The sequence below is a fragment of the Nostoc sp. DSM 114160 genome, assembly GCF_053470305.1.
In genome coordinates this window covers 1,411,928-1,873,300 of the sequence record NZ_JBPFGO010000001.1, presented here as the reverse complement: position 1 = coordinate 1,873,300, position 461,373 = coordinate 1,411,928, and the positions used below count along the sequence as shown (strand labels likewise).

316 protein-coding genes, 3 tRNA genes, 39 pseudogenes, 1 CRISPR repeat array and 1 other annotated feature (1 of these 360 running past the window's edge) are annotated in these 461,373 nt (G+C 41.6%); of the genes and pseudogenes, 200 read left to right on the top strand and 158 right to left on the bottom strand.

What is annotated here, in order from left to right; translation table 11 throughout:
- The 8 genes and pseudogenes from NSTCB13_RS08550 to NSTCB13_RS08515 form a co-directional block, all read left to right on the top strand.
- Positions 1-1,632: pseudogene (locus NSTCB13_RS08550) on the top strand (two-partner secretion domain-containing protein); it begins 844 nt to the left of the window's first position.
- A gap of 68 nt (positions 1,633-1,700) precedes the next feature.
- Positions 1,701-4,196: a two-partner secretion domain-containing protein gene (locus NSTCB13_RS08545; protein ID WP_448271993.1), complete on the top strand. Its 2,496-nt coding sequence runs from the start codon at positions 1,701-1,703 to the stop codon at positions 4,194-4,196.
- Positions 4,197-4,260: 64 nt separating this feature from the next.
- Complete coding sequence (locus NSTCB13_RS08540) at positions 4,261-6,720, top strand: two-partner secretion domain-containing protein (protein WP_448271992.1); 2,460 nt, start codon at positions 4,261-4,263, stop codon at positions 6,718-6,720.
- 106 nt (positions 6,721-6,826) lie between these two features.
- Complete coding sequence (locus NSTCB13_RS08535; RefSeq protein ID WP_448271991.1) at positions 6,827-9,481, top strand: two-partner secretion domain-containing protein; 2,655 nt, start codon at positions 6,827-6,829, stop codon at positions 9,479-9,481.
- An 87-nt stretch (positions 9,482-9,568) separates the two neighbouring features.
- Positions 9,569-12,127 carry a CHAT domain-containing protein gene (locus NSTCB13_RS08530; RefSeq protein ID WP_448271990.1) on the top strand — a complete coding sequence of 853 codons (2,559 nt, stop codon included), beginning with the start codon at positions 9,569-9,571 and terminating at the stop codon, positions 12,125-12,127.
- 193 nt (positions 12,128-12,320) lie between these two features.
- On the top strand, positions 12,321-13,307 hold the full coding sequence (locus NSTCB13_RS08525; protein WP_448271988.1) for a DUF928 domain-containing protein: 987 nt from the start codon (positions 12,321-12,323) through the stop codon (positions 13,305-13,307).
- A gap of 188 nt (positions 13,308-13,495) precedes the next feature.
- Positions 13,496-16,327 (top strand): CHASE2 domain-containing protein, encoded by a 2,832-nt coding sequence (locus NSTCB13_RS08520; protein WP_448271986.1) that lies wholly within the window; start codon positions 13,496-13,498, stop codon positions 16,325-16,327.
- A complete protein-coding gene (locus tag NSTCB13_RS08515) occupies positions 16,324-17,625 on the top strand; it encodes a hybrid sensor histidine kinase/response regulator (protein ID WP_448271985.1) in 1,302 nt (433 codons plus the stop codon). Before NSTCB13_RS08520 ends, NSTCB13_RS08515 begins: the two co-directional genes overlap by 4 nt.
- Here the strand turns inward: NSTCB13_RS08515 and NSTCB13_RS08510 are convergent.
- Entirely contained in the window at positions 17,609-18,613 is a 1,005-nt protein-coding gene (locus tag NSTCB13_RS08510) for an HNH endonuclease (protein WP_448271983.1), read from the bottom strand. The two genes, NSTCB13_RS08515 and NSTCB13_RS08510, sit on opposite strands and share 17 nt — an antisense overlap.
- A 440-nt stretch (positions 18,614-19,053) precedes the next feature.
- Positions 19,054-20,731: pseudogene (locus tag NSTCB13_RS08505) on the bottom strand (mechanosensitive ion channel).
- 272 nt (positions 20,732-21,003) lie between these two features.
- On the opposite strand from NSTCB13_RS08505, the gene NSTCB13_RS08500 reads away from it, so the two are divergent.
- Complete coding sequence (locus NSTCB13_RS08500; RefSeq protein ID WP_448271981.1) at positions 21,004-21,453, top strand: SRPBCC family protein; 450 nt, start codon at positions 21,004-21,006, stop codon at positions 21,451-21,453.
- Between the two features lie 151 nt (positions 21,454-21,604).
- Here the strand turns inward: NSTCB13_RS08500 and NSTCB13_RS08495 are convergent, their stop codons facing one another.
- Positions 21,605-22,429: a SirB1 family protein gene (locus tag NSTCB13_RS08495; protein WP_448271979.1), complete on the bottom strand. Its 825-nt coding sequence runs from the start codon at positions 22,427-22,429 to the stop codon at positions 21,605-21,607.
- 674 nt (positions 22,430-23,103) lie between these two features.
- On the opposite strand from NSTCB13_RS08495, the gene atpD reads away from it, so the two are divergent.
- From atpD to NSTCB13_RS08475, 4 genes are all read left to right on the top strand, one after another.
- Positions 23,104-24,552 carry a F0F1 ATP synthase subunit beta gene (gene atpD / locus NSTCB13_RS08490; RefSeq protein WP_322710336.1) on the top strand — a complete coding sequence of 483 codons (1,449 nt, stop codon included), beginning with the start codon at positions 23,104-23,106 and terminating at the stop codon, positions 24,550-24,552.
- Between the two features lie 180 nt (positions 24,553-24,732).
- Entirely contained in the window at positions 24,733-25,146 is a 414-nt protein-coding gene (gene atpC, locus NSTCB13_RS08485) for an ATP synthase F1 subunit epsilon (protein WP_322696958.1), read from the top strand.
- Positions 25,147-25,405: 259 nt separating this feature from the next.
- Complete coding sequence (locus NSTCB13_RS08480; RefSeq protein ID WP_448271977.1) at positions 25,406-27,547, top strand: SPFH domain-containing protein; 2,142 nt, start codon at positions 25,406-25,408, stop codon at positions 27,545-27,547.
- 183 nt (positions 27,548-27,730) lie between these two features.
- Positions 27,731-29,509: a protein kinase domain-containing protein gene (locus tag NSTCB13_RS08475; protein WP_448273158.1), complete on the top strand. Its 1,779-nt coding sequence runs from the start codon at positions 27,731-27,733 to the stop codon at positions 29,507-29,509.
- Between the two features lie 10 nt (positions 29,510-29,519).
- Here the strand turns inward: NSTCB13_RS08475 and NSTCB13_RS08470 are convergent, their stop codons facing one another.
- Complete coding sequence (locus NSTCB13_RS08470; RefSeq protein WP_013190996.1) at positions 29,520-29,819, bottom strand: 30S ribosomal protein PSRP-3; 300 nt, start codon at positions 29,817-29,819, stop codon at positions 29,520-29,522.
- Between the two features lie 131 nt (positions 29,820-29,950).
- Here NSTCB13_RS08470 and NSTCB13_RS08465 point away from each other — a divergent pair.
- The 4 genes and pseudogenes from NSTCB13_RS08465 (at position 29,951) to NSTCB13_RS08450 (ending at position 33,281) form a co-directional block, all read left to right on the top strand.
- Positions 29,951-30,422 (top strand): annotated as a pseudogene (locus tag NSTCB13_RS08465) (DUF29 domain-containing protein).
- Positions 30,423-30,484: 62 nt separating this feature from the next.
- Positions 30,485-30,955, top strand: coding sequence for a DUF29 domain-containing protein (locus tag NSTCB13_RS08460; protein WP_448271975.1), 471 nt, complete (start codon positions 30,485-30,487; stop codon positions 30,953-30,955).
- A gap of 41 nt (positions 30,956-30,996) precedes the next feature.
- Positions 30,997-31,800: a TIGR01548 family HAD-type hydrolase gene (locus tag NSTCB13_RS08455; protein WP_448271973.1), complete on the top strand. Its 804-nt coding sequence runs from the start codon at positions 30,997-30,999 to the stop codon at positions 31,798-31,800.
- Between the two features lie 86 nt (positions 31,801-31,886).
- Entirely contained in the window at positions 31,887-33,281 is a 1,395-nt protein-coding gene (locus NSTCB13_RS08450; protein WP_448271971.1) for a cytochrome P450, read from the top strand.
- Between the two features lie 171 nt (positions 33,282-33,452).
- Here the strand turns inward: NSTCB13_RS08450 and NSTCB13_RS08445 are convergent.
- From NSTCB13_RS08445 to ruvB, 5 genes and pseudogenes are all read right to left on the bottom strand, one after another.
- A pseudogene (locus tag NSTCB13_RS08445) lies at positions 33,453-34,205 on the bottom strand (glycosyltransferase); the annotation flags it as partial.
- 9 nt (positions 34,206-34,214) lie between these two features.
- A pseudogene (locus tag NSTCB13_RS08440) lies at positions 34,215-35,250 on the bottom strand (IS630 family transposase); the annotation flags it as partial.
- A 72-nt stretch (positions 35,251-35,322) separates the two neighbouring features.
- Positions 35,323-35,865 carry a hypothetical protein gene (locus NSTCB13_RS08435; RefSeq protein WP_448271969.1) on the bottom strand — a complete coding sequence of 181 codons (543 nt, stop codon included), beginning with the start codon at positions 35,863-35,865 and terminating at the stop codon, positions 35,323-35,325.
- Between the two features lie 11 nt (positions 35,866-35,876).
- Complete coding sequence (locus NSTCB13_RS08430) at positions 35,877-36,680, bottom strand: tetratricopeptide repeat protein (protein WP_448269270.1); 804 nt, start codon at positions 36,678-36,680, stop codon at positions 35,877-35,879.
- Positions 36,681-36,884: 204 nt separating this feature from the next.
- Positions 36,885-37,985 carry a Holliday junction branch migration DNA helicase RuvB gene (gene ruvB / locus NSTCB13_RS08425; RefSeq protein WP_445629145.1) on the bottom strand — a complete coding sequence of 367 codons (1,101 nt, stop codon included), beginning with the start codon at positions 37,983-37,985 and terminating at the stop codon, positions 36,885-36,887.
- 233 nt (positions 37,986-38,218) lie between these two features.
- Here ruvB and hisF point away from each other — a divergent pair, with 233 nt between their 5' ends.
- Together hisF and NSTCB13_RS08415 are read left to right on the top strand one after the other, a co-directional pair.
- Positions 38,219-38,992 (top strand): imidazole glycerol phosphate synthase subunit HisF, encoded by a 774-nt coding sequence (gene hisF, locus NSTCB13_RS08420; RefSeq protein ID WP_445629144.1) that lies wholly within the window; start codon positions 38,219-38,221, stop codon positions 38,990-38,992.
- 99 nt (positions 38,993-39,091) lie between these two features.
- Positions 39,092-39,283, top strand: a complete 192-nt coding sequence (locus NSTCB13_RS08415; RefSeq protein WP_094348875.1) for a hypothetical protein — start codon at positions 39,092-39,094, stop codon at positions 39,281-39,283.
- A 189-nt stretch (positions 39,284-39,472) separates the two neighbouring features.
- Here NSTCB13_RS08415 and NSTCB13_RS08410 read toward each other — a convergent pair whose 3' ends face one another.
- Positions 39,473-40,954 carry a GTP-binding protein gene (locus NSTCB13_RS08410; RefSeq protein ID WP_448271967.1) on the bottom strand — a complete coding sequence of 494 codons (1,482 nt, stop codon included), beginning with the start codon at positions 40,952-40,954 and terminating at the stop codon, positions 39,473-39,475.
- 306 nt (positions 40,955-41,260) lie between these two features.
- On the opposite strand from NSTCB13_RS08410, the gene tpiA reads away from it, so the two are divergent.
- The 3 genes from tpiA (at position 41,261) to NSTCB13_RS08395 (ending at position 43,607) form a co-directional block, all read left to right on the top strand.
- Positions 41,261-41,992 carry a triose-phosphate isomerase gene (gene tpiA / locus NSTCB13_RS08405; RefSeq protein WP_445632248.1) on the top strand — a complete coding sequence of 244 codons (732 nt, stop codon included), beginning with the start codon at positions 41,261-41,263 and terminating at the stop codon, positions 41,990-41,992.
- 252 nt (positions 41,993-42,244) lie between these two features.
- Positions 42,245-42,850 (top strand): CDP-alcohol phosphatidyltransferase family protein, encoded by a 606-nt coding sequence (locus NSTCB13_RS08400; RefSeq protein WP_448271965.1) that lies wholly within the window; start codon positions 42,245-42,247, stop codon positions 42,848-42,850.
- A 43-nt stretch (positions 42,851-42,893) separates the two neighbouring features.
- Positions 42,894-43,607: a 2OG-Fe(II) oxygenase gene (locus tag NSTCB13_RS08395; RefSeq protein WP_448271963.1), complete on the top strand. Its 714-nt coding sequence runs from the start codon at positions 42,894-42,896 to the stop codon at positions 43,605-43,607.
- Positions 43,608-43,626: 19 nt separating this feature from the next.
- On the opposite strand, the gene NSTCB13_RS08390 is transcribed toward NSTCB13_RS08395, so the two are convergent.
- Positions 43,627-43,971 (bottom strand): hypothetical protein, encoded by a 345-nt coding sequence (locus NSTCB13_RS08390; RefSeq protein ID WP_448271961.1) that lies wholly within the window; start codon positions 43,969-43,971, stop codon positions 43,627-43,629.
- Between the two features lie 108 nt (positions 43,972-44,079).
- Here NSTCB13_RS08390 and NSTCB13_RS08385 point away from each other — a divergent pair, with 108 nt between their 5' ends.
- The 7 genes from NSTCB13_RS08385 (at position 44,080) to NSTCB13_RS08355 (ending at position 53,934) form a co-directional block, all read left to right on the top strand.
- Positions 44,080-44,835: a phosphocholine cytidylyltransferase family protein gene (locus tag NSTCB13_RS08385; RefSeq protein ID WP_448271959.1), complete on the top strand. Its 756-nt coding sequence runs from the start codon at positions 44,080-44,082 to the stop codon at positions 44,833-44,835.
- A 250-nt stretch (positions 44,836-45,085) separates the two neighbouring features.
- Positions 45,086-45,766, top strand: coding sequence for an isocitrate lyase/phosphoenolpyruvate mutase family protein (locus NSTCB13_RS08380; protein WP_448271957.1), 681 nt, complete (start codon positions 45,086-45,088; stop codon positions 45,764-45,766).
- Positions 45,750-46,742: an NTP transferase domain-containing protein gene (locus tag NSTCB13_RS08375; RefSeq protein ID WP_448271955.1), complete on the top strand. Its 993-nt coding sequence runs from the start codon at positions 45,750-45,752 to the stop codon at positions 46,740-46,742. Before NSTCB13_RS08380 ends, NSTCB13_RS08375 begins: the two co-directional genes overlap by 17 nt.
- A gap of 241 nt (positions 46,743-46,983) precedes the next feature.
- Positions 46,984-48,159 (top strand): phosphonopyruvate decarboxylase, encoded by a 1,176-nt coding sequence (aepY, locus tag NSTCB13_RS08370; protein ID WP_448271953.1) that lies wholly within the window; start codon positions 46,984-46,986, stop codon positions 48,157-48,159.
- Positions 48,160-48,299: 140 nt separating this feature from the next.
- Positions 48,300-49,388 carry a 2-aminoethylphosphonate aminotransferase gene (locus tag NSTCB13_RS08365; RefSeq protein ID WP_448271951.1) on the top strand — a complete coding sequence of 363 codons (1,089 nt, stop codon included), beginning with the start codon at positions 48,300-48,302 and terminating at the stop codon, positions 49,386-49,388.
- Positions 49,389-49,786: 398 nt separating this feature from the next.
- Positions 49,787-50,263 carry a hypothetical protein gene (locus NSTCB13_RS08360; protein ID WP_335008547.1) on the top strand — a complete coding sequence of 159 codons (477 nt, stop codon included), beginning with the start codon at positions 49,787-49,789 and terminating at the stop codon, positions 50,261-50,263.
- Positions 50,264-50,709: 446 nt separating this feature from the next.
- On the top strand, positions 50,710-53,934 hold the full coding sequence (locus NSTCB13_RS08355) for a HEAT repeat domain-containing protein (RefSeq protein ID WP_448271949.1): 3,225 nt from the start codon (positions 50,710-50,712) through the stop codon (positions 53,932-53,934).
- A gap of 370 nt (positions 53,935-54,304) precedes the next feature.
- Here the strand turns inward: NSTCB13_RS08355 and NSTCB13_RS08350 are convergent, their stop codons facing one another.
- Positions 54,305-54,760, bottom strand: a complete 456-nt coding sequence (locus tag NSTCB13_RS08350) for a cupin domain-containing protein (protein WP_194042486.1) — start codon at positions 54,758-54,760, stop codon at positions 54,305-54,307.
- A gap of 130 nt (positions 54,761-54,890) precedes the next feature.
- Positions 54,891-55,670, bottom strand: a complete 780-nt coding sequence (locus tag NSTCB13_RS08345; protein WP_448271947.1) for a cysteine hydrolase family protein — start codon at positions 55,668-55,670, stop codon at positions 54,891-54,893.
- A gap of 448 nt (positions 55,671-56,118) precedes the next feature.
- On the opposite strand from NSTCB13_RS08345, the gene NSTCB13_RS08340 reads away from it, so the two are divergent.
- Complete coding sequence (locus NSTCB13_RS08340) at positions 56,119-56,835, top strand: hypothetical protein (RefSeq protein WP_445629133.1); 717 nt, start codon at positions 56,119-56,121, stop codon at positions 56,833-56,835.
- A gap of 181 nt (positions 56,836-57,016) precedes the next feature.
- Here NSTCB13_RS08340 and NSTCB13_RS08335 read toward each other — a convergent pair whose 3' ends face one another.
- On the bottom strand, positions 57,017-62,476 hold the full coding sequence (locus NSTCB13_RS08335) for a trifunctional serine/threonine-protein kinase/ATP-binding protein/sensor histidine kinase (RefSeq protein WP_448271945.1): 5,460 nt from the start codon (positions 62,474-62,476) through the stop codon (positions 57,017-57,019).
- A gap of 254 nt (positions 62,477-62,730) precedes the next feature.
- On the opposite strand from NSTCB13_RS08335, the gene NSTCB13_RS08330 reads away from it, so the two are divergent.
- Positions 62,731-63,939: a NupC/NupG family nucleoside CNT transporter gene (locus NSTCB13_RS08330; protein ID WP_445632247.1), complete on the top strand. Its 1,209-nt coding sequence runs from the start codon at positions 62,731-62,733 to the stop codon at positions 63,937-63,939.
- 272 nt (positions 63,940-64,211) lie between these two features.
- Here NSTCB13_RS08330 and NSTCB13_RS08325 read toward each other — a convergent pair.
- Positions 64,212-65,949, bottom strand: a pseudogene (locus tag NSTCB13_RS08325) (ABC transporter ATP-binding protein).
- Between the two features lie 148 nt (positions 65,950-66,097).
- Positions 66,098-67,312, bottom strand: a complete 1,215-nt coding sequence (locus NSTCB13_RS08320) for a lipid-A-disaccharide synthase-related protein (protein WP_448271943.1) — start codon at positions 67,310-67,312, stop codon at positions 66,098-66,100.
- 463 nt (positions 67,313-67,775) lie between these two features.
- Between NSTCB13_RS08320 and NSTCB13_RS08315 the strand changes: the two genes are divergently transcribed.
- Positions 67,776-67,958: a nucleoside transporter C-terminal domain-containing protein gene (locus tag NSTCB13_RS08315; RefSeq protein WP_448273156.1), complete on the top strand. Its 183-nt coding sequence runs from the start codon at positions 67,776-67,778 to the stop codon at positions 67,956-67,958.
- Positions 67,959-68,034: 76 nt separating this feature from the next.
- Here NSTCB13_RS08315 and NSTCB13_RS08310 read toward each other — a convergent pair whose 3' ends face one another.
- Positions 68,035-68,580, bottom strand: a complete 546-nt coding sequence (locus tag NSTCB13_RS08310) for an RNA 2'-phosphotransferase (RefSeq protein ID WP_448273154.1) — start codon at positions 68,578-68,580, stop codon at positions 68,035-68,037.
- 360 nt (positions 68,581-68,940) lie between these two features.
- Positions 68,941-70,248: an amino acid permease gene (locus NSTCB13_RS08305; RefSeq protein ID WP_445629128.1), complete on the bottom strand. Its 1,308-nt coding sequence runs from the start codon at positions 70,246-70,248 to the stop codon at positions 68,941-68,943.
- Positions 70,249-70,777: 529 nt separating this feature from the next.
- On the opposite strand from NSTCB13_RS08305, the gene NSTCB13_RS08300 reads away from it, so the two are divergent.
- From NSTCB13_RS08300 to NSTCB13_RS08290, 3 genes are read left to right on the top strand one after another with little or no spacing between them, the layout of a single operon-like run.
- Positions 70,778-71,011 carry a hypothetical protein gene (locus NSTCB13_RS08300; RefSeq protein WP_448271941.1) on the top strand — a complete coding sequence of 78 codons (234 nt, stop codon included), beginning with the start codon at positions 70,778-70,780 and terminating at the stop codon, positions 71,009-71,011.
- 48 nt (positions 71,012-71,059) lie between these two features.
- The gene (locus tag NSTCB13_RS08295; protein WP_445629126.1) at positions 71,060-71,482 is read left to right on the top strand and encodes a putative toxin-antitoxin system toxin component, PIN family; all 423 of its coding nucleotides are present in this window, start codon (positions 71,060-71,062) and stop codon (positions 71,480-71,482) included.
- Positions 71,483-71,488: 6 nt separating this feature from the next.
- Positions 71,489-71,707 (top strand): toxin-antitoxin system HicB family antitoxin, encoded by a 219-nt coding sequence (locus NSTCB13_RS08290; RefSeq protein ID WP_100897403.1) that lies wholly within the window; start codon positions 71,489-71,491, stop codon positions 71,705-71,707.
- Between the two features lie 156 nt (positions 71,708-71,863).
- Here the strand turns inward: NSTCB13_RS08290 and NSTCB13_RS08285 are convergent, their stop codons facing one another.
- The gene (locus NSTCB13_RS08285) at positions 71,864-72,841 is read right to left on the bottom strand and encodes a threo-3-hydroxy-L-aspartate ammonia-lyase (RefSeq protein WP_448271939.1); all 978 of its coding nucleotides are present in this window, start codon (positions 72,839-72,841) and stop codon (positions 71,864-71,866) included.
- Positions 72,842-73,230: 389 nt separating this feature from the next.
- Between NSTCB13_RS08285 and NSTCB13_RS08280 the strand changes: the two genes are divergently transcribed.
- Together NSTCB13_RS08280 and NSTCB13_RS08275 are read left to right on the top strand one after the other, a co-directional pair.
- Positions 73,231-74,043 (top strand): SDR family NAD(P)-dependent oxidoreductase, encoded by an 813-nt coding sequence (locus tag NSTCB13_RS08280; RefSeq protein WP_448271938.1) that lies wholly within the window; start codon positions 73,231-73,233, stop codon positions 74,041-74,043.
- A gap of 186 nt (positions 74,044-74,229) precedes the next feature.
- Positions 74,230-75,045 (top strand): annotated as a pseudogene (locus NSTCB13_RS08275) (IS5 family transposase).
- Positions 75,046-75,280: 235 nt separating this feature from the next.
- Here the strand turns inward: NSTCB13_RS08275 and NSTCB13_RS08270 are convergent.
- The gene (locus NSTCB13_RS08270) at positions 75,281-76,606 is read right to left on the bottom strand and encodes an alkaline phosphatase PhoX (protein ID WP_448271937.1); all 1,326 of its coding nucleotides are present in this window, start codon (positions 76,604-76,606) and stop codon (positions 75,281-75,283) included.
- A 420-nt stretch (positions 76,607-77,026) separates the two neighbouring features.
- Positions 77,027-78,097, bottom strand: coding sequence for a 3-deoxy-7-phosphoheptulonate synthase (gene aroF / locus NSTCB13_RS08265; RefSeq protein WP_448271936.1), 1,071 nt, complete (start codon positions 78,095-78,097; stop codon positions 77,027-77,029).
- Positions 78,098-78,170: 73 nt separating this feature from the next.
- On the opposite strand from aroF, the gene NSTCB13_RS08260 reads away from it, so the two are divergent.
- A complete protein-coding gene (locus tag NSTCB13_RS08260; protein ID WP_448271935.1) occupies positions 78,171-78,362 on the top strand; it encodes a hypothetical protein in 192 nt (63 codons plus the stop codon).
- A 52-nt stretch (positions 78,363-78,414) separates the two neighbouring features.
- Here NSTCB13_RS08260 and trpD read toward each other — a convergent pair whose 3' ends face one another.
- From trpD to scyA, 18 genes and pseudogenes are all read right to left on the bottom strand, one after another.
- Positions 78,415-79,512, bottom strand: a complete 1,098-nt coding sequence (gene trpD, locus NSTCB13_RS08255) for an anthranilate phosphoribosyltransferase (protein ID WP_448273152.1) — start codon at positions 79,510-79,512, stop codon at positions 78,415-78,417.
- Between the two features lie 36 nt (positions 79,513-79,548).
- Positions 79,549-80,778, bottom strand: coding sequence for a tryptophan synthase subunit beta (gene trpB / locus NSTCB13_RS08250; protein WP_445629119.1), 1,230 nt, complete (start codon positions 80,776-80,778; stop codon positions 79,549-79,551).
- A gap of 156 nt (positions 80,779-80,934) precedes the next feature.
- Positions 80,935-82,164 (bottom strand): tyrosinase family protein, encoded by a 1,230-nt coding sequence (locus tag NSTCB13_RS08245; RefSeq protein WP_448271933.1) that lies wholly within the window; start codon positions 82,162-82,164, stop codon positions 80,935-80,937.
- 280 nt (positions 82,165-82,444) lie between these two features.
- The gene (trpA, locus tag NSTCB13_RS08240; protein ID WP_448271932.1) at positions 82,445-83,278 is read right to left on the bottom strand and encodes a tryptophan synthase subunit alpha; all 834 of its coding nucleotides are present in this window, start codon (positions 83,276-83,278) and stop codon (positions 82,445-82,447) included.
- 328 nt (positions 83,279-83,606) lie between these two features.
- Entirely contained in the window at positions 83,607-84,437 is an 831-nt protein-coding gene (gene trpC / locus NSTCB13_RS08235) for an indole-3-glycerol phosphate synthase TrpC (protein WP_448271931.1), read from the bottom strand.
- Between the two features lie 137 nt (positions 84,438-84,574).
- Entirely contained in the window at positions 84,575-86,767 is a 2,193-nt protein-coding gene (locus tag NSTCB13_RS08230; protein ID WP_448271930.1) for an anthranilate synthase, read from the bottom strand.
- Positions 86,768-87,110: 343 nt separating this feature from the next.
- Complete coding sequence (locus NSTCB13_RS08225) at positions 87,111-88,307, bottom strand: 3-dehydroquinate synthase (protein WP_448271929.1); 1,197 nt, start codon at positions 88,305-88,307, stop codon at positions 87,111-87,113.
- Positions 88,304-88,948: a DsbA family oxidoreductase gene (locus NSTCB13_RS08220; RefSeq protein WP_448269247.1), complete on the bottom strand. Its 645-nt coding sequence runs from the start codon at positions 88,946-88,948 to the stop codon at positions 88,304-88,306. Before NSTCB13_RS08220 ends, NSTCB13_RS08225 begins: the two co-directional genes overlap by 4 nt.
- A 12-nt stretch (positions 88,949-88,960) precedes the next feature.
- On the bottom strand, positions 88,961-90,040 hold the full coding sequence (gene tyrA / locus NSTCB13_RS08215; RefSeq protein ID WP_448271928.1) for a bifunctional chorismate mutase/prephenate dehydrogenase: 1,080 nt from the start codon (positions 90,038-90,040) through the stop codon (positions 88,961-88,963).
- Complete coding sequence (locus tag NSTCB13_RS08210) at positions 90,033-91,385, bottom strand: glycosyltransferase family 4 protein (protein ID WP_448271927.1); 1,353 nt, start codon at positions 91,383-91,385, stop codon at positions 90,033-90,035. The genes tyrA and NSTCB13_RS08210 overlap by 8 nt, the downstream gene beginning before the upstream one ends.
- Before the next feature lie 220 nt (positions 91,386-91,605).
- Positions 91,606-91,794 (bottom strand): PEP-CTERM sorting domain-containing protein, encoded by a 189-nt coding sequence (locus tag NSTCB13_RS08205; protein ID WP_448271926.1) that lies wholly within the window; start codon positions 91,792-91,794, stop codon positions 91,606-91,608.
- On the bottom strand, positions 91,721-92,803 hold the full coding sequence (gene scyF, locus NSTCB13_RS08200) for a scytonemin biosynthesis PEP-CTERM protein ScyF (RefSeq protein ID WP_448271925.1): 1,083 nt from the start codon (positions 92,801-92,803) through the stop codon (positions 91,721-91,723). The genes NSTCB13_RS08205 and scyF overlap by 74 nt, the downstream gene beginning before the upstream one ends.
- Before the next feature lie 171 nt (positions 92,804-92,974).
- Positions 92,975-94,354, bottom strand: a complete 1,380-nt coding sequence (locus NSTCB13_RS08195) for a ScyD/ScyE family protein (RefSeq protein ID WP_448271924.1) — start codon at positions 94,352-94,354, stop codon at positions 92,975-92,977.
- Between the two features lie 127 nt (positions 94,355-94,481).
- Positions 94,482-95,324 (bottom strand): ScyD/ScyE family protein, encoded by an 843-nt coding sequence (locus NSTCB13_RS08190; protein WP_448271923.1) that lies wholly within the window; start codon positions 95,322-95,324, stop codon positions 94,482-94,484.
- Complete coding sequence (locus NSTCB13_RS08185) at positions 95,305-95,766, bottom strand: ScyD/ScyE family protein (RefSeq protein WP_448271921.1); 462 nt, start codon at positions 95,764-95,766, stop codon at positions 95,305-95,307. The genes NSTCB13_RS08190 and NSTCB13_RS08185 overlap by 20 nt, the downstream gene beginning before the upstream one ends.
- A 31-nt stretch (positions 95,767-95,797) precedes the next feature.
- The gene (scyC, locus tag NSTCB13_RS08180) at positions 95,798-96,769 is read right to left on the bottom strand and encodes a scytonemin biosynthesis cyclase/decarboxylase ScyC (protein WP_448271920.1); all 972 of its coding nucleotides are present in this window, start codon (positions 96,767-96,769) and stop codon (positions 95,798-95,800) included.
- A 25-nt stretch (positions 96,770-96,794) separates the two neighbouring features.
- On the bottom strand, positions 96,795-97,856 hold the full coding sequence (scyB, locus tag NSTCB13_RS08175; protein ID WP_448271919.1) for a tryptophan dehydrogenase ScyB: 1,062 nt from the start codon (positions 97,854-97,856) through the stop codon (positions 96,795-96,797).
- A gap of 309 nt (positions 97,857-98,165) precedes the next feature.
- Positions 98,166-100,044: pseudogene (gene scyA / locus NSTCB13_RS08170) on the bottom strand (scytonemin biosynthesis protein ScyA).
- A 1,682-nt stretch (positions 100,045-101,726) separates the two neighbouring features.
- Between scyA and NSTCB13_RS08165 the strand changes: the two are divergent.
- The gene (locus NSTCB13_RS08165; RefSeq protein WP_445629104.1) at positions 101,727-103,706 is read left to right on the top strand and encodes a scytonemin biosynthesis sensor histidine kinase; all 1,980 of its coding nucleotides are present in this window, start codon (positions 101,727-101,729) and stop codon (positions 103,704-103,706) included.
- 124 nt (positions 103,707-103,830) lie between these two features.
- On the top strand, positions 103,831-104,700 hold the full coding sequence (locus NSTCB13_RS08160; RefSeq protein WP_448271918.1) for a response regulator transcription factor: 870 nt from the start codon (positions 103,831-103,833) through the stop codon (positions 104,698-104,700).
- A gap of 9 nt (positions 104,701-104,709) precedes the next feature.
- On the opposite strand, the gene NSTCB13_RS08155 is transcribed toward NSTCB13_RS08160, so the two are convergent.
- On the bottom strand, positions 104,710-105,912 hold the full coding sequence (locus NSTCB13_RS08155) for an AAA family ATPase (RefSeq protein ID WP_448271917.1): 1,203 nt from the start codon (positions 105,910-105,912) through the stop codon (positions 104,710-104,712).
- Positions 105,913-106,527: 615 nt separating this feature from the next.
- On the opposite strand from NSTCB13_RS08155, the gene NSTCB13_RS08150 reads away from it, so the two are divergent.
- From NSTCB13_RS08150 to NSTCB13_RS08120, 7 genes are all read left to right on the top strand, one after another.
- The gene (locus NSTCB13_RS08150) at positions 106,528-107,091 is read left to right on the top strand and encodes a Uma2 family endonuclease (protein ID WP_448269238.1); all 564 of its coding nucleotides are present in this window, start codon (positions 106,528-106,530) and stop codon (positions 107,089-107,091) included.
- 307 nt (positions 107,092-107,398) lie between these two features.
- Positions 107,399-108,166 carry a GDSL-type esterase/lipase family protein gene (locus NSTCB13_RS08145; RefSeq protein ID WP_448269237.1) on the top strand — a complete coding sequence of 256 codons (768 nt, stop codon included), beginning with the start codon at positions 107,399-107,401 and terminating at the stop codon, positions 108,164-108,166.
- A gap of 218 nt (positions 108,167-108,384) precedes the next feature.
- Complete coding sequence (locus NSTCB13_RS08140) at positions 108,385-108,819, top strand: hypothetical protein (protein ID WP_448269236.1); 435 nt, start codon at positions 108,385-108,387, stop codon at positions 108,817-108,819.
- A gap of 697 nt (positions 108,820-109,516) precedes the next feature.
- On the top strand, positions 109,517-110,803 hold the full coding sequence (locus NSTCB13_RS08135) for a cation:proton antiporter (RefSeq protein WP_445629094.1): 1,287 nt from the start codon (positions 109,517-109,519) through the stop codon (positions 110,801-110,803).
- Between the two features lie 268 nt (positions 110,804-111,071).
- Positions 111,072-113,258 carry a cation:proton antiporter gene (locus NSTCB13_RS08130; protein ID WP_448271916.1) on the top strand — a complete coding sequence of 729 codons (2,187 nt, stop codon included), beginning with the start codon at positions 111,072-111,074 and terminating at the stop codon, positions 113,256-113,258.
- Positions 113,259-113,262: 4 nt separating this feature from the next.
- Positions 113,263-113,745 carry a hypothetical protein gene (locus tag NSTCB13_RS08125; protein WP_448271915.1) on the top strand — a complete coding sequence of 161 codons (483 nt, stop codon included), beginning with the start codon at positions 113,263-113,265 and terminating at the stop codon, positions 113,743-113,745.
- A 107-nt stretch (positions 113,746-113,852) separates the two neighbouring features.
- Positions 113,853-114,722, top strand: a complete 870-nt coding sequence (locus tag NSTCB13_RS08120; RefSeq protein WP_448271914.1) for an AMIN domain-containing protein — start codon at positions 113,853-113,855, stop codon at positions 114,720-114,722.
- 313 nt (positions 114,723-115,035) lie between these two features.
- On the opposite strand, the gene NSTCB13_RS08115 is transcribed toward NSTCB13_RS08120, so the two are convergent.
- Together NSTCB13_RS08115 and NSTCB13_RS08110 are read right to left on the bottom strand one after the other, a co-directional pair.
- Positions 115,036-115,626: a pentapeptide repeat-containing protein gene (locus NSTCB13_RS08115; RefSeq protein WP_448269230.1), complete on the bottom strand. Its 591-nt coding sequence runs from the start codon at positions 115,624-115,626 to the stop codon at positions 115,036-115,038.
- A gap of 464 nt (positions 115,627-116,090) precedes the next feature.
- Complete coding sequence (locus NSTCB13_RS08110) at positions 116,091-118,001, bottom strand: transketolase C-terminal domain-containing protein (protein ID WP_448271913.1); 1,911 nt, start codon at positions 117,999-118,001, stop codon at positions 116,091-116,093.
- 304 nt (positions 118,002-118,305) lie between these two features.
- Between NSTCB13_RS08110 and NSTCB13_RS08105 the strand changes: the two genes are divergently transcribed.
- On the top strand, positions 118,306-119,070 hold the full coding sequence (locus tag NSTCB13_RS08105) for a DeoR/GlpR family DNA-binding transcription regulator (protein ID WP_322686269.1): 765 nt from the start codon (positions 118,306-118,308) through the stop codon (positions 119,068-119,070).
- Positions 119,071-119,293: 223 nt separating this feature from the next.
- Here the strand turns inward: NSTCB13_RS08105 and NSTCB13_RS08100 are convergent, their stop codons facing one another.
- Positions 119,294-119,833: a DUF3172 domain-containing protein gene (locus tag NSTCB13_RS08100; protein WP_322695423.1), complete on the bottom strand. Its 540-nt coding sequence runs from the start codon at positions 119,831-119,833 to the stop codon at positions 119,294-119,296.
- Positions 119,834-120,317: 484 nt separating this feature from the next.
- Here NSTCB13_RS08100 and NSTCB13_RS08095 point away from each other — a divergent pair, with 484 nt between their 5' ends.
- Both NSTCB13_RS08095 and NSTCB13_RS08090 read left to right on the top strand, forming a co-directional pair.
- Positions 120,318-121,142 carry an ABC transporter permease gene (locus NSTCB13_RS08095; RefSeq protein ID WP_445629087.1) on the top strand — a complete coding sequence of 275 codons (825 nt, stop codon included), beginning with the start codon at positions 120,318-120,320 and terminating at the stop codon, positions 121,140-121,142.
- Positions 121,143-121,590: 448 nt separating this feature from the next.
- Positions 121,591-122,247 (top strand): hypothetical protein, encoded by a 657-nt coding sequence (locus NSTCB13_RS08090; protein WP_445629086.1) that lies wholly within the window; start codon positions 121,591-121,593, stop codon positions 122,245-122,247.
- 124 nt (positions 122,248-122,371) lie between these two features.
- Here the strand turns inward: NSTCB13_RS08090 and NSTCB13_RS08085 are convergent.
- Positions 122,372-123,431: pseudogene (locus NSTCB13_RS08085) on the bottom strand (glycosyltransferase family 4 protein).
- Positions 123,432-123,831: 400 nt separating this feature from the next.
- A complete protein-coding gene (locus NSTCB13_RS08080; RefSeq protein ID WP_448271912.1) occupies positions 123,832-124,890 on the bottom strand; it encodes a glycosyltransferase family 2 protein in 1,059 nt (352 codons plus the stop codon).
- Positions 124,891-125,042: 152 nt separating this feature from the next.
- Here NSTCB13_RS08080 and rplS point away from each other — a divergent pair, with 152 nt between their 5' ends.
- The 8 genes and pseudogenes from rplS to rplL all read left to right on the top strand — a co-directional run bounded on the left by rplS (position 125,043) and on the right by rplL (position 129,323).
- The gene (gene rplS, locus NSTCB13_RS08075) at positions 125,043-125,405 is read left to right on the top strand and encodes a 50S ribosomal protein L19 (RefSeq protein ID WP_322671078.1); all 363 of its coding nucleotides are present in this window, start codon (positions 125,043-125,045) and stop codon (positions 125,403-125,405) included.
- 152 nt (positions 125,406-125,557) lie between these two features.
- Positions 125,558-125,630 (top strand) — tRNA-Trp (locus tag NSTCB13_RS08070).
- A gap of 188 nt (positions 125,631-125,818) precedes the next feature.
- Positions 125,819-126,040 (top strand): preprotein translocase subunit SecE, encoded by a 222-nt coding sequence (gene secE / locus NSTCB13_RS08065; RefSeq protein ID WP_292734334.1) that lies wholly within the window; start codon positions 125,819-125,821, stop codon positions 126,038-126,040.
- Positions 126,040-126,682, top strand: a pseudogene (gene nusG / locus NSTCB13_RS08060) (transcription termination/antitermination protein NusG). Before secE ends, nusG begins: the two are co-directional and overlap by 1 nt.
- A gap of 6 nt (positions 126,683-126,688) precedes the next feature.
- Complete coding sequence (rplK, locus tag NSTCB13_RS08055; protein WP_094348918.1) at positions 126,689-127,114, top strand: 50S ribosomal protein L11; 426 nt, start codon at positions 126,689-126,691, stop codon at positions 127,112-127,114.
- Positions 127,115-127,230: 116 nt separating this feature from the next.
- A pseudogene (gene rplA, locus NSTCB13_RS08050) lies at positions 127,231-127,945 on the top strand (50S ribosomal protein L1).
- A 77-nt stretch (positions 127,946-128,022) separates the two neighbouring features.
- Positions 128,023-128,189, top strand: a sequence feature (ribosomal protein L10 leader region).
- A 63-nt stretch (positions 128,190-128,252) separates the two neighbouring features.
- Positions 128,253-128,837, top strand: coding sequence for a 50S ribosomal protein L10 (gene rplJ / locus NSTCB13_RS08045; RefSeq protein ID WP_448269222.1), 585 nt, complete (start codon positions 128,253-128,255; stop codon positions 128,835-128,837).
- A 93-nt stretch (positions 128,838-128,930) separates the two neighbouring features.
- Positions 128,931-129,323 carry a 50S ribosomal protein L7/L12 gene (rplL, locus tag NSTCB13_RS08040; RefSeq protein WP_445629080.1) on the top strand — a complete coding sequence of 131 codons (393 nt, stop codon included), beginning with the start codon at positions 128,931-128,933 and terminating at the stop codon, positions 129,321-129,323.
- A gap of 262 nt (positions 129,324-129,585) precedes the next feature.
- On the opposite strand, the gene NSTCB13_RS08035 is transcribed toward rplL, so the two are convergent.
- A complete protein-coding gene (locus NSTCB13_RS08035) occupies positions 129,586-130,236 on the bottom strand; it encodes a Uma2 family endonuclease (RefSeq protein ID WP_445629079.1) in 651 nt (216 codons plus the stop codon).
- A 188-nt stretch (positions 130,237-130,424) separates the two neighbouring features.
- On the opposite strand from NSTCB13_RS08035, the gene NSTCB13_RS08030 reads away from it, so the two are divergent.
- Entirely contained in the window at positions 130,425-130,895 is a 471-nt protein-coding gene (locus NSTCB13_RS08030; RefSeq protein WP_448271911.1) for a hypothetical protein, read from the top strand.
- Positions 130,896-131,118: 223 nt separating this feature from the next.
- Here the strand turns inward: NSTCB13_RS08030 and NSTCB13_RS08025 are convergent, their stop codons facing one another.
- Together NSTCB13_RS08025 and NSTCB13_RS08020 are read right to left on the bottom strand one after the other, a co-directional pair.
- The gene (locus tag NSTCB13_RS08025; RefSeq protein ID WP_448271910.1) at positions 131,119-132,015 is read right to left on the bottom strand and encodes an SPFH domain-containing protein; all 897 of its coding nucleotides are present in this window, start codon (positions 132,013-132,015) and stop codon (positions 131,119-131,121) included.
- A 342-nt stretch (positions 132,016-132,357) separates the two neighbouring features.
- Positions 132,358-134,406 (bottom strand): elongation factor G, encoded by a 2,049-nt coding sequence (locus tag NSTCB13_RS08020; RefSeq protein WP_448271909.1) that lies wholly within the window; start codon positions 134,404-134,406, stop codon positions 132,358-132,360.
- Positions 134,407-134,815: 409 nt separating this feature from the next.
- On the opposite strand from NSTCB13_RS08020, the gene NSTCB13_RS08015 reads away from it, so the two are divergent.
- The 3 genes from NSTCB13_RS08015 (at position 134,816) to NSTCB13_RS08005 (ending at position 137,089) form a co-directional block, all read left to right on the top strand.
- A complete protein-coding gene (locus NSTCB13_RS08015; RefSeq protein WP_448271908.1) occupies positions 134,816-135,724 on the top strand; it encodes a tetratricopeptide repeat protein in 909 nt (302 codons plus the stop codon).
- 179 nt (positions 135,725-135,903) lie between these two features.
- On the top strand, positions 135,904-136,458 hold the full coding sequence (locus NSTCB13_RS08010; protein WP_322686257.1) for a phosphate-starvation-inducible PsiE family protein: 555 nt from the start codon (positions 135,904-135,906) through the stop codon (positions 136,456-136,458).
- Positions 136,459-136,843: 385 nt separating this feature from the next.
- Positions 136,844-137,089, top strand: a complete 246-nt coding sequence (locus NSTCB13_RS08005) for a hypothetical protein (protein WP_322686256.1) — start codon at positions 136,844-136,846, stop codon at positions 137,087-137,089.
- Between the two features lie 228 nt (positions 137,090-137,317).
- On the opposite strand, the pseudogene NSTCB13_RS08000 reads toward NSTCB13_RS08005, so the two are convergent.
- The 9 genes and pseudogenes from NSTCB13_RS08000 to NSTCB13_RS07960 all read right to left on the bottom strand — a co-directional run.
- A pseudogene (locus NSTCB13_RS08000) lies at positions 137,318-137,989 on the bottom strand (Rpn family recombination-promoting nuclease/putative transposase); the annotation flags it as partial.
- A gap of 413 nt (positions 137,990-138,402) precedes the next feature.
- Positions 138,403-139,591: pseudogene (locus NSTCB13_RS07995) on the bottom strand (IS110 family transposase).
- Positions 139,592-139,917: 326 nt separating this feature from the next.
- Complete coding sequence (locus NSTCB13_RS07990) at positions 139,918-140,118, bottom strand: hypothetical protein (RefSeq protein ID WP_448271907.1); 201 nt, start codon at positions 140,116-140,118, stop codon at positions 139,918-139,920.
- Positions 140,111-140,779 (bottom strand): hypothetical protein, encoded by a 669-nt coding sequence (locus NSTCB13_RS07985; RefSeq protein WP_448271906.1) that lies wholly within the window; start codon positions 140,777-140,779, stop codon positions 140,111-140,113. Before NSTCB13_RS07985 ends, NSTCB13_RS07990 begins: the two co-directional genes overlap by 8 nt.
- Before the next feature lie 87 nt (positions 140,780-140,866).
- Positions 140,867-142,078, bottom strand: coding sequence for a hypothetical protein (locus NSTCB13_RS07980; RefSeq protein WP_448271905.1), 1,212 nt, complete (start codon positions 142,076-142,078; stop codon positions 140,867-140,869).
- A 108-nt stretch (positions 142,079-142,186) separates the two neighbouring features.
- Complete coding sequence (locus NSTCB13_RS07975) at positions 142,187-142,360, bottom strand: hypothetical protein (RefSeq protein WP_448271904.1); 174 nt, start codon at positions 142,358-142,360, stop codon at positions 142,187-142,189.
- On the bottom strand, positions 142,344-142,565 hold the full coding sequence (locus NSTCB13_RS07970) for a hypothetical protein (RefSeq protein WP_448271902.1): 222 nt from the start codon (positions 142,563-142,565) through the stop codon (positions 142,344-142,346). The genes NSTCB13_RS07975 and NSTCB13_RS07970 overlap by 17 nt, the downstream gene beginning before the upstream one ends.
- Complete coding sequence (locus NSTCB13_RS07965) at positions 142,562-142,768, bottom strand: hypothetical protein (protein ID WP_448271901.1); 207 nt, start codon at positions 142,766-142,768, stop codon at positions 142,562-142,564. Before NSTCB13_RS07965 ends, NSTCB13_RS07970 begins: the two co-directional genes overlap by 4 nt.
- A 49-nt stretch (positions 142,769-142,817) precedes the next feature.
- Positions 142,818-143,183: a hypothetical protein gene (locus NSTCB13_RS07960; RefSeq protein WP_448271900.1), complete on the bottom strand. Its 366-nt coding sequence runs from the start codon at positions 143,181-143,183 to the stop codon at positions 142,818-142,820.
- Positions 143,184-143,690: 507 nt separating this feature from the next.
- Between NSTCB13_RS07960 and NSTCB13_RS07955 the strand changes: the two genes are divergently transcribed.
- Together NSTCB13_RS07955 and NSTCB13_RS07950 are read left to right on the top strand one after the other, a co-directional pair.
- The gene (locus NSTCB13_RS07955) at positions 143,691-143,966 is read left to right on the top strand and encodes a helix-turn-helix transcriptional regulator (protein WP_448271899.1); all 276 of its coding nucleotides are present in this window, start codon (positions 143,691-143,693) and stop codon (positions 143,964-143,966) included.
- A gap of 72 nt (positions 143,967-144,038) precedes the next feature.
- Positions 144,039-145,013, top strand: a complete 975-nt coding sequence (locus tag NSTCB13_RS07950) for an Arm DNA-binding domain-containing protein (RefSeq protein ID WP_448271898.1) — start codon at positions 144,039-144,041, stop codon at positions 145,011-145,013.
- A gap of 75 nt (positions 145,014-145,088) precedes the next feature.
- On the opposite strand, the gene NSTCB13_RS07945 is transcribed toward NSTCB13_RS07950, so the two are convergent.
- From NSTCB13_RS07945 to NSTCB13_RS07935, 3 genes are all read right to left on the bottom strand, one after another.
- Positions 145,089-145,421: a hypothetical protein gene (locus NSTCB13_RS07945; protein WP_448271896.1), complete on the bottom strand. Its 333-nt coding sequence runs from the start codon at positions 145,419-145,421 to the stop codon at positions 145,089-145,091.
- Between the two features lie 62 nt (positions 145,422-145,483).
- Positions 145,484-145,636, bottom strand: coding sequence for a hypothetical protein (locus NSTCB13_RS07940; RefSeq protein WP_448271894.1), 153 nt, complete (start codon positions 145,634-145,636; stop codon positions 145,484-145,486).
- Between the two features lie 145 nt (positions 145,637-145,781).
- Positions 145,782-146,363, bottom strand: a complete 582-nt coding sequence (locus NSTCB13_RS07935; RefSeq protein ID WP_448271892.1) for a tyrosine-type recombinase/integrase — start codon at positions 146,361-146,363, stop codon at positions 145,782-145,784.
- A gap of 217 nt (positions 146,364-146,580) precedes the next feature.
- Between NSTCB13_RS07935 and NSTCB13_RS07930 the strand changes: the two genes are divergently transcribed.
- From NSTCB13_RS07930 to NSTCB13_RS07900, 7 genes are all read left to right on the top strand, one after another.
- The gene (locus NSTCB13_RS07930) at positions 146,581-146,910 is read left to right on the top strand and encodes a hypothetical protein (RefSeq protein ID WP_448271891.1); all 330 of its coding nucleotides are present in this window, start codon (positions 146,581-146,583) and stop codon (positions 146,908-146,910) included.
- 5 nt (positions 146,911-146,915) lie between these two features.
- Positions 146,916-147,329, top strand: coding sequence for a hypothetical protein (locus NSTCB13_RS07925; RefSeq protein ID WP_448271890.1), 414 nt, complete (start codon positions 146,916-146,918; stop codon positions 147,327-147,329).
- 29 nt (positions 147,330-147,358) lie between these two features.
- Positions 147,359-149,848, top strand: coding sequence for a hypothetical protein (locus NSTCB13_RS07920; protein ID WP_448271889.1), 2,490 nt, complete (start codon positions 147,359-147,361; stop codon positions 149,846-149,848).
- Entirely contained in the window at positions 149,848-150,702 is an 855-nt protein-coding gene (locus NSTCB13_RS07915; protein ID WP_448271888.1) for a hypothetical protein, read from the top strand. The genes NSTCB13_RS07920 and NSTCB13_RS07915 overlap by 1 nt, the downstream gene beginning before the upstream one ends.
- 126 nt (positions 150,703-150,828) lie before the next feature.
- Positions 150,829-151,398 carry a hypothetical protein gene (locus tag NSTCB13_RS07910; RefSeq protein WP_448271887.1) on the top strand — a complete coding sequence of 190 codons (570 nt, stop codon included), beginning with the start codon at positions 150,829-150,831 and terminating at the stop codon, positions 151,396-151,398.
- The gene (locus tag NSTCB13_RS07905; RefSeq protein WP_448271886.1) at positions 151,398-151,775 is read left to right on the top strand and encodes a hypothetical protein; all 378 of its coding nucleotides are present in this window, start codon (positions 151,398-151,400) and stop codon (positions 151,773-151,775) included. The genes NSTCB13_RS07910 and NSTCB13_RS07905 overlap by 1 nt, the downstream gene beginning before the upstream one ends.
- 60 nt (positions 151,776-151,835) lie before the next feature.
- Entirely contained in the window at positions 151,836-152,201 is a 366-nt protein-coding gene (locus NSTCB13_RS07900) for a hypothetical protein (RefSeq protein ID WP_448271885.1), read from the top strand.
- Between the two features lie 11 nt (positions 152,202-152,212).
- Here the strand turns inward: NSTCB13_RS07900 and NSTCB13_RS07895 are convergent.
- From NSTCB13_RS07895 to trpS, 3 genes and pseudogenes are all read right to left on the bottom strand, one after another.
- Positions 152,213-152,407, bottom strand: a pseudogene (locus tag NSTCB13_RS07895) (DUF2887 domain-containing protein); the annotation flags it as partial.
- A gap of 126 nt (positions 152,408-152,533) precedes the next feature.
- Complete coding sequence (locus NSTCB13_RS07890; RefSeq protein WP_448271884.1) at positions 152,534-153,454, bottom strand: methylenetetrahydrofolate reductase; 921 nt, start codon at positions 153,452-153,454, stop codon at positions 152,534-152,536.
- A gap of 58 nt (positions 153,455-153,512) precedes the next feature.
- A pseudogene (trpS, locus tag NSTCB13_RS07885) lies at positions 153,513-154,524 on the bottom strand (tryptophan--tRNA ligase).
- Between the two features lie 406 nt (positions 154,525-154,930).
- Between trpS and NSTCB13_RS07880 the strand changes: the two are divergent.
- Together NSTCB13_RS07880 and NSTCB13_RS07875 are read left to right on the top strand one after the other, a co-directional pair.
- Entirely contained in the window at positions 154,931-155,128 is a 198-nt protein-coding gene (locus NSTCB13_RS07880) for a hypothetical protein (RefSeq protein ID WP_448271883.1), read from the top strand.
- 473 nt (positions 155,129-155,601) lie between these two features.
- On the top strand, positions 155,602-157,173 hold the full coding sequence (locus tag NSTCB13_RS07875) for a B12-binding domain-containing radical SAM protein (protein ID WP_448271882.1): 1,572 nt from the start codon (positions 155,602-155,604) through the stop codon (positions 157,171-157,173).
- A gap of 245 nt (positions 157,174-157,418) precedes the next feature.
- Here the strand turns inward: NSTCB13_RS07875 and NSTCB13_RS07870 are convergent, their stop codons facing one another.
- Positions 157,419-158,285, bottom strand: a complete 867-nt coding sequence (locus NSTCB13_RS07870) for a calcium-binding protein (RefSeq protein WP_445629045.1) — start codon at positions 158,283-158,285, stop codon at positions 157,419-157,421.
- Between the two features lie 32 nt (positions 158,286-158,317).
- Positions 158,318-159,583, bottom strand: coding sequence for a glycosyltransferase family 4 protein (locus NSTCB13_RS07865; protein WP_448271881.1), 1,266 nt, complete (start codon positions 159,581-159,583; stop codon positions 158,318-158,320).
- A gap of 151 nt (positions 159,584-159,734) precedes the next feature.
- On the opposite strand from NSTCB13_RS07865, the gene NSTCB13_RS07860 reads away from it, so the two are divergent.
- Positions 159,735-160,460 carry a DUF429 domain-containing protein gene (locus NSTCB13_RS07860; RefSeq protein ID WP_445629043.1) on the top strand — a complete coding sequence of 242 codons (726 nt, stop codon included), beginning with the start codon at positions 159,735-159,737 and terminating at the stop codon, positions 160,458-160,460.
- A gap of 652 nt (positions 160,461-161,112) precedes the next feature.
- Here the strand turns inward: NSTCB13_RS07860 and NSTCB13_RS07855 are convergent.
- The 3 genes from NSTCB13_RS07855 to NSTCB13_RS07845 form a co-directional block, all read right to left on the bottom strand.
- Positions 161,113-163,788, bottom strand: coding sequence for a beta strand repeat-containing protein (locus NSTCB13_RS07855; RefSeq protein WP_448271880.1), 2,676 nt, complete (start codon positions 163,786-163,788; stop codon positions 161,113-161,115).
- Between the two features lie 861 nt (positions 163,789-164,649).
- Positions 164,650-167,214, bottom strand: coding sequence for an alpha-glucan family phosphorylase (gene glgP, locus NSTCB13_RS07850; protein ID WP_448271879.1), 2,565 nt, complete (start codon positions 167,212-167,214; stop codon positions 164,650-164,652).
- Positions 167,215-167,836: 622 nt separating this feature from the next.
- A complete protein-coding gene (locus NSTCB13_RS07845) occupies positions 167,837-168,160 on the bottom strand; it encodes a hypothetical protein (protein ID WP_322671054.1) in 324 nt (107 codons plus the stop codon).
- Positions 168,161-168,744: 584 nt separating this feature from the next.
- Between NSTCB13_RS07845 and NSTCB13_RS07840 the strand changes: the two genes are divergently transcribed.
- The 4 genes from NSTCB13_RS07840 to NSTCB13_RS07825 all read left to right on the top strand — a co-directional run bounded on the left by NSTCB13_RS07840 (position 168,745) and on the right by NSTCB13_RS07825 (position 173,926).
- Complete coding sequence (locus NSTCB13_RS07840; RefSeq protein ID WP_179063512.1) at positions 168,745-168,909, top strand: hypothetical protein; 165 nt, start codon at positions 168,745-168,747, stop codon at positions 168,907-168,909.
- A 662-nt stretch (positions 168,910-169,571) separates the two neighbouring features.
- Positions 169,572-170,273 (top strand): acyltransferase, encoded by a 702-nt coding sequence (locus NSTCB13_RS07835; protein ID WP_448271878.1) that lies wholly within the window; start codon positions 169,572-169,574, stop codon positions 170,271-170,273.
- Between the two features lie 481 nt (positions 170,274-170,754).
- Positions 170,755-170,871: a photosystem II reaction center protein I gene (locus tag NSTCB13_RS07830; RefSeq protein ID WP_041566417.1), complete on the top strand. Its 117-nt coding sequence runs from the start codon at positions 170,755-170,757 to the stop codon at positions 170,869-170,871.
- Positions 170,872-171,067: 196 nt separating this feature from the next.
- On the top strand, positions 171,068-173,926 hold the full coding sequence (locus NSTCB13_RS07825) for a DUF3769 domain-containing protein (protein ID WP_448271877.1): 2,859 nt from the start codon (positions 171,068-171,070) through the stop codon (positions 173,924-173,926).
- Positions 173,927-174,100: 174 nt separating this feature from the next.
- Here NSTCB13_RS07825 and NSTCB13_RS07820 read toward each other — a convergent pair whose 3' ends face one another.
- From NSTCB13_RS07820 to murJ, 3 genes are all read right to left on the bottom strand, one after another.
- Complete coding sequence (locus NSTCB13_RS07820) at positions 174,101-174,391, bottom strand: hypothetical protein (protein WP_448271876.1); 291 nt, start codon at positions 174,389-174,391, stop codon at positions 174,101-174,103.
- A gap of 209 nt (positions 174,392-174,600) precedes the next feature.
- Positions 174,601-175,122, bottom strand: a complete 522-nt coding sequence (locus NSTCB13_RS07815; RefSeq protein ID WP_448271875.1) for an outer membrane beta-barrel protein — start codon at positions 175,120-175,122, stop codon at positions 174,601-174,603.
- Between the two features lie 405 nt (positions 175,123-175,527).
- A complete protein-coding gene (gene murJ, locus NSTCB13_RS07810) occupies positions 175,528-177,132 on the bottom strand; it encodes a murein biosynthesis integral membrane protein MurJ (RefSeq protein ID WP_448271874.1) in 1,605 nt (534 codons plus the stop codon).
- Between the two features lie 1,010 nt (positions 177,133-178,142).
- Between murJ and NSTCB13_RS07805 the strand changes: the two genes are divergently transcribed.
- Positions 178,143-179,411, top strand: coding sequence for a GAF domain-containing protein (locus NSTCB13_RS07805; RefSeq protein ID WP_448271872.1), 1,269 nt, complete (start codon positions 178,143-178,145; stop codon positions 179,409-179,411).
- The gene (locus tag NSTCB13_RS07800; RefSeq protein ID WP_448271871.1) at positions 179,392-181,161 is read left to right on the top strand and encodes a GAF domain-containing sensor histidine kinase; all 1,770 of its coding nucleotides are present in this window, start codon (positions 179,392-179,394) and stop codon (positions 181,159-181,161) included. The genes NSTCB13_RS07805 and NSTCB13_RS07800 overlap by 20 nt, the downstream gene beginning before the upstream one ends.
- A 213-nt stretch (positions 181,162-181,374) precedes the next feature.
- On the opposite strand, the gene NSTCB13_RS07795 is transcribed toward NSTCB13_RS07800, so the two are convergent.
- The 3 genes from NSTCB13_RS07795 to NSTCB13_RS07785 all read right to left on the bottom strand — a co-directional run bounded on the left by NSTCB13_RS07795 (position 181,375) and on the right by NSTCB13_RS07785 (position 184,501).
- A complete protein-coding gene (locus NSTCB13_RS07795; RefSeq protein ID WP_448271870.1) occupies positions 181,375-182,298 on the bottom strand; it encodes a hypothetical protein in 924 nt (307 codons plus the stop codon).
- A 45-nt stretch (positions 182,299-182,343) separates the two neighbouring features.
- On the bottom strand, positions 182,344-182,850 hold the full coding sequence (locus tag NSTCB13_RS07790; RefSeq protein WP_414514780.1) for a pentapeptide repeat-containing protein: 507 nt from the start codon (positions 182,848-182,850) through the stop codon (positions 182,344-182,346).
- A gap of 133 nt (positions 182,851-182,983) precedes the next feature.
- Complete coding sequence (locus tag NSTCB13_RS07785) at positions 182,984-184,501, bottom strand: LCP family protein (RefSeq protein WP_448271869.1); 1,518 nt, start codon at positions 184,499-184,501, stop codon at positions 182,984-182,986.
- A 115-nt stretch (positions 184,502-184,616) separates the two neighbouring features.
- On the opposite strand from NSTCB13_RS07785, the gene NSTCB13_RS07780 reads away from it, so the two are divergent.
- From NSTCB13_RS07780 to NSTCB13_RS07770, 3 genes are all read left to right on the top strand, one after another.
- Complete coding sequence (locus tag NSTCB13_RS07780) at positions 184,617-185,681, top strand: mannose-1-phosphate guanylyltransferase (protein WP_448271868.1); 1,065 nt, start codon at positions 184,617-184,619, stop codon at positions 185,679-185,681.
- 78 nt (positions 185,682-185,759) lie between these two features.
- Complete coding sequence (yidD, locus tag NSTCB13_RS07775) at positions 185,760-186,056, top strand: membrane protein insertion efficiency factor YidD (protein WP_448271867.1); 297 nt, start codon at positions 185,760-185,762, stop codon at positions 186,054-186,056.
- A 30-nt stretch (positions 186,057-186,086) separates the two neighbouring features.
- Entirely contained in the window at positions 186,087-187,733 is a 1,647-nt protein-coding gene (locus NSTCB13_RS07770) for an ABC1 kinase family protein (RefSeq protein WP_445629029.1), read from the top strand.
- Positions 187,734-187,793: 60 nt separating this feature from the next.
- Here NSTCB13_RS07770 and NSTCB13_RS07765 read toward each other — a convergent pair whose 3' ends face one another.
- Positions 187,794-187,988: a hypothetical protein gene (locus NSTCB13_RS07765; protein WP_445629028.1), complete on the bottom strand. Its 195-nt coding sequence runs from the start codon at positions 187,986-187,988 to the stop codon at positions 187,794-187,796.
- Between the two features lie 12 nt (positions 187,989-188,000).
- Between NSTCB13_RS07765 and NSTCB13_RS07760 the strand changes: the two genes are divergently transcribed.
- Together NSTCB13_RS07760 and NSTCB13_RS07755 are read left to right on the top strand one after the other, a co-directional pair.
- Positions 188,001-188,162 (top strand): hypothetical protein, encoded by a 162-nt coding sequence (locus tag NSTCB13_RS07760; RefSeq protein ID WP_448269203.1) that lies wholly within the window; start codon positions 188,001-188,003, stop codon positions 188,160-188,162.
- 32 nt (positions 188,163-188,194) lie between these two features.
- Positions 188,195-188,383 (top strand): hypothetical protein, encoded by a 189-nt coding sequence (locus tag NSTCB13_RS07755; protein ID WP_448269202.1) that lies wholly within the window; start codon positions 188,195-188,197, stop codon positions 188,381-188,383.
- Positions 188,384-188,640: 257 nt separating this feature from the next.
- Here the strand turns inward: NSTCB13_RS07755 and NSTCB13_RS07750 are convergent, their stop codons facing one another.
- Both NSTCB13_RS07750 and NSTCB13_RS07745 read right to left on the bottom strand, forming a co-directional pair.
- Positions 188,641-189,570 (bottom strand): iron-siderophore ABC transporter substrate-binding protein, encoded by a 930-nt coding sequence (locus NSTCB13_RS07750; RefSeq protein WP_448271865.1) that lies wholly within the window; start codon positions 189,568-189,570, stop codon positions 188,641-188,643.
- A 110-nt stretch (positions 189,571-189,680) separates the two neighbouring features.
- A complete protein-coding gene (locus NSTCB13_RS07745) occupies positions 189,681-192,389 on the bottom strand; it encodes a TonB-dependent siderophore receptor (protein WP_448271864.1) in 2,709 nt (902 codons plus the stop codon).
- Between the two features lie 726 nt (positions 192,390-193,115).
- Between NSTCB13_RS07745 and NSTCB13_RS07740 the strand changes: the two genes are divergently transcribed.
- From NSTCB13_RS07740 to NSTCB13_RS07600, 29 genes and pseudogenes are all read left to right on the top strand, one after another.
- On the top strand, positions 193,116-198,452 hold the full coding sequence (locus NSTCB13_RS07740; RefSeq protein ID WP_448271863.1) for an amino acid adenylation domain-containing protein: 5,337 nt from the start codon (positions 193,116-193,118) through the stop codon (positions 198,450-198,452).
- A complete protein-coding gene (locus NSTCB13_RS07735; protein ID WP_448271862.1) occupies positions 198,445-203,247 on the top strand; it encodes an SDR family NAD(P)-dependent oxidoreductase in 4,803 nt (1,600 codons plus the stop codon). Before NSTCB13_RS07740 ends, NSTCB13_RS07735 begins: the two co-directional genes overlap by 8 nt.
- Positions 203,248-203,269: 22 nt before the next feature.
- Positions 203,270-207,400, top strand: a pseudogene (locus NSTCB13_RS07730) (type I polyketide synthase); the annotation flags it as partial.
- On the top strand, positions 207,380-209,977 hold the full coding sequence (locus tag NSTCB13_RS07725; protein WP_448273150.1) for a zinc-binding dehydrogenase: 2,598 nt from the start codon (positions 207,380-207,382) through the stop codon (positions 209,975-209,977). The pseudogene NSTCB13_RS07730 and the gene NSTCB13_RS07725, both read left to right, overlap by 21 nt.
- On the top strand, positions 209,970-215,816 hold the full coding sequence (locus tag NSTCB13_RS07720; RefSeq protein WP_448271861.1) for a beta-ketoacyl synthase N-terminal-like domain-containing protein: 5,847 nt from the start codon (positions 209,970-209,972) through the stop codon (positions 215,814-215,816). Before NSTCB13_RS07725 ends, NSTCB13_RS07720 begins: the two co-directional genes overlap by 8 nt.
- Before the next feature lie 197 nt (positions 215,817-216,013).
- Complete coding sequence (locus NSTCB13_RS07715; RefSeq protein ID WP_448271860.1) at positions 216,014-217,420, top strand: acyltransferase domain-containing protein; 1,407 nt, start codon at positions 216,014-216,016, stop codon at positions 217,418-217,420.
- 52 nt (positions 217,421-217,472) lie between these two features.
- Positions 217,473-218,327 (top strand): 3-hydroxyacyl-CoA dehydrogenase family protein, encoded by an 855-nt coding sequence (locus tag NSTCB13_RS07710; RefSeq protein ID WP_448271859.1) that lies wholly within the window; start codon positions 217,473-217,475, stop codon positions 218,325-218,327.
- 19 nt (positions 218,328-218,346) lie between these two features.
- Positions 218,347-218,595, top strand: a complete 249-nt coding sequence (locus tag NSTCB13_RS07705) for an acyl carrier protein (protein ID WP_448271857.1) — start codon at positions 218,347-218,349, stop codon at positions 218,593-218,595.
- Between the two features lie 39 nt (positions 218,596-218,634).
- The gene (locus NSTCB13_RS07700) at positions 218,635-219,774 is read left to right on the top strand and encodes an acyl-CoA dehydrogenase family protein (RefSeq protein WP_448271856.1); all 1,140 of its coding nucleotides are present in this window, start codon (positions 218,635-218,637) and stop codon (positions 219,772-219,774) included.
- A 170-nt stretch (positions 219,775-219,944) separates the two neighbouring features.
- Entirely contained in the window at positions 219,945-221,015 is a 1,071-nt protein-coding gene (locus NSTCB13_RS07695) for an HAD-IIIC family phosphatase (protein WP_448271855.1), read from the top strand.
- A gap of 38 nt (positions 221,016-221,053) precedes the next feature.
- Positions 221,054-225,802, top strand: a complete 4,749-nt coding sequence (locus NSTCB13_RS07690; protein WP_448271854.1) for an amino acid adenylation domain-containing protein — start codon at positions 221,054-221,056, stop codon at positions 225,800-225,802.
- Positions 225,799-227,202: a condensation domain-containing protein gene (locus NSTCB13_RS07685; RefSeq protein ID WP_445629014.1), complete on the top strand. Its 1,404-nt coding sequence runs from the start codon at positions 225,799-225,801 to the stop codon at positions 227,200-227,202. The genes NSTCB13_RS07690 and NSTCB13_RS07685 overlap by 4 nt, the downstream gene beginning before the upstream one ends.
- A 215-nt stretch (positions 227,203-227,417) precedes the next feature.
- Complete coding sequence (ectB, locus tag NSTCB13_RS07680; protein WP_445629013.1) at positions 227,418-228,674, top strand: diaminobutyrate--2-oxoglutarate transaminase; 1,257 nt, start codon at positions 227,418-227,420, stop codon at positions 228,672-228,674.
- Between the two features lie 54 nt (positions 228,675-228,728).
- Positions 228,729-231,500 (top strand): non-ribosomal peptide synthetase, encoded by a 2,772-nt coding sequence (locus NSTCB13_RS07675; protein ID WP_448271853.1) that lies wholly within the window; start codon positions 228,729-228,731, stop codon positions 231,498-231,500.
- A 35-nt stretch (positions 231,501-231,535) separates the two neighbouring features.
- Positions 231,536-236,288: pseudogene (locus NSTCB13_RS07670) on the top strand (SDR family oxidoreductase).
- Positions 236,285-240,940 (top strand): amino acid adenylation domain-containing protein, encoded by a 4,656-nt coding sequence (locus NSTCB13_RS07665; RefSeq protein ID WP_448271852.1) that lies wholly within the window; start codon positions 236,285-236,287, stop codon positions 240,938-240,940. Before NSTCB13_RS07670 ends, NSTCB13_RS07665 begins: the two are co-directional and overlap by 4 nt.
- Positions 240,909-245,504, top strand: a complete 4,596-nt coding sequence (locus tag NSTCB13_RS07660; RefSeq protein WP_448271851.1) for an amino acid adenylation domain-containing protein — start codon at positions 240,909-240,911, stop codon at positions 245,502-245,504. The genes NSTCB13_RS07665 and NSTCB13_RS07660 overlap by 32 nt, the downstream gene beginning before the upstream one ends.
- A gap of 157 nt (positions 245,505-245,661) precedes the next feature.
- Positions 245,662-247,308, top strand: a complete 1,647-nt coding sequence (gene panP, locus NSTCB13_RS07655) for a pyridoxal-dependent aspartate 1-decarboxylase PanP (RefSeq protein WP_448271850.1) — start codon at positions 245,662-245,664, stop codon at positions 247,306-247,308.
- Positions 247,309-247,354: 46 nt separating this feature from the next.
- Positions 247,355-252,037 carry an SDR family NAD(P)-dependent oxidoreductase gene (locus tag NSTCB13_RS07650; RefSeq protein WP_448271849.1) on the top strand — a complete coding sequence of 1,561 codons (4,683 nt, stop codon included), beginning with the start codon at positions 247,355-247,357 and terminating at the stop codon, positions 252,035-252,037.
- A gap of 40 nt (positions 252,038-252,077) precedes the next feature.
- Positions 252,078-256,695: pseudogene (locus NSTCB13_RS07645) on the top strand (beta-ketoacyl synthase N-terminal-like domain-containing protein).
- Between the two features lie 54 nt (positions 256,696-256,749).
- Complete coding sequence (locus NSTCB13_RS07640; protein ID WP_445629005.1) at positions 256,750-257,511, top strand: class I SAM-dependent DNA methyltransferase; 762 nt, start codon at positions 256,750-256,752, stop codon at positions 257,509-257,511.
- A gap of 187 nt (positions 257,512-257,698) precedes the next feature.
- On the top strand, positions 257,699-261,781 hold the full coding sequence (locus NSTCB13_RS07635; RefSeq protein WP_448271848.1) for a non-ribosomal peptide synthetase: 4,083 nt from the start codon (positions 257,699-257,701) through the stop codon (positions 261,779-261,781).
- Positions 261,782-261,804: 23 nt separating this feature from the next.
- A pseudogene (locus NSTCB13_RS07630) lies at positions 261,805-263,185 on the top strand (cytochrome P450).
- Between the two features lie 38 nt (positions 263,186-263,223).
- Positions 263,224-263,937: a cytochrome P450 gene (locus NSTCB13_RS07625; RefSeq protein WP_448271847.1), complete on the top strand. Its 714-nt coding sequence runs from the start codon at positions 263,224-263,226 to the stop codon at positions 263,935-263,937.
- Between the two features lies 1 nt (position 263,938).
- Positions 263,939-264,559, top strand: coding sequence for a cytochrome P450 (locus NSTCB13_RS07620; RefSeq protein ID WP_448271846.1), 621 nt, complete (start codon positions 263,939-263,941; stop codon positions 264,557-264,559).
- A gap of 18 nt (positions 264,560-264,577) precedes the next feature.
- Positions 264,578-265,954 (top strand): MATE family efflux transporter, encoded by a 1,377-nt coding sequence (locus NSTCB13_RS07615; RefSeq protein WP_448271844.1) that lies wholly within the window; start codon positions 264,578-264,580, stop codon positions 265,952-265,954.
- A gap of 82 nt (positions 265,955-266,036) precedes the next feature.
- Positions 266,037-267,062, top strand: a complete 1,026-nt coding sequence (locus tag NSTCB13_RS07610; protein WP_445629000.1) for a methyltransferase — start codon at positions 266,037-266,039, stop codon at positions 267,060-267,062.
- Positions 267,063-267,116: 54 nt separating this feature from the next.
- Positions 267,117-267,221 (top strand): annotated as a pseudogene (locus NSTCB13_RS07605) (IS5/IS1182 family transposase); the annotation flags it as partial.
- 72 nt (positions 267,222-267,293) lie between these two features.
- Positions 267,294-267,398, top strand: a pseudogene (locus NSTCB13_RS07600) (IS5/IS1182 family transposase); the annotation flags it as partial.
- Between the two features lie 79 nt (positions 267,399-267,477).
- Here NSTCB13_RS07600 and NSTCB13_RS07595 read toward each other — a convergent pair.
- Positions 267,478-267,822: pseudogene (locus NSTCB13_RS07595) on the bottom strand (hypothetical protein); the annotation flags it as partial.
- A 5-nt stretch (positions 267,823-267,827) separates the two neighbouring features.
- On the opposite strand from NSTCB13_RS07595, the pseudogene NSTCB13_RS07590 reads away from it, so the two are divergent.
- Positions 267,828-268,025: pseudogene (locus tag NSTCB13_RS07590) on the top strand (IS66 family transposase); the annotation flags it as partial.
- A 389-nt stretch (positions 268,026-268,414) separates the two neighbouring features.
- Positions 268,415-268,792: a DUF1636 family protein gene (locus NSTCB13_RS07585; protein ID WP_322711383.1), complete on the top strand. Its 378-nt coding sequence runs from the start codon at positions 268,415-268,417 to the stop codon at positions 268,790-268,792.
- A 162-nt stretch (positions 268,793-268,954) separates the two neighbouring features.
- Here the strand turns inward: NSTCB13_RS07585 and NSTCB13_RS07580 are convergent, their stop codons facing one another.
- The 5 genes and pseudogenes from NSTCB13_RS07580 to NSTCB13_RS07560 all read right to left on the bottom strand — a co-directional run bounded on the left by NSTCB13_RS07580 (position 268,955) and on the right by NSTCB13_RS07560 (position 280,402).
- Positions 268,955-270,766 (bottom strand): ABC transporter ATP-binding protein, encoded by a 1,812-nt coding sequence (locus NSTCB13_RS07580; RefSeq protein WP_445628999.1) that lies wholly within the window; start codon positions 270,764-270,766, stop codon positions 268,955-268,957.
- Between the two features lie 60 nt (positions 270,767-270,826).
- Entirely contained in the window at positions 270,827-271,645 is an 819-nt protein-coding gene (locus NSTCB13_RS07575) for an ABC transporter ATP-binding protein (RefSeq protein ID WP_448271843.1), read from the bottom strand.
- Positions 271,646-271,663: 18 nt separating this feature from the next.
- Positions 271,664-272,704 carry a FecCD family ABC transporter permease gene (locus NSTCB13_RS07570; protein ID WP_448271842.1) on the bottom strand — a complete coding sequence of 347 codons (1,041 nt, stop codon included), beginning with the start codon at positions 272,702-272,704 and terminating at the stop codon, positions 271,664-271,666.
- A pseudogene (locus NSTCB13_RS07565) lies at positions 272,701-273,733 on the bottom strand (FecCD family ABC transporter permease). The gene NSTCB13_RS07570 and the pseudogene NSTCB13_RS07565 overlap by 4 nt, the downstream one beginning before the upstream one ends.
- 750 nt (positions 273,734-274,483) lie before the next feature.
- Positions 274,484-280,402, bottom strand: a complete 5,919-nt coding sequence (locus tag NSTCB13_RS07560; protein ID WP_448271841.1) for a PAS domain S-box protein — start codon at positions 280,400-280,402, stop codon at positions 274,484-274,486.
- Positions 280,403-281,413: 1,011 nt separating this feature from the next.
- Here NSTCB13_RS07560 and NSTCB13_RS07555 point away from each other — a divergent pair.
- Positions 281,414-281,917 carry an Hsp20/alpha crystallin family protein gene (locus tag NSTCB13_RS07555; protein ID WP_448271840.1) on the top strand — a complete coding sequence of 168 codons (504 nt, stop codon included), beginning with the start codon at positions 281,414-281,416 and terminating at the stop codon, positions 281,915-281,917.
- Between the two features lie 291 nt (positions 281,918-282,208).
- On the opposite strand, the gene NSTCB13_RS07550 is transcribed toward NSTCB13_RS07555, so the two are convergent.
- A complete protein-coding gene (locus tag NSTCB13_RS07550; protein ID WP_448271839.1) occupies positions 282,209-282,568 on the bottom strand; it encodes a Rieske (2Fe-2S) protein in 360 nt (119 codons plus the stop codon).
- 257 nt (positions 282,569-282,825) lie between these two features.
- Here NSTCB13_RS07550 and NSTCB13_RS07545 point away from each other — a divergent pair, with 257 nt between their 5' ends.
- The 4 genes from NSTCB13_RS07545 to NSTCB13_RS07530 all read left to right on the top strand — a co-directional run bounded on the left by NSTCB13_RS07545 (position 282,826) and on the right by NSTCB13_RS07530 (position 288,810).
- Positions 282,826-284,664, top strand: coding sequence for a vWA domain-containing protein (locus NSTCB13_RS07545; RefSeq protein WP_445628993.1), 1,839 nt, complete (start codon positions 282,826-282,828; stop codon positions 284,662-284,664).
- 271 nt (positions 284,665-284,935) lie between these two features.
- Positions 284,936-285,979: a type I glyceraldehyde-3-phosphate dehydrogenase gene (gene gap / locus NSTCB13_RS07540; RefSeq protein WP_445628992.1), complete on the top strand. Its 1,044-nt coding sequence runs from the start codon at positions 284,936-284,938 to the stop codon at positions 285,977-285,979.
- A gap of 247 nt (positions 285,980-286,226) precedes the next feature.
- Complete coding sequence (pyk, locus tag NSTCB13_RS07535; RefSeq protein ID WP_448271838.1) at positions 286,227-287,657, top strand: pyruvate kinase; 1,431 nt, start codon at positions 286,227-286,229, stop codon at positions 287,655-287,657.
- A gap of 148 nt (positions 287,658-287,805) precedes the next feature.
- Entirely contained in the window at positions 287,806-288,810 is a 1,005-nt protein-coding gene (locus NSTCB13_RS07530; protein ID WP_322696243.1) for a transaldolase, read from the top strand.
- 358 nt (positions 288,811-289,168) lie between these two features.
- On the opposite strand, the gene psbN is transcribed toward NSTCB13_RS07530, so the two are convergent.
- On the bottom strand, positions 289,169-289,300 hold the full coding sequence (psbN, locus tag NSTCB13_RS07525; RefSeq protein ID WP_322674202.1) for a photosystem II reaction center protein PsbN: 132 nt from the start codon (positions 289,298-289,300) through the stop codon (positions 289,169-289,171).
- Positions 289,301-289,385: 85 nt separating this feature from the next.
- Here psbN and psbH point away from each other — a divergent pair, with 85 nt between their 5' ends.
- From psbH to pth, 3 genes are all read left to right on the top strand, one after another.
- Positions 289,386-289,589, top strand: coding sequence for a photosystem II reaction center phosphoprotein PsbH (gene psbH / locus NSTCB13_RS07520; RefSeq protein WP_322674201.1), 204 nt, complete (start codon positions 289,386-289,388; stop codon positions 289,587-289,589).
- Between the two features lie 142 nt (positions 289,590-289,731).
- A complete protein-coding gene (locus NSTCB13_RS07515) occupies positions 289,732-290,004 on the top strand; it encodes a TatA/E family twin arginine-targeting protein translocase (RefSeq protein ID WP_094348881.1) in 273 nt (90 codons plus the stop codon).
- A 129-nt stretch (positions 290,005-290,133) separates the two neighbouring features.
- The gene (pth, locus tag NSTCB13_RS07510; protein WP_448269171.1) at positions 290,134-290,775 is read left to right on the top strand and encodes an aminoacyl-tRNA hydrolase; all 642 of its coding nucleotides are present in this window, start codon (positions 290,134-290,136) and stop codon (positions 290,773-290,775) included.
- Positions 290,776-291,045: 270 nt separating this feature from the next.
- On the opposite strand, the gene rpsU is transcribed toward pth, so the two are convergent.
- Positions 291,046-291,225, bottom strand: a complete 180-nt coding sequence (gene rpsU, locus NSTCB13_RS07505) for a 30S ribosomal protein S21 (RefSeq protein ID WP_069073049.1) — start codon at positions 291,223-291,225, stop codon at positions 291,046-291,048.
- 441 nt (positions 291,226-291,666) lie between these two features.
- Positions 291,667-292,011, bottom strand: a complete 345-nt coding sequence (locus NSTCB13_RS07500) for a hypothetical protein (RefSeq protein WP_448271837.1) — start codon at positions 292,009-292,011, stop codon at positions 291,667-291,669.
- A 405-nt stretch (positions 292,012-292,416) separates the two neighbouring features.
- Here NSTCB13_RS07500 and NSTCB13_RS07495 point away from each other — a divergent pair, with 405 nt between their 5' ends.
- A complete protein-coding gene (locus NSTCB13_RS07495) occupies positions 292,417-293,253 on the top strand; it encodes an SPFH domain-containing protein (protein WP_445628988.1) in 837 nt (278 codons plus the stop codon).
- 3 nt (positions 293,254-293,256) lie between these two features.
- Here the strand turns inward: NSTCB13_RS07495 and folP are convergent, their stop codons facing one another.
- The 6 genes from folP to NSTCB13_RS07465 form a co-directional block, all read right to left on the bottom strand.
- Positions 293,257-294,117, bottom strand: coding sequence for a dihydropteroate synthase (folP, locus tag NSTCB13_RS07490; RefSeq protein ID WP_448271836.1), 861 nt, complete (start codon positions 294,115-294,117; stop codon positions 293,257-293,259).
- Between the two features lie 227 nt (positions 294,118-294,344).
- Positions 294,345-295,565: a bacteriohopanetetrol glucosamine biosynthesis glycosyltransferase HpnI gene (gene hpnI, locus NSTCB13_RS07485; protein ID WP_448271835.1), complete on the bottom strand. Its 1,221-nt coding sequence runs from the start codon at positions 295,563-295,565 to the stop codon at positions 294,345-294,347.
- Positions 295,566-295,805: 240 nt separating this feature from the next.
- Positions 295,806-296,720: a hopanoid biosynthesis-associated protein HpnK gene (gene hpnK / locus NSTCB13_RS07480; protein WP_448271834.1), complete on the bottom strand. Its 915-nt coding sequence runs from the start codon at positions 296,718-296,720 to the stop codon at positions 295,806-295,808.
- Between the two features lie 13 nt (positions 296,721-296,733).
- Positions 296,734-297,594, bottom strand: a complete 861-nt coding sequence (locus NSTCB13_RS07475; RefSeq protein WP_448271833.1) for a ferritin-like domain-containing protein — start codon at positions 297,592-297,594, stop codon at positions 296,734-296,736.
- Between the two features lie 126 nt (positions 297,595-297,720).
- The gene (gene hpnJ / locus NSTCB13_RS07470) at positions 297,721-299,175 is read right to left on the bottom strand and encodes a hopanoid biosynthesis associated radical SAM protein HpnJ (protein WP_448271832.1); all 1,455 of its coding nucleotides are present in this window, start codon (positions 299,173-299,175) and stop codon (positions 297,721-297,723) included.
- A 407-nt stretch (positions 299,176-299,582) separates the two neighbouring features.
- Positions 299,583-300,398, bottom strand: a complete 816-nt coding sequence (locus tag NSTCB13_RS07465; protein WP_448273148.1) for an MBL fold metallo-hydrolase — start codon at positions 300,396-300,398, stop codon at positions 299,583-299,585.
- Here NSTCB13_RS07465 and NSTCB13_RS07460 point away from each other — a divergent pair.
- Positions 300,342-300,503, top strand: coding sequence for a hypothetical protein (locus tag NSTCB13_RS07460; protein WP_448273240.1), 162 nt, complete (start codon positions 300,342-300,344; stop codon positions 300,501-300,503). The two genes, NSTCB13_RS07465 and NSTCB13_RS07460, sit on opposite strands and share 57 nt — an antisense overlap.
- Positions 300,504-300,845: 342 nt before the next feature.
- Here the strand turns inward: NSTCB13_RS07460 and NSTCB13_RS07455 are convergent, their stop codons facing one another.
- The 4 genes and pseudogenes from NSTCB13_RS07455 to NSTCB13_RS07440 all read right to left on the bottom strand — a co-directional run bounded on the left by NSTCB13_RS07455 (position 300,846) and on the right by NSTCB13_RS07440 (position 303,538).
- Positions 300,846-301,007: a hypothetical protein gene (locus tag NSTCB13_RS07455; protein ID WP_448273239.1), complete on the bottom strand. Its 162-nt coding sequence runs from the start codon at positions 301,005-301,007 to the stop codon at positions 300,846-300,848.
- Positions 301,008-301,115: 108 nt separating this feature from the next.
- Positions 301,116-301,208: pseudogene (locus NSTCB13_RS07450) on the bottom strand (SDR family NAD(P)-dependent oxidoreductase); the annotation flags it as partial.
- A 103-nt stretch (positions 301,209-301,311) separates the two neighbouring features.
- A pseudogene (locus NSTCB13_RS07445) lies at positions 301,312-301,650 on the bottom strand (SDR family NAD(P)-dependent oxidoreductase); the annotation flags it as partial.
- Positions 301,651-301,882: 232 nt separating this feature from the next.
- On the bottom strand, positions 301,883-303,538 hold the full coding sequence (locus NSTCB13_RS07440) for a B12-binding domain-containing radical SAM protein (protein ID WP_448271830.1): 1,656 nt from the start codon (positions 303,536-303,538) through the stop codon (positions 301,883-301,885).
- A gap of 339 nt (positions 303,539-303,877) precedes the next feature.
- On the opposite strand from NSTCB13_RS07440, the gene NSTCB13_RS07435 reads away from it, so the two are divergent.
- The 3 genes from NSTCB13_RS07435 (at position 303,878) to NSTCB13_RS07425 (ending at position 308,323) form a co-directional block, all read left to right on the top strand.
- On the top strand, positions 303,878-305,497 hold the full coding sequence (locus tag NSTCB13_RS07435) for a cyclic peptide export ABC transporter (RefSeq protein WP_448271829.1): 1,620 nt from the start codon (positions 303,878-303,880) through the stop codon (positions 305,495-305,497).
- Between the two features lie 59 nt (positions 305,498-305,556).
- Positions 305,557-305,787 (top strand): DUF6737 family protein, encoded by a 231-nt coding sequence (locus NSTCB13_RS07430; RefSeq protein ID WP_448271828.1) that lies wholly within the window; start codon positions 305,557-305,559, stop codon positions 305,785-305,787.
- Positions 305,788-307,111: 1,324 nt separating this feature from the next.
- Positions 307,112-308,323 (top strand): sensor domain-containing diguanylate cyclase, encoded by a 1,212-nt coding sequence (locus NSTCB13_RS07425; protein WP_448271827.1) that lies wholly within the window; start codon positions 307,112-307,114, stop codon positions 308,321-308,323.
- Positions 308,324-308,445: 122 nt separating this feature from the next.
- Here the strand turns inward: NSTCB13_RS07425 and NSTCB13_RS07420 are convergent, their stop codons facing one another.
- Together NSTCB13_RS07420 and NSTCB13_RS07415 are read right to left on the bottom strand one after the other, a co-directional pair.
- Positions 308,446-309,033, bottom strand: coding sequence for a thioredoxin family protein (locus NSTCB13_RS07420; RefSeq protein ID WP_445628977.1), 588 nt, complete (start codon positions 309,031-309,033; stop codon positions 308,446-308,448).
- Between the two features lie 324 nt (positions 309,034-309,357).
- Positions 309,358-311,269 (bottom strand): annotated as a pseudogene (locus NSTCB13_RS07415) (ATP-binding protein).
- Positions 311,270-311,597: 328 nt separating this feature from the next.
- On the opposite strand from NSTCB13_RS07415, the gene NSTCB13_RS07410 reads away from it, so the two are divergent.
- Both NSTCB13_RS07410 and NSTCB13_RS07405 read left to right on the top strand, forming a co-directional pair.
- Positions 311,598-311,801, top strand: a complete 204-nt coding sequence (locus tag NSTCB13_RS07410; RefSeq protein WP_445628975.1) for a hypothetical protein — start codon at positions 311,598-311,600, stop codon at positions 311,799-311,801.
- A gap of 402 nt (positions 311,802-312,203) precedes the next feature.
- Positions 312,204-313,058, top strand: a complete 855-nt coding sequence (locus tag NSTCB13_RS07405) for a cyanophycinase (protein ID WP_445628974.1) — start codon at positions 312,204-312,206, stop codon at positions 313,056-313,058.
- Positions 313,059-313,292: 234 nt separating this feature from the next.
- Here the strand turns inward: NSTCB13_RS07405 and NSTCB13_RS07400 are convergent.
- The 8 genes and pseudogenes from NSTCB13_RS07400 to NSTCB13_RS07365 all read right to left on the bottom strand — a co-directional run bounded on the left by NSTCB13_RS07400 (position 313,293) and on the right by NSTCB13_RS07365 (position 321,074).
- Positions 313,293-314,211 (bottom strand): annotated as a pseudogene (locus NSTCB13_RS07400) (peptidoglycan DD-metalloendopeptidase family protein).
- 344 nt (positions 314,212-314,555) lie between these two features.
- Positions 314,556-315,563: a phycobilisome rod-core linker polypeptide gene (locus NSTCB13_RS07395; RefSeq protein WP_445628972.1), complete on the bottom strand. Its 1,008-nt coding sequence runs from the start codon at positions 315,561-315,563 to the stop codon at positions 314,556-314,558.
- A 472-nt stretch (positions 315,564-316,035) separates the two neighbouring features.
- Positions 316,036-316,374, bottom strand: coding sequence for a CpeR family transcriptional regulator (locus NSTCB13_RS07390; RefSeq protein ID WP_445628971.1), 339 nt, complete (start codon positions 316,372-316,374; stop codon positions 316,036-316,038).
- Position 316,375: 1 nt separating this feature from the next.
- A pseudogene (locus NSTCB13_RS07385) lies at positions 316,376-316,937 on the bottom strand (CpcT/CpeT family chromophore lyase).
- A 208-nt stretch (positions 316,938-317,145) separates the two neighbouring features.
- Positions 317,146-317,679, bottom strand: coding sequence for a phycobiliprotein lyase (locus tag NSTCB13_RS07380; RefSeq protein ID WP_445628969.1), 534 nt, complete (start codon positions 317,677-317,679; stop codon positions 317,146-317,148).
- Between the two features lie 267 nt (positions 317,680-317,946).
- Entirely contained in the window at positions 317,947-318,705 is a 759-nt protein-coding gene (locus tag NSTCB13_RS07375) for a phycobilisome rod-core linker polypeptide (RefSeq protein WP_445628968.1), read from the bottom strand.
- A gap of 470 nt (positions 318,706-319,175) precedes the next feature.
- Positions 319,176-319,937, bottom strand: coding sequence for a phycobilisome rod-core linker polypeptide (locus tag NSTCB13_RS07370; protein ID WP_448273147.1), 762 nt, complete (start codon positions 319,935-319,937; stop codon positions 319,176-319,178).
- 555 nt (positions 319,938-320,492) lie between these two features.
- Positions 320,493-321,074, bottom strand: a complete 582-nt coding sequence (locus tag NSTCB13_RS07365) for a phycobilisome protein (RefSeq protein ID WP_448271825.1) — start codon at positions 321,072-321,074, stop codon at positions 320,493-320,495.
- Between the two features lie 236 nt (positions 321,075-321,310).
- Between NSTCB13_RS07365 and NSTCB13_RS07360 the strand changes: the two genes are divergently transcribed.
- A complete protein-coding gene (locus tag NSTCB13_RS07360; protein WP_448271824.1) occupies positions 321,311-321,973 on the top strand; it encodes a HEAT repeat domain-containing protein in 663 nt (220 codons plus the stop codon).
- 151 nt (positions 321,974-322,124) lie between these two features.
- The gene (locus tag NSTCB13_RS07355; RefSeq protein WP_445628964.1) at positions 322,125-322,325 is read left to right on the top strand and encodes a hypothetical protein; all 201 of its coding nucleotides are present in this window, start codon (positions 322,125-322,127) and stop codon (positions 322,323-322,325) included.
- Positions 322,326-322,609: 284 nt separating this feature from the next.
- Here NSTCB13_RS07355 and NSTCB13_RS07350 read toward each other — a convergent pair whose 3' ends face one another.
- Positions 322,610-323,434 (bottom strand): pentapeptide repeat-containing protein, encoded by an 825-nt coding sequence (locus NSTCB13_RS07350; RefSeq protein ID WP_445628963.1) that lies wholly within the window; start codon positions 323,432-323,434, stop codon positions 322,610-322,612.
- 115 nt (positions 323,435-323,549) lie between these two features.
- On the opposite strand from NSTCB13_RS07350, the gene NSTCB13_RS07345 reads away from it, so the two are divergent.
- From NSTCB13_RS07345 to NSTCB13_RS07315, 7 genes are all read left to right on the top strand, one after another.
- Positions 323,550-324,125 (top strand): phycobiliprotein lyase, encoded by a 576-nt coding sequence (locus tag NSTCB13_RS07345; RefSeq protein WP_445628962.1) that lies wholly within the window; start codon positions 323,550-323,552, stop codon positions 324,123-324,125.
- Positions 324,115-324,258 (top strand): hypothetical protein, encoded by a 144-nt coding sequence (locus NSTCB13_RS07340; protein ID WP_448271823.1) that lies wholly within the window; start codon positions 324,115-324,117, stop codon positions 324,256-324,258. The genes NSTCB13_RS07345 and NSTCB13_RS07340 overlap by 11 nt, the downstream gene beginning before the upstream one ends.
- Positions 324,259-324,387: 129 nt before the next feature.
- Positions 324,388-325,122 (top strand): 15,16-dihydrobiliverdin:ferredoxin oxidoreductase, encoded by a 735-nt coding sequence (locus tag NSTCB13_RS07335; RefSeq protein ID WP_445628961.1) that lies wholly within the window; start codon positions 324,388-324,390, stop codon positions 325,120-325,122.
- Positions 325,123-325,213: 91 nt separating this feature from the next.
- A complete protein-coding gene (locus NSTCB13_RS07330; protein WP_448271822.1) occupies positions 325,214-325,876 on the top strand; it encodes a phycoerythrobilin:ferredoxin oxidoreductase in 663 nt (220 codons plus the stop codon).
- Positions 325,869-325,961 (top strand): hypothetical protein, encoded by a 93-nt coding sequence (locus NSTCB13_RS07325; RefSeq protein ID WP_448271821.1) that lies wholly within the window; start codon positions 325,869-325,871, stop codon positions 325,959-325,961. Before NSTCB13_RS07330 ends, NSTCB13_RS07325 begins: the two co-directional genes overlap by 8 nt.
- A gap of 283 nt (positions 325,962-326,244) precedes the next feature.
- A complete protein-coding gene (locus tag NSTCB13_RS07320) occupies positions 326,245-327,381 on the top strand; it encodes an FHA domain-containing protein (protein WP_448271820.1) in 1,137 nt (378 codons plus the stop codon).
- A gap of 423 nt (positions 327,382-327,804) precedes the next feature.
- A complete protein-coding gene (locus NSTCB13_RS07315) occupies positions 327,805-329,070 on the top strand; it encodes a M20 family metallopeptidase (RefSeq protein ID WP_448271818.1) in 1,266 nt (421 codons plus the stop codon).
- A gap of 173 nt (positions 329,071-329,243) precedes the next feature.
- On the opposite strand, the pseudogene NSTCB13_RS07310 reads toward NSTCB13_RS07315, so the two are convergent.
- Together NSTCB13_RS07310 and NSTCB13_RS07305 are read right to left on the bottom strand one after the other, a co-directional pair.
- A pseudogene (locus tag NSTCB13_RS07310) lies at positions 329,244-330,795 on the bottom strand (sensor histidine kinase).
- A 198-nt stretch (positions 330,796-330,993) separates the two neighbouring features.
- Positions 330,994-332,706 (bottom strand): ATP-binding protein, encoded by a 1,713-nt coding sequence (locus NSTCB13_RS07305; RefSeq protein ID WP_448271817.1) that lies wholly within the window; start codon positions 332,704-332,706, stop codon positions 330,994-330,996.
- 222 nt (positions 332,707-332,928) lie between these two features.
- On the opposite strand from NSTCB13_RS07305, the gene NSTCB13_RS07300 reads away from it, so the two are divergent.
- The 4 genes from NSTCB13_RS07300 to NSTCB13_RS07285 all read left to right on the top strand — a co-directional run bounded on the left by NSTCB13_RS07300 (position 332,929) and on the right by NSTCB13_RS07285 (position 337,539).
- A complete protein-coding gene (locus NSTCB13_RS07300; RefSeq protein ID WP_445628955.1) occupies positions 332,929-333,747 on the top strand; it encodes an SDR family oxidoreductase in 819 nt (272 codons plus the stop codon).
- Between the two features lie 588 nt (positions 333,748-334,335).
- Positions 334,336-336,264: a molecular chaperone DnaK gene (dnaK, locus tag NSTCB13_RS07295; protein WP_445628954.1), complete on the top strand. Its 1,929-nt coding sequence runs from the start codon at positions 334,336-334,338 to the stop codon at positions 336,262-336,264.
- A gap of 252 nt (positions 336,265-336,516) precedes the next feature.
- On the top strand, positions 336,517-337,176 hold the full coding sequence (locus tag NSTCB13_RS07290) for an acetoacetate decarboxylase family protein (RefSeq protein WP_448271816.1): 660 nt from the start codon (positions 336,517-336,519) through the stop codon (positions 337,174-337,176).
- Between the two features lie 204 nt (positions 337,177-337,380).
- Positions 337,381-337,539, top strand: a complete 159-nt coding sequence (locus NSTCB13_RS07285; RefSeq protein ID WP_448271815.1) for a hypothetical protein — start codon at positions 337,381-337,383, stop codon at positions 337,537-337,539.
- Here NSTCB13_RS07285 and NSTCB13_RS07280 read toward each other — a convergent pair.
- The gene (locus NSTCB13_RS07280; RefSeq protein ID WP_445628952.1) at positions 337,536-339,416 is read right to left on the bottom strand and encodes an ABC transporter ATP-binding protein; all 1,881 of its coding nucleotides are present in this window, start codon (positions 339,414-339,416) and stop codon (positions 337,536-337,538) included. The two genes, NSTCB13_RS07285 and NSTCB13_RS07280, sit on opposite strands and share 4 nt — an antisense overlap.
- A gap of 576 nt (positions 339,417-339,992) precedes the next feature.
- Between NSTCB13_RS07280 and NSTCB13_RS07275 the strand changes: the two genes are divergently transcribed.
- On the top strand, positions 339,993-341,015 hold the full coding sequence (locus NSTCB13_RS07275) for a tetratricopeptide repeat protein (RefSeq protein ID WP_448271814.1): 1,023 nt from the start codon (positions 339,993-339,995) through the stop codon (positions 341,013-341,015).
- 128 nt (positions 341,016-341,143) lie between these two features.
- Positions 341,144-342,157 carry a zinc-dependent alcohol dehydrogenase family protein gene (locus tag NSTCB13_RS07270; RefSeq protein WP_448271812.1) on the top strand — a complete coding sequence of 338 codons (1,014 nt, stop codon included), beginning with the start codon at positions 341,144-341,146 and terminating at the stop codon, positions 342,155-342,157.
- 180 nt (positions 342,158-342,337) lie between these two features.
- Here the strand turns inward: NSTCB13_RS07270 and NSTCB13_RS07265 are convergent, their stop codons facing one another.
- From NSTCB13_RS07265 to NSTCB13_RS07255, 3 genes are all read right to left on the bottom strand, one after another.
- Positions 342,338-343,009 carry a glutathione S-transferase family protein gene (locus tag NSTCB13_RS07265; RefSeq protein ID WP_448271811.1) on the bottom strand — a complete coding sequence of 224 codons (672 nt, stop codon included), beginning with the start codon at positions 343,007-343,009 and terminating at the stop codon, positions 342,338-342,340.
- Positions 343,010-343,284: 275 nt separating this feature from the next.
- Positions 343,285-344,412 (bottom strand): aryl-sulfate sulfotransferase, encoded by a 1,128-nt coding sequence (locus NSTCB13_RS07260; protein ID WP_448271810.1) that lies wholly within the window; start codon positions 344,410-344,412, stop codon positions 343,285-343,287.
- Positions 344,413-344,618: 206 nt separating this feature from the next.
- Positions 344,619-345,656 carry an NADP(H)-dependent aldo-keto reductase gene (locus tag NSTCB13_RS07255; RefSeq protein ID WP_448271809.1) on the bottom strand — a complete coding sequence of 346 codons (1,038 nt, stop codon included), beginning with the start codon at positions 345,654-345,656 and terminating at the stop codon, positions 344,619-344,621.
- Positions 345,657-346,578: 922 nt separating this feature from the next.
- Between NSTCB13_RS07255 and NSTCB13_RS07250 the strand changes: the two genes are divergently transcribed.
- The 6 genes from NSTCB13_RS07250 to NSTCB13_RS07225 all read left to right on the top strand — a co-directional run bounded on the left by NSTCB13_RS07250 (position 346,579) and on the right by NSTCB13_RS07225 (position 350,600).
- On the top strand, positions 346,579-347,316 hold the full coding sequence (locus NSTCB13_RS07250; RefSeq protein ID WP_445628946.1) for a Crp/Fnr family transcriptional regulator: 738 nt from the start codon (positions 346,579-346,581) through the stop codon (positions 347,314-347,316).
- Between the two features lie 314 nt (positions 347,317-347,630).
- The gene (locus NSTCB13_RS07245) at positions 347,631-348,377 is read left to right on the top strand and encodes a Crp/Fnr family transcriptional regulator (RefSeq protein ID WP_448271808.1); all 747 of its coding nucleotides are present in this window, start codon (positions 347,631-347,633) and stop codon (positions 348,375-348,377) included.
- Between the two features lie 84 nt (positions 348,378-348,461).
- Positions 348,462-349,190: a Crp/Fnr family transcriptional regulator gene (locus NSTCB13_RS07240; RefSeq protein WP_448271807.1), complete on the top strand. Its 729-nt coding sequence runs from the start codon at positions 348,462-348,464 to the stop codon at positions 349,188-349,190.
- A gap of 153 nt (positions 349,191-349,343) precedes the next feature.
- The gene (locus NSTCB13_RS07235) at positions 349,344-349,763 is read left to right on the top strand and encodes a response regulator (RefSeq protein WP_448271806.1); all 420 of its coding nucleotides are present in this window, start codon (positions 349,344-349,346) and stop codon (positions 349,761-349,763) included.
- Between the two features lie 245 nt (positions 349,764-350,008).
- Entirely contained in the window at positions 350,009-350,476 is a 468-nt protein-coding gene (locus NSTCB13_RS07230; protein WP_448271805.1) for a hypothetical protein, read from the top strand.
- Positions 350,457-350,600, top strand: coding sequence for a peptidoglycan-binding domain-containing protein (locus NSTCB13_RS07225; protein ID WP_448271804.1), 144 nt, complete (start codon positions 350,457-350,459; stop codon positions 350,598-350,600). Before NSTCB13_RS07230 ends, NSTCB13_RS07225 begins: the two co-directional genes overlap by 20 nt.
- 122 nt (positions 350,601-350,722) lie before the next feature.
- On the opposite strand, the gene wecB is transcribed toward NSTCB13_RS07225, so the two are convergent.
- Together wecB and NSTCB13_RS07215 are read right to left on the bottom strand one after the other, a co-directional pair.
- Complete coding sequence (gene wecB / locus NSTCB13_RS07220) at positions 350,723-351,835, bottom strand: non-hydrolyzing UDP-N-acetylglucosamine 2-epimerase (RefSeq protein WP_448271803.1); 1,113 nt, start codon at positions 351,833-351,835, stop codon at positions 350,723-350,725.
- 260 nt (positions 351,836-352,095) lie between these two features.
- Positions 352,096-352,467, bottom strand: coding sequence for a hypothetical protein (locus tag NSTCB13_RS07215; RefSeq protein WP_094349008.1), 372 nt, complete (start codon positions 352,465-352,467; stop codon positions 352,096-352,098).
- Positions 352,468-353,196: 729 nt separating this feature from the next.
- On the opposite strand from NSTCB13_RS07215, the gene NSTCB13_RS07210 reads away from it, so the two are divergent.
- Together NSTCB13_RS07210 and NSTCB13_RS07205 are read left to right on the top strand one after the other, a co-directional pair.
- Positions 353,197-354,483, top strand: a complete 1,287-nt coding sequence (locus NSTCB13_RS07210; RefSeq protein WP_448271802.1) for a type IV pilus twitching motility protein PilT — start codon at positions 353,197-353,199, stop codon at positions 354,481-354,483.
- Positions 354,484-354,783: 300 nt separating this feature from the next.
- Positions 354,784-355,551 (top strand): circadian clock KaiB family protein, encoded by a 768-nt coding sequence (locus NSTCB13_RS07205; protein ID WP_448271801.1) that lies wholly within the window; start codon positions 354,784-354,786, stop codon positions 355,549-355,551.
- Between the two features lie 254 nt (positions 355,552-355,805).
- A CRISPR array of direct repeats spans positions 355,806-357,148; the repeat unit is 37 nt; unit sequence ATCGCAATCAACTAAAATCCCTATTAGGGATTGAAAC.
- A 107-nt stretch (positions 357,149-357,255) separates the two neighbouring features.
- On the opposite strand, the gene NSTCB13_RS07200 is transcribed toward NSTCB13_RS07205, so the two are convergent.
- Positions 357,256-357,329, bottom strand: a tRNA-Pro gene (locus NSTCB13_RS07200).
- Positions 357,330-357,469: 140 nt separating this feature from the next.
- On the opposite strand from NSTCB13_RS07200, the gene lipA reads away from it, so the two are divergent.
- From lipA to NSTCB13_RS07180, 4 genes and pseudogenes are all read left to right on the top strand, one after another.
- Complete coding sequence (gene lipA, locus NSTCB13_RS07195; protein ID WP_448271800.1) at positions 357,470-358,354, top strand: lipoyl synthase; 885 nt, start codon at positions 357,470-357,472, stop codon at positions 358,352-358,354.
- A 24-nt stretch (positions 358,355-358,378) separates the two neighbouring features.
- A complete protein-coding gene (locus NSTCB13_RS07190) occupies positions 358,379-359,314 on the top strand; it encodes an NAD(P)H-dependent glycerol-3-phosphate dehydrogenase (protein WP_448269134.1) in 936 nt (311 codons plus the stop codon).
- Between the two features lie 708 nt (positions 359,315-360,022).
- Positions 360,023-361,273: an RNA polymerase sigma factor SigC gene (sigC, locus tag NSTCB13_RS07185; RefSeq protein WP_448269133.1), complete on the top strand. Its 1,251-nt coding sequence runs from the start codon at positions 360,023-360,025 to the stop codon at positions 361,271-361,273.
- A 485-nt stretch (positions 361,274-361,758) separates the two neighbouring features.
- A pseudogene (locus NSTCB13_RS07180) lies at positions 361,759-362,215 on the top strand (Fur family transcriptional regulator).
- Between the two features lie 131 nt (positions 362,216-362,346).
- On the opposite strand, the gene NSTCB13_RS07175 reads toward NSTCB13_RS07180, so the two are convergent.
- Positions 362,347-363,477: a peptidoglycan-binding domain-containing protein gene (locus NSTCB13_RS07175; RefSeq protein ID WP_445628935.1), complete on the bottom strand. Its 1,131-nt coding sequence runs from the start codon at positions 363,475-363,477 to the stop codon at positions 362,347-362,349.
- 9 nt (positions 363,478-363,486) lie between these two features.
- Positions 363,487-367,773, bottom strand: a complete 4,287-nt coding sequence (gene cobN / locus NSTCB13_RS07170; protein WP_448271799.1) for a cobaltochelatase subunit CobN — start codon at positions 367,771-367,773, stop codon at positions 363,487-363,489.
- A gap of 94 nt (positions 367,774-367,867) precedes the next feature.
- Between cobN and NSTCB13_RS07165 the strand changes: the two genes are divergently transcribed.
- Positions 367,868-368,209, top strand: coding sequence for a hypothetical protein (locus NSTCB13_RS07165; protein WP_448271798.1), 342 nt, complete (start codon positions 367,868-367,870; stop codon positions 368,207-368,209).
- A 109-nt stretch (positions 368,210-368,318) separates the two neighbouring features.
- Complete coding sequence (locus NSTCB13_RS07160; protein WP_448271797.1) at positions 368,319-370,073, top strand: GAF domain-containing sensor histidine kinase; 1,755 nt, start codon at positions 368,319-368,321, stop codon at positions 370,071-370,073.
- A gap of 169 nt (positions 370,074-370,242) precedes the next feature.
- Here the strand turns inward: NSTCB13_RS07160 and NSTCB13_RS07155 are convergent, their stop codons facing one another.
- The 4 genes from NSTCB13_RS07155 to NSTCB13_RS07140 form a co-directional block, all read right to left on the bottom strand.
- Complete coding sequence (locus NSTCB13_RS07155; protein WP_448271796.1) at positions 370,243-370,449, bottom strand: hypothetical protein; 207 nt, start codon at positions 370,447-370,449, stop codon at positions 370,243-370,245.
- 39 nt (positions 370,450-370,488) lie between these two features.
- Positions 370,489-370,866 (bottom strand): hypothetical protein, encoded by a 378-nt coding sequence (locus NSTCB13_RS07150; RefSeq protein WP_448271795.1) that lies wholly within the window; start codon positions 370,864-370,866, stop codon positions 370,489-370,491.
- A 388-nt stretch (positions 370,867-371,254) separates the two neighbouring features.
- A complete protein-coding gene (locus NSTCB13_RS07145; RefSeq protein ID WP_448271793.1) occupies positions 371,255-372,085 on the bottom strand; it encodes an ATP-grasp domain-containing protein in 831 nt (276 codons plus the stop codon).
- Between the two features lie 129 nt (positions 372,086-372,214).
- Positions 372,215-373,135 (bottom strand): hypothetical protein, encoded by a 921-nt coding sequence (locus NSTCB13_RS07140; protein WP_448271792.1) that lies wholly within the window; start codon positions 373,133-373,135, stop codon positions 372,215-372,217.
- 136 nt (positions 373,136-373,271) lie between these two features.
- Between NSTCB13_RS07140 and NSTCB13_RS07135 the strand changes: the two genes are divergently transcribed.
- Both NSTCB13_RS07135 and NSTCB13_RS07130 read left to right on the top strand, forming a co-directional pair.
- Complete coding sequence (locus tag NSTCB13_RS07135) at positions 373,272-374,189, top strand: metallophosphoesterase family protein (protein WP_448271791.1); 918 nt, start codon at positions 373,272-373,274, stop codon at positions 374,187-374,189.
- A 4-nt stretch (positions 374,190-374,193) separates the two neighbouring features.
- On the top strand, positions 374,194-374,727 hold the full coding sequence (locus tag NSTCB13_RS07130; protein ID WP_448271790.1) for a GAF domain-containing protein: 534 nt from the start codon (positions 374,194-374,196) through the stop codon (positions 374,725-374,727).
- A gap of 106 nt (positions 374,728-374,833) precedes the next feature.
- Here NSTCB13_RS07130 and NSTCB13_RS07125 read toward each other — a convergent pair whose 3' ends face one another.
- A complete protein-coding gene (locus tag NSTCB13_RS07125) occupies positions 374,834-375,088 on the bottom strand; it encodes an ACP phosphodiesterase (RefSeq protein WP_448273146.1) in 255 nt (84 codons plus the stop codon).
- 179 nt (positions 375,089-375,267) lie between these two features.
- Entirely contained in the window at positions 375,268-376,296 is a 1,029-nt protein-coding gene (locus NSTCB13_RS07120; protein ID WP_448271789.1) for a DMT family transporter, read from the bottom strand.
- A gap of 251 nt (positions 376,297-376,547) precedes the next feature.
- Here NSTCB13_RS07120 and NSTCB13_RS07115 point away from each other — a divergent pair, with 251 nt between their 5' ends.
- The 5 genes from NSTCB13_RS07115 to NSTCB13_RS07095 all read left to right on the top strand — a co-directional run bounded on the left by NSTCB13_RS07115 (position 376,548) and on the right by NSTCB13_RS07095 (position 380,667).
- Complete coding sequence (locus NSTCB13_RS07115; protein ID WP_448271788.1) at positions 376,548-376,928, top strand: hypothetical protein; 381 nt, start codon at positions 376,548-376,550, stop codon at positions 376,926-376,928.
- 466 nt (positions 376,929-377,394) lie between these two features.
- Positions 377,395-378,129, top strand: a complete 735-nt coding sequence (locus tag NSTCB13_RS07110) for a DUF4079 domain-containing protein (protein WP_448271787.1) — start codon at positions 377,395-377,397, stop codon at positions 378,127-378,129.
- Between the two features lie 39 nt (positions 378,130-378,168).
- Positions 378,169-379,587 (top strand): sensor histidine kinase, encoded by a 1,419-nt coding sequence (locus NSTCB13_RS07105; protein WP_448271786.1) that lies wholly within the window; start codon positions 378,169-378,171, stop codon positions 379,585-379,587.
- 64 nt (positions 379,588-379,651) lie between these two features.
- On the top strand, positions 379,652-380,326 hold the full coding sequence (locus NSTCB13_RS07100) for a response regulator transcription factor (RefSeq protein ID WP_196527737.1): 675 nt from the start codon (positions 379,652-379,654) through the stop codon (positions 380,324-380,326).
- Between the two features lie 47 nt (positions 380,327-380,373).
- The gene (locus tag NSTCB13_RS07095) at positions 380,374-380,667 is read left to right on the top strand and encodes an antibiotic biosynthesis monooxygenase family protein (protein ID WP_448269125.1); all 294 of its coding nucleotides are present in this window, start codon (positions 380,374-380,376) and stop codon (positions 380,665-380,667) included.
- Between the two features lie 397 nt (positions 380,668-381,064).
- Here the strand turns inward: NSTCB13_RS07095 and pcrA are convergent, their stop codons facing one another.
- Positions 381,065-383,392, bottom strand: coding sequence for a DNA helicase PcrA (gene pcrA, locus NSTCB13_RS07090; protein ID WP_448271785.1), 2,328 nt, complete (start codon positions 383,390-383,392; stop codon positions 381,065-381,067).
- Positions 383,393-383,407: 15 nt separating this feature from the next.
- Here pcrA and NSTCB13_RS07085 point away from each other — a divergent pair, with 15 nt between their 5' ends.
- From NSTCB13_RS07085 to NSTCB13_RS07070, 4 genes and pseudogenes are all read left to right on the top strand, one after another.
- Positions 383,408-383,656 carry a hypothetical protein gene (locus tag NSTCB13_RS07085; RefSeq protein ID WP_445628919.1) on the top strand — a complete coding sequence of 83 codons (249 nt, stop codon included), beginning with the start codon at positions 383,408-383,410 and terminating at the stop codon, positions 383,654-383,656.
- Positions 383,657-384,004: 348 nt separating this feature from the next.
- Positions 384,005-384,973, top strand: a complete 969-nt coding sequence (locus NSTCB13_RS07080; protein WP_445628918.1) for a sodium-dependent bicarbonate transport family permease — start codon at positions 384,005-384,007, stop codon at positions 384,971-384,973.
- A gap of 4 nt (positions 384,974-384,977) precedes the next feature.
- Positions 384,978-385,289, top strand: a complete 312-nt coding sequence (locus tag NSTCB13_RS07075; RefSeq protein WP_322695628.1) for a P-II family nitrogen regulator — start codon at positions 384,978-384,980, stop codon at positions 385,287-385,289.
- Positions 385,290-385,448: 159 nt separating this feature from the next.
- A pseudogene (locus tag NSTCB13_RS07070) lies at positions 385,449-386,151 on the top strand (carbonic anhydrase).
- 211 nt (positions 386,152-386,362) lie between these two features.
- Here the strand turns inward: NSTCB13_RS07070 and NSTCB13_RS07065 are convergent.
- Positions 386,363-388,087: an ATP-binding protein gene (locus tag NSTCB13_RS07065; protein WP_448271784.1), complete on the bottom strand. Its 1,725-nt coding sequence runs from the start codon at positions 388,085-388,087 to the stop codon at positions 386,363-386,365.
- Positions 388,088-389,213: 1,126 nt separating this feature from the next.
- Here NSTCB13_RS07065 and NSTCB13_RS07060 point away from each other — a divergent pair.
- A complete protein-coding gene (locus tag NSTCB13_RS07060; protein ID WP_445628915.1) occupies positions 389,214-389,651 on the top strand; it encodes a CAAD domain-containing protein in 438 nt (145 codons plus the stop codon).
- Positions 389,652-389,874: 223 nt separating this feature from the next.
- On the opposite strand, the gene NSTCB13_RS07055 is transcribed toward NSTCB13_RS07060, so the two are convergent.
- Both NSTCB13_RS07055 and NSTCB13_RS07050 read right to left on the bottom strand, forming a co-directional pair.
- Complete coding sequence (locus NSTCB13_RS07055) at positions 389,875-391,047, bottom strand: S-layer homology domain-containing protein (protein ID WP_448271783.1); 1,173 nt, start codon at positions 391,045-391,047, stop codon at positions 389,875-389,877.
- Between the two features lie 148 nt (positions 391,048-391,195).
- Entirely contained in the window at positions 391,196-392,008 is an 813-nt protein-coding gene (locus tag NSTCB13_RS07050) for a Uma2 family endonuclease (protein WP_448271782.1), read from the bottom strand.
- Between the two features lie 18 nt (positions 392,009-392,026).
- On the opposite strand from NSTCB13_RS07050, the gene NSTCB13_RS07045 reads away from it, so the two are divergent.
- Positions 392,027-392,227: a hypothetical protein gene (locus NSTCB13_RS07045; RefSeq protein WP_448271781.1), complete on the top strand. Its 201-nt coding sequence runs from the start codon at positions 392,027-392,029 to the stop codon at positions 392,225-392,227.
- Positions 392,228-392,308: 81 nt separating this feature from the next.
- Complete coding sequence (locus NSTCB13_RS07040; RefSeq protein ID WP_448271780.1) at positions 392,309-393,667, top strand: sensor histidine kinase; 1,359 nt, start codon at positions 392,309-392,311, stop codon at positions 393,665-393,667.
- Positions 393,668-393,794: 127 nt separating this feature from the next.
- Here NSTCB13_RS07040 and NSTCB13_RS07035 read toward each other — a convergent pair whose 3' ends face one another.
- Positions 393,795-394,298 carry a hypothetical protein gene (locus NSTCB13_RS07035; protein ID WP_448271779.1) on the bottom strand — a complete coding sequence of 168 codons (504 nt, stop codon included), beginning with the start codon at positions 394,296-394,298 and terminating at the stop codon, positions 393,795-393,797.
- 1,180 nt (positions 394,299-395,478) lie between these two features.
- Positions 395,479-396,978, bottom strand: a complete 1,500-nt coding sequence (locus tag NSTCB13_RS07030) for a glycosyl hydrolase family 57 (protein ID WP_448271778.1) — start codon at positions 396,976-396,978, stop codon at positions 395,479-395,481.
- A 428-nt stretch (positions 396,979-397,406) separates the two neighbouring features.
- Between NSTCB13_RS07030 and NSTCB13_RS07025 the strand changes: the two genes are divergently transcribed.
- The gene (locus NSTCB13_RS07025; protein ID WP_448271777.1) at positions 397,407-398,645 is read left to right on the top strand and encodes a ScyD/ScyE family protein; all 1,239 of its coding nucleotides are present in this window, start codon (positions 397,407-397,409) and stop codon (positions 398,643-398,645) included.
- Between the two features lie 31 nt (positions 398,646-398,676).
- Here NSTCB13_RS07025 and NSTCB13_RS07020 read toward each other — a convergent pair whose 3' ends face one another.
- A complete protein-coding gene (locus NSTCB13_RS07020) occupies positions 398,677-399,498 on the bottom strand; it encodes an SDR family NAD(P)-dependent oxidoreductase (RefSeq protein WP_448271776.1) in 822 nt (273 codons plus the stop codon).
- Positions 399,499-400,414: 916 nt separating this feature from the next.
- On the opposite strand from NSTCB13_RS07020, the gene NSTCB13_RS07015 reads away from it, so the two are divergent.
- Entirely contained in the window at positions 400,415-400,786 is a 372-nt protein-coding gene (locus NSTCB13_RS07015; RefSeq protein ID WP_448271775.1) for a hypothetical protein, read from the top strand.
- A gap of 128 nt (positions 400,787-400,914) precedes the next feature.
- Here NSTCB13_RS07015 and NSTCB13_RS07010 read toward each other — a convergent pair whose 3' ends face one another.
- Entirely contained in the window at positions 400,915-403,059 is a 2,145-nt protein-coding gene (locus tag NSTCB13_RS07010; RefSeq protein ID WP_448271774.1) for a peptidase domain-containing ABC transporter, read from the bottom strand.
- Between the two features lie 577 nt (positions 403,060-403,636).
- Complete coding sequence (locus tag NSTCB13_RS07005; protein WP_448271773.1) at positions 403,637-403,825, bottom strand: hypothetical protein; 189 nt, start codon at positions 403,823-403,825, stop codon at positions 403,637-403,639.
- A 1,172-nt stretch (positions 403,826-404,997) separates the two neighbouring features.
- On the opposite strand from NSTCB13_RS07005, the gene NSTCB13_RS07000 reads away from it, so the two are divergent.
- Positions 404,998-406,329: an HlyD family efflux transporter periplasmic adaptor subunit gene (locus tag NSTCB13_RS07000; RefSeq protein ID WP_448271772.1), complete on the top strand. Its 1,332-nt coding sequence runs from the start codon at positions 404,998-405,000 to the stop codon at positions 406,327-406,329.
- A gap of 109 nt (positions 406,330-406,438) precedes the next feature.
- On the opposite strand, the gene NSTCB13_RS06995 is transcribed toward NSTCB13_RS07000, so the two are convergent.
- Positions 406,439-408,187, bottom strand: a complete 1,749-nt coding sequence (locus tag NSTCB13_RS06995; RefSeq protein ID WP_448271771.1) for an alpha/beta hydrolase — start codon at positions 408,185-408,187, stop codon at positions 406,439-406,441.
- Between the two features lie 243 nt (positions 408,188-408,430).
- On the opposite strand from NSTCB13_RS06995, the gene NSTCB13_RS06990 reads away from it, so the two are divergent.
- Positions 408,431-408,625 (top strand): hypothetical protein, encoded by a 195-nt coding sequence (locus NSTCB13_RS06990; protein ID WP_445628901.1) that lies wholly within the window; start codon positions 408,431-408,433, stop codon positions 408,623-408,625.
- A gap of 20 nt (positions 408,626-408,645) precedes the next feature.
- Here NSTCB13_RS06990 and NSTCB13_RS06985 read toward each other — a convergent pair whose 3' ends face one another.
- From NSTCB13_RS06985 to NSTCB13_RS06970, 4 genes are all read right to left on the bottom strand, one after another.
- Positions 408,646-409,560 carry an ion channel gene (locus NSTCB13_RS06985; RefSeq protein WP_448271770.1) on the bottom strand — a complete coding sequence of 305 codons (915 nt, stop codon included), beginning with the start codon at positions 409,558-409,560 and terminating at the stop codon, positions 408,646-408,648.
- Positions 409,561-409,741: 181 nt separating this feature from the next.
- A complete protein-coding gene (locus tag NSTCB13_RS06980; RefSeq protein WP_448271769.1) occupies positions 409,742-410,617 on the bottom strand; it encodes a YsnF/AvaK domain-containing protein in 876 nt (291 codons plus the stop codon).
- Positions 410,618-410,989: 372 nt separating this feature from the next.
- The gene (locus NSTCB13_RS06975; protein ID WP_445628898.1) at positions 410,990-411,898 is read right to left on the bottom strand and encodes a DUF2382 domain-containing protein; all 909 of its coding nucleotides are present in this window, start codon (positions 411,896-411,898) and stop codon (positions 410,990-410,992) included.
- 472 nt (positions 411,899-412,370) lie between these two features.
- Positions 412,371-413,183, bottom strand: coding sequence for a DUF2382 domain-containing protein (locus NSTCB13_RS06970; protein ID WP_445628897.1), 813 nt, complete (start codon positions 413,181-413,183; stop codon positions 412,371-412,373).
- 236 nt (positions 413,184-413,419) lie between these two features.
- Here NSTCB13_RS06970 and NSTCB13_RS06965 point away from each other — a divergent pair, with 236 nt between their 5' ends.
- Positions 413,420-414,160, top strand: a complete 741-nt coding sequence (locus NSTCB13_RS06965; protein WP_448271768.1) for a DUF1995 family protein — start codon at positions 413,420-413,422, stop codon at positions 414,158-414,160.
- 292 nt (positions 414,161-414,452) lie between these two features.
- On the opposite strand, the gene NSTCB13_RS06960 is transcribed toward NSTCB13_RS06965, so the two are convergent.
- Both NSTCB13_RS06960 and NSTCB13_RS06955 read right to left on the bottom strand, forming a co-directional pair.
- Positions 414,453-415,385, bottom strand: a complete 933-nt coding sequence (locus NSTCB13_RS06960; RefSeq protein WP_448271767.1) for a hypothetical protein — start codon at positions 415,383-415,385, stop codon at positions 414,453-414,455.
- 277 nt (positions 415,386-415,662) lie between these two features.
- Positions 415,663-418,683, bottom strand: a complete 3,021-nt coding sequence (locus tag NSTCB13_RS06955) for a zinc-dependent metalloprotease (protein WP_448271766.1) — start codon at positions 418,681-418,683, stop codon at positions 415,663-415,665.
- Positions 418,684-419,228: 545 nt separating this feature from the next.
- On the opposite strand from NSTCB13_RS06955, the pseudogene NSTCB13_RS06950 reads away from it, so the two are divergent.
- Positions 419,229-420,999, top strand: a pseudogene (locus NSTCB13_RS06950) (pentapeptide repeat-containing protein).
- A gap of 199 nt (positions 421,000-421,198) precedes the next feature.
- Positions 421,199-422,449 carry a pentapeptide repeat-containing protein gene (locus NSTCB13_RS06945; RefSeq protein WP_448271764.1) on the top strand — a complete coding sequence of 417 codons (1,251 nt, stop codon included), beginning with the start codon at positions 421,199-421,201 and terminating at the stop codon, positions 422,447-422,449.
- Between the two features lie 207 nt (positions 422,450-422,656).
- On the opposite strand, the gene NSTCB13_RS06940 is transcribed toward NSTCB13_RS06945, so the two are convergent.
- The 14 genes and pseudogenes from NSTCB13_RS06940 to NSTCB13_RS06875 form a co-directional block, all read right to left on the bottom strand.
- Positions 422,657-423,577: an NAD(+) kinase gene (locus NSTCB13_RS06940; protein WP_322713728.1), complete on the bottom strand. Its 921-nt coding sequence runs from the start codon at positions 423,575-423,577 to the stop codon at positions 422,657-422,659.
- Between the two features lie 6 nt (positions 423,578-423,583).
- A complete protein-coding gene (gene nuoK, locus NSTCB13_RS06935) occupies positions 423,584-423,889 on the bottom strand; it encodes an NADH-quinone oxidoreductase subunit NuoK (RefSeq protein ID WP_006199065.1) in 306 nt (101 codons plus the stop codon).
- Between the two features lie 60 nt (positions 423,890-423,949).
- A complete protein-coding gene (locus NSTCB13_RS06930; protein ID WP_448271763.1) occupies positions 423,950-424,564 on the bottom strand; it encodes an NADH-quinone oxidoreductase subunit J in 615 nt (204 codons plus the stop codon).
- 147 nt (positions 424,565-424,711) lie between these two features.
- Positions 424,712-425,297: pseudogene (gene ndhI, locus NSTCB13_RS06925) on the bottom strand (NAD(P)H-quinone oxidoreductase subunit I).
- 89 nt (positions 425,298-425,386) lie between these two features.
- A complete protein-coding gene (gene nuoH / locus NSTCB13_RS06920; protein WP_445628889.1) occupies positions 425,387-426,505 on the bottom strand; it encodes an NADH-quinone oxidoreductase subunit NuoH in 1,119 nt (372 codons plus the stop codon).
- A 570-nt stretch (positions 426,506-427,075) separates the two neighbouring features.
- Complete coding sequence (locus NSTCB13_RS06915) at positions 427,076-428,212, bottom strand: citrate synthase (protein WP_445628888.1); 1,137 nt, start codon at positions 428,210-428,212, stop codon at positions 427,076-427,078.
- A gap of 105 nt (positions 428,213-428,317) precedes the next feature.
- Positions 428,318-428,812: a phosphohistidine phosphatase SixA gene (sixA, locus tag NSTCB13_RS06910; RefSeq protein ID WP_445628887.1), complete on the bottom strand. Its 495-nt coding sequence runs from the start codon at positions 428,810-428,812 to the stop codon at positions 428,318-428,320.
- Positions 428,813-428,935: 123 nt separating this feature from the next.
- Positions 428,936-429,124, bottom strand: a pseudogene (locus tag NSTCB13_RS06905) (hypothetical protein); the annotation flags it as partial.
- A complete protein-coding gene (locus NSTCB13_RS06900) occupies positions 429,121-429,321 on the bottom strand; it encodes a hypothetical protein (protein WP_445628886.1) in 201 nt (66 codons plus the stop codon). The pseudogene NSTCB13_RS06905 and the gene NSTCB13_RS06900, both read right to left, overlap by 4 nt.
- Before the next feature lie 80 nt (positions 429,322-429,401).
- On the bottom strand, positions 429,402-430,646 hold the full coding sequence (locus tag NSTCB13_RS06895; RefSeq protein WP_445628885.1) for an HNH endonuclease: 1,245 nt from the start codon (positions 430,644-430,646) through the stop codon (positions 429,402-429,404).
- Positions 430,647-430,771: 125 nt separating this feature from the next.
- Positions 430,772-431,101 carry a DUF29 domain-containing protein gene (locus NSTCB13_RS06890; protein ID WP_448271762.1) on the bottom strand — a complete coding sequence of 110 codons (330 nt, stop codon included), beginning with the start codon at positions 431,099-431,101 and terminating at the stop codon, positions 430,772-430,774.
- 13 nt (positions 431,102-431,114) lie between these two features.
- Positions 431,115-431,243 carry a DUF29 family protein gene (locus tag NSTCB13_RS06885; protein ID WP_448271761.1) on the bottom strand — a complete coding sequence of 43 codons (129 nt, stop codon included), beginning with the start codon at positions 431,241-431,243 and terminating at the stop codon, positions 431,115-431,117.
- Between the two features lie 175 nt (positions 431,244-431,418).
- Positions 431,419-432,702 (bottom strand): DHH family phosphoesterase, encoded by a 1,284-nt coding sequence (locus tag NSTCB13_RS06880; protein ID WP_445628883.1) that lies wholly within the window; start codon positions 432,700-432,702, stop codon positions 431,419-431,421.
- 664 nt (positions 432,703-433,366) lie between these two features.
- Complete coding sequence (locus NSTCB13_RS06875) at positions 433,367-433,864, bottom strand: HNH endonuclease (protein ID WP_094349059.1); 498 nt, start codon at positions 433,862-433,864, stop codon at positions 433,367-433,369.
- Positions 433,865-434,301: 437 nt separating this feature from the next.
- Here NSTCB13_RS06875 and alr point away from each other — a divergent pair.
- The 7 genes and pseudogenes from alr to NSTCB13_RS06840 all read left to right on the top strand — a co-directional run bounded on the left by alr (position 434,302) and on the right by NSTCB13_RS06840 (position 444,979).
- Positions 434,302-435,490 (top strand): annotated as a pseudogene (gene alr, locus NSTCB13_RS06870) (alanine racemase).
- Between the two features lie 184 nt (positions 435,491-435,674).
- Positions 435,675-435,756, top strand: a tRNA-Leu gene (locus NSTCB13_RS06865).
- An 884-nt stretch (positions 435,757-436,640) separates the two neighbouring features.
- Positions 436,641-437,708: a response regulator gene (locus NSTCB13_RS06860; RefSeq protein ID WP_445628881.1), complete on the top strand. Its 1,068-nt coding sequence runs from the start codon at positions 436,641-436,643 to the stop codon at positions 437,706-437,708.
- 62 nt (positions 437,709-437,770) lie between these two features.
- Positions 437,771-438,148, top strand: coding sequence for a response regulator (locus tag NSTCB13_RS06855; protein WP_322713717.1), 378 nt, complete (start codon positions 437,771-437,773; stop codon positions 438,146-438,148).
- Positions 438,149-438,152: 4 nt separating this feature from the next.
- The gene (locus NSTCB13_RS06850; protein WP_445628880.1) at positions 438,153-438,650 is read left to right on the top strand and encodes a chemotaxis protein CheW; all 498 of its coding nucleotides are present in this window, start codon (positions 438,153-438,155) and stop codon (positions 438,648-438,650) included.
- A 214-nt stretch (positions 438,651-438,864) separates the two neighbouring features.
- Positions 438,865-441,676: pseudogene (locus tag NSTCB13_RS06845) on the top strand (methyl-accepting chemotaxis protein).
- A 272-nt stretch (positions 441,677-441,948) separates the two neighbouring features.
- Positions 441,949-444,979, top strand: a pseudogene (locus NSTCB13_RS06840) (hybrid sensor histidine kinase/response regulator).
- Positions 444,980-445,752: 773 nt separating this feature from the next.
- On the opposite strand, the gene NSTCB13_RS06835 reads toward NSTCB13_RS06840, so the two are convergent.
- Positions 445,753-446,037 (bottom strand): DUF427 domain-containing protein, encoded by a 285-nt coding sequence (locus NSTCB13_RS06835; RefSeq protein ID WP_322713705.1) that lies wholly within the window; start codon positions 446,035-446,037, stop codon positions 445,753-445,755.
- A 626-nt stretch (positions 446,038-446,663) separates the two neighbouring features.
- On the opposite strand from NSTCB13_RS06835, the gene NSTCB13_RS06830 reads away from it, so the two are divergent.
- The 9 genes from NSTCB13_RS06830 (at position 446,664) to NSTCB13_RS06790 (ending at position 453,686) form a co-directional block, all read left to right on the top strand.
- Positions 446,664-446,831: a hypothetical protein gene (locus NSTCB13_RS06830; protein WP_448271760.1), complete on the top strand. Its 168-nt coding sequence runs from the start codon at positions 446,664-446,666 to the stop codon at positions 446,829-446,831.
- Between the two features lie 258 nt (positions 446,832-447,089).
- Positions 447,090-447,488, top strand: coding sequence for a hypothetical protein (locus NSTCB13_RS06825; protein ID WP_448271759.1), 399 nt, complete (start codon positions 447,090-447,092; stop codon positions 447,486-447,488).
- Between the two features lie 377 nt (positions 447,489-447,865).
- Positions 447,866-449,098 (top strand): damage-control phosphatase ARMT1 family protein, encoded by a 1,233-nt coding sequence (locus NSTCB13_RS06820; RefSeq protein WP_448271758.1) that lies wholly within the window; start codon positions 447,866-447,868, stop codon positions 449,096-449,098.
- 127 nt (positions 449,099-449,225) lie between these two features.
- Complete coding sequence (locus tag NSTCB13_RS06815) at positions 449,226-449,441, top strand: hypothetical protein (RefSeq protein WP_445628871.1); 216 nt, start codon at positions 449,226-449,228, stop codon at positions 449,439-449,441.
- A 7-nt stretch (positions 449,442-449,448) separates the two neighbouring features.
- Positions 449,449-449,874, top strand: coding sequence for a type II toxin-antitoxin system VapC family toxin (locus NSTCB13_RS06810; protein WP_322672214.1), 426 nt, complete (start codon positions 449,449-449,451; stop codon positions 449,872-449,874).
- Between the two features lie 187 nt (positions 449,875-450,061).
- Positions 450,062-451,630 (top strand): metallophosphoesterase family protein, encoded by a 1,569-nt coding sequence (locus tag NSTCB13_RS06805; protein WP_445628870.1) that lies wholly within the window; start codon positions 450,062-450,064, stop codon positions 451,628-451,630.
- A 285-nt stretch (positions 451,631-451,915) separates the two neighbouring features.
- The gene (locus NSTCB13_RS06800; protein ID WP_448271756.1) at positions 451,916-452,674 is read left to right on the top strand and encodes a YebC/PmpR family DNA-binding transcriptional regulator; all 759 of its coding nucleotides are present in this window, start codon (positions 451,916-451,918) and stop codon (positions 452,672-452,674) included.
- Between the two features lie 200 nt (positions 452,675-452,874).
- Positions 452,875-453,066, top strand: coding sequence for a hypothetical protein (locus tag NSTCB13_RS06795; protein WP_445628868.1), 192 nt, complete (start codon positions 452,875-452,877; stop codon positions 453,064-453,066).
- A gap of 218 nt (positions 453,067-453,284) precedes the next feature.
- The gene (locus NSTCB13_RS06790; RefSeq protein WP_448271755.1) at positions 453,285-453,686 is read left to right on the top strand and encodes a nuclear transport factor 2 family protein; all 402 of its coding nucleotides are present in this window, start codon (positions 453,285-453,287) and stop codon (positions 453,684-453,686) included.
- A gap of 84 nt (positions 453,687-453,770) precedes the next feature.
- On the opposite strand, the gene NSTCB13_RS06785 is transcribed toward NSTCB13_RS06790, so the two are convergent.
- Positions 453,771-454,082 carry an RNA recognition motif domain-containing protein gene (locus tag NSTCB13_RS06785; RefSeq protein ID WP_322672219.1) on the bottom strand — a complete coding sequence of 104 codons (312 nt, stop codon included), beginning with the start codon at positions 454,080-454,082 and terminating at the stop codon, positions 453,771-453,773.
- Positions 454,083-454,708: 626 nt separating this feature from the next.
- Between NSTCB13_RS06785 and NSTCB13_RS06780 the strand changes: the two are divergent.
- The 3 genes and pseudogenes from NSTCB13_RS06780 to NSTCB13_RS06770 all read left to right on the top strand — a co-directional run bounded on the left by NSTCB13_RS06780 (position 454,709) and on the right by NSTCB13_RS06770 (position 460,345).
- A pseudogene (locus NSTCB13_RS06780) lies at positions 454,709-456,155 on the top strand (efflux RND transporter periplasmic adaptor subunit).
- A gap of 75 nt (positions 456,156-456,230) precedes the next feature.
- Positions 456,231-459,557 (top strand): efflux RND transporter permease subunit, encoded by a 3,327-nt coding sequence (locus NSTCB13_RS06775; protein WP_448271754.1) that lies wholly within the window; start codon positions 456,231-456,233, stop codon positions 459,555-459,557.
- A 311-nt stretch (positions 459,558-459,868) separates the two neighbouring features.
- Positions 459,869-460,345: an N-acetyltransferase family protein gene (locus NSTCB13_RS06770; protein ID WP_448271753.1), complete on the top strand. Its 477-nt coding sequence runs from the start codon at positions 459,869-459,871 to the stop codon at positions 460,343-460,345.
- Positions 460,346-460,387: 42 nt separating this feature from the next.
- On the opposite strand, the gene ndhN is transcribed toward NSTCB13_RS06770, so the two are convergent.
- A complete protein-coding gene (gene ndhN / locus NSTCB13_RS06765; RefSeq protein ID WP_445628862.1) occupies positions 460,388-460,864 on the bottom strand; it encodes an NAD(P)H-quinone oxidoreductase subunit N in 477 nt (158 codons plus the stop codon).
- Positions 460,865-461,373 lie beyond the last annotated feature (509 nt).

Below are 461,373 nucleotides of genomic sequence, written 5' to 3'. Positions count from 1 at the left end.
TAGTGCAAAATCGCAGCAATCAAACTGCTGGTGATATTGCAATCAATGCCACAGAGTCCCTCCAGATTATCGGCAAGTCTCCTGATTTTAAAAGTTCCAGCAGTTTAATTAATGAAACTATATCCCCAGGTGCAGCAGGGAATATTATCATTACCACCCCACAGTTGAATATTGACGGGGGTGGGTATATCTTAAACCGTACCTTTAGCACAGCACCGGGTGGCAATATTGCAATAAATACTAATGAAATGCGGGTGAATGGTTTTGCATTTGGCGATCCTTCTCCTTTTCGAGCAGTCAGCCAGATATTAGCTGCTTCCTATGGGGCTGGAAAAGGTGGAAATGTTAACATCTCCACTCAAAACCTGTCTATTTTAGCTGGCGGCAATATAGCAGCAAGACCCTACGCTTCAGGAAATGGCGGCGATCTGATCGTCAAGGCAGATACAATTCAGGTGACAAATGAGGGAGCGCCAAAGGGTTTTTATTTTAGTCTGTTGTCTACTGCCACATTCGGGTTTGGTAATGCAGGGGATTTGAAAATCGATACCCGCAAGCTGTCGGTTCAAGCTGGCGGCAGAGTGTCAGCTTCTAGCATCGTTTTAGGAAATGCGGGTTCACTGACTATCAATGCGGCTGAATCGATTGATGTGAATGGTGTCAAAGATGCAGCAAATTCCAGCTATATTGGTACTGCTGTTCGTCCTGTTTTTGGAGTTTCCAGCGCTACTTCAGGTAACAGCACGATTAACACCCCACTTCTTAATATCAGTAATGGTGCAACAGTTTTTGTCCAAAACCTTGGCTCCGGTAAAGCTGGTACTTTAAACATTCAGGCGAACACTTTACGACTCGACAATGGAGCCAGTATTTCAGCATCCACAAAAGCAGGCGGTGGTGGTAACACTAATTTACAACTGCGGGATCTACTACTGATGCGTCATGGCAGCTTTATCAGTGCAGAAGCAGGTAGCAGTGGTAATGGTGGCAATATTGCGATTAATGCTCCCAACATTGTGGGTTTAGAAAATAGTGACATTATTGCCAATGCTGTGAAAGGAAAGGGTGGCAATATTCAAATCGCAACCCAAGGGATTATCGGACTCAAGTTCCGTCCCCAACTCACTCCCGAAAATGACATTACCGCTAGTTCTCAATTTGGGGTTAGCGGTACCGTTCAAATCAATAATTTTGGTGTCGATCCAAACTCTGGGTTAGTTCAATTACCAACCAATGTAACCGATCCATCGCAACAAATAGCCAGTGGTTGTTCTGCAAACCAAGGCAGTCGATTTGTGGCAACGGGACGGGGTGGTGTGCCGCAAAATCCCAATCAAGATGTGACAAGCGATGTCTACGACGGGCTACGCCTAAGCACTTGGGTCTGATGTCCGCGATATCTCTGAATATCGCAAAACTGGGGAAGTCACAGCACAAATACCTGAATCTTCAAAGGTTCTTGTCCAAGCTACTTCCTGGCATCGGAACACCCAGGGCAAAATTGAGTTAATTGCGGCTCAACCAACCCATGTACAACCATATTTAACCTGTGGGGCACAAACTGAAGTTCCAGCCATTGCAATGCCTGCGGCAAATTTCGTTTTTAGAAAGCCACACCAAGATGACAACTAAAACTGTTGATGTTGTTCAAACACAATGCCGTTTAGGGAACTCTATATATTATTAATAGAAAGTGAGCGATGAAAGCACTCTCTGTTTGCTGGGGTTTGATCGATATAATGCTGACAGGTGGGATGCTCCTTTGGTGTACCTCTGTGAGTGCCCAGCTAACTCCTGATGGCACCCTTAATACTACTGTTTCCCAAAGCGGTAATAACTTCACCATTACTAATGGTAGTGCCGCCAACAGTAACTTATTTCACAGTTTTCAGCAGTTTTCGGTTCCCACTGGCGGTTCGGCTACTTTTGATTTAGTAAACACGCCCAACATTTCTACCATCTTCAGCCGTGTTACTGGCGGTAGTATTTCTAACATTGATGGCTTGATTCAGACGATTAACGGCAACAACCCCGTTAGTCTGTTCTTGATCAACCCTAGTGGGATCATCTTTGGAGCTAATGCCCAACTAAACATTGGGGGTTCGTTTATTGGTACCACTGCCAGCAGTATTAAATTTGCCGATGGTGCTGAGTTTAGCGCAATTAATTCTGAATCTGCCCCATTGTTGAGTATCAATGTTCCCATTGGCTTGCAACTGGGTAACAATCCCGCACCCATAAACATTCAAGGTACAGGACATACTTTGAGGAATATCAGTGGACTGACTCTGCTTCCCCCGACTCAGATTCCCAGTTCTACAAAACTGCGGGTACAGCCGGGAAACACCCTAGCCTTTGTGGGTGGCGACATACATCTAAATGGGGCAAACCTAATCGCTGAAAGAGGACGAGTTGAATTGGGTAGTGTAAGCGGTACAGCATTGGTAAACCTGATACCAACCACACAGGGCTATACACTGGGATATGGGAATGTACAAAGCTTTGGCGATATTCAACTGGCACAGCGATCGCTATTAGATATCAGCGGCGTGAATGCAGGTTCCGTTCAAATTCAGGGTAGGCAAATTCAATTCACCGATGGCTCTCTGGTACTGGCGCAAAATTTTGGCAATCTCCCCGGTGGTGACATTCGCCTTCAGGCTACAGAGTCCATTAATCTAATTGCCAAAACAGCCGATGGCACAATTCAGAGCGGAGTGCGTAGTGATGCTTTGGGTATGGGAGCTAGCGGGAATATCAGCGTTATTACTCCCAACTTCACTATCAAGTCGGGAGCGGGGTTGAATAGCACAACTCTTGGAGCAGCTCCCAGTGGCAATATTTACATTGATGCAACCGCCATTGAACTGTCTGGCTTTTCACCCAATAATCCTGCTAACGTCACCACGCTAAACACTACTACACTAAGCACTGGGAATGCTGGTGATGTTTTCGTCAATGGTAATAGTCTACTAGTATCAAGCGGTGCCTCACTATCTTCGGCTACCTTTGGCAGTGGTTCTAGCGGTAAAGTGACGATTCGCAATAACAATACCACGGTGATGGGAGAAAGTCCTTCTGGACTTTACAGCAACATTAGCTCAACTACATTTGCAACCGGAAGTGCCAAAACATTGACCCTGAATACTGCGAAATTGCAAATTTTGGATGGGGGGGCAGTTGCCACTACCTCATTTTTTGCAGGTAATGGGGGAGATTTGAGGATCAATGCTACTGAAGCGATCGTCATCAGTGGTGAAGGTCGGGCAACTAATAGCAGCATTAACGCCTCCACCATCCGACCCGATCCGTCATTGCGGAAACGATTTGGTCTACCAGATATATTAACAGCGAATGCCGGTACTTTGAGCATTACCACACCGAACTTAACGCTGACGAATGGCGGGACAGTCAGTGTCACCAGTCAAGGCAGTGGAAATAGTGGCAATATTAATATCAGTGCAGATGCCATCAAATTAAAGAATCAAGGGTTTATTCAAGCACAAACAGAATCCGGTAATGGTGGCAATATTAAATTGTCCGCTAAAAACCTGTTGCTTCTACAAGACAATAGCCAGATAACCTCAACAGCTGGCGGTTCAGGTAATGGAGGTAATATAAATATCAATGCACCTATCATCATCGGCTTGAAAAACAGCGACATTATTGCCAATGCAGTACGAGGCAGAGGTGGTAATATCCAAATCACCACTCAAGGCATCTTTGGGCTGAAGTTCCGCAACCAACTCACTTCTGATAGTGACATTACTGCCAGTTCCCAATTTGGGGTAAGTGGCACGGTTCAAGTTAATACTATCGGTATCGATCCAAATTCGGGTTTAGTCGAACTGCCTGCAAATGTCACCGATTCATCCCAGCAAATTGCTACAGGCTGCGCAGGCAGTGAAGGCAGCCGCTTTGTGGCAACGGGACGGGGTGGTGTGCCACAAAATCCCAATCAGGTGACGAGTGATGTCTACGACGGGCTAGGCCTACGAACCTGGAATGATGTTCGCGATCTCTCTGCATACCGCAAAAGAAGCGAAGTGATAGCCCAAATACCCACAAAAGATGCAGTTCTTGTCCAGGCTACAGGTTGGGGACGTAATGCTGATGGCAAAATCGAGATATTTGCAGATAAATCTGCTACTCAGGTGCAACCAGCATTAACCTGTGCTGCGATTCCGAGAAGTTAATGATGTTATCAATCATATCATTTAGGGAACTCTAATTTTAAATCAGTAAAAGAAGTCTTTAATAATGAAAGCCGTACCCTTTGTATTTATATTGACAAGTGGGTTATTAACTCCAGGGATGATGCTAAGGGCGATCGCTCAGGTGACATCCGATGGTACTACCAATACCGTTGTCAACCAAAGTGGTAATAATTTTAATATTCTTAACGGTATACAAAAAGGTAAGAATTTATTTCACAGTTTCAGTAATTTCTCTATACCCACAGGTAACACAGCAATCTTCAACAACGCCGCAGATGTGCAAAATATCTTCAGTCGCGTCACTGGTGGGAGTGTTTCCAACATTGATGGTTTGATTAAAGCCAATGGTAGCGCTAATTTATTTTTGCTTAATCCCAGTGGGATAATTTTCGGTGCAAATGCCCAACTTAATATTGGCGGCTCCTTTATTGGGACAACTGCCCAGAGCATTAAATTTAGTGATGGTGCTGAATTTAACGCTATTAATCCCCAAGCTAACCCCTTATTAAGTATCAATGTTCCTATTGGACTGCAAATGGGTAATAATCCCGCATCAATCACTGTTCAAGGTACAGGACACCGCTTGACTAATATCGGTGGGCTGCCTCTTGTGACTCAAAATCCGAGTGCGACAGAATTGCGGGTACAGCCGGGAAAAACCCTAGCTTTGGTAGGTGGCAATCTGAATCTGAATGGGGCAACTCTGACCGCCAAGCAAGGGCAAGTAGAATTAGGCAGTGTGAGTGGTTCAGGATTGGTTAGTTTGCTCCCAACTGCACAGGGATATACTTTGGGATATGAAGATGGGCAAAAGTTTGGTGATATTCAGCTTACAGGGCGATCGCTATTAGATATAAGCGGGGTGAATGCAGGTTCCGTTCAAATTCGGGGGCGACACATTCAATTCACCGATGGCTCTCTGGTGCTGGCGCGAAATTTAGGCAATCTCCCCGGCGGCGACATTCGCCTTCAGGCTACAGAGGCGATTGATTTGATTGGCACAACAGCTGATAGCACAATTCGCAGTGGGGTGCGTACTGAAGTTGTGGGTATCGCAGCTAGTGGGAACATCAGTGTAATTACTCCCCAGTTTACCCTCCAGCAGGGAGGGGGGTTGAATAGCATTTCAGTTGGAGTGGCTTCCAGTGGCAATATCCACGTTGATGCAACAGCGATTAAACTGTCTGGCTTGTCACCAATCAATCCAAAGGTTAGTAGCCTTTCTACTTCTGGCTATGGTTCTGGGAACGCTGGCGATATCTCCGTCAATGCCAATAGTTTACTGGTGTCAAATGGTGGATCGCTGATTTCAGCTACATTTGGCAGTGGCTCCAGTGGTAAAGTGACGATTCGCACCAATCACACCACTGTCATGGGAGAAGGCCCCGATGGAGTATATAGCAACATTAGCTCAATCACTTTTGCGACCGGAAACGCCAAAACTTTGACCCTAGATACCGCCAAATTGCAAATTCTGGATGGGGGAGCAATTGGGACAACTACATTTTTTGCCGGTAATGGGGGAGATATAAGCATTAACGCCACGGAATCGATCGAGATTAGCGGTCGCAGTCGAAGCAATAACAGCAGTATCAACTCATCTAGCATTCTACTACCTCTACTACTCCGGCAGAGATTCCATCTACCGGATAAACTCACGGCAAATGCAGGTAATGTGAGCATTAACACGCCGAGCCTAACGCTGACAGATGGCGGGACAGTCGGTGTCACTAGTCAAGGTAGCGGCAATGGTGGCAGTCTCAAGATCGCAGCCAATACCATCCGATTAGACCGTCAAGGAAGTATTCAGGCACAAACAGAATCAGGTAATGGAGGTAATATCGCTTTACAAGTTGGGAACTTATTGCTACTGCATCACAATAGCGCGATCGCAGCAACAGCAGGCGGTAATGGTGATGGAGGTAATATAAACATTAATGCACCCATCATCATCGGCTTAAAAAACAGCGACATTATTGCCAATGCAGTACAAGGCAGAGGTGGTAACATCCAAATCACCACTCAAGGCATCTTTGGGCTGAAGTTCCGCAACCAACTCACTCCTGATAGTGACATTACTGCCAGTTCCCAATTTGGGGTAAGTGGCACGGTTCAAGTTAATACTATTGGTATCGATCCAAATTCGGGTTTAGTCGAACTACCAGTAAATGTGACCGATCCATCCCAGCAAATTGCTACAGGCTGTGCGGACAGTGAAGGCAGTCGCTTTGTGGCAACGGGACGAGGTGGTGTACCACAAAATCCTAATCAGGTGACGAGTGATGTCTACGACGGGCTACGCCTACGAACCTGGGATGATATACGAGATTTATCTGCTTACCGCAAAAGTAGCAATGTCACCGCTCAAATACCCCCATCTCCACATATTCTAGTTCAAGCTATAACTTGGCATCGCCGCGCTGACGGCAAAATTGAATTAATTGCCGCTCCTTCTGTTGGCAATATACAGCCGTCGCTCACTTGTATGGCTGTGCCAAATTAAATTGGTGAAACGCGATCGCCGCTCAATTCCAAAAGTGACTAAATTTTATATATGATGACACCATTTTGGGAACCCTAGTTAATTAGGTACAATTGGAAATTCCGTGATGAAATTAATTTCTACTAGGTTCGGTGTCAGTAATCGAATTTGTAAGATACTGCTACCATTGGGGGTAATCTTCCTGGGGTGTAACAGTGCGATCGCTCAAGTGACATCCGATGGCACAACTAACACCATTGTCAATCCAAGTGGTAATAATTTTAATATTCTTAACGGAATTGAAAAAGGTAATAATTTATTTCATAGCTTCAGTAATTTCTCTGTACCTACAGGTGGTTCAGCCAGATTTGATTTAATTAACACACCAAATATTACAACTATATTCAGTCGGGTTACAGGTGGAAATGTTTCCAATATTGATGGGTTAATTAGCACGCTTAATAGTAGTAACCCGGTAAGTTTGTTTTTGATTAATCCTGCGGGGATTGTGTTTGGGGCAAATGCCCGCTTGAATATTGGTGGCTCCTTTGTGGGGACGACGGCGAATAGTATTAACTTTGCCGATGGGACAGAATTTAGTGCTGTAAATGCTTCGGGTACTCCTTTGCTGACTATAAGTGTACCTGTGGGTTTGCAACTTGGGGCAAATGCTGGAGCGATACAAGTTCAAGGGGCAGACTTGCGAGTTAAAACCGGACAAACACTAGCATTAGTTGGTAGTCAAATCGACATGACAGGGGCAAAACTGACGGCACCAAATGGGCATATCGAACTATGGGCTGTGCAGAATGCTGGGATTCAAATAGAAAATCAAGCTCAATGGCAACTGACGAGTCCTGTGGCTATGACAAATTGGGGCACAATTACGTTACAACAAGCTTCATTGGTTGATGCAAGTGGAATTAACGGGGGTGCAATTAACATCCGTGGACGTGGGTTGACGGTGCAGGATGGGTCGAATATTAGTTCTACTACCTTTGCTGGGCAAGGTAAGGGAATTACTGTCAACACCACAGACTTTGTCGATCTGCTGGGTGTTTCTCTCCCAGGACAAATTAATCCTGGCATTGGAACTTCTTTAGGTATCTTTTTTGGGCCTCCAGCAACTGGACGAGCTGGAGATGTAACAGTAGAGACAGGACGCTTAAAGTTAGCAAATGGAGCTTGGCTTCAGTCCTCTTCTAATGGCAACAATTCTCGATCGGGAGATGTAACTGTTCGGGCTTCAGATGTAGAGGTGGTAGGTTCTAATCCATTTATTCAAATCCCCACCTCGATTACCACCACTCTCTTTGGTGGCAAGAACAATGAGAGTGGAAATATTTCCATCGAAACAAATCGAATGCGGCTGCAAGATGGTGGAATCGTCAGTACATCTTTGATACCCTTTAACGGTATCTCTCCTCCCACGGGCAAGGCTGGAAATATCTCAATCCGAGCAACTGAGAGCCTTGATATCTCAGGATACACACCCTCTCTACTACTGTCTGGAGTGGGTACGAGAATTGGTCAAACAGAAGGAGACGCGGGAAATATCTCAATCGATGTTGGACGTTTGCATCTCTTTAATGGCGGGTCTATCCGCAGTACTTTATCAGGAAAAGGGAAAGCGGGAAATATCACCATTCACGCGCAAGAGGTAGCAGTTAGCGATCCAGTAATTGATGTTATCAACAAATTACCTGGTGGCATTACTGTTTCCGTGAGTGATAATTCAGTAGGTTCAGGTGGAAATATCGCCTTAACTGCTGACAACCTACGGCTTTTTAATGGAGGACAGATCACCTCTTCCAGCCAGGGTCAGGCAAATGCGGGGAATATTAACTTACAGGTTAAAAACATTGATATCCAGGGTATGTCTCAACCTTTAACTAACGGTCAAATTGTACCCAGTGCGATCGCAGCATCTTCGACAACTAATTTTAACGCCGGAACGATAAAAATTATATCTGATACAGTCAAAATACGTAATAGCGCGGAAGTGACCGTGAGCAATATAGGAGGCGGAGATGCAGGTAATTTGAATATTACAGCCAATAATATTTTCCTCGACAATAAAGCCAGTCTGCGATCGGAAGTCAAAGGAGGTAGTCAAGGTAACATTCACCTCCAAGCAAATGATGTTTTGCTGTTACGTCGTGGCAGTAATATTACAACTAATGCCACTGGTACTTCTACCGGAGGTAACATTGATATTACTGCTGGAGCTATTATTGCCCTTCCTGACGAAGATAGCGATATCGTTGCCAATGCAGTACTCGGAAGCGGTGGAAATATTCAAATCACCACTCAAGGCATCTTTGGGCTGAAATTCCGTCCCCAACTCACCCCAGAAAGCGACATCACCGCCAGTTCCCAATTTGGAGTGAGTGGCACTGTTCAAGTTAATACTATCGGTATCGATCCAAATTCCGGCTTAGTCGAACTACCAGCAAATGTAACCAATCCATCGCAGCAAATTGCTACAGGTTGTTCTGCCAATGAAAGCAGTAAATTTGTTGCAACGGGTCGGGGTGGTGTGCCGCAAAATCCCAATCAGCAAGTAGCTAGCCTACGCACTTGGGACGATTTGCGAGATTTGTCTGCTTACCGAAAAACAGATACAGATCGGGTAACTACGCAGATGCCTGTATCCCCAAAAGTCCTCGTTGAAGCCACTTCTTGGCAGCGCAATGCTAACGGCAAAATCGAATTAATTGCAACCCAATCTACCGCAAATATACAGCCCCACTTAACTTGTGATGCAGTTCCCAAGAGTTAATTTGCTCAGGAATCTTATAACCAAGTTGATTAAATTTCAAAGTGATATAGTATACAGACAAATAAACTGTTGTAGTGATAATTACTTATGGGTTTCCAAATTAAACAACTTCGTTGGCTATATATCAGTCTGAGTATTTTGAGCTTGTGTTTGGCAATAACCATTACACCTACTAGAGCGTCTTTGCCAGTACCAACAACTTCTACTCTGAATGTGTCAGCATCGACTTCTCAACCGACCAATTGGCTAGAACAAGGACGAAACCTTTACCATTCAGGACGCTTTGCAGAAGCAGTAACGATTTGGCAAACGGCAGCACAACAGTATCATACCCAAGGCGATCGCCTGAACGAAGCTCTAAGTTTAAGTTACCTGTCACTGACACAACAGGAGCTTAATCAATGGCAAGCAGCCCAACAGTCTATTGAGCAAAGTTTGAAACTATTGCAAACCTCCACTCCCTCTGCTGATGCAATTCTCTGGGCACAAGCACTCAATACGCAAGCAAATTTGCAATTGCATACTGGCAAAGCCGAAACCGCCCTCGAAAGTTGGCAAAAAGCTCAAAAATTTTATGAGCAAGCAGGCGACACAATGGGAAGTCTGGGTAGTCAAATCAACCAGGCACAAGCTTTACAAACTTTAGGATTTTACCGCCGTTCTAAACAACAGTTAGAGGTACTGACTCAAAAGCTGGGAGCAATGCCAGATTCAGAAATCAAAGTCAGTGGACTGCGATCGCTTGGTTTAGCCTTGCAAATAATTGGCGACTCTGGAAAAAGTCAACAGATTTTAGAGCAAAGTTTAGCGATCGCTCGCCAAATTTCAGCCCAACCCCAGTTAAGTTCTATTCTGATAAGCCTCGGCCAAACTGCCGTTGACTTGGAAGATCCAGAATCAGCATTAAATTACTTTGAACAGGCCCAACTCTTAACAACTAACCCAAGCGATCGATTACAAGCGCGTTTAGCTCAGTTCAAACTTTTCCTCAATTACGACAAACTGGAGTTTGCTAACCCACTCGCACCTCAACTACTCCAAGAACTTCGGGAACTGAACCCCAGTCACACCTCACTCTACGCAGCGATCAATTTTGTTGCCACTCTCAACCACCAGTCAAATTCTGACCAAATCCTACCGCTGAAGGATTTGGCGCAACTGATGGCAGTCACAGTGAAATCTGCACAGCAAATCCAGGATACTCAAGCCGAAGCTCATGCACTAAATCAGTGGGGAAAACTCTATCAGCGTACACAGCAGTTATCTGAAGCACAGGAGTTAACTCAGAAATCCCTCAACATTGCTCGCCAACTCCAAGCTAACGATATCATTGCTCAATCTGCTTGGCAGGTGGGACAGTTGTATAAACAACAAGGCGATCGTTCAAAAGCGATTAGTGCCTATACAGAAGCAGTCAACGCTTTAAAGGCACTGCGGGGAGATTTGGTGGCTATCAACCCTGATGTCCAGTTCTCTTTTCGCACCAGTGTGGAGCCTGTCTACCGAGAACTGGTTGATTTACTTCTAGAGAATGAACCGAGTCAAGCAGAACTAATCCAAGCTCGTGAATTGATCGAGGCACTGCAAATTGCGGAACTCGATAACTTTTTTCGAGAAGCCTGTTTAGATAAAACTCAACAGATCGATCGGGTCGATCCCACTGCAACCGTCATTTATCCAATCATCTTGCCAGATCGTTTAACAGTAATTCTCTCCAAAGCAGGGCAACCACTCCGTTCCTATGTCACTCATAAATCGCAAGCTGAAATTGAGCAGACTCTAGACAATTTTTTGGTTGCGCTTAACCCTGTCTCGGATTCTAAAGACCGAGATCGATTATCTCAACAAATTTATGGTTGGTTGATTCGTCCAGAGTCAGCAGAGCAAGCATTTATTGATACCAAGACATTGGTGTTTGTTTTGGATGGTCGATTGCGGAACATTCCCATAGCAGCTCTTTTTGATGGTAAGCAATATCTGATTGAGAAGTATGCTGTGGCACTCTCACCAGGATTGCAACTAATGGCGACGCGATCGCAAAACCACATCAGTGCGATCGTCGGTGGCATTAGCCAATCTCGCGCTGGCTTTAGTGCTTTGCCCGCCGTAGAATCAGAAGTGAAACAAATCTCCAAGTCCGTGTCGTCCTCTGTGTTGCTGAACCAGAAATTCACAAGTCTTGCCCTTGCTAAACAGGTGAAATCCAGTAGTGCAGGTATTGTCCACTTAGCAACCCACGGACAGTTTAGTTCCCGCCTCGAAGACACCTTCTTGCTTACTTGGGATGGACAAGTCAATGTTAAAGAATTATCTGAACTCCTGAAAAATCGCGGTAGCGATCCATCAAAAGCCATCGAGTTGCTGGTACTAAGTGCCTGCGATACTGCCGCAGGCGACGATCGCGCCGTCCTGGGACTAGCGGGCTTGGCTGTCAAATCCGGCGCTCGCTCAACTATCGCCACCCTATGGCCCGTCAAAGATCGGGCAGCCGCGATGCTCATGACTCGCTTTTATGACCAACTCCGACAACCCAAAATCACTAAAGCTGAAGCACTAAGACAAGCACAAATTAGCCTAATTCACCAAACTGATTTCCACGAACCGTTCTTTTGGTCTGGCTTTGTTTTGATCGGCAACTGGATTTAGCTAAGTAATACAACGGAGTCAATTGCAAATAATTTAGGCTATTTTTTACAGCACTTCATCTGAAGCTCGCCTATACTGCTAGTAGAAGTTCCCTGATTTTACTCTTACTTAGACTTATTATCTGAGCTTCTGAACATAGTCGAAAGAAACGTATTTTGTTTGTATCACATTTCAATGACATAAGGAAAAAATCATGAAACGTCGGTATATAGCTAGTACATTGAGCGTCATCGCTCTGATCGCTAGCAGTACATGGACTACTGCCCACGCTGTTACATTTACCCCACCCCCCAACAGTAGCTCTCCCAGACAATCAACTGGAGGAGCTTCTCGCGGTAGTATATTTACCCCTGCTGTCGGCAAAGGTGCGCCCAGACAAGCAACTGGAGGAGCTTCTCGCGGCAACCTCTTTACACCTGCTGCCGGGAAAGGTGCGCCCAGACAGGCAACTGGGGGAGCTTCTCGTGGCAACCTCTTTACACCTGCCTCTGGCAAAGGTACGCCCAGACAGGCAACTGGAGGAGCTTCTCGCGGCAACCTCTTTACACCTGCCCCTGGTAAAGGCGCTCCCCAACAAGCAAGTGCGGGTGCTTCTCGCGTTGGTACTTACTACTTGAATCCATCGATTACAAGTACAACGCAACCAGCAGCGCTAATCGCCCTCTTGCCCCAAAATTTCTATGGCACAACGGTATCTGAACGTCCCACAATCTTGGTGTATCTCCCAGCTTCCAATGCCGAAGAAGCAGTGTTCAGCCTCAAAGATGAAGCTGGCAATATGCAACATCAGATGAACATTTCAGTTGCAGGAAAAACTGGGGTAATCGCGATCAAATTACCAGCTAATGCACCCGCTTTAGCCGTTGGTAAAAACTATCAATGGTTTCTAGCCCTGAAAGTAGATGGTCAACTCAGTCCGAGTACGCCCTACGTCGATGGTTGGATTCAGCGTATCCAGCCCAGCGCTGAGTTGGCAACAGCAATCCAAGAGCAAGATGCTTTGAAGCGGGCTACTATTTTGGGTAAAAACGGTGTTTGGTATGACTGTGTGGCAACACTTGCATCGGTATACACCACTCAACCTAACAATGCAACTCTCCGCAAACAATGGGAAGAACTTCTATCCTCAGTGAGTTTGAAGGAGATTGTAACAGCGAACTTATTAGCATCTACTAACTAATACCAATTTGGGCATTGGGTATGGGATAGTGACACATCCTTGGGTAAAGACGCGATGAATCGCGTCTCTACAAAGGGTTTATTTGTCCGATTCTTTTTTCAAATTGGTATTACTTCCACCCAGTCCCCATTACCTCTTATCCCCAGAGGGAACCCTACCTTCCCCAATCCCCATTGCATGACACAAATATGTGGCGCAGATTCCAGGCTTTTATCCAACGTACTCGCAGCGTTTTGATTATTACTCCTAGCGTTGCCTTGACGGTTATAGTTGGGCAATCTTTGGGACTTTTCAATTTACCGGAATGGGAAATTCGTGACGAATGGGTTCGTCAGCGATCTTCACAGGCGATGCCTATGGCGGGCTACGCCTACGCAGATGAGATTGTGATTGTTACAATCGATGAGCGCGATATCCAATCGGTGCGTAAATGGCCAGTTCCCGACTGGGCGCTGGCACGATTACTAGAAAAAATCCGGGCGCAGCAGCCGAGAGCCATTGGCTTGGATCTCTATCGAGATTTACCGGAAGGAAGCGGACACGAGCAACTTGTTCGAGTCTTTCGCAACACTCCTAATTTAATTGGAGTTGAGAAAATTACTGGCGAACGCGTCAATCCCCCGCCAGAATTGAAAAAACACGATCGGGTAGGATTAGCAGATTTAGTGTTAGATGGCGATCGCTTTGTACGTCGTGCCCTCTTGACAGCTGAAGATGCCAAAGAGAAAAACACTATTAAAGCCGGACTAGCAACCCTTGTAGCCCTAAAGTACCTCGAAGCTGAAAAAATTAGTTTAGAAAGCATTGACCCCCAACAGCAAAAGTTTCAGTTGGGCAAAGAAATTTACTTACCACTGCAAAATCAAGAAGCAGGTTATACCGATGCCGATTTAGGAGGCTATCAAATTCTGCTGAATTGGCATGGAACAGAAGCCGCATTTCGGACAGTTGCGATGCGCGATGTGTTAGCAGGGAAAATTCCGGTAGATTTGATGCGCGATCGCATGGTATTTATTGGATCGATTGCCTCCAGTACCAATGATTTCTTCAGTACACCCTTCTCTTCTTGGATCTCTGCTCAAAAACCAACTCCAGGTGTGGTTGTTCATGCCAATATTGCTCATCAACTAGTACGAGGAGCAAAAACAGGAAATGCCAGTCTGCACGGTGTTTCTGGCATTTCTTTATCACTCTGGATTGTTTTTTCATCTGTCATTGGTTCTACAGGCAGTTGGTTGTTATCCAGTAGCAAACTGCGGATTCCCGGCGGCAAAATTCTTTGGGCAACTGTAGGCATCAGTGCAGCCTGTATAGGGGGTGGCTATGGGATGTTTTTGTCTGGTGTTTTAATTCCGGTAACACCCACTTTAGCCGCGTTTATCGGTAGCGTGATTGCAACAACTAATGCCTATAAACAGCGAAAGTTAGAAGAAACAAATCGCCAACTAGAAATTGCCAACAGTCAACTATTGGATTATTCCAAAACTCTAGAGACAAAAGTCGAAGAACGAACTCATGAATTGGTTGAAGCAAAGCAAGCTGCCGATGCTGCCAATCAGGCCAAGAGTGAGTTTCTCGCCAACATGAGCCACGAACTACGTACACCTCTCAATGGCATCCTTGGTTTTGCCCAGGTACTAGAAGGATCGCCAAACATGACAGCTAAAAACCTAGAAGGAGTCAGCATTATCTACCAATGCGGTTCGCATCTTTTGATGCTGATCGATGACATTCTCGATCTCTCGAAGATAGAAGCGAGGAAATTGGATTTGGTTGTCACTAGCGTGCATCTGCCTAGTTTCTTACATGGTGTAACAGAGATTTGTGGTATCCGGGCTGAACAGAAAGGGATTGGATTTAATGTCTTAATTAGCGATCGCCTACCACTGGCCGTTGAAGTTGATGAAAAGCGGCTGCGGCAAGTGTTAATTAACTTACTGGGCAACGCGATCAAATTTACAGACAACGGTAGTGTAACGTTCAAAGTGGAAGTCATTAGTGATTCGTCATTGGTCATTGGTCACGAGTCTAAACAAATGACAAAGGACAAAGGACAAATGACACATCAGAAAATTCGTTTTCAGATAGAAGATACGGGTATTGGGATGTCACCAGATCAACTGGAGAAAATCTTTTTGCCCTTTGAGCAAGTGGGTGAAGCAGGGCAACGATCTGAAGGTACTGGCTTGGGATTGGCCATTAGCCAAAGAATTGCGGCATTGATGGAAAGCCAAATTCAGGTGCAGAGTCACCTGGGTGAAGGAAGTCTGTTTTGGCTGGATTTGACAGTATCAGTACCACTCGCTCATGACTGGCTTGGAGGAGCGATGTCTAAGACGGATTACATTCCAACTCCCCAGAAAATTACCGGGATTCAGGGTAGTGCGCCTCAAATTCTGATTGTCGATGACGATCGCAACCACTGTTCTATGTTGACCAATCTGCTGCAAGAAATTGGCTGTCGAACCCTAGAAGCCACTGATGGCAAACATGGGCTACAAGTAGCAATTGAACACAATCCAGATGTGATTCTACTCGATTTAGCCATGCCCAATATGGATGGTTTTGAGCTAATGGTTCACCTGCAAGCCAATCCACAAACCCGTTCTATTCCGATCATCGTTTCTAGTGCCAGCGTTTTTGAGTCAAATCGTCAGCGGAGTTTAGAGGCAGGGGCAACAGCATTCCTACCCAAACCTCTCCAGATTGACGAACTACTCAATAGATTGCGATCGCTCTTGGGAGTGGAATGGATATATGCCGAATCTTCGCCTCCCAAAGGTGAGCAGATTACTGGTAGCGAATGGGTTCTACCATCCCAAGATGTTTTACAACAACTCTATCATCTGGCAATGATGGGAGATATCTCGGCAATTGAGGGAATGTTAAGAGAACTAATTGAAGAAAACAGTCAACTAGCTCCCTTCGCAGCAGAGTTAAGCAAACTCACTGCCAATTTCCAAACCGGAAAAATCCGTAAGTTACTCAAATCATTTGTCACAACGGAGTTACATCCATGATCGCTGTTCCGATCTCGAAACCCATACATATTTTATTAGTGGATGACAATCCAAACAATCTTAAGGTGCTATCGGAAGCGATTCAGAAGTGTGGCTGGAAAGCCCTGATGGCAACAGATGGAGAGTCAGCGATCGAACAAACAGAATACGCTCATCCCGATCTGATTCTTTTGGATGTGATGATGGCAGGTATTGATGGATTTGAAACTTGTCGCAGACTGAAAACCAATCCGATCACCCAGAAGATTCCGGTGATTTTCATGACTGCTTTATCAGATTCTACAGATAAGGTGGCAGGACTGGAAATAGGTGCAGTTGACTATATTACTAAACCTTTTCAACATGAAGAAGTCATTGCCCGTTTAAAATTACACCTCAAAATTTCCCATCTCACCCGCACGCTAGAAGAACGCGTGCAAGAACGCACCAGAGAATTAACTCAATCTCTACAGCAGTTACAGCAAACCCAACTACAAATGATCCAGAGTGAGAAAATGTCTACTTTGGGGCAGTTGGTTGCAGGTATTGGTCATGAAATTAATAATCCGGTTGGTTTTGTTGGCGGAAATTTATCTTATATTGAGGAACATGTAAATAATCTCCTTCGCCTGGTCAGCCTGCAACAGCAGAAGCTAACGCAGTCAGACTCGGAAATTCAAGAGCTTCTTGAAGAAATTGACTTGGAGTATCTGACAGAGGATCTGCCGAAACTACTGGCATCAATGCACCAAGGAATTACCCGTCTGAAAGATATCAGTCTCTCTTTGAGAACTTTTACTCGTGCAGATATTTCATCTCAGGTGGAGTTTCAGATCCACGAAGGAATTGATAGCACCTTAATGCTGTTGAAACATCGACTCAAAGGTAATGGCGATCGCACTAAAATCCAGGTTGTCACACAATACGGTGAGTTACCTCCAATCAGTTGCTATCCCGGACAACTTAATCAGGTGTTCATGAATATCATCGCTAATGCCATTGATGCATTTGATGAACTCCATCAAAACAATTGCGATCGAGATATTGCTGCTTGCCCGAACATCATCACCATTACCACATCGGTCGATACCCAACAAAAAACCGTCACAATTTGCATCCAAGACAACGGCCCCGGTATGCTTACTGAGGTGCAATCTCAAATTTTTGAGCAATCTTTCACAACCAAGGCTGTGGGTAAGGGAACCGGGCTAGGATTAGCGATTAGCTACCAAATTATTGTTGACAAACACAACGGACAACTCAACTGCTTGTCAATACCTGGTGAGGGAACAAAATTTATGATTACTCTACCGATGTAGTTTCTATGCCAAAACCTCCAGCTTCGATATGACGAACTAGCGATTGAATAATGGGTGTAGCAATACTAATACCAAATAAAGCATTGAAGCCTGCAACAACAACTGGTGCTGACAAAATAACTGTAAATTCTGGAAATAAAGCTAACACAGCCACCAAGACCAAAAAAACAATTGGTGTTGCAATACCTGCTGCCTTTGCTGCTTCAAAAATTAGATTTTTATACTCTTCAACAGTGATGTCACCTCGATAAAGATCCAAAGAGTAAGAAATCGCCGTGACTACAACCTGAGTGAGAATAGCTGTTTCCGTTGCAGTAATCCCAAGTTTTGCGATCGTCCCAGAATTGCTGATAATAGAATCTACTGCATTATAAACTTGAATATAAAACTGTTCGCCAACGGTCATTACTTTAGCACCTCGGCGAAAATTATCAACACCTACTTCCCAAAGGATATTATCAGCAGCATTCGATCCACCTTGAGAACGTGGCTTGATGTGGCTACCATGCTTATCTCTAAGAAATTGACGAATTGTATATTCTTTACCTCCTAGCTTTGATGTGCCAGGAATTTTTTCAAAAAGCTTCATCACATTTGCATCAGAGCGAGGTAAGTCTCCCACCCGAACGCCAGCACGATATCTCAGCCTATTTGCAATCTTGGGCATCTCTTGGGCTAATTCGGCAGCTGTTTTTGGTAAATTTTGCAAAGCATCAGCCATAACCATGCTAGATGCGGCAACTCCAACAGCAGTTTGTTGAAATGTTTTACTAACATTTTGAACAGTTTGAAAACCTGATTGTGTTGCGATGGTTGACAAACTTTGTAAATCATTGACTGCATGGACACTTGAAGTAGTTATCTCGCTAGTAGCGTTCTTGATTCCATCAACTACCTCATTCATCCCGTTTACCACATTGTTAGCTGCTTCTTGAGCTTTATCTCTAACCGTATCTGTCAACTTTTGTGCTTTGTTGATAAAATCCATGTTTTCTGCTGTGGAGTATTTGCTCCAGTTTCTCTTTCTTAAACTAAGAAGCACCTCAGCATTCATGACGAATTTACTTACAAAAATTTTAAATATATAGTAATCACTTTATATTGTTTGTGTATGTTATACCAATTCAATTAATGATTGCAACACATCCTTGGGTGAAGAAGACGCGATGAATCGCGTCTCTACAAATGGTCTATTTGTTGCATTCTTTTTTTTAACTTGAAAGCGATCGCCGATTATTATAATTGAGCTTCAGAACTCAGAACTTGAGCTTTAGAACTCGAAACGTCAAATTCTCTACTCAAACTCCGAGTTTCTGAGCTTCTAACTTTCAACCTCTTAAGCAAAATTGCCGATAGATTTTCTGCACTATTGATGCTTACGGCTGCACTTTTCCAGATTTACAGATGAAATTGCGCTTTCATCAACTTTTAGTTTCTACCTTTGAAAGAGTTTAGCCATTCTTGAACTTGCTCTCTTGCAATATCGCGCCCCCCAAGACCAAAGGCTAGGGCAATAGCAACTGCGATCGCACCTAGTAAAAGTCCAAAGGCTAAATTCACAATATCACTGGCAACTCCAATCTGTTGCAGTGCCATTGCCGAGACTAAGGCAATAATTGCAATCCGCGCCACTTGTCCCAAAATCTGGGCTTGGCGTTCCCCAGAACTGGTAATGATGTTAAAAGCCAAATTTGCCAGGAATAAGCCAATGGCAAAGATTACCAATCCTGCTAAAATCCGCCCGAATATAATCACAATCCCAGACACTAATGCTGTCAGGGCTGGAATATTCAAGATATTCACCGCCGCCACCGTCGCAAACAGCATAATCCCCACTAAGGCAACAATGCCTACAATTTCTGATGGAGTGCGGGTTGGAATCGGTGGGGTTGCTGATTCTGTGGAGATGACGATTCGTCTGCTGGCTGTAGTCAGACCCAAAATAGTGAAAATGTTATTAAACCCTAAATTGGTAAGGATACTTGTAACCAAGTCCGCGATAAACCGCCCAATGAAATAAGCAACAATCAAAATTGCTGCGGCTGTAAAGATGGCAGGTAAGGCGTTGAGAATCTGTTGCAGCATAGCGATCGCTGGTATTGATATCGCATCAATTCGCAAGGCATTCAGCGCTGCGATCGCTACAGGAATCAGAATCAAAACATAGACAATTGTGCCGATAATACTCGATAGAGGTTGTACCCCCGCACTTGTAGATAATCCCAACCGACTACCTAAATGGTCAAGACCAGTTGTCGCCAGCAAATTCGTCACAATCCGCCGTACTATATTAGCGATGAACCAGCCAACTACAGCAATCAAGATCGCCGCTAAAATGTTCGGCAGAATTAGCAGAACTTGTGTAATTAGAGCTTGTACTGGTTGTAGAGCCTGCCTGAGTCCGAGAGTATCTAAAACTGGGGCAAGAAACAGTAAAAATATAAACCAATACAGAGCATTGCCAATTGTCTCACTCAGAGATAGCTGATTGAGGCTGGGTGCGCTGTCTTCTGGTTCTGGATTCAAACGCTCATCCAGATTAAATGCCTGTAATGAACGCACAGTGATAATCTTCACAATCGTCGCTAAAAACCAAGCAGTTATCAAAAGGATTCCTGCACCAACCAACTTTGGCAAAAAGCCAATAAGTTGATCGAGAAAACTATTCAGGGGGTCGAGAGGCTACCTCTAAATCTAATGCCTGTAAAACAGCTACCGCCGTCAACAAGATAATGCTCCAAAAGACTAAGCCGGAGATTAATTTCTCCACTTGGGGAACATCTTGACGACCCGTTACGCCAGCAGCAATGCGATTATCTATGTTTGTGCGCTTGAGAATTCCTTGTGTCAGTGCCGCTACACCGAAGGCAATTAGCAAACCTACCAATAAAATTGCTACCGCCCCTAAAAGACGAGGCGTAAATAGAATCAACTGTTGAACAATACCTTGCACATCAGCGATTCCTTGATTCACTGCTGGTTGTATTGGTTGCAGGCTGGGCGATGATTGTGCCAAAAATTGCTGTACCCTTGTGGATAAACCAACTCCATAGGCGTAGCCCGTCGTAGACATCACCTGGGTTATTTCTTGCCAAGTTGTGTTCATGGTTTTCGGGAATTATGCTTAAGTATTCGCCGCAAACACTGAGTCAGTGTTTTGCCTATCAATTTACCAGTAAAAACATACATATTTACTCATATTTGATTTAATATGCGGGCATTGGCAGTGCTGAGTGCTGAGTTAGGAGTTAGGAGTTAGGAGTTTTGTTTATCTCCTTGTCCCCTTGTCCCCTTGTCTCCTCACTCCCTCACTCCCCTGCTCCCACTTTGCTGAATTTTGCGTTACTCTAATTGCAGCAACAGCACTAAAGATGTGGAATGTCCCAAGTTTTGGAACAATCGATTCAAATTAATGCTACAGCTACAGTGGTGGAGCGCTGTATTAGCGATTTAGCTCTCATGCACCGTTGGCTCAACCCCGTTCTCCGTTGCGAACCTGTGGGCGAAGCTTGGAGTACGGATGTCGGCAGTAAAAGTCGTTTTATTATTCAAATTCCTCTACTAAAACCCACCCTGAATAGCGTAGTTGTAGAACGACAACCGGGTTTGATAGTCTGGGAATTTCAGGGGTTTTTTCAAGGGCGCGATCGCTGGGAATGTCAGCCAACACAAAAGGGAACGCGCCTACTCAACCGCTTTGAGTACGATATCCCTAACCCTTTAATTAGTTGGGGTTTTAACACTTTTGCTGCGTCTTGGACAAAAGAAGATATGCAAGCCCAACTGCGCCGCCTCAAACGAGTTGCAGAAGAACAAAATAATTCGTAATTCGTAACTCGTAATTCGTAATTCGTAATTGGGCATTGGGGAAAGAATTGTTATAACTCCAAACTCTTCACTCCAAACTCCTCACTCCAAACTCCAAACTCCAAACTCCTAACTCCTCACTCCTCACTCCTAACTCCCCACTCCCCATTCCCTACTTCTCTTTACTCAATTCAGTAAGTAGCCGCCGAATCACAGATGCATCCTCGGCATCGGGAACTTTTGCTAAATAATTTTGTAAGTCGTCTATAGCTTGGGGGTAGTAACCGAGTTGATAGTAGATCAAACCGCGATCGCGCAATTCTAAAGTTAAACCAGGAAACAACAACAAAATTCGTTCGACTGCTGCCAGTGTTTTTTCTAACTCTTGCTGTTTGAGGTAAATAAATTTTAAATTTGTCAACATCCGAGCCAAAAATTGCCGATTACTAACTACAGCTAAAAATTCTGGTTGTAGCGTCACAGGTTGCTGATAAAGTTGAGATAGGCGTTCCTCGCAATCTTGGGGAAATATTATTTCACCGCCATTGAAGGCATCCACAAAAATCTCTATATCAGGAATATCTGGGCGGATCAGAAAATGTCCTGGCATTCCTATACCCACCATCGGAAAATCAATCCGTCGAGCAACTTCCAGGTAAACCAGCGCTAAGGTAATGGGAATCCCCAATCGGCGATCGATTACATCATTGAAAAAGCTGTTGCGCGGGTCGTAATAGTCAATTTTATTACCAGAAAATTTTAAATCATCGTAGAGATACTGATTAATACTTTGAACTATTCGCAGAGGATATCGTGAGTCAGGCAGACGTTCTTGTAGCTCCCACGCCATTGTATCAAGGGCGTTGAGGTATTCTTCTGCATCTAGCTTGGGATATTCTTCTTGTGCAATGTACAAAGCTGCCTTTGCTAGATCAATTTGCTCGTCAGACTGTTGAATCTCTTGGTAAAAATATTGTCGTGCTGACAAGAAATTCATAAGCTGTTGCTCGGTGTAAGTGTGAGGATGAAGCCGCAGCTATGCCCAACTCAGGCATCGCGGCTTGGCTAAAAACTGTTTTTTATATCTATCTTTATCTTATGGATATTCAGAAGTTTTGGAAATGTAGTTTATGGATAGCTTTATATATAACAGGAGGCAGAAGGCGGCTATGCTGGAGGCAGAAGGTCAAACTATTACTATTCCTAGCATTCACGTTTTCAAAATGTCCTAACCTATGTGACTACGGCTATATCTATTGCTAACTAACTTTTAGTAAATGCTGGGTTGGTGATGTCTTTGATAGACTGTAACCATGCAAAGAACATGATGTAATACAAATATGAATTATTTCAAGGCAAAAGCTAGATATTTGATACCTAGCTTTTTGGCTGCAAGTGTAAATATTTAGGTAATTTAGAATAATAGTATATTTTGCTACAGCAAGTTACAGCTAGGGCGATCGCATCTGAAAAATGAAATTAGGGATAAACTAGAGCCTATCCCGTCAATCTAGTCAACATGGGGACTACAGCCATAGCCACCAAACACCTTTTTAAGGAATTACTAAGAGAGTTATGTCCCCGTCCGGTGCTAGAGTGAAAGGTGACATTTCTTATTCTTATGTCTTCTCCGACCTTATCTGAAATCTAGCTTCACTCATTAGGCGCAGCATGGTAACAACCGCAGAAAAAACAAACATTGGTTACATTACCCAAATCATTGGCCCAGTTGTAGACGTTAAATTTCCCGGCGGGAAATTGCCACAAATCTATAACGCTTTGAAAATCGTTGGCACCAACGAAGGTGGACAGGAAATCAATCTTACCGTTGAAGTACAGCAACTGCTGGGCGACAACCAAGTGCGGACTGTTGCGATGAGTTCCACCGAAGGCTTAGTGCGCGGTTTTGAAGTCACCGATACAGGCGCTCCCATTAACGTGCCAGTTGGTAAAGCCACTTTGGGTCGGATTTTCAACGTCCTTGGCGAACCTGTGGATAACAGGGGCCCTGTAAATGCTGAGGCAAGTTTACCCATCCACCGCTCTGCTCCCAAATTCACCGACCTGGAAACAAAGCCTTCCGTGTTCGAGACTGGGATTAAAGTTGTTGACCTTCTGACTCCCTATCGACGCGGCGGTAAGATTGGTCTATTCGGCGGTGCTGGTGTTGGTAAAACCGTGATCATGATGGAGTTGATCAACAACATCGCTACTCAGCATGGTGGAGTATCCGTTTTTGCTGGCGTGGGCGAACGCACCCGTGAAGGCAATGACCTCTACAATGAAATGATTGAATCTGGGGTTATCAACAAAGACAACCTCAACGAATCAAAAATTGCTCTAGTTTACGGTCAAATGAACGAACCACCCGGAGCTAGAATGCGGGTTGGTCTTTCAGGATTGACAGTAGCAGAATACTTCCGCGATGTGAACAAGCAGGATGTGCTGTTGTTTATTGACAACATTTTCCGGTTTGTACAAGCAGGTTCAGAAGTATCGGCGTTACTCGGTCGGATGCCTTCAGCGGTAGGATATCAGCCCACATTGGGAACCGACGTAGGTGAACTGCAAGAGCGGATTACCTCGACTACCGAGGGTTCGATTACCTCCATTCAAGCAGTGTACGTCCCAGCGGATGACCTCACCGACCCCGCACCTGCTACCACCTTCGCTCACTTGGACGGAACTACAGTACTGTCTCGCGGTTTGGCAGCTAAGGGAATTTATCCCGCAGTTGACCCCCTTGGTTCAACTTCCACCATGCTTCAACCAAATATTGTCGGTGACGAACACTACAATACGGCGCGGGCGGTGCAATCAACTCTGCAACGTTATAAAGAACTCCAAGACATTATCGCCATTCTCGGTCTAGATGAATTGTCTGAAGAAGACCGTCTCATCGTAGCGCGGGCCCGGAAAGTAGAGCGTTTCTTGTCTCAGCCGTTCTTTGTGGCAGAAGTATTCACCGGTTCTCCTGGTAAGTACGTGAAGTTAGAAGACACCATCAAAGGGTTCCAAAAGATTCTGTCTGGTGAGTTGGACGATCTGCCAGAACAGGCTTTCTACTTAGTTGGCGATATTAACGAAGCGATCGCCAAAGCTGCAAAAATCAAAGGTTAGTCATTAGTCATTGGTCATTGCTCACTGGTCACTGGTCATTGGTCATTAGTCATTAGTTATTAGTTCAAGGCTAATGACTAATGGCAATTACAAATGACAAATACTTCGACTTCGCTCAGTACAAGTGACAAAGGACAAAGGACAAAAGACAAAGGACAAAGGACAAAGGACAAAGGACAAATGACATTAACCGTTCGTGTAATTTCCCCAGATAAAACAGTCTGGGATGCCCCAGCTGAAGAAGTAGTTTTACCTAGCACTACTGGTCAATTAGGTATCCTAACTGGACACGCCCCACTTTTAACCGCCCTGGATACTGGTGTAATGCGAGTTCGCGGCGCGAAAAATCAGAATTGGGAAGCGATCGCCCTTTTGGGTGGCTTTGCCGAAGTCGAAGAGAATGAAGTGACAATTCTGGTTAACGGCGCTGAACGTGGCGACAAAATTAACCTTGATGAAGCTCGTACTGCTTACAACCAAGCAGAAACACGTCTAAGTCAAGTTTCCGCAGATGATCGCCAAGCCCAAATTCAGGCAACTCAAGCCTTCAAACGCGCCCGCGCTCGGTTTCAAGCTGCTGGCGGTTCGATCTAATTTTACTTTCTATTTCAACTTTGTAGGTTGGACATTTGCCCAACCTACAAAATATTTCTTAAAAAGAACTCAGGAGTCAGAAATCAGTATTCATGCTGTATAAATGCTAAATCTCCGTAGATGGATGGAGTATTCTAAATCCTGAATTCTGACTCCTTGTTTATTAAATTTTAAAAAAATTACGTCAAGTTTAAGAAATCGAGCCAAGCCTTAGTGAAGTGTTAACTTAGCTAATTAGTTGCCCAGATGGGCACAGATTATGAAAAGCCTTTCATCTTTACTTGGTACTCGTAAACAAAATAAGGTAGCTCGTTTTGCAGCATCGATGGTAGCAACCTTAGCGATGGCTGCGCCAACATCTCTGGCGATCGCTGCGCCAACATCTCTGGCGATCGCTGGAAGTATTCACTCTGCCAATGCCACGCCTGTAAAAACAACTACTGCATCAGTCCAGCTAAATCAGACCAAACCAAATATTGCTCAGTTACAAATTAGCAGGACTCAATATCAAGCTGCTGGAATTAATCCTGTTGTAGTGGTTCCCATTCTACTTGTTGGCGGTTTAGTTATATTTGTACCCTTATTCTTTGGCGGACTTGTAGTAATTGGCGAACGTGAAGTCGGTATTGTAGTTAGAAAATTTACCCTTTCCGGGCGCGGACTCCCCGCCGGCAGTTTGATTGCCCTCAACGGCGAAGCTGGCTTGCAGGCCGATACTTTAGCTCCTGGTTGGCATTGGGGCTATTGGCCTTGGCAGTATTCTGTAAAAAAAGAGCATGTAGTTGTCGTTCCTCAAGGCGAAATCGCTTTGATTGTGGCAGCAGATGGTCAACCCAACCCACCAGAGCGGATTTTGGGGAAAATTGTCAGTTGCGACAACTTCCAAGATGCTCGAAAATTCCTCACCGAAGGCGGTGAAAAAGGGCGGCAGATGGGTTTTCTCACCGCAGGTACGTACCGGATTAATACCGCCCTGTTTAAAGTCATCATGGCAGCAAATGCCAGCACTCATGGCATGGCTCCAGAACATTTGCGGGTGTACAATCTGGCGTCGGACAAAGTTGGTATTGTCACTACCTTAGATGGTTTACCAATCTCCGCGGGTGAACTTGCAGGCACCATAATTGAGGGACACGACAACTTCCAAAATGGTCAGAAATTTATTAATGGCGGTGGACGGCGAGGTTTACAAGAACAGATATTGCTTTCTGGTTCTTGGAACTTGAACCCTTGGTTTGTCCAGGTTGAGCAAGTGCCGATGACGGAAATTCCCATTGGGTATGTAGGTGTAGTAATTTCTTTCGTGGGTAAAGCACATCAAGATGTCAGTGGTGCAGCTTTCACCCACGGGAACTTGGTGAATCAGGGACATAAGGGTGTGTGGGTCGAACCGCTATATCCTGGTAAGCACCCGATTAATTCCCGGATTATGAAGATTGAACTCGTGCCAACGACCAACATTGTTTTAAACTGGTCAGGTCGGACTGAACGCCACAGTTATGATGCTAAACTGGCATCTTTAACAGTGCGATCGCGAGATGGGTTTGCCTTTGATTTGGAAGTAGCACAAATTATTCATGTGGGTGCTTTAGATGCTCCCAAGGTAATTTCTCGCGTTGGTGCCATGCAAAATCTGGTAGACCATGTATTAGAACCAACCATCGGTAATTATTTCCGCAACTCAGCCCAAGATTATACTGTATTAGACTTTCTCACAGCTCGGAGCGAACGACAATCTGAGGCTGCTGAGTATATTAAAACAGCATTGCGGGCTTATGACGTACAAGCGATCGACACCCTGATTGGTGATATTCAGCCACCAGCGTCGTTAATGCAGACACAGACAGACCGGAAAATTGCCGAAGAAGAACGTAAGACTTATGAAGTCCAGCAGATGGCGCAAACCCAACGCCAGCAGCTTGTTCGGGAAACGGCACTGGCTAATATTCAGCAAGAAATGGTTAAATCAGAGCAAAGCGTACATATAGCTGACCTGAAAGCCCAAGCCCAAATCAAACAGGCGACTGGTGAAGCCGAGGGGACAAAACTCCGGGCAATTGCTGAGGCCGAAGGTATCCGGGCCACAGGTAACGCCAAAGCTGAAACCTACCGCGCTGGTGTGGAAGCATTGGGGCCACAAGGTTATACAGCCATGCAACTAATGCAAATTATCGGCGATCGCAATGTCCGCTTGATACCAGATGTCTTAGTTGGCAGTAACGGTAGCAATAATGGTTTAGTGGATGGGCTACTATCCATGATTTTATGGAATCAAACTGCTAAAGGTGAATTGACACCAACACCTTTGCATCCACAACCAGTAGTTAACAATGGACAACCAACTACAGAAAACGGTTATCCACCTATAGTTGTGAATTTTCCGGGGGATAAGTTAACTTAACGTTAAAAGGGCGGTTAGAAACCGCATTTATACAGACAAAACCCATCCTCGTGGGTTTCAAACCCTCAATTCTTCCTTAGTCCGCAGAGGCGGACTAAGTTTCTGTCGCCGCGAATTCTATTTGGTCTGGCTGGCTGTAACTCTAGCGGAGTAATTTTGCTTTTACAAGAGCGCTATCGTTTAATGAAACGGATTGGTAAAGGAGGATTCTCTAAAACCTTCCTCGCTGTAGATGAGGGTGAGTTTCCTCCAATTCCTTGCGTCGTTCAAGAATTATCGCAAGCATACGAGACTTCTATTACTTTTGAGCAAAAGGCGCAACAACTAGAAAAATTAGGGAAGCATCCGCAAATTCCTGCATTATTAAATTATTTTCAGCAAGATGGGCATTTCTATTTAGTGCAGGAGTTTATTGCAGGCACTAATTTAGCTGAGGTGGTTGAAGAAGAAGGCGCTTTTAATGAAACTCAGATTTGGCAACTGTTAGAAGATTTGTTGCCAGTTTTTCAGTTTATTAGCGATCGCCACATTATCCACCGCAATATTAAACCCCAAAATATCATCCGTAGATCCCCAATTACCAACAAGGCAGATTTCGTCATAGTCGATTTTTCCACTGCGAAAATCGTCACAGAAATCGATGGTTTAACATCTGAAACCAGTATCGGTAGTCCAGAATACGCTGCACCAGAGCAGACAAAGGGAAAAGCCATTTTTGCTAGTGATTTATATAGCTTGGGTGTAACTTGTATTTACTTACTTACCCAGATTTCTCCCTTTGATTTATTTGATATTGCAAATAATTGCTGGGTTTGGCAACAATATCTTACTACTAAGGTAAGCGATGTCTGGCGACAAGACTCAAAAAGTCTACCCTTGGCGCAAATTCTCGACAAACTACTGCAAAATGCGGTGAACCGTCGCTTTCAATCAGCTGATGCAGTTATGCAAGCAATGGGTATGGAATGCAAAATCGTTCGACTGAGCGAAGTCGAAGTCCAAAATCCTCCTTGGCGATGCTTGCATACCCTAACTGAGCATTCTGGGACATTAAGTAGTCTGAATGCCCTTGCCATTAGTCCTGACGGTCAAACTTTAGCCAGTGCTAGTGATGACAAAAACATCAAATTGTGGGATTTAAATACTAAAAAAGTCCTAGCTAGCTTATCAGGACATTCCCAAGCTGTAAAATCAGTTGCCTTCAGTCCAGATGGTCAAATTCTGGCAACTGCTAGCGATGATAAAACTATCAAATTGTGGCAGGTTGAGACATTAAAAGAAATCTGCACCCTCTGGGGACACGCACACGCTGTAAAATCAGTTGCTTTCAGTCCAGATGGGCAGATTCTCGCTAGTGGTAGCTGGGATAAGACAATCAAACTCTGGGATGTCAATACTGGCAGAGAAATTTGCACTATAGCAGGACATCAATTAAAGGTAAATTCAGTGGCATTTAGTCCCCAAGGACAGCTTTTAGCCAGCGCTAGTTATGACAGAACAATTCGCTTGTGGCAGATACCAACAAGAGGCAGGGGAGCAGGGGGCAGGCTTGCCCCCTTGCCTGATTTCCCTAGCTTATTAGGCACCCTTTCGGGTCATGCATGGGCGGTTTTGACAGTCGCTTTTAGTCCTGATGGTCAAATTTTGGCGACCGGTAGTGATGATAACACTATTAAATTGTGGGAGGTAAACACTGGTCAGCTAATTTGCACGCTTGTAGGCCATTCTTGGTCTGTGGTGGCTGTGGCTTTTACTGCCGATGGCGAAACACTCCTAAGTGCAAGTTGCGACAAAACAGTTAAACTTTGGAGGGTAAGCACAGCAGAAGAGATTGTTACTCTCTCTGGTCATGTAGACTCAGTATCTGCTGTTGCTGTAAGCAAAGTTACACAATTAATTGCAAGCGGCAGCCGGGACAAGACTATCAAACTGTGGCAGCTTGTAGAACAGGACAATAGCTAATTTTGTAATATCAAGCGCTACCTGTAAAGGCAACTTCTGGAAATTTCAATTGAGCTTCTGCCATTGGACGGTTTCTGCCTTCCTCTTGCCAGTAGTTAATCACTTCTGTTGCTTTGTTAAGCAACTCAACACGATCCACGTCAGTAATCCAATGTTTGGACTCTAATTCTTTTTTTAACTCTTCCCAGGCATCATTTCTGGGCCAAAAAAAGTACTTAGTCAAGGGACTGGTGCCTTTGCCTACAACTTGGTCGACGGCGAGAGCAACGTTCTCGTCTAACCACAGAATTTTCAAAATAAACTTGGTCAATCACACCTCCGGGAATTTCCGGGCATTTAGGATAGCGATCGCTTATTTTAACGCAATACCCTATCAAATGACCAAACACTGATTGAGAATGGGCTAGTATAAGGTTTAGTCGGCGCTAAATAAAGATGCTTATGACTGCTCAACTGCCCCAATCTCAAATAACATCTGGTTCAGATTTGTATGAGCAAGACTTTTACCTGTGGATTCAAACCACGGCAGAACTGCTCAAGCAAGGGTCGGCTCACAGAACTGGATTTAGAGAATTTGATTGATGAAATTGAAACAATGGGCAGGAGTGAAAAGAAAGCACTCAGAAGCAACTTGGAAGTAGTGCTAATGCATCTATTGAAGTATAAATATCAAGCCCAGAAGCGCTCTGGTAGTTGGCGAGCAACAATTCGGGAGCATCGCAAACGCCTCAGACAAGCTCTAGAAGAAAGTCCTAGCCTCAAACCATATTTTTATGAGGTTTTTGGGCTGTGTTATGACGATGCTAGACTCTTGGCTGCCGATGAAACTGAATTGCATTTGGCTATCTTCCCCGAAGAATCTCCCTTTACACCAGAGCAAGCCCTCAATCCCGATTTTTTACCTGAGTCATAATTTCAACCCGATCTAAAATATTTTACTGTTAATTTTGACCTTTGAATTCGGAGCGAAGCGACGTGACTGCTCACCTGCCTCAATCTCAAATAACATCTGGTTCAGATTTGTACGGGCAAGACTTTTACCTGTGGATTCAAACCACAGCAGAACTGCTCAAACAAGGTCGGCTCACAGAACTAGATTTAGAGAATTTAATTGAAGAAATTGAAACGATGGGCAGAAGTGAAAAGCGGGCATTGGAGAGCAATCTGGAAGTGTTGCTGATGCATCTGCTGAAATACCAGCTTCAAACTGAAAGGCGCTCAAAAAGTTGGCAGTACACAATTTTAGAACAGCGCAGGCGAGTCCAAAAGGCACTCAAGGAAAGTCCGAGTTTGAAGCCTTACTTTGAGCAAGTTTTTGACGAAAGCTATCAAACTGCTAGACGGCTGGCTGTCATTGAAACTGGATTAGACATTGCTATTTTCCCAGAAAAATCTTTCTTTACGCCAGAGCAAGCCCTTGACCCCGATTTTTTACCTGAGTCATGAGCGGATTATGATGATGTAAAACTCTTTTGCTTCCTTACCCCATGACTCAACCAACTTCTGCAAAAGCGATCGTTGTTTTCGATATTGATGGCGTTGTACGCGATGTTAGCGGTTCCTATCGCCGGGCGATCGCAGATACCGTAGAATATTTTACAACCCAAGCATATCGTCCAACCCCACTAGATATTGACCAACTGAAGTCTGAAGGCGTGTGGAATAACGATTGGGAAGCATCGCAAGAATTAATTTACCGCTACTTTGAAACCCAAGGACAGACGCGCGAACAACTGCAACTAGATTACAGTGCGATCGTTGCTTTTTTTCAATCGCGTTACCGAGGCTCAAATCCAAATAATTTTACTGGTTATATCTGTAATGAACCTTTATTATTACAACCCAGCTATTTAGAACAACTTACCCAAGCCGAGATTGCTTGGGGATTTTTTAGCGGTGCGACTCGTGCTTCCGCCAACTATGTATTAGAAAAACGCCTGGGTTTGCAATCTCCGGTGTTGATTGCGATGGAAGATGCACCAGGGAAACCAGACCCCACTGGACTTTTCGCCACAGTTCATGAGTTAGAAAATGGAATTGACCAAAAATTAGCTGTAGTCTATGTGGGAGATACGGTAGCAGATATGTATACCGTCGAGAAAGCGCGAAATTTAGATTCTGCTCGCACTTGGCTTGGTGTAGGGGTTTTACCACCCCACGTCCAGGAAACAACAGCGCGTAGTGATGCTTACACTGAGACACTAATAGCAGCAGGAGCAGCAGTAGTTTTGCGTAATGTGCAAGAATTGACTCCAAGGCAGATTCAAGAATTGGTAAGTTCATTTGCTTGATCTGTGGTCTAAGATTAATCAAGCTAGGGGTGCATGAATGACTGGCTGATAACAATCTTGCTTTAATCATTGGGAGATAAATAAAAATGTCTGCACTTAAACTGCCTAACGGCCCTCAAACTCATCCTTGGGTACAGACGTATCAATGGCTTACTAATCCCTTAGAATACATAGAAGACTGTGCTAAACGCTATGGTGATATCTTTACCCTTCAGCTCGGACAAAATGTTGCTCCTCAAGTTTTCATTAGCAATCCCCAGGCAATTCAGCAGATTTTTACTACAGATCCAAAACACTTGGACTCTGGTGAGCCAGCAGGGATTAGATCGCCTTTATTAGGACGCCAATCACTACTGGCGCTGGAAGGAAAGCCTCATCAGCGACAACGAAAGCTATTGACACCACCCTTACATGGGGAACGAATGCTAGCTTATGGTGAATTAATCCGCGACATCACTGAGCAAGTGATTAATCAGTGGCAGGTTGGAGAAATCTTTGCAGTTCTGCCATCAATGCAAGCAATCTCTTTCCAAGTGATTTTAAAGGCTGTATTTGGTCTAGAAGATGGGCCACGTTACGAGAAACTCAATGAACTGCTGATTGCAATCCTAAATCCTAAATTCCCTATCTTAAGAACAATTCTGCTTCTTTTCCCAGCAATGCGACGGGATTTAGGAGCGTGGAGTCCTTGGGGGAAATACTTGCGTTTACGGCAGCAAATTGATGAACTCATCTACGCCCAGATTCGAGAACGCAAAGCACAACCCGATTCATCTCGGACTGATATTCTGTCTTTAATGATGGCTGCTCGTGATGAAGCGGGAGAGCCGATGACAGACTTGGAATTACGTGATGAACTGATGACTCTATTAGTGGCGGGTCACGAAACTACAGCAACTTCCTTATCATGGGCGCTGTACTGGATTCATTATCAGCCGCAGGTGCGGGAAAAACTGCTGCAAGAATTAGATAAGTTGGGCGAACAACCACATCCAAATGCTATTTTCCGATTGCCTTATTTGAATGCTGTCTGTTCTGAAACCCTACGTCTTTACCCAGTAGCTGTATCGGCACTAAATCGAGTGGTCAAATCACCGCTACAAATTGGGGAATACAACTTTGAGCCTGGTACTTTGCTCAATCCCTCTATTTATTTGACCCATCATCGAGAAGATTTATATCCTGAGTCGAAGCAATTTAAGCCAGAGCGTTTTTTAGAACGGCAATTTTCTCCTTATGAGTATTTACCCTTTGGTGGCGGGAACCGTCGCTGTATTGGTATGGCATTTGCCTTGTTTGAAATGAAACTGGTGTTGGCAACTGTGCTATCTCACTGGGAGATGGAACTGGCTGATAGCAAACCAGTGCAGCCAGTACGCAAGGGTTTGCTATTTAGTCCAGCAGGTGGTGTGAAGATGGTGGTGAAGGGGAAGCGTCCTCAAAATCAGCCCATCCTTCAGACTAGCTATAGTTCCGTTTAAAGGCTGGAAGAATGGGATGGGATAGGGTGGGAACAATGTCTACAACGGGCTACACCCACCAACAATCCTGGATTTTATTTAAATTGAGAAAAATTCCTCGTGCCACTGTTTAGCTTACGATTGAGTTATTGTCCCAGTTCATATTATTTCATTTGTTCACAATTAATTTGTTTAAGCCAAAACAGGCTTACCTGTAGAAACAGCCTGCTCAATAATCTCAGCCGCTCGACTTACCCCCCCAGCACGGAGAGTAGCTGCTTGTAATCTGAGGGCGTTCTGTTTATAAGATTCTTCTGTCAACACCCGCCCGATCGCATTTTTCAATCTGGGAACATTCAATTTTTTGAGGGTAACAAGCTCACCTGCCCCTGTCCAAGCGATACGTGCTGCTACTCCTGGCTGGTCATTGGCAACTGGAATCGCCACCATTGGCACTCCCTTTTTGAGACATTCCATTGTTGTATTCATTCCCGCATGAGTAATCATGAGGGTGGCTTTTTCCAGCACTTCTAATTGAGGTGCATACTCAACTACTAAAGGATTTCCTGCCAAGTTTGGTAATGATTCTGGTTTAGCAGAACCTCCCAGAGAAATCACTAACTGAGCATCCAAATCTTCACAAGCTGAAGCAATAGTCTGAAAAACCCAAATCAGACGATTTTGCAATGTTCCCATCGAAGCGTAAATTAACGGTTTCCCCGTCAATTTTTCGTAGGGGAAAGAAACAGGTGCTCGACTGGCTGAAGTATGATAGCTTCCCGTGAAATGGAACCAAGGAGCTAATTCTTCTCTGGGAAATTCAAACTCAGCAGGTGCATTACTTATTTGAGCCAGTGGAGAGTAACTATCTTTAAGACTAGAGTACAGGGGTAATTTCCACTCTCGACGATATTCATTAATCAAATCTTCAAGTGGTTTGACAACGCTATAGGACTAGTATTTGATTTCTGAAAAAGCTCCGTACATTTGAAGAGTGGCAAAATCAAAGGTAGTGTCTCGGAGAAACCACTCAAACATCCATTTGAGATGAGAGAACGAAGGAATCAAAGCACAGAAACGCCGTACCCAAGTTTTAGCTTGTAACCAAATATCCTCAATTGGATTTTGTGATGGGCAATTAGGGGCTTTAGCGTTCACAATGAATTTTCCAGTGTTCTTGAGACAAACCAAGGTTTATCTCGCCTAAAAAGTTTTGAACCAGATGTGAACGATGGTAAGAAGCACCATCCCAAAAAAGAAGTAATCTTTGGTTGGGCGACTGATCTAATAAATAACGTAGATAATCAATCGTATTTTCTGAGTTACCTGCGTTATATGCTTTGAGCAGTAAGCCTCCCTTCAAATAGTCAACTGCCCCGTAGTATGTCTGTTTATCTCGTACATTAACAACTCTCACTGTTATCTCTTGGTCAGTTCTTCCCCAAACATATCCGCTTAAATCTCCCCACATTAAATGACATTCATCAAGCAGTAATACTTTTAACTTTCCTGTCTCGATTTCCTCCCGATGCCTTGCCAACAGTGTTTCAATCTCTTTTTTTTTTGCAGCAACAGCATCCTCGTCAGCTTTTGGATTCAAAGAAGTAGTTTTCTTCCAACTAATTCCTGCCGCATCAAATAAATCGTAATAGCTCCGTTTTGATTCATAAGTTAGATCGTATTCAAAAGCCAATTTATATTCGAGTTCGCCAAGTTCCCAACACTCCTTTGTTTGCAACCAACTTAAGATTTCTTCTCGTTGTTGAGCAGTTAAGTAGCCTTTTCTTCCCTTGTGGTTCAAGTGCAGCCCCGAAATTCCATATTCCTCGTAGGCTTGTTTCCAGCTTGTTATCGAACCAAGTGACACATCTAAAATTATTTGAATTTCTTCATACTTGTAACCTTGATAAACCAGTTTAACTGCCAAAGCTTTCCTTACCTCACGCGCATCTGGGCGATCATCTATAAATTCTTGTAGTTCTGCGATCGCGGCTTGTAGATCCTGGTTTATCATTGTTCGTTCTTAGACAGATACACACCTCAGTATTATCTCTTAGTTTTTTCAGAAATCAAATATGATTCCTATATTAAGTAACGTGTAACCTATTTCGTTGCGTAAGCGTGCCCACAGAGCTGGGCTATACTTCCAAGTTGTGAAAAAAGGAGGAACGCTAGGTTCTCGATTCAGCACCACAGCACTGCACACAGTAATGAAAGGAATTTTGAGAAACTCGGCAATTGTCCCTCCCTCTACTGAACTTTGGTTTACTAGCAAAGCTTCTACGCCTGCTGCTTTAATTGCTGCTGGAGCCTCTTGGAGTGTCACAGATGAAACCCGCTTCAGCAGATCGATAGTGTATCGAAATGCAGCCAATCCACGCAGTTGACCTAATTTGGCAAAGTTTTCTGCTGTTGAGCCAGGAATAAAATCTTTTTCACCAATTGCTTGGAATTCTATTCCTGCTGCCAGTACCTTAGATTGAGTATCGAGTGAGCCAAAGAAGGTGACGCGATGCCCACGCCGTTGAAGTTCCTGCCCCAAGGGAAGCATTGTATTGAGGGGACCAGTTGCTGCACCAGGACAGATGATACCAAAATGAGTCACGATTAATGCCTCTACTTGATTTTCAAGAACTTATCCAAAGCTGTAACTAGGCTAGGGGGCCAACGGCGGATATTTTTTACCCAGTCGATATCTTTATAGCGGCTATCAAGTCCATAAGCTGCTACCCAGTTGCTTTCGGCTTCACCTTGTTCTCCATTTACCCAATATGCAGCTGTGAGGGCGGCACGCACATCAGCAAATTTGGAGTATTTCCGGGCGATATTTCGCATTTCACGGATTGCTTGCTCTTTTTGACCGATTTCATACAGAGCCAGAGCGTAGTTAGCACGGGCGAAGGCAAAATTTGGGGCTATCTCATTAGATTTTTTGTAATCTGCGATCGCCAAATCCCATTTTCCCAAACCTGCTGTGGCATTACCGCGATTGTTATACGCCATCGCATCGTTAGGATCGAGTTCTAGAACGCGATTGTAATCTGCGATCGCCAAATCCCATTTTCCCATCCCTTCCAACGCCGCGCCCCGATTCAAGTAAGGATCGGTGACATTTGGTGCTAATTCTATTGCTTTGTTATAATCTGCCAGCGCCTCTTGTAACTTATTCTGACTCACCCGCGAATTTCCCCGATTACTCCACGCCCCCGCATTTGTCGGAAATTGCTCAATAATCTTTGTCCAGTAAGTTTCAGCCGTCGCAAAGTCACCTTGATTCGTCGCTATAAACGCTTGATTTGCCCACTCATCACCTTGTTTTAACTGTTCTTGAGTAATGGGCGGTTGAGATTGTGCCATGACTGGAGTAGCCCAGCCAAATACAAGTAACAAACTGAGAAAAATACTAATCAACTTAATCATCTAGGTTTACCGAATTTGTCATTTGTCATTTGTCATTTGTCATTGAGTATGGAGCATAGGAATGGAGTTCAAACACTCATTTACGAGATCAATGCCCAATGCCCAATGCCCCTCAAGAGTGCTGAGTGGGGCAGAGGGGAGAATAACTCTTAACTCCTAACTCCTAACTCCTAACTCAGCACTGTTTTGCCCAATTTCCCATAATTACAATAATGACAACTGTTCATTAGGCGGTGTGAATCCTAAATGCTTATATGCTGCCTTTGTCGCCATTCTGCCGCGATGAGTCCGAGTTAAATACCCAATTTGCATCAGGTAAGGTTCGTATACCTCTTCAATTGTTTGAGTATCTTCACCCGTGGCTGCTGCCATTGTTTCTAACCCCACTGGCCCGCCATTAAATTGTTCAATTATTACACTCAGCATTTGGCGGTCTGTCCAATCTAAACCGCAAGGATCTACTTGGAATAGTTGTAATGCCTCAGATGCAATGTTTTCATTAATCTCACCAGATTCTTTTACTTCCGCATAATCACGTACCCGCTTCAGTAACCTATTAGCAATCCGTGGTGTTCCGCGTGAACGACGGGCAATTTCTGTAGCACCATCTTCTGTAATAGGGGTTTTGAGTAATTGAGCGGTTCGCAGTACAATTTGAGTCAGTTCGTCAACTTCGTAAAATCGCAGTTTTTGAATTAAACCAAAGCGATCGCGTAGTGGTGAAGTTAAAGCACCCACACGGGTTGTAGCCCCTACTAAGGTAAATTTTGACAGCGGCAAGCTTCTGATCCGAGCGCTAGAACCCTTACCAATGGTAATATCTAAGCGATAATCTTCCATTGCTGGGTAGAGAATTTCCTCCGTCATCCGCGAGAGGCGATGAATTTCATCCACAAATAAGATATCCCCTGGCTTGAGGTTCACTAGTAGCCCAACAATATCTCGTGGACGTTCTAAAGCTGGCGCACTGGTAATTTTGTAATTTACCCCCATTTCCGATGCTAAAATCATTGCCATTGTGGTTTTGCCCAATCCCGGCGGCCCATACAGAAGCAAGTGATCCAGTACCTCACTACGAGACTTAGCTGCTTTAATGGCAATATCTAGCACATCCTTTAAATCTTTTTGCCCAATGTAATCAGCAAAGCGGTGTGGCCGAATACCTTCTTCTTGCTGTTCTTGCTCATCAAAAGCAGCTTCAGGCTGCAAAATATTTTCTGTGGATGGTGCTTTCGCCGACTCTCGACGCTGCTTTGGTTCGCCGTTGGGTTCTGGAGGCTGTTTTTTCGAGGAGATTATCGCCATAATTCTTACAGGGAATGGGGTACAGGGTACAGGTTACAGGGAATGGGGTACAGGGTACAGGTTACAGGGAATGGGGTACAGGGTACAGGTTACAGGGAACAGATTATTTCCTATAACCTGTCACCTGTTACCTCTCCCCTAATCCCAGTTCCCATGAAAATTTTCGTTTGAGAATACCCGCGCCAATTTAAAATTTAAATTCCGGCCAATTACCCAGAAGTACAAAAGTTATTATGTTATCTAAAAGAATCTTACCGTGCTTAGATGTGAAGGCGGGACGGGTTGTAAAAGGAGTTAACTTTGTTAATCTCCAAGATGCAGGCGATCCGGTAGAGCTGGCCAAGGTTTACAACGAAGCCGGTGCTGATGAATTAGTATTTCTGGATATTACAGCTACTCATGAAGACCGAGCTACAATTTTAGATGTGGTCTACCGCACTGCTGAACAGGTCTTTATTCCATTGACTGTAGGTGGTGGCATTCAATCCTTAGAAAATGTTAAAGCTTTGTTACGGGCGGGCGCAGATAAGGTTAGTATTAATTCTGCGGCAGTGCGGGAACCAGACTTGATTAATCGGGCAAGCGATCGCTTTGGTAATCAGTGCATAGTTGTTGCTATTGATGCCAGACGCAGAAATAACCCGGAGAATCCAGGTTGGGATGTGTATGTGCGGGGTGGCAGAGAAAATACAGGCTTAGATGCCCTATTGTGGGCACAGGAAGTTGAAAAACGGGGGGCCGGAGAACTACTAGTTACAAGTATGGATGCTGATGGAACGCAAGCCGGGTATGACATTGAGATTACACGGGCGATTGCCAATGCTGTAGAAATTCCAGTTATTGCTTCTGGTGGTGCAGGTAATTGCGAACATATCTACACTGCCCTCACTCAAGGCAAGGCTGAAGCCGCATTACTCGCGTCACTGTTACATTACGGACAATTAAGCGTAGCAGAAATTAAAAGTTACTTGCGCGATCGCAACGTGCCAGTCAGAACATTCTGTTGATCCACCATTATTCATTTAATGACATCTATCTAAGGTTAGACACACTTCCTAAAAAGGGTGTTAATATTATTTTACAAGTATTAACAAATATTAAGAAATATGTTGCTTCCTATTTTACTTTTTGATGTCGCCCTGGTAGCGTGGTCGCTGCACTTAATGGAAAAAGCCTACGAGAGTAAAGAATTTTCTCTAATGTTAGCTGGTACCTTGGTTGCTCTTGCTGCTGCTGCCATGTTAGTAGTTTACTTTTTGATGGGTCATTGTATGACCTATTTGTTGCAAGTATCCTAGAGAATGCTGAGTGCGAGAGGGGATATTTAAAATTTAGTTTCCAGAAAGCTTGACAAAGTAATAATAACTAAGCAATAATACAAGGCTGATTTTCAGAATATGTTTTAAAAGTACCCGAAAGTATAATTTTTGCATTCTAAAATAGGTAAGTGCAAGGATAAATATGGCTGACCAAACCTAATTTATACATCACTTTTTGAGTTTTACTTTCTGGAGTAATTCATCTTTAATCCGGTTAAGAATTGAAGTCTCATCCAAATTGGTCAAAATCCGATTAATCACTGCTTTCGGGCCATCAGGCCCCCAAGTTGCGCCATTGGCTAAATAAACTTTAGTAACTTGTCCAATACCGTAAGAAGAAACACCAGCGACTCCTCCTTGGGTAATCGCCACCGATACATAAGGACCTAGCGCAATACCACCCGTAGCTGTTGCAGAAATTCCAAGTAAAGTTTTTAATCCACTCAAGCCTAAATTTGCTAACAATTCACTAGCACCGATACCGCCCATACTCAGGGCGATTTTTTGTAGCAACTGTACAGCCCCAGCTTCGGTCATGGAGAAGCCATAGAGTTTAGATAAACCCAAAATCAGAGCAATATCAATTACCACACTACTGAGAATATCTACCACAGTTACAGGATTGAGTGCGATCGCTAATGCCTTAGTCATCACAGCTTTCCAAATCAACTGATTGGCATTCTGTTCCCGAATCATCAGTTTTCGCTCAACCAATTGCTCATTTACAATGTCGGCATAAAGCATGGTATTAAGGGCAACCAAGGCTTTGCCTTCCCGATGCAGAATTTCCAATATTTTCAGCTTCAGTTCCTCGACTTGGGCATTCCCTGTACGCAACTGTATGCTTCTCGTACCATCAGGGCGACGAATCGCCGTTTTCACCAATGGCGATGCCGCAGCCATAACTATTTCCAAAGGTGTGAGTAATTCCCGCACCCTTTCATCCCGGATTTTGTGATAAATTGCCATCCGGTCTGCTTCTGGATACTGGTCTACTTTGTTAAACACCAAAACAATCGGTTTACCTGCTTCCCGCAACTGAGAAAGGGCGGTGTATTCCAGTTTTGTCATATCGCCAGAGATCGCAAACAGAATCAAATCTGCTTGTTTTGCAATCTGTTCAGCTAAGGCGGCGCGGGTTGCACCATCTACTTCATCTAACCCAGGAGTATCAATTAATTCCACTTGGGATTGACCGACACCAGGAAGAGTCACACGCAAAGCACGTTCAGTTTCTCCAATCATCTCCTCGCTAATACTCCAATTAACTGTTTGTGCAGTACGGGTGACACCGTGCAGCGGCCCAGTTTCAAATACCGTTTGCCCAACCAAAGCATTTAGTAGCGAAGACTTACCACGTCCCACCATGCCAAAAGCCGCAATCTGCACCACCATGCGGTCTAACTTCCCTAGCATAATTTCCAAATCAGCAATTTCTGCCTCCAATCCGGTTTTTTCCTGGGGAGTAAGATCGAGATTGGCTACCAAGTTTCGCAATGCTGTTTGTGCTTGTTTATAGTTCAGTTCCGTCTGAATGTCTTCAAAACTAAAAATAGCACTATCCAATTCTTCCTCCCAGTTGAGAGAATTTGCGTCAGTGTTAGCGGAATCGCTTTGATGAGGTTCAGGCACGGGCAATGTCGAAGTCATATTAATTTTAGATTTTAGATTTTAGATTTTAGATTTTAGATTTTAGATTTTAGATTTTAAATTTTAAATTTTAGATACAGTTCATTTACTATCCTAGTTATTTTTATGAGGGGTTTGGCGAGACGATGCAGACAAAGGAGACAAGGGGCTAGGGGAATAAATATGCCCAATACTTCGACTACGCTCAGTACAAGTGCCCAATGCCCAATGCCCAATGACCAATGACTAATGACCAATGACTAACAAAACGTCATAAACTGAAAAATGCATCTAATATAACGCGTTAGGATCTTGACTAAATTACCTGTGCGGAAAATCGTTATTGCCGGCAACTGGAAAATGTTCAAAACCCAGGCAGAAACCCAAGAGTTTTTACAAGGATTTCTGCCCCATTTAGAGGAAACCCCCCAAGGGCGAGAAGTGATATTGTGTCCTCCTTTCACTGATTTAAACGTTTTGTCCAAGACTTTGCACGGTAGCCTCATCCAACTGGGGGCACAAAATATCCATTGGGAAGAATATGGAGCCTATACGGGTGAGATTTCTGGCCCAATGCTGGCAGAAAGTGGTGTGCGCTTTGTGATTGTCGGTCATAGCGAACGACGGCAATACTTTGGAGAAACGGATGCCACCGTTAATCTGCGCCTCCGAACTGCTCAAAGGTTTGGTTTGACTCCAATTCTTTGTGTTGGCGAAAGTAAACAACAACGAGATGCGGGAGAAACTGAATCACTGATTGCTCTCCAACTCGACAAAGGCTTGGTAGATATCGATCAAGATAATTTGGTGATTGCTTACGAACCGATTTGGGCGATTGGCACTGGCGACACTTGTGAAGTAGAGGAAGCTAATCGAATAATTGGCTTAATTCGTAGCCAGTTGACTAATCCGAATGTATCAATTCAATATGGCGGCTCAGTCAAGCCGAATAATATTGATGAGATTATGGCTCAACCAGAAATTGATGGTGTCCTCGTGGGAGGAGCAAGTCTAGAACCTGAGAGTTTCGCTCGGATTGTGAATTTTAAATCAGTGTGATGTGCTTTTTTTTCGTTCCCATGCTCTGCATGGGAATGCCTAATAAGAAGAATTTAGAACTTAGGAGTCAGAATTCAGAATTGAATTTTATACGATTGTTTTTAATGACAAATGTTCCAGATATCCAGATATTAAGTATTTAGAAGTTGGAAATCTTTATTTCCCACCCACCTACTTACCCTAATGGATGTTGCATCCAAATGAGAACCGCTATATATATATTCCAAGACTAGATCAAATTTAAGTTCATCTATGATCGCAAAGCCTTGGGATGCTCAACTTGCTTACTGGCTAATTAAACCTCTAAAAGACAGTTGGGTAAATCCCAATCATCTTACTACAGTGCGACTTTTGACAGGGTTGGCGGCGGCTGTCGCCCTCGCAGTTGGTGATACCATTTGGGTTAATATTGGGGGATGGCTATTTGCTTTATCTAACTTTCTCGATCATACAGACGGTGAATTAGCTCGTTTGAGTGGGAAAAGTAGCAAATGGGGACATCAATATGACCTTGCTAGTGACGCTATCATCCATATTCTATTGTTTGTGTGTATGGGATATGGTCTTAGGGGGGGAAAATTTGGTTGGTGGGCGTTGGTGATGGGGATAGTATCTGGCGTGTCTGTTGCTTGCATATTTCATTTGCGAAACCAAATGGAACAACGTTTAGGTAAAGACGCCAGCCGTCAACCAAATTTCGCCGGCTTTGACATTGAAGACGTGCTATATTTGTTTCCCATAGTTCCCTTACTGAATGGACTAGAGCCGTTATTAATGGCAGCGACAATTGGCGCGCCAACCTTTGCTATATGGGTAATTTGGCAATTTTGGACACTCCCGCAGCCGGAATCAAACTAGATAAGGAAGCAGTGAGAGAATAAATAATTATTAATGGACATCAATGGAGCTTCAAACTGAAATTGATAAAGCTATAGCAGCCGTTGATTACCAGAAACTTCAAGCTGAGTTTCAAGCTCAAAATGAATTTTTGGTGGTTGAAAACTTTGTCCCTAGCTGCATCATCGAGGAGTTTTTGGCGCTGTTGCCATCTTTGCAACCTGCTATCAACCGCAATTATATTCCCAATCATAAAAAGGGGGGTAGTATCAGCCGCTATAGCTTAGATAGCCTTGCTCCGATTTTTGGAGAATTTTATCAACTCAATGCCTTTTTCGAGTTCCTGAACAAAATTACGGCAGAAAAACTCCTTCCCTGTCCTGATTCCGATCCCCATACTTACGCGCTGTACTATTATACTGAGCCTGGAGACCATATCCAGTATCATTACGATACTTCTTACTATCACGGGAAACGCTATACAGTGTTGCTTGGTTTGGTTGATAATTCATCTAGTAAATTGGAATATCAACTCTACAAAGATATTCCAGAACGGAAAACTCAAACGCGATCGCTCTCCATAACCCCTGGTACTCTAGTATTATTCAATGGTGACAAACTTTACCACAGAGTTACTCCTTTGGGTGAAAATGAACGGCGCATTGTCTTAACTTTAGAATACGTCACCGACACCCGTATGGGTATGCTAAAACGTTTTGTCTCCAATATGAAAGATGCGATCGCTTATTTTGGCTTTCGTCAAGTATTTCGCACTTAAAATAACTAGCACCCGGCCTCTACCTATATTCTCCAATTACCTCGATTTTACCCACAATGTTGCTGTTTAACTCTTCCAGTTCTTCGGCTGGAATCCACCATTCTGTATGATATGAAGCCCCAACTTGATGAACTTCATACTTATCCATAAAAACTTTCTTAACCTCAAATTGTGTAACATAACCTACACCACTGTCCCTAATATTCCATTTGGTCGCAATTTCCTGGGCATACTGCTCGTTTGTAACGGGATAAAAAATTGGCTGTTCAGGTAGTCTTGGCGGCCATTTGGTGTAGTCGCTTTGTTTAACTAGTTCTAGCTCTTTTGGCCCAGTAGGGCGATATAGAATTACTGTTTCTTCCATGTTAAGAATTAGTTAATATACGTTGAATTGAGCAAAATACAGTCATTATAAAATACTGGGAAAATTTCCAGATTTACTGGTGTCTAAGCTACTGTTGGTGATTTGACGATGAAGGCAATTATCTTAGCTGCTGGCGTTGGACGACGCTTAGGTAAAGACGGGCAAATCCAACCCAAATGCTTACTGAAATTTAACGGCAAATCTCTACTAGAGCGCCATTTTAACTATCTCCGTCATTACCAAATTGATGAAGTAGTGATTGCTGTGGGTTATCAAGCAGAAAGAATTCAGGATGAAATCAAAGCATTAGGAGCCGAAAGTTGGGTCAGTACAATTTATAATCCTGACTACACCAAAGGCAGTGTAATCAGCCTTTGGACTGTACGTCAGCATTTAGTTGCTGGCGATGACATATTATTAATGGATGCAGATGTATTGTGCGATCGCCGCATCATTGAACGACTGGTAAAGACAAATATTCCCAATAGCTTTTTACTAGATCGGGATTTTGAACCGGGAGATGAACCCGTGAAGCTTTGCGTCAGAGATAATTATCTAGTGGAGTTTCGTAAACAAATAACTCCTGGTTTAGCTTATGATTTTGCGGGTGAGTCAGTGGGATTCTTTCGTTTTGAAAGTGCTGTTGTTCGCCGTCTTGCGATTCGCACAGAACAATATGTTGCAGATGGACGGGATAATGAACCTTATGAAGAAGTAATTCGGGATCTGCTCTTAGAAACTCCAGAAACATTTGGCTACGAAGACATCACTGGATTACCTTGGCTCGAAATCGATTTTCCCCAGGATATTCAACGCGCCCAAAACGAGATTTTACCTCAGATAGAAGTCGCAGAACATGTCTGAAAATATCTTTGAAAGAATTCAGGAGTCAGGAGTCAGAAGTCAGAATTCAGGAGTCAGGAGTCAGTATGAATTATTTGCTACTAGCGGGTGAATCAAGGGGTTGAAAATACCCATCAAATATCCGATTTAGCGATCAAAAACATAGTGGTGGTTTTGAATCTCCCACTAATTGATTCTAAATTCTGAATTCTGAATACTGGCTTCTGAATTCTCCTTTCATTATTACTATAGGTTGAAAAAAGCAGAATAAATGCATCAAATATTTGCACCCAATCATACCTCTGCAAAATTAAATAAATGTGCCCAATTAAGGTTATTACTAGAATCGCCTCAACTCGACTTCATTATGGAAGCTCATAATGGGATTAGCGCCCGGATTGTGGAAGAGGCTGGATTTAAAGGAATTTGGGCGAGTGGATTAGCCCTTTCGGCTCAGTATGGCGTTCGAGATAATAATGAAGCCAGTTGGACTCAAGTTGTAGAAATGCTAGAGTTCATGTCTGATGTCACCAGCATCCCGATTTTATTAGACGGCGATACAGGTTATGGCAACTTTAATAATATGCGCCGCTTGGTTAAGAAGTTAGAACAGCGAGGTATTGCTGGAGTCTGTATTGAAGATAAGCTGTTTCCCAAAACCAATAGCTTCATCAACGGTAATCGCCAACCTTTAGCTGATATTGATGAATTCTGCGGCAAAATTAAGGCGGGTAAGGATAGTCAGACAGATGCAGATTTTTGCATCGTCGCCCGACTCGAAGCTTTGATTGCCGGCTGGGATCTTTCGGAGGCTTTGCGCCGAGCTGAAGCTTACCACGCCGCCGGAGCAAACGCCATCTTAATTCACAGTAAATCATCGCGCCCCGATCAAGTGCTAGCCTTTGCTAAAGAATGGGCAGGGTCGTTCTCCGTTAGTGATTATACCGACTAAATATTACAGCACGCCTACCGATGTTTTTCGCAAAGCTGAAGTTAATTTGGTCATCTGGGCAAATCATCTGATTCGATCTGCTGTTGCTAGTATGCAAGCGATCGCCCGTGAAGTGAAAGCCAGCGAAACTTTAATCAACATTGAAGATGATATTGCTCCCGTCAAAGAAATCTTTCGGTTACAAGGGGCGGATGAACTCCAAGAAGCTGAAAAACGCTACTTTAACAACGGACGACAACATACCCAAGCGATCGTTTTGGCTGCTAGCAGAGGCCAAGAATTAGCCGGATTGACGCAAGATAAACCAAAAGTAATGTTACCCCTTGGAGGTAAACCTCTACTCAGGTTGTTGGTGGATAAATTCAAGAAACTTGCTATCAATGATATTACCGTTGTCGCCGGTTACAAAGCAGAAACCATCAATGTTCCGGGGACTAAAGTCATCCGCAACCCAGATTATGAAACAACGGGAGAATTAGCATCCTTAGCCGTAGCTCAAGCTAGCTTTGGCGAAGAAATGCTAGTGCTTTACGGCGATTTACTATTTAGAAGCTACATCCTGCGAGATTTATTAGAATGTCCCGGAGAAATTGTGGCTGTGGTTGATTCTGTAGCCAACAACAAGTCTGTTAGCGGTTCACCTGACTACGCCTATTGCTCAATTCCAGACGATCTTTCTCTGTTTGGACAGGATGTTAACCTGTTGAACATTTCTAAAACCACGCAAACGCAATTAGGAAAGTCTAGCGGACGCTGGATTGGGATGCTGCGCTTGCGGAGTCAAGGTAGACAATGGGTTAGTGAAGCACTCAATGAGTTGCAAAAGCGACCGGAATTTAACAGTCTGGGTTTGCCAGAATTATGCAATTATTTAATCGAGCAAGGCAAACCGATCAAGGTACTTTATATTCGCGGTAACTGGTTAGATGTTAATTCTTTGGACGATCTTGACCTTGCTTTTCAATTAAAACAATAGGAGTGGGGCATTGGGCATGGCTAAGAGGACAAGGGGACAAGGGGACAAGGAGAATTGGGGACAAGGAGAGAAGTCTGAGCGCCTGCTTCCAGCGTTAGTGCAGCTTGCCGTAGGTATCATAACTTCAGAAAAAAAGACTTGTTGCAAGTTCTAACTTTAATTACCTTGTCCCCTTGTCCCCCTTGTCCCCCTTGTCCCCTTGTCTCCCCTGCTCCCTACTTTCCACCCCCCATCTCTTAATATGATCCAGGCAGAAGAATTTGTAGAAGCTGCGCGTAATCTTGGCTTTGGGTGGTACACTGGCGTACCCTGTTCTTTTCTCACGCCTTTTATTAATTACGTCATCAATGACGTTCAACTTAAATATATCTCCGCAGCCAATGAGGGAGATGCTGTAGCGATCGCAGCTGGAGCCGCAATTGCTGGGAAACCAGCTGTAGTGATGATGCAAAACTCTGGTTTGGGGAATGCAGTTAACCCGCTAACCTCCCTCACTTATATCTTTCGGATTCCGCTGCTGCTGATTTGTACTTTAAGAGGCGATCGCTTATTGCAAGATGAACCGCAACATCAATTAATGGGACAAATCACAGAGAAATTGCTGCAAACAATGACTATACCTTGGGAATATTTTCCCACAGATGCAGCAGAAATAGAACCCGTTCTGCAAAGAGCCACAGCCTATATGCAACAAGAACGCTGTCCTTATGCTTTAATTATGCGTAAAGGAGCGATATCTTCGATGGGCTACGCCAACGCACCTCATGCACTCACCCGTTCTTCTATCCCCGAACGAGAAAATAGTGCTAGCGCTCATATTCAGCAAAGCTTTTTTCGGGATAACAAAGAACAACGCATTTCTCGCAGCGAAGCATTAGCTCGGATTGTGGAACTTACCGATCCAGAAAACACTGTAGTAATTGCCACCACCGGATACACGGGACGCGAACTCTTTGCTAGTAAAGACAGCGCCAATCATCTTTATATGGTGGGATCGATGGGCTGCGCTTCCTCAATGGGATTGGGACTATCCTTAGCACGTCCAGACCTCAAGGTAGTAGTAATTGATGGCGATGGGGCAGCATTAATGCGAATGGGTAATTTTGCTACCATCGGCACTTATGGCGGTGCTAACTTGACCCATATTCTTTTAGATAATGAAGTCCACGATTCCACAGGCGCACAAGCCACCGTTTCGGCGGGTATTTCCTTTGCCAAGATTGCCCAAGCGTGCGGTTACGGCGTGACATTAGCCGGAGATGATCCCGCCCTTTTAGATGCCTTATTTACCGCAGATGCTAACACTAGACCTAAATTCGCTCATTTAAAAATCCGTCCCGGAACTTTAGAAAAGCTACCCAGACCCCAACCTCACCCCGGAAGCAGTTTTACAACGCTTTATGAAACACATTGGTAATTCGTAATTCGTAATTCGTAATTCGTAATTCGTAATTCGTAATTAATAAATTCCAAGTACAAACTCTTAATTTATTAATGGCCAATGACCAATGACAAATGACCAATGACAAATGACAAATGACCAATGACAAATGACAAATGACAAATGACAAAATGATTTTACTAAATCCCGGCCCCGTTAATTTGAGCGATCGCGTCAGAAATGCCCTGTTGCGTCCTGATTTGTGTCATCGTGAAGTGGAATTTTCCCAACTTCAAAGCAGAATCCGCGAACAGCTACTTCAAGTTTATGGGCTTGGAAAGGATCGCTGGGCAGCAGTTCTCCTGACTGGTTCTGGAACCGCCGCGATGGAAGCGATGATTAGTAGTTTAGTACCCACAAATGGAAAATTACTAGTAATTGAAAACGGTGTATATGGCGAACGACTATCCAAAATCGCCAAAATCCACGGCATTAATTACATCACACTTTCTCATCCTTGGGATGGCGAAATCGATATCAAAGCTTTAATCAAACTCCTAGATGAAAACGCCGACATCACCCACCTTGCTGTCGTCCATCACGAAACTACTACCGGCCGCTTAAATAATTTGGCGGAACTTGCCCCAATTTGCCAAGAACGCGGTATCAAATTATTAGTAGATGCAGTCAGCAGCTTTGGTGCTGAAGAAATAAATTTTGCAGATTGGGGAATCACTGCTTGCGCTGCGACAGCGAATAAATGTCTGCATGGTGTCCCCGGAACGTCTTTTGTTATCCTGCAACGGGATGCACTGCCTTCAGTAGACACAATCCCCCGCACCTTATATTTAGATTTAGCAACCTATTGCCACCAGCAAGACCGAGGCGGCACACCTTTTACGCAATCAGTACAGACATTTTATGCTTTAACAGAAGCTTTGCAAGAAATGGCAGAAGCAGGAGGTTGGCGTGCTAGACACAAATATTACAATCAACTTGCCAGCTTAGTTAGAGACGGGTTAGCCTCAATCGGAATTAAACCCCTACTTCCTCTTGGCAGTTCATCCGTTGTCTTGAATGCCTACTATTTGCCAGACGGTTTCAGCTATGAAGAATTTCACGACCAACTGAAAGCACAAAATTATATTATTTATTCTGGACAGGGAAATTTAGCTCAATCTATTTTTAGAGTATCAACAATGGGAGCCATTACCCACGCTGACATGGAACGCTTTGTTGGCGTTGTTAAAGAAATTATTCGGTAAACTGACTTGAAGCGTAAGTTTTACCCCTCCCTAACCCTCCCCTTGCAAAGGGGAGGGAACCGGATTTTTCTTGTTTCCCCCCTTTACAAGGGGGGATTAAGCAGGGTGGTTTCATACAAGCAGAGAAAAAATAAAACTGAGTTTCAAAGCCTCTCTCCGCTTCGGGGAGAGGTTTGGAGAGGGGTCAAAATCTATGGTTATATATGAGAAATCAAGACTTATGTATTTTTCTTTTTTCGTATGAAACCACCCTGCTTTCCAAGGGGGGATTAAGGGGGGTAATTCGACTTGTGGTACAACCAGAGAGGTTATTTTCCCTACTCTTCATTCCTTAAGACTGTGCGATCGCATTTACCAGTGGGAATCATAACAAACAGATTTACCACAGTAAATAACCAATGGCTTACCAAAATATTACAGGCTCTCTTTCCCCAGCAGATATCCAAGAAATTAAAGCAGCGTTTGCGACTATCCAAGCGAAGATGCCTTTTCTCGTAACCCTGAGTGTGGAAGAACGACGCAAGTTATTTAAGATGGGCGATAAAAGCCTAGCTTTCGTCAATACCAGCCTGACTGCGGCCCAGTCTAACCGAGATATTCTCCCAGCCAGCTTTGATGTCGATGAATTTGTGCGGGATTATCAATTAGCAATCACACTTACTGAGCTTTTGATTGGATTGCGACAACTGACAGAACAAGTAGATGATACCTTAATGGCAGTCGGCAGCGAAGCAATGGGCAGCAGTTTGACAGTTTATGATTACGTCAAGACAGCTGCTAAGAAAACTCCAGGGTTAAAAAGTCTTGCCGAACAGTTAGGCGATCGCTTTAAGGCTATTAAAAGTAAATCTGCTAAAACTGCTTCTAATTCATAAGCTGTAGTTCAACGCACAAGATAAGATCCCCGACTTTTTTGAAAAGTCGGGGATCTGGCATTTAAACGCAATTTTAATCTTGTAGTCCAATATGTAGATGAATGAGTCTTTGATACTCGTCGGCGAGCCTTTGATACTCGCGCGAGAGTCTTTTATACTCGTGGGCGAGTCTTTAATACTCGTGGACGAGTCTTTTATACTCGCGTGAGAGTCTTTAATACTCGTGGACGAGTCTTTTATACTCGCGGGCGAGTCTTTTATACTCGCGGGCGAGTCTTTTATACTCGCGGGCGAGTCTTTTATACTCGTGGATGAGTCTTTTATACTCGTGAATGCAGATCGCTTACCACTTGTTGATACCAAGTTGCATTCTCAATCAGGAATTACGGATTGCAAGGTTGTTATTATACTCATAATCGCGTCTAATCTGCCACCTTGCTCCAAACATGGTTACAACTCTCCACCACCGCAGCAAGCTTTCTCGCTTTATCCTTTATGCTTTAGCTTTCATCCTTTCTTTCCTTTTTTGTTTGCCTTGGGTTAGCGCCAAAGAAACCCCCAAACCCAAACCCCAAGATTGGCAGATTAACGGTATAGTAGCAGCCCTTGACGACAGCTACGACAAAGTGAAGGGATATGCTTTTGAGAAATTAGCTGCATATGAACTAAAAGACTTGAAAACCGTGGTTAAGAAACCGGAGGATATAGCACAGAAAATTGCCAACATCCTCAAAGATGAAAAGGTTGACTCAAATGTTCGTGGCAGTGCGGCAGTGGCATTGAGCAACTTCGGGCAGGCGGCGGCTCCATACATCCCTGAAATCGCCAACATCCTCAAAGATGAAAAGGTTGACTCAAGTGTTCGTGGCAGTACAGCAGAGGCATTGAGCAACTTCGGGCAGGCGGCGGCTCAATACATCCCTGAAATCCTCAAATTCCTCAAAGATGAAAAGGTTGACTCAAGTGTTCGTGGCAGTGCGGCAGTGGCATTGAGCAACTTCGGGCAGGCGGCGGCTCCATACATCCCTGAAATCGCCAACATCCTCAAAGATGAAAAGGTTGACTCATATGTTCGTGGCAGTGCGGCAGTGGCATTGAGCAACTTCGGGCAGGCGGCGGCTCCATACATCCCTGAAATCGCCAACATCCTCAAAGATGAAAAGGTTGACTCATATGTTCGTGGCAGTGCGGCAGTGGCATTGAGCAACTTCGGGCAGGCGGCGGCTCCATACATCCCTGAAATCGCCAACATCCTCAAAGATGAAAAGGTTGACTTCAATGTTCGTGGCAGTGCGGCAGTGGCATTGAGCAACTTCGGGCAGGCGGCGGCTCCATACATCCCTGAAATCGCCAACATCCTCAAAGATGAAAAGGTTGACTTCAATGTTCGTGGCAGTGCGGCAGTGGCATTGAGCAACTTCGGGCAGGCGGCGGCTCCATACATCCCTGAAATCGCCAACATCCTCAAAGATGAAAAGGTTGCCTCAAATGTTCGTGGCAGTGCGGCAGTGGCATTGAGCAACTTCGGGCAGGCGGCGGCTCCATACATCCCTGAAATCCTCAAATTCCTCAAAGATGAAAAGGTTGACTCAAGTGTTCGTGGCAGTGCGGCAGTGGCATTGAGCAACTTCGGGCAGGCGGCGGCTCAATACATCTCTGAAATCGCCAACATCCTCAAGGATGAAAAGGTTGACTCAAGTGTTCGTGGCAGTGCGGCAGTGGCATTGAGCAACTTCGGGCAGGCGGCGGCTCCATACATCCCTGAAATCGCCAAAATCCTCAAGGATGAAAAGGTTGCCTCATATGTTCGTGGCAGTGCGGCAGAGGCATTGGGGAAAATCAGACAACTGAAGTTAGAAGAGGTTGTCGTAATTTTGAATTATGCCTACGAACCAAATCAACAATTCTTTGGTTTAGTCTCTGAGAATAATAACTTTGAATTTTGGCGATTTTGGACTTATTTCTTAGGTGGCAGTAACGAGGATGTCAAAACCTTGCTGATATGGCTAGGCAGACCTCAAGCAATTCCTGATAAACTGACACACGATGAAGGTGTAAAAACACTAGAACTCTTCCTTAAAGCCTGGGAACCCAGCCGAGATTTAGCACGATTACACGAAGACTTAGCCAAGGAAATCGCTGTAGTCGCTAGAAAAGTTTCTTGGCATCCAGGAGATATTTTCATTTTAGAAAAGCACTACAACAACCTCAAAGGACTCAACGAAGCTGATTCACTGCAATCAGTCATGATTAACCTCAAGGGTTGGCAGTGGTTTTTCAAAGCCAGAAACATTATCATCATTCACATTGCCTTTTGGCTTCTCCTCATTTTCGCCTATCCCAAATTTCCCCAAGTCCAAGCCATCTTCTTCTGGAACCCTTGGGTACGCCGAATCTTAGGCGTTGGCTATGTCGGCTTTCTCCTCACCTGGTTTCCCCCCTTCCGCCGCAAATTATTTGAACCATTCAAACCTTCCCTATTAGCCGATGCCGGCTTAGATAATTTTTCTGACCAATCATACTTCCCAGAATCTAAAGTCAAAGTTCCCACTTCAGGAGACATCCAGCCAATTACCGCAGCCTTACCCAGTATTCAAGGACAAATTATCTTAGAAGGTGATTCCGGCTTAGGCAAGTCGATGTTTCTCCGCCATCTGTTGAAAAATCAAGAGCGCATTGTCGTTTATCTCCCCGCCCAGAAATGTTATAAAGGCGTAATTGAGGCCATCCAAGACAAGCTACACGGCCAAGCCCAAGATGCCGGCTTCCTAAAAAACCTGATTTACAGTGGCGCCATAGATATCTGCATCGACGGACTCAACGAAGTCACCGCCGAAACCCGCGCCAAAATCTGCCAGTTTGTCGAAAGCTATTTCCGGGGCAACATTATTATGACTACCCAGCCCCTTGAGTGGACACCACCTTCAACAGCCAAGATATATAAATTGCAGCCCCTTGAGCAACAACAAATTCAAGAGTTTTTGATTTCCCGTCAGCCGCGACTACCCCAAGATGCCAAAATTCAAGGTGCTGATTACGCCAAAGCCTGCACCAATTATTTAACAGAAGTCTTCCAACAACAACAAGCCAAAGAAGAGTTAGATGCTATCCGCCGAATTCTTTCCAATCCAATGGATCTAACAGTGGTAGCGCTGATGTTATCACAAGGCAAACACCCTAACTTGTTTCACCTGCAACAACAGCAATACAATTTAATGGCGGCAGAATACCTCAAAGAATGGAATCAAGAATTTCCCTTAAAGAAATTCTCCGCCGCCGTCTACGAAATGCGACTCCAAGACAAACAAGCCTTACCCGCAGATGAATTTCACCAAGTCGCCATGTCTTTGTCAGACGAGAAATACAAAATGGTAGTCAGCCGTCAGTGGCAAGATGAAAAAGGCGAAGCCAAGAAAGAATGGTATTTCCGCCACGATAAAATCATGGATTTCTTCTTAGTGCAAAACTTTCTCGGCGAAACTGATGCCGCCGAAGGACTATTAGTTGATAGAATGGCCGATCCCCGATTTCGTGGCGTTTATTTCTTGCTAGCAACCTTACTTGAGATAGATGCAGCTAAAAAACTGCGAGAAGAATTGATTCAATACGCCGCCGATACTAAAGATAATACGGTGAGTAATACTTTCGTGCAGTTATTAAGAACTAGATAGTGCAATACGGTTGGCTTTGTGGAAATCTATTTGTTAAGGCAGGCTATTCTTGAGCAGGAAAGGCAAAGGCTACGGTGTATACACAAGTTTGAAATAGCATTACTTGGTTTTTCGCGTCAGTTTTACCCCCTGCTTTATAAGGCAATACGGTTCAGTTAACCCCAGAAACCTTAAACTATGTAGGTTGGGTTGAGGAACGAAACCCAACATTTGCGGGACTTTGTTGGGTTGCGCTTTGCTTAACCCAACCTACAATTTTTCTTAACTGAACTGTATTGCTTTATAAGGGGGGATTAAGGGGGGTAATTTGACTTGTGCGTACACCGTAGCTTTGTAGGAGAGAGAAATAGAACAGAGGTTTCAAATATCTTTAACAGGGCATCAAAGCATCAAACCTCCCTATTACTGCCATATCTTCTTCATCTAACTCCGCCGGAATTCCACTGCGAATCAATTCCGAAAAGTCTTCATTGGGAATCATCACAGTCAACGTGTACAAGCGAGTAGAACCAGTATTTTTAATCAAATGAGTACCAGTGGGAGGGACTAATAAACTATCTCCAGCTTTGATTGTGGCACTCTTGCCGTCACATATAGCGATCGCTTCTCCTTTGAGAACAAAAAACATTTCCACCGCCCACTGATGGCGATTTGGGGGTGTTTGCCCACCAACATCAAAAATTTCTATGCAGCAAGTCAAAGAAGTATTAGCATTTGTCGAATCGAAAATAATTGCTAATCGATTAGAGGCGTCGGGACTGATGCGATATACTTGGTAATCTTTGCTAGATTTGATCACCGGAATTACACAACGAGTAGCGTACATTTATTTATCCCCTCTGAAGTTATCGATGGGTATGAAAATTTCTAAAATCTGAGTACTGAATATTGAGTCATTAGTTGTATCTCTAAATCACAAACCCGCTAATTACTCCTAACTCCTAACTCCTAACTCCTCACTCCTCACTCTTTTGCAGCGCTGTTAAAATTTCTTGCGAGTCAGTGACAAAACCGAAGCATTGTTTGACATTGTACAACGTCGCCTGCCAACAATATTCAGGAGAAGTTGTGCTGGTGCAGTCTTTAACCAATACGCAGTCATATCCTAAGAAGTTGGCATCACATAACGTAGTTAGCACACATTGATCGGCATTAACACCAGCAAAAAATAATGTTGTCCTTCCTAAATTCCGCAAGATACTATCTAAGGGTGTATCCCAAAACCCACTCATGCGGTATTTATCCACACGAATATCTTCGGGAATCTGTTCTAGCTCGTCTACTACTGCCGCAGCCCAACTACCTGCCATAAGTACTCTAGCACCATTGCTTGGTAGTGGATCGCCCAATCCCACACCTTCCCCTGTAGGATTATAGACATGGCGCGAACTAGCACTAATATTGAGCAAGTCGGGACGATTACCCCAATTTATCCAAATGACTGGAACGCCAACCTCGCGCAGTTCTGGAAGTAAGTTGTTCAAAGGTTCAATAGGCTGGCGCGCTGGAGTTACGTCTACACCGATATGCGCTAACCAGCCATCAGGGTGACAGAAGTCGTTTTGCATATCAATGACGAGGATAGCAGTCTTTGCCAAGTCTAGGCGCAGGGTTTTAGTTTCTGTTGATAAAATAACGGTTTGTGGGGTCTTTTGAGGACGAGTGATATCTGCGATCGCATTATTCACTGTCCACGCATTTGGTGCAACTCCCAATGTCCGCAATGGTAAATTCATAAAATTCCAGTACCCAACACCATTTTCTATTTTGTAACTTGAAATTCAAGTCAAAATACAATTACTTAATCAAGGTTAAATATGGTGAACTACCTACACTTCCCTGACAAGTAAGTGTAGGCTTCCCAATTCATTGGAGATTGGTGGGAGTTAGCCCCTTATCACCCCCTTAATTCAAGATGAATCTCTCACCGCAGGTATGGCATCTGGGGAATCAACCCAATATCATCTCGACGCAAATCTTGCTGATAATTATAATGTTGCAGTTAATGTGTATTTGGTAACTCTTTTCTGGAACAGTATAGAGCGTGAAGTTGTAGTACTGGGGATGGATCGTCGTTCGCTCATTGGAAGGGCACTACTTGAGGATTCTCATCTCAGCATAGACTTCTGTGACGAATATCTTATAGTCCTGAGTAAAACCTAATTAAATCAAAGTTGACTAATTATGAATAAAATAAACCAGCAACCACCAGGAAGCGATTCTAGCAAAAAAGAAGATAAAAATCGTAAAAATTGGTGGATTGAAATTGTTTCAGTAGCAGCAGTATGTTATCTGATATTCAGCCTAGTTAGCCCAATATTTATCGAACAAGGAAAACAACCAAGAAAGATAGAAGCTCCCGATCTTATACTCATTGCCATTGTTTTGTTGTTCAACTCTGGTTTGCTCAATCGACTAGAGGATTTTGGCATTTCTAAAGATGGTGGGTTTACAGCTAAGTTCAAGGAATTAAAACAAGAGGTTAATGAACAGAAAAAACAAATTGATGAACTTCAAGCACAACAGCTAGAACAACTAGGAAAACAGCAGAAAAATTTAGAACAAACACAAGCTTTTATGTTTGGTTTTTTGCTTGCCCAGAAGGATTATGAGAAAATCGATCAGCTTTATAAGCATTCTAAAGCAAAAACGAGTTATGACTTTTATGTATCAAACAATGTAGGTGATGAGTTAAGGCGGTTACGAGATTTTAAATTAATTAAAACGAACTCTGGTTATATCAGTGATGTGGTTAAAGCAAGTAATTATGGTAAAAACTCAATCGATTTAACTAAATATTTTCATGTTACAGATTTGGGCGAACAGTTTTTGTTAACCCGTGAAGCGCTACAGTCTAACAGCCAGCAAGAAATTAAAAATGCTCAGGAAACTCCAAAATAGACTTCTTGCAAAAGTCGGGGTAAAGGGGAAGGGGAAAAGGGTAAAAGAGTAAAGAAATTCAAAACCTTTTCCCTCTTCCCTCTCTTGCAAAAATATATTTTTGCAAGAGGTCTAATATTTCTATCACCAGTTATCTTGGTCGTTATGTTGTTGTTGGCTACCCACGCCAAGAGGGGTAATTTTAGATCGGAATTTGAATCACAAATTCTGTACCCTCTCCCTGTACGGAATTAACCTCCAGAGTACCGCCATGTTTTTCTACAATTATTTGTCGGGCGATCGCTAATCCTAATCCTGTACCTTTACCGACAGATTTAGTTGTAAATAAATGGTCAAAAATCTTTTGTTTGACTTCATCAGACATTCCCATCCCATTATCTTGAATGTAAATTAAAACTCGCTCTTTGTCTTCACTCAAACAAGTTTTAATCTCAATTTTATTATTAATTTCGTGAAAATCATGTCCAATATTGGACTCCTCCAAAGCATCAATGGCATTTGCCAATAAATTCATAAATACTTGATTAAGTTGTCCAGGAAAACATTTGACTAAAGATATATCACCGTATTTTTTCACTACTTTAATATCTGGATGTAGTTCCGATGCTTTTAAGCGATGTTTCAGAATTAAAATTGCACTGTCGATCCCATCGTGAATATTAAAAGCAACTTTGTTTTCTGTATCTGCTCTAGAAAAGGTTCGCAAACTATTGCTAATACTCCGAATTCTATCGATACCTAATTTCATCGAAGAAATCATTTTTGGCAAATCTTCTCGGATATATTCTAGGTCAATTTCGGCAATTTTTTCTTCAATTTCTACACCCGGATTTGGAAACTTTTCTTGATAAAGCTCGATGAGGTTAAACAAATCTTCAACCAAATCAACAGCAGGTTGAATATTACCTGCAATAAAGCCTACAGGATTGTTGATTTCGTGGGCTACACCTGCAACTAAATTACCTAATGCTGACATTTTCTCACTTTGCACCAGTTGTAGTTGCATTTGTTTTAAATCTGTAAGTGAGTGTTCTAATTGTTGAGCATTCTCTTGCGATCGCTGATAAAAAGAAGCATTTTCTAAAGATATGGCAGCTTGCGAACACAATAGGTTGATTACTTGGAGTCTATCATGGGTAAATACTCCAGCAATGAGATTATTTTCTAAGTAAAGGATGCCAATTAACTTCCCTTGATGGAGAATGGGGGTACACAGTAAACTCTTGGGTTGTTGTCTGATAATGTAGGAGTCAGAGGTGAAGGAATTGTTCGCAGTTGCATCATCAATTACCAATGTTTCTAAGGTGCGTTTGACATAGTTAATTGCAGTTAGAGGGATATCTTCGCTAAACTCAATAGGAACAGATTGCAAAATAATTGGCACTTTCTGGAATGTTGCGTAGGCGTAGCCCGTCGTAGACATCGCTTCAATCGTCCAAATATTATCTTTAAGTAAAATTAAAGCAGATTTTTTCGCTCCGGTATTCTCCATCACCACTTGCATTAGTGTAGAGAGCAACTTCTCTAAATGAATTTCGCTAGATAGTGCTTGAGAGGCTTTGAGAACACTTGCTAAATCTAAAGCTTCTGAAATACTGGCACTGCTGGATGAAATTGTCGTATCAGCAGCCAAAGTAGACAGGGACATGTTATAAAAACTGGATGCTGGTTCCGTAGGATTGAAACGAACTTTTTCCCATTGGAGAATCTGGGCGAGTAATTGAGGATAACGTTTTTCTAAATCATAGACTTTGGCTTTAGCGCCCCAACGAACATAGCAGTAGTAAGCATTTGTCAAATAGGTTTGGGCAATTTGCTCTTTACCCCATGTTAAATAAAATTTGGCAGCGAGTTCGTTAGCTAGAGCTTCTTCTTGGATATATTCATTTTCTTTAGCTCCTTGAATGGCGCGATTATACATTTCCATTGCTTGAATATATTCGCCAAGAATACGATAGCGTTCAGCCTCCACTAAATGAAACTTATGTAAATGATTCATCGGCGCATGATGCGCCCAGTTCTGCATTTTTTCCTGATTAGCTGTAACCCTTTTAAGGATGAATGCTTGCTTATCTTCAGAAGCATCAGAATATACGGCTAATTGGCTCAGAGAATCATAGAAATGAAATATAGCGAAAATAATACTTCCAAGAAGACTTTCTAAATAATTCTGTACTAAATCAGCATTTTCAATAGCCTGAGTATACTCAGCAAATAAATAACAGAGAAGCAATTTATTAAAATACAACGAACAAATCATAGTTTGGTCGTTGCTTTGGAGATGAAGCGGCAACATGGTTTCTTCATTGTAAGCATCACCGATTAAGCGACAAGGGTTTTGATTTTTTGAAAGTAAGTTAAGCACTACTTGCCGATAGAGTTCATTTTTATGTAAAGATGGTTCTTGACGAATTTGTGCGAGTCCTTGACTATAATTTCCTATTTCCTGTGCTAGAGAAGATAATTCTTTACCAGCAAAATATGAACTCAAGGAATAATTACATACACAGTAACCTGCAAATTCTAAATCTCCTATTTCTACTCCGCTATAATAAGCTGATTGTATAGGAAGTAAAAGTTCATTAAGATGCTTCTTCCAATGATTCAAACAGCCATAAACAATCATATATGTTTTAGCAATGAATTCTTTAGCATTTAATTTATCTAATAGTTTTAGACTGAGTTGACCGAATTGATAACCTGAATCAATATCTCCTACAATCCCGACAAGAATCAGCCCATAAGATGAATATCCATAAAGCGAATTAGCAGTATTTCCATAATTTAGGGATAAATTAACCTGTTCAAATAATATTAAAGGATAGAGTTCTGGGATAACTAGATAAGCAGCAGCAGCAATATTTGTCAAAATATTCATGGCTGCTAACTTATCTGGCTCAGTCATTAATTTTAACTCTAGTAAGCTTTCAATAGTTTTTCCCTCTAAAGCTAATTGTGTCTCCTGTAGTCCACGGTTAATATCTTCTGCTGTTGGCTGTTCTGGCAGTTCTATTCCCAATATTTTGAGAATATGGAGTCCCGTTTTTATAGCTTCCCACATTCTGTTTTGTGCTACCTGAGATAAGATTCTGACTTCGTAGGCTTTGACTCGATCGATCGGTGTTTTGCCATGTTGTAATATTACTTGTATAGATTGTTCTGTCTGTTCAAAATCACCGTTAAGATGGGCGACTTCGGCAGAGGTTGAGTACAGTGTTAAAGCCAACTCATACTGATGTTGCCAACAATCTTCTGTGAGTAACTTAATTCCAAAATTTGTGTATTCTACAGCAGCTTCATAAGCAGTCGAAATTTTGGCTTTATGACTTGCAGTTAGGTTTAATTTTGCCAGTTCTTCTCGTTCCTCTGGTTGAGTAATTAATTCAACTCCTAAGTTTAACTGATTGACTAATTTAAACAAATGTTCTTCGCGTTCTTCAAGCGAGATATTCCTCAACATTAATCGCCCAATTTTGAGGTGTACTGTCTGCTTTTGATTTTCAGGAATTAGAGAATAAGCAGCTTGTTGAACGCGGTCGTGCAAAAACTTGTAGGAGCAGGAAGTAGAATCGAGCATTGAAGAATCAGAAGTAATTATAGATTCTTCTGATTCCTGTTGATAAAACTTGTAAACTTCAGTTGTGGGTATGACCAAACCTTCTTGCAAAGCTTTCCATAAGTCTGCTGCTGTCTCTGCTAAAGATTTTTCATAGACAATTGCGAGAGTTGCTAGGTCAAACTGATTATCAATAGAAGCTGCAAGCTGCAAAACTTTTTGAGTTGCTTCTGGTAACTTCTGTAACTGAAGCACCATAAACTCTACCACATCCTCAGTAAATGCTAATCCTCTAACCCGAGCAAGATCGCATTGCCAATGACCGATATCAAAGTTATAGTTAATTAACTTATCTTCGTGCAGAAACTTGAGAAACTGATTTGTAAATAAAGGGTTGCCTTGAGTTTTTTGATATACTAAGTCTGTGAGAGGTAGAGCAACCTCTAAGTTAGATTTTAGAGTATCAGTAATTATATGATTTAAATCTGTATGATTGAGAGAGGCTAAAGTAATAGTATGAATATTCGCACCATTTTTATGAATTTCTCCTAAGGTTAACATCAAGGGATGTGCTGGATATACTTCATTGTCTCGATAAGCACCAATAACTAACATATAGTGAATTTCGGTTTCACTAATTAGTAATTGCATAAACTTTAGAGATGCTGAATCTGCCCATTGTAAATCATCCAAAAATATGACTAATGGATGTTCTTTGGTTGTGAAAACCTGGAGAAATTTTTTAAACAGTAAATTGAAGCGATTTTGTCCAGCATTACCTGAAAGTTCGGGTACTGGTGCTTGTTGTCCAATAATTTTTTCTAGTTCGGGAATAACTTCGATAATTACTTGAGCATTCTCACCCAAAGCTGTCAAAATTTTAGCTTTCCATTGTTCGAGTTGGGCATCGGTTTCACTCAGTAATTGCCCCATCAAATCTCGAAATGCTTGGACGAAAGCTTTTAAAGGAATATTGCGTTGAAATTGATCGTATTTTCCTTTGATAAAATAACCCCGTTGTCGCACAATTGGTTTATGGACTTCGTTAACAACGGCAGTTTTCCCAATACCAGAGAAACCTGCTACTAAAATCATTTCAGTGTTTCCCTGTGCGACTCTATCAAATGCTGCGAGTAAGCTTTCTACTTCTGTTTGCCGTCCATAGAGTTTTTCTGGGATGATGAAGCGATCGCAAATATCCCGCACTCCTAACTCAAAGACATCAATCCTGCCAGTTTCTCGCCACTGACGCCAGCAAATTTCTAAGTCATACTTCAACCCCAATGTACTCTGATAACGGTCTTCGGCATTTTTCGCCATCAGTTTGCCGATAATTTCCGACAGAATTGGGGGAATCTCAGGATTCAGGCTATGCACCTGTGGAGGAAGCTTTGCCAAATGACAATACACCAACTCCATTGGTTCATCAGATTTGAAAGGTAACTGTCCGGTGAGGAGTTCAAAAAAAGTGACACCCAAGGAATAAAAGTCGCTGCGGTAGTCAATTCCCCGGTTCATTCGTCCGGTTTGTTCGGGAGAGATGTATGCTAACGTCCCTTCTAGAATATTTGGATTAGTGAGGGTTTGCGTTTCTCTGGAAAGTAGGGAGGCAATACTAAAATCGATTAGTCTTATATCTTTTGTGGCGGGGTTAATCAAAATGTTGGCGGGTTTGATGTCTTTGTGAATCACTCGGTTGTGATAAAGTCCATCAAGAATGGAGACAATTTGCAAAGCAATGTGAAAAAATGTCTGCAATCCATCAGCAGTTCTCCCCATTCCCCCATCTCCCCACCTCGCCATCTCTTCTTGGAGAGATATCTCGCCCAAATCTTCCATAACTAAGGCATAGCTGTTTTGATAGTTCTCCAAGCTATAGGTTTTGATAATCCCATCAATATCTAGGTTTTTGGCAATGGTGTACTGATTGCGGAACCGCACGAGTTCATAAAATGTGGGATACTCACGCCGCAACAGTTTAATCACTACTGGTTTTTTATCTGATTCTCTAATGCCGCGATGCACTAGGGTTTTAGATCCCGAATAAATTAGTTCATTTATTTGATAACCGGTTAGTGCCACCATAGTTTTCTTTTCCTAGAAGATTAATTTTTCCTGATTACATTGGTTGTTCCTATTAATACAAATGTGCTTCAGGTTTGGGAAGACTGTTTTGTAAAAAGATATGAATATGCGTAGGCGTAGCCCGTCGTAGACATCGCTAAATTCTTATTTACAGCAGCAAAACTCTAGTAATTGACTACAAAACCCCAAAAGAAGGCAGATTTTGTGTATGCTCTGTGACTAAGAGCCTTAACAACACCTTTTCAGGAGCAATCATGGAACGCGCCATCTCTGCGTTGGGAATTTTAGTTTTTATCGCTATATCCTACGCCTTCTCTGTTAATCGTCGGGCGGTGCGTTGGCGAATAGTGGCCTGGGGTTTGGGATTGGAATTTGTGTTTGCGCTAGTGATTCTTAAAACTCCTTGGGGTTTAAATGTATTTAAATCTCTGGGAGATATTGTCGGTCAATTTTTAGCATTTTCTGATGTTGGTGCAAAATTTGTCTTTGGAGAAAATTTTAAGGATCATTTCTTTGCTTTCCAAGTGCTGCCGACAATTATCTTTTTCTCTTCTTTTATTAGCGTCTTGTATTACTACGGCATTTTACAGCGAGTCGTAAATGTGGTGGCGTGGGTAATGATGAAGACGATGAAAACATCGGGTTCTGAATCTTTATCCTGTGCAGGTAACATCTTTTTGGGGCCAACAGAGGCGGCGCTGATGGTTAAACCTTACATAGCGAAGATGACGCAATCAGAACTCCATGCCGTGATGACGGGTGGTTTTGCCACAATTGCGGCTGGAGTATTAGGGGCGTATCTTTCCTTTGGCATCCCAGCAGAACACTTGATTGCTGCTTTCTTTATGACTGCTCCCACTTCGTTGGTGGTATCAAAATTACTTTACCCTGAAACAGAAGTATCAGAGACGGTTGGTAAAGCAAAAGCATATATAGAAACCAATTATGTAAATGTAATTGATGCTGCTACCACCGGAGCAATTGACGGCGTGAAGCTAGCAGTTAATGTTGGGGTGATGATTATCGCCTTTTTAGGATTATTGGCTGCCCTGAATGCCCTACTGGGATGGTTAGGGGGATTTATCGGTTTACAACAATTTTCATTACAGTGGATTTTGTCTTTTATTATGGCTCCCGTGGCGTGGCTGATGGGCGTACCTTGGGCTGATTGTCGGCAAGTTGGGGCTTTATTGGGTACAAAAACAATTCTCAATGAGTTTATTGCTTTTTTGGATTTGAAGGCACTAATTGAGAGTGGAAAAATCTCTCAACGTGCAGTAATTATTACAACTTACGCATTATGTAATTTTGCAAATATCGGTTCAATTGGCATTACCATTGGCGGCATTGCGGGGATAGCACCCAATCGCCAGCATGACTTAGCTCGTATGGGTGTCAGGTCAATGATTGGCGGATTGTTAGCGGGTTTTATCACCGCTTGCATTGCTGGGGTGTTGATTTGAAGAAGAATTTTCTAAATATTCTAAATATAGTTAGAGAGACGCGATAAATATAGTTAGAGAGACGCGATACATATAGTTAGAGAGACGCGATAAATCGCCGTCTTTACAGGGAATTTATCCATCAATTATTTACTGACAGACTACTAAGGGACTTGCGTGAAAATAAAGTACCAGTAAACCGAGTTTCGACTGCGCTCAACCCTCAACCGTCGAGAGTTGAGCGCAGTCGAAACCCGGCTGGTTGGGACACTATTAACCCGCAGCGCAGATCCCTAATCATCTGTAGAGTATAACTGTTGGGCGTAAAAACGAGCATACCGTCCTTCTTGAGACAGGAGAGAGGTGTGAGTACCAGCTTCAACCACCTGTCCTTGTTCGATTACGAGAATGCAGTCAGCCCGACGAACGCTGCTCAAGCGATGGGCGATAATAAACACGGTACGATTTTGCATGACTCGCTCTAGTGCTTCTTGAACTAGCGCTTCTGATTCAGAATCTAGGGCAGAGGTGGCCTCATCCAAGATGAGAATTCGAGGATCGTTGGCAACTGCTCTGGCGATCGCTAATCTTTGCCGTTGTCCTCCTGATAGGTTAACTCCACGCTCTCCTAACCAGGTATGATAACCCTGAGAAAACTGGGTGATAAAGGAGTGAGCGTTGGCAATCTTGGCTGCTGACTGAATCGCTGCTAAATCTAATTCTTCTTGACCGTAACCGATATTTTCTGCGATCGTCCCTGAAAAAAGGGTAATATCTTGGGGAACAATGCCAATTTGATGGCGCAAACTGGTGAGTGTGACATCACGGATATCAATATTATCAACCAGAATTTGACCTGCTTGAGGGTCATAAAAGCGAAGTAAAAGGTTAATTAAGGTCGATTTGCCTGCTCCAGAAGAACCAACTAAGGCAATGACATCACCAGGAGAAGCATTCAGGCAAAGATCCTTAAGAACTGGCTGGTCGGGATTGTAGGCGAAATCGACATGACGATACTCAACTTTGCCCATAACTCGTGGCATTTCCTGAGCATTCGGTTTTTCGCTGATACTAGGTTCCTTCGCCATCAGTTCAAAGATCCGTTCAACAGAAGCTTCGGTCTGTTTGTACTCGTTGTAATTGCTAATCAACAAGTCGATTGGCTGAATTAGTAAAGCCACAGCAGCTAAGAAACTGATAAACCCTTGAGCAGTTAGCTGATTCTGAGAAATCTGCCATCCTCCCAATAAAAACAGCAGCATAATACTAACTGCTTCCAAAAAACCGACAACGGGAAACTGAATCGATTTGAGTTGTAGAGCGCGATACTTAGCTTGGCGATTGATTTCTGCTTCTTTATTGAATCGCTTCACTTCATATTCTTGGGCTGCAAAAGCTTGAACAACGCGAATCCCGCTAAATACCTCAGTTAGCATCGCCGACAAATTGGAAACTTGATTTTGGCTCTGGCGAGACAGCACGAGTAATCGCTGACCAAATTGCCCGATCAACCAAGCCATTAAAGGAGCCAGAATCAAACCCGCAAGAGTGAGCGGCCAATTCAGGTAGAGCATATAAATGGGAATCGCAATTAACTGTAACAAGTTGGAAAGAAACTGATGAGATAACTTGTCCACAATTTCGCCGACGCGATCGATATCTTCAGTTAGGCGATAAGTTAAGTCTCCCGTTTGTGTGGTTTCAAAGTAATCTAATCCAAGTTTGTGCAGGTGAGCATAAACTCGCTTACGCAAGTTTAAAACCATGTTCAGGGCAGCAGCAATCATAAAGACATTCTGCCCGTATTGACAAAGCCCTCGTATCAAAAATACCAAAGTGGCTAGTCCGAGCCAGTAAGCAATCTGGTTAACATTTCCCTGGCCAAGAAAAAAAGCGACCTGACCCTGCTAAATAGGGTACTGCTAGGGTGAATAACACAAATCCTAAGATACAAGCCAATCCCCGGATTAACAGCGGCCATTGGGGCCAAAGATAAGGCAACAGTTGCCAGTAACTAGAGCGGACTTTCATAGGTAAGTAAGAATTCAGGAGTTAGGAGTTAGGAGTAGAGACGCGATTAATCGCGTCTGTACAAGAGTCAGAATTGAGGTGCATTACGGCGTTAGCCTATCACATCATGTTACCGAACCGTGTGGACTCCTGAATTCTGACGCAATTTCTACTCAGTTTCTCCTAGAGAGTTTAGTAGAAAGCGGGCAATTCTCTCAGATGCGCCGGGTGGGCCAAATCGCTCAGGGCCATTTTCTTTGCACTTAGCGAGGTAGTCTGAATCTTGTAAAGTTTCAACTACTCGTTTCGCTGCTTGCTTGAGAATCTCAGGGGTTGCTGGCTTCGTGCCGATGGTTTGGGCAGAAATGCCCAACAGCCGCGTTTGCGCTTCTGCAAATTGATAGGTAAATTGAGGGCCTTCTCCGGGAATCTGGATAATCGGTTTGCCGATCGCTACTGCTAAATCCACTGCCAACCCTGCCATCCCTATAACCAGAGTAGAGTAATATACGATATCACTGAAGGCATCTGAGTAACATCTCACTTCTACAAGGGGTGATTCCTCAGCAGAACTTCCTGGAGGAGAATAGGTGAGGATGGCTTGATTCAGTTGCCAACCTTGACTTTGAGCAATCTCGCCTAATTGTTCCATCAAATTTGGTACTAAGGCGGCGCGAAACTGCAATCCTGAAGGCATCACCTTGGCAATTTCGATCGCCAATTGCAACTGCAAACTGAAATTTCTTGCGGCTTCCGGCATCCGCGATCCTGGTAAAAGTGCGATCGCCGGAACGTCTGGTTTCAGGTACAAGTCTTTGCCAGTGGGAACAAGGCGATCTAAAGCCGGAATCCCACCAAACTGAGCCTTAGCTATACCTTGCCGTTGGAGATCGAAAGCCGTATAGGAATCTCTGGTGAAAACTGTCAGACATCGAGAAGAATTAAGGTCGTGCCACAGCAGTGGATTGATACGCAATCGCCCTTCATAGAGGGCAGAAAGACAAGAGATAAACGAAACGAAGGGACGCTTTGTTAAGTAAGCAAATGTCTGGGAGATAAAATCTCCAGTAGACATAATTAAATCGCAGTTGGGAGCATACTGCAACACCGCTTGTAATTGTTGCCACGTTAACCCAATCAATCCCGATTGAAAATCTTTGAGCAAATACAGGCGCTTCATGTAAAAGAATCCGCCAGAGGGCATTATTTGTGTAGGCCCAATAATAGGAATGTCCAAGCTGCGGTAGGCTTTTCCTTCCCCCACAATCGGCATTGCCGCCATCTTAATAGAAGGATTTAATTGGCGCAAGGTCTGAATAACATGAGAGGTGTGGTTGTCCTCTCCGTGGCCGTTACTGATAAACAAGATTTGCTTAGAAGACATCTTGGAGTTTGGATAGGTCTAAAATGCTTATTCGGTGAGATTTTTAACCTACATTGGGTAAGTAGGCAAAGAAATTGATAGTATTTTTACTGTTGAGAGTTTGTAATTTTATAGACAAATCTACAAAGTTACTTTTTCAGGTGTAAACCGGAATGGAATTACTGCTAATCCCTCTTTCCGCAGACGCCAATCTCTCAGAGAATACAGTATTAGGAGTGCAAGCGCTATGGGTACATCGATCTGAGTTCATAAATTGAATGAGCTATTTTAAGTATCGATCGCTAGAGAATAAAGCAGAGGGGAAAGATTTATTCAAGGTCTATCCCCTTGTCTCCTTATCATCTTCAATGACGACAAAATTATAAAAAAGTTGTATTGCATTGGAAATTTTAATTTTATCTATCCTACGCCTTTTCAGTTAATCGGAGTGCGGTGCGTTGGCAATCCCAATATGTAGTTAGTAATTATTACGACCTACGCATTATATAATTTTGCAAATATAGGTTCAATTGACATTACCATTGGCGGCATGACGGCAAGAAAATTCAATTGTCACTATGACTTAAATCCTGTGGGTGTAAAGTCAATTATTGGCGGATTCTTAGCGGTTTTTATCACCGTTTATCTTTCTGAAATGTGGATTTGAAGATCAATTTTTTAACTCAGATGATAGACATTTATAAAGTAAATATTCCCGATTTAAAAATTCTATTTATTAAAATTCAAATTTTTTGTAGATATTCAGGTGGCACACTATCGACTAACCAAACACCATTAGCAGAACAATAGAAGATGTAACCTGCCTGATGCATTGCCGCAGTATTTACAGCAAAAACCACTGGTTTTCCATGCCTTGCACCAACGGTTTGTGCTGTTTCTATATCCTTTGATAAATGGACATGATGCCGCGACATTTTGCAAAGTCCTGTTTGCAGAATTGACTCTACAGATTTGTGTCCTGTGCCGTGATAAAGCTCATCTGGAGGAACAACAGCTTCTAATTGTAAATCGACTTTTACACTGTGTCCTTGGTTCGCACGAATCAGATTACCTGTAGAATCAAAAGAAAAGCGTTGCTTCTCGTTGAATTCAACTACCACCTGTAATTCCTGGCGGGTAATCGGAAACTTATTTTTAGCACAAGCGATAAGTAAGTCATCAACAGCAACCCAACCACCAGGAGCAAGTTTAATCCCAATGGCATCTGGCGTATGTCGCAGATATTTGCTGAGATATTTGCTGATTTTAACGAGGCGAGAATCACTCATTTGATTAAGTAGTAATTGGTCATTGGTCACTTGTACTGAGTTTCGACTGCGCGGTAATCGAGCGACTTGTACTGAGCGTAGTCGAAGTAAGTCGAGATTCAACTACCGCGGCGTCGTTGGCGCAGCCTCTCGTAGAGAAGTAAGTCGAGATTCAACTACCGCGTAGTCGTTGGCGTGGTAACAGAGCGTTGGTCATTGAATTTCGACTACGCTCAATTACCGCGTAGCCGAAATGAGTTGAAGTGCTGCCTCTCCAAGAGTTGTATTGGTCATTTGACTCTCATGTTGCAGTTTGATTGTGGTTAATATATTTATACTACAATTATAATTTTTTGTAGCATTAAATTTTTATTGATAGTTTTATTTGGTGTAAATTGACAGAATTTGTCTTCCGATCATAGCTAATGCTACTCCAACGATCGCAATGAGTGTTACTTTGCCGCCAGGAACGAGTAGTTGATTTGTGCTATCTGAGTTTTCACGTTGCTTCCAACTCATTAACGCCGGAATAATTCCACCGAGAACTGAAATACTAAATGTTCCAGTGTAATCTAGGGCAGTAAAAAAGATGCTGGGGTTAAGCGTTCCGAGAGTCATCGGCGGGAAAAGAACTAGGGAATAGAGGGGTAAGCGGCTAGAAAGTTGCCACTGTGCAGGTAGGAAAATATCTTTGAACAAATCCAGCAACCCGTACACAAATCCAATAAATGAAGTGACGATCGCAAACTCTGAAAAAATGGATACTAGCACTCCTAACCATTGCCCAGCGCCACCTGCTCGAAGAATTTGCAGTGGATCAAAAACAGTTCTACCATCAGATGTGTTATGTAGCATATCAGGACTGACGCTTCCTAAAATTACGGCATTCCACGCCAAGAACATAATTAGAGGAATTACAGAACCAATAAAGATGGATTGACGAATTTTGCGGGCATCTCCTTCAAGTTGCATCACAACCAGCGGTACAACGTTTTGGAAAAACAGCGCCACAGACATCACTGAAATGGCACTACCAAGGGCACTCCAGTTTTGAAAAAATAGTTGGGCACTCTGAATATGCCTTCCTCCCAGAAATAATAGTCCTAAGAAGGAAACGATGACAATTCCGACAAAGGCGCTGTTTAATTTCTCGATAAACTTTTCTCGCCCAAGATACATAATGCCACCAAATAAGAGTGTAAAAGCCATTGTGCCTACCCACGTAGGCAATATCTGCATACCCCAGATTTTTGCTGCCGCAGCTCCTAAAATTTCTCCTCCTTGGGTGATGTATGCCACCAAGAGAGCATAGTGCATAAATAAATACGCGCCGCCAGCAATTCGCGCTCCCACCTTACCAAGAATCTTCTCAACAATTCCCAAAAAACCTATACTTGAAAGCCCTTCTGTTCGCATCGTGTTTAAGGTAACTTCTGCAACCAATAACCCCGAAACTAGAGCGTAGAGCCAAACTGCAATGAGTCCAGATGTGGATGGTACAATCCCAGATGGTAGGGTAACGGCTGGTAGAGCGAGAATCCCAGCCCCAACGGTGGTTCCTGCAATCAATGCAGTACTCCCCAGTACACTACCTGGTTGATGATTGAGTTTGTTTCCATCAAATTCGAGATGAGAAAACAACCGAGCGACGGTCTCTGAATTTTTTAGAACGGTCTTTATGGGAACCATACTGAATATCCGTACTTAAACCAAACAATATTAACATATGTAAATATTATTCGTAAAAGCCCTAATTTTATTGGTTTTTTAGGCAGATTTTTTTGCTAAATAAGCGATCGCCACTTCATTATCAACACAATTTTTGGATTATAAATGTCATTTGTAGCACTTTGTTAATGAAATAGACCACGCAGGAAAAAACATTTTCCCTGTATACAGATGTATTTTAAATAAACGAAAGTATGTCGATTGTTTCTTTGTTCTATTTCAAATTGCTGATATGTTATCCAAGAGCCAAATAAAGGAATAGCTATTGAAGCTAATAACAGTTCTTTGTTGCCTTGAAAAAATTTTATGAACCTCTGTATAAAAGATTTTACCCATTGAGTTTGTGATTTCAAATTAGGGTCTATTCCATCACTTAGTTCCAGTTTGCGACTTTCACCTACTTACACCAGGCTACTTTAGCAAGTTAATTTCAACTTAAGGTTATTGTCAAAAACAAGAGCGATCGCCCACATCAAACCTATCATCAGCAATGCGATCGCTCATTGGACACAGTTGCTCAGAGTGCGTAGGCGTAGCCCTTCTCCTATCGGAGACGCTCTTGCTAGCTTGCTTCCACGAAGTGGTACGGCTGCGCTCAGGAACCACCCGTCGTAGACATCGCTTATTTGACGTAGTTAGTCGCCAGAAGTGCGTAGAAGCAAAGCTGCTTGTCCTCAAACATCGCCCTATATTGAGGATATTTATCTCTACCGATCGCTTTTAAGTCTTTTGATTAGAACGTTTATGATAGCGTATATGCTATCATATTTACATGGCGATTAAAATTGTAGTTGATACCAGCGTTTTTATTAGTGCGCTGATTAGCTCTAAAGGTTCTAGTAGAGAACTAATCCGACGCTGTTTAAAAGGAGAATATCAGCCTTTGATGGGAAATGCTTTGTTTTTGGAGTATGAGTCAGTCATTCATCGCTCAGAAATTATCGCCAAATGCCCTTTAACTACTGAAGAAATTTTTGCTTTACTTGCATCATTCATCAGCGTAAGTCAATGGGTTTATATCTATTATTTATGGCGACCTAATTTAAAAGACGAAGCTGACAATCACTTAATTGAATTAGCGGTTGCTGGAAATGCTCAAACGATTGCTACTCACAATACCAAAGATTTTCAAAATGCTGAATTGTTATTTCCTAACTTATCAATATTAAAACCTGAAGAACTTATTAGGAGTTAAACAAAAATGGCAACTTTAACTATTCGTTTACCAGACGATAAGCATAATAGATTGAAAGAACTTGCTCAAGCCAAAGGCATTAGTGTCAATAAATTGATTGAAGAACTTTCTACCATAGCTCTAGCAGAATTTGATGCCCATACAAGATTTAAAGCAATGGCTGCGACTGGCAACCCAGAAGAAGGCTTAAGAATACTGGCTAAACTTGACGCTCTGACAGAATAGAGCTTGTAGGGCGATTATGCAAACACTAACCGAAGGCGAGCCAACATCAACCGCATTATCAAAGGTGCGTAGGCGCAGCCTGCACTTCAACTTTGCTCACCAGTGGCTCAGTGACCGCCTTAAACATCGCAGTTTGTCACTTGGGAATTTAACTTTTCAATCCAATCCCACAAAAAACAATTTACCAACTTGCGCCAAATCTACATTTCCACCGCTAATGATGACACCAACTCTCGTCTCTGGTGCTTTCACTACACCTTCGAGTAAAGCGGCGGCGGCGAGTACTCCGGTGGGTTCAACGACAATTTTCAGACGTTCCCATAAGAAAAACATGGTGCGAAGAATCGCTTCTTCCGATACCGTCACCATATCATCGACGTAATGCAGCACCAAGGGGAAAGTAATTTGACCAAGGCTAGGAGTCCGCGCACCATCGGCGATGGTATCAGGATTTTTGACTGTTTGTAAGGTTTTGGTGTGAAAAGAGCGGGTAGCATCATCGGCAAGGGCTGGTTCTACCCCGATGACTTTACAATTGGGTAAAAGTGTTTTGGCTGCGATCGCACATCCTGAAAGCAATCCACCACCGCCACAACAAACTAATAGTAAGTCCAATTCACCAACTTCTTGGATCAGTTCTAAAGCAGTTGTCCCCTGTCCAGCAACGACATGGGGATGATCGTAAGGGGGAATGAGTGTCAAAGAGCGATCGCTTGCTAAATTTTGAGCTAATTCTTCTCGGTTTGTTTCTTGGCGATTGTACAAAATTATCTCTGCACCATAACCACGAGTAGCAGTTTGTTTGACAATAGGTGCATCATCAGGCATGACAATAGTGGTGGGAATATTGAGTAATTGCCCAGCTAAAGCGATCGCTTGGGCATGATTTCCCGATGAATAGGTGATAACGCCTGTTTGTTTTTGTGCTACCGATAGTTGGGCTAAGGCATTGTACGCACCTCTAAATTTAAATGCCCCTGTGCGTTGAAAGTTTTCGCACTTAAAGAATACTTGACTCTTGGTGCGATCGTTAACGATTCTAGATGTTATTACAGGTGTGCGGTGGGCAATCCCTAAAATTCGCTTTTGTGCTGCTTGCACGTCAGTTATAGTAACGGAATTAGGTTGTGGCATTGATGAGGTTATTAGAGGTTGTTTGAAAAGTCCTATAAACCCCACTTCCATTCCTCTCCCCGTTGGCGTCAGCCTGCCGTTAGGCAAGCGGAGAGAGGCTTTGAAACCCCCATTCCCTTGTAGGGAAGGGGGGCTAGGGAGGTTAGGTTTCTGAGACTTAGATGTTACCAAAAATACTTTTCAAATATCCTATTAAATCTTCTTGCTCTTGTTTATATAGATACAGTTTTTTATATTTGCGTTTAATATCCTTGATTGAAGCATACTTTTTTCAGGTGGATAGCATCATTTATTGCCTGCATAGAAATAGCTACAGCAAATATTATATATTGCTGTAGCTAAATTTATAAAACTTAAATTAATTCATTCACATTCGCCATTTTTCTAGCATGAATAAAACATCTGAAAGTCGGCAAAAAAGAACTGCTTTGATTACAGGAGCGGCTAGTGGGATAGGCTATCAATTAACTCAGATTTTTGCTCGTCATAGTTATAATCTTGTGTTAGTAGATAAAAATGAACAAAAACTTACTAAAATTATAGAGGAATTTACCGAAAAATTTGGTATTTTTGTCAAAATTTTTGTAAAGGATTTATCTATTCCCACATCTCCAGAAGAAATTTTCACAGAACTACAGCAAGCATCTATCAAGATTGATGTGCTAGTTAACAATGCTGGCTTTGGTACTTATGGAGCATTTAACGAAACAGACCTCAGCATTGAACTGAAAATGCTACAGGTAAATATGGTCAGCCTGACTCATTTAACTAAATTGTTCCTCAAAGATATGGTGGAGCAAAATTATGGAAAAATATTAAATGTGGCCTCAGCGGCTGCTTTTCAACCAGGGCCTCTAATGGCAGTTTATTTTGCTACTAAAGCCTATGTATTATCATTTTCAGAAGCGATCGCTAATGAATTAGAGGGTACAGGTGTCAGCGTGACTGTTCTTTGTCCAGGGCCAACAGCATCAAATTTCCAACAAAATGCTGCAATGGAAGATTCAAAGATTGCTAGTGTTAATAGAATGATGGATACGGAAACTGTCGCTAGAATTGGTTATCGGGGTTTAATGAAAAACAAAACTGTTGTTGTTCCTGGGATGAGAAATAAGATATTAACTGAAAGCGTCAGATTTACGCCCAGAAATTTAGTCACAAAGGTTGTTAGAAGTATGCACGAACTTCAAAAAAAGAGGTAGTTCTAAATTTTATCCTCTTTTCAATAAGACCCGAACAATGGATTTTTTATAGGAAATAATTTCTTGTTCGGGTTTAACCATTTGCAAAAATCAGCTAAGAGCTGATTCGTAAAGAAAATCTAAAGAGAACCAAATCTACCGTGACTAAGGTTATAGGCTAAATCGAGTGTAGTTATTTTCTTGTTGATGAGCCATCTACCTGCGATTGAAAATCCGCGCCGCAAACCCTACCCAAGTGATTTAAGCGATGCTGAATGGTTAATTCTCAAGCCTCTTCTACCTACACCCAAGGGATTTGGACATCCTGTAGAAGTAGATTTACGAGAAATTCTCAACGCGATTTTCTACGTGCAACGTACTGGGTGTCAGTGGGAAATGTTGCCTCATGACCTTCCTCCTTACACAACGGTGTATGGCTACTTTCAAAAATGGCAGCGCAAAGGCATTTGGCAGAAAATTCACGGGCCTTGTACGCCATCAACTACGACAAGATTTAGGACGAGATGAACTGTCTACCGTTGCGATCGCAGATTCTCAGTCGGTGAAGACGACGGAAAAAAAGGGGAGATCTACGGTTTCGATGGTGGTAAAAAGGTTAAAGGGCGTAAGCGCCATATAGTGGTGGATTCTCAGGGGTTGTTGATTGGTGTTTTAGTGACCGAAGCCAATGCTTCGGAGCGTTTAGGAGCCGTCGTTGTGCTACATGAGGCTGTTGACGAATTGTCCAAATTAGAAGTTGTTTGGGTAGATCAGGGCTATTCAGGCGAAAACTTTGCTCAAGCAGTTAGGCAAGTTTGCGGTGAACAGGTTCGTGTTGAGGTGATCCAAAGGAACTCAAAAACATTTGAGCGTTTACCGAAACGATGGATTGTAGAACGTACATTCGGGTGGCTCAATCGATTTCGGCGTTTGAGTAAGGATTATGAGTTGTATACAGAGTTAAGTGAAGCAATGATTTATGGCTCGTTGATTCGTCTGATGGTAAAGCGCATGGCTTCTTAAGCTTTTGTTTACAAATCAGCTCTAAATTTCGCTTTCAGAACTTCCAACTAATAAATTAACCACCCCGCAAAAGCACAGTTAGAGACTTTTTATTTGAAAGTCCCTTAGTGCTATTCATATTAGTAGTCTGCCAACTCAAAATTGTTAGGTGAGAGCTGGGGAAAGGGTAAGGGATTTAAAACCTTTCCCCCTTACCCCTTACCCTTTACCCCGCTTGCGTTACGAAAGCGAACTATTAGCCTCTATTACTATTCCAAGGTCCCCAGATAGCTAAAGTAATACCAGGGCTTTGAATGTTAACAAACAAAGTACGACCATCAGGTGAAAAGCAGGCTCCAGCAAACTCACCTGTTTGGAGGGCATTACGTGCAAATTTGTAGATTTCACCACTGGGAGTAATACCAATTAAGAAATTGTCACCGTCTCCGTCCTCACAAAGGATAAGATCGCCACAAGGTGCTACGACTATGTTATCGGGCATATCGAGTTCATCTTTAGATTGAGACTCGACAAACAATTCAATTGTCTCTTCACCCGGAATATAGCGCCAGACTTGGCCACCGCCTACAGGGCCACCATCTGTAGCAGTGAAGTAAAATTCTCTTTTGCCATTTTTGCCTTTCTTATCCTTGTTGCTCTTATAATAGATGCCTTCCCCACGGCTAAACTGGGCTGCACCTAAGTTGCGACCTTGCACTCTGACATTATCTGTAGTTGTTGGGTTGGGGTCAGGAATATTCACCCAATCTACAGCTAACTTCTGTCCTACTACGAAACCGGTCTTGGTGTTGGCTCCTGGTCTACCTATAATCCTCAGAGCTTGAAGAATACCTCCTTGTTTTAACCGACCAGGAACTTTTGGGATAAAACGGTAGAAGAGGCTATCTCCTCTATCTTCAGTTTGATAGACATATCCAGTTTTGGGATCTACAGCTACAGCCTCATGATTAAACCGTCCCATTGCAACTAGAGGCACTGGAGCTACAGAAGAGGTGGCGCTGGCTGGAACCTCAAAATTGTAACCGTGTAACTTTGTGACTCCATTAGTTGCACTTGGTATAGTTGTATCTTCTTCACAGCTAATCCATGAACCCCAAGGAGTTAAACCACCAGCACAGTTACGAATGGTTCCGCCGAGAGAGCTAAACTGTTCGATCAACTGGCGATCGCGTCCAACAACCAGAGTCGTAGTGCCACCTCTGCAAATGGGATCGTAGGGATTTGGTACTTGTACTCGCGTATCAGAATTGATGCTAAGTTCGTGATTGCGAACCAGAATGGTTGTGTTTTTGGGCCCAGGGAAGGCTGCCATACCATCATGATTACTAGGCTCTAGATTGCCATCGCTCATCAGGGTTCCAGTGCGAGAGATAACTCGATACTCAAATCCGCTTGGTAAATCTAACAAGCCATTAGAATCTGGTAAAAGTGGGCCATATCCTTTACCAAGTTTTTTGCCAAAGGCTTTTCTGGCAAGAAGACCTTCCAAAGGAGACACCATCAAAGTGCCGACGGCAGTAGTACCTGCTACTGCAAAAAATTTACGTCTTGAAAGTGTCATGGGGATGATTTGGTTACTTCAGATAATGCTGAAGAAAAAATATTTGGTTGTGATTAAGTTTGGGTAATGCTTTATTTAATTTAGGTTAGTTAATAAAAAATAATATATAAAATCTTTCCAAAATCAGCCAAATTTATGCATATAAGTTTTATCTAAATAGAATTCAGTTGGGAATAGGGGGACAAGGGGGACAGGGAGGACAAGGGGGAATTATTGAACAACTCTCTCCCTTGTCTCCCCTCTCTCCCTTGTCTACCTTGTCTCTTTGCCCCTCTGCCCCTCTGCTCTATCAAACGCCTGAGCTTGTGAGAAATGCGGGAGATATCTCACTGATTGCGAGTTTGCGCAGCGATCGCACCAGAGCATCTTGATTCTGACGCCTTGGCAAAGCATCTTCAGCTTTGCTCCTGAATTCTGAATTTAACGCCCACCAATGCGATCTAATACAGGTGTAGGCCAGCGATCGACTAGTTTGCCCAAGACTGACATTTCTTGAACCAAGCGGTCAAATTTCTCAGGGGTGAGAGATTGGGGACCATCAGATAAAGCTTTTGCAGGATTGGGGTGAACTTCAATCATTAAGGCATCTGTACCAGCGGCGATCGCAGCCATTGCCATCGATGGCACATATTCAGACCTACCAGTACCATGACTGGGATCGATCGTAATTGGTAAATGGGTAAGCGATCGCAACACCGGCAGCACTGATAAATCTAAAGTATTGCGGGCATATTTACCATCAAAGGTTCTAATTCCTCGCTCACAAAGAATCACATTGGGATTTCCAGATGCCAAAATATATTCTGCCGCCATCAGCCACTCGTCAATTGTGGCAGACATTCCCCGCTTCAGTAGCACTGGTTTATCTTGAGCGCCTACCTTTTTCAGCAGCGAGAAGTTGTGCATATTTCGCGCTCCAATTTGGATGATGTCAGCTGTTCTCGCCACTGCTGATAAATCGGCAGCATCCATCAGTTCTGTGACGATACCCAAGCCAGTAGCTTCCCGCGCTGCTGCTAATAAATCTAAAGCGCTTTCACCATAACCTTGAAAGGCATAGGGTGAAGTACGGGGTTTGTAGGCTCCGCCACGCAAAAACTGTGCCCCAGCTGCCTTCACGCGCTTTGCTGTTTCGACAATCATTGCTTCATTTTCAACAGAACAAGGCCCGGCTATCACTACAATCGGATGATGTTCGCCGAAATAGACACGACCGTTAGGCGTGGGAACAACAACCTCACTAGCTTCTCCATGTCGGAATTCTCGACTTACCCGCTTGAAAGGTTGTTGCACTCGTAATACTTGCTCAATCCAAGGGCTAAATTCCTGAACCTGCAATTTATCAATGCTAGTGGTATCACCAATTAGCCCCAGCACAACTTTATGAGTGCCAACACTTTTTTCTACCGTCACTCCCCAAGTGTCTCTCAGTTCTTGGCTAATGCGAGTAATTTCCTCAACAGGCGTACCGCTCTTAAGTATGATAATCATCTGTTTTTCCTTGTGTATAGTTTGGGTGGGCTAATTTTTACAGGTCGATGCATTAACATTGCGAGTCGATGCATTGGCATTGCAAGTCGATGTATTAATATTGCGAGTCGATGCATTGGCATTGCAGGTCGATGCATTGGCATTGCGAGTCGATGCATTGGCATTGCAGGTCGATGCATTGGCATTGCGAGTCGATGCATTGGCATTGCAGGTCGATGCATTGGCATTACGAGTCGATGCATTGGCATTGCAGGTCGATGTATAGGGCATTAGAAAACTTGCGTGTACACCGTAGCTCTTTGTAGGAGATAATTCGTCTAGCGCAAAAATTCAGCAAGTTGTTCTAGTTTTTTCCAAGCAGCGCCACTTTGTAGAATTTCCTTGGCAAGGGTAATACCTTTGACGCAACCTGCTAAAACATCAGTTTCTCCATGAATTGCTTCACCAACTTGCAGGGCTAAGGCTGTATTTAAAGCGACTACATCTTGTTGCGCTTGCGTACCTTTACCTTGCAAAACTGCCTTCAAAATTTGGGCATTTTCTTGGACATCTCCACCGCACAACGCCGCAGTCGGTGCAAAACTCAAACCCAGTTCTTGAGGATTAAGCGTTAGAGAGCGGACTTTTTGATCTTGGAGTACAGCCAAATCAGTGACATCTGCCAAACCAGCTTCATCTAAACGTTCCCGTCCGTAGAGGGCGATCGCTTGCTGACATCCCAGTTGGGATAAGGCTTGAGCAATCTCTTCCAGTAAAAGCGGGTCGTTCACACCAATAATTTGCCCCGTCGGTCGCATCGGATTTACTAGCGGGCCGAGTAAATTAAAAACAGTCCGCACCTTCAAAGTTTTTCGCAAAGTTGCGATCGCTTTGAGTGCAGGATGCCAGCCAGGAGCAAACAAAAAGGTGATTCCAACTTCGCCAACTGCCGCTTGTACTTTTTCCGGAGTGGCGTTAAGATTTATACCCAAAGCTTCCAGCACATCAGCGGAACCAGTTTTGCTAGATGCCGAACGATTGCCATGTTTGGCAACCTTGACCCCAGCAGCAGCGGCGACAAAGGCGACAGCAGTGGAAATATTAAAGGTTGAAGCACCATCTCCACCAGTTCCACAGGTATCTATTAAGGGAGACGCGATTAATCGCGTCTGTACAGGAGGTGGAGATTGGGATTGTAAGACGGTGGCCATGCCGACTAATTCTTCGGCAGATACGCCTTTGGCTTGAATTGCGGCTAAAATCGCTCCTGATAGAACATGGGGAATGGCATCGGTGAGCCAACCTTGCATCAAATCCGCAGCTTGGGAAACTGTTAACGATTGCAGATTTAACAACTGTTGTAATAAAGCTGGCCAGTTGTAGCGATCGGCAGAGATGGAGATGTTTTCAGGTGGAGTTTGAGTTAAAGCTATCATATTGGTCATTTGACAAATGACGATAAGAAGAGAAAATTAAGGAATTAGGACTTTGGCGACGGTTTGCACATCTTTGTCACCTCTGCCGGAACAATTGATGACGATGCGGAGATTGCCTGTTAACTGGGGACAAAGGGTTTCGAGATATGCGATCGCATGAGCAGTTTCTAAGGCTGGAATAATTCCTTCTAATTGCGAAAGCCTCTGAAATGCATCTAAAGCTTGTTTATCGGTAACACTGTAATATTCAGCCCGACCATAATCCTTTAAATAACTATGCTCAGGCCCAACACCGGGATAATCCAATCCGGCGCTAATTGAATGAGCTTCGATGACTTGACCATCATCATCTTGCAGTAAATAGCTCATTGCACCGTGCAATACACCTATTTTTCCTTTTGTCAAGGTGGCAGCGTGTTTTTCTGTGTTTACACCTTCACCCGCCGCCTCGACTCCGATTAGGCGCACTGAAGGTTCATGGACAAATTCATTGAATAAGCCGATCGCGTTGGAACCTCCACCCACGCAAGCCAGTAGAATATCTGGTAGTCCTCCCCATTTTTCTTGGCATTGAGCGCGAGTTTCTACACCAATTACCGCGTGGAAGTCACGGACAATCATCGGGTAGGGATGAGGCCCAGCAACCGAACCGAGGATGTAATGGGTTGTTTCCACATTCGTCACCCAATCTCGAATTGCTTCGGAAGTTGCATCCTTGAGAGTTCCTGTACCTGCCTCCACTGGACGAACTTCTGCACCCATTAATTTCATGCGGAACACGTTGAGGGCTTGGCGTTCCATATCCTGGACGCCCATGTAAATCACACATTTCAAACCAAATCGCGCACACACAGTTGCAGTTGCTACGCCATGTTGACCTGCACCTGTCTCGGCAATAATCCGTTGCTTACCCATGCGTTTAGCGAGTAACACCTGAGCCAAAGCATTATTAATTTTGTGAGCGCCTGTATGATTTAAATCTTCGCGCTTTAAATAAATTTGCACTCCCGTGCCATCTGGTCTAGCGTAATTTGCTGTCAAGCGTTCGGCAAAATATAATGGGCTGGGTCGTCCGACATAATCACGCATTAAGTTTTGCAGTTCTGCTTGGAAACTCGGCTCACTGCGATATTGTTGATACGCCGCTTCCAATTCACTTAATGCAGGCATTAAGGTTTCCGGGACATATTTACCGCCGAATTTTCCAAACCTGCCCAAAGAATCTGGTTGCGCAGTTGCGGTATTGATGTTTAGTATGTTTACCATTGGTTAAAATCCTTTCATGTTCAAGTATTTTTTACTCTGGGTCTATAGCAGGAGGCAGAAGGCAGGAGGCAGGAGGCAGGAGGAAAAGTCTCACTATTCCCAGCATTCAAGCTTTGAAAATGTCCGAACCTATGTGGTTACAGCTGTAACTTGGAATCATCTTTGGGTTTTCCATTCCCAGGTTTCGTAGGTATAGCCCAGTTTTTGGTGATTCAAAACGTCTATAGGGCGCACCAAATCGTCAGATTTAAAATTTGGTAATAGGGATAGTAAATTTCCTAACGCCGTCGCTTTGGGGGTAGACATCCCACCATCCCAAGGCCACATTAGGTCTTTAAGATTGTGACCGTAAGGCTGACTATGACCATCGGGAGGATAAAAATCGCTACCTTGATGACCGTTTTCTTGCCATTCAGCCCAGAGGCGGTCTACGTTGGCATGATGCAACCAAAATACTGGGTCATAGGGCGAACTTGGGATATTGCCCATAGTCCCCAAACCCTTAAATTTTATGGGTGTCGTACTCGCATCTATTTGTACCCCACCGACTAAGCCATGAATGTAATTGTGGATGAATCCTCCAGGGGTGACTTTACCCTGCTCATCTACAGAAATAAATCCTTCCAAAGCAGCGCGAAATAGAGAATAGTTATTCAGACGAAGGGCACGCTCAACATCTTTTTTGGGCACTGGATAATCACTGGCAGGAGGTAGTCTTAGAAAGCGGACAAGTGATGTACCTAAAGATTTGCCCGTATCTGGGTCAATATTTAATGCTGGATTCATCACCCAGCCATTTGCAGCCGAGAAAGCCCCTGGCACAGCGCCGCCTGTAAAGTTTCCCTGGTTGGGAATTTTGATGGTTACTCCTTGACCGTTAGAGCCAAGAAAGTCATCATTAAAAATTACATCAAGTGCTTTGGCGTCTGTCCAATCCCAGTATGGCAGAGTAACAGTTGGGTCTACTGCTTGCAGTGCTTGTTCAAATCTGCGGATATATTCTCGATGCCAAGGGAAAAATGCGGCATTTTCATGAGCAAGTTCTTGGACGGAACCATCGGTATGTCCTGTATGGTTATGAATCAAGCGTGTTGCCCCTAAATGTATGGCAACAAATTGGTCGTAAATACTGACCTTGCTACCTGGGGGTATGACAGTTTTTAAGGTTTTGATAGCCTTAATGAAAGCTGTTTTCTCTCTTTGTGTTAAGTGAGTTACGTTCTTTCTGACAGCTAGGTGAGCGGATTGTCCTGGAAAATTATAATGCCAATGGTATTTGTATTGTCCCTTCTCAAGGCGATCGTGGGCGAAGACTGTAATAGCACAGGTGCTAACTATAAGTATGCTATAAATTAATATTTTGACCGATTTCAGCAGGGATTTCATTATCTTAATGGAAGCAGAGGGGCAAGGGCAGAGGGGCGCTACGGTGTATACATAAGTCTGAAATAGTTTACTCGCCTGGTTTTACCCCACCCTAACCCTCCCCTTGTAAAGGGGAGGGAACTAGATTCATGTTTCCACCTTTCTAAGGGGAGGGAACTAAATTTCCTGTTTCCCCCCTTTACAAGGGGGAGGGAACTAAATTTCTTGTTTCCCCCCTTTACAAGGGGGGATTAAGGGGGGTAATTCGATTTGTGTATACTCCCTAAATCTGCGGATGGATTTATCGCACCTCTTGAAGAGATGGACTTTTGTGCTGACTTTCTGTGATGGCTGCTTTAAGTTCTCGACAAAATTCTTCCACGGCTTGCAACCCTTCTGTTGGGCTACCTTCAGCTAAACGTTTGACAAAGGCGCTGCCAACAATCACTGCATCTGCACCCCATTCCATGACTTGATGTGCTTGTTCTGGTGCGGAGATGCCAAAACCAACGCCGATAGGTTTATTGGTGACGCTTTGCAACTCGGTAATTAAATGCTCTACGCGGTTTTGGATTTGAGCGCGGATACCTGTAACTCCTGTAACACTAACGAGATAGATAAAACCCTGAGATTGACGAGCGATCGCTTCAATTCTATCTTGAGAACTGGTAGGAGCGACGAGTAAAATTACCTCAATTCCGAAAGATGCAGCAGTTTTGATTAATTCTTCTGCTTCTTCTAAGGGTAAGTCTGGTACTACCAATCCCTGCACCCCAGCAACGGCAATTTGCGCCAAAAACGTCTTAATACCCCGGTACAAAATGGGATTGTAGTAAGCAAATAAAATTATCGGCGCTTTTAGACTAGGAATGACTACGTGTAACATCTCTAGCACTTGCTCTAATTTCGTGCCTTTTTGTAAAGCGCGGGTTGCTGCTGCTTGAATCACAGGCCCATCTGCGAGAGGATCGGAGTAGGGAATGCCCAACTCGATAAAGTCAGCACCGTTACGATCTAAGATGCGTAAGGCTTCGGCAGTGGTTTCTAAGTCAGGATCGCCTGCTGTGATAAAGGGGATTAAAGCACACTGTTGGCGATCGCGTAAAGTTTGAAAGGAATCGGAGATAGAGGTCATGCTGAAAAATAGTTAATGATTGTTTAATAGTTTTAGAATAATTTACACTTAGCAATTAGCGATGCCCATGCTAAATTTTTTGTTAATGAGGCTTTTATCTCCGTTAATGAGGCTTTTATCTCCGTTAACGAGTCTTTGATACTCGTGAATGAGGCTTTTATCTCCGTTAACGAGGCTTTTATCTCCGTTAACGAGGCTTTTATACTCGTGAACGAGGCTTTTATACTCGTGAACGAGGCTTTTATCTCCGTTAACGAGTCTTTTAGCTCCGTTAACGAGTCTTTGAACTCCGTCGTCGAGTATCAAAGCTTCATTTTTTAGGTTTACCTCAGCACTCAGCACTCAAAATCTCACGCACAGCTTGTTCTACATTGCTTTGTTTAACTAAAGACTCGCCAATCAAAACTGCACGCGCGCCAGCCTCAGCAACAAGAGATAAATCAGCAGGTGTATACAGTCCAGACTCGCTGACGACGGTGATATCTAAGCTTTGTAATTGTTGTTGGCGCTCTGCTAAAAGTTGCTGTGTGGTTCCTAAATCAAGGGTAAAGTCTGCTAAATTGCGATTGTTGATTCCTACTAAACTTAGGTTATCAAGCTTTAGTACTCGATCCAGTTCAGCTAAGGTATGGACTTCTACTAGCGCAGTCATGCCCAAATCGTGAATTACTCGCAAAAAGTCTTGGAGTTCTCGATCTGATAAAATAGCTGCAATCAACAATACTGCATCTGCCCCTGCTGTCCGTGCTAGATAAATTTGATAGCGGTCAATGATGAACTCCTTGCACAGTAAAGGTAATGCAACTTGTTGACGCACTTTTCGCAGATTATCAAAACCGCCCTGAAAGAACTTTTCGTCAGTTAGGACTGATAAACAAGCTGCACCACCTCGTTCATAAGCTTGAGCAATAGCAACTGGCTCAAAATCTGCGCGGATAACCCCACGGCTAGGTGATGCCTTTTTTACTTCAGCAATTAAGCTAGGTTGGTTGGGATTATCTTGTAAAGCAGTCAAGAAATTTCGCACAGTTGGGGCTGTATTTAACTGTTGTCGCAAGGTGGCTAAAGGCAATTCTTGCTGCATTTGTGCAACTTCTTGCCTTTTATGCGACACAATTTCTTCAAGAATATGGCGGGAAGGGGCAACTTGGTTAGTCATAAACTTTTAGGGAAGTGGGGAGGTTATGAGTTAGGAGTTAGGAGTTAGGAGTTATTAATTATGAGTTATTTATGAGTTTTGAAGTTAAGAATTTCAGTTCTCCAAATTTCATATTCTCAACTCTCAACTTCTAACTCCTAACTCCTAACTAATGATTGCGTATATGCACGCACCACATTTTTAATTATTTTCAGGCCAACTTCTCCACCTAAAGTCATGATTGATTCTGGATGAAACTGAACGGCGGCGATGGGAAGTGTCTGATGTTCAATGCCCATAATTACGTCGTCATCAGAAATTGCTGTTACTTTGAGTTCTTTTGGCAAATGTTGCGGTAGGGCAAACAATGAGTGATATCTACCCACTGCAAAGGATTCCGGTAAGTTATTGAAGGTGACAGAATTGGCATCAGTGACGAAAATTCGTGAAGATTTACCATGTTGAGGATAGTTGAGAACCCCCAACTCGCCATCAAAAGCTTCAACGATGCCTTGCAGTCCTAGACAAACTCCGAAAATAGGAATTTGGCGATGCAGAAGGGCGCCGACAGTTTCGGAAACTCCAAAATCACTTGGTCTACCAGGGCCAGGAGATAATACAACTAAGTCAGGGCGTTCTTTATCGAATAACGATTCCGAGAAACCATGACGCAGTGTGGTGACGCTTGCACCAGTTTGGCGAATGTAATTGGCTAGGGTATGAACAAATGAGTCTTCGTAGTCTATTAATAAGATGCGTTTGCTAGCTTTTACACCTGAAATCTGTTTACTTAATTTTAGAGAACCGGACTCATCAATTTTCTGACTCGTTTGCTTTACACGGCGAATTGTCTCAAATAAAGCAGCAGCTTTGGTAATTGTTTCTTGTTCTTCTGACTGGGGTATGGAGTCATAAAGGACAGTAGCCCCAACTCGCACTTCGGCGATGCAATCTTTTAATCGAATTGTCCGCAGAATTAAGCCAGTATTTAAATTCCCGTTGAAATTTAAATAGCCGACTGCTCCACCATACCAACGTCGGGCGCTCTTTTCGTGCCGTTCAATAAAATCGATTGCTGCCCTTTTGGGTGCGCCGGTGACTGTAACTGCCCATGTATGCGAAAGAAAGGCATCTAAAGCATCGAATTGCGATCGCAGTGTACCTTCAACATGATCTACTGTATGTATCAGGTGGCTGTATAATTCAATCTGGCGACGACCAATGACTCGTACTGAACCAGGTTCGCAGATTCGAGATTTATCATTGCGATCGACATCAGTACACATGGTCAACTCAGCTTCATCTTTGTGGGAGTTGAGTAACTGACGAATTTGCACCGCATCGTCAAGAGCATCTTGTCCCCGGCTAATAGTGCCACTAATTGGACAAGTTTCTACGCGCCTACCTTCAACCCGCACAAACATTTCTGGAGATGCACCAATCAGATATTCGCCACCTAAATTAAAAATAAACCCATAAGGACTAGGATTTATTTCCTTTAAGGTATTAAATAGTTTGCTGGGTTCATCTTCATAGCCTTCAAAAAAGTTTTGACTAGGAACAACTTCAAATAAATCGCCTCTGCGGAAATAATCGAGTGCAACCTCAACTTTTTTCGCATATTCGCCTACTTTATGGTCAGCAGTTTGATTTGGTAAAAGATGTTTGCCGCGATAATCTACAGACTCACCAGTTCTCGGAAGATTCTTTGTGCTGCCGTGCGCTGTTTTAAAATCATATTGGAAACGAAATGCACGTTGCTGATAATAGTCAACAACAATCAATTCATCTGGCAAATAAAGCACCAAATCGCGCTGATCTGTAGGACGTTCCAGATGTTGGGTAATTGGTTCAAACTGAAAAACTAAGTCATAACCAAACGCACCATACAAGCCTAAATGCTCATCTTCTTGACTAGAGAAAGTATATAGAATTTCGCGGACAACGGTAAATGATGAAGGCTGTTTACTACGTTCTTCTTCAGTAAATAATTTTTCGGAATGTTTAATAAAGCCTACAATACAGTTATCTTCTTGGGTGACGTTCTCAAGTTGTTCTGACTGGGATAGGCGCTCTAAAAGGAATGGCAAAAGTACTTGACCGCGTTCATTCAACGCTATCAAAGTGAAAGCATTATCCTGTGTAGTCAACTCTAATGGTGGATTGACAAATCCGATTGCCCATCTTTTGTATCTGCCTGGATATTCGTAGCTACTCCTTAGTAACCCTCCACGCTGAGAATTTAAATGGAACAGAATATCATCGAGGGCAGTGTCCATCTTAACTTCAGTGATGGAACGAGAAACACTGACACCGCCAAGAGTATTGTAGGAACGTGAATTAAAAACCATGAGTAATTTCTCTAGAACATTTGTTAGTCAACCATTAATCATTATTAGTAGTTATTTTCAAACCTAGAACAGACTTAGATAATCTTTTATCCATCTAAGCCAACATATTCTTTTTAAAAGATGTAATCAAAAACTTTTTGCTTCTGATTTAAGAATACTAGATATCAAGCAGATAAGACATTGAATAATTTTTCGATTGGGTGTCAATTTATTCGCTTTTTATACTGCTTTTCTAGTACATTTACCAACAACCCTATTAAAAAAATCCGCCTCCCCCAAAAGTAGTAAATCGTCTCATAAAACCTCTGCGTTCCTCTGCGCTTCCCTTAGCGTCCCTCTGCGTTTAAAATTCCCCCCTCACTTCCCGCAACAGAGATATTGCTTGCCGATACAACAACAAATTCACCTCATGAACCTCAATCCTTTTTCCAATCCCTTTTAACAGCGTCAAAGTCAACTCTCCTCCTAAATGTTCGCGGAATTCAGTCAAACCCCGAAACAAACAATTAGGATCTTCCAATTGTGATAATTTATCAGCCAATTCGGGCACATACAACGTGAAGCCCAACGCCGATAAAGTATTTAATATCCTTTGCCACTCCGAACAATCCAGCAATCCTGCTAAATAAGAATAAGTGCTATCCAAAGCAATACCGATCGCAACGGCTTCGCCATGACGCAAGCGATAATTTGTCAAATGCTCCAGTTTGTGAGCCGCCCAATGTCCAAAATCCAGGGGACGAGACGAACCCATCTCAAAAGGATCGCCGCCATTGGCGATATGTTCTAAATGCAACTGAGCGCAACGATAAATAACTTGTTGCATAGTATCCATATCTCGCCGCTTCAAAGCTGCGGTGTGAGAGTGGATAAAATCAAAAAAGCTAGCATCCTTAATCAGCGCCACTTTGACTGCTTCTGCAATTCCAGAACGCCAATCGCGATCGTCTAGTGTTGTCAAAAAGGCAGAGTCATTTATAACTGCATAAGGTGGCGCAAATGTGCCGAGAAAGTTCTTTTTCCCAAAGGCATTAATGCCGTTTTTGACGCCAACCCCAGAATCATTTTGCGCTAACACCGTTGTTGGAACCCTAATTAGACGAATTCCCCGGTGAGCAGTTGCGGCTGCATATCCTACTAAATCCAATACCGCCCCGCCCCCGATCGCTAATATGTAAGAGTGGCGACATAATCCGGCAGCTTCAATCTGTTGCTGGATTTGCTCTAGTAAAGTGCGATCGTTTTTAGCAGCTTCTCCCCCCGAAATTATCATCGGTTCGGCTGCGATCGCTAGTACCTCTGCATAAAACTTGGTATACGCGACTAATTGCTTCACCAATTCAGGTTGAGACTTTAATATTCCTGCGTCTATTACTGCAACTATTTTCTTCGGCTTTGTCTCCTCATCCGCACCAATCACTTGGGCTAAGGTAGGATTTTTTAACTCAAATAAATTTTGGGTGAAGTAAACTTCGTAGTTAAAAGTAACCGAAACACGTTGATGAATTAATCTACTTTTTTGCTTGATGTCAACTATCATATTTTTGCAGGTATATCTAAAAGTGCAGCACGATTCAAAGTTTCTAGGAACACCTCTACCGAGTGAGAACCATTTACCTTAACTTTGTCATTGATAACGAAGAACGGCACGCTGTTGATGCCATTTAACCGAGCAAATGTTGATTCAGCAATAACTGCATCACTCACCGCGCGATCGTTTAATTGCAACTTTAATTTGCTAGCATTCATCTGATACGCTGTACCGATGGCAACAATAACGTCAATATCTCCAATGTTCAAACCGTCTTCAAAATAAGCTTGATAAATAGCTTCGACAACATCGTTTTTTACGTTTGTGGGTGCAAGTGCAATCAGTTGATGAGAAAGCTTAGTATTGACAGCCAAACGGATTTTATCAAAATCTAACTTAACTCCAGCCGCTTCACCTGCGCGTTGCGTACTATCAAATATCTGTTGTATTTCTGCCGCTTTCATACCTTTTCTATTTTGCATAAAGCTGCGAAATTCGTATCCCTCCGCAGGAACAGTATTGTCCAAAAGAAAAGGATGCCAGCGGATATATACTTCTTGTTCTTGCTGTTGTGCCAGTGCATCAAACAGATGTTTTTTCCCAATTCTGCACCAAGGACAAACAGTATCGTGAAATATGTCTATCAGCATATTTTTGTTGATTTAAATGCTAATATTTGTGTGTATTTGTGGTTGAAAATCTCGTGGGATAGCCATTGTATTTAAAGGCTGGATAAAAGTGTTGATTTTATCTTCAAAAAAACTTTGAGCCTTTTCAAATTCTTGAATTAATGCCTCTCTGTCTTTGTTTGCTACTAGTTTCGCCAAACGGCTATAAGTATCAGCTAAAAAGCTAATTGCATCACACCTTTCTTCTGTAGCGAGCATAATATCCACACATAAGTGAGGGTTTTGGGAAAACAAACGTTTAACAATGTCAATTTCTTGACGGTAGTTAGGAGTTGACATTGTTAGACTCTGCTGTATATCGATTTTTACTTGTGCTAAGAAAATGCCAAGACTAAATCTACAGAAATGTTGCGTTGCTTGAACGATCGTCATCATGCGATCGTGTTCTTCAGGCGTACAAACAATTAACTCTCCACCTTGGCTTTTAATAAAGTCTAAAAACCATTGGAATGAATCATCGTTTCGACCCGGACACACTACTACTTTTTGTCCAAAAAACGATTTGATATTTGGGCCAAACATTGGGTGTAAACCCATGACTGGGCCGGAATGGTGTTCGAGCATCGCCTGAGTTGGCTGTATTTTAATACTCGTAATGTCACACAAAGCGGTAGTTGGGGCGAGATATTTAGCTGCACGCTTGATAACATCAACTGTATGTTCAATGGGAACACTGACTAAAACTAATTCTGCCTGATTTAAGAGTTTATCTGCATATTCCCAATCCTCAGATTCGAGGACACTAACATTGTTACCTACTAGCGAAAGCTGCTCTTTAAATAATTTTCCCATCCTACCGCTTCCACCGATGATGGTAATTTGTCGGGGAGTGACATGATTTGTTGTATATTTAGGAATTAAAGTAGCATGGCAACTCTTCAGCACACCTGCCCAAACAGACTCAGGAATACCAGCTTGGGCAAGTAAAGGAGCAACATCAGCCAGTTGTTGATCTAGAGAAGGCTGTTCTGATGCTGCTAATAATGATATGCGATCGCTCAATAAGGCGATCAACCTTTGGTCAGTTTTTTTTAGCCGATCTGAATTAGTCATTTGTCATTAGTTTTTGAGATACCACGCGCACAAGGGGCAAGGTCTGTACCACAAGCTCTCGATCAACAAGTGATTCCTGAGAACTCAATTCGGGCAAGATATCCAAAGTTGTTGCTTCTTTGGCGATCGCATCATCAAATAACTCTTCATACCGATCTAGCGCTTGCTCAAAGGAGTAGTTTTCTACGGCAAACTTTCTTCCTTCACGCCCTAATTTTGCTGCTAGTTCCGGCTGATTATATAAATCTAATACCGCAGCAGCTAAAGCATCTGCTGACTCAGGCTCAACGATAACGCCGCCGCCGCTTTCTTTGATAGCTTTGGCAGCAGTACCAGTGGCGGGAACTGAACCGACAATTGGGCGACCACTGGCTAACAGCAGTGGTATTTTAGAAGGCATATTGAAAGAAATCACATTGCTCTTTTGCACAATCAACCCAACATCAGCAGCTGCTAACATTTGCGGTAGTTTTTCTCGCGGTTGCAATGGTAGCAGCAAAACGTTATCTGCTCCACAAGCAAAACAATGTTTTTGTAACCTTTCGAGAGCTTGGGATTCACCGGCTACGACAAAGACAATATCATTAATATGACGCAACCGAGATGCTGCTTCTATTACTGTCTCTAAACCTTGCGTCAGAGCAATATTACCTGAATAAAGCACTACAAATTTATCATCAAGTTGATGGGAAGCTCTCCAGGAGTTATTCTCCTTCGGTAAAGGGCGGATAAAATTTAGATTTACCCAATTGGGAATACAGGCAATTTTATTAGCAGGTACACCTTTATGTATTAAATTATCTACAAAACCATCGGCAATCACGCTAATGGTATGTGCAGTTCGGTAGGCAAATTTTTCTAAAGCTTCCAGAGCTTGAATCATCAACTTATTCTTAATTAGCCCAACACGCACAGCAGCTTCTGGGAGGATATCTTGTACATTCAGCACTACTGGACAGTTGTATAACCAAGCTATTAAAGTTGCAGGTAAGCAAACGAGTAACGGCGGCACTGTTAAAAGAATTACATCAGGTCGTTCGCCCTTGAGAGCTTGTGGCAAACTTGTAAAAATAAAGCTCAACTCTAGCAGTAGCCGATCTATCAGGTTAGGTTTAGACTTAATCCGCAGGTAACTACGTTGAATAGTGACACCATTTTTCTCTTCAGTAACGTATAACTTACCGCGATAGCGATCGTAAATCTGACGCTGAGGATAGTTAGGCATACCTGTGATTACCCGCACTTGATGCCCTCGCTTCACCAGCCCTTCTGCTAGTTCAGTCATCAAAGGTGCAATACCAATTGGTTCTGGATGATAGTTGTATGAATAAATCAGAATGTGCATTAACCGTTAATGTGCTAAAAGCACCTTGATAATCTTGGCTTTATTTAGTGTTTACAGTTTTTATCTCCCTTATTCCAGATTTAATGACCTGAAATTTTCGTAAGGTGTGTTACCCAAGGGCATAACGCACCCCACGAAACAGAAGTTTTAAATTTTGTTTAATCCACTTCAGCCTCTGAACTCGAATTCGGTCACTTTACTGCTACTCAATCATGAGAATTCAGCACTGTTTTTGCAACGTCTTCTCTAAACTGAAGACTGGCTTTTGTTGCCCGCGTTTTCGCAATGTGACGGTAGCAGCCCCAAGTCCGAGCAATGCTAAACCCAATGCTGAACTAGGTTCTGGTACTTGCCTTCTGCCTTCTACGTTTAGCACTTGGACGCGACCCTTGGAAGAAATCGCCCACATACAGCTTGCCATCTTTGAGGGTTGTGCCACCCGTCCAGTTAAATCTGCCTGGTGTGAGGTCGAGGGGGTTGCCAAAAGGAGGGCCAGTTAATGCTGGAGGCGGTACAGGATTACCTGATGCATCGCGGGCATTTTCACCGTAGGAAGTCAAGAACTTACCGTTTTTATCAAATACCTGAACGCGGCTGTTGATAGAATCAGCTACATAAACATTCTCTTGGTCGTCCACTTCGATGCCAATTGGTTGAAGAAGCTGTCCAGGGCCGCTACCTGCTGAACCAAATGCGTACAAAGGTTTACCATTTGGATCGAGTACTTGAACACGGTTGTTATACTGGTCAGCTAGAAAGATATTTCCACTGACTGGGGAAATTCTTATACCTGCTACACCTTGAGTTTCTCCTAGTGCAGTGCCCAGAGTGCCGCCAATGACACCAATTTGCTTTCCGTCAGGTGTAAATTTAAGGATTCTTTCGCCGTTAAAATCACCTACGTAAACGTTGCCAGTCTTGTCAAAAGTCACACCAGATGGCCCAAAGAAAATCCGATCGTTTACACGAGGGGTAAATTCTCCATTTGCAAAGGATCTAATAAAGTTACCCTGAGGATCGAATTGATTGATGCGGTTGTTGTAAACATCACCTGCATACAAATCCCCTGTTACGGGATTAAAGTCTACAGTTGTTGGCTCGTCAAACTGTCCGGGCCCTGTGCCGCCGGAGCCAATTGCTCCAATATACTGACCGCTGGGACTAAATTTTTCAATTTTGTCACCGAGGTTGTAGTTAGGAGTACCATCCGGGTTAACACCGCGTCCGTTAGCTATGTAGGTATTCCCCGAATCATCTACCGTTATCCCTTGGGGAACAAAAAGCTGCCCTGGGCCGAAGCCAGGACTGCCGATACTTCTGTCGTAAGTTAATGTTACAGCTTTGGCTTGGGCTGCTGTTGCCAACACCATCAATCCAGTACCGAGAATGCCAATTGACAAATTTTTGACTAATCCCATGAGTTTTAAGTCCTGGTTGTATAAGGTATACTCTTTCCTAGACTAATTTTGTTCCCCGTCCTAGTTTGGGAACCTTGAAATTTGGGCTGCTGCCTCTTATTGGAAATGCAACTTTCTCTTTTGGGCAGCAGCCTATTCTGTAAGCTTTAGCTGGTGTCAGGTAAAGAGGGATTAGACAGTCTCTGCTTCGGTTAGCAATTCACCCAACTTTTCTTGGCGTTGGCGTTTGCGCTTGGCGATCGCAGCAGTTGCGCCTACACTAGCAAGTGCTAGTAAGCCGACTACTGAACCAGGTTCGGGGACTTTTTCGACAGCGACACCATCCACCCGAACAACCTCCCCTCGTCCTGGGCCGACACCGCGATTGGTAATATAAATCTTGCCATCAGGACCAATATCAATTCCATCAGCCGAATCTAGCCCTTGATCTGCTGCAACAAGCGTTGTGCGAGTGCCGTCAGGAGCAACTTGGATGAGAGATCCAGGCAGATTTGTGATGTCACCCCCTAACTGGGACTTGTCGCTGAACTGTAAGACAAGCAAATCGCCTTTTTTATCAAAGGTGAGGTCGGTGATGTGCGTAAAGCCATCGAGAAAAACTTCTGGTTTTTGATCTTCGCCAATGCGGAAAATCCGTGATTTACCTTGTGGATAAGGAAAACCCGTATATTCGCCAACGTATAAAGCTCCATCGGGGCCAATTGCGCCACCTGTAGGTACTGATTGAATTGCGATTTTTCCTCCTGGAAGCTCCTCTAATAGCCCAGGAGGTAATTGTAATCCTGGTGGCAAATCTGACTTACTAATAATATTTTTAGGAATTGCGATCGCCTCTGACTTGCTTCCATCAAGCTTGATTTTGTAAGCAGTGTTCCCGCCGCCATCAACTACATAAGCATTATCGCCATTAACAGCCAGGTCATAGGGATTGGTAACTACATCCCCTTTGTCTGGATTTTTGGTGATTTCATTCTTGGCAAAGTCAAAAATACTGCTGAGAGATCCCGTCGTCAGGTCAGCTTTATACAGTTGTGCTAGAAGCGGCGTATTCAAAACTTTATCGGGTGTTGATGGCGGGAAAGTTGCAAGTTGCTGTGGTGGGAGTGGGGATTTAGAACCAAGGTTAAGTGTTGCTAGATCGCGGTTTCCTGGATAACCGGCAAACCCTGTCAGCAGATAAGCATTCCCTTTAGAATCGAATTGTATGTCTTCAATACCAGCGCCTTGATTGCCAGTGGGTTGCTCTGCTAAAGACTGAAAGTTATTAAATAAACGCTGTTTTGTGCCGTTTGGTGAAACTTTGACCAGTGAACTAGTATTACCAGCACAGATAGGCTGAAACAGGGTACTCGGAGATGGTTGACAATTTCCGTTGCCGCCGATACCTGGCTCTGCTACGTAAAGACTGCCGTCAGGGCCAAAGCTAGCACCCCGTGCATTACTGATTCCATCGACAACAGTCGTTAGCGTTGCAGCTTGTGCAGATAGTGTTCCACAAATAGCAGTAAAACAAAATGTAAGAGATGTAAGAGCAAATGACTTGAGTTTCATACCTTTGGAGATTGAGAGTTAAATAATTTGTTTGGGGAAACTTTTATGGTTTTAAAGACAACGAATTGCAGTCTTTGAGGAACGCAAGATTGGTTTGAAACTCTTTATTTGAGCGCCACGACTCTATTTATGGGAGGTTTGGTAGCTCTTTTTTCTTGTGCAACCAAGCAATGCCCAAGGCTGCGATCGCTAATACACCTAAAGCAGAATCAGGTTCAGGAATAGACTTGGTATCCTCAATTCTGAGAACTTGTCCAAATCCTGGGCGATCGCCTCGGTTGGTGACGTATACTGCACCATCAGCACCAATAGTCAGGGCACTAGGCGACTCTAATCCATTGCCACTCAGAAGAGTTGTGCGTGTACCATCGGGAGCTATTTTGATGACAGAACCATCAAAATTACCCTTCCAGGCTGACTGATTGGCGTACTGCAAAGCATACAAATTGCCCGCAGGATCGAATTGCAAGTCTGTAAGTTGGGTAAAACCATCGGCGAAGACTGATGATTTCCCATCAGCACCGACTCGATAGATTTTTGCGCCACCTTCGGGGAAAGGGAAACCAGTAAATTGGCTGATGTAATAAGCACCATCAGGCCCTTTTGCTACACTTGAAGGTACTGCTTGAGTTGCAAACTGCGATCGCCCCACTTCCCCTTGAGATGGAACCTGTGCAGGTTCATTGGATGGGGTATCAGAAGGTGGAAAGACGGGATTAGTTAATATGTCTTCGGGAAAGGTAGTAATAGTTTGCAAGTTAATTTCGTCAGTATTAACACTGAGCAAGTCATTTGCACCTGCATCAACTGCAACTAACTTATTGCCATCGATGACAAAGCCCAAGGGATTGCTACCGACATCACCACCATCGGGATTATTGGCGAGTTCATAGTTAGCTAAATCTGCAACACTCGTCCAGGAATTGGTATTAAAGTCGGGAGCAATGATTTTACCGAGGGTCAGTGTCACCTAAATTGCGATCGCGAAAGGTTGGATTCGCCCCATACCCAATCAGAACATAAGGTTTACCTTTTGGATCGAATTGGATATCACGAGGGCCACCGGCTCCAGTACCATCTGGTAATGCTATAGAAGGAAGTCCTGTAAGTATCCGCTCAGTCTTACCATTCTCAATTTTGGTAACTGCCCCACTTGTGCCATAGCATAAAGAGTCACCTTGACCGCTTGACGGTGGGACACAAGCGCCACTTCCTCCGATTCCCGCTTCTGTAACATAGAGATTACCATCAGGGCTAAAGCTTAGTCCTCCGGCATTATATAGACCGTCAGCAATTACTGAAAAGGATGCAGCTGAGGCAGCTTTGATTCCCGAAAAAGCGGCAACACAAAAGGTGAGGATAGTAATGGTAAGTGGGTTTAGTTTCATATTTTGTTCTTTGTCATTTGTCATTCGTCATTTGTTATTTGACCAATGACAATGACTAATGACTAATGACTAGCTCCTCTTGAGTTTTTGGTAGATAGCTCATTCCTCGGTCAAATGATTTGAGGTTGCCAGCTTTGGCTTCGAGTAAACGTTTGATGTTCATGCTCTCAGCGCCAAAGTCTTCAATTTGAAGTTTGCCGTGGGTGACAGTTCCATCTGCTTTCCAGAATGTGATTCGATGCAGAATAAAACCAGAAGCTTCGGGGTCAGCGAATGCGTAAGCGGTTGGAATCAGTAACGCTACAGAACGCTGATAATATTCGTAGTCTGGATAAAAATGTTCTTGTTCAAGTAAGTAGTATTTACTCAAAGAATGAACTCGCACAGACACTTTTACTTTTTGATCGTATTCATCTTTAAATTCTCCTGAATCAAGACCAATCTCACCATTTGGTCGTAGTAAATGTGCCCATTCATCTACGTTTTTTAAGTCTTTTAAGTATTCAATGCCGATTTCAATTGGGGCATCAACATAGATGGTGTCTGTATCGATAAAGTGACTTCCTTTAGCTGCCGAGGTCAGACCAGCTTTACGTTCCAAATTACCTTTGAGAGAACGACATTCAGAAGTGTGTACTGTGTGGATTCCCTGCATAATCATCTGAGTCTGCCGTTTGGGATCGACAAAGCTCAACCAGTGAAAATACACACCTTTTTCATCTGTTCCCGGCTCTATGTAGTCGGTGGGAAATAGCAAGACAGGATAAACCTGAAAATATTTCTGATACTCTAATCCACAGTGCCACTCAATGCCGTAGAAAAGTGGATTTTCTAATTTTTTAACGTGATAATAGAGATTTTTGTGATAACCAGATGCAGATCCGAGCCAAGTATCTTCATCAATTTGCTCTTTCATCCGGCTATAAAGCGTCCATTCATCCAAGTTTTTTAAACTACAAAGATACTCAAAAGCGCTTTCTGGAGAAGTAGCAATATATGCTGATGTAGCAAAGGTATTTTTTTCCATTATTCACTCCTTAAAATAATAATAATTAAGCTGCGATCGCTGTAGTTTTGCTCTGCTTACTATTGTTGATCCGCTCTTCTGCTAATCGTCTGGCAGCATCGTTAGTAGTAACTCCTTGCTCTTTGGCAATCTCAAAAATTGCTAATAGCGTGTCATAAATGTTATGCACTTGCTTGAAAGCTTTTTCTTCGTCATAACCAATCATTTCGTTGTAAACATTAATTAATCCTCCAGCATTGATTACATAATCAGGGCTGTAAAGTATCCCTTTCTTGGCAAGCATTTGACTATGTAATTGCTCATTATCCAATTGATTATTAGCTGCACCAGCAATAATCGAAGCTTGCAGAAAAGGAATTGTATGACTATTAAGAATTCCTCCCAAAGCACAAGGAGAAAATATATCTACATCAAGCGAGTAAATTTCCGATGGTTCTACAATAGTTGCGCCAAAAAGCCGTTTTACTTCTTCTGCTTTTGCTGGATCTACATCGCTAACAAAAAGCTGGACATCATGCTCATGTAAGTGACGACAGAGATTTTTACCGACATTTCCTAAGCCTTGAACTGCAACTTTCATCCCATCAAGTCTTTTGCTCTGCCAACGAGATTCTACAGCGGCTTTAATTCCGAGAAAAACTCCTAGTGATGTTATGGGAGCAGGCCCACCAGATTTTTCTGATACCCCAACAACATATTTTGTTTCTTGATTAATTGTTCGCACATCGTCAGGAGTAATATTGACATCTTGTCCGGTAATAAAACGCCCATTCAAACTATCAACAAAACGTCCATAAGCTCTCAACAGATCGTCTGTCTTATTTTCAGGATTAGCAATAATTACTGCTTTTCCTCCACCAGCCGGAATATTGGCACAAGCAGCTTTATAAGTCATTCCCCGACTCAGCCGAAGTGCATCTTTTAAAGCAGCTTCTTCGTTAATATAAGGCATGAGTCTTGTTGCTCCCATCGCTGGGCCCAAGCTAGTGTCATGGATAGCAATAATTGCCTTAATTTCCGGATTTTTACCATGACAAAAGAGAACTTGTTCGTGACCCATTTCTCTAACAGTTTCAAATAGCAGCATCTTGTCCTCTTGGTATTGGTTGGAATTGTTTAGAGAAAGTAATAAGCATTACAAAATGTAAATATATAGACACAAAACTACTCTCGGAACATTAAGATTAGATGAAGTAAAGGAAAAGACTTAAGGTTTAAAAAAAGAAGTTTAAGATTCCAGTTTTTTGAGTGTAGTTTCTGACTCAAATAAAGTTTTTGTCGCTTCTAAACTCATTCTTTTTCTTTTCCTGAATGAACTAATCCAAACTGCGTTGTAAGTTCTGCTTGATGCAGTGTTTTAGTGTCTATAACAATTGAATGAGATTGCATTTTAAAATCAAACCATTGGAAATGAAACCTGCTTGGCTGGATTTTTCGCGGCACTTGATTTAATTCCTTGTGCTGCCAAACTCTTATTACGTCCGCCAGAAGGTGCTGGGCGATCGGCGTCAATCACTACATCAATGAGAAAAGGAACATTTGATGCGATCGCTTGTTGTAATGCGGCTTCAATATCCGACTCTCTGACCACAACGATCGCTTCTGCTCCCATCCCACGAGCAATCATCGCAAAGTTTGTTGGTGGCATTGTTGCATCTGCGCCCTTTAATCCCAAGATTTTCATCCCTTGATGGCACATGTTGTAACGCGCATCGTTGAGTACAATCCAGATTGCCGGAATTTTGTATTTCACGGCTGTGCTGATTTCGTTATTCATCAGCATTGCTCCATCGCCGACAATTCCTACAGCCTTGCTTTTGCTTGCCAGTGCTGCACCCAATACTCCGGTGACGGCGTGACCCCATTGCGCCAACTCCGGTGCTGACTCGGTAACGATTGGCTTCGGCAAATTGCAGTAGATGAGTTGACCAAGTAAACGAGTTACCACACTCCGCCATGACTACGGCATCGCTATCTTCAACAACGATCTTTTGAATTGCTGCCATCAAGACTTCTGGCCGCACTGGATAATCTACCTCTGTAGCAGGTTCAATTGCTTTGTGTTCTGGACGAGGTAGCGACATTGTGGAATCAGAAGCATCCGGCAATTGCTGCAACAACTCTTTCACAAAAGCTTTGATCTCAGAGCGAACTCCGAAAGTTTCAACGTGGGGATAGGCTACACCTGGAACTTCTGGATCAATATCAACATGGACAAAACCTCCTTTTGGAACTAGCGCCGAACTCCAGAAAGAAGTCGGTTCGCCAAGACGGGTTCCTAATACGAGTGTGCGTAGTGGAGGTTGCTGTTCCATATAAGTTAAGACGGAAGCATGACCGCCTAAACCTGTAACACCCACAAACTGGGGATGATCTTCAGGGAAAATACCTTTACCACGGGGCGAACACATAACGGCTGCTCCGGTTTTTTCTGCGAGTTCAAGGATTTCTTCTGCTGCGTCACGCGCACCGAAACCAACCCAGATAGCAAAGGGGCCAGATGATAATAACTCTACAGATTTAGCGATCGCTTCTTTGGAAGCAGTCATCTCAAACGGAGTAATATCTAGCAGGGGTAAAGCTATATTCTCAACTAAACTTGTCTGCACACTGGTGGGAATGCTCAAATGGGCCACAAATCCCCCTGGTTGCGCCATCGCTAATGCAAGTTTACGAAAAATCTGCGGTAATTGAGCCGCAGATTCAATCGTAATCGCATAGTTAAATAACGCTCCTGGGGTAAAAATCCCTCCACTTGGCAATGTATAAGTGCTGGTTTCTTGAATAGCCCAACGTCCACGCTGCGGTGCGGAGGTGCAAGCCGACAACAAAATCACCTTTGCACCTTCACCACGAGCCGCAAATAATCCGGTGAGGGCGTTGGTGATCCCCGGCCCGGCTGTGGTAAAAACTACCGTGGGGCGATTATTCGCAAAGTAAGCTTCGGTAGCTGCAAATGCGGCTCCGGCTTCATGGCGGAAGTTCAACACCTCTATGCTGCTATTGGATAGCGCACCCCAAAGGCTGGCCATTGCACCACCTGCGACACCAAAAGCGTAGCTTACTCCCAAATTTTCCAACATTTGAGCGATCGCATCGGCAACTGAGAGTGTTGGAGCAATTTCATCGTTTAAAAAAGGCTGAATTCCCCCATTATTCTCCGATTCATCAAGCTGACGGGAGTCAGGCACAGATTCGACATATCTGTTTGCTGGAAGTTCCTTGTATGGCTCAGTGGTGATGAGAGGATTTGAACCAGTATAGTTTTGACTCATTGGTTTCAGGTAATTTTAGAAAGTTACACAAAGGCTTTTTAGTTTACAATCACAGCACTAGAAATATTTAATACAAACAACTCTGTTGTTTACTACAGCTATGACCTAGCTTGGAAGATAGTAGAAATGGTTGATTGCTGCTGATTGATGCTTGTGAGCGCAGTACCAAAAAATTTTGACCAAAAGCATACAACAATTGAGGCTGTGCTTCTTACGGTAAGAATAAAGGAGATGAAGACTGTGGTGCAATCAAAAATCTTTTGATGGGGGTGTCAAATTTTTCGCTTCTATGATGATGACTATAGTGCTTAAAATAGATTGGCAAAGAAAAACTAAGTTATATAAATGCGTATAAAGTAGCAACTAACCTTAATTTAACTACGTCTCATAATCTTTACAAAACTTTATATAAGTAGCTTTAATAACACAGATCTAATTAATCAACACCTAGTGAAATTTCTGTCCGCTACAATAAAAACCCAGTTTGCAATGAAAAATCTTTTGATGTATGTGTCAATTCTTTCGCTTGTTTTGTGATTGTAACATTTGCAACTTAGTCACTTCAAATACTGATATTCTGCGTAGGCATCACAGAAGCGGCACATTATCAAATTTGCAATAGGAAATCTTTTGATGTATGTGTCAATTCTTTTGCCTTATTACTTACACAACTTTTTCTCTGAATTTAAGCATGAGGCGATTTAGCGGTCTTTATATTGCCACCAAAAACTCTTTGAGTCAATTATTTGTAACGATAAAGACATTATTTTTTAATTTTTTATATTTCATTTGAGAGATGACAAAGCATTCGGGACATAAATATTTTTTGAAAATTGTTTTTGATGATACATAAATCAGCACTATATACTTAATATGCGGTTACAGACTTTATTTTTGACAAAAAATATACAATATAGTATGTAATTTATACGGTTATGTAAATACAAATGTACTTCTTACGACAGATGACTAAGCATATTCTTCTATAGTTAAATTCCTGAGAAGGTAAGTTAAGATAAATTAAGAAAATAAGTTAAGCGGTTGAAGTTTATTCTTTTAATCCAGACCTACTACTGCAAATTCATTGATGTTGAAAATCAAACGACTCTATACGAGTAGTTCGCCAAAGTTCTTGGTAAGGAAAAGCTTAAAGGAGAAAAATTCTGATTCTTTAACCTTTCCCCAGTGGAAACCCAGGAATTTTAGGTTGGTGAACTCTTGTAGAGGCGTAGCAGTGCTACATCTCTAGAAGGGTTATTAATTAAGCATAATTAATTTCACCAGATATTTACCAGATATCTATTAGTTAATTCTGATGCAGGACTAGTTTAGATTTAAAAAAATATCTTTTCTACTTATAGATTAAGAGTTTAAAACTCTTATCTAATAATATATATTGACTAATCTAGATTTTATTATCTGAATTCTGTGATTTTATAACAATTTGTTGCCATCAATAATATTTTCTAAAATCTTTAGTTTTTTTAGGGAAATTTGGTTTAATAATTCAGAGGTTACTGGTACAATAAGTTTTGTTAAGCTAGTTAATAATATTTTTTATAGATTAACTCATTTTATTTGTTAACAGCCGAACGGACAGTATACCAAAGATTTTAGGAAATTATGACTTTTAACTCCTTAATGGGCATAGTGCTAATTGATTACCAGGAGGAAGTAAGAATATGAATTCTGGCGAATATACATTAGCTAGATCGAACAATCAATGGGCATTACAACCAGAAATAGAGATGAAGTTTGCTCACTTTCTAATAAATCACGCTGTAGATGCTGCCTTCTGTTTAGGAGCAAACGCGCAGTTTCTTTACGTCAACGATGCCACTTGTCTGATGACTGAGTATTCCCGTGAGGAATTACTTTCTATGAGTCTGCATGATATAGATGTAGATTTTGCTCTGCACAATTGGTCAGATATTAGCTCACAGGGTTCCCTTACCTTTAAATCTCGCTATCGGACAAAAAAAGGTCGGATATTTCTGGTAGAAATATCGATGAACTATGTAAAACACCAAGATATGGAATTTGGCTGTGCCTTTGCTCGTGAAAAAACTGATGAAATAGTAGAATTGAGCGTGCAAAAGTGGACTGATGAATTAAGAGATGCTAAAGATAATTTGCAACAAGAATTTTTTCAACTCAAAGACAAAGAAGTAGAACTAGAAACATCTCTTTCTTTACTTCGTTCTACTCTTGAGTCTACTGCCATTGGGATTGTTGCAGTTAACTTTGAGGGAGATATTCTCAGCTTGAATGAGAAATTTGTGGAGATGTGGCAGATCCCCGAGTCCCTAATATTATCTAAGAAATGTCCTCGATGCAAAGCATTTTTTGAGAACCAACTTAAAGATCCACAAGCCTTTAGTCGGCTGATTTGGGAAGTGTCTAGCCAATCTGATTTCGAGAGCTACGACATTCTAGAGTTAAAAGATGGAAGAGTTTTTGCACACTATTCTAAACCTCAATTACTTGAGGGTAAAATTATTGGGAGAGTGTGGAGTATTTGGGATATTACTGAATCAAAACAGACTGAAGAAGCATTACGACTGAACGCAACTAGATTTCGGACTTTAGCCGAAACGACAGATGCCGGCACTTTTTTGATTCAAGGTACGCGGCTTTGCTATGTAAATCCGGCAGTAGAACAACTCACTGGCTATACAAAAGAAGAACTGCTAACGGGTTTCGATCTTCGGCAATTGATTAAGAGCAAAAAACGCAGGCAAGTACGTAACCCGGATGAAGCCGCTAACTTTGAATACCAGGAGATGAATATCTTAACAAAAAACGGCACGGAGCGCTGGCTAGCTTGTGCAGTTGCCAAGCTTGATGGAGGGCTAGATTTTGGAGGAAAACCAGTCGAACTGATTGCAGGTATCGATATTACCGATTACAAATATGCAGAATTAGGGCTTAATCAAGCTTTAGAACAAGCCAAACAACTTAGCGAACTTAGAGCGCGTTTTCTTGCTATGGTTTGCCATCAATTCCGAACTCCACTAAATATTGTTTCATTTTCTAATAGTTTACTTAAAGAAGAAGTAGACAAACGTACACAGAAGAAAATCCAACCATTACTCGATCACATTCAAAAAGCCACCGAACAATTGAGCCTGATGTTGGATGATATTTTGTTCTTCTCCAAAGCAGAATCAGCAAAATTAAACTTTGAACCAAAACCGCTTGAGTTAGTTCAGTTTTGTCAGGATTTAGTTGCACAAATGCAGATGATTGTTAGCCAACAAACAATCAATTTTGTCAGTCAAGAGAAAACTCTAACAGCTTATATAGATAAAAAATTGCTAGAGCCGATTTTGAAGAACTTGCTTGATAACGCCATTAAGTATTCTCCCTCGAATCCGGCAATTAATTTAGAACTATCTTGCCAAAATGAAAAAATAATTTTCCAAGTAAAAGATAGGGGGATCGGTATTTCAGTAGTAGATCGACAACGAATATTTGAGCCATTTTACCGTGGTAGTAATATCGATCATATACCTGGTACTGGACTAGGACTATCGATTCTTAAAACCCTTGTGGATTTACATCATGGTCAAGTTTCTGTAGAAAGTGAAGTTGATGTCGGCACTACGTTTACTGTAGTGCTGCCATTAATCAAATCAGAGTTGACCTGTTCCGAGTTATGAGTGTTGAAATGAAATAGTTGTTAATTAACTAACTTAACAAGCATAACTCTCGGAACAAGTCGATTTAGATACTCACCAAAGAGTCTAGAATTAGCTTTTGCAAAAATTGATTGAAGAGAAAGTTATGTACGAATCGTCAAAGAAAATTCTCGTCATTGAAGATGATAGCGTTACCCGCAATCTTTATTTAAAGGGTCTTGAGGCTAAAGGTTTTGATATGATAGGCGCTCAAAACGGTCGTGTTGGTATCCAACAAGCACAAAAGGATATACCCGACTTAGTTATTTGCGATATCACGATGCCTGATATGGATGGTTATAGCGTTTTAAATACACTACGCCAAGATCCTCTGACAGCAATTATTCCTTTCATTTTTCTGACTGGTAGTAGTACTAAAGCAGATGTTCGCAAAGCTATGGAATTGGGAGCAGATGATTATCTTACCAAACCCTCGACACTAGATGAATTGCTCAGAGCGATCGCTACTCGTTTGGAAAAGCAAGCTACTCTCCAATACTGGTGCAATATTCAATTCCATAAAACTGCAAAATCAGTATTTGCAGATCGTACTACAGCGATCGCTGCCGATGTTGCCGTAGCCTCTGATAAAGAAGTCAACATTCCTCCTAAGTCAATTTTTCCCAACATTCCGCAATTAAAAGAAGTTTTCGACTTTATCGAAGCCCATTATCATCAAGGAATTACTTTATGTGATGTGGCTGTTGCTGTTGGTTACTCATCGGCTTACTTAACTAACCGAGTAAAAGAGACAAGTGGAGAGACTGTAAACTGCTGGATTGTCAAACGCCGGATGGCGGAAGCTTGTTTTTTACTCCAAAATAATAATCACACAGTTGAAAAGATAGCGAAAGCATTAGGCTATCAAGATGTGTCTCATTTCTCCCGTCAGTTTCGCCAACATCACGGTTTACCTCCCCAAGCTTGGCGCAAAGAGCATCAACTTGTATCGCAAAAACAGGTGAAACTGTGGTGAAAGTAGATTTTATACAAATAGTTGTGTAAACTCATATATTAAATCCACCCTACCTTTACGTAACATGGCTGGATCTAATCTTTCAGTAGTATTACAAGTCATCAACACAACTAACCGTTGCTGCATCTGAATACCAGAGTCATCAATTACACTCTGATACAAAGTACCATCTAGCAAACTCAGAATGTGTTCGGTTTTGTTATTGTATTGCGCTACCTCCGAAGCACGATTTTGCGCTAAATTATCAGCTTCGTTAATAACAATACAAATACGCTCTATGTAAGTCGGTGGGACAAAATTAGCGATCGCATCATGATCTAAAATAAAAATTACATACCCTAAAGGTACAAGAATTTCTTTTGCTACTGCCTGTGTCCAGACTGTTTTACCAGTACCCGGTTGTCCATGTACAACAACCGCTAACTGGTTTTGATTTAAAATCGCTTGCTGTACAGAATCAGTAAAGTTTTGGATATCTGCGGGAAATGTCCGAATGGCAAATTGACTATGAACTTTGCCTACACGACTTTGATATCCACTCAGCATCACTGCTAAGTCGTAAGTTGCTTTGTTAATTAGTGGCGCGAGATTTTTTGCCATTAAAGTATATTGTCGTCGCCCGCGATCGTAGGCATCAATTTGCAACCAAATGTCATACTTAGACCAGTAAGCGTAAACAGTATTAATAACGTCTAAGCGTTCCCAGCTAACAAATTTATCTATCGGAAAGTAAAAATCTCTTTCTGAGTAATACTGGGTAATAATATCAGGATTACCCAATACACCTAAAACTCGCAGTACAGTAATTTCTTGCAGTCGATTCAAAACATAATCAATAGGAATACTACTACGACTGACAAATTGGACAATAGGTGTTTCCGTACTCAAAATATCTTTGTAACGATGATCTGGTGATTGAGGATCTGGTGTGATGTAATTCCAAAACTTTTCAACTTCGTAACGGGTATTATCAGATACAACACTTAATAAATTAGCCCACCAAGCATAATTATTTCGTCCTAAAACATCAGCAACATTACTCGCCAAATTCAAACTTTTTTGACTTAATTCGCGGGAGTCACTGTACAACAGTTGCCATAAAAATCCCCAGTCTAACTCTCGGTTAAGCGGTCGCCAACCGCAAGCAAGTAAGCTTTGCCGAGTATTATTTGTAGGAGTGCCTTCATTGCTTCTAAAATAGTCAAAATCCATATTTATCGGTTATGCAGCGTTAATTCAGTTATTTTGTGTTAAGTAGGAAGTTTTGAAAATTTTTTCTCGTAATCTTAACTAATTGCGTGCAAATGGTAATTTTATTTCCACTGTACTAGCGAGGAAGTCTTTTTAATTTAACTCATTACTATTGTAGCACACTGTATTACACAACAACTACTTGCGTCAACTTTTTTGACAAACCAATTGGTAAGTGAGTGTTTACTTTTAGCGATTGATTTATCTACACTACTTATCCATCTGTAGATGAGGACTTACAGCAGATTTAAAGTTGATGAAGTACACAAGCTAGTACCGCAAGTCAAAAGTCAAAAGTCAAAAGTATTGTGGAATAGGCTCTTTAGGAATTTTAAATGGTTGCTCTATTTACGCCGTGATGTACTAGTTTGAACGCACAAAGCTTGTTTTACTTCTGTTAGCGCAACTAAGCGTAGCCCATTCTAACGCCTTGGCGGAGCGTCTTTGGCTTTTTTCTTGAATAATTTCCTCAAATTCCGTTGGATGTCCTCTGGAATTGATTGCAGTGGGTGGTTTGGGTGGTGAGTTCATAATTCTGAGGAATAATTAAAAGATAAGGCAACAGTGGAGGCGATCGTGACTGTACAATTGCTAAGACGGAAATTCACAGTTGAGCAATATCATCAGATGGTTGAGTCGGGGATTCTCACAGAAGATGACCGAGTGGAACTGATTCGGGGAGAGATTATTGAGATGTCGCCGATTGGAACAAAACACGCTGCTTGTGTAAATCGACTTGTTAATTTGTTGGTGCAACTGTTGGGTAAACGCGTTATACTTGCTGCTCAAAATCCAATCGCGTTGAACAATAACTCAGAACCTCAGCCAGATGTGGCATTACTTAAACCCCGTGATGATTTCTACGCCACAGCACACCCCCAACCCCAGGATATTTTTTTACTAATTGAAGTGGCTGATTCGACTGTAATGTATGACCGGGAAGAGAAAATTCCTTTATATGCAGAAGCAAACAGCATTGAAGTTTGGTTAGTAGATATTAACGAGGAAATTGTGGAAGTTTATCAACAACCAACAGCCGCAGGATATGAGTTTATGCAAAAGTTCGCTAACGGTCAAACTTTATCAATTCAAACCTTCCCCGATGTGAATATTAGCGTCAATGAAATCTTTGGCAGATAACATTATTTCTCCCCTCATCCCTCTATCATGTTCTCAAGATGCAAAAAATGCACTGTACCTGAAGTATCTCCTGCCACAATTGTCGTGCGATCGGGTGCTACTGCACAGCAATTGATGGGATATTGCCTGTAAAAGTAGCAATGAGTTCTCCTGTTGCCGGATTCCAGACTTTCAGGGTGTTGTCATCAGATGCAGAAATCACCTGTATCAACAAGTAGAAACTCTATAGATGCTTGGACACTAAAGATAGCCATCTATGGTATAGAAATGTATAGAATCTTGTAAAGATATAAAATATAGTCGTTAAATGCACACATTTCTCGCTTCTTCCTCAATGCAGCGGTCTTTACCACCAAATCACTTTCAGCCCATGAAGATTGTCGCACTGGGGGACAGCTTAATTTATGGATTCGGCGACCCGGAAAAAGGAGGTTGGATTGAGCAGCTACGGCGATGGTGGATGTTGCCGGATAGTGCCGGTCACATTCTTTATAATTTAGGGGTAAGAGGCGATCGCACCCAACAAGTAGCCCAAAGACTGGAAGTTGAATTTCGCCATCGGGGTGAACTGCGAAATCGCGTTCCCGATTTGATTATTTTATCCGTAGGCGTGAATGACTCAGCCCGGTTGGCGCGTCCCGATGGTCGAAGTTACACAGATTTTACATTGTTTGAAAAGGAAATTGCGTCTCTGCTAGATTTAGCACAGCAACTTTGTCCTGTGTTATTTGTGGGCATGGTGCCAGTAGATGAAGCCAAAATGCCATTTTTAGATTGTTTTTACTATAATCATGCTGACCAGTACCGCTACAAAGAAGCAACTCGAATTGCTTGCAGCAAACGGCAGATTCCCTATTTGGATATTTTTGAGCAATGGATGGAACGCGGTGAAAGTTGGCGACTCAAACGCTTGAGTGAAGATGGACTCCATCCCAATACACTAGGTTATCAAGCTTTGTTAGAAGATGTAATCAATTGGGATGCCATACCTTCTCTACGAGACGCTACGCGAACAATGGACTTTGCCAATGCAGCTTACCATTCTCAATTTGATTATCACCTAAAACCATCCTAATAATATAGATGTGTTGGTGCTTTGGGGGTAGCAGATATTCTCATATTTGCCATCCTCTCAAAAAGCACCACAATCTTCCTAATTTTTTAATGAAGCGAGTCAAAATCTATTTATAAAAACTCTAATTTTTTTATATTACTCCTAACTCCTAACTTTTGTACAGACAAGGGTTAATCGCGTCTCTACTCCTGACTCCTAACTCCTAACTCAGCACTCTTATGACACCAACTTTATTTGGTCGCTGGCAAACTCGATTATTATTACTGGCAACTGTCGGCTTACTCGTATCTTTGCCATTTGCAATGGGTTGGATTGGCCCTGGTGCTAACTCGGTTTATTTTTGGATACTTGGTTATGTCGCCATCTTTGGCTTAGGTTGGGATGTACTTTATGACTATCTCCAAAAATCCCGTTGGGATAGAGATTGGCCCGCAGCTTATCAACTTTTAGCTGGTATATGGGAATTAATATTTATATTTTGTGGAGTTAAGCTATTTGGCTTCTTGCCAATACCTTTACCAAAAGAAGAACTTTCACCAGGAGCTTTTTTATTGCACTATAGCATCGTGTGGCTAGCAGTTTTTATTAGTTCTCAAAGTCTGATGCGAATTATCTTTCTTCGTTGGCGTTTTCGGGGCGGGGAGTGGTTGTAAAATTTAAAATCGAAACTAATTTAATCAAAAATTCTAGCAATTTTCAGGCAATTCAACCGTAGGGTAGAGACACACAAATGTACGTCCCTACAGTCGATTGTGTCTCAAATAGATAAAAAAGGCTATAAATCAATACGCTTGGGTTAGCGCTAAAAATCTTAAGTTGTGTAGGTTGGGTTTCGTTCCTCAACCCAACATTTTCATAGCTTTGTTGGGTTCCGCTTTGCTTCACCCAACCTACAATTTTTCTTCACTGAACTGTATTGGGATATAAATCAATACGCTTGGGTTAGCCCCAAAAACCTTAAACTACGTAGGTTGGGTTGATAAATGAAACCCAACATTTGCAGGACTTTGTTAGGTTGCGCTTTGCTTCACCCAACCTACAATTTTTCTTAACTGAATTGTATTGGAATATAAATCGCAAATTAACAAATCATAAAAAATCATATATGGCGGTTTTAGTTTGGATGCAATATCTTGTATTGACGTACAGTTTTGTACGTTCTAAGAACAAGATAACTTTGGAAACCAAAGCAACGCATTGCTTGTTGTATCTCATCAAATTACAAACAGCTATCTTATGTTTACAAAATTGGCATTTGTGCTGATGTAGTAATCATATATGAGTAAAACAGGACAAACTTTAGAGTCTGGAGAGATTCTTCAATGCAGAGACGCAAATTAAGGAAGTGCAATGTCAAATTTTGATTTGGTTATTCGGCTATTTCTACAACTCACAGTTATTTTAGCAACTTGTCGCATTGTCACGATTATAGGACGCCGCTATCTTGGTCAAACCGATGTTGTTTGCGAAATGATTGCAGGTGTAATGCTAGGGCCATCACTTCTAGGATTGATTGCACCAGATTTTCAGCAATGGCTATTTCCTAAGCTTCCCATCATCACTGCTGTCGGACTCAAGATACCCAATCCATCGATGTCAATTTTATATGCTATCAGTCAGATTGGGTTGGTAATTTATATGTTTTTGATTGGTTTAGATTTTAATACCAAACTCTTAAAACATCACATTAAAAGTGCAAGTTTGCTATCTGCGGCTGGGATTATCACTCCTTTTATTTTAGGAGCGATCGCATCTTTTTGGTTTTATCACAATGGCGATTTCTTTCAACCAAAAGTCATGCCTTGGTCAGCTGCTTTGTATCTGGGTGCATCGATGACAATTACGGCTTTTCCAATGTTAGCTCGTATTCTTTACGAACGTGGTCTGACACAAACTCGCTTCGGTACTTTGGCTTTAGGTGCAGCATCGGTAGATGATGCAGTTGCTTGGTGTTTGTTGGCGATTGTGCTTGCTAGCGTGAAAAATTCTCTAAGCATTGCCATATTAGCAATTGGTGGTGGCATTTGCTATGTGCTATTTGCGATTTTTCTCGGTCAACCTCTACTGAAAGCGTTCACACGCATGACAAAACGCGAAGGCGTGAACAGACAAACCCTGACTTTAATGTTGATAATTTTGATGTTTTGTGCATGGTTTACCGATGTTACAGGTATCTATGCAATATTTGGGGCTTTTGTGTTGGGAGCAGTGACACCACGCGGAGAATTCGCCCAACAAATTCGCCAATATACGGAGTTTTTAACTACTTCTTTTTTATTACCGATCTTTTTTGTTTTTTCTGGATTAAATACTCAAATTGGATTGGTAAACACACCTACTTTATGGGGAGTGACGCTATTAATTATTACGATCGCAATTCTTGGTAAAGGTGTTGCTTGTATGTTGGCTGCAAAGTTAGCGGGGGAAAATTGGCGCGAATCTGCAACTATCGGCGCTCTGATGAATGCTCGTGGTTTGATGGAGTTAATCATCCTCAATATTGGTCTAGAACAAGGTATAATTACCCCAACTTTATTCACTATAATGGTTATTATGGCGGTCATTACTACTCTAATGGCATCACCACTGATTGCCTTTTTATTGCACGGTACAAGCTATGAAAAATCTTCTACTTAAGCAAATTTAAATATTAGATTAATTAAGTATCTAGTACTTTACAAGCTAGCTTTGAGTGTTTTTAGTAAGCGCTTTAGTGCTGAGAAAATGAAGGACTAAAGTCCTGACTACGAACTTCCTTACCCATAACGACTGCAACGGCATCTTAACAATAATTAATATAACAAGGAAGCACAAATTACTCTTGGTTGTATCTAACAAGCTTGACATTTTCTAGTGTTTTAAAGAATTATCTTAGGAAAACCAGATAGTTAATTTTGAGGAAACCATGCACATAGTTATTCTCGTTCTGGTTGAGGTGCTGATTGTTATTGGGCTTTCACGGCTAGTAGGGCTAGCATTTCGTTCCATTAAGCAACCGCTAGTAATTGGTGAGATTGTCGCCGGAATTATGCTTGGCCCATCTTTATTAGGTTTAGTTGCTCCCCATCTAGCAGTTACCTTGTTTCCACCAGAAACTTTTCCTTTTCTCAATGTTTTGTCTCAGGTGGGACTAATATTTTTCATGTTTCTGATTGGGCTAGAACTCAATCCCAAATACCTCAGAGGGCAATTAGAAGTAGCAGTTTTAACTTCTCATGTCAGCATTTTGGTGCCGTTTTCTTTAGGAACATTACTAGCGGTGATACTTTATCCCCTAGTTTCCGATGCAAGTGTATCATTCACCGCCTTTGCTTTATTTTTGGGGGCGGCGATGTCGATTACTGCCTTTCCAGTGTTGGCGCGAATCATTACTGAAAACAATTTACAAGGAACGCGTTTAGGAACGTTGGCGTTAACTTGTGCAGCTGTGGATGATGTCACAGCTTGGTGTTTGTTGGCAGTAGCGATCGCAGTTGCGCGAACTGGTGACTTTGCTGATGCTGTACCGACAATTATCGCCAGCATAGTTTACATCGGCTTGATGTTGACAGCCGGTCGTTGGTTCCTGCAACGCCTTGCCAAACACTACCTCCGTGCGGGACGACTCAGCCAATTGCTGCTAGCTGGGATTTATATGGGTGTGGTTGCGTCGGCACTAATCACCGAACTAATTGGGATTCACTTAATTTTTGGTGCATTTTTGCTGGGAGCAGCCATGCCCAAAAATGAAGATTTAGTGCGAGAATTGGCAATAAAAACGGAAGATTTTGTCCTAATTTTCTTGCTACCAGTATTTTTTGCCTACAGTGGTTTAAAAACGCAGATTGGTTTGCTCAACCGTCCCGAATTGTGGCTTTTGTGTGCGTTGGTTTTAGCTGTCGCGATCGCAGGCAAATATGTTGGTACTTATGTAGCAGCGCGTGTCAGTGGCATTAGTAAACGAGAAGCCTCGGCACTCGGTTGGTTAATGAATACGCGCGGTTTAACCGAACTGATAGTGCTAAACATTGGTTTAGAGTTAGGGGTAATTTCCCCCTTAATATTTACCATGCTGGTAATTATGGCATTGGTAACTACCTTCATGACCTCGCCACTGCTGGAATGGACATATCCGAAAAAGCTGATCAGGCTAGATGTGGTGGAACCAGAGTTAGAAGCACAAACAGCTACCAGCGCTACTGATGCCGAAACTTATATTCGTCCCTACCGAATTTTGGTGCCTGTAGCGAATCCAAGTACTCAAAAAGGCTTGCTACAGTTGGCAGCAAATATCGCCATCAACTCCCAATATCCCGCTATTGTTAACCCTCTGAGTCTGATTGAATTTGAAGAAGATTATGCCTTTGAAAGTACGCCAGTAGAAGCAGACCGATTAATTGCCCAGCGCCGTCAGCAGCTAGAAGAATTGATTAATACGCTCGAACCAGTAGAAACACGCGCTCATGTGCATCCCATCATTCGCATATCTAGTAATGTTGCACGAGAAACTGCACAGATTGCCGCACTCAAACAAGTTGATTTAATTCTTGTAGGATGGCATCGCCCAGCTTTTAGTAGCAACCGCTTAGGTGGAAGAGTTGGCCAAATGCTCACTACTGCGCCAGTTGATGTTGCAGTGTTTGTGGATAGGGGAAGTGAGCAATTAGAAAGCTTGTTGGTGCCTTATTCAGCCAATATTCATGATGATTTAGCGCTAATAATAGCTTTGAGATTGCTAATCAATCGTGAGACTTGTGTGTTGCAGATATTACAGATAGTAGCAAATCACGCCAAGGAAGAATTGAATTACGAACTAAATACGATGATGGAACAATTGCCCGTCAGTGTACGCGATCGCATTGAAATCAAAATTGTTCAAGTTCCAGATCCAATCCAAGCTGTAGTCGAAGCCTCAAAAAATGTAGACCTAACAATTGCAGGTACTAGCCGCGCTTGGGGTATCGAGCGTCAAACCTTGGGAAGATATACAGATCAACTAGCCATTCAATGTTGCTCCTCCCTGCTAATTACCCGCCGTTACAGTCAAGTCACCGCTCATCTGGCTTCCATGCTTCCTGATGTTAGCAGTCAAGAGCCAACACTTAGGAGTTGAGAACATGAATCATTTCAACTTCAAATCTTTAGCTTTTTACGGAGTAACAATAATTTCAGTGCTACTGTTGTTTAAAACTGTCACTGTTTACGGAGAAAACAAACTCAAGGCTCCTCCGCCAGTTAACGGTCGCTATCGTCTAACCCTAGCGGATAATTTGCCTAACTGTGAAAAATCGGATACTCTGACGTTAAACATTGAGCAGTCAGGTATTTACTTAAATGCCTCTGTATTACCGGCAAACGCGAACGCCGACACTGACGAAAAGCACTCTCTGGCAGGCATCTTCAGAAATCAACAATTAAATTTATCTGGAAAAGTTGGTAAATCAATCCTTTGTAATATTCCTCGCCCCCAAAACGAGCCTCTAAACTCAGTCACAATTCAAATGCAACTTGTGGATAAAGGTAATATGACAGGTCAATTAACCGTAAATGGCATTCCACAAACTCTGAAATTTACTGCTGTGCCTCAAAAAGCTAATTGAATTGGGGAGTGGGTAAAAACGCGATTCATCACGTTTGTAGAGACGCGATTCATCGCGTCTTTGGGATTGTGAGCGCATTGTATGGGTTTTATGGAGCAAATAAAAAAATGGATCAGGGACTAAAGACTAAGCAATATTACCAATGGGACAAGCAGTTATTTAGCATCAGTATATTAAGTTTTTATGCAGCGATCGCCCTCGAAACTTTCACTACTGCTGCTACACCAGGGGCAAAGCTAAATAATTGGCGTTTTTCTCCCAAGACACAGCAACTCGAAATCAATCTCTCAGCAGGCACAACTCCTCGTTATTTCTACTTAGCACAACCCTCTCGGCTAGTTGTAGATTTACCGAATACTAAGTTGGGCAAAGTTACCATGCAACAAAATTATTCTGGAGCAATCAAAAGTATTCGCGTTTCTCAACTCAACGCAAACGATACACGCATTGTCCTAGATTTAGCAGCAGGGACTATTTTTAATCCCAAAAAAGTACAACTGCAACCCATTTCTCGAAAAAACTCCACTCGCTGGGTATTACGTCCGGTTATTTCTGGTAAAACTACTGCTGTCAAACCAGGAAAGTCTGCACCTTCAGCCAAGAAACAACCTCAAGCACTGCAAAAGCCGCCTAGTAATCTACCTGTAACTACTTATCCACAATCGCCCTCGCTCACAGTTACACCACCATCCAATGAACTGCCCTCAACAATTACTACTAACTCAGGGCAGCCTTTTGTCACCGTACCTGCTTTAAATTCAAATACATCCTCTCCCTCTCAACAGCCTGCTTCGATTCTTCCCCCTCCTTCTTTCCCAAATCAACCCGATAATTTAAATAACATTCCTCCTTTGGGAATATCAGAATTTCCAGTTCCAACAATCCCCAATGCTCCCGATCCCCCGATCATTGAGTTTGGTCAACCTTTACCCAAAACTAAGTCAATTGCCCCACCCACGAAGGGATGGGGCTTGTAACTAACCGATAGACTCGGCTGAAACATACGGTGCATTGACTGACACCTGCTCTTCCGTCCTTAACTGGGTAGAAGAGAGAATATAGTCAGAAATCTTGTAGATGGCAGATCAACTGGGATGCTAACAGTGCGCTTCATTAGACGTTTTCTAGGGGTTTATAGTACGCAACAACGATAGCCTCGTAAAGAGAATCTTCTTGCTTATAAACTTCAGTATCGACTAACTCCCAATCAGGGGTATCTGAATTTGAAGAGCAAGTTTTTTGATGATAGTTCCTTTATGAATTTAAGCTCCTTTACTGGCATCAACAGAATTAAATGTCATCGGCAATTCCCAAGCATCCATCATTACGGATGCTACCATCCTGCATGACTGTTCTACAGAAAATAGAACGTCCCAATCTGAACTCAAAATCATAAGTACTAGCTCCCAAGAGATTGGCATCAGTAAAATCGGCAGCACCAACAGCTTCTTCCAAGTCAACAGAGCGCAGGTTAGCATTTCGGAAACTGGTACCGAGCAAATCAGTACACCCCAAAATGGCTCCTTCAAGATTTGCTTTATCGAATCTAGCCCCATTCAAACGGGCTCTGTACATTCCAGCTCTTCGCAAATCAGCTTGGTCGAAAATAGCCCCTACAGCATCACATTCAAAGGAAACCCCTTGCAAATTACTTCTGTCCAATCTGGCTCCAGTAAGATTGGCTCCGGTGAAATCGGCTTGGCTCAGATTGGCATCAGTCAACTTGATAGCAATCAAATTAGCAAAACTCAAGTCAGCATTGGACAGGTTGATTCCTCTCAAATTAGCATTAACCAATACAATTTTCCTCAGACTGACTCCAGCAAAATCTCTCTCCCCAGCAGCATATCGCTGCAACAACTCCTCAACACTTATACTCATCTATCTTTGATTAAATTTATCCTTGAGGATTTGTACGCGTAGTGTCACAGTAGTAGTTATATTTGCTTACTCGTCTCTTGTGAAAGTATTTCATGAACGAGTAAGCTTTATCTACCTAGCACAAAATTTACATAATCCTTACATCTCATCCCCGTTTATGTACAGCGATCGCTCTTTGCGATGAACTTTATTGGCGATCGCTTCTATGAAACTCCATCAAAGACAAAAGCCACAAGCCATCTCAACACTTTTAAATAGCTTGTTAAAGCTGTAGTCCTTATTCCACATAGCTTAGAGCTTTTCTTAGTGCCATTCGGCTATGCCCTAATAAATAGACTTCTTGGCATTTGTAGGGAAAAGGGTAAGGGGGAAAGGGGAAAGGAATAATAAAAAACATGAGTCCCTTTAACCTTTCCCCTTTTCCCGCCTCTTGCAAAAATTACTTTTGCAAGAGGTCTAATGAATTACCTTTTTCCAACTAACTCCTTTACTTTGTTGATGATGCCTACTGGATCGATACCTTGATATGGGTACTGTTCCCACAAACCGCCGCAACCTTCTTTATAAGTTCCAAGATGGGCATATTTGGGAGTCAAACCCCGCTCTAGTAGCCAGGAACCAAAACGACTGCCTAAGCCAGTGCGACGGTTAAAGGGTTCTACTACAAGCACAAAAGGAGCATTACCAACTTTGGTAATTATTTCTTCATCAATGGTGTTTAAAGTTGGTTTGTTAATTAAACCAACGTCTAACCCATCTTGCTTAAGACGCTCTACAGCATCAACGGCACGGTAGAGAGCATCACCAAAGCTGATAATGTAGCCTTGCGTCCCTTCTCTTATAACCTCATCTTTACCAGGAACAAACTTGTAGCCACTTCCAAATAAGTCATTGCCGTTGCTGTCCTGAATATTGGGCACTTTGGAACGGGTAGAGAAAATAAACCGCAGTCCCGGCTCATGGAATACAGCTTCTACACAAGCTGTCATTTGATTATTATCTGCCGGGAAGTACAACTGTGTTGGGTAGCCATCATCCAAGCCATTGTCGGCAAACATATTGTTTATACCAAAGTGGCAGCTGTTATCTGCCATGTCATCTATACCCGCATGGGAAAAATGACACAGAACATTGGAATAGTTTAGCCGTGCCATTGTGATTTCTGAGATACACATTTCTAAGAAGGCGCTGAAGGTCGCAAAAATACCTTGCTTGCCCTCGTCCATCCCAAATCCAGCCGCAGCAGAGAAGTTGCTCCGTTCCATGATGCCGGAGGAAATAAATATTTCTGGGTATGTTTCATGAATTTTCTTCAAACCGCAGGAGCCTTCTAAGTCACTATCGATGACCTTGACTTTTTCTTTACGCTCCGCTTCACTCATGCGACTGAGGACACCCACTACGGCTTCACCAAACACACTACGGTTAGCGCCCCATTTATTGCCAGAACCCAGAAACGTATATGTTTGCTTGGGTTTTTCAATACTTTTAAGGTATTCGACAGCCGCAGTTTGTCCGCGAGATTCTAGATACTTAAGTGCTAAATCTACAGAAATGACATCATGGCCATGAATGGAACCTTCTAAACCTTCAATACCAGGACACATCGGGCGTTTATTGATAATAGCGATCGCTCCGGGAGTATTCACAGCTTCGCAAATGCGACGGTATAAATCGTCTAAGTCTTCCCCGTCTCCCTGAAGTACTTTCAAACCGTGCCCTTCTAAGGTTTTGGCAACACTGAAACCTGGTAAATATTTAGAAGGATGTCCAGCGATCGTTACATCGTTGTCATCAATGAGCAGCTTGACGTTGAGATGTTGAGCAACAGCCAAGCGAGCAGCTTCAGCATCGTTACCTTCTTGCTGCGAACCATCAGAACCGAGACAGAAAACAGCCTTGCCTGGATTCGCCATTGCCACACCATTGATGTAAGGCCAAATATGGCCCAGGCGGCCAGAACTAAATTTCACACCAGGAGTTAGTTTTAGTTCGGGGTGTCCCGGTAAATTGGAATGTGCTTGCCGATAACGTAAAAGTTGCTCGGCAGGTAAATCACCATGTAATGTTGCCATCAGATATTGGGTGGCAACTCGATGTCCTGCTTCATCAAAGAAAATCGGCACAAATTGCTCCGATGCTCCCCGGAAAAAGGCATCGAGAATCATTACCTCTGGCACTGTATCATAAGGCCCACCAGTATGACCGCCGACTCCGCTAGCAGCGCCAGTCGCCGTAAAAAAAACGATCGCATCTCGGCAAAGTTGAATATTCGCTTTGAGAGTATCTCGTTGTTCAGCGGTGAGGCTGGAATTTGCGGGATTGAGCGCTAAAGGTTTGTAAGCACCGAGATCGATTGGAAATTGGGAATTCATAATAGTCGTGGTTTATTGATTGAATAAAAAACAATTTGAACAGAGGAAATGCGCGATCGCACTACAAAAAAATTGTTAAAACCCTCATTGAGCAACAATTATCCAAACTCAAGTTAACCACTCGGAACCTTTGTGGAACCGTGTGATTCGATCAAATGCCAAAATCAATACATGCAATTGTGCATGAATGTGCTTGAATTCAATTGAAGTTACGGATTACCGTACAGAGACTTGCATATCAATAAGTATAAACTCACAAACGTGCAATTTCAAGTTCAAAAACGCAAATTCAGGAAAATTAATTATGCTAACTGCTGAACGACGACAATTCATCTTAGAAATTCTGCGTCGTGATAAAAAGGTACTTTCGACAGAACTTAGTGCTGTTCTGAAAGTTTCTGAGGATACGATTCGCCGGGATTTGCGAGAACTAGCACAAACCGGACTATTGCAACGCGTTCATGGGGGAGCGCTCCTAAAATCTCCAGCCACCGCAAGTTATGCCGATCGCCAAAAGCAAGCGCCAAAAGAAAAGGAAGCGATCGCTCGCACAGCAGCAAAATTAGTTAGTACAGGACAGGTGGTGATTTTAGATGGAGGTACGACAACTCTCCAAGTAACCCGTCATTTGCCCCTAGATTTGCACGCAACAGTGATCACAAATAGTCCGCCAATCGCCGTTGCTTTAGCAGAACATCCCCATATAGAAGTTGTAATGTTAGGCGGACAACTCTACAAAAAAGCCTTGGTGAACGTGGGTACTGTCACGATTGAGACATTACGGATGATTCGTGCAGATTTGTGCATGTTGGGGGTTTGCAGTTTGCATCCAGAAGTTGGGATTAGTGTACCTAACCTAGACGAAGCCCACGTCAAACGAGCCATGATTGCTGGATCGGCTGAGGTAGTAGGATTAGTCACAGCAGAAAAACTAGATACAGCTGCTCCTTATCTAGTGGAGTCCATTCATGCCCTGACTTACCTAGTAACAGCACCGACAGTATCTAATAATATGCTGAGTGCCTATAAAGCTTTAGGTTTGACAATTATACGTGACGAGTACGAATGATCTGATGAAGGAAGATGCGATCGCGGGGGATTGGGGAATAGGGAGACAAGGAGGGACAAGGGAGACAAGGGGGAATTATTGAATCAATCTCTCTCCGAAGTTCTGATGCCTACAGCGGGCTACGCCAACGCCGGAAGCCGACGCTCAAACTTCTCTCCTTGTCTTCCCCCTCTTCCTTGTCTCCCTTATCTCTTCTCCAATGCCCCATTCCCCATGCCCAAATCTAAAATCTATCCGTTTCTTGGGGTGTTCCAACTGCTCCCGGTTGAGCGGTGAAAAAGTTTTGAGCAGCTTCATTCTGATATATACATCTAATATCAGGTTTGTCACTGTCCAAGTTACCTGTGAAACCAAAGGTGTTCAGGCGATTTTTGCACTCATTTACCTGCTCGGATGTCACCAGCTTACGTTGCTCTAACAGCGCCCAGTTATTTTGTCGCAGCACGCATCCAGGACGCATACTCGGCTGGGAAACATAAACATTAAAGGGGTTGAGAGTGACAAACAGTCTAGCGTCCATCACCATCGCGCTGGCTCCGTACTGCACGCAAATTTCCGGGTTCGGTGCTTTGGTGTCTATAAATTCACGGGAAGCTACATTTGCTGGTGCCAATGTGGTTGTAGAACTAAAAGCAATACCAATCCCAATTCCCAAAATCAACACCCCTCCCATAATTGCGATGGTGGTGAAGTTAAATAGAGGGGATTGGAAAATAGAGGGTTTAGAAGTAGTAGCCGATCTACCAGTAGATTTACGTCTCATTGTTGCTTAATCACCTTCACGCCAATTTGGGAGGGAGTAGTCTAAAGTTTTTTCTCCCTCTTTCAGTATGCCTATTCTTGACTGTAATTGCCTGCGATTTTCTCTGCGATATTCTTGTTAAATGAGAAAAATACTAGTTTATCTAGATATTGGCACAAAATTTTAATACTTTTAATTGTTATCAGATATAGCTATTTACTTTCACAATTAATCTAGTCAGAATGCTTAAACTATCTAACTTTTGTTGTTAATTATTCAATTTTTCGGATGAGATATTTTTGTTTACCCTAGTAGTACGCCAAGGGAACGCAAGTAGGGTAAAGGTTAAGGGGGAAGGGGGAAAGGGTTTAAATCCCTTTCCCTTTTCCCTTTCCCCTTTCCCCAGTCCTCCTTAGCATTTTTGGGTTCGCAGACTACTAGTAATTGATGTGTAAAACAATGTAAATTAAGATTTAATGAAATTTTAATAACTAATTGAAAGCAAGTGACATCTCAAAGAGCGCTACCTTCGGGCAAGAGGTTCAATTCGCAACTTCAAATCTTTCTGGCTGATAGTCTGACTATTTTTTGGGGAGATTGGTTAGATTTACGCGTGAGAATTTTACCAGTTGCGGCATCAGGTTTAATATCGCCACTGATATATATTTTAGCTTTTGGCTTGGGTTTAGGTAGTTCCATCAAACCCGGTTCGGGAATTAGTGGTAACTATAACAACTATTTGGAATTTATATTACCGGGGATGGTGGCGCTGTCGTCGATGACAGTTAGCTTTGCAGGAACGACATTTTCAATTTGTGGAGACAGATTATTTACCAAAACCTTTGAGGAATTGTTGTTAACTCCCATAAATCCCTTAGCGCTGTACATCGGTAAAATGCTGGCGGGAGTCGTGCGGGGTTTGATGACTTCCGGTTCCGTGATTTTGGTAGCGTTGCTCTTAAGTGGAAACTGGAATTTTGTCAACCCACTGTTTTTACTGCTAGTGGTGCTCAATTGTGCCGTATTTGCTGGATTAGGGGTGATTGTAGGGTTGAGTGTGCGATCGCTCGAATCAGTTGGACTCTACAACAACTTTATAATTATCCCCATGTCATTCTTAGGGGCAACCTTCTTTGACCCTGGTACATTACCAGCAGCCCTTAAAATCGTAGTTTACCTGTTACCGTTAACCTACGCCAGCATTGGACTGCGTGCAGCTGCCCATTTACCCTTGTCTCAGTTTCCTTGGTACAGCATACCGATTTTGTTGGCGATCGCGATCGCTCTTTCTCTCTGGGGTGGTTATAAATTTGCTCATCAACAAGATTAAAGCTTGCATTTCATCTCAAACCTGCTATGTAGCGCGTATTTGATTGCGTGAAAAAACTCAGTACACATTTATTCCTTCTTCCCTATTCCCTGTTCCCTGTTCCCTATTCCCTCCCTACGCAAATAATTTCTCCGAATCAAAGCGGATTCCTATAGTTCATTAAGAGTGAGGATAATTACTGATAATTCACATATTGTCTAATCTGTCAATGTATAAGTTATAATTTGGATTTTTTATAAAGATTGCGTGAAATTACTAGTTCTCATGATAAAGCATTACAAGAATTGCTTTATAAATCAACCTATGAGTAAATATCAACTCAGGAAGCAAGCACACATTAACCACTATTTATCTAGCTGATAGGTAGCGGTTGAAAGATGAGTTTTTGCTGTTTGATTTAAACCATGCGGTGTAGCATTCTGTGAATCAATATCAAAAGGACACAAATATGACTAGAATTGCCACAAAAATAGCCTTGTCTGTTCTAGGAACAGCAGGAATTAGTTTTTTGTCTTGGACACCAGCAAGAGCCGTCATTTTTGTAGAACCCATTGTGACGACTAAAAATCAAGCCATACTCGATATAAAAAAACCAAGAACCCTTACAGACTATCTACCAGGGCAAGTAATAGAATATGGTGTTCCAGATGTAGCTAATAATTTTCTAAATGCCACCGGGAAAGATATAAATAGCTTGGTCTTTGATTTAAAAACCTTGTCTTATAGTAATCCGAATTCTACTCCACCATTTGATAATGAAAAAGTAGAATGGGGAGATGTTAATGGAGATGGGAAGATTGGTAACTCTGTTAATCCCGATCTCAAGGATATTTTTAAAGACATTACCATTGCTGGTAGTACTGTCACTTTTAGTGGTGGCGTCATCCCAAACGGAAGCTTGTTTTACAATCCATTCGCTACCCTGCCAAATCTAGCGCCAGGTGCTGGAATCATTCCACCAATTCCAGCAGAGCAAGAAGATAAAGATGGCCCGATCAGAGTCGCTGCTTATTACACCGCTGTTCCTGAATCAACTAACGTTTTGGGCGTACTGGCTTTTGGCGCTTTAGGCGTAGCTTTAAGATTAAAGCGATCGCTCTGTTAAAGAGAGTAGGGAAGAAGCAAGGGAGCAAGGGAGCAGGGGAGCAGGGGAGAAGTTGTAGTAAATTTTTCCCCCTGCACCTTTGCACCTCTGCCCCTCCGCACCTCTGCCTCTTGTGCCCCTGCCCTCATTCTGTAATTAACTCACGATACACTGTCATTGTTTCCTGATGAACGCGGGCAACACTTAACCTGTCTAAGTTTTTCTTTGCCCGCTGTTTCCATTCTTGCAGCATCTCGGCATTACTCAGTAATTGCACTAAAACCCCAGCTAAAGCATGACTATCTTTTGCTGGCACTAAAAGACCCTGCTCGCCCGTTGTCTAAAGCTTCAGGAATCCCGTCTACCTGAGTGCCAACGATCGCAATTCCAGTTTCTCTAGCTTCCGAAAGCACCAAAGGGCACGGATCGCGGTGAGAAGCCAGCACAAATATGTCACAAGATATCAGATAGCGTTGAGGTTCTGGTTGGAAGCCTTCAAAATGAATGCGCTCTTTTACAGAAGTTGCTTGTGCCTGTGCTTCAAATAGCTGTTTATCAGGGCCATTTCCTACCAAATAAAGATGGGCTTGGGGAAAATCTGAGGCAATTTGTTCAAAGGCAGCAATTAACTCAGCAATTCCCTTGCGTTGATACATCCCGGCGACAGTGGCGATCGCTGGATGCTGTAATGGTAAAGGTTGATAATCTTGGATTTGTCGGGTGCGAGGACTGCCTAAAGTTCCGTTACATACCACCCGCAACTTATGTTCTGGAATACCACGCCTAATCATAGAATCACATACAGCCTGACTGACAGCAATTACTCTGTCAGCTAAACCCATCAGCAAGCTAGCACGCTGAAATTCATTGTGGACTGTAGAAACTAAAGCATATTTGCGTCCCTTAAAAATGCGTGCTAATATTACCCCCGTCATCATGTGAGCATGAACAATATCCGGCTGAAATTCAGCTGCGATCGCTCGGTAACGTATAGCTGCTTTAATCGTATTTAGCGGTTTCCTGCTTTGGTCTAAGTGGTAATGTTTGACACCACAAATATCTAGTAAAGCCTCGTATTCTCCACCAGCAGAAACAACCGCTACCTCATAACCAGATTTTGCCTGTAGACAAGCCATATCCACAGCCACATTCACAATACCGTTACCTATTTCTTGAACGTGGTTCAAAATATGTATGATTCGCATAAGCTGTGAAATGTGTATAAAAAATAAGGATAAGTAACTGAATAGAAATCAACATAATTTTTGAGGTCTTCAGCGACAACTAAAAAGTAGTCAGTAGTGCGTAAAATTGACCACTTTCTACTGATGAAGAGCGCTTCTAACCAGTTACTTAGCTTAAAGACTTATTCAGTAACGGCTCGATAAATCGGGGTAAAACTTCAAAATTTTGAATATGTTATTTCAAGTCGCTACAGCCTTATTTTCTATTTCTCAATACCCTGGTATCGAACTCTAGTACATCACAGCAGATATATAAATCCCATTTCACACAGCAGTCAAAACAGAGAATAAAAGTCTTTTTATTTTTGAGTTTCAAGTACTCCATCCAGATTGAAGCAACTCAAGCTAGTAACGTCCTCATCTAGTACTGAGAGTTCGACTGGGCGCTCATGGGCAAGTCCACCAGTGGCATAGAATCTAATTCTAAATTCTGAAGACTGGCGCTTTTATTCTGGGCATTTTGCCAGACATCATAGTAAAACTCAATCAATACAAGTTTACGAACCTGAGAATTGTTTCCCTGAGAGCGGCGTGATGAAATAGCAGTTAGTAAAAACTTCCAAGACCGAGGAGAAAGTATAGATGGATCTATCATTGAAAGAAAACTCTTGAGATTTTTTTGCTTCAGTGCAACTAAAATCCAATGGAGTCTTAGGTAATTTTTTATATCCTGAAAGACAGGAATCTTTGAGCGATGTTGCTCATTTACCAGGGCGTAAATTTTTTCCTTCATTAAAATATTTGTCGCCAACCGCCGAGACAAAGAAAACTTCTGATTATACGCACCCGGCCAAATAGTGCGGTAGGCAAGACACTGGTTGAAGAAAATAGCATCGCCAAACTGAGCAATCCGAATCCAGGAATCGATGTCATCACAGTTAGCATCGAGTGTGGAGTCCCAACCGCCACTTTGGAGGAAAGCATCACGTCGACAAGCTACTTGCACAGGTGTGCCAAAGGGTACAAGCTCTAAAAGCATCCCGTAATGAATATCGGCTTGGGGGATATAAAAAGCTAAACCGGGGCCAACTTGGGGGGTGCGAGAGAGTTCAACTTCATTGCCATCCACCTGAGCCGCCACACAAGAGCAGATTACAGCATCGGGACGAAGGGCGATCGCCTTTGCCATCTCTTCTATGCAGTTAGGCGCTAAATAGTCATCATCATCTAAAAACTTAATCCAGTCGCCGCTAGCTTTGGCAACTCCAGCATTTACCGTTGCTGCATGACCAAGGTTTACTTCGTTACGATGGTAAACAACCTTATCCCCTAAGCTTTTGAGATAGGTTTGGGTGTCATCATCAGAACAATCGTCAGCAACAACCACCTCGCACGCGATTGTTTGGTTACGAGCCGAATTAATTGCTCTTTTCAGCAAATTCAAGCGATTATAAGTACTGATGACGATACTAAATCTCATAAATTTTTCCTTTGTAGTACGGCATTCTGCAATATAGCTTCGATCTTTAAGCTGTTGTATCAGTACAATTATCAATCCTAACAAGTAGACTGAAATAGGATTATCGATTTATCATTGATGATCGTGAGTTTTTTTAAGCAGACAGAAAGACTATGAACGCTCAAGAGATTATCCGCTCCATTGAAGCGGAACAGATAAAATCGAATGTGCCCGACATTTATGTGGGTGACACTGTAAAAGTGGGAGTGAAAATCAAGGAAGGCGAAAAATACCGCGTGCAACCCTACGAGGGAGTTGTGATTGCCAAGCGCAATGGCGGCATCAACGAAACTATTACAGTTCGTAAGGTTTTTCAAGGCGTGGGCGTTGAGCGGGTATTTCTGTTGCATTCTCCCCGAATTGACAGCATTAAAGTGTTACGTCGCGGTAAAGTCCGACGTGCTAAACTGTATTATCTCCGCGATCGCGTAGGTAAAGCAACCCGAATCAAGCAACGGTTTGACCGCCCTTTGTGATTCGTCCTTGAAAAGTATGGGAGAAATCTCAAGCTGCAAGCGGCATCTGCCGCTGACTTGTTTTAAGGGCAAAATTAAGGTATGATATAAATCGCATATTGCGTTAAACTGAAATTTAGTTCAGCGCAATCACTGAATCAAAAACAGCTTGTGCGCTCTTAGTTCAGTTGGTAGAACGCAGGTCTCCAAAACCTGATGTCGGGGGTTCAAGTCCTCCAGGGCGCGCTCAAGAGCAAAAAAACAAAGCCCGAAATAATTACGCATCTGCTAATATAGCAGTTAGCGCTAATAATTTCGGGTAAACTTATTGTATTTGCAGTTGTTTTGCTTCCAGTAAGTAAAATAGAGTCGAAACTGCAAACCTAGATGACAATTAAACAGGATCTAGTATAAGAAACGGGGGATAAACGGTCGTGGCCAAAAAAAGTGAAGCAGAATTGCCAGAAACCACAAATGGGTTTAGCTTTGGCAACTTCATCCAGGGAACCAAAGAAGAACTTGAAAAAGTAGTTTGGCCCAGTCGGAAACAGATAGTGAGCGAATCCGCCGCTGTATTGTTAATGGTGGCACTCTCCGCATCTTTGATATACTTGGTCGATGGATTGTTTCATTGGGCAGCAAAACAGGTGTTCTAATGAGTTTTGCAACAGATGAACCACGCAACTCAACGTTGCAGTCAGAAGAAACAGCAGAAGCAGCAGAAGCAGCATCAAAAGAAGCACGCTGGTATGCAGTACAAGTAGCTTCAGGCTGTGAAAAGCGTGTAAAGACTAACTTAGAGCAACGCATTCAAACTTTTGATGTAGCTGACAAAATTATCCAGGTAGAAATTCCGCAGACGCCAGCGGTGAAAATCCGTAAAGATGGCAGTCGCCAGCATACAGAAGAAAAAGTTTTCCCTGGTTATGTGCTGGTGCGGATGATGATGGATGATGATACTTGGCAGGTGGTACGCAACACCTCTCATGTAATTAACTTTGTTGGTTCAGAACAAAAACGTGGTAGCAGCAAGGGGTCGTGGTCATGTCAACCCCATACCACTGAGTTCTTCAGAAGTTGAACGTATATTCAAACAAACCAGCGAACAAGAAGCTGTAGTCAAAATTGACATGGCTACTGGTGATAAGATAATGGTGCTTTCTGGTCCATTTAAAGACTTTGAAGGTGAGGTAATTGAAGTCTCTCCAGAACGGAGTAAACTTAAAGCCTTGCTCTCAATTTTCGGCAGGGATACACCAGTAGAATTGGAATTTAATCAGGTAGAGAAACAGAGTTAAATACAAATGGCGAAGAAAGTAGTGGCGGTCATTAAACTGGCCCTGAATGCTGGAAAAGCCAACCCAGCACCGCCAGTTGGTCCCGCCTTGGGTCAACATGGTGTCAACATCATGATGTTTTGTAAAGAGTACAACGCCAAAACAGCAGACCAAGCTGGAATGGTGATACCTGTAGAAATTTCGGTTTTTGAAGACCGGAGTTTTACATTCGTACTCAAAACGCCACCCGCATCAGTACTGATTCGGAAGGCGGCGAAAGTTGAAAAAGGCTCAAATGAACCCAACAAAAAGAAAGTTGGGTCAATTACCAAAGCACAATTGCAAGAAATAGCCCAAACCAAACTCCCTGACCTCAATGCCAACGACATAGACGCGGCAATGAAGATTGTAGCAGGAACGGCTAAAAATATGGGTGTAACAGTTACGGATTAGTCATTAGTCATTGGTCATTAGTCATTGGTAAGTGACGAAGGACAAATGACAAAGGACAAATAACCAAAAATTATCGGGGGAGAGGCGAGGCTTCGGAATTACCCCAGGAGAAAAAAATGGCAAAAATATCACGTCGTTTGCAGGGTCTGCAAGCAAAAGTAGAAGATAAGGACTATCAACCCCTAGAGGCTTTAGCCCTTCTCAAAGACACAGCAACAGCTAAATTTACCGAAGCTGCGGAAGCGCATATCCGGTTGGGAATTGACCCCAAGTATACAGACCAACAGTTGCGGACAACGGTAGCACTGCCCAAAGGTACAGGACAAATCGTTCGGGTGGCGGTGATAGCCAGAGGCGAAAAGGTAAATGAAGCTAGCAGTGCTGGTGCTGATTTAGTTGGTTCAGAAGAACTGATTGACGAAATCCAGAAAGGTAGACTGGATTTTGACAAACTGATTGCCACACCCGATGTGATGCCACAGGTGGCAAAGCTGGGTAAGTTGCTTGGACCCGCGTGGTTTGATGCCATCGCCCAAGGGTGGAACTGTAACATTTGACTTAGCAAGTGCGATCGCAGAATTCAAAGCAGGTAAATTAGAATTCCGAGCTGACCGAACTGGTATTGTCCATGTTATGTTTGGTAAGACAACCTTCTCGCCTGAAGATTTGTTAGTTAACCTAAAGGCATTGCAGGAAACGATTGACCGCAATCGTCCTTCAGGAGCTAAAGGTCGTTATTGGCGCACATTTTATGTGTCAGCCACAATGGGGCCATCAATTAAAGTTGATATCAGTGCCCTACGAGATTTGAAACTGAGCCAAGCAGCTTAATTTTTAGTCATTAGTTCTTAGTCATTTGTCATTTGTAAAGGCAAAGGGCAAAGAACAAAGGACGAATGACAAATGACTAAATTAAATAGGCAAAGCCGGAGACAGCAGGTGCTAATAACTTAATATCCTGCCGAGGTTAAAACTCTAATTGTCAGAATTACCACCCACAAAGGTGTGATAACTATGGCGTCAAGAGTCTTACTACCAACCCCGGCTATATTAGCTGGGGTTTGTTGTTTGGGTTCAGGTTGAGAAAAAACACACAACTAGGGCACTTCCCCGATTGTTTTAAGGAGGTGAGATTGGAATGGGTAGAACACTAGAAAATAAACAAGAAATAGTAGCTGACCTCAAAGAAACTTTGAGTGAGTCAACTCTGGCACTGGTAATTGATTATCAGGGGCTAACAGTTTCAGAAATCACAGACTTACGGCGGCGGTTACGTCCCAGTGGCACTGTTTGTAAGGTGACAAAGAACACCTTAATGGGCATTGCTATCAAAGACGATGAAAAATGGCAGCCTTTGTCAGAATTGCTCAATGGTTCTTCCGCCTTTTTGCTGGTAAAAGATGATTTTTCATCGGCAATTAAGGCATACCAAGAATTCCAAAAAGTCACCAAGAAGACAGAACTTCGCGGTGGTGTACTGGAAGGTCGCCTACTCAAAGAACCTGATGTCAAGGTACTAGGAGACTTGCCATCTAAGGAACAACTCATCGCCCAAATTGCTGGGGCTATCAACGCTTTGGCTACCAAGATTGCTGTGGGTATCAACGAAGTTCCTGGTTCGCTGGCTCGTGCTTTGCAGGCTGTGGCCGACCAAGAGCAAAGTGGTGGTAGTACCGAAACTGCTGCTGTCCAAGATAGTAGCACTGAAACTGCTGCTGAATAGACTTCGTGGTTCATCAGTCAAAAGTCAAAAGTCTATAGTCAAAGACCAATGACCGATGACAAATAAATAATCAAAATTACAGGAGTTATATCAATGTCTGCTGCAACCGATCAAATTTTAGAACAACTAAAAGGTCTTTCTTTGCTGGAAGCTTCTGAGTTAGTCAAGCAAATTGAAGAAGCTTTTGGTGTAAGTGCTGCTGCACCTGTTGGTGTATCGTTCGCAGGCCCTGGTGCTGCTGCTGCTGCGGCTCCTGAAGCCGTAGAAGAGCAAACTGAGTTTGAAGTGGTTCTCGAATCAGTCCCAGCTGATAAGAAAATTGCCGTGTTGAAGATTGTCCGCGAATTGACCGGTTTGGGTCTGAAAGAAGCTAAAGACTTGGTGGAAGCTGCGCCCAAGGCAGTTAAAGAAGGTGTTGCTAAGGATGCTGCTGAAGATGCTAAGAAGCGCATCGAAGAAGCTGGTGGTAAGGTAACTATCAAGTAGTCACAATTCTATTACCACTTTTTTATTAAGGAGCCTAAGTTAGGCTCCTTTTTTTCTAGAACCGCAAAGTTTTCTGTTGCATATAAAACAATACGGTTCAGTTAAGGCTAAAAGTCTGTTACCAAAGTCAATTTTTTAACGAACCGCCAAGGCGCAGAGTACGCAGAGAGAAGAAAGAGATGCTTAACTGAACTGTATTGGCATATAAAAATACTATTAAGTATTACAACGCTCATTTGTTGTAAAAAGAATAAGGGTTATATTAAGTTGGGTTGATTTGCTTTCTTACCCATTGACGAAATGCTTTAAGCGTTGGACTTCTACCTAAAGTTCGGCTCTGTTCGACAAACTGGGGAATTTCTTTAACAATGGGCAAGTTGGGAAAATTAGAACTAATTTCAGACTCAATGTATTTGCCATCCTGAAGAATATTAATTTGTAGCTTGCCATTTTCATATCGCCACAGTTCAGGAACTCCTAATGCTTCGTAGGCATCCAGTTGAGTTTTGGAAGTCACATCAACTTCAATTGCAAGGTCAGGTGGCGGGTCAACCCTCAAGTCTATTCGCTCTTTACCAATCATTTGAGCATGATTTTGAATGTAGAAAGAATCATCAGGCTCTACAACAAAAGCCATATCTTCACGTTTGAAAGTGGTTGAGCCAAATGTTTCACAGTCAATTTCTAACTCTTCCAACAGAATTTTCACCAAATCCCCAATGATAACTTTGGCTTTTTCATGCTTGGGTAATGGCATTCTCATCTCCAAAGTTCCCTGGCTGTAAGCCAATCGAGTGGCTCGATGGTCGCCAAGTTCTTCTAAAATTGCCTCAAATTCTTGCCAGCTAACATCGTGGAGTATTACTCTATGTCCCGGCGGAACACTTAATTGTCGCAATTGAAGTGTTACCATTACTTCCCATTCAAATTTCAGGTTTAGATTGTAAAAGCCAAGATGTAACTATCCTAGCAAAAAATAATCTTGAAACATCAAATCTTTTATTTCTGATATGTGCAAAAACGAAGTTTTGTGACTTTAGTGATATTTTAGGGAAAGCTATAACTGTAGCTTCTCTATTAGAACAAGGTTGAAAAATAGTTATGGATTTAAATGGGTTAATTTGGACTAAAAACGTAACACCTATAGATGGTGAAATTTGGGCTTATAAAAACATAGATACTATATATCCAGACTTAAATATTTTTGCTTTACATTGGAGAAATTTAGAAAAGAGAGACGAACTAAATGCCAAAACCCCACAAGAAGGTGAACTGATAATTTTAAGACAACGTAGCAAAGTAACCCACATTGTTCAAATGCTGAACAATCAACTTTATCCTGACAAAAATGCTGGAGATGAATTTAATATTTATCGGATTGTCCAAGTAGTTTGGATGACGGATAATTGGGATCATCCTCCAGATAAGAATACAGTATTTGGTTATGATATTAATTTCCCTCCCAATGGAAAAGCAATAAAGTTGAAAAATATACAAGGATTCCAAGAACGGTGGAATATAGAAGGATTAACGTTTCAACAGCACGTTCAAAACCTATTAAATATTAATTAACAAAAAGCCTTGCACCTTTAAGTGCATGGCTTTGATTTGAAATCAATCTAAAATTACCTGCCCCTTCTATGAATAACTCGTTCAGCAACCTTTTCCGACACACTAGAGATGGTCATATTTTCGGTGGAAAGAACCAACGCCAAGAGTGAACGTTGCAAATAATGTATAGTGTATAATTCATACAATTAAAATTATGTCAAGCCATTGACCCGATCAGAAAATTTTAGGGCTTTGAGGTTCCTGTTTCTGGCTGGATCATAATAGGCACTGCGCCTTTTTCAGAACCAATAATTACCAGCTTAGAATTATTAGATTGAGCTAGCTTTTCTGTGGCTTCAATCGCTCGTAATTGCAGCACTTGGTTGCTAAGTCCATTTGAGAGAATTTTTTGGGAATCAGCTATACCTCGCGCTTCAATCAGCTTTCGTTCTGCCTCTTGACGCTCTTTCTCTAAAACAAATTTCATCTGCTGATTTTCTTGCTCTGTCTTGAGTTTATTTTGAATTGCAGCTTGTAGAGTATCAGGCATTTTGATGTTTCGTAAAAGAGCTTCCTCAACGATGAAACCCAAAGCTGGTATCTCTTGGGTAAGTTGTTGGTCAATTTTTTGGGCGATTTCTTGGCGTTTGGTAGAGTAAATAGCATTGGCTGGGTAATTTGCCGTGATGGCGCGGACTGTAGAGCGGAATCTGGAAATTACCAGTTGAGTTTCATCAGTTCCAATTGTTTTATATACTGTAGCTGCCTTTTGCGGATCGAGCTTGTACTGAAGACTGACATCAAGATTTAGGCTCAAACCTTCTTGGGATGTTGCATCGACATTTTCCTTTATATCCTTAAGGCGAGTAGAAAAATTCAGCACCTTGCTAAAGGGGTTAAGCAAGTGGACACCAGGATTAAGAGTAGTTTCGGAAACCTCACCAAAGAAATTGACGACACCGACATTACCAGGTGGGACAATCACCAAAAGTCTAGAAAAAGAATTTAGTACTGCAATACTGCCAATCAATATCATAATTGTGCGTATTACTAAACGTGACCTTTCACTAGATATTTTATCTGTATTGAGATAAACGAGGATTGTAATTAGGCTAGTTACAAGAGAGACTATAAAGCCCATGAGTTTTTTGTGTGTAGTTAAGACGAATTTGCTTAATCACATAATTCCCAAACGCTTTTATGAAATTCATATCATTTCAGACAAGTTAGAGGTTTACAAATCTTTTTACAGATTAAAAAAGATTCCCGACTTTTCTCAGAAGTCAGGAATCTTAGCTTTGGAGCGATGCCGGCGGCAGGCATTGCCTGCGCTACTCTACAATTAATTCAAAATCAAAAATTATACCAATTCAATTTGCAACACATCCTTGGGTAAAGACGCGATGAATCGCGTCTCTACAAATTGCGATGCATCGCGTCTCTACAAATGGTCTATTTGTCGCATTACTTTTTCAAATTGGTATTACTTGCCGTTGCCGTTACTACCATTGCCATTGCTGTGAATGACACGTTCAGCAAGCTTTTCTGGTACTTCCTGGAGATGGTCGTATTCCCAGTGGAAGGAACCAACGCCGAGAGTGAGCGATCGCAGCTCTACAATAAAATTTTGCATCTCTGCTTGTGGCAAGTATGCAGAGACGTTATCCCAGCCTTGCCAATCGTTTCTGCCCTCATAGCCTAAAATTTGCCCCCGTCTACCACTCAACAGTTGCAGCACTTTGGAGGTAAATTCGCTCGGTGTGGTAACATCTACCCGCAGAATTGGTTCTAACAGGGTAGGTTCTGCTTGGGGTATCCCCGTTTGCATTGCCAATCGGGCAGCTTGCTTAAAGGCTTGTTCGGAACTATCAACGTTGTGATAGGAACCATTAGTCAGAGTTACTGCCACATCAACTATTGGGAAGCCTAAAGGCCCGTGTGTCAAAAATTCCCGCACGCCCATTTCTACGCCAGGAATGTACTGTTTAGGAACCACGCCACCGACAATAGTTTCATTAAAGTTAAAACCTGTTCCGCGTGGTAGGGGCTTGATTTCGAGAAAAACATCACCAAACTGTCCGTGACCACCGCTTTGGTGTTTGTAGCGCCCATGAACTGAAGCCACTATTTTGCGGATGGTTTCTTTGTAAGGCACTTGTGGTAAGTGGGTTGTCATTGGCAAATTATATTTGCGGCGCAGTCTGTCTAGGGCGACTTGTAAATGAATCTCGCCTTGACCCCAAAGAATAACTTCGTGGGTATCGCCGTGTTGTTCCCAAGCAAGTGAGCAGTCTTCTTCTAATAACTTGGTGATGGCACTGCTGAGTTTAACTTCATCGTTGCGCTTTTCTGGTGTAATAGCCAGAGCATACACTGGTTCCAACTCTACAGCTTTGGGTAATTTGATTGCCGACTGTTGTTCTATAGAGATTGTATCGCCTGTCTTAATTCCTTCTAAACGGCTCAATGCAACAATTTCACCAGCATTAACTTGGTTAACTGACTGCTGTTGCTGTCCCATGAGGCGGTAAATTCCCCCAGTGCGAATGCCATTGAGGACAATGCCATCAGTTAATTTGCCACGCCAAACACGCACCAGAGAGAGTTTGCCACCTTGGGGAGTGTAGTAAGTTTTTAATACCTGCGCTAAAGCTGTATCCCCTTTGATGTTTTTTAAACGACGTTCTGCTGTGGTTTCTGGTTCGGGGGCTTCTCGTAACAAGGCTTCTAATAGAGGTCTAACACCATAATCTTGTTCTGCCACACCAAAGAAAACGGGCACTACTAAATCTGCACCCAATTCCATTTTTAAATCTTTAAGGATTTCCTCTTGGGGTGGTTCGATGTCTTCTAAAAGTTCTTCGAGTAAATGGTCGTCAAAATTTGCTAAAGCTTCGAGCATTTCTGCCCGTGCGATATGTTCTTCTTCTTTTAAACTTTCGGGGAAGGGGATGGGGTCAGCTGGTGCGCCTGGATGATATTTATATGCCTGTTCGCTCACCATATCGATAAAACCGGTGAGTTGTTCCCCGTTCATGATGGGATATTGATGCGCTACCAGGGGACGGCTAGATACTGCTTTCAGGGCGTGCAACGTTTCTAGGACGTGAATATTTGCCCGATCCATTTTGTTGACGAAGACGAGGTGGGGAATTTCCCAATCGTCCAGGAATTTAAATAGTGGAGCGAGGGTGAGGACTCGTTCGCGGATGGGTTCGCAAACTACAATTGCTGCATCGACTCCAATTAAAGCATTGTAAGTTTCTTGGGCAAATTCTACGCTTCCTGGGCAGTCAATAAAGGTGAAGCGAATATCGTTATACTCAGTGCTAGCGGCGCTGACTTCTACACTCATATGGCGATCGCGCGACTCGGCAGCACTATCTCCCACTGTATTGCTGTCCTTAACACTGCCTTTGCGGGAAATTGCCCCTGTGACAAATAACAAGCTTTCTAGTAAAGTGGTTTTTCCACTTAAATAAGGCCCAACAATTGCAACGTTCCGCGAACCCGATTTTACTTTTTCGTTCATAAAACCTCCCTTGCGGTAAGTTTTTTATAACCGCATGATTCTGTATATATCAAGGGTTAAAGAAGAATCCAGCTATTCTGAATTCAGGATTCATAAATCTTGACAGTAGCAAGTCCGCAAGCGTCTTAAACCGATTTATTTCTTTGCCAGTCGTACAGAATTCCAACTGAATTCTGGCTCCTGACTCCTGAATTCTATTTGAACAAAATGGTTCTCTGGAGTCAAAATTATCCCTTCTTTAATTCGTTATTATCCTCCCTTTAATCGAAAGTTAAAAAAATTGTAGCCTGTCGTAAGATTTAGCTTAAGAAAAATTAAGGATCGCAAATTTTTATCCCAAATCAAAAACTTTTGTAAAAAACTTTTTATCAAGTAAATTTAACTAAAAGTGTTGCGAGTCAGAAAATCAATGAGATTATCATTCTTTAAATATCGCATAGCAAAGTTAGTAAGTTTGATGCTGATTATGAGTATTTCCTCTCCCTCTCTTGCTCTATCTCCTCCTGTCGCCTCAAAGTTGGCACAATCTAATCCTAAAACTGCCGTAGACTGGTTAAACCAAGGCTTACAAGCAATTCAGGCGGGAAAGGTACAAGATGCGATCGCAGCTTTTAAACAAGCTGCTAAATTAGATCCGGCATTGGCACCAGCGCACTATAATCTGGGGTTAGCGTATCGACAAACGGGACAATTACAACCCTCTGCGGATGCATTTTATCGGGCGACGCAAGCCGATCCGAAATTTGCTCCAGCTTTTGCTAATTTAGGTGGAGCGTTGTTAGAAGGCAATAATTTAAAGTTAGCTAATGATTACTTGCAACGCGCCTTAGAACTCGATCCCAAACTCGGATTTGCCCACTATAACTTGGGGTTAGTACGAGAACAGCAACGAGATTGTAAGCAAGCGATCGCATCTTTTAAAAAAGCTGTAGAATATAGCAAAAATGCACCAGAGCCTCCTTACCATATAGGGATGTGTTATCTCCAACAAGGTAAACTCGACCCAGCCAGAAGTGCATTTTATCAGGCATTGAAGATTAATCCCAAGTATCCAGAAGCTTACTACAATCTCGGCTCAATTTTTTTTCAGCAAAGTAAATTACAAGAAGCATTAGAGGCGTTTAGAAAATCGGCTGAAGCTAACTCTAACTATCCCAATGCTTATTATGGTGCTGGGTTAGTTTTTATCCAGTTACAGCAATATGGCGATGCAGTACAAGTATTGCAATTTGCTAGAGATTTATACAATGCTCAAAAAAATCCCCAGTGGGCGAAAAATGCGGAGCAATTGTTACAACAAGCACAAAATTTAAAATGAATAGTAAATTGTCATTAGTCATTAGTCATTAGTTATTTGTCCTTTGTCTAAAACCAATGACCAATGACCAATGACTGATAAATTACCAACCTCGCTGAGGCACAAAAACTTAATATTGCATAACATAAAACTATTGGGTTGACTCGCTGGTGTTGTCTGAACTAGTCCCGATTGGAAAAATGTACATGCAAAAGCGCCAGAAAAGTCGATTTTTATTTAGCGATCGCTGGCTCGATCGGCAATCAATTGTTCGCAACATGGAAGCCTTTCAAGACCTAATAGTGATTGTTTTGTGTTTGGGTTTGTTCGCCGTTATGCTAATCCAATTGTGGGGGATAGCTATCGCCCTCATGCAGCCACTAGACTATAAACATGTGACTGCAAAAATACTATTTGTGTTGATTTTAGTCGAGTTATTTCGACTATTAATGGTCTATTTGCAAGAACATAGTATCTCTGTAGGAGTGGCAGTTGAGGTAACAATAGTATCTTTACTGCGAGAGGTAGTGGTTCACGGAGCGCTGGAAATTTCTTGGGTTAATACGCTTGCAATTTGTGGTTTGTTATTTGTTTTGGGTGGACTACTCGTGGTATGCGCTAAAACACCACACATGGATTGTATGAGTGCTAATACTAAGTTTTGTCCGGTTGTGTATAGGGGAGGTAGAGAACGCCAAAACGAATTGGAATTACAGTATTCACGTCAATGTGATGAGAATCAACCCCTTGGATAAATTGTTATGAAAATGGGGAGTGGGAGAGACGCGATTCATCGTGTCTCTAGTAGTCTGTCAACCCAAAAATGCTAAGTGAGGACTGGGGAAAGGAGAAAGGGTACTGGGTTTGGGATTTAAACCCTTTACCCCTTCCCCCTTCTCCTTTATCCCGCCAAGTTCACTTGGTGGATTACTAGTGGAGAGTGGTGAAAAAGTATTTTCCTACTCTCCACTCTTTTGTTTGAGACTATATCAGGAACTTGGATGGCTCTGAAATCTAAAAGGGTATAACCTACTTTTGCAAGGTACTTCCGACGTATTGAAATATACTCTTTTTGGAAGATGAATCGCTCTTTAAAGGTGAATATAACGTTAATTAGAAATTCTAAAAGAGGTTCAAGCAATGGCTACAAATACAGGTAACGGACAATCTCAAACAGCGATTAGCGACTTGGAGTATGATTTTATCACCGTTTTGCACAACAAGGCTGAAGCTGTTAAAGCTTACGATACATACATCAAAGATGCAGAACAAGTAGGTTCTCAACCTTGTGTAGAGTTGTTCCAAAAATTGCGGCAATCTGATATTGAACACGCACAAGAGATTCGCCAACATCTACAACAAGTGCTGCAACACGGTAAGATGTAACCCAGGTTTTGAGTTCGTAGGCGTAAGCCCGTCGTAGACATCGCTTCTAGTTTAGTTTAGCTAAAACCAAAAGAGGCGATGTTTAAAACAGGCTATGACGCTCTCTACGAGACACTAAAAGCGTAGCTTGCTTCTTTGTTCGCGTAGCGTTCCGCAGGAAAGGAGTACGCTATCGGCGTCGCACTTGCTGATTAAATTAGACGCAAGCACCGCCCACTATTCGATAGACTAATCCTGGGCTGCTTGCTCTACTTGCGCCACCGTTAAATCGAGAGCCACCGCCACTTGCTCTACACTCAATCCCAATGCCAGCAATCGGGGAATAGCTTCTAACTTAGCTTCCTGGCGACCTTCCTGGCGACCTTCCTGGCGACCTTCCTGGCGACCTTCCTGGCGACCTTCCTGGCGACCTTCCTGGCGACCTTCCTGGCGACCTTCTTCTAAGCCATCTTCCTTGATTGATTGATACATCCGTGTTTTTTTGAATTCGTCGTCTATACCCAACATTTCTGCTAACTCCTCTCGGCTTAACCGGGTAAATTTGTACAACAGAATAGTCTCTATCAATTCTACAATTTGCTTGCTGGTAGATTCATCTGCCAGTTGTTGCCTCGCTTGTAAGATCAATTCTCTACCTTTGTCAACGGCTGTCTCTTCTCTTTCGATAATTAATTTAACGATCGCAACTTGAAGTGAGTTATCTGTCGAATTTAATTCATCTAGATAAATACGTTGTACTTGTGAACTGTCTAGCAGCAGCTGATATGGTAGCCGATCGTTTGGATCTAAACTTCGTTGCGGATAGATAACAACTGCACGCCAAAAATTGACTGATTCGTTTTGACGCAAGTAAAGAAAGATTTCGGCAAAGAAGCGTCTATAAAAATTTGCGTCTAATTGAAACTGAACTTCACTCTAGACATTTGGGGAAAGGGGAATGGGGACATTCCCAAAAGTTGGGGGGATGAGTATCCCTACTCATCCCCCACGGTTTTAAATACTGCTTAGTTTACAAACAAAACCTATTTCTAATGACTATTACATAATCATCAGTCATTAGTCAAAATTCCGTTTTGTCTCATTCAGCCCCAATCAGGATATTCTCGCGAGTCTTGATAGTCGAGGTTATATTCTTCTGGCAACGATTCTTTATCGATCCAAAACAACAAAGGATCTGAGAAGATGTGCCCACATCCGCAATAAAACAATATTCTTACTCCGTCGATTTCATCAAAGTCTCGCCTTTTGTATTCAGAGGATGAACATTTAGGGCAACCGTACCATTGTTTAGCCATTGTGGGCATAACTCTGTTTCACTTCAAACTTTTAACTAATTCCCGAAATAGCAATCTTGCTCCTTTAGCTGCAACGCGATTCCTAACAAGCTTCACAGGACGGCCCGCAGCTTTTTCAGTATCTAACTGTTCGCCCAAGATTTTACCAATATCATTTTTGAGGCGCGATCGCTTCGGTTCAATTCTGGTGAATACCCACTGCCAAAGCGATTTTCTACACAGGGTCTGACCCACCAACAACTTTGGTTTTTCGCTTATCACCGGATGCCTCTAGGTTTGGAGCAACTCCTAAAGCTTTCTGAAATCTCCTCAATGAAAGGTGGCGTTTGGTAGGCTTTTTCGAGTTTCGCCCCTGGCATATCTTCACCTCTGGCTTACCATCACCATCCAGGAATCCCTCAATGGGGTAAATCTGGGAGATGATGACCGACGAAAGGCGATCGCCAAAACCAAATTTTTTGAAGACTGCGCGGTAACGGTCAAATCGAGAGTCAGTAAGCAATTGGCGTAACTCTCCCTCGATGACGTGTTCCTCAAGCTGGAGATCGCAGATACGTTTTGCGTGTTCTCGAACTGTTTGGGTGATTCCCAAACCGACAGATTGAGAGTAAAGGCGGTCGTAGCGGCTGCTTTTCCGAACTCCAGCAAGCCAACCCCAGAGTAAAGGCGCAAGACCTGCTTCACCCCGTTTTGATCGCACCAGTGCAACTTCTGGGAACTGCCAAGCTAAATCTTGCCGCGCACGATTCACGATCGGGGACTGAACGCGGTTGAGATGTGCCAGCCGCAAAACTAGTTCTCGAATTTTGACAATGGCGCGATCGCGAATTTGCACAAATCGCCGCGGGTCTTTCTGGTAATCAAAGTAGTAACAAGCCAGTGCCAACGCATCGGCATCATCGTCTTTATCTGGGAGCGCTAGGTGATTAGCTCGATAATTTCTCAACTCCTTGTGACCAACTAGCCGCACTTCTACACCGGCGCGGGCCAAGTGAGTGCCCCAAAGCTTGCTGTAGTTGTTGCCAGTTGGCTCTAGCAGTGCGATGTCCGGCTTGAGCGCGAGTAAATCTTGAATACCCTTGGCGTTAGCGCTTAAGCAAAAAAACGGACATTCGTAATAAAATTGACGTGGATCTTCGGGCTTATCCGTGAGCAGACAAGCTGAAACTGAGGACTTGCTAACATCAAGTCCCAAAATTTTAATCATTCAGTTCCTCCTGGGTGGTTCTGTTAACCCTGATGCCATGCCTGCGAATCACCCGAAGGCCACAACAGCCTAATTCACTCTCAAGGCAATGCCGCAGCGCGAACTGCGGCGACATAGGGAGGGAACAGCACAGTTACAGCAGCCGAGCTTATGAAGTTCAGAAAGCCATTAAAGCTTGATTCAACAAAAAAGCCCTAAGCTGTTGTGTGTATGTGCTGTACGTCGGATTTGGAGTCCGTCCGCGACGTGAGATTAACTCACGTTTCGGCTACCGGACAAAGTAGCCCGCGCTGTTAGCGCGATCGCAATTACGATTCATCAGGCGGTTATAGGCTTTCGAGAGTGGTGATAATTATCGCTGCGTCTTGTTGCAGTATTTCTTGAGTGTCTTCTGTGGAATTTTCACATTTTGAAATAAACTCAATTAACTTTTCTAACCGAGCTTTAGCCCTAAGTAATTTGTGCCATTCAATGTAATAATCCCATGCTGGATCTGGCTGGGGAACTTCTAAATTTTCATTATTCATAAATTTCATCTTCATCAAATTCCTCATCATACCTAACTAATGAATATGAGTTTTCTGGGTCAATTTTGTTAAGAATATCAACCGTTGCACGTCCCATTAAGACATCAAAAGCTGAGTAGCCACCCTCCGCGATCGCACTCTCAACTTTCCTCATTTTGAGAGCTTGTTGAAGCTCTGGAGTTCTGAGGCGCAAGTCAACGTCATCAATGGAGTTAATTGGCGGCGGCTGTTCGTTACCGTCAACCCATCTCTCGATCTGGCTTGTCAAAAATTCCTGCCAAGCCTCGGCGCTAGGTGGTTGGGGTGCAGTTTCTGAAAAGTCGGCCAGTTCTTTACTGCGCTGAAAGCCTTCATCACCACACTGCATAGACTCAACCCACTCGTGACTCATAGCGAAACCACCTTTATTCATTGCTTCTGTTGCCACTTCAAGCGGTGAAGCGTTTCTGTGGTGGGCAATGAGTTGACTGATGGCAGTAGCTTGAGAACTTTTGAGCCGTTCTAAATCGATAATCCACAAGCTTTTACCCTCAAAAGCATCCCCTACGCGTTCCATTGGGAACGGATCGCGCACGGGTATCATACCGTCTGGAAATAAATCTAAAATTGGCTCGTAAGGATTACCGGGTTTGAGTTTTACCCAAGTGTCATGTTTGGTCATGGTATAAGCATGATATTTTTTACTTGTAAACGTTTGAATCGATTAATCAATTGCGATCGCAATCCTCCTGCCGCGATCGCTTTTGAATTAGCCCCCGAACTGCTTCCTTAACCGCTCTAGAAGCGCTGCCCCCTCCCCATAGCGCTTACCAGTGAAGCCAAGGACTTCCGTCACGATCGCACTATCACTTTTTCCCTCCCCAACTCGCTGAATTAGCCGCCAAAGTACCCGATCGTTATCGGAACAATTTTCCTCAAAAGCCACTTCTGGAGCGGGTTTGAGGTCATTTTCAGGCGGTTTTTGGGGCGCGATCGCGTTGTCATAGTATGGTCGTACTATGGTTGAACCACCGCGCAGCACTGCGGCTTTCATCTCCCGGTATGGCGGGAGTTTCAAGGGCTGATCGTCGAGTAAGCAGTGCGACTGGTCTTGTTTTAACCAGCTAATAAGCGCTTCATTTTTCAATGATTTGGCGTGGGCTAGAGCCTTTTTACCAAGGCGAATACGGAAAAAAGCATCAGCTAAATCGCTCTTACCCTCCAGTCCCCAGGCTGCAACCCGGTCATACTGCGAGAGTAAAATGGTGAAGCGTCGCGCTTTACGTCCCCTCCTGGCGTGACGCTCTAACCACTCCCCTGAACTGCCTACTTTTGAAACCAGTTCGGGGTATTCCTCAACGATGATTACGCGTTCGCTGTCAGCCAACGCAGCATCACCGCGTTCGTTGCGGATCTTCATTTGGTTACTCAAGTCTTCCAAGTCCTCAAGCATTCCTCGGTCGATCGCAGCCCAGTTTTCGCCGCGGCCGATGACTTCTAAGCCCGACCAGTCGGTTGGTGTACCTTCACACTCATACACCTTCACTGCGCCGCCTATGGTGTAAGCAAGATATTGAGCCAGTGTGCTTTTCCCTGTTCCCATTTCGCCGATGATCATCACCTGTTTACCTTCAATGGCGGCGATGATATCGGTGATGATTTCCAGTGGTTCATCTACTGGAACGGCTGACGCTTCAATGACTTGAGACATGGGAACACCCGCATAGGGCAAGGCATCGTAAACCTTCAGGAGTTTTTTGACGGCGTTTTCGGTTGCCTGGGTGATGGTAATGCCCAATTTCAAGGCAGCTGTAACACCGTAGAGGCTAAACAGCCCAAGGGAAAATACTACACGCCCTAGCCCCCAAGCACAATAACGTCCAAGGGTTTTGGCATTCGGCAGATGCATCTCTACCCAAGTGTGAGCTGTGGTAGATTTTGGCGGCGCTGCAACTTTGATATCTATTAGATCATTTGCCATACTGCACCTCTATTTTCAAGTAGAAGGGGTGCTGGGTTTGCTCTTTGCAAAGTGCAATAAGGCCGATGATTAGCGCTGAAGTGGTGAGAATGAGAATGAAAAGTTGATTCATTCGTTAGCCTCCCCTGTTCCCTGCTCCCTCTCTCGAATTGCCTTCCAGGTTTCGGGGTAGGTTTTACGATCCATACGCCGAATGGATTCTTGTACCTCTGGTGGTTCCAGCTTGAGTGCTTCCTTAATTGCGATCGCAGCATCCAACCACGGATTACGCTCTTGATTCATGAGTCACCTCAACTTCAGGAATTTCAGGAACCGTAATTACTGGTGGATCGATTTCAGAAATTAGGTAAGCAAGGGCTGTGTAAGCATCACCCACGGTCAGGTCTGGGTAATATCCTTTTTCTATCAAAGCCTGGTAGTCTGGATGATTGCTAATTTCACTAATTAGTAGTGAGGCTTCAACTATTAGTTCAGAAAGTGTTTTCATCCGCCGATCCTCTTGTACATAAAGGAATTCGACGCAAAACCCTCACGGACTACCAGTTCTTCTTCTGGGGTGTCGGCGATGATCTCAGCCCAGCCGGTTTTATCGTTGTTGCGGATGTTGCTTAGAGCGATCGCCCCCAGTCCAGGACGGGCCTTTTCAAATTCATCAACTACTTTCTGTTCTTTGGGTGTTAGTGGTTTCATGGTAAATTTTGAATAGCTAGGTAGGGACATCTGTCTCTCCAAACAAGCTCTAGGGCAAACTAGGGCTTGTTTTAGGTTTGGGATGATTTGACAAGGAAACTCGAAAGCATCGACCGCCGCCAACCATCATCACTTCACGATCTGCAAGGCGGACAGCTTTGCTGCGGCTGACTTTCATTAGAGGAAATGAACCATCCGGTGAAAGACTGAACATTTCGTAATTCTTCAAGGAATCCCATTCAACTGCTGTTCTGTCAGCTAGCCCCAAATACTCAACTTGATTCATGTCTGCGGCAGAGCCGGCACTGGGCAAAGATGGCAAGTATCTTCTTGCCCTCTCTTTTTTGGGCTTTGCCTCGGTTTTGTCCTCGGTTTTTAATTTAGTGCCATTACTAGTGGCTTCTAGTGCTTCCATAGTCCTTGAATACTAGGGTTATAGTCCCGCTTATGCGGCACTTAAGTCCTTGAATACTAGGGTTATAGTCCCGCTTATGCGGCACTTAAGTCCTTGAATGCTAGGGTTATAGTCCCGCTTATGCGGCACTTAAGTCGGAGTTTACTACTGCGATCGCAGTACAGCTATTTTTGTGAAAAGCTTGTTGTCACTAGGCTTGAGCGTTTTTGATTTGCTGTTTACCTCCGTTATTCTTGGGTTTTGAGTCAGGTTTTAGGGTGTTTCCGCATCGGGCACTGGGCAATGACGCGGGTGCTTGCTCCATACTTGCAACGCAAGGTCTAGGCGTTGGGGAGCGAGATCACAGCAGGTTTGCAGCTGGGTGAGAAACTAGCAAAAGATCAGCCAAATACTGTCGTTAGCCAAGTCAGGTTTTTGGCTGGTCTTTTATTGTCCTCTAACCAGACATTATGTCTAGACGTATGACGTTTGTCAAGCGTTCTAGACAAGATGTCTAGAACGTGTATCATGATAAAGAAAAGACTGAGTAGAAACGAACAGCAAGGAGAATCCCCATTGCGGAGTCTAAGGCTTGAGCTAGATATGTCTCAAGAGGAGTTTGGACGCGCCATAGGAACAACAGCTAGAACTATTAGCCGTTGGGAAGCAGGAGATAGCGTCCCTACCTTCACGGTGACTCAAATGAAAGCTTTAGACCGCTTACTGCGATCAAAGGGTAAATCGATCCAAGATTTGCCTGATGACTTTGGCCCACCAAAGGGACAGTTGAGCGAAGGGAACTAACGCAAAAAAACCAAAAAGCCACCCAGATTTAGAAGGTCGGTGGTGGCTTTCTGATATCAAACTAATAGTATTATGCCAGAAAACAGCTTAGAAGTCATCAATTCTTCTTCTCAAAATAGGGTAATTCCTATCAACCGCAACAAAGAGAAGAAACCATCAAGTAAATTCAACAAACCTCACTGCATTATTCCAATTGACGATATCCAGTGGGTAGTTAATCAAGTAAAAACAGTTCAAACACTGTGGAATGAATGTTGGGCATCAGACCAGTATGGTAGTAGATGGATGAAGCTAACAACATCATTAGGCGATAAAGCTTTTAGACTAGCAAGACAAGTTTTATGCACAACAGGATTATTTGAATTCAAGCGAGAAACCTGCACAGATGATACGCGTAAAACAGCCTGTTGGTTAGTTAAGAACTTGCACGGTGCAAGACGAATTCAAGAATTTTGGATGAAAGATGATGACCAAGAATCGGCGGTCAATAATGACGCTATATCCGGCATAAATGAACCGGACATCAGTCAAAAAATACCGGATGTCGGTCAAAAAATGCCGGACATCTCACCCGAAACACCTGAAAAATCAAGCCTTCCAGAACCCCTCAGTAACGCTTCAGAAACGTCTCATGAACTTCTCAAAGAAGTTCATGAAGACGAGGGGCACATTTACGTTGCACGTGGTAATAATGAGGCGTTATTTGTTCCCGATGGATGTTACACCGTAGAAGTTGTTCGGGCGCAAGTATCACAGGCTACCCAAATAATTGCGCCCGAACAAAATACCCACTGGGTTGAGAAGTACTGGGTTAAAAGGTCAGGTAATAAATACTGGTATTACCGCTATTGCTGGATGGTAGGCAGAAAAAAGAATCGCCGACATCTTGGCAGCGCGGACAGTATCACCACCAAACAGAAGCGGGAAATTGTCGAAACTGCGATCGCAGATGGTAAATTACCAACTGAGATTGAGGAGTTAATCCGAGGCTGGAAGAATGAATCGCCCACCATGCCCAAAATGCGACCAAACAACACTAATTTTTAAAAACGGTAGCTATAAGTTGTCTGACCAGACAGTAGTGCAAAGGTGGTTTTGTCAGAGATGCCGCAAGAGCTTCATTCACTCCCGCAACACTTTTGGAGACTCCCGCAGCAGCTGTTGAAGCTTCCGCAACTCATCCCAAGTACGAGCGGTAATATCTGGCTTTGCAAAAAGCTGTGTGGATCGGTAATTCTTAGTTCTCCAAGCAATGTAGCGGTCAATTATCACGAGGAAATCCCCTATCAGCATGGGGATTTTTGTAGACTCATTGGTTAACAGTTTGGAGTCAACAGCCCTAGCGTAATCCAAAATGTGATGCTCCAGTACAATTGGCACACGGATAGTTTTGGTCTTGCCATTGTTCCAAGCTGGTTGCCAGCTGGTGCTATTCTTTCCCGGTGGCTTCGGCATAGCTGTTTCTTGAAAGGCCTGTGTCAAGGCAGGATACAGCGTTTTTACTTTAATTGCAATTGCTACCCCTGCTCCCTTGTTCCCAATGCCCAATGCCCAATGCCCAATAAAAAGCGATCGCACTTGGTCAGAGGTGAAAGTGCGATCGCTCTTGTTAAATTTGCGAGCTTTTCATAGCTTGGTTTGAGTTTATTCGCCGCGCTGTCATTTGTCACAAATTTGGGTAGAGTCGGTCAACTTCATCCCATGCCTGATTCGCTAAACACTCCAGAGTCATAGCTAGAAAGAGCGGGTGATTGTATTTGCCAGCTTCAAAGCACTCACAGAAGATTTCGATTTGCAGGAATAGGAGTTTGTTGATCATAGAGTTGCGATCGCGCTTTTCACATCATCGTCAGTTACCTCGATATATCGAGAAAGCACTTTCAAATCGGTGTGACCAGTGGCTTTTTTAATCGTTGCCAAGCTTACACCCCGCTTTGCTAATTTCGTTATAAAACTCCGCCGGGTGGAGTGAGTTGATATCCCCTTAGCTGAAAGTCCGGCTCTCTCTACAGCTGTGCGTAAAATTTGGTCAGCGGCCCTTAGCCCCATAGGTTTGTCTGCTTCCCTAGATGGAAATAACCAAATCGAACCGGGAAGTGGCTTATATGCTGCCAGTAATTCAGTCAAGGTATCGTGAACTGGCACTTGGCGCGTCTGTCGCTTTCCGTTGGGTGTTGCCTTGCGAGTCCTGGCGCGAAAGTTGATATACTCACTGGGTGTACCGTCAAGGTTATACACGTCGAGAAGTTGCAACTTCACCAGCGCACCCCACCTCTCCCCGGTGTACCAAGCAAGATCCAAAAGCAGTTTATATTTTTGCGAGCGGATCTGCTTGCGAATTTTGGAATAATCCGCATCGCTTAAAACTGCGGCTTGTCCATTTCGATTATTTTTCATTTTATTTTTTACTTCTGCTTATTCCGGTTTAACCATTGACAGTGGTAAAACCGGAGTATTCCTAACTTTATAGTTTAGAAATATTCGACTCAATCCTATTATCAGCAAGCCTTTGGCGTCCTCGGTGAATGTGCTTGTTTTACATAAAAGTGGAACATTTACATTATTTTTAATCAGCCATACAACGGATTTATTCACCTCATTAAAATTCGCTTTTATGGCAGAACTAACTCTTGTAGAAGTTTTCGGAACAGGTGCGACTCAAGATAGCAGTAGCATCACAATACAAAAAGCTGCACTTCCAAGACTGACCGCAAGTGCAAATAACAGTGCTGAAAGTTTGCTGACAGGTATTTTGTTGATTGCTCAAACCAATCTCAGCCAAACCAACTTTGATGCAAATGTTGACCAGTCTATTTACATTGGGCCTGGATACCCTAACTTCACTAATCGTGGAACCAATAACGATCAATATCGGCTCGATCAGCTAATAGTTAACCTGGCGAAAGTGGACACCGGATCAGTAATCGACCCAGATAATTATTAAAAACAATGGCTCAAGGATGGTGTATTAGTGGTGATGTAGTCACAGGTCGGAATCAAGTAATAAAACAAGCAATTTATTATCCTACCGAACCTCAAATTACTTATCATTCCAATGCTAACGATCAGGCTTATTGGGGATATGCGTATACTTCCTTCAATAATGCTGAGTCGTTCGCTGATGGAACTTACACGATTTACCGCTCTGACTCTGCATCTTGTCAGATATTGCAAAAATACGATTGCATCAATGGGGCTTGTGTACCTTCAAGCGCTCATGGCACTTTGGGGCTGTATGATTCTTTGTCCGATTGTGAGGTCAATTGTGGGTTTAGGGGGTGCAGTGGTCAGTGTATTAGTAATAGCGATTGGGCGCAAATTGAAGGTTTATCTAATCAATTAAAAAATAGAAATTGCGGCTAAGTATGAGTACTTCTAGCGTAATTGGGAGTATGCAATCTGCGCTTAATTGCGCTGGTAAGTGCGATTGTTGTAATAAATTGCAAGCACAGATTGACACTATCAGCGCTCGATTGTCTAATTTAAAAAACATTGACGAAAATGCAATTGTACAACGGTCAGTAAAGGCATCAGAAGCCTCTATTATTCCTCAGATTCCTGGCATAGCAGAAGTAACTGCGACTGCAATTGCATCAGGTTTAATCGCACCCTTGCGACCAAAAATACAGGATGCTGTTGACAAGGCATCTCAAGCTATAGGCGTAGCAAATTCAGCCGAGAATTCAGCGTCTAGCGCTATCAGCCGAGCTACAGTAGCCGACTTAAAAGCGGCTCAAGCAGTCAGAGATGCCGAAATAGCGACTTTTAGAGCGAACGTAGCGAACGGAGTTGCAACCGAGGCAGAGAGAAGGGCTGTAGCTGCTTACGACAAAGCGATAGGTGCAGAGGTTAAAGCGGTTACGGCAGAAAGCAGGGCTGCAAGAGCGATTGGGGAATCCGGCAAGGCTATTGTCGAGGCTCAAGGTGCGACAGCGAAAGCGGTGAGTGCAACGAATACAGCATTGGAGGCAAATTCAGCGGTAGGTGGTTTAAAGGGTGTAGTTGAAGGGCTTAAAGGTCGTATTGGTGCGCTAGGGGAGGCAGTTGCAAGGGCGGAAGCCTTAGCAAGTAAGGCTGTAGTAGCAGCAGCGAACGCCGTGGGCATTAGCACCGAAGCTCTTAATGGCATAGGTAGGCTTGCAGGGCGGATTGCTGAAATTTTCAACATTATTGGTACATTTGCAGTGTTATTTGAACAACTAGCAACACTTAACGTACTGGGTGGTCGCATTGATGCTGTAGAGAGTGGCTTGGCAGCATTAGGCAATTCTGTATCAGGAATTCTTGGAAAACTACTAGGTTTACAAAATCGTATAGGACGCAACGAAGTACTCACTACTGAGGCGAAAAATATCGCCCTTGATGCCAAAGGAATTGGTGAGGACGCAAAACTGCAAGCCGGGGCAGCGCAGGTGACGGCAACACGTGCTGAAAACTTTTCACAGATTGCCAACAGCAACGCCAAAACGGCGCAAACAACTGCTGACGGTGCGGTGAGGAATGCAGCGATCGCGAATGAGAACGCGACCACTGCCTACAAGAAAGCGAATGAAGCGCAAGGAATAGGAGAGCAAGCCAAGCGCATCGCTGGAGATGCCCTGGGTAAAGCAGGTGTGGCGCTGACTACGGCACTCACTGCGATCGCACTTTATCAGGGCGTAAAGTCGCTACGTGGTTTGCAGGGTATACCTGGAATACCTGGAAGGCAAGGAGAAAGGGGATTCCAAGGGATACCTGGCAGGGACGGTGTAACAACCGTGGTGACTCTGCCAGGTATTCCGGGCAGAGATGGCACACCCGGTAGAGATGGTAGACCGGGTATACCCGGAAGGAATGGTAGAGATGTGAATCCAGCAGAAGCAGCAAGTTTAAGAGCTTTAATTATTCAGCAGCACACACAAACTAGGGCAAATAGTACACTACAACACACTGGAACTAGGGCGCAAATACAAGCATTTATCGCGGCTGCAATTGCACCAGTATTGTTTATTTGCAAGCAAATATTTGATTTAGTAAACAAGGCGGGAGTAGTAGCACAAACTGCACTTTTGACTATCATCAATAACAAACTTGGTAATCAAGTAGTCGGTGGAATATCCGGTTTGGTGACATCAGTCGCAGAAAACACGTATGTAGAAAAAGCTTTAGCAGTACTGACTTTCGCAACGACGGTACACAACGCGTTGATACTGTCTTCTAACCTTGGTCAAACCCTATTCATGATTATCGACCAAGTAACAGCATTTATCCTGCCAAAAGGACTTGATGGAACGCCAATAAACATTAGTAATGTACTTGGTAAAGCTGTACACGAGGTCATTGTCACCACGGTAGGAGAGGCAACAGCGGCCCAAATACAACAAAAGTGGGATCAAGCTAATCGCATCTACCAGGCTGCACTAAACATCCATAACCAAGTGCTAGGACTTGGAGGTATTTTAACTGCTGGCTTAGAAGTTATCGGCGGGAATGTTGGCAAAATTGGTAACGCACTTCGCAAGGGTGGAGTACTTCTCGAAAATGCCTACAGTTATATGAATCCTCAGCCGAACTTAAAAGGCAAGTTTTTCCAGCAAATGAACCTCGTTGGTGAGAATTTGCAAGCGATAGCTTTAGTAACGGCAATACCTATTGCACTAGCAGCAGCCAAGGATGGTGTTGATAGCAGCGTAGCCGATCTCAAGCGGGAGATATCACAGACAGACCCCACAGACGCGCAAGGACATCCACTTCACAACGCCGATGGCACGGTAATTCATTACAAGCCCGGTCTAGAAGTGCCAACACCTATTGTTGAAGAACAGGCTGGATTACAAGCAAAAGCTGATAGCACCAATATCATTCAGGCAACATTAGACGACATTTTTAATGCGAATGATTGATGACAAATATAGTACCATCCACTCCCCCAAGCGATTCATTGCCGGATAATTTTGACCCATTCGAGCATTTACAAGCCGTATATATTCCTCAGCATAACGCAGCGGTAAAACGTTTTTTTAGCGACCTTCCTGATGATTGGAAACCTAATATTGCAACCTCTAGAAGTAGTTTAAGAACTGCTTGTACTATGCTGGATAATGACAATCAGTTGATGATGAACTTAAGGCATCATTTACTTTTTGATTTACTCGGATATGGGAAGTCTGATTTAATAATTTACCACGGGGCTAAAGATGGGCTTGCACCATCACCCGTCGGGCATCCAAAAATAGTATTGTACTTTTCACAGGATGAACAATCTATAACACCTGGCGAACCACGAATAGATGCGGAAATATCTTTTCGATTAATGAACGAGACTCAAGCTACTTTTACGCCAGAGAATGCACTAACAATAGCTCAAAAAGTCAAACAACACTTTGTTACCGGAAATCAAGGTGTGGTATTCACTAAAGGTAAAAACATTCATCTTTACAAAGATGAAACTCACGGTTATCGTTTACAGATTTACGGAAATACTAAGTCAGATATTGTAGATATTATACAAAGATGTCTAGAGATTCAAAATGTCACTTATGACGAAAACAAATTAACAATTAGCATTCCTGAAAAAAATAGTGACACAAATACTGCTTTACAACTTTCATACGGTAAAGAACGACGCAAAAAGCGATTTAGACCTATAGTCAATGTGCGCTTTAGATATGCTTTTGTAGAAGTGCCGGGCTATGACAATCATGTGTTCTTAGTTGACACAACATATCGGCATAAAGCTCTAGTAAAAATCACGTAGGATCTTACTCTCTTCAACATAAGTCAAAAACTTATGGAACCCTATAGGGTTCCTATGAAAAAAAATAGCCAAAATCTGGTGTTAGCTTAACTTGTACGAGATGAACACCAATTTTAGGTATAAAAAATGTCTAAACGCTTAAGTTACGTAGAATTACAAGCGCGGGCCGACAAAGCTAAAGCTAGAGAAGCAGAACGTAGACAAAATCTGATCAATAACCCAAAGCCATATACGCCACAGGCAGCTGAAGATTATGATACTGCTTACTACCGCGATCCTTTGGAAGCAGGATTGATTTTAGCAGTAACAGTTAAAAAAGAAGCTTACACAAAACTTGGTGGTTTAGCTTCTGTTGGATTATTGGCAACTGTTCCAGAGAATGCAGTATCAATTCCAAAAGTCAAGGGTGATAAACGGAAGTTAGTAACTATTAGTTGGTTCTATGGTGACGCAACTCCTGTAGTTGTCCCTGCAACAGCAACTCGTAACCGTTATGTCAAATTTTATGACAAGAACGGCAATCAATCTCACTACAGCATTCCATTCTCTGTTGCGACTGGAGCGTTTACTTTATCAACCATCATCACCAATTTTGGAACCTTGTTTAACAAAACTAACGGAACTAAACGTGATGTTCTTGGCGCTCATGGTGAAGTCTTCTTGAAATTTGGACGTGAAGTAATTGCACGTTTCTAATGAGTATTTCGTGGAATTTAATCGGAGAAATTCAAGTATCAGACAACTGGCAATTATTTCCTGGAGATACAATTAGTGACACTTTTCGTATCACTACCACCATCACTGATACCGAAGGATGGAACAGAACTAAGATACAAAGCGGTGCATATATACGATTTATATATCCCGACGAACAAAATACTAAATCCAAGCCTGTATACATCCCAGTCCGTGATGAAATAATTGTTTATGAATTGCCAGTTCCTCATGAAATGAGAGGAGCGGGGTATTATCTCCGGTCGATATCTTGCAGGTTTTCATCAAAGTGGGTAGGCAAGCTTCCACTTGCGTCATTTGCAGGTTGGAAGCTGAAGGTTGAAGGTTTTTTGCAGTAATCAAATGATTGCAGAAGTAAATTAATTTATTTCTGCAATTCCATTTTATTTAAAATCATTATGAAAATTGATATTAACAATGCTCTAACTATCATTCTTGGGTTACTTACTTTGATAGGAGCTATCTACCGATTAGCACAGGTAGAAGCCAACATTAACGCCAAGATTAGCAAAGTAGAGAATATTTTGTTAACAGAAATTGATTCTCTTAAAGATAGATTTGTTGATAGGTTGTACATCAACGAAAAAAAATTAGATGTGCATTTAACTGAGTATACAGAGAAGAAGTTGTTCGCAGAATATCGGCACAATGCTACCGACGAACTTGTTAAACACAAATTTAACCGTCTTCGTGGACTCATTAAGCAGCTTGCCGGATTCCTCAACAAGGAATCCGGCTTTATCCTCCGTGACGATGAGTATTAACCCTATGGGGATTCAACAAAGTAAAGTGGTTGGTTCGTAGTTTCACTTGTGGGGATGAATACCCCATCAATCCTAAAAGCAGTTTCTTTTAGCTCGACTGAAACAAATTGATATGCGTTGATATTGGCAGTCGTGTCGCCAATTATGGCAAAAAATATGCTAGGAAAAGCTTGAAATAAGCTATAAAATATTTTGTCAGTTTGCACCTAGATTTAGTCAAGGAAACATTGGATATTGAAAGTCTATCAAAAATAGTGTAAATGCGTCTGTTTCAACATAAAAAAAGCAGATAGTTATTCCTATCTGCTTTAATAAAAGATTCATTCTCTAATTTACATAGATACCAACTGATTCACTGGAGCAATCCCAGCCAAATCTAAAATTGGCGCGATCGCATCTTCACGCTTCACCGCCATCATGTGTACACCCTGACATAATTGCCGCGCTATCTGCACTTGTTCGGCAGCAATTTTCATCCCTTCCTCAAAAGGGTCTTTGGCTTTTGCCAATCTATCAATAATATGTTGGGGAATATTTACACCCGGAACACATCTATTAATAAACTGAGCATTTTTGGCTGATTTCAACAGAAATATTCCTGCCAAAATTGGTTTTTTATAACCAGCAGCAATGGTATCCATAAACTTTTCTAGCAGATCAAAATCAGTAATCAACTGACTTTGAAAAAACTGCGCTCCAGCTTCGATTTTACGTTCAAATCGACTTTGTAAACCCGACCAACTTTTACATTGCGGATCTACTGCTGCACCAACAAATAAATCTAAGGCTCCATCAGTCAAGGGTTTTTCATTGCAATCAACGCCTTGATTCATCTTCCGAATCAGTTGCAGCAATCGCACAGCTTCCAAGTCAAACACTGCTTTGGCATCTGCATGATCGCCTGCTTTTACAGGGTCGCCAGTCAAAGCTAAAATGTTATTTATGCCTAAAGCATGAGCGCCCATCAAATCAGCTTGTAAACCGATGCGATTGCGATCGCGGCAAGCAATTTGACAAATCGGCTCTATGCCATTCTGTGATAAAATCACCGACGCCATTAACGAAGACATCCTTAACACGGCGCGGCTACCATCAGTAACATTGACGGCATGAACTCTCCCCTTAAGAGTCGCCGCCATTTGAATCATGTGCGTTGGATCTCCCCCCTTCGGCGGTGCTACCTCGGCGGTAACTAGAAATTCACCTGCTTGTACAGCTCTGCGGAAGGCTGTGGGGCTATGGGTGTGATGCATAAAATTAAGAAATTCAATTTCTTAAATGGTATAGCCAATCACACCGAAAAGCGAAAACTTATAGAGGAAGAGAGTAGCCTAAAGCAGCTTTTACCTGTGATAAAGTTTGATTTGCGATCGCTCTAGCTTTTTCCCCTCCATCCCGCAACACAGACTCCAAATAGCTTTTATCCGCCGTTATCGAGTGATATTTTTCTTGGATTGGTTTGAGAGACTCAATAATTGTATCTGTCAACAATGGCTTGAACTGTCCCCAGCCCATATCCTGACACTCAACTGCCACATCTTCCTTTTTCTTCCCTGACAGCAATGTATAGAGCGTTAACAAATTATTACACTCTGGACGCGCTGGATCGTCAAAAGTCAGCCCCCGAATCGGATCGGTTTTACAACGCTTAATTTTGTATTGAATCTGCTCTGGTGAATCTAGCAAACTGATTCGGCTTAACTCTGAAGGATCGGACTTCGACATTTTGCGCGTACCGTCCGCTAAACTCATCACCCTTGCCCCTTCTTTGCGAATCAAAGGGGTCTGGTAACTTCAAAACTGGTTGTTCTGGTTTACCAAATTGGTGATTTAAGCGAGCTGCAATATCCCGTGTCAATTCCAAATGTTGCTTTTGGTCTTCACCCACTGGCACTTTATCGGCTTGGTAAAGCAAAATATCAGCTGACATCAGCACAGGGTAATCCAGTAAGCCTGCACTCACATTTTCTCCTTGTTTAACAGCCTTTTCTTTGAACTGGATCATATCTTGCAGCCAGTTCAGAGGCGTAATGCAGTTGAGCAACCAAGTGAGTTCACTGTGGGCCGAAACGTGGGATTGTACAAAGATAGTGGAGTGATTTAAATCAAGACCACAAGCTAGATAAAGAGCAGCAAGAGTGTAGGTATCAGCTGCCAACTGTTTTGGGTCGTGTGGCACTGTAATCGCGTGTAAATCAGCCACAAAAAGGTAATTTTCGTATTCGCTCTGACCTTCTACCCAGTTGCGAATGGCTCCCAAATAGTTACCTAGATGGTAATTGCCGGTTGGTTGAACTCCAGAAAGAACACGTTGCTTGCCCATAAATTTCAACTTAGTTATCTCAAATCCGCGCTATGTCAAGTGGCGATGTCTGGCGACAAGTTGCTTGCGCCTACGCAAAACTGATTTAATTTTGACATTTTCCAGGTCAACTCGCCGTTGTGGAATAAGAGATTTTAACTCAACTCCGATTGCTATAGAAACTCTTCACAAAGAAGAACGACAACTTAGGGACTTGCAAAAATAAATTATCCCAAATTATTTCTAGATTTGTGGGGCGCAAGGCCTTGCGCCCCTACGTACCCTGCGGGACGCTTATGCGAACGCAAAGCGTCCCGCAGGGATGGTATATTTTTTAACTGTTAATCCATTAATGTACTTTTGACAGCTTATAGAGTAGGTATTGTAAAGCTTGACTGTAGTCTGTTGTAAATAAAAAGCCGATGCAATGGCATTGTCAGTCGATGCAATGGCATTGTCAGTCGATACAATCGCATTGTTAGTCGATGCAATGGCATTGTCAGTCGATGCAATGGCATTGTCAGTCGATACAATCGCATTGTCAGTCGATGCAATGGCATTGTCAGTCGATGCAATCACATTGTCAGTCGATGCAATCGCATTGCAAAAGGTTGCGTTTACATAACATGACAATAGAAATACTAAACTGTAAAACGCCGTAATAAAAACTTTTTCTCCTCATCAAAGCAGTTTATGTACTTTTGATTTACAAAAATAGACAAAATTTAAATTCTTTTCAGAGAAAGTAGCAGTAATCTCAACATTATGAGTTAATTTTTTCATTCAGGAGAGTCTGCTGATGAAAGCTTTACTACTCTAACCTATAAAAATGCTCAATTATTTCTGGATTTACTAACAGACGATTGGTCTGGCAGTTTTTCGTTGCATAAATCCGCGATTATATTTTATGACAACGGCGGTTATCCTGCTAACTGATTACAAAATTATCTTTGCCGATGTAAATGTCTATCTAAAAATAGATAGAGCAAGAATAAAGGTAGTGGGATCGTAGCATCATCCCTGCAATGACCATCCAAAACCCGGATTTATCAAAAGTAAAAAATTTTTCAACCAAAATTTAATTAGAGGACTACAGCAATGAAAGTACTCTTACTTTACCCCCGCTTTCCGAAAACGTTTTGGTCTTACGACGAATTCATGAAAATAGCGGGACTTAAAGCATTTATTCCACCGCTAGGGATTCTGACTGTTGCCGCTATGCTACCAACAGACTGGGAAGTTCGGTTTTACGATCGCAATGTTAACCAAGAAACAGATGCTGATTGGCAATGGTGCGACATCGTGATTCTTTCTGCCATGCTTGCACAGAAAGAAGATTTTCTCGTGCAAATTCACAAAGCAGCACAGCTGGGGAAAAAAGTTGCTGTAGGTGGGCCTTATCCGACTTCAGTGCCAGAACCTGCCCAAAAAGCAGGAGCTAACTATTTGATTTTAGATGAAGGAGAGATTACAGTTCCACAGTTTTTAGATGCGATCGCTAAAGGTGAAGAACAAGGAACCTTTCGCGCTCTTGAAAAACCAGATGTAACCCAAAGCCCTATCCCTCGCTTTGATTTACTCAAACGAGATGATTACTTAATGATGGCAATCCAGTTTTCTCGCGGTTGTCCTTTTGAATGCGAATTCTGTGACATCATCAATCTATACGGTCGCAAACCACGCACTAAAGAACCCAGTCAAACTTTAGCAGAACTCCAAACCCTTTATGACTTAGGCTGGCGCGGATCTCTGTTCGTTGTGGATGATAATTTCATCGGCAATAAACGCAATGTAAAACGTCTTTTACAAGAGTTAATTCCGTGGATGCAGGAACGTAATTATCCCTTCACCTTCCTGACTGAAGCTTCCGTCAACCTAGCAGAAGATTCTGAGCTATTAGAATTAATGGCTAAAGCTGGTTTCTACTCAGTCTTTTTGGGTATTGAAACACCAGATCGAGACAGCTTGCAAGTCACTCGCAAGTTTCAAAATACCCGCAATCCCCTCTTAGAAGCCTGTCGTACCATCAATGAAGCCGGATTGTTAATCTATGCAGGATTTATCATTGGTTTTGATGGAGAAAAGGCTGGCGCTGGGGAGCGAATTCAAGCTTTTATTGAAGAAACCAGCATTCCTCAACCGATGCTCGGTATACTGCAAGCTATTCCCAATACTGCCCTCTGGGAAAGACTAAAACGAGAAGAGCGATTATTAGAAGGATTTGGAGGTACGGAGGTGGGGGATCAGAATTCCTTAATGAATTTTGTTCCTACCCGGCCAATGGCTGAAGTTGCTAAAGAATATTTAGAGGCAATTTGGAGAATGTACGAACCCAAAAACTATCTCCGACGTTGTTTTGAACAATGCCTGAAGATTACACCTAATCCCCAACTACAGCAGACAATGTATTTTCCCCCTGGCAAAGGACTGCGACTACTTGCAAACTTACTTTGGCGACAAGGTTGGCAACGGCAAGAAATTCGCGGTCAATTTTGGCAACAACTTTGGGCTATTCTCCGTACCAAGCCGCAATTTGTGAATATGTATTTGGGTTTATGTGCTGCTGGCGAGCATTTTTGGGAATACCGCCTTTTAGCCAGAGAGCGCATTACTGAGCAATTAGGATTCGATCCCCTGACTACGCCTACACCTGCAATACGGTTCGGATAAGCATTTTGAACTCAAAATAGGGTTTGGGGAAAAGGGAAAAGGTTAAGGGTTAAAGGTTTTTTATTCACCTTTCCCCTTTACCCTTTCCCCTTTAACCGAACCGTATTGCCTACACCTGTTGAAAAACCATTAGTCACAATTTAAGATTAGTTGATTGTTAAGCGATCGCTAATGTGTTTTTATGATGTTTTATCAATAGCGATCGCATTAATTTTGCTCACAAAAACCGAACTCTTAAATTCGATTTACCTCTGTGCTAAACTCACCTGTCCGCCAATTAACCCTAGAAATCCAGTTCCAAAGTGCTGAATATCCAAAAAACTTGCTTGCTCCGGTGAGGTTTTATAAATCCGAAATGTCTTCATAATTCCCAAGGTGGCAGCACTTTCTAAAGGCCCGACAAAACTAATATCTCGGTCGAGAAAATAGGTTTGATTAGCCCAGTAAGCCATTTGATTTGCATTTAAAAAGTAGCAGCCTGCGTGAGGATTAAGGGCACGGCGAAAGGTAATTGGTGCATTCATAATTGTCCCCTTGAGTTCTGGTTGCTCCTGAACATTTTGAAAAGGAGCAGTTACCCGCAAAGCCAAATCCCCATCAATGTAAGCTTTATGAACCAAACCGTAAGGAGAGATTTCATAACGATTTGGCTGGAGCAAATTTAAATTACCTGCTTGTTGAGTAAACCAATTTAATTTTATAAAAAACCAAGGATCGTGGATAATTAAGTCATCTTCCAAGAAGCAGTAATAATCATACTGATTGAGACAACTTTGCAGAACAGCTTGGCACTCAAAACCCAAAAGCATAGGTTCTACATTAGTAGAATGATGCTTATATAAATGAGATGGTAAGGGAAGCTGGTTTAAAAGATGATTATCTTGGGTTGTACAAATAACAATATCTAGTTCGTGAGATTGCGGCTGGTTAGCAGGAAAAGCTATTCGTTGAGCAATGTTAATAATACTTTGAGATTTACCAAATAATTGGTGTAAAGCCGTAAGGCTATTAGTTAACGCCCGCAAGCGAGGTTGCGGGTCTTTGCGTTGGGAAGCATGAAGACCCTCACCGCTAGGTTTGAAAAAATGGGCAATGGTAAAAATAATTCGCATTGTACATATCGCTTTTATCTTTTGACCAATGACTAATATTTACCAAATCCTTTAGAACTTGGACGCTTTTTCAAACTATCAGAAGTTTTGCCAGCAAACATCCATTGCAAATGCTGTGGTAACAGTTTGGCCAAATCATAACGCTTGATAATTGTCTCTCGCGCATTCGCACGAATTGCTTGCATTTCTTGAGGATTATTCAGCGCCTCTTCAACCCGATTAGCAATATTCTGGGGAGAAAAGAAATCTACCAGCAGTCCATTCACCCCATCCTGTACAACCTCTAAAACTGGTAAAGTATTAGAAGCTATTAGCAAACATCCTGCTGCCATTACTTCTAACATTGACCAGGATAAAACAAAAGGACGGGTTAAATAAACATGAGCAGAAGAAGCTTGCAAAACCTGAAGGTACTCATTATAAGGAAGTCTATCTGTAAAGTGCAGCCTCGATAAATCCAAAGATGATTTTAATTTTTCTAACATTAATTGTTTATAAGTCTGACCATCGGGGAGATTCTTCCCATAAGCAACCCGATCTTCTCCCACAACTACCACGTGGCATTTAGGTCGTCGCTGCTGAATTAGCGCCACTGTTTCCATAAACTGCGGAAAACCTCTATAAGGTTCCATTCCTCGTCCTACATAAGTTACCAACTCTTCCACATGAGAAAGATCCAGATTTATTCTTGGTAAAACTAACTTTGCGCCTGGTTTGGGAACAAAATAATTGGTATCAACACCATCATGAATTACAGTGAGTTTGCTATGATATTCTTTGGGAAACTGCTGACGCTGCCAATTAGTTGGAGAAAGACCGCGATCGCAGCTATATAAATCGGTTAAAATCGGCGCGTTTTTGACCCGGATGCGGCATTCATCATCAGCATTCAGCGGATCGTTGGGATCGAAATCTGCATCGGAACCGTGAGCGTGATAAAACCACTCGAAATAACACAATAATTCGGCTTTGGGGAAAACATCTTTCATAAATAAAGTCGGCCCCCAACCAGAATGACCATAAACTATATCTGGAAAGAAACCCTCTGATTTTAATTTTTCTGCCACCCGATAGACAGCTTGAGCAGTGAGAACAGCATTTTCCAGGTTGCGAACGTAGTGGTGAGTTTGAGGCGCAGCTTCACGAGAAGGAGTATAAATAGCTTTAAAAACGCCAGGTATTTCTCCTTCCCGACGATTTGTCCCAAAGACAACCTGGCAATTAGGATCTTTACCCAAAACTATTGCTAGGTTGCGAAATTGCGAGGGAAAATTGGGATGTAAAAATAAAACTTTCATTGGAATAATCTTGATTAAATTATTGCCAGATAAAATAAATTAAGACAAGCTGCTTAAGATTATAAGATTATTTATCACAACTTTTAGCAAGTAAATTTAGATAAATGCTTCCTTGAAAATGCGAAAATAATCGCAAATTCGTGTTATGACCATGAAATTTATTGGCATTGATTTGGGCTGGAAATCGCAACCAAGTGGATTGTGCTGTTTAGAATGGATAGATGGACAACTGCAACTACTCGATCTAGACCGCAAAGATGCCATTGCAGACATCCTCACCTGGATCGATCGCAGCGTCCAACCAGATGAGCCAGCCATTATCGCCGTAGATGCACCTACCCTCATACCCAATGCTACCGGGAGTCGTCTCCCCGACAAACTCAGCCACAAGTACTTTGGCAAATATCATGCAGGATGCTACCCAGCAAATCAAAACCTACCCTTTGCAGAGCGCACCATCAACTTTGGCTTAGAATTAGAATCGCGCGGTTTTGCCCACGCCCCCACCATAGAACCGCAAAAACTCAGCAGATATCAAATAGAAGTCTTCCCTCACCCAGCAATCGTTAATTTATTCAACTTAGAACGCATCCTCAAATACAAAAAAGGACGACTCAATGAGCGCCGTCTAGAACTAATTAAACTCCAAAAATATCTTTTTGATATTCTCCCTTCCTTCTCTCCTCCTCTGCGCCTCTGCGGTTTGTTCCTTCTTGAAATCCCCACCACAGGCGCAGCCCTCAAAGCAACCGAAGATAAACTAGATAGCTTAATTTGCGCCTATGTTGCTGCATACTGGTGGTATTGGGGAGAAAAACGTAATCTTGTATTAGGCGATCGCACCACCGGTTACATTGTCATCCCTCAAAGAATTTGAGCAAAGGCGAAGCCTTTGCTGCTTTAGAGTCCTTGCTGATGCTAAAAATAACGTGAGTTCGATGATCCTCTCCCGGACAACCTCCCTCTCCCACGGGGAAAGAGAGGAGCAACGAGAAATTAGGATTTTGGCTCCCCTCTCCGATATGGAGCTACCGTGTACACACAAATCTAATTTCTTCTTAAATCCAGTCGTTTATTGAATTCGGGCGGTCGTTTATTGAATTCGGGCGATCGTTTATTGAATTCGGGCGGTCGTTTATTGAATTCGGGCGGTCGTTTATTGAATTCGGGCTGTCGTTTATTGAATTCGGGCTGTCGTTTATTGAATTCGGGCTGTCGTTTATTGAATTCGGGCTGTCGTTTGTTGAATTCGGGCAGTGGTTAGGGTGGGGTAAAACCCAATACAGTTCAGTTAAGCTTTTTTCTCTTCCCCTGCCTCCCCTGCTCCCCTGCCTCCCCTGCTCAAGAACAGCCTGCCTGAACAGATAAATTTGCTTAACCCAAGCGTATTGGGGTAAAACCCAGATTCTTGAGCCAGTTCAGACTTGTGTATAGACCCGTAGCCGATACGGAGAGGGCTTGTCGAACTCACGTTAAAAATAGCATTCCGCAAACCGTATCGCTTGGTAATGGCAGAGTGCTAATCAGGATTAAAAAAACACAAAATTGTTGTTGCTTAGTGACAATCCAGCAGATAGTTGTGCAAATTGTACCTGAGTAAAGCCAGATGCACTACCATCTTGGTCAAAGAACAATGCACCTGTAGCGCTGTTGTAAATAAATCGTTCTTCACTAGTGGTTGCAGATGTTCCGATTGTAAACTGACTTGCTGAAAGTGAACCTGTTGATAAGCGATTTCCAAACCCATAAGCCGATAGCTGAATCAATTCATTAGTAGCGTTGAAGTCATAAATAGTATCAACACCCCTGTCGTAATTATAGATAGTAAAGGTATCAGTACCGTTCCCACCTGTTAGGGTATCATTGCCACTGCCCCCACAGAGCGTATCGTTGCCATTACTCCCCACAATGTTGTCATTGGCATCTGTACCTAAGATATTTAATTGTTCGATATTCTTGTAGCTAACCCGATTTGTGCCTGTCGTAATTGACCCAGTGTTAGTAGTAGCATTGAAAGTCGAAGTCATTGCTTTGAAACTACTGCCATAATTTACAAACAACAAATCGTCACCCTTACCCCCATCAATCGTATCTTTGCCAGCATAACCCCCAGAGAGGGTATCGTTGCCATTATTCCCCACAATATTGTCATTGGCATCTGTACCTGTGATATCTAATCGTTCGATATTTTTGTAGCTAACCCGATTTGTGCCTGCTGTAATTGACCCAGTGTTAGTAGTAGCATTGAAATTCGTTGTGATTCCTTGGTTAGCATTGGTATAATCGGCGACCAACACATCGTCACCCTTACCCCCATCGATCGTATCATTGCCACCATAGCCCCCAGAGAGGGTATCATTGCCATTGTTCCCCACAATGTTGTCATCGTAAACTGTACCTGTGATATCTAATCGTTCGATATTCTTGTAGCTAACTTGATTTGTGCCTGTTGTAATTGACCCACTGTTAGTAGTAGCATTGAAATTCGTTGTGATTCCTTGGTTAGCATAGGTATAATCGGCGAACAACACATCGTCACCCTTACCCCCATCGATCGTATCATTGCCAGCACTGCCCCCAGAAAGGGTATCGTTGCCATTACTCCCCACAATGTTGTCATCGTAGGCTGTACCTACGATATTTAATCGTTCGATATTTTTGTAGCTAACCAGATTCGTGCCTGCTGTAATCGATCCAATGTTAGTAGTAGCATTGTAATTCGTTGTGATTCTTTCGCTAACATAGGTGTCATCGTAAGATTCGTGGGAAGAGTCGTAATCGAAAGATAACAAATCATCACCTTTACCCCCATCGATCGTATCTTTGCCAGTAACGCCCAGATTGTTCCGATCGTTGCCACTAGTGCCCCCAGAGAAGGTATCGTTGCCATCGCCCCCAAAGAGCAAATTATTGCCTTTTGAGTTGTTAATATTCAAGTAATCATTACCGATACCACCATTGAGGGTGTTATTACCTGTTGCATAACTACCATCTAAGTAATCATCACCAATACCACCGTTGAGAGTGTTATTACCTGTTGTATAATTAGCATCCAAGGTATCGTCACCAGCACCACCGTTGAGGGTGTTATTCCCAGTGCCATAAATTCTCCCAAAAGATCCATAAAAATAGTCGTGGAAGCCAGAAACGGAGAGATAATCGTTACCAGCGCCACCAGAAAGCAAATTATTACCTGTTGAATAAATAGCATCCAAATAATCATCACCAATATCACCGTTGAGAGTGTTATTCCCTGTTGAATAACCAGCATTCAAGGTGTCGTCACCAGCGCCACCATTGAGGGTGTTATTGCCAGAGGTAGGATTGCCAAATAAAATTGAGCCTCCTCGGACCTCGCTGTAGTCACCAGAGGCAAAGAGAGAATCATTTCCATCGCCACCAATGAGCAGATCGTTGCCTTTTGAATTGTTAAGATTCAAATTATCATCGCCAGTACGAAAACGATCAGCGATGGAGTTATCGCCTGTGTTCCCAACAAGCGTGTCATTCCCAGCACCACCAATGAGCGTGTCATTCCCAGTACCACCTCTGAGTAAGTCATTGCCACTTTTGCCATCGATTTTGTCATCACCCCCCTGACCATTTATGACATCATCTGAGTTATCAAAGCCGTTAACATTATTGTTCAGGTCGTTAAGGAAGGTGACTGTATTCTTATTGAAGATGGTACTTTGGGTAGAGTTGGCATTGAAAACATCAAAGCTGTCTGTGATGGTAGTTTGCCCATAAAACAGGATATTGCCCAAGTTTACACTCGCTCCAGTGGATTTGCTGAGGTTATCCAGATTTTCTAAGGCAAAGTTTTGCAGAATGACTTTGGGAGTAGGGTCGTCTTCATAGTAGGTTGCATTTGCAAAGGTGATTTCCAGATTGTTGCCATTCTGGGTCAGGATCATATTTTGGGCAGTTAAGCGACTATCGCCCTGAAAATTGAGAGTGTCCACTTCAGCAATGACTGCTGCTGTTGGGTGTGTTCCTTTACCTACGCCACCAAAATCGGTGATGATATCAATATCATCGGTGATGTAGTTATAAATAAATTTATCATTGCCACCGCCACCAGTTAGAGTGTTGTTACCCTGGTTACCTGCGATGGTATCGTTCCCTGCAAGACCGTTAATTGTGTCCGCGTCATAAGTACCCAGTAGGTTATCATTACCGTTGGTTCCAATGATATTTGCCATAACTTTTATCTACCTAAATCTAGCTTTTCAGTAACTTCCGTTATCAACATGGACTTTATTGCTATTTTTGGGTACAAAAATTAAACGGCATTTTAAGTTTTTGCCATACTTATACATCATCTTTAATTAACACTAGTATTTATCAAAGATTCATCCAAATAATGGCTTTTACGTGACACTATCTAAGCCTTAAGCGCTGTACAAACTAATGAGCGTGTAGATTCAGGCTCGTGGGTCATTTCAGGCTAAATTAATTATTTTTGTTCAGTAAAAATCAATGAACAAGAATAATTAAAAAATCTTACAATTGAATGCTGAAAATTTATACTTGGTATTTGGTTTATTGCCAGCGTTTAAGTTCTACTAGAAGAGAAAATACTTAACTTTCACTCAGTAAAAATATTTTTATAACCTCCTTGCGAGCCATTTTATGTATATGTCTATCTTGAAAATAGAGAACATCTAAATAATCCCAAAATCTCAGATTGACTATATATTACTGTATTTACTTAGATATTTTTGCTTCAAAATGTATCTTTGTGTATTCTTCACATTATGTACTGATAAATTTACGTAAAAATATTTTGTTTGTGTACTATAGCGATTCTCAGTTAAGTGAAGTACAGATAATATTTTGAAACGCAGAGGGACGCAAAGTAAAGCGCAGAGGTACGCAGAGATTTGTACCTCAGTAGACTAGGAAATGCTATATTAGTCTTTATGTCTTGAATTTTGAATTGTTAAAATTTTTCATCATTCTAGCAATAATTATTTTTGAAGCGTGACTGCATTGCACACGAAAGGCGTTGCTATTAAATCAGCAACGCCTAATCTTGATTATTCAAAAATTAATCAGCACTCTTATTCTGCCCAAGCAATTAACCTTGGTTCATAAGGATTAGCCAGATTTTTATTTTTCGGCAATACACGCAAAGACAAACCTTGTAAGCCAGAAGCGGTATAGATGATATTACCAGTGTAAATACTCAATTGCTGTCCATCTTCGCCTTGGTAATCCATTACTACTGGTACAGCGTTGACAATTTCACCATTGGCATCGATCGCACCTTGATATAATTCCACCTGCACATCATTATTGCTCAAAGTTGCTAAGTCAACCTTGGCTTTGACAGCAACGGTTTGGTTAACTTCAATGTCTGAAGCTGCCGATACGTCAACATCTTTGATTCTGATGTTGAACCAGTGTTCGCTGAGTTTTTCTTTCCAAGCGGCTAGTTCTTTCGCTGGAGCATAGTTATCAACAGTCAGGGTATGATAGCGATCGCTAGCTGGGAAATAAGCCCTTTGGGCATATTCTCCTACCATCCGCGCTGTATTAAAGAAGGGACAATTCAGGCGAATTGCATCCTTCATTTTGGCAACCCACGGACGGGGCAAACCATCAGTATCCCGATGTTCATAAAATAGCGGCACAACTTCCTTCTCTAACAATTCATAGAGAGCATTTGCTTCTACTTCATCTTGGTAGTTGGGATCGTCGTAATTCTCTCCATGTCCAATCGCCCAACCTGTGCGGACGTAATCAGCTTCATCCCACCAGCCATCTAGCACACTTAAATTCGGCAATCCATTCATTGCGGCTTTCATACCACTAGTACCAGAGGCTTCCCGTGGACGACGCGGTGTATTTAACCAGATATCGCAACCCGCAACCATTAACCGGGAGATGTGAATGTCGTAATTCGGAACAAACACTACCTGTTTTTCTAAATGTTGTTCGCGGATAAAGTGATTGATCTCGCGGATTAGTTCTTTACCGGGAATATCTTTAGGATGTGCCTTACCAGCAATCACGAATTGCACTTTCCGGTCTTTATTAGCTAGTAAAAGCCGCTTAACGCGATCCAAATCGCGCATCCACAGGGTAGCGCGTTTGTAGGTGGCAAAACGACGAGCAAAGCCAATAGTCAACGCGTAAGGATCTAAAACTTCTTGGGCTTGGGAAATTTCGGAAGCGGAAGCGCCGCGATCGCGCAAATGCTTGACCAAATGCTCGCGCACATACAAAATCATATCTAAGCGGCAGCGCTCGTGATTGCGCCACAATTCCTCATCGGGAATGGCGTCCATCCGCTCCCACAATGGGCTATCTGGTGGTGCTGATGACCAATTTGGGCCGAGATAGCGATCGTATAATTCTTGAGTCGATTTCGCCACACAACTCCGAGCATGGACACCGTTGGTAATTGCGGCGATCGGCACTTCTTCCACTGGCACTTTTTGCCACAAGCCTTGGAACATTTGCCGCGACACCACACCGTGGAGTTGGGCGACACCGTTAGAAAATGTTGCCATTTTTAGCGCCAGCACCGCCATACTGAAAGGCCCGGATAAATCGCCTGTATTCTCGCGCCCCAGTCCTAAGAATTGCTCTTTGGGCAACCCAAATATCTCTGCATAATACCCCAGGTAGTACAACATTTTTTCGGGAGCAAACAAGTCAATCCCTGCTGGTACTGGCGTGTGGGTAGTAAAGATATTACTCGAAGCCACCACTTGTTTAGCTTGGGCATAATTCAGTCCCTCTTCCTGAATCAGCAAGCGGATGCGTTCTAGGGCAGAGAAGGCGGCGTGGCCTTCATTCATGTGGTAAGCGGTGACTTTCAGCCCTAAAGCTTTGAGCATTTGCACGCCACCGATCCCCAGCATAATTTCCTGGTGGATACGCATATCGATGTCGCCACCATACAGCTGATCTGTGATGTCATGGTCGTAAGTGTTGTTGGGTTCAATGTTGGTGTCCATCAAATACAACGGAACCGTTCCCACCTGTACGCGCCAAACTCTGGCATACACCTTGCGTCCTGGATAATCTACCGCAATCCGCAGTTCAGAACCATCGGCATTGCGCTCTAGATGCAAGGGCATATTATAGAAATCGTTGAGCAGATAGCGTTCTTGCTGCCAGCCATCAGCATTGAGATACTGGGCAAAGTAGCCTTGCTGATACAGCAAACCTACACCTACAAGCGGTAGCCCCAAGTCACTGGCAGATTTGAGGTGATCCCCTGCCAGAACGCCCAAGCCTCCAGAATAGACGGGCAAACAATCTACAAGTCCAAATTCCGCCGAAAAATAGGCGTAGCATTCTTTGGGTTTCTGTTCCCGTTGTTTCTGATACCAAGTGCGCTCTTGCAAATAATCGTCTAACTGACGGTCAGCTCGATCCATTTGCGCTAAAAAGCCTTCATCTTCAACAACTTCCAGAAGCCGCGATTGAGAGATAGTACCCAGCATTAACACTGGGTTGTGATGGCTAGACTCCCACAGGTCAGAGTCTAAGCGACGGAATAAATCTTTAGTATCAACGTTCCAATCCCAGTGCAAGTTATATGCTAGCCGCCGCAGTGGTTCGAGTCGCGGCGGTAGTGAAGGGGATACGTTAAATGTGCGAATTGGCTGCATAGGTTGGCAAAACTCCAAGTTTAGCTATGGTTATTGTTTACTCTCTTTACCAATGTTGCCAATTCTTTATACTGTAGTTTGTGAAAAAGCGATGACTTTGTTAAGCATTGAGAATTATTTTTAACCTCGTTGCTAAAGTTTACACCAAGGTGTTTCTAATTCTCTGCCTTACTCTAAGCCATGTACTTGGTATATTAAGATTTAATCATTTACTGGTATGTATCACTTAAAAAAATTTAGTTTTGAATAAATAATTTATATTTATTTTAGTATTGCTTCTGGGGATCGATCGAGAGTCTTGGCTGAAGGTAAAAATTCCCCATAACTGTGTCCAGTGAAATTAAATTTTTTAATTATTTTTTCATAAAACTGCGCTGTCAAAGAAGGCAATCCCGATGAAAGGAGTTTCAAAAGCCTTGGATGAAAATCTTCTCAAGATTGGGATTTTTACATCAGCACTCTCAAGCTAGTAGACAGAAGGGAAACCCCATAAATAATCGGATGAAACCCCTACCAAGCAGTTAATCAAGAAAAGCGATGCCTGGGGCGGGCTACACCTATTCTAACTACTTGGTATGAAATATTTCACTAAATCAGCAAAATAACGTACAAAGGTGTTATTTTATGCACCTAATGAAGGCTGATCTTTAGTATTTTTTGTCATTGTCAAAGCTACAGCTGCTGCATAAGCAAGTTCTGCTGCCATTTGATAAGCAAGTTTGATACTTGATGAAGTGTCCTTGGCTTTAGGAGATGGGGAAGCTTTTTTTCGGCGCGACTCAAGTTTTACATCACCTGCTGCAATCGCTCGCTGTAAAATGATCCAGGCATCTAGGTCTTCTGAGTCATAATTACCTTGAAGCTGCGATCGCAGTTGATCTTCGGCTACAACACTCAGAGAGCCGATCGTTAGAGCTTCTTGTACAATTTCTTTAATTAAAGCCATAATTTGAACCAAGTGTGTGAGTGAAAACCGATACCTCAATTTGGGAAATTAGATATTTTTTTCTAGATTTATCCTCGAAACTAAGCTACGTTTTAGCTTTCTTTAAAGAAAATTTATAATGAATAGTACCAAGCACACATCACCCTTTTGGCTCACCCGAATGGGTGATTTACAATATTTTAGATAGTAAGTATGTGGACAAAATAAATATTTTGAGCTAGTTTGGCTTTTTAACGAAGAGGGTGTCACAAGTATAGTAGATATCAATCTAAGTTGAAAGCTCAATCATAAAATTACTTTTATCAGTAACGAGATAAATATAGGCAAAAATGCCAATATTTTCTGATAGCATTTTTTAATCTTCCTCTTTAATACATTTTATCTAAGTGTATAAAAATATTTGCAAGTAGTTAGGCTTTGCTAGCCGCAGGCATAGCTCTAGTAAAAAATTTAACTTATTTCCTTCATTATCATCAACAATCAACGCTGGAAATAAACTTATTCCATGAGAGTGTTCCACTAAAAATAAAATGTGTTATCGTTAGAAACAATTGTTATTAAAAACCATTCATGTCATTACAAACGTGAATTGGCTAGTCTGTAAATCATCCGTGTGCAACATGATTGGAGCAGCATACTCTAGAAATTCGTTGCAAGAAAGCCGTCATAGCAGTCGGGGAAGCGCTTACTTGTTTGCACCGATGGTTAACTTCAATGTGATGGCTGATGTGGGAGATAATCCACCCTAATTGGATTTTATTTGGGCAAAAATACCCAGAAAAATCCAACAATAATTACATTGTTATGCTAGGCAGAAATTTTATCTAAACTTTGAATATAGTCTAGTTAAATGTATTTTTTGTTGCAAAACAGCTTGTGAAACTGAATTGTTTCAAAAGACTAAAACTGCTTGAGAGGAATAGCCTCAAGACAAACAACACTATCCCTATTTGTTTTAGGAGTGCTGTTAGCAGTAGCAAGCTTTTCAAATTTGCCAGAGAACCAAAACAGTCGTCTATCTAAACCAGCAAATTTTCCATCAGAGAGTTTAGAGTCTAAGTTTTGACGCAGCAATGCACTGAAATTGTTTTGTTAATTGATTTTGTGAAATATAAGCCAAAATTTTACGTGCATCCAGTACAAAATCTGCTAACGACTTAACGTAATTGTGCATATTACTTGAGTAATTCTACACACCTAACCTCAAGAATTGCTTGCATAGTCAAAGCCAGACTCTGGTTTTTCAAATGTTGAAAAACTATCTAAAAATCTTGGGGAATTTTGGTGATACTGCTAACCTTAGCTCATGTATTAATACACACAGAGTCTATTGGTATTGGCAGAAGATTAGAATACAGCCAAAACAACTTTAAACACTGTCAACAATAATTGATTCACGAGATATGTAGCCATGCAGAACGAGCAATATTTTTCCAAATTGCAGCGCGTGCAAGAACTTTTAGTAACTACAGTGTTAGGAGATATTCCAACACTTCTTCTCGGCCCAAAGTTGCGTAATTTAGGATATCGTAGTATTTTTGCCCAGATAGACAGCCCGGTATATATTCAAAATGGTGTTGAATTTAACGGTACTTCTTGTATTGAGATCGGCACAGGAGTCTATATTTTCAAAGGTGTGCGGATGGATGCGAGAGGACATAAAAATAATAGAATTCATCTAGGAAATAGAGTCGCGATTGAACGTAACGTTGATATCGGGTCTTTAGAAGATACGTATATCCATATTGATGAAGACACATTCATTGCTCCTAACGTGTGTATTGAGGGGCCAGGAGACATTAAAATTGGTAAACACTGCTTGATTGCTGCCCACTCAGGGATATATGCCAATAATCATAATTTTGCCGATCCGATGGAGCTGATTAAATACCAAGGTGTTACTCGCAAGGGAATTGTGATTGAGGATGATTGTTGGCTAGGACACGGAGTAACAGTATTAGATGGCGTTACTATCGGTAAAGGCAGTGTTATTGGTGCAGGAGCAGTTGTTAATAGAGATATTCCTGCTTTTTCCGTTGCTGTCGGCACACCTGCACGAGTAATCAAAAACCGAATTGGCAAAGATATAGCAAAGCTTCAAGTTGAGAAATAGGGCATGGGGTATAAGAGGCAGAGGGGCAGGGGGCAGGGGAGCAGGGGGGCATACTTCGACTACGCTCAGTAACCAGGGGAGCAGGGGAGCAGAGGATAAATAATAACTCTTAACTCAGCACTCTTAACTCAGCACTCCTAACTCAGCACTCCTAACTCAGCACTCCTAACTCAGCACTCCTGAAGGGCATGGGGAATAGTAACTATCCCCTGTAAGCTGTTGCCTTTTTTGGGAAACCTTTGCCATCAGTCAACGTCACAAGGGTAAACGCCTCTGAGTTATCTTTCTTAAGGGCATCTACAAGTCAGACAACTGACATCTTGTACATTATCAATAACCGTAGGATAGACATTCCTAGTCTTGAGTCCCCAGAGTCCTCTAAAAAAGGGACGAGATTTGGGTAATATAAAGTAGCTATCTTTTCTGCATTGCAGATACTGAAAGAACAGCTTTCTTTGTTTTACCCGTTGGAGATATTTCTATGCTGACTTTAAAAATCGCTGTTTATATAGTTGTTGCCTTCTTTGTAACTATCTTCATCTTCGGATTTTTATCGAACGATCCAGCTCGTAACCCCGGCCGCCGGGACTTAGAGTAAAAGGGCGATAAATCATCCGCGACTTTGGAAGGCGGAAAATACTAAACGCCACGGAAACTTACTAAGCGAAAATTTAGTAAGTTTCTTTCTCCAAGTAGCTTGCTGTAGGTAGCAGAAGGCGACAGTCGGAAGGCAAAATGTATGTTTATCCTTCCCTTTGTCATTTGGCTGTTTGTTAGCCCGATTTTGCTCAGTTATGCTTCATCCAGTTCTGCCACCTAATCCGCCTCCTATCTTTGAATCTTTACAACCTGTAAATCCCGCCTCATCTGCTAGTCATAAAAAGTTTCTTTCAGGTGTAGATACTGGAACACACGAAAACACAGACAAATCCAAGCAGCCCAAGAATTTGGCTCAGTTGGCAATTTCGGGTAACACTAAAAGCGATCTTTTATTGTCAACTCCGATCGACTCAACTCAAGATCGCTTGGTAGTTGCTGAAACTGCTTCTGTACCTCATTCACCAGAAACCTTTCCACCAGAAGGTTCCCCACTCCCCGGTTCTGCAACTGCTGGGCTTTTGGGGCAGCCACTGGTTGTTGGTTATCCCACGCAAGAGGTTACAACCTCTAATCGCCAAGTTAAAAAAGACACAAAGACAAGTCCGAGCGTCGAACCCCGCCACTCGGAACTTCTGATGTCGGCACTGCGCAAACGGGAGATGCAAAGAAAAGTCGAAGCGGAGGCTTCAGACCAAAATGCAAAAGATGAGCCTTCTCAAAAACTCAGTCAGCGTTCGCTAAATCCAAACTCTAGTGGCGGACAAAAACCAACCTTTTTGGACTCTTCTAGCTTTAGCTATAAAGTTTCTCCAAGTCCCCTTGTCGCTCAATCTCCACGCTCTCTTCAAATCGCCCCAACTGTCACCAACAGTAACAAGTTAGACAAATCCAAAGCAGAAATTTTAGCTGAGAAGTTAACCCAACAAAAACAGCAAGGCGATATTACTACACAACAGTCTCTAAAAAAAGACAATATCTCTTTATCTGCTGCCGATCTAGCACCGAAGTCTCAATCAGTACAAAATTTTATAACATTTAAATCTCGTAAGCCCACAAACCAACTCTCAGCGCCCATCACTGTAGAATTTAAGTCTCAAGTCCAGCAACAAAGCCAAGTACCAACGCCTACACCACAAGTAAATACCACTCAGCCACAAGCTCAACCATCTGGTACAACTGCGCCAGCTACTACACCGCCAGCCGGGCCAAGAACTGTAGAAGTCACTTCAGATCGGCAAGAGTATGACGAGAAACAGCGAATTATTACAGCTGTAGGTAATGTAATTGTGCGATTTGATGGGGCAGTGGTGGATGCTGATCGCCTGCAAGTTAATTTGGACAACTTGATAGCTGCCGGTGAAGGCAACGTCATCTTAACACGGGGCGATCAGATACTGCGCGGACAACGCTTTACCTATAACTTCGTTCAAGATCGTGGGGAACTGGAAAATGGTAGAGGAGAAATTTACGTACCCTCAGCCCAAACAGATTTTGCTTTTTCACCCACGGCTGTAAGTGCTGGTGGAGTTTCAAGACTTCCGCCTAGCGATCGCATTCGAGCTAATCAGCCCCTTTCCGGTGTGAGTAGCCCTGGAGGAATTAATGTGACATTTGGTGGTCAGTCAAATGCTAGCAACATCCCGCGATCGAAAACAGGGGGTGTAGTCAATCGGCTCAGGTTTGAAGCTGAACAAATTGATTTTTATCCGCAAGGCTGGCAAGCAAGCAATGTCCGCATCACCAACGATCCTTTTTCGCCCCCAGAACTAGAGTTGCGTGCAAATACAGTAACTCTGACGCGAGAATCACCCTTGGTAGACCGGATCAGGACACAGAATCAGCGTTTGGTATTGGATCAAAGCGTCTCCTTACCAATTCCGATTAATGAGCGGACTATTGACCGCCGAGAGCGGGACGTTTCACCTGCAATAGTCTCCCCCGGCTACGATGGAAAAGATCGGGGTGGTTTGTATATTGAGCGTGGCTTTCCACTAATTGATACAGAGCAAACACGCTGGACAATAACGCCCCAGTTATTATTACAGAGAGGTGTGCAAGAAGGCGTGGGTGACTTAGGCTCACTGTTTGGTGTGAAGACCAAGATAAATTCTGTTTTGAGTCCACGGACGATAATTCAGGGAACTGGGGAGTTAACTAGTTTTAACTTGAATGACGTGGAAGACAATTTGCGAATCAATTTAGGATTGCGCCAGACATTAGGCACTTCTCTTCCCCATACATTGAATGTGCAATATAACTACCGCGATCGTCTCTACAACGGTACTTTAGGTTTTCAAACTGTCCAGAGCAGTTTTGGCGGCATTATTAGCTCTCCGGTAATTCCTTTAGGAAAAAGTGGCATCAACCTCAACTATCAGGCAAGTGCCCAGTATATTGATGCCAACACCGATCGCCCAGACTTGCTAGAACCAGTGCGGGAAAACGATCGCATTTCACTGGGTCGTTTACAAGCCAGTGCTACCCTTAGTAAAGGGCTGTTGCTGTGGCAGGGAAAACCATTACCACCCACTGCCAGTGAGGGGTTACGATACACCGCTACCCCTGTAGTTCCTTACTTGCTAGCGATCGCTAGCCTTACAGGTACTACCAGTTATTACACCAATGGTGATAACCAAAGCACACTAATTGGTACAATTGGCTTACAAGGGCAAATTGGTCATTTTTCCCGACCTTTTTTCGACTATACCGCCTTTAATGTCAGTTACTCTCAAGGCTTAAATAGCGGATTATCACCCTTTTTGTTCGACCGCTCCGTTGATAACCAAGTATTGACTGCTGGAATATCACAGCAAATCTACGGCCCTTTTCGCTTAGGCTTCCAAACATCTGTTAACTTGGATACTGGTAAAGAAACTAGCACCGATTACATTTTGGAATATAGCCGTCGCACCTATGGCATTACCTTACGTTACAATCCGGTGCTGGAGTTAGGCGGCTTCAGCATCCGAATTAGTGATTTTAACTGGGGTGGCGGCACCGATCCATTTTCGCAAGTTAAGCCAGTAGTAAACGGCGTGCAACAGGATTATTAGTTTAAGGGACTAGGGACGATTCGACAGGCGATCGCACAATTGGTTGATGTGCCACCAGGTACAATACGGTTCGGTTAAAGGGGAAGGTGGGGCCCCCTCTGGGGATAAGGGGATAAGGGGAAAGGGGAAAGGGGAAAGGGGAAAGGAAAAGAAAAAACCTTTAACCCTTACCCTTTAACCTTTTCCCAAATGCAATTCTGAGTTTACAATGCTTATCCGAACCGTATTGCCACCAGGTATTCTCAAGCTGGCATAGTCGCCGCTTAGTTGAACGTGTGATGGTGGTTGATGTAGGGTTACACAGCATTTGTGAACTGCGGCTTGGTATTCTCGCCATTGCTTGCGGATTGCAATACTTGCAGCATCGTTACCTAAGTCGGAAAATCTTAGCCCGGCTCGCATCAGCCAAGATTCTACGTCAGTTGTTTCACCAACTATTTCTGGAGTGGGATTAATCTTTTTCATGAGTAATATCTTATACGTGTATTCTCAATTACTCATTTCACTTTAAAAGAAACTATCAATACTAGCCAATATCATTTTTTATCAAAATCATCAATAAAAACTATTCATACCTGAATAGAATACTCAGGTATGAAAGAATGAATTCCGATTACGGCTGGTAAACAGCATTGCTTTAGCTTGTGAATAGGCTGTTTTCTAGCTTGTAATTACTAAAAGCGATAGCCTAATCCGGCTTGGAAGCTGACAGCATCAGCATCACTATTTCTGTAGGCGTCAATACCCCATTTAGTATCGCCGTAGGCAATGACATTTTTGCTAACTTCTGATTCAACACCAAGGGTAACTACAGGTGAATTCCGATTGCCCAATGGAGTTTTTTGACCTTCGTCAGTTACAAAGGAATAACCACCACCGAAGTAAACGTTAGTATTTTTGGCGATGGGCGCATCATAAGTGACTATGGGCATAATTGCAGCAGCATCACCACCATACAACACAGAACCCCGCAGTGAAACAGGCGCATTGGGTACGGCGTATCGTCCTTGAATATTACCACCAATTTGTGCTTCATCGTTTCCTTGTCCGCCACTAGTTGCACCAACAGCAACACCAGCACCGATGTAATTACCGTTAGTACCGTTAGTACCTGCTGTTTGAGCAGATGCAATGCCGGCTGAGAGGACAATGGAAGCAACAGTAAGGAAAGAGGCAGCTAATTTTGTCAGTTTCATAAAGTTATTCTCACTAGAGTTAGGTAAAATCAATGTTCTCTAGTACTAGAATCTCTTTTTTTACAAAATGTAACCTCACGCACCTGGTTCACCCAAGTGGCTGAATTATTTCTCACCCATCTGGGTGTAATATCGTTTCACTTTAAATTTGATACAAATAGGCAGCAGGGGAGCAGGGAGCAGGGGGCAGGGGGAAAGAATTAGAGACAAATCATTTGTATCAATTATTTCGTGAAATGGTGTAACAACTGAAATATTTGATTGAAGAATTCAGAAGTCAGAACAAGAAAATGGAAGATTCAGATCCACCACCCTCTTGTCTTTACGCAGCGCTATCCGCTTTATCTGACTCTAAGTTGATGCTGAATTCTGATTCCTGACTCCTGAATTCTATTTAGATAACGGTTATTTCTTTAAAAAGCGCTGACGTAGACGAGAGATAAAAATATTTACCTCTGGTATTTTCAGCCAGGAAGCGATCGCCGCAAACACCGCAATTCCCACGAAACCAGATATACACAATTGCAACACTATAATCAGTAAACCCGTTTTACCTAACAAGTGCTGAGAACCAAGCAAAGTCCCATAGCTTGCTACCCCAGCAACTACGCTACCACCAGCCAAACCCAGAATCGGCAAACTCCACTCGCGCCAAGGTAAACCATTGAGTTTGCGATCGAGCAACCATAACAGCATTAACATTGAGCTACAATTTACACCCACCGTTGCTAATACCAAACCGGGAGCGCCAAAAGGTTTAACGAAAAACCAATCTAATATAATGTTGAGCAAGATGTTAAAAATACTGATGCGAAAAGGTGTCTGTCCATCGCCTAAAGCATAGAATACCCGCACCAAAACATCACGCCCCAAATAGACAAACATCCCAATTCCGTAAGCCACTAGCAAGGACGAAACTAGCTGTGTGGCTTCTGGCTTGAAAGCACCGCGTTCATATACCACCTGTACAATGGGTACAGATAGCGCCACCATCAACGCCCCTAACGGTAGCATGGTAAAAGCAGTGAGTAGGAGTCCTTGGCGAATCCGTAATTTTAAATCCTGCCAATTTTCGGGGCTAGATAGTTTAGCAAATATCGGTAATAAAGGCAGTAAAATGATATTAGAAATAATCCCCAAGGGAGTTTGGACTAATAGATTGGCATAGTTAAATCCCGCCGCCGCGCCAGGGATAGGACTAGCAAAATAAAGGTCAGTGGCAACATTAATTGGCATCATTCCAGAAGAAACTGTTGCCGGAGTCATAATTTTGATAACTTCTTGAACGCCTGGAGATTTAAAATCAAACCGTAGGCGTAATGTGCCTAATCCTAATCGCCACTGGACAATTAGCTGCACTACCCACTGGAGAATCGCTCCTGCCAAGGTTCCCCAAGCTAAGACCATTCCCCCGATTAAAGCGTACTCCGGTTTAATAATGTCCTTGCCCAGTTGCATCGCCAAGATTGCAATACCGCCAACAACGGTAATACTTGATAATAAAGGGCTAATGGAGAGTAACCAATATTGATTGGCTGTATTGAGAGTACCAAAGCCAATGCCAATTAAACCGGCAAATAAAGCCATTGGTGCCATAATGCGGAGTTGTTGAATAGCGATCGCTCTGGTTGTTTCTTGCAAACCATGACCGACTAAATCAACGATCGCATCCGCAAATAAAACTTGAGCCACTGTCAACAGCAACAGCAATCCAGCTACCAGCGTTGTTACGGTTTCCACTAGGGGAGCCGCTTCTTCTCGCCGACGCTTGGCTAAAACGCTGACGATCGCACTGTGTAATGGCCCATTTACGCCACCAAGTAAGATTAATAGAAAGCCAGGAATAATATAGGCATAACTATAGGCGGTAGCAGCAGCACCAACACCAAATGCGGCAGCGATCGCTTGCTGCCGCACTAAACCGAAGACTTTACTAATTAATGTGGCTGCGGCAACAATGCCAGCAATTCCAGCGAAAGAACGAGAGTGTTTTTGATCTTGTTGTGTCACGAATAATACCCGACAACTCTTGCAGAGTGCATACTTTAAAACATTTAACCTGAAATTTTGCAGTCTGTCAGGTAAATTTTGACAAATTAGTAATTTTAAATGCCTACCCCGGATTTCTCACCGATACTCAAAGCCTGTGCTTGTGCAGGGGAGCAGGGGAGATGGGGAGCAGGGGAGCAGGGAGCAGGGGGCAGGGGGCAGGGGGCAGGGGGCAGGGGGAGAATAACTCTAACTCATTACTCATTATTGATTACTCAGCACTCCTAACTCATTACTCATTACTCATTACTCATTACTCAGCACTCAGCACTCCTAACGCCCAATGCCCCTCTGCCCCTTCCAAATGCGGGCTACGCCAACGGCAAAGACAAAGCGATGTCTACGGTAAATGCTTGCCGACGCTCAAAATTAAATTCCTGAATTGCGATAATACAGCGAATTACAAGTTAGTTAGATCGCAATTTCAAAGGGGTCAGACCGATTTTCTGATTTGCCCCGACAACAATAACTTAGTGACAGCCAAGCTTTAAGTTTGTAGTGAATATACCCAAATAAACTTTGCGCTCCTTTGTGTTTTAAATTAAACTCTCAATTGATGACGAGTTTACACAATTGCGTACTTAGTTATCTCCTCTATTGGGTACAAGCCAAAATTATTTTTTAATCCATTACAAGGATAGATCGAGAAAGGGGAACTATAACAATAACCATCTTCTGGGAAATAGTTGAACTAGGGATTGGGGATTGGAGACTAGGGACTGGATATCGGGCGAGATTTGAATCCCAAATAAATCTTACTCATATTTTATTTCCTAGTACCCAATACTCAGTCCCAAAGCGCCCATTCGTCCCTACCCCAACAAGTTGCTATCCATCTGAAATTGGTGAATCCTGGACGTGGCCAGTTGAAGACTGTAAAACCTTGCAGTTTGTCATATTTTTGACACTTGTTAACCCCATGAAGTTTGGTGTGAGGAACCTTTGTATAAAAAACGAGATAATCCAGAGCAATGGAACCCAATTCAAATTTCACAGAAAATCAACTTCTTTTATCAAGCATTCAACTTCAAGAGCAACTAGAGCAACAAAAAGCTCTGGCGAGTGTCATTGTCCGAATTCGGGAATCTCTTGACTTAGAAAAAATTTTTCAGACGACCGTTACACAAGTGCGTCAGTTGCTTAATGCCGACCGAGTAGCAGTCTTCCAGTTCGACCGCGAACAAAACTGGCAGGGAGAATTTATTTCTGAAGATGTTGCAGCTGGCTGGAACTCAGCAATGGCAATAAAAGTTTATGACCGCTGCTTTGGAGAACAATTTGCTTCTAGTTATCAACAAGGTAGAGTGCAAGCAGTAGCAGATATTTACAATGCGGGACTAAGTGATTGTCATCTGGAAATTTTGAGCAAATTTCAGGTGCAGGCCAACCTCGTTGTCCCTCTATCACGGAAGCAGGAACTGTGGGGATTGCTTTGCATTCATCAGTGCAGTGAGACTCGTGAATGGAAAGAATCGGAAATTGAGTTTATTCGTCAAATTGCTGACCATCTTATTGTTGCGATTCAACAAGCAAAGCATCTTCATGAAGTCAAATTGCAAGCTGCAAAATTGGCTCAAGCAGTTCAGCGCGACCAAGTAATAGCTAAAATTGTCGATGAAATTCGCTCACCCCTTGATATTGAAACTATCTTTAAAACCACAACTCAAGAAATACGTAAGCTGTTGCAAGCTGACCGAGTTGCCATCTTTAGCTTCAATCCCGATTGGAGTGGTAACTTTGTTGCTGAATCATTTGCTGAAGGTTGGACTCCTTTAGTTGGTCTTCTGCCTACGATCGCTGATAGTTATTTACAACAGACGCAAGGCGGGCGTTACGTTCGCAACCAGACTTTTATAGTTAATGATATTTACCAAGCTGGATTAACAAACTGCCATGTGGCTCTGTTGGAGCAATTCCAAGCAAAAGCCTTTGCTACTGCCCCGATTCTCCAAGGAGATCAACTTTGGGGAGTCATCGCTGCCTATCAAAATGCCTCACCGAGAGAGTGGCAATCTCATGAAGTCGAATCACTGACCAAAATCGGCACACAAATCGGTGTAGCAGTGCGACACCATAAGTTGCTGGCATACGCTCAGTACCAAGCAGAGCAACAAAAAACATTAACTAGCGTGATTACTCGGATTAGGGAGTCTCTAGATTTAGATACAATCTTCCAAACTACTGTCACTGAGGTTCGGCAAATGCTGCAAGCAGACCCGAGTGGCAGTTTTTCGTTTTGACCCGCAAAAAGATTGGGAAGGAGAATTTATTTCTGAAGATTTTGTGCCTGAGTGTAACTCGGTAATGGCAGAAAAAGTTTATGACTATTGTTTCGGAGAAAACTTTGCACCTCTTTATGCTCAAGGTCGAGTAAATGCGATCGCTGATATTTATCAAGGAAAGTTCCCCGGTTGCTACGTCCAAATCTTAGAAAAATTTCAAGTACGGGCAAATCTGGTCGCACCTCTATTAAAAAAAGGTGAACTTTGGGGATTGCTGTGTATTCACCAATGCACTGCTCCTCGCTACTGGCAACCCTCTGAAATTGAATTTACCAGTCAAATAGCCGAGCAATTAGGAGTTGCATTAAAACAGGATTCTTATTTAAAACAAGTTCAAATGCAAGTTATCCAGTTAGCAGAAGCCACTGAACGCGAAAAATCAATGGAACGCCAAGAACTACTGGCTGCAACTATTGATAAAATCCGCCAGTCACTCGATATTAAAACTATTTTTAGAACTACTACTCACGCTGTGCGAGAGTTACTCGAAGTCGAGCGAATTGCAATCTACCGTTTCAACCCGGATTGGAGCGGTAAATTTGTAGCAGATTCCTTTAAAGATGGTTGGAAACCACTTGCACAAACCCAACCAACGATTATAGAAACTTTTGAGGATACAGACGACGATAACGAACTTCCGCGTAACGAAACCTTTGTACCGATTCGGGAAGGTGAAAAATTATGGGGATTATTAGTTGCTTATCAAAATTCGCAACCACGTTATTGGAAAGAAGAGGAAATTAATTTACTGGCTCAAGTTGGGGTGCAATTAGGAATTGCGATTCAGCAAGCAGAATTACTCGAACAAACTAAACGTCAAACTTTAGAACTTACTCAGACTCTGCAAGAATTAAAACAAACTCAGACTAGGTTAATTCAGGGTGAAAAAATGGCAGGATTAGGACAACTACTTGCTGGAGTTGCCCATGAAATCAACAATCCTATCAGTTTTATTTTTGGCAATCTTATTCATTTAAATGAATATACTCAAGAACTGCTCAAGGTAGTGAATCTTTACCGTCAACACTCTTCAATATTGCCAACTATCCAAGAGCAAATCAACAAGAGTGATTTAGACTTTATCATCGAAGATTTACCGAAAACCCTTGAGTCTATGAAAGTAGGAACAGAGCGGATTTGTGATATTGTGCTATCACTGCGAAACTTCTCTCGTACAGATGAGGCTGAATTGAAGCCAGTAGATATTCATGAAGGGTTGGATAGTACTTTGTTAATTTTAGGGCATCGCCTCAAAAATAATAACGATCGCCCAGCAATTGAGATTATTAAACAATATAATAGTTTACCTTTGCTTGAATGCTATCCCGCACAATTAAACCAAGTGTTTATGAATCTTTTGAGTAACAGTATTGATGCATTAGAGGAAAAGTTTAACACTATACAGCAAAGGTATTTGAGCTTATTACAAACGTGTCCGAGAATACCCTTGACTATCTGGATTAATACGCAAGTCATTAATAATCAGGTTGTAATCAGAATAGCTGATAATGGTCTTGGGATTCCAGAAGAGGTGCGATCGCATATATTCGATCCCTTCTTCACTACCAAAGCACCAGGTAAGGGTACGGGGTTAGGATTGTCTATTAGCTATCAAATAGTAGCTGAGAAACATCATGGTCAGATGAAATGTTCGTCTAAACCAGGAGAAGGAACAGAGTTTTTAATTGAAATTCCCATTGATAATTAGAGACTACTGATTTTTGACAATCTCAGTCAATTTTAAATAGGGGAACCAGGATAAGTAAAGGTTTCCTCCGTTCCCTAAAGGCATCATAACAGACTAATGCAACACCACCTGAATCAATATAATAATTTATTTTATTTAGAGTTTAGGATCATTTTTTGGGATGCGATCGCAGAGTTGATGTTGAGAAAGTGGCAGAATTAGTATAAAAATCTACTAATTTGAAGCGAGAAAACTTTTGATCGTCTTAACTATTTCTTGTTTCTCTTCAAACCCAGAACTATAGCACCCACTTAAAGATACGCTTTCACCAGATATTAACGTTAAGCTAACTCGATAAACAAAGCCATCTTCGCTAGAAGAGCTTTCAACTTTAATCTCGACAATTTCATTCAACGAGTAGAGAAAAACTGCTTTTCCCAATGTCCCAAACCATCTATAGCGGCTGAGAGTTAAACTATTTGATTCTTTATCAAAGTTACAGTTTATAAATGAACCTGTCGCTATTATGAATAAACCTAATAAAAACCAAAATAGGGTTACGCCAATTGCAGTATAGCCTTTTAAAGTATCATCTTGCTTAACTACTAAACTTTTTTCTAAAGGTTGTGCTAAAAAGTTTTTAATTTTTAATATTATCAACTCTGCTTCTTCGGAAAAATAATCGCTGTAAGCAATTCGTGTAAGTGGAATAGTTTCTGTGTTAGTTAATAATTGAACTCGATATGTATATAAAATTTTTCCCTCTTTATCAGTTTTAGTTTGTTTTTCTAAACGAGTTCCAATTAATCCAGATATTTGTTTTTGGTTTTTTTGATTACCAAAAAAATCAAATTCTCGCAGTTTACATATAATTCTTGATGGCTTTTGCTCAATAGTGGAAGCTTGTAAATTTTGCGAAACACGGTAACAACTAAGTTGTGTAACTGGTACGATCGCGAAAATAGCAAATAATAAAATTATCCCTACTTGTCCAATAAATAACCCAATAAATCGAAGCAACTTCGGTTGAATAGTAAAATTAAGTTTATTTTGTGTTTGCTCATGGATTTTTAGATTTTTCCCTCTGAGTAAATACCAAAATAAAATCAAATTAGTAATTAATAATACATAATCTAATAAAGAAGCTTTATTTTCCATATTTCCGATAAAATCTCTCTATTTTATGCTCAACGCGGAGATTCTTTACCTACAACCCAAACTATCTCGCGTTGACACACCCGTAGCTGGATTTACGCCATCGGCTCTTTCACACAGCAGCGACACTTGATAGCGGTCAATTAAAGCATCGGTAAAATCAGCACCAGTGACATCAGCATCATAAAAGCGGCTGCGGGTCAAAGTTGCTTCAGTAAAGATGGCATTTTTCAGGTTAGCACCATCCATAGTGGCGCGATCGACTAAAGCGCCGCTCAAGTTCGCATCTTCCAAATTTGCCTTTAATAAAACTCCTTTAGTCAGAATTGCGTTGGTTAAATTTGCTCCTTGAAAATTTGTCCCCCGCATTTCTGCTGCAACAAAAGTTACACCTGCCAAATCAGCATGAGAAAAGTCACGATTTTCTAAATTTATATTGTTGTAATTGATTGTGTTTATCTGAGCAAAAGCTGGTTTGGGATTAAGTATTATCCACCCAAAGGCTAGTAGCAAAATTACAATCAAACCCAAAAAGCGCAGTAAAATCTTTTTCATAACTTTATTATTTCTCAGTAGTCCTTTGTCATTAGTTCTATCTTACAAAGTTCTGAGCGGAGGAAACCCCCGCTCAGATTTTGCGCTTTGTCATTTGACCAATGACCAATGACTAATGACTAATGACTCTTAGCTATTTCCAATCTTTACCAATGCGGATTGTCAGATCGGATTCTAAATCACCAATCGCCGCTACCTCGATTTGACCCAAGCCTAAGACTTTTTGCAAATCAACCCCAACTCGTCGGTTGCCTTTTTGGACAATAATCTGAGTTTGACGTTGGGTATCCGGCCAATCAGGCACTTTGTAAATATTATTAAAGCCTTTCTGTTTAAGATAAGCAATAACTTTTTCAGTTAGCTGAGGTTGATTTGAAGCATTTTGAATAGCAATTTTGAGGTTAGGAACCTGACGCATATCTGGCTTTAGACCAGGTATATTTACCCCAACATAATCATTCAACAGGCTCTGTTGTCCAGTCATATTCAGCCAATAGCTATCGGGGTCTTTGCTAAAACGGCTAAAGGTACCAGGCAACACAGTCATTTGGAAATTATCTCGATCTAGGTTAAGTCCGAAATTGACCAACGCCATCATTTCTTCCATCTTCAGGTTGGTATCAAAATATTTTCGCATTAGGCGAGTTAATTGAGGCAACCTGGGTAAGATGGTGGGACTATTTAAGCGTTGCAACAAGGCTGCTACAAGTGCTTGCTGACGCTGGACTCTCGGCAAATCTCCTAAACCTGGTTCGCGGAATCGGGCAAACTGTTCTGCTTGTTCGCCATTCAGGGTTTGCCAGCCACTGACTAAATTAATCGATAGCCGACTGCTGGAGTCTTTATATTCCATTGATTGAGGAACAAAGACTTCTACACCGCCTAACTGATCGACTAACTGCCGCAAGCCGCTCGTAGAAATACGGATATAACGATCGATTGGGGCGTTGTTTAAGGTACGGCTAACTACCCGTGCAGCCAAGACTGGGCCGCCTTTGGCATTGGCATCAGATACCTTAGTTAATCCCTTTTCTCCCTTTTCGGGGATGGCGATCATTGTATCTCTGGGAATGGAAAGCACTCTTACAGATTTTTCACTAGGGTTAAGTCGTACCAGCAGCATGGAGTCGCTTTTCCCGGCAAAGCTTTCTGGTGAGCCATCAACGGTACCGCTGACTGGTTCAATCCCCATGATTAAAATATTCATCGGACGTGAAAGCTTGTACTGGGAGAGTTGACCCCATAACTCCCCTGGTAATGGGATTTTTACTTCGTCTTTAGCAGCAGTTCCTAAATCGTCATCTGTTCGATCTAGATTGCTCCATAAAGGAGTCCACAGCGCTAACGTTGACACCAGCAGCCCAGATAAAATGATGCCAATGACAACCGTCATAAACCATAACAGCCATCGAGGCATGGTTAAGCCCAGTCTCTCAGAAAGCTGATTCGGAAACGCGCCCACAGATTCGATGACGCTACGGTTCGAATTCGCTGGCTGGTTTAGTTCGACCTGCTCTTCCTCTGAGTCGGCTACTGGTGCTGGTGTTACTTGATTTTCTGTCCGTTGAATTTGCGACGATCCCACGTCACTTTCAAATACTACTTGCCCAGACGTAACCGGATTTTCCGACCATTCGACTTGTTTTATCACAATTATCTCCCCACTCAACCACTCCCTAAAAGTATGTTAATCCAAGCTACAAATATTGCCAGTGGAAAAGCTCACTGTAAACTTGTAATGTTCTTCGGTAGGCGTGTATGACAACATGAATACTTTATTGTTCCCCGTAATCCTAGCTGGTGGCAAAGGTGAACGTTTTTGGCCCCTAAGCCGCAAAGACCGACCCAAGCAATTTTTAAGTCTTGATGGTAGCTCTAGAAGTCTATTACAAGCAACCGCCGATCGATTGATTAAACTCGGTGGCAGGTGGGATTCCCTGTGGGTCATCACTTCTAGTCAGATAGCTGAAGGCATAAGACAACAACTACCCGATCTACCAGTTGAAAACTTACTGATTGAGTCGGAAGGTAGAGACACTGCCGCAGCCGTTGCTTGGACAAGTTTAGAAATCAAACAGCGCTATGGTGAAGACGCTGTGATTGGCTTTTTCCCTGCTGACCACTGGATTGCTGACCAAGAGGCGTTTGCACACACATTAAATGCAGCTACGCAACTGGCAACAAGCACAGCAGCGATCGTTACACTGGGGATCAAGCCTACTTTTCCATCAACTGGTTACGGCTACATTGAACAAGGTGAAAAAATAGGTAACTTTAATGAGTTGCCAGCTTATCACGTGAATCGTTTTACTGAAAAGCCCGACCGGGAAACGGCAGAAACTTTTTTATCTACGGGACGTTTTAGCTGGAATAGTGGAATGTTCGTTTTTCGGGCAGGGGTTGTTCTCAAGGAACTACATACCCATGCTCCAGAAATTATCGAACCTTTAGAACAACATGGCCCTGATATCTATCCCCAGTTGCCTAAGAAGAGTATAGACTATGCGTTAATGGAAAAGACAACTCTAGCATACGTTTTGCCAGTTGATTTTGGTTGGGATGATTTAGGAGATTGGAATGCGATCGAACGCTTACTGAAAACGGAAGAGACTCCCAATGTAGAACTTGCTACTCACGTAGGTTTAGATACGCAAGGGGCGATTATTTACGCCTCAAATCCAGAAGATGTAGTTGTTACTATTGGTTTAGAGGATGTGGTGATTGTGCGCGATCGCAATGTCACCCTCGTTGTCAAAAAAGAACGTACCCAGGAAATCAAGCAGATCCTTAAAATTATCCAAAGCGATTCCCGATTTACCGACCTGCTATAAAAGTTAGAACCCTTGGCAGAGGCGAAAAAGTCTGTTTTCCCATTATAACTTGACTGTCCGTTATTTTATCTGACAGTTATGGACATTATTAGCTTTGAGCCTCTGGCCAAGACAATAGCAATCGATTCTATTACTGCCTATCAAAAATACATTTCTCCGTCCAAAGGATTTTCTTGTTCCCATCGCTTATTACACGGTGGAGATTCCTGCTCTAGTTACGTCAAACGGATGCTGAACGAACAGAAGCTCCACCAAGCCGTACAATCATCCATAAAAAGATTGCAAGAATGTGCGGCAGCTAGCAACACTTTAACAAGCACCAAAACTAGAGCCGATTTCCGTTGTATTGTCATTCCCTGCTGCCTACCTCTTTAACTTCTCTGCCTCTTTGAGTTTTTTATAAAAATGTTCCTCACCCAAACTGTTCCCCGTCAACGAGAAATCCTGGAAGTCTTCCTTCGCAATGGCTGGGACTATATGCGAAGGTTACTTACTGGTGGCAAAGCTGATGAACCGCAGCTGCCGACACCTGCGGTTTTAAAAAATATTCTGGTAGACTTGGGCCCAGTTTACGTCAAACTTGGTCAGTTAATGTCTACCCGCCCTGACTTACTGAGCGCTTCCTATATTGAGGAATTGTCAACTCTACAAGATGAAGTACCACCAGTTCCTTGGTCAGAGATAGAAATAATTCTCCGCAAAGAATTAAAACGTCCATTAGCAGAAACCTTCAGCACAGTTAACCCGATCCCCGTAGCCGCAGGATCGATTGCTCAAACACATCGAGCTACACTAGCAGACGGTCGAGAAGTCGCTCTCAAAGTGCAACGTCCAGGAATTGATATTACTATTGGTCAAGATATTGCTTTAATTCAAGGTATTGCCGATTTAGTGGCGCGGACTGATTTTGGGCAAACCTACGAAATCAAATCCATCGCCGAAGAATTTACCAAAGCCTTAGAAGCCGAATTGGATTTTACGCGGGAAGCGGGTTTTACAGACCAACTGCGGCGCAACTTATCTCAGAGTCGCTGGTACGATCCCACACAAATAGTGGTTGCGGAAATTAACTGGGAATTGACCACACCAAAGTTACTGGTAATGGAATGGCTGGATGGGATACCGTTCTTGGAGGCGGATTTGAATAGTGACCCCAATGTTAAAGATCCTGCCGAAAAGCGTAAAGAAATAACTACTTTGTTATTTCGAGTATTTTTCCAGCAATTATATATTGATGGCTTTTTTCACGCCGATCCCCATCCAGGAAACTTGTTTTATCTCAAAGATGGTCGTGTTGCCCTCTTAGATTGTGGCATGGTGGGAAGACTCGATCCCCGAACACAGCAGATATTAACAGAGATGTTGTTAGCGATCGTTGATTTAGATGCTCAAAGGTGCGCTCAGTTAACTTTACAGCTATCAGATTCTGCTCAACCAGTGATTTTGTCGCGGTTAGAAAATGATTACGATCGCATGTTGCGAAAGTATCACAATGTCAGCCTCACACAAATAAACTTCAGTCAGATAATTTATGAAGTTTTACAAGTTGCCCGCAACAATAAAATTAGGTTGCCTAGTAATATGGGTTTGTATGCCAAAACCCTAGCGAATTTAGAGGGTGTAGCGCGGACATTCAACCCAGAGCTTAACTTTTTTGATGAAGTCAAACCATTAATTACAGACTTGTTTCGTCGGCAATTACTGGGCGATAATCCAGTGCGATCGCTATTACGAACAGCCTTAGATATTAAAAGTCTCTCTCTCCAATCACCCCGCCAAATTGAACTGTTATTAGACCGAGTTACATCAGAAACCTTACAGTGGAATTTATCGCTGCGAGGATTAGATGGTGTGCGGCGCACGATGGACGATGCAGCGAACCGACTATCTTATAGTATATTAGTGGGTTCACTGATTATGGGTGCAGCAATTATTTCTACCAAAGCGCAGACAACACAGCTATCTTTTTTAAGCACCACCCTGTTTGCCGTCGCTAGTTTATTGGGTTTGTGGTTAATTGTTAGTACATTGCGATCGGGACGTTTACGGTAAAATCATTTTGAATTTTAGACTTTGAATTGAAGGAAAATCTAAAATTCAAAATTTAATGACTCATACCGTTTGGATTTTCAGCGAAGGAACAGCGATCGCCAAATAGACAACCAACAAGCAAAGCTTCTGGACTGGGTTGGCTACCAGCAACTGGGATAAAATAGTTTTGAGGAAGCGATCGCTATTAATGCCAAAGATGCCCCAAAGCGATCGCCAATTACCTCTGATACCAGCTGGTTGTAAGTTAGAAAGCATCAGTTAAAAAACTTGGGTCATCGATTTAGTACCCATTCTGACAGCGAAATTGTACTTCATCTTTATGAAAAATTTAGCATCGAATGTTTGCAATATTTGCGGGGTGAATTCGCATTTATTTTATGGGATGAAGCGAGGCAGGTTTTTTACTGCCCGCGATCGCTTCGGTATTAAGCCACTTTTCTATACAACGGTCGGGAACTTTATTGCGTCGCTTGGAAGTAATTCAACCAGGTTGTTTGGAAGTTCAACAAATTGTTCTACAACTTTATGCTCAGGGTATTAATCCTACACTTAAAAATATTCGTCAGTTTATGGCTAAACCCTCTGTTTTATGGAAAAAGGAAGTTGTGGATGCTTTTTGGGAAGCTCGACGTTCAGTTGAAAATGCTTAAAGCCAGTCTGAATCAGGGTTCGGCAAGCTTATCTTTTAATTTCCGGCAATCTTTTCCTTTAAGTCACAATTAACGATCGCAAAACTTTTCGGTCTACTGAAATTATCATTCAAATCACATTTATTGTTTTCGGCTATTTTTCTAGGAGAACCATTAAACTTGAAAATGGATATTAGGAAGCAGTTTAGTAGTTATGGGTAATTTAGTTTTAATCCTTTAATAAGACTACAAGGGGAGCAATGCGATTTAGTGAGGTGCTAAAACCTGGGACGGTCGATCAGGTATCTAAAAAAATCATCAATTATTGTATTGATTGCAAAGATATCGCCTTCATGCCAGGACAACCCGTCAACGAAATAAACTTGATTTCGTTGAACCGCTTTAAGTTGTCGCCACAAAGGTTTTTGTTGGAGCTTTTCTAAAGTCTCCTTAGCACTTTTGCTTCCCCAGGATAAAAAGAAGAGAACATCACCATCAATATCAGACAGACGCTCTTCAGAAATATTTTCTATATAGAAAAAATCCCCCCTTTGTGAGGATGGGCGTTTTAGCCCAATATCATTAAGGACTTTGCCAACAGGACTTTTTTCGCCATAAGACCAAATTCCAGAGAATGGTTTTATCGAAGCAACTGAAACCTGCATTTGGTGACGGCGATTACCCAAAGCTTGTTTAAGTTTTTCAATGCGCTGCCAATATTCTTTCATTAATTGATTGACAGCTTCTTCTTTATTCAAGACCTTGCCAAGGTCTAGCAAATCTCGATCCCAACGACGAGTGAGTAAATCGGGATGCCCTATTATGACCGTAGGCGAAATCTTAGATATCTGCTTGTAATAAACATTCAGAATATAAGGATGAGCCAAAATTAGGTCGGGTTTCAGGAGCAAAATCTTTTCGAGGTTTGGTTCATTTTCGCTTCCAATCAAATCAACTCCATCTACTTTGTCTCGAAGATATTTTGGAAAAGGCTCACTAGAATCATATCCCGTTGCAATTGGTTTAATCCCCAATGCTAAAATATCAGCCAAAAAACTTGACCATAGTGTGACAACTCGTTGCGGATGCAGAGGGATACAAGTCTTTCCCATCAAATGTTCTACCTTTCGGCAGTTTTGCGTTGGCTGTTTCAAGCTTGTAGCACTATAATTCAGATTCTTGCTACAAGCCGAAATAAGTACAAACATCAAAACTCCTAATAATAGTAGATAGATGAAGCGACGTAAAAACATTGAGGATAAGTATCAATAGAATAATTGCAACACGTTGTCCAACCGATTACCAACACAACAGCGAGTTAAAGCTCCCAACGAATAGAGCCGATGATTGTAAAGGGTGCGCCTCTTTCAAGACCTAAAGTGTAACCGTAGGTAGAACTGAAATAGTCCGTATCAAATAGATTACGAATATTCATCGCAGCGTTAAAGCGATCTCTACGGTAGAAAATCGCCGCATCAGTACGCAAGTAATTGGGTAATTCAACCGAGTTGTCTGAAAGTGCCGCCCGCTCACCCACATAAAAAAGCCCTAAACCAAATCCCAAACCTTTGAGATTGCCCTTCTGGATTTCATAAGTTGTCCAGAGGCTAGCTTGATTTTCTGGCACACCCAGCAATTTATTACCTACAGAAATATCAATATCCTCGGTAACTTCTGCATCAGTATAGGCATAAGAACCGATCACTTTCCACCCTGGTAGAATCTCACCCGCGACATCTAACTCAATCCCTCGACTCCTTTGCTCGCCTACTTGAATCTGGAAATCACGGTTATTTTGATCCGGTATTGTAACATTCGTCTTGGTGATTTGATAGACTGCCAATGTTGTTGAAAGCTTTCCGTCTAGAAAATCAGTTTTAATGCCTGCTTCATATTGGGTTCCTTTGGTCGGCTTAAACGCTCTATTATCAGGATTGAATCCAGAGGTAGGAAGAAAAGATTGACTATAGCTGGTGTAGAGAGAAACCGATTTACTCGGCTGATACACCAACCCAACTCGGGGGCTGAAAGCACTATCATTTTGTTCGGGAGAATCAATTCCGCTATTTGTCTGATTTTGTGAAACCCAATCTAAGCGCCCGCCAATTAATAGCTTTAGATTGTCTAAAATACTAACTTGATCCTGAAGGTAAGCACCGTAAGATTGGGTAGATGAATCGAAACTATAATTTGGAATATATGTGGGATTTGAAATATTGTAATCTGGGTTGAAGATATCTAGATTGGGAAGAGGCGAATCGGAAATCAAAGCCTCAAAAGTCTGAACATTGCGATTAAAATCAAAACCCACTAAAAGTTGGTGCGAAATCGATCCCGTCTTAAACTTTCCCAGCAAGTCGATCTGTCCAAAATAATTATCTATTGAGTATCCACGTCTTTCAGCGTTAATACCTACTAGCGAACTATCGTCTACTATATCTAATCCTCCAGCAAATGCGTCTCTAGTTCTAGTAGTAGCCACTGAAAAATTGTTACGAATCTGCCAGTTGTTGCTCAACTTTTGATTCAGGATGTAGCCAAATTTTTGAGTCTTGGCATCAATAAAGGTTAAATCAGGATAGCCGAGAAAGAGATTCCGAGGCAGGAAGCTACCATCACTGAAAAACCAACTACCAGACTGATTCGGATATCCATTATAGTTAGTGTATTCATAGTATAGATTCAGGTCTGTTCGATCGCCCAATTTCAAACTGATTGAGGGTGCGATCGTGGTTATATTTGTGTTGACGGAATCTTGAAACCCCTCCGAATTTTGATAGTTAGCAATAAACCGATAGAGTACAGTTTTATCGGCATTTAATGGCCCTGAGAAGTCGATGCTGGGCTGATAATAGCCAAAATTCCCCGCTTCAAATCCGAGACTGTAGTAGGGTTCACTCAAAGGTTGTTTGGTAATAACATTGACGATTCCACCCGGTTCTACAGCACCAAATAGAACTGAAGCGGGGCCTTTGAGAACCTCTACTTGTTCGATCGTCCCAATGCCTGTCAGCGAAAAGCTATCATTATTGTAACCTGTATCTCGATAGCCATTGCGGAAATTCCCGAGCTGCACAAATCCTCTGATGATTCTGCCTCCTGAAGGCGCACCGAAGTTGCTTCCTGCATCAACAACGCCACTGACTGTTTCCACTGCCTCTTTTAAACTTCTTACCTTGCGATCTTCTAGCACCTGTCGCGGCACCACCTGAATCGATTGGGGAATATCGCGCAATGGCGTGTCGGTTTTAGTAGCAGTTGACGTTTCTGATGCGTTATACGTATCTTGCTCCCCCGTCACCAACAACTCAATTGGCTCATCCTGCTGTGCTGTTGGTTCTTGCTGCGGTGTCTCGCTTGCTGGCTTTTGTTGATCTTGTGGTGTTTGGGGTTGCTGCGGTGGAAAAGTTGCTATTGCCGCAGAATTTATACCAAACACCAGCCCTGTATTATCATCGAATAACTCAACTGTGGGTAAACTTTTTTCACCCACCACCGTCACTCGGACAGTATTGGCATCAACATTTGTAACTGTTATCTCAGTAATTTCTGCAAGTGGTTTTTCTGAACGAAATATAAAAGCTTCTCCCGATGCTAAACGCAACTGTGCGCCAGGTATATCTGCAATAAAATTATTACCCGTACTGAGATTTTTAACTTGTAGTTCTTCCCCACGAGTCGTCTCTAAAATCAACTCCACACCTTTGTCTGTAGGATTGGCTTTAACTCCTATGATTGGTACAACTCGATCCCCACTTCTTTGTTCTAAATTTGGGGGGTTGGTTGGTGTTGGTGTCTGTACTAGCATTTGAGCGCTAGTTGCGGGAAGTTTGATTTCGCTGAGTTGGAGAATGTTTTTACTTGCTTTACCAGGTGCTGTTTGGGGTGAAGTAGATTTCCCTATCACTTGGGTAAAAGATTTGCCTTGAACATCTTCTCGTACTTCCTCGCCTTTAGAAGGAGTGCTGATACAAAGAACAACCGTACCTGTCAGCAGCAGGCCTTGAAACAATTTATCTAACTTCATTTATCCGCTTACACTCAATCACACTACTTGGTTGTACCTAAAGACACAATGGCAATCTCTGAGAAATATTATCATTTAAATTGAAATTATTTGAATCATATTATGAAGCGATGCAACACACAAGATAATTAATAGTTTTTTTCATTTAGCTATGGATACTAAACAATAATTTTCAAGCTGCTTATTTGCTTGATATATAATCAGAGATTGTATTGGCAGCTAAAACTACTTTTCTGCCTTGAAAATGGGATTGGGAACTAAAAATTAGGAATGAAGGACAAGTTAGTTTTCGTCGGGTGGTTGCGGGCGATCGCTCGTGGAATTTTAACCTGAAGATCGGGTATTGGTCATTTTTATTTTGTCATGAAATATTTATTTTCCCATAATTTTCAGTCTACCAGTGACGTTTTTAGATTTATCATCTATCTACAGATATAAATAGTAGAGCATAAATAAAACTTATATAATGTATTTTTGTTGATATTAACTTTCTATACTTAGTCTATTGCTAAAGCTACTCATTCTCGTTAGTGTAATCTGAAGATAAATAAAAATTACTCGCAATAAGCTAGATATTGCTCCCAGAAAATCACTAATCATTAATTAGGATTTAAACAATTTTAAGTAATTGGCTGAATTAATTAACGATTTCCTTTTTATTTTTCTCTAGTCAGAGCGAGAAAAAGAGCAGCAGTGTATCAGGGTTGTATCTAGTTGAAAATCAAAATGAATCAATATTCTCATCGGTTCCTTGAAGCTTGTGGCAGTGGTTCTACATTTGTTGATTTACTGCGCTTAAGAAGCTCTACCCAGCCAAACAGAGATGCTTTTACCTTCTTGCTGGATGGGGAAACAGAACAAACAACGCTAACCTATCAAGAATTGGATAGGCGATCGCGTCGAATAGCTGCTCAATTACAAGCATTGGGTTTGACTGGAGAACGCGCCTTACTACTTTATCCAGCCGGACTAGATTTTTTGGTTGCTTTTTTCGGTTGTTTATATGCCGGAGTTGTGGCTGTAACGGCATATCCCCCTCGAAATCAGCGCAACACACCGAGAATAAAAGCTATTTCTCGAGATGCACAAGCAGCGATCGCTCTCACTACAACAGAAATCCTGCCTACAGTGCGGTCTTTAATGTCAGAAAAGACTGGCTTAGAGTCTTTACAGTGGCTAACTACTGATAATCTTGCTCTGGGAATAGAAGATGCTTGGCAAGAACCCTCTATCGATCGAGATACCTTAGCTTTTCTGCAATACACCTCTGGTTCTACAGGGACACCAAAGGGTGTAATGATTAGTCATGGAAACCTACTGCACAATGCTGACACAACTTACCAATTTATGGAGCATTCTCCAGAAAGTAAGTTCGTGACGTGGTTGCCGATGTACCATGATATGGGTCTGATTGGGGGAATATTGCAACCTTTGTATGGAGGTTTTCCTTGCATTATCATCCCTCCAACTTCCTTTCTCCAACGTCCTTATCGTTGGTTACAAGCTATTTCTCATTACCAAGGGACAACCAGTGGTGGCCCGAATTTTGCTTATGAGTTATGTACTCAAAAAATTACTTCCGAACAAAAAAAGACTCTTGACTTGAGTAGTTGGAGTGTGGCATTTAACGGCGCGGAACCGATTCGGGATGATACTCTAGAGCGGTTTGCAGCAGCTTTTGCCGATTGTGGCTTCCGTAAAGAGGCATTCTACCCTTGTTACGGAATGGCTGAAACAACTCTGATGGTTTCTGGTGTGCAGAAGACAACATCACCGATTATCAAGACAGTCCAAAAACCTGCATTAGAATTGAATCGGGTAGTTGAATCATCTGTTAAGGATGAGAATGTCTATCATTTCGTCAGTTGTGGTCGAGTTATACCACAACTGGAAGTGGCGATCGCTAATCCTGAAACCCTCAGTAGTTGTAAACCTGATGAAATTGGGGAAATCTGGGTATCTGGGCCGAGTGTTGGCCAAGGTTATTGGAATCGTTATCAAGAGACAGCAGAAACTTTCCATGCTTATCTATCAGATACAGGTGTAGGCCCTTTTCTGCGGACGGGAGATTTAGGGTTTTTACAAAATAACGAGCTTTTCATTACAGGTAGAGCCAAAGATTTAATTATTATTCGCGGTCGAAATCTTTACCCACAGGATATAGAATTAACCGCAGAACGCAGTCATCCATCTTTAAATTCTGGTGCTAGCGCAGCATTTACAGTCGAAGTTAACAACGAAGAACGGCTGGTAATCGTCCAAGAATTGAAGTTTCGCGCCAAGCCAAATTTAGCAGAAGTTATATCTGCAATTCGCCAAGCTGTTACAGAAGAACATGAAGTACAAGTTTATGCTGTGGTTTTGATTAAACCAGGTAGTATTCTCAAAACTTCTAGCGGTAAAATTCAACGTCGTGCAACTCGCGCTCAGTTTCAGAATGGTGAATTGAATATCGTTGTCAGTAATATTCTTAAAATTAGCAATATTGTCACAGAGGAAACTCGATTACAGCGTTCCGAACTTTTAGCGCTTTCTCCAAGGGAATGTCAACGGCTTTTAGAAATCTATCTGATTGAACAAGAAGCGAGAGTACTGGCGATCGCACCAGATGATATCAGTCCTGATGAACCATTAAGCGTTCTGGGGCTTGATTCTTTAAAAGTGTTTGAATTGAAAAACCGGGTTGAGATTGATTTAGAGGTAGAAGTATCGGTAGCAGACTTCTTTGCAGGGATGAGTACGCGATCGCTAGCTACAAAGATCCTCGCTCAACTGACAACAGATGCACTACCGTCAATATCCCTTACCAAACAAGATAAAAATACATCCGTTCAGCCTCTATCTTTTGGCCAGCAGGGATTATGGTTTATTAATCAGCTAACTCCCGATAGTCCTGAATATAACATTCCTATAGTTATTAACTTAAAAGGCTGCATTAATTTAGCAATTTTACAAGATAGTCTTAACGAAATAATTAGACGACACGAAGTATTACGGACGAGCTTTACAGTAGTTGATGGACAACCAGCCCAAGTTATAAATCAAGCGCCACCTTTAACTTTGGCGGTTGAGGATTTGCGTTCATTTTTAGAAAGAGAACGCCCTCAAGAAGCGCAACATTTAGCTACGGAATTTGCACAGCAGGCATTTGATTTAGCTACTCAATCGCTTTTGCGTGCTAAAGTTTTACAATTAAGTGATAAAAATTATCATTTAATTGTCACTCTACATCATATAATTGCAGATGGTTGGTCTATCGGTATTCTGATCGAAGAACTAGCTGCACTATATAAAGCATTCTCCACGAGCAAACTCCCGGCGCTTCCTGAATTACCCATTCAGTATCAAGATTATGTCAATTGGCAACGACAATGGCTTGATTGCGATCGGATTCAATCTTTATTGACTTATTGGAAACAAAAGTTGCAAGGTCAGCTACCTATACTAAATTTACCAACTGACCGTCCGCGTAGAAGCTTTGCTTCTTCCGATCGGACATCGCCAGTTCAAAAATTCAAAGGCGCTCAAGGGAAACTAGTTCTTTCTCAAACTCTGACAAAAGAGCTAAAGAATTTGAGCCGTCATTTGGGAGTAACTCTGTTTATGACCTTGCTTACAGCCTTTAAAACGTTGCTGTATCGTTACACTGGTCAGACTGATATTGTAGTAGGTTCGCCAATAGCTAATCGTAACAGAGCAGAAACTAAATCATTAATAGGTTTTTTTGTCAATGTTTTAGTACTACGTACAGACCTTTCTGGCGACCTGAGTTTTCAGGAGTTACTAGCGCGGATAAAGTCAACAGCTTTAGAGGCATACATTCATCAAGACTTACCTTTTGAGAAATTAGTAGAAGAAATACAGCCAAATAGAGACTTGAGTTACAATCCACTATTTCAAGTAATGTTCGTTCTTCAGAATGTGCCAATATCAAATCCCAGACTGTCAGATGTCTCTGTTACTTGTCAGGAGGGTTACAACGGGACATCAAAGTTTGATTTGACATTATTTATGGAGGATGACGAGCAAGGGTTGGTTGCAACTTGTGAGTACAACACAGATTTATTTAATGCAGATACTATCGCTCGAATGCTAGTACATTTCCAGACTTTATTGGAAAGTATAGTTAGCAATCCCGAACAACGCATCGCAAACTTGCAACTCCTGACACCATCTGAAGTACAGCAATTATTAGTTGAGTGGAATAATACCGAGACAGATTACCCACAAGATAAATGTATTCATCAACTGTTTGAAGCACAGGTAAACAAAACGCCATCTAATATTGCTGTTATTTTTGAAAACCAAAAATTAACCTACCAGGAGTTAAACGACCAAGCTAATCAACTAGCACATTACTTACAAAAACTAGGGGTGAAGCCAGAAGTAATTGTAGGTGTCTGCATGAAACGCAGCCCAGAAATGCTGATTGCATTGTTAGCTATTTTAAAAGCAGGTGGGGCTTATGTACCACTAGATCCAGCCTATCCCCAGGAACGCTTAGCTTTCATGGTAGAAGATAGTCAGACCAAGGTGCTGCTGACTCAAAGCCATCTAGTTGAATTGTTTGCCAAATCGAATGTGCATATTGTCTGTATTGATAGAGATTCACAATTACTTACCCAACAGAGCAGAGAAAATCTGTTTAGTGAAGTAAAATCCAATCACCTAGCTTATGTCATCTATACTTCGGGTTCTACTGGTGTACCAAAAGGTGTGGCGATCGCCCATGAAAGTTGTGTTGCTTTATTAACATGGTCAAGAGAAGTTTTTACAGATGACGATCTTGCTGGAGTTTTAGCATCAACCTCTATTTGCTTTGATTTATCAGTATTTGAACTGTTTGCTCCTCTCAGTTGGGGTGGTAAAGTAATTCTTGTAGAAAATGCTTTACACTTACCCTCATTGGTTGCTGAGGTAAGCTTGGTTAATACAGTCCCAAGCATCATTGCAGAATTACTGCAAGTAGATGGTTTACTTCCTTCAGTCAGAACGGTTAATCTTGCCGGTGAACCACTGCAAAATCAACTTGTGGAACAGATTTATCAAAACGATCGTATTCAGAAAGTTTTTAATCTTTACGGTCCGTCTGAAGATACAACCTATTCCACGTTTGCTCAAGTAAATAGAGATAGCAACGTAATTATCGGTCGTCCAATTGCCAATACACAAATTTATTTACTTGATACTAAGTTACAACCAGTACCAATTGGTATCCCAGGAGAAATTTATATTGGTGGTGCTGGTTTAGCTAGAGGCTATTTAAACCGACCAGAGTTAACAAAAGAGCGGTTTATATCTAATCCGTTCAATAATAAACTTGAATCACGGTTATATAAAACTGGAGATTTAGCTCGTTATTTACTTGATGGAAATTTAGAGTACTTGGGGCGAATCGATCGTCAAGTTAAGATTAGAGGATTTCGGATTGAGTTGGGTGAAATTGAGAATGCATTACTCAAACATCCAGCAGTGCAGAAAATTGTAGTTTTGGCGCGAGAAGATAAACCACGTATTCAACAATTGGTGGCTTATATTGTTCTTTTACCAGACGAAACACTTACAACTAGTGAACTGCGAAGTTATCTCAAAGAACTGTTACCGGAATATATGGTTCCTGGTGTTTTTATCTTTCTAGACACCTTACCACTTTTGCCTAACGGAAAAGTAAACCGTCGTGCTTTACCTGTACCAGAAGACTTGCGTCCAACATTGACGACTACTTATGAAGTACCCCAGTCGGAAATGGAACAGCAGATAGCACAGCTTTGGCAAGAGGTGTTACATCTCGATCGAGTGGGTATTCATGATAATTTCTTTGATCTTGGTGGGCATTCACTATTGATGATTCAGGTTAATTATAAACTGCGGGCAATTTTGCAGCGAAACATATCAGTTGTAGAAATGTTTCAGAATCCGACTATTTACTCACTGGCGCAATATTTAAGTCAACAGCGACAGCTTTCTTTTACAGGAACACGCGATCGCGTGAATAAGCAAATTGAGGCTATAAATCGCCAAAAACAACAATTGAGTAAGCAAGGTAAAAAGATTTATGATTAGCACTATACATAATGATGCTGTAGAAGGCATTGCCATTGTTGGGATGGCAGGGCGTTTTCCTGGTGCTAAAAATATTGACGAATTTTGGCAGAATTTGCAATCTGGTGTAGAGTCAATTTCTATCTTCACAAATGAAGAGATAGTATCTGACGGTATCGATTCCGTTACACTCAGCGATCGCAATTATGTAAAGTCTAGTGCCATATTAGAAAATATCGATTTATTTGACGCTGCATTTTTTAGTTTTAATGCCAAAGAAGCAGAAGTTACTAACCCCCAAAACCGGATTTTTTTAGAGTGTGCTTGGGAAGCATTAGAAAATGCTGGCTATGATTCCAATAGATATGATAGTCGTATCGGAGTTTACGCTGGTGCTAGCCTAAATAACTATTATTCATTAGATTTAAACCGCGATCCCATAGGATCAGCGCAATGTTATCAAACATTAATTGGTAATGATAAAGATTTTCTGACTACTCGTGTTTCTTACAAATTAAATCTCACAGGCCCAAGTATTACGATCCAAACAGCTTGTTCCACCTCATTAGTTGCAACAACACTTGCTTGTCAAAGTTTGTTGAATTATCAGTGTGATATGGCTTTAGCTGGTGGAGTTTCTATTCACGTACCCCAGAAAACAGGTTATTTGCATGAATCGGGAGGAACACTATCTCCTGATGGTCATTGTCGTGCTTTTGATGCCAAAGCACAGGGAACGACTATTGGTAATGGTGTAGGAGTTGTTGTCCTCAAACGATTGAGCGATGCTCTAGCAGATGGTGATTGTATCCATGCTGTAATTAAAGGTTCAGCAATCAATAACGATGGTTCTGGTAAAGTTGGCTATAGTGCGCCTAGCGTCAATGGTCAAGCAGAGGTGATTGCTGAAGCGATGATGCTGGCGGGAGTTGAGCCTGAGACAATCAACTATATTGAAGCTCATGGTACTGGTACAGCTTTAGGCGATCCGATTGAAATTGCTGCCCTCTCTCAAGCTTTTTGTCGCAGTACCACCAAAAAAGGCTTTTGTGCCGTCGGTTCAGTGAAAACAAACATTGGTCATCTAGATGCAGCATCTGGGATTGCCGGACTGATTAAAACAGTTTTAGCCCTGAAACACAAGCAGATACCAGCAAGCTTGAATTTTGAGCAGCCAAATCCCCAGATAGATTTTGCCAACAGCCCCTTTTATATCAATGCAAAGCTAGCAGAATGGAAAACAGGAAGTACTCCTCGTCGTGCTGGTGTGAGTTCCTTGGGTATAGGTGGGACTAATGCTCATATTATTTTAGAAGAAGCTCCTGGAGGAGAGCAGGGGAGCAGCCCTTCTCTACGAGACGCTGCGCGAACGGCTCCTTTCGACTTCGCTCAAGGCAAGTCGCTCAGTGACCGAGGGGCAGGGGAGCAGGGGAGAAAGTATCAATTGCTGGTAGTTTCTGCAAAAACTAGCTCTGCTTTAGAGACAGCAACTGCAAATTTGGCTAATCACCTGCAACAGCACCCAGAACTTAATCTTGCAGATATAGCTTATACATTGCAAGTGGGGCGTGCTGAGTTCAATCATCGTCGCGTGCTGGTGTGTGAAGATATCGAGGATGCAGTCAGCGCTTTGCAGTTAGAAGATCCAGAACGAGTTTTCACTCGCTTAGTTGAAAGTGGCATTCACGTTGGCGCAGCCTCTCGTAGAGAAGTTACTCCGCAGAAGTATCGCCCCATCGTCTTCATGTTTCCTGGACAAGGCGCTCAATATGTGGACATGGCTAAAGAACTTTACCAAACTGAACCGATTTTTCAACAACAGATTGATTTGTGCTGTCAATTGCTGCAACCCCATCTAGGGTTGGATTTGCGTTCACGAAATGACTCCGCAGGAGTATCGCTGATTTATCCCAACGAGTCTGAGTCAAAAGCCGCAGCAGAGAAACTGCAACAAACTGATATTACTCAGCCTGCATTATTTGTTATAGAATATGCTCTCGCTAAATTGTGGATCTCATGGGGCATTTCTCCCCAAACAATGATTGGTCATAGCATAGGGGAATATGTAGCAGCTTGCCTTGCTGGTGTATTTTCCCTAGAAGATGCTTTGGCAATAGTAGCTATCCGTGGACGACTGATGCAGCAACTTCCAGCAGGTGCTATGCTTTCGGTTTCACAAACAGAAGCAGAGATAAAAACTTTACTAAATGAAAATTTATCTTTAGCCGCCAGCAATGCTCCTCGTTTGTGCGTAGTTTCAGGAACCCATAATGCTGTAGACACGATTCATAAGCAACTTACAGCATTAGGTGTAGAGTGTCGGCGTTTGCATACTTCCCACGCCTTTCATTCTGCGATGATGGAACCTATGATTGAGCCATTCATCAAAGAAGTTAAAAAAGTCAAACTAAATCCGCCGCAGATTCCTTTTATCTCTAACGTCACAGGAACTTGGATAACAGCAGAAGAAGCCACAGATCCCGATTACTGGGCAAGACATTTACGCCAAACAGTGCAGTTTGCAGCCGGCATCTCTGCGTTGCAGCAAGAGGCAAATTGCATCATGCTAGAAGTGGGGCCAGGAAGCAGCTTGTGTACTTTTGTTAAAAAGCATTCAGATACTCCAGCACTCTGTTCATTACGACATCCTCAAGAAAAACAGTCAGATATAGGATTTTTACTGAACACACTCGGCAAACTCTGGTTATATGGAGTACAGGTAAATTGGTCAGGATTTTACGCCCACGAACACCGTCATCGTCTCCCACTACCAACATATCCCTTTGAGCGGCAGAGTTATTGGATTGAAGACTATAAATACAGACAGGACAACAGTGCTAAACCTGTGTCATTTGGCAAAAAGCCAGATATTGCCGATTGGTTCTATTTACCTTTATGGAAACAATCTATACCTGCTGTACTGTTAAAGCAGAAGGAATCGATCGCTCAGAAGTCTTGCACTCTTGTGTTTCTCGATGAGTGCGGTTTGGCAGAAGAACTGGTTAAACGACTTCAGCTTGATGGTCAGGATGTAATTATAGTGAAGGTGGGGTCAAAGTTTATTAAGTTGAATGAGCGTGCATATAGCCTTAATCCTAGACAACGTAAAGACTATGATGCCCTGCTCAATGATCTCGTAGCACAAGATAAGATCCCAAAAACGATTGTTCATTTATGGAGTGTGACTTCTGTCGATCGGATTCAATCTGGAATCGCAGGAGTTGATGAAGCCCAAGAAAAAGGTTTTTATAGTCTGCTGTTTTTAGCTCAAGCACTTGGAAAACAGCGAATTACAGATGAGCTGCAAATAACGGTCATTTCCAACAATATACACTCAGTGACTGGAGAAGAACCGCTATGCCCAGAAAAGGCGACTCTATTAGGAACTGTTAAGATCATTCCTCAAGAATATCCAAATATCAACTGTCGTAGCATTGATGTTGTGATTCCAAAAGAAGTAAGTTGGCAACAAGAGAAACTTGTAAATCAGCTGGTGAATGAGCTACAAATACAATCCTCCGATATAGTTGTTGCCTATCGTGGTTTTCATCGCTGGGTGCAAACCTTTGAACCAGTCCGATTGGAAGAAGCAGAGGGAGGAAGATCGCGATTAAGGCAAGGAGGAGTGTATTTAATCACAGGTGGACTCGGAGGTATTGGACTTGCTCTAGCGTCACACCTAGCGAAGGCGGTACAAGCCAAACTAGTTTTGATCGGGCGTTCAGCTTTTCCTGCTAGACAAGAGTGGGAACAATGGCTAGCTACTAACGATCGCCAAGATCGTATCAGTAGTAAAATTTTGAAAGTAAAGGAACTTGAAGAACTAGGTGCAGAAGTTTTAGTACTGAGCGCTGATGTGGCTAACCTTGAACAGATGCAAGAAGCGATCGCAAAAATCCAGAAACAGTTTGGCCAAATCAATGGTGTTCTTCATTGTGCAGGAATTGCGGATTATGCAGGTGTGATTTCTCGAAGAACGCGAGAGATGACAGAAAATATTATGGCCCCTAAAGTCAAGGGTACACTAGTATTAGATAACCTTTTGAAAGATGTTAAGTTAGATTTTTTAATTCTTTGTTCATCTCTTAGCTCGATTATTTATAGAAAGAAATTTAGTGAAGTTGGCTATTGTGCTGCCAATGAGTTTCTTGACGCTTTTGCTTATCATAAAACCAATCGAGATCGGACATTTACAGTTTCTATTAACTGGACTGATTGGCAAGATGTTGGGATGTCAGTAGAGGCGGTGAAGCGATTAGTTAATAAACAAGATATTTCTGATGCTCAATCCCTATTAATGGATGCTTTATTACCTTCGGAAGGGATAAAAGTCTTTAAACATATTCTCAACAGTGCAGTCCCTCGAGTCGCAGTATCGACTGAAGATTTGGCAACTATTATTGAACGCGATCGCAATTTTAATGCCCAAGCTCTTTTGGAATCTTTAGGCAAGGCTAACCAGTCTAAATCCGTACATCAACGACCTCAGTTAAGTAATGCTTATTTTGCTCCTAGAAATAAAACTGAGCAAACAATTGCAGATGTTTGGCAAAAACTACTTGGTATTGACTTAGTAGGTATCCACGACAATTTTTTTGAACTCGGTGGCGACTCTCTAGTAGGTGTTCAAGTTATTTCGCAATTAAGTAAAGAATTACATATAGAAATTCCTGTAGTCAGTCTTTATGAAAGTCCAACAGTCAGTTCTTTGAGCAAAGCTTTAAATATGGAACAGGCTGACAAACCTATGGAAGAAAGGAGCGGACGGGGGCAAAGACGAAGAGAAAAAAGAATGAAACAGAAGGGTGCTCTATAAAAAATTAATCAAAGAGGTACTAATGAAAATCCATGAAACATTTTCTAATATAGCGGGTTTAGATATAGCTGTAGTGGGTATGGCAGGTCACTTTCCAGGTGCAAAAAATATTGATGAGTTTTGGCAAAATTTACAGGACGGTGTAGAATCAATTTCATTTTTTTCTGAGAGTGATTTAGTATCTTCAAATATCGATCCTGCCTTGTTAAATAATCCTAATTATGTTAGAGCCGCATCTATACTGGAAAACGTAGAGGAGTTTGACGCGTCATTTTTTGGTTTTGAACCTAAAGAAGCTGAAGTTATAGATCCCCAATATCGCCTCTTCTTGGAGTGTGCTTGGGAAGCAATTGAAAACGCTGGCTACGATCCTGAAACCTATAAGGGTTTGATCGGGGTTTACGCCGGGGCAAATATGAACACCTATCTATTAGAAAACCTTTATCCAAACCGCGATACTATAAATCCTGTTAATGGAGCTTTACAACCTCTACATGGCAGTGGTCAAGCTTTCCTAACTACAAGTGTCTCTTACAAATTAAATCTTAGAGGGCCTAGTATTACTCTCCAAACCTTCTGTTCTACATCATTGGTTGCAGTCCACTTGGCCTGCCAAAGTTTGTTGAATGAAGAATGTGATATGGCTTTAGCTGGTGGTGTTTCAATTAAAGTTCCACAAAAAGCTGGCTATTTATATCAACAAGGAGGGATGTTGTCTCCCGATGGGCACTGTCGAGCCTTTGATGCCAAAGCACAGGGAACTGTTTTCGGCAGTGGGGCTGGAATTGTCGTATTAAAGAGATTAGAGGATGCTCTTGCTGATGGAGACTGCATTCATGCAGTCATCAAGGGTTCAGCAGTCAATAACGATGGCTCTTTGAAAGTAAATTTCACTGCCCCTAGTGTAGAAGGTCAGGCGGAGGTAATTGTAGAAACCCTGAGAAATGCTGGAGTAGATGCCGAAGATATAACGTATATAGAAACTCATGGAACCGGAACAGCTATGGGCGATCTCATTGAAATCACTGCACTCAAAAAAGCTTTTCACACTACTACTCAGAAGAAGGGTTTCTGTGCGATCGGTTCAGTGAAAACCAATATCGGACATCTAGATGCAGCAGCCGGTGTAACAAGTCTCATCAAGACTACGTTAGCGCTTAAACACAAGCTGCTCCCACCTAGTCTGCACTTTGAACAAGCCAATCCCCAAATCGATTTTAATAACAGCCCCTTCTACGTCAATACTAAGATTTGTGAATGGAAGGCAGATCGCACACCCCGTCTGACTGGAGTCAATTCGTCGGGTTATGGTGGAACCAATGCCTTTGTCATTCTTGAAGAAGCTCCACCGATCAAATATTCGGAAGAATCCAGACCCTGGCAATTGTTGGTACTCTCGGCTAAAACCATCTCTGCGCTTGAAATTGCCACTGCGAATCTAATTGCATACTTAAAGCAGCATTCAAATGTTAACCTAGCGAACGTTGCTTACACACTTCAGGTTGGTCGCAGGGCTTTCAACCATCGCCGGATGGTAATCTGCCATGATATTAATGATGCGATCGCTATTTTGGAAACACAAGATCCGAAACGGGTTTTCCAGGTCTACCAAGATCGCCTAGATCCTCCCGTTGTGTTTATGTTTCCAGGGCAAGGAGTACAGTACGTAAATATGGCGCTGGATCTCTACCAGACAGAGCCAACTTTTCAAGAGCAGGTAGATATCTGCTCAGAGTTTCTCCAACCACATCTAGGGCTTGACCTGCGACATATACTCTACCCCAATACAGAAAGGACTCAAGAAGCCGCGCAACAACTGAAACAGACCGCAATTGCTCAACCAGCGCTCTTTGTCATCGAGTACGCCCTAGCAAAATTGTGGATGGAGTGGGGAATACATCCCCAGGCTTTGATTGGTGAAAGCCTTGGGGAATATGTCACTGCGTGTCTGGCAGGAGTATTTTCATTAGAAGATGCTTTAACTCTAGTAGCTGCGCGGGGACAACTCATGCAGCAAGTGCCTGAAGGTGCTATGCTTGCCATTCCACTTTCAGAAAAAGAAGTTCAACCCCTGCTAGGCAAAACACTCTCTCTAGCTGAGATTAAGGAATCATCTCTTTGCATAGTTTCAGGTTTCATAGATGCTGTAGAGGCATTAGAGAAGCAGCTAGCTTCCCAAGGTGTCGAGTGTATGCGTCTGGATACCTCCCATGCCTTTCATTCTGTGATGATGGATGCCATCTTAGAGCCATTCACAGAGGAAGTTAAAAAAGTCAAACTGAATCCTCCCAAAATTCCTTTTGTATCCAGTCTTACGGGAGCTTGGATTACAGAAGCAGAGGTGACAGATCCAAACTATTGGGTGAGGCATCTGCGGCAAACAGTTCGCCTTGCTCAGAGTATGCAAGAATTGTTGAAAGAACCAGAACGCATTTTGCTAGAGGTTGGCCCAGGGCAGACTTTGAGTGCATTCGCCCGTCGTCATTCTGATAAAGAAGCCCAGCAAATTGTATTAACTTCCTTGGGCTATGCACAAGAAAGTCAGTCGGATGTAGCATTATTGTTAAATACATTGGGTCAGCTATGGCTTGCTGGAGTACAAGTAGATTGGTCGGGATTCTATATCCATGAGCGCCCTCATCGTATACCTTTACCTACTTATCCTTTTGAGCGTCAACGTTACTGGATTGAACCCAAAATCCAGGTAAACGCTCTCAAGACGGGTGAAAAGAAATTGCCTACAACCCCTCTACTAGGTAAAAAGCTGGACATAGCCGACTGGTTTTATGTCCCATCTTGGAAACGCTCTCTGCTGCTTGCCCCTCAACTAAGTCAAAAGTCAGTTTTGGCTTGCACTCTTGTATTTATCGATGAGTGCGGTTTGGGTTTTGAGCTAGTAAAACGACTTGAACTTGAGAGTCAAGATGTGATTACGGTGAAGATTGGGTCAGCGTTTACAAAGTCGAGCGATCGCGTATATATCCTTAATCCTCAACAACGTGATGATTATGATACCTTGTTCAATGAACTTTTAGCACAAAATAAACGCCCAAAAACGATTGTTCATTTATGGAGTATTACACCGCACAGTTACGCAGAATTAAGACTTGAGGAAGTTGACAAAATTCAGGAAAAAGGATTTTACAGTCTGCTGTTTTTAGCCCAAGCACTTAGTAAACACCATACTACAGATGAATATCAAATCGCGGTTGTCTCCAACGATATGCAGGAAGTTGTGGGGGAAGAGTTGCTGTGTCCAGAGAAGGCGACTTTACTCGGACTCGTTAGGGTGATTGCGGAAGAATACTCAAACATTATCTGTCGTAGCATTGATGTTGTTATTCCCCAATTGGGAGTTAAGACTGAGCCGAAACTTTTGGAGCAGTTGCTCTGCGAGTTACAAGCTCTAAGTTCTGAGAAGGTTATTGCTTACCGTGGAAATCATCGTTGGGTGCAAACTTTTGAGCCAATTCGATTGGAGAAAGCTGGTCAAGGAATATCAAGGTTAAAAGAAGGAGGCGTTTATCTTATTACAGGTGGATTTGAAGACATTGGTTTTGTCATAGCCCAACATTTAGCACAGACTGTACAAGCCAAGCTGATCCTGACAGGAGGTTTAGCTTTTCCTTTACCAGAGGAATGGGAACAATGGCTAGCTACTTACGATGAGCAAGATAACACAAGCCTCAAGATTCGGGAAATCCAGAAACTTAAAGAGCTAGGTGCAGAAGTTTTGGTAGTCAGCGCCGATGTGAGCAATTTTGAGCAGATGCAACAAGCGATCGCATTCGCCCAAGGGCGATTTGGTCAGATCAATGGTGTAATTTACGCAGCCGAGGTTTCTGCTAACGGCGTGATTTTGCAAAAAACGCCAGAAATTACAGAAAGTATGCTGGCATCTAAAATAAAAGGCATACTAATTCTCAATAAAATTCTCAAGGGTGTTCCACTAGATTTCTTTGTTCTGTCTTCATCAATCACTTCCATTACAAATAAATTTGGGCAAGTATATAATGCTGCTGCTAATGCTTTTCTTGACGCTTTTGCTCACCATAAAAGCGACCGAGATGGCACATTTACCGTATCGATTAACTGGGATTCCTGGCAGAAAGAGGGGATGGCAGCAGAGGTGATGAAGCAATCAACACCAATTTTGGATATTTCCCAATATCAATTAAAAGAAGTGTCTCACCCTTTATTCGATCAATGTATAGTTGAAGAGAAAGACCAAGAGATATACATCAGCAAATTTAGCGTCATCAAACACTGGGTTTTAGATGAACATAGGGCTATGGGTAAGGCGACACTTCCGGGAACAGCTTACTTGGAAATGGCTTTAGCCGCTTTTGAAAACCATGTTCAGAACGGAACGATTGAAATTCGGGAAGTATTTTTCTTGACTCCCTTGGTAATAGAAGATGATGAAGAAAAAGAAGTTCGTACACTTTTAAAGAAGAAAGGAGAGGGCTTTGAATTTTCGGTCACAAGCCAATCAAACTCAGGGTCAAAGCAATGGCTCGAACATGCCAAGGGCGAAATAGCTTGTATAAAATTAGAACCATCAGCAAAACAAGAACTCAGAGAACTTGAGGCAAGATGTAATCAAAAGGAAATAATCATTCCAGAAGGAGAGCATAAGCTTCAAATAGGATTTCTAGAGTTTGGTTCTAGATGGAATAACTTGAAGCAGGCAAAATTAGGAACAGCTCGGGGGTTGATTGTTCTGGAACTGCCCGAAGTATTTGCCACCGATATTAATTCATATAAGTTACATCCTGCTTTATTGGATAATGCCACGGGTTTTCTAAGTATTGAAAACGAAAGTGTTTACTTACCGTTTTCCTATAAAAGTCTGAAAATAAAAAAACCTTTGCCAAGCAAAGTATACAGCTACATCAGATATACAGAAAATAATCAGTTCAGAGAAGGAATTTTAAAATTTAACATCACCATCATGGACAACCAGGGAAACGAACTGGTTGAGATTGAAGAATTCATCATGAGGAAAGTAGATATTAGCACAATTACTGCTGAACAGTCTAATGGTAAACCTCAAAAAATTCCTTCTGTTTCTGCAAGCGAAAACTTCTCTTTGGAGATTGCTTCCCCTGGCATCTTAGATAGCCTGACTTTCCGACCTAGTACCCGCCAAAAACCAGGTCTGGGTGAGGTAGAAATCGAGGTCTGCGCGACTGGTCTTAACTTCAAGGAAGTGCTTATAGCGTTGGGGCTGCTTCCTGTTCCACCCAATGTTGATGTCAAGTTCGGTAGAGAATGTTCTGGAAAGATAGTCGCTCTGGGAGAAGGCGTTAAGGGTTTTGAGGTAGGAGATGAAGTTATGGCGTTTGGCGATTCTTGCTTTAACCAATTCACAACCACTTCTGCTTCTTTGGTAGCACTCAAACCAGAACATCTTAGTTTAGAAGAGGCAGCAACAATTCCCGTTGCCTTTATTACGGCTTACTATGCCTTGATAAAATTAGCTAGGCTTCGCCAAGGCGAGGGTGTTCTCATTCATGCTGCTGCTGGCGGTGTTGGAATGGCTGCCGTGCAAATAGCCCAGTGGGTGGGAGCCAAAATCTTCGCCACAGCAGGCAACCCGGAAAAACGAGCATTTCTGCATTCGTTGGGTATTGAATATGTTATGGATTCCAGGTCTTTGGCTTTTGCCGATGAAGTGATGAAGTATACTGATGGCAAGGGTGTGGACGTAGTTTTGAATTCCCTATCAGGAGAATTCATGACTAAAAGCTTTTCACTTCTAGCACCCTATGGACGCTTTCTCGAACTCGGCAAGCGGGATATCCTCAACAATAGCCAATTAGGTCTACGACCTTTTGAGAAATGCTTATCGTTCTTTGCTATAGAAGTGGGAAACGATCTCCCTGACTTTATTTCTACCTGGCACGAAGTAGTGCAACACTTTAAAGATGGCAATTTTAATTCCCTTCCGCATCAGATATTTCCAATTACAGAAGTAGCTCCCGCCTTTGAATACATGGCTAAAGCCAAACATATCGGCAAGATTATAGTATCTTGGGAAAATCAGGAGGCTTTGAAAGCGCTGGTTGCTTCGGAAGGAAAAGTTAGTCAAGAAACTATAGCTTCTCCCGCCCGGTTAGGTTCTCCGTCTACTGTTTTTTCCACAGTTGGCTCTGTTATGCAGGACAAACCTGCTATTCTCAAGGAAGGGTTATTACCAAAAGAGGGTGTAGAGGCGTTTGACCGCATTTTAGGAAGTACACTTACCCAGGTTCTAGTATCAACCCGTGATTTCTTAAATCGAGTTGAGCCGGATAATGGTTTTAACTCAGAACCTTTCCAAGAAGCCTCACAAAAGTATAATCTCTCTAAACCGACACAATCACAACCTGCACTCAGTGGTGCTTATGTAGCTCCCAGAAATGAGATTGAGCAAAAGCTCGCTGTCATCTGGAAAGAACTTCTTGGGAAAGATTTGGTAGGAATACAAGACAACTTCTTTGAAATCGGTGGCAATTCCCTCCTAATAGTCCAAGTTCGCAGCCAACTGCAACAAGTATTTAATGGTGATATCGCAACGGCTGACTTGTTTGAATATCCGACCATAAGTGCCTTAGCAGAATATTTAAGTCGGAAAGAGGCCCAGCAACCTGCCTTTGGGCAAGCATATAACCGTGCTAAAAAGCAACAGGAGGTTATGGAAGAAGAAATGCAACTAATGAAGCAAAGGAGGAGAATACGTGAGTAACCAGTTGAAAGGTGTAGCCATAATTGGCATGAGTGGTCGTTTTCCCGGAGCCAAAAATGTCAATCAATTGTGGCAGAATCTGTGTAACGGTGTGGAATCAATTTCATTCTTTAGCGATCGCGAGTTAGTCGCTTCAGGCGTAGATCCAGCTTCGTTGAATGACCCTCAGTACGTCAAAGCAGGGGCTGTGTTACAAGACATTGAGATGTTTGACGCTTCATTCTTTGGTTTCTCGCCTAGAGAAGCTGAAATCATAGATCCGCAACAACGTCTTTTTTTGGAGTGTGCTTGGGAAGCGCTGGAAAATGCTGGTTATGACCCGAAAACAGACAAAAATCTAATTGGCGTTTATGCAGGGGGTAACTTAAGTACCTACTTACTTAACAATCTGGCCTCACACCCTGAACTGATTAAAGCGCTGGAGTCGCAAATTACAATTGCTAATGATAAAGACTTTATATCCACACGAGTTTCTTATAAATTAAACCTAAAAGGTCCCAGTATTAGCGTCGGTACGGCCTGCTCTACGTCATTAGTAGCAGTTCACTTGGCGTGTCGAGGATTGCTAAGTTATCAGTGTGATATGGCCTTGGCTGGTGGTATTGCGATACAAGTTCCACAAAAACAAGGTTATTTCTACCAAGAAGGTGGTATGGCCTCTCCTGATGGTCACTGTCGGGCTTTTGATGCTAAAGCACAGGGTAGCCCTTTCGGTAAAGGAGCGGGTATTGTCGTGCTGAAAAGATTGGCAGATGCTGTAACTGATGGGGACTGCATTTATGGGGTTATCAAAGGTTCAGCTATCAATAACGATGGTTCCGAGAAGGTGAGTTACACCGCACCTAGTGTAACAGGCCAAGCAGAAGTGATTGCTGAGGCTCAGGCGATCGCTAACTTTGATTCTGAAACAATCACCTATATTGAAACCCACGGAACTGGTACACCTCTAGGCGATCCAATTGAATTTAGGGCGCTTAACAAGGTGTTTAGTGCCAGAACTAACAAAAAAAACTTCTGTGCCATTGGTTCAGTCAAGACCAATGTCAGCCACCTGAGTTCGGCATCTGGTGTAACGGGCTTGATCAAAACAGTCTTGGCGCTCAAACACAAGATGATTCCGCCCACCCTGCACTTTGAACAACCCAATCCAGAGATTGATTTTGCTAACAGCCCCTTTTACATCAATACTCAGCTTCATGAATGGCAAACAAAGGGAACTCCTCGCCGGGCTGGGGTTAGTTCTTTTGGTATCGGCGGCACTAATGCTCATGTTGTTTTAGAAGAAGCACCTGTACAGGTCAAAAGTCAAAATTCAAAAGGCAAAAGTAAATATTTACTGTGTCTATCGGCTAAAACTAGCTCTGCCTTGGAGACAGCAACTACAAATTTGGTTAATCACCTGCAACAGCACCCAAAACTCAACCTTGCTGATGTGGCTTATACATTGCAAGTTGGTCGGCATGGTTTGAGTCATCGGCGGATGGTTGTTTGTCAAGATACTCAAGATGCGATCGCATCCCTCCAAAATCCCAAACGAGTTTTCACTAGCAATCAGGAAACGAATCAGCGCCCAGTAGTATTTATGTTTACTGGTTTGGGAACCCATTATGTTAATATGGGTGATGAATTATACCAGTTTGAACCAACTTTCCGCGAACACCTCGATCGCTGTTGCTCGTTGTTTGAACCCCTTTTAGGTCTTAATCTCAAAGAAGTTATTTATCCTACTTCCCATTCAACAACCGAAACAACCAAAGAAAAATCGGGTATAGATTTACGCCAAATGCTTGGTCGCGATCGCCAATCACCAGATCCCGCCGCCCAAAAATTAAATCAAACCTATCTCACTCAACCAGCACTGTTTGCCATTGAGTATGCTTTAGCTCAATTATGGATATCCTGGGGCATTCGTCCAGTAGCGATGATTGGTTATAGCATTGGTGAATATACCGCAGCAACAATAGCCGGAGTATTGTCTCTAGAAGATGCGATTACTCTTGTTGCTAAAAGAGCGCAAATGATTCAAGAGTTGCCAGGGGGAGCTATGCTGGCGGTTCCCTTGACAGAGCAAGAAGTGCAACCTTTCTTGAATGAAAACCTTTCATTATCAGCAGTCAATGGCTCATTTCAATGTGTACTTGCGGGAACTACACAGGCTGTAGAGGAATTGGCAGGAAAGTTGAGTGCTAAGGGATTAGCCTGTCGGCAATTGCAGACTTCTCATGCCTTTCATTCTTACATGATGGAGGCGATCGCTGACTCTTTCACCGAACTAATGCAAACTATCAGCCTCAAACCACCGCAAATTCCTTATCTGTCAAACGTTACCGGAACTTGGATTACAGCAGAGCAAGCTACAAATCCCAGTTATTGGACACAGCATCTATGCCAACCCGTGCGCTTTGCTGATGGAGTAAATCAGTTGGGGACAAAACATAGTCCAATTTTTTTAGAAGTTGGTCCAGGACAAGCATTAAGCAGCTTGGCGATGCAATGTTTAGATAATGTTTCTGACGAAAACAAAGTAATATTATCCTCGCTGCGCTATGCTTATGAGCGACAATCTGACATTGCTTTCATTCTCAATACATTAGGACAACTGTGGCTTGAGGGAATCAAGATAGATTGGTCGGGATTTCATGCTCATGAGCGCCGACATCGCCTTCCCTTGCCAACATATCCCTTTGAGCGACAAAGATATTGGATTGAACCACAAAAATTATTACCTGCACAAATAAATTTCCAACCCAAGTTAACAGCATCAGAGCTTTGGAAATCTTTGGTAGAAGCTGGTCAACTCCAAGCTAGTGCAGGGGCGTTGGAATTCGATGAGCAGATTTCTCAAGAGAAAAGAGAATGTTTAGACCGTTTATGTATTGCTTATATTAATCTTGCTTTAACACGTTTAGGAGCTTTTAGTAATCCCAATAAAAAGTATTCTTTAGACGAGTTATTTGGCCAATGTCAGATTATTCCTACTTATAAAGAATTGTTAAGTCGATGGCTGGAAATATTGGTAGAGCAAGGTCAGTTAAATCGAGAACAAGAGCTATTTACTAATTTCCTGCCAATATCAGCACACTTTGTTAATGAAATATTAGTAGAAGTCAAAGCCAAATGGGTAGACACGCCGCAACAAATAGATTTGCTGCAACTATATGGCGAAAATATGGTATCTCTGCTGACTGGGAAAAAAGAACCACTGGAGTTTCATGTTTCTACCTTATTAAAGTCAGGAGAATTTACAGTCCAACAATCCCCTGAAAATAAATATTACAACTCAATCATGCGGGTATGTTTAGAACAGGTGTTAAAAGCATTACCCCATCAAGTAAATCTGAGAATTCTGGAACTTGGCGCTGGAACGGGTACAGGGACGGCAGAGCTATTACCCATACTTCCACCGGAAAGAACAAATTATACTTTCACTGATGTGGGAGGTTTTTTCCTGAATGCAGCCAAAAATAAATTTAGCGATTATCCATTTGTTGAATACCAATTGTTAGACCTTGAGCGATCGCTACAAGAACAAGGATACTCAAATCACAGTTTTGATGTAATTGTAGCTTTCCAGGTGCTGCACGTTACTCGAAATATTGGAGAAACTCTCGATCGCATTCGCTCTTTACTTGCTCCTGGAGGTTTACTTTTATTTTGGGAAACAACTCAACCCAGGTTGGAATTTGAGTTCATTGACGCGCTACTGATGAATCCGATAGAGAATCCAGAAAGCGATCGCAATATGTGCAATCCCTTTTTATCTCAAGAGCAGTGGCAAACAGAACTCAAATCTCATGGTTTTGTACAGGTAAAAGCTTTCTCAGAATTTGCACCTTTTACAGACCACATAATTGTCGCTCAAGCTACTGCCCCAGCAACGCCCAAAGCACCAGCAGCCTTTACAGCATTACTTCACGAACAAGAAGTTTCATTTGGCAAAAAGTCCAACATTGCTGACTGGTTCTACATCCCTTCATGGAAACGTTCGCTACCACCACAGTCAAACGGTCAGGTGAAACAAGCAGAACGCTGGTTAGTCTTTGTTGATGAGTATGGGTTAGGCGCTCAAATCGTCAAGCGCCTCGAACTTGAAGGTCATGATGTAATTACCGTCAGAGTTGGGGAGCAATTTGGCAGCCAAAGCGAATCTTCCCAGAAACATCTGGGCAAGCGTGCATATACAATAGCACCTCAACAACAGGATGATTACAATACTCTACTCAAAGAACTTCGCGCCCAAGACTTCATACCAAAAAGAATTATTCATCTGTGGAGTATAACCCAGTCAGGATATGCAGATTTTGATACAGTCCAAACACAAGGATTCCAGAGTTTGCTGTTTTTGGCACAGTCGCTAGAAAAACAGAATTTTACTGATGAATTCCAGCTTGCAGTTATTTCCAACAATATGCAACCTGTAACTGGAGTTGAAAATCTTTGCCCAGAAAAAGCAACACTCCTTGGACTAGTTAAGGTCATCCCACAAGAATATTCAAATATAAAATGTCGTAGCATTGATGTTATTATTCCCTTATCAGAAAGTTGGCAAGAAAAGAAATTTGTAGAACAACTACTGACAGAACTTAAAGCCAATTCTTCTGACTCAGTTATTGCTTACCGTGGTTTGGAACGTTGGGTACAAACTTTTGAGTCTGTCCAATTAGATGCGAATGTCCAGGATACACCCAGGTTCAAAGAAAAAGGAGTCTACTTAATTACTGGTGGACTCGAAAAAATAGGACTTGTAGTAGCCGAACATTTAGCAAAGACAGTACAGGCAAAACTGCTGCTTTTAGAGGCTGAGGATTTTCCCAACCGACAGGAGTGGGAACAGTGGCTGAAAACTCACAACGATCAAAATAACATCAGCCGCAAAATTTTAAAAGTGCAAGAACTAGAAAATTTGGGCGCAGAAGTCTTAATCGAAAGCGCTGATGTGGTAAATTTAGTACAAAACAAGTTTAGTCAAATAAATGGGGTATTCCACACAAATCAAATACCCGCAGATAAGTTATTTAGCCCCATCTTAGAGATAGATCCAAGAGAGTGTCAACAGCAACTTCAGCAAGAAATACAAAGACTCTTAGTATTAGAAAAGGTTTTGCAGTCTCAAAAGCTTGATTTTTGTCTATTGATGTCTTCATTAACCTCAGTTTTAGGAGGATTAGGCTCTGTTACCTACTCAGCAGCCAGTTTATTAATGGACGCTTTTGCTTACCAGCATAATCAGAAAAATCCTGTTCCTTGGATGAGTATTAACTGGGATGCATGGCAATTTACAGCAGAAAATTCGCAAATACCTGCTAATACAAGTTTGACTGAATTTACCATCGAACCTTTAGAAGGTATTAATGCCCTTGAACAGATTCTTTTGTGGAGTCAATATCATCAAATAGTTGTCTCAACTGGTAATTTACAATCTAGAATTGACCAATGGATTAAATTAAAGCCTTTACAACCAAAAAATACTGCCCAAACAGTTAATTCATCTTCTCGTCACTCTAGACCGAACTTAAAAAATGCATACATTGCTCCTAGTAATGATGTAGAGCAAAAACTAGTTGAAGTTTTTCAAGAGTTACTGGGTATAGAGCCAGTAGGTATTCATGACAGCTTTTTTGCTTTAGGGGGAGACTCTCTAACGGGAACTGTACTTATTTCTCAGCTTCGCAAAACTTTTCAAATCGAACTACCTGTTCGTTCTCTTTTTGAAGCTCCTACTATTGATGAATTAGCTTTGGTGATTGAAGAAATTCTCATAGAAGAGTTAGAACAATTATCTGAAAATGAAATAAGTGAAGATACCAACAAAATTCTTGATGTGCAATTTTCAAACTAGATTACAAAACTTAGTCATTATAGGATAAATCGATGAAAATATCAAAAAATAACTCTCACTAATGTTATACCAATTGGAAAAAAGAATGCGACAATTAGACCATTTGTAGAGACGCAATTTCTCGCATCTTTACCCAAAGATATGTTGCAATCATTAATTGAATTGGTATTAAGTAGCTATTTTGGAGTTTGTAAACAATGCTTACTAGTCCTTCTCGTCCTTGGCAGTTATTAGTAATTTCTGCAAAGACCGACTCAGAACTAAAAACTGCTACTGTCAACCTTGCAGATTACTTGAGACAGCATCGTGACTTTAACCTTGCGGATATTGCTCATACATTGCAACGCGAACAAGAGGTTTTTAAGCATCGGCGGATGGTTGTTTGTCAGGATATTGAAGATGCTCTAGTTGCACTTCAAGATTCAAGGCGAGTGCTTACCAACATCCAAGAAACAGAAGAACGTCCTATAGCCTTTATGTTTCCTGGACTTGGTACTCATTACGTCAACATGGCTTGGGAAATTTACCAAGTCGAACCGGTATTTCGCGCATCAGTTGACTACTGTTGTGAATTTCTCAAACCCCTTCTTGGTCAAGATTTGCAAGATGTAATCTATCCACACAGAGCTTCTCAACAAGACCAGCAGTCTTTGAGAGAAGATTCTCCAGGTTTGGACTTGCGAAAAATGTTAGGTCGCAGCCAGACACAAGCGGACGCAAAGATGGTAGCTGCTAAATCTTTACTCAATCAAACTCACCTCGCTCAACCAGCCATTTTTGTAATTGAATATGCCTTAGCAGAACTATTGATATCCTGGGGAATTCGTCCGGCGGCAATGATTGGCTATAGCATTGGTGAATATGTAGCAGCGACTTTAGCAGGGGTTTTATCTTTAGAAGAGGGTTTAACGCTAATTGCTGCAAGAGCGCAAATAATTCAAAAGTTGCCAGGTGGAGCAATGCTTGCAGTTCCACTTTCGCAAACAGAAATATCTCCCCTACTTAATGATAAACTCTCACTCTCTGCGGTCAATGGACCATATATGGGTGTAATCGCAGGTGAAACCAATGCTATAGAAGTTTTAGAACAACAGTTAACACAAAAAGGTTTAGCTTGTCGCCGTCTGGATACGTCTCATGCTTTTCACTCTCAGATGATGGAGGGTGCTACCTCTGATTTACGTGAGTTGGTAAAAACATTTAACCTGCAAGCACCAAAAATTCCCTATATATCTAACGTTACAGGAACTTGGATAACAGCAGCAGAAGCTACAAATCCCGATTATTGGGTTAAGCATCTTTGTCAACCTGTGTTGTTTGCTCAGGGTATGCAGGAGTTGTGGAAACAACAATATCCTATTTTGTTGGAAGTAGGCCCTGGACAAACTCTAGGTAGCTTTGCGCTGCAATGTATAGAAAATAATTTAGCAGTTAGTCAAATTATCTTACCCTCTCTGAGATATTCTTACGATAATAAACCAGACTTAGCATTCTTACTTAAAACATTGGGTAGGCTTTGGTTAACAGGAGTGCAAATAGATTGGGCGAAATTTTATGTACATGAGCATCGTCATTCCATTCCTTTACCTGCCTCTCTTTTTTAATCCAAAAACTACCTTAAATACAATAATATCCAAAGGGAGATGAGTTGAAATTATGAATATTCAAACAGTAGGTGTTGTTGGTGGAGGAGTAATGGGAATAGGGGTTGCACAAAACCTTGCTCAAACAGGTCATCAAGTAATACTCGTAGATATTTCGGAAAATACCCTGGATAAAGCTAAACACGAAATCAGGAATAATATCCGCTTTCAGGGTTTTTTCAAAAAAAGTGACAAAACAGAAACTCCAGATAGTATCCTCGACAAAATAGAGTTTTCTACAAACTATAAAATGTTAGAAAATTCAGATTTTATAGTCGAAAATGTCACAGAAAAGTGGGATATTAAAAAAGAGGTATATCCTTTACTAGATTCTATCTGTCCAACAAATTGCGTATTCGCCGCTAACACATCAGCAATTCCCATTACCCAGATTGCTTCAGTTACTAAGCGTGCTGATAAAGTTGTTGGTATCCACTTTATGAATCCTGTATCAATGAAGCCGATGGTGGAGATGATTCGTGGATATCATACTTCTGATATGACAATTGAGATAGCAAAAAAAATGCTAGCTCAGATGGGTAAAGAATGTATTATTGTTAATGATTCACCGGGTTTTGTTTCTAACCGGGTGTTGATGTTAACTATTAACGAAGCTGTTTTTCTATTGCAAGACCAAGTTTCTACAGCAGAAGATATAGACAAAATCTTTAAAAGCTGTTTCGGTCACAAAATGGGGCCTTTAGAAACAGCAGATTTGATTGGTTTAGACACCATTTTATTTTCTATCGAAGTCTTATATGAAAGCTTTAACGATAGTAAGTATAGACCATGCCCCTTACTCAAAAAAATGGTAAATGCTGGGTTACATGGTAGAAAAAGTGGTAAAGGATTTTACGCATATCATTAAATAGGAATAATCAAGACAAATGAACGAAATTCAAGCTAAAATCAAAAGCTTTCTGGCAAAATTTTTCGGCAATCATGATTTACAACCAGATGAAGATATTTTTGCGATCGGGTTTGTCAATTCTATGTTTGCCATGCAACTTGTTTTGTTTGTAGAGCAGGAGTTTCAGATTACCATTGAAAACGATGATTTAGAATTTGAAAATTTTCGCACAATCAACTCTATCGTCAATTTAATTGAACGTAAAACTACTATTCTTGTGCATTAATCAAATATACGTTGCCATTTTTATGGCATAAATGATATTATGAAGCTAGAACTATCTACCCAACAAAAAAATTATCAAGCTAAATTTAGAGCTTTTGTTAATGAGGAAATATGTCCTAGTGCTGGGGAATGGGATAGAAAAGAATTTACTCCGCCAGAACTAATTAAGAAAATCACCGAACATGGTTTTCTCGGTGCCATATTACCCCAGGAATATGGTGGTAAAGGAATGGACATGATTACTTATGGTATTCTCAACGAGGAAATTGGACGGGGATGTTCTTCTGTGCGGAGTTTGCTCACAGTTCATAATATGGTTGCTTATGCTTTGTGTAAATGGGGAAATAAGTCTCAAAAAGAGTATTGGCTGCCCAAATTTGCATCTGGAGAAATCATTGCTGCTTTTGCACTAAGCGAACCTCATGTAGGTAGCGATGCCAAAAGTGTAGAAACAACAGCAACCCTTGCAGGTGATGCTTATATCTTAAATGGGCAAAAGAAATGGATTACCTATGGACAAATAGCAGATGTATTTTTGGTTTTTGCCAAATGTGAAGGTAAACCCACTGCTTTTTTAGTTGAAAAAAATAGCCCAGGACTTTTAGTCAAACGAATGTCTGGTATTTTAGGTATTAGGGCTTCAATGTCAGCAGAATTGCTGTTTAATAATTGTCACGTTTTTTCAGAAAATCTAGTAGGTAAATTAGGATTTGGATTTTCCTACATTGCATCTTCTGCACTTGATTATGGTAGATATAGCGTAGCATCGGGTTGTGTAGGTATTGCTCAAGCTTGTTTAGAAGCTTGTATCAAGTATACAAATGAACGAAAACAATTTGGTGTTTATCTGAAAGAACATCAATTAATCCGCCAAATGATTACTCAGATGATAACTAAAGTGAAAGCAGCAAGACTGTTATGTTATCAAGCTGGTTATCTCAAAGACATTAACGACCCCAACTCGATTATGGAGACTTCTATTGCAAAGTACTTTGCATCGACAGTGGCTACCAAAATAGCAAATGATGCCGTGCAAATTCATGGTGGCAATGGTTGTAGTAGTGAGTACCCAGTTGAAAGGTATTTACGAGACTCTAAAATTATGGAAATTATTGAAGGTAGTACTCAAATTCAAGAAATTACTATCGCCGAATCAGGTTATCAGGATTATCTTTTTTAAATATTCCTATTGGCTTAAAAAAATCTAATTTTCAAATAATATTATTACTCTCGCACGGAAACAAACTGAGCTTTTGATTTAGCTACGAGCTATTAGCCAAGAACTCATAGCTGATAGCTAATAGCTGACCGCTCAAAGTAATAAATAACCGAAGAGAAAGGGTTTAATATATGATTAGCATTAAAGAACAAGATGTAAATAGTAAAGAGAAAGATAAAAAAGTTATTAAATGTGTCGTTTGGGATTTAGATAATACTTTATGGCAGGGAGTTTTGCTGGAAGATGAGAAAGTTTATCTGCGAGAAAATATAGTAGAGATTATTCAGATTTTAGATAGTCGTGGTATACTTCAATCTATAGCTAGTAAGAATGAACCTGCTACAGCAATAGCCAAACTAGAAGAATTTGGTTTAAAAGAGTATTTTTTATATCCACAAATAAACTGGAACTCTAAAGCATCTTCTCTCAAAGAAATTGCTAATTTGCTTAATATTGGGATAGATGCGATCGCTTTTATTGACGATCAATTATTTGAATTAGAAGAAGTAAAATTTTCCTGCCCAAAAATCCTGTGTATTAATGCTGATGAAATAGGGTATATTGTCGATATGCCAGTCATGAATCCTCGTTTTATTACAGAGGATTCAAAATTAAGGAGGCTAATGTATCTTAATGATATAGAACGAAATAGTTTCGAGAAACAATTTATTGGAACTCAAGAAGAATTTTTAGCTACACTCAATATGACTTTCACTATCTCTTCTGCTCAAGAAGATGATTTACAAAGAGCCGAAGAATTAACAATAAGAACAAATCAATTAAATACAACTGGTTATACATACTCCTATGACGATCTAAATCAGTTTCGTCAATCTGATAAGCATAAACTGTTAATTAGTGGTTTAGAAGATAAATATGGTAATTATGGAAAAATTGGGTTAGCTCTTGTGGAATGTGAAGAAGTTGTGTGGACTCTAAAACTTTTGCTGATGTCTTGTCGTGTTATGTCTAGAGGTGTCGGCACAATTATGCTAAATCATATTATGAAATTGGCTAAAAACAATAATGTTCGTTTGCGGGCTGAGTTTATTTCAAATAATCGGAATCGCATGATGTACATCTCTTATAAGTTTTCAGGTTTTCAGGAAATGGATAAAAATGGAGATTTGCTAATTTTAGAAAACGATCTAAGTCGAATACAGCCTATCCCTGAGTATGTGAATGTCAAAGTTATAAATTAAAAAATATTGCTGGTTTTTGTAGTTTGACAGGGGAGATTATGGACAAAAAAAAAGATGAAATTTCAAAACGACGGTCAAAGCTTTCACTCGTGCAGCAAGAGTTTCTCAAAAAGCGGTTACAAGGTGAAATTCACTCTGACTTTCAATTAGAAGTTATTCCAAGACGTTCCCAAATAAGTCCGGCTCCCCTGTCCTTTGCTCAACAACGCTTATGGTTTTTGTCCCAGTTAGAGCCAAACAGTCCTTTCTACAACATCCCTGCTGCTGTTCGTTTACGGGGACAATTGAATCTAGGAGCATTGCAACAAAGTTTCAACGAAATTATCAGTCGCCATGAAGCGTTGCGAAGCAATTTCCAAACTAGAGAAGGGCAAGCAATATCTGTCATTTCTGAAACGGTGCCCTTAATATTACCAATATTTGATATTAGCGAGCTACCTTTAAATCAACAAGAAGCTGAAGTCAGACAACAGGCTTCCCAAGAAGCACAAAAACCTTTCGATCTCAACAGCGACTTATTACTGAGAGCAAAGCTGTTGAGACTTAGTAAACAAGAATATATATTATTACTGACAATGCACCACATTGTCTCTGACGGTTGGTCGATAGGTGTTATGGTGCGCGAATTAGCAACGCTTTATCAAGCCTTCTGTAATGGACAACCCTCACCGTTACCTGCACTACCCATACAGTATGTAGACTTCGCGGTTTGGCAAAGAGAATGGCTGCAAGGAGAAGTACTCGAAACTCAGATATCTTATTGGCTTAAGCACTTAGAGAACGCACCAAAAGTATTAGAGTTACCTACAGATCGCCCAAGACCAGCAATTCAGACTTTCCGGGGTGCAACCTACTCATTTAAGTTATCAAAAGAATTATCTGCATCCCTAAATAAATTAAGTCAGCAGCAGGGAAGTACTTTATTTATGATCCTGTTAGCAGGTTTCCAAACACTGCTATGGCATTATACGGATCAGGAAGATATTGCGATCGGTTCACCGATCGCTAACCGCAACCGAACAGAAATAGAAGGGTTAATTGGATTTTTTGTCAATACCTTGGTATTGAGAACTAACCTGGCAGGAAATCCCAGCTTTGAAGAGCTACTAAAAAGGGTGCGGGAAGTAGCATTAGGAGCTTATGCACATCAGGATTTGCCTTTTGAGTTGTTAGTTGAGCAACTGCAACCACAGCGAGACTTAAGCTATACACCATTATTTCAAGTGATGTTTGTGCTTCAGAATGCACCGATGTCTGCGTTAGAGTTGCCTGGTTTGACTTTAACTCTTTTTGAAAGCAATAGTGATAGTGCCAAGTTTGATTTAACCCTACAAATGACAGAAACAGAGGAGGGACTAGTTGGAAGCTTAGAATACAATACTGATTTATTTGAAGAAAATACGATACATCGAATGGTGGGTCATTTGCAAACCTTGCTTGAAGGTGTTATTGCTAATCCACAGCAACATTTGTCGGAGTTACCACTGTTGAGTGAATCTGAACGGCATCAGTTGCTTGTAGAGTGGAATGATACTGAGGTTGAATATCCTCAACAGCTATGCATCCATCAGTTATTTGAAGCGCAAGTAGAACGCACACCTGATTCTATAGCAGTAGTGTTTGAAGACCAACAGTTGACCTATCGGGAATTAAACACCAAAGCAAATCAACTAGCGCATTATTTACAAACTTTAGGAGTAAAACCAGAAGTATTAGTCGGGATTTGTGTAGAGCGATCGCTCGATATGGTCATCGGACTATTAGCAATCCTCAAAGCGGGTGGTGCGTATGTACCTTTAGATCCGATGTACCCACCGGAACGTTTGGCCTTCATGCTAGAGAATGCCGATATATTCGTTTTGTTGACTCATAAACGGCTAGCAGAGCGGTTATCGGAGTACAAAGGGGATGTGATTTGTTTCGACGCAGATTGCGAAACCATTGCCCAAGAAAGCTCAGAAAATCAAGTCAGTGGTGTCACACCAGACAATTTAATGTATGCGATCTACACCTCTGGCTCAACAGGTAAACCCAAGGGTGCAGGAGTCTATCAGCGAAGCTTTGCAAACCTGATGAATTGGTTTGTGACGGAATTCGATTTTACCTGCAATGACCGTGTTTTACTAATATCTTCTTTGAGTTTTGATTTGACGCAGAAGAATATTTATGCCCCTCTTCTCGTTGGAGGTGAGTTGCACCTTTTATCATCTGGATGCTATGACGCTGCACAAATCGCTGAGTCCGTTTGTAACAAACAAGTGACGTGGCTCAACTGCACTCCGAGCGCCTTTTATCCATTGATAGATCAAGGTGATAAAAGCTTGTGCATGAAGAAGACGTTGAAGTATGTATTTTTGGGTGGTGAACCGATTTCAATCTCTAGGCTCAAGGTATGGCTGGACTCTATTCCCTGCAAAACACAAATTGTCAACACTTACGGCCCGACCGAGTGTACAGACATCTGTGCCGCTTATCGGGTTGCTCAACCAGAACAATGGCTAGAAAAATTAGTACCGATTGGGAAACCGATCCATAATGCCAAAGTATACATATTAGATGAAAACCTCAAGCCTTTGCCTGTGGGTATGGTCGGCGAACTATATGTTGGTGGTGAAGGAGTCGGACGAGGATATATCAATAATGTTGATCTGACTTTAGCTAAGTTTGTTTCCGATCCTTTCAGCAACAAGCCGGGCGCACGCCTATACAAGAGCGGGGATCTAGCTCGTTATTTAGCAGATGGTAATATCGAGTACCTTGGACGTATCGATCACCAAGTAAAAATACGCGGTTTTCGCATTGAACTCGGCGAAATTGAAGTAGCGATCAACCAATACCCAGCAGTAAAAGAAACTGTAGTTGTAGTCAGCGAAGAATCGGTAAATTCTAAACGTTTAGTCGCCTATATAGTTCCTCAAAAAGAGCAAACACTGGCAATTCCTGAACTACGTAGCTTCTTAGAGTCAAAGTTGCCACCCTACATGGTACCATCTGCTTTTGTCAGCCTAAAAGCGTTACCATTAACACCTAATGGCAAGATCGATCGTAAGGCACTACCTGTACCAGATACAGCAAGACCTGAATTAGGCAAAGAGCTAGTAGCACCTCGTAATTTTCTAGAAACCAAGCTGGCTGAAATTTGGACAGAAGTGCTTGGTGTGGATAAAGTGGGTATTTTCGATAACTTTTTTGAGTTAGGTGGTGATTCCATCCTTGCCATCGTAGTTATCACCAGGGCCAACCAGGCTGGTCTAAAACTGGCAGTTAAACAGTTATTTCAACATCAAACAGTTGCTGGTTTGGCAAGTGTGGCAGTTGCGAAAAAGGTACAACAAGCTGAACAAGGACTGATTACAGGTTTAGCTTCTCTAACACCAATACAATACTGGTTTTTTGAACAGAATCTACTCGAACCCCACTACTGGAACCAAGCAGTCTTACTAGAAGTTAAACAAGTTCTTGACCTAGCTGTATTAGAAAAATCCGTACAGCAACTGCTGTTACACCATGATGCTCTCCGCTTACGCTTTGAACAAACAGAGTCTAGCTGGCAGCAGGTTATAGCCAGTCCTGATGCAGAAGTACCCTGGATACACTTGGATTTCTCTGCCCTATCAGCAAGCGAACAAGAACTAGCTATCGAAACAGCTGCTACCAAATTACAAGCGAGTCTTAATCTCTCAACAGGCCCATTGATCCGAGTTGCTCTGTTCGACTTAGGGCAGCAACCAAGCCATTTGCTGATAGTCATTCACCATTTAGCCGTAGATGGCGTTTCTTGGCGGATTTTACTGGAAGATTTGGAAACAGTATACCAACAGTTAAGTCAAGGCAAAAAAGCGCAACTGCCAGCAAAGACAACTTCGTTTAAATATTGGTCGCAATGCTTACAGGAATATGCACAATCAGCTACCCTCCAGCAAGAATGGGACTATTGGCTGAGTCCATCTTGGCAGGAGGTTGCTCCTTTACCAGTCGATTTTTCTGACGGCGACAATACTGTGGAGCAAGTTCGGAACATCTCAATTTTTCTGACTGTGGAACAGACTCAAGCCTTGCTAAAAGAAGTACCAAAAGCTTACAATACACAAATTAACGATATTTTGCTCGCGGCATTAGTACAGGCTTTTTCTCAATGGACTGGCAATAGTTCTCTGTTGTTGGCTCTGGAAGGTCATGGGCGGGAAGAAATTTTCGATGATGTAGATTTTTCACGCACATTGGGTTGGTTAACCTCTATTTTTCCTGTACTATTAGATTTAGGAAAAACGTCTGATCCCGTAGAGGCGTTGAAAGTGGTAAAAGAGCAGCTGCGGGGCATTCCAAATAAGGGAATGGGCTATGGTGTCTTACGTTACTTAAGTCATGATACTACGAGAGTCGAGGCACTGCGATCGCTTCCCCAAGCTGAGGTCGTCTTCAATTACTTAGGTCAGTTCGATCAAACATTTTCGGACTCATCAATATTTAGAATCTCTCAGAAATCCCAAGGACAAACGCGCAGTTCGGGGAACCAGGAGACTTATACGCTAAATATCAATGCTTTGGTAATTGATAACCAGTTGAGAGTGAATTGGGCGTACAGCGAAAAAATACATCGACGAAGTACTATCGAACGATTAGCGCAAGAGTTTTTAGAAGCATTGCAAGTACTCATGACTCATTGTCAATCCCCTGAAGACAGAGGATATACACCTTCTGATTTTCCAGAAGCAGATTTGATTCAACAAGACCTCGATCGGTTTTTAGAGAAAATCAACCGAGGGAGTAAAAATAAAACAAGATGAAAGAAGATATCCAAGATATATATCCACTATCTCCGATACAGCATGGTATGCTTTTTCACAGTTTGCACGCTCCGGAAATGGAGCTATACCATGCACAGTCTGTCTACACCTTTAGTGGCAATTTGAACCTTGCGGCTTTTGAATATGCTTGGCAGCAAGTAGCAACCCGACACACAATGTTGCGTACTAGCTTCTATTGGGAAGAATTGGATAAACCACTACAAGTTGTGCATCGCCAAGTAGAAGTACCTGTAGAATATCAAGACTGGCAGGAAATCAATCCATTAGAACAGCAAGAGCGTTTACAGTCTTTTCTCAACAGCGATCGCCTGCGGCGTTTTGATTTTTCCCAAGCACCTCTAATGCGTGTGGCCATCATCCAGATTCAAGAACACGCTTACTATCTTGTTTGGAGTAGCAGCCTGATCGTTCTTGATGGTTGGTCATATCCATTGGTATTAAATGATGTGATTGAAATTTATGAAGCTTATTGTCAGGATAAGGATGCATCCTTAGCAGATGGCAGTTGCTTTAAAGATTATATCAAATGGCTCAAACAGCAGGATTCATCAAAAGCAGAGGAGTTCTGGCGACAGCATCTTCATGGAGTCAAAGAGGCCACTCCTTTAAGGAATTTAGAGTCAAACAACTTATCTCACTTAGAACAACGGTACGAGGATATAAAAATCAGTCTATCGGAAGCAACGACAAAAAATCTATATTTATTAGCAAGACAGCATCACCTCACTATGAGTACCCTCGTTCAGGGAGCTTGGGCTATACTTCTATATCACTACAGTGGCAAAAATGATGTAGTCTATGGCTGTACTACTTCTGGCCGTCCAGTAGATTTAGAGGGTTCGGAGTCAATGGTAGGGGAAATGGTTAATACCTTACCAGTAAACATCAAGGTAAATATGCATGAGTATTTATTACCTTGGCTTCAGCAATTGCAAAATCAGTTAATAGATATTCGTGAATATGAATATTATCCATTGGTAGATATTCAAAAGTGCAGCGAAGTTCGGGGTAACGTAACCTTGTTTGAGAGCATAGTGGTGTTCGAGAACCAAAAAACAGGTAAATTTCTGGAAGAATGGGGGAGTCTAAACATCTCTGAGAAAACTGAATATTACAAAACTAACTATCCTCTAACTATAGTTGGGTATCCTGGTTCAGAACTGACGATTGGAATTAATTATGATTTTCGCCGCTTTGATGGTGCAACAATCAGTAATATATTAGAGCATTTAAAAATATTGCTCGAAGGCGTGGTGACGAATCCTCATGTACGTCTTCAGGAGTTATTGTTACTTACTGAGCAAAAACCCCATATTAAATTATCAATGTTAGAAACAGAAATGTCGTCATTGGATTTTGATTTTGTTTCCACCACTTAAATGGCTAGATAAAACTTAAACAATCAAAGTTAACAAAAAAATACCAAATTTAATTTCCAGCATTTTGATCTTGATTTATTTGTAATTAGAGAAGACGAAGGGGTTTTTGGCTTTTAGCGATCGCTCCTATAGACCCGAAGAGTCTTTTGAAGGAAAACCCCAAATTCAGCAATACCAGATTAATTAATGTATTTTGTAATTCAAATAGAAAACTCATGAATATATTTGAAAAGCGTGAATCAAACGTCAGAAGCTATTGCCGCAATTTTAGGGCCATCTTTCATAGAGCTAAAGGTTCTATAATTTATTCTGAATCAGGTGAAGAATATATTGATTTTTTAGCAGGAGCAGGTGCTTTAAATTATGGACATAATCACGACTATATCAAAGAAAAGGTGATCTCATATTTAGATGCCGATGGAATAACACATGGTTTGGATATGTATACTGCGGCTAAAGAAAAATTTTTAGCCAAGTTTGATGAGGTAATACTAAGTTCAAAAAAACTAGATTATCGCATTCAATTTTGTGGACCAACAGGAACAAATGCAGTTGAAGCTGCTTTAAAATTAGCGAGAAAAGTAAAACGAAGAACAGGTATATTCTCCTTCATGGGAGCATATCATGGAATGACTTTAGGGAGCTTGTCGATTAGTGGCAACATCGGAATTAGAGCAGGCGCAATTGGTACATCAAGTAATGTAAATTTCATGCCTTATCCTTATGGATTCATGGAAAGTTTTGACACAATAGAATATATAAATTCTGTTTTAAATGATGTCAACTCCGGACTTGAAAAACCAGCAGCAATAATCTTTGAAACAGTGCAAGCTGAAGGTGGGGTTGTTGTAGCTCCCATTGAGTGGATGCAAAGACTAAGAAGGTTATGTGACGAGAATGATATTTTATTAATCTGCGATGATATTCAGGTTGGCTGTGGTCGAACAGGCTCTTTCTTTTCCTTTGAAAGAGCAGATATTATTCCTGATATGGTAGTACTTTCTAAATCTATTAGTGGGTACGGATTTCCAATGTCACTATTATTAATTAAACCAGAATTGGATATATGGGAACCGGGTGAGCATAATGGTACTTTTCGGGGTAATCAATTGGCATTTATAGGAGCAACAGCGGCTCTAGAGTATAGAGAAAGTAGCAATCTCCAACAGGATGTCAAAGCCAAAGAACTTTTTTTGAAAAATTTTCTTAATCAAGAAATAGCACCAATTAGTGAAAATATAGCAATACGTGGAATTGGTATGATTTGGGGTATCGATTTAAAAAATTTTGGCGGCAATAGTTTTGCTAAAAGTATAACATCGCGTTGTTTTGAGCTAGGATTAATAGTTGAACGCGCAGGTAGAAATGATACTGTAATTAAAATTTTGCCACCTTTGGTAATTGATATGTCTACCTTAGAAAAAGGTTGTTCAATTATCAAAGAAGCTTTTAATGACTGTATGTCAAATTAAATTGGCATAATAGTATTCATAATTCAGTAAGTAGTTTGTTATCAGGAAAACAATATGAGTACAAAATCACACTCAAATGACTTATTGTCTCAAAAAATTTATTGGATAAATAAGTTATCAGGGGAACTACCAGAAACAAATCTAATGCTGGACTATGTAAGACCTTCATTTCCTACTGATAGAAACAAATCTCTTAGCTTTGATTTATCAAATGACTTATCTAAAGCAATCATTAAGCTAGCTAAAGGTTCTTATTTTTCAACGTACTTGATATTAGTGTCTGCATTGAATATATTACTACAAAAATATACTCGAAATAATGATGTTATTATTGGAATACCTATATATGAAGAAAATTGTACAGGTTGCGTAAATAGCAAAGTCATTCCCTTGCGTACTCAGGTAACACATCAACTTTCATTCAAAGATTTTATTTTTGAAGTAAAAGATGCAATTATCGGTGCTTTTAACAATCAAAACTATAATTTTAATGAGTTAATTAAGTTGTTAGAGCTATCAACAAGCCCTAATCGTTGTCCAATTTTTGACATAGTAGTTTTATTAGAAAATATTCATAGTAAAAAAGATTTAAATCAACTTAATAATGATATAACAGTTTGTTTTTCAGTTAATGGTGAAGATATTATTATTAATGTTGAGTATAAAGAACATCTTTTTCAAAGTGAAAATATAAAATTGATGATTAGGTATTATGCTAATGGTCTTGAAAGTATTATCAAAAATGTGAATGATAAAATATCAGATATTCTTTTTTTGAAAGAATCTGATACACACCAGTTATTGAAACAATATAACAACAATACTAAAAAATACCCAGTCGATCGGACAATAAATCAATTATTTGAAGAACAGGTATCTCAAACTCCAAACAAAATAGCTGTGGTTCACAAATTAACTAAATTAACCTATCAAGAAGTAAATATAAAAGCTAATCAAATAGCTCGATTATTGCGGAATATAGGAGTTTCTAAAGGAGACTTTGTAGGAATTTTTAAAAACCGCGATATCAATTTTTTGATTGCTATTCTTGCTATCCATAAGGCAGGTGGGGCATATGTGCCGATTGATAGTACTTATCCACCGAATCGAATTAAATATATGCTATCTAATAGCGAAGTTAAATTTATATTAACAGATTGTTCGCTATTAAATTCCTTATCAGAATTGGTAGAAGATGATTCAAAATTATCATCTATTATTTGTTTAGATGATGTCTTGAATAAAACTAAACTAGGGGCTAATAAAACAGAGCTTAAAATATATAGCAAGTGTGATTTTGAACCGCTACCTCATGACAATTTAGAACATCTGAATGATGCTGTGACTCCAGCTTATATGCTTTATACTTCAGGCTCTACAGGATTATCTAAAGGGGCAATTATTAGACATGATGGTGCAATAAATCATATTTATGCTCAATTTGATGAGTTGGAGTTCAGGTCGGAATTTTGTTTTCTCCAAAGCGCTCCTTCTTCAACAGATATTTCTGTATGGCAATTTTTGGCACCACTTTTAATTGGTGGAAAGACTATAATTGTAGATATCGAAACTGTTGCGATTCCCGAACAATTATTTGCAGTACTTAAATCAGAACAAATTACTGTTGTTGAATTAGTACCAACATTATTTGGAGGGTTACTTGAATATACTTCCCAATTACCAAACCATGAACGGATATTACCAGATTTAAAATGGATGATATTATCAGGTGAATCTGTATCGGTTAAATGGGTAAATAAGTGGCTTGAGATATACCCCCATATCAGAATTGCTAATGCTTATGGTCCTACCGAAGCTGCTGATGATATCACCCAGTTTATCGTTAACAAGCCTTTGCCAGAAAATCAGCGAACAGTTCCAATTGGTAAACCATTAGCAAACTTAAATCTCTACATTCTGGATGAAGAAATGCAGCTATTACCCATTGGTGTTCCTGGAGAAATCTGTGTATCGGGAATTGGTGTAGGTGATGGGTATTGGAAAAACGAAGAAAAAACCAGTTTAAGCTTTGTTCCTAACCCGTTTACAGATACCATAAACAGCCTACCTGGTAATCGCAGGGATTTAATTTATAAGACTGGAGATTTAGGAAGGTGGCTGACTGATGGGAACATCGAATTCCTTGGACGTATTGACCATCAAGTGAAGATTCGTGGTTTCCGGGTTGAACTTGGAGAAATTGAGACATTTTTAGGTCAGCACCCGAATGTACGTGAAAATGTAGTTGTGGTTCAACAGGAGCAAGCAGATAACGTGCAATTAGTTGCCTATGTGGTTGCGAAGACCGAAGTAGTTCCTAGTATTAGCGAACTCCGTAGCTTCTTGAAGGGAAAATTACCTGACCACATGATTCCTTCTGCCTTTGTAGTACTGAAAAATCTACCGCTAGCACCAAGCGGTAAAGTAGACCGTAAAGCTCTGCCTAAACCAGATAATCTTCGCCCAGAACTAGAAACAGCTTACGTGTCACCGCGAAATGAGATCGAGCGGACGGTTGCTGAGATTTGGCAAAAAGTACTTAAGGTGGAGAAAGTTGGCATTAAAGATAACTTTTTTGAACTCGGTGGTCATTCGCTAAATGTACTTCAGGTTTATAGCAAAGTGCGAGAACTTTTGAAAGCGGATTTAGCTATAACTGACCTTTTTAAATATCCGACTATAAATTCTTTATCACAGTATTTAACTCAAAAAGATAATAGTGATGAATTATTTGCATCTGAAAGTAATCAAATCAATGAAAATCTAGAAGCTGGTAAAGCTAGATTAAAACAAAGCCGCTTACGAAAGAAACAACAACTTATTTAAAAACGAATAGAAAATTAATTAAAAGGATAAAAATTATGTCTAAATCAGTAGATTATTTAAGTGACAAAACAGGCTTAGAAATAGCTATTATTGGGATGAGTGGCTGTTTTCCCAAATCTCAAAATATTGAGCGATTTTGGCAAAATATTCGAGACGGAGTAGAGTTAATTCATTATTTCACCGCTCAAGAGCTAAAAGATTTAGGTGTAGATTCTGCCGATCTGACAAACCCTTATTATGTCAGGGCGGAGGGTGTAGTTGAAGGTATAGATTTGTTTGATGCTTCATTTTTCGGTATAAATCCCAGAGAAGCTGAAATTATGGATCCCGGACTGCGTTTGTTTTTGGAACATGCATGGACAGCACTTGAAAATGCTGGTTATAGTTCCGAAGCTTACAGTCAGCCGATTGGAGTTTATGTGGGTACTAGTTTTGGCGGTTATTTACGTAATATTTATTCAAATTATGAAATTGTAGAATCTCTTGGTGAACAACAAATAGAAAAAGGAACCTCTGGAGCTTCCGTTACATTTGCTTCTTATAAATTAAACTTGCAGGGACCAAGTTATGCAGTTCAAACTACCTGCTCAAGTTCATTAGTTGCTTTACATTTAGCCTGCCAAGGTTTGCTTAGTGGCGAGTGTGATGTTGCTTTGGCGGCTGGAGTCTCAATATCAGAAGCAGTCGGTTATGTATATCAGCAAGATGGGACTTCATCTCCTGATGGACATTGCCGTGCTTTTGATGTCAAGGCCAAGGGATGTCCGAGAGGAAGGGGTTTAGGTGTTGTAGTTTTAAAGCGTTTAGAGGAGGCGATCGCAGATGGTGACTGCATCCATGCAGTCATCAAAGGTTCCGCCATTAATAATGATGGAGCAAACAAAGTTAGCTACACTGCACCCAGCGTTGACGGTCAGGCAAAGGTGATTAGAGCGGCTCAGATTATGGCTGAGGTGGAACCCGAAACAATTACCTATATAGAGGCTCACGGGACTGCAACCGCTCTAGGCGACCCCGTTGAAATTGCTGCTTTAACACAAGCTTTCCGCAGCAAAACTCAGAAAAAGGGCTTTTGTGCGATCGGTTCTTTGAAAACCAATATTGGACATTTGGACGAAGCTGCTGGTGTTGCAAGTTTAATCAAAACCGTTTTATCGCTCAAGCATAAACAGATACCACCTAGCTTAAACTTTGAAGAACCTAACCCCCAGATAGATTTTGCTAACAGTCCTTTTTACGTTAACAACACATTGTCTGAGTGGAAAAGCAATGACGCTCCTCGTCGTGCTGGAGTTAGTGCTTTTGGTTTTGGTGGGACAAATGCCCATGTAATTTTAGAAGAAGCGACCATAATTAAACCCTCTAGCCCTTCTCGGTCTTGGCAGTTATTATTACTTTCAGCCAAAACAAATACAGCACTGGAAACTGCTACAGAAAATCTGGCTAATTATCTCCAAAAGCATCCAGATTTCAATCTTGCTGATGTTGCTCATACTTTGCAAGTGGGTCGCTGGACTTTGAACCATCGCCGCATGGTAGTTTGCCAAGACCAAGGAGATGCAATCAAAGCACTGCAAGACCCTCAAATGGCTTTCACCCATTACCAAGAACCTTGTAATCGCTCGATTGTGTTTATGTTTTCTGGACAAGGTTCGCAGTATGTAAACATGGGTCGGGAATTATACGATAGTGAAACCGTATTTAGAGAGCAAGTTGATTACTGCTGCGAGCTGCTCATACCTCACTTAGAAGTAGACCTACGTACAATTTTCTACCCCTGTGAAGAAAAAACTCAAGAAGCAGCACAAAAATTACAGCAAACAGCAATTATTCAACCAGCTTTGTTTGTGCTTGAATATGCTCTAGCCAAGTTATTGATGGCCTGGGGTGTGCGTCCTGAGACTATGATTGGTCACGGTGTAGGAGAGTATGTAGCTGCCACTGTAGCAGGAGTTTTCTCTTTGGAAGATGCCTTGGCAATAGTAGTTACTCGCGGAAAACTAATGCAGCAATTGCCTGGTGGTGCTATGCTCTCGATTCAGCTTCCAGAACAAGAGGTAGAACAACTGCTAGAAAAGGAAATCTCTCTAGCTGCAAGCAATGCACCTTCTTCCTGCGTGGTGTCTGGTTCGACAGAAGCGATAGACCAATTGCAACAGAAGCTACAACAAATAGGTGTAAGCTGTAGAAATTTGCATACTTCCCACGCCTTTCATTCTCAAATGATGGAACCCATCATTGAGACTTTCACCTGGTCGTTACAAAAAATAAAACTCAATCCCCCGAAAATTCCTTTTGTGTCCAATGTTAGCGGAACTTGGATTACCGTAGCAGAAGCGACAGACCCCTAACTATTGGGTTAGACATTTAGGGCAGCCAGTGCGTTTTAGCCAAGGGGTAACAGAGTTACTCAAACAGCCAGAGCAAATACTGTTGGAGATTGGCCCGGGAGGGACACTGAGTAGTTTGGCTAAACAACATCAAACAGATGAAGTGATAGCGTTAACCTCTATGCGACATCCTCAAGAGCAACAATCAGATGTAGCATTTTTACTCAATACCTTAGGTAGACTTTGGGTAGTAGGAGTTCAAATTGATTGGTCTGGTTTTTACGTAGATGAAAAGCGTCATCGTCTACCCTTACCTACTTATCCTTTTGAGCGCAAGCGTTACTGGCTGGAGGTAAATCGAAATGCACTTCTGGCAATGAAGTCGCCAAAAACCTTAGATAAAAAGCCAGATATTGCTGACTGGTTCTACATTCCTCGTTGGAGAGAATCTACACCGCTTGAGCTTTTCCAAAAACAAAAGCTGGTAGAACAAAAGTTATGTTGGCTAGTTTTTGTTGATACCTATGGAGTGGGATCAGAAATTGCAGAAAGACTCAAACAACAAGGTCACGATGTGATTACCGTCAAAGTCGCAGATAATTTTGCGAAACTTAGTGACTGTACATATACAATTAATCCCCAACAGAGAGATGATTATGATATCTTGCTTCAAACACTACGAGAGCAGAATTGGACTGCCCAGGGAATTGCCCATTTTTGGGGCGTTACTCCCAACGATACTCTACACTCTCAAGAGCTAGACGAACAAACACAACATCAATTTTTTGAAGATTGTCAGCATCTCGGTTTCTGGAGTCTACTTTTTTTAGCACAGGCCTTAGGAAAACAAGATATTAGCAATTCTCTGAAGCTGATGGTAGTCACCAGTAATTTATATGATGTAACTGGCGAGGAGAAATTATGCCCTTCTAAAGCAACCGTATTGGGGCCATGTAAGGTAATTCCCAAGGAATATTCAAACATATATTGCCGTAATATTGATATAGTAGTCAATTCTTTAAAAACCCCACTAGGACAAAATGTTTTAGACAATCTGATCGCCGAATTTGCAGCAGATCAAACAGATGAGATAGTTGCCTACCGTGGTTATCATCGCTGGATTCAATCCTTCGAGCCTGTGCATTTAGAACAGAGCATAGCTGATAAAACTAAGTTAAAGGAGAGAGGGGTTTACTTAATTACTGGTGGACTAGGCGGTATTGGTTTAGTATTAGCAGAACATCTAGCAAAGAAAGTGCAGGCTAGATTAGTTCTAGTTGGACGAAAGAGTATTCCCGAAAAAGATCATTGGCAAGAATGGTTGGCAACTCACGATCAACAAGATCGGGTTAGCCGGATAATTTGTAAAGTCCAAGTATTAGAGGCTCTTGGTGCAGAAGTTTTGGTAACCAGTGCGGATGTGACTAATTCCGAACAAATGCAGGCTGTGATTGCTCAGTCAACAGAAAAATTTGGTGTGATTAATGGTGTTATCCACGCAGCGGGTATTGCTGGTGGCGGTGTCATCCAACTTAAAACCCCGGATATAGCAAGCAAGGTACTCGCACCAAAAGTCAGAGGAACGATATTACTAGAGCAAGTTTTTCAGAATATTAATCTAGATTTCTTGGTACTTTGTTCATCCCAAAGTTCTATATTGGGTGAATTTGGACAGGTAGATTATTGCGCGGCTAATGCATTTCTTGATGTATATGCATATAATCAAGTTTCTAAATCTGGACGATTAACAATATCCATCGACTGGGATACTTGGCAAGAAGTAGGTATGGCAACGAAGATTATTTTACCAGATAATCTCAAATATCTAGCTGAAGATGTAGTTGCAGAAGAATTAAAAGAAGCAATAATGCCCCAAGAAGGCGCTGATGCTTTTGATCGCATTTTGGGAAGTGCCTTACCTCACGTTGTTGTGTCAACAAAAAATTTCTCAGATGTAATTAAGGAGAATCATTATCTCAATTTTCTGGAAGAAGGATTAAAACTTCTGGAAGATAACTTAGCTTCAGCTAGTATTTCCCAAGCAAACCATCCTCGCCCAAATCTAGGTAATGATTATGTTGCACCTAATAATGAAATTGAAGGAACTATTGCTCAAATCTGGCAACAGATACTGGGAATTAATCAAATAGGTATTTATGATAGTTTTTTTGATTTGGGAGGACATTCCCTATTAGCTACTCAACTTCTCTCTCGATTGCGTCAAGAGTTTCAAGTAAACCTGTCTCTGCATAGCTTTTTTGAAGCACCCACTATCATCGATCAAGCATTGATAGTTGAACAGACCCGAAGTTCGGGAGAAAGATATAGTATCAACATGATTCAAAGAATCGAGCGGAGTAATGGGCAACAGGTGTTGGCAAAGCTCGATCAAATTTCAGACCAAGAAGTTGAGTTACTGCTTAATAAGGTGTTAGCAGAAAAGGGAACTGAGCAATGACCAGTAATCACGAGAAGATTAATGATATTTCACCAGAAAAAAAACGTGAGTTGTTGGCAAAATTACTTCAAGAAAAGGTTAGCCAGCTTCAGACTTTTCCAATGTCTTTTGGTCAACAACGACTTTGGTTTATAGAGCAATTACAACCTGGTAACTTTGCTAATCACATATCGGCAGCTTTGCGTCTTACAGGTTTCCTGAATCAAGCTGCATTATTGCAAACCCTGGATGAAATAGTGCGACGCCACGAAGTTTTGCGAACTACTTTCGCAACGATAGAAGAAAAACCTGTTCAGGTAATTATTCCTAATTTAAGCTTGAATTTACCTACCATCAATCTGGAGAAATTATCTGAGGTTGAGCAAGAAGCTGAAGTTAAAAGATTAGTTATACAAGAAATTCAGCAACCCTTTAATTTGAGCCAAGCTCCATTACTGCGAGCTACTTTGCTGCGTCTCAAAGAAACAGAACACATTCTAGTGTTCACAATGCACCATATTATCTCTGACGGATGGTCAATGGGAGTACTGACTCAAGAAGTCGCAGTACTTTACGAAGCCTTCTCGAAAGGGCAACCTTCTTTGCTTTCAGAACTGCCAATACAGTATGTAGACTTTGCAGCTTGGCAGCGAAAACGGCTACAAGGAGAACTACTACAATCACAAATATCTTATTGGAAAAACCAGTTAGAGGGCGCACCAAAATTATTAGAGTTACCCACTGACTACCCACGACCTGCTGTTAGCAGCTTTCAGGGTGCCAGCTATTCATTTGAGTTATCTGATGATTTATATGTAGCCTTAAATAAATTGAGCCAGCAGCATGGAAGTACCTTATTTATGACTCTGTTGGCAGCCTTTAAAACATTACTATGGCGTTATACAGGTAGTGAAGATATTGTAGTTGGCTCGCCTATTGCTAATCGCGATCGCCCAGAATTAGAAGGATTAATTGGTTTTTTTGCTAATACAATTGCGCTGCGAACTAATTTGGCAGGTAATCCTACCTTTGAGGATCTACTAACTCGCGTGCGGACAAAGCTATTAGGAGCTTACGCCCATCAAGATTTACCTTTTGAGCAGCTAGTAGAAGAACTGCAACCACAACGAAACTTGAGCTACACGCCAGTATTTCAAGTAATGTTTGTGCTTCAGAATACACCAATGTCAGTTTTCGAGTTGCCTGGTTTGACTATAAGTCCCTTGACAATTGATAATGGTAGCGCCAAGTTTGATTTGACTCTAGAGATAACAGAAACACCACAAAAACTTTTTGCTAACCTCGAGTTTAATACAGATTTATTCGAGTCAAGTACTATTAAGCGGATGGCTGGACATTTCCAGATATTACTTAAAGAGATTATTGCAAACCCGAAACTACGGCTTTCAGAATTATCACTGCTAACAGAAGCAGAAAAACGTCAATTACTAGTGGAGTGGAATGACACTCAGGTTAATTATCCTCAAGATCAATGCATCCATCAGTTATTCGAGGCTCAAGTAGAACGCACACCTGATGCGATCGCAGTGGTGTTTGCAGACCAACAGTTGAGCTACTGCGAACTCAACGCCAGAGCAAATCAGCTAGCTCACTATTTGCAAACTTTAGGAGTAAAACCAGAAGTATTAGTTGGGATTTGCGTAGAGCGATCGCTCGAGATGATAATTGGGCTATTAGCCATCCTGAAAGCAGGTGGTGCATATATACCATTAGACCCCAGCTATCCTCAAGAACGCATTGCATTTATACTAGAAGATACTCAAGCCCCAGTGTTTTTAACTCAAGAGTCGCTTCTTGAGGCGATACCGCAACACAAAGCTAAAGTGGTTTGTTTAGATACCGATTGGCAGACAATTGCCCAACAAACTCAGGAAAATTTATTATCTCTTGTAACTAGTCAGAACCTAGCTTATGTCATCTATACCTCTGGTTCAACAGGCAGACCAAAAGGTGTAATGATTCAACACGCAAGCACAGTTGCAATGTTGGATTGGGCAAACAAAACCTTTGCGATGGAAGCTATGCAAGGAGTTTTAGCATCAACCTCAATTTGCTTCGATCTTTCGGTATTCGAGATATTTGTTCCTCTGTGTTGTGGTGGCAAAGTGATTTTAATCGAGAACGCACTCTTGTTACCAACTTCGTCAGTAGCCTTAGATGTAACCTTAATTAATACTGTCCCAAGTGTAATTTCACAGTTATTAAAAACTGATAGTATTCCAACTTCAGTGCAGATTGTGAATGTTGCAGGTGAACCACTTCATAATAAACTTGTACAACAACTTTATCAGCAAGATAATATACAAAAAGTATTTAACCTATATGGACCTTCAGAAGATACAACTTATTCAACCTTTGCCTGCATACACAAGGATACCAGCAACACTCCACCTATCGGTCGCCCGATTTACAACACCCAGATTTATTTATTAGATCAAAATTTACAACCTGTTCCTGTAGGTGTAGCAGGAATGTTGTATATTGGTGGTGCAGGTTTAGCCCGTGGTTATCTAAACAATGCAAAACTGACTGCGGAGAAATTTATTCCCAATCCTTACGCCAACTTGCCAGGGGAACGGTTATATAAAACTGGAGATCAAGCACGCTATTTGCCTAATGGAGAGATCGAATATATTGGTCGCGTTGACTATCAAGTAAAAGTCCGTGGTTTTCGTATTGAACTGTTAGAAATTGAAGCAGTTATTATTCAACACCCAGCAGTCCAAGAAGCTGTAGTTGTGGTTAATTTTTCACAGACGGATTCTCAACAAATAGTTGCCTATATAGTTCCACAAATAGAGCAAACGCTAACGATTTCTGAATTGCGTGGCTTTCTGGAGTCAAAGTTGCCAAGTTATATGGTGCCAGCAGCTTTTGTCATATTATCAGCACTACCATTAACACCTAATGGTAAGGTTGACCGTAAGGCACTACCTACACCTGATACAACTAAACCTGAAGACAAAGAACTAGTAGCACCGCAGACAACCCTTGAAAAGCAGTTGGCTGGAATCTGGACAGAAGTATTAGGCCTGAAAAATATAAGTATAAACGACAACTTTTTTGGATTAGGTGGGGATTCGATTCTTAGCCTTCAAGTAATATCCAAAGCCAACCAAACAGGGCTGCACCTAACTCCTAAACAGATGTTTCAGTACCAAACTATTGCCCAATTAGCGACAGTAATTGGTGCAACTCAGAAAATTCAAGCTGAACAAGGAGTTTTAACTGGAGCGCTAGAGCTAATACCTATTCAACACTGGTTTTTTGAACAAAAGCAACCAGAACCACACCATTGGAATCAAGCTGTATTATTAGAAAGCAAACAGAATATTGACCCTGTGGTTTTAGAGAAAATTATAAAGTTTCTACAAATACATCATGATGTACTACGTTTACGATTTATACAAGAGGAATTTAGTACTCAAGCACTTATTGTTAATCCTGATGATGTAATACCACTGACATACTTTGATTTCTCAGCACTGCCAAAAGATCGACAATCGCCAGCAATAGAGGCAGCAGCAACTAAACTTCAAGCTAGCTTAAATCTGTCACAAGGGCCGTTATTCCAGGTTGCGCTTTTCAACTTGGGCGACAATCAACCCAACCGCTTGCTTTGGATTATTCATCACTTAGCTGTTGATGGTGTCTCTTGGCGAATTTTAATTGAAGATTTTCAAACAGCTTACCAGCAAATTAGTCAAGGCAAAGTAATTAAGTTGCCACCCAAAACAACTTCTTACAAACAATGGTCTAGCCATCTACAAAAATATGCACAAGCTTCAGCACTACTTTCAGAGCTAGACTTTTGGCTGAGAACACAATATCAATCAGTTTCGTCTATACCAAGAGATTTTCCTGATGGAAATAATATAGAAGAAACCACTTATATGGTATCAGTATCGCTGTCTGTAGAAGAAACCCAAAGTTTGCTGCAACAAGTGCCAGCAGCTTACCAGACACAAATTAATGATGTATTGTTAACAGCACTTATACTAACGTTTAATCACTGGACGGCAGAAAATTCTCTACTAATTGACTTGGAAGGGCATGGGCGAGAAGAAATCTTTGAGGATGTGGACTTATCGAGGACTATCGGTTGGTTTACAACTATTTTCCCAGTACACCTAAAGCTGGAAAATGCCAACGAGCAAGGAAAAGTCTTGAAGTCAATAAAAGAGCAGCTACGAGCAATTCCAAATCGAGGTATTGGCTATGGATTACTGCGCTATCTTTGTCAGGACAAAAAAATAGCGGAAAAATTTTCCTCATCAAAGGCTGAAGTTGCTTTCAACTATTTAGGACAGTTCGATCAAATTTTATCAGAATCGTCTTTATTTAGCTTCGCACAGGAATCAAGTGGTTCTACTAAAAATTTGCAAAGTAAACGAACTCATTTACTGGAAATTAACGGTGGTATTTATCAAGGAAATTTAGAAATGAATTGGTATTACAGTAATCAGTTGCATCGACAAACCACGATTGAGGTACTTGCTCAGAAGTTTATTGAGGAACTGCGATCGCTGATTGCTCATTGCCTATCTCCCAATGCAGGTGGTTTTACCCCTTCCGATTTCGCAGATTTTCAGCAAAGCCAATGGGATCAAACCGATCTCGATGCCATTACAGCAGCTATGGGGGATATCTAACATGGGTGTGCAAAACAAAAACATTGAAGATTTTTATCCCCTCTCGCCTATGCAGCAGGGCATTCTGTTCCATAGTCTTGCAGATCCTAAATCTGGCATCTATTTTGAACAATTTAGCTGGACTCTCCACGGAAAACTCAACGTTACAGCCTTTCATCGGGCATGGCAGCATATTGTAGAACGATATTCCATTCTCCGAACCTGCTTTGTTTGGGAAGGCTTAAAAGAACCAGTACAAATTGTGCATCGACAGGTGGTTTTACCGTGGCAGGAGTATAATTGGCAGGATCTCTCCCCAGAAGAACAACAACAAAAGTTAGAACTTTTCTTACAAAGCGATCGCTCTAGTGGCTTTGAACTTAAGCAACCACCATTGATGCGCTTAACACTGATTCAGCTTTCAGATATTTCCTATAATTTTACCTGGAGTCATCATCATCTGTTGCTAGATGGCTGGTCTGTTGCCTTAGTTTTTAAAGAAGTCCTTGCTTGTTACAAAGCTTTCAGCAATGGTCAAGATTTATACTTAGAATCAATTCGCCCGTATCGAGATTACATTGTCTGGCTACAGCAACAAAACCTATCTGAAGCTGAGACTTTCTGGCGACAGATGCTTAAAGGTTTTACCACTCCGACACAGCTATCGGTGAATCAAAAAGCTAGAAAATTACTGACTCAAACAGATGGCTATGACGAGCGAGAAGTTAAACTTTCTGTAGTAACAACAGCAGCATTGCAGTCTGTAGCAAAGCAACACCAGTTAACGCTGAACACTCTAGTACAGGGAGCCTGGGCTTTGCTATTGAGCTGCTACAGTGGTCAAGAAGACGTAGTTTTTGGGGCAGTAACTTCTGGTCGTCCCCCTACTTTACCTCAAGCCGAGTCTATGGTAGGGCTGTTTATCAACATGTTACCGATTAGAGTACAAGTATCACCGAAAGAATTTCTTTTGCCTTGGCTTCAGAAAATCAAAGATCGACTAGTTGAAGCACGGCAATACGAGTATTGTCCATTAGTGAAAGTCCAAGAATGGAGCGAAGTTTCCAAAGGTGTATCTCTGTTCGAGAGTATATTAGTTTTTGAGAACTATGCTGTAGATCCTTCCTTACGGCAGAGGGATATAAATTTGCAGATAGAGGAATTTCATAGCTTTGAAAAGACTAACTATCCGATAACCCTAAGCGTGAATCCAGGTGAGGAGTTGTTGCTCAATATTACTTGCGATGACAGCGATCGCTTCGACACTGACACTATCACCCGGATGCTAGGACATTTACAGACTTTGCTAGAGAATATGTCCACCAATCCACAGCAACGTCTTGGTGAGTTATCGCTCTTAACAGAAAATGAGCGACATCAGTTACTTGTGGAGTGGAATCAAACTCAGGTTGAATATTCTCAAGATCAATGCATCCATCAGTTATTCGAGGCTCAAGTAGAACGTACACCTGATGCGATCGCAGTGGTGTTTGAAGACCAACAGTTGAGCTACTGCCAACTCAACGCCAGAGCCAATCAACTAGCATATTATTTACAAACTTTAGGAGTAAAACCAGAAGTATTAGTCGGGATTTGTGTAGAGCGATCGATCGAGATGATAATTGGGCTATTAGCTATCCTCAAAGCTGGGGGAGCCTACGTACCGATCGATCCAACCTATCCACAGCAGCGATTGGCACTGCTGCTAAATGATGCTCCACTTACAGTATTACTTACACAACAGTACCTACTAGCACAACTACCACCACATACAGCAAAAGTCATCTGCTTAGATGACGATATTAATTGGCAAGCCGGATCGTCAGCAATCAAACAAAACCCTGTAAATCAAACCACCCCTGCAAATCTAGTCTATGTGATTTATACATCAGGCTCTACTGGCACACCTAAAGGTGTCACTATTGAACATCAGTCTTTGGTAAACTTTGTCCAAGCAGCGATCGCACAATACCAACTACAAGCACAAGATCGGATCTTGCAATTTGCCTCCATCAGCTTTGATGCCGCTTGTGAAGAAATTTTTCCTTGTTTACTACACGGTGCGACTTTGGTATTGCGAACTGATGAAATGTTGGTTTCGATCGAAACTTTCTTAGAAAAATGCCAACAGCATTGCATATCGGTTTTAGATATACCTACTGCTTTTTGGCATCAGATAACTTCAGAACTTGCAACATCAGCATTAAAGCTACCAGAATCACTGCGCCTAGTTATTATTGGTGGCGAAAAAGCTTTACCAGATAAAGTTAACATTTGGCAACAGCAAGTAGAATCAGGCATACGTTTGATTAATAGCTATGGGCCGACAGAAACCACAGTAGTTGCTACAGTTTGCGACCTGACAACTGTAGAAGGGGAAGTGCCGATTGGCACACCGATCGCTAATATGCAAACTTATGTGTTAAATACTGATTTACAACCGGTTCCCATCGGTGTTTGGGGCGAATTGCACATTGGAGGAATTGGCGTAGCCAGAGGTTATCTGCACCAACCAGGACTAACAGATCAGAAGTTTATACCAAATCCTTTTAGCGATCGCCCAGGTTCTCGTCTTTACAAAACAGGCGATCGGGTACGCTACCGCAGCGATGGTCAAATTGAATTTAGCGATCGTATTGACAACCAAGTAAAAATTAGGGGCTTCCGTATTGAGCTAGGGGAAATAGAAGCACTCATCAACGAACATCCATCTGTTACGGAAGCAACAGTGATTTCTAGGAAAGATGTGTCAGACTACGAGCAGTTAGTGGCTTATGTAGTTGCTAATACATCTGATGTTGTAAAAGAGCAGACATCAGCAGTTGATTTGAACACTCAACAAGCCTCGCAGTGGCAGGCAGTTTTTGATAGCCTTTACAACGAGTTAGACTCAGAACAACAGTCAGGTTTTTATATCAAGGGCTGGGAAAGTAGCTATACAGGCTTGCATCTCCCCGATCGAGAAGTACGTGAATGGATGGATCAAACAGTTGAGCGGATTTCAGCTTTGCAACCAACCCACATCCTAGAAATTGGTTGTGGTGGTAGCGGTCTAATGCTTTTACGTTTTGCTCCTTATTGCACACAATACTGTGCAACTGATATTTCGCAAAATGCTCTAAACATTCTCCAGCAACAATTAAGCAACTTAGGGCAAAATTTGTCAGAAGTGAGCTTTATCCAGAAAGGAGCAGATGACTTCACTGGTATAAATACAGATACTTTCGATGCTGTCTTTATAGTCTCAGTAGCCCAATATTTTCCAAGTGTTGACTACTTATTAAAGGTGTTGGAAGGTGCTGTAAATGTAGTAGAGCCTGGAGGCTTTATATTTCTAGGAGATGTTCGCAATTTTAGCTTACTAGAAGCTTTTCACACCTCTGTTCAACTACATAAAGCACCAGCCTCTCTCTCTGTAGAAAATTTACAGCAACTTGTGCAAAAGCAAATATTTGCAGAGAAACAGTTAGTTATCGATCCGGCCTTTTTTATCGTCTTAAAGCAGCATCTGCCCAAGATTAGTCATGTAGAAATTCATCTGGAACGCGGGCACTTTCATAATGAGTTGACTAAATTCCGCTACGATGTGATTATCCATATAGGACATGACAATCCTTCAGTAGATATTTCATGGTTAGATTGGCAGCAAGCAAAGCTGACACTTGCATCTGTCCGCCAATTACTTATAGACACTGAGCCGGATATTTTAGGAATTGTTAATGTGCCTAATGCTCGTGTCTTGCCAGATATAAAAGCTCTAGAATTACTCAAAAAGTCCAAAGACTTAACAAATGTTGGTGAGGTACGCCAAGCTCTTCAGGCAATAGCAACAACTGGCGTAGACCCCGAAGAATTATGGGCTGTTAGTGAAGAATTACCTTATATCGTCGATATTAGCTGGTCAGACGATAGTGTCGATGGTCAATACCAGGTAGTATTCAAAAAGCGCACTGTAGCATCACAAATAAAGCCTATAATGGTGGCTCCTCCTGGCAGTGGAAAAACAGCTAGCTCTCAAACTTGGAGTGATTTTACTAATACTCCACTACAGCAGATGTCTAATACTCAGGTTGTGTCTCAATTACGGCAGCATTTAGAGGCAAAGCTGCCGAACTACATGATGCCGTCAGCGTTCGTGATGCTAGATGCACTACCACTTACACCTAATGGTAAGGTCGATCGCCAAGCATTGCCTGCACCTGGTACCACAAGACCTAAATTAGAAGCAGCTTATCAGCCACCCGAAACCGAAATAGAAAAAACTATTGCTAGTATATGGCAAGAAATACTGAATGTTGAGAACGTGGGAATTCATGACAATTTCTTTGAACTTGGTGGTCATTCATTGCTATTAATTCAGGTTCATAGCAAGTTGCAAAAAGTATTTCAGGGAGATTTCACCTTGGTTGATATGTTTGAATATCCGACTATAAGTCACTTGGCTAAATATTTTAGTCAGGAATCTAGCGAAGAAACACCTGTTTTACTAGCTGCTCATTACCCAAAGAGCAGAACGGCTTCAATACAGCGGCGAAAACAAGTTAGAAAAGAGTATCGAGAAGCAACAAAGCAAAAAGATGTTTAGTCTCAACAAGGCATTGAAGAAATAAGGGCGATCGCTAGAAGATGGATACCTTATAAAATCGAACATTTTAGAAAGTGCTCATAACACTTAAAAAAAAGAAGGCAAAACCTTCTTATTTCAAAAATGAAGTATAAAAATTTATTGCAACAAATACAATATGACATCGAGCAGCCAAGAAATGCTAAACAAGAATTACCTTTTTGAATCTGAACAGGTATTACATGATGGGATAGAGGAGCAAGTAATGCAAATGTTTGCTTCATTCAATCAGGTAAACTCTATTGAAAAACAAATAGATGAAATAACTGATAATATTTCTCAAGATTTTTTAAGCAATATTGACTCTAATACCAATATTGATTTAGACTCACTACTAGAAAAGTTTTCTGATAGTAAAATTCCACTTCAGCCCACTAACTTTGAGGGCTATCTCAAGTACATAGGCAATAATCTTGTTGCTCATTCAATACATACATCTTCGCCACGATTTATTGGTCACATGACCTCGGCACTTCCTAGTTTTGTACGCCCTTTGGCTACACTCATGACGGCAATGAATCAAAACGCCGTCAAAATAGAGACAGCTAAAGCCCTCACCTTTTGTGAACGTGAGGCTTTGGCTATGTTGCATCGACAGATTTATAATTTTTCTGATGGTTTTTACACTCAACATATTCAAAACAACCTCAGTACACTAGGAATCTTAGTTTCTGGTGGAACAGTGGCGAATATCTCAGCACTTTGGTGCGCGCGAAATGCTTCACTAGGGCCAAAAGATGGATTTCTCGGCGTAGAAAAAGAAGGTTTAGCAGCTGCTCTAGATTTCTATGGCTACAAAGGAGCAGTAATTATTGGCTCTGACTTGATGCACTACTCTTTTGATAAAGCTGCGGATTTGATGGGCATTGGTACTCATAGTTTGATGAGAATCCCTGCTGACTGTAATAATCGAGTTAACTTACAAGCACTGCGCCAAATTGTTATAGACTGTCGTAACCAAAACTTACTAATTATCGCAATTGTAGGGGTTGCTGGCACAACAGATTCAGGTGGAGTTGATTCCCTTAAAGATATTGCGGAGATTGCACAAGAAGCCAATGCTCATTTTCACGTAGATGCTGCTTGGGGTGGCCCGCTGATTTTTTCTGAACAATATCGGTATAAGCTTGCTGGTATAGAAAAAGCTGATTCAGTCACTATTGATGGACATAAACAACTATATTTGCCAATGGGTATTGGTATGGTCTTTTTCCGCAACCCCTATCTAGCTTCTTCAATCGAAAAACAGGCTAGCTATACCATGCGTAAGGGATCGTTTGATTTAGGTAAACGTGCTTTAGAAGGTTCTCGGCCGGGCATGGCTTTATTTTTACACGCTGGTCTAAAACTGATTGGGCTTAAGGGATATGAGTTTTTAATTGATGAAGGAATCCGCAAAACTCAATACATGGCTGCTCGGATTTCGGCGATGCCTGAATTTGAATTGTTGGCAGAACCTGATACTAATTTATTAATCTATCGCTATATTCCAGAGCAATTTAGAGGGCTGATTGCCAAAACACAGTTAACAGAAACAGATAATAAGATTATCAATAATTTTAATGAATATTTACAAAAAATGCAGCGTCATATCGGTCGTACTTTTATCTCACGAACAACAAAAATAATTATTAGCTTGGACAAAGAAATTCCTGTAATTGCCATGCGTGCAGTAATTGCTAATCCATTAACTACTGAAGAAGATATTGAGGCTGTTTTAAATGACCAAATTCAGATTGCTGCTGAAATTTCACTGTCATATTGAACAACTTGCTATTAAAAAATAAATATTTATTATCAGGTTTTGACTTATGGATATAGCCAATAATTTTATTCATAGCTTAAATGAGAATCTTCAAGACGAAATTGCTATTATTGGTATGGCGGGTCGTTTTCCGGGATCAAATGAAATTGATAACTTTTGGAACAACCTGCGGGATGGCGTAGAGTCAATTTCTTTTTTCACGAATGAAGAACTAATATCTGCTGGGGTAGATCGATCATTGCTTAACGAACCCAATTACGTGAAGGCAAGCGGTATATTAGAAGATATAGAGTTATTTGATGCTTCATTTTTTGGTTTTTCCCCCAGAGAAGCTGAACTTACAGACCCACAACACCGTCTTTTTATGGAAAGTGTTTGGGAAGCTTTAGAAAATGCTGGCTATAATTCGGAAACTTATAGCGGTCAAATAGGTCTTTTCGCTGGTCTTGCTGCCAGTTCCTACCTGCTATCAAACTTATATTCCCATCGGGATTTGATGGAATCAGAAGGCAGTATTACTATTGGGAATGATAAGGATTTTCTCCCAACACAAATTTCTTACAAATTAAACTTAAGAGGGCCAAGTATCAATGTTCAGACAGCCTGTTCTACATCATTGGTTGCTGTTCACCTAGCCTGCCAAAGTTTACTAAATGGTGAAAGTGATATGGCTTTGGCAGGGGGTGTTAGCGTTGGAGTGCCGCAAAAAACTGGTTACCACTATCAACAAGGAGGAATTTATTCTCCTGATGGTCATTGTCGAGCTTTTGATGCTCAAGCGAAAGGAACTAATGGTGGCAGTGGTTTAGGTGTAGTAGTCTTGAAAAGATTAGAGGATGCTATTGCTGATGGTGATTTTATTTATGCAGTAATCAAAGGTTCAGCTGTTAATAACGATGGCTCTTTAAAGGTTGGATATACAGCCCCTAGTGTTGATGGTCAAAGGAAAGTTATTTTAGAAGCTTTAGCTTTAGCCGGAGTCGAACCTGAGACTGTTTCTTATGTAGAAACGCACGGTACAGGAACTATCTTAGGAGACCCGATTGAAATTAAAGCTCTTACACAAGCTTTTCGTGCTAGCACAAATAAAAAAGGTTTTTGTGCTATTGGTTCAGTCAAGACCAATGTTGGACATTTGGATACAGCAGCTGGTGTAACAGGCTTAATTAAAACAGTTCTGGCATTAAAACATAAACAAATACCTCCAAGTTTGCACTTTCAAGAGCCAAATCCACAGATAGACTTTGCCAATAGCCCCTTTTACGTCAATACCAAATTATCCGAGTGGAAAACCAACGGAACACCCCGCAGAGCAGGTGTGAGTTCTTTTGGTATTGGCGGGACTAATGCCCATGTTATTTTGGAAGAAGCTCCAGTAGAGACGCGCCAAGTTGCGTCTCTACACTCCCGTCCGTGGCAATTGTTGTTGCTCTCAGCCAAAACCGGCACAGCTTTAGACACTGCAACAGCACAATTGCGTGATTATTTAGAGCAAAACCTCGATATTCCCCTACCAGATGTCGCTCACACCCTACAAGTAGGTCGTCGAGCTTTTGACTATCGCCGTATCGTGATTTGCCAAGACCCAAATGATGCAGTGAAATCGCTTAACAGCCAATACCCACAACGTATTTTTAGTTACCACTACAAGCCAGGTTACTGTCCAGTCATCTTGATGTTTTCAGGACAAGGGTCACAGTATGCAAACATGGGTCGGGAACTGTATGAAGTCGAACCGACGTTTAAAAAACATGTAGATACTTGCGCTGTGATTTTGCAAGAGCATCTAGGTATTGATATCCGTTCCTTACTTTATCCCAGAGAAGAAGACACTCAAGCAGCTAATTTGCAACTACAACAAACAGCCCTGACCCAAAGCGCGTTATTCGTTACAGAGTACGCCCTGACTCAGTTATTAATGTCTTGGGGTGTGCGACCAGAAGCAATGATTGGTCATAGTATTGGGGAATATGTCGCCGCAACCATTGCAGATGTATTTTCTCTCGAAGATGCCTTAAAAATTGTGGCAAAAAGAGGACAGTTGATGCAACAGTTGCCATCTGGGAGTATGCTGGCAATTAGGCTACCAGAAAAAGATGTGCAGTTGCTGCTGTCTGCACAAACGTTGTATCAAACATCTCTACAAATCGCAGCGATTAACAGCCCATCTTCTTGTGTAGTTTCCGGAACAAACCAAGCAGTTGCAGCCCTAGAAAAACAATTATCCTCTCAAGAAGTTGAATGTCGGCTGTTGCATACATCTCATGGATTTCATTCGGCGATGATGGAGCCAATATTGCCAGCATTTATTCAGGTGATAAAAACAGTCAAACTGAATCCACCACGCATCCGGTTTATTTCTAATGTAACTGGCAGTTGGATTAGTCAAGAGCAAGCGACAAATCCGAATTATTGGTGTCAACATTTACGAGAAACTGTCAGATTTTCAGATGGGATATCCCAACTCATACAGCAATTTGAAGGTGTTTTTCTGGAGGTGGGACCAGGGCGAACTTTAAGTACATTAACGACACAGCATTTGGACGGAAATGCCAAGCAACAGGTATTGACTTCCTTACGCCATGTTAAAGAACAGCAATCGGATGTTGCTTGGTTGTTGCAAACATTAGGTCGCTTGTGGCTTTCTGGTGTCGAAATAGATTGGTCGGGATTTTATACCCATGAGCAGCGTCATCGTTTGCCTTTGCCTACTTATCCTTTTGAACGACAAAGGTACTGGATTGAACCTAACAAGCAAGGACAAGATGAGCGTCACACTCCAGTATCACTGGGTAAAAAACCTGATATAGCCGACTGGTTTTATATCCCTTTTTGGAAGCCTTCTTTGCCACCATTACAACTTGAACATCAAGAATTAGCATCTGAGAAGTCTTGCACTTTGGTGTTTATCGATGAGTGTGGCTTGGGTAGTAAATTGGTCAAACAATTAGAAACACAAAACCAGGATGTAATTACTGTAAAAGTTGCTGAGAGTTTTACCATACTAAGTGAATCTCAATATACTATTAATCCGAAAAATAATTATGACTACGATATTTTACTCCAGGAGCTTTATAAGCAAAATAAGTTGCCAAAAACGATTGCTCATTTATGGAATATTACACCTGGTAGTGACGAAGAATTAGAAATTGAAAAAGTTGAAAAAGCTCAAGTAATAGGATTTTACAGCTTGCTATATCTTGCTCAAGCTTTAGGAAAACTAGAAACTAGTAATGATTTTCAAATTATAGTTATTTCTAACGACCTACAGTCAGTAAATGGCAATGAAATACTTTCTCCGGAGAAAGCTACTTTACTTGGGCCAATTAAAGTCATCTCTCAAGAATATTCAAATATAAACTGTCGTAGTATTGATGTTATACTTGCAAAACAACGAAATTGGCAAGAAGAAAAACTTGTAAAACAATTGCTGGCGGAACTGATAGTTCCTGATTCTGAAAAACTCATTGCTTATCGAGGTTTAAACCGTTGGGTACAATCTTTTGAACCTGTGCGCTTCGATAAAGCTAAAATCGAAAAGCCTCGACTAAGAGAAAAAGGAGTCTATTTAATTACAGGTGGACTCGGAGGTATTGGACTTGTTTTGGCAAAATACTTGGCTCGAACTGTACAAGCAAAACTAGTATTGATAGGACGTTCTGGTTTACCCAAAAAAGACGAATGGTCTCAATGGCTTGCTACTCACGATGAAACTGATAGGACTAGCTACAAAATTCGCAAAGTTCAAGAAATTGAAGACTTAGGTGCAGAAGTTTTGGCGGTGAGTGCTGATGTGAGCAACATCGAAAAAATGCAAAGTGTCATTACTCGAACTGAACACCAATTTGGTCAGTTAAACGGTATCATCCATGCTGCTGGAATTCCTGGAGGCGGTGTCATTCAGCGAAAAACTCAAGCAGAAGCAGAAAGTATTCTGGCTCCGAAAGTCAAAGGTACAGTAGTTATTGATTCACTTGTCAAAGATATTCAGTTAGATTTCTTTATTCTAGTATCATCAAGCACCTCAATTTTAGGGGATTTTGGACAAGTAGACTATTGTGGAGCAAATGCTTTTCTTGATGCTTTTGCTCACCGTAATGCCTCAAAACATGGCAAATTTACTACAAGTATCAACTGGGATGCTTGGCAAGAAGTTGGAATGGCTGTAAACACAGGAGTTCCTCAACACCTCCAAGAATCACGAATAGAAGAGCTTAAACAAGGCATATTATCTAATGAGGGTGTAGAGGTTTTTCTACGTACTTTGGGAAATACAATATCTCAAGTTGTAATATCTACCTCTGACTTCTTGGATAAACTCAGACATTATAATTCTTCCAAACAAATACAATCCCTAGAATTTTTAGAAACTGCCAATCTATCTAGCTCAAAATATCCCCGGCCGGAATTAAGTAATGATTATGTTGCTCCTCGAAATAAAATTGAGGAACAGCTATTTGAAATTTGGCAACAAATCCTTGGCATTGAAAGAATAGGAATCCATGATAATTTTTTTGAACTTGGTGGTGATTCGCTGATAGGTATTCAACTTATTGCAACATTAAATAAGATATTTAAGGTAAATATTTCTGTTGCCAAACTTTATGAATATCCGAACATCAGTTCGATGGCAAAGATTTTTACATCTGAAGAATCTCAGGAAAATACTTTTGAACAAAGACTAAGGCGAGGACAGAAGAGAAGACAGATGAAAATCAAAAGTAACTAAAATATGTTAACTTCAGTTAGTTTATCTAGATCGAGAAATTATGAATACCAATATAAAACAAGAACAAACAGCAAATATAGATATAGCAATAGTAGGAATGTCTGGCCGTTTACCTGGAGCAAAAAATATTGATGATTTTTGGCATAATCTTCAAAATGGTGTTGAGTCTATTTCATTTTTATCCAATCATGACTTAGTAGATTTAAATATTGAAGAGGAAGTTTTAAACGAATTCAATTATGTGAAAGCAGCACCTGTATTAGAAGACATTGAGTATTTTGATGCTAAGTTCTTTGGTTGCAGCCCTAGAGAAGCTGAATTAATGGACCCCCAACATCGCCTATTTATAGAATGTGCCTGGGAAGCTCTTGAAAATGCTGGATACGATCCAGAAACCTATGAAGGTTTGATTGGGGTTTACGCTGGTGTAAGTACAAATAGTTACTTTTTTTACAATATATATGAAAACGTTAATTTAATAAATATTTCCAATAACTATACTCTGAACAAAGATTTTTTGACCACCAATATATCGTATAAATTAAATTTAAAAGGACCAAGTGTAGGTATCCAAACTTACTGTTCTACTTCATTAGTCGCTGTACATTTAGCCTGCAAAAGTTTACTTGATGAAGAGTGTGATATTGCTTTAGCAGGTGGGGTTACGATTATAGTTCCACAAAAGTCAGGTTACTTATATGAAGAGGACGGAATTTTGTCTCCTGATGGTCATTGTCGAGCCTTTGATGCTAAAGCACAGGGTACTATTTTCGGCAGTGGACTGGGAATAGTCGTTTTAAAAAGATTAAAAGATGCAATAGCAGACAGAGATTACATTCATGCAGTTATTAAAGGTTCAGCAATCAACAATGATGGCTCTTTAAAAGTTAGCTATACAGCACCTAGTGTAAATGGCCAGGCTGAAGTTATTGTAGAGGCTCTGGCAAATGCTGGAATAGATGCTGATGATATTTCCTATATTGAAACTCATGGAACTGGAACAGCTGCTGGAGACCCAGTAGAAATTGCTGCGCTCACTAAGGCTTTTCGTGCTTTTACGCGAAGAAATGGCTTCTGCGCTGTAGGTTCAGTAAAACCAAATATTGGACATCTAGACACAGCATCTGGTGTTGCAAGTCTGATCAAAACTGTCCTAGCATTAAAATATAAACAAATACCTCCTAGTATAAATTTTGAAGCTCCCAATCCTGAGATTGATTTTGCTAACAGCCCCTTCTACGTTAATACTAAACTTACCGAGTGGAAAGCTAACAATACTCCCCGGAGAGCAGGAGTTAGTTCCTTAGGTTTTGGTGGAACTAATGCCCATCTGATTCTGGAAGAAGCCCCTGACATTAAATATTTTGATGACTCTAGACCTTGGGAATTGATATTATTATCAGCCAAAACTAGCACAGCCTTAGATACTGCGACTGAAAATTTGGTTACGTATTTAAAACAATATCCAGATATAAATTTAGCTAATGTTGCTCACACTTTAAAAGTGGGTCGTAAAGCTTTTAACCATCGCCGAATTTTGGTGTGTGAGAGTGTTCAAGATGCTGTAAGTGTCTTGGCGACACAGGCGCAGGAACGGATTTTTACTGTATGTCAAGAGCATAGAGAACAGCCAGTCATCTTGATGTTTTCAGGACAAGGGTCACAGTATGCAAACATGGGTCGGGAACTGTATGAAGTCGAACCGACGTTTAAAAAACATGTAGATACTTGCGCTGTGATTTTGCAAGAGCATCTAGGTATTGATATCCGTTCCTTACTTTATCCCAGAGAAGAAGACACTCAAGCAGCTAATTTGCAACTACAACAAACAGCCCTGACCCCAAAGCGCGTTATTCGTTACAGAGTACGCCCTGACTCAGTTATTAATGTCTTGGGGTGTGCGACCAGAAGCAATGATTGGTCATAGTATTGGGGAATATGTCGCCGCAACCATTGCAGATGTATTTTCTCTCGAAGATGCCTTAAAAATTGTGGCAAAAAGAGGACAGTTGATGCAACAGTTGCCCTCTGGGAGTATGCTGGCAATTAGGCTGCCAGAAAAAGATGTGCAGTTGCTGCTGTCTGCACAAACGTTGTATCAAACATCTCTACAAATCGCAGCGATTAACAGCCCATCTTCTTGTGTAGTTTCCGGAACAAACCAAGCAGTTGCAGCCCTAGAAAAACAATTATCCTCTCAAGAAGTTGAATGTCGGCTGTTGCATACATCTCATGGATTTCATTCGGCGATGATGGAGCCAATATTGCCAGCATTTATTCAGGTGATAAAAACAGTCAAACTGAATCCACCACGCATCCGGTTTATTTCTAATGTAACTGGCAGTTGGATTAGTCAAGAGCAAGCGACAAATCCGAATTATTGGTGTCAACATTTACGAGAAACTGTCAGATTTTCAGATGGGATATCCCAACTCATACAGCAATTTGAAGGTGTTTTTCTGGAGGTGGGACCAGGGCGAACTTTAAGTACATTAACGACACAGCATTTGGACGGAAATGCCAAGCAACAGGTATTGACTTCCTTACGCCATGTTAAAGAACAGCAATCGGATGTTGCTTGGTTGTTGCAAACATTAGGTCGCTTGTGGCTTTCTGGTGTCGAAATAGATTGGTCGGGATTTTATATCCATGAGCAGCGTCATCGTTTGCCTTTGCCTACTTATCCTTTTGAACGACAAAGGTACTGGATTGATGCGAAATCCCCATCCACTTTAGTCAATACAAAATCAATAACATTAGATCGTAAACAAGATATTGCTGACTGGTTTTATATTCCTTCATGGAAGCGCTCTTTACTGCATAATTCATCCTCTTATCCAATAAAATCTGCACAACAAAAATGGCTATTTTTTGTGGATGATTTGGGAATAGCGGAAAAAGTAATTGATGTGTTAAAAAATCGAATTAAAAATATTATTTTTGTTAAAAAAGGAGAATATTTTAGTAAGTTAAATGAGGGTATTTATACAATTAATCCATATATAAGTGAAGACTACAATACCTTACTAAAAGAATTAGTATTATCAGGTCAAACTCCAGAAAATGTTGCTTATTTTTGGAGCGTAAGCTATGTTGAAACACGTCAGAAATGTAATTATTTAGAATTAAACAGTTTACTATTTTTAATGCAGAACCTTAGTAAACTGAAAATTAGCGATCGCTTGCAAATTTTGGTCGTATCGAACAACATCCAAGAGGTGAATGGGAATGAAAAATTAGACCCAGAGAAAGCAGCCATATTAGGTTTATGCAAAGTCATCCCTCAAGAGTATCCTAATATTACTTGTCGATGTATTGATATTGCTTTAACTAATCGCAAAGACGCAGAAAAAGGACAAGAAGATTGTGAGAGTAATATTATTGACCAACTTTTGGATGAGTTGACCTCTGTATCGTCAGACATAGTAGTTGCTTATCGCGATCGCTACCGTTGGGTACAAACGTTTGAGCCAGTTCGCTTAGAGTCAGTAGTTAACGAAAAAACACCATTGAGAAAACAAGGTGTTTACCTGTTTACTGGCGGTTTAGAAAGTATTGAAGTTGTGCTTGCAGAATATTTAGCAAAAACTTTTCAAGCAAAACTCATATTTATCGAGGGTTCTAGCTTCCCAGAAAAAGACGATTTCTCGCAATGGCTGGAATCTCACACTCAAGAAGATGAAGTGAGTTGCAAAATTCAACAATTGCTTGTATTAGAGAAATTAGGTGCAAAAGTTTTGGTAATGCGTGCAGATACAACTAATTATGAGCAAATGTCTCATAGTCTTGCATCTGAAAATATTAGACAAATCAATGGGGTCATTTATTCAACTAGAATAAAACGCGAAAATATATTTGGTTCAATTACAGAAATTAATAAAATAGAATTACAAAAACTTTTAGACTCCCAACTTTGTAAGATTACAGTATTAGAACAAGTCTTACAAAATATAAAATTAGATTTTTGTATTATTTTTTCTTCTTTATCTTCCATTTTAGGAGGATTTGGATTAGGCTTATATTCAGCAGCTAATCAATCCATTGACACCTTTACTAATCGACACAACAGGAATAATTATTTTCCGTGGTATATTATAAATTGGGATAAATTACAACTGAATACTAACCAAGAAGAAACAACACTTGCTCAAGTATATGGGTCAAAATTAGATATTACCCAAACAGAAACTGTAGAACTATTTAAACGAGTGTTTTCTTTAAGAGAAGGAACTCAAATTATTCTTTCTAAAGTAGATATTAATATAAGAAAGAATCATATATTTAGCCTCAACTCTCTGGTAAGTCCAACATCAACTAATCAATTAGATTTATCTTCACACTACTCTAGACCTAGCCTTAGTAATTCCTATGTTGCTCCGACAAATGAGTTGGAAAAACAAATTACAGAAATATGGCAAGAGGTACTTGGGATTGCAGAAATCGGTATTTACGACAACTTCTATGAGTTAGGAGGTGACTCACTAATTGCAACTCAATTAGTTTCTCGATTGCGAACCAAATTCCCTGTAGACTTACCACTACGTGATATTTTATTTGAAGCAATGATACCAGCCAAACAAGCAGAAATAGTTGAACAACTTCTATTGGCAAAGATTGAAGAATTATCCGAAGAAGAAGTAGCAGTTCTTTTGTTATAAGTTTCCCAAAATACTTGATTTTAAATCTTTATCTAGAAATAGGAAAAACAGTTTATGTCTTTAGCCAATAATGATGGAAATCACGATCCTATTGCTTCGGTCTATAACGCTATAGGTGTCACTTCCGAGGCGGAAAGTATAGCACTAGTTTTAGAACAATTAATGCTAAAACACCTCTCTAAAGGAACACATATTCTTGACATTGGTTGCGCTAACGGACAGTTAGTCCAACAGTTTCATATCAGAGGTTATCAAACAACTGGACTTGATTGTTCTGAAAAACTATTGCACCACGCCCAAATGAATGCACCTGAAAGTAAATTTATTCTTAGTGATATACGTAATTTTGAGTCGCTACCCACCTATGATGCAATTTTTTCAAGAAACACTCTCGGCTTCATTCTAAACCTTGAAGAATTGACAACTGTCTTCCGAAACGTATATGCGGCGATGCATAATAATGGTATTTTTGTGTTCGCCATAGTAACTGGGGACAGTGTATTGCGTGATAGTTTTCTACAAGATTACAATATATGTGATGTCAATGATAAATATGTTTATCTTGAAAAAGGCAAATACAACCCAGAAGAAAGGATACGGGAACTCAAGTCCACCACGTTTGAATTGATAAATGGAATTTGGGAGCGTTCGGACAGTACTCTACTGGAAAAAAATTATTTCTCATCAGAAATTCAGTCGGCTTTAGAAAATGTGGGCTTTATAGAAATTAATCAGTATGATAGCAAAGATTTTGGAGACCCTACTCCAGCAGGTGAAGATTGCTTCGTTTGTCGAAAACCATCCCTGACGCCATAGTATAATTGCAGAGATTGGTGGCTAAGTCAAAATTAATTTTTTTGATGATAGGACTTGTCACTTAATAAGCTTTTGATAACAGTATAGTTATCTGAATCAAGAGTTTGGGAATGAGAATTTTTATTAAGCGGCAAGTCAAAATTTAGCTAAACAACTAAAAATAATAAATATTAATAATTTCTTGGCAATGGATAAACAAGATTTTAATTTATCACCAGCGAAAAAAGCCCTTTTAGAAAAATGGAAGAGAGGAAATATTCAAGCTGATATTATCCCCAAACGTCAAGTATTTAAAAATATTCCCTTATCTTTTTCCCAACAAAGACTGTGGTTTATTGACCAGCTTTATCACGGGAGTTCTTTCTACAATATTCCCATCGCTTTTCATATCAAAGGACAGCTGAATATTAAAGTACTTCAGCAAAGTCTGAATGAAATTCTCAAGCGTCATGAAGTTTGGCGCACAACTTTTACCGTTGTAAATGGAGAGCCAGTACAGGAGATTGCACCTCAATTAACTTGGGATTTATCTATTATTAATCTTGAACATTTGTCTGATAATAACTGGGAGTCGGAGGTTAAGCTATTTGCAGCAGAGTCAGCAAAAAAACCTTTTAATTTAGCTAAAGGACTTTTAGTCAGAGCAACTTTACTGCGCTTGAGTGAAGAAGAACACATTTTGCTTGTGACCATGCACCACATTATTACAGATGGATGGTCTTGTAGTGTGTTCCTGCACGAGCTGTCAATGCTATACGCTGCTTTCTTGACAAATCAACCTTCTCCCTTACCCAAACTCCCCATTCAGTATGCAGATTTTGCAATTTGGCAACGCGATCGCATCCAAGGTGAATTTCTCGCAACCCAACTAAATTATTGGAAGCAACAACTCAAAGGTGAGTTACCTGTACTACAATTACCTACATCCCGTCCGCGACCGAAAGTTACTACTTTCAGTGGTGCCAAGCAGTACTTTACATTCTCAAAAGCCCTGACCGATGTACTCAGACAATTAAGCCAGCGAGAAGACGCAACTTTATTTATGAGTTTGCTGGCAGCATTTAACATATTATTATATCGCTACACAGACCAAGAAGATATCTTAATTGGTTCTCCAATTGCCAACCGCAACCGCGCAGAATTAGAAGGGATGCTGGGTTTATTTGTTAATACTTTGGTGTTACGTAATAACCTCAGTGGTAATCCCAGTTTCCGCAAATTTCTACATCGAGTCCGTGAGGTGACTCTCGATGCTTATGCACATCAAGATTTGCCTTTTGAGATGCTTGTGGAAAAATTGCAACCCGAACGCCACTTAAGCCGAAATCCACTTTATGAAATCATGTTTGTCCTGCAAAATACTCCAACGTCTGTGCAGGAAGTGTCTGGATTAACCTTACGTACTTTGGAATTTGATAGTGGAACAGCTCAACTAGATATTTTCTTGTCGATATCTGAATCTCAAGAAGGGTTAACAGGGTCTTTGGAGTACAATACAGATATTTTTGATTCAACAATGATTACTCAATTTATCAACAACTTCCAAACATTATTAGGGAATATTGTTGATAATCCAGAGCAGCGCATCAGTGAGTTGTCACTACTAACTGCTTCTGAGCAAGAACAACTATTATTTAAATTTAATCAAAATATTGCTGATTATCCTCAAGATGCATCTTTGAATCAATTATTTGAGCAACAAGTAGAATTAACACCTGATTCTTTAGCGTTAATTAGCCAGTCTGAGAAACTGACTTATCGTCAACTTAACCACAGAGTTAATCAACTTGCACATTATTTACAGAAACAGGGTGTAACAAAAGAAACGCTGGTAGCTCTATGTGTGGAACGCTCCATAGAGATAGTGACAGGAATTTTAGCTATTCTTAAAACTGGTGGTGCATACATTCCCCTCGATCCAAGTTATCCAGTGGAACGCCTGAATTTCATGCTTTCTGATTCCCAAGCATCGCTGTTAATTACCAAGCAAGAAATATTAGAAAAACTATCATTATCTTCGGCTAAAACCGTTTGTTTAGATATCCAAAAAGATGAAATTAGTCGAGAAAGTTCAGAAAATCCCATTAGCATCTCTGCATCTGATAAGCTTGCCTATATTATCTATACTTCTGGCTCAACAGGAACACCTAAAGGCGTTCTTGGCACTCATCGCGGTACAGTTAATGGCTTACATTGGCTATGGAAAACCTATCCTTTTACCCAAGGAGAAGTTTGTTGTCAAAAAACAGCTATTAGTTTTGTAGATTCTGTATGGGAAATTTTTGCTCCTTTACTTCAAGGAATTCCTACAGTAATTATCAGTAATGCAACTATACTAGACCCGCAACTATTTATAGAAACTCTGGCCGTTCATCAAGTAAGCCGTATTATACTTGTACCCTCACTACTGCGCTTACTGATTAACAATTACAGTCATCTGCTCAAGAAATTATCGCAGCTCAAACTTTGGATAACTAGCGGGGAAACACTATCTATTAACTTAGCTAAAAGTTTCCGAGAATTAATCCCATTTGCAAAACTAATTAACCTTTATGGCTCCTCGGAAGTTTCCGCCAACGCTACTTACTATGATACTAGTTTATTAGAAGACCAAGCAAGCAGTGTCCCTATCGGTCGTGCTATTGACAATACTCAAACTTATGTGTTGAATCGGGTTTTACAATTAACACCTATAGGAGTGATTGGAGAGCTTTATATTGGTGGTGATGGATTGGCGAATGGTTATTTACATCGTCCGGAATTAACTCAAGAAAAGTTTATTGATAACCCCTTTATTTCTGGAACCAACCTTTACAAAACAGGCGATTTTGTGCGTAATCTAAACGATGGGAGTTTAGAGTATTTTGGTCGTCAGGATGAACAAGTAAAAATTAGAGGTTTTCGAGTAGAATTGGATGAAATTACATCTGCGATCGCACAACATCCAGATGTACAAGAATCTGTTGTAATTGCCAGCAATGATGCTCAAGAAAATCAGCGTTTGATTGCCTATGTCGTCACAAATAAACAGGATATAGCTACACAACTGTTGCCCTATTTGCAGCATTATTTGCCTAATTATATGCTACCGTCTGCTTTCGTTATACTGGATAAGCTTCCACTTACACCTAATGGCAAAGTAGACAAGCATTCTCTGCCAATTGATGAAGTTATCCGACCAACTACTATCCAATCATTTGTTGCTCCTCGGAATTTTACAGAATTATCATTAGTAAAACTTTGGGAAAATCTCCTAAATACTAATCCTATTGGGGTAACAGATAACTTCTTCGAGTTGGGTGGTCACTCGTTTTTAGCTGTACGCTTAATGGCTCAAATTCATGACAGATTTGAGCATAATCTTCCCCTGTCTACTCTTTTTGAAAACCCAACAATTGAAAAACTAGCAAGCATTGTCAGTCAGCCAGCCCGTCAGAGTTCTAATTCTCCTTTAGTAGCAATTAACTCTTCTGGTTCTAAGATACCTTTTTTCTGTATGCATGGTGCTGGTGGAGGTATTAGTCACTATTTTAATTTATCCAGAAGACTTGGTGAAGATTATCAATTTTACGCTTTGGAAGATACCTTAGAACAAGACAAACCAGAAATTATTTCAGTAGAAGAGACAGCAACTCGCTACCTCCAAGAAATTCGCAAAATACAACCAAATGGCCCTTATCTTTTAGGTGGTCATTGTTATGGCGGTGTACTTGCTTTTGAAATAGCGCAACAATTACAAAATAAGGGTCAAACAGTAAGTTTATTAGTTGTCATCGATGCCATACTATCAGAAACACCCATTGAATCTACAGACGATGACGATGCAAAATTTTTACTCCGTATCGCTGAATCAATAAAAACCGATAATAATATAGACTTTTTAGTACCTTTTGAAGAACTTCGAGATTTGCCATTAAATCAGCAACTTAATTTTATTAATCAAAAAGCAAATTTCATTTTTAGCGAGCCGGAGATTAACGATTTCCTTCACCATTACAAACTGTTTAAATCTCATGTTCAAGCTATGCGAGGTTATATCCCGCAGATTTATCCTGGAAAACTGACTTTATTCCGAGCAAATCAGGAAATAATTCATGATTTTGAAAACCCCGAATGGAATACCGACGATCCATTTCTAGGTTGGAAGAAATTTTCAAAGCAACCTATACAAATGATTGAAATTCCTGGCGACCATTTCTCAATTTTTGTAGAACCTTATATTCAGGAATTAGCAAGATATCTGAGAGTTTGTATTGATAATGCTGTATAAAATAATGGGAGTAAAAAAGACTGATGAAACTACCTCCAGGGCCAAAAACTCCTGCTTGGTTGCTAGCTCTGCAATTCGAGGCTAACCCCTTTGGCTATATGGATGCTAATTCCCAACTTTATGGGGATATGGTGACTAGAATGCTTGGTTCTACGCCGATGATTTATGTTAGTAATCCTTTAGCTATCAAGCAACTTTTCACCAATACTAGAGAAATTACCGCATCTGGTACCTTGAACCAAGATTTTGCCCTGTTCACAGGAACTCAAGGAATACTGCAACTTGATGGTTTAATTCACAAAAATCGACGTAAGCTCCTCATGCAGGCTTTTCATGGAACGCGAATGCAAGCCTGTGGACGACGTATCTGCGAACTTACACAAAAAATTATGGCTCGACAAGCGATTGACAAACCTTTTATCGCTTACTCAAGCATAGAAGAAATTACGCTGTCGATAGGTATAGAGGTTGTACTGGGATTACCTGAAGGTAAACGCTATGACAAACTCAAGCATTTATTTGTTTCTATGTTCAAATCCGAGCGATCTAAACTTTTTAAATTTATTACCAAACTACCTTTAGGAAACCGGGATTTAGGTCGGTGGAGTCCAGAAGGATATATGCTTCATCTCCGACGGGGAATTTTTCAATTGCTATATACGGAAGTGCAGGAACGCCGCCAGCAAGCAGATTATTTACGCACTGATATGCTTACCGATCTGATATTTGCTGCTGATGAAACAGGTGAACCATTAAGTAATCAAGAAGTGCGCGACCTTCTATTATCGCCTATATTTGCAGCTCAAGACGCTTCCGGAACTGCGATCGCTTGGTCTTTGTACTGGATTCACCGTTTACCTGCTATACGATCGCGCCTGCTGGAAGAAATTGATAGTCTTGGTGAAAACCCAGACCCCTATGAACATTGTCACATTACCCTACCTAAATGCTGTTTGCAACGAAGCTTTACGAATTTATCCAACTCAGTTGTTTGCATTTCCCAGGTTGGTAGAATCGACCGTTGAGATGATGGGTTACGAGTTGAATCCCGGTACAATACTTATTGCTAATATTTATTCTACACATCAGCGAGAAGATTTATATCCCAATCCCAAAGAATTTCAGCCAGAGCGCTTTTTAGAAAAACAATTTTCTCCCTACGAATTTCTCCCATTTGGTGGTGGTTCTCGTATTTGTATTGGCGGGACTTTTGCTTTATTTGAAATGAAACTTATATTAGCAACTATTCTGGCAAATTATGAATTAGAGCTAGTTAGTCAGCGCCCAGAACGTCCCAAATATGGAGGTCTGATTTGTTATCCAGCTAGCGGTGTGAAGATAGTCATACGTAGTCTGCGTCAAAATCAAAGACAATCGCAACCATCCGTAGTCGGTTTAGTTTAAGAACTATCAATTATTTAACATTTGTCAGAAAAATACCAATGAAACTACCTGATGGACCAAAAACTTCTCCCCGATTACTCAATCAATTTGAAACCGATCCTCTTGCCTTCATGGATGCTATGGGCGATCGCTATGGCGACATTTTCACTATTATGGCTGATTCAATACCTCTAGTAATAATCAGCAACCCAGAAGGGATGAAGCAGATTTTTACTAATGCAAAAGAGATTACAGCTTCTGGTAAGTTGAATCAAGGTGGAGAATCAATTGTCGGCAAGTATGGGTTGCTTGCACTAGATGGGTTGCGTCACAGAAATCGCCGTAAGTTGTTGATGTCACCTATGCGCGAAACCCAGACACAAGAATATGGACAGCATATTTGTAGAGTAACAGAAAAAGTAATGAATCAACTGACTTTAGGTAAATCTTTTTTTGCTTACCCCACTATGCAAAAGATTACCTTAGAAGTAGTTTTGCCATCATTATTTGGATTACATCAAGGAGAGCGTTACGAACAATTTCGACAACTGTTTTCTAATTTAATAAGTTACGCTCGGTCTCGCTGGTTAGATATATCTCTGTCCTACCCTTTTCTCAAAAGGGATTTGGGTCGCTGGAGTCCTTGGGGATACTGGCTTCACTTACAACGGCAATTTGACAAACTACTCTACATCGAAATTGAAGAGCGCCACCAACAAGTAAATCTTTTGCGTACCGATGTATTATCAGAACTGGGTCTTGGCTTGCGATGAAATGGGTCAACCAATGACCTATGAATATATACGAGATTTGTTTCCATCATTGCTATTTGGTGGTCAAGATGCGTCAGCTACTGCTATAAGTTGGTCTTTGTACTGGATTCATAGTGTACCTGGTATTCGCGATCGCTTATTAGAAGAACTTGACACTCTTGGTGAATCCCTAGAACCTGCGAAGATTATCGCATTACCTTACTTAAATGCTGTTTGTAATGAATCCCTACGAATTTATCCAACTCAGGTTGTGACATTTCCACGACTTGTAGAATCACCAATTGAAGTCATGGACTACAAATTAGACCCAGGAACCGTAGTAAGAGGATGTATATACTTGACTCATCAACGAGAAGATTTATATCCACAACCAAAGCAATTCAGACCAGAGCGCTTTCTAGAAAAAGAATATTCTCCTTATGAGTTTCTACCATTTGGTGGCGGCGCTCGTCGCTGTCCAGGTGAGCTACTAGCACTTTTTGAAATGAAACTGGTATTAGCAACAATTCTCTCACGCTATCAATTAGCGTTAGCACGTAAAAGAGTAGAGAAACCTAAAGCTAGGGGCGTTAACTATCCTCCTGCTAGTGGCTTGAAGATGGTAATGCTTGGGTCACGGTAATAAGTAAATCAATTAAAAATGACTTCACAAAACCAATCTAAAATAAAAAATGAGATACTTCAAGGTAACATCTTAAAACTGATGTTAAAGTTATCAGCTCCTGGCATTCTAGTAATGCTGCTGATTAATATGAATGCTTTTGTTGATGCTTTATTTGCTGGGCAGTTTATCGGAGAAACAGCAATTGCTGGCATATCTTTAGCTCTACCACTTACTGCTATCATTGATGGTTTTGCTTACTTAGTTGGAACAGGTTCAGCTTCTGTACTGAGCCGAGCTATTGGTGCGGGAGATATAAAAACTCAGTCCAAAATATTTGGCAATTTAATTATAATGGGTATTTTTATATCCTTTTTTATTACTATAATTGGCTACAGTTTTAGTGAAGAATTAATTAAACTAATGGGAGGAAGTGGTCAAGTAGCTTTTGCCGGTTCTGAATATTTTAAAACTTATATACTAGGCTCAGTATTTTATATTTTAGCAGTAGCTTCCAACCAACTTATTAAGTCAGAAGGTAAAGTTAGATTAGCTATGATTTTTGCAGGTATTTATGTCATTATTAATATAATTTTAAATCCTATATTTGTTGTAGTTTTTCATTGGGGTATCCGGGGAATTGCTCTTGCTACTGTTATTGCTATGATAGTATTTTGCATAATAAATTTTATATATTTCTTATCTGGTAAAAGTTCTATTCCAGTGAATCCTAGAAAGCTGGCTCTAGCAATAAATTTACTTCCAGGGATTTTATCAGTGGGAATATCAGCGCTACTCGCTAATATTATGGAATTAGTTCAAAATTTTGTTGTTTTTAAATCTATCTCTTATTATGGAACAAATAGTGATATTGCTTTCTACGGAGCAACTATAAGATTGACTTTATTAGCATTCATTCCTTTAAATGGGTTTGTGCAAGCATTACAACCAGTGATTGGCATAAATTATGGAGCTAAAAATTACGATAGAGTGAGAAAAGCTTATTTTAATTTTAGTATTTCTGTAACTGCTTTGGCTGTATTATTCTGGTTGCCAATGCAATTATCACCAGAAACATTTTTAAGTTGGCTATTGCCAAATTCGACTTTCACAAACAATGATTTACTCAATTTTCGCGTTTTGAGTTTATTAATACCAACAATAGCTTTTGTTCCCTTTGGTTCAGTTTTATTTCAGTCTATAGGAAAGGGTAAAACTGTTTCGATAATAATTATTTTAAACAATATAGTTTTATTTATTCCATTAGTGGTAATTCTATCAAAATTACTAGGTGTAAATGGTGTATATTATGGAATAGTTCTAACAGATTTTTTACTTATGATTGTTGCCCTTTTGTTAACATTTATTGAATTCAAAAAAATGACGATAAATCATCTAAAAGATAATCCTTATTAGACTATTTATAAAGATTCAATTGTATTGATTTTCAATTGTAGTTCTCACACATCCATATATATTCATTATAAAGGCCAAAAAAATGAATCCAAATAATACAGACCTTCAAATCAGCCCAATGGAATGGGTACATGCTTACTGGGTTTCACAGTGTGTCTATGTCGCCGCTAAATTTGGTATTGCTGATTTGCTTAAGGATGGTTCTCAACATTGCGATACTTTAGCTGCTGCAACAAATACACATAGTGATTCTCTATATCGAGTTTTACGGGCGCTCGCCAGTATCGGAATTTTTGCTGAGACACAAACTCGATGCTTTGAGCTAACACCGTTGGCAGATTGCTTGCAAAGCAACGTTCCTGACTCAATTCGTGCTACAGCTATTTTGCGAGGTGAAGAACACTACTATAAATCCTGGGGAAATTTGATGTATAGCGTACAGACAGGGAAAAGTGCCTTTGAAGATTTGTACGGTATGGATTTGTTTAAGTACAACGAGCAAAATCTTAGCCGAGGAGAAATATTTGATCGGGCTATGTCTTCGTCAAAAGACGAATATGCCCCATTAATAGAAGCTTATGATTTTTCGTCAATTGACAAGCTAATTGATATTGGTGGTGGTAATGGTAGTTTACTCACTGCTATCCTCCAAGCTTATCCCACAATAAAAGGAGTGTTGTTTGACCATCCAGATGTGATTGACAGAGCTAATAATTTGCTCGAGACAACAGTTGTGAATGATCGCTGTCAATTAATAGGGGGAAATTTCTTTGATTCTGTCCCAGCAGGAGGAGATGCCTACTTGCTCAAGAATGTTCTTCATAATTGGGATGATAAGCGTGCAAAAGATATTCTTAGGCGCTGTCATAATGCCATGAAAGAACAAGGACGACTATTAGTAATAGACTTCATAATTCCTGCTGGCAATGAGTTTTCTACAGGTAAGTTTATGGACGTAAATATGTTGGTGATGTGCCCTGGTGGACGCGATCGTACTGAAGCTGAGTTTGAAGATTTATTTAAATCAGCAGGTTTCAAACTTACTAAAATTTATCCAACACAATCGGATGTTAGTATTATTGAAGGAGTTAAAATAGATATCAATTAATAATGAAGAATGCTGAGTTAAAAGTGCTGAGTTCTGTGTTGAAAGACAACCCATGTGTATGGTGAAGGAGAATGGAAAGTTCGCACACATGGGGTAGGTAAACGACGGACGTGGCGGAAGTTGCATCTGGGAGTCGATCGAGGAAGCGGAGAGATTTTGGCTCTGACTTTTCCCGTTAAGTCTCGAATGCTGAGTTAAAAGTGCTGAGTTCTGTGTTGAAAGACAACCCATGTGTATGGTGAAGGAGAATGGAAAGTTCGCACACATGGGGTAGGTAAACGACGGACGTGGCGGAAGTTGCATCTGGGAGTCGATCGAGGAAGCGGAGAGATTTTGGCTCTGACTTTTCCCGTTAAGTCTCTCTAGCAAGCTTCCACCCCTCACAGAGGTCGTGTAATTTTAACCAACCTCGCTACAGTACCTGGATATCAATAGGCGTTTTATGTCGATGTTCCAAGTAACCCCCTAAACGAGCGATGCCTACGGTGGTCACTGAGCTTTGTCGAAGTGCGGGCTTCTCTACGAGACGCTTCGCGAACGCCAACGCTTCAACAGCCCAACTAACTGTTAACACCTTGGGTTATCTGGGAGATTTAGCTTTCAAAACGCAAAATTGAAGGGGATTGAGAATTTCAATGGCTGGTGCTAAAGGCTGGGTACGATGTAGGTAAGTCAATTGCAAAAGTTCTACAGCAATCACGCTCAAGAAACCAATTAAAGCCTTCATACCATCAGCAGCAAGTCTGTATCGTTCTACTTGACAAAGCGGTAGCGCAACTAGTAGAACGTCCTATAAAAATAGTTGAGTATCAACGCCATACCTGTATATGTGATTGTGGCAATTTACAAACAGCCGCCTGGCCACAAGACATTATTCCAGGACAAGATTTAGGAACGTCGTTACAGGCATTTTTAGGGTGGGCAAATAATTATGCACATATGCCCTATAAAAAACATATGGATTCACCTTATGGAGCATTTCCTATTTCCCTAGAGGAATTAGAAAAAGCAGATGGCGATATTTTATTTGTGACAACTTATTCAAGGGGTGACAATCAATAGACCTCTTGCAAAAGTGTTTTTTGCAAGAGGTGGGAAAAGGGAAAAGGTTAAAGGGGAAAGCGAAAATAACATACCTTTCCCCCTTTCCCCTTCCCCTTTTACCGACTTCTGCAAGAAGTCTAATTTCTTGAAGATAAACAACGAGAGCCACTTTGGAAAACCCTTAAAGCTGTTCAAGAGAATCATGTTTATTATGTTGATTTTATGTCATGGGCTGCGACAAATATGCTTGGAACTGATGCAGTAATTGATGATCTCTTTAAATATCTCGTCAACACCCCTGAATCCAAATGACCAAACACACGCTATTAGTCTGCAAGTCTTGTCACCGTTCATCTGAAGAACGACCAGAAAATCCGCCTTTTGATGGTGCTATTTTAATTGATCGACTAAACACTTTATGTGTCGAACAATTTCCGTCTGATGAAATTAAAATTCAGCCTGTTGGATGTTTATGGGCTTGTAGTAAAGGCTGTGTTGTATCTGTATCAAGCCATAACAAAGCCACCTATCTTTTTCTTAATCTTACCCCAGAAGATAGCCCAGCAGCATTATTAGAATTTATGCAACTGTATATCAAGAGCCGTAAAGGAGTTTTAGCATGGGAACAGCTTCCTGAGCTTTTACAGTCTGCGATTTTCGCGCAAATTCCGCCTGTAAAATCATAGCTTTGGTAATACAGCACTTCCTGCTGTTATGAAGTACAGTCTCTGTGCATCCACACTCCCTGGTTTTAGACCCTTTCAGCACTAAATACGTACCTCACAATAGCAGGAACTGCTGTATATGTTTTTGCGATCGGGATAAATATCACTTTGACACCCTACTTTTTATTTCATCCTTGACTGCACGTTCCATAAACCAGCATAAATCCCATTTTTCTCTAACAATTGTTCGTGTGTTCCCGATTCCACTAATTCTCCATATTCCATCACATAAATACAATCAGCGTTGCGGATAGTGGAAAGACGATGGGCTATGGCTATCGTCGTTCGATTTACAGTAATCCGTTCCAAAGAACGCTGAATAGCAGCTTCAGTTTCATTATCTACTGCTGAGGTAGCTTCATCTAAAATCAAAATTGGTGGATTCTTTAGAACAGCCCTAGCGATCGCAATTCTTTGGCGTTGTCCACCAGATAATTTTTGACCCCGTTCTCCGACTATTGTCTCATAACCTTGGGGTAGGCGGATAATAAAATCATCAGCTTCGGCAATTTTCGCAGCTGCAATTATTTGTTCGTCGGTAGCATCGAAAGTACCATAGGCAATATTTTCAGCAATAGTACCATGAAATAAAAATACGTCTTGGCTGACCAAACCAATACTGCGACGCAAATCATCCAGATTTAATTTTTGGATATTAATACCATCAATAGCGATCGCTCCAGAAGAAATATCATACAATCGCAATAATAATTTAACTAAAGTGCTTTTACCAGAACCTGTAGAACCAACAATAGCGATCGTTTTACCTGCGGGTATATGTAAAGATAGTTTTTTAATTACTGGCTCTCTATTGTGATAAGCAAAAGTAACTTCTTTAAAGTCTATTTCACCACGCACTTGCTCAATAGGTAAAGATTTCTCTCCCGCCGTAATGTTGATAGGAGTATCTAATAAATCCATGACCCGCTTGGTAGAAGCCATTGACCTTTGATATTTGTCAAATATTTCTCCTAATTCTACGAAGGGCCACAACAATCTCTGTACTAAAACGAGTAAAACACTGTAATTACCAATAGATATCTTACCAGCATACGTTGCCATTCCTCCCCAAAATAATAAAGCTGTAAACCCTGCTAAAACTAGCATTCTAATTAAGGGCACAAATGCAGCAGAAAGTTTAATTGCTTTGGCATTACTTTTTCTATATGCTTCGCTTTCTCCTGCCAGTCTAGCGCTTTCATAATTTTGAGCAGTAAAACTTTTAATTGTGGTAATACCACTGATATTATTTGCTAGCCGTGAGTTTAGAAAGCTTACCCTTTCTCGCACTTCAGCATAACGAGCTTCCAGAAGCTTTTGATATGTAAAGGAACCCCAAATAATAAATGGTATTGGCAACATTGCTACCAAAGTTATAGATACAGGTAAAATTAAAAAACTACCACCAATTAAAATAATAATTGAGGCGATTATACTAATAATTTGATTGGCTCCAAAATTTAAAAAATCTTCTAGTTGGTTGATGTCATCATTCAGAATTGACATTAAACCACCAGTGCTACTTTCTTCAAAGTAAGCTGAATCTAATTCTTGTACATGATTGTAAGCATCCAAGCGTAAATTATGCTGAATGTTTTGGGCTAAATTACGCCAAATTTTATTATACGCATACTCAGAAATTGATTCTAGTATCCAGACAATAATAGTGATAAATGAAAGCAATAAAAATTGCCAAAATACATCTTTTACACCCAACTTGGCAAATACAGAATTTTGCTTTTCCACGAGAATATCTACTGCAATACCAACTAACCACGGTGGTGCTAAATCTAAAATTGTATTGATGATAGAACATGATGTTGCCTGCCAAACTTGTTGACGATATTGGCTACCATAGTTGAGCAAACGTTGTAAAGGTTGGGCTGAGTTTGTTCGATTTTTAGATACTTTAGAAGATTTTGATGTGATTGTCACGACTGTTTATAATTTGTACTTATGTGATTGATGAGAGCAATATCTCTAGTAGAAATCGAATTAGGAATTTAAGTAAATTTGTTTATTATTTACTTTTCCCTTGCGTCCTATCGGTACACACATTGGCGTCTCTACCACTGGATCAGGAATAATCCGACACTCCAACCCAAAAACCTCTTGAACCATTTCTTGAGTCATCACTCGCTTTGGTTCCCCAGCAGCAAAAATTCGACCATCTTTGACTGCAACTAAGTAATCAGCATAACGACACGCTTGATTTAAATCATGCAGTACCATCACAATTGTCCGTCTCTGATTTTGGTTTAACTCATACAACAAATCCAAAATTTCTATCTGGTGCGCTAAATCTAAAAAAGTAGTCGGTTCATCTAAAAGTAAAATCTCTGTATCTTGCGCCAACGCCATTGCAATCCAAGCTCTTTGTCGTTGTCCGCCAGACAAAGTATCTAATGCTCTATTTGCCAATTCCAACAAATCTGTAATTAAGAGTGCCTGCTGCACGATTTTTTCATCTTTTACTGACCACTGCTGTAACCAATTTTGATAAGGATAACGTCCTTGTGCTACTAAATCTTGCACTGTTAACCCTTCCGGTGCTACTGGTCCTTGGGGCAAAATACCTAACTGCTGTGCTACTTCTTTGGTAGAAAGATTAAAAATAGACGTTCCATCAAGATAGACTGTACCGCCACGGGGTTGAAGCAATCTTGCCAGACCTCGTAACAAAGTTGATTTCCCACAACCATTAGCACCAACTAAAGCACTAATTTGTCCAGCCGGGATTGCCAAATTTAGGTCACGGATAATCAGCGCCCCATCATAAGCTAAAGACAGACTTTTAGTTGAGAGTCCTTTCATAGGTGATATTTACCAGCTTTATTTTTTGCGATTACGAATTAATAAATAAAGAAAATAAGGAGCGCCAATAGCAGCAGTTACAATCCCACAAGGAAGTTCGATAGGTGCAAATAGTGTTCTTCCTAGCAAGTCTGCCATCACAACAATCACTCCCCCCAAAAGTGCGGAAGTAGGAATCAAGCCTTCATGGGTTGCACCTACCAACTGTCGTCCTAAATGGGGTGCGATTAAACCAATAAAACCAATATTTCCGGCGGTGGCGACTCCTGCACCTGCTAAGGCTACACCTACCAGTACGAGTAAACCACGTTGCCATTCCACTTGACTACCTAAACTTTTGGCAACATCATCTCCTAAATTAAGAGCGTTCAAATGCCTTGCTAGTGTCAAAGCCATTGGCACAAAAATAATTAACCAAGGTAACAAAGAAAAGACTTGCTCCCAAGTCCGGCCGTAGACGCTCCCAGCTAACCAAACCAAAGCATTGCTAACATCAGAAATTTGGCCAAAGGTAATCATCAAGCTGGTTATGGCACTGGCGATCGCAGACAAGCCAACACCCATTAAAATTAGTAAAATCGGAGAACTACCGTTATTCCAAGCCAGCGAGTAAATTAAAATCGCCATCAGCAATGCACCAGCAAAGGCTGATAGAGGTAAGGTATAAATCGGTGCTGATGGATATAGTACAATTACTGTAACTGCCGCCAAACTCGCCCCAGCATTGATGCCGATAATACCTGGGTCAGCCAATGGATTGCGTGTCAATCCTTGGAAGATAGTACCAGAAATTGCCAGCGCCACTCCCACCATAAAAGCTACAAGGGTGCGGGGTAAACGCAGATTCTGAATCACGAATACATGGTCTGGGTTTCCTGTATCTAAACCCAATATAGTTTTCACGATATCCAAAGGCGAGATTGGATATTCACCCCGCCCTATATTCATCACCATCGCCACTGCGATCGCTACTGCCAAACATAACAGTATGACTGGTACACGTCGGTCGGTGCGGAAAGATATCGCTTGGGAACGAATGACTAGCCAATCAAAACTCATTTTTTCACCTTTGACTTAGCTAGATAGACAAAAAAAGGAGCGCCAACTATTGCTGTCATTACACCTACAGGTAACTCCTGTGGTTTAAACAATATACGGGCAGCAATATCTGCAACCAACAGTAAAATAGCACCCAAAACTGCACAATAAGGTAATATCCAACGATAATCGGCTTTAATGTAAAATCTCACTATATGGGGAACGACTAAACCAATGAAGCCGATTGGCCCTGCAAGGGCAACGGAACTTCCTGCTAGTAAAACTACGCTGATAGCGGTAAATATTTTGATCCAAGCTGTCTGTTGGCCCAAGCCTTTAGCGACATCTTCACCTAGACTCATAGTGGTAATTTGTCTGCCGAGGGTAAAAGCTAATACTAATCCCATACTGATGAAAGGCAGTAGTAGTAAGAATAAATTAAAATCTTGACCAGATAATGAACCAGCTAACCAAAATCTCACTTGTTCGAGTGTTTGTTGACTGACAATGAGGATACCAGTGGTGAAGGAAGAAATCAGAGCAGTTAACGCCGCTCCCGCTACCGTCAAATTCAGTGGGGTGGCTCCTCCCCGTCCTAGAGAACCAAGAATGTAAACTAACACTGCTGTTAATCCCGCACCCAAAAAGGCCACAAGAGCGTAAATACTTGGGGAAGAACTGCCAAAAACAAAAGTTGACACCACGATAAACAGGGCGGCTCCTGACTCAATACCTAAAATACCTGGGGTCTGCTAAGGGGTTTCGTGTCAAACCCTGCATCAATGCTCCCGATACAGCAAGGGCTGAACCTACAACAATAGCAATTAGCGATCGCGGTAATCTCACAGTCTGAATAACTAAGCGATCGTAGTCACCATCAGAGGTTATAAAAGATGTCAAAATTTTGTCTAAAGGTATTTCTATTGCACCTAGCGTCACACTGTACACCAAGCAAATTAGCAGTATACATAGCCCTAAAACCAGACCAAATAAGGCTGATGTTTGTGGCTGTTTCAATCCTCTAGGTGAGACTGTAGTCGCTTTTATCATGATCCTGCCGTAATTTGAAAATATTACGCTCTGCTTGGCTAGTGGTTTGCCAACCCAAAAATGCGCTTGTGAGGGCGGGGTAAAGGGCAAGGGGTAAAGGGTAAGGGATTTAAAACCTTTCCCCTTTCCCCTTTCCTCCGCCAAGTGAACTTGGCGAACTACTAGTTGTTTTTTCAATAAATAATATCAATATTTCACAGTATTTTAATCATCGAATTGATAATCTTTCTTGATAAATATATAGATTACATGATTGTGTAGCCTTTTAGCCATTTTTTAAACGGAATAAAGGATACTGTTACAATTTTGATATTCTTTCTCAAGAAAATGCGATTGTTAGATCGACTTAAATCTGCTATAACTCTCTTTATCTAGTTCAACTTCTCGATAGCCAGAGTAGTCATATCGTGTCCGGTTAAAGACTTATCATTACAGCTATTTTCAGGTAAATAGACCACGCTGTAGGGGCACAGCATTGCTGATATGTGTCAACTTTAGCTGGAAATAGCTTATCTGTTGGCTGACATCCCCACCCGAAAATAAATTTTCAGGCTTTTAGCTTAAGTCTACAGAAGTAGACTGGAGATTTTTGGCGATATTTAGTCATATAAAGATGACTTTCGCTATGAGGCGGGAATTAAAATTCCCGACGGACAAGGGGTTTGGCGTTAAGCTGAATTGTGACAATGGTTTCTTAGAAAATGAATGACTAAAGTCCTGATTACGAACTTACTAGTAAATCAATTTGTATTAATTGGATAACACTCCTGCAATACTCGTCAATTCCATAATTTTCTCAAACTGAAAATCATGAGCTAAATTTTTGATAAAATTTTGCAGTACAGCATTTTCTGAAGGGATTTGCTCAATTAATTCTAAAATCAGGTCATCACTACATTGAGCTGCGGCAGTATATAACTGTTTCACCCATTCAGGGGACATTTCAGATAATAGATTCACTAAATCCGTGAGCGTCAATATTGATTTTGGTCTTTGTTGCTTTAAGTTTGTTAGCTGATAGCTTTCTTGTTGATAAATATATTGAACTCCCAAATATTCGCTCAACTTTTCTAGTAATTCTTCCTCGCGGAAAGGCTTGTTAATATAATCGTCGCAACCCGCTTTGATTATTGCCTCTCGTTGTTCCTCAAAAGCATTAGCAGTTAAGGCAATAATAATTGTCTTCCAATTTGGAATTTGGGATTCGGTATTTTGGTTTGAGGTTTCTTCTTTAGTTTTAATTAGGTTTGTGGCTTCGTAGCCGTCCATAATTGGCATCCGCATATCCATTAAGATTAGATGTGGTTGCCATGTCTGCCAAAGTGCGATCGCTTCAATGCCATTTATTGCTTCTTGGACTGCAAAACCGATAGATGTCAAAATTTTCTTTAACACTAAACGGCTGTCTGTGGAATCATCAACCACTAAAATACGGTATTCACTTTGAGCAGGCGCTAAACTAATAACTTGGGGTTTAGTTTGTTCAATCTGGATTTCGCTGGCTATGGCTAAACCAATTTGAATATCAAAAGTAAATTTACTTCCCTCGCCAATAGTGCTGGTGACGCTAATATCTCCTCCCATTAGTTGCACATATTTGCGGCTAATTGCTAAACCTAGTCCTGTTCCCTGTTGCGATTTTCTTCCGGTTTCAGTTTGCCCAAAAGCTTCAAAGAGCAAGTCAATTTCTTGTGGGGCAATACCGCGGCCAGTATCTTGTACCTCGAAGGTTAGGAATTGGGCATTGGGGAGGCAGTGCGGTCTTTCCCCAAGTGGAGCAACTGCCGTCATTGGGCATTGGGAAAGAGAAGGCAGGAGGTGAGTCCAGTCCCCATCTTGGCTTCTGTCGAGAGGGGGAACTGGCGAACCCGAAGGGCAGGAGGCAGGAGGCAGAAGTTCTTTAATTTTGAATTTTGAGTCGCACTTTTGGTGCGCTTCTAGCGCAACTTGAATTTTGAATTGATTTCTCTCCTGCTCCCCTGCTCCCCGGTCACTGAGCGTAGTCGAAGTGCTGCTCCCCTGCTCCCTAATCCCCACCCGCAGCGTTACCCTGCCAGTATCGGTAAATTTGATTGCATTTCCCAAGAGGTTAAGTAAGACTTGACGCAGTTTACTTTCGTCAACTTGGATGTATTGGGGAAGGTGAGATGTATATTCAAAGACCAATTCCAATCCTTTGGAGGTGGCGCGGAAGCGCAACATCTCTTCAAGGTTTTCCAAGAGGCGAATTAAGTCAAAGCTGTTGAGATTTAAGGTTATTCTGCCAGCTTCGATTTTAGACATTTCCAAAATGTCGTTGATTAAATTCAGGAGATGTTCGCCAGCACGATTGATGATTGCTAGATTTTGCTGATGTTCAGTTGATAAATCGCGATCGTGGCTCATGACTTGGGTAAAACCGAGGATGGCGTTAAGTGGAGTACGCAGTTCGTGACTCATGTTGGCCAGGAATTCGCTTTTAGCACGATTAGCAGCATCAGCAACGATCACAGCTTCTTGCAATGCTTGTGATTGCCTTTGAGTTTGCGCTAGCAATTGTGCCTGCTGTAAAGCAACACCCAACTGATTGCCAATTTGAACTACGATATTGATTTCTCCTGGTTTCCATTGGCGGGGATCGGAATTTTGATAACTCGCCAGCAACCCCCAAAGCTGACTACCGTGTAAAATCGGAACAATAATGTAGGCTTTAGCCTGAAAGCGCTCTAAGAGGTTGATATAAGCAGAATGAAAATCAGCGTTGTAAATGTCTGAAACACAGATGAAACTCGCACCTGGGGTTACTTGCAGATCGGGATATTCCACTTGATTATCGGCGCTATCCAAAATTTTCGCCAGACAACGCCCATCTTGTAAAACACCTTCTGTGAGATGAGGATCGTTGTTGTGTTCTTCTATGAGAGAAATCCAACCGTTACCCACCGATTCCGAAACAAATTCGCCATTCCAGTTGGGATTGAAACGATAAACAACAACCCGATCGCAGTTTAGTACTTGGCGCAATTCTTCGGTTGTCGCTGCAAATATCGTCTCTAAATCCAGTGTTTGGCGCATTCTTTGAATCACTTGCGCGATCGCTCTTTCTCGCTCTGCACTCTCACGCAAGGCTTCTTCTGCCAATTTTCTCTCGGTAATATCAGTAATTGTACCGATGTAGCCTTTAATTTCTCCATCATCTCTAAATTCTGGCAAAGCATGACAAATTACCCAAACAACTGTACTATCATCATGCAAAAAACGATGTTCGTATTTATAGGTTGACTTAGCAGCTGTTGCTTGATTCCATGCCAACAATAGCTGCTCGCGATCGTCTGGATGTACGGCATTTGCCCAATGTGTTCCCAGAGATTCTTCTAAACTATATCCAGTAATTTCACTCCAGCGTTGATTAAAATATAAAACATTGCCATCCACATCAGTATGAAAGATACAAGCTGGTGAAGCTTCTGCCAGAAGTTGATATCGTTGCTGACCTGATTGCAAAGCTAGTTCTGCCAATTTGCGATCGTTAATGTCTGCCCAATAACCAACCCATTCGATCGGGGAATTCGCTTCGTCACGAATTAACCTCATCTCTTCGTAGAACCAGTGATAAGTTCCGTCAGCGTGTAACCAACGGTATTCATAAGAAATGTACTCCTGCTTAATAAAATGGGAAAATTTTTCTGAGATCGGTTTAATATCTTGTGGATGGACGCGATCGAGCCAAAAACTGGAGTTATCGATAAATTCTTGCGCTTCATAGCCCACCATTTCTTTAACGTTTTCACTGATAAAAGTAATGCTAAAATTCTCTGAGGTTTTGCTGCTATAAATGACTACAGGGCTAGAGGTGAGCAGATATTGTAGGCGTTCGTTGACTAAACGCAGTTCTTGTTCGACCTGTTTGCGTTCGCGTAAAGCTGCATGTAATTCGCTAATTTCTACTAAAACTGTGCCAACACCAGAGGGGCGATCGCCTTCACCTACAATCGGAAAATAAGAAGCTAAGAAGTGGCGGATAATATCTGGTTGTTTGATTGATGTGCTGCTTAATTCTTGATTAATAATCGGTTGACCAGTTATTAGAACTTGTTGATAAATTGGTTCTACTAAAGGGGCGATGTTGGGTAAAACTTCATGGATGGTCTTGCCAATATGAGCTTGCTGGGGTAGTCCATTAATCTCCGCCAACAGTTGGTTAATTTGCACAAACCGCAGTTGGTTATCTACAATATTCATACCGACGGGAGCGCTGCTAAAAAAGGCATTGAGACGAGCTTCTCTGAGCGCTAATTCTTGTTCTAAGGTTTTGCGCTCAATCAACCCACCCAATTGAGCCGCAACAGCGCTGACTAGCAAGAGCAGACGCCGATCTACCAATACTGAGCTACGTTTAAAAAACACTAAAACAGCTAATACTTGGTTCCCAGCCAGTATGGGAACACCAAAACAAGCTTTGAATCCTACCTTGGCGGCTTGTGGCGATGCCTGCGGCGGGCTACACCTACGCAAGAAAACTGGTTCTGTAACTTTAGAAACATCTTTTATCCATTCTGGTTCTTGACTCTGCCAAACTCTTCCTGGTAATCCCACTCCCAGAGCAAATTTCAAAGTTTGGCTTTGCTGGCAGAATTCTTCTAAGCTGCTCTCCTCTCCGTACCAACCCAGACTGTGTTCTAAAACAGTACCATCTTCATTAGGTATCCAGGCTTCACCAAAATCCCAGCCAATGGTCTGACAAATTAAGCGCAAGACCACTGCTAAGGCGCTGTTGACATCGCTAGCGCGAGTGATAGCTTGGGTTGTCAACAGCAACAAACGGCTTTCATTTTCTGCCTGTTTGCGTTCAGTAATATCTTTAGTGGTTCCCAGTACGTACCATTGCCCATCAATCTCGATCATTTCTGCACTCAACAGTGTTGTCCTAATTTCTCCTGTTGAAGTGCAGACATCAATTTCATAGTTGCGGATGGCTTTTGCTTGTTGCAGAATGTGGATGAGAAAATTATATTCTTCTGGATTCACCCAAATATGCAATTCTTCATCGGTGCGATCGATCGCTTGAGAGCGAGAATAACCAAAAAACCGACAAAAGCTGTCGTTTACTTCGATGTAGCGTTTCCCCTCAACAGTAATTAAGGCAATTGGATCGGGAGATGACCGGAAAGCTGATGCTAACTTTTCTTCAGAAGCCCGTCGTGCTGCTTCTGCGCGTTGGCGTTCTTTTGCCTCCAATACCAAGGATACTAAATTACCCAGAGAGCGAGCGAAATTTTGGTCTTCTAGCGTCCAATGATGAGTAACTTTCACTGCCTCCAAACATAAAACTCCTACGGTCTTTCCCTCCAGCCTAATAGGTGTATCGAGGATAGAGGTGATGTTTAATCTTGAGTAAGAGGCAGAAAATTCTTTAATTCTGGGATCGGTATGAGCATCATCTGCGGCGATTGATTGGTTTTGCTGCAAAGCTGTAAAATAAATTGGATAGTCTGCTACTGATAAGAAAAGTCCTTCGCTATGTTGATTGCGACTGCCCTCAAATAGATCGAAACACTGGATTTTTATATCTGTTGCGTCATACAGCCAGACACTAGCTCTTTCTACACCAATATTTTTGACAGCTGTTTCTGTGATTTTACCCAAGGCTGCTTTCAAATCACCCTGATAAAGTATTTGATTTTGTGCCAATTGTGTGAGCACGAGATTATGATTGCGGAGCTTAATCGCGCTTTCTCGAAGTAATTTTTCTATACCTCGACGCTGCGTAATATTACTAGCAGTGCCTGTCATGCCTATAACTTGACCGTCTTCGTTGCGTAATGCGATCGCATTCAACATTAGATAAAGTAAAGTACCATCTTTAGCTACACAGGTAGTTTCATGCTGAAAGATAGACTTTCCTTGAAGAACACGCTCAAAGGCTACTTTATCTTGAACAACTTGTGTAGGAGAAATGAAATCAATTAAGGCACGCCCGATCATTTCTTGCGGTTCGTAGCCAGAAATCTGCTTGACTGCTGGATTGACAAAGGTAATTAGTCCATCAATGTCCACCGACCAGATCATGTCCTGGGATGTCTCCACTAAAAGCCGATACTGACTTTCACTCTTCTTCAGGGCGGCTTCGACTACCAGGCGTTCGCTTTGATAAACTTCTCTACAAAAGGCTTTGCTAATGCTAACGGGAATTTCTTTAAAAATATCTTCTATTTGTCTGTTGCGAATATTTAACTCAACTGTAAGTCGTTGACGCTCTTGAATTTCCTGTTGCAGTTGGGCATTTGTTTCTTTTAACTGTTTTTTCAGTCTTTGGACATTGAGTTGATTTTGGACGCGTAATAAAACTTCTTTAGTTTGGAATGGTTGAGTAATATAGTCAACATTGTCTAAATTTAAAATGTTTATTTTTTCAAATAAATCATCGATAATTCCGAAAAGAATTATCGGAATATCTTGAATTTTATCGTTAGCTTTCAGATATTGACATACTTGATAATCATCCCTCTCTATAATGAGAACATTTAACAAAAGCAAATCCGGGGGAAAAACGAGTGCCGTCTTGATTGCCAATTGCCCAGAAATGACATTTTCTACCTGATAACCTTGGTGTTGAAGGATGTGTGATAAAAAATGTAAATTTTCTAAGTTGTCATCAACTAATAAAATTTTTATTTTTTGAGCATCCATATCAGTTACTAAGTTAATTTTAAATCAGGAAGAATTTCTGGAATAAAACTGAACATGAAATCATAAAGCAAAACTCTGTCACCGGATTGTAAATAAAATCATCCTCGCTTACAACTATACTTCAGCGCTGGGTGTATATAAAAGTTGCATATCAAGCAAGATAACTGTTCATATCATGTCTGCTTGATTACTTAATTAAATCCGAAGAATCCCAAACAGCCAAAGCTACGGTGTACATACAAGTCCTAAAAATTTAGGTTGATGAGGCTTGACTCGTTCCCAGTCTCCGACTGGGAATGCATTCATTGAGTCTCTGACTCAATCTCTGACTGGAGACAGCAGCCCCCAATCAGCCATTGCCATGCTCTGTATGAGAACGAGATAAATCTAAGAACAATCCGAAATCAAGCTTTTTTCTACTTGTGTCCACATCGTAGCCCTTCCCATTGGGGAGACGCCAAAAGCGTTAGCAAGTCTTCATACGGCAAGCTACGTCCAGCGTCTTTGTCAATCTCACCCTGAGATCGGGCTAGAACTTCTGACTACAAGCGAATTTAATTAAATTTACATTAATTAAATTTACATTACAAGAAATAGTGGGAAGTTTGAAAGCCCACCAGTAGCATCTTGAAAATCCAAAAAGTTTTCAAGATGCTACTTCCTTTAGGGGTGGGATGAAAAACGACTCAAGCGGACAACAGTTGCTTTATGCAGGCGTTCCCGTCCACCGCACTGTCTCCTTCAGCCCCAGTGATACCTTGTATTTGGTAATTTACGATTGCCTACTTCCTTGACATTCAATATTTTCAAGCTTTTCATCCTTTTTTTATTTGATACGGTAAATTCAACCTATGGCTGTACGGTTTACCCAACTATTTTGAGATTCTTCTTTTATTAAATTACTTACTAGAGAGAAGAAACAAAGCAAATAAAGCTCCTCTCTAAAAAATACCTCTAAAACTTTGTTTGATTACCCAAGATTGAATTAGAAAGTTAAGGAGAGATTAAAATATGGCACTCATTCGTTGGGAACCATTCCGTGAAATGGAAATTCTGCGTCGTCAAATGGATCAACTATTCTCTGAGCTGACAGCAGCCGAGCGCGATAACTCCGAGATTTCTGCATCACCGAGAACAGCGTGGGTTCCTGCGGTTGAATTACATGATAATGGTTCAGAGTTGCTATTAAGAGTTGAGATTCCAGGCGTGGAAGCTAAAGACTTGGATATTCAAGTTACTCAAGATGCAGTTTCGATAGCTGGTGAGCATCGTTACGAAAAACATTCCCAATCTAACGCTAAAGTTCATTCGGAATTCCGGTATGGCAAGTTCGCGAGAGTAATTCCTCTGCCAACCAAAGTTCAGAATCAACAAGTTAAGGCAGACTTGAAAGATGGGATTTTAATTTTGACTTTACCCAAGCTGGAGCAAGAACAAAGCAAAGTCTTTAAAGTGAATTTAGGTCAATCTCAAAGTGCTACAGCTTCTATAGAAGCTGGCAATGGCAACAACTAACCCAACATAACATCACAAAAGTGTTCCAACTGCTTGAGAAGATGTTCTATTTTCTCATTCCATGATTTCTATTTCTCTGGAATAGGTAAATTTTGATAGAAACCCCAGCTAAACTTATCGGCTGGGGTTTTTATCGTTTTTTTACTTAGCACTGTTTCGGTAATACCAATTCTGTATCAAGATGCACATGAAAGACCCTCTTGTTAATCCTCTGATGCTTTGGGAGACGGCGTAGCCGGGGGTAAAGATATGCAGCTTCACGAAGAAACGGTATTAATTCAGCAGAGGGTGCTATTCCTCTTGGACATCAACCCAGATACTGCCTTCTTCAACACGAACCGGAAATACTGGCAGTGTTTTTGGTTGTGAAACCAACGAGAGTACCTTACCTACACCAGGTGGCCAGGCACACCATCCTTGTACTTCACCAGTCCGCAGGTCAAAAGCACTGCGATGGAAGGTACAAACTATTGCCCCACTTTCAGTGATTTTCCCACTTTTCAAAGGTAATTTTAAGTGAGGGCAGTTATTATCTACAGCATAAAGCTGACTTTCGTGATTCAAAAGCAAAATTTTTCGGTTGCCAACTTTCACCACTTCTCGCGCACCAGGGGAAAGTGCTTCGACTGCAAGAACTTTAGTCCAACTCATTCGGTTCTCCTCTTTTAATATATCTGCTTACAGTTTCCCGCAATAGTGACCAGTGCGATCGCCTTTCACTACTGGAGAGCCGAGAATGTCTACGACGGGCTTTGTCTACGCTGGGGAAATACTAAAACTATAAAATTTTACATTAAATACCATTTTTATACTGAATAAAATTATTTCTGGGTAAACTAAATAAAGCGCTTACTATCTATGTATCACAAGGCTTATAGCTGAAAATACAAGTTTGAGGAATATAAAAAATGATTAAGACAAGTTACGAATTTGACCAGTCTATCCTCGCCGCAGGATCTTCATTAAAGACAAATATTCTGCTACGTTTTCGTGCCGACATAGCTAAATCTCCTCGACGTAACCTTAACCTTTCGCTTGTAATTGACCGTTCCGGCTCTATGGCAGGCGCTCCCTTGCATCACGCACTCAAAGCCGCTGAGTCTGTGGTAGAGCGACTTGAGCCAGATGACATTCTCTCAGTAGTTGTTTACGACGATGAAGTGGATAGCGTTGTGTCACCCCAGCCTGTGACTAACAAAGCCGCACTGAAAAATTCCATCCGCAAGGTGAGAGCAGGCGGTATTACCAACTTATCGGGGGGATGGCTCAAAGGCTGCGAACACGTGAAGACGCGACTCGATCCCCAAAAAATCAACCGTGTTCTCCTGCTTACCGATGGTCACGCCAATATGGGCATTCAAGACCCCAAAATCCTGACGGCGACAGCAGGGCAAAAAGCTGAAGAAGGCATTATCACAACTACGTTAGGTTTTGCTCAGGGTTTCAACGAAGACCTGCTGATTGGAATGGCAAGGGCAGCCACAGGCAACTTCTACTTCATTCAGAGCATCGATGAAGCAACTGAAGTGTTTAGTATTGAGCTAGATAGTTTAAGAGCAGTAGTGGGACAAAACCTCAAGGTGACACTTGAATTGGCAGATGGTGTCAGCTTGGTTGATACCTTGAGTCTGGCTCAAGTTAGCCAGAATGACGCCAGTCAAACTGTCATCTCTTTAGGAGAGCTTTACGAGGATGAGGACAAACTTCTCGGTTTGAGTCTGGGGATATCAAGCGCTCAAGTTGGTGATTTACCTGTGATGAAACTGCATTACAGCGCTGATGTTGTGCAAGATGACCGGATTCAAAGCGTTTCAGGTACTATAGATGTCGTCGCCAAAGTTGGCACTGTTGAGGAAGCAGCTTTTGCTGCTACAAGCCATATCATTCTGGAACTGAGTCGCCTTACCATTGCTAAAGCCAAAGAGACTGCCCTTAATCTCGCTGAACATGGCAAGCATCAGGAAGCTGAACAAACCCTGCGATCGCTTGTGAAAGATTTGCGAGATAAAGGGTTGAATGAGAATTTTGAAATTGCTGAAGAAATCGATCAGCTCGAATATTTCGCTGGTCGGATTGCTCAAAAAGCTTTAGGCAATGCCGGACGGAAAGAGATGCGGGATCAGACTTACCAAACGATGACGCGCAATCGCAGCGATTTGGTAGGTCGCGGTGTCACTACTGGCGATGAAGTGTACGCTATGCCCATTGTGAATGAAGTCGGTTCAGGTATTGAATTGCACTGTGTTCGTGAAGGGGGTAAACTGCGGGTCAAGGTCATGTCTGAAGGCTACGATCCAACCAAGAACATCCAGTTTCCCCGTGCTATTCGTGCCGAAGGAGCGCGCTATGTCGTTGAAGGATTGGAACTCTCAAGCGATGCTACTTTCTATCGGGTACGTGGTAAGATTACCCGTTTTGCTCAACCCGGCGAAACAGATGTCTTCGTTGCCCCTAGACAATCCAATCGAGCTAACACAGGTAAAGCTTCCAAAGGCCCTGCCAGTGCTGCCGATCTGCCCACAACTGACAGCGTCGGGGACAGTATTTTAGTTCAGTGTGTCAAAGATGGCAGTAAACTACGTGCTAGAGTGGTTTCCGATGGATATGAACCGGATTGGAATATGCGCTTTCCGCGATCGGTGCGCGAAGAAGGAATGCTTTACGTCGTTGATGAAGTCAAAACCGCACCAGATGGCAAATCTTATATTGCCTGTGGTGAAATTAAGCGATTTGTCCAACCCACTTGAATTGGGGGGCAGGGGGGCAGGGAGATGAGGGGACAAGGGGACAAGGGGACAAGGAGATAAACAAAACTCCTAACTCTTAACTCCTAACTCAGCACTCAGCACTCAGCACTCAGCACTCCTAATGCCCCATGCCCAATCCTTAAAATATGCCAAGTAAATATGCCTTAGCTGACTGAGACTGTCAGGATCAAAGAGTAAAGAGTAAAAGGCAATCTATTTTGACTTTTAACTTTCTCCTTTTGTTCAACTTTCCACAACGGGAGTTTTAATCTTGACTAAATTGAAAGTTGGTATCAACGGCTTCGGTCGAATCGGGCGACTTGTACTTCGCGCTGGCATCGATAATCCCAACATTGAGTTTGTGGGCATTAACGACCTAGTACCACCAGATAATCTCGCTTACCTATTAAAGTACGACTCAACCCACGGTCAATTAAAGCACAAGGTTGAAGCCAAGGAAGACGGCATCCTGATTGACGGACATTTTATTCCTTGTGTGTCGGTGAGGAATCCAGCAGAGTTACCTTGGGGAAAATTAGGTGCAGATTATGTAGTGGAAGCTACCGGACTCTTCACTGATTATGAAGGAGCTGCAAACCACCTGAAGGCAGGTGCAAAGCGAGTGGTAATTTCCGCTCCCACCAAAGATCCAGATAGAGTTACTACCCTGTTAATGGGTGTCAATCATCAACTGTTTGACCCTAGCAAGGATATCATTGTCTCCAATGCTAGCTGCACTACAAACTGTCTTGCTCCCATAGCTAAGGTCATTAATGATAACTTTGGGTTGACTGAAGGGTTGATGACCACAGTCCATGCTATGACAGCGACTCAGCCAACTGTAGACGGCCCCAGCAAGAAAGACTGGCGGGGTGGTCGCGGTGCATCCCAAAATATTATTCCCTCTTCCACAGGCGCAGCGAAAGCCGTAGCATTGGTTTTACCAGAATTGAAGGGCAGGTTAACTGGGATGGCATTACGAGTTCCGACTCCCGATGTCTCTGTAGTAGATTTAACTTTCAAAACAGCCAAAACCACCAGTTATCAGGAAATTCGTGCTGCGATGAAGGAGGCTGCCGCAGGTTCACTAAAGGGTATTTTGGGCTACACAGATGAAGAAGTAGTTTCCACAGATTTTCAAGGTGATACTCATTCCAGCATCTTTGACGCAGGTGCTGGGATTGAGTTGAATTCCAACTTCTTCAAGGTAATTGCCTGGTATGACAACGAGTGGGGCTACTCAAATCGTGTGATTGACCTGATGTTGTCTATGTCACAGAAAGAAAAACTCGCCCCGACTGCGGCTGTGGTTTGATTAGTCATTAGTCATTAGTCATTAGTCATTGGTCATTGGTCATTGGTCATTAGCTTTTGACTGCTGACTCTTGACTAGGGACTTTTGGGATTTGGGTCAAATGGTAAATACTCCGAAAACAAAGCGGAATCTAGTATTTTTCTTTAGCAAACCAGTGATATGAAGCACGTGTGAATTTGGATGTTTTGTGCGATCGCTTCGCTCAATGCATCCAAATTTGCAGGTTACTCCTCAACCCCCAATCCCTATGCGTCGAACCAAAATCATTTGTACTGTTGGCCCGGCTACATCTGCACCTGAAAAGCTGCAATCCTTGGTAAAAGCTGGAATAAATGTGGCACGGCTGAATTTTTCCCACGGAGCTTATGAATTCCACGCCCAAACGGCTCACTATCTCAGGCAGATTAGTACTGAGCAGCAAAAGCCGATCGCCATTATGCAAGATTTATGTGGCCCTAAAATTCGCTTGGGAACTTTACCACCGGAAGGGTTAAATTTAGAAGCTGGTACTGAAGTTACCTTTGTTTTGCAAGAAAAGGGTGAGAGTGTTGACGAACTACCCTTACCATTACCAACTTTGTTTGCAATGGTGCGACCTGGCGAACCGATTTTGATTAATGATGGTCGCGTCAAATTGATTGTTAGCGATCGCGATGCCGATCGCATTCGCGCCCAAGTTAAAATTGGCGGGCTAATTTCTACGCACAAGGGAGTAAACCTACCCCAAACTCCTTTACCTGTCAGTTCGATTACCGAAAAAGACTTGCTGGATCTGCGTTTTGGGATTCAGTTGGGTGTAGACTGGGTGGCGGTATCCTTTGTGCGATCGCCACAAGACTTAGAACCCGCCAAGCGCATGATTGAAGCAGCTGGCGCTTCGATTCGCTTAATTGCCAAAATCGAAAGAGCAGAGGCAGTAGAAAACTTTGACTCTATTCTGAACGTTGCCGACGCAATTATGATCGCCCGTGGCGATTTAGGGGTGGAAGTGCCAATTCACGAAGTACCCCTAATTCAAAAAGATATTATTCGCCGTTGCAATCGTGCTGGCAAGCCAGTGATTACAGCCACCCAAATGCTAGAGTCGATGATTAGCGCTCCCGATCCCACCCGCGCCGAAGCAACCGATGTTGCTAACTCGATCTTGGATGGAACAGACGCAGTAATGCTTTCTGGTGAAACAGCTGTCGGACAATATCCCATCGCTGCCGTCGAGATGATGCACAACATCGCCGTGCGGACAGAACAAGCTCTAGATGAGGGTAGCAAAAATGCTTGGTGTCATGAAGCAGGCAGTCTGAGCGTTACCGAATCTGTAGCAGAATCCGTCTGTCGTATCGCCTATGAAACCGGCTCACGGGCAATTCTCTGTAACACTACATCAGGAAGTACGGCGAGAATGGTTTCTAAATATCGGCCGACTTCTCCGATTATTGCCCTGACTTCCGACATCACCGCTTACCGCCAGCTAGCACTTTCTTGGGGTGTGGAAGCTTTGCTGATCCCACCAGTCCACAATGCTGAAGAGATGTTTACCAATGTGGTGAACACAGTTGTAGACATGGGTCTAGCGAATAAGGGCGATAAAGTAGTAATTACCTCTGGTGTTCCAATTGGTAAATCAGGAACAACTAGTTTAATCAAAGTGCATTCCATTGGACAGCCAATTTCGGCATAAGGCACTTAGAATAGGGCTGTGGCTCAAGATAGTAAGCAAAATTGGGCAATGATTAAGAAAAATTGCCAGAATCAGAATTGAAGGAAGAGTAAAGAGTGTAAAGAACTGGGGAATAAGTAAATCCTAAATAAACATCACGGAGTATTTTATGTCTAAGAATTTACTGGAACAATTGCGACAAGTGACTGTTGTAGTCGCAGATACAGGGGATATCCAGGCAATTGAAAAGTTTAAGCCCCAAGACGCTACCACCAATCCTTCGCTGATTACTGCTGCGGCACAGATGCCAGAATATCAGGAAATTGTCGATCAAACTTTACTCCAAGCCCAGAAAGATGCTGGAGCCGGAGCCACCCAAGCACAGATAGTTTCTCTAGCTTTTGACCGTTTGGCAGTTGCCTTTGGATTAAAGATTTTGCAAATCATTCCCGGTCGCGTGTCTACGGAAGTGGATGCTCGTTTGTCCTATGATACTGAAGCTACCGTAACTAAGGCACGGGAATTAATTGCTCAGTATAAAGCTGCTGGAATTGGTCGCGATCGCGTTTTAATTAAAATTGCCAGCACTTGGGAAGGCATTCGCGCTGCGGAAATTCTGGAAAAAGAAGGTATTCACTGTAACCTTACCTTGTTATTTGGTCTTCACCAAGCGATCGCCTGTGCTGAAGCTGGCGTTACTCTAATTTCTCCCTTCGTTGGCCGGATTCTTGACTGGTACAAAAAAGATACCGGACGCGATAGCTACCCAGCAGCCGAAGATCCAGGTGTTTTGTCTGTCACCAAAATCTACAACTACTACAAGAAATTTGGCTATAAAACCGAAGTTATGGGAGCTAGTTTCCGTAACGTTGGTGAAATTACTGAACTTGCAGGTAGTGATTTACTGACCATTTCGCCGTCGCTTTTGGCTGAATTACAAGCAACCATTGGAGAACTGCCACGTAAACTTGACCCTGCGAAGGTAGCAAACTTGTCAATCGAAAAGATATCCATTGACAAAGCTAGCTATGACAAGATGCACGCCGCTGACCGCATGGCAACCGACAAACTAGACGAAGGTATTAAAGGTTTCACCAAGGCACTAGAAGACCTTGAGAAACTTTTGGCAGACCGACTCGTTCGCCTAGAAGGAGAGGTAGTGGCAAGCCATTAGGGACTTCCAATTCAAAAACATCTAAAGTAGTGTGCGTTACGGCTTAAGCCGTAACGCACTTCAAATATTATGTCTGGGTAATTAATTATGATTGCCATAGTCATTTCATTAGACCTCTTGCAAAAGTAACTTTTGCAATAGGGGGGAAAAGGTTAAAGGGAAAAGGGAAAAGGGTTTTTATAAGCCGCTTTCCCCTTTTCCCCTTACCCTTTTCCCCACAAATGCCAAGAAATCTGTTCCACACGCCAGTCGTTCATCGAGAAAACTCTGACAAGCAACAACAATGCTTGTCTACATAGGCGTAGTCCATCGTAGACATCGCATCAAAAATTTCTGCTGCGGACATGATATGACTCTTTTAATCCTCGTGGTCATCGAACGGATCGTTCAATTCCTTGCTAGGAGGGCCAAAGGAGGTATAAATCGAAATTCCAGTGATGGCAATCACCACGGCAGCCACAGAAATGCTAAGAACTATTGCGGGTTCCATAATTGAAAGATAGATGATGAGTGCTATTCTTATAGAATATTACAGAAGATTAAAAAAAGCTTTGGCAAGTAATCTTAGGTGAACTATGGCACAAAGGACTAGGTTGGGAGATATCCTGAAACCACTGAACTCTGAGTATGGGAAAGTGGCTCCAGGTTGGGGTACTACCCCTGTAATGGCTGTTTTTATAGGGCTATTTTTCGTGTTTCTGCTGATTATTCTGCAACTTTACAATAAAACACTGTTGGTTCAGGATGTATTTGTCGATTGGCGCAGTTTAGGACGCTAACACATACACGAGCTAGCGAGTTTGGATAACAAGTTAAGTTACACCCGGTTCTTCCGGGTTTTTTTGTGAGTTGCGATTTCCGACTAGACTAACTATATATGTGAGTTTTTGTAGTGGTTTTAGAGTTTACAGGAGACAAAAAATGAATATATTTGGTATCGGTCTGCCGGAAATGGCTGTAATTATGGTAGTGGCGCTGTTAATCTTTGGCCCAAAAAAGCTACCAGAGATCGGTCGGAGTGTAGGCAAAACAATTCGTAGTTTCCAAGAAGCTTCTAAGGAGTTTCAAAACGAGTTTCAAAAAGAAGCAGAACAGTTAGAAGAAGTTGTACAGACGACTGCTGAATTGGAACCTAAGCAAATCCACCCTGCTAAATCTGAGCAGGATACCGCTAGTTCTTCCCAACCTAGCTAGTCTGTCTAAGTTCGTAGTAAGGACTTTAGTCCTTATTTTCTAAGCACTAAAGTGCTTACTACAAACCCTTCATTACTAGCTTAGAGGTTGTACTAGAAGAGTGATGAATATCAATTGACTGTAGGCAAAATGACAGAAGCTGTTACGCAACCAGCTTTGGTAATTCCACAACTAATCGTCGGGTTAGGGAATCCAGAAGCTAAGTATGACCAAACACGCCATAATATCGGTTTTGCAGCTTTAGAAACTCTCTCCCGTTCTTGGCGCATTTCCTTAACAGAAAACCGCAAGTTTCAAGGTGAGTATGGCGAGGGTATGGCCCCAGGTGGAGGTAAAATTCGCTTGTTGAAACCGTTAACTTATATGAATCGCTCAGGACAAGCAATACAAGCGGTGACAAGTTGGTATAAATTGCCGCCTGAGTCAGTGTTGGTGATTTATGACGATATGGATTTGCCCTTGGGAAAAACTCGTTTGCGCTTATCTGGTTCGGCTGGGGGACATAACGGCATGAAAAGTGCGATCGCACATCTTAATACCCAAAACTTTCCTCGTTTGCGAATCGGTATTGGTAAACCCAAAGATGCAGCTAATAACGATGATTCTGGTGCTATCTCTCATGTGCTAGGGCGATTTTCCGCTGCCGAAAATCAGCAGATGTCTCTTGTACTTCAGTTCGTAGTTGAGTGTATTGAACTAAGTCTCAAGCAGGGAGTAGAAAAGGCGATGAATGTTTGTAATAGCCGTACCATTAATAATTCTGAGTCTTAAGGCTGGATGAATACTATCCTATCAGCCGATCGAAGAAAGCTAACCGATGTTTAAAGGCGCTTATTTTGGTTGATGGGCAGCGATTTTAGCTTGCTCCATCTAACCAAGATAAAGTCTCTAACGCGCTCTAAGTATAGGAAAAGTAACTTATTTACACTCTAATTAGTGGTGCGGCAGACTTTGCTTAATATTTGTATGAATAATGGCGCAAGCGCTATTGCTTGTTTTCGGTCATAACCTCAAGCAACGCCGATATCACACCAAATAGGTTTATTTAAAACGTCTTGTGCGTCTAGCTGCCACTGCCTTACGTTTGCGTTTTTCTATTGGTGTTTCAAAGTGCCGATGATATTTTACATCAGCTAATATCCCAGCTTTGGAAACCTGGCGTTTAAACCGACGCAAAGCTGAGTCTATTCCTTCGTTCTCTCCTAGAACCACCTGGGTCATTCTTCCCTTTTCCTCATCATTAATAGTTTCCATTCTAATATTACCCTCAACCTTAGTAAAACCCCTCTGAGCTAAAGTCACAATTAAGAGGCTATTTGTCCGGTTGACGCGGGTTATGTGTACTTCTATCTCGTAAAATCGTTACTTAACTAAAAGTTAATCTAAGTGCCCTAATGCACTCAATACGGTTCGGTGAAAGGGGAAAGGGTAAAGGGGAAAGGGGAATAAAAAACCTTTAACCGCAAACCCATTTCCCTTTTCCCCAAACCCTATTTTGAGTTCAAAATGCTTATCCGAACCGTATTGCTAATGCACTCTCAGAAGCAATGGAGAAGATAGGAAAATTATAATACTAAATTTTTCTGGCTTTACTATGAACTAGCGAATAATGTAATCTTAGCTACTAAGGTAGATGAGTCAATCTGACTATATTTACAGATTTTAAAAGTTGATTCTGCCCTCATTTAGTAATTTATATCCAGCGGCTAATGCTGTAAAAGCAACTATGAAATTCCATAAGCTAGTTGGCTGTAAAATAACTCCACCGCTTAAGAAAACTAGTACTATACCAATGCCTAGAAAAATCCATCCTAAGTTACCAGTTTCTCTTTGAAAAAAGATTAATGCAAATACACCTATCATCGTTGCTAAAACTGAAGCTGTAGCCGGCAAGCTACGGTAAAAATATGAATAGTAACCGCTAACAAATATGATGTTTTGACCAAAAAAGTATAATCCTGTGAAAAGTAGAATTAAACCTATAAGTTTGATTAACAATCTACTCATAATATTTTGATGTTTTTAATAGCCAAAGCTAATTTTTATCCGATTATAGTGGGGTTTTGAAATCTTGCCAAATTTTACCTTGTATTTGATTTATTTGCGTAAATATACTGAATAAAAATTCCGACTGTCTGAAAATACCAGTGCAAGTAATGTTGATTACATCAATTAGTCCTTGCCAGGGTTTGATCGAGGTGCTTTAATAGCGATGTCTGACGACAAGAAGCAGAGCTTCTACGCATTCTGCAAAACAGTCTCACTTACAGAATATGTACAAAACTTGCAGCGATTCCACCTCACTGCTGGTGTTGATAAAATTACAGACTCAAAACATTAAACTCAAAGATATGACAAGCTAGTAGCATATCTTTGATATTAAATTCTCCCCAAAGCTGAATAGGAGCATACATGGAGCCAATTATTGCTATAGTTTTAGCCCTTATAGGTTATGCATTAGGTTCTGCAAAACTGATTAATCAAGGAAATGAAGCCTTAGTCGAACGCTTAGGGCGGTATCATCGAAAACTTAAGCCGGGGCTGAACTTTATTGTTCCCTTGGTCGATCAGATTGTAATGGAAGATACTACACGAGAGCAGTTTTTAGACATCAAACCTCAGAATGTGATCACCCAAGATAATATTTACGTAGAAGTGGACGCTATTGTATACTGGCGGATTCGAGATATCGAGAAAAGCTTTTACGCGATTGAGGATCTGCAAGGGGCACTGACACAGATCACCACAACTACTCTGCGAGAAATCATTGCTCAGAATACCCTAGAGCAGACCAACGTCTCTAGAGCGGAGATGGACTCAGCTATCTTAGACCAGTTGAATAGTATAACGGCAGATTGGGGAGTTGATATTCTCCGGTTAGATATTCAGAGAATTACTCTACCTGAGAGTGTGCGAAAGTCTAGGGAAGAGGAACAAGCCGCCGTCATCAAAAAACGGGCACTGATTACCGAAGCAGAAGGGGAAAAGGAAGCTGCGATTAAAAAAGCAGAAGGAACTATGGCTTCAGTGCAAATCATTTCTCAAGCTCTCCGTTCCAATCCCGACAGTAGGGATATTTTGCGGTATCTTGTGGCTCAAGATTACGTAGATGCTAGCCAAAAACTTGGTGAGAGCAGTAATGCCAAAATTGTCTTTGTAGACCCAGCTAACTCAAGTGAAATGTTTCAGGAGTTGATAGCCCACCCAGAAAATCCAGAAGGTAACGGCAAAAAATACGAAGAACAGTAATACCTAGCAATTACCTTGTGTGGCTTGTCTTGATAGGGCATCGGCGACTAATGAAACATCGCGCATTTCTTGAACATCATGAACTCGGAGGATATCAGCCCCATTAAAAATAGCAGCACAACAAGCTGCTGCCGTTCCCCAAACTCGTGCTTTGGGATCTGGTTGATTTAAAATGCGACCAATAAAACTTTTACGAGATGCTCCTATCAAGATAGGACAGTTTAGTGGTGCGAGCGATCGCAAACCGCGAAAAATTTCTAAATTTTGCTCATAGTTTTTAGCAAAACCAATACCAGGATCGATAATAATTTTACCCAGATCGATGCCCGCAGTAGTTGCTGCCTCAATTTGCCGAGCCAAAAAACTATAAATCTCACCAAGCAAATCTTGATAATCAGTCTGTTGTTGCATTGTCTGTGGTGTTCCCCGGATGTGCATTAAAATCATCGGCACACCTAAGTTTGCGACTGTTGCCAACATTTCTGAGTCAAAAGTGCCGCCAGAAATATCATTAATCATATCCGCCCCAGCTTCTACAGATGCCTTGGCTACAGCAGCACGGGTTGTATCTACAGAAATCGGGACTGAAATTTTTGGTCTTAGCACCTGTAGTACCGATAGTACCCGATGGAGTTCCTCCACCAGAGTTATTTGCTTTGCCCCTGGGCGAGTTGATTGACCGCCCACATCAATGATGTCAGCACCAGCAGCCACCAGTGCTTGCGCCTGTACTAAAGCGGTAGAGGTAGTGTTAAACTCACCCCCATCACTAAAGCTATCGGGCGTTACATTTAAAATGCCCATCAAATAAGTCCGCTGTCCCCAATTGAAACAGCGTTCTCGAATTATCAAGTTCCTTGGCATAACCCTGTTTTGTCACTCTTGGAAAACAATAATCGAAGCAAGATTGTGAAACTTTCTGCCAAAACGGGATGCTCCCTAAGGGACTTCCAATTAAAAAAATATTCCGTCGCTTAAAAGGCAGGGGGCAGGGGGCAGGGAGCAGGGAGCAGGGGGAGAGAAAGTCGTATTGATAGGGGTGAAATGGGATAATTTATTTTCTGGAAGTCCCTAAAAGAAAGTTAGCATTGCTATGCGCCCTTATCAATCAAAACCTTGATTGATAATCGATCGTTTTTGTCTTCTGGTACTAATAGCTTTCCATCTTTAGTTAGCTTCAGTTGTTGCCCCCGCCACTCTATAGTGTTGCCAATAAAGCCAAAACACCAAATAACAAAGCTTAATAAGTCGCACCCAAGAACGAGCCAGAAAAACTTTTTGACTATTGGATCTTTCAAACTGATAGTACCAACAACCCAAGCCATTACCAATCTTATTATCCAACAGATAGATAATCCTAGCCATCCTAATATTGAACCATTAGTGGCAATCAACAGCAACAAGCTGGTGACGACGCCATAGGTAAAAATTAGTCCTAAATAACCCCAAGGACGAGAAACTCGTTTACCACGCACCCAACGAATCTGCCGTTTGATGGCATCAACTAAGTTGTTGCTTATCTGTACGTGTTCAACTATGTAGTCAGAAAGTACAACTTTGTAACCTGCTTGGACAGGTAGATAGCCTAGTTGAAAATCATCTGCCAGATAATCAGCGATCGCTTCAAATCCACCGATAGCTTCTAGTACTTTTTTCGGGATGACAATGGTGGAACCAAAGGCAAATTTTATCCCATTTTCTTTAAGGTTGCTGACTAAAACCCCGGCGTGAAATTCAGTAGTAGTACTAATAGCTTCTAATATCGATATCCATCCTTGAGTTACGGTTCGATACATACAGGTAATTACACCCACGTTTTCATCTTGCAACGGCTGGATAACTCTTTGCAAATAGTCACCTCCAACTCGAATATCACTATCAGCAAGGATTAGAATTTCGTATTTAGCTTTGGCTGCGGCATTAGCTAAGTTGCTAATTTTCAGATTTGTACCAATGATGCGATCGCTTACAATCAGCAAAATATCCAAATCTGAAAAATTGTGGATGATTTTCTCTACAATCTCTATGCAAGGGTCTTGAGAGTTTCGTACTGCAAAGATAATTTGATATTTGGGATAGTTCTGCTGACAAAATGAGGCGAGGTTTTCATAAGCATTACTATCAAGTCCACAAATGGGTTTGAGGATACTAACAGGTGGATGAAACTCTCGATTAACTGCTTGGGGAGCAGCAAAAAAAGTTATTGCTGCATAAATTGCATAGCAATAAAACAAAACAGACGCTATGCACAAAATTAGGAGAAAATAACTAGCGATCGCATGAATATTTGTTAAGAAGGTAGATGCAAACATAGCCATTCATTACCAGGCAATTAGTATTAGCATTTTCTAGATTCACTGCCGATAAGTTTAGGATTTTTGTATGTACGTTTAATGGGATTTGGATGACAAAGTTATTACTGTGAATTATGGAAAATCAAATTTAAGTAGTATTAGCTTGTCAAGGCTAAATGTTACAATCAATTTTCTTGTGGGGCGGTTACCCGCCAAGGACGGGCGAGACGCCCATCCCACAAGAGTTTTTCTAATACACTATTCAAGGCTTGACATGCCAGTACGTTGGGATAGGAAATGATGGTTAGTAAGTTCAAAGCCGTTACTCAGGAGCGCTTCGCGTACCTGACGACTTAACAATGCAGCCAGTTCTGCTTCCCCTGTGCTTAGTTCTCCATTGGCGTTGGCAAAGCCCGCACTTCGACAAAGCTCAGTGACCACCGCAGGCATCGCTGGATGAGAGTAAATCTCCACCAAGTTTGCCTGAATCTGAGGTATCAATCCAAGTAAATATTCCTCTGTAATGCCTCCAGTTTGCAATAAACCGTAAACTCTTTGGGTAAAGTTAATACCTTGGGACTTCAGCAATTTCTCACCATAGCGGCGTAGTCTGCCAAATACTCCTGACCAAACTAGTTTTGTCAGTAGATGACTGCGATTCACTCTCAAGGTCATTCCTAGTTCCTCACTGGGAAGACGAATTACTTTAATATCAAATTCTGCTGCCAAATCAACTAAAATACGCAAGACTACTGGATGTATGTGCAAATGCAAATGTCCATCGACATGAGAAAGAGGTAAATTAGTAGAACGGTATTTTTCTAATTGGGCGCGAATTTCTTGGCGCAGTTCTTGATGGGTTTCTTTGACAAATTGATAGCGCAAACCGGCGAAAAATGGACTGTTGGAAAAGTTACCCTGTTTGTCAACTAAATGAGGAATTTGCTCTGGCGGTAAGACAGAACGACCGCATACCAATACAAGATGTAGTCCAATAGCCAGGTTTGGATTTGCTTTTGCCAAAGTCACAGCCTCTTTTGCAGCATCAGCACTCACCATCAGACTGGTACTAGTTAACACTCCTTCTTTGTGTGCTTTGATAATTGCTTGATTAACTCCTTCAGAGAAACCAAAGTCATCACCATTGATGATGGCGAATCGCTGTGCTTGCATAAGTTTTGAATGTTTAAGGTTCCGATAATTGAGCTATTGAATTAGACTGACGCCGAGGTATAAGCCTGAAAGTTGCTAAGGCAGTTTTAGCTAGGTTTGGTATCAGTTGCGGTTGAAGTAATTCTCGATTAAAGACACCAAGCCGTCGAGTATTTTCTTGCAAGCAAGTAGATAACAATAACTCTGGGGTTAAATTATCTATAAAGTTGCTAGCACCGGTAGCTGTGAAACCCTCTTGTTGTTCTTCGTTAGAACCACTAAAGGCTTTAATCTTATCTTGTAAGGCTCTGCTGTAATGTACAAGAGCATTAATTCCCCGTAACCAATTGCTTTTGCCCTCCTGAATTTGCTGGTATGTAACCCAATTCACAAAAAACATGATATGACGAGCTTCTTCATTAAGAACTGCATCGAAGATATCAAATAATGATTCTGGAATGTAGTTGATATGACGACGAGCAAGCCCAAACAAGCCAAAGGCTAAAAAAGAGTCAAGACATTCACCAAAACCAAAGTCAAGGAAGGCGGTTTTAATATTACTAGGAAGTACAGGTTCAGGAGGCGGGGAAATTTGAATATCGTAGCGCTCGATCAGGAATTTAATTAGTTTACCGTGGCGAACTTCTTCCATCCCTTGGAGAGCGATCGCTTCTTTTAATACAGGGTCGCTAATTGTGGCTGCAAAAGCGTTTACCATCACTCCTGCTTCTTGTTCGGTATTGAGTGCTTCTCTCCAAAAAGGAATGCTTCGCAAGCTTTCGAGAGCGACATTATCCAGATTCGGCCAAGGAAGGCTTTCTGGTTCATACTCCAAGTGACTTTCAAGAAAGCTACGACAAAAAAGCTCTTTGTGTTCTTTGCTTCCTATTTTCATGGCTGAATAATTTTTAACTTGTTGATAAGTAGTCAGACAGAATTAATTACACGGTGCGATCGCGATCGCAGTAAATTATTTTTGCATTCCCTTCTGCCTTCTGCCTCCTGCCCTCTGCCTTTCTTGCTAACCAACAACTACTGATTCTGCTTTTGCTGTTGCTTGGGTACGACGATCTTTTAAATAAGAGAAAAATTCCCGCCCTTCACGCAAGCGACGCACTAACATTTGGGGATCGGTGAGCATTTCACCAACAATTGGAATAATCGCTCTGGGACGGAAGTAAAATTTCCGATACATTCTTTCAACTGCATCCTCAATTTCAGCACTGGAGAGATTTGGATATTGCAGTGTAGACATTTGAATTCCAGAACTAGCAACTAAGGAATTGTTGCTAAACCAATTATTTTCTTGTGCTTGGCGATAAAGTTCTGTTCCAGGATAGGGAGCTGCGATCGAAACCTGAATTGTATGCGGACTAATCTCACAAGCAAACCGGACTGTTTCTTCAATTGTTTGTGGGGTTTCGTCGGGTAAACCAATGATAAATGTGCCGTGTACGGTAATGCCAAGTTTATGACAATTTTCCATAAACTTTCGCGCTACTTCTAGCTTGATTCCTTTTTTAATTCCATCTAAAATTTGCTGATTTCCTGATTCAAATCCGACTAAAAGTAGGCGTAAACCATTATCGCGTAGTTTTTTCAGGGTGTCATAATCTAGATTTGCACGGGCGTTGCAACTCCAAGTTAGTTTGAGTCGCCGCAGATGTTCGCTAATGGCGATCGCTCGCTGTTTGTCTATAGTAAATGTGTCATCATCAAACATATATTCCCGCACTTTGTCACCGAAGATCGCTTTCGCTTCTTCCATCTCGCGGCCAACAGCATCGGGGCTTTTTGTGCGGTATAAGTGTCCGCCAATTGTTTGCGGCCAAAGGCAAAAGGTACATTTTGCCGGACAGCCCCGCCCAGTGTAAAAGGAAATGTATGGATGCAATAAGTAGCCAATAAAGTATTTAGTAATATCTAGATCGCGATGATAAATCGGCAATACACTGGGCATCGAATCCCAATCGTGAATTAAGGGACGATCTTGATTATGATGAATATTACCCTGGCGATCGCGATAGCTTAAACCTGTGATTTCTTCCCAAGATTTACCTTCGGCTATTTCTTTGCAGGTATAGTCGAATTCGTGACGACAAACAAAGTCAATGATTGGGTTTTCAAGCAACGTCTGCTCTGGTAATACTGCAACGTGCGCTCCAATCAAGCCAATCTTGACATCAGGGTTTTGAGCTTTGATAGTCTTGGCACACTTGACATCATTAGCCAGGGAAGGCGTGCTGGTGTGCATGATAATTAGCTCGTAATCTTGAGCAATTTCGATGATATCTTCTACTGTTTGACCGTGTGGGGGTGCATCAATAAGCTTGCTACCAGGCACAAGGGCTGCGGGTTGCGCCAACCATGTCGGATACCAGAAAGAAGTAATTTCGCGCTTGGCTTGGTATCGGGAACCTGCACCACCATCAAACCCATCGAAGGAAGGAGGACTGAGAAACAAAGTTTTTTTCACAGGTAGATTTCCCTTTGCAGGTTTTAGCTAACACTTTTTTAGGATAAAACCTAAAGGGCAGCTGATGCGATCGCAGTTCTAAATCATTCATTAAATTTTCTATTTCTCTCTCTTTAGCGAAAAATATTTTTTCTTCTGAGGTATAAATCTCTGCGTACCTCTGCGCTTTACTTTGCGTCCCTCTGCGTTTCAAAATATTATTTGTACCTCACTTAACTGGGAATCGCTATAACCAAGCTTTTGTTGATTTGGAATAATTAGTTTATCGTAAGTTCAAGGGTTTAAGATCCCTACATCTATATGTAGCACCAGTTTCAGTCGGGGTTTAAATCCCCTTCTGAAATGTCTAAAATGTTTGAATTTTGAATACTTCGACAAGCTCAGTACAAGTTTTGAATTTTGAATTGTTAATTTTGCCGTGTTGTACTAGATTGGTCAGCAAATGCTTTGAACTCGACAGCATCATGACTACAAAACAGGCGTATATCTTGATTGCGATCGCTTGATAATGCGCGTAGCCGATCTTGATTGAGCAACCGAGCCTTGCGATCCACTTCCATCATCCATTGGTAGGCGCGTAAACCTGGAGTGCAGCTTTTTTTGGCTGAGTCCATCTCGTGCCGATAAAAATAGGCATCACCTGCGTGGAGAAGCCAACCCTCTGGTGTATCAATGGCGATACCAGCATGACCTCGTGTGTGACCAACAAGGGGAATGAGGAGAATTTCTGGCGGTAGTCCGTCGAGGTTACGCACTGCTTCAAAGCCGAACCAAGGTTCGCCTCCGGCTGAATAATACTTCCAGTGCTTAACCTCATCCCACTGTTGTGGACGAAAGCGCCTTTTGGCAATGAATCCGCGCCGATCCTGGGCGGTTTCCATCTCAGTCTGCATTACGTGTACGGTTGCTTCTGGGAAATCCTCTAGACCACCGGCATGATCGAAATCGAGGTGGGTAAGCACAATATGACGCACATCTCGCGCGGAAAATCCCAACTTTTCAATTTGATCGATTGCTGTGTATTTTTTATCAAACTGGATGCCATTGAAATGAATGAAAAACGGGCTGAGACGGGAGTAAGGCGAGTTGATATCGCGCAGTCCGAAGCCAGTATCAATTAGAACAAGTCCCTGCTCTGTCTCGATCAGCAGACAGTGGCAGACGAGGTGAGCTCTCGGGCCGCGACTGAAGCCATCGAAGAGGGCCCCGCCAATCGGGCACATGCAGCCACAATTGAGATGATGAATTTGCATAAATCCTCCGTTACGACTTTGACGGTCAAAATAAGTAGTGATGCACATCTGTGCATTGGTGTCAACTTAGCGTGAAACCCTTGAAAACCACTCACTTACCATGACTATCCTCGTTACCCCACCCTAACCCTCCCCTTGTAAAGGGGAGGGAACAAGATTTCTCTCGTTCCCAGTCTCAGACTGGGAATGCCGTCCTAGAGGCTCCGCCTCCCTTGCTGGCGGCTCTGCCGCCAAGAGCAACATTTCCAGCCTAGAGGCTGGAAACGAGATTTGAAAAGGCTTTTAGCTGAAGTTGACACCAATGACAGTTGTACGCCCCTACAGATGTACAAATAATTTGGGATAATTTCTTTTTTCCAAGTCCGTTAGCCCAGGCGATCGCACCCTGCTTAAAATGAGTCTTGATTAGGTAGCAAATTAGTTGTTGCCCGATCCTGGCTCACTGAGTTTGCGGTGCAGTTCAGCATTGACTGTATCAGGTAAAACTTTGCTCACATTCGCCTGAAGCTTCGTTTTGAGGGAACCAGCGATGATGTCATCTTTGCCTGCCATCAAAGCTTCAAAACCCTGCTTGGCCACCTCAGCTGGATCGTCCTTTTGATCCGTGCCCACTTTTGTGTCGTCCATACCCGCGCGGTGGAAGAAGTTGGTATCGGTGGGCCCCGGCATCAGGGCGGTGACGGTAACGCCCGTGTCCTTCAATTCGTTGCGTAACCCTTCTGAAAAGGAATGCACAAAAGCTTTGGAGGCGGCGTAGACTGTCTCGAACGGGCCGGGCATCAAAGCGGCAATCGACGACGTGAAAAGGATTCGACCCCTTGCCAAGCTCAACCATATCCTTTACCACCCGTTTAGCAAGATGTACAGAGGACACGACATTTAGATCGATCAGATTGAGTTCGTCCTTTAAATCGGTTTCACGGGCGAAATCACCCCCGACACCAACACCTGCGTTGATGGCGATCGCATCCACTGGTCGCCCAGTTGCCTTAATCTGGTTGTAGAGTGTCTCAACTCCGTCATAGCTAGCGAGATCGGCCTGCACCGTCTCAACTTTAGCACCCAGCTTCTCGAAGGCAATAGCCGCTTCATCAATGCTCGATCCGGTGGCTGTAACTAAAAGATCGAAGCCGTTTTGAGCAAACTGTTTTGCGAGTTCATAACCGATGCCGTTAGAGGCACCTGTCACGACAGCCAAGGGTCGGGTCACTGAACTGTTCATAACCATTAAAAATTCCTATGTAACTGCTCCACACTCGCTTGCTATGGTTTTATTGCTACCAAATAATTGCATAGACTGTGGGCTTTCAACCCTTACAATCTTAGGTAGGTAGCAGTGCGATCGCGTCTTTCCCAGGAAGTATCGCGAGTGTATCTTCAAGGTTACTTTTTTACAGTTCTGTATATACCTCTAACAGACTTTCAGGCTCTCAAAACTTATTTTAATAGTTACCTTAGCTACGAACTTTCGTAACGATTTTCTGGGAATAAAACGAAGCCGATTCTTCATTTTTGGCACAATCTTGGGCAAACTTAATCAAATGGTGTCCAACAAGTCCAACGTGAACTAAGTTTTCAATATTACCTGCTTTTAGTGCTGGCTTGGCCATTTTCCAGAAAGTCTGACGATAGTTACTAAATAAGCCTATCCGCACCAAAATATTAGTTAAATAAGTTAAACCCTTGCGAATATTAGCCGCAGAAGTTCGAGAGGGGCTGTTAGGAACTTCGATGCGATTTGGATAGGTGTGTTCCATATTGTAGGCAAATCGCTGATATAAAAATTCCGGCTCATAAGCAGTTGTAATGCAGCGCCGCCACATCTCAACAACTTGGTCGTAGGGCATCAAAAATTCAACATTTGATTCCCGGTTTTCATCATAGACAAGTCGCCCTTCTGCTTCTAATCTCCGCCATAATGGAGTTCTCGGTAATGCATGAAGCAGGTTAATTGTCAACATGGGAATTTGCGATGCCCGAATAAATTCGAGAATTCGGTCTGCTGTTTCTGGTGTATCTGTATCTAACCCAATAATGATTCCCGAAACTACTTCCATACCATAACTATTTAAAACCTGAATCGCTTTTAAGATTGGCATACTCAGATTTTGGTCTTTGGAAATCGCATGGAGGGCATTTGGTTCTGGTGTTTCGATCCCGCAAAAGATTGTGCAGAAATAAGCTTCGCGCATCATTTCCAGCAGCTTTGGACTTTGAGCGAGGTTAAGGGTTGCTTCACAGGCAAATTGGATGGGATAGCCATTGCGTTTTTGCCAGTCAATCAGATGAGGAAGTAACTTCATGGCGGCGCGGCGATCGCCAACAAAGTTATCATCAACAAAATATACTGCTCCTAAATTGCCAGATTGTCGCATTGCATCTAACTCCGCGACTACTTGCTCTGGCGTTTTCATCCGGGGATTGTTGCCATAGAGTTCGGGAATATCGCAAAACTCGCAGCGATAAGGGCAACCACTGGAAAACTGCACATTTGCCAAGAAGTAATCATTGATATTCAGCAAATGATAAGCTGGGGTGGGAAACTCTGTTAAGGGTAAACGTTCCTTGGTTTCAAAGCGAATTTGTTGTTGGGGACGTTGAGAGTTTTGGTCTAGATATTCGATCATGCGATCGCTAGCATCTCCCAATTCGCCCAAGTGTAAAATATCAAACTCAGGATAATATTCTGGACACCCAGATACGGAAGGGCCGCCGACAACGGTAATTTTCCCGGCTCGATGGGCAAGTTCGTTAATTTGATTAATCTGTGGTTTTTGGATATGCATTCCACTGACAATCACCACATCAGCCCATTGATAATCAGCCCTAGTTGCTGATTTGACATTCTCATCAATAAACCGCACTTCCCATTCTTTAGGTAAGTAGGCAGCCACAATTAAAATACCTTGGGGTGGCATAAAAGCCCGGACACTACCCATCAGTGGGTAAGCATGATGAAAAGTACCAAAGGAACGGCTGTACTTAGGAAAAATACACAGAATGCGTCGATGGTGCGAAGGAACGTAGCGGGTTCCTTGAGTGACAGAAGCGGTTTGAGAATTGCCGGCTACATTAATTTGATTCTCTAAAGACTTTAAATTCACAGTCATTGCAAATTTCACCCTGAAAAACTGAGCAGGTAATTTGACAGTTTCTTGACATAATTAGCTGTAATTCCAACTAGCTTACCAAAGAAAGGCAGAAGGCAGAAGGAATTATAAATGTATTTTTGCTCAAAACAAAGTCCTAAAGATTATAAATCGTCCAATGTTGCCTTCTGCCTGATTCATCGTCATATTTGAAAGGGTATTTAACTGGTAAAATATAAAATCTACCCTCGCAATGCAAATTTGATTGGTTGGCAAACAACTATTATGGAAATCGCGCATGGGACATAAAAAGAGAGATTTTCATTTTTTGTTGTGTCCAACTGGGTATAGGCATCTGTCATGAATTTGATTTACTTTCTTTTGCGTTCTTCGTGGGGGATGGTGGCGATCGCGATCGCTACCGGATTTTTGAGTGGCGGTAGTAGTGCTGGCTTGATTGCCTTAATTAGCCATGCTGCAAGTAGCGGTAATGCTTCCCGCCTCACATCGATAATTTGGGGTTTTGCGGGGCTGGCTATAGTTGCACTAATTACTAGTATCGTTTCTCAAGTGATGCTGATTCGCCTTTCTCAGAATGCAGTCTTGCAATTACGGATGCGTTTAAGTCGTCAGATTCTCGCTTCCGAGTTGAGTCATCTGGAACGCTTAGGGAATCCTCGATTATTGGCTACTTTAACAGAAGATATTCAGGCGGTGGCTAATGCTGTTTATCAGATGCCTTTTATCTTTATTAATTTAGCGATCGTCTTGGGTTGTATAACATATATAACCTGGCTTTCTTGGTTAGTATTGTTGATGGTTTGTGGGATTTCAGTAGTTGCGATCGCTAGTTGTCAGTGGCTACTCAATAGAGGCGGTAAATTACTGACTTTAGCTCGTGAAGATGAAGATCATCTATTTAAACATTTTCGCACCATTACCGAAGGAGTCAAGGAACTCAAACTAAACTACAGGCGGCGTGAAGACTTTTTAGAAAAAAAACTACAATCAACTGCTAACGAGTTTCGCAATCACAACGTTAACGGTCTAAGCCTTTTTGCCATAACTTCAAGCTGGGGTCAACTCATATTCTTTTTTGCTCTCGGTTTTGTATTATTCGTGTTGCCTAATCTGTTTACTATCAATCCCGAAACTCTCTCTGGCTACATTTTGACCTTCACTTACTTGGTGTTACCAATGGATAACATCATTAGTAAACTTCCTCTATTAAGCAAAGCCAGCATTGCTTTACAAAAAATTGAGTCACTGGGTTTATCTCTAGCTAGTCGAACGGAAATATCCACTGTTCCACCTGCTCTGAAATCTGACTGGCAAAAGTTAAAATTTCAAAGTGTCACCCACACTTACTACACAGAGCAAGAAGACAATAGCTTTATTTTTGGCCCCGTCGATCTAACACTTTATCCTCAAGAATTAGTCTTTATTGTTGGCGGTAATGGTAGCGGTAAATCTACATTAGCTAAATTAATTACTGGGCTTTATATCCCAGAAAACGGCGAAATCTGGTTTGATGATGAGTTAATTAGCGAAGAGAATCGAGAATGGTATCGCCAGCATTTTTCCGTGGTGTTTTCCGACTTTTATTTATTTGAAGAACTTTTAGGATTAAAAAATTCTTACTTGGATGCTCAAGCCAGAAAATATTTACAAAAACTGCAACTAGACCATAAGGTGAAAGTTGAGAATGGACAACTTTCTACCACTGCTCTTTCTCAAGGACAACGAAAACGGCTAGCTTTACTCACAGCCTATTTGGAAGATCGACCAATTTATCTGTTTGATGAGTGGGCAGCCGATCAAGATCCAGTATTCAAAGAAATATTCTACACTCAACTTCTCCCAGAACTGCGATCGCGGGGCAAAACAGTACTGGTAATTAGCCATGACGATCGCTATTTTCATTTAGCAGACCGAATTATCAAACTTGACTATGGCAAAATAGAGTACGATAAAACTTAATCTGGCAAAACAATTCATAATTATTAAAAGAATATTTGGAGTTTGACTAAATAAAACTAATGTCTGAACAAAAGCCCATAAATCCTTGGAACTACAAACCTTGCTGGTGTCAACCCTGGTCTATAGTTCTCACAGGTGTAACACTGATTGGTGGTAGCTGGTTACTATTTAAAACTATCTGGCTAACAGTTCTCGTTTCCATCCCAATAGGAACGTGGATGGCATTTTTTGTGTTGTTTTGGCCACAACTAATGATTCGCAGTGGAATTTTAGAGTCGTATAAAGAGTAGTTTGAGCTTAATGTAATGCGGGAAATTAGTCTAGGTAGAGAAAATTATTCCACCGCGTTCGAGAATTTAGCATCTTAGATCGTGTCCAGCTAATTATATCAAGTTCGGGTGATTAAGTAGGTAGGCGTAAATATTTTTCATTGGGATAAGGCAGTCTTGCTGGAGGCTCAGTTGGCAGGAGGGAAGAGGATTTTAGCCTCGTTCATTTTTGTTAATATAGTTTGGTTTTATTTTACCGACCTACTTACTTGTAATAAAATCTATTAATGTAGCGACTGTCTTAAAAGTCAAGCAATTGATTTGTTTGTGAAAATTTATGAAAGCGATGCCTACGATGGTCACTGAGCCAAGTCGAAGTGTGGGCTACGCCTACGCACCTGTGTACTCGATCGCGGTGCGATAAAGTTTGGAGTACCTCAAAACGACTTTTAAGTACCTCAAAACGACTTTGGAGTACCTCAAAACGACTTTGAAGTACCTCGAAACGACTTTGGAGTACCTCAAAACGACTTTGAAGTACCTCGAAACGACTTTGGAGTACCTCGAAACGACTTTGGAGTACCTCGAAACGACTTTGGAGTACCTCGAAACGACTTTGGAGTACCTCGAAACGACTTTGGAGTACCTCAAAACGACTTCGAGGTATCTGTTGCTTATATAGCAGTCCTAAATCATTCGTGACAATTTAAGATCGTTTTAATCCCCTGCCTTGGTCTACCGTGTATATACAAATCCTTCTGACCCCCCTTAATCCCCCCGATGTATTGGGGGGAAACAGGAATCTAGTTCCCTCCCCAATATATCGGCTACGGTGTATACATAAGTCGAATTACCCCCCTTAATCCCCCCTTATCAAGGGGGGAAATAAGAAATCTTGTTCCCTCACCAATACATACGGGGAGGGTTAGGGTGGGGTAAAACCGTGTATTTCTCAGCTATTTCAGACTTGTGTATACACCGTAGCTGCCCTTGGTAAGGAGGGACGGTCTACCACTTCTTCTAAAATACGTATCATATTTGCGTAAGCGTGCAGAGATGAGCAAAACTGTGCTGCAAAGTTAAGCGTAGGCGTAGCCCATCGTAGACATCGCTTAAGCAAATTATGAGAAGAAGTTCTCCTAATCCGTTTCTAATCCTCGGAACTCACGTAGATATAAACAAATTAATGGTATCAAAAACATTAATTCATGATAAAGAACTTTAACAACATAATAAGTTTTGATAATTTTTTGCGAATATTGATATTTTTTAAGATTTCTTTGGGCAAAAGACCTTGTAAGTATCTAGATACTTAAGGAATTTGCACAGGGAAAGTTAGGGTGACATGAACAACAGAGCAAACCAAAGGCATGAAGAACATCATGTAATAAAATATTTCTGTATATTCAACCGAATGTTGATTTTTGTTGCAGAGATATTTATGTTACCCAGCTTTGTAGCTGGAGAGGTAGTACTGCGGTTGTTTCAAAATTTACAATGTCTTAGACTTTCCTGGCTAAGGCGTAGACACTCATCTGTGAAAACCCAACCTGTTCCTCTACCTGACAATGAAGCACAAAGGCTCAAAGCGCTGGCAGACTACAATATTCTAGATACCCTACCCGAACAAGCATTTGATGACCTAACTGCGATCGCTGCCTACATTTGTAAGACTCCAATTGCTTTAATTAGCTTAGTTGATAGCGATCGCCAATGGTTTAAATCTAAGCTTGGACTAGAAAGCAGCGAAATAGCCAGAGATGGGTCTTTTTGTTCCTATGCCATTCTACAACCAGAGGAAATATTAGTGGTTCCTAACGCCCTTAAAGACGATCGCTTTAATAACAATCCCTTAGTCAAAGGTAATCCCAAAATTCGTTTTTATGCTGGTGTTCCTTTAATTACGCCTGATGGTTTTCCAATTGGGACGTTGTGTGTTCTAGATACCATTCCTCATCACTTAAGTTATCAGCAGTTAGATGCACTGCGCCGTCTAAGTCGTCAAGCGATCGCTCAAATAGAACTCATTCAGGAAGTTCGCTACCGCAAACAAGCAGAGATCGAAGGAAGACAGTTATCGCTGACAGATGAACTAACAGGTTTGCATAACCGACGTGCATTCTTGCTGATGGCTGCACAGCAGTTGAAAATTGCTCACCGCATGAAAGTGTTTTGCTGGGTTATCTTCATTGATTTAGATGGACTAAAACAGGTTAACGACACCCTTGGTCATGACATGGGAGATGCCTTGATTATTGATGCTGGTCGATTACTTAAGCAAAGTTTTCGGAACTCAGATATTGTTGCCCGTTTGGGTGGGGATGAGTTCATTGTTTTCATCTCAAGCTACTTTAAGGACGCTGATACTATCCAAGCGCGTCTACAAACAAATATCGCTAACTTTAATCAACAGCAAAACCGTAGCTATAAACTTTCGATGAGTATCGGCATAGAGCGTTACTCACCAGAGAGCAATATGTCACTAGAACAACTAATCGCCAGGTCTGACAAATTAATGTATGCTCAAAAGCGTCTCAAGCGGCAATCTCTTACATAGAATATCCCATTACATAACAGTCTTTAACTACGAATTACGAACTTGTACTGAGCTTGTCCTGAGCGTAGTCGTTGGCGCAGCCTCTCCAAGAGTTGGGCGTAGCCGAAGTATTACGAATTATTTTAATTTACCACCTGGCTCCCATGACTGCGGGGATCGTCTTGATTCGCCGTTGGTGCTACTGGGGCTGAAAATTTGGAAACTTTGCCGCTAGCTTGAGCATAAGGCAGAGAAGAACCAGTAACCAAAGCTTCTAAATTACTAGCCATAATCGTCCGGGGTTGATCGCCGATGGCTTGGGCTATGGTTTCTCCTTGCTGACTCAAAAATACAAAATGGGGAATTCCATCCACCCGATATCTCAGCATTTCCGGCAGCCACTTAGTATTATCTACATTCAGCATGACAAAATTCATCTTGTCAGCATACTCTGTTTCTAGTTGAGTGATATCTGGTGCCATTTTTTGGCAGACAGTACACCAATCAGCATAAAACTCGACTAAAGATGGTTTGCCATTGCTGATTGCTACTTCTAAAGGTGTGGAAGTCTCGCTTAACTTAGCTAGAGTTGCCGAGGTTGTTTCAGTTCGCAATCCTAAGACCAGAGAAACGCTAAGTGCGATCGCTACCATTACAATTAAGAAGTTTCTCAGACGCTTCCCGAATGTAGATTCAGGTTTTTCGGGAGAATTAACAGGTGCAGTACTCATAACAGCAGAATTATTAAAACTTCTTAAGCAATTTCTTCTTTAGTTTAGCTGACTCTAGGCATTCTCCTAAAAAACAAGGCAGGAGGCAGGTGGTCACTGAGCGTAGCCGAAGTGAGGCAGGAGGCAGAAGAGAAGAGGATTTCACTTGTTTGTTCCATCCATAATAGAAGCGATCGTGTCCGTAAACAGCTTTAATCTCGCCAGCATTGGAAGGTTGAACTGTAAATTGGGCATGGGAAGAAGCAAAGGGGCAGAGGGTAAAAACTTACTGCAACTTTCTCCTCTACTCCCCTGCTCCCCTGCCCCATTCGCTATTTACTTCACTTACAAAATTGCTCCAGTTTCCTTCAAATAAACCCGTGTAAATGGTTCATCTTCACCCAAAGTATAATCTTCAATTAACCCTTTGCGACGAATAGAAATATCGTTGCCTTTTTTAATCACCACAGTCGAACCATCGAAAACATCTCGCGCCAAAATCATCTCAGTTTCGGTGGGATTATCCAAAACTACGATATTACTATTTTGGTAAAATATGCCCTGTTCTTCGAGGATTTCTTCAGAATACTCGGCAATTAGCAAATCAAGTTTGGGATGACGTAGCAAAGTTTGAACATTACTGTTGTAATCTTTGCTTAATACTTTTTTCGAGCGATTCACAAAAACGGCATCACGACAAACAGCACCTATTGTCCAGTTGGGATTTTGCAAAAGGATATGGTCAATCGTTGCTTGCAGTTCTTCAACTGAGATTTTGTTAAAGGTCATAATTGGTATCCTGGCATCCGTACCCGACTCAAAAAAGGTTTCTAAAATATGAGAAGGTACATCAACACTTTCACCAACAGAAGGTTTAAGATGCATTAAAACGCCTGGTGCAGCATTGATTTCCAAGATAGCAAAGTTACTGGATTTCCAAGATTCTGCAAGACTTTTGGTAATCACATCAATTCCCAGACAAGTCAGTTGGAAATGTTGGGCAATATCTTGCGCCAAGATAATATTGTCAGCATGAACTGTTGAGGTTGCATCAATGCTCATACCTCCAGCTGAAAGATTGGCAACTTTACGCAGGTAAACAGTGCGTCCTTTCTCAATCACGCTGTCTAATGATAAACGCTGTTCCTCTAGGTAGAGTTCCATCGCTTCATCGATCTGAATTTTACTCATCGGCGAGGTTGGCGTGTCTAAACGTGCAGGTTTGCGGTTCTCTTCGCGAATTAACTCTGCAAGCGTTAAATACCCATCACCCACAACTGATGCGGGACGGCGTTCTGTGGCGGCGACGAATCGACCATTGACACACAACATCCGAAAATCCGATCCTGAGATGCTTTTCTCAACAATTATTCGGGTTTGCTGATTTTCGGGAATCGCTGCCAGTGACCGATTATAAGCAGATATCAGTTCTTTTGAGTCTTGCACATCAGCCGTAACGCCAATTCCTTTGTGACCCTACCACTGGCTTAACTGCCACTGGGTAGCCAATTTCTCTTGCTGCTGCCAAGGCTTCTTTCTCGGTAAAGACAATGCTACCTTCAGGCACAGGGAAACCCAAGGTTTTCAAAAATGCCTTACAATCATCTTTGCGGGTAGTAAACTCGGAATCTAGATGGCTATCACAGTTAAATGTTGTTGCTACCCCCCGGACGTGTTTTTTTCCTAAACCGTATTGCATCAATCCTTCTTCCCACAAATAAAAGGCGGGAATACCTTTTTCATAAGCTGTTCGCAATAGGGCGTAAACCGTGGGGCCTCCGTAGACAGATGCGCGAAATCTATCTTGCAGTCTTACTAGCTGCTCATCAAAGGCAAAGTCTTCGTCTTGGGTAATGGCTTCAAACCAATCCCAAACAAAGTAAATTACCTCTCTAGTTGTGCGTTCATGTAGTGATTGGATGCTAATCCGCGTGAGATTTGGATATGGCTTCACACTCCAGCGGTCAAGGTGTAAATCCATGTCCAATTTTCCGGCTTCGGAGACAACTTGGGCAAAGAGATGGGCATAAGATTCGTAGGTCTGATCGCGAAGATTTGGATAGCGATCGCCAATGCTGGCAATATAATCTTCAATGGGTAAAGGCTCTCTAGAGTCAATTAGAGCAAAATCAAATGCTAGCGCCCCTACATTTAAATAAGGGTTGGGGCCAAGGTAATGCTTGAAGTTGAAAATATCGAATACATCCGTTCTTCTAGCATTAATGCGGACTAATTCACTGCTTTTTTGTAGAACCATTGATTACGAACCTTCGGCTAAACACCCTGAATTTTTAATGCTGAGTTGTAGTTACTCAGACTTATTGATTGTAAATTGACTCAGGTTAATTTTGGAGAGTAACGGCTTTGCCACTGAGCTAATCAGAACCCACGTTAACTTTATTACTAAGCATTTTTAACTATCTTAAGGCATAATTAAATCTTTAATCTTCTGTCAGGAACCAAGAACAGTCAATTCATCCTCATGAATAATTGAAGATATAACCTTTGAAAGGTACAACACTCATCTAAAAATTGTATAAATAGATGTAGGGCATTAAAAAGACAGTATAAAAAGACAGCAAAGTATGAATAGCACACAAGCTGCTCTAAGAGATGAAATTCGAGAACTGGCTGACGAAGCTTTTCACCAAAAGCTGATCTCTGGACATGGAGATGGCCCAGACATGAATGAATATCAAATTGTCTACCAAGGCAAACCCAGGCATCTCCCACTCGAACAAGCACGTTTTTTCTTAACTAACTTGCTTTACAAAAGTCAAGTTCATTAGGACTTGCCATCAGACATCTATTTGCATCCAGCTAGGGTCAATACCAATTACTTACATCGCCCGATAAATCTCCAATCGACCATTAGCAATATAGCCAAAAATGCCTCTAGAAAATACTTCTAGAGGCAGTTGATGTTGTAGATTTTATTTAGCAACTGGAAAATTAATAATTTTTCAGAAGAGTACTTTGGTCTAATTGCGATGTCTAACGACAAGCCGCTTCTGTACGAACGCGAACAGCGTGTCGCAGACAGACGCTTTGCATAGCAAGATCCCCGTATGGGTATGCGTCTACGCAAATGTTAACCCTACTTTTATCAAGTAATCTATCAAAGGGATGATTTGATACATTGAATTGTCATGTTTTAGTGAAATTTATTAACTCAAATCCCAGGGGGCATCATGGTTGAAAGTAATATCAAAAAGCAGTTAGTAATTATTGGGGGAGCCGAAGATAAAGAGGGTGATTCCGTAATTTTGCGGGACTTTGTAAGACGCGCTGGAGGCACAAAGGCATATATTGTAATTCTGACAGCAGCCACAGAACTACCAAGAGAAGTGGGAGAAAATTACATCAGAGTGTTTGAGCGCCTGGGAGCCGAAACTGTTCGCATTATTGATACAGAAACCCGTGAAGATGCAGCTTCATCTACCGCATTGGAAGCTATTAGTAAAGCAACTGGGGTGTTTTTTACAGGGGGAGACCAAGCTCGTATTACCAGCATCCTCAAAGATACCGAAATCGATACGGCTATTCACCAACGCTTTTCTGAAGGCGCAGTTATTGCAGGCACAAGCGCCGGAGCTGCTGTAATGCCAGACGTAATGATTGTGGAAGGCGACTCAGAAACACATCCTCGGATTGAAACTGTCGAAATGGGCCCAGGTATGGGATTTTTACCAGGGGTAGTAATTGACCAGCATTTTTCCCAACGAGGACGCTTGGGACGTTTAATATCAGCTTTGATACTACAGCCTGCTGTCTTGGGATTTGGGATTGATGAAAATACCGCTATGGTAGTGGTAGATAACCAAGTTGAAGTAATTGGTGAAGGTGCGGTTACGATTGTTGATGAATCAGAAGCTACATATAACAATATGGGCGAAATTTTGAAGGATGAGTCTTTGGCGATTTGTGGAGCAAAGCTTCATATTTTGCCACATGGCTTCAAATTTGATCTGAAAACTCGTCAGCCTATCCTAAATAATGGCTCTGTGCCAAATGGCTCTCAACCACTTGCTTCAATTAACACTTAACTTTTAGCAAGTGTATTTAAACTGAAAGTTTTATTGAACAGAATTCAAGAGTCAGAATTCTGAATTCTGCATTCTTCTTCAACTGATTGCTGTAATACCCCCTGTCTGAAGCTTTGGTAGGCAGGGGGTATCAAAACGGTTCAAAACCTGAACTGAAGTTAAGTTTTTAACAATCTGAATATAGCAAAGAGTGATATTTAAAATAACCATCTTCACCAAAGTAAGGTAGAAATATCAAGGCGATTTCGTTAAATTATAAAAACTGTCAGAACGAATCTGATTGCCATTTCGCCAAACTTCAACTCTTTGTGGAGTGACTAAATAATAAAAACTACCATTATCTGCTCGATATCTGTCTTTACCAATATTTAAAGCTACTATCTTTATAGGCTTGCTTGGGGCTTGCTTCAATTGCCCAATATAAAATAATTGACCATTTTCTTTACAGACTTTTATACGAGAGCTGATAGTCTCACCTTCAATAAGAATAATTCCATTACATTTAGTATCAGTGCTTACAGGTGCAAAATCTATAGGAATTGGCTGCTGTGAGGGTGAAACTTGATTTGCTACTGGGGGTGGCGAAACTGGGCGGTTCTGCTTATCCACTTGCTGAACTTTAGAACCAAAGCCAGCACTTGCAGTTACGGATGTCAACAAACGCAGGGGGTCTATTGCTATTCGACCATTTGGATGAACTTCAAAGTGCAGATGAGGTGCTGTACTATTGCCTGTAGATCCCATCTCGGCAATCATTTGACCTTGAATGACCTGTTGACCCCTTGCTCACCAACAAACGGCGATTGTGTCCGTAAACAGTAATGCTGCCATCGAGATGTTTAATAGTTATGGCATTTCCTAATCCCCAATTATCCCAACCTGCTTTAACAACTGTACCGGATGCCGCAGCAACAACAGGAGTTCCAGATTCCCCTGCAATATCAATGCCTTCATGTTGATATTTGCGGAAGCCTTGAGAAATAAACCCTTTGGTTGGCCAGATTAAGTTGGCAGTGGGGATAGGAGTTTGCCCAATTGGGGAATCGCCTGCCAATTGTGTTAAGGCAGATGTAGGTGTAGTTAATACAGCGCTTAAGGATATTAACCCAACTAGTCCATAAGTACGATATCGATAAATTATAGCTTTTTTCATAAGTTGTAAGTCTATTAGAACAATAATTCAGACACTTTCTGATTATTTGTTGTTTCAAGCTTACTCGGAAAATATCAGGAAATCTTTAAGATTTTACGCAAAAAGAAAAGCACATCAACTGGTGAGGTTGTCCTTTGTCAATTGTCCTTTGTCCTTGGTAAACACAAATGACAAAGGACTAATGACTAATGACTAATGACTAATGACTAATGACTTTTAGCTTGTTTGATTTTGAATTCACCAACGAGGTCTGGATTTTATATTATGTATACAGTAAAAAACGGGTGAGTTAAACTTGCCTAACCCACCCGATAAAACTAAACATTAGAGAAATATTAGAGAAATTAGCCATTAAAAACGCGACTGCGCCATTTATTCAACCGGGCTTCCCCAATTGTCGCAGATCGTCGAGCATCAGCAATTTGCTCTTGCAAAGCTGCAATCTGTTTTTCTTGGGCGTCAGCTTGCTGTTGCAAAGATGTATATTCTCCTGTGCTAGTGGGCAAACTAGAAGACTGCCAACTACTACTAAATTTTGTTGTGCCGATGCTGGCAAATGGTCTTAAGTCTGCTAATTGTTGTTGCAAAGTTGCAATCTGGCTTTCTTGCTCTTTAATCTTTTGCCGCAAGCTTTCCTCGGCTGCTGTAGGAGCTGCAATAAATGTATTAACTGGAGCAGCAGTTTCTGGCTTGGGCTTGAATATTTCAGCCAGCAATGCACTAATATCCGTGAGTTTCTGTCTACCGTAGGGAGCGTTGGTAATTAGCGATCGCACCAGTTGAGGTTCATTATTCGATGCTAGATTCTTGTCACTGCTAGAATTGCTCCGAAGCAATTGTAACATATTGGTAAATTCCAATATCTTTTTGCCCGTTTGAGTTTTATAACCCCGGTAATATGGCACTATGTTCTCGCCAAAGGCCTCTAGATACTCGTCGCTATCAAGATAAGAATCAATGTCCGCTTCAAAACCTTTCTCATCTAAAATGTTGCTGTGATATTTAGTTTCAGAGTAGTCATCGGGAGCGCGGCCGAGTAGGTGTTTGAAGTTAAGTTCAATTGCTCGGTAGCGGTAAACGTTATCAAAAAATCTAGAGCGATATAATTCTGATTTGGCAACTTGACGCACAAACTCACGCACATCAATTATGCCTTGCTTGAGTTGGGATTCTGGAACTACGAGCCGCTCACTTTCCATGATGTAAGCATTACCCAACACTTGCCGATAAACTGCTCGAATTACAATTTCAATGTCATCAACTGAAGCAGTATTCCACAGTTCTATAGGTTCTGTTTGGGGAAATGCTTGATATTGGCGTCGTCTGGTTGCTTCGTCTAAGAAGGTCTGCATAGTTGGGTTATTGTGGGTAAAAGGAACTAATTTGTCAAGTAAAATAAAATTTCTGCAGCAGCGTGGGAATACTAAAATGCAAAGGCATAACAGTTCATAATTAAGATTTACTAATTACTAGACATCTTGCAAAAGTAACTTTTGCCTTGATGTTGGGGAAAAGTTAAAGGTTAAAGAGTAAGATAAAATTCCATACCTTTACCCTTTATCCCTTACCCTTTTCCCTACTTCTGCAATAAGTCTACTGGTTATTGATATTAACTTATCAACTTTTGGGGATTTTTTTAGTTACATTTTCTAACAAACTTGGACGGCTAACTATTAATAACTAACAGCTAATCACGATGAGAAATTAGCAATTAGACATTAATAATTAGCCGTCAACCCCCTTGGGGAGTATTTAAAATTCAAAACTTAATTTTGAATTAGAGTATAAACGCCTGTCAGAATAATTTCTACAGGATAGTAACTCTCAAGCACGCTCATCAAATCTAGTGTAGAAACCACCGTATTTGATCCAGTATTGTTTCAAATTATGATGAGGTGTATGTAAACTAGCTTTTGCCTGATATAAAATTACTTGGCGATGATCGCCCATCCAAATTTTGTTAACCGGGTCAACGCATATTACTGTTCCTCCTAAAGAAGCAACGCACTCAGAGAATCTCTCAATCGTTGTATATTCTAATGTCTCGAAGATAAAAAAATTACCCGAACAAATCAAATGGCGGCTGCGAATCCAGCAGCGCATTTTTTTTTCAGCCAGTGGAGGCAACATTTTGGTTTTAACAGATTCAAGCTGAATCAACATTTCAGGCGCTCACCGCACGTAATTCATCAGCAAAACTCTCCCGTTTTTCAAATTGTAATGGCCCAGCAGTAGATCCCCATATTTGCTTATGGGTTTCAATATCCATACCTTTATCTAGACTTATCCAAGTACGCTCGGTTATTTCTACTTCGCTGACAAGATATGTCTGACATCCATTGCGTTGAATCAGACATTGATTGCCTGGTTCCACACTACCTCGAAACATTTCACCTTCTCGTTGGAAAACCATTGAACAGTGATAACGCCGTTCGATACTTTCTGGGGTGATGGTTTTGAGGATATCTAATTCACGAGCTGCACCTGCATAAAGCATCTGGGTCTTTCAAGCTGTAATTTTCGATATAAATGCGATCGCCCAAATCGACTAGTCGATGTACTCCTTGACGATAGGGTGTCCATAAATCGTGGTCATAAGCTTGTTCAGAATAGAAACCGATACCAGAAAAAAATTCAATCGGTAAAGGACGAAAATAAATGTGAATGTGGGCGTAAAGTTGCGGATTTGCAAAAGATTGCTTGTAGTTGCTAAAATCTCCTGCCATCCAACAGGCTAAGGTGAGCAAATCGCTAGCGTTAGTGCTAGATTCGCTGGGCGCTATCGTCACGTCGCTTCGCTCCAAATTCAAAACTTGTACTGAGCTTGTCGTTGGCGTAGCCTCTCCGCTAGGAGAAGTATTCAAAATTCACGGCATAAAATCCCCGTAAATAAATTAGGAGATTGTATCCTTTTATGTTTTAACCTGATATTTGCTATTTGGTTGAAGACAAAGAGCGAATCTCTGAAGAAAAGGAAGCTGTAGTCACGCCTTTACCATCACTGGTTTTAATCGTCGCTACCCGAAATCGGAGATTTGGGTTAGCAAACCAAATTCGCTCCTCAGCAGCAGCGAGTTCATACTCTGTGAGCAGAGTAAAAATACCATCGTCACTCAAATGATATTTAGCTACTGCTGGAATTGTTTCAGCGTAACCTTTGTCCCGCAGTAGTTTTCCTCTAGAAGAATTTTCGATATCGGGAATTGGTACTAGTACAGTACTGCCAGAGATTGGTTTATCGTCCCAGTCTGACTCACCTTCCCAAGTCATCCGAAAAGGGTGAGTGATATTGGCGGGTTCAGTGTCATACAATTGACAGATTGCTACCACTGCTGGGTCGTCGATGGATAGAGACTCAATTTCAATGTTGGACAATACTTCTTCAAAGTGGGCAAATGCTAAATGATGAGCGCTACGCTGCGATCGCCATCGTCCAATTGAAAGTTCAAAAAAGTCAGTAATTTCCATTAGAAAAGTGATTTTAAAAAGTAGCTTAAAATCCAAGAGATATCTTGGCAAAAAAGAAAGTTATTCTCTTAGTCTATAATGTTAACCTCCTTGACCACAACTGAATTTGGGAGTGCGGAGTGGGGAGAGACGCGATTAATCGCGTCTGTACAAGAGTTAGGAGTAGAGACGCGATTAACCCAAGTCTTTCCAAGAGTTAGGAGTTTTCTTTTGTCCCCTTGTCCCCCAGTCTCCTTGTCCCCTTGTCCCCAGTCTACTTAGACAAATCTAAGCAACTTCAGTGATACTGATAATTTTGCCGCCTGTGCGATGAATGTTTTGCACTTGTCCAGACAGTTGGTTGTAGTTAACTACGTATTCCAGGTTGCCCAGACGAGTACGGAGATTACCTGCACCTTTAACAGCTTTAATCAAGAAGCGTTTGTCGGTGCTGCTGACACTAGAACCAGCTATGGGAGCCTTGATAGCTGTGGGTAAATTAGAACCGATATCGCCGATTAGTTTGGCTTTGCGATCGCTATCACTGCTAGCGAATCCTCTGACTAAGCTAAAGGTGCGGTTAAAGGTAACATTTTTAATTCCGATTTGGGAGCTTGTGCTGCGAACATAAGGAACAATATTGTCGCCAAAATTCTGCTGATATTCGTTGCTATCGATATAGGAGTCGATCTCAGCATCATAGCCCTGTTCGTTATAGATGCGGACGTGTTCGGAAATTTCTGCTCGATCGGCAGGAGGACGCCCTAGTAGATGTTTGAAGTTCAGCTCAATGAACCGATACTGAGAAGAAGAGTTGAAAAACAGGGATTGATAAAGTTCTGATTTGGCAACTATGTTGACGAATTCGCGGACGCTGATTTTGCGATCGCGCAATTGCGATTCAGCAGTGGCTAGTCGCTCACTTTCTAACAAGTGAGCATTACCCAAAACCTGTTTGTAAACTGCCCGAATCAGTGTTTGTAATTCACTTTCGCTGGTGTTCGGACGCAACTCAACAGTAGGTGAATCAATTGCCCAAAGTGACATTGAAGTATCTCCTGAAAAACGCTAATTAAATTTCCGAGCATTCTACCCCTTGTAGAGATAGAATTTCTCATCAGTTGTCAGTTATTTTTGCTACTGACTAGCTTTTGTAAAACTTTAGTTTGTGAAAGTGTGTTAAATGTCTTCGTATATCACAACCGACGGCAGAATTGGTCAAACTCCAGATTAGCGATCGCTTTGGCTAACTTTTGAGCGATCGGGATTTACGCAAAAAATAGCCGAAAATCATTCTTTTCAGGTAAGGGCAATTTTATGTAGACGCATACTTCTAGGTGGAAGCTAGCTTTGCGGAGTGTCTCGCTCAGAAGCGGCTTTTCGCAGGTATTGCCCTTGAACGCGTTTAGTTTTGCGTAAATCCTAGAACGAGCGACACTGGGGATTGAAAGATTAGAGACTGAGTACAGCAAAATTATTTCCCAATCCCTAATTTCTAAATCCCCAATTTCTATTATTTAGTTGACAGGGGTAATACTGGCGATCGTACCGCCCTGCTGGTGAATCCGCTGATACTCTTGTGAAAGCTTATTGTATGGTACGAAAAAGACTTGGTTACTGCGGCGAAATTTGGAAATATTATTTACCACATTTGCTTTGTAGCCAGTAACTTCAATCCGGTATACCTTACCATCATCACCAGATCCCACACCCTGACGAGTGCGAGGGGTAGGTGTTGGATTGCGGAATGTAGCGCCCTTGCTGGCTGGTGAAACCACAGGGGTAGGCGTGCTTTGAATTAGCAAACTATTTAATTTTGGTTGTTTGCCAGCTAAGTCACCTTTCAGGCTGCTGCTAGAGGAACCACGTACCAATTGAAACAAGTGGGTAAACTGAACCAAACCTTGAATAGCTTCGGTTTTGTAGCCCCGAATATAAGGCACAATGTTTTCCCCAAAAGTTGCTTGGTATTCGTCGCTGTCTAGATAAGAATCAATTTCACCCTCAAAACCCTTTGTATCTAGAATAGTGCTGTGTGTACGCGTTTCCTCTAAATCCAATGGCGCACGACCAAAGAAATGCCTGAAATTTAATTCAATCGCCCGATAACGAGGGTTGTTATCAAAAAACCGCGAACGATAAAGTTCCGACTTCCCGACTTGACGCACAAACCCGCGAACGCTAATTTCACCCCGTTTGAGTTGGGATTCAGCAACAGAAAGCCGCTCACTCTCCATTACATAAGCGTTGCCTAGAACTTGCTTGTAGACACTTCTAATTACGGTTTCAACATCCTCATTAGAGCGATTTGGCCACAGATCGATGGGATCGGTGTCTTCAAATAGAGCGACCCCCTAATCGTGATGCTGGTCCAAAAGCCATTCAAACTATCTCCCAGTTAACAACTAAATTTTATGAGAAGGATATTCAGCAGATGTTAAAAAACTTTACATCATAGTGACAAAGTAGGGGACATAGAGACTTTAAATCCTTATTAGTCGTGATGATTTTAAGTTTTTGCATCGTTTGCCTTTACACATTGTGATACGATGCTGAAACCATATTTATTAAAATTTGTTAAGTTAGATTATACTTTAGAGAAAATTCAGCTTTTTTTTAGTATTGGATTCGCAATTGGAATGCAAGTGATGATATGGTGCTATTCCCTTGAGCCAGAGTATTAATTGTGCTGAATTACCTAAGTTTATCTCAACCAGTGGGCATGAATAAATTCAACTATCTTACGCAAGATAAAATTAAGTAATATTGTCTGTTAGTCAGAGCTTCAGCCCTGACTACAAACCTTTGATTATTCATGCCCACTTCCACTTAACTTATCGAATTTGGAAAGTAGCTAATTGGCTGATTATATGGTCAAAATAGGGAGCAAGAATTTGCTGCCGATCGGCTTGGCAGCGTTTCAAACTAGCAGCCTTGATGCTTTTTAAGCCTAAAATCATTGCATCCAAGGGAACTTGTAATTCTTGATAGAGCAAATTCATATAATGCAGTCCTGTGGGACTTGTATATTCAGTGTGTCCACCTGCTATGCCATAAGTAATGCAGCGAAGAAAATGCCAAAAATCTCGCCAGCAAGCTTGGGCGCGTTCAGGTGGATAAAGACCGCCTCCAGGCTGGATAATTTCGGGATAAGTTGCCAAAACTTGTTCCCTAGATTCGTCAACGATTTCGGCGGCGCGATCGCGTAACAATTGAGCAACAGGAATCAACTCAGAATTATCGGGTGACAAGGTTTTAATCTGCGATAAATCTTCGTCGTTTAGGTAGCGAAAAGCATCATCCGCAGCTTGAAATATAGCGATCGCTGCTTGTGGATGGGACTGTTCCCACTCAGCAAAGCTGACAATTCTAGCTTTAGCAATTAATTCTTTAACGGTTTCGCTTAATTGAGTCATTGATTTAGGGGATAGGGCATGGGGCATTGGTGTGGGAGATGAGGGAGACAAGGGGACAAGGGAGACAAGGAGATAAATAAAACTCCTAACTCCTAACTCAGCACGGGCTAAACGCCCCGCTGACGCTAACAGCACTCCTAACGCCCAATGCCCTTAAATTCAATCTTCTTAGAATGCGATCGCCATTTGGTGACATCTGTAAAATAAAGTAAAGAATAGCTGTACCAAATGCACTTATGGAAATCCATAAAATCCAAGCAGAACTAAAGAACCCAGATTTTCACTATCGTTTGAAGGCGATCGCTGCCCTCAATGATTATGAATCAGAAGTTGCAGTTCCTCTGCTCACCAGTAAACTTCATGACTCAGAATTTTTAGTGCGTTCTTTTGTGGCTAGGGGTTTGGGTAATCAACAATCAGCGGAATCTTTTGCAGCTTTGATGCAAATTATGAAATTTGATGATACTCCCAACGTGCGGGCTGAGGCAGCAAATTCGTTGTCGCTATTTGGCAGAGTCGCAGTTTCTCATCTAGTTTTGGCATATTATCAGGATGACCACTGGCTAGTTAGACGGAGCATTTTGGCTGCGATCGCGGAAATGGATTGCCCAGAAGAACTATTTGATATATGCGTTCAGGGTTTAAAAGATGAAGATTTCACTGTTCGGGAATCTTCTGTTGATGGACTTGGCTTACTAGCTAATTCTAGTCAACATGCTGCGGCATTATCCCAAATACTAACGTTGGTGAATGATGAATCTTGGCGGATGCGCGTGCGAGTTAGCTATGCTCTCAAGCGATTTGATCGACCGGAAGCCAAAGCAGCCTTGAACCAACTCAGACAGGATGAAGATCACCGAGTTGTCGGCGCTGCTCTAGAAGACCTGTTGCCACAATAGCGGTGTGGGTTTGTCTGCAATGCAATATTGTGAGAAAACTTATTAGATAAATAGTAAATTTTTTATTTTACCTTAAATTTGACCAAAATATCCGGTTAATCTGCCAAAATCTTGAAGAAAAGATCAACTTTTTCGAGATGAGGAGGCATTTGTGACTGATACACAAGCTGGTCAAATGATTTGGCGATTACCAGGTTCCTCAGAATGTGCCTTACATTTGCGGCATAATGCTTCGGAACCTTGGCGATCGTATAAAGAATTTCCCCAATATGTTCTACCCGATCCGCCTGGTTTTTCCGAAGGATACGCGACATTTTTAGCACTCCTGAAAAAGAACTGGCAATTATTATGAAAAGTACTGAGTTAAAAGTGATGAGTTCTGAGTGCTGAGTTAGGAGTTATTATTTCTCCTCTGCTCCTCTGCTCCTCGGTCACTGAGCGTTGGTCATTGAGCGTAGCCGAAATGAGTCGAAGTGCTGCTCCCCCGGTTACTGAGCGCAGTCGAAGTATGCTCCCCTGTCTCCCCTGCCCTCAAAACGATGGAATATTTCTTAATTGGAAGTCCCTAATTCCTACTCACAACTCAGCACGGGCTAAACGCCCCGCTACCGCTAACGTTACTCAGCACTGTATTGGTCAAGCACTCAAACTTTCACGAGTTGTTTTGCGGGTATAGGCATTCCAAACATCGAGTTCTGAATGTGGACGACTGGAAAGCATGGCTTTAGTTGCTTGTGTGAGTCCTTGAGCAAGAGTAAAATCTGCCCCAGCAATACTTTGAAGATGCTCCATCTCTGCATCACTGAGATCGGTTGCTCGCAGGTCTGTATCCCGCAAATCGGCTCCTATCAATCGAGCATTTCGTAAGCAAGCCCCTGTCAAATAAGCTTTTGTTAGATCGGCACCACTCAAAGAAGCACCTTGCAAATTGGCTCCTGTCAAGTCAGCGCCACTCAGATAGGCTCCACGCAGATTAGCACCTTGTAAATCTGCATTTCGTAAAGAAGCTGTATTCAGAAAAGCACCATTGAGATTAGCACCCGGCCCTACCGCTCCCGAAGCTTTGTAGTTGTATTCTTCGGGCCATTTCGTTTGGGAATCATAACGCGCTACTTGGAGTTTGGCTCCTTCCAAATTTGCACCACTGAGATTTGCTTGTTGGAGGTCAGCACGGTTTAAATAGGCTCCCTGCAAATTAGCCCCACTCAAATCGGCTCCTTGCAGATTAGCGCCTCGCAAATCTGCCCCACTCAAATCGAGATTACTTAATACCACCTCACTGAGGTCGGCTCCTAATAGCTTGGCTTTACTCAAGTTAGCTTGTCGGAAATCGACTTCCTTTAGATTAAATTGATACAAATCTATCGAATCCACAGGAGTTCCGGCTTTCAGGGCTGTTAAGATTTCTGGAGTTGGACTGGGGCGAACGCTTGTAATAAGTTGAATTTCACTATTTGTCATCAGCTGATTAAAATATCACTTTTGGAGTTATTCTACACTTTAGCTAAACCGAGACTTCATCTCATCACTTAGTATTAATAACGCCAAAATTTGATCGAACGAGGTTTCAAAACAGATGCATATAATACCGCCTTTGACAATGATCGACTTCTTCCGTAAAAGTGAGGGTACGTGGTTCACGGAACGCGCTGTTCATCATTTTGACTCGGCGGCCGATGAGTCAGGGGAGTCGAATTTGATTATAAAAGTCATGGAAAAGGACGATCCAAAAGTCCAAGAAGTTTGTAAAGCCCAAGGGATAGATCCTAGTAAAGCAACAAGCGGTGCTAGCTTTGCATGGCAGGCTAACTTAGATACCAGACTACCGAATACTGATAATGCTGCGATTTTGGTTGATGTTCCCGACGAAACGAAGCGTTCTGGAAAACTGATTCGCAACCAAGGCTATGTTGAGAGTATTCCAGTTGTGAGCCGATATCGGTTTGCTGATGATGGAGTGCTGACGATTGATACTGACTATGACAACAATCAAGGTCAGGAACGTTGTTGGTTTGTTACGGATGATTTTCGTGTCAGAGTCAGTACGGTACGAATGATGAACGGAATTAACTTGATGACTTATTGTTCCGAGCGTCGCTGTGTTTCCCAAGAAGTCTTGGAGCAAATGATCGGTCGCAATCATGCTAGGTAGGAAGCAGGGGAGCAGGGAGCAGGGGAGTAGGGGAGTAGGGGAGCAGGGAGCAGGGAGCAGGGAGCAGGGAGCAGGGGAGCAGGGAGCAGGAGGAGATGAGGGAGATGAGAGAGAAGAATTGATTAATAACTAATGACCAATGACAAATGACAAATGACCAATGACAAATGTCCCATTAAGGAATGTTGCTTTGTTTCTCATAAATGAGACGTGCACGATCGCCATAACTTATTTTCATGCAAGGGTTAACAAATCATGCTCCATGTATAAGCCTTTCCTGGAATTTTTAGAAAAAGAGCTATTTCAGCGGTTTGATTTACAAAGTAGGGTCATTCCCCCTGGTTTGGAATTCAAAGTTAGCGATCGCGGCAGAAACCCAGCAACTATTCGCAGTTGGTGTTACCAATCTCAAGAGTTGCGGAAAATTCGCTATACCTACATTGATGCTGGAGAAAGCGCTCAAATTTTTAACAGCGTAATTTATCCCAGTCACCATTACGATTTACCTCTGTTAGGGATTGATTTTTTATCTTTTGGAAAAGTCAAAAATCTGATTGTGCTTGATTTCCAGCCTTTATTTCAGGATGAAGATTATCAAAAAAAATATATATTTCCGCTAAAATCTCTCCACGATCGATACCCGGATTTGGCACAAAACTTAGAAATGAAGTTTTACGATGCCAACCAGTATTTTTCTAAATATCTATTGTTTGCCAAAACCGACCCGGAAACAGTGGCAACACGAGTCTTTGAAGCTTTTCAGGATTATTTAAACTTGTATTGGCAAATGTTAGCAGATGCCAAACCGCTCCAAGAAAGAGAAGATATCCAACGGATTGTCAAAGCCCAAAAAGACTATGACCAATATAGTGCAGACCGCGATCCAGCATCTGGTTTGTTTAGCAGTTACTTTGGTCATGAATGGGCAGAACGCTTTCTCCATGAATTCTTATTTGAAGATGCTGTTCCCTTAGCAGTCGGTGTCGGCAAAAGATGAGGGCAGGAGGCAGGAGGCAGAAGTTATTTAATTATTAATTTTGAATACTTCGACAAGCTCAGTACAAGTTTTGAATTCGGAGCGAAGCAACGTGACACTCTATCAGCCATTTCTTGATTATGCGATCGCTTATATGCGATCGCGTTTGGATTTACAGCCCTATCCTATCCCCACTGGATTTGAGTCCAAGAGTGCTGTTGTGGGCAAGGGAAAGAATCAGGAAGAGGTTGTCACCACTAGTTATGCCTTTCAAACTTCAAAATTGCGGCAAATTCGAGCAGCTCACGTGCAGGGTGGCAATTCGCTGCAAGTGCTGAATTTTGTGATTTTTCCCCGCCTCAACTACGATTTGCCCTTTTTTGGGGCGGATCTGGTGACATTGCCAGGAGGACATCTAATTGCTTTGGATATGCAGCCCCTATTTCGGGACGATCGAGCATATCAAGCAAAGTATACTGAACCAATTCTGCCGATTTTCCACACCCACCAGCAACATTTGTCTTGGGGAGGAGATTTTCCCGAAGAAGCACAGCCTTTTTTCTCTCCCGCTTTTCTGTGGACTCGTCCTCAAGAAACGGGTGTAGTAGAAACTCAGGTGTTTGCTGCTTTCAAAGACTATTTGAAAGCTTATCTCGATTTTGTAGAGCAGGCAGAACCCATAACAGATTCCCAAAATTTAGTAGCCATTGAACAAGCCCAACTGCGATACCTCCGATATCGAGCTGAAAAAGACCCCAGCGCGAGGAATGTTTAAACGCTTCTATGGTGCCGAATGGACTGAGGAGTATATTCACGGATTTTTATTTGACCTAGAGAGAAAATTAACAGCCATCAATTAGATACTCTTTGACCTTTGACTTCCGCCTTTAAATATTAGTAAACCTTAACCTAAGCCTATTGATTAGACATCTGGTGAAATTAAATATGCGTTACCTGAAATCCTTGTAGAGACTTAGCAGTGCTATGTCTCTATATTCTTTTTCGGAGATATATTCTATTGATATGGTTAAAAAAATTGATATAAATATGGATTAAAAAAAATTGCTGATTTTTACGCAGCTACATCCGAAATCAGAAAGTTGAGAGTTGTAGTTAGCTGTGAAGATTTACAGGGTTAAAGCAATGACAACACTCATGCCACAATGGAAATTTACTCTTCAACATGACGATGCAGGCAAACAACAAACTTGGCAATTTTCTGAACAACAGCCAACCAAAAATCCTGACACTATCCGCATCGGTCGCGATCCTCTGAAATGCGATGTAGTTCTTCAAGATAATACTGTATCATCTCTCCACGTCGAAATTTTTTTTAATCAACAGGAAAATCGCATTTTTATTAGGAATTTGCGAGGACTGCAAAATCTTCCCCTTGTAGACGGAGTACTATTGTATCCCGACAAAGAATTTTCTTTATACAATAACAGCATTATTTGTTTAGGAAAACAGAAACTCAAAGTTATTGATATTTCCATATTTGGAGTTAGCAACCTTGATGCAACTAATTTAAATTTTTCACCTAAGCCAGATCGTGAGGAAAATTCTGGTAAAGATACAAGTAATAACAAGAATTTCTGGAAAGAGCCAACAGGAATAGCAACAATTATAACTTCAGTATTTACTCTTGGGGGAGTTATTATAACTTCAGTATTTGCTCTGAGTGGAGTTAATCTTACTCAATATACAGAAAGAGAAAAGATAAAATTTGAACAGCAGAAAACACAGTATCAGGTAAAAGCTGACCAAGATAAATTAATGCAAGAGCTACTATCCAAAAAACAAGAAAAGGCTGAAGAAAGATTTTATCAACATAAGGCTGAAGTTTTAAATATGGAAAAAAATGAAACCAAAAGTAAGCAAATCCGATTGAAAAATAATTGTGATAAATTTATTAATATAGCCGTTAATTTCACCGCTTTAAATGATATAGAGGAAACTAGGGGTTGGAATGGAATTTCTCCAGGAGGAACTATAAGTCCTAGTTATTTTGCCCGGAGTGGAACTATATTTATACATGCTGAGGCTATAGACAGCAACGATAAAAAGTATGAATGGGAAGGAGAAAGTTACCGCGAAAAGAACACCATAGAGGCTCATTTTGATTATATTGCTGACGATCTTTCTATTTTGATCTCAGGAGATAAAGAACGAAAATTAAAGAAATTTGAAGCGAAGAAATTTTATGAAGTAAACTTTGAGCCAAATGGGATGACAACTAAAACATTTACTTGTAATGGAAATAGTTTACAGTTAAAGTAATTAAATTTGATTTTTTGGAAGTAACCTTATATAAGAATCAGATTTGATTTTTGAAAAAGCGGCCTTTTGGGGAATGAAAGAGGTAATTAATATTTGCCGATGTCTACCTTAAGAAGTCAATTCATCAATCAAATAAGAGTCCTATATCCTGTTTATAAGTTCGAGCTACTGGCTAGCTAATCTTATATTTATCTTGAAAATAGGGAATTCTGGCTAGTAGTTACTTTATATTCATCCAACTCCTAAAAAATAAGGCAGGAGGCAAAAGGCAGGTGGTCTCTGAGCGTAGCCGAAGTGAGGCAGAAGGGAAGAGGATTTGACTTGTTTCTTTCGCCCTTCTTGCAACTTCGCCTTTGTTGGAGACTCACGTTAAACTGAGAAAATAATCTAAGTTAGCTGTACTTAAACTAGTTTGTCTTTATAATGGTTTCCACTTTTCCCAATCCTTCTTCTGTCGATCTATCTCGCATCCGACTTTCTATCCGCTCATTGCAACCGCAATTAATAGAGTGGCGGCGGCGATTACATCAACAACCAGAGTTGGGTTTTCAAGAAAAACTGACTGCTGAGTTTGTATCACAAAAGCTGCAAGAATGGGGAATTGAGCATCAAACTGGCATTGCCCACACTGGCATTGTTGCTACCATCAAAGGCAACAAACTTTCTGACTCCCATTCGGCTACGCTCACGGCAAGCCGACTTCCGACTCCCCAAGTTTTAGCGATTCGCGCGGATATGGATGCTTTGCCAATCCAAGAACTCAACGAAGTGCCGTACAAATCGCAGCATGATGGAGTGATGCACGCTTGTGGACATGATGGACATACAGCGATCGCTTTAGGTACAGCTTATTATCTCCAACAGCATCGCCAAGATTTCTCTGGCGTTGTGAAAATTATCTTTCAGCCAGCGGAAGAATCACCAGGAGGCGCAAAGCCAATGATTGAAGCTGGAGTTTTGAAAAACCCTGATGTTGAAGCAATTATTGGTTTGCACTTGTGGAATAATTTGCCTTTAGGAACAGTGGGTGTGCGCGCTGGCGCATTGATGGCAGCTGTAGAGTGCTTTAACTGCACAATTTTGGGTAAAGGTGGACACGGCGCACTACCCCATCAAACTGTTGACTCCGTTGTTGTTGCTGCCCAAATTGTCAATGCTTTACAAACCATTGTCGCTCGGAATGTTAATCCCATTGATTCAGCAGTAGTGACAGTGGGAGAACTTCACGCTGGAACCAAACGTAATGTAATTGCTGATACAGCAAGAATGAGTGCTACTGTCAGGTATTTTAATCCTAGTTTGAAAGGCTTTTTTAACCAGCGTGTCGAGCAGATTATTGCTGGAATTTGTCAAAGTCATGATGCAAATTATGATTTAGAATATTGGTCACTTTATCCACCAGTAATTAATGATATTAAAGTAGCAGAACTAGTGCGATCTGTAGCAGAAGAAGTGATAGAAACTCCTCTGGGTATTGTGCCAGAATGTCAAACTATGGCTGCTGAAGATATGTCATTTTTCTTAGAAGAGGTTCCTGGTTGTTATTTCTTTCTGGGTTCTGCTAATCCTACGAAAGACTTAGCATATCCCCATCATCATCCCCGGTTTGATTTTGACGAAACCGCCTTGGCAATGGGTGTGGAAATATTTGTTAGATGTGTGGAAAAGTACTTTGTTTCATGTCATTAGTCATTAGTCATTTGTCACTTGTACTGAGTTTCGACTGCGCTCAACTACCGCGAAGCCGTTGGCGCAGCCTCTCCAAGAGTTGTATTAGTCATTTATCCGTTATAGTCACAAATGACAAATGACCAAGGACAAATGACAAAATTTTCACAATCTCATTTAGGATGGCTATATCTCTAATTCGTGACTATCGATTTCTGTTTATTGTTAACTTCTAAAGGCAAGAAAATCGTCATCACTTCCCCATAATGTGGACGCTGGCGCACAATTAGTTTGCCACCGATCGCCTGAAACAAATGCTTGGTTGCAGCGATATTCAAACTAATCGTACCTGTTTCTGGTTGAAACATCAGCAGTTGACCTAAAGCTTTGCGAATTGGTGGCGTTGCAGGTATGGTGGCTTTATTTGAATCTTTGCACCTCAATTGTGGCGATAACTGTAACTTCAGTTGATCTCCTGCGGGGATAACTTGTACTTGAATATGGCTGCCAGCAGGTAAGCTGCGAGTAAAATTTTCCATCAAACCAGTGAGAACCCGATCCAGCATGGTGGGATTGCTCACTACTGTTGGTAGTTGCTGGGGTAAAACAACATTCAAAGTTAAATTCCGCCGATGTGCTGCTTGTTCCCAACGGGGAATGCTCTGCTGCAACACTTGATCTAAAGACATCGGTGTGAGTTGAGTTTTTGACGATTTTGCTGAGGCAGTAGTTTCTAGTTCTGCGGCCTTAAACAGCAATTCCATACGGTCAATTTGCTCGGTACACTCGTGATCGATAATTTTTAAGCGATCGATCGCGCTAGCATCTAAATCTCGCCGCTTCAACAGCAGACGAGTCATGGTGCGAATAGTTGTTAAAGGTGTGCGGACTTCGTGAGCAAAAGCTTGGAGCAATTCTACATCAGGATTTGAGGATTGGACATTCGGCATCGCTTCGGCTTTGCTCAGAGCAAGTGAGCATTGAGGATTGGAGAAAACTCTTCTCCCCTGCTCCTCTGCTCCTCTGCTCCCACTTCGGCTACGCTCAGTGACCCACCTGCTCCCCTGCTTCTTCCCCAGTCCCTAGTAAACAGTCTTTAGTCTCTTCTGGTTCTGTTAATTCCTGAAGCAATAACTGACTAAAGTGAATCATCATGCGGTAGTCTGGTGCTACCGGAGAATACTGTTCTACTAATGCGTCCAAGCGCCCGAAAAATTCTGGATTAGCCAGCATTACCCGTGCCCCTAGCGATCGCCAAGCCTGCTGCACTATCTCTGGCTCAAAAGAAAATGAAAAAGTTTTTTTACCGTTTTTGTGGGTTGTTAAAACTAGTACTAATCTGAATTTATCTGTAAAAACCAAGCAAAACTGTTCTGCTCCAAGCGGATCGGCAGGTAGTAAAGGAAGTACCGATTCATTGAGAGTAATTTCTTCATTGACAGACGCAATTGCACCTGGCATCTGAAATGGCATCAGTGCCAAAGGGTTAAATGGTTTTGCTGTAAAAGTTACTGTTTGTAAACTTTGAGTTAATTTTGGTTGACTAAACAAGGGTGCTGGTGCAGCTAAAACTAATCCTTGGGTTGTGTCAACTGAAGGGTCTGCTAAAGTATTTAATAGCAAATGTTCTGTCGCTGCGAGGCTGATACGCCACTGCTGCTCTGCTTTAGCAGGTGAACATTCTGCCACACTTGATTGATTTTGGGCCAAGATTTCGCTCAGGCTTGGCAATATCCATTGGTACACAGGCTTTCACCCCTTAATTCAAGAGCGACTAACAGCGTCTAGGTTAGACATTTCACTACTATCTAAGAGGTTATAGCTATTTGTATACTGATGACAGTGGTAGAACCGAACAATTCAGGGGCAATTACCCTCTAACTGCGATGTCTATGACGGGCTATGCTTACGCACTTAGAGGCTGAAAAACATTGGCACTGACTTTTACCGATAGGTGTGGCGATCGCAAATTGATGATTGTGCTGGTTTCCCTACTCGAATTGGGATTGTAATTACAAACTCTGCACCTTGTCCCGGTGATGAAATACATTGCAAAGATCCACCATGCTTGTCAGTAATTATCTGGTAACTTATTGATAAACCCATACCAGTCCCCCTCCCAACTGGTTTCGTTGTGAAAAAAGGATCAAATAAACGCGACTGGATTTCTTCTGGAATTCCTACTCCATTATCAGCAATCCGAATAATTACATTTTCATTTACCTGTTCAGACGAAATGCGAATCAAGGGATTTGGACAAAGTTCTTTTGGGAAACAATCTTCTAAGGCATCAATTGCATTTGTTAAGATGTTCATAAATACCTGATTCATTTGCCCTGCAAAACACTGGATTTGAGGTATTTCACCATATTCTTTAACCACTTGAATTTCAGGGCGATTATTTTGTGCCTTGAGTCGGTGTTGTAAAATTAACAGAGTACTGTCGATTCCTTCATGCAGATCGGCCGTTTTGAACTCAGCTTCATCCAAACGAGAGAAAATTCGGAGACTGAGAACAATTTCCCGAATGCGTTTAGCCCCCATCTTCATTGAGGTTAACATTTTAGGCAAATCTTCTGTTAGGTACTCAATATCTGCTTCTTCGTTAGCATTTTTGATTTCTGGCTCTGGGTTAGGATAGTGATTTTGATAAAGCTTAATTAACAGCAGCAACTGTTGAGTGTAATCATCAGTGTGTTGCAAGTTGCCGTAGATAAAATTAACTGGATTGTTGATTTCATGGGCAACTCCCGCCACTAGTTGACCCAGACTCGACATTTTTTCCGATTGAATTAATTGAATTTGGGTTTTTTTCAGGTCTTTGAGAACTTGCTGAAGTTCTGCTTCTGTCTGTAAGCGCTCCCTAATTTCGTCTCGTAATTGTTCGTTAGCATTGACCAACTCATCTCTAGAATATTGGAGATCGTCTGCCATTTTGTTGAACGAGGTAGCTAACTCGCCAATCTCATCCTGGGAGCGAATATTAACTCTGGTATCCAGCTTACCTTTAGCCAGATTCATCACAGCTTCCTGAAGTTGCTTAATCGGTTTTGAGATGCTTCTGGAGAGCAGATAACCTACTACTAGTGCAGAGATGCCACATCCCAAACTAATAAACGACGTGACAACAATATTTTTATGGGCTGTTGCTAGTGCTGCTTTATAAAGTGGTGTATATTCCAAAATTACTGCACCCATTGTTTCACCGTTGCTAGTTTTAAAAGGAACGGCAATCAATTGAATTCCATTTGGGTATTCAGGACTGGACTCAATATAAGTTCTGGGTACACCATCGTGAATAGTTTTACCAACTTCATTATTGCGATCGTGGTCTAATCGCGTACCGATATCTTCCGTAACTACATCTGCTAGAATGATTTTATTGCGGTCTACAATCTCCAAATCGCGCTGACGTTGCTTGTGTAGCGATTGAACATGCTCTTGCAGTTGGGCTAGCATCCGATCTTGCGATCGCATTTTGTGGTTTTCAAGCTCATGGCTGACGAAATATCCCAGTAGTCCAGCAACTTCTTCGGCCTCTTGTTGAGCAAGATATTTAGCTATATTCAATTGTTGATTAGCACTAATCGCACCAATTATTCCTGAGAGAATAGCCATTCCTAGAATACCTAAAATTAATTTTTGACTAATTTTCATTGCTTGCTCAAAACCTCAAGTGCTGACTACTGTGCTAATTCAGTTCTAGGGAATTTGCCCTTTTCCTAAAATTCCCACTTATCAACCTGAAAGCGACAGAGTCAATAACCATTAGCAAAATCTTCAATCTCGTTCTATTTTGGCGATGTGGTTAGGCGTAGCTCATCGTAGACATCGCATTTTTTTTAGTAGATTAACAATAGACTATCTCAAGGGCACTTTATGACTTCTTTTGATTCAGCTAAAGATTTGGTACTAGTTGCTGGTGCTACAGGTGGAGTCGGGCAATTAGTAGTAGGCAAGTTACTCGAAAAGGGTTTAAAAGTTCGCGTTCTGACACGCAATGCTGCAAAAGCTGAAGAGATGTTTAACCAAAAAGTGGAAATTGCCGTTGGTGACATCCGTCAGCCAGCTACACTGCCAGCAGCAATGCCAGGTGTTACCCACATCATAAATTGTACCGGAACCACTGCCTTTCCCTCTGCGCGATGGGAGTTTGACGAAACCCCGAACTTGATTGAATGGGGAATTATTTTCTTTAATCCCAAATCTAGTGAAGCAAAAGCAAAGAATAGTCCGACAAAGATTGATGCTCAAGGTGTCAGCAATCTAGTAACAGCAGCACCCCAGAATTTGAAGCGATTCGTTTTCATCTCTTCTTGTGGAATTCTCCGTAAAAATCAGTTTCCTTTTAGTATTCTTAATAGTTTTGGCGTGTTGGATGCCAAACAAAAAGGCGAAGAGTCCATTATTAATTCAGGATTACCCTACACCATTATCCGCCCAGGACGCCTTATTGACGGCCCCTATACCTCATACGACCTCAACACCCTCCTGAAGGCAAAAACTGGGGGTAAATACGGTGTGGTCATAGGCACTGGTGATACGCTTTCGGGTGATGCCAGCCGGATTGACGTTGCAAACGCTTGTGTAGAATGCCTTTTTCAGCCAAATAGCTCTAGGAAAATTTTTGAAATAGTCAACCAAGGACAAAGACCGCCTGTGATTGACTGGGAAACTCTTTTTTCTGAGATTGAGTAACTACTGAGTGATTAGTGCTGAGTGCTGAGTGCTGAGTGATGAGTGATGAGTGATGAGTGGTGAGTGCTGAGTTAGGAGTTATTATTTCTCCCCTGCTCCCACTTCGGCTACGCTCAGCGATCACCTGCTCCCCCGGTTACTGAGCGCAGTCGAAGTATGCTCCCCTGCTCCCCTGCCCCTCTGCCTCTTTTCAATGCCCCATACCCAATCCCCAACCCTTACTGCTTCTATAGTTTATTGCCTCAAAAGACGGCAAACACCACTCGGACGTTACGGTTCACCCTAATTACTGAAAGTATTAATTCTTCTACATTAGACAGAGTGAAGACAAATTAATCCATGAACCAACTAAAAACAAAATTTAGTTAGTTTAACCGTCCCAAGCAAGGTTCGGGAAACCACCCTTCATGGACTGGCTACCACTAAGCTTCAGTATATATATCAGCATAGTCTGGAGTTTTAACCCCAGGAAAGCCAAATTAAAGGTATTCATGCTGAACTGGCTGATTTCTTGACCCTGTTGGTTCAAAATTTAGTGCTTTATATTCTCATTCATTCATTTGTAGTTATACGGAGCCAGCACCTAAAATGGCAAAAGTAGTTGGAATTGACTTAGGAACAACGAACTCCTGCGTAGCAGTGATGGAAGGTGGTAAACCCACAGTAATTGCTAATGCTGAAGGTTTTCGGACAACGCCATCAGTAGTTGCGTTTGCGAAAAATGGCGATCGCTTGGTTGGTCAAATCGCCAAACGTCAAGCGGTAATGAACCCCGAAAACACGTTTTACTCTGTCAAGCGCTTTATTGGACGCCGCTTTGACGAAGTTACAAAGGAGACTACTGAAGTTTCTTATAAAGTCCTGAGTAGCGGCGGCAATGTCAAGCTAGACTCTCCAGGCGCTGGTAAGCAATTTGCTCCAGAAGAAATTTCTGCACAAGTTCTCCGCAAACTGGTTGAAGATGCCAGCAAATACCTGGGTGAAACTGTAACCCAAGCTGTCATCACTGTTCCTGCATACTTCAATGACTCGCAACGGCAAGCAACAAAAGACGCAGGGAAAATTGCCGGGATTGAAGTTCTGCGGATTATCAACGAGCCTACCGCTGCTTCTCTGGCTTATGGATTTGACAAGAAGAGTAACGAAACCATCCTAGTATTTGACCTTGGTGGTGGTACTTTCGACGTATCCGTGCTGGAAGTAGGAGACGGAGTTTTTGAAGTACTAGCTACATCTGGTGATACCCACCTTGGTGGTGACGACTTTGACAAAAAAATAGTTGATTTCTTAGCTGAGAAGTTCAAGAAAGCCGAAGGTATTGACCTGCGGAAAGACAAGCAAGCTTTACAACGTCTAACGGAAGCCGCAGAAAAAGCGAAAATTGAGCTTTCTAGTGTCAGCCAAGCAGAAATTAACCTACCATTTATCACCGCTACCCAGGATGGGCCCAAGCACCTGGATACAACCCTGACTCGCGCTCAGTTTGAAGAACTTTGTTCTGACTTAATCGACCGTTGCCGTATTCCTGTGGAAAACGCCCTTCGGGATGCCAAGTTAAACAAAGGCGATATTGATGAAGTGGTGTTAGTTGGTGGTTCTACACGGATTCCCGCAGTCCAACAGATTGTGAAGCAGGTATTGGGTAAAGACCCCAATCAAAGCGTGAACCCTGATGAAGTTGTAGCAGTTGGTGCAGCCATTCAAGCCGGAGTACTGGCTGGTGATGTAACTGGCATCTTGTTGTTAGACGTGACACCCCTATCTTTGGGTGTGGAAACATTGGGCGGCGTGATGACCAAAATTATCCCCCGCAACACCACAATTCCCACCAAGAAATCGGAAGTCTTCTCCACTGCTGTGGATGGACAAACCAACGTAGAAATTCACGTCCTCCAAGGTGAACGCGAATTCTCTAACGATAACAAGAGTTTGGGAACCTTCCGCCTTGATGGTATTCCTCCTGCACCACGTGGCGTTCCTCAAATTGAAGTGGTGTTCGATATTGACGCTAACGGTATCCTTAACGTCACCGCTAAGGACAAAGGTACTGGTAAAGAACAGTCCATCAGCATAACTGGCGCTTCTACCCTGGATAAAAATGACGTTGACCGCATGGTAAGAGAAGCTGAACAAAATGCTTCATCTGACAAAGAACGGCGTGAGAAGATTGAACGCAAGAACCAAGCCGACTCCTTAGCATACCAAGCTGAAAAGCAGTTACAAGAATTGGGCGATAAAGTTCCCGATGCTGACAAGACTAAAGTCGAAGGTTTGGTGAAAGAATTGCGCGAAGCAGTTGCTAAAGAAGACGATGAGCAAATCAAAAAGCTCACCCCAGAATTGCAACAAGCGTTATTCGCTGTTGGTAGCAACATCTATCAACAAGCTGGTGCTAGTGCCAGTGCTGGCGCTGGTGCCGGTGCTACATCTGGTGGCGAACCTCAAGATAGTAGCAGTTCCTCTAGTTCTAGTAACGGCGACGATGTGATTGACGCTGATTTTACAGAGAGCAAATAATTCCTCTACTTTCTTTTGAGAAGATTGTTTTGTTCGACCTCATATTACCCATTCAGGCAAATGCCTGGGTGGGGATTTTTTTTCAGGAGTTAGAGGTTAGAAGTTAGGAGTTTGGAGTTTGGAGTTTGGAGTTAGAGTAGAACTAATATTGGTAACTCTCGATCTTAATTCTTAACTTTATTCCTAACTCCTCACTGTCAACTCCTAACTCTCTTTATTCCTAACTCCTCACTCTCAACTCCTAACTTCCTTATGTCATATCCACAAGCACCTTGGATACTCCAAGGTTATGCCATCCAAACTCTGCATTTGGTAAATATTGACCAAGTGCGCCCTTTAATTCCCTTAGAGTTAGAAATTATTTCTGTATGGCCTGGTAAAACCCTTGGTAGCGTGTATTTATCTAATTACGGGTCAGGCTCAGTATTGGAGTATAGTGAGTTAATTGTTGTCCCAGCTTTGGTTAATTACCAGAAGAAAATCGGCGCTTGGGTTTCCCATATTTATGTAGATAATGCTGATTCGGTGGCTGGCGGTCGAGAAATTTGGGGGCTACCAAAGGAATTAGCTAAGTTTACCTGGGAACAAGGAAAGTATGTTACTGTGCATCAGGAAAATCGGAAGCTGTGTAGTCTTAACTATAATCAACAAAGCTTGGCATGGAGACAGTGGTTAAGTGCCTCTGCTTTCAGCGCCAAGGATAGTGATTTACTGATATTCCCTGCTGAAGTTGAGTCTGTGTTGGGTTTGATTGGTTCTAAGTTAGAAATCCCCGCCGAAAGTCCTTTCTTTGGAATAGGTTTAGGTCAACCTTGGTTAACTGTGCGTTGTGAACAGATGAGTTTGCGGGTCGATGCGCCAAGAGTGGTAGGTCAGATGGGTATGAATACTTCTCGCTTTGTGCATTTTTAATTCGGAATCGGGTTTTGGAAAAGGGAAAAGGGTAAGGGTTAAAGGTTTTTTCTTTCCTTTTTCTCTGAGCTTTTTACACTTAACCGAAATGGATTCTTAATAAAATTTAGTAATAGCAACGACCTATTTATACCAATTCAATTAATGATTGCAACACATCCTTGGTTGAAGACGTGATGAATCAGACGCGATGAATCAGACGCGATGAATCGCGTCTCTACAAATGATCTATTTGTCGCATTCTTTTTTCAAATTGGTATTATTTTGTGCGATCGCACTTTCAATAACAGTATCATTTTAGGCAATGCCTGCGGCGAACGTAGCGATCGCTCTTTTCCACTTTGGGATTATAAAATATCCTAACTCCCCAACATCTGCAAGTTATGTAAAGTGGCATAAAGCCCTCCTTGTTGCAGTAGTTGCTCGTGACTTCCCTGTTCGATTAATTCGCCACGCTTGAGAACAAAAATCCGGTCTACATTGCGAATCGTAGACAAGCGGTGAGCGATAATAATGGCAGTACGTCTATGCAAAAGCTGGTTTAATGCCTCTTGAACTGAAGCTTCTGTACCAACATCCAAACTAGCGGTAGCCTCATCTAGTACCAAAATTTGGGGATTGCGAATGGCAGCCCGCGCAAAGGCTAAAAGTTGCTTTTGACCACTAGAAATATTTGTGCCCCGTTCTCGAAGTTGAGTATCATAACCTTGGGGTAATTCTTCTATAAACTGGGCAATGTTGGTTTCTTCGGCTGCTTGTTGAATCTGCTCAATGGTGTAGCCATCTCCTAAAGAGATGTTGCTTTTAACATCGCCTGCAAACAAAAAGCCTTCTTGTAAAATTACTGCCATGTAGCGCCGCAGTTCTGCTTGGGGTACTTCCCGAATATCTACCCCATCTATGAGAATGCGTCCTTGGGTGGGTTCGTAAAGGCGGCACAAAAGACGGATGATCGAAGTTTTACCCGCACCTGTAGGGCCGACTAATGCCACTTTTTCACCAGGATGAATGGTAAAATCTAAGTCTTTAATTACGTAATCATCATTTTTGTAAGCAAACCAGACACGATCGAAGCGAATCTCTCCCAGTTCTGGGGGGGAAGTGAGGTCTGGGGATTCTAGATTAGCGACGATCTCATCTATGTAGCCAAATTTCGCATCAAATATTGAGAAGCGGACATTGGCGCGATCGCGAATTTCTATCGGTTCATCTAATATATCGCCTACGCGTTCAATGGCAGTAAAACCAGCTTGAATTACTGTAAATTTTTCCGCAAAAGCCCTTAAAGGGTCAAATAATCGCTGGGCATACAATACAAATGTCGATAAAGTCCCAAAAGTCAAGTTTTTTCCCAACAGCAACCACCCACCCACGCACAAAACACTTGCGATCGCAATCAGCCCAATCCATTCTAAGGTTGCTGAAACAAATGAATCATAAAAGATGGTTTTATCCATTTGCTGAATGTAGTTGTTGTTTGTCGCACGAAACAATTCGGCATTAAATTTTTCTCTACGGAACAACTGCACGACGTTAATCCCAAGCACATTTTCTTGTAGCTGTGAATTCATGATCGAAAGTTCTTCTCGCCCTTTGTAATTGGCTTTGCGGTACTGTTTTTGAATGTAAACAATTACCCAGCTAGTTGGTAACAGCATCAATATTAGCAAGCAAGAAAGTTGCCACTGGATGGAAAACATTAAACCCAAAGTCACCAGCATTAAAAACAAATCGGATATGATGCCAACTGCTCCAGTCGAAAAGACATCGCCTAACACTTCCACATCGCTGGTGATTCTGGTAATTAATTTACCTACGGGTGTGCGGTCAAAAAAGCGCACTGCTAGAGATGTTACATGCTGAAATAAGTCTTGGCGAATTGCGGCGGTGATTTGTTGCCCTAGCTTTTGGACTATATAACCTTGAAAACCTGTCAACAGCAATTGGATGCCGATCGCAATTACCAATAATCCCTCTAGGATATTCAGCCCTTGCGAGAAGGGACGATTCCGAAAAAATTCGTAAGTGCTGGGTTCATGACGAATCAGGGAGATTACTTGCCCAATCAAGAAAGGTTGTAAGGCATTAGCTAGTGCGAGCGGTACGAGTAGGCACATCGACAGCGCTAATAGCCGTCCGTTACGACGGGCATAAGGCACCAAACGCAAAAATAACCGCCAGTCATTTTCACGCCGACGATCTGGTGTATAAGATTTTTTCAGAGATTGGTAGATGCTCATAGTAAGAGCATTATATTAATGTTTGGAAAAAAACACGCTTGTTTAAAGTAGCGTTTATCTTCCTACTCTGATACCATGCCTGAGATAGAAACCGCAAGACTACTACTAAGACTCGATATTCCTCAAGATTTGGACGATCCCCTTTACATTTTGCAATCTTAAAAATATCAGTCTTCTACCCAGAAATGTTGCCACTGTTTAATTTAATTTGGCAAGAGTCTAAAAAAGCTTTTAGCTGATTATCTCCTTCCCAGTCTCAGACTGGGAATAATCTTCATTGAGGCTTTGCCTCCCAACTCGCGGCACCGCTAGGAGTAGCATTTCCAGCCAAAGGCTGAAAACGAGATTTTAAAAGGGTTTTGGCTTAAGTTTACACCAATGCACTTCTATGCGCCCCGACAGCATTTGTATTAATTGCTTCATAAATATTCCTGTAAGTATGAAAAAATAGCATACTTATCTATTTAAGTCTTATATCTAAAGATAGAAGATTGAGGTTAAAATTTGGGAAACCTAAGAGGGGTTCATTCCCAAGAGATGTTCTACCTACTTATCGCAGAATGCAACTGAGGTCAGATGACGCAACCTTTAAATCAAGTCAAAGAATGGGAACAACGTCGTGATGAAGCAAACCGCTACTACCAACGGGGGAAATTTCAAGAGTCTCTCGATCTTGCAACCAAAAATTTACACCTGGCTAGAGCAATTCCAGACCGAGCCAGAGAAGGTTATACATTAAACGATCTCGGTTTAGCTCACCTCAGTTGCTGGCAACCTCAAAGAGCATTAGAGCGTTTTCATCAGGCGCTTTCGGTTGCTATTGAAATTGGCAACACGGCAGCAGAAGCAACTGCACTTAGCAATCTGGGTTCTACCTACAGCCGTCTTGGACGCTTTTCGCAAGCGTTGGAATATTTTGACAAAGCACTGCCAATCTTTAGGCGATCGCAAGATACTCAAAGTGAAGTTTCTACTCTTAATGATGTCGCACTAATTTATACCCGCTTAGGAGAACCGAAACGCGCACTGTTGCTACAACACCAAATTTTGAGGATGCGGCGATTGTTAGGTGACTTTTCTGGTGAAGCAACAACGCTCAATGGTATTGGATTTGCCTACAATGTCTTAGGCAAGTTTGAGCAAGCACTAGAATTTTTTCAAGCAGCACTGCCAATTCAACGAGCCGTGAAAAATCTGCTTCAAGAAGCAACCACCTTGAACAATATTGCTTCTGTCTATCATGATTTAGGAAAACCGAAACAAGCGCTATTGCTCTACTATCAAGTTCTTTTGACACGTCGAGCAATTAGCGATCGCGCAGGTGAAGCAACAACCCTTCATAACATTGGTTTTACCTACAGCACCCTGGCAGAGCATCGCCAAGCAATGAAGTTCTACAAACAAGCTATTGGGATTTATCAAGAACTGGGCGATAATCTTGGAGAAATTTCAACTTTGCTGAATATGGGAAGTGTTTACGCCACCACAAAACGCAAAAAAATGGCGCGATCGTGCTATCAAAATGCCCAAGAGTTAGCAGAGCAAATTGAATATCAGCCACTTTTAGAAAAAGTACAGCAGTTCATAGATTCTCTGTAGCCTCCAGTTCCCTTTCTCCCAATATGGGAGAAGGGGTTAAGCGAGCAGTATTGCGTAGCACTTGCTACGTCTCTAGATTCTTTTTTACCCTAGCTACAATACCAAAGTTGTAGCTAGGGTAAGGACATATGAAAGCTTACGAAATTCAAAGCAACGCCGGGATTGATGTTTTGGCATTAGTCGATCGCCCCCAAGCAAAACCCGCAGCTGGACAAGTTCTGATTCAAGTCAAAGCAACATCCTTAAATTACCGCGATCTGCTGGTGATTGAAGGAGCTTACGGTTCTGGACAGAAATATCCGTTAATTCCCATGTCTGACGGTGCAGGAGAAGTAGTGGCGGTGGGAGAAGGTGTGACACGGGTGAAAATAGGCGATCGCGTCGCTGGTATTTTCTTTCAAGACTGGATTTATGGCTCTTTAACCAAAGAGAAAATGAAATCCGATTTGGGAGGTGGTATTGATGGAATGCTGGCTGAATATGTCTTATTACACCAAGATGGTTTAGTAATATTACCTGACCACTTATCCTATATTGAAGGCGCAACTTTACCCTGTGCAGCAGTCACAGCTTGGCACGGCCTAGTGACAAAAGGTAATATTGGTGCAGGTGATAGTGTTTTATTACTCGGTACTGGAGGAGTTTCAATTTTTGCTCTCCAGTTTGCCAAGATACATGGCGCTAGAGTGATTATTACTTCTAGCAGTGATGAGAAGTTGGCACGAGCGAAACAGCTTGGTGCTGACGAGACAATCAACTACAAAACAACACCAGATTGGGAAAAGCAAGTTTATCAATTAACCAATCGCACAGGTGTAGATCGTGTAGTTGAGGTAGGCGGTGCAGGTACTCTACCAAAATCCTTACAAGCAGTCCGCATTGGAGGACGTATTAGTTTGATTGGCGTATTGTCAGGAAGAGGAAGTGAAATTGACCCCATGCCAATACTTTTTAAGAGTTTAACAGTTCAGGGAATTTATGTCGGCAGTCGGGAAATGTTTGAGGCGATGAATCAGGCGATGCAACAGCATCAAATTAAACCAATTATCGATCGAGTTTTCCCCTTCAATGAAGCACGAGAGGCTTATCATTACCTCAAAAGTGCGGCTCACTTCGGTAAAGTCGTAATTTGTAATTCGTAATTTTCAAGAGTTTAATTCTATGTTTCAAGTGGGGTTTGAATTCCCAGTTGAAACATAGTTATATCAATTAGAAAAAAGAATGCGACAAATAGACCACTTGTAGAGACGCGATTCATCGCGTCTTTACTTTACCCAAGGATGTGTTGCAATCATTAATCCAATTGGTATTATAAATTACCTTTAAACAGCAGCGAGAGTAGGTGCAGCGAATTTAGCATATCGCTCGATGTAGAATTCTTTAGAGTGAGCGATCGCTTTCACAGATTCACGCTCTTTTAAAGCACGTTTCCATTGGCGTAGACGGGTAAATTGCTCTGGCACTCCAAAGCCGCGATACTGCTTCAGTGCAGCCCAACGCTCAAACCAAGGGAAGTAAGTGAAATCGACCAAACTAATAGATTCACCAAACCAGTAAGGGCCTTCTTTAGAAAGCTTTGCTAAACCTTCGTTTTCAATGAATTCCAGATGTTTAGATAGTTCCTGTTTCGCTTCTTCTTGTTTTTCGGGATCTGAACTCCGCAGCAGGGTAGAAAAAGCGGGAACGAATCTGGTATTAGCAAAATCGATCCAGATGCGAGCTTGTGCCCTATCAATGGGGTTGCTGGGTAACAATGGCGGATTGGGAAATACCTCATCAAGATATTCGTTAATTACCGCTGACTCCCAAACTCGGTTATCGCCGTGAGTTAGTGCAGGCACTTTTCCATAAGGGGAAACTTTGGTAAACCCTTCCGGTTTATTCTGCAAATCAATCTCAATCAAATCGAAGTCAATGCCCTTCTCTTGGAGTACCAAGCGGGTACGGTGAGCATAAGGACAAACAACTGCACTGTATACTTTGATTTGGGCCATGTTTAAGTACCTTGGTAAATTAGAACTTGTTAATCGCCATTGAGAATTGAATTTTCATCCAAAATCTCAAATTTTAAATGGGCATTGGGCGTTAGGAGTGCTGAGTGCTGTTAGCCATAGCGGGGCGTTTAGCCCGTGCTGAGTTAAGAGTAGAGACGCGATTAATCGCGTCTGTACAAGAGTTAGGAGTTAGGAGTTAGGAGTTTTGTTTATCTCCTTGTCCCCTTGTCCCCTCACTCCTTCACTCCCTCATCTCCCTGCCCCCCTGCCTCCCCCTACAGCCAGGGCACTTCTTCAGGTGCATAACGGAAGGCGCGGAAGACTGTATTTTGCTCTCCACGAGTTACCGGCGACTTCTCACCTGGAATATTCCGAGATGCAAAGTAGGGATTGATGTATTCCCAAACAATCTCTCCTGCAACTGTCACCTCGAATATTCGACCATAAGCACCTTCTGTAATTAAGGTATTGCCATTAGCTAAACGTTGCGCTCCTGATATGTATGCACTAAAGAAATTTTGGGGCGGGTTGTCGGTATACTCCCAAACTATTTCTTTGGTTTGACGGTTCACCTCAATCACACGGGAAAAATTGAGAGCGATGTTACGGCGATGTGCGCCATTGTCGAAAATCAAGATATTACCGTTAGCTAATTCGTTCGGGAAGTGCTGCTGTGCTAGCACGTCATCGCCTAGCGTCCAGATGATTTCTCCGGTTTTGCGATCGACAATGACAACTGTGGAGATATTACGAAAGCTCACTATAATGTTGCCATCAGCGAGTTCACCCACAGTATTCCCATGAGTCCATTCGTGTCGATGATCTTGGGGTGTAATCGTAAATATATCTGGATCGAGGTGTTCGTGGGCGTGCCAAGTCCAAACGATTTCACCTGCTGGAGTCACCTCATAAAGCACATCCGCATAGATATCACCATCTGGTTCTGTACCTGGTACGCCACCTTTGATTCGGGGAACCAAAGACTCAGGTATCTTTTCAATGGCGAGTAGAATTGTGTTGCCATTAGCTAGTCTGCGTCCATCATGATGATGATCTGGATGCTTATATTCCCAGATAATATTTCCCTTGGGATCTGCTTCTAAAACAACGCCACTTTTGAATGCAGCCCATAAAGCAAAACGTAGGGGTTCTTCTGGTGGAGTTTTACCATTATAAAAAAGGTTGCCATTGGGCAAAAGATAACCGTATAACCCTGGTGGATAAGGCAGATTCCACTGGTGTACTACTTCTCCTTCCAAGTTGAGAAGGTAGACTTCACCTTGACCTGTCAAAGGTGTGAAAAGTGTGTATCCTTTAAATACTTTTTCGGGATTGTAAGCTCTTAAACCAGTACCCCGACGACGAATAGTATTTTGGTCAACTAATGTTGCTGTAAAAGTCATATTTTACCGACTAAATATCTAGTTTTGAATCTAAGAATTGAGAGAGAGTACATGGCGCATCTTTACTTCTACTCTGTGAGAGCCAGAGGCTCTAGGAAGGCTTTACCAGGCTGGAGCCTGGTAACGAGGCGAACTATCTAAAATGTTTGAATTTTGAATTTTGAATACTTCGACAAGCTCAGTACAAGTTTTGAATTTTGAATTGTTTATGGTGCTGGGTTTGGCGACTGAGCATGAACTATATCCAACTCTTCCAAAATATCTTTGTTGAGAACTACATTTACACTTTCTAAATTCTCTTTAAGTTGTTCCAGTGTCGTAGCACCAATAATTGTGCTAGGCACAAACCAACGACTCCGCACAAATGCTAAGGCCAGATGCGCTGGACTTAATTGATGGCGCTTGGCAATTTCTACATAAGCTGATACGGCTTGACTGACTTTCGGTTTCAGATAGCGCTGACCGAAATTTTCAAACAAAGTGATTCTTGTTTTCTCTGGTTTGCCGTTTAGATATTTGCCAGTTAAGAAACCAAATGCTAAAGGACTATAAGCTAGTAACCCAATTTCTTCGTAATAAACTGCTTCTGCTAAGGCTCCATCAAATACTCGATTTAGCAAGTTGTAAGCATTTTGAATCGAAACAACTTTGGGCAATCCTAATTGTTTAGCAGCATTACTAAATTGGGCAACTCCCCAAGGGGTTTCGTTACTCAAACCGATATAGCGAATTTTACCAGCCTTAATTACATCGTCAAAAACTGCTAGCTGTTCAGCAATGGGAACCGTTTCTCCCACCTGAGTCGGATCGAAGACTGTTTGTCCAAATCGTGGCACGTAGCGATCTGGCCAGTGGATCTGATACAAATCGATATAGTCTGTCTGTAATCTTTTTAAACTATCATCTACAGCTTGTTTGATATTATCACGATCGATTGCTTTGGCTCCTCCACGTACCCATTTAAAACCTCGACCAGGGCCAGCAATTTTAGTAGCTATAATAACTCGATCTCTTTGTTGACGCTTTAACCATTTCCCAATGTAAGTTTCAGTTAATCCATAAGTTTCGCCACTTGGTGGGACAGGGTACATCTCTGCTGCATCAATAAAGTTGACTCCTTGGGCAATAGCATAATCTAGCTGCTCGTGGGCTTCTTCAATGGTGTTTTGCTTTCCATAAGTCATAGTGCCCAGACAAATTTCGGAAACTTTTAAGTCACTTTTACCAAGTTGGTTATACTTCATATTTCGCGTTGTTATTCACTCGATTGAACAGTGATATTTTTGTTAGAGATTTTGCATTTTGTCAAGGGCATTATTATTTTTTAAGTAAATTAGCTTCAAACAATACTGGATTTGGCACTAAGCCAATATAAGTTTTTCAGAGAATATAGAGTCTATACTACTATAAATCGATATATAAACTGTATTTAAGGCATATAGCTGTTTATTATTGCATAGATTAACCAGATAAGTAAGTTAGTTTTGGGTAATAAAAATTTTAAATATGTAGTAGAAAATACTTGCTTTTATTGAGTATTTATGAAATAGACTGTTTTAGGCTGAGTATATAGTACAATAAATCGGTAGACTTACAGTAGTATGTCAAAAATCTTAAGATTCTTCTAGGATGAAGTCTTAATAAATATTCATACTAATCTGCTTATTTCTAAGTATCTTCTTTTTAAGATAATAAAAATATACCAAGACTAGTTGGGACTAAAAACATTTGTAGCAATGAAAAAGATTTAGGTTTTAATGACTTGTATAATCAGGAATTTTTTACTGCGATCGCTTCCAACTATGCTCATATCTATAGCAATATGATTAGCGAACATAATTTCATTTAATTATGCGATCGCAAATGCAATCAAGTTAATGTATTCGGATTTGTTGTTATTATAAACAACTCATTTTGTTATATTATAGATACAAGTATAAAAACCTCAGTTCCTTACTAGAACTTTTTTAGGGAATACACCTTTTGACATTAAGGCTAGACTTTTAATTTTCTCCTTATGCCGTGAGTTGTCTTTTCTAAGGACGGCTACATTCACAATACGGTTCGGTTAAAGGTGAAAGGTTTTTAATACATCCTTTCCCCAAACCACAAGTAAAGTAAAAAATGCTTATCCGAACCGTATTGGCTACATTCAGGAGAATCACAATGTCATTAGACACAAATATTCTTGAGCAACCAGCAAATAAGCTGCTGGCAGCTTTGCCAGCCAGTGATTATGAACGTCTTGCTTCTCATCTAAAACTTGTTCCGCTCTCAAATCGGCAAATACTTTACGAACCAGGCGAACCGATCGCACAGGTATATTTTCCTAATAAAGCAGTGATTTCTATAATCACCACTATGGAAGATGGCTCAACTGTAGAAGCTGGTTTAGTGAGTAATGAAGGCATGGTGGGTATCCCGGTAATTTTAGGAGACAACATCCCAACCACAACAGCATTAGTGCAGATTCCAGACAGTGCGATGAAGATGGATGCGGATATACTCACAAGTGAGTTTAATCGGGGTACAGCCCTTCAAAGCCTGTTACTGCGCTACGTACAAGGTGTATACACTCAAATAGCACAAGGATCTGCCTGCAACCGTCTTCATAAGCTAGAGAGGCGGCTGGCTCGCTGGCTGCTAACAGTTTCTGATCGTCTCGAATCAGAAGAATTTCCGCTCACCCAGGAATTTATCGCACAGATGCTAGGTGTACGTCGCGTTGGTGTCACTGAAGCAGCTAATATCCTCAGCAATGCCGGAATCATCACCTACTACCGTGGTCATATTAACATCTTGAATCGAGAGGCTTTACAAAAAACCTCCTGCGAATGTTATCAGATTATAGAAGATGAATATGTCCGTTTATTGGGCAATAAGCCCAATAAACGGAAAAAATAATTTTTTTGAGCTTCTATGTACGAAACCGCACAGACTCCAAGAACTGTGTTATTTTAAGATTTTCCAGATTGTTCACCGTGTTCCTTTAGAGAATACACCTTTTAACATTAGGATCAGAACCTTAATCCTTTAGACATCTTGCAAAAGTTCCTTTTCCAAGATTTCGGGGAAAGGTTAAAGGGTAAAGGGAAGGGTAAAATTCCATCCATTTCCCCCTTCCCCCTTCTCCTTTCCCCCACTTCTGCAAGAAGTCCTTTCCTTATGCTCTGAGTTGGTTTTTCTAAAGTCACCTACCTTAAGGAGAGTGACTTCTAATGCCATTAAAACAAAATCTCTTTCAGCAACGACCAAATAAGCTGCTGGCAGCTTTGTCAGACAGTGATTATCAGCGTCTTTTCCCCTATCTAAAGCTAGTTCCGCTCCAAGTTCAGCAAATACTTTACGAAGCAGCCGAACCAATCACACAGGTCTATTTTCCTGATAAGGCAGTAGTTTCTATAGTCACCACTATGAAAGATGGCTCAACGGCGGAAGTTGGGATAGTAAGTAATGAAGGCATGGTGGGTATCCCGGTAATTTTAGGAGACAACACCACAACCACAACAGCCTTTGTGCAAATTTCGGGCGCTGCTATGCAAATCAATGCAGATGTATTGAAAGCTGAGTTCAATCGGGGCGGAGCTATTCAAAACGTGCTGCTGCGCTATGTACAAGCTGTATACTCTGAACTGGCGCAAGGTGCTGCCTGCAACCGTCTCCATACACTGGAAGAACGGCTGGCTCGCTGGCTGCTTACAGTCTCTGACCGTCTCGAATCAGAAGATTTTCCCCTCACGCAAGAATTTATCTCCCAGATGTTAGGTGTACGTCGTTCTGGCGTGACAGTAGCAGCTAGCACTCTCAGCCGAGCCGGAATGATTGCCTACCAACGCGGTCAAATTAGCATCCTGAACCGAGAGGATTTAGAAGCAACTTCCTGCGAGTGTTATCGAGTCATCCAAAATGAATTGGCTCGGTTACTGGGCTTCATGCCCAGTAACCGAGCCAAAAAATTTTTTTGAGTTATGTGTGCGAAACCGAACAGACTGGCAAAAGCAACTTGATTTAAAGTATTTTGAGCAAATTTCTCTTTTAATTAATGTTCAGTGAGCGACAACATAATTAAGCCGCAAGTAAATAGGTTACTTGCGGCTTTGCCAACCAGTGATTATGAGCGTCTTATTCCGCACCTAAAGTTAGTTTCGCTTCCCACTCGGCAAGTTCTTTACGAACCAGGAGAACCCGTCACACAGGTCTATTTTCCCCAACAGGCAGTGGTTTCTATCGTCACTATTATGCAAGATGGTTCGACGGTGGAAATTGGGATAGTGAGCAATGAAGGCATGGTAGGTATCCCAGTAATTTTAGGAGGCAAGACAACAACCACGAAAGCGTTTGTCCAAGTTGCTGGCGCTGCAATGCAGATGGATGCAGATGTACTTAGAACCGAGTTCAATCAGGGCGGAGCTATTCAAAAGTTGCTGCTGCGCTATGTACGAGCTATATATACCGAACTTACACAATCATGTGCCTGCAACCGTCTTCATACCCTAGAAGAACGGCTGGCTCGTTGGCTGCTCACAGTATCTGACCGTTTGGAATCAGAAGAATTTCCGTTGACGCAAGAATTTATCGCCCAGATGCTGGGTGTAAGGCGCTCTGGTGTGACAGTAGCGGCTAGCACCCTGAGCCGAGCCGGAATGATTCGCTATCAACGCGGTCAAATTAGCATTATAAACCGAGAGGATTTGGAAGCAACTTGCTGCGAGTGTTATCGAGTTATCCAAAAAGAATTTGCTCGGTTGCTAGGGAATCAGCTAAGACGCGATCGCTAATGAATTATTTTAAGTTACTATGTCCGACACCGGACAGACGTTTGCTAATTGCTTCCTTTAAGATTTAGTAAAGTATGCATCAAATAGCGTCAAATAAGTAGTACTTGATGCAATCGCTACTTCAAGTCTTTGAGCTATGGGGCGGTAAGAAGAATGTCTAATCAATCGATATCTTTTCAAGGTCTGCGATTGCTCGTTGTTGATGATGATGCTGATACAAGAATATTACTTACCTTCCTTTTTGAATTAGAAGGAGCAGAGGTGATTGCAGCTGCTTCAGCAGACGAGGCTCTCAAAAGAATGTCATCTTTTAAACCAGACATCCTAATTAGTGACATTTGCTTACCCGATGAAGATGGCTACTCGCTACTCTTGAAGGTCAGAAATTTGGAAGCAAAGCGAGGTAGAAAGATTCCAGCGATCGCTCTGACAGCATCTACTTTTGAGGATGATCATAAACGTGCATTATTAGCAGGTTATGATATATACCAATGCAAGCCAATAGACTTAGACGAGTTAACTTTTATGGTTGCTAGTTTAGTTGGAATCGAACAATACGTTGGTCATATTTAGATGTAACCAGGGATAAGTCATTAAGTAAAAAAGCTTTAACTAAATTTTATTTATTTTCAAAATGCGATGTCTACGACGGTTTAGCTCGTCGTAGACATCGCATTTTTGCAGCAATCTTTTGACTAATTTTATTTTTTATTAATTTCGCTGAAAATACAGTGATATAAAATATACTAAGAATAAATACAGAGAACGACTAAGTAATTCTCTGCGAGTACTCATTTTTTCATATTAAGGAGTGCATTATGGAATATCTTGCTTATTCCCAGATGTTTATTGCTCAAGAAGAGGCATCTGGAAACACTAAATATCATCTTCCTCAACCTCAATTCAATTGGAAAAAACTGCTTAAATCTTCAGCTTGGTTAACTTTTGCTGGTGTCGGTGTATTATTCGCTGTTGTAACCCAAATTCAAATAAGTTCGGCTGCCTATGTAAAGACTAACGGCAGTTGTTTGCGTGTCCGTACCGGCCCAAGCAGCAACTACTCGTATGTGGACTGTGTACCAAATGGCGCAACACTTCCAGCAATTGAACGATATGAAAATGGTTTTGCCAGACTTTCTACAGGTAGATACGTTTTTGCCCGATGGATTGGTGATAGACCGAACAATCTTCCTGTGACTAGACCCCGGTGGTGTTGGCGGTTCGGTGATTCTTACTCCTGGTTCAAAAGGTCAGCTCGTCAGAGACGTGCAAACAGCTTTAGGTAATCTTAGAATTGATGGAATTTACGGTCAAGAAACTGTTAGCCGAGTCCGAAGCTTTCAGCAAAGCAAAGGTCTACTTGTAGATGGTGTTGTCGGTCCCGAAACTCGATCGGCTCTGGGTGTTTAACCAGAAGCCACCCTTGAAAAATCTCGTGGTTTGGCTAAATATTGTCAAACTAGTTTTGAGGGTTTGTAGTAAGCACTTTAGTGCTTAGGAAATAAGGACTAAAGTCCTTACTACGAACTTGCTTACCCATGAATGTAATTTTGGACAATCTGCAAAATGCGCTCTGCTGCATGACCATCCCCAAAAGGATTGATTGCGTTTGCCATCGCTGCATAAGCATCTGAGTCACTGAGTAACTCAGCAGCAGCTGCAACAATGTTCTCAGTCGTAGTGCCAACAAGTTTAGCTGTACCAGCTACCACAGCCTCTGGTCTTTCAGTAGTGTCTCTCAAAACTAGTACTGGTTTTCCCAAGCTGGGAGCTTCTTCTTGCAAGCCACCAGAGTCAGTGAGTAAAAGATGCGATCGCCCAATTGCTCCCACCAAATCTCCATAATCTAGAGGATCTGTCAAGAAAATTCGGGGATGATTCCCTAAAAGTTCCTGCAATGGGACTCGCACTGTCGGATTGCGGTGCAATGGTAGCAGTAAAGCTGTATCAGGAAACTTATCTAAAATTTGTAAAAACGCCTGAGCGATCGCTAACAGAGGTTCTCCCCAATTCTCCCGACGATGAACTGTTGCTAACAAAACCCGATATGATTCCCAGTCTAAGCCTGGGACATCGCAAACTACTTGGGTTGCAGCGACATTTAACAATGCATCAATTACAGTGTTACCTGTCATGTGGATTTCACCCAAAACACCAGAACGATGCAAATTTTCCACAGCCCAAGGAGTTGGCGCAAAGTGCAACTGAGTAATTTGAGAAATCAATCGCCGATTAGCTTCTTCTGGGTAAGGATTGAAGATATCATCAGTTCTTAACCCTGCTTCTACATGACCAATAGGAATTTTTTGATAAAAAGCTGCCAAAGCTGCGGCAAAAGCAGTGGTAGTGTCTCCCTGTACAATTACTAAATCTGGTTTTTCCGCCTTAAATAATGCTTCTAACCCTTGTAAACTACGGCAGGTAATATCATTTAGAGATTGCTGAACCTGCATAATTTCCAAGTTATAATCCGACTTGATATTAAACAGTTGCATAACCTGCTCAACCATCTCCCGATGTTGTCCAGTTAGAATTACTTGCAACTGAAATTCTGAAGACTTCTGGAAAACCTGAATCACTGGAGCGAGTTTAATTGCTTCCGGGCGAGTACCTAAGATAATGCAAACGCGTTTTTGAATAGTCATTAGTTATCTGTAATTTACCATCTATAGTAAATGGTCTATAGTCAATGGTCTATGGTCAATAGTCGGCGGTCAATCCTTACATAAACCATAAATATTAATGGATAAATCACACAAGATATAAAAAAACCAGCTTAACTGAGCAAATGCATTGTTTGTTTAATTAAGCTGTAATGACTATTTAAAATTCCAAGTTATAAAAACCATGAAAAAACCCGGCTTAACCGGGCAGACGCACTGTTTGTCTAATTAACCTGTAATAACTATTTAATTTCACAAGTTAGAGGGCAAGCAGCGTAAACAGTAGCCTGCATTTGGTCTGCCTCTCCATGCAGCCAGCTTAACCATTTAACTTCACTAGGATGAACTCCCTTAACAGTTAGCACACCCGCAGCCAATACAACTGCCATGACATTAAACATTATTAGAGCACCTGCTACAAGCAAAACCGCACTAACAGGCATCACAGATTGCAAGATAATCGACAACAGACATCCGACCGTAGCCATTAAGACAACTAGTGGAAAACCCACAACCAACAAACATACTGCTAATGTAAAAGTCCATATTAAAAAGCTTTTAATCATCAACAAGGAGTAGGTCTTTCCTTGATTAGAGCTTTGAGCAGAAACCATGACTTTTCCTCCCAAAATACACAACAGATTTTAATTTCAGTAATATCTCACTTTTTTGCGAGTAAACTGAATTGTCTCAGTGAAATTCAGTATATAAAAACTAATTGGGAAAATGAGCATTTAGTTACTAAAGTTTACAGTTAATTTTTTGCAATTATGGATATAAAGTCAATTTTCTATCTATGAGAAAAACTTGTTGACTGCATCTACCTTCAGGTATAGAACCTAAAAGGTATGAGCTTTAAACCTCGATCCCCAAGCGATCGCTCCGATTCAACTTAACATTTCTTATAAAAACTAGTAGTCTTTCTCATAATTCCTAGACAGCCTAAATAGATGAACTGCTAGTATTTGTACTGTTAATTGCTAGCAATTTGTGCCTATGCCTGGGATAAATTTCTCATCTAAGTCATGAGAATATTTATTTTCAAACAAAAGCATTAAATATTACTTTATAATCTCTGTGTGTTTGCTGAGGTCTTTTAAGTACTTGCGTGTGTTAAACCAGTTTAGATAGGTTAAATAATCTATCTAAATATTCTGAGTATTGAAATCTTAGGAAATAAAAGATACCAATTGGGTGAATGAAATAGATTGACCGTGGTTCTAGAGTTTCAATCGCCTTCTATCACCGCTAAGGCTTGCAGACAAGCATTCTCCAAAAGTCATCAAAGCAAGTGACTTTACTTCTCGTTGATTCAACTTTTTAACTGCCAAATGTGAAGATATATGACAGAATCACACTCTCCATTAAATTCTAACTCTGCTGCCGGACGTAATTTACCACCAATGCCGCCGCCTCCACCGCCAACCCCAACCTTTAGCACGCAGCGACAGATGACACAAACACTCGATATGTCAATGGATAGGGGCACTACTAATCCGCCTGTTGCAGGTCATCGTCCGGGTAGTCCACCGCCAATACCTAGTTCAGTTCGCCCTCAAAACAGCAGTCCAGAACTAACTTTAGAAAAGTTAATCAGAGAAGCTTACGATCAGGGATATTCTGACTTGCACTTGGGTGTGGGTGAACCACCCCGCTTCCGCAGCCGAGGAGAAATTCAATCAGGAGATCATCCAGAAACAGATAAAGAAACTTTTATGAGTTGGTTGCGGGAGGTGATGACTGAGGGAGAAATTCAGCGCTTTGAAGAATCCTTAGAATTTGACGGAGCAACTCAATACGAATTTGCTCGCGTGCGGATTAATGTTTTTGGCTCTCTCAAAGGGCCTGCAATGGTGTTGCGGTTGATTCCGCTAAAAATCTTAACTATGGAACAGTTGAGATTACCTCCAGTTTTTCGAGATATTTGTCATCACCATAAAGGTTTGATTTTGGTAACAGGGCCCACTGGTTCTGGTAAGTCCACCACAATGGCAGCGATGATTGACTACATCAATAAGGAGATGGCCAAGCATATCATCACCATTGAAGACCCGATAGAATTTGTCCATCAAAGCCGCAAGTCCTTAGTCAAACAGCGGGAAGTGGGAATGCATACCCGAAAATTTGACAACGCTTTGAAAGCAGCTTTGCGGGAAGACCCAGATTTGATTCTGGTAGGGGAAATGCGGGACAAGGAAACTGTTAACACCGCCCTAAAAGCTGCTCAAACTGGTCACTTAGTCATGGGAACCTTGCACACCAATAGTGCGGTCAAAACCATTGAGCGGATTCTCAACCTCTATTCTGGTGATGAACAGGATGCAATGCGGGTGGCGATTTCTGAGTCTTTAGTGGCAGTAATTGCTCAAGGTTTGTGTCGCACTACTGACGGTAAGCGGGCTGCTTTCCATGATGTGCTGATCAATACTGAGGCGATTAAAGAATGGATCAAAGATGGTAAGTATGATGAAATTGGCGAACTGATGAAACAAGCCAGCTTTGACGGCATGATTACGATGAATCAGTCATTGCTGAATCTCTATCAAGACGGACGCATCACTGAAGAAATTGCTTTGGAAATGTCACCAACTCCTAACGAAATGGCGCAGTTTCTCCGAGGTCGAGTTTAATAATTGGGCATTGGGCATTGGGCATTGGGCATTGGGGAAAGGGAAAGGGGTAAGGGGAAAAGGGGAAAGATTAAATTTATTCCTTTTCCCTTTAACCTTTAACCTTTTCCCCTGCTCCCCCTGCCTCCCCTGCCTCCCCTGCTCCCCCTGCCCCCAGTCCCCAGTCCCCAGCCCCCAGTCCCCAGCCCCCAGTCCCCAGCCCCCAGTCCCCAATTCCAAATATTTTTGCGATCCTGGTTGAGGTTATAGCTAAGGTAAAAGGTAAAAGAGAGAATTTTTACTTTTAGTTGCCTAACCTCTGTGAATAATTTGACGACAAATAAACTATCTACACCCCAGCTGTTTAAAGGCATTGCGCTATTTACACCTGGAGGAGATTTAATTTATTGCATCGACCCTAGCAAGCAAGGTCGATGGCATTTGCATTTGTGCTCGGCTTTGCAAGAAATTCTAGATTTACCAGAGCCACCACACTTTTTAGTGCCTTGTTATACTGCAACTATTGACAATTGGTTAGATCCGCGTACTCAACAAGTACGAACTTTTGCTGAAGCTTATCCGGCTGTAATTAGACATCAAGCTTTGCTGAATGCTGTTTTTGGCACAGGGGAATTAGTATGGCAAGCAGCTCCTTGGCAAGAGGGATTGTGCGATCGCATGGTGTTAACAACCTATCGTTCGTCATTTGGCCAGCTTTGGGAGGATCACGATTTAATTGTCCGTCTAGACCTTTCTGAACCTGTGCCAAAATATCACCAACCAGTAATAGTACAAAAAAAAGAAGCCATTACCCAAGGCTATGTTCTCCGCTTATTTGTTGCCGGACATAGCAATTCTACTGAACGCATTCTGCAAAATTTACACGAATTGTTAGAGCGATCGCTTGGACACCCTTATACCCTGAAGGTGATTGATGTTTTAAGTCATCCAGAACAAGCAGAACTAAATCAGGTTTCTGCGACTCCTACCCTTGTCAAAGTTTGGCCTCATCCAATTCGGCGCATCGTTGGAGAGTTGGATCGTGTAGAAAAGATTTTACAGATGTTAGCTGTTAAGGAAAACTTTTAAGTAATTAGACTGGTTTTTTTTGCTAAGTGCGCGAATGGGTAGGTGTTAGTGAAGGGGTTAGTACAAAAATGGCTAGATTGCTTTATCTGCAAGAGTTTGGGAGCTTTAGCATCTTGAAACCATCCGCGCACCTCGTATAAACTGACTTTCAGCTATTTACAGTTAGCACAATTCCCAGTCCTTATGTTATGATTTTCGCATTCGCGCTGTTGAACCTTGAAAACCAAATAACACAAGGCTTTCAAACGCCTGCGATCGCAATCAACTAAAATCCCTATTAGGGATTGAAACAAACAAGCAACATCCCGATTCTTTTTCTTGAAGAATCGCAATCAACTAAAATCCCTATTAGGGATTGAAACCATGAACCTGGGGTGAAGAAACCCGCGCACCCGGCAATCGCAATCAACTAAAATCCCTATTAGGGATTGAAACCTTTAACTAATTCCTGGTATCCCTTAAGCGGCATTATCGCAATCAACTAAAATCCCTATTAGGGATTGAAACAACCCCCCGTTCGGCATTAGTATCATTTGAGGATCGCAATCAACTAAAATCCCTATTAGGGATTGAAACATGTAGCTTTAATCGGCAATGCTTTGCGTAAATGGGGCGAATCGCAATCAACTAAAATCCCTATTAGGGATTGAAACCAGGTCGTGGGCCCTGTAGAGTCAATTCATATCGATCGCAATCAACTAAAATCCCTATTAGGGATTGAAACACAATGGGTCAAACTCTGTCGGGCTGTAACTAATCATCGCAATCAACTAAAATCCCTATTAGGGATTGAAACATTGAGTGTGTATGATTTACGGGGTTTATATTGTGCAATCGCAATCAACTAAAATCCCTATTAGGGATTGAAACTTAAGTAATTCCTCTCGTGCGTGTGTAGTCAAAGTGAAGATCGCAATCAACTAAAATCCCTATTAGGGATTGAAACACTGTGAACTGACAGCCCGTGCCCCATTTGCTGCGATCGCAATCAACTAAAATCCCTATTAGGGATTGAAACTGGATCGATTGCGATCGCACCCCTCCCGGTACTGATCGCAATCAACTAAAATCCCTATTAGGGATTGAAACTTTTCCACTTGTTTGCGTTTAAGGCGAGACTGGATATCGCAATCAACTAAAATCCCTATTAGGGATTGAAACGGAAGCGAACTTACTGGGGAATAACCCAACGGGCGAATCGCAATCAACTAAAATCCCTATTAGGGATTGAAACCCCTTTGATTGCTGGCAATATATAGCTGTGCGCATCGCAATCAACTAAAATCCCTATTAGGGATTGAAACTAATCGATTAGAAACTCCTTGTTTAAAGTTGTTGATCGCAATCAACTAAAATCCCTATTAGGGATTGAAACATATATTAATTTGTCAGACAAACGAAAGATTTTAAATCGCAATCAACTAAAATCCCTATTAGGGATTGAAACTGAGATTCTTGATTTTATTTTATTGCTATATACTCTCACATGATCGCAATCAACTAAAATCCCTATTAGGGATTGAAACTGAGATTCTTGCTCCATCAGCAGATACCGGAGAAATCGCAATCAACTAAAATCCCTATTAGGGATTGAAACCCTTTAGTACACGACTTCAGGCGATACTGTTTAAACTCAAAGAAAGTCAGCTATATTTAAGTTAATACAGGAGCATTCGACAAATAATTTGTCGCTCTATAAATAAATCGGGATGACTGGATTCGAACCAGCGGCCCCTTCGTCCCGAACGAAGTGCGCTACCAAGCTGCGCCACATCCCGCCATAAAAATGGCATTATAAATTAAGAATATCACAACCTGCACTAAATAGCAGAATTACATCTATATACATCCGATCGCTTCATCAAAGACTTTGCTTGCTAGGATTAAATTTGTATAACTCTAGTGGTAAAAGCGGATTGTGACTGTAAAACCAGACTGGTTGCGGGTGAAAGCACCTGGACGTGAGCGCATCGGTAACGTTAAAGAAATTCTGCGGGATTTAGCCCTCAATACAGTTTGCGAGGAAGCGTCCTGTCCGAATATTGGTGAATGCTTCAACGCTGGGACTGCCACGTTTTTGATTATGGGGCCCGCTTGTACACGCGCTTGTCCCTACTGCGATATTGATTTTGAGAAAAAACCCAAACCACTAGACCCCACAGAACCTACACGACTGGCCCAAGCTGTTCGCCGCCTGAACCTTAATCATGTAGTCATCACTTCTGTAAACCGAGATGACTTGCTTGATGGTGGTGCATCTCAGTTTGTGGCGTGTATTAATGCAGTTAACTCTGTTTCACCCAACACCACAATTGAGGTGCTAATTCCTGACTTATGCGGTAATTGGAATGCTCTAGAGTCGATTTTACAAGCTGCGCCAGAGGTATTAAACCACAATACTGAAACTGTTCCACGCCTATATCGCCGGGTGCGTCCCCAAGGAAACTACGATCGCACATTAGAATTATTGCAACGCACTCGCCAACTTTCTCCTAGCACATACACTAAATCTGGGATCATGGTTGGACTTGGTGAAACTGATGCCGAAATTCGCCAAGTCATGCAAGACTTGCGAACTGTCGATTGCGATATTTTGACCATTGGGCAATATCTCCAACCCAGCCAAAAACACTTGCAGGTAAAGGAATTTGTCAATCCAGAACAATTTGCTGACTGGAAAGCATTCGGCGAAGAAATCGGATTTTTACAAGTTGTTTCTTCGCCATTGACAAGAAGCTCCTATCATGCTGAGCAAGTTAGGGAATTAATGGAACGCTACCCACGCTCAAAAGTTAGGAGTTAGGAATTAGGAGTTATGAGTGAGCAGATGTACTCCAACACAAAACTTTCCGTTGCAATTCTGGGTGCAGGTGCTTGGGGTGCATCTCTGGCAAATCTCGCCACAGCGAATGGTCATCAGGTGCGCGTGTGGTCGCGTCAAGGTTCCCAAACTCTTCAAGCAGTTTTAAAAGATGCTCAAATAATCCTGTCCGCTATCTCAATGATTGGTGTGAGAGATGTTGCTTCCCAAGTTGAGTCTTTCCCCCTTTCTCCAGAGACAATTTTTGTGACGGCGACGAAAGGCTTAGATCCCCAAACTACCTGCACGCCTTCACAAATTTGGCAAACAATATTCCCTAACCATGCAGTGGTTGTTTTGTCTGGGCCTAATTTATCAAAAGAAATTCAAATGGAATTACCAGCAGCCACGGTGGTAGCCAGTAACATCCCCACGGCTGCGGAAGTAGTGCAGTTAGTATTTTCTTCTCATCGTTTTCGGGTATATACCAATCCCGATCCCTTGGGGGTAGAACTGGGGGGAACACTGAAAAATGTGATTGCGATCGCCGCTGGTGTATGCGATGGTTTACAACTGGGAACTAATGCCAAAGCTGCTTTAGTTACCCGTGGACTGACAGAAATGGTTCGTATCGGCAACAACTGGGGCGCTAAGACGGAAACATTTTATGGTTTATCGGGTCTAGGAGATTTGTTAGCAACGTGCAATAGTCCCTTGAGTCGCAATTACCAAGTCGGCTATCAGTTAGCTGGTGGTAAGTCACTTACAGAAACTCTCGCAAATTTACAAGGAACTGCTGAAGGAGTAAACACTTGCCGAGTTTTGATGCAACGAGCCAACCAACAAAACATCGCAGTCCCAATTACCGAGCAAGTTTATCGGTTACTTCAAGGCGAAATCACACCCAGACAAGCACTTGATGAACTGATGTTGCGAGATATCAAACCAGAGTACAACTACTAGTAGTCTGCCAACCTAAAAATGTTAGGTGGAGGTTGGGTAAAGGTTAAAGGGAATTCATGGTAAGGGATAAAAAACCTTTCCCCTTTCCCCCTTTCCCTTTCCCCGCCGGCGTTGCCAAGGCGTACTAGTAGTCTGTCAACTTGAAATTGGCACTTTAAGACTCACATACAAGACGACGCAGGAACACGGAGAGGGTGTTTGATAACTTATCCGCATCTTCTATCTCCGTGTCGAGAGAATTTTCGCCGTTAATGCTAATCACTTCCCCGACATCTATTAGTTCTACTTATACCTGAATAATCCTGAGAAAAAATTGCTAAATCGTCAGGATATTACTTTTGCACCCATGTAAATGTGACTATGCCAATTATAAAGATGACATTCACTGAAGGATGTTTATACTGTGTTACAAAAGTTACTATTAAAAAACCATCAAGGTTGAAATATTAACTAAGTAGTTCAAATATTGCAAACCTAGCTGTGGATTTAAATAGCTATTGGTTTAATCAAAAGTTTAGCAGTCGATTAAGTTCAGTAATTCTGTATCCAATAAAACCCTTACAGTTAATTTCTAAAAAAAATTGTCAGGGAACGTTCAACCATGTTAGTTCATCGTTAATCGCGGGAACAATAGCAACAGTTGAATAGCTGACCGTAATCTAAGCTGACCGAAATCTATTGTTACCTGGAGCCATTGAGACGATCTTTATGCCAGCAACATCTTTTTATGCAGACGCCCCCTACAACACCAAAAAGTCTAGCCAGGCTTTGGACTCGGATCTCACGGTTGATGACAGTGAGTTATCGGTAGATGACCTACAGGAGCTAGAACTGGCTTCTGTTGACAATGCTAACCTTGCTGCTAACACCAACCGTCGGAGTACAGACCTAGTACGTCTATATCTTCAAGAAATTGGTCGGGTTCGTTTGTTGGGGCGCGATGAAGAGGTTTCAGAAGCTCAAAAAGTCCAACGCTACTTGCGGATGCGGATAGTACTTGCTAACGCCGCAAAGCAAGGGGATGAAGTGATTACACCCTATCTAAGGTTAGTTGAAGTTCAAGAACGTCTAACTTCGGAACTAGGACATCGCCCGTCTTTGGAAAGATGGGCTGCCACTGCTGACATAATTTTATCCGATCTCAGACCGATTTTGGCAAATGGGAAACGTCGCTGGGCTGAAATCGCTAAGTTGACTGTAGAAGAGTTGGAGCAAGTCCAGTCCCAAGGACTGCAAGCAAAAGAACACATGATTAAGGCGAATCTTCGCTTAGTTGTGTCTGTTGCTAAGAAGTATCAAAATCGTGGTTTGGAATTGTTAGATTTAGTCCAAGAAGGTACATTAGGTTTGGAGCGGGCTGTAGAAAAATTTGACCCAACTAAGGGTTATCGCTTCAGTACCTATGCTTACTGGTGGATTCGTCAGGGTATTACACGGGCGATCGCTACTTCTAGTCGCACGATTCGCCTACCGGTTCACATCACCGAAAAGTTAAACAAAATTAAAAAAGCTCAACGCAAAATTGCTCAAGAAAAAGGTCGCACCCCGACTCTAGAGGATTTAGCAACTGAGTTAGAGATGACACCAACCCAAGTCCGAGAAGTTTTATTGCGGGTTCCTCGCTCCGTTTCTTTGGAAACCAAGGTAGGAAAAGATAAAGACACTGAATTAGGCGAATTACTCGAAACTGACAGTGTAACTCCAGAAGAGATGTTAATGCGAGAATCTTTACAAAGAGATTTGCATCATCTGCTGTCAGATTTGACTAGTCGGGAGCGCGATGTAATTCTGATGCGGTTTGGTTTGGCGGATGGTCATCCTTATTCTTTAGCAGAAATTGGCCGCGCTCTTGACTTATCGCGCGAACGAGTCCGCCAAATTGAATCTAAGGCTTTGCAAAAGCTACGTCAACCCAAGCGCCGCAACCTCATCCGCGACTATTTGGAATCTCTGAGTTAGTCATTTGTCACTTGTACTGAGTTTCGACTGCGCTCAACTACCGCGAAGCCGTTGGCGCAGCCTCTCGTAGAGAAGTATTAGTCATTTGTCATTAGAAAATTACACTTGACAAATGACTAGGAACAAAAGTGTGATTTTATTCCCAGGTTAAAAGCCTTTTATCGGCTTACAGCAAATAATTAGCATTAAACTGTATAAAAGTTGTCCCCAATCTTTGCTCAAATATCTTGAAGGTGGGGAGCAACTAAGAATTCAAATTTAACTTATGCGAAATTCAAAGTCAAGGGATGCAATCGTTACAAGTATCCTCAATATTAGCTGTATGCAAATTAAATGCACTACAGCTGATTACTTGAATTTTGCTCAAGATTTGATGAATTGTTCTTAAATATTTAGTAAGAATTCTCAATAGGCAATGATTGTTGCAAATTGCTCCCAAGATTTGTTATATTCTCAACTAACAAGCTTTGTTGAGAACTATTAGTATGACTGTCTACACAACTACTTCACTCAAGGCAGAACTGAACGAACGAGGCTGGCGTTTAACTCCCCAGCGCGAAACAATTTTACACATTTTTCAAGAACTTCCGCAAGGCGAACATCTGAGTGCGGAGGATCTTTATCATCGGCTCGAAACTGATGGTGAAGGGATCAGTCTGTCAACTATTTATCGGACTTTGAAGTTGATGGCAAGGATGGGAATTTTAAGGGAATTAGAATTGGGCGAGGGACATAAGCATTATGAGATCAACCAGCCCTATCCCCACCATCACCATCACTTAATTTGTGTTCGGTGCAACTCAACTATTGAGTTTAAAAATGATTCAATTTTAAAAATTGGGTCAAAAACCGCTCAAAAAGAAGGTTTTCACCTCTTAGATTGTCAAATGACCATCCATGCAGTGTGTCCCCAAGTGCCAACGGGCGCTGATGCCGCTTTAGCACTTGGGTGAATAAATAAGACGAAACTACTCAAATTAACCAAATAAATGGAATCTGAGCAGTTCGTAATTTGCTGTTACTGGAGGCAAGCAACCAGTTGGGAACTGATACTAACGACACCAAAGCGGATGTTAAAAGCGTCCGCTCTTAAGATCCTTAAGACTAATCCCGTAGAATTCTTGGGCTTGTTTAATCGCTTTTTTGGTGTCATCTGCCATCACACCATTGAGCTTGCCTTTATAAAAACCTCGCTCCCGTAGTCGGGTTTGAATTTCTAAGGTATTAAATTCGCTTTTGCTAGTAGTATTAACTGAGCTATATAACTTAGCTCGCGTAGTTGGGCCAGCAACACCACTTGCTGCTAAGAAATTAGCCGCCTGAAATCTCTTTACAGCATCAGCAGTGTAAGGGCCATAGTAGCCATTTGGCTCTCCCTCTAAATATCCTGCCTGGATCAATTGTTCTTGAAGAATTCTAACTGGCTCACCGCGATCGCCTACACGAAGTTTGTCTCGATTGACTACCTTTGAGGGAGCCTCTTCTCCATCACCGATGCCAACTCCCGGCAATTTACTTAATGTTGCTGGGCCAACAACCCCATCAACGCTTAATTTGTAAGAATCTTGGAACCGCTTGACAGCTTCTTCGGTAATTGGGCCAAATATGCCTGTGGCGTTTCCGTAATAAAAGCCTGCGATTCTTAACTTTTCTTGCAAAGCTTTGACATCTTCGCCTTCATCCCCCTTAGTCAGGTAGTTGGGATTTCGGCGTTTACTGGTGGCTGAATTAGTAGTACTGGGCTTTTTGGCTTGTGCGCTTACAGCAGTGGTTCTTTGAGCTTGTGTAGCCCTATTTGTAGGCTTTTTCGCTTGCCAATTTTCTAATTTTTGCAGGGTGCTTGCTCCAACAATGCCGTCCACTGGTAAACCAGCGGCCTTTTGGAAGCGCCGCACAGCTTCTTGTGTGGATGCGTCATATACTTGGGTAACAGAAGATTGGTAAAAACCTGCTGTTCTCAATTTTTGTTGTAAATTTCTCACAGAAGGACCTCGATCGCCTTTTTCTAGTGCCATGACGCTGCTAACAGCGCCAAGAATAGATAAAGACAGAGCAAGGGGCAACATATACTTCCAAGCCCTACCTGAAAGCCTTTTCCAGTCTGGTGCAGCTGCGTCCTTAAACAAAGAACTGAGCCAGACCAATTCACTGGGTGTGCTGTCTTCGTAGGCGAAAGCTAGGTGCAAATACGCAAGATTCTCCATATTTGTTTCCTACACCATTGATTTTTCTTCGATAACTGCTTCAGCTTGATGTACTAGGTTTCTCAAAGCTTCTAATGTTCCTATATTTACATCCTCCCATAAATTGCGCTTGTGTGCTTCTAATAATTTTTCAGCAATATCACGCAGTGCGTAAGGGTTCTTTTGCTGAATAAATTCTACAACAACTGGATCGAGTAAATAAGCTTCCACTATGCCTTGATACATGTAATCTTCGACACATTTAGCGGTTGCATCGTAGGCAAATAGATAATCTACCGTCGCCGCCATTTCAAAGGCTCCCTTGTATCCGTGGCGCATGACTCCTGCAATCCACTTGGGATTAACTACGCGAGAACGATACACTCGTGCAATTTCTGCTTTCAGTTGGCGAACGCGTGGTTGGGTGGGTATAGAATTATCTCCAAAATAAGTTTGAGGATTTTTTCCCTGTAGAGAACGCACTGCCGCCGTTAAGCCACCCTGAAATTGGTAATAATCATCAGAATCGAGTAAATCGTGTTCGCGGTTGTCTTGATTGTGCAGGACAATTTGCATTTGAGACAAGCGTTGCTCGAAGGCTTCGGGAGAGGGGAGTGGGGAGTTAGGAGTTAGGAGTGAGGAGTTAGGTGTGGAAATTGGGGACTGGGAGTTAGGAAGAATTTCTCCTCCCCTGCTCCCACTTCGGCTACGCTCAGTGACCACCTGCCCCTCTGTTCCCACTTCGGCTACGCTCAGTGACCACCTGCTCCCCTGCTCCCCTGCCAAGTTTTCCGATGAATAGGCGTAAGAACTCCAGTTAATGTAGGCGCGGGCTAAATCTTCGTCATCTGTCCAGTTTTGCGATTCGATTAAACCTTGGAGTCCGGCGCCGTAAGCACCTGGGCGAGAACCAAAGATGCGATAGCGCGATCGCACCACGGCTGCTTCTAAAGTTAATCCTTGGCTTGTCCACAATTGAGTCTCTTGGCGAACTGCATCTGCTAGAGGATTTTGTTCTGGCGGTTCATCTAAATCTGCTACTGCTGATACTGCTTGAGCGAATAAGTCAATTAAGTTGGGAAACGCATCGCGGAAGAATCCCGAAATTCGCAAGGTGACATCTACACGGGGACGCCCCAAAATCGTTAAGGGTAAAATTTCAAAATCTACTACTCGCCGTGCTGCACCATCCCATACTGGTTGGACTCCAAGTAAAGCTAAGGCTTCGGCTATATCATCACCGCCTGTTCTCATAGTGGCTGTGCCCCACAATGATAAGCCTAGTGTTTTGGGATACTCGCCATGTTCTTGAGTGTAATATTCTACAAGAGTTTCAGCAGCTTTTCTGCCGATATCCCAAGCTGTCTCTGTGGGAATGGCGCGAATATCGACAGAATAAAAGTTTCTTCCTGTTGGGAGAACTTCCGGGCGGCCGCGTGTGGGTGCGCCAGATGCAGCGCTGGGGACATATCCGCCATCGAGTCCGTGTATTAAATGCGTGATTTCTTCGTGGGTTTGTTGTAAAGCTGGAAGCAGGCGATCGCGTATCCAGGTCGAGACGCGATGAATTGCGTCTCCCCCGCTAGCACAGACGCGATGAATCGCGTCTCTACAAGATTTCTCAATTCTGAATTCTGAGTCCTGATTTATTAGCTGTTCTACTAAAAGGGCGGCGTGTTCTTCTAGGGCTTCGACGATATCGCCGAGGGTACGGCATTGTGTACCGTTGACTATTGAGTATTCAGTGCTAGGCATTGACAAATCGGCTGTGAGGGGATCGAAATCTAGTCCCCAATCTTGAGCGATCGCACGGGTAATACCTGGAGAATGGCGATTGGGGATACGAGCGATCGCTACTATTAAATCCCTTAATTGTCGTCCTTGGGGACATTGCCCAAAAATGTGCAAGCCATCGCGGATTTGGGCTTCTTTCAATTCACAAAGATAACCACCTATGGAATTCAAAACCAGAGATTCGGAATTAAAAATTTCTGTTTCATTTTGGATTCCTAAATCTAGATGGAGATTTTCTTTGATTACCAGTTCGTGGATGCGATCGCGAATTACTGGCAAACGCGAAGGATCTAAACTGTCGGCTTCATAATACTCATCAATTAAATTTTCTAACTGTTGCAAAGAACCGTAGAGTTCTGCGCGAGTCATTGGCGGCGTGAGGTGATCTATAATCACCGCTTGGGCGCGACGTTTGGCTTGGGAACCTTCACCAGGATCGTTGACAATAAATGGGTACAGGTGGGGAAGTGCGCCGAAGGCTACTTCTGGATAACAATTACTCGATAAAGCCACACTTTTACCCGGTAGCCATTCTAGATTTCCGTGTTTTCCCACATGAACTACAGCATCAGCACCAAAAGTTTCTCTAACCCAATAGTAGAAAGCTAAATAAGCATGAGTTGGTTCTAAATCCGGCGCATGATAATTCAAACTGGGGTCATTATCATAACCCCTTGCTGGCTGAATTCCTACGAAGATGTTGCCGAGTTGAATTCCGGGAACGGGAATTGGGGATTGGGTATTGGGTATTGGGGATTGGGCATGAAGAAGAGACAAGGGAGACAAGGAGGAGGGGGGAGACTTGGGAGAGATTTGTTCAATAATTCCCCTTGTCTCCTTGTCCCCCTTGTCCCCCTTGTCCCTCTTGTCCCCATACCCCATTCCCCACCTTTCACTAATACCTTGCTGAACTGCTGGCGGTAATGAAGCGAAATATTCTTGGTATTCTTCCCAAGAGACGCTTTGGTGTACCGGAAGCGATTCTCTACCTTCTGGATCGTTGGTTACACCATCTGTCAGCCGTTGAATCAACTCGTCTCCTTGAGCAGGTGGATTTTCTACTTCATAGCCAGCTTGACGTAAAGCTTGCAGGATTTCTACACAACTTGCTGGGGTGTCGAGTCCCACACCATTGGCGAGGCGGCCATTGCGGTTGGGGTAGTTTGCCAGAATTAAGGCAATTCGCCGTTCTTGGGGTGGTTTGGAACGTAGACGCGCCCAATTTGCTGCTAGTTTAGCAACGAACTCGATGCGATCGCTCACTGGTTCATAAATTACCACATCTGTTTCTAAATGGGGATTACGAGTTTGCAAGGCTTTAAAAGACACAGCACAAGTAATAATCCGTCCATCTACTTCTGGTAGCGCCACATTCATCCCAATATCGCGGGGAGAAAGCCCTTGAAATTGTGACTCCCACTGCTCAATCGATCCGCCACTGAGGATTACCTGCAACACAGGCACATCTAATTTTTGCCAAAGTTCAGTTTGGGGTGTTTCACTTTCCAAGCGTGCTAGAGAAAAACTGGTGGTATTTAGCAGCACAGCGATTGATTCGGCTTCTTTGGGTTGGAAAAATTCACTCAACTCAACTTGCACATCTGGTTCGCGCAATGAGGAAACAAATACTGGTACTGGTTGTAAATTTTTCTGTGCCAATGCTTCGCATAAAGCATCAATTACTTTAGTATTCCCCGCTAAATAATGAGCGCGGTAGAAAAGGATGCCGATTTTGGGGATTGGGGATTGGGGATTGGGGACAAGGGGACAAGGGGACGAGGTGGATTCATCCAGTTCAAAGGTGGATGAACGAGTATCTGAGGTGGATTCATCCAGTTCAAAGGTGGATGAACGAGTATCTGAGGTGGATTCATCCAGTTCAAAGGTGGATGAACGAGTATCTGAGGTGGATTCATCCAGTTCAAAGGTGGATGAATGAAGTTCTAACTCTCCTCTGCTCCCCTGCTCCCCTGCTCCCCATTCATACAATCCGACGCGCGGAATCGGCTGAGGTAGTGCAGGATTATATGCAGTTAATAAGCAACTATCGGAGATAAATTGCAGAGCATTAACGAAATTTTCCACGCCGCCTTCGCTAAAATACTGCCATACCTGGTTAACAATAGCCAAGGGCACGGTAGACTGGGAAATTAAATCGGGATCGAAAGCGTCATCCCCTGGCATTACAATGAGGGTTCTACCATTTCGTTGCACAATTTCTTGCACTACTTCTAAGCCATAACCCCAGTAAGAGCGTCCTCCTAACAGGCGCAAAATAATTACTTGGGCATGTTCTAAAACTTGCTCTCCATAAGTATCTATGCTTAATTGTTGCTGCAACTGCAACAGGTTGGCGACTCTTAATGCCGGAAAGCTTGGGGGTAACTTTGTCACCGCAGCTGCTAAGGTTTGAATGTCAGTATCAGCAGCCGTAATCAAGACAAAAGGCGCGGGAGTTTGTTCTAAAAAAATTATACCTTCTGACTGATTCCATCCACCCGATGTGCTACTTATACGATGCATAATCCTGTGTTACCGTTTTAAGTTATTGGTTAGTACATAATCAAAACAAACTTTTTTCCCTGGATTGTGCCCTCTCTTACCAAAATGACTGAAAATGCTTAGTTCTCCTGATTTGAGCTTTTCTCGAACCTTGCCTATTGTTGTATTTAATCAGCTTGGGGAGTTGTTAGAACAGATGGCTCAAACGGTGGGAAGTGCCGTTTTGATACTGACTGAAGCTGCGTTGGCGCGGATTTACATCCCTGTGGAGTGGCAAAGGCAAAGGTTTACATTAGTGGTTTCTGAGCAGTTTAGTGCGCTCTTGGTAGGAACATTTGAGGAGGGGCAAGGGAGCAGGGAGGCAGGGGAGCATACTTCGACTACGCCCTTCGACGCCGCTCAGGCTAAACTCAGTAACCAGGGGAGCAGGGGGGCAGGGGAGCAGGTGGGTCACTGAGCGTAGCCGAAGTGGGGGCAGGGGAGCAGGGGAGCAAGAAATTCATTCAGAACTGGGCACTCAGCACGGGCTAAACGCCCTGCTACCGCTAACAGAAATCAATGCTCAGTTGACGTTTAATTTGGAGGCGATCGCTTCTTTTGTCTACGAGTTGAGAAACTTGTTTGAGTGCGATTCTTATACTCACCAAAATCTCGAACGTTATCAGCAAATCATTAAACCCAATGATGCCAAGCTCCAAAGTCAATTCACGCTGTTGTTATTAGAATATCTCCTCACTCAGCCAAACCAAGAAATAATAGCATCTCCCAGCCCAATTGGGCCAGCAGTTTATATCTGTCAGCCAGTGGAAGATGCTTTAAAAAAACAGATTTCCCAAGAGCGGTTGTTAAATCAGGTAACAACACAGATCCGCAAAAGCCTGGATTTGTCGGTCATTATGGCAACGGCAATTACACAGGTGCGTGAGTTTTTGGAATTAGACAGATTAGTAATTTATAAATTTGCAGCTTCTCAAGTAAATACTCAACCATACCAGTCTGATACTATTCCCTTCAATGAAACGGCACTGACAACAGACATGGAACCATCGGTTAGGGAACCTGCCGAAATCTATTTTTCTCTACACGAAAACCACAATGGACACTCGCCTTTTATATCAACAAATAATCAACCTCTACTAAGAGACTGCCAAAAGTATGGAGGTTATATTGTCTATGAAGCTCGTGCTACAGATGCTATTACATCGGTGTTGAATTACACGGAAAAAAATTGCTTTATCCGAACCTCTCAGTGTTGGGAGAAGTATCAGCAAGGTTTTACCTTAGCTGTGGATGATGTCGAAAAAACTTATGCTCTAGAAGAATGTTTATTGAATTTTTTAAGGGAATGCCAAGTTAGGGCTAAGTTCGCTGCACCGATTATGTTTGAGGATAAACTGTGGGGATTGCTGATTGCTCATCAGTGCGATCGCCCACACCAATGGAATGATAGCGAAAAAAGCTTGCTGGTTGCGATCGCAGAACAATTAGCGATCGCGATTCACCAAGCTGAGTTAATGCAAACTCTCACCCAAGAAAAACAAAATCTCGAACAACGAGTTATTGAGCGGACAATGGCCCTGCGTGATGCTTTACTCGCGGCTGAAGCTGCTAGCCGGATTAGAAGTGAGTTTCTCGCTACTATCAGTCATGAATTGCTCACGCCTTTAACTTATGTGATTGGGATGTCTTCGACGTTATTACGCTGGCCTTTGGGTGAATTGAGCCAACGACAACGCGGTTATCTGCAAACCATCCACGACAGTGGAGAACATTTATTAGAAATGATTAATGATATCCTCGATTTATCGCAAATCGAGGCTGGTAAGACAGCTTTAAATATTTCGGAATTTTCTTTAGTAAATGTTGCCGAAAATGCTGTAAAATCGCTGCAAAAAAAAGCAGCGAGCGAACAAATTAATCTCATACTTGATTTGCAAATCGATCCCAGGTGCGATCGCTTTATCGGCGATGCCAAACGAGTAGAACAAATTCTTTGGAATCTGTTAACTAACGCGATTAAATTCACCCCTGAAAGTGGCAGTGTTACTTTACGTCTTTGGGTGGAAGATAATACCGCTATTTTTCAAGTAGAAGATACCGGAATTGGCATTCCTGAAGAACAATTACCATTACTGTTTGAGAAATTTCAGCAACTCGATACACCCTATCGCCGCCGCTACGAAGGCACTGGGTTGGGATTGGCTTTAACTAAACAACTCGTGGAACTTCATCGGGGTCGAATTGAAGTAGAATCAACTGTAAGTATCGGCTCGATTTTTACTGTATGGATACCAACTCAGGCAATGAGAGTGGGGAGTTAGAAATTAAGAGTTAGGAGTTTGGAGTTTTACTCTCCAACGCTACAAGGTTTAGGATTAGGGGTTAGGTCTGTATTGGACTCAACTGCAAACCGATATATTAGCTAATCAAAGTAGTGAATTTTGGTATTTATGAAAATATTAGTGTTTTGAATATGTCTTCCTAGAACGCCTATTCTAATTTTAAGACTGCTAGGAGAATTCGCATTAGTTCTTCTAAATCTTCTGGAACTCTATAACTATTAATTGCTAATTCAAAATATTTGTTTGCTCTATCTAATCTAGCAAACTGCCATATCTTACCTGTAGTTACAGAACCGATCAAAATAGGTTGCTCTGTAATTGCAGGAGATTCTTCCCACCGATCTAACGCTATCATTTCGGCAACTAATTGAGTGAATCCTCTAGTTAAATCTTCCTATTTAGCTTCAACTACTAACAATTGATTTGTTTTATAAGTTCTAATTAGATCATCTAAATTTCCCTGAAGTAGATTAGAAACTTTGATGCCAAATTCAATTCTAATCTGAACATTTGTATAATGAATTAACTCTAAGACTACCTTAGATATTATTACTTCTCCTCTTGCCAACTCCGTAGTTAAAGGTACATAAGGCAGTACTTCAGTAATTCTATCTCTTAGTTCAGCTAACCTATCTAACTCTCCTTGATATAGTGGTAATATTAAATTAACTAGAACTAACTGATACCCGAAATAATCAGCTAAGTCTTCTGAATAATAACCATTTTCAAAATACTTATTAAAGGTATAATTTTGATTAGGATCTAACTTCACTTGATACACCTCTACTTTCTAAAAACTCTATCTGCTTGCAGTCACACAAGAGGGTTAAGCTTACGTGGCTGACGTAAATATGAGTTATGCAGACCCAATACTGCTCGGTTAAAGGGAAAAGGGTAAGGGGAAAAGGAGTAGAAGGCTCGATATATAAGGTTTTTCCCTTTTAACATGAGTCCCTTTCCCCAAAACCCGATAAGTATTAGGATGCAGACCTTGGACATTGCTCTGGCGATGTCTACGATGGTCACTGACTTGTACTGAGCGCAGTCGAAGTAGCCTTGTCGTACCCCTCCGGGAAGCAAGGCTACGCAAAGCGTCTCCAAGAGTTGTGCAGGCTACGCCTACACTTAAATTCATACTTTAATTATGCAATGCCAATTTTTTATTTTGAGGCTAGACTAATTAGCATTTTTTCAAAAATTTTCAACACATGCTCCTCTCCATTGTCTCTAATAAAAATGCCAAAATTGGGGTGAGAATTGATTTCAATTAACCAATATTGATTATCTCGATCTAATACGATATCAAAACCACCATAATCAAGGTCTAATTCTTCAAAAACTGGTTGAGCAAAATTAGCAATTTCTGACAGTATTTGTGGATCGTTGATATACTTGGCTTTCGCACCATCCCAGTGTAGAGGACTGAGATTACCGACAAATTTTGCATCAGTTATATCTTTTTCATAGAGCAGAACCAACTCTTTATTTAAGAAAACGGCTCTATATTCAGATTTGATCTGAATAAATTCTTGAGCAAGAGCAATGTAATCATACTTATGATTGATACTAAAAATTTCTTTTAAAGCAGTTTCAATTTCCTTTATATTTTTACATAAAAAGACATTATGTCCGCTTGCACCAGAATTTCTTTTAATAATCACTGGCGTTTCAAAGTTTTCTTTTATTTCCAATACGATATCTTGAATAGTTGGAAATTTTAAGTAAATCTTATATTTGGTGTCACAAAAAGGGGAAAGAAAACCCACCGTCTGAGGAAGTTTAACTTTTTTATTTAAAACATGATAAGTATATTCTTTGTCTTTGAGCAGGTGTGCTACTGCTTGATTAAGTAAGGGAGTGCTATAGTTACAAAAATAATGCTGTTTAGTATTCAATTTTATTTTGACTAAATTTTCCGAAGGATGAAAAATTTCATAGCTGACATTTAAATTTTCACAAGCTTTCAGCAAGAGCGAAACATTGTCTAACATAAATACTTAAAGTTAAACTCCAAATTACGAATTACAAACTTGTACTGAGCGACTTGCCCTCTTGGTAGTCGTCAAGCCTGCGGCATAGCTACGCTTCGGGCGCAGCCTCTCCAAGAGTTGTATTACGAATTACGATGTTGTTTGCCGTTTAAAAATTACTATTTCAGTCCCAACAACCGGGTTACGAGCTATCAGCGTATTTTGGGAATCGAGAATTTCTAAATGAGTAAAATCAAGTTCTTGAGAGCGTCGTAATATCTCCCCAGCTAGTTTGTCTTGCTGAGATTCATTGAGAGTGTACCAATCATTACTAATTTGGACAGTCAAGTTACTGGTACGGAAGTTAGCTTGAATTGACTTTATCAGACCAGAGGCAACGCGATCGCTAATTTCAGCGACCTGATTTTCAATAGCCGCAATCAAAGCTTGTTCAGGTGTCAATTCTATGATGGGTGTAGGCGTTGGCGTTGGTGTTGGGATTGGCGTTGGCGTAGGAATTGGTTCTGGTTCTGGTTCTGATTCTGGTTCCGGTGTTGGTGTAATTTGTGCTTCTGGTGGCGTAATTTGTACTTCTGGCGGCGTAATTTCCTCTGTTGGCTGTGGTTCTGGTACGACTGATTCCGGTGGAGTAGTTATCGTTGGTGTTGGTATCGGAACCTCTTCAACTGGGGGAACAGTTGCTATTTCCGTAGGTTTCCCAGTAAAAATAGTCGTAGTTGTCCAAACGAGAATTACAGCAATTCCAGTTACAATTCCTGTCAAAGCTGTATCTGATAACTTTGTTGACAAATTTGATGGTAAAAACAAGCGGATTGTCCTTAATAGTCCACCCCACCACAACTGAAGCTGCTGAAAAAAACCTGGTTTTTCCTCACTACCAGGTGGGGATGCTGTCTCCAGTTTTTCCACCGTTACTTCTAAAACCCCAATCGTCCCTTGGAGAAGTTGGATAATTTTAGCCTTCCAAAATGGCTGAACTCTCTGGTAAGGTTTTTGGGGAGGTTGAGTTATCTGCTCATTCGTCGGTTTTGACTGATTGTCTTGTGACATGGAACTTTCACCAAAAGCAGCGAATCAAAGACAAACAACGTACATTATTACTGGTGCTGCCTTCTTTTGCATTAATGTATCACTTCATTGCTCAAAGTTTTCCGCTAAACTGACTATTTATTAAATTTGGTGAGTTATGAACCTGAAACGCCGTCAATTTTTATTTTTAAGTAGCTTCAGCGCCATTGGTACAGGATTTTTAGCCTGGATGTTTACTCATCAAAATTATCAAAGTGCTGATATTAGCGATTCAACAACAGCTATAGCCGCCAACCCAGCCAAAAAAGACTTGTTATTACGTTTTGTGTCTGTAGCAGATACGGGAACAGGGGCTAAGGGACAGTATGCTGTGGCTAGAGCGATGAATGCATATCACAAACAAAATCCTTATGATTTAGTCGTTTTAGCTGGAGATAACATTTACAATAACGGCGAAATTGAGAAAATTAATGCAGTTTTTGAGCGTCCTTATCAACCTTTGCTGAAACAAGGTGTTAAATTTCAGGCTTGTTTAGGCAATCACGATATTCGTACTGATAATGGCGATCCACAAGTCAAGTATGCTGGCTTTAATATGAAGGGACGTTACTATACATTTCGCCGGGGAACTGTGCAATTTTTTGCTTTGGATACTAACAGTAATGCTGATTGGAAAAACCAGCTAAGTTGGTTAGAAAGAGAATTAAGTTTTAGCAATGCTCCTTGGAAAGTGGTGTTTGGTCATCATCCGATTTATTCATCGGGTCAATATGGGAATAATCCAGATTTTATTAAAACTTTTACTCCCCTATTTCAAAAATACGGCGTTCAACTTTACATCAATGGCCACGAGCATAATTATGAACGCACTCGTGCTATTGATGGTACAACTTACTTAATTTGTGGTGCGGGTGCTGGCAATCGTCCTGTAGGGCGTTCTGAGTGGACAGGGTATTCTACCAGTGATTTAAGTTTTGCTTCTTATGAAGTGTATAAAGATAGAATAGAAATAAGTGCGATCGCTACTAATAATCGCGTTTTTGATAAAGGGATTATTCAATTAAAATCAGCTTAATTATATGACTCAGCCAGAACTTCCTTCTGCACTCAAAAATATTGTAGAATCATCTCAAACACCGGATGCTATATTTTCTGCACTGTTGCCAGCCGTAGGCGATTTTTTACAGTCCGACAGATGTTTTCTATACCTGCACAATCCCCAAAATGACCTTGGTAGAGTTGCCTTTTGTTGGGTTCGCACTCCAGATATACCTACTGTTTATAATGAAGAATGGGCAGCACAACCCCCAACTTTAGTAGATGATGATCCGATGTTTGCTGCTGCACTACGTGCTAAACCTTCAATATTTGTCGAAGATGTAGAAACTGCTGATTCTCAGGTTTTAAATCGGGAATTTGAACAGAAGTATTTTGGACATCGCGCCCTTATTCATGCCCATATCCGCCAGGATGGACAACTCTGGGGAATTTTACAACCATGCATTTTTGGTCATCCCAGAATTTGGACTGAATATGAACGAGGCGTGATTAATAATCTTGTGGAAAAAATTACGCCTATTGCGGTTGATTATGTCAAGTCTGCTTTTAATTAGCTGAGTATAGCTGACAATACAAATTATTTGTATAGCTCATTAAATCGCAGAAAAAATCTAAAAAGTTTGATTCTAATTGTTGATAATTAGATAATAAATCTTCTATTCAAGATTTTATATCATTTTCTCTTTTCACTCTAGCTGATATTCTCTTTAGAGCATTTTCAACTGCGGCAACCTCCCTATATGATGTAAGCCAGTCTTGAGAAATCATACTAGGAAGAATAAGTTTTAATGATTCAGGCAATAAATCTTGATTAGTTTGTAATAGTTTATAAACATGTTGCGAAAAAAGGAATAATTCAGTGTTTGAATATTCATACCAATTTTTAACTAAAAAATGGCCATAAAATAAATCAATTTATGAAGTGTATAAAGATAGAATAGAAGTAAGTGCGATCGCTACTAATAATCGCGTTTTTGATAAAGGGATTATTCAATTAAAATCAGCTTAGTTATATGACTCAGCCAGAACTTACTTGTGCGATCGCCAATATTTTAGGGGAGATGAGAGAGAAATAACTTCTGACTCGGCACTTTTCAGATCCCTTTAAATCCCATACCTTGTTCTACTTGAGTTGCAACTTTACGAGAAATCTGAAAACGAATACCAACTTGGGCCAGGAATATTCCAGCTAAAATCAAGCTACCACCGATATATTGAGCAAAGGTCGGGACTTCACCCAATACCAAATAAGCTGCGAAAATTCCCACAATTGGAGTAAAAGAGCCAGCTAAAGAAGCCGTTGACACGGTAGAAGCTCTCAAGCCTTTGAGCCAAAATGATTGACCTAAAACCACAATCACAGCAGCATAAACAAGCATCCACTGCCACAGGAAAGGTGAAAATACATCCATAAAGTGGTCGCTGCCATAGAGAATTAAAGCAGTAAAGAAAAATATTACAGTTCCTAGAGCAGTACGAAAGATACTAAAAATTCCTGCTGGGATATCGGAAAGCCATTCTTTAATAATAATCGTTGAAACTACTGAAGCCACGGCTGCGATCGCCGCCAATAATTCCCCAATACCTAATTTTAAAACACCCATATCGATCGCAGTCATCTGTGAGGGTTGTAGGAGAATAGTTAGGGTAACACCGACAAATGCAGCGATCGCTCCTACAACTTCCCAACGATTTACCCGTTCCCTCAGTAACCAGACTGATAAAGCCATAGCCAGAGGTGGTTCCAAGCGTCCAATCAAAATAATATTGTTCACCCCTGTTAATGCTAATGCCTGAAAAATTAAGCCAGGGACAAGCGCTCCTGATAAAATAGCTACTGCTATCAGCGCCAACCAATCTTTCTTTGACAGTTGTTGCAAAGCTTTTTTGTTCCACTGTCGCCGATAAATAGGTAACATAACTATCAAGGCACATAAATTCCCTACGAATAAAACATTACATAAAGAAATCGGATTTCGACCATCCATGAAATGTTGAGCGCCAATTTGTGTCAACTTGCGGGTAACTGCACTCGAAGCTCCAAAAATCAAAATTGCTAGCCAGAGATAGGTTTGACCGGGAATTTTATAAATAAAAGAATGCCATCTTTTCGGTCTACTCATAATAATACTGCTGCAAAAAATACTCTTTACTATACTCTGCTAACTTGGGTAATTTAAGGTGAGATGAATCTGAGAAAACACTTAAAGCAGGCTGAGATTGAAAACATCACGCTTTCCTGAGAATCTGCTGAGTCTAAACTAAGTTTTTCTAAGGGATAAATTCAGACAATTACTAGATTGGTTTCACTTGAACTTCAGTAGCAGATGAGATGCTTTAGTTCATCGGGAAACTTCAACACAAGGAAAAACAAATGAAAATTGCTTCTTCTCTGCTCACAGGTGTTGCTCTTGTTGGTATGCTAACAGTTTGGGATGTTCCACTTAAAATTGTCAGTCCTTCACTGGTGCAAGCATCAGCCGCAGAAAAGAAAGATGTTACAGGTTTGACTACTCAACAAAAGATTGATTTGGTCATCAAGCATAAAGGTCAGTTTGGTGGTGGTGATGAACTACGTCGTTTCTTTTTTGGCGATCTTGAACCGCTAGGTATTCAACCTGGTGGTGCAGGTATGGTGGTTAATCTTTACAATAAAGCCAATAATGTCACCTTTTCATACTGTTCTACTTTTGATGTAATAGTTGCGGTTAAAAAAGGTAAAGTAACAAAGTTTGAGGCTGATGAGGTCAAGTAATCCTTAGTTACAAGTAGGTAGGGCTATTTCCTTATCATCTAGCCCGCCTTAGAATTTATTCTGAAGCTAATAGCACTCATTCGTCTAAAGACGATTAATAAAGGCTTTTAATCCACCAAGCGTGGACTTGGGCTATGAGCCGCAAAACTTTAGTTCTGGGCGGTTTGTGTTTAGAACGAAATAACCCTGATAAATAGGTAGACAAAAATAATTTAAACCTCGTCTACCTTGAAAACCGTAGTTTTGTAGGTTGGGTGCAGCGATAGCGTAACCCAACATAAAATTTGGTGGTAATGTTGGGTTGCGTTTCACTCCACCCAACCTACAAAAATATATTTTTTAAAAAACTCTAGGTTTCAACATAGATGAGGTTTAAGAGGAATTCAGGGGCGTCTTTGGCTTTGCTCCTGAATCCTGAATTCTGTTCGATAAAAACTAATTTGTAACTTTTGATGAGAGGTCAGATATGGAATTTAGAGATGCTATCTTGTTGTTACATCCAGCGATCGCAGTACTAGTAGTATTTCCCTTAATTGGCGTCATTATCAACCGCGCTTTACAAGTCCGTCAACGCCGATTGCAAACTTTAGCCATAGGTAAGAGTAAAATTCCCGCCACTGTAGGACAAGAGCATACCCAGTTGGGTCGCTGGCTAACAGGAGCAGTTGTAGGTATTGTTTTAATAGCGTTTGCCAACGATATTTTTGGTAATATTTTAGAAAATCAACTTTGGATTAAAGCACCATTTCAGGTAGTATTTATCGGATTATTGTTTGTGGCTGCGATCGCTTCTCTGTATTTCCTCTATCAGGCAAAACAGAAAAACTGGCGTGCCATATTTGCAACCCTCACAGGAATAGGATTAGTGGTGCTTGGATGTCAAGATGGTATCTACCGTAAAACTGACCAATGGTATACCTCTCACTATTATTATGGGATAACCTCTGCTCTACTGATGATTATTTCACTCTCTATTTTGCCAGAAATTTATAAAGATAAGACCAATCGCTGGCGCAAGGTTCACATTACTATTAGTTCCCTTGCTCTATTACTATTTATCGGGCAGGGGATAACAGGAACACGAGCATTGTTAGAAGTTCCCCTCACTTGGCAAGAACGCTATATCAATATGCTTTATGAGCAAAAATGTGATGTTAAACCTTGTATAGTTCAGCCACAATCTCTACCTAAAAATCAATAATGAATAACAATATTATCAATACTCTAGACAAAACTAAAAGTGAAGCAACCCACAAAGGTTTGGATAAATCTTGATCCTTTTTCATTACAATTACGGCTAACTATTGGTCTTGCTACATTTTCAACTTTAATATTAGGTAGTTTTGCTGCATGGACTAGTTGGAAAATGCAGCAAATTTTGATTGATAGTCGTAAACATAATATAGAAGAAATCACTGAGCGGTTGCCGCGTGATGTGCAACTTTACAGTGAAATGATGCAACCAGAAACTGGATTGCAAAAAGCTATTAATAACTTAGCAAGTACTAACCTATTTTTATGGTTAAAAAGTCCTGATAATAAAATTTTGATAAAATCAGCTACTTTGGATTTGTTATCTAACTCTACGGTGACTGAGTTAATGTCCCTTAGTAATATACAGATTAAACCACAAATTTACAAAGTTAATCAAAGGTACTTTGTTATCAGTAGTGGTCTTTTGCAAGTGCAGGGTAAGTATCTGGGTAAGCTATTTGTAGTGCATGATATTACTCGCGAACAGACAATGTTTATGGCAATGCTGCAAAGTTTGAATATTAGCTGTATTTTGGCAATTATTGTAATAATAACTATAAGTGCATTTTATATTAAGCGCTCTTTGCAACCACTGCGCCAGCTAAGTCAAATGACTTCTGTCATTTCTATAGAAGATTTAGGACAAGCACAACTATATGTTGATAATGCACCCAGCGAAGTCAAAGAATTAGCTCAAACTTTAACCATGTTGTTATCGCGTCTCTCACAATCTTGGGAGCAAGAACGAGAATTTGTAAGTAATGTTTCTCATGAGTTACGCACACCATTAACGATTGTACATGGTTACTTACAAAGCGTCTTGCGACGGCAGAATAACTTAACCGAAATTCAACAAGAAGCTTTAGAAACTGCTGCCTCAGAAGCCGAGCGTACCATTCGCTTGCTACAAGATTTACTTGATTTAGCACGAGCAGATAGTGGTTATTTGAATTTTCAGATGAAATCTTATGTCTTGAATGACTTAGTTGAAGAAGTCGTAGTGATGGCGCAAAAATATAGCGATCGCTTAATTACAATCGAGTCAACAACTTATCCCATCGAAGTTAAAATAGACTACAGCCGTTTTAAACAAATATTGCTCAATTTGATTGATAACGCTATTAAGTATTCTGAAGCTAGCACGCCGATAATTTTAAAGTTAAATCAGTTTCATGACAAAGCGATTATTCAAGTTTGTGACAAAGGTTATGGTATTCCATTACAACACCAAACACGGATTTTCGAGCGATTTTACCGCGTAGATGAATCCCGTTCTCATGCGACTGGCGGTTGTGGTTTGGGTTTATCCATTGTTAAAACACTTGTAGAGGGTATGGGGGGTAGTGTATCTGTGCAATCAAAATTAGGAGAAGGGAGTGTGTTTACCATCACTCTACTTACATAGCTAGTCAAAGTCAGGTTAAAGTAAACACTTTGATTGTCACTCTGTACACTTTAAAATCACAAATATGACAGCAAATATCCTCTTGGTTGAAGATGAAGTTAAACTAGCGCGATTTGTCGAACTAGAACTAAGTAGCGAAGGTTACAATATAAGCGTGGCACATGATGGCATCGCTGGTTTAACGTTAGCACGGGAGTTATCGCCAGATTTAGTCATTCTTGATTGGATGCTTCCAGGGCTGTCAGGCTTGGAAATCTGTCGTAGGTTGAGGGCAACTGGTATCTCAATACCAGTAATTTTACTGACAGCAAAAGATGAAGTTAACGATCGCGTGGCAGGTTTGGATGCAGGAGCTGATGATTATGTAGTCAAACCATTTAGTATAGAGGAACTGCTAGCTAGAATCCGCGCTCATCTACGCCGCACTCAAGAAACAGATCAAGATATTTTTCAGTTTGAAGACTTGAGTTTAAATCACCGGACTCGCCAAGTTTACCGGGGTAAGCGGGCAATTGAGTTAACCGCTAAAGAGTTCGACTTATTGGAATATATACTCTCACATCCCCGTCAGGTATTTACTAAAGACCAAATTCTACAAAAAGTTTGGGGTTACGACTTTATGGGTAATTCCAATATCATCGAAGTATACATCCGCTACTTGCGTTTAAAACTAGAGGAAAATAATGAAAAACGCTTGATTCATACGGTGCGTGGTGTGGGCTATGTACTTCGGGAATAGTAAATTGATATTATATAACATTATTTTAATTATCACCGAAAAACTTTATGATTCTTGAGGCAGTTATGCTTCATGTTAAACCTGGTTTGGAATCAGATTTTGAAGCTGCTTTCAAAAAAGCTTCTAAAGTTATTTCCTTAATGGACGGATATTTATCTCATGAATTGCATAAATGTATAGAAGTTCAAGGTAAATACTTATTACTTGTCAGGTGGGAAACTTTAGAATCTCATACTGTAGGATTTAGAAGTTCTGCTGAGTATCAAGAGTGGAAAAAACTTCTGCATCATTTTTATGAGCCATTTCCCACTGTTGAACACTTTGAAGAAATTGAAATATGAAAAACAATTAAGCTACAAAAACTCATCCTTTGATAAGTTCAAAAGAAGCTAGAGTTAATACAACCTAAGCTCAATTTATAAATGTTGGTGTTTTAGTTACAAATAACTCGTTATTAGATAAGTAAAACTAAAGTTGGGTTGAAGAAAATTAATGATTAGTTATCAAAAGTCCAAAAATGATAAGTAAAATAGGAGCTTTAGTTAATAAAACTTCTTCCTAACTTATTAATGAACAAGTTTTAGTTAGTCCGGCACGTTCTGGAGCTACAAATGAACAAGTTTTAGTTAGTACAGTATGTTCTGGAGCTATAAATGCTTCTTCTGTAGTTGACACAGCTTGTTCTGTAGCAACACACCATCAAAGTATAGTCAGTCTATTTGGTCGTTTAGAAACCTCTTACTCTACTCGTTGCAACTGCGCTACTCTGGGATCAATAATTTTTGGTGAAACAATACTAGCAAACTTAATCGCTACAGAAAGATTATTACCCCTTGGAAAAACATGAGTGATTTCACCAAGACCAAAGATTTTATGTAATACCCGATCGCCTACTTGCCAATTCTGCTTCGTGTCTTGCTTTCCATTAGAAATAGAGGCACTTTTGGTATAACTTTGACGACTCAGGCGTTGAGTAGTTAATAATTCTTCTGGCAATTCGTCGAGAAATTGCGATCGCACCGCAGGTTCGCGCGAACCATACAAACGCCGTTCCCGCGCGTGTGACAAATATAACCTTTCTTGGGCGCGAGTAATCCCCACATAACACAGGCGGCGTTCTTCTTCCAAAGATGCCGGATCGGACAGCGAACGGTAGCCGGGAAATAGCCCTTGTTCTAATCCTACTAAAAACACTACGGGAAACTCCAAACCTTTGGAAGCGTGCAAAGTCATCAAAGAAACGGCTGTCTGCCCTTCTTTTAAGTTATCCAAATCCGAACTGAGGGCAGCACTACTTAAAAAATCTCGCAGGGAAATTTCTTCGTTTTCTTCTTGAAATTGCAGTGCGGCGTTGTAAAGTTCCTGAACGTTTTGTACCCGATCTGTGGCTTCATCTGTGCCTTGATTCATCAAGTCTTGAACATAACCAGAGTCTTCTAATATTCCTTGCAAAACCTCTGTCACCGGAAGCGTAGCGACTTGTCCTTGCCAACGGCTAATCATTGCGGCAAAGTTATTTACAGCTTTTGTTGCCCGTCCAGCTAGTGTATTAACTGATGTTTCATCGATAAGTATTTCCCACAAAGTTGTCCCTAGTTGTTGAGAGGCGTTTACCAAAGCGTCAATAGTGGTTTTGCCAATTCCCCGCCGGGGAGTATTGATGACTCGTAATAAACTGACTGTATCAGCTGGGTTAGCGATCGCTCTTAAATAAGCAACTACATCTTTAATTTCTTTGCGATCGTAAAATCTCATTCCCCCTACAACTGTGTAAGGAATTTGAAATTTAACTAGCAATTCTTCAAAAGGACGAGATTGGGCATTTGTCCGATAAAGTATGGCAAAACTACCCCAATTTAATTCAGGATTTTTCTGTTCTAAAGTGCGAATTTGATGAATTACAAAGTCAGCTTCTTCTAGTTCATTATCCGCTTTATGAGAATAAATTTGCTCGCCCGGCCCCCGCGTCGGTTTGAGAATTTTATCAATTCGTTGGGTGTTATTTTCAATCAGTTCGTTAGCTGCTTGCAGAATATTTTCACAAGAACGATAATTTTCCTCAAGTTTTACCATTGTGCGGGTATCATCATCTGCTAAACCATCACCAAAGTTATTTTGGAATTCCAGCAAAATGGTGAAATCTGCCATGCGAAAACTGTAAATAGATTGGTCTGCATCACCAACTACAAAAACTGAGCGATTTTCCCATTCCCATTCACTCTTTTTGGTTTCACCATTAGTTACCAATAAATGAATAAGTTGATATTGAGTTCGGTTAGTATCTTGATATTCATCTACGAGAATATGGCGAAACTTACGATGCCAATAACCTAATACTTGTTCATTTTGTTGAAATAATCTAGTAGGTACGAGAATTAGATCGTCAAAATCCAAAGCGTTATTTTCTGCTAATTTATTTTGATAGCGATTATAAACATCGGCAATTACCCGGCCGCGATAATTGGGTTGCTCGTTTTCAAATTCTTGGGGTGAAAAGCCTTGGTTTTTGGCGTTACTAATAGCGTAGCGGACAGAGCGAGCATCAAACTTCTTATCGTCTAAATTTAGTTCTTTGTTAACGATTTCTTTTATTAAACTTATTACATCTGATTCATCAAAGATAGAAAAATTGCGATTCCACTTGCGTCCTTTTTCGTCTACGTATTTTTCAATATCAAAGCGGAGAATGCGAGAAAAGAGACTGTGGAAAGTGCCACACCATAAGTCTTTAATCGTATCTTTGTAAACTTGCGATCGCAGTAGCGTTTGTTGGTATTCTGTCAACAAATCCAATCGCTGACCGTGTTGTTTCATCGCCAGTTGTTCGGCAAACAAGCGTTGAATCCGTTCTTTCATTTCCCGCGCGGCTTTATTGGTAAAAGTAACCGCCAGGATATTTTCTGGATCGACACGGTGTTTCAAAATTAGATTTGCAATGCGATAAGTCAGCGCTCGTGTTTTACCGGAACCTGCGCCAGCAACAACTAGCAACGGGCCGCAGTAGTGTTCGACAGCTTGACGTTGGCTGGGGTTAAGGTGACTGAGAAAGTCGATGGTTGTTGTCATAGATGTGAAAAAGCGATGTCTCCGACGGTCACTGAGCGCAGCCGAAGTGCGGGCTACGCCTACGCCTGGGGTCACATCAATAGAAAGTCGCTATTGCCCAGATTACAACATCCTAACGAAACTTGGTCAACAAAGATTGTCAGGTATCATCTTTATCGGATTTATGCCAAAAATCCGCGAAACATCGACCACAACATTGTCGGGGCAATTCATAATTGCCATAACAATACGTTAATTTTTCTACGTAGAAAACTTAGCCACTAGTTATTCCGGTGCGTTGTGTCGTAAAATCAGCCACGGGGAATCAAACATCAAAACATCGTGAGCAAGCTCTAACTTGTTCTGTTGTCAACAGTAGGGGCAATTAAATTAATAAATTGCCCCAATACGTTTTTGTGGGGACATGACAATGTTTCCTAGACCGTGGTTTATTTGCTTGAAAAACACTGTAATACCTAACAGAAAGTATAGTCACCAATAAGACTATTCACTCTTTGAGTACCCAATTTACATTAGGTAACAATACCAGATACATCATCATTGAACCGTTAAATTTTTAAAGATGAAAAATTTCTTGAATTGTAGGTTTCACAAGTATAAAGAGGGGTGGATATGGATTTTAGCTTAGTTGTATCCAACATTTTGAATCCGCCAATTCTGTTTTTCTTTTTAGGCATGACTGCTATTTTTGTCAAGTCTGATTTAGAAATTCCCCCACCAGTACCCAAACTGCTTTCGTTGTATTTGCTGTTTGCAATTGGTTTTAAAGGAGGAGTAGAACTAATCAAAAGCGGACTGAATCAGGAAGTAATTCTAACACTCCTGGCAGCAATGTTGATGGCTTGTGTTGTTCCAATTTACACCTTTTTTATCCTGAAGTGGAAACTGGATACTTACGATGCTGCGGCGATCGCAGCAACCTATGGTTCTATCAGTGCCGTTACTTTCATCACTGCTGGTGCTTTTCTCACTGAGCTTGGTATTCAGTATGATGGTTATATGGTAGCAGCTCTGGCCCTGATGGAATCTCCGGCGATCATTGTAGGTCTGATCTTGGTAAGTATATTCACCGCCGATGAAAAGCGAGAATTTGCTTGGTCGGAAGTTTTGCAAGAAGCATTTCTTAATAGTTCAGTTTTTCTACTAGTCGGTAGCCTCTTAATCGGCGTCTTGACAGGAGAACGTGGTTGGCACGTATTAGAACCCTTTACTCAAGGATTGTTTTATGGCATTCTTACCTTCTTTTTACTAGATATGGGACTAGTGGCTGCCAGAAGAATTAAAGACTTGCAAAAAACCGGAGTTTTCCTGATTTTATTTGCCATACTAATTCCAATACTCAATGCAGGAATTGGATTAGCGATCGCCAAATTTATCGGTATGCCTCGCGGAGATTCGCTGTTGTTCGCTGTATTGTGTGCCAGTGCTTCTTACATCGCTGTCCCTGCGGCTATGCGGATGACTGTTCCCGAAGCAAATCCCAGCCTGTATGTTTCAACCGCTTTAGCAGTAACATTCCCGTTCAATATTATTGTGGGAATTCCGTTATATCTCTACGGAATTAACCTATTTTGGAGGTAATAATATGCACGTAGTTAAAAAGATAGAAATTATCGCTAACTCCTTTGAGCTTGCCAAAATTTTAGATAATTTAGACAAGTCGGGTGTACATAACCATGCCGTAATCCGAAATGTTGTTGGTAAAGGATTACGAGGAACGACAGAAGATTTAGACATGACCATGCTTGATAATGTTTACATCCTCGCGTTTTGTATGCCAGAACAACTCAAGCGTGTTGTCGAAAATATCAAACCAGTCCTTAATAAGTTCGGAGGTACTTGTTACGTTTCCGATGTAATGGAGATTCGCTCTGTCAGATGTGTTGCGTCGATGTAAGTAGGTTGGCGTAAATATTTGTAGTTGGGATAAAGCAGAAGGCAGTTCTTGCTGGAGGCAGGAGGAAAGAGGGTTGTAGGCTAGTTAATTTTTCTTCATATAATTTGATTTTTTCCCGCCGACTTACTTAAGAGAGTGATAAATTCAATGAAGCATTTCATAGAACGTCGTGACTTTTTGAAGTTAGGAATGACCGGGGCGTGTGGGATGATGCTATCTGCCAGCGATTTACTTTGGCGGGTAGAACAGGCTAAAGCTGCCGAAATTCCCTCAACTTCCCCTGAATCTCTCAGTCCCGATGCAGCATTGCAAAAGCTGATTGACGGAAATCAGCGCTTTGTCGCTCATCATCCCCAATACCCCGATCAATCTGAGCTGCGGCTGCACGAAGTTGCTCAAGCTCAACATCCATTTGCAACTATTCTTAGTTGTGCGGATTCACGAGTACCCGCAGAAATTGTTTTCGATCAAGGCATTGGAGACATTTTTGATGTTCGGATTGCCGGAAATATTGCCACACATGAAGCGATCGGCAGTATTGAATATGCAGTTGTCTTATTAGGTTCTCCACTGCTGATGGTGATGGGGTCATGAGCGTTGTGGCGCAGTAACCGCAGCTGTCCAAAACGAATCGTTACTCGGTGATATTAGTACTTTTGTGAAGGCAATTAAGCCAGCAGTGGAAAAGGTCAAAGATCAGTCGGGCGATGCAGTTGAAAATGCTGTGGTGGCAAACGTGCAATATCAAATTGAACGATTGAAGCGCTCAAAGCTTTTAACTGAGCAGGTGGAGTCAGGCAAATTGAAAATTGTCGGAGGACGTTACGACTTGGATACAGGGAGGGTGAGTATCATTACTTAATTCAGGGGAAACGGGAGCAGGGAGCAGGGGAGCAGGGAGCAGGGAGCAGGGAGCAGGGAGCAGGGAGCAAGGGAGCAGGGAGCAGGGAGCAGGGGGACAAGGGGGAATTATTGAACAAATCTCTCCCAAGTCTTCCCCCTCTTCCTTGTCTACCTTGTCTCTTTTCCATGCCCAATCCCCAATGTCCAATGCCCAATCCCCAATCCCCCATTCAATCCTGCACAGTCATTGGCAGACGAATAGTGAAAGTAGAACCAATTCCTGGCTGACTTTTGACAATAATTTCACCACCCATCATCTGACAAAAGTGGCGGCTAATTGCCAAACCCAGTCCTGTACCTCCATACTTTTTCGTCGTTGAAGTATCACCTTGGGTAAAAGGTTGAAATAACTGCTGCTGTTGACGGTTAGACATACCAATACCTGTGTCGGTAACGGTGAAAATAATGCTGCCCAAAGGAGCTTCCGGTCGAAATTCATCCTTTTCTATGTTGACTGTCAGCGTTACCTTGCCGTTTGTAGTAAATTTACTGGCGTTGCTGAGTAAGTTTAACAATACCTGCCGCATCCTAGTTTGATCGGCGTACATTGTGCCAAGTTGCTCATCAAAATTGACTTCTAAAATATTGGCATTTTTTTCTATAGCTGGTTTGACTGTGAGAACAACGTTATGAATCAGCGTGGCAATCTCGAATGTCTCAGGATACAGGGTCATTTTCCCCGCTTCAATTTTTGACAAGTCGAGGATTTCGTTAATCAAGTGCAGTAGATGCTTACCAGCAGCGTTAATTGTTTCTAAGTCGGTGATAAAGTCTGGCGATAAACCAAGATCGGTAGCGTCGTCTTCTAGTAGTTGGCTTAAGCCAATGACAGCATTTAACGGTGTGCGTAATTCGTGGCTGACATTGGCCAAAAATATGCTTTTTGCTTTGCTAGCAGCTTCGGCTAATTCTTTAGCTTGTTGTAGTTCTTTTGTTCGCTCAGATACGCGCTCAATCAGACGATTTAGAGATTTGGCAAGTAGCCCAATTTCATCTTCAGTGGTAACAGGCGCTCGCAAATCAAAATTATGTTTCCTTGCAACTTGTTCAGCTACCTGGGTTACAGTGATAACTGGTTCAGCGATCGCTCGACTAGTACGCCAAGCTACAATCGCTGCGATCGCTACCGAAACCAGCATACTCACGATCACGATCAACCGTTCAACTATTCTCGCCTGCTCAACGGCATTTTGCCTTTCTTGCTCTTGATCTTGGGCAGTTTGCAGGATGTTAGTCAAGCTTTGAGAAAGCTGGTCTAGGCGCATGGCTGTTTCACCACGCATTATTGTTAATAACTGCGATCGGGCCGAAGAAATTTTCTGAGGCTGCACTTTTGGGGAGTCAATTTTCTGTAAGACGACCTCGATTTGGTCAACGTAGGCTTTTAAATTAGTCTTATAATCCAGCAATAATGTCTGTAAAGTTGAACTTGTTGCTGCTAGTCTTTTAGGTTTACTATCGATAAATCCGCCAATTTTTGACTCTAGTTGCTTGGCTTTTTCAACATTTTCCAGAAAATCAGCTTTTTTGCTTTGCAGTTGTTGTGAATTTTCTAATACAGCAACTAGGTTATAACTATGTAATTGCGCCCCTACTACTGCATCTTTATAATTACTCAGTAGTTGTCCTTGTTCATAAGCTTGATTGAATTGTCTAACTTCCCTTCCTCGGTAGTAATTAGCAATCACTAACCCAGTCAGTGAGCCAAAAAAGCCAATTCCAATAGCTACAAAGTACCCATAACCAATTTTTTGATGGATACGCCAAGAACTAGCTTTGAGTTTCCCTCGTGAAGGAAATTCTATAGTTGGGAGTTCGTCTGTCGATGGCTCTTCGGCTGACACTTTTTTGCTTTCTGAACTGCTGTAGATAGGGGTTGGCTTTTGAGTCGGCATTTCTCAAACCTCCTTGCCTTCCCGCAAAAATAATCAAATTAGTTTAGATTGTCAAAATACCTTAATTAGTCATTAACATCTACATTATCTTCTTTTATCGCAAGAGCAAATCATTGCTTGCTAGATAATTAGTACCACCTTAAATTATATAAGTAAATTTTCCAACTATTTATCTAAGTATAATTACTAGTTTAAAATAACTGACTTTTTTTAGGATCGACGATATAATTTCCTCCACCAAAGACCCACCTGAGAGCGTCTTCTCCTTACTACTACACTACTTTCCACAATATGCAGTTGATAGCAAGCAATGAGTTCTTGCGATCGCTTAAGCCACTACTCTACCTTACTGCTTCCTTATAAAATTAATACAATCAGGAAAAAAACAAAAGGTTTTATACTTGTTGGGGATGGGACATTGGGGATTGGGGATTGGCCAAACAGGGCGTTGGGAGTACTGAGTGCTGAGTGCTGTGTGCTGAGTTAAGAGTTAAGAGTTAAGAGTTTTGTTTATCTCCTTGTCCCCTTGTCCCCTTGTCCCCCTGCCCCCCTGGTTACTGAGCGTAGTCGTTGGCGTAGCCTCTCGTAGAGAAGTATGCTCCCCTGCTCCCACATTCCAGGCACAATTATCATAAAACAGGTTAAAAGTCTAGTCTATATGAACGCACAAAAAAATTTATTACGTATTAATATCAATACGAATGCGTGAATTGACGAACGCGGCTTAAGATAGCTTTAATATCGGATAAAATCGGCTTCTAGGCTTATATAAATGAGAAGTGGAGTGATTTTTGCATAATTTGTACTTAGATTTAGTACGATTATGAGCAAATGACACAGAATGGGATAATCACAACCTGAGGATTCCAGTTGATTCCAAAAATAGAACTCAGGAAGTTGATTATAATACATCCTGCTGCCTTCTGAGTTCTATTCTCCTACTGACTGTCTATCTTGTAGTTGATGCAGTAGATAGTATGGGGCAACTATGGTTATAGGACACTAAAATCTTTTTGTGCCTTTCACCAAATTGTACTGATTCACAAGTACATTACCTAATCAACAATCTTTTGGTTGTAATTATCCAGATTAGAAAAACTCAACTGTCAAATTAATAGGAGTGAAAATGCCAGAACAAGAATTTACCGAAACCCCATCTAAAGAAACTACAGTGGCAGAGATCAACAGCCAAACGGGAACCATCACCAAACTCCAGCCTCCGGCACAGTCTCAAGATGAATGGCTAAAATACGGGGAGCAAATTTCTACCTTTTTAGCAACATTACCAGATTATCTGGGAAGCTTCTTTAATCAATATAAGCAACCCCTGGTAACAGTTGGTTTGATTGTAGGATCAATTGTTGCCGTTAAAGTACTCTTGGCAATATTAGATGCTTTGAATGATATCCCTTTGGTAGCACCTACTTTTGAGCTGATCGGTATTGGTTACTCTGCCTGGTTTGTTTACCGTTATTTACTCAAAGCCTCAACCAGGAAAGAGTTAACGAGTGAAATCACCACTCTTAAATCACAAGTTGTCGGCAAACAAATTCCAGAAGCTTAATATCTTATCGCTTCTCTATGAGACGCTACGCATAGCTTGCTCTTTGTAGAAGTACGCTCTAATTCCAAATTCCTGAAGACTGGACGCCGGAAGTCGGTGTCCAGTCTTCTCTCAAAGTTCCTGATAAAATCTCTAAGAATTTGTAATATCAAGACTACACCCATAACGCTAGTACCCGTAGAAGTCGCTTCCTGCGATCCTTGGTTTAATTACAAATTAATAATTATTGTTGAGGCGAACCTCCGGTGGGCAATTTAACTTTTGGGTTCGGTTTTGGAGTCTGTGGAAGTTCTGGAGATATTTTAGGCGATACCTGCGGCGGGCTAGCCCTACGCACTATATTCGGAGATGTAATTGCCGCCAGTTTGCCCCGTTTGACTAAAGCTTGATGAATCATCGCCGCCACTTCCGCGCGACTAGCTACTTTGTTGGGATCGAGGACTTGAGGATTTGGATAGTTAACTACCAGACCATTGGTTGTAGCAGCAGCAATTTTGCCTACAGCATAAGATGGAATGTCTTTAGCATCTTTATAGACACTGATAATCTGATTTGGAGAAGTGGGTGCTTTTAAATTCAACCCACTGACAAGGGCAACTAAAACTTGCACTCGTGAAATATTTTGTTGTGGTTTGAAGGTTTTTTTCGGGTAGCCCTTGAGAAATCCCGCACTGATGGCTTGGTCAATTGCTGAAGTTGCCCAGAATTTTGTTGGTACATCTTGAAATGCGATCGCAGTCTTAGACGGTTCTTGGTCAAAAGCTTTTTCTAGTATGGCAGCAAATTCAGCGCGGTTTACAGGCTGATTTGGTCTAAAAGAATAATCAGGAAACCCTTTGAGAATCCCACGGGCAGAAAGAACGTCTATAAAACGCCTACCCCAAAAGTCATTAGGCACATCGTTAAATGCAATTGGCGGCGGAATGATTGATTTTGGTTTTGCCGGAGTTACTAAAGGCAACGCTGATGATTTGAGTGATGACTCAAGTTCTGTTGCAGGAGATATAGGTCTTTGTGGTTGTGGGGATTGAGTTGGGATTACCAGAATAGATGGTAACGTTGCGCGGTAAGGAGTTGCGCTGTTAGTTGGGAATGAAGGTGTCTTGGGTTCAACAACAGCTTCAGGTGAAGAATAGGGCAAAACGTTGTTGGGGACTGTATAAGGTTCTACCTTGCCAGTAGGAGAGGGCAATACTTGATTTGGTTGAACGCTAGGAGATAGAGTGGAGGAAGGCAACAGCAATCCGTTTAAGTTCCAGCTAGAATCTCTGCGGGACAATGACCAAAAAAGAATCGCTCCGATAGTGGTGAAGGCAACCAAAATGGCTATAAATTCATCAAAGCCAAGGGCCGTTTTTGGGGATGACTCCGGTTCGGAAGGAGGTCTATTTGTCATCGTGATTACCCTGCTAGCAGTAAAATTTGTGTCTAAACAAATTAAGCCACAGATGACTCTTTTACACCAGCCCTTTTTTAATTCGTAATTCGTAATTCGTAATGAGGCTTCTGCGTCGCTAACGTAATTCGTAGTTTGTAGTACGGTATTAGATTTCTGGTTCAACGCCGAGCGATCGCAATTGGGCAGCTAGGCGATCGGCTCTTTGGGATTCTTGTTCGGCTCTTTGGGATTCTTGTTCTGCTCTTTGGGATTCTTGTTCGGCTCTTTGGGATTCTTGTTCTGCTCTTTGGGATTCTTGTTCTGCTCTTTCATCGCCACTCAACAACAAATTACCTTGTAAATCCCACCAACGCAGCCAGGGTAATTCTACATTCTGATATGTTCCCTGCCATAAGCCTAATTCAACACCCAAAGCAACTATAGGATAATGTCCTCGTTCATTTGCTGGTAAAACTTGATACTGTCCTTCAATTAGATGATAAACTTCTAGGCTGGCTTTACTCGCTTCATAAATGCCGTAAAAGGCAGGACGAATCACCTGCTCATAAATCCAAAATTTACCCTTCAAAGGAGTTTTATCTCGTTCTTCACTTCCGTCCCCAGAGACAAATTCTAAGACAATCAACGGGGCAATAAACTCTCGCCACATCACATAAGAACGTCGGGTTTGTCCATTGAGCAAAAATGGTACATTCGGGACATAAAACCAATCTGGTGCTTCCGCGCCTTTTTCAAGGGGATCGGTCAACCGCCAGTAAATCCCTAAGTCTTGCCCTATACAGTATTCACCTTCAGGATTTAATTGCTTGAGGAGGGGTGTAATAGAGTCAGTTAGTAGGAGGCTTTGGGGATGCTCTTGCCAATTTTTCACGAACGTACCATTGGACTCAGGAAGTTGAGTATGATCCGGGAAAGGGAAAGGAGCGAGGGCGTTGGGTGGATTGGTTATAGAGGTCATAACGCTACCTTTGCACTCTTGGTAAAGGTTATTTTTAGTTTAGCTTGCGTAGCCCGCACTTCTCTACGAGACGCTGCGCGAACGGCTGCGCTCAGTGACCGTCGTAGACATCGCTTTCTCAATATTCTCCACCCAGATGATAAATTGCACGCCAATTACTTTCAGTCGCCTGAGAAATATTTTCAGCTTGATAGACCCTTGGTTTTATTACATACCTAAACTAAAACCAGATTTTGAGGGTGGCAGAATGTAAAATATTAACTTATTCTTTACCTGTCTTTGAAAAAATCAGGGTGTCTAGTGCCAGAAGAATTCAGTTGCCAAATTTCACCGCCATTTTTGTCTGAGGGTAGCGATCGCGATCTTGGTTTAGATTCAACCCTCCAAGAACTACCAATGTATAATTTCTCGGTGGAAATTAGCCACACCGGGATGGAAGTGGCTAGTTTTTTGGACAAATACCCCCTACTACCAGGAGTAATTTTGGTAGAACAGGGACAGTTTATTGGGATGATTTCGCGGCGGCGACTACTGGAATTTTTGATTCGTCCATTCGGACAAGAGTTATTTGTTCAGCAACCATTAGCTGTTCTCTACAGCTATGTGCGGACACCGATGTTGGTGGTTGCTGATACAACATCGATTTTAACTACAATGCAACTGAGCTTAAAGCGATCGCCAGAATTATTAGCAGAACCAATTGTAGTAGAAACCCAATCTGGTGCTTATAGATTATTAGATGTCCAAGAATTGAATATTATTTCTTGGCAAATTCGGGGAATCGACAATCTGATCCGGTACGAACGCAGTCAAGCCCAAATGATTCAAAATGATAAGATGGCAAATTTGGGGCGTTTAGTAGACGGTGTAGCCCACGAAATTTTAGACCCAGTGGGTTTTATTTGGGGTAACATAATTTATGTTTCAAACTACAGTCAAGATTTACTCAAACTAATCGCAGCTTACGAGCAAGAGTTACCATCAGTTTCTCCGGCAATTAACCAAATTAAAGAAGAAATTGAATTTGATTTTTTAGAACAAGATTTATCGCGATCGCTTGCTAGTATTCGCACGGGAGCGGAAAGATTAAAAAAACTCGTTACTAGCTTGCAAAACTTCTGTCATATTGATGAACTTTTTCCTAAGCCCGTAGATTTACACGCTTGTATCGATAGTATTATTTTATTAATTAATAGCCGTCTTCAAGGAGAAATTGAAATCGTCAAATACTACGGTCAATTACCCCCAGTATATTGCTTTATGGGGCAATTAAACCAGGTTTTGATGAGTATTTTAAGTGAAGTTGTAGATATTTTACTCAATGAAGGAGTGCGACAGCAGTTACATTTAGAAGAGACAAAAACTGTTCAAAAACCCCGAATTGAGATTACCACAGAAGTTATATCACAAGAAGCAAGCAACCCAGATGCACCAGATTCTCGCTGGGTTTTGATTCGCATTGCTGACAATGGCTCTGGAATGTCTGAAGAATTACAACAACAAATTACGGAGTCTTTTTCTCTGGAAACAAAGAATGGTAAAAATACTGGTTTAGCAGTAAGTTATCGAATTATCACTGTGAGACATGGTGGTAAATTAAATTTTCATTCACAAGCTGGTATAGGTACAAAATTTGAAATATTGTTACCTTTGGTGTAGCAATATGCTTTTAGGAAAATAAGCTAAATGTGAACATTTTCCAATCAATAATTGTTAAAATACTGATTTTTAAATCAGCATTTATTTGTGTTTAAATTATTCTTTTATCAGTTTAAGAGACAAAGAATTAAATAGTATTTAAGGTTTCCCATTCATCCAAAGAAACTTGAAACTCTATATTAACTTGTTCCATAAGTAACTTTTCTGTTTCAAAATAGCCAATTTCAGTAATTTCTCCAGCTTGTGATACATCGAAACGGTAAAAGCCAGCATCTGTTGTATATTGCACAATTCTAATTTCTTTAGGTGGATCTAAGTCTTTTTCTATCCCATCTATACATATACGTCGATATATAGCTCCAGTATATTTATGGTTTTGATTTAAAAAAACACGATACTTGGGTACAGGAAATCTTTGCTTAAATAATTCAAAGAGTTCAAAGAATACATCACATGCTTTTGCTTCGTCTCCAACTTCTTGGAGAATGATATTTTTCCATCCTGCTGTTGATTCATTCCATTTATAATATCGAGCTACCCAGTCGTGGTAACTGTGTAAAAGGAGGTGTCTCTTCTCCATAAAAGATCCCATTTTGCGCCAGAGCACAAGAATAGCCACCAATAAATCCATCTAACGCAGTTAAGGAACGCTGTCCTAAATACATTGCTGGTCTTGGTTTAATCATTTCTAAAATTTCATAAATATTTTTCATTGATACTGCCTATTGAAAAACTAATTTACTTGCTTTAGTAAACATTAAATTGTGGGATACGTTAAGCATTACTATAACACTTTTTTAAACTCCCAAATCCTTGCATAGCCGTAACACACCTACTTAATATTTTACTTTATAAATAGGTTCTAAACCTCTTGTTTATCTATTAGACTTATTGCAGAAGTCGAGAAAAGAGAAAGGGGGTAAGGGGTAAGAAAAACCCTTTCCCTTTAACTTTTTACCTTTCCCCCCCCCTCTTGCAAAAATACTTTTGCAAGAGGTCTATTTATTTGTAGGTTGTGTTCAAGGATAAAACCCAATATTTACTTTGGCATCGAAATTATAAGGAATATTTTCAGTAAGTTCACTTTAACTTCATCTTTTGACTAAATTCGTTAAGGAAAATGCTTAAATGCTTTCTCGAAATGCTTGATTGCTTTCTCAAAATGCTTAAATGCTTTCTCATTTCGGTAAATTCAGCAAGCAAAAAGGCATATTGCTTTATCAAAAAGCTTAAATGCTTTCTCATTTCGGTAGATTCAGCAAGCAAAAAGGCATATTGCTTTCTCAAAATGCTTGATTACTTTCTCATTTCGGTATATCGCGTATTTATTTTGGTAGATTCAGCAAGCATTAATTTGTCGGGTGCGTTAAAACAGGCGTAACGCACCAAGAAATACAGTGCGTTACGGCTAAGGGACTTCCAAATAACAAAATACTCAATTATATCATGTCCGCCTAATTAGTTATGATTCCCGCATCTGTGCAAAAACCAGGAAAACCTCTTTCCCCCTGCCCCCTGCGGTCTTAATGATAAGTCTTTAACCGGACATGATATTACTTATTGTGGGGTAGGCATCTTGCCATTGGTGTCAACTTAAGCGCAAACCCTTTTAAAACCTCGTTTACAGCCAGAGGCTAGAAATGCTGCTCCTGGCGGCAGAGCCGCCAGCAAGGGAGGCAGAGCCTGTAGAACGGCATTCCCAGTCTGAGACTGGGAACGAGACAAATTACTTATTGTGGGGTGGGCAACATGAGCGCCCACCCCACAAGATTGGATAATTTATTTCTTGGAAGTCCCTAAACATCCATTAATTAAAATGTCTTTTGCAGTAAGCTTTCGCCACGTTGATAAATTTCCCGCGCGTAATCAGTCCAAGCGCCTTGTCCCCAATAACGAAAACAACTGGTTTGCAGCAAAAGATTATGTAGGAGAACGTTACGGTATTGAGATTGTCTAGTAATCGGTTCTGCTGAGTCAGTTTGCAGTAATGGATCGATCTTTTGATGAAATAAACTGCTTAATTGATACATGGGAGACAACACATTTTCATATCCTTTTACCCAACTGATATGATTTGTCCACGAGGCTCCATCTAGATGAAAATTAGAGTTTATTTGCTTTAATTCTTGAATGGCATTCTCTACAGCTTCCGGTTGAATATTCTCTGGTAAAACTCGCTGCCAAATTTGATGTTGTCCCACTGGCTGACAAGTTGGATAATCTTCAGGTGTGCATCCTGCTGCTTCGATTAATTCTAAATATTCTGTACCACACACACCAACAACACCTGATTTTCCTCCCCCATTATTTACCATATCCCACCAAGCTTGTTTAAAAGCGCTCGGAAATTCATTCATCATCACGCCGCCATTTTCACCATCGCCAATTTGGCTAACTATTGGTGGCACAAATACATCCCCAATTTGTTGTTTGGATAATGTTTTTGCTTCATAATAAGGCTGCATCTGAGCAACTAATTTAGTATCCGAACCTTGGGTTTTAATTAAAGCTGTGATGCTAATTGTTTCGCCTTGAGAATTCCGGGCAATTAGACGATGTGGTAAATGTTTATAAGTGAGAGATTGACCAGTAAGAGTTTCTACAGAATGTTCTTGAACAAGTAGCCAGCGATATCCACATTCTTTCAGCGCTTTCACAAATTCAAAGAGAGCATCGGGGTGATTTGGTAGGTGCATTTCTGGGGGCGAAAATCCTTTGACTCGCGCTAATGCTTCCCAACCAAAAATTGCCGCAAAGTGATGTTGCCATGCAACGATCTGCAATTTAATATCTGCTATGGGTGTGGAAGGAATAACTGCATGACTCCACATTGTACCCAGCCATTCTACATAAGGTTGGTAGGTGCGATCGCAAGTAATCCGTTTAAGGTTATCGAGAACATCACCGCGTCCCATTTGCCGTAGTCCCCACAGCAGATTACCAGAGTAATCCAACATCACACGCGGATTGCAACCTTGACTTACAAGTTCCGGGATGAAGTCTCCCATCCGGCTGTAACAATAGGCAAAAGGATCGGCATTGTGGTTATCCCCTTCATGGGGATGTTCAAACATATATTGCAGATTGCTGATGAGTGTACCACCATTTCCAGCAGGTATAGTTGGCTGGTGCATGTGTAAAGCGATCGCAAACACAGCATTTACATCTTCTAAACGAATATTCGTGGTTGGTAAAAATACTGGTCGATCTTGGTTAACTACAGAGAGAACCTCTGTTTCCCAACCAGAAATATTCGGTAAGCCATCAATGATTTCGGGCAAAGGAGTCAGGGTTGTGGGGGAAGAAAGCATTTCTGATTGCTCCGAAACAAGGTATGTCTAATTATGCGATCGCCCAGCAATTTCTGAACTGCAACTTTATGTATTGATGCAAACTGCGATCGTCTTGTAGTCCCGCACTATAATTCAACAGTTCGATTCTCACACTTGTATAAAAAGCGTTAGAACATATCCAGTAATCCTATTTAATTTTGTTGCTATAAGCGTACATCTGTACGCCCCTATAGCCAATTCATGATGTTGCAAAGATTTTTGGAAATGGTATGATACAACTCAAAATTCAGAAATTCAGATTTCATCTGGCTTTCTGGGTTTGCATCTGTTTCCCTCTTTTAATAAACTGTGAAATCCACAGAAAGTATACACATTAAATATTATTATTTATCAACATAAAATTTTCTCTTCTATGCTTACGCAAATTTAATTTTAGGAGGAGTCTCATGAAACTAAAACAATTTGGAATTACATTTTTGAGTGTTTGTATTGCTGCTTTTTCGGGAATGAAAGCAGCAGAAGCGGCATCATTTTCAGTAATTGCCGATGGTCTTAATAATCCACGGGGTCTAAGTTTTGCTCCTGATGGAAGTCTCTACGTTACAGAAGCAGGAACAGGCGGCAGTGGAGCTTGTGTTCCTTCACCGAGCGTTGCAAACCAATCTTTATGTTATGGCACAACTGGTGCAGTAACCAAAATTGGAAATGGTACGCAACAACGTATACTGACAGGACTTCCTTCTTTAGCATTACCAGATGGTACTGATACTTCTGGGCCTCAAGATATAAAATTTGATGCTACTGGCAAGCCTTATATTGCAATTGGGTATGGTTCAAATCCCACATTTCGCGCCACATTAGGTAACACTGATTTAGGAAAAATCATCACTGCTAATTTCAATACAAATTCCTGGACTAGTGTGACTGATTTAGCTAATTATGAACTTGCAAATAATCCTGATGGAGGCGATGTAATTAGCAATCCCTTCTCTATTCTTTTAGATGGAAATAAGATTGTTGCAGTTGATGCTGGTGCTAATGAGTTACTCACTGTAGGGACTGATGGAAGTAATTTGAAAGCGATCGCCACAATTCCCCGGCAGACATTAACTAATCCAATTTTCCCCACTGGCCCATCGTCATCGCCATTTGAAATCCAAGCAGTACCGACAAATGTCGCCAAAGGCCCAGATGGCGCTTATTATATTAGCCAATTAACTGGTTTTCCTTTTCCCGAAGGTGAAGCAAAAATCTATCGAGTTGGTGCTGATAATAAACCAACAGTTTATAGCGATGGATTTACTCAACTTACTGACTTAGATTTTGATAGTCAAGGTAATTTATATGCTTTACAGTACGCCAATCAGTCACTCTGGAAAGGTAATCTAGATGGTTCGGTAATTAAAATAGCTCCTGATGGGACTCGCACAACTATTCTTAGTGGCAATGGATTAGAGTCTCCTACTGCTTTGACTATTGGTGCTGATGATGCTATTTACGTGACAAACCAAGGCGATCGCCCTGGACTTGGACAAGTTATCAAAATTGAGAATTCCAAGTCTGTTCCTGAATCTACTTCTACTTTCAGCTTATTAGCTTTTCTTGGCACTGCGAGCCTTACTTTTTTGCACAAGGGTAAAGCCAAACAACTGAAGATTTCAAAGAAGTTTATTCAGGAATGCTGAGTCAGCGATCGCTCTCGGTGTCTTCCCTTATCTACGAAACGCTACGCGAAGGGATAAGTTTTTCAATCAGCCGTTGTTTGCTTGGTGCTGGCGGTGTTGCTAATCGTAAAATTAGCTCTAACAACCAAGGGGCGAGGCGTTGACACAACACGGCTAAATGACTTTGCCATCCAACTAAAATTTCTGATGAATCATTCTGCATTCCGGTGACGAGTGCTTTAGCTACTTGCTGGGGAGTCATGGGGATCGCCCAGCGAAATAATTTTAAGTCGCGCACCATGTCTGTGTCTGTCAGGGAAGGCAGTAATGCAATGACGCGGATATTGTGTTCGGCTAATTCTTGGCGCAAGGCTTGGGTAAATCCTAAGATGGCAAACTTGGTTGCTGAGTATGTCGCCATCGTTGGTGCTGCAACTTTCCCCATCAAGCTCGATACATTGACAATTGTCCCTTGTTTTTGGCTGGCCATGCGTCGAGCAATCAAACTAGTGAGGTTGTACATTCCTAACAAGTTCACAGAAATTTCTTCTTGAACTTGAGGCATTTTAGATTGCAGAAATGAACTTTGGTATGCGACTCCCGCACAATTAACCAGCAGGTGAATCTGTCCATAATTGCGCCAGAGTTGGGCAACAGCGATATTCACTTCTATTGTCTGCGTTAAATCTAAAGCCACGATCGCAGCTTCCGTACCCATCGCCTCGATTTCGTTGGCTACCTCTAGTAACTTGCGGCGATCGCGTGCTACCAATATCATCCGCTTGATGCCTTGTTGCGCTAATTCGATGGCGATCGCTCGTCCAATTCCACGCGAAGCCCCTGTAATTAGGGCAACTTTACCTTGAATCTCCATTAGTTTTATTCTCCAAAATTTAAGTCTTACCAAACTCCTCGTTATTGCCGATACACACAAGCAAAAACTACTCACTTGTCGGCACAAAGTAAGACAAATAATCAATCGCAATTGAAATCAAACTGAAACTAAGCCTTTAGCAACGAGACATTTCTTGGTTAATCTGCAATCCCTCATAGTTGTCTATATGAGGCAGAAATTTCTCGTTTTGAACCCGTCAAAGCCTAACACACTTGGCTGAATAGATATAGCTCATAGATTTTATTTCTCCTAGATCCGAGCGTTCATCAGCATCGCTGTCATACACACGTTAGCAATTAAATCAAGCTATTGCAATATTCTTTAATAAGAATTTCTTAATACTTCTTAACGACAAGTATATATATACAAAAGATTTTATTAAATAAGTTTTTATGAATCCCTCAGTACCAATATCTCATTTTCCTGACAAATAGCCTTGTTTTAGGAAATTGTGATATTTAATTCATGGTTTAGAAACAAAAAAGACATATAGCATTTTGATTAATGGTTGCAATGGTTAGAGTTTTTAACTCACAAAATTACATCAGTATATTTACTGTTTTATTAAAAATAAAGGTTGATGACCTTTATTGATGGAAAATAATCAAAAATGGCTAGATTGTTGTCTAAAATTATCAGCCAAAACTTTAGAAGAAATAGTAATTTATTTAGGTTTAGCTTTGAGTTCATCAAAGTAATGCTTGAGACTTGCTTTGTCTATAACCAACTTCAATCATTCATTAATAATAAGATCCCCGATTTCTCTAATAAGTTGGGGATCTAACTGTAAGTCAACATGATTCCTAATTGATGATTCTGCCTAAAGTCGTACTCCGTAAATTTACGTAATTAGTAATTATTACCCCACGCTTAAATCGACTTACTCGCAGCAAGGATGGATATCAAGACTGCTCGGTTAAGAATATTTGTAAAACAGATACCTCGAAGTCGTTTTGAGGTACTCCAAAGTCGTTTTGAGGTACTTAAAAGTCGTTTTGAGGTACTCCAAAGTCGTTTCGAGGTACTTAAAAGTCGTTTTGAGGTACTTAAAAGTCGTTTCGAGGTACTTAAAAGTCGTTTTGAGGTACTTAAAAGTCGTTTTGAGGTACTTAAAAGTCGTTTTGAGGTACTCCAAAGTCGTTTCGAGGTACTCCAAAGTCGTTTTGAGGTACTCCAAAGTCGTTTTGAGGTACTTAAAAGTCGTTTCGAGGTACTTCAAACTTTATCGCGCCGCGATCGAGTACACAGGTGCGTAGGTGTAGCTTGACTTTTAAAACAGTCGCTACACATTTCTATTTTTTAGGCAAAATCTATGCAGTATTGACACCACTCTCTATTCCCCGTCTAAGTTGTGGTCTAAATACCTGAAAAATGCTAAAAAGCCCATCAGTTTAATTAAGGAGTTAAAAAGTCTAAATGGTTTCCTGGTTGGGCACGCAAATCTTCCACAGTTCCCTGGATTTGTAATTTGCCTTGATTTAATAGCACAATCCAATCAGCACGGACAATTACTCTCGGACGGTGGCTAATCAAAATCGTAGTTTTGCCTTGGCGATGCAACAATAGCTGATTCAAAACTTGAGCTTCACTAACTGGATCGAGTCCAGCTGTTGATTCATCTAAAATCAAAACTGGTGGATCGTTGATAATGGCTCTAGCTATAGCCAATCTTTGCCGTTGTCCACCAGAAATATTTGACCCAAATTCACCTAATACAGTTTGATATTTTTCAGGTAGTTTACTTATAAAATCGTCTGCCTCAGCAATTTGGCAAGCATCGACAATTTGCTCAAAAGTGACGTGAGGAGAACCTAACCGAAAATTATCAATAATAGAGCGACTCCAAAAATGAGCTTCTTGCGGAACAAGGACTACTTGTTGCCGCAAACAATCAAGGGCTAGGTCTTGTAGATTATAAATACCAATGCGAATGTTACCAGAATTAGGCAAGTATAAACCTGCAATCAGTTTAGCAAGAGAACTTTTACCGCAGCCAGATGTACCAATTAGAGCAATAACTTTACCGCCAGGAATAGTTAGGGAGAAATCTTGCAGTAACTCTAGTCTCCCAGGATAGTGAAAGTTGAGATTTGTGCAAATAATATCAGCCTTGTTAGGAATCTTCGTAAAAGGTTTTTTAGTATCGCCTTGATTTTCAGGTGTGGAATCGATAACTTCTGTTAAGCGCTGCGTAGCAGTTTTTGCACGAGTAAATTCATCTATAAAGTTGAGTACAGTACCAATGAATGCTAAAAAATTACCATTCATTCCGTTAAATGCCAGCAGTTGACCGATGCTGAGTTCCTTGTTAATAACTAGGATGCTGCCGAAACCAATCAAACTAATGCTGCCAATACTAGAAACTAAACTAGAGAAGATGCCGTTAATAATTCCAATCTGAACTGTGCGGAATGTTTGATTTGCTAAACGACCAAATCGGTTTTGAAATTCTTCCCAAAACTGGGGAGCGGCGGTAGTAGTTTTGAGTGTCAAAGCGCCTTTAAAGCTTTCAACGAGAACACCTTGGTTTTCTGCATCTAAAACTAAGACACTTCTGATTTTTTGTTGAAGTGTAGGCAGAAAAACAATCGTAGACAAACTCATTACAATCGCAATAATCACACCAACTAAGGTAAGTTTCCAGCTATAGAACAGCATGAAACTTAAAGAAACTGCTGCAACAAATAATTGGCTTGGTAAACTAATAATTGCTTGAGAAATTAATTGATTAATTTGTTGAATATCTTGCAATCTACTCACAATCTCGCCACTGCGACGCGATTCATAGTAAGTCAAAGGCAACCGCAGGATTGTCCTAGCAAATTCTAAAATTAATCCTAGCTCAAGCCGTTGGGCAAAATGGGCAATCAGGTTATATTGAACTAGTTTTAAACTACTTGACACAAGATTCATCACCACAACGGCAATAATCACAGCAGCAAGAAGCTGGGTGTCACCCCGAACTAGTACATCATCCGTCAGAATTTGGATTAAGAATGGAGAAGTTAATGAAAGCAGACCGATAAGTAAGGCGCACAAAAAAGCCTCGAATAGTATTTTTCCATAAGGCAATACACGCCGCACAAAGCGCCCAAAGCCGTCTATTTTATCATCGGGTTGAGCATAAAAGCGAACCGAATCTGGCTCCAGCAAGAGCATCACTTTATCTGACCAAGCCTCCGTTAACTCTTTTTTAGAGACATAACGGATGTTAGCTGCTGGGTCGGCAACTATATATTTCTTGCCTTTTTGGCCATACAAAACAACCCAGTGGTAGCCTCTCCAGTGAATGATTGCTGGTAGTGGCGCTTGGTTCATCTTGTCTAATATTTCATTTGATGCTCTGACTGAGCGTGCATTGAAACCAAGTGCCTCGGCTCCCCGCCTCAGTCCTAACAATGTTGTTCCTAATTGACCAGTGCCTACCGCTTCCCGGATGTGATTTAGTGTAAAGTTGCGCTGGTAATGTTTGGCAATGGAAGCAAGACAAGCCGCTCCACAATCTTCTTCACTATGTTGTGTAACAACTTGGTATTTCATTTCGCACTCCAGTATTTATATCGTGACAAAACCAAAAAAATAGCAGGGTCTTATCCCTGCATGGTTAAAAATTTAGCCCATAGTTAGTCGTACTATAGTTTTAATACTTAGACAAAATCTCGTATTTTGATGCTCAGAGGGCTGTAACCAGCAACTTATGTTAGTTATCTTAAATTTACTTTGTTAAATAAAAGTTGATACAAACTGTATTAATTTGTACTATCCTTACCTGTCTTTAAGATCGATCAAAGGTTATGGATATCGTCAGCAAAAGCCTATGTAAAGTGTTATTGATAATTACCACTAGCAATTATCAATAACACGTTGTTAACTTTTTTAAAGAAAAGTAGATGGATAGGAATAAACGTATGTTAGGATGACTGCCAATAGAGAAACAGCTAATGGCTACTAGGATTAAGTCGATTAGCAATTAAGCCGCACGCAAAATTAATTTAACCTGCGTCAACAGTGTAAATTACTTGAAACGTGAACTTTTATCCTGAGTAGAGACACGTTAATCGTGTCTTTACGTTTATTATTTCCCTTCTACTTAACTTCATACAAATTGCCTATTGCCCTATTTCCCGATAGAAACGTTGCTGTAGTTGGCAGCGTATGCTTTTGGTTTATAACCATATGCTTTAGCACTAGCATATTGGTTTACTATTACTACATTATTATCGGACACGTTAAAGAAAGGATAACCACCACCAGACAGATTGGCTTCTTCGTTGGTGCTTAATGCAGTAAACAAGGTGCTTTCCATAGTTTTAGTTCTCACTTGATTGTTAGGATTTAGATAACATCACACTAAATTCATCAATGCAAACAGCGCATCTATGAATGTTTTTGTGTTGTTAAGGAAATTATATGAGTGAAACTAGTGTAATAAAACAACTATTTCCTAAAGAAATATGTATTACAATTTCTTAACAAACATACTACTTGGCTAATAATTATACTATTTTCACTGTTTTCTGAAAAAACTATGAATTTTATTCTATTTAAATAGATAAATACTCTGGATTTAATTGTATGGCAAAAATATATATGCGTATAAAGATTTTCTGATAAATAATGTCTAATTTTAGACTAAAATAAACAAGAGAATTAACGTATTAATACTATTATTGAGGCACAAAACCTTAAAGAAAGAGTATCAAATCAGTTAAATAGTATTTTCTTATACAAAATCGTCAAAAAGCAAATTTAGAAAACTTAAAAATTTTACTTAATTTTTTGTATCACGTATTATCACGCAAGTATTCTTTTTTTTGTACTTTGCTTATACAGAGTCTATTGAAAATAGCATAAAAGATTGTAATAACAATGCTTTTAAACTAGCTTAACTACTTATTAATTAGAAAATAAAAGAAAAATTTTTCTCTCTATTATAGAAATTTTTGCAAGTAAATAAAGAAAAGGTAAAATTTTAGAAGAAAATTATAAAGATTTGGTCTTTTTACTAAAAGCCACTAATTGTTATATAGACTTAGGCTATGGATCGGTTTTTAGCTATTGCTGATGGAAAAACCTCTAAGACAAGCGGCTTATCTTCTCCCAAGGGAAGAGGATAAGAAGACTAAGCTTTCAGAGGATGTTTGAAAAGTTGCAAAGTATACTAGAAAACCCTTTACAAACCTCTCCCAAAAGGTCGAGAGGCTTTGAAATCCTCCCTTTTCTTCTAAAAAAGGGAGATAAAGACGTTAGATTTATGGGGCTTAGATGTTAGCACTAATACTTTTCAAACAACCTCTCAGAGTGATAAAAGAGGCTCCTAAGTTGAAAATGCTTGTTCAATAAATATCTATATATATAGATGTAATGTCGCTTTGCATTTTCATACTTGGTAGTGTACGAAGTTCATAACTATCACCTTCTTAGACTAGCTAGCTATTTGCTAAATTCTTTGCACAACCAAAATATTTTTTAACGTATATGCTTATTGACCCCCAACCGGACTTTCTCCGCCCAGTTGAAAGCGACGAATATCTTCCTCCGATTAGCAGTTGGACAAGGCTGGGAGGGATATTTTTAATTGGAAGTGTTGGCGCTGCCTTCGGACTTGCAAGTGTCATTCAATACAACATAGTCGTGAGAGCAGATGGTACTGTCCGTCCCACGGGAGAAATACGGTTAGTGCAAGCAGCAGCAGAAGGCACGGTTAGAAGCATTAGGGTGAAAGAAAATCAAGTTGTGAAAAGGGGAGATGAGATTGCACTGCTCTACGACACACAATTACAAAGTAAAAAAAGCCAAATTGCTGGAAATATCCGGCAGAATCATTTACAAAGAACGCAAATCGATGCACAACTAAGAGCGCTACAGACTCAAATCACAGCTGAATCCAAATCGATGGGACAGGCGATTATCTCCGCACAAGCCGATCTTAGTCGTAATCAACGGGATTATGGAGACAAGCGAATTACCACTAAGGCAGAAGTGGATGAAGTAGAAGCCTCTGTAGAGTTAGCAAGGGAAGAACTGAAGCGATATCAGCAGTTAGCAGAGACTGGAGCGATCGCAGCTTTACAGATTAAGGAAAAAGAACAAGCTTTCAAAGCTGCACTTGCCAGATTAGAACGGATCAAAACTGGACTCAATCCCACTAGCGCAAATGTGGAGATCGCCCAAGAACGCATTGCCCAAGAACGGGCAAAGGGTGAGTCTATGCTTGCGGCATTGAACAAAGAAAGACAAGAACTGATTGGGCGTCAAGTAGAAATTCAAAATCAAATCAGCAGCGCTCAAGAAGAGCTAAAACAACTCTCAACAGAACTGCAAAAAACTGTAATTCAGGCTTCAGAGGCAGGTACTATCCTAAAACTAGAATTAAGGAATCCTGGGCAAGTTGTTCGTGCTGGGGATGCGATCGCTCAAATTGCTCCTAGTAAAGCACCTCTGGTCATCAAAGCCCGTGTTGCTGCTTCTGATATTAGCAAAGTACAGGTGTGTAAAGTCGTACAAGTAACGAAATGTTCACAAGGGGAAGTACAAATGCGGTTTTCTGCCTATCCGTACCCAGATTACGGCATCCTCAAAGGAGCTGTTAGAGCTATAACCGCCGACGCTATTACATCTCAAGTTAACGGCAATCCAATTGCGCCTTACTATGAGGTGACAATTGAGGCAGAGAGACCTTATTTAAAAAAGGGCGATAAATCCTATCCCATTCAACCGGGGATGGAAGTTACAGCTGATATCATTTCCAAAAAAGAAACCGTAATGACATTTATTTTGAGAAAAGCAAGGTTGCTAACAGATTTGTAGGCTTTTTCTTGTATTCCACGCCATTAAGAATCACTCAGGATTTATGCATTAGACCTCTTGCACGGTTTTAGATCCCCCCTAACCCCCCTTAAAAAAGGGGGAACTAGAATCAAAGTCCCCCTTTTGAAGGGCAGGGCTGTTTCATTGCCTCAAAGGTTGATAAGGGGTGGAAGTAGGTTGAGGATTTGATGGTTTGCTGGGACTGGGGAGTTGGCCCACTCCAAACTCGATCGAACTGAGCTACCGACAACGACTGTAAAATACTAAGATTAAGCGGCTCTTTGCTGATAAATGTGGCATAGGAAGGCTGCAAATAGGAACGGTATTCAGGGCGGTTAAGGAGATGGGTTTCTAAAAAAGCGACGCTAAGGGCGTTGAGATAGGAAAAAACAGCCGCACGATCGGGGCCCAGTAAAGCAGGTGGTACAGGTAAGACATTGTTTTGAGAAGTCGGTTCGGCGATCGCTGAAAAGTGGGTGGCATTTTCAATCAAAGCCAGGTACTTATTGGAGTCAGAAAGCCAGGTAAAGGGGCGAATTTGTTCAGATACGGGTGGTGCGAAAACATCTTGACTACCTGCTACCAGCATGACGGGAATTTTAATTTGACTGATTTGCCCCTGACCTAAAACTGAGCTGTCAATGGGATTAATCGCAATGATGGCCTTGATGCGATCGTCTTTGAGTTCGTAATTCTTTGGAGGTAAATCGTTTGCTTGACACTGCAAAAACAGTGATAAATTAAAGGATGAATTATCGGGATTACAATCTTGCCTCAGTTGGCTAAAGTTAATATCGGCTCCTGCTAAAGTCAAAACAGTATAACCACCAAAGGACTGACCGATCGCCCCAACTTGCTGAAAATTAAGTTTTCCTTGGAGGGTGGGATCGGATTTATCTAGACGCTGGAGTTCATTGAGTAGATATTTGATATCCAAAGGTCGGTTGACAAATTCTGCTGCATCTGGCGGCCCTGCCAAACCCGCAAAATATTGTTGAAAGCGTTCGGCATTACTACCAGGGTGTTCCAGTACAGCAACAGCAAAACCATAGGATGCTAGATGTTCAGCTAGATAGACAAAGGTAGAGCGATCTGAAGCCAGTCCATGAGAAATTACAATCAAAGGGAAGGGAGGAGAGAATAATTCTCCAGCTTTTTGTGAACCTGCTGACGGCAGATAGATATCTACGGGTAGACGGCGCGAGCGAGAAATGTCATTTAACTCCAGGCTTTTTTTCTGCCAGGTGAATTTTCCTGGCGATCGCAAATCTGGTTTTTGGGAGAAATCAATTTTGGAAGTGGCTGCTTGAGCGATCGCTTCTTTTTGCAGAGAGGCAAAAACTTCATCCTTTTTTTTAATCAATTGCGACAAGTCATCGACTATCCTTAATCCCTCTGTGAAATTCACCCGGATAGTATCGCTAGGAAATTTCCGCAGTAAATTCACAACCGTTAACCCCTCTTGTCGATCGGCAGCAGACAAAATTAAAGAGGCACGTATGGCATAGAAGCCATTCTTTCGAGACTCAGTGAGCAGTAATTTTCCCAGTTGTTGCACCAACTGTTCTCCTATCGGTGAGTAGGTAACTTGAGATACTAGTGTAGGAGTGAGATTAAAGCGTTGCTGGAGTAAATCCCGCAGTTGGGCGAGTTGTTCAGGAGTCGCACGGCTAGCATAAAAGGACAAATCCTGATCGATTTTGCCCTCTTTAGCAAAGGTTTCCAGCGAGTCCACCGATAAATAAAATTCGCCGAAGGGAGGATAATAAAAGCTAATGCGTTCAGCCCCCAATCCGGGAGTAGCAGTCAAGAACGTAGATAGAAAACCTAAACCCAGATATCTCAAAAATTTTTTCATTAGAAAAACCCACTATCTAACCCTGGCAAACAACTTTGGGCAGGGAGGAAAGCGGGGCGGGATCTATAACCGCTTTCCTGTTGAATTGGTTTAGATATATCAAACAGGCTATAAGCACAATAAAGCAAGTACTTACGAGAAATTTGACGGAGCTTTGAACGATCAAAATACATGAGTAGCAAATTTTTCACTCAAACAGCATCAGTAGCGCGATAATAGATATAGAGATCAAAATTAAGTTATATGTCCTTTGCTTCCTGCCCCTGTTGTGTTGTCGTCCTCAACCAACAACAAGAGCAAAATATCGCCCACCAAAAGCAGTGCCAGGATGTGCCAGTTAACCACAGTAAGAGTGCGGTTAAAAGTTGCACTGTAATTGAAAATGGTCGAGTGGTCGTTAAATCCTTACAACCACCACTCAATCAAACTTTCGAGTAACTTTCAGAAATTTCACCCCTTCAGTCTAAAGGTAAAACATCGTGGAAGCGGTTGTAATCAATGTAGCGATTTCCATCGGGTGTGTGGTAAATGATATCGACAAATTGATTGTTCCACAAAATCTCATTAGCACTATAGCTATGACGGGCATGAACAACCTGGACAACCGTTTCATCAATGCCACTCAAAGAGACAATCAGCATAGTATTTGTCTGGGTTAACGATTCTGGTGTCATCCCATACAAAGGACTAAACTCATCAATGACATGCATCACTGACCAGCTTAACGTGAAGCTAGGTGTTTGGTTCCTCACCAGTTTAAGATCGTGGAACCGACGTATGAACTGTCCTTCTAGGGTTATTTCGTCGCGCATCAAGTAGACTCGCATCTGCGCTTCCAGAATCGTATTGCGACGCTTATTAGCGCTGCGAAATATCAGAGTCGGCATCGCATTATGAGGTGTAATGACAGCAACACGGCTAAAAAGTACACGGGCTGTAGGTCGAGAGAACCGAGCAAACGCTAGTCCTGTCATCACAGCAATTCCCACCAAACCGATCATTGCTTCAATCGTGACAATAATGTTGGCGTAAGTTGTTTTCGGATACATTGCCCCATAGCCAATAGATGCTAGGGTTTGGACGCTAAAGAAAAATAAATCTAAAAAAGAGCCAGGTTGGGCGTTGGCAATACAATCTCCTCCGATCGAGTAAGCTAGGGCAAATAGAGCATTAATCGTTATATAGAAAGTACAAATCAGCAGCAGAAAGCCAATCCAAGGAATCGTCAACAGCAGATGATAAGGATCGCGCCAGTAGGAATGCCATGCACCCATACCTATAATTTCAAATTTTCCATCTTGAACTTGAATCTTAATCGGTGGGATCGAACGCTGTCGTTTCTTGGGTGAAAGTCTCTTCAGTCGAAATTTCATTGCAAGTAGCCAAAAGAACGCCAACTACTTAGTATTGTAAATTAAGTTGCATTAGAGACATTCACTCTAGACAATTAGGCAGTAGAAATTTAGCTTTCTTTTCTTAAATCAGCAAAAAAATAGGGTGTGCAATGCCCACCCTACTATCTTTATCTGCTAGAAACTTGTTAAAAACTTGTTGTTATGGCTTTAGTGATTGACCTTTAGAACAGCGGTCAAACCACTCCTGGTATTTTTTCTGGTGCAACTCATCTTCAACAGCAATGGTAACACGCACCTGCTTGCAGCCGTGATTTCGCTCTAGTGCGATCGCATTCAATAATAAATTAGCAATTTTAGGTGAGCTAAACTCGCCGCTTACCGTTAAACCGCTGTCATGTGTAACTTCAAGTCTTTCTACTTCGGTCAAATCAACGCCAGAAATTTCTTCTTGTCCTAAATCAATTTCTGCGAGTTGTTTGTGTTCTGGGCTAATTTGTTCCACAATCAGCTTTTCACGCCAGACAGGAACTTGTACCATCCGAGTTTCAATGACTTTGCGAACAATTACCTCACCAACTTTACGCTTACTGCTTTCAACAACTAGTCGTTCTTCTAGTAGACGAATAATCTGTTCTTCAGGAATCTGTTCTAAATTATTTAATGACTCAACTGAGCTATTTGTAGTTTGATTGTTAGCTACTTGCTCAGTTGAGTTAAAATCGCCTGGTGTTTCTGATTCTAAATATTCAGGCATATATTCAATTTCTGATTTGTTTAAGTCGATGAAAACAGATTGAGTCGGCTTGTCTATTTTTTTGATTCTCTGGCTCTGCAACTGAAATAGAGAAGGATGTTTATCAACTAACTGCTGGCTAGATTCAGCAGTTTTTTGATTAGCCTGGTTCGATATTACGAGGTTTAGCCGACGATTAGCATCCACAATTAAATCATGAACTACTCCTACTAGCTGACCTTGATTATCAAATACAGCAAAATTGTTCACCTTCTTTCTTAAATCTACCAGCGAGGAGATAGTGCGAGAATTACCCTTTGCCTGTAATGTGTTTTTTGCCATAGTTTGGCTATTCATCTGGAAAGTTTACTAACTGCTTTCTACTTAGCTAAATTAAATGTATTAATCATCTGGATACCATTTAGAAGGTATTTGCACTCAATGGATTTATCCAACTCATATCCAGAGTAATATTTGCAATCAAAAATCCTCAGTGAGATCGATACTTTTTGCTTCAGCGAGAAAGGGGAAAGGGTAACGATTTTAATTTACCTTTACCCCTTTCCCCAGACCAAAAGAGAGATTGTTGGGTTTATCCGAAAAGTATTGTAAGTGGTATCAGCGTAAGGACAGGTAAAGCTAATTCAACTGCTTCACCTGTACTGTATAGAATTAATTATTAGTCATTAGCTAATAACTAATGACTATGTATAGTTAGCGTTCTTCAATGGGAAGATTACCAGAATTCACATCTAACTCTTCACGACGCACAGTTTCTTGAGTTTCAACTGTGTCTTGATCGACCACTTTTCTAACTCTGACTTCTTCACGCAGAAATGCTTCTTTGCGAATATCAGGAGTTTCTTCATGGATTTCTATGCGAGCAACTTCGCCTTCACGGAAGTCTGCTTCACGCCCAGAAACAGGCGTACCCGCATCTGCTGGAGTTACACGTTCAATCACGACTCGTTCTCTTTCTACTGGCACTGCAACCCGTGCGGTATCAGTTTCAACATGCTTGCCAATCGTTACTTCTCCAGTTTTTTGGCGTCGTTTGCTGGCAATCAACCGTTCTTCATACAATCTCAGAGTTTGATGATCTTGCTCGTTTAAACCGTATAAAGCAGGCTCATTTTCGTAAGTGTAGCTATCACGGGCGTAAGTGGGAGTTGTACCCAATGGTGCTACAGGCGTTCCTAAAGGATCTAATCCTGCTGAAGGATCTAATGGTGTTGCAGCTTCTACAGGAAGGTTGTTGTAGTCTGTGGGTTGGCGATATACCCCACGCACCCGTTCTTCATAGTCGTAATCAAGGGTTTGACGTTCATCGAACTCAGGCAAATCTTCAGCTTGCTCTCTAGTCAAACCAATTGTGTAAACGCGATCGGTATTATAGTCGATACGAGCGCGGCCGATTGGTAGTAATACTTTTTTACCAAAAATCCAGAAGCCTAAGTCAACAACTAGATAGCGAAAATGACCTTCTTCATCAACTAAAATATCGCTAACAGTACCAACTTTTTCATCAGTTCCCTGTGTATAGACACCCTGCCCTTTAATGTCATGACCATCAAAACTCTCTTGATAGCTAGGCTCAAAATCTTCTAATTTGTAAAGAACCATTATTTTTAACCTCAAATATTTTTTGTCAATCTCTTAATAACTAAAGTAGACATTGATTTATTTTTGTACATCCTTCTGCCGAATGAATTATTTCCAGAGTTAAATAATCGAAAGTTATAGATAATTTTGGGCGATATGGCTAACTAGAGACATGAAATTAGGAGCATCTCACTTGACTGTTGTAAAGATATGTCTAGCTTTAGTACGCGGGATTCACCAGATATATTAAGATTTTTAATGCAAAGTTTTGTATTTTGTATCTTGTATCCTTGGATCTATAGATGGTTTCTCAAGATATAATTTTTTGAATGTTAAGATTACTTACTTTTTAGAAACTTGAAAATCTTGTTATTGAATAAAAAATACAGGCAGAGATCAAATTAACTTTGCCTGTATGATAATTTTTAGATAAATCTATCAAACAAATTTATCAACCAGCTAATTAAATAGCTTTATATGCAGTAACACCAAATTATTGCACATCTAAATTACCCGCAGTATCAACATCTAATTCTTCTCGACGAATAGTGTCTTGTGCTTCCACAATGTCCTGTTCTACTATTTTTTTCACCCGGACTTCTTCACGCACAAACGCTTCTTTCTGTATCTCAGGCGTTTCTTCGTACACTTCTATGCGTGCTACTTCTCCTTCTTGAAACTTAAGTTCATTGGGATTTACAACCTTTCCTGCTTCTGTTGGCGTAATTCGCTCAATCAAAACTCGTTCTTTTTGAACGGGTACTGTAACGCTTACAGTTTCTGTTTCAATATGCTTACCAACCGTGACTTCTCCGGTTTTGATGCGCTGTTTATTGGCAATTAATCGTTCTTCATAGAGTTTAAAAGTTTGATGAGATTGCTCATTCAATCCATATAAATTGGGATTTTCTTGGTAATTGTATGTATCGCGATCGGAAGTCACACCGCTAGTTGGAGAACGAAATACACTACGTACCTTTTCTTCGTAATCATTATTAACGATCGCATCTTCTGTATGATCGGGTAAACCTTCTATTTGCTGTCTGCTTAACCCATCAACATAGACGCGCCTTTCTAGATAACTGATCCGGCAAAGACCAGTTGGTAGTAAGATTTTCTTGTTAACAAAATCTAAGCTGACATCAATAATTAAATAGCGAAAATGACCATCATCATCAACTAAAACGTCAGCAACTGAGCCAACTCTGTCCCCACCCTCAGTATAAAGATCCAACGCTTTGAGATCGTCTCCGCCAAAAGTATCTCGATAATTTGGGTCAAAGCGTTCAAGTTTATGAAGAGGCATACGCTGTTCCTAAGTTGTTTATAAGGTTTATTTGTGAGTATAAAAAATATTGAGCTAAGTATCCTCCTGCTGGCGACTGAGTTTAATGGAAATATTTGAGGATTTATATTATTAGGGGAATACTCAAGTGAAACAGTCCTACGTTTTAAGGGGATTGGGCAATCTCATCTGCGTAAGTCCTAATTAAGAGCCAATACTGAAACAATGGGAATAGACACTACAGAACCATGCAAATTATGAGTGAACTTCCAAATAGTCTTGAAGATGCGATCGCCCAATCTCGCACAGCCGTTCAAGCTGCCCTTGCAGATGGCTGTACTCGCTTACAAGTTGAGTTCCTGTTCCCAGAACTGAAGTTTATGCCGATAGCGGAAGAATTTCTGCCGGCGTTTACAGATTATGATTCCCGTTTGAAGATTTTCTTTGCTGACGCTGGGGCTGCGGCCCTAGCCCGACGTGATTGGGTAGATGCGCCATTTCAAATTTTGGATATTGGTACGGGTAGGGCTGCTTCTTTGCAGACAAAAATTCAGCCAGAGGATGAAATTTTCTTATTCATCGCCCCCACATCGGTAGAAGTGCCGCAGTTGGAAAAGCTGTGTGAAGTAATAGGCGATCGCCCTTTAGTTTTGTTAAATCCTCGTTTAGAAGATTCTGGAACTGTGGGTATTGGTTATACAGCGAGAAAAATCCGCGATCGCTTTATCAGTACTATTGAATCTGCCTATTACGTGCGCCCCATAGACGATCGAAGTGCCCTATATCGCTGCTACCCAGGGGGGGGACAGTGGGAAGTTTGGCTGGAAACCGGCGGCGAATATCAAAGAATTGCCGAATTACCCACAAAACCATCTGGTGATGATTTGGATCTCATTGTTTTAAAAGGACAACCGCAAACAACAACAGACGCGACACCTGCGAGAAAGCCCAGTGTGTTTAAGAGTTTGCAACGATTTTTAAAAGCATTGAGTAGTTAGGATAATGCAGAGGTAGCAGGAAGAAAATTCTCATCTGCTGCCTCATTGTGAGTTTTTATACATCGCATTGATAGACATCAATGATATTTGATATTTATGCTTAGAGGTTATTTGAAAAGTCGTATATTGTGATTTTAATCAAATTATTACCCCCCTTAATCCCCCTGATGTATTGAGGGGAAACAAGAAAATCCGGTTCCCTCCCCTTTATAAGGGGAGGGTTAGGGTGGGGTAAAAAATATTTGATAATCAATCATAACTTTTCAAACATACTCTTACGATGATATTTATATTAATCTAAACATTGACCATAATATAGTTTTTTATCATCATTTTTTGAATGGTCTTCATATATACGATAGTAGCAAAACTGGTCATGAGCGCAGCCTTTTATTATAGCAGTTCCTTTTGTACCTACTATTTCTAGACTTATTACTGCCCAATCATCGCCATCTAAATCCATGCTCCAGTAATTTTTTCCTTCAGCTAATCCAACATTTTGAATTTCTCCAATTAGAGATACGATTTCAGAACAAGATTTAATTTTTTCTATTCCCTCTTGATATTTATTAGGAAATTGTTGCATTCCCCAAAAGTTTCTTAATTGATTTGGAATAATTAACCCAGGAGAGGGATTATAATCAGAAGCTTTAAATGTTACCAAAGAGATGAGTATAATTATAAATATTGCAGGAGTAGCATAAAGTAATCTTTTGATTTTACTAATTGGTTTACGAACTTGGAACAGACAACCAAGAAAAACAAATATAAGAGGAAATGTATAAAAAACTACAGTTGCAAAAACTAGGTTAATTGTGTTTGCTATCCAAATAATTATTTCAGCAACAACTGTATTTTTTAAATTACCTGTAACCAAGATAAATAAACCAATAAACATGGAAAATAAACCACTAATAAATGATTCAATTTGTGTATTTACACTTAATATTGATATACAGCCTATAAATACAAAAAAAGCTAAGATTATCGGATTGTAGTCTTTATTATTATTTTTAATTATCCAAAGCAAAATTATACTAGAAATTAGTGAAATAAATAAGGCTATGACATAACTAAAGGGATAATCATAAGGCGATAGTAACCAAAATCCAAAAAAATGATTGAGGTTTAGTAGAGTTAATAAAGCAAGAGCTAATAAAAAAGGTATACTCCAAATAAATATTTGTAAAGTCAGAAAAATGGCATTTATAATAAAATTAATCATTGTTTTTTAGGTTGTATATAACTCTAATTGTTCAATATATTAATGATAAATTTAATAGACAATCGTATTTATTCAGAAGAACATAAAGTTTTACATAGATTGACTTTGCTCTTAGCTCGACTTCTCGAAATTTAAAATATAGCCGCCTCAATTATAAATTCAATAAGACTTAAGCAAAAAGCCTTTATCCCACAGCATAATCAATACATTTTGCCAAAATTAGAGGAAAAAAAGAAAAGTGAGGAATTTTACTATTAACTCCTCACTCCTAACTTTTTTAATTTGTTTGTAACGGTGCATTCAAGACTTTCTCGATGCGATCGCGCGTTTCTAATAAGTGCGCTTTGGTATATTCATCCTCAGAATTAATCCCCTTAAGTTTTTCATCAAGCTGTTTGAGTTTATACCAGGCTAAAGTGCGAGCATCTTCTGGAACATTCTCTTTTCGCAGTACCATACTAGTCAAAATGTCCAAATACTGACGCTGCAAACCTCGCCGCAAACTGGCAATCTTCATCGGTTTACCTTTTGGTTTGATGACTTCCGTCCAAATATCTGATTGTAAAGTGTCAAATAGTTCTGGCAGAGTGAGTGCTTTTCCTTCGGGAGTTTTGAGTTCAATATCCTTGAGGCGAGAGAGGCGATCGCTTGAGAGTAAATCTCGCAACACAGAACCCTGCATCAGTAGCACCAAGTCATGAATGGGAAAATCCAAACGACCAACTTGTGGAGAACTACCCCAATGTCGCCAACGAGAAGGTGCTAATTTATTCAGTAATTCTGGTGAAAAACTCAGAGCATCTTCTGCGAATACATATTTTTGTAGCGTTTCTAAAGCTTGGCGTTGTTCTTCAACGGGTACTGGTACAAATGGTAAACGGTGTTGGGTAACTCCAGAGACTTTCTCGGCAGGTATCTCGCTGGGGTGAATGCGATAGAAAGATTGTCCTCCAATATATTTTGTAGTGTAATATATTTGCTGAAAATAGTTACCCAATACTGTACTAAAACGTTCGCTGACATCGCTGTAACTATCACCAGCCTTTGGGAAACGCTTATCCAGACGTTCCCACATCACCCGCGAATTATTCAACTGCCACTGAGAATAAAGCAGCACATTACTGCTGTTATCCCAAGCATCAGCTGTGGGGTCAAGGTCATATACATCTTCATCTGTGGAATAACTCAACTCTGGCTTATAAGATTGTGCAGCAATTTCCTCCAAAATTGGCTTTTCTGCTATAGGAGTTGATGTCTGAATTGTTGTATAGCCGTACTTAATTGCCCATTCATCATAAGGCCCCACCATACTCGGAAAATAATCTCCTTGTTTTGTACCTTGAGGGGCAATATTTGGAGGAATATAGTCCATGACAGAAGTTGTCAGGCCTTTATTTTTGGTAATTTCGGTATTATTCATCTCCTGTGGGGGTAGCAGTGTACTACCACGGAAGTTATGACGTAAACCAAGGGTATGTCCAACTTCGTGAGCGATGATTAAACGCAAATATTGATTAATATATTCTTTTACCTTGTCTGGAGTCGCCATAGTATCAGGCAGCAGTGACATTGCCAGTGAACCAAAGGCAAACTGGTTAGCAGCTTCCATGCCGTAGCATAAATCGTACTCGCCTGCCATTTTCGATAGACGATTCAACAACCCCTGTTGTCCTTGCATCTTCTGGGGTACACCATTGTTTTTCCCATCTAAACCATTGGCGCAAAGTAGACGATTTTGCATCAAAGCTGATAAAGTCGTGCGATTTTCTGTTTGGCTGGGTTGGACGATTTTGCGATATTCACCCTTGAGTGCCCGGATAAAGCTAGCATCTACGAGAATATCTGCATCCAAAATTTCCCCTGTCAATGGGTTAACGCGAGATGGCCCCATTGCAAAGTAGCCATCAACTGTATTAATCCAGCGAATTGTGTTGTAACGAATATCTGCCGGGTCCCAGGTAGCATCATCTGGCATTTGGCGGACTTCAATTGCATCCTTGAATCCAGCTTTGAGAAAGGCTTTGTTCCACATGAGAATGCCTTCTTTCATGGCATCGCGGTATTCTAAGGGTACAGCGTTATCAATCCAGAAGACAATCGGTTTTTTGGGACGAGAAATGGCTGCTTTCGGGTCTTGTTTTTCTAAATGCCAGCGATTGATATAGCGGACAAAAGAATCGCCGCGATCGTCGTCTTTGGATAAATCTTGATAGGCGGTGATGAAATAGCCAACGCGATCGTCAGCAAGGCGCGGTCGATAATCTAGATCGGGTAGTTGGGAAAGGCTGTAGTGAACGCGCAGGGTAAAGCCACGGTTGTCAGCTAGCGACCCAAAGTTTGCCGCTTCACTGTTGGGTTCAGCACTATCAGAGTAATTCAAAATTGATTCGACTTCTAAGTTTTGAGGAAAGGCTTTAGCAGTACCAAAATAGGACTGGCTTGTGCTTTTGGGAACTCCTAAACCTACAGATAATCCAGCTAAGTCTGTGAGTAACAAATCTTCTAAGTCAATGAGAATAGTTTTGCGTTCTGGATGAATGCTTTTAATGGGAATGGTGTAGAGAACAGAATCACTAAACGATCGCGTCAGCGATCGCACTTGGGGATCTCCCTCACGAGTGCGAAAATTCACATTGCGGATGACAAAGTGTAATTTATCATCTACCCGTTTGAAATAAAATAAAAAATCTTGCAGAGGCATACCACTGTAAATACCCCGTTCGCCAATACCCGATTCCAGGGTTGCCGTAGCTAGGTAATTTTTATTAAGTTGTTCTGGCTTAATTTCTAGATAAATCTTGTTCTTTTCTTTATTACGATAAAGGGTGAACAATCCCCCTGATTTTTGGGTGTTTTTAATTACTTCGTTAAATGGCTCTAAATCATCCTTTGCTGCTGGTTTCGCGGTAGTACTAGGCTTGGCATTTGCTTTCTCTGAGAGGTTTGCGACTTGTAAAAATGGTTGCTGACCTGCTTGTTTCAGGTTTTTTACTATCCAAATAAACGGTTGAGGCTGTGCGGGTTTATTTTGATTAACTACCCAAACTTGATTTGACGGTAGCCTCTGTTTCTGAGGAATATTAATATTATTTAATGATAAGTTTGAGATTTTCGTTGAAGAAGTTTCTGTCGATAACTGACTATTGGATTTATCTTCACTGCTGACTGTTACCACATTTTCTCCAACAATATGCTTGGCTGTATCAACATTGTTAACAAACGGTGACTTAGCGCTAGCTGTCGCTATCCCTAAAAACAAACTATGTAACAAAATCATATAAAAGGTTAATCTGTTCATCGCATTCATTACCTGATAACTATCTCTCGTTAATTTTTAACTTTTGCAAAGCCATATAGCCTGCCGTATGGCGCTTATCTTAGCTGCTTTATATTAGGCAATAAACTTTCATCTGAAATTTTAATTGCCATTTTTCAGCTTTGTTGTGCTGTTTTAGTGTAGGATTTTTTCTAACAATTGCATCTCCTACAAACAATAAGTATGATTTTTACATCACACTCAGAAATTTCTTGGATAAAAAGTATCACAAATTAGCTAAATCATAGAATTAGTTGAGCTGGTAAATAATTTTGAAGTTAACACTTTATTTACATTATGAGAAGAAGCTTAAGGCTACTACAGGTAAGCAAAAAGCCGCCATCCAAAAACGCCGTTGGCAAATTCATCAGAAGTAGCCTGCCCTAAATATCGTCAACTCATGATTTTTTTACTATAGTATTTATTTATACTATTGATTATTGGGAATGCAAAACCAACTGGCATAGAAAAGTTTTTAATTCAGGATTATCAAAAACAGTTATTTAAATGTAACAACGGAAACAAAAATGTCAACATATTTATCTCAAGTTTGGCAGCTGCTGAGAAATTATGTGAGGGGTACAAGGTTACAAGAGATGCCAAAGGCCACATCCCTAGAAACTGAAGCAGTTTTACCTCTAGGAAAAAATATTAAAGAACCAGACAAAAGCGTTAGATTAGCTCAAGATAATTTGCAAGAATATTTATACTCTGCAAGACTGCAAAAAAGCTTAGAAAAATGGACAGTACCAAAGAACGGTTTGACTTCTCAGATAGACGATCGCACATTGGGCACTTTATCTACTGGGTTTTGCTTTAAAGTATGCGATCGCCAGATGCATGAAGAGATTTATGATTTATTGGGCAATGCTGCCCTGAAACCTGAGATAGTCAAGCAACTAATGGAATTGGTTGTGACTGGTCAAAAAATTCGTCCAGAATTACTTTTTGGGCGGCTAGAAGATTTTTATCGTCGCTGGTGTCAGGGAGAATTTATCGATGGCACACCAGATGATAACCTGCCTCAGCAAACAAAGTTAAAGCTAGCGGCACAAAATATTGCGATCGGATTGAGACAGGTAGACATATATACAGGGCTGAACGTACTGATTTTATTACTAGAGTTACACCATTACGCCCAAGGGCAAAATGAACTCAAACAAAAAATCAACTTTTACCCATCTGCCCAACCGGACACAGACAATTTTTTCACATCCCAACTGCTGCGGATTATCAATTATAGCGATGCCCTAGAAATTGGCAACTTTAGCAGTATAGTTGGACAATTCCTCAAAGGCGGCAACTTTAGGGGTGCTTACCTCGGCGATGCCAACCTTACCGGGGCAGACTTTAGCGGTGCCGACCTTAGCCTTGCTTATCTTGGCGATGCCAACTTAACTGGCGTAAACTTCAGCGGTGCCAACCTTAGCGGTGCCAACCTCGGCGATGCCAACCTCAGCGGTGCCAACCTCACTGGTGCTAACCTTAGCTGTGCCGACCTCAGTAGTACCAACTTCAGCGGTGCTAACCTTAGCTGTGCCAATCTTAGCCGCGCCGACCTCAACCGTGCCGACCTTAGCAATACCAACCTTAGCCGCGCCGACCTTAACCGCGCCGACCTCAACCGCGCCGACCTTAGCAGCACTAACCTCAGCCATGCTGACCTAAGTAACGCCATCCTTTTCGGTGCAAATCTGAGTGAAGCCAACCTTAATAGCGTCAGCCTTAGCCATGCCGACCTTTGCCGCGCCGACCTCAGTGGTGCTGATTTGAGTCACGCCATCCTCAACGGTACTAACCTCAGTGACACAATTCTTTTCAGTACCAACCTCAGCAACGCTATCCTGGTTGCCGCAGACCTCAGCTATGCCAAACTTAATGGTGCCAAACTTAACAATGCTAGACTTAACGGTGCAATGTTCTTAGGTGCCGACCTCAGCGGTGTAGACCCTGAGTCGGGTGATTCTCAACGAAGCTGACCTTAGCGGCGTGATTCTCAACGACGCTGACCTCAGTGGTGCTGACCTCACCGACGCCATCCTGTTTGGCACAGACTTCAGCTATGCCAACCTTAACAATGCTAACCTTAGTGGCAGTAACCTCAGTGGTGCTATCCTCAACGGCGCGGATCTCAGCCATAGCAACCTCAGTTATGCCATTCTGGGTGGTGCAGACCTCAGCGACGCCAATTTAGAAGAGATGATCTGGGGTAAAAAGCAGCAGTGGGAAGGTGTGCGGGGATTAGAGACAGCAGTTAATGTACCGGAGGAGTTGAAGGAAGAACTGGGACTGAATTGAGATGAGGCAGATGAGAGAAAGGTAAAACCCAAGCTTGATGCGATCCCTTTCCTCTTCCTCTATTCTTCCTCCGTGTTCTCTGCGCCTCTGTGGTCGTCTGTGGAAAGCTGCTACGCGTCTACGTCATTCTTCCCACACCCATCAACCCCAAATTTTACACTAAACTCTAAATAATCAGTAATTGCACGAGTCCCAGTGAATGAACAAGCGTTTATCGCAAACCTGGCAGAAGTTTCAGGAATCCTTCTCAATAGAAGAGAATCTGAACACCACAGTTAAGACTGGCAAGGCAGTTTTGGAAGCCGCTGAACACCTGAAAGCGTGGACACAATACGAAGAAACAGAAGACGGAAAACAACTAGTTATTCTCGAAGACCAAATGAATTGGCAAATTTATGATTTGCTGGGTTTTGGCAGACTCACACCAGAAATTGTGGAATCTTTAATGAGGCTGCTTACTGAAAAACAAGATTTCTCTTGGGAGCAATTATTTAAACGCTTAGACAATTTTTACCATAACTGGTGTAAAGGGAAGTTTATTGACTCTGCGAAAGAGACTTTGCCTCAGAAAAAGCTACAACAGTTGCAACAGTATGGGATTCAAGGGCTAGGTCAGCGTGAGGTGGATATTTATGCTGGGTTGAATGTGATGATTTTGCTTTTGGAGTTGCACCGTTATGCTAAAGGGCGAGATGATCTTAAACAAGAAATTGTTTTCTATCCGTCTGGTCAAACTGGTGCAGACAATTTTGAAGAATACCAATTAACTCGTGTCATCAATTACAGTGATTGCTTTCAGCTTGGAACTTTTAGTAGTGTAGTTGGGCAATTCCTCAGCGACGCCAACCTTAGCGGCGCAACCTTCATTGGTGCAAACCTCATTCGTGCAAACCTTAGCGAAGCAAATCTTAGTGGCGCATACTTTGGCCTCGCAAACCTCAGCGGAGCAAATCTCAGCGACGCAAGCCTCAGTGCTGCAAGCCTCTATGGTGCAAACCTCAGCGGAGCAAATCTCAGCGGAGCAACCCTCAGCGGAGCAACCCTCATTGGTGCAAACCTTTTCTTCGCAGTTCTTGGCGAAGCAAACCTTAGCAAAGCAAACCTTAGAGGTGCAGAACTTGGCGAAGCAAACCTCAGCGGCGCAAATCTCAGCGGTGCAAATCTTAGCGGTGCAGACCTTAGCTACGTAAATCTCAGCCGCGCAGACCTCAGTGGCGCAAATCTCAAACGCGCAAATCTCACCCGCGCAAACCTCGAAGGCGCAAATCTCAAAGGCGCAAACCTTAGCGGTGCAGACCTCTGGGGCGCAAACCTCAGCCGTGCAAATCTCAGCCAGAAGAAGTTAGGAGATATAGACTGGGATGAAAATACAAACTGGGAAAATGTGGAAGGACTTGATACAGCAGTGAATGTACCAAAAGCCTTAAAGAAACAGTTGCGGCTGAGTTAAAAAGAGGTGGAAGTAAAGGAGCCTTTCCCTACTTGACTTTTTTTACATCACTCTAAATTGTCAGCCAATAAACAGTATCAGCAAATAAATTCACAATAATAGCAGAAAGCCCCCGGATGAATCTAGGGGCTTGGGTAATTTGGGTTGCGATCGCCTACACTCGTTATGCGATCGCAATCTATGGTAAATGCACTCTCAAATACTTAATTAATTACGGTGATTATTGCTGTAGTGAACCCTTGTACCTGCCCACAGCAACTTTTCTCGTAGCGTCTGATAGTAGGAATTGTTCTCGCGCAAAATAATAAATTTAGCCCGACACTCTGCCATCCGTACATCAACGCGGTGTCCGGGCCAAATTGAAGTCCCTAAAACCCCATCTGTCCACAGCTTAGTACTCAAATCGTAATCCCCCAAAGGCCAAATGCTCACCACAGAACCAGGGGGTAAAACGAGAGGACGACTAGAAAGGCTCATTGCACAAATAGGAGTGATGGTAAGGGCTTCCATACCATCATGCATAATTGGCCCATTCGCAGAAACGGTATAACCTGTGGAACCTGTAGGAGTGGAAATAATCAACCCATCGCCGACGTATTGATCGACTACCTCACCGTCGATTTCCATTTCCAGAATTGAGGTGATCATTCGGTCAGCGGAGGCTGGTTTGACACAGAATTCATTCAAAGCCAGGTAACGTTCGCTCACTGGTTCTAAATTAGATCCATGACCCTCATATACCGCAGCTTGTAACATCATCCGTCGTTGGATAGCATAACGATCCTCAAACAGCCGATCCCAAACTTTCTCTGTATCCTGAAACTCTTCCACTGACTCAGTTAAAAACCCCAGATGGCCTCCTACATTCACTCCCAGAATTGGGATACCAGCTGGGGCTAAATGTCTGGCACCAGTTAAAACAGTACCATCGCCACCGAGTACCAAAGCGAGATCGATTGGTTGACCCGCCGAAGCCAAAAAGACTGGATAAGGGTTGTCTTTCGGCCCGCTAGGCCCCATCAACACTTGGCAATCGCGACTTTCTAGTTGTTTCGCACAGATTTCTGCCCATTGTTTACTCCGGGCATCCCGCGCTTTATAAGCAATGATTATCTGCTTGAGTTGCACGCACAATTACCACTTCAGGAGATTAAACTGCTCCATATCGACGGTATCGCGGTTGCGATAAATGGCCAGCACGATCGCTAAACCCACCGCCGCCTCGGCTGCGGCCACAGTAATCACAAATACTGTGAAAACCTGACCCTTAATTAATGTTGAGTCGAGGAAGTTGGAAAATGCCATTAAATTCAGATTAACAGCATTAAGCAGTAATTCAATTGACATCAGCACCCGCACAGCGTTGCGGCTAGTAATTAAACCGTAGATGCCAATGCAGAATAAAGCTGCTGCTAGTAATAAAAAGTACTGGAGTTGCATGAATCTGAGTATCCCTCCTGAAAAAATCTGGCTGTTTATCTGCGACTCAGGTTGCAAATATTACTCTTTTGTTTCGCTGGTTGTTGATACTAGTTCTCTGGGGCGTTCTTGCAAAGTCAAAACAGTTTGCCCCAGTTTGGATGGCGTCAACAGGTCTGGCAAATACTCGCGGCGTGCCAAAATAATTGCTCCTACCATTGCTATCAGCAGCAAAATGGAAGCTAGTTCAAAAGGCAGTAAAAAGTCAGTGAAGAAATGTTCTCCAATTAAAACTATAGAACTTTTGCTACCCGCCACAGGAGCAGCTGAGTAAGCCCAGGGAGTAGCCAGCACCATCGTACTTAAAAGACCAAACAATCCTACACTAACTACAGCCGTAAGTGCTTTCCGCACCCAAGAGTTGGGAAATGCTACAAAATTCTGCCGCTTGTTCACCAACATAATGGCAAACAAAATCAGCACGTTAACCGCTCCAACGTAAATTAGTATTTGTGCAGCTGCAACAAAATCAGCATTTAGCAACAGGTAGATTCCCGCTATGCTGATAAACACACCCCCCAGCAAAAAGGCAGAATAAACGATATTGGAGAACAGCACCACACCAATGGCTGCCCCAATCATCATCACGCCTAGTATGCCAAGTGATACTAACTGTACTCCTTCTGCTAGATTCACTGTTTTTTGTCCTTAGTCAATTGTCATTGATCGTTGGTCATTGGTCATTGGTCATTGGTCATTGGTCATTTGTCAAATAACATAGACGCCCTTTGGCGGCTTCCCGTAGGGTAGGACAAAGGACAAATGACAATGGACAAATGACATTTATTTTTCTGTTTGTTCTACCAAGTCTTCTGGACGCGCACCTGCACGCGGCGCATCTGCGGGCAGCCCATGTGGTTCGAGGACGCCTTTGGGTAGGTAAACTAGTTCGCGCAGTGGTGTCACCATTGGATCGTCTGTTACTTTATACGGCAGACGACCCTAGCGCTACGTTGTCGTAGTTCAATTCATGGCGATCGTAAGTGGAAAGCTCATATTCTTCTGTCATCGATAGACAGTTAGTGGGGCAAAATTCCACACAATTACCGCAAAAGATACAAACTCCAAAGTCAATGCTGTAGTGGTTGAGTTTTTTCTTTTTGCTGGCTTTGTCGAATTCCCAATCTACTACAGGTAAGTTAATTGGACAAACGCGAACGCAAACTTCGCAAGCGATGCACTTATCAAATTCAAAATGAATCCTACCGCGAAACCGTTCGCCAGGAATTAGTTTTTCGTAAGGGTACTGTACAGTAATTGGACGCCGCCGCATGTGGTCGAAGGTGACAGAAAGACCTTGACCAATGTAACGCGCAGCTTGTACTGTTTCTTTGGCGTAATCGCCAACTTGTTTTAGGAACTTTAGCATTGTGCTTCACTCTCTCTTTTAGATTTTTGATTTTGAATTTTAGATTTTAGATTCAATCCAAAATCTAAAATCTAAAATCTAAAATTGGTTCACCCGCCGAAGGCGAAGGGAAAGGCTAGTTTCAGGGCGGCGGTTAATAGGAGATTAACCAAACCAACTGGCAACAAAAACTTCCATCCTAAATCTAACAGTTGGTCAATCCGTACCCGTGGCACTGTCCAGCGCAACAGGATGGCGACAAACACTAGTAAATAGGCTTTGAACACAGTCATGGTGATACCCAAAGCCGCAGTGACTATCTGGAACACGGGATTTAATTCACTGACTCCCAGCCAACCAGCGATCAGGTTGAGGGGAAGGGGAAAGTCCCAACCGCCCAGGTAGAGAATTGCTACTAGTAAGGAAGAAAGGATTAAGTTAACGTATGAACCCAGGTAGAACAGACCAAATTTCATACCTGAGTATTCAGTTTGATAGCCTGCGACGATTTCTTCTTCCGCTTCGGGTAAGTCAAAGGGTAATCGTTCGCATTCAGCGAGGGCGGCTATCCAAAAGATCAGAAAACCAATTGGTTGTCGCCAAATGTTCCAGCCCAGAATGCCGTAGCCAGATTGTTGATTGACAATATCAACGGTGTCGAGGCTATTAGACATCATAGCGATCGCTAACACCGCTAAGGCCAAAGGAATTTCATAACTAATAGATTGCGCTGCTGCCCGCAAGCCCCCTAAGAGGGAGTATTTGTTATTAGATGCATAGCCAGCCATCAGCAAGCCAATGGGTTGAATGCTTGACAAGGCAATCCACAAGAATACACCCATCCCCACATTGCTAATTACGATATTCTGTCCAAAGGGCACAATCAGGAACGACAGAAACACCGGAATTACAACAAGAATGGGGCCGAGGGTAAACAGCCAGGGGTCAGACTTTGCTGGTACTATATCTTCTTTAAATACCAGCTTCAGACCATCCGCTACAGGTACCAGCAACCCAAAAGGCCCTTGGTATTCTGGCCCAATTCGCTGCTGTGCTGAGGCAGAAATTTTCCGTTCTAGCCAAGTAGCAACTAATACTCCTACTGTTGCCCCAATCAGCATCAGTATCATTGGCAGCGGCATCCAAATCGCTTTGGCTGTTCCTGCTGGTATACCTAAATCCCGGAGGGATTCAATAAAAGTTCCTTGGAGGTCAATTCCTGAATTCATGTTTGGTGCTCTTTAAGACATAGAGTCATGGTGAGTTACAACTATTAGTTAAATTAATACCTGTAAATTCACCCATTTTTAATTTTTGCTGTGATGACGCCCGATTGAAGATTTGTTGCCAATTCCCATGCCTAGTATATCGTTGGATGGTTTGACCACCCTGAAGCGAGATGAGAATTCTACTTATGGTTGGCATTGAGATTGACTATTGTGAGGAGACGGGGATAGGGGCAGCTTTCTGGGGCAGGTTTTTTTGATTAGACAAATTTTTGGAATTTTAAAACCAAAACCATTGTCTGAGAACTTAAAACTACGTTCAATAATTGAGAACATTCTCAACTATTTATCGAAAGCCTAAAAGCCTGCCCTTGAAAGGATAGGGGCAGGGGAGCAGAGGAGCAGCACTTCTCTACGAGACGCTGCGCGAACGACTACGCTCAGTGACCGAGGAGCAGGGGAGCAGGTGGTCACTGATCGTAGCCGAAGTGGGAAGCAGGAAGCAGAGGGAGAATAACTCCTAACTCCTAACTCATTACTCAGCACTCCTAACGCCCCATACCCCATGCCCAGTTACCGTTGCTCAATGGGAGTATAAGTAACTTCGTGCAGACCGTTGTAAACCTGGGTAGGACGGAAAATCCGGTTTTCTGCTAGTTGTTCTTTCCAATGGGCTAGCCAACCGGCAACGCGAGCGATCGCAAATATTGGCGTAAATAAGTCTGTAGGAATCCCCATCTTCCTATACACCAAACCGGAGTAAAAGTCAATATTGGGATAAATCCCCTTGCTACCGAGTTTTTCCTCTACAACTCGTTCCATTTCTTGAGCAATGTCATAGAACTTGTCATGACCAAATTTTTCAAACAATTGCTCTGCTAATCCTTGTAAAATTATGGCTCGTGGGTCTTTCACCTTATAAACACGATGTCCAAAGCCCATAATCTTAGATTTAGTTTGCAGACAATGCTCTATGTAGGGACGGACATTTTCCACAGAGCCAATTTTTTCTAACATCTGAATTACTTCTTCATTGGCTCCACCATGCAGAGGCCCGCCCAAAGTTCCCACAGCACTAGCAACCACAGCATAAGGATCGGTCAAGGTGGAAGCTGTCACCCTGGCACTGAAGGTAGAAGCATTCATTGTATGCTCAACTTGAAGTATCAAGCAGATATCAAAAATCCGCGCCATCAGAGGATCGGGTTCTTTCTCATCGAGCATGTATAGAAAGTTGGCCGAGTAGTCTAAGTCATCACGGGGACGTACCGGATCGTTGCCTTTTCGCATCAGTTGGAAGGCCGCCACCATCGTCGGAATAGTTGCTATCAGGCGCACCACCGAATCTCGAATGTAGATAGGATTATGTAAATCGCGGAGCGAATAAAATAAGCCTAAAGCCGCAGCAGAGGCTTGCAAGGCATCCATTGGGTGGCCGCTTTCTGGAAAGCATTTCATCATGTCCCGAATGCGGTATTTTATCCGCCGATGGTAACGAACTTCATGCTCAAATGTTTCCAGTTCTTCTTTGCTTGGCAGTTTACCCCAGATCAAGAGATAAGCAGTTTCTAAGAATGTACTTTTTTCTGCTAATTCCTCAATCCTAATGCCACGATATTCTAGTATTCCCTTTTGCCCATCAACATAGCTGATACTTGATTGAGCGGCGGGAATGCCTTCTAGACCAGGCTTGTATTCGCACACCATCATGGCAACACCATTTGCTTTTTGAAATTGCTGAAGGTAACTTACCAGAAATTTATTGCTGCCATAACAGTAGACGTTCTAACAACAATCGAAAATGTTGAAAAACTGTTATAGCAGGTACTTGGGTGGTGTCAACCAAAACATCTGACTACGACCCAGAGGAGAACCTGTTTCTGGTAGTTTTATCCCAATCATACCTGCTTTTTTCAAGACTAAGCTTTCTTTGACTTCTCCCCACAGGAGAATTTCTGCCCAATTGGTCAAATCAGGTTCGTGTCCAACCAGCGCCAGTTGGGTATTTTGGGAATAATTTCTTGGCTCTAACCACTCTTTTAGCCAACTAGAAATTTGACCATCGTGAGCGAGGTGGCTAGATTCTTCTAACTGGGAGCTTAGTTTTTCTGCTATCAGGATTTCAGCCGTTTGGCGCGCCCGCACCAAGGGACTGGTGAGAATTAAATCAAAGTTTAAACCTAATTTAACAAGTTTCTGGGCAACTTTCTCAGTTTTTTGCCTTCCTTCTTTGGTTAGGCTGCGCTCCTCATCTTTGATGCCTAATCCCTTGTCTTCGGCGATGCCATGACGAATTAAGTATAGTTCCATATTTTGTATTATGAGCGATCGGTTAGGCTGCTCTTAGGCAATGTTAGAACGCTATTCACCACTTAGCAATCAGTCATACTCTGGATGCGATCCAATCCAAAACCATACAAAATTCTCATCTTATTTTACAGCAAGCGCCCGATAATATATACCAATACGCACTGACCAAAACTGACCGACTTTTTTGAAATGTAATGATGGATATTTGGGATCTTGCTGAAGAAACTCGTAACATCGATCGGCAAGTTCTTGGATATCAATTGGTAACTGGCGATAGTAATACCAAAAATTAGGGGTTGCTCGATGTTTCACAGATCGGTACAACGCCCTTCTCGGAGATGCTTGAGTGCTTTCTGTGCCAATGCATCTAACCGACCAGCAGCGACATCTTCTTCAATCTGTTTATCCCAGGATGCTGCATCAAATTCCGCAAACCAGGCACGAAAAGCGGCGAGATCCTCTGGTGAAAGTTGACTAATAGCGAGTTCTACTTGCTTTAGGGTACTCATATATCTAGGTAAATCAAGGTTGTCATTCTCTAACTTAAATATACAAAGACTTCCGACCAAAATAGCTGAATTAATTTAGGCTAAATATTTTGGCACCATTCACACTGCTCAAATCTCTGTTTCAAAAATTGTTGGTTGGTACAGCACATTTCATCTTTTAGTATTCGTAATTCTTTACCATCGATTGTTTTGTATTCAGTTTTTTTGAGAAGAGGGGAAAGATGTACTTTCATTGTTTTTGGATCGATGGCAATAAGGTTTAAGTCAAATAACGTGTGCAAGTCAGCACGTAATAATAAACCATTTGACGGATGATTATTTTCTGTTTCAATATAAGGAATTATATGGGCAGCTTCAAGCGCAGCCTCAGCATCAAAATTGGTAATAGCGCACTTACTAGAATAAGCATCTAGTAAAGACTTACGAAATTGTGATTGTCCCTGTCTGCTAGCTATTGATACAGTAATTTTTTGACGAGCGTCGGCATCACTTTTAAAATTGAAAAATTTTTGTTTATCAAGTTCTTCTCTAGCAAGTAATAGTTCGTTAGTCTCTGGCGATGGCTTCGGCTCTAATGAGGGTATTTTAGGCTCTGGTATTATCGGTAGTTCTGGAGGCTTCGGCGTTTCGCTAATCTTCTTTAAAATTGATTCGTAATAACTTATTCTATTAATTGCTTTGACATATTTAGGATCAACTTCCAAGGCTAATTTGTAAGCATCTATTGCAGCTTGATACTCCTTATTTTGCTTAAATACCTCTCCCTTATCAAAAAAGATGTCAACAAGTCTAACTCCTCGCCTTTGCCTTTGTTGTATTAGGGAATGCTTCTCCCATTCTGAATCTAAAAATGGAGCAGCTTTACTATTGAATCTACAACCGCCACCTCCAAAATTAAAATTTATACCTTGAAATTGAGGTAATCTTCTTAAATTCTTTTGTTCCAGAGGGAAATCAAAATCAACAACTGAATCTATTTGAATGTAAACGAAAAAATATCCAGCATTATCGGATATGTACGCTTCACTTAAGTCTGAATATTTTTTGCTATCTAAAACCTTTAGTTGATAATCTTTTGGTGCTGCAATAATATGACCAGCAGCAATAAAGCCACTAGGTTCATTGCCAGTATTTCCGCTTCTCTGAAAGTAGGCTCTATCTCCAACCTGTATGAATCTAGAATTCGAGCAACTCCAGGATGTTTCGTAGTATTCTCCTGACGAAATTTCTGACTTTATCAAGCCAGGAAGTTTACTATTTTTAATGATTCCTTGTCCACTGTTATATTTTGCTTCACCGTTGCAAAGAAAAATTATAGTTTCCATCAAATATAAAAATGACTAATCATGATTGTCATGATGTTAGCCATTTAGTATACTAAAGATAAGCCGTATATTTACTCAATTTAGAGTATAACGTAGCAGTTCTTATAGGGTAAATAACCTTACGATCATTGGTCAGGGTTAGGATAAAAGTCTAAGTCTAAAATCTGATCGACAGAAAACGGACAAGCGATCGCAAAGTTATCTTCTGATAAACTTGTTTCCACCATTGCCTCTCGCCGCGCTCTTTGATAAGTAGTATTTATCCACTCGGCATCATTTAAAAAACGCCGCAAGCTGGGACTTTCTTGCAGCAATTCATCTATATTCAATCGCTCACGGGTAATGGTAACTTGCCAACTGTGACTACGACGTTCTGGTTGATACTTCCACTTCAATAAATGCAACAACACCAACCGCAACGCACTTTGCAACGCCCGTTGTTGACTCTTACCCAAGTCCACCACTTCCTCAATTAAATGTTCTAAATCCAGCGTGTCCCCAGTGGTGCGATCGCAAAAGTTCTGCTGTCTGCTCTACCCAAGCGTAAAAATCTTGCTCATACAGAGTTTGTAAGATTTGGAGTTTTATAGACTTCATGGCGCTCCTTCTTCACAAATAAATAGGTAGGCGCAAGTTAACTTTGATTTAGTTCAGCATTCTTGATAAAACTCAAATTCCCGACTTTTATCAAAAATCGGGAAGGTATACTATCTGAATAAACACTTTGACTGCTGCATTACTTAGGAGTTCTTTGCGTCTCCTTGATATGTCTCTACTCCGACTGAATCGGATTATCTCTAGGATTAACTAACCTCAAGAGTTTTTGCTTAATTTGAGCGTCGAATACTTCCCATTTCATTTTCGCATAAGCGGAATTTTCGTTGCTGCCAGATAAGAAGCCCATTGGGATTTCAAACCCACCTGCGCTTGTTCTTCCACCGCCGAAAAAGCGCCCTGCACTATCTTGTCCAAAGGCTTCTTTAATGAATTCATCGGGGTCAAGCGTGAGTTTACTGGTTCTCAGGGAGCCGATGACTATTTCCAGTTCTTCGTCTTCATCGTGAACAATGCCGTAAACTACGGCGGTATGGACGTTTTCTTCGGTAACGAGAAAATCAGCCGCTTGGGGGATGGCATCGCGGTCTTCGTAGCGTAAGTAGCCAACACCAGCAATGGAAAAGTTATTTTGGACGATACGGTTTTTCAGCGATCGCTCGATCACATCCATTACCCGCTTGGAACGGTTCGCCTGTAAAATAGCATTCAACAGTTGGGCGTCATAAAATCGGCTTAAATACGCCGCTGCCATAAAATCTTCTTCTTGCGCTTGCATGAGCCGATCTGTATCCGATCGCAAGCCATGCATCAAGGCAGTAGCACATTTGACGTGTTGATTTATGCTGCTATCTAATGCCAATAATCCTGTTTGGAGGTATTGAGTAAAAATTGTTGCCGTTGCTCTTACATAAGGACGGATATCCTCAAACTCTGATTGCAGATCGCCTTGGATGCTGTGATGATCGACGAGTACCACTAGAGGGATTCCAGCTTGCTGCACTGTTGACAGTAGTTGTGAAGTTGTTCCCTGGTTGTCAATTAATACAAAACCTTGATAAGATGACAAATCTTTTGTTTTCAAGGTTTGGGTTGTCCAGCGTTGGATTGGTAAATTAGTCAGCCTTACCAAGGCAATATTTTCTTGATGGCTCAATGCGCCAGCATAAATTATTTCACATTTGATATCATATTGCTGGGCAATTAACTGATAAGCCCAGGCACAGGAAAGGGCATCAGGGTCAGGAAAATCTTGCAGAATTACCAGTTGGCGATCGTGTCGGTGTGCCAAAAGGGTTCTTTGCAGTTCTTCTGACTTTTGTTGTGCTAGAGAGTTACCACGGTTACTGAGATATATAGCTCCATCACCTACCGATGGCGGTAATGACGGACTTTTAAATGCAACTTCCACTGGCGCTTTCTCGATTTCAGGTTCCTCTGGGTTTGGCTCTGTGGTCAACGACAAACTCTCAAACTGAGTAACGGGAGAATTAAAGTACATAGGGAACTTTTTTTAAAGTGTGAGGCTCCTTTAATTCAGAAATACTACGAGCAGCAATTCCCTGAATTTAGCCACATTAATTACGATCTTCGCAAAAATCTCAAGACATTGCACTATACATCTAAGTATATTTCTTGTCAGTAACAGTGCTCAACAATCAACTAACTTCCACTAAAGGGGATACAGCAAGGAAGTTGACGATATTGGGCTGTATCTGGCAGCACAAATATGTTTGAGGAGTTTTGTTCTCTTTCGTAAATTCAATCAGGGAGATTTTTATCTAACTTAGGGTATACTTTCTATCTTACACTTTAGAATTAGTCCTTGAGATTTGAAATATTCTTATGCTTAATATTCTCATTATTGTGACTATTGAGCAATTAACAATTATTTTTGATGAACAACGTCTGTTTTGTATCCCTTTTGAAAATTCTGAAAATTTCGAGTAAAATCCAATGGAAAAGGGCAGAATACATAGGGCAGTAAAGAGGAAAGGGGAAACTCTATATACATACAACAAACTTAAAAGCTTGATAGTTGATGCAATTACCTTTGTTGCAAGCCTATAGCCACCAATTTTTTAAAACTCCAAAACTAAAGTTATTGGCTATCTCCCAAAGAAAGAGGATATTTCTCCTTTCTCCTTTGCTCCTGTGTTTTTTGCTCAAAGACCTATAACATACTTTTGCCACTCTGTATGCAGTCCACTCTTAAGATGTTTGCTGACCTCGAAATAGAGACTACTATAAGGTTGGCGCGGGGGATGACGCAAAGGCATGTGAGCTTCGTGGGGAGTCCGACTGCCTTTTTTGACATTGCAACGGACACAAGCGGTAACAATATTCTCCCAAGTATCGCCTCCGCCGCGCGATCGCGGTATTACATGGTCTAGTGTCAATTCATCCCCTGTGTAACCACAGTATTGACAGGCATGACCATCACGGTGCAATATATTTCGGCGAGTTAGAGGGATTTCTTTATAAGGAACGCGTACATAATGACGCAACCGGATCACGGTCGGCAACGGGAAATCCGTGTACAGAAATTTACCGTTGTGTTCCACGCGTTCTGCTTTGCCCTTGATTAAAAGAACTACAGCACGACGCCAACTCGTTATATTGAGAGGTTCGTAAGAGGCGTTTAAGACTAAAACCTTCCCCATTATTTGCGCTGAGGGTATGAGTTTTACAATATATTAACACAAATACACCCTGCTAGGGAGATGAGAAGAAATTATACTTTCGGAAGAATTTGAAAATTAGTTATGAGTAAAGAGTCAAGAGTTAGGAGTGAGGAGTGAGGAGTGAGGAGTTGGAAAGTCAAATTTACTACTTCATTAAAATTATTACTTAGACTGACGCAATCGCGCAGCGTCTCGTAGAGAAGAACAAAGTGAAAAGTTGAGCCGTAAGATTTACTTCTAACTCATTACTCATAACTCATAACTCATAACTCATAACTTTTACTTTAGCACCGTAACATCTTGTATCAATTCCAATCTGAAGGTTAAACTTCCTATTTAATCTGATCTCGCTTTTAAAAGCGTGTATAGATAAATAATTTGCAAGTTTAGCCGTGGCGGGATAGGAGTCAGTACAAATGTTAAGTCGCAAACAAATCCCTGGTATAGTTCCTAATCAGCAGTGCGATACCTACGCGTGGTTTTCGCAACGAGCTTGGGTAGAAATTGATTTAGAGGCGTTGTCGTCCCAATGTCAACCAACTGGTGCAGCTTTTATCGCCGCCTACCCAGTTAATGGCAGTAGTAAAAGCTGATGCTTATGGACATGGAGCGGTAACAGTCGCTCAAATTGCCATCCAATCGGGAGCTAGTTGCCTGGGAGTAGCTACAGTTCCAGAAGCTATTCAATTGCGAGAAGGCGGGATTCAAGCGCCCATTTTGATTTTAGGGGCAACTCATACACTCGAGCAGATTCATGCGATCGCCCAATGGAAACTTCAGCCCACACTCTGTAGCCCTAAACAAGCTTTAGTATTTTCTGATACCTTAGAATCGATGAATCATGGTTCTCCAGTGCCCGTACACATTAAATTAGATACGGGAATGTCTAGGTTGGGGACTGATTGGCGGCAAGCAGGCGAATTTGTGCAATTAGTGCAGCGATTACCACATCTATCTATTGCCAGTATTTATTCTCATTTAGCGACAGCAGACGATCCCGATACCACGGCAATGGAAGAACAGCATAAACGATTTGAGGATGCGATCGCTCAAATCAAAGCAATGGGAATAGAAGTACCTTGCCTGCACTTGGCAAACTCAGCTGCCGCACTTACAAATCCAGCATTACACTACGACATGGTGCGTATAGGTTTAGCCGTTTACGGACTTTATCCAGCACCGCATTTACAAAATGCGATCGATCTCAAGCCTGTTTTGCAACTCAAAGCAAGAGTCACCCAAGTTAAAACAATTGCCGCAGGAACAGCTGTTAGCTATGGTCATAAATTTATTGCCCCGCGCGAACTTCGCCTCGCTGTTGTGGGAATTGGCTATGCTGACGGCGTTCCTCGCAGTCTTTCCAACAAAATGCAGGTGTTAATTCGCGGTCAGCGCGTGCCGCAAATTGGGACAATTACAATGGATCAGTTAATGCTGGATGTAAGTGCCATACCCAATATCCAAGAAGGAGAAGTAGTCACCTTATTAGGAGAACAGGGAAAAGAACAAATTTCAGCGGACGACTGGGCAAAACAATTAAACACTATTTCTTGGGAAATTCTCTGTGGATTCAAGCATCGTCTGCCTCGCGTTGCAGTTATGTAATTGGGCATGGGGCATGGAGAAGAGGCAGAGGGGTAGAAAGCAGAGAGCAGAGGGGAAAGATGTAATTTTTTATTCTTTCCATTGCCCCGATAAGAATTTCTTCTTAATCTACCCCTGCCTCCTCTGCTTCTTCCCCATTCCTTATTCCCAAAAATAATTTCTTATGGTATGATAGTAAACTGATGCGGATGTGGCGGAATTGGCAGACGCGCTAGATTTAGGTTCTAGTTCCGAAAGGAGTGAAGGTTCAAGTCCTTTCATCCGCACTTTTGATAAATTAAATTGCCTTATCTAGGCTGGTACTTACACTTGAGTTAAAAGTTCAAGAATAGTTACCAGCCTATTTAAATATCGCTTAAATAAAAAAATATGTTTCGCCAGCATAGCTTCAAATACAAGAGGGTATTTGAAAATTTGTTTGTGGTAAAATGCGCCTGTGAACAAGACAGGGAAAGACTTTTAACTTAATAAGTCTATTCTCCAAATGATAGTAAATGTGTCAAAGTGCATAAGTCCTAATGGATTTAATAACCTACAATTTTCGTAGGTAGGATGTGTTAGGGACATAACGTACCATTCTGAGAACTTTCAATACCTATTCTCGGCGATAAAACACTCTGCAAAAAATAAGTTTTGCATTCTGTTTCATCTAATTTCTTAAATACAAATAACAAAAAATACATTTATTGCTTTCAATAAATAAGTGTTGTTACTGTGGTCAATTTGAAGTTACTCGATGCAAAGTGGCTTCATTCAGTCCTTACTTGTTTAAAAAATAAATTTTAACTAAGTGTAAATACAGAAGCTCAAAGAGAGCGCCATTAATAAAATCAGTATTATTCCTGTGGTCAGATTGGGGTTACTCAATGGAAAGTGGCTTCATCTAGTCTTGACATTTTTATGTCTTATTTCTCGAAAGATGTTGATAAATCTCAGTAACACTAAGTAGATTAATCACAATTTACGAATTTACTAAGATTTGCTCATCTGAAAATAACGCTACTATCGTTGAGTTTCACCACAAACCTAGATGTAAACTGATGTACTTTAAAATCCAAAAGTTTAATGCTTTTTACTTGATTTTGATTGTGGAATAACTTTACACGAATTTAGCTTACACGTATCGAATTTTAGCTGAAGTAAAAGCAAAATGAGCACAACTCCTATAGGTAGCTACAGGTTGTTCCAGAAACTACATCCGCTATCTCTGTTGGCACAATTAACAAGTCGGCGTGCTACGGGTTGCTTAAGCGTATTTACCGGGATAGTTTCTTGGTCAATCTATCTAGAGGACGGTAAACTTACTTATGCCTCCTATTCAGATAAACTATTTGAGCGCCTTGACAGTCACTTACGGCGCTTGAGTCAGCAAATTCCTGCTCTCAACAGCGCCACTCGCGTACAGATGCGGCTGATGTTTGAGACAAAGGATGAATATCAATCAATACCAAATGCAGATTACCAAGCTATTTGTTGGTTAGTAAATCAGGACTATATTACCTCTGTGCAAGCAGGAAACCTGATAGACGAATTAGCAAAAGAAGTAATGGAATCATTTCTGTGTTTAAAAGAAGGTAGCTATGAATTTAGTCCAGAAAGCTCTTTGGATGAACTACCAAAGTTCTGTCACCTGGATTTAAGGTTGCTTGTTGAACACTGTCAAAAACAGTTACGAAATCGGCAAAATATTCAGTCATCAATTCCGGCTGGTGGGAGTTCTCAAGTTTTTTCTACAACACAATCGTCTCAAGTTCAGCCACAGTTGCAAATAAAGATTGGGCAAAACTTGCCAATTCCAATCAATTTTGAGCTTCCGGAAACTAATAAAAATCCTCAGTCCAATGTTGGCAAAAAACTATATACAATTGCCTGCATTGATGATAGCCAAACTGTTTTGAATTCTATTAAACACTTTTTAGATGAAAACACATTTACAGTTGTAACAATCAACGATCCGGTAAAAGCTTTAATGCAAATTCTACGGAGTAAGCCCGATCTAATTTTGCTAGATGTTGAAATGCCAAGTTTGGATGGTTATGAGCTATGTTCTTTATTACGTAAACATTCAGCTTTTAAAAATACACCGATCGTTATGGTGACTGGTAGAACAGGATTTATCGACAGGGCAAAAGCTAAAATGGTCAGATCCTCAGGATATTTAACCAAGCCTTTTACACAATCAGAATTGCTAAAAATGGTTTTTAAGCATCTTGGTTGATTGAAATAAGGCAAATAAAAATAACAAAATATGTTTAATTTATTGTTTTAGGAGATTTGATAGTGAGCCTGACTTTGCTTGGCACAATTTTGATTGTAGAAGATTCTCCCAGCGAATTGGAATTAATGAGCCATTATCTCAAAGAGAGTGGTTACAACGTAATTAAAGCAAGTGGTGCAAAAGAGGGTTTAGAAAAAGCTGTGTTAGAAAAACCAGATGCGATCGTTACTGATGTAGTAATGCCAGAAATGAGTGGATTTGAATTGTGTCGTTCTCTGAGAAGAAATCCAATTACTGCAAAAGTGCCGATTGTGGTTTGTAGTTCCAAAAATCAAGAAATCGATCGTTTGTGGGCGATGAGACAAGGTGCAGATGCCTATATTACTAAACCTTACACCCGCGAACATCTCCTACGTACTATTAAATCAATGGTAATTTGAATCAATGACCAGTACAAACATTACTCTTTCTTCAAAACCAATCCCAAATAATTTAGCAGATAGTTATCTGAAGTTTCAGCTAAATCAACAAACTACTGCTGTTTTATCAATGAAGCATACACAAGAAGCAATTCTTGTCCCTGTTGAATCTATTACGTCAATACCGAATATGCCATCCTGCATATTAGGATTAATGAATTGGCGGAGTCGGATAATTTGGGTAGTTGATTTACCAAGAATGCTCAATTTAGAATCCCTAGATTATCGACTGCGACAATACAATGCGATCGTTATCCAAGTGGAATCATTAGTGTTGGGATTAGTTGTACAAGAAATAAAAGGTACAACCAAGTTCATAGTTGATGATATTCATTCTCCTATCGGACAAGTGACATCCAGTTTAGTTCCTTATTTATGTGGGTGCGTTGTGCAACAGGAAGAAATATTACTGGTATTAGATGCACAGGCGATTGTGCAATCTTCTATTCTCCGCAGTGATTAGATTTTACTACTAAAAAAGAATTCAAGAGTCAGAATTCAGGAGCGGAGCCGGAGACGTTTCCGTTAGCTCCGGTCAGAATAGTTGAATCAGGAGGAAATAATTTTACTATTCATACCAAACTATAATAAATTCTGACTTCTGACTCCTGAGTTCTGAATTCTTTCTAAAAAAGATTTTTAGTGTTCTTATTCACATACTTAGGAGAACTACTTTTATGTTTAATAAAACTAACACGAATCAAGGTAACAGCGCTCAAAATCGAGCATCGCTGATTTCATCTCAAAAAGCCATTGGAACTGTAGTAAAGCTACCAACTAAGCTGACTACTGAAAGTGCTAATAATTCTTCTTGGAATCAGGGGATTGCCTATTTTACCAGGCTGGGATTGGTTAAGAAAGCGACTATTTTGGCGATCGCAATTGGTACAATACCAGTTTTGGGCATCGGTGCGATCGCTTTTGGTTTTGCTAACAAATCCATTACTAAGCAAATTACCCAATCTCAACAAGCCGAAGCCACTGGGTTAAGTGATAAAGTTAACCGCTTTATGCTGGGACGCTACGGTGATATTCAGGTAATATCAAACTTACTATTTTTGACAAATTCTCAAGCTAGTATTAGTACTCAAGAAAAGCAAGCAGTTTTAGATCGGGTTGTCGAAGCCTACAAAGCTTATGACAGTATTGCTGTTTTCGATCGCCAAGGTAACTTGATTGTCCAGTCTACAGGCGAACCCCTAGAAAATCAAAAAGACCGCACCTATTTTCAAGACGCTTTACAAAAAGATACTCCTGTCATCAGCCAACCGGAAGCAGCAAAAAATACAGGTGTCGTGAGTATTTATCTAGCTGCACCTGTGAAAGAGACAAGGACGGGTCAAACCATTGGCGTGGTACAAGCACGTATGCCCGTAAAATCTTTAGAGGAAGTTACCAAAAACTACGCAGCCAACGGACAACAATACTATTTGCTTGATGCTTCGGGAACAGTTTTCTTGAGTCCCCAAAAGGAATTATTGGGGAAACAGGCCAAGGCAGAGTATTCTAATTTACCTAAACTGCTAGCAGCTAAAAAGGTAAATAGTTTTATAGAAGTTCCGAAAACTCAGAAAAAACAAGAACTAGTCAGCTATGTACCAGCTAGTACTTTAGATGGCTTACCTGATTTAAACTGGCAGGTACTTTTAGCTACAGATACCGCAACTGTATTTGAGCCGCAAAGACAATTGTTGTGGACTATAGCCATCGGTACAGCAGTGACAGCATTGATTGTAGGTGCGATCGCATCTCGGTTAGCTAAACTGACTACACTACCAATTCTCAATGCAACTGCGGCATTAGCAAAACTAGGTCAAGGTAAATTTAATACCCGTCTGGAAATTGAAAGAGAAGACGAATTAGGGGTATTGAGTGCAAATATCAACCTGATGGCTGAACAATTGCAGGGTCTTAGTTAAAGAACAGCAGCAGGAACTAGACGTTGAAGGGACAAAATTACTAGCAGATATTACCTTACGGATTCGGAAAGTTCTTAAAACTGAAGATATTTATCACGCAGCAGTCAAAGAAGTTCAGCAAATCCTCAAAACAGACCGGGTAATCATTTATAGTTTGAATCCAGGTACTTTGACTGGCGTTGTCGTTGCGGAATCGGGAACTGATAATTGGCCCAAAATGCTGGGAGTGCAAATTGACGACCCTTATTTTAAGGAACATTATCTAGAAAGCGATCGCAATGAACAAGTGCAAGCAGTTGCCGATATTCATCAAGACCAAAGCCTGAAAAATGCCGACAGTTACATGCAACTGTTGGAAAAATTTGCTGTCAAAAGTCATTTAATTGTACCGATTCTTGCCCAAGAAAAACTTTTAGGCTTATTAATTGCTCATCATTGCGAAACTCCTCGTGTTTGGCAACAGCCGGAAATTGACTTGTTTCAACAGATAGCAACTCAAGTCGGCTATGCCTTAGAACAAGCCAAGTTATTAGAAGAGATCGAAAAAGTCAGAAATGTAACTATAAGTGGGTCAGACGAAACACTGCAACAACAACTTTTACAACTACTCAACGACGTAGAAGGTGCAGCCAGAGGCGATTTGACAGTGCGTGCAGACGTAACTGCTGGGGAAATTGGTACTGTTGCCGACTTCTTCAACTCCATTGTAGAAAGCCTCCGGGATATTGTTACCCAAGTTAAACAAGCTGCCATCCATGTAAATAGTGCCATTGGCTCTAACGAAGGAGCCATCCGCCACTTAGCAGAAGAAGCACTAACCCAAGCTGCCGAAATCAACCGCACCCTTGATGCTGTTGACCAAATGACCCAATCCATGAAAGCCGTAGCCGAAAGTGCCGAAAAAGCTGCCTTCATTGCTAACCATGCTGCTCACACCGCCACCAATAGCGGACACGCGATGGATTTGACAGTACAAAATATCCTCTCTTTGCGGGAAACTGTGGGTGAAACTGCTAAGAAAGTGAAACGTTTGGGAGAGTCTTCGCAACAAATTTCTCGCGTGGTTTCTTTGATTAACCAAATTGCGATTCAAACCAACTTGCTTGCCATTAACGCCGGCATCGAAGCAGCACGTGCAGGTGAAGAAGGTCAAGGTTTTGCCGTAGTGGCTGAAGAAGTCGGCGAACTAGCAGTTAGGAGTGCCGCCGCAACCCAAGAAATTGAACAAATTGTTGAAAATATCCAACGAGAAACCAGTGAAGTGGTGCAAGCAATGGAAATAGGCACTACCCAAGTCGTAGAAGGTACTCGAATTGTGGAGGAAGCTAAACAAAGTCTGAGTGAAATTTTGGATGTATCTTCTCAAATTGACTCCTTAGTACAGTCGATTTCTACCGCGACTGCATCTCAGGTTGAAACATCTCAAAGTGTTAGCCAATTGATGAAAGATATCGCTGCTATATCACAACGTAGCAGCGATTCTTCTCGCCAAGTTTCTGAATCTCTGCAACAAACTGTGGATATTTCCCAGCAGTTGCAAGAGACTGTCGAGGCTTTCAAAGTTAGTTAATGTTTGTCATTTGTTATTTGTTATTTGTCATTTGTCATTTGTCACTTGTCCTTTGTCCTTTGTCATTTTACCAATGGCTAATGACTTTTATTATTTGTCCGTTGTCATTTGTCCTTTGTCCTTTTACTAAGACTAATGACCAATGACTAATGACCAATACTTCGGCTTCGCTCAGTACAAGTGACCAATGACCAATGACCAATGACCAATACTTCGGCTTCGCTCAGTACAAGTGACTAATGACCAATGACCAATGACTAAGGACAAAAACCATGCTACAAGACAAAGAATTAGAAATCCAGATGCAGTTTCTGGAAGAAGCAACGGATTACTTAAATACCTTAGAAGGGGTATTGCTGGAAATCGATACTAGTAATCGCATCGATTTGGATAAAATCAATGCTGCACTCCGGGCCACTCATTCTATTAAAGGTGGTGCAGGAATGATGGGATTTAAATCGCTCAGTGATTTATCTCACCGTCTGGAAGATTCTTTTAAAGTTTTAAAAACCAAAAAAAATTCTTTAGAAATCGATACTCAGTTGCAAAGTTTATTGCTATCTGGAGTTGACTGGCTGCGTCAAATTGTCGAATTGCTTGCAGAAGGGAATGTTGTCGAAGATCAGTGGTTAGCAACTTTTTGTTATCCCATCTTCGATGAGTTGCACGATCGCTTGGGCGACCCCCACCCCAGAAGATGCCTCAACTATGCTATCCCCAGAGGACGGGCAAGACGTTATTCCTTTGCTATTTGCCACAGAAGTAGAAGAGTGTTTGCAACGCCTAGAATCTATATTGGCAGATAGCGAACAAGCCGGATTGCATGAAAATATTGCGATTTTGGCAGCTGAATTAGGCGGTTTGGGAGAAATGCTTCAGTTGCAAGCTTTTAGCAAGCTTTGTGAGTCGGTAACGCAGCATTTGGAAACTGTTAGTAGAGAACGCATTCCCGAAATTGCCCAGTTAGCATTGCAAGCATGGCGGCGATCGCAAGCTTTGGTGCTGACAAATCAGTTAGATAACTTACCTACAGCTATTGACTTGGTTAGTTCGCAATCCCTACCGCTATTACCAGCAGAAGTGATACCACAACTTCTCCCTACAGATGTCCTCGACACAGAAGCGGTGTCAACAGCAGTTTGGCAAGCAGAAATAACTCCAGAAACTTGGGTGAAAGATGAAGCGTTGGCGCAGCCCACCGCAAGTATCGCAGCCAATTTTACATTTGTAGATGAGGATGTAAATGCTGTCAATGTCACCGAGCATAATACAATCTTTGCTAAAGAAGAGAATCCTCCAGATGCCAAATTGAGCGAAGGTAAAGGAGAAGCAGTTGCCGTTGCTAAAGAACGAGAAATTCATGAAAATAGCGTCCGAGTTCCTAGCAAACAGTTAGAGCAAATTAATGATTTATTTGGCGAACTGATTGTTCAGCGAAATGGCTTAAACTCACAACTAGAAAGATTACGCAAACTCGTTCGGAACCTTAACCAGCGAGTTCAAATTCTCGACCGCGAAAACCAGGAATTACGTATAGTCTCTGATAAGATTTCCACTCAAGCTACCATGTTTAATGGGATGCATCCACAAGCTGAAAATGCCCAGCAAGTACAAAATACAAACACCGAATTTGATGTTTTAGAAATGGATCGCTATAACGAATTAAACCTGCGATCGCAGGAAGTTATGGAAACCATTGTTCAGGTACAGGAAGTCACAACAGATGTGCAACTCAGTGTAGATGATACAGACCATATTGCTCGGAAACTAAACAAAACATCAAAACAGTTACAAACCAAGCTAAATCACATCCGAATGCGACCGCTGTCTGATTTAATCGAACGTTTTCCGAGAGCTTTACGCGATTTAAATGTCGAGTATGGTAAAAATGTTCAGTTAAAAATCGAAGGTGGCAACACTTTAATTGAACGCAGCATTTTAGAAGCTTTAAACGAACCTTTAATGCACTTATTAAGAAACGCTTTCGATCATGGTATCGAAGACTCTGCCACGCGTCGCCTTTTAGGAAAACCAGAACAAGGATTAATTGAAATTACAGCTACTCACCGCAGTAATCGCACTATCATTACTATCCGTGATGATGGTTGGGGCATTTCTCTAGAGAAAATTCGCACCCGCGCCCTAACTATGGGATTGGATGCTTCTTTACTCGCTAATGCTAGTGATGAAGAACTATTATCACTAATTTTTGAACCAGGTTTTACTACCTCCGAGCAAGTCACAGCATTATCTGGCCGCGGTGTCGGTATGGATGTGGTTCGCAACAACCTCAAACTAATTCGAGGAGATGTGAAAGTTGATACGGAACCAGGAGTTGGTACTACCTTCACTTTATCAGTACCGTTTACACTTTCCGTTGCTCGAGTTTTGCTGGTAGAAATCAACAAAATTCTATTAGCATTTCCCACAGATGTCATTTCAGAAATATCTTTACTCCAAGACGAGCGAGTTTTTGAAATGGCTGGTAGTGAAGTTTTAAATTGGCAAGGAACCATGCTGCCACTGATTCGCTTAACTCGTTATTTAGAGTTTAATTGCCTACGCTACGATAGTGCAGAGTTAGAAATTCCGGCAGCCATTAGTACTAACAGTGTGTTAGTAGTCAAAGGTAATAATCAGCCAGTCGCAATCCAAATAGATCGTTGCTGGGGCGAACAAGAAGTTGCGATTCGCCAAGTTGAAGGAAATATACCTTTACCTGAAGGCTTTAGCAACTGTACAATTCTCGGCGATGGTCGAGTAGTACCACTAGTTAATGTTAATGAGTTGCTGTATTGGATTGCTACAAATCAACGGACTCCCAGAGGCACTCAATTACCATCAGCAAGGTTAAAGACACCATTCCTGATATTTGATGAAGAGAAAATATCAGCAGCATCTATTAAGCAGAAAGGTACAATTTTAATCGTAGATGATTCGATTAATGTACGCCGCTTTTTAGCTCTAACTCTTGAAAAAGGAGGGTATCAAGTAGAGCAAGCTAAAGATGGTCAAGATGCTTTAGAAAAACTCCATAGTGGATTAAAAGTTGAGGCAGTAATTTGCGATATTGAAATGCCTCGCCTTGATGGTTATGGCTTTTTAGGCAAGGTAAATTCAGACGTTGATACAAAAAATATTCCCGTTGCGATGTTGACTTCTCGTAGCAGCAATAAACATCGGCAACTAGCTATGCAATTGGGGGCGCGAGCTTACTTTTCTAAACCTTATAACGAGCAAGAGTTATTGCAAACTCTGGAGGAAATAATTCATTCGGTTGCAGAACAGGCAGTTTCTAATTAAAATGTTAATTCATAATTAGGTTTTAGATATTTTCTTAGGTGCGTTATGCCAAAGGCTAATGCACTATTTGTTTTAACTTTTGGTGCCTTGGCGACTGGAAGTCACGGCTGCACAGACTTGTGTTGAGCATCTCGACTTCGCTCGATGGAGCCGGAGTCGAAATACAAAACCCGCACTTCGACTAGACTCAGTGACCGCCTGCGCGGGTTAAAACACTGATTTTCAAACAACCTCTAAGATAACAGCTGTTGCTACTGCGTAGGCGCAGCCCGTTGTAGACATCGCAACTACACTTTAGACTAAAGCACAGGACAAAAACACAAAAGCTGTCGTTATAAATAAAGTTGTTATCTTTACCAAGCTTGTCTTTTCGTTCCCAACACAATTTGTTTTGTTACGAATGCTATCCGTTGGTAACGATAACTTATGCGTTCGTTACTAACACAACTTGTTTCGTTACGAATGCTTATCCGTTGGTAACGACACAACTTGTTTTGTTACCAAAGCTTATCTATTTGTGCAAACACTTATGCGTACCCGAACCAAGTGCGATCGCTGGTACTATACTTGCTAGTAGTCTGCCTTGGCTGGCGAAGACAAAGCAAGCAGTATTTAGCAAGGCTAAGGTCTAATTACATATTAGAATAAATTCGCAAATAGTTTAAATACGAAGCCCGCTCAGATTTCTCTCTGCGCGGGCTAAGTATTTTATGGGCAATTAGCCGGACGTAATATTAATGTCCCTGCAACTAAAATACTTCCAGGAACCTTTATTAAGCCTCAACCTTTACGCCCTTCCAGAATGCGACATAACCTTCAATATTCTTAGCTTTCTCCTTAGCGCTGGGATAATACCAAGCAGCATCTTTGTTGACTTGTCCATCAACTTCGATACTGTAGTAACTGGCAACACCTTTCCAAGGACAAGTAGTGTGGGTGTTACTTTCAGTAAAATACTGCTTGTTAATGGCGTCAACAGGGAAATAATGGTTGCCCTCCACAACTACGGTATTATCACTCTCGGCTAAAGTAGCTCCATTCCAAATTGCTTTCGGCATAAATGACTTTGTAAATAAACTATACATATAACATTTTGACACTATCAGCTTATTTGTAGTGAATTTCTGGAACCTATGACGCTGCCAAAATAGTTCAGAAGTCATGAAGAGGCGATGAATTACATGATTTTCCTCTAAATATTAATTGCAATCACTTTTATTTATCAATTTGAAAATTAAAAGCATTTGCTTACATCATAAAGATTTTCTAGCATATTGCTATGGAAAGTTTATTAGACCAAACAAAGTCATATTTCGGTTGCTCGCCTTGAGCAAAAAATATCTAAATATGTAAGCGATGCCTGCGGTGAGCTACGCTAATGCACTTAGATAAATGCTTGTCAGCTAAAGATTTTATTTAGCATTTATTTGCATTTTTGAAGTTCTGATTAAACTTTCTTTCGATGTTCAATTTCTTCCATTTGGGTGAATTTGACTAAACTGTTTGGATAATTAACAAATCAATTCCCCAGATGAACCGATCCGAAAAACTTGAGATTAATAAAATGGTGGACTCTATTACTAAAGAATACTAATTGCAACTACATTTTGTTCTAATTGAGGATAACTCTATGAAATTCACAAACTCCTCTAATTCTGCACATATTATTGCTTGGATTAATTCTATGCCTAAAATCACTTGCTTTCATCAAGCTAAGAATCACAATAGTCCATCAATAAACACAGCCGTCAACTCTGAAACTTATCCTAGATATTCTACGAGTGCCAATTATATCAAACCCTTTGATACTGCTTTTATTGCTTATTACATGATGGGTTTTGGTAATTTTTAATGAGCTAAGTTATTTCTGGTCTTTTGAGGTGTAACTTATATCATTTTGTAAATTACAGTTTTTTCCAAAACACTCCATTCTTACACTATACCAATTCTCTTAAAAGTTTAGCGTTCAAAGTTTTTGGCAATTGTTTAACTCAACTTTGTGAGTAATAAATGAACAAACCTGATGACTTAATCATAAGAGTTTGACATTGCTAAATAAGAAGACTCTATTACTTGAGAATACTAATTAACCTCTACCGAGGATCAAATCATGAAATTCACAACTTTGCTCAATTCTGCACTGCTCATTGCTTTTATGGCTTTTATGCCTGGAATTGCTGGCGCTCAAACAGTTAATACTAATAATGGTGGTGGACAAATAAATACAGATGTCAATAATACTTTAGGCAAAAATCCTACAGATACTAAATATCTGCAACCCTTTAATCTTGCCTTTCTCGCTTATCAAGGTTATTTAAAAAAGCAGGGTATTCCTAGTTATGGCACTTTGTTATTCAAATACCAAACCGGATACTTGACTGGAAAAGATGTGGTTCAGGCTGCTATTAGGGCTAATAAGTTACCAGCGGAAGTTTTGAACGATGAAATGTATGTCAACGCAGTTGAGTTACAGATGAAATCATTTGGCGATACTAATGATTCACAATAGACAATTTAGGAGTGTTGAAATCAATCTCCGCATTTACCTATAATTTTAGACACGATAAATCGCCGTCTCTACAATAGACTTCTTGGCATTTGTAGGGAAAAGGGAAAGGGGGAAGGGGAAAAAATTATGTATTGTCCCCTTCCCCTTTAACCTTTATCCTTTTCCCAAGAGTGCAAAAAGCACTTTTGTAAGAGGTGTAATAATCAGTCTTTGGTCTTGACGGTGATTTATCGCGTCTGGGATAATACTTTTGTGACTTTGTTGAATACTTTGTTTGCAGCTATTGGTCGATTTATTCCGCTTTTGCGTTGATTAGGTTTGAAATAAAGTTGCACACAGCGTTAGAATAACTGAAAATATAAGGAAAATCAAAGTTTGTGGCGAATATATCCCACATCCCCAAATTACCGATACCACCGTCTCTTTTGGGGTCAGAAGTTGGTTCTTTTACTGAGTTTACAGTTACTCAACGAATGCCTGCGATCGCTCGCAGAGTTATTACTGAAAATAATTTCTCGTCTGAAATTAATACCAGCTTAGAAAACCTGGCAAGAGAACTGCCAGCAGGATATGTGCAACCTCTTTTAAATAAGGCTGCTGTAGATTTTTCAGCCTGGAATACATATTTAGAATTATACAAAGGTCAGCGTTGGCTAGATGTTCCTTGGTTTTTTGCCGAAACTTATTTTTTTCGGTTGATTCTAGAAATTACTAATTATTTTCGCCCTGGTGTCTGGCAAGGTATCGATCCATTTGAGTTACAAAAGTCTCAAAGTTTAGAAGCATCACTGGATTCGATTATTCAACTGTGCCATCGGGCTAACGATTGGTTAGATAATTCTCAACTGAAGGGAGAATCAAATCAAACAGCTTTAATAGCGCTGTTATATTTTGCTTTGTGGGGAAATCGAGTTGACTTGAGTTTATGGTCAGCATCCGAGAGCGATCGCAGTCGTTTTGATATTCAAACCCAACTAGCTCATATCTTAGTAAATGATGCCTCCCAAGTCACGGAATTGTTAACCAACTCTCAAGGAGGACGGATTGATTTTGTTGTAGACAATGCTGGTTTTGAACTTGTTTGCGATTTATGTTTAGTAGATTTTTTATTAAGTAGCGGATTGGCTAATCGGGTTTACCTACACTTAAAGCCACATCCGACTTTTGTATCTGATGCCATGATTAAGGATGTACATGATACAATAAATTTTTTAGCCGCTATTGGAAATCAACAACTTACATCCTTTACTCAAAGACTGCAAGACAATATTGCATCCCGGCGTTTAGTACTATCTGAAGATTACTTTTGGACATCGCCTTTAGCCTTTTGGGAAATACCCAACTCCCTCAAAAATGAGTTAGCCAATGCGAGTTTGGTTATAGTCAAAGGAGATGCCAATTATCGCCGATTATTAGGCGATCGCCATTGGGAATTTACTACTGACATTGCAGATATAGTTTGTTACCTACCCGTGCCAATGGTAGCTCTACGCACCCTAAAATCAGAAGTAGCAGTTGGTTTAAAGCCAGAAGTTATTGAGAAAGTAGCAAAATCTGACTCTTCTTGGTTAACAAATGGACAGTGGGGTGTGATTCAGTTAGTAGTTTAGGCAATTTTTGAAAAATCGAGATAATTTGTAAAACAAGTATACGTATCTTCACTACTTATGGGGTCGTCTACCCTACCCGTATCGCTACAACCAGCTTAGGATAGACTAGAAGAACTTTCTAAGGAAAATGGTAGAAAAAATCACAGCTGTGTTTAATGGCAAAGTGTTCTATCCAGCTGAACCGGTCGCACTGCCAATTAATACCCACGTGCGAATCAGTATTGAAATTTTACCGCCCAGCGAACATGAAACGGTATCATTTTTGCAAACGGCGCGATCGCTCAACCTCGAAGGACCGCCTGATTGGTCTGCCAATATAGATAAATATTTGTACAGTAAATAAACTTTTCATGCATTCTGAAGTCTTTCTTGATACATCATTTGCCATTGCCTTATCAGCACCAAGCGATCGCTTGCATGACCGAGCCTTACATCTGGCTAAAATGTTACAAGCAGCAGAAACTCGTTTGGTGACAACACAGGCGGTGATGTTGGAAATTGGCAATGCCTTATCCCAACAACCTTATCGTCAGGCAGCAATCATATTATTAAATTCTCTAGTAGCAGACTCCAAAGTAGAAATTGTCCCCCTTTCTCAAGAACTTTACGAACGCGCTTTCCAGCTATATCGCGAACAAACAGAGAAAGAATGGGGATTTGTCGATTGCGTATCTTTTATTGTTATGCAATATAGCGGCATCACTGAAGCACTAACTGCCGATGAGCATTTTCAACAAGCAGGCTTTCGAGCATTATTGCGAGAAAATTTACCTTAAAGATTTAGGAATTGGACACGAGGCATTAATTATTCACAAATGACAAATGACAAATACTTCGACTTCTCTTCGAGACGCTACGCGAACGCTCAGTACAAGTGACAAATGACAAATGACAAATGACAAATGACAATTAAATATTTCGTTACAATCGGTGTGTGCGTTAGGCATTCAAGAGTTATCAGCCATGAAATTGATTTCCGATCCACCGATTCCTGTGAAAATTCAAAAGATGAAGGAACGGGTGCGGTGGATGCATCCAAGTTTTGTGCAACGGGGAATTGACCAAACCAGTTTAGTTATTGACGATCAGAGGCAAGATAATCCAGAATTTTCCTTTATGGTTATCGGCGATTCCGGTACTAAATCTCATTCTCGACACCATCCCCAACGAAAAGTTGCCGAACTGATGCTGACTCACCGCGATGATTGCAGCTTTGTGTTGCACACTGGCGATGTCATCTATGTGGTGGGTTCCCAAGAATATTATTCAACAAACTTTATTGAGCCTTACCGGGAATTTCTTGTCGATGGTGACAACCCGAAAAGCATTCCTTATGACCGCATGGTGTTTAATCTGCCGTTCTTGCCAGTCCTTGGTAATCACGATTACTACGATGTGCCGTTGATGTATCGTTTATTTACTGGCACAACATCGTCACTGCGTCGCCTGTTCCGCTACAAAGACATCGAGATTGGCTGGCATGGATCGTATCAAGGTAATGCTTATGCACGAGCATTTATGGACTACACCCAGGCGATGTCTCCACAAGAATTAGCACACCATTTAGATTGGCACTACACCGCAAAGACCGACACAGGGCGCTGTTTGCGTTATCAGCCTGGACAATTTACCCGTTTACCCAATCGCTATTACACCTTTCGTTACGGCGGGATTGACTTTTTTGCACTCGATTCTAATACCTTTAATACACCATCACCATTACCTGCAACTCAAGAGGGAGAAATTTACCGTCGGGAATTACAAAAGCGTCGCCAGGAAATCGATCGAGAAGAATTAGAGATTTTGAAGATATGCGATCGCCTCAACCCAGATAAACCCGCCGAAGCGGAACAACTCGATGACCTTAGTGCCAAATTAGACCAAATCAACGAAATCAAAATTGATATTGAAAAACAACTAGCATCTCATCAAATGCCTGCGATCGATTTTGAACAACTTGAATGGTTGCGAAGCAGACTAATCGAATCTTGGAATAACTCAGAGGTGCGCGGACGTGTAATTTTTTTCCACCATCCTCCCTACGTCACAGAAGCTACCAAGTGGAATCAAGCACAAACCTTGGCGGTTCGCCACCGTTTGCGCTGGGTGTTTGAACAAGTAGCAGAAACTCTTGGTACTCTAATTAAAGAACGTCCCATAGTCGATTTGATTTTAAACGGTCACGCTCACTGTTTAGAGCATCTTTGCACAACTGACACCGGATTTGCTGATTCTCACATTAACTGTATTATCTCTGGTGGGAGCGGTCATCGTCCCCGCTATCAACGGCGAGAAGGGACTGAATTGATGGAAATTTTTGCTGAAATTCCAGGTAAACCCACTCGGAAAGTTGCGGATTCAACGTTATTTGTCGGCCGTCATAACTACAATTTCCAGAACCGACTGCCTTATTCATGTGTGCGGATTGATGTTCTGGATGGTAGCCCGCCCAAGTTTATCATCAGACCGTTGATTACTGAACGGGTTGAACAAGAGTGGCATAACACAGAACTGGAACCTTTTGCGATCTAAACGAGATGCGAAGTAATTGAACTAAGTAGGTCGGCGTAAATAATTATTGTTGGGCTAAGGCAGGGAGCAGGGGGCAGGGAGCAGGGGGAGAAAGAGTTTAAGCCTTATTTACTTTTCTTGACACAGTTTGATTTTATTTCACCGACTTACTTACACATTTTTCATCCCACTTGAAAATCAAATCTCAGCGCTGCATCTTAGCAAACTTTTACCAAATGCACCTTTGCATTGAGATAAAAGCTAGGTATATCCTAATCTTGAATAGAGTTACGATCGTCGCAAATTATGGCAGGACATAGTAAATGGGCAAATATTAAGCGCCAGAAAGCGTTAGTAGATGCAAAAAAGGGAAAAACCTTCACTCAGTTATCCAGGGCGATTATCGTTGCGGCTAGAAGCGGCGTGCCAGATCCGGCGCTGAATTTTCAACTCCGAACAGCAGTTGACAAGGCTAAGGCTGCAAGTATTCCCAATGATAATATTGAACGAGCGATCGCTAAAGGTGCAGGCACTTTTGGCGGCGATAGCGCTACTTTTGAAGCGATTCGCTACGAAGGCTATGGCCCTGGTGGTGTAGCGATTTTAATCGAAGCCCTCACAGATAATCGCAATCGCACTGCTGCTGACTTGCGTGTAGCTTTTAGTAAAAATGGTGGCAATCTTGGTGAAACAGGTTGCGTTAGCTGGATGTTTGAACAAAAAGGCGTTTGTGTTGTGCAGGGTGTAGTTGACGAAGAACAGCTTTTAGAAGCATCACTCGAAGGCGGTGCCCAGTCTTATGAGATGACTGAAGATGAAATGGCTGAGGTATTGACTGATATTGGAAATTTAGAAACTCTTAGTCAAACACTCAAAAATCAAGGTTTTAAGGTAACTGATGCGGAATTGCGCTGGATTCCTAGTAATAGTGTAGAAGTTACCGATCCCGATCGGGCGCGATCGCTTTTCAAGTTAATTGATACTCTAGAAGATTTGGATGACGTGCAAAATGTCACAGCTAACTTTGACATAGCAGAAGAATTGATGGCTATCAGCATTTCTTAATCAAAATTACAGTTATTTGGTTTATGTAACAAATATTACACTTATATAGAAGTGCTAGCAACTATTCTTAGCACAGTATTGCACTTAAGTCTTATATCTACGGATGTAAAAATAGACATGAAAGATTCATATCAATTACAAACTTATGACATACCTCTATTGGATAGTGAGATTGTTCATTACCTGATGAGGATTTTCAAGTGAATAAATTCGCTAAAGCTTTACTTTTGGCTCTGGTATTTGCTGCTCCTGTAACCGTATTTGCGGCTCAAGCTCAAGCTAAAGAAGTCCGTGTTGCTAGCGTAAAAAGTGCTAAAGTTCATCACAAGACACATCACAAGACACATCACAAGCGTCATGCTAAAAACCTAACTCATAAAACTCACGCATAAATAGTTACTATTAGTCGTAAAAGTTTCTAGTAGCTCTGTAATAAAGTTTAGTGTTGGTTTATCTGAAAAATAATTGTATTATTTAACCCCGCTGAAATCCCTACCAATCAGCGGGGTTTTTATTAACTTGCTCATGAGGACGCGCTCGTATAAAAATCAAAGTTCAAAGCGATCGCCTAATCATATCTACCACTATCCAATTAGTCTTCAAAACATATATGAAAGCAGACTATTTAGAAGAATCGCTTTTTCGTAAGTTGGAGGAGCGTTTGCTTCAACCCGATGTCCGAAAATCAGCGAAAGATATCATGGATTTACTTGCTGACGAGTTTATTGAATTCGGAAGCTCAGGGCGTGTTTTTAATAAACAGCAAATTATCGAGAGCTTGCAGAATGAATCCATCCAACCTCTGACTCAAAGATTGATAACAGAATTCAAAACGTTAGTTTTAGCAACAGGGGTTGTTTTAGTAACTTATCGTATAGTCAGACATATATCTGGCAAACAACCTGTTCATTCGTTGCGAAGTTCCATCTGGAAATTAAACAACGATCGATGGAAAATGATCTTTCATCAAGGCACTTTGGTTAGAGAATCATCAGTGCAGTATGATAAATAATTGCTTGAAATTATTTAGAGTCAAAGTTTTGCATAAAAAAGGCTCAAGCATTCCTGCCTGAGCCTTTTCTAAATTCAATTAAGCTTAGTAGCGGTTGTTGCTACGGTTGTAGCCGCCGCCACCACGGTTCCCAAAGGAACCACCACTTCTGTCTTCCTTGGGCTTGGCTTTATTTACTTTGAGGTCGCGACCAAGCCATTCAGCACCATCAAGAGCTTCAATAGCTTTCGCTTCTTCATCTTCTGAACTCATTTCCACGAAAGCAAAGCCGCGTAAACGACCTGTTTCACGGTCAGTGGGTAATTGAACGCGCTTTACAGCACCATATTCTGCAAATACAGCACTCAGCGCATCTTGTGTAACATCATAGGAGAGGTTACCAACGTAAATTGACATCAAATGTCTCCAAAATCATAAGTTTGTAGAGATTTAGATTTCGGAGAGAAGTCTGTAATACCAAAAGGAAAAAGCCTGTCAATACTAAAAACAAACACTGTCGCCGAATTAATTCTCATTTCACTTGCCATGATGACATAGCAACCAACTTTCTGGGTAAAAGTTTGAAAAACTGTTATAAAAAGTTATATAAGTGGTTAATAGCTAGATGCTGGCTAGTCTAAAAACGAGTGAGACTAAGTAAACCGCACCCACGAACTTGCTACATTCAATCTAGTTATGTCAGCCTAAGTCTAGTTACTTAATACTGCCCAGATTAAAAGTAGGGGTGTGAAAGTCCCGTATCTTCAGTAAATACAAGTCTTCTACTAAGGGCAGATTGCAAGAAATTTAAAAATATTTATACTGAGTTAAGAATTGCATCGTCAGCTAAAAAGCGGGCGACTCAATTTAATCAGTTAAAGTGGTGAGAAATTTTTTTCAATAAAAAGTAATTTTTGATACAAAATTCTGCAAGAAGATAGCCAATTGACTCTCGCCGCTTTTCACTATTGATAATGTCTCAAAATTACTTGGTAATGCACGGCTGTTTAACCCAAAAAGCTCACCAAATACAAGAAAAATAAATGATTTTGGACAGACATAAGCCGCACAAGCAGGCGAAATCACCTTTGGCAGCCGCTAACCAGGTAATGAATACCCAGTTAAATTCAGTTATGAAGACTGATGTGGTTGTTGCAGATGTAAAAAATAGTTTTGACACAAAGATGTCTTCCCCTTTTGCATCCAAATTATTGATTCCCTGTCTGCTGGGCATAGGACTGCTGAGTGCGAATTGTGGAGCGCTACCCAAGGAAGAAGCGGCTGACGCACAATCTCAGAGTCCTGGTAGCGGACAACGTGGTGGTGCAACGGCTGTAGATGCAGCGATCGCTCGAACTGATACGCTACAAACACAACCAGAATACACAGGTAATACAACACCCTTCCGAATTGTGTCACTGCGATCGCAAGTAGAAGCTCGGTTGTTGGCTTTGAACCTTGATGTCGGCGATGCAGTAAAGCTTGGGCAAAACGTCGGGCGGTTAGATGATGCCATACTTTCGACCGAATTAAAGCAAGCAGAAGCAGAGCTAGCAGCCCTCAAATCAGAAGTAGCCAGGGCAACCAATCAGGTAAGCAATGCTCGTGCAGACGTTGAACGGGCGCGCCTAGAAGTAGTACAAGCTCAAGCAGACTCAGAGCGGCAGCAGAGGTTGTTTAAGGCTGGAGCGATCGCTGAACAAACTGCCCAGCAAGCACGTACCCAGGCACAAACAGCCGCCCAGGCACTCCGGGCAGCCCAAGAACAAGTTCGCACAGAACAGCAAGCCGTTGCTGCCGCCCAAGGTAGAGTACTTGCTCAACAGGCATTGGTTGCCCAAACCAAAGAGCGCAGGGTCTTATACTCGGCTGGTATCTCCGATCGCTGGCGTAGTCACAGAAAAGGTGACAGAACCAGGCAACCTGCTGCAAGCAGGTAACGAAATCTTGAAAATTGGCGACTTTAGCCGTGTCAAAGTCGTCGTCCAAGTTTCCGAATTAGAACTGGCACAAATTCAAGTTGGGCAATCTGTACAAGTCCGTTTAGATGCCTTCCCCAAAGAAACATTAATTGGCAGAGTTACCCGCATTTCCCCTGCTGCCGACGCCACAGCTCGCTTGATACCTGTAGAAGTAGTGATTCCCAACACTCAAGGTAAGATTGGTAGCGGACTACTGGCGCGAGTCAACTTTCAAAACCAGACTCAACAGCGGGTAGTAGTACCGCAAACAGCGATTCAAAAACAAGCAGGAACAGCAAAGGCAGCACAGAAAGAGCAAGAAAACTCGTCGGGGACGCTATTTGTGGTGAAAGACACAGATGGTAAGACGAAAGTAGCTACGCGTGCTGTAACTTTAGGACAAAAGGCTGATGGCAAAGTGGAAATTTTATCCGGCTTGCAAGCGGGAGAGCGCTATGTTGTTCGTAGTGGTAAGCCGTTAAAAGAAGGTGACACTGTAAGTCTTTCAATTCTTTCAGAAAAGCAATAGTAGGGTGAGCAATAACCACCATCCCAAAGAAAAAAGTACTCAGTAGTCAGCACTTAGCACTTATCACTTAGTATCATGCAACAGGCAAATAATAATAGTGGCAATAGCGGATTTAGCCTGAGTGCGATCGCTATCCGCCAACACATTGGCACACTCATGCTCACCGTGGCAGTAATTGTCATTGGGGTATTTTTTCTCACAACGATCCAAGTCGATCTCCTACCATCAATTACCTATCCACGGATTGGCGTTCGCCTAGAAGCCCCTGGTATTTCACCAGAAGTAGCAGTAGATGAAATCACCAGACCCTTAGAAGAAGCTTTAAGGGCAACTGAGAATGTAGTGCAAGTTTTTTCCCGCACCCGTGAAGGACAAGTCAGCCTCGATTTATACTTCCAACCAGGGGGCGATATTGACCAAGCCCTAAACGATGCAACTGCTGCTTTTAACCGAAATCGAGGACAATTACCAGATACAATAGAGGAGCCGCGCTTATTCAAAGTCGATCCTTCTCAATTGCCGGTTTATGAATTGGCGCTGACATCTGCCTCGTTACAAGGGAAAGATTTACGCGTATTTGCTGATGAAGAGTTAACGCGTGAACTCAGTGTAGTACCAGGAGTCGCTTCTGTTGACGTATCCGGCGGTGCAGAAGAAGAAGTACGAGTGCTTGTTGACTTAAACCGATTGCAAGCTTTGGGTGTCGGGTTAAATGATGTCTTAGATGAATTAACAGCCCGTAACCAAGACACTTCTGGCGGTCGGATTCTGGGGCAAAATTCCGAGCCATTGACTCGGACTGTCGGACGTTTCCAAAATGCCAAGGAAATTGAAAACCTTTCTTTGGAAGTTTCCTCTCCTGCCTCCCCTGCTTCCTCTGCCTCCCCTGCCTCCCCTGCTTACCCTACACCTTCCCGCCGCGTTTATTTACGAGACTTTGCTGAGGTAATTGACGATACAGAAGAGCAGCGAGTATTTGTTTATCTGAATCGTCAGCCTGCGGTGAAATTTTCAGTCCAAAAGCAGCCAGAGGCCAACACGATCGCAGTTGTAGATGCTGTTAAGCGGCGAATTGAACAATTACGACAATCGGGTTTAATTCCAGCAGACATGACTTTGAGTCCCACCACAGATGAATCTGTCTTCATCCGCAATTCTTTAAATGATGTCATCTTTTCAGGGATTTCTGGGGCATTGCTAGCAGCAGCAGCAGTATTGTTATTTTTGGGATCGTTCAGGCAAACATTTATTATCAGTTTGACGATACCGCTGTGTACTCTGGCAGCGATCGCTTTAATGAAAATCTTTGGCTTGACCTTGAATGTATTCAGTTTGGCAGGTCTGACATTAGGAGTCGGTCAAGCAATTGATACATCGGTTGTGATCTTGGAGAACATTTCCGAAAAAGCGGGGATGACTCCCAATCAGAGGGAGATGGAGGCAGGGGAGCAGAGGAGCAGCAATTCGGCTACGCTCAGTGACCGAGGAGCAGAGGGGAAGGGGAGAAATTCAAGATTCTTTATTGATAGTGCGATCGCAGCTTCCCAAGAAGTAGAATCTGCTTTAGTTGCGGCTACAGGTGCCAACTTAGTTTCTGTAGTGCCATTCCTCTTAATTGGCGGCTTTATTGCACTGCTATTTAATGAACTGATTCTGACAATTAGCTTCGCAGTCGCAGCATCTCTTGTGGTTGCGATTACAGTAGTGCCGATGCTGTCTTCTCGACTTTTGGGAATCCGCTGGTCTAGTCGGATTAGTGAATTTTGGCTGCTTAGACAGTTTAATCACCGATTTGAAGATGCGACGCGGGGATACAGTAACTTCTTAACCAAGGTCTTACGCTATCGCCTTTTCGTAGTAACTGCTGCTTTGGTAATTTTAGGCGGCAGTAGCTTCTTCATGTTTGGTCAAATTCCCCAAGAAATTTTACCCCGCATCAGTACCGGGCAAGCTACCTTGAGAGCGCAGTTTCCTCCCGGTACACCTTTAGCAACTTCTGAAAAAGTTATGCAAATTGTCGATGACATTTTGCTCAAACAACCAGAAACCGAATCTGCTTTCACAACTGTGGGTGGTAATTTATTTGGCAGCAGTACTACAGAAAATCCTTTACGTGCCAGCAGTACCATCAATCTAAAACCAGGCACAGATGTTGAAGCCTTCGTCAAAAAAGTAACTCAGGAATTTAACAAACTCAACTTAGCAGGAATTCTGCTGCGCCTCAATCCTGGTCAGGTGCGGGGTTTAATCTTGAGTAATTCTCCAGTGCAAGGGTCAGAAGTTGACGTGATTCTGCAAGGTGAGAATGAAGAAAACTTAACGCAAGCCGGGGCCCAAGTGCTGCAAGCATTACAAGAAAGAGCAAAATTAGCGACATTCCGACCAGATGCCGACCCCCGACAACCGGAAATCCAAATTCGCCCCGACTGGGAACGGGTTTCAGCTTTAGGGTTGAGCGCCGGACAAATTGGTGCAACAGTTCAAACAGCAATTGAAGGTTCAGTTCCCACGCAAATTCAACGCGGTAATCGTTTAGTTGATGTGCGGGTGCAGCTAAATAAAGAAGCGATTCAGCGTCCTTCCCAGCTAGAACAATTACCACTATTTACAGAAAACAATCAACTAATCCGGCTTTCAGATGTGGCAAACATTCAAGAAGGTCAAGCGCCTGGTGAGGTGCAACGGATTAATCAGCGCCAAGCTTTTATTGTCGCCGGAAATCTCAGTGAGGGAGCTAGTCTTGGTGAAGCGATCGCAGAAGTCAACGAGGTACTTAAAGATGTAGACTTACCTGATGGTGTTTCCATTGTGCCTAGTTCTGCCCAAGAAACGAATCAGCAACTTCAGGATGCTTTAAAAACTTTGGGGGCGTTGGCAACGTTCTTAATCTTTGTAGTTATGGCGGTACAATACAATTCGCTAATTGACCCATTGGTAATTATGTTCACCGTACCACTAGCGTTAGCTGGGGGAATTTTTGGACTTTACATTACCCAAACTGCAATTGGCGCAACTGTAATTGTTGGTGTCGTCCTGCTGGTGGGAATTGTGGTGAATGCAGGGATTCTGATGGTGGAACTGGCGAATCAAATTCGGGAAGAAGTTGGTTGTACTCGCCAAATTGCGATCGTGGAAGCTGCTCCTCAACGCTTGCGCCCAATTATCATGACTACAGTCACTACTATCTTGGGACTGTTTCCTTTGGCATTGGGCATTGGTGAAGGTTCTGAGTTTTTGCAGCCTTTAGGGATTGTAGTTTTCTTTGGGATGGCGATCGCAACAATGCTGACACTATTTATCATCCCCTGTTTTTATGTTCTGCTGCACGATTTGCTTGGTGGAAATTGGGCGAAGCCAGTGTTAATCCGATTGCGTGGAGTGACGAAAAAACTTATCAACTAATGAGCAGTTAAGTTGCACATAGCGCAATACCAATTTTGCTGGCGATCGCGATTGCTGTTTCTTTCTGGAGTGGTTATAAATAGACAGCCGTTTGCTATAGTCTCTAAACCTTATAACCATTTCAGATATCCACTTAGACATCGCCCCTGTTCTAACCAAGCCAGCTTTTCCCAATGCTAAAAACAAAGTTTTCCAAAATTTATGATGCTCAGGGTCAACAAAACGATACTCTTGGCTGAGTAAGTGAATAAAAACTAATATCCCACTGCAAGGCATTCTTTCTTGTTTGTGCTTTTTGTGCTTGAAAGCTTATGCTGATCCGCTCCGCTACAATAACTGACGTACCCGCAGTTTTACCAATGGTTGTCAAAATTTGTGCTTTGCATGAGTCTTGGGATTCCGCCAAATATGGTTTTCTACCGTATCCAGAACAGCGTTATGAGCAATGGTTGACGCGTTTGGCAAATAGCGATGGACGCAGTATATTTCTCGTATCCGAAAATGAAGGGCAAATTGTCGGGTTTCTAGTGGCAACAGTTGAGCGAGAAATACCAATTTACCGATTACAGGAATTTGCTTTTATTCATGATATCTGGGTCGAGCCAGAATATCGCCAAAAAGGAATTGCGCGGCAGATGGTGATGCTAAGTATTGAACGCTTTCATCAGATGGGCGTCAAGCAAATTCGTCTAGATACAGCAATTGCTAACGAGGCTTCACGGCGGTTGTTTGCATCTTGTGGTTTTCGATTCAGCATCATTGAAATGCTGATTGAATTGAGTCATTAGTCATTAGTTATGAGCAAATGACTAATGACTAATGACAAAGGACTAACTAGCTAACAGAGTTTTTTCTAGAGAAGTCCAACGGAAAGAGCGATCGCCACCCCTCTCAATGATTATTCTCACTCGTGGTTCTAGTTGAGGCAAATTCGTCAAATACTCAAGTTCTTGATTTGAAAGAATATGCCCTTCAATAATCCACAAGACCAGCCCCTTAGACTTTGGTGGTAGCTGTTCTAGATGAGAATTGAGAATTGGGGGTAAATAGTACACATGACCCACTGCGGCACCGCTACCAGTGCTTTTTTTTCCAAGATGAGGAGGTCTGACTCCATGAATTCTTGTGAGATACGCAGCTAAATCACCCAGTCCTTTAGCAGTAATGTGGAGGGTAGTATAGCCAGCTGCCCGTAGTCGGCGCTGATATCGACCTTCATAACCCCCTTCTAGAGGTACATACACTCCCAAAGCGCCAAACTTTTCCAGATCGCGGATTAAACCGTTGCCAGTGGTAATTAGTGCCATAGATTTTCGTATTATCCCACTTAGATATCTCTATTATTTACCCTGAACCGATAGATTAAAAGCATTTTTTTGGGGTATTGGGCATTGGGATTAGGGGAGAGGTGACAGGTGATAGGTGATAATCTGTACCTATTCCCTGTAACCTGTACCCTATTCCCTGCTCCCTTGCTTCTTCCCCACTCCCTAAAAATAACTCTATAAATTACTGGACAAACATAAATAAATAATTTATATTATTAGATTGTGACCAAAAACGCAAATTAGGTCAACTTTTTACTGTCATTCTGAGGTAGTGCTAGCATCAAAAACTGATGACTGAATCCAATTTGGATAATCTAGCTCAGAGCGATCGTAGACTGGTAAACTAAGAAAGCTTTCAGGTCAACATTAGAGCTTATGAAAGAATAACTAAAGTTAATCCTAAGCTCCAACGTAGATTTACTCCTGTGCCTCCAAAAAAGCAGGCAAAAGCTTAAACAATAGTTTAAGGTGTTTAAGGAAGTAAAAAC

Excerpts from the sequence above, each read along its gene's own strand:
- NSTCB13_RS08545 (WP_448271993.1), top strand. The coding sequence starts at position 1,701 with ATGAAAGCACTCTCTGTTTGCTGGGGTTTGATCGATATAATGCTGACA.
- NSTCB13_RS08540 (WP_448271992.1), top strand. The coding sequence starts at position 4,261 with ATGAAAGCCGTACCCTTTGTATTTATATTGACAAGTGGGTTATTAACT.
- NSTCB13_RS08535 (WP_448271991.1), top strand. The coding sequence starts at position 6,827 with ATGAAATTAATTTCTACTAGGTTCGGTGTCAGTAATCGAATTTGTAAG.
- NSTCB13_RS08530 (WP_448271990.1), top strand. The coding sequence starts at position 9,569 with ATGGGTTTCCAAATTAAACAACTTCGTTGGCTATATATCAGTCTGAGT.
- NSTCB13_RS08525 (WP_448271988.1), top strand. The coding sequence starts at position 12,321 with ATGAAACGTCGGTATATAGCTAGTACATTGAGCGTCATCGCTCTGATC.
- NSTCB13_RS08520 (WP_448271986.1), top strand. The coding sequence starts at position 13,496 with ATGTGGCGCAGATTCCAGGCTTTTATCCAACGTACTCGCAGCGTTTTG.
- NSTCB13_RS08515 (WP_448271985.1), top strand. The coding sequence starts at position 16,324 with ATGATCGCTGTTCCGATCTCGAAACCCATACATATTTTATTAGTGGAT.
- NSTCB13_RS08510 (WP_448271983.1), bottom strand. The coding sequence starts at position 18,613 with ATGGATTTTATCAACAAAGCACAAAAGTTGACAGATACGGTTAGAGAT.
- NSTCB13_RS08500 (WP_448271981.1), top strand. The coding sequence starts at position 21,004 with ATGTCCCAAGTTTTGGAACAATCGATTCAAATTAATGCTACAGCTACA.
- NSTCB13_RS08495 (WP_448271979.1), bottom strand. The coding sequence starts at position 22,429 with ATGAATTTCTTGTCAGCACGACAATATTTTTACCAAGAGATTCAACAG.
- atpD (WP_322710336.1), top strand. The coding sequence starts at position 23,104 with ATGGTAACAACCGCAGAAAAAACAAACATTGGTTACATTACCCAAATC.
- atpC (WP_322696958.1), top strand. The coding sequence starts at position 24,733 with ATGACATTAACCGTTCGTGTAATTTCCCCAGATAAAACAGTCTGGGAT.
- NSTCB13_RS08480 (WP_448271977.1), top strand. The coding sequence starts at position 25,406 with ATGAAAAGCCTTTCATCTTTACTTGGTACTCGTAAACAAAATAAGGTA.
- NSTCB13_RS08475 (WP_448273158.1), top strand. The coding sequence starts at position 27,731 with ATGAAACGGATTGGTAAAGGAGGATTCTCTAAAACCTTCCTCGCTGTA.
- NSTCB13_RS08455 (WP_448271973.1), top strand. The coding sequence starts at position 30,997 with ATGACTCAACCAACTTCTGCAAAAGCGATCGTTGTTTTCGATATTGAT.
- NSTCB13_RS08450 (WP_448271971.1), top strand. The coding sequence starts at position 31,887 with ATGTCTGCACTTAAACTGCCTAACGGCCCTCAAACTCATCCTTGGGTA.
- NSTCB13_RS08430 (WP_448269270.1), bottom strand. The coding sequence starts at position 36,680 with ATGATTAAGTTGATTAGTATTTTTCTCAGTTTGTTACTTGTATTTGGC.
- ruvB (WP_445629145.1), bottom strand. The coding sequence starts at position 37,985 with ATGGCGATAATCTCCTCGAAAAAACAGCCTCCAGAACCCAACGGCGAA.
- hisF (WP_445629144.1), top strand. The coding sequence starts at position 38,219 with ATGTTATCTAAAAGAATCTTACCGTGCTTAGATGTGAAGGCGGGACGG.
- NSTCB13_RS08415 (WP_094348875.1), top strand. The coding sequence starts at position 39,092 with ATGTTGCTTCCTATTTTACTTTTTGATGTCGCCCTGGTAGCGTGGTCG.
- NSTCB13_RS08410 (WP_448271967.1), bottom strand. The coding sequence starts at position 40,954 with ATGACTTCGACATTGCCCGTGCCTGAACCTCATCAAAGCGATTCCGCT.
- NSTCB13_RS08400 (WP_448271965.1), top strand. The coding sequence starts at position 42,245 with ATGATCGCAAAGCCTTGGGATGCTCAACTTGCTTACTGGCTAATTAAA.
- NSTCB13_RS08395 (WP_448271963.1), top strand. The coding sequence starts at position 42,894 with ATGGAGCTTCAAACTGAAATTGATAAAGCTATAGCAGCCGTTGATTAC.
- NSTCB13_RS08390 (WP_448271961.1), bottom strand. The coding sequence starts at position 43,971 with ATGGAAGAAACAGTAATTCTATATCGCCCTACTGGGCCAAAAGAGCTA.
- NSTCB13_RS08385 (WP_448271959.1), top strand. The coding sequence starts at position 44,080 with ATGAAGGCAATTATCTTAGCTGCTGGCGTTGGACGACGCTTAGGTAAA.
- NSTCB13_RS08380 (WP_448271957.1), top strand. The coding sequence starts at position 45,086 with ATGCATCAAATATTTGCACCCAATCATACCTCTGCAAAATTAAATAAA.
- aepY (WP_448271953.1), top strand. The coding sequence starts at position 46,984 with ATGATCCAGGCAGAAGAATTTGTAGAAGCTGCGCGTAATCTTGGCTTT.
- NSTCB13_RS08365 (WP_448271951.1), top strand. The coding sequence starts at position 48,300 with ATGACAAATGACAAAATGATTTTACTAAATCCCGGCCCCGTTAATTTG.
- NSTCB13_RS08360 (WP_335008547.1), top strand. The coding sequence starts at position 49,787 with ATGGCTTACCAAAATATTACAGGCTCTCTTTCCCCAGCAGATATCCAA.
- NSTCB13_RS08355 (WP_448271949.1), top strand. The coding sequence starts at position 50,710 with ATGGTTACAACTCTCCACCACCGCAGCAAGCTTTCTCGCTTTATCCTT.
- NSTCB13_RS08350 (WP_194042486.1), bottom strand. The coding sequence starts at position 54,760 with ATGTACGCTACTCGTTGTGTAATTCCGGTGATCAAATCTAGCAAAGAT.
- NSTCB13_RS08345 (WP_448271947.1), bottom strand. The coding sequence starts at position 55,670 with ATGAATTTACCATTGCGGACATTGGGAGTTGCACCAAATGCGTGGACA.
- NSTCB13_RS08340 (WP_445629133.1), top strand. The coding sequence starts at position 56,119 with ATGAATAAAATAAACCAGCAACCACCAGGAAGCGATTCTAGCAAAAAA.
- NSTCB13_RS08335 (WP_448271945.1), bottom strand. The coding sequence starts at position 62,476 with ATGGTGGCACTAACCGGTTATCAAATAAATGAACTAATTTATTCGGGA.
- NSTCB13_RS08330 (WP_445632247.1), top strand. The coding sequence starts at position 62,731 with ATGGAACGCGCCATCTCTGCGTTGGGAATTTTAGTTTTTATCGCTATA.
- NSTCB13_RS08320 (WP_448271943.1), bottom strand. The coding sequence starts at position 67,312 with ATGTCTTCTAAGCAAATCTTGTTTATCAGTAACGGCCACGGAGAGGAC.
- NSTCB13_RS08310 (WP_448273154.1), bottom strand. The coding sequence starts at position 68,580 with ATGAGTGATTCTCGCCTCGTTAAAATCAGCAAATATCTCAGCAAATAT.
- NSTCB13_RS08305 (WP_445629128.1), bottom strand. The coding sequence starts at position 70,248 with ATGGTTCCCATAAAGACCGTTCTAAAAAATTCAGAGACCGTCGCTCGG.
- NSTCB13_RS08300 (WP_448271941.1), top strand. The coding sequence starts at position 70,778 with ATGCGATCGCTCATTGGACACAGTTGCTCAGAGTGCGTAGGCGTAGCC.
- NSTCB13_RS08295 (WP_445629126.1), top strand. The coding sequence starts at position 71,060 with ATGGCGATTAAAATTGTAGTTGATACCAGCGTTTTTATTAGTGCGCTG.
- NSTCB13_RS08290 (WP_100897403.1), top strand. The coding sequence starts at position 71,489 with ATGGCAACTTTAACTATTCGTTTACCAGACGATAAGCATAATAGATTG.
- NSTCB13_RS08285 (WP_448271939.1), bottom strand. The coding sequence starts at position 72,841 with ATGCCACAACCTAATTCCGTTACTATAACTGACGTGCAAGCAGCACAA.
- NSTCB13_RS08280 (WP_448271938.1), top strand. The coding sequence starts at position 73,231 with ATGAATAAAACATCTGAAAGTCGGCAAAAAAGAACTGCTTTGATTACA.
- NSTCB13_RS08270 (WP_448271937.1), bottom strand. The coding sequence starts at position 76,606 with ATGACACTTTCAAGACGTAAATTTTTTGCAGTAGCAGGTACTACTGCC.
- aroF (WP_448271936.1), bottom strand. The coding sequence starts at position 78,097 with ATGATTATCATACTTAAGAGCGGTACGCCTGTTGAGGAAATTACTCGC.
- trpD (WP_448273152.1), bottom strand. The coding sequence starts at position 79,512 with ATGATAGCTTTAACTCAAACTCCACCTGAAAACATCTCCATCTCTGCC.
- trpB (WP_445629119.1), bottom strand. The coding sequence starts at position 80,778 with ATGGTAAACATACTAAACATCAATACCGCAACTGCGCAACCAGATTCT.
- NSTCB13_RS08245 (WP_448271933.1), bottom strand. The coding sequence starts at position 82,164 with ATGAAATCCCTGCTGAAATCGGTCAAAATATTAATTTATAGCATACTT.
- trpA (WP_448271932.1), bottom strand. The coding sequence starts at position 83,278 with ATGACCTCTATCTCCGATTCCTTTCAAACTTTACGCGATCGCCAACAG.
- trpC (WP_448271931.1), bottom strand. The coding sequence starts at position 84,437 with ATGACTAACCAAGTTGCCCCTTCCCGCCATATTCTTGAAGAAATTGTG.
- NSTCB13_RS08230 (WP_448271930.1), bottom strand. The coding sequence starts at position 86,767 with ATGGTTTTTAATTCACGTTCCTACAATACTCTTGGCGGTGTCAGTGTT.
- NSTCB13_RS08225 (WP_448271929.1), bottom strand. The coding sequence starts at position 88,307 with ATGATAGTTGACATCAAGCAAAAAAGTAGATTAATTCATCAACGTGTT.
- NSTCB13_RS08220 (WP_448269247.1), bottom strand. The coding sequence starts at position 88,948 with ATGCTGATAGACATATTTCACGATACTGTTTGTCCTTGGTGCAGAATT.
- tyrA (WP_448271928.1), bottom strand. The coding sequence starts at position 90,040 with ATGACTAATTCAGATCGGCTAAAAAAAACTGACCAAAGGTTGATCGCC.
- NSTCB13_RS08210 (WP_448271927.1), bottom strand. The coding sequence starts at position 91,385 with ATGCACATTCTGATTTATTCATACAACTATCATCCAGAACCAATTGGT.
- NSTCB13_RS08205 (WP_448271926.1), bottom strand. The coding sequence starts at position 91,794 with ATGTGGGCGATTTCTTCCAAGGGTCGCGTCCAAGTGCTAAACGTAGAA.
- scyF (WP_448271925.1), bottom strand. The coding sequence starts at position 92,803 with ATGGGATTAGTCAAAAATTTGTCAATTGGCATTCTCGGTACTGGATTG.
- NSTCB13_RS08195 (WP_448271924.1), bottom strand. The coding sequence starts at position 94,354 with ATGAAACTCAAGTCATTTGCTCTTACATCTCTTACATTTTGTTTTACT.
- NSTCB13_RS08185 (WP_448271921.1), bottom strand. The coding sequence starts at position 95,766 with ATGACAAATGACAAAGAACAAAATATGAAACTAAACCCACTTACCATT.
- scyC (WP_448271920.1), bottom strand. The coding sequence starts at position 96,769 with ATGGAAAAAAATACCTTTGCTACATCAGCATATATTGCTACTTCTCCA.
- scyB (WP_448271919.1), bottom strand. The coding sequence starts at position 97,856 with ATGCTGCTATTTGAAACTGTTAGAGAAATGGGTCACGAACAAGTTCTC.
- NSTCB13_RS08165 (WP_445629104.1), top strand. The coding sequence starts at position 101,727 with ATGAATTCTGGCGAATATACATTAGCTAGATCGAACAATCAATGGGCA.
- NSTCB13_RS08160 (WP_448271918.1), top strand. The coding sequence starts at position 103,831 with ATGTACGAATCGTCAAAGAAAATTCTCGTCATTGAAGATGATAGCGTT.
- NSTCB13_RS08155 (WP_448271917.1), bottom strand. The coding sequence starts at position 105,912 with ATGGATTTTGACTATTTTAGAAGCAATGAAGGCACTCCTACAAATAAT.
- NSTCB13_RS08145 (WP_448269237.1), top strand. The coding sequence starts at position 107,399 with ATGCACACATTTCTCGCTTCTTCCTCAATGCAGCGGTCTTTACCACCA.
- NSTCB13_RS08140 (WP_448269236.1), top strand. The coding sequence starts at position 108,385 with ATGACACCAACTTTATTTGGTCGCTGGCAAACTCGATTATTATTACTG.
- NSTCB13_RS08135 (WP_445629094.1), top strand. The coding sequence starts at position 109,517 with ATGTCAAATTTTGATTTGGTTATTCGGCTATTTCTACAACTCACAGTT.
- NSTCB13_RS08130 (WP_448271916.1), top strand. The coding sequence starts at position 111,072 with ATGCACATAGTTATTCTCGTTCTGGTTGAGGTGCTGATTGTTATTGGG.
- NSTCB13_RS08125 (WP_448271915.1), top strand. The coding sequence starts at position 113,263 with ATGAATCATTTCAACTTCAAATCTTTAGCTTTTTACGGAGTAACAATA.
- NSTCB13_RS08120 (WP_448271914.1), top strand. The coding sequence starts at position 113,853 with ATGGATCAGGGACTAAAGACTAAGCAATATTACCAATGGGACAAGCAG.
- NSTCB13_RS08115 (WP_448269230.1), bottom strand. The coding sequence starts at position 115,626 with ATGAGTATAAGTGTTGAGGAGTTGTTGCAGCGATATGCTGCTGGGGAG.
- NSTCB13_RS08110 (WP_448271913.1), bottom strand. The coding sequence starts at position 118,001 with ATGAATTCCCAATTTCCAATCGATCTCGGTGCTTACAAACCTTTAGCG.
- NSTCB13_RS08105 (WP_322686269.1), top strand. The coding sequence starts at position 118,306 with ATGCTAACTGCTGAACGACGACAATTCATCTTAGAAATTCTGCGTCGT.
- NSTCB13_RS08100 (WP_322695423.1), bottom strand. The coding sequence starts at position 119,833 with ATGAGACGTAAATCTACTGGTAGATCGGCTACTACTTCTAAACCCTCT.
- NSTCB13_RS08090 (WP_445629086.1), top strand. The coding sequence starts at position 121,591 with ATGACTAGAATTGCCACAAAAATAGCCTTGTCTGTTCTAGGAACAGCA.
- NSTCB13_RS08080 (WP_448271912.1), bottom strand. The coding sequence starts at position 124,890 with ATGAGATTTAGTATCGTCATCAGTACTTATAATCGCTTGAATTTGCTG.
- rplS (WP_322671078.1), top strand. The coding sequence starts at position 125,043 with ATGAACGCTCAAGAGATTATCCGCTCCATTGAAGCGGAACAGATAAAA.
- rplK (WP_094348918.1), top strand. The coding sequence starts at position 126,689 with ATGGCGAAGAAAGTAGTGGCGGTCATTAAACTGGCCCTGAATGCTGGA.
- rplJ (WP_448269222.1), top strand. The coding sequence starts at position 128,253 with ATGGGTAGAACACTAGAAAATAAACAAGAAATAGTAGCTGACCTCAAA.
- rplL (WP_445629080.1), top strand. The coding sequence starts at position 128,931 with ATGTCTGCTGCAACCGATCAAATTTTAGAACAACTAAAAGGTCTTTCT.
- NSTCB13_RS08035 (WP_445629079.1), bottom strand. The coding sequence starts at position 130,236 with ATGGTAACACTTCAATTGCGACAATTAAGTGTTCCGCCGGGACATAGA.
- NSTCB13_RS08030 (WP_448271911.1), top strand. The coding sequence starts at position 130,425 with ATGGATTTAAATGGGTTAATTTGGACTAAAAACGTAACACCTATAGAT.
- NSTCB13_RS08025 (WP_448271910.1), bottom strand. The coding sequence starts at position 132,015 with ATGGGCTTTATAGTCTCTCTTGTAACTAGCCTAATTACAATCCTCGTT.
- NSTCB13_RS08020 (WP_448271909.1), bottom strand. The coding sequence starts at position 134,406 with ATGAACGAAAAAGTAAAATCGGGTTCGCGGAACGTTGCAATTGTTGGG.
- NSTCB13_RS08015 (WP_448271908.1), top strand. The coding sequence starts at position 134,816 with ATGAGATTATCATTCTTTAAATATCGCATAGCAAAGTTAGTAAGTTTG.
- NSTCB13_RS08010 (WP_322686257.1), top strand. The coding sequence starts at position 135,904 with ATGTACATGCAAAAGCGCCAGAAAAGTCGATTTTTATTTAGCGATCGC.
- NSTCB13_RS08005 (WP_322686256.1), top strand. The coding sequence starts at position 136,844 with ATGGCTACAAATACAGGTAACGGACAATCTCAAACAGCGATTAGCGAC.
- NSTCB13_RS07990 (WP_448271907.1), bottom strand. The coding sequence starts at position 140,118 with ATGAATAATGAAAATTTAGAAGTTCCCCAGCCAGATCCAGCATGGGAT.
- NSTCB13_RS07985 (WP_448271906.1), bottom strand. The coding sequence starts at position 140,779 with ATGACCAAACATGACACTTGGGTAAAACTCAAACCCGGTAATCCTTAC.
- NSTCB13_RS07980 (WP_448271905.1), bottom strand. The coding sequence starts at position 142,078 with ATGGCAAATGATCTAATAGATATCAAAGTTGCAGCGCCGCCAAAATCT.
- NSTCB13_RS07975 (WP_448271904.1), bottom strand. The coding sequence starts at position 142,360 with ATGAATCAAGAGCGTAATCCGTGGTTGGATGCTGCGATCGCAATTAAG.
- NSTCB13_RS07970 (WP_448271902.1), bottom strand. The coding sequence starts at position 142,565 with ATGAAAACACTTTCTGAACTAATAGTTGAAGCCTCACTACTAATTAGT.
- NSTCB13_RS07965 (WP_448271901.1), bottom strand. The coding sequence starts at position 142,768 with ATGAAACCACTAACACCCAAAGAACAGAAAGTAGTTGATGAATTTGAA.
- NSTCB13_RS07960 (WP_448271900.1), bottom strand. The coding sequence starts at position 143,183 with ATGGAAGCACTAGAAGCCACTAGTAATGGCACTAAATTAAAAACCGAG.
- NSTCB13_RS07955 (WP_448271899.1), top strand. The coding sequence starts at position 143,691 with ATGATAAAGAAAAGACTGAGTAGAAACGAACAGCAAGGAGAATCCCCA.
- NSTCB13_RS07950 (WP_448271898.1), top strand. The coding sequence starts at position 144,039 with ATGCCAGAAAACAGCTTAGAAGTCATCAATTCTTCTTCTCAAAATAGG.
- NSTCB13_RS07945 (WP_448271896.1), bottom strand. The coding sequence starts at position 145,421 with ATGCCGAAGCCACCGGGAAAGAATAGCACCAGCTGGCAACCAGCTTGG.
- NSTCB13_RS07935 (WP_448271892.1), bottom strand. The coding sequence starts at position 146,363 with ATGAAAAATAATCGAAATGGACAAGCCGCAGTTTTAAGCGATGCGGAT.
- NSTCB13_RS07930 (WP_448271891.1), top strand. The coding sequence starts at position 146,581 with ATGGCAGAACTAACTCTTGTAGAAGTTTTCGGAACAGGTGCGACTCAA.
- NSTCB13_RS07925 (WP_448271890.1), top strand. The coding sequence starts at position 146,916 with ATGGCTCAAGGATGGTGTATTAGTGGTGATGTAGTCACAGGTCGGAAT.
- NSTCB13_RS07920 (WP_448271889.1), top strand. The coding sequence starts at position 147,359 with ATGCAATCTGCGCTTAATTGCGCTGGTAAGTGCGATTGTTGTAATAAA.
- NSTCB13_RS07915 (WP_448271888.1), top strand. The coding sequence starts at position 149,848 with ATGACAAATATAGTACCATCCACTCCCCCAAGCGATTCATTGCCGGAT.
- NSTCB13_RS07910 (WP_448271887.1), top strand. The coding sequence starts at position 150,829 with ATGTCTAAACGCTTAAGTTACGTAGAATTACAAGCGCGGGCCGACAAA.
- NSTCB13_RS07905 (WP_448271886.1), top strand. The coding sequence starts at position 151,398 with ATGAGTATTTCGTGGAATTTAATCGGAGAAATTCAAGTATCAGACAAC.
- NSTCB13_RS07900 (WP_448271885.1), top strand. The coding sequence starts at position 151,836 with ATGAAAATTGATATTAACAATGCTCTAACTATCATTCTTGGGTTACTT.
- NSTCB13_RS07890 (WP_448271884.1), bottom strand. The coding sequence starts at position 153,454 with ATGCATCACACCCATAGCCCCACAGCCTTCCGCAGAGCTGTACAAGCA.
- NSTCB13_RS07880 (WP_448271883.1), top strand. The coding sequence starts at position 154,931 with ATGGCATTGTCAGTCGATGCAATGGCATTGTCAGTCGATACAATCGCA.
- NSTCB13_RS07875 (WP_448271882.1), top strand. The coding sequence starts at position 155,602 with ATGAAAGTACTCTTACTTTACCCCCGCTTTCCGAAAACGTTTTGGTCT.
- NSTCB13_RS07870 (WP_445629045.1), bottom strand. The coding sequence starts at position 158,285 with ATGCGAATTATTTTTACCATTGCCCATTTTTTCAAACCTAGCGGTGAG.
- NSTCB13_RS07865 (WP_448271881.1), bottom strand. The coding sequence starts at position 159,583 with ATGAAAGTTTTATTTTTACATCCCAATTTTCCCTCGCAATTTCGCAAC.
- NSTCB13_RS07860 (WP_445629043.1), top strand. The coding sequence starts at position 159,735 with ATGAAATTTATTGGCATTGATTTGGGCTGGAAATCGCAACCAAGTGGA.
- NSTCB13_RS07855 (WP_448271880.1), bottom strand. The coding sequence starts at position 163,788 with ATGGCAAATATCATTGGAACCAACGGTAATGATAACCTACTGGGTACT.
- glgP (WP_448271879.1), bottom strand. The coding sequence starts at position 167,214 with ATGCAGCCAATTCGCACATTTAACGTATCCCCTTCACTACCGCCGCGA.
- NSTCB13_RS07845 (WP_322671054.1), bottom strand. The coding sequence starts at position 168,160 with ATGGCTTTAATTAAAGAAATTGTACAAGAAGCTCTAACGATCGGCTCT.
- NSTCB13_RS07835 (WP_448271878.1), top strand. The coding sequence starts at position 169,572 with ATGCAGAACGAGCAATATTTTTCCAAATTGCAGCGCGTGCAAGAACTT.
- NSTCB13_RS07830 (WP_041566417.1), top strand. The coding sequence starts at position 170,755 with ATGCTGACTTTAAAAATCGCTGTTTATATAGTTGTTGCCTTCTTTGTA.
- NSTCB13_RS07825 (WP_448271877.1), top strand. The coding sequence starts at position 171,068 with ATGCTTCATCCAGTTCTGCCACCTAATCCGCCTCCTATCTTTGAATCT.
- NSTCB13_RS07820 (WP_448271876.1), bottom strand. The coding sequence starts at position 174,391 with ATGAAAAAGATTAATCCCACTCCAGAAATAGTTGGTGAAACAACTGAC.
- NSTCB13_RS07815 (WP_448271875.1), bottom strand. The coding sequence starts at position 175,122 with ATGAAACTGACAAAATTAGCTGCCTCTTTCCTTACTGTTGCTTCCATT.
- NSTCB13_RS07805 (WP_448271872.1), top strand. The coding sequence starts at position 178,143 with ATGGAACCCAATTCAAATTTCACAGAAAATCAACTTCTTTTATCAAGC.
- NSTCB13_RS07795 (WP_448271870.1), bottom strand. The coding sequence starts at position 182,298 with ATGGAAAATAAAGCTTCTTTATTAGATTATGTATTATTAATTACTAAT.
- NSTCB13_RS07790 (WP_414514780.1), bottom strand. The coding sequence starts at position 182,850 with ATGAAAAAGATTTTACTGCGCTTTTTGGGTTTGATTGTAATTTTGCTA.
- NSTCB13_RS07780 (WP_448271868.1), top strand. The coding sequence starts at position 184,617 with ATGAATACTTTATTGTTCCCCGTAATCCTAGCTGGTGGCAAAGGTGAA.
- yidD (WP_448271867.1), top strand. The coding sequence starts at position 185,760 with ATGGACATTATTAGCTTTGAGCCTCTGGCCAAGACAATAGCAATCGAT.
- NSTCB13_RS07770 (WP_445629029.1), top strand. The coding sequence starts at position 186,087 with ATGTTCCTCACCCAAACTGTTCCCCGTCAACGAGAAATCCTGGAAGTC.
- NSTCB13_RS07765 (WP_445629028.1), bottom strand. The coding sequence starts at position 187,988 with ATGCTTTCTAACTTACAACCAGCTGGTATCAGAGGTAATTGGCGATCG.
- NSTCB13_RS07750 (WP_448271865.1), bottom strand. The coding sequence starts at position 189,570 with ATGTTTGTACTTATTTCGGCTTGTAGCAAGAATCTGAATTATAGTGCT.
- NSTCB13_RS07745 (WP_448271864.1), bottom strand. The coding sequence starts at position 192,389 with ATGAAGTTAGATAAATTGTTTCAAGGCCTGCTGCTGACAGGTACGGTT.
- NSTCB13_RS07740 (WP_448271863.1), top strand. The coding sequence starts at position 193,116 with ATGAATCAATATTCTCATCGGTTCCTTGAAGCTTGTGGCAGTGGTTCT.
- NSTCB13_RS07735 (WP_448271862.1), top strand. The coding sequence starts at position 198,445 with ATGATTAGCACTATACATAATGATGCTGTAGAAGGCATTGCCATTGTT.
- NSTCB13_RS07725 (WP_448273150.1), top strand. The coding sequence starts at position 207,380 with ATGAAGCAATCAACACCAATTTTGGATATTTCCCAATATCAATTAAAA.
- NSTCB13_RS07715 (WP_448271860.1), top strand. The coding sequence starts at position 216,014 with ATGCTTACTAGTCCTTCTCGTCCTTGGCAGTTATTAGTAATTTCTGCA.
- NSTCB13_RS07710 (WP_448271859.1), top strand. The coding sequence starts at position 217,473 with ATGAATATTCAAACAGTAGGTGTTGTTGGTGGAGGAGTAATGGGAATA.
- NSTCB13_RS07705 (WP_448271857.1), top strand. The coding sequence starts at position 218,347 with ATGAACGAAATTCAAGCTAAAATCAAAAGCTTTCTGGCAAAATTTTTC.
- NSTCB13_RS07700 (WP_448271856.1), top strand. The coding sequence starts at position 218,635 with ATGAAGCTAGAACTATCTACCCAACAAAAAAATTATCAAGCTAAATTT.
- NSTCB13_RS07695 (WP_448271855.1), top strand. The coding sequence starts at position 219,945 with ATGATTAGCATTAAAGAACAAGATGTAAATAGTAAAGAGAAAGATAAA.
- NSTCB13_RS07690 (WP_448271854.1), top strand. The coding sequence starts at position 221,054 with ATGGACAAAAAAAAAGATGAAATTTCAAAACGACGGTCAAAGCTTTCA.
- NSTCB13_RS07685 (WP_445629014.1), top strand. The coding sequence starts at position 225,799 with ATGAAAGAAGATATCCAAGATATATATCCACTATCTCCGATACAGCAT.
- ectB (WP_445629013.1), top strand. The coding sequence starts at position 227,418 with ATGAATATATTTGAAAAGCGTGAATCAAACGTCAGAAGCTATTGCCGC.
- NSTCB13_RS07675 (WP_448271853.1), top strand. The coding sequence starts at position 228,729 with ATGAGTACAAAATCACACTCAAATGACTTATTGTCTCAAAAAATTTAT.
- NSTCB13_RS07665 (WP_448271852.1), top strand. The coding sequence starts at position 236,285 with ATGACCAGTAATCACGAGAAGATTAATGATATTTCACCAGAAAAAAAA.
- NSTCB13_RS07660 (WP_448271851.1), top strand. The coding sequence starts at position 240,909 with ATGCCATTACAGCAGCTATGGGGGATATCTAACATGGGTGTGCAAAAC.
- panP (WP_448271850.1), top strand. The coding sequence starts at position 245,662 with ATGACATCGAGCAGCCAAGAAATGCTAAACAAGAATTACCTTTTTGAA.
- NSTCB13_RS07650 (WP_448271849.1), top strand. The coding sequence starts at position 247,355 with ATGGATATAGCCAATAATTTTATTCATAGCTTAAATGAGAATCTTCAA.
- NSTCB13_RS07640 (WP_445629005.1), top strand. The coding sequence starts at position 256,750 with ATGTCTTTAGCCAATAATGATGGAAATCACGATCCTATTGCTTCGGTC.
- NSTCB13_RS07635 (WP_448271848.1), top strand. The coding sequence starts at position 257,699 with ATGGATAAACAAGATTTTAATTTATCACCAGCGAAAAAAGCCCTTTTA.
- NSTCB13_RS07625 (WP_448271847.1), top strand. The coding sequence starts at position 263,224 with ATGAAACTACCTGATGGACCAAAAACTTCTCCCCGATTACTCAATCAA.
- NSTCB13_RS07620 (WP_448271846.1), top strand. The coding sequence starts at position 263,939 with ATGGGTCAACCAATGACCTATGAATATATACGAGATTTGTTTCCATCA.
- NSTCB13_RS07615 (WP_448271844.1), top strand. The coding sequence starts at position 264,578 with ATGACTTCACAAAACCAATCTAAAATAAAAAATGAGATACTTCAAGGT.
- NSTCB13_RS07610 (WP_445629000.1), top strand. The coding sequence starts at position 266,037 with ATGAATCCAAATAATACAGACCTTCAAATCAGCCCAATGGAATGGGTA.
- NSTCB13_RS07585 (WP_322711383.1), top strand. The coding sequence starts at position 268,415 with ATGACCAAACACACGCTATTAGTCTGCAAGTCTTGTCACCGTTCATCT.
- NSTCB13_RS07575 (WP_448271843.1), bottom strand. The coding sequence starts at position 271,645 with ATGAAAGGACTCTCAACTAAAAGTCTGTCTTTAGCTTATGATGGGGCG.
- NSTCB13_RS07570 (WP_448271842.1), bottom strand. The coding sequence starts at position 272,704 with ATGAGTTTTGATTGGCTAGTCATTCGTTCCCAAGCGATATCTTTCCGC.
- NSTCB13_RS07560 (WP_448271841.1), bottom strand. The coding sequence starts at position 280,402 with ATGGATGCTCAAAAAATAAAAATTTTATTAGTTGATGACAACTTAGAA.
- NSTCB13_RS07555 (WP_448271840.1), top strand. The coding sequence starts at position 281,414 with ATGGCACTCATTCGTTGGGAACCATTCCGTGAAATGGAAATTCTGCGT.
- NSTCB13_RS07550 (WP_448271839.1), bottom strand. The coding sequence starts at position 282,568 with ATGAGTTGGACTAAAGTTCTTGCAGTCGAAGCACTTTCCCCTGGTGCG.
- NSTCB13_RS07545 (WP_445628993.1), top strand. The coding sequence starts at position 282,826 with ATGATTAAGACAAGTTACGAATTTGACCAGTCTATCCTCGCCGCAGGA.
- pyk (WP_448271838.1), top strand. The coding sequence starts at position 286,227 with ATGCGTCGAACCAAAATCATTTGTACTGTTGGCCCGGCTACATCTGCA.
- NSTCB13_RS07530 (WP_322696243.1), top strand. The coding sequence starts at position 287,806 with ATGTCTAAGAATTTACTGGAACAATTGCGACAAGTGACTGTTGTAGTC.
- psbN (WP_322674202.1), bottom strand. The coding sequence starts at position 289,300 with ATGGAACCCGCAATAGTTCTTAGCATTTCTGTGGCTGCCGTGGTGATT.
- psbH (WP_322674201.1), top strand. The coding sequence starts at position 289,386 with ATGGCACAAAGGACTAGGTTGGGAGATATCCTGAAACCACTGAACTCT.
- NSTCB13_RS07515 (WP_094348881.1), top strand. The coding sequence starts at position 289,732 with ATGAATATATTTGGTATCGGTCTGCCGGAAATGGCTGTAATTATGGTA.
- pth (WP_448269171.1), top strand. The coding sequence starts at position 290,134 with ATGACAGAAGCTGTTACGCAACCAGCTTTGGTAATTCCACAACTAATC.
- rpsU (WP_069073049.1), bottom strand. The coding sequence starts at position 291,225 with ATGACCCAGGTGGTTCTAGGAGAGAACGAAGGAATAGACTCAGCTTTG.
- NSTCB13_RS07500 (WP_448271837.1), bottom strand. The coding sequence starts at position 292,011 with ATGAGTAGATTGTTAATCAAACTTATAGGTTTAATTCTACTTTTCACA.
- NSTCB13_RS07495 (WP_445628988.1), top strand. The coding sequence starts at position 292,417 with ATGGAGCCAATTATTGCTATAGTTTTAGCCCTTATAGGTTATGCATTA.
- folP (WP_448271836.1), bottom strand. The coding sequence starts at position 294,117 with ATGCCAAGGAACTTGATAATTCGAGAACGCTGTTTCAATTGGGGACAG.
- hpnI (WP_448271835.1), bottom strand. The coding sequence starts at position 295,565 with ATGTTTGCATCTACCTTCTTAACAAATATTCATGCGATCGCTAGTTAT.
- hpnK (WP_448271834.1), bottom strand. The coding sequence starts at position 296,720 with ATGCAAGCACAGCGATTCGCCATCATCAATGGTGATGACTTTGGTTTC.
- NSTCB13_RS07475 (WP_448271833.1), bottom strand. The coding sequence starts at position 297,594 with ATGAAAATAGGAAGCAAAGAACACAAAGAGCTTTTTTGTCGTAGCTTT.
- NSTCB13_RS07465 (WP_448273148.1), bottom strand. The coding sequence starts at position 300,398 with ATGTGCCCGATTGGCGGGGCCCTCTTCGATGGCTTCAGTCGCGGCCCG.
- NSTCB13_RS07440 (WP_448271830.1), bottom strand. The coding sequence starts at position 303,538 with ATGACTGTGAATTTAAAGTCTTTAGAGAATCAAATTAATGTAGCCGGC.
- NSTCB13_RS07435 (WP_448271829.1), top strand. The coding sequence starts at position 303,878 with ATGAATTTGATTTACTTTCTTTTGCGTTCTTCGTGGGGGATGGTGGCG.
- NSTCB13_RS07430 (WP_448271828.1), top strand. The coding sequence starts at position 305,557 with ATGTCTGAACAAAAGCCCATAAATCCTTGGAACTACAAACCTTGCTGG.
- NSTCB13_RS07425 (WP_448271827.1), top strand. The coding sequence starts at position 307,112 with ATGAACAACAGAGCAAACCAAAGGCATGAAGAACATCATGTAATAAAA.
- NSTCB13_RS07420 (WP_445628977.1), bottom strand. The coding sequence starts at position 309,033 with ATGAGTACTGCACCTGTTAATTCTCCCGAAAAACCTGAATCTACATTC.
- NSTCB13_RS07410 (WP_445628975.1), top strand. The coding sequence starts at position 311,598 with ATGAATAGCACACAAGCTGCTCTAAGAGATGAAATTCGAGAACTGGCT.
- NSTCB13_RS07405 (WP_445628974.1), top strand. The coding sequence starts at position 312,204 with ATGGTTGAAAGTAATATCAAAAAGCAGTTAGTAATTATTGGGGGAGCC.
- NSTCB13_RS07395 (WP_445628972.1), bottom strand. The coding sequence starts at position 315,563 with ATGCAGACCTTCTTAGACGAAGCAACCAGACGACGCCAATATCAAGCA.
- NSTCB13_RS07390 (WP_445628971.1), bottom strand. The coding sequence starts at position 316,374 with ATGTTGATTCAGCTTGAATCTGTTAAAACCAAAATGTTGCCTCCACTG.
- NSTCB13_RS07380 (WP_445628969.1), bottom strand. The coding sequence starts at position 317,679 with ATGGAAATTACTGACTTTTTTGAACTTTCAATTGGACGATGGCGATCG.
- NSTCB13_RS07375 (WP_445628968.1), bottom strand. The coding sequence starts at position 318,705 with ATGTCACTTTGGGCAATTGATTCACCTACTGTTGAGTTGCGTCCGAAC.
- NSTCB13_RS07365 (WP_448271825.1), bottom strand. The coding sequence starts at position 321,074 with ATGACTCAATTAAGCGAAACCGTTAAAGAATTAATTGCTAAAGCTAGA.
- NSTCB13_RS07360 (WP_448271824.1), top strand. The coding sequence starts at position 321,311 with ATGGAAATCCATAAAATCCAAGCAGAACTAAAGAACCCAGATTTTCAC.
- NSTCB13_RS07350 (WP_445628963.1), bottom strand. The coding sequence starts at position 323,434 with ATGACAAATAGTGAAATTCAACTTATTACAAGCGTTCGCCCCAGTCCA.
- NSTCB13_RS07345 (WP_445628962.1), top strand. The coding sequence starts at position 323,550 with ATGCATATAATACCGCCTTTGACAATGATCGACTTCTTCCGTAAAAGT.
- NSTCB13_RS07340 (WP_448271823.1), top strand. The coding sequence starts at position 324,115 with ATGCTAGGTAGGAAGCAGGGGAGCAGGGAGCAGGGGAGTAGGGGAGTA.
- NSTCB13_RS07335 (WP_445628961.1), top strand. The coding sequence starts at position 324,388 with ATGTATAAGCCTTTCCTGGAATTTTTAGAAAAAGAGCTATTTCAGCGG.
- NSTCB13_RS07325 (WP_448271821.1), top strand. The coding sequence starts at position 325,869 with ATGTTTAAACGCTTCTATGGTGCCGAATGGACTGAGGAGTATATTCAC.
- NSTCB13_RS07320 (WP_448271820.1), top strand. The coding sequence starts at position 326,245 with ATGACAACACTCATGCCACAATGGAAATTTACTCTTCAACATGACGAT.
- NSTCB13_RS07315 (WP_448271818.1), top strand. The coding sequence starts at position 327,805 with ATGGTTTCCACTTTTCCCAATCCTTCTTCTGTCGATCTATCTCGCATC.
- NSTCB13_RS07305 (WP_448271817.1), bottom strand. The coding sequence starts at position 332,706 with ATGAAAATTAGTCAAAAATTAATTTTAGGTATTCTAGGAATGGCTATT.
- NSTCB13_RS07300 (WP_445628955.1), top strand. The coding sequence starts at position 332,929 with ATGACTTCTTTTGATTCAGCTAAAGATTTGGTACTAGTTGCTGGTGCT.
- dnaK (WP_445628954.1), top strand. The coding sequence starts at position 334,336 with ATGGCAAAAGTAGTTGGAATTGACTTAGGAACAACGAACTCCTGCGTA.
- NSTCB13_RS07290 (WP_448271816.1), top strand. The coding sequence starts at position 336,517 with ATGTCATATCCACAAGCACCTTGGATACTCCAAGGTTATGCCATCCAA.
- NSTCB13_RS07285 (WP_448271815.1), top strand. The coding sequence starts at position 337,381 with ATGAATCGCGTCTCTACAAATGATCTATTTGTCGCATTCTTTTTTCAA.
- NSTCB13_RS07280 (WP_445628952.1), bottom strand. The coding sequence starts at position 339,416 with ATGAGCATCTACCAATCTCTGAAAAAATCTTATACACCAGATCGTCGG.
- NSTCB13_RS07275 (WP_448271814.1), top strand. The coding sequence starts at position 339,993 with ATGACGCAACCTTTAAATCAAGTCAAAGAATGGGAACAACGTCGTGAT.
- NSTCB13_RS07270 (WP_448271812.1), top strand. The coding sequence starts at position 341,144 with ATGAAAGCTTACGAAATTCAAAGCAACGCCGGGATTGATGTTTTGGCA.
- NSTCB13_RS07265 (WP_448271811.1), bottom strand. The coding sequence starts at position 343,009 with ATGGCCCAAATCAAAGTATACAGTGCAGTTGTTTGTCCTTATGCTCAC.
- NSTCB13_RS07260 (WP_448271810.1), bottom strand. The coding sequence starts at position 344,412 with ATGACTTTTACAGCAACATTAGTTGACCAAAATACTATTCGTCGTCGG.
- NSTCB13_RS07255 (WP_448271809.1), bottom strand. The coding sequence starts at position 345,656 with ATGAAGTATAACCAACTTGGTAAAAGTGACTTAAAAGTTTCCGAAATT.
- NSTCB13_RS07250 (WP_445628946.1), top strand. The coding sequence starts at position 346,579 with ATGTCATTAGACACAAATATTCTTGAGCAACCAGCAAATAAGCTGCTG.
- NSTCB13_RS07245 (WP_448271808.1), top strand. The coding sequence starts at position 347,631 with ATGCCATTAAAACAAAATCTCTTTCAGCAACGACCAAATAAGCTGCTG.
- NSTCB13_RS07235 (WP_448271806.1), top strand. The coding sequence starts at position 349,344 with ATGTCTAATCAATCGATATCTTTTCAAGGTCTGCGATTGCTCGTTGTT.
- NSTCB13_RS07230 (WP_448271805.1), top strand. The coding sequence starts at position 350,009 with ATGGAATATCTTGCTTATTCCCAGATGTTTATTGCTCAAGAAGAGGCA.
- wecB (WP_448271803.1), bottom strand. The coding sequence starts at position 351,835 with ATGACTATTCAAAAACGCGTTTGCATTATCTTAGGTACTCGCCCGGAA.
- NSTCB13_RS07215 (WP_094349008.1), bottom strand. The coding sequence starts at position 352,467 with ATGGTTTCTGCTCAAAGCTCTAATCAAGGAAAGACCTACTCCTTGTTG.
- NSTCB13_RS07210 (WP_448271802.1), top strand. The coding sequence starts at position 353,197 with ATGACAGAATCACACTCTCCATTAAATTCTAACTCTGCTGCCGGACGT.
- NSTCB13_RS07190 (WP_448269134.1), top strand. The coding sequence starts at position 358,379 with ATGTACTCCAACACAAAACTTTCCGTTGCAATTCTGGGTGCAGGTGCT.
- sigC (WP_448269133.1), top strand. The coding sequence starts at position 360,023 with ATGCCAGCAACATCTTTTTATGCAGACGCCCCCTACAACACCAAAAAG.
- NSTCB13_RS07175 (WP_445628935.1), bottom strand. The coding sequence starts at position 363,477 with ATGGAGAATCTTGCGTATTTGCACCTAGCTTTCGCCTACGAAGACAGC.
- cobN (WP_448271799.1), bottom strand. The coding sequence starts at position 367,773 with ATGCATCGTATAAGTAGCACATCGGGTGGATGGAATCAGTCAGAAGGT.
- NSTCB13_RS07165 (WP_448271798.1), top strand. The coding sequence starts at position 367,868 with ATGCTTAGTTCTCCTGATTTGAGCTTTTCTCGAACCTTGCCTATTGTT.
- NSTCB13_RS07155 (WP_448271796.1), bottom strand. The coding sequence starts at position 370,449 with ATGATAGCGTTAGATCGGTGGGAAGAATCTCCTGCAATTACAGAGCAA.
- NSTCB13_RS07145 (WP_448271793.1), bottom strand. The coding sequence starts at position 372,085 with ATGTTAGACAATGTTTCGCTCTTGCTGAAAGCTTGTGAAAATTTAAAT.
- NSTCB13_RS07140 (WP_448271792.1), bottom strand. The coding sequence starts at position 373,135 with ATGTCACAAGACAATCAGTCAAAACCGACGAATGAGCAGATAACTCAA.
- NSTCB13_RS07135 (WP_448271791.1), top strand. The coding sequence starts at position 373,272 with ATGAACCTGAAACGCCGTCAATTTTTATTTTTAAGTAGCTTCAGCGCC.
- NSTCB13_RS07130 (WP_448271790.1), top strand. The coding sequence starts at position 374,194 with ATGACTCAGCCAGAACTTCCTTCTGCACTCAAAAATATTGTAGAATCA.
- NSTCB13_RS07120 (WP_448271789.1), bottom strand. The coding sequence starts at position 376,296 with ATGAGTAGACCGAAAAGATGGCATTCTTTTATTTATAAAATTCCCGGT.
- NSTCB13_RS07115 (WP_448271788.1), top strand. The coding sequence starts at position 376,548 with ATGAAAATTGCTTCTTCTCTGCTCACAGGTGTTGCTCTTGTTGGTATG.
- NSTCB13_RS07110 (WP_448271787.1), top strand. The coding sequence starts at position 377,395 with ATGGAATTTAGAGATGCTATCTTGTTGTTACATCCAGCGATCGCAGTA.
- NSTCB13_RS07100 (WP_196527737.1), top strand. The coding sequence starts at position 379,652 with ATGACAGCAAATATCCTCTTGGTTGAAGATGAAGTTAAACTAGCGCGA.
- NSTCB13_RS07095 (WP_448269125.1), top strand. The coding sequence starts at position 380,374 with ATGATTCTTGAGGCAGTTATGCTTCATGTTAAACCTGGTTTGGAATCA.
- pcrA (WP_448271785.1), bottom strand. The coding sequence starts at position 383,392 with ATGACAACAACCATCGACTTTCTCAGTCACCTTAACCCCAGCCAACGT.
- NSTCB13_RS07085 (WP_445628919.1), top strand. The coding sequence starts at position 383,408 with ATGTCTCCGACGGTCACTGAGCGCAGCCGAAGTGCGGGCTACGCCTAC.
- NSTCB13_RS07080 (WP_445628918.1), top strand. The coding sequence starts at position 384,005 with ATGGATTTTAGCTTAGTTGTATCCAACATTTTGAATCCGCCAATTCTG.
- NSTCB13_RS07075 (WP_322695628.1), top strand. The coding sequence starts at position 384,978 with ATGCACGTAGTTAAAAAGATAGAAATTATCGCTAACTCCTTTGAGCTT.
- NSTCB13_RS07065 (WP_448271784.1), bottom strand. The coding sequence starts at position 388,087 with ATGCCGACTCAAAAGCCAACCCCTATCTACAGCAGTTCAGAAAGCAAA.
- NSTCB13_RS07060 (WP_445628915.1), top strand. The coding sequence starts at position 389,214 with ATGCCAGAACAAGAATTTACCGAAACCCCATCTAAAGAAACTACAGTG.
- NSTCB13_RS07055 (WP_448271783.1), bottom strand. The coding sequence starts at position 391,047 with ATGACAAATAGACCTCCTTCCGAACCGGAGTCATCCCCAAAAACGGCC.
- NSTCB13_RS07050 (WP_448271782.1), bottom strand. The coding sequence starts at position 392,008 with ATGACCTCTATAACCAATCCACCCAACGCCCTCGCTCCTTTCCCTTTC.
- NSTCB13_RS07035 (WP_448271779.1), bottom strand. The coding sequence starts at position 394,298 with ATGGATTTATTGGTGGCTATTCTTGTGCTCTGGCGCAAAATGGGATCT.
- NSTCB13_RS07030 (WP_448271778.1), bottom strand. The coding sequence starts at position 396,978 with ATGCTTTCTTCCCCCACAACCCTGACTCCTTTGCCCGAAATCATTGAT.
- NSTCB13_RS07025 (WP_448271777.1), top strand. The coding sequence starts at position 397,407 with ATGAAACTAAAACAATTTGGAATTACATTTTTGAGTGTTTGTATTGCT.
- NSTCB13_RS07020 (WP_448271776.1), bottom strand. The coding sequence starts at position 399,498 with ATGGAGATTCAAGGTAAAGTTGCCCTAATTACAGGGGCTTCGCGTGGA.
- NSTCB13_RS07015 (WP_448271775.1), top strand. The coding sequence starts at position 400,415 with ATGGATATCAAGACTGCTCGGTTAAGAATATTTGTAAAACAGATACCT.
- NSTCB13_RS07010 (WP_448271774.1), bottom strand. The coding sequence starts at position 403,059 with ATGAAATACCAAGTTGTTACACAACATAGTGAAGAAGATTGTGGAGCG.
- NSTCB13_RS07005 (WP_448271773.1), bottom strand. The coding sequence starts at position 403,825 with ATGGAAAGCACCTTGTTTACTGCATTAAGCACCAACGAAGAAGCCAAT.
- NSTCB13_RS07000 (WP_448271772.1), top strand. The coding sequence starts at position 404,998 with ATGCTTATTGACCCCCAACCGGACTTTCTCCGCCCAGTTGAAAGCGAC.
- NSTCB13_RS06995 (WP_448271771.1), bottom strand. The coding sequence starts at position 408,187 with ATGAAAAAATTTTTGAGATATCTGGGTTTAGGTTTTCTATCTACGTTC.
- NSTCB13_RS06990 (WP_445628901.1), top strand. The coding sequence starts at position 408,431 with ATGTCCTTTGCTTCCTGCCCCTGTTGTGTTGTCGTCCTCAACCAACAA.
- NSTCB13_RS06985 (WP_448271770.1), bottom strand. The coding sequence starts at position 409,560 with ATGAAATTTCGACTGAAGAGACTTTCACCCAAGAAACGACAGCGTTCG.
- NSTCB13_RS06980 (WP_448271769.1), bottom strand. The coding sequence starts at position 410,617 with ATGGCAAAAAACACATTACAGGCAAAGGGTAATTCTCGCACTATCTCC.
- NSTCB13_RS06975 (WP_445628898.1), bottom strand. The coding sequence starts at position 411,898 with ATGGTTCTTTACAAATTAGAAGATTTTGAGCCTAGCTATCAAGAGAGT.
- NSTCB13_RS06970 (WP_445628897.1), bottom strand. The coding sequence starts at position 413,183 with ATGCCTCTTCATAAACTTGAACGCTTTGACCCAAATTATCGAGATACT.
- NSTCB13_RS06965 (WP_448271768.1), top strand. The coding sequence starts at position 413,420 with ATGAGTGAACTTCCAAATAGTCTTGAAGATGCGATCGCCCAATCTCGC.
- NSTCB13_RS06960 (WP_448271767.1), bottom strand. The coding sequence starts at position 415,385 with ATGATTAATTTTATTATAAATGCCATTTTTCTGACTTTACAAATATTT.
- NSTCB13_RS06955 (WP_448271766.1), bottom strand. The coding sequence starts at position 418,683 with ATGAACAGATTAACCTTTTATATGATTTTGTTACATAGTTTGTTTTTA.
- NSTCB13_RS06945 (WP_448271764.1), top strand. The coding sequence starts at position 421,199 with ATGAACAAGCGTTTATCGCAAACCTGGCAGAAGTTTCAGGAATCCTTC.
- nuoK (WP_006199065.1), bottom strand. The coding sequence starts at position 423,889 with ATGCAACTCCAGTACTTTTTATTACTAGCAGCAGCTTTATTCTGCATT.
- nuoH (WP_445628889.1), bottom strand. The coding sequence starts at position 426,505 with ATGAATTCAGGAATTGACCTCCAAGGAACTTTTATTGAATCCCTCCGG.
- NSTCB13_RS06915 (WP_445628888.1), bottom strand. The coding sequence starts at position 428,212 with ATGATGGTGTGCGAATACAAGCCTGGTCTAGAAGGCATTCCCGCCGCT.
- sixA (WP_445628887.1), bottom strand. The coding sequence starts at position 428,812 with ATGGAACTATACTTAATTCGTCATGGCATCGCCGAAGACAAGGGATTA.
- NSTCB13_RS06900 (WP_445628886.1), bottom strand. The coding sequence starts at position 429,321 with ATGAGTACCCTAAAGCAAGTAGAACTCGCTATTAGTCAACTTTCACCA.
- NSTCB13_RS06895 (WP_445628885.1), bottom strand. The coding sequence starts at position 430,646 with ATGGAAACTATAATTTTTCTTTGCAACGGTGAAGCAAAATATAACAGT.
- NSTCB13_RS06885 (WP_448271761.1), bottom strand. The coding sequence starts at position 431,243 with ATGAAGTCTATAAAACTCCAAATCTTACAAACTCTGTATGAGCAAGAT.
- NSTCB13_RS06880 (WP_445628883.1), bottom strand. The coding sequence starts at position 432,702 with ATGTACTTTAATTCTCCCGTTACTCAGTTTGAGAGTTTGTCGTTGACC.
- NSTCB13_RS06875 (WP_094349059.1), bottom strand. The coding sequence starts at position 433,864 with ATGGGGAAGGTTTTAGTCTTAAACGCCTCTTACGAACCTCTCAATATA.
- NSTCB13_RS06860 (WP_445628881.1), top strand. The coding sequence starts at position 436,641 with ATGAGCACAACTCCTATAGGTAGCTACAGGTTGTTCCAGAAACTACAT.
- NSTCB13_RS06850 (WP_445628880.1), top strand. The coding sequence starts at position 438,153 with ATGACCAGTACAAACATTACTCTTTCTTCAAAACCAATCCCAAATAAT.
- NSTCB13_RS06835 (WP_322713705.1), bottom strand. The coding sequence starts at position 446,037 with ATGCCGAAAGCAATTTGGAATGGAGCTACTTTAGCCGAGAGTGATAAT.
- NSTCB13_RS06830 (WP_448271760.1), top strand. The coding sequence starts at position 446,664 with ATGCCTAAAATCACTTGCTTTCATCAAGCTAAGAATCACAATAGTCCA.
- NSTCB13_RS06825 (WP_448271759.1), top strand. The coding sequence starts at position 447,090 with ATGAAATTCACAACTTTGCTCAATTCTGCACTGCTCATTGCTTTTATG.
- NSTCB13_RS06815 (WP_445628871.1), top strand. The coding sequence starts at position 449,226 with ATGGTAGAAAAAATCACAGCTGTGTTTAATGGCAAAGTGTTCTATCCA.
- NSTCB13_RS06810 (WP_322672214.1), top strand. The coding sequence starts at position 449,449 with ATGCATTCTGAAGTCTTTCTTGATACATCATTTGCCATTGCCTTATCA.
- NSTCB13_RS06805 (WP_445628870.1), top strand. The coding sequence starts at position 450,062 with ATGAAATTGATTTCCGATCCACCGATTCCTGTGAAAATTCAAAAGATG.
- NSTCB13_RS06800 (WP_448271756.1), top strand. The coding sequence starts at position 451,916 with ATGGCAGGACATAGTAAATGGGCAAATATTAAGCGCCAGAAAGCGTTA.
- NSTCB13_RS06790 (WP_448271755.1), top strand. The coding sequence starts at position 453,285 with ATGAAAGCAGACTATTTAGAAGAATCGCTTTTTCGTAAGTTGGAGGAG.
- NSTCB13_RS06785 (WP_322672219.1), bottom strand. The coding sequence starts at position 454,082 with ATGTCAATTTACGTTGGTAACCTCTCCTATGATGTTACACAAGATGCG.
- NSTCB13_RS06775 (WP_448271754.1), top strand. The coding sequence starts at position 456,231 with ATGCAACAGGCAAATAATAATAGTGGCAATAGCGGATTTAGCCTGAGT.
- NSTCB13_RS06770 (WP_448271753.1), top strand. The coding sequence starts at position 459,869 with ATGCTGATCCGCTCCGCTACAATAACTGACGTACCCGCAGTTTTACCA.
- ndhN (WP_445628862.1), bottom strand. The coding sequence starts at position 460,864 with ATGGCACTAATTACCACTGGCAACGGTTTAATCCGCGATCTGGAAAAG.